Below are 461,373 nucleotides of genomic sequence, written 5' to 3' on the forward strand. Positions count from 1 at the left end.
TGAAGATTCTCTCCATTCCCCGAATGGCGGAAGTCCGTATGCCGTAACGCAACCGACCCAACCGCCTTCGAGGCGGTTTTTTAATGCTCCGTCTCCGAAGGCCCCCTAAATCAGGAGACGAAGACATGTTACTCGAAACCCCACAGGAAATGACCCCGCCCGAAGAGGAACCGGACTGTCGACCGACCGAACCGGTTCTCTATCTGCTTTCCGGCAAGATCGGTGCAGGCAAGTCAACACTCGCCGCCACTCTTGCGCATCGACCCAAAACCCTTCTCTTTTCCGAAGATACCCTGCTGTCCGAACTTTATCCCGGCGAGGTCTCCGACATCAGCAATTATATCCGGTGTTCCCTCCGGCTGAAATATGCGCTGAAGGATCATATCGTCAATCTGCTCAAGTCCGGCTTCTCCGTCGTGCTCGATTTTCCCGCCAATACGCCCGAAGGCCGCCGCTGGGGCAAGGAACTGTTCGAGGCGGCAGGCGTGCCCCATGAGCTGCATTATCTCGACATCCCGAATACGATCTGCAAGTCCCGCCTGCGCGCGCGGAACAAGGCTGGCAATCATCCGTTCAAGGCAAGTGAAGCGGAGTTTGATACCTTTACCCGTCTCTTTATCCCACCAATGCCGGAGGAAGGGTTTAACATCGTCCGTCACGTAAAATAAGCTCCAAAGACCGTCACGGGGAATTGCCGGACCGGGTCATTCAATGTTAGAAGCCTTGCGAGACTTCTGACTTCCTTGATAAGGCACATAATTTCCATGGCGGCTCCTATTCTGGCCCTGCAAAATGCCCGCATCACTTTTGGTGGCGGCGATTTGTTCTCTGATATCTCGCTCGGGATCGAGCCGGGAATGCGTATTGCCCTGATGGGGCGGAACGGTTCGGGCAAGTCGACGCTCCTGAAGGCGATCGCGGGCGATATTGACCTCGACGGCGGGGAGCGGTTCCTGCAGAGCGGGGTCAAGGTAAGTTACCTCCGGCAGCAGCCGATTATCGTGCCGGGCCGCACTGTGTTCGCGCAGGTACAGTCGGGCCTATCGGCGGGCGGGGAGGCCGAGGATCTTGGCTATCTGGTCGACCAGGTGCTGCAGGGTGTCGGTATTAACGGGGATCGCCTGCTAGACACTCTTTCAGGCGGGGAGGCGCGGCGAGTCAGCCTTGCCGAGGCACTTGTCTCTGATCCGGACGTGCTGCTCCTCGACGAGCCGACGAACCATCTTGATATCAAGACGATCCTCTGGCTGGAGGAGGAACTCAGGGCCTATAAGGGCGCGCTGATGATCATCAGCCATGACCGGCAGTTCCTGAAGAACCTGACCAACCGGCTGTTCTGGCTCGATCGCGGCAAGCTGCGCACCCATGGCAAGGGCTTCGCTGCCTTCGATGAATGGTCAGAGGAAATTCTCCGTCGGGAGGAAGTGGAAACCAAGAAGCTCGACAAGAAAATCGCCGAGGAAACAGACTGGTCCCGCAAGGGGATCACCGCACGGCGCGCCCGTAACGAGGGCCGTATTCGTGCACTCCATCGCCTGCGGGCGGAGCGAGCCGAGCGGCTGGCCCCGGTCGGGTCCGCCAAGCTCTCCGTCAAGAGTGGCGCGAAAAGCGGCCGGGTGGTGGTCGAGGCGACTGATATTTCCATGACTTATGAGGGGGAAGCCGGCGAGCCGCGCGAGGTTCTCGCAAAATTCTCAACCAAGATCCAGCGGGGCGACCGGGTTGGCATTATCGGGCCGAATGGTGCGGGCAAGACAACGCTGCTTAAAATCCTGATGGGGGAGCTTAAACCCACCACCGGTGACGTCAAGCTCGGCACCAATCTCACCCCGGCCATTTTCGATCAGCATCGCGACAGCCTCGATCCGGAGATGAGCCTCTGGGATACACTCGCAGACCCGGGCAGCGGGCAACTCCTCGTGCGGGGGGAGGTTCGCCATGTGGTTGCGTATTTGCGGGACTTCCTGTTCGAGGACCGGCAGGCGAAAAGCCCGGTCAAGGCGCTTTCCGGCGGGGAGAAGAACCGGCTTCTGCTGGCCAAGCTGCTGGCACGGGAGAGCAACTTCCTGATCCTCGACGAACCGACCAACGATCTCGATATGGAAACCCTCGACCTGTTGCAGGATATGCTAAGTGCTTATGACGGCACGCTTCTGGTCGTAAGCCATGACCGTGATTTCCTCGACCAGCTTGTTACCTCCACCATTGTGATCGAGGAGGACGGCAAGGTCGATGAATATGTTGGCGGTTATTCCGATTACCGACAGGCGCAGACGGCGGAGGCGAAAAAGACTGCCAAGGCCGCAAAACCGAAAGAGGCGACCGCGAAACCCGCGGCGCCGCGGAAAAAGCTCACCTATAAGGATCAGCGCGATTATGAGCGTCTTCCCGCCGTAATTGAGGAGCTGGAGGCCGCGATCAAGGCGCTTGAAGCCGATCTCGCCAACCCGGACCTTTTCAACAAGACACCCGATAAATTCAAGGAAAAGGCCGCCGCGCTCGCCAAGGCCCAAAATGACAAGGACGACGCTGAAACCCGCTGGCTTGAACTGGAGATTTTGCAGGAAGAGATTGCGGGGAGTTAAGATCTAGGCTCACTCAATCGGCAGGTTGTGCATTTTGAGGAAGCTGAGTTTATCCCAGTAGCCGCGCTGGAACTGGATCAGGCCGTCCTTCACCGTGAAAAAGCCACAGCCGCGCAGGCCCAGCGGATCGCGCCACTCCAATATGGCGACATCGCCTGCCTCGTGAATGGCTTCGGGGATGCAGACCATTTCGGTGGCGGAGAATTCCTTCTCGAACATCGCCTTGATGGCAGCGCGGCCCTCGACGGGATCCTGCGTCACCTGATGATTGACGGCCTCTTCCGCATAGAGCCGGGCGAGGGCGTCGGCGTCCGCTGCGTTGAACCGCTCCACCCAGTCCTCGACAACTTCGCGGGGTGTTTTCATGACCGAGACGGGATCGGTTGCAGGCCACAGGTGCGGAGCACTATGGTAATGATAAAGTCGGTGGCGGCGTCGAAATCCTCTGCCTTCAGCTTTTTCTTGCGGCCAAGAACGGCGGCCCATTGCACTTCGAAATCCGCCCAAGTCTGGGTCATTGACCAGATATGAAAGAGAAGGCGCTTGCTATCCACAGGGGCCATTCGGCCTTCCTCGATCCAGTGGTCCAGAATAGCTGCTTTTTCCTCAACCCACTCCTTGAGTTCTGTTTCCAGATAGCCGCTGATGCGCGGGGCGCCGCGAATAAGTTCATTGGCGAAGACTTTAGACGCATTGGGCCGGTTTTGCGAAAGCTGCATTTTCGCGCGGATATAGTCAGCGAGGGTGGTCGCCGGGTCGTCATTCTCCCCGATTTCCCGGAAAGACGAGAGCCAGAGCGCAATAATGTCATCAAGGACGGCGCGGTATAGTTTGGCCTTGGTGCCGAAATAATAATGGATATTGGCCTTGGGCAGGCCTGCCTCCTCGGCGATGGCCGCCGTGGTTGCGCCACGAAAGCCGTTGCCCGCGAAAACCTTCTCGGCCGCCTTCATGATCTTTTCTATATTTTCCTGACGTATACGACCCTGTGAAGAGTCATCTGCCGTCGCGTTTGTTTCCACGTTCATTATCGGCTCTAAGTTTATAAAATACTTATATTTCCCGCTCCATAAATTGACTATTTTTGCCGCTTTTGCAACTATTTTTAATTAGAACTTGACCGTTTGGTCAGGATTTGGCTATGGTTTTTTCAAGGCATTTAACGGCTTTGTATGAGCCGCCATTTTCAGACATGGGCAAGGGGTGCGGGCCATGAGCGATATCGCGGCAGGACGGCTTTCTGGAGAGGAACTGGCAGAAAATTTCTCCGACATTCATCCGCCACTGGATGCAATGTCTGCACATATCGAGGCGAGCCGTTGTTACTTTTGTTATGATGCGCCCTGTATGGAAGCCTGCCCGACGGGCATCGACATCCCGAATTTTATTCGGAAAATTTCCACAGATAACGTCCGCGGCTCAGCGATTGATATCCTGGAGGAGAATATCATGGGCGGGGCCTGCGCGCGGGTCTGCCCAACGGAAGTCCTCTGTGAGGGGGCCTGTGTGCGCACCGCGCAGGAAGGCAAGCCCGTTACAATTGGCGCACTGCAGCGTTTTGCAACCGACTGGTTGATGGAAAAGGGGGAGCAGCCTTTTGCGCGTGCCGCCGCAACGGGCAAGAGGGTCGCCATCATCGGCGCCGGTCCGGCCGGACTTTCGGCTGCGCATCGCCTGTCGCAACTCGGGCATGACTGTGAGGTGTTCGAGGCCCTTCCGAAATCCGGCGGGCTTAATGAATATGGCATCGCCGATTACAAGGTCGTCGATAACTTCGCGCAAAAGGAAGTCGATTTTATTCTCGGTCTCGGCGGCATTACCGTCAACCACGGCAAGAAACTGGGGCAGGAGTTGGCGCTAGGCACCATTCGAAACGATTTCGATGCAGTTTTTATAGGAAGTGGACTGGGCGGGGTGCAGGCACTTGCCCTTGAAGGGGAAAGCATCGACGGTGTTTTCAATGCGGTCGACTATATCGCCAATCTCCGGCAGACTGCGGACAAGGCAACGCTGCCCATCGGGCGGCGGGTCGTCATCATCGGCGGGGGCAGCACGGCGATCGATATTGCCGTGAAATCAAAACGCCTCGGCGCGGAAGATGTCACCATTGTCTACCGAAGGGGAGCCGAGGCAATGAGTGCAACCGACGTTGAGCAGAAATTCGCACAAACCAATGGCGTGAAAATCAAGCACTGGATGCAGCCGGTCGGAATCGTGTCAGACAATGGCGCAGTCAGCGCGGTTGAGTTTGAATATACAAAACAGGGGCCAGATGGAAAACTCATCGGCTCGGGCGAAAAAACAACGCTTGAGGCCGATATGCTGTTCAAGGCGATTGGCCAGATATTCGTGCCCGATCCTGTCTTTGGCACGGCCGCTCAGCTGGAGCTGAAAAATGGAAAGATTGCCGTCGATGACAGTTACGCAACCTCGCTTGAGGGGGTTTACGCGGGTGGCGACTGCATCGACGGCAATGTCGGGCTGACAGTCGCGGCGGTGCAGGACGGCAAGAAGGCGGCCCTGGCAATCAACGACTATCTGGCGAAGAAATAGGGAGAGAGACATGGCTGACCTTTCATATAATTTCGCCGGGATCAAAAGCCCGAACCCCTTCTGGCTGGCAAGCGCGCCGCCAACGGACAAGGAATATAACGTCGTCCGCGCGTTCGAGGCGGGCTGGGGCGGCGTCGTCTGGAAGACGCTGGGAGAGGATCCGCCGGTGGTCAACGTCTCCTCTCGTTATGGCGCGGTCCAATTGAACGGGCAGCGGATGATGGGCTTCAGCAATATCGAGCTGATTACCGACCGTCCGCTTGATGTGAACCTTGAGGAAATCGCCCGGGTCAAGAAAAACTGGCCCGACCGTGCGGTTGTTGTTTCCCTGATGGTGCCTTGCGAGGAAGAACCCTGGAAGCGCATCCTGCGAAAGGTAGAGGATACCGGCGCGGATGGGGTGGAGCTTAATTTTGGTTGTCCCCACGGCATGTCGGAACGGGGCATGGGCTCGGCGGTTGGGCAGGTGCCGGAATATGTGGAGATGGTGACAAGATGGTGCAAGGAGCATTCCGATATGCCCGTCATCGTCAAGCTCACACCGAATATCACCGATATTCGCACGGCGGCCCGCGCGGCGGTGAAGGGCGGGGCGGATGCCGTTTCCCTTATTAACACGATAAACTCCATCGTCACCGTCGACCTTGACCAGATGGCGCCCACACCTGTCGTTGACGGCAAAGGCGCCCATGCCGGTTATTGCGGTCCGGCGGTCAAGCCCATTGCACTCAATATGGTTGCGGAGATTGCCCGTGATCCGGAGTGCCAGAATATTCCTGTCTCCGGCATCGGCGGTATTGCCAACTGGCGCGACGGGGCGGAGTTTATGGCGCTTGGCTGCGGCTCGGTGCAGGTTTGCACCGCCGCCATGCATTATGGGTTCCGCATTGTCGATGACATGATTACCGGGCTTTCCAACTGGATGGATGAAAAAGGCTACCGGACGATTGATGACTTCCGGTCCATGGCGGTACCCAATGTCGCCAATTGGAACGAACTCAACATGAACTATGACATCAAGGCGCGCATTAATCAGGACTCCTGCATCAAATGCGGTATTTGCCATATCGCCTGCGAGGATACCTCCCATCAGGCCATTACCGCGGGCCGCGTAAATGGGGCCCGACACTATGAAGTTGTGGACAAGGAGTGTGTGGGCTGTAATCTTTGCATGTTGGCCTGCCCGGTTGATGACTGCATCACCATGGAGCGGGTGGACAAAGGCAAGCCTTACATGAATTGGAACGAGGATCCGCGCAATCCGTTTTCAACCGCCGCAGAATAGAGACGAAAGAAACCCATGCAGAATATGAATGTAAAAGGCGATCGCCTCTGGGAAAGCCTGATGGAGATGGCCAAGATCGGTGCGACGGAGAAGGGGGGTTGTTGTCGCCTCGCGCTCACCGATCTCGACAAGGAAGGGCGGGATCTTTTCTCATCATGGTGCAATGATGCTGGCTGCACCATCAAGGTAGACAAGATGGGCAATATCTTCGCCCGCCGCGCCGGTACCCGTGACGACCTGCCGCCGGTAATGACGGGATCGCATCTCGATACCCAGCCGACGGGCGGGAAATATGACGGGGTGTTTGGCGTGCTGGCCGGGTTGGAAGTCCTGCGCACCCTTAATGATTTCGATGTGAAGACAGAGCATCCGATAGAGGTTGCCGTCTGGACGAATGAGGAAGGCTCTCGCTTTGCGCCAGCCATGGTTGCCTCCGGGGTGTTTGCCGGGGTATTCGACCTTGAATACGGCCTTTCCCGCGCCGATCTCGACGGCAAGACGATGGGGGAGGAACTGAAGCGTATCGGCTATGCCGGGACAGAGGAGGTCGGCGGTCGCGAGATCAAGGCCTTTTTTGAGGCGCATATCGAGCAGGGCCCGATCCTTGAGCATGAAGAGAAGACCATCGGCGTGGTCATGGGCGCACAGGGTCAACGCTGGTATGAAATTACCATTACCGGGCAGGAGGCCCATGCCGGCCCGACCCCGATGGCCCGGCGTAAAGATGCGCTTGTCGCCGCGTCGAAGATCGTTTGCGAAGTCAATCGTATTGGCCTTGATAACCAGCCTTTCGCCTGCGCGACGGTGGGGCTGATCCAGTCGAGCCCGAATTCACGCAATACCATTCCGGGCGAGGTGTTCTTTACTGTCGATTTCCGCCATCCGAAGGACGAGATTCTCAGCAAGATGGATGCTGAACTCCGCGCCTTCGCCGAGAAAACCGCCAAGGACGGTGGCTATGAGATGAAGTTTGAGGAAATCTGGTATTCCCCGCCCGTTGAGTTCGATAAAGATTGCGTGAATGCGGTCCGCAAGGGCTCGGAGATTGCGGGGTATAGCCATATGGATATCATTTCCGGCGCCGGGCATGACGCCTGTTATGTTTCCCGCGTCGCCCCGACGGGTATGATCTTCGTTCCGTGCGAAAACGGGATCAGCCATAACGAGGAAGAGGAAGCGACCCCTGAAGATCTTGCTGCCGGATGTAATGTTCTGCTGCATGCCATAGTGGAGCGGGCCAATATTGTCTGATGTTGAATTAAAACCAGTAATCGAGATTGAAAAACTCAATCTCGTCTTTCAAACGGCGGACACGCCAGTACATGCGCTTTCAGATATCGATTTGACCGTGAATGCGGGGGACTTTGTTTCCTTCATCGGCCCGTCCGGCTGCGGCAAGACGACCCTGATGAGGGTGATTGCCGATCTGGAGAAACCCACGGGCGGGCATATTTCCGTGAATGGCATGACGCCGGAGGAGGCACGGCAAAAGCGGGCCTACGGCTATGTGTTTCAGGCCCCGGCGCTCTATCCCTGGCGGACGGTCGAGAAAAACATCATGCTGCCGCTGGAGATTATGGGGCTCAGCCGGGAGGAACAGAAGGCGCGGGCCGCACGCAACCTCGCAATGGTCAATCTTGAAGGGTTCGAGAAAAAATTCCCTTGGCAGCTCTCGGGCGGGATGCAGCAACGGGTCTCTATCGCCCGTGCCCTGTCGGTGGAACCGGATCTGCTGCTGATGGACGAGCCCTTCGGCGCGCTTGACGAGATTACCCGCGATCACCTGAATGAACAGCTCTTGAAACTTTGGGATACAACGAAGAAGACAGTCATTTTCGTGACCCATTCGATCCCGGAGGCGGTCTTTCTCTCCTCCAAAATTGTGGTGATGAGCCCGAGGCCGGGCAAGGTCATTGACATCATTGAGAGTAACCTGCCGCGGGATCGTACATTGGACATTCGCGAGACACCGGAGTTTCTTGAAATTTCCCACCGCGTGCGCGAGGGGCTGCGCTCGGGGCATAGCTACGATGACTGAGCACGCGGAAACCAGCAAGTTGGGGTTATGGCGCCGCCTGTATGACGGGAAGAGCTTTCCCGTTTTTGTCGTTGTTCTTAGTTTGTTGATCCTTTGGTATGCGGGTGCGGTCTATATGAATTCCGATCGCCTGATCGATCAGTATGAGCGGGGCAAGGTCGAATGGAGCTGGCAGCAGCTGATCGAGGATGCCTGGTCGATGGAACGCCCCATTCTTCCCGCGCCTCAACAGATTGTTGTCGAGCTTCGTAAGACGGTACTCGAGAAGAAAATCACCTCCAAGCGGAGTCTCGTCTATCATTCCTACGTGACGATTTCCTCAACACTGGTCGGCTTCGCATTAGGCGCACTGCTTGGCATCCTGCTCGCTGTCGGGATCGTCCATCTGGAGACGCTGGACAGGAGCCTGATGCCCTGGATCATCGCCTCGCAGACCGTGCCCATCCTCGCCATTGCCCCGATGATTATCGTTGTCCTTGGACATATCGGGCTGACCGGGCTGGTGCCGAAGGCGATTATTTCCATGTATCTCTGCTTCTTCCCGATTACCATCGGTATGGTGAAGGGGTTGCGCTCGCCCGATGTGTTGCAGCTTGACCTGATGAAGACCTATAGCGCGAGCGCCGCGCAGGTGTTCTGGAAGCTCCGCATGCCAGCCTCGATCCCGTTCCTGTTCGCGAGCCTGAAAGTCGCCATTGCCATCAGTCTTGTTGGGGCCATTGTTGCTGAATTGCCAACCGGCGCAGTGGAAGGGCTGGGCGCGCGACTTCTCGCTGGCTCCTACTATGGCCAGACGATCCAGATCTGGTCAGCACTGGTCGCCGCGTCGGTTCTCGGCATGTTGCTTGTCTGGGCGGTTACGATTACCGAGAAGCTGGTCCTTGGCCGGACGGGGAGGGAGGCGGTATGAAGAAAAGCGCTGATCTCGTCCTGATCCTCTTTGTTCTGCTTTCCGGGATTTCTGTCTTTCTGCCGGTGGGGGTGGACGTGGACATGTCGGTTCAATGGTGGGACAAACCAGCACCTTTCGCGCTTCTGCTTCTCTCTATTGCCGCGGCACTCTACCAGATGAAAAGCCGGGAGGAGACGACTTACGCGGCGCTTCTGCTTACCATCGGATGCATCACCGGGGCCTTCGCGCCGTTGATCCTGACTCACACGGTAGACACCAGCGGATTTACCGCGATTGGCCATTGGCTCTTTCTTGCGGCACTTGGCCTGTTGGTATGGCGGTCTCTCGCGCTTCTCTCAAAAGTAGCCAATGGCAATTATTTTCTCGCTTTCGCAGTGCCCGCGCTCTTTGGTATCTGGCTGCTCTATCTCTGGCAGGTGCTCACGATCGGCTTTGGCGTCCCCTCTGTTCTCCTGCCATCGCCAGAGCAAATCGGCGCGGCAATTGAGAATAATTCATCTACATTATTTGCAGATTTTTACCAGACGGTGGTCAAATCGGTTCTCTCCGGATTCGCCTTTGGCTGTGGCGCGGGCTTTCTTGTTGCCATTCTGGTCGATCGTGTTCCGTTTATGCAGCGCGGGTTACTGCCGCTTGGATCGATGGTGAGTGCCATCCCCATTGTGGGCATTGCGCCCATCATGGTCATGTGGTTCGGTTTCGATTGGCAATCAAAAGCAGCCGTTATTGTCGTGATGACCTTTTTCCCGATGCTGATTAATACGCTCGCGGGATTGCAGGCCACCAGCCATATTGAGAAGGACCTTATGCGGTCCTATGCCGCGAGCTATTGGCAGACGCTTTTATTCCTGCGCCTGCCGAACGCCATGCCCTTTATTTTCAACGCGTTGAAAATCAATTCGACCCTTGCGATGATTGGTGCGATTGTCGCGGAGTTTTTCGGCACACCGATCGTCGGTATGGGCTTTCGCATCTCGACGGAGGTTGGTCGGATGAATGTCGATATCGTCTGGGCCACAATCGCCGTCGCCGCCGTTGTCGGATCGCTGTTTTATGGAATTCTCGCCCTTCTGGAACGCCGGATCACCTTCTGGCATGCCTCCTACAGACGGGTAAAGTGAGTTGAGTCCCCATTACCATGTAAGTTTGAACGATTTACTTCATTAAGGGAGAGGAAAGACAAGATGAAAAAACTAACCTTACTATTAGCCGCCTCGGCGATGAGCCTGACGGCCATTACTGCGTCGGCCGCGGACAAGCTCACCTTGCAGCTTAAATGGGTCACCCAGGCCCAATTTGCCGGATATTATGTGGCAAAGGACAAGGGCTTCTATGATGAAGTCGATCTCGATGTGACCATTAAGCCGGGCGGTCCGGATGTGGCGCCCGCGCAGGTTATCGCCGGTGGCGGCGCTGATGTGGTCGTTGACTGGATGCCTGCGGCGCTTGCGACCCGCGAAAAAGGTGTTCCGCTTGTCAATATTTCACAGGTTTTTGCCAAGTCCGGCATGATGCTGACCTGCCGCAAGGACATGGGTGTTGAAACACCAGCGGATTTCAAGGGCAAGACCCTTGGTGTCTGGTTTTTTGGCAATGAGTATCCGTTCCTGTCCTGGATGGATAAGCTGAAATACAAGACCGAAGGCGCCGATGCCGATATCACAGTCCTGAAACAGGGTTTTAACGTTGATCCGTTACTCCAGAAACAGGCGGCCTGTGTTTCCACCATGACCTATAATGAATATTGGCAGGTGATCGATGGCGGTCTTACTCCGGCCGAGCTTTCGGTTTTTCCCTATGAAGAGGAAGGCGTCGCCACATTGGAAGACGGTCTCTATGTAATGGAGAAAAGCCTTGCAGATGACGCGATGAAGGACAAGCTCGCCCGCTTCGTCAAGGCTTCCTTGAAAGGCTGGCAGTATGCGGTCGATAATCCCGATGAAGCCGCTGAAATTGTGCTTGATAATGACGCCACGGGTGCACAAACTGAAAAGCACCAAAAGCGCATGATGTCGGAAATTGCCAAGCTGGTTGGCAGCAGCGATCTTGGTAAGCTGGACGAGGATTCCTATAATCGGACAGTGGATATCCTGCTGGCAGGCGATTCCAAACTGGTTATATCCAAGAAGCCGGAAGGCGCTTTCACCCAGGAAATCTGGGAAATGTCACAAAAGTAAGCCGTGCCATATAGCGAAGAAAAGGGAAGGGATGCCTTCCTTTTTTTTTATGCTTGTGTCTTAATTGGCCAAAATTATCTGGGAAATGTTACCATGCTCACCTCTGATACCGCGCAATCGCCGGATTTCCTGAATCCGGACATCCCCGCCGAACTCCCGCTGCTCGATATGCCGATCGTTGTCGCGTCGGACGAAACGCTGGACGGCTACGGCTGTCTTGTTGAGGATTACGAGAATTTTCCGATTGAGATTGTCACCTGGCCAACCTCGGGCTCCCGTAAAGTAGATGAGGGGACCGGTAATCAGGGCGGAACGGCAGAAGGAATTTTTGAATTCTGGTGGGAAGGGGATGTGCTCTGGGGTCGCAACAACGCGGTGAAGGATACCTATATTCTCGGCTGGTCCCGCAACCCCGAGGAGGCGGACACGAAAGTCGCCACGCGTGAGAAGGATCAGGTGCTGCTCTGGCACGCGAATTACCATCCCGATGGCGGACAACTATTTTATTCACTGGATGGCACGCCCTTCATGGTACCGCTCGCGCTGCCGGGCGATGATGTGCAGCCGGAAGACTTTGTCGCCTTTTACTGCGATGGCTCGAAGGGCCTCTATATCCATCCTAATATCTGGCATGAAGGTGTCTTTCCCATCGGCGAGAAGGGACGGTTTTATGACCGGCAAGGCAAAGTTCATGCCCGTGTCTCGGTCAATTTTGCCGAGGAATTCGGCATGTTGCTGAAAGTTCCGCTGCAAATTCCATAAAAAAAGACCCTGACCAGCTGGTGCAGGGCCTTTTCCAGGAGAATTTCCGTTAAAATTATTCGGCGGCCTGTGCGGGTCTAGAGACCTTCCGGGGCGCCGTTTCCTTGCGGCGCTTGTCGAGCGCATCGAAATAGGGATTGTAGGTTGGCCGCTTGATATAGCGGCCCGCGCCCTTCACGACATTGAGCTGTCCGTCCTTATAGACGACCTTGCCCTGGCTTATGGTATGGCTCGGGCTGCCCTTGACTTCCATCCCCTCGAAGATATTGAAATCGATATTCTGGTGATGGGTCTTGGCCGAAATGGTCCGCGTCATTTCCGGGTCCCACACCACGATATCCGCATCCGCACCGACAGAAATAGAGCCCTTGCGCGGGTGAATATTGAAGATCTGCGCGGCATTGGTGGAAGTGACCTTCACAAACTCGTTCATGGTGAGCTTGCCTGAATTGACCCCGTGATGCCAGAGCACCGCCATGCGATCCTCCACGCCCGAAGTCCCGTTCGGGATCAGGGTGAAATCATCACGTCCGGCGGCCTTTTGCGGCGCGCAGAAGCAGCAATGATCAGTTGCCGTAGTCTGCAAATTCCCCGACTGAAGTCCCCGCCAGAGTTCACGCTGGTGATCCTTGGGGCGGAAGGGTGGGCTCATCACATGGGCCGCGGCAAATTCAAAGTCCTCATTGTAGTAGACGCTGTCGTCGATCAGGAGATGCCCCGCCAGACATTCGCCGAACACCCGCTGTCCTTCCAGTCGGGCCCGCGTAATGGCTTCCAGTGATTCCTTGCAGGAGACATGCACAATATAGATCGGCGTTTGCAGCACTTGCGCCGTTCGGATTGCCCGGTTGGCGGCTTCGCCCTCAATCTCCGGCGGGCGGGATTGCGGATGCCCCTCAGGCCCGGTAATGCCTTTGGCCAGCAACTCCTGTTGCAGGTAATAGACCATCTCACCATTTTCCGCATGAACCGTCGCCATCGCGCCAAGCTCCCGGCAACGCGCGAAACTGGCCAGCATCATCTCGTCCGATACCATGATCGCGTTCTTGTAGGCCATGAAATGCTTGAAGCTGTTGACGCCCTCATTCTCGGCGAGAAGGCCCATATCCCGGTGTACCGTATCGTCCCACCAGGTGATAGCGACATGGAAGCCATAGTCAGCAACGGACTTTTCCGCCCAGCCGCGCCATTTTCGGTAGGCGTCCATCAGAGGTTCCTGGGGGTCGGGGATAACAAAATCGATGATCTGGGTCGTGCCGCCGGCAAGCGCCGCGGCGGTGCCTGTCTCGAAATCCTCTGACGCGACAGTGCCCATGAAGGGAAGCTGCATATGCGTGTGCGGGTCAATACCGCCCGGCATCACATATTGACCGCCCGCATCAACAACCTCGGCGCCGGAGGGCGTCTCCAATCCCTCTCCGATGGCCTTAATCATCCCATCGTCGCATAAAATATCGGCCCGGTAGCTGGTTTCGGAGGTAACGATGGTTCCCCCGCGTATCAAAGTAGACATAGTGATCTCCTCATCCTGCAGGCTGCTCGTCTTGCGATGCTTGATCGCTATTTTAGCTTTCCCTTTTGAAAATTGATAGTTAAAATCCTGACCAAATGGTCAAAAAAATTTGACCGCCAATCGATGCAAAAAGGAGAGGGTCAATGACAACGGTACGAGCCGGACTTATCCAGATGGGTCTCAAGGGCAATACGGACATGAGCCCGGAGGAAATCCGGGCCAAGATGATCGAGGCGCATCTCCCGTTAATCGATGAGGCTGGGGCGAAGGGCGTGCAGGTTCTCTCCTTTCAGGAGGTTTTCACGCAGCCCTATTTCTGCCCATCCCAGGACAGCAAGTGGTACGCCGCGACGGAGAGCATTCCCGACGGTCCGACCGTCAAGCTGATGCAGGAATATGCCAGAAAATACAACATGGTCATCGTCGTGCCTATCTATGAACAGGAAAAGACCGGCATCTATTACAACACTGCCGCCGTTATCGATGCGGATGGGAAATATCTCGGGAAATACCGGAAAACCCACATCCCGCAGGTCGCCGGCTTCTGGGAGAAATTCTTCTTCCGCCCCGGCAATTCCGGCTGGCCGGTGTTCCAGACCGCCTATTGCAAACTTGGCGTCTATATCTGCTATGACCGGCATTTCCCGGAAGGCTGGCGTGCCCTTGCGCTCAACGGTGCGGAATATATCGTCAACCCGTCAGCGACCGTGAAAGGTGTCAGCCAGTATCTGTGGGAGCTGGAACAGCCGGCGTCCGCCGTCGCGAACGGCGTCTATATCGGGGCAACGAACCGGGTCGGGACGGAAGCGCCCTGGAATATCGGCGAGTTTTACGGATCGTCCTATGTCGTCAATCCGCGCGGGGAGATTATTGCGCAAGCGTCCGAGGACAAGGACGAGCTGGTCGTCGCCGATATGGACATGGACATGATCAAGGAGATCCGCGACAACTGGCAGTTCTTCCGGGACCGCCGGCCGGAAATGTACGGCGATCTCGCTGATATCGGGACGAGTTAGGGCCGAGCTAGGGCCGACGCTCACTCGCCCTTGATCTGTCGCTCCCGATAGAGGATGTAAAGCCCGCTCGCGACAATTATGGCCGCACCGAGAATTGTGAAGTTGTCGGGAAAATTCCCGAAGACCAGATAGCCGAAAATGGCAAGCCAGATGAGCTGCGTATACTGGAACGGCGCCACGGTGGAAGCCTCGGTGTAGTCAAACGCCTTGATGATGATAAAATGGCTGAATCCGCCAATAAATCCGATCACGCCCAGCATCAGCCAGCCCATAAGGTCCGGCGTGACCCAGAAGAAGGGCACAACAAAGCTCATGCCGATGGTCCCGATCAGTGCGGAATAGGTGATGGTGGTCGCCGGACTGTCTATTCCGGAGAGAAACCGCGTGGCGATCTGATAAAGCGCGTAGAAAATCGACGTTCCGATCACCAGGAAAAGCGCCGGATGTACCTCGAGCATGCCCGGCCGGAGCACGATCATCGCCCCGCCAAAGCCGATGGCCACCGCCGCCCAGCGTCGGGCATTGACCTTCTCTTTGAGGAGAATAACCGAAAAGAGGATGACGAAGAGCGGCGATGTCGCCCCAAGCGCCGCTGCATCGGCAAGCGGCACATATTTCACCGCCGTGAAAAAGCAGACAGTCGCCAGCAGCAGGAAGATGGAACGGACAAGCTGCATCTTCAGCCTGTTGGTCTTGATAAGTTGTACCCCGTGTTTCGGAAGCAGGATCGCCGCCATCAGTACGCTATGGAAGAAATAGCGGGCCCAGACAACCTGTGCCGGTGGATAGGTCTCGTTCGCGTACTTAACGGTCGTGTCCATGACCGCAAAAAAGAAGATGGCGGTGCAAAAGAGAAAGATACCCTTGTAGGAGAAGGTGGACTCTGCGGACGTTGACGGCGCTGTCATTGGGTTTTCCAATTGATTTTTTGTTTGAGGGTAACCCTCTTGTTTTCAGAAAGGGTCGCCCCATTCAGTAAGGTTGTCAAGTTTTCCGGTAACGCCAAGATTAACCCAGAGTATATTGTTAGATTGGCTCGTCAGCCGACCAACGGGTCCGTTTTGCGCGTCGTCTGTCGCTCCCGATGGATGATGTAAAGACCGCTGCCCACAATAATCGCCGCACCGAGAATCGTCATGCCGTCCGGCAGGTTGCCAAAGGCCAGATAGCCGATCACCGCCATCCAGATCAACTGGGTGTAGTTAAACGGCGCGACGGTGGAAGCCGCGGTATATTTGAAGGCGACGATCATGATAAAATGGCTGACACCGCCGAGAAATCCGACGATCGCCAACAGGATCCATCCCTCGAGATCCGGCATAATCCAGACAAAGGGCATCACAAAACTCATCACGATCGTCCCGACCAGTACGGAATAGAACGCCGTTGTCACCGAACTGTCGACACCGGAGAGGAAGCGTGTTGTCAACTGATAGAGCGCGTAGAAAAGCGACATCAGCACCACCAGGAACATCGCCGGATGAACCATGGACAGACCCGGCCTTAGCACAATCATTGCGCCTGCGAATCCCACACCGACCGCACACCAGCGGCGCAGGCTGATTTTTTCTTTCAGCAGCAGGACAGAGAGCAGGATCACAAAGAGCGGAGAGGTCGCCGCAATGGCGCCGGCATCGGCGAGCGGAATATACTTGATCGCTGTAAAGATGCAGATTGTCGCGCCCAGCAGCAGCATCGACCGCAGGATCTGTATTTTAAGATTATTCGTCCGGATTAGATTGAGCCCATGGATTGGCCCGAGAAAGAGGATCAGCAGGACGATATGGAAAAAGCACCTGGCCCAGACCACCTGAAGCGGCGAGTAAGTTTGCCCCGCGTACTTGGCAAAGGAATCCATCACCGCAAACAGGAAAACCGCCGTACAAAACAGGACTATACCCTTATAGGGAGTGACGTCGGTTGTGGGGGAAATTGGCGCTGACATCTACATTCCTTGATTGTTTTTTATGAGGGAAACCCTCTTTTTTGTAGAAACCGTCGCCTCATTCATGAAAGTTGTCAAGTTTTCCGGTGACAACAGGATGGATATTGTTACCTTCAGGGTATAGAAAATAATTCGGTCCCGTCGCCCGCCGCTGACCAGTTATTGCGGGATGTCCGAAGGAGGGAGGAGAATATGATGAACCTTGAAAAGATAGTGGATTTTACGCTTCACCCGATCAATGATCCCGCATTTCGGGCGGCCTGCCGCGACAGGCTTAATAAGGAAGGCGTACTGGTCCTCCCGCAATTCGCGACGAAGGCCGCGATTGACGCGATCTTTGCGGAAGGGGAGGCTAATCGAGATAAGGTCTATGCAAAACGGGAGGAGCATACGGTCTATCTCAGCGCGACCGATCCCGCATATCCGGCCGACCATACGCGCAACCGCATGGTCATCTCGTCAAAGGGCTGCATCACCGATGATGCCCTGCCCGAGGCTTCCCCGTTGCGGACGCTCTATGACGCGCCGGAGTTCAGGGAGTTTCTCTGCGATATTCTGGGAGAGACAACGCTTTATAACTATGCGGACCCGCTTTCCTCGGTCAATCTGCATTATGCGGAAACGGGGCAGGAGCTGGGCTGGCATTTCGATAATTCCTCCTTCGCGATCACGCTGATGGTCCAGCCCGCAACCAGTGGCGGGGAGTTTGAATATGTCAGCGCCCTACGCGATGCCGATGCCGGTGACATGAATTTTGACGGCGTCGCCGATGTGCTCGACGGGCGGACAGCCGTCAAGCGTCTCTCTCTGGACGCTGGCGATCTCGTCCTGTTTCGCGGCCGGAATGCCATGCACAGGGTGACACCGAATGAGGGCACGCGCACCCGCATGCTGGCGGTTCTCGCCTATAATACGGAACCCGGCATTGCCCTCTCGAAGGAAGCCCAGATGACCTTTTACGGGCGAACGGCCTGAGGAACGTTGTAATAAATGATTTCAGGCGCGATTCCCGCTTCCCATTTCGTGGGCAATTGAGTAGCTTACCCGTCATGACTGAAGCTCTTTTATATGAACAAGATGGGGGAGTCGTAACCCTCACGATCAATCGGCCAGAGGAGCGCAATGCCCTCTCCGATGATATCATCTTCGACGCATTCCTGAGTGCGGCGGACCGTATCAACAAAGACAACAGCGTACGCTGTGTGATCCTGACCGGGGCGGGCAAGGCCTTCTCTGCTGGCGGCAACGTCAAGCATATGCGCGACAAGGAAGGGCTGTTCGCCGGGACACCGGCCGAATTGCGCCAAGGCTATCGTCACGGCATCCAGAAAATCCCGCTGGCCTTCTATGACCTTGAAGTCCCGACTATCGCCGCTGTAAACGGCCCGGCGGTCGGCGCAGGCTGCGATCTTGCCTGCATGTGCGATATCCGTATTGCCGGAAAGTCCGCCAAGTTTGCGGAAAGTTTCGTGAAGCTCGGCATTATTCCGGGGGATGGCGGGGCCTGGTTCCTGCCGCGGGTCATCGGGCGCAGCCGCGCTGCGGAACTGACCTTCACCGGTGACATGATTGATGCGGCAACGGCACTCGACTGGGGCCTTGTCTCCAACGTTGTGGAGGATGCGGACCTGATGACGGCGGCAACGGACCTTGCCAAACGCATCGCGGCGAACCCGCCCCATGCGCTTCGCATGTCCAAGAAACTCCTGCGCGAAGGGGAGCATATGCGCCTCGACAGCCTGCTGGAAATGTCGGCGGCCTTCCAGGCGGCTTCCCATCACACGAAGGACCATGAAGAGGCCATTAATGCCTTTTTCGAAAAACGCCCGGGGAACTTCAAGGGTGAATGATCCTTTCCTCATCCTTCAGGGGGCGCAAGCCGCAAGTTGGCTGGCGATGCGGGGCCGGACAATCGGCCTCGCAAGTCCCGCCTGTTATGCTCAAGGGGAGGATGGGGAAATATTTAAAGTTAATAATGAGATTTGCGTTGTAAAAGGTTCTAAAATAACAATAAAAACTGAACATGACTGGCAGGAGTCGCCACCAAACGGGCTTGTCCTGCATCGACCCCGGCCAGATCAGAGCCTGTTGATCAAGGATCTGATGCACCACATCAGTTAATCACGCGGGGAAAGGCTGGATGACGGAAATGAATGATCCGCTGGCACCTCTCCTCACCGAAATTCGCGCCTGCCGGATATGCGAGGCGTATATACCGCTCGGCCCCCGGCCGGTGCTTATTGCGGATGCAGACGCCCCGATCCTGATTGCGGGGCAGGCGCCTGGCACCAAAGTTCATGAGAGCGGCATTCCCTGGGATGATCCATCTGGCGATCGGCTTCGTGACTGGCTTGGTGTAGATAAGGACACGTTCTATAACCCGAAGAATTTTGCCATCGTGCCGCAGGGGTTTTGTTATCCGGGCAAGCAAAAGAGCGGCGGGGACGCACCACCCCGGCCTGAATGCGCGAAAACCTGGCATCCGCGTCTGATACCGGAGCTTAAAAATATCAAGCTGACGCTTGCCGTTGGTCAATATGCCCATAAATATTACCTGTCATCCCGTCGTAAGAAAAACCTGACAGAAACAGTGGCCAGCTTTCGTGACTTTACCCCCGATATCCTGCCGCTGCCGCATCCGAGTTGGCGGGTTCAGGGCTGGATGAAAAAAAATAAGTGGTTTGAGATGGACATAATTCCTCATTTACAACAAAGGGTTCGGGAGCTTATCGGATGAGGTATATGAAGACGTTCTTTCGATATCTGTCACCTCTAGGGCTAGCCGTGCTTTTCCTCTCCGCCTGTTCGCCGGTGGTGCAGCAGGTTGGTCCGGCGAGTATGGAGGCAGAACTCAACGGTCAATATTTACAGACTCCGGACGGCGAAAAGATTCCCGTCAAGATCTGGGAAGCCTCAGGCGATCCGGTCGCTATCATAATAGCGGTTCATGGCTTTAATGATTACAGTAACACCTATGCCTTTCCTGGCAGCTGGTGGATCGGGGAGGGGCTGACCACCATCGCCTATGATCAGCGCGGTTTCGGGGAGGCGCCGAATTTCGGCATCTGGCCGGGGCAGGAACTGATGGTCCGGGATCTCGCCACAATAGTTGAGGAGACGCGAGAGAAATACCAAGGCAAACCGGTGTATCTTCTGGGCGAGAGCATGGGCGGCGCAGTGTTGATCACGGCGGTCACATCGGAGGGGTTTCCAAAGGTGGATGGCGTGATCCTGTCGGCCCCGGCGGTCTGGGGCTGGCAGGCTCTCAATCCCTTCTATCAGGCGGTTCTCTGGACGGCGGCGCATACTTTTCCTGATGTCAAGTTAACCGGGCAGGGCCTCGGTATTCAAGCATCCGACAATATCTCCATGCTGCGAAACCTCTCAGAGGACCCGCTCTTTATCAAGGAAACCCGCATCGACAGCGTCTATGGCCTCGTCAATATCATGGATGCCGCCTATGACGCCGCAAAGGATATCACGCTGCCGACCCTGCTGCTCTATGGGGAGAATGATCAGCTTATTCCGAAGGAGCCGATCGAGAAAATCGCCGCCGAACTCCCGCCGGGCAGCGATATCGTGCTCTATGAAAATGGCTGGCATATGCTGATGCGCGATCTGCAGGGGCCTGTCGTCTGGCGAGATATCGCCGAATGGATCAAGAAACGGCAAATCCCGTCCGGCAAGAAAATCGCCGCTCTCCCACTCTTTAAAGACGAATAGCTAACCGATCTGCCGGATTAATGGCACCAGCTCGTTAAAGTGATCTATGATGTAATCGGGGCCAAGTTTATGCACCGGCGTCTCCGTATAGCCATAGCTGACCGCGATACAGGGGATGCCCGCGTTATGGGCGGCATCGATATCGGAAATACTGTCGCCGATCATATAAGCCCGGCCGCCGTTATGCCCCATCGCTTCCAGTGTGCCGATAATATGGCCGGCATCGGGTTTGCGCACCTTGAAACTATCACCGCCGGTGGTTGCCTTGAAATACTGGGCGAGATTGAGATCAATCAGCAGGTCTTTTGCAAAGCGCATCGGCTTGTTGGTGCAAACCCCCATCACGGCGCCCGCGTCCCGGAAGGTCTCAAGCGCCTCGACCACCCCTTCAAAGGGGCGACTCTGGTCACTTAGATGTTCCTGATAGTAGGTAAAGAAATCTTCCACAAGCTCTTCAAATCGCTCGCTTTCCGGCAATCCGCCGGTGGCTTCCAGGCCTCGTTCCAGCAGCACGCGCGCGCCGCGGCCAACCATATGGCGGACATGTTCAAGGTCGATTATGTCCCGCCCGGCGCGCCTTAAGGAATGATTGAGGGCCCCGTGAAGGTCTGGCGCAGTATCCACTATAGTGCCGTCGAGATCGAAAATTATTGTGATTTCTTGCATCTATGTAAAATCCGGTAACATTTTTTTATTTGTTTATCTTGTAGGGTTAGGTGTTATTTAAGCCTGAGTCTAGTCAAGTTAGCTGAAAAACGAGTAAAGATATGTCGTCCATTGCCGCCGTTGTCCTCGCCGCCGGAGCCGGAACCCGCATGAAATCGGCCAAACCCAAGGTCATGCATGAAGTTGGGGGGCGTCCGATGATTTCCCATTTGTTGGGTACGGTGGGCGCGCTTGATCCTGCGAAAGTCGTAGTGGTGACGTCACCGAACATGGATACAGTGCAAAAAGAAGTTGCGCCCGCGGAAATTGCCATCCAGAAAGAAGCACTTGGGACCGGACATGCGGTGGCTGCTGCCCTTGAAGCGCTTGAAGGCTTTGATGGCGATGTGCTGATCCTTTATGGCGATACCCCGCTGATCGAGGTAGGGACCCTTCAGAAAATGATCGATAAACGCCGCGCAAGCGATAAATGCGCCGTGGTGGTGCTCGGGTTCGAGCCGGATGATCCGCTGGAGTATGGCCGGTTTGTCACGGACGCGAACGGGAACCTCACCGCGATTGTCGAATTTGCTGATGCAAACGCGGAGGAGCGCGCTGTAAGACTCTGTAATTCCGGAGTTATGGCGATCAATGCTGCGCATTTGGCCGACCTCATCAAGGCGGTCGACAACAAGAATGCCAAGGGCGAATATTACCTCACCGATATTGTCGAGATTGCGATCAAACGGGGCCTGACATGTGCCTATGTGAAGGGCGAGGAGGAGGAACTGCTCGGTGTCAACAACCGTGCCCAGCTTGCCGAAGCCGAGGCAATTGCGCAACAACGCTGGCGTGCGGCGGCAATGACGGCGGGTGCAACCCTGATCGATCCGGAGACAGTTTGGTTCAGTCATGATACGAAACTCGGGCGCGACGTAGTGATTGAGCCCGGCGTCTTTTTTGGCCCCGGCGTCACCGTCGGCGACAATGTTCGCATTAAGGCCTATAGTCACCTGGAAGGAACAACCATCGGGGAGGCGGCACAGATCGGTCCCTTCGCTCGGCTGCGTCCCGGTGCGGATATCGCGAGCGACGTAAAGATCGGTAATTTTGTCGAAGTGAAGAAATCACAAATAGAGAGGGGGGCGAAAGTTAGCCATCTCTCCTATATCGGGGATGCGCGCGTCGGCGCGGAGGCCAATATCGGCGCCGGCACCATTACCTGCAACTACGACGGCTATGACAAGTTCAAGACCGATATCGGGGCCGGGGCCTTTATCGGCTCCAACTCCGCGTTGGTTGCACCGGTGAAAATCGGCGATGGCGCGATTATCGGGGCTGGCAGCACGGTTTCGAAGAATGTGGCGGCCGACGCGCTCGGGATCGAGCGGGCGGAAGAAAAACAGAAGCCCGGCTGGGCAAAGCGTTTTCGTGACTTGAAGAAAAAAGTCAAAAAATAACGCTAGTATATTGATTTTATTATAAGGTTATCGAAATATGTGTGGAATTATCGGGGTTCTCGGCAAGAAGGATGTGGTGCCCTCACTGATTGGTGGGCTGAAGCGTCTCGAATATCGGGGCTATGATAGCGCCGGGATCGCAACCCTGACTGAAGGCGGCATCGATCGTCGCCGTGCCGAAGGCAAGCTTGTAAACCTTGAAAAGGTCCTGGACGTCAACGGCCTGACAGGGCTGGCCGGGATTGGCCATACCCGCTGGGCGACCCATGGGGTGCCGAATGAGGTCAACGCCCATCCGCATATGACCGAGCAGATCGCGCTCGTCCATAACGGTATTATTGAGAATTACCGCGAACTGGCTGACGAACTGACGGGCAAGGGCTATAAATTTGAATCCGAGACCGATACAGAAATCGCGGCGCAACTAATCTCCAGCTATATTGACGATGGCAAAGCACCGGAAGAGGCCATGGCCGCAGCGCTCAAACAATTGCACGGGGCGTTTTCCCTCGCGGTCATCTTCAAGAACCATGACAACCTGATGATCGGTGCCCGGCGCGGCGCCCCGCTTGCGGTTGGCTGGGGTGACGGCGAAATGTTTCTGGGTTCCGACGCGCTCGCCCTCGCGCCGCTGACTGTGCGGATCTCCTATCTGGAAGAAGACGACTGGGCTGTGCTCACCCGCGATGGCGCAACCTTTTATGACAAGGAGGGAACACAGGTCGAACGACCGATCAAGCAGACACAGCTCTCCGGCGCGATGATCGGCAAGGGTAATCACCGCCATTTCATGATGAAGGAAATCGCGGAACAGCCGGCAGTGATGGGGGAGACGCTGAATGCCTTCTTCAACCCGAAAAGCCGGACAATTACATTGCCCGATCTGCCGTTTGACTGGAACGAGTTGCCGAAAGTGACCATTGTTGCCTGCGGCACCTCCTTTTATGCGGGGATGATCGCGAAATACTGGTTCGAGGGGATCGCGGATCTCAATGTAGAAGTGGATATTGCCTCCGAGTTCCGTTATCGCCAGATGCCGCTCAAGAAAGGCGGGCTCGCGCTCTTTATCTCGCAATCGGGGGAGACAGCCGATACCCTCGCGGCGCTTAAATATGCGAAGGCAAACGGCCAGCATATAGCCTCTATCGTGAATGTGGAAGAAAGCTCCATGGGCCGGGAATCCGATTTTGTCTTCCATACCCAGGCCGGGCCGGAAATTGGCGTGGCCTCCACAAAGGCTTTTACCTGCCAACTGGTCACGCTTGCCTGTATCGCCATCGATGCCGGGGTCAAACGTGGCGTCATCAACCATGAGGAGGAGGCGCGTCTCTGTGCGGCGCTGTCCGAGGTGCCGGCGCGGGCTGCTGAAATCCTCGATAGTGACGAAAATATTAAGGCGCTTGCCGAGGAAATATTCGAGGCGCGCGACGTCCTCTATATCGGCCGTGGCACTGGCTATCCCATCGCTCTTGAAGGGGCGTTGAAGCTCAAGGAGATTTCCTACATTCATGCGGAAGGCTATGCGGCCGGCGAACTCAAGCATGGTCCCATCGCCCTGATTGACGAGATGGTACCGGTGATTGTTGTGGCACCAAGCGATCCGTATTTCGAGAAAACCGCCTCCAATATGCAGGAAGTGATGGCGCGGAATGCGCGGGTGATCTTCCTGTCCGACGCTGAAGGGATCAAGCAGCTTGGCGGGCGTGCATTAGGCTCAATCGAGCTGCCGACGGTGGACCCGTTTGTCGCCCCGATCCTCTATGCGATTCCAGTGCAGATTCTGGCCTATCACGTTGCTGTCCTGAAAGGCACTGACGTCGATCAGCCCCGCAACCTCGCGAAATCGGTTACGGTTGAGTAAGGGTTACTCCGCCGCGATACGGGCGGGATTGAGGTCGTTTTCCTCAATTTCGGTAATATAATTACGGGTGAGCGGTAGATCTTCGAGCTGCTTGGCGAGCTGGATCTGGAAGACAACCAGCCCGCTGTTGCGGAAGGACACCTCACTCGCCGAGAGGTAAAAGTCCCACATCCGGCAAAAGCGGTCATCATAGATTTCGCGCACTGTGTCTATCTTTTCATGAAAGCGCTCACGCCAGGCGCGCAGTGTTTTTGCGTAATGGAGACGGAGAACCTCGACATCCGTGACATAAAGCCCGGCTTTTTCAATGGATGGCATGACTTGCGAGAGTGGCGGGATATAACCGCCGGGGAAGATATACTTTTGTACCCAGGCATTTGTGGGCGAGGGGCGATCGGCAGTGCCAATGGTATGGATCAGTGCAACGCCGTCATCCGTCAGGATCGATTTCACCTTCCGGAAGTATTCTGCGTAGTGGGGAACGCCCACATGCTCGAACATACCAACAGAAACGATCCGGTCGAATTTCTCCTTCACGTCCCGATAATCCGTTAGACGGTAATCGACCTTGGTCGAGAGCCCTGTCTGTTTCGCTTTCTCCTGCGCATAGGCCAGCTGGTTTTTTGAGAGGGTTATACCGGTGACATTGACATTGGCATTTTCGGCCAGAAAACGTGCCATGCCGCCCCAGCCACAGCCAATATCCAGCACCTTTTGCCCCGGTTTCAGGGCTAATTTGGCGGCGATATGGGCCATTTTTTGAAGCTGCGCCAGTTCGAGGCTATCCTCCGGTGCCTTGAAGTAGGCGCAGGAGTACTGACGGTTCTCATCGAGGAACAGCTCATAAAAGTCATCGCTCAAATCATAGTGATGGGCGACGTTTTTCAGCGAGCGGCTTTTCGGGTTGAACTGATTGAAAAACCAGTAGAATCGATAGGCGAAATCGCCAATATTGACGAGTGGATGCCGGGAGCCCCAACCGAGGTTTATGGTGAATAGATCGAGAAGGTCATATATATCGCCTTCGTCAAGTGTGAGATCACCTTCCATATAGGCTTCGCCCAGGAACAGCTTGGGATAGATCGCGATTTTGCGGGCTACTTTTCTAGAATGAAGGCGGATTTTAAGGCTCGGGCCGGGCTCGGATCCCTTGTAAAAATGTTCCTTGCCGTCCGCATCATAAACCGTCAGCTGTCCCTGCTTGATAAGGCGTTTGAGTATTTGCGATAATAGGAACATATCAACTCCTGTATTCTATTCCGGCTCAGGTAAAATAACCGGGCGCGTTACCTGAAGGGCGGAGGATCCTATGCAGTTGTCTCTGATTTCCAATTAGGCCGTCACTACAAGCCACCGCACTCACAGGTCAGGTATCAACGTCCTGAACAGTGTTGCGGATTTCCTAAATCCTTCTCTAACTTATTCTCAATACTTGTATATTCGATAATTCTGAAACCTTGGAGAGCTAAAATCAAGCTCATTTTGGCTAGTTCAGGTATCTTTTATTACATTTTTTGAATAAACGGCGGTTTTATGGCGCCAATTCCTTCTCAGGTTGCGATCCAGGCTACAATTTCAGTCAACCAGGGAAAGCGCCCCGAGAATAAAGCCGACACTTCCGTCTTTCCGCAGAAGCGGACAATCAACGGTTTCAAAATTGGTATTCTCCACGCCGAGATACTCGACAATTCCGGTGCATCGTCCGGGTTTTTTCTGTTCTACAAGACCATCGAGATAAGTCGCAAGGCGGCGCAGTTCAGGCAGCGGACTGTTGACGGAAATGGCGTGCCCGCGCAGCGAAACGCCGATAATGCTGACAACATTTTCCCCGTTTAGCCGATGCAGATACTGCCCGGGCGAGATTGCCTCGATCAGGTAGAGGGAGGAGGCAATCGACCAGTGACGGGAAATATCGAAATCCTCACGCGCCGGTAGGTGGGGTTTATGGCCATCCCACCATTGATACAGCTTGCGGACAGTTGATGTCTTGAAGTCATTTTCCGACTGGGCGTCCAGGCGAACAACCTTTTTGAAATTATCTGATCGGGGTTCTTCTTCTACTGTCTGTACTTTCACATCCACTTTGGGCTTTTCCTTTTTATTCTGATATCGAGCGATTGTGAGAGAGGAAGCTTTGCGCCTCGATAAAGACGCGTTTGACATTAGGAAACTGCTTTTTGATGCGTGTCTCCATGTCGCTGATCATTTCTTCCACTTCGGAGGAGGACATGCTGTCTGCAAAATCAAGGCTGACGTTCACCAGGATATCCGTCGGTCCCAGATGCATGGTGAGCAGTTCATTAACACTGAGAATCCGGCCGTTGTCCCGCAAGATCTCCCGGATCCCTTCAGTCACCACCGTGCCGGCGCTTTCACCTATCAGCAGGCCTTTGCATTCAATGGAAAGAAGGACAGCCACTCCTGCCAGGATAGCTGCGATAACGACCGATGCCACCCCGTCCAGTTCGGGGATACCGAGGTGCTGGGCAAAGAAAATACCGACAAGCGCGGTGATCAGACCGAGCATTGCAGCCGTATCCTCAAACAGAATTGTAAAGATGGTGGGATCCTTGCTGCGACGTACCTCCTCCCAGAGACCACGATCGCCTTTAACCTTCTGAAACTCTATATAGGCCACACTCCAGGCCCAACCTTCAAAAATTATCGCGAGACCCAGCACGACATAATTCCAGGTCGGATCGGTGATAACCTCCGGGTTGCGGATATGTTTGATCCCCTCGTACAGGGAAATGCCCGATCCCAGCGCGAATATCAGGATGGCAACAACGAAGGACCAGAAGTAAAGCTCCATCCCATAGCCGAAAGGATGCTTTTGGTCGGGCTGTTTCTTGGCTCTCCTGAGACCATGTAGCATCAGCACCTGATTGCCGGTATCAACAAGCGAGTGCACCCCCTCGCTTATCATGGCGGAACTGCCGGTAATGCTGGCGGCTATAAATTTGGAGACCGCAATCAGGCTGTTGCCGAGAAGCGCCGCGTATATGACTTTCTTGGACCCACTCGCCACAGCAATTCCCCCTAATATGTTATTCTTCAACCTAGATTACGGCGCAACGTCCTAATTTTCAACTAAACTCAACATGTAAAATCAAGAATACGTTAAGGATCGTTGATTGACTATTGGATATTGTGGCATAAACTCCGGCCTCAATTAATGCGACGAAGGCCGCGTGTTACATAAATTTGGAACCAAGGAGTTCACCATGCTGGACAAAAACACCAATCCGCTCAACCTGAAAGATCCCGACCTGTTGCGGATGCAGGGACTTGTGGCCGGAAAATGGTGCGATGCAGATAGCGGAAAAACGTTGGAGGTAACTAATCCCGCGACTGGTGAAGTGATTGGTACGGCCCCCCTGATGTGTGCGGATGAGACCCGCCGCGCAATCGAGGCAGCAAAAGCTGCGATGCCCGGATGGGCCGGCAAGACCGCGAAGGAGCGGGCGAATATCCTGCGTAAATGGCATGACCTGATGCTGGAGAACACCGACGACCTCGCAAAAATCATGACGGTCGAGATGGGCAAGCCGCTGGCTGAGGCAAAGGGCGAGGTGGCCTATGCCGCATCCTTTATCGAATGGTTTGCCGAGGAAGGCAAACGTATTTATGGCGATACCATCCCGGAACATCAGAACGATAAACGCATTGTCGTGATCAAGCAGCCAATTGGCGTCACTGTTGCGATTACGCCTTGGAACTTCCCCATTGCCATGATTACGCGAAAGGCTGCGCCGGCACTTGCCGCAGGTTGCCCGATGGTGATCAAGCCCGCGGAATTGACCCCTTATTCCGCCTTTGCCATGGCCGTGCTGGCAGAGCGGGCGGGTATCCCCGCCGGTATTCTCGGTATTGTGACGGGCGATGCACAGGCCATCGGTAAGGAAATGACATCCAATCCCATCGTGGCCAAGCTGACCTTCACGGGCTCGACTGCCGTCGGTAAGCTGCTGATGGAGCAATGCGCGGGAACGGTCAAGAAAACCTCCATGGAACTTGGCGGCAATGCGCCCTTCATCGTCTTTGATGATGCGAACATCGATGAAGCGGTTGAGGCCGCGATTGCCAGCAAATACCGCAATGCCGGGCAGACCTGTGTCTGCGCCAACCGCCTCTATGTACAGGACAACATCCAGGATGCATTTGTTGCGAAGCTGATTGAGCGGGTAAAGGACATTAAAGTCGGCAACGGCCTTGAGGACGGCGTGATGCAAGGCCCTCTGATCACCGAAGCCGCCGTCGAGAAGGTGGAGGATCATATCAAGGATGCGTTGGGTAAGGGGGCGGCCCTGGCGGTTGGCGGACATCGCCACTCCCTTGGTCAGACCTTTTTTGAGCCGACCATCCTGACTGGTGTGACGCAGGAGATGAAAGTTGCGAAAGAAGAAACTTTCGGCCCTATGGCGCCGATCTTCACCTTCACGGATGAGGCCGATGTTATCGCCATGGCGAATGATACGGAATTTGGTCTTGCCGCCTATCTCTGCGCTCGCGATATTGGCCGCATCTGGCGGGTGAGCGAGGCATTGGAATATGGGATTGTTGGCATTAATACGGGTATAATCTCGACTGAAGTTGCGCCTTTTGGCGGTGTTAAACAGTCCGGAATTGGGCGAGAGGGTTCAAAATACGGTATTGATGACTATCTGGAGATTAAATACATGTGTATCGGTGGCATCAATAGCTGATCGCCGGGACAACTTCTGGGGCCGCGCCAACCAGATGCCGCATTGGCATTCGAAATAGGAAGAATAAAGTGGAATTCGATTACGACCTTTTTGTCATCGGGGCAGGCTCCGGTGGTGTACGCGCCTCGCGCATTTCATCCAGCCTCGGCGCCAAGGTGGCGATTGCCGAAGAGTTTCGGGTTGGCGGCACCTGCGTCATTCGTGGCTGCGTACCGAAGAAACTGTTGGTCTATGCGAGCCATTTCTCGGAGGATTTCGAGGATGCGGCCGCCTATGGCTGGACCGTCGGGGAGACGAGCCATTCCTGGGAAAAGCTGATCGCCAACAAGGACAAGGAAATCGACCGGCTTAACCGCATCTATCACACGATCCTCGACAACAATAATGTCGAGCTGTACCAGGGACGTGCAACACTGGTTGATCGCAATACGGTACGTGTCGGTGATAAGGAAATCACGGCGAAATATATCCTGATTGCCACGGGCGGTGCGCCGGTTATGCCGGATGTGCCGGGAATTGAGCATGCCATTTCCTCTAATGAGGCGCTGCATCTGGAGGAATTCCCGACACGCGTGATCGTCGTTGGCGGCGGCTATATCGCCGTCGAGTTTGCCGGTATTTTCAACGGTCTCGGCGCGGAAGTAACACAACTATACCGGAGCACCCAGATTCTACGCGGCTTTGATGCGGATGTGCAGAATTTTCTTGCCAGTGAAATTCAGAAGAAGGGCATTAACCTTCGCACCCATTCAAACCCGGCAAAAATCGAGAAAACCGAGAGCGGCCTGAAGGTCACGCTGGAGGATGGCGATGTGCTGGAAACCGACGCGATCATGTATGCCACGGGCCGCCGCCCCAATACGGCGGGGCTCGGCCTTGAGGACATCGGCGTTGAATTGAAGGATAACGGCGCGGTGAAAGTTGCGCCGGATTCGCAGACGACGGTGGATAACATCTATGCCGTGGGTGATGTCACGGACCGGATTGCGCTAACCCCTGTCGCCATTCATGAGGGCATGGCCTTTGCAGAGACGGTTTTCGGTGGTCGCCCGCGGGCAATGGATCACGAAAATGTCCCTTCAGCCGTCTTTTCCCAGCCACAAGTCGGTACCGTCGGTCTGACCGAGGAGGAGGCGCGGGAGATTTATGGCAAGGTCGATATCTATAAATCCGAGTTCCGCCCGATGAAGCAGACCCTGACCGGTGGCACGGAGAAGGCCTTCGTCAAGCTGATCGTCAGTCAGGAGAGTGATATTGTCGTCGGCGCGCATATTGTCGGCGGGGACGCAGCGGAGATAATCCAGGCCGTTGGCATTGCCCTCAAATGCAAGGCAACGAAGGCGCAATTTGACGCCACTGTGGGTGTGCATCCGTCACTTGCCGAGGAAATCGTCACCATGCGGGAGAAATTTGTCGCCAGCTGAGGCGGACCCTATGTCACAAATTAAGTGGAAAGCTGGCGCTTTTTTTGACCTAAAAGTCGAAAAAAGGCCGGTTATCCATTGCGAAAACCGTAAAAGGCTGTAGATAATAGCTCTTTGAGCGAATGAGATTTAAGGAATATTGCGATGTCTAAAACCTGGACCCCTGAAAGCTGGAGACAAAAACCTGTACGCCAGCTGCCGACATATCCGGACATCCAGGCCGTTGAAGCGGTTGAGAAAGAGTTAAGTTCATTTCCACCGCTCGTATTTGCAGGTGAGGCGAGAAGCCTTAAGAAAAAACTTGCAGACGTGGCCAACGGCCGTGCTTTTCTTCTTCAGGGCGGCGACTGCGCCGAAAGCTTCGCTGAATTCCACCCGAATACCATTCGCGACACCTTTAAGGTGCTGCTGCAGATGGCTGTTGTCCTGACCTTCGGTGCAAACTGCCCGATCGTGAAGGTCGGCCGCCTTGCCGGGCAGTTCGCCAAGCCGCGCTCCTCCGATACTGAAACGATTGGCGGCACCGAATTACCAAGCTATCGCGGTGACATCATCAACGGTTTCGAATTCGACGAAGCCGCCCGCATTCCCGATCCCGCGCGGATGCTGAAAGCCTACTCTCAGGCGGCGTCGACCCTTAACCTGCTCCGCGCCTTCTCACAGGGTGGCTATGCCGACCTGCATCAGGTTCACAGCTGGAACATGGGATTTGTCGCCAGCGGGGCTCAAGGGGACCGCTACCGCGAAATGGCGGATCGTATCCATGATGCGCTCGCCTTCATGGACGCCTGTGGTGTCTCCTCAACCAACACCCCGGAAATGGGGCGGACGGATTTTTATACATCGCATGAGGCACTGCTGCTGCCGTATGAACAGTCCCTGACCCGTATCGACAGCACCTCGGGCGATTATTACGACACCTCCGCGCATATGCTGTGGATTGGTGACCGTACCCGTGATCCGGACGAAGCACATGTGGAGTTCCTGCGGGGTGTTTCTAACCCGATTGGCGTCAAGGCTGGCCCGACGCAATCTGCAGATGGCCTCTTACGCCTGATTGATGAGCTGAACCCGGAGAATGAGGCGGGGCGGATGACAGTTATCTGCCGTTTCGGCGCGGACAATGTCGAAAAACACCTGCCGGAGCTGATCCGTAAGGTGGAGCGGGAAGGGCGGACGGTCGTCTGGTCCTGCGATCCGATGCATGGCAATACGATCAAGTCCTCCACCGGTTACAAGACCCGTCCTGTCGACCGTATCCTGACGGAAGTGCGGCAGTTCTTTGATGTGCATCAGGCAGAAGGCTCCTACGCCGGTGGCGTGCATTTCGAGATGACCGGCCAGAATGTCACGGAATGTATCGGCGGCGCTTTCGAGGTGACCGAGGAAGGGCTCAGCGACCGGTATCATACTGCCTGCGATCCGCGGCTCAATGCCAACCAGGCCCTGGAATTAGCGTTTCTAATTTCCGAAATGATCAAAAAAGAAAGGGGAAACGGGACGGCAATTGCAGCCGCCTCGTAATCTTCGACGCATATGACCAGTCAAACGCCAGTTGCCAAGCGGGAGGCGGTGGATAGCGCCATCGCCAACCATACGGACCAGTATTTTAATAAAACGAAACGCGTCATTGGGCAGTTTGGCGATAAAACAGTGACTTACGCGGTTTTTATGCGGCGTCCGGTTATCTTCTGCCCGCGCATCATGCTCGACTGGCTGGAGAGCGTTGCAAAAATGCGCGACCGCAGTTTCAAGATTGAGCCCTGCTTCGAGGAAGGGGACTGGGTTGGCGCGGGTGAACCCCTAGTCTACATCACCGGCAGTTTTCATGATCTCGTGGACCTTGAAACTCTTTATTTGCAGAAACTTGGTTCGGCCTGCGTTACCGCCTATAATGCTTTTGCCATGTGTTCGCATCTGCCCGAGGTAAAATTCCTGGCTATGGATGCCCGTCACTGCGCCGGAAGCGAGATGGCCGATATGATGGCCTATGCGGCTTCGGTCGGCAGCCGTGCCGCGCAGAAGGAATTGGGTGCCATCGGATTCATTGGTAATGCGAATAATTCAACCGCCCATTACTTCGGAAATGACAAGGGCCTCGGCACAATGCCGCATGCGCTTATCGGCTATGCCGGAAGCACCCTGCGCGCGGCGGAAATGTTTCACGAAAGCTTTCCTGACGATCCACTCACTGTTCTTGTTGATTATTTCGGCAAGGAAGTGACCGATGCCCTTGAAGCCTGTGCCCATTTTCCCGAAATGGTCGCGGCTGGAAAAATGTCCGTGCGCATGGATACCCATGGCGGCCGCTTTATCGAGGGGCTGGACCCCGCGACATCATATGCGGTGTTGGAACGGCATATGCCGCGCGGTATCCGGCAATACCGGTCGGAGCAGGAATTGAAATGGCTGGTCGGGACCGGGGTCTCGGCGGCCGCAATATACTCGATGCGCGAAAAACTCGATGACGCGGGCTTTGAGAAGGTCAAGATTGTTGCCTCGTCTGGTTTCTCGGTTGATAAATGCCGGATCATGGGCAATATGAAAGCGCCGATCGATGTCGTTGGAACAGGGTCGTTCCTGCCGGAGATCTGGCCGGAAACCTATGCTACTGCCGATATTATTTCCTATGATGGTGTTCCGGGCGTTAAAGTGGGCCGGGAATTCCTGATAAAGAAGGAAAAGCGCTAACGCTGCCTTTTTAGGATAGGATGTGTCGCTTTTCGATTGGCGGGATGCCGTATTTATGATCAAAAGCGGAGAAAATGTAAGCCCCTTTTTTTGATTGGTTGGCCATGTACGCTGCTGTATTAAATTCCTGGCCGCTCCTGTTAGGGTTGGGCCTGCTGATGATCGGAAACGGTCTGCAACTGAGCCTTGTCGGTATCCGTGCGTCGCTGGAGGGATTCCCTGCCGCCATCACCGGTTTCGTCATGTCCGCCTATTACCTTGGCTTCCTGTTCGGGTCGATTATCACGCCCAAAATTCTGGCCAATGTCGGCCATGTCCGCGTTTTTGCGGCGTTGGCGTCGCTCGCGTCGTCCGCGGCGCTTATCTATGTGGTGTTCGTTGATCCCATCGTCTGGGGCATGATGCGGCTTGTTACCGGTTTTGCTTTCGCGGGGCTCTATATTGTCTGCGAAAGCTGGCTGAATGACGCCGCAACCAATGAAACTCGCGGCCAACTCCTTTCGGTTTACATGATTATCATGATGGGCGGCATGGCATTCGGTCAGGTCTTCCTGAACGTGGCGGATCCGGGGGGATACTCGCTCTTTATCTTTGTCTCCGTGCTGGTTTCGCTGGCGCTGATCCCGATGGCGCTGACTGCGAACCCGGCGCCCAACTTCACGGCCAGCACCCGACTCAAGCTAAAAGAACTTTATAAAATTTCCCCGCTCGGTGTTGTCGGCATGTGCGCACAGGGTGTTATCGGCGGTGCCTTTTACGGCATGGCGGCGGTATATGGCGATAATATTGGTCTGTCGGTTGCACAAATCTCCAGTTTTATCAGTGTGTCAATCATGGGCGGCGTCATTCTGCAATGGCCGGTCGGGCGATTCTCGGACCGGTTTGATCGCCGCTTAATCCTGATGATCACGACAATGTTAAGTGGCGGTGCTGCATTACTTGCGCTCTACGCAGGGGAGACAGGCAACTTTTTGCTCTTCCTGGGGGCAGTAGGGTTGTTTGGCGGATTTTCTGTCCCGCTCTATTCGCTCTGCATCGCTTATACAAATGATTATCTGGAACCGGATAAAATGGTTGCCGCCAGCAGCGGCCTGATGTTTGTCAATGGCGTTGGCGCGATTTTCGGACCGTTGATTGTCGGCCAGTTAATGTCACTTATTGGTAGCGAGGTTTTCTTCGCCTGGATTGCAGTGGCCCATATCGCGATTGGATTATTTGCCATTTACCGGATGCAGATGAACCGGGCCATGCCGATGGAGGATCAGGGTCCCTTCGTTGCCATGCCGGTCCGTGCCGGTGCGGCGGTCGCTACGCTTAACCCGGAAACGGAAGAATGGGTCAATGACGAGCCGCCCGCCTATAGCGAAGGAGAGTCGGGGGACGAAGAGGATATCGAACAGACGGAAATCATGGATGACGGCCCGGCGCTCGGCACGAATAATCCCTGAATTACAATTTTTTAGCAGCTTTTCATCGGAAAAAGCGATCTAGAGATTGCTGAGCGCGTCAAGGCGGGTTAGAAAACCGTCATGACTGATCATTTGAAAATTGCACTGGCACAGGCGAACCCGACGCTTGGGAATATTGACGGTAATGTTACCCTGGCCAGGGCCTTCCGTGAAGAGGCGGAAGCCTTCGGTGCGGATATCATTGTGTACCCGGAGCTTTTTCTGACCGGCTACCCGCCAGAGGACCTGGTGGAAAAACCGGCCTTTCAGCGGGCAGTGCAGAAGGCAATGGAGGATCTGGCCGAATTGACCCTTGATGGCGGGCCGGCCATGCTGATGAGTGCGCCAATGGTCGAGGAGGGCAAGCTCTATAACGCTGTTTGCCTGCTTGAGAACGGGAAAATCTCCGCCCGTCGGTTCAAGAATAAACTGCCAAATTACGGCGTTTTCGATGAAGTCCGGGTTTTTGAGGCCGGGCCGCTTCCCGGGCCGATCCCCTTTAAGGGCGTCCGCCTTGGAGTGATGATCTGCGAAGACATGTGGTTTACGGACGTTGCCGAGTGTCTTGCCGAGACCGGCGCAGAGATGCTGATTGTTCCCAATGGCAGCCCCTTTGATCATAGGAAGCCCGATGAGAGGCTTAATCACGCGGTGCATCGGGTGACAGAGACGGGCCTGCCCCTCGTTTATCTCAACCAGATCGGCGGGCAGGATGAGCTTGTCTTCGACGGTGCGTCATTCGTCATGAATGGCGACCGGTCACTCACCGTTCAGATGCCAAGCTGGAAAGAAAGCCTCGTCATTACAGACTGGTACCGCAAAGAGAATGGCTGGGTTTGCGAAACCGAGGAAATAATAGAGCCGGGCGACGAACTGGACCAGATCTATCACGCTATGGTGCTGGGCCTGAAGGATTATGTGGAGAAGAACCGGTTCCCGGGCGTCGTTCTTGGCCTGTCGGGCGGGATAGATAGTGCCTTGAGCGCCGCGGTTGCCGTCGATGCCCTAGGGGCGGAGCGGGTTCACTGCGTCATGATGCCGTCGAAATATACCTCGACAGAGAGTCTGAATGATGCAGCGGAATGTGCAGCGCTTCTCAATGTCAAGCTGGACAGTATATCCATCGCACCTGCCGTTGAGGCCTTTGACGTGATGTTGCAGGAACCTTTCGCCGGGCTGGAGCCGGATATCACGGAAGAGAATATCCAGTCGAGGATTAGGGGTATGACCCTTATGGCGCTATCCAACAAGCTCGGGCATATGGTCCTGACTACCGGCAACAAATCTGAGATGTCTGTTGGCTATGCGACCCTCTATGGCGATATGTGCGGCGGCTATTCGGTGCTCAAGGATGTCTACAAAACTACTTGCTTCAGGCTGTCGGAATGGCGGAATGCGAATTTCTCCCCATTGTTCAAGGGGGCGCCGGGGCCGGTGATGCCGCAGAATGTGATTTCCAAGCCGCCGACCGCCGAACTGCGCGAGGATCAGAAGGACGAGGACAGCCTGCCGCCGTATGATATTCTCGACGGGATTCTTTACGGGTTGGTGGAAGAGGAAAAATCCTTCGCGGAACTGGTGGAGGCCGGGTTTGAGGCCCATACCATCGCCCGCATCCAGAACCTGCTTTATATCGCCGAGTATAAACGCCGTCAGGCACCGCCCGGCGTCAAGATTTCCACAAAGAGTTTCGGTCGTGATCGACGCTATCCGATCACTAACGCCTTTAGGGATAAGCGATAATGACAAGACTAAGATTTGCGCCGAGTCCTACGGGATTTCTGCATGTCGGCAATGCCCGGCTCGCTCTGATCAACTGGTTAACGGCCAGGAAAGAAGGCGGGGAGATGATCCTCCGTCTCGATGACACGGACGAGGAACGATCGACCGTAGAATTCGCCGAAGCCATCCAGGAAGATCTTAAATGGCTCGGACTGGATTGGTCGGAACTGAAGAAGCAGTCGGACCGAAGCGATGCCTATACTGCCGCCTTTGAGACACTAAAGACTGCCGGGCGGATCTATCCCTGCTATGAAACGGGAGAGGAGCTGGATTACAAACGCAAGCGCCAGCTTGCCCGCAAGCTACCGCCGATTTATGACCGGGCAGCGCTGAACCTGACCGAGGAAGACAAGGCAAAATTTGAGGCCGAGGGTCGTAAACCACATTGGCGTTTCAAGCTCGAACAGGTCGTCATCCGCTGGGAAGACATGGTACGCGGGACCGTTGAGGTTGACGGTGCGAGCATGTCGGATCCGGTCCTGATCCGTTCTGACGGGCGGCCGCTCTATCATATGCCGTCCGTTGTCGATGACATTGATTTTGAAATCAGCCATGTCATCCGCGGGGAGGATCATGTGAGCAATACGGCACTGCATATCCAGATATTTGAGGCATTGGGCGCGCGCGTGCCGACCTTCGGCCATATCCCGTTGTTGACCGGGCCGGGCGGGGAGCCGCTCTCCAAACGCGAAGGGAGCCAGAGCCTGCGTGAAATGCGCGAAAACGGGATCGAGGCCATGGCGCTTAACAGCCTGCTGGCCCGTCTCGGTACCTCCGACAATGTCGAAATCCGCCACACCCTTGCGGATATTGTCGCCGGGTTCGACATCACCCATTTCAGCCGAGCGGCCGCGAAATTCGATCCGGCGGAACTTTCCAACCTGAATGCCAAGCTCCTCCATGAGCTGGAATGGACCGAGGTGAAGGACCGGATCGCCATTGATGGTGCGGATGAGGCTTTCTGGCTCGCCATTCGCGGCAATCTTACCACACTGAAGGACGCGAAAGACTGGTGGCAGGTGGTCACGGGACCGATGACCCCGGTGGTGGAGGATGCGGATTTCCTGAACACGGCGGCAGACCTGTTGCCGGAAGGGGAAATCACCACGGACAGCTGGAAATCCTGGACGACCGCCATCAAGGAAAAGACCGGCGCGAAGGGAAAGGCACTCTTCATGCCGCTCCGTCTCGCGCTGACCGGACGGCCTCACGGACCGGAAATGAACAATCTGTTGCCCCTGATTGGCCGGGAAAATATACTGGCCCGCCTTTCAGGACAGACCGACTGAGTTTAAGGAAGAAAAGTGACCCTGCAGCTTTACAATACAGCCCATCGTAAAAAGGAAGAATTTGTTCCCCTGAAAGAAGGGGAAGTGGGCATGTATGTCTGCGGGCCGACGGTCTATGACTTCGCCCATATTGGCAATGCGCGCCCGGTCGTCATCTTTGATGTGCTGGCGCGTCTGCTCCGGCATGAGGGCTACAAGCTCACCTACGTCCGCAATATCACCGATGTGGAAGACAAGATCATCGCCGCAGCGGAACAGAACGGCGAAACGATCGATGATCTCACCCGCCGCACGACCGAGGCCTATCATGCGGATATGGCAGCCTTAAACGCGCTTCCGCCGGATATCGAGCCCCGTGCGACAGAGCATATCGACGGCATGATCCGGATGATCGAAAAACTGATCAAGAAGGGCCACGCCTATGAGGCGGAGGGCCATGTGCTCTTCGATGTGACCAGCATGGCCGATTACGGCAAGCTGTCGGGCCGCAACCGCGACGATATGATCGCCGGTGCCCGCGTCGAGGTCGCGCCTTACAAGAAAGATCCGGCCGATTTCGTTCTCTGGAAGCCCTCCACCGATGATATGCCGGGATGGGACAGCCCCTTCGGGCGCGGTCGCCCCGGCTGGCATATCGAATGTTCGGTCATGAGCGAGGCAACGCTCGGCATCACCTTCGACATCCATGGCGGCGGACGCGATCTGATCTTCCCGCATCATGAAAATGAAGTTGCGCAAAGCTGCTGCGCCCATGATGGCGCCCCATTCGCCCGTTATTGGGTGCATAACGGCTTCCTGACGGTCGAGGGCGACAAGATGTCAAAATCCCTCGGCAATTTTCGTACCGTGCGGGAACTGCTGGCCGATGCACCGGGGGAGGCGCTTCGCTTGAACATGCTCTCCGCGCAGTATCGCCAGCCGCTCGACTGGACGGCAGAAGGGGTGACGCGGGCAAAAGCCAGCCTCGACCGGCTTTACACCGCCCTTCAGCACCTTGAGAATGTCGAGGCGGGTCCGATCGAGCCTGCCGCCGGGGTGATCGCCGCGCTTGAGGATGACCTCAACACGCCGCAGGCCCTGACCGAGCTTTATGCCCTCGCCGGAGAAGCAAATAAGGCGACCGATGAGGCCGAGAAAGCGCGCATCAAGGGATTTCTGCTTGGTTCAGGCCGCCTTTTGGGTTTATTACAACAGTCCCCGGAAGATTGGTTTAAAAAAGCGGACAGCGGCGATATCTCGGAAGAGGAGATTGAAGCGCTGATCCAGGCGCGGGTTGAAGCAAAAAAAGAAAAAGATTTTGCAAAGGCGGACGCAATACGCGACGACCTTGTAAAGAAGAAGGTCGTCCTCGAAGATGGCCCAAACGGCACCACATGGAAGAGAGCGTAATGGAACGGGAAAGACTTTATCTTTTTGACACAACGCTGCGCGACGGCGCGCAGACGCAGGGTGTGGATTTCAGTGTCGAAGACAAGACGAATATTGCCATGGCGCTCGATGGTCTCGGGATTGACTATGTGGAAGGGGGCTGGCCCGGCGCCAACCCCGGGGACACTGCCTTTTTCGCGAACCCGCCGAAACTTGAAAGGGCCACTTTTACCGCCTTTGGCATGACCCGGCGGCCGGGGCGCAGTGTTTCCAATGATCCGGGACTCAGCGCCATTCTCGATGCCAAGACGCCTGCCGTCTGCATCGTCGGCAAGGCGTGGGATTTCCATGTTGATGTCGCCCTCGGTATCACGCAGGAAGAAAATCTCGAACTGATCGCCGACAGCATTGCCGAAATTGTCCGTCAGGGGCGGGAGGCCATGTATGATGCAGAACATTTCTTTGATGGTTATAAATCGAACCCGGAATTTGCGCTCGCCTGCCTGAAGGCGGCTTACGGCGCGGGCGCCCGCTGGATGGTGCTCTGCGATACCAATGGCGGCACGCTACCCGATGAAGTAGAGCGGATCGTCACCGAGGTAATCGAGCATATCCCCGGCAGCCATCTTGGTATCCATACCCATAACGACACCGAGAACGCCGTCGCTAATACCTTGATGGCGGTGAAGGCGGGCGTGCGGCAGGTGCAAGGCACATTGAACGGCCTTGGGGAGCGTTGCGGCAATGCCAATATCATCTCCCTCATCCCGTCGCTGGTGTTGAAGGAACCGTTCAAATCCATGGTCGATACAGGCATCACGGAGGAGGGGCTGAAAAATGTCACTACCGTGTCTCGACTTCTCGACGATATCCTCAATCGCTCTCCCAACCGGCATCAGGCCTATGTCGGGTCGTCTGCCTTTGCCCATAAGGGCGGCCTGCATGTTTCGGCGGTGGAGAAGGACCCCAAGACATATGAGCATGTGGAACCTTCCCTCGTGGGTAACAAGCGGCATCTGTTGGTCTCTGATCAGGCAGGTCGATCCAACATCCTCGCCCAGTTACGTGATTTTGGTCTCGATATCGATCCAAAGGATCCGAAGGTCGATCGTCTGTTAGAGGAAGTGAAACAGCGGGAGTTCGATGGCTTCTCCTATGACGGCGCGCTTGCCAGCTTCGAGTTGATGGCCCGTCGCCGTCTGGGGCAGGTGCCGAAATATTTCGACGTGGAAAGCTTCCGCGTCCAGGTGGAGCGGCGTCACAATGCAAAAGGGGAGCTTCTGTCTGTCTCCGATGCGGTGGTGAAGCTGATGATCGACGGGGAACGCTATATGTCCGTCGGGGAGGGAAATGGCCCGGTCAATGCGCTTGATTCTGCGCTGCGCAAGGATTTGGGCAAATATTCCGACTTTATCGACGATCTCCGCCTTGTTGACTTCAAGGTGCGTATCCTCACCTCGGGTACTGAGGCCGTGACCCGCGTGCTGATCGAAAGTACCGATAAAACCAACAAACGCTGGTTCACGGTTGGTGTGTCTCCTAATATCGTTGATGCGTCCTTCGCCGCGCTGATCGACAGTATTACTTACAAGCTTTATCGGTCGGGCGCTCCGGCCTCGGGGAAATAAACCATCAATGTCCTCTGAACCCATGCCCGCGATCATTCTCGTCGAACCGCAAATGGGGGAGAATATCGGCGCAACGGCGCGGGCCATGCTTAATTTCGGGCTGACCGACCTGCGTCTGGTAAGCCCCCGTGATGGCTGGCCAAACGAGCGGGCGGTTGCCATGGCCTCTCGCGCGGATATTGTGCTGGAGAATACCCGGGTTTTCGAGACAACCGCCGAGGCCATTGCTGACCTCAACCATGTCTTTGCGACAACGGCACGGACCCGGGATGTGATCAAGAAAATTGCAACACCACGCGCGGCGGCAGCTGAACTTCGTGCCCATGCAGTTGCCGGGTCACAAACGGGAATCCTGTTCGGCAAGGAAAGTGTTGGCCTCTCGCGGGAGGATGTCACGCTAGCTGACAGTATTATCTCGGTGCCGCTCAATCCCGATTTTTCCTCCATCAATCTGGCGCAGGCCGTTTTGCTGGTTGCCTATGAATGGTTTCAAACAGGTGATGCGACGCCGCCGGTTCAGGTCCATAACGAGGAACGCCCGGCCAACAAGGCGGAGCTCTCCCATCTTTTTGACCGGATCGAGCGGGAGCTGGATGCCCGCGGATATTTTGATCCGATTATGCAACGAAAACATGTTATTCTTCAGAACATGCGGAATATGTTCCAGCGGCTCGGGCTGATGGAATCCGATGTTCGGGCCTTTCAGGGCATTATCAAGGGCCTGACGATGAAACTGAAGGATAAGAACAATGACAGGGATACGCCATAGCAGGGCCAAAGTCGGCGATATTACCCTCCATTATGCGGAATGCGGCGCGGAGAATGACACCCTTGTCCTGATGCTCCATGGCTTTCCGGAATTCTGGTACTGCTGGAAGGATCAGCTTCCCGTTCTCGGCGACAAATACCATGCTGTTGCCCCGGACATGCGCGGTTATAATCTCTCCGACAAGCCCGAGGGGGTGAAATCCTATCATATTCGCCACCTCGTCAGTGATGTTGTTGGACTTGCTGACCATTTGGGACAGGAAAAATTCTATCTTGTTGCCCATGACTGGGGCGCCGCCATCGCCTATGCGGTTGCCATCGCGCATCCAGAACGGATCAAGGGTCTTGTTATCCTTAACGGGCCGCATCCCTATATTTTCGCTGAATTGCTCAGCAATAATGACGAACAGATCGCCCACAGCCAGTATATGGCCTTTTTCCAGAAGCCCGGCGTCGAGAACAGGATGCTGAAGGATAATGGGAAGTGGCTGATGGACTGGACCTTCAGGGCCCATATCGACAAGGGCCAGATGACGAAAGAGGATGAAGATGCCTACCTTGCCGCATGGACTCAACCCGGGGCGATGACGGCGATGCTGAATTACTACCGTGCTTCACCTCTTGTGCCCGCCACGGAAGAGACAAAGGGCAGGGGCTCTGGCCTTGACCCGCAGAAGTTCAAGGTTCATGTTCCGACGCTCGTAATTTGGGGAGAGGCAGACCACGCGCTGATCAAGGCGAACCTTGTTGGGCTAGAGAATGTCATCGATGACCTGACTATTAAACGGCTCCCCGATGTCACCCATTGGGTCACGCATGAAGCCCCGGAAACAGCAGCCAATGAAATCCTGGCCTTTGTGGACCGGCATGAGGGCGAAAAACAGCCATAATCGCTTGACAAGCCAGTGTTAGTTTCTATTATGCGCGCCTTGTGCAGGCCTCGTCGGTGTGCCTTTTTCCTGAAATTGAAAACTGGATCAAGTTAATGAGCAAAAGAATTCAAGCTAAGTATAAAATTGACCGCCGCATGGGCGAAAATATCTGGGGTCGCCCAAAGAGCCCGGTTAACCGCCGCGAATACGGACCGGGCCAGCATGGCCAGGGTCGTCGGGGTAAAATCTCCGACTTCGGTATTCATCTTCGCGCGAAACAGAAGCTTAAAGGCTATTACGGCAATATTACTGAAAAAAGCTTCCGCCGGCTGTATGCAGAAGCCACCCGCCTTAAAGGCGATACATCCGAAAACCTCATCGGTCTGCTGGAACGGCGCCTTGACGCTGTCGTATACCGCATGAAATTCGTGCCGACCGTTTTCGCAGCCCGCCAGTTCGTCAACCATGGCCATGTCATGGTCAATGGTAGGAAGGTCAATATTTCCTCTTACCAGGTGAAGCCAGGTGACGTGATCGAAGTCCGCGAGAAATCAAAGCAGATGGGCTTGGTTCTGGAATCCGTTGACAGTGCGGAGCGGGATATTCCGGAATATATCGAGGTTGATCACAAAGCCATGAAGGGAAGCTTCAATGCTATCCCCAAGTTGGCTGACGTGCCTTATCCGGTCATGATGGAACCGAACCTGATCGTCGAATATTACTCACGTTAAGGTATACCAATACAGAAAAGCCGGAGCGCTTCGAGCCTCCGGCTTTTTTTATGCCTGAATGGAAGCGCTATAGTCCGCCGTCACGTTTTTCCTCATTAATGGATTTCTTGACCCGGTGATAGTCATCGACCCCAATGAGCACACACATTGCGGCGATTGGCAGAAGCGCCCATCCCACGTATGTGAGCCAGCCATCCTCGAGCAGCTTGAGGAGTACTATCGAGGCCGCGGTCAGGCCAATAGCCGTCCTGATATAGGCCATCAGGGTGCGCCGGTTGGCAAGCTCGGTCCGGTGGACCGCGAGTTTGAAGGTGTCGACATTTCGCCGGTCTCTGGCGTTTTCTAGCTGTTCATCTGTCATACGCCGTTAACTTCACCTCAAATTACCAGTGGCGCAACACAAAAAAGAGAAATTTTTCGCCGTAAATGTCCGAAGAATTCAACGGGCTTTAAAGGTCGGGTTTATGAGGGAACGGGATTCTTCTTCCGCACGTTCTATAATGACGCGGGAGCCATGGATTTTGACCCGGTTTTCGGCGACCAGCTTGAGGGCGAGCGGGTAGACCTTGTGTTCCTGCTCCAGAATTCGTGCCGCGAGGTCTTCGGGCGTATCTTCCTGCAGAATGGGAACAGCCGCCTGGGCGATAATCGGGCCATCATCCATCTCCGGGCGGACATAATGCACGGTGCAGCCGGTAAAACGCGCGCCGGATTCGATCGCCCGTTCATGCACATGCAACCCTTTGAACGCGGGGAGAAGGGACGGGTGGATATTTAGAATGCGATCCCGCCAGCGGTTGACAAAATCTGCGGTCAGCAGCCGCATAAATCCTGCGAGACAGATCAGGTCAACATCCAGATTTGTCAGATATTGGGTGATTTCGGACTCGAATTCCTCACGGCTCTCGAAGTCACGGTGATCGATGGTGCGTGTCGGGATACTGTTGTCAGCGGCAAATTTCAGGCCGGCAGCCTCGAGGTTATTGGAAAGCACGCAGCATATCTCGGCTGGAAAGTCCGGTGTCTGGCACGCCCGGACGAGAGATTGCATGTTGGTGCCACGTGAGGAAATAAAAACAGCTACTTTCAGCTTTGCCACGTCTCTTCCAATTCTGAAATAATCACTTGCTCGGTTCCCTCGGGTGCCTTTACCAACTCCCCGATTGTGAAGACCGTTTCGCCAGCAGATTCGAGCATGGCCGACGCGGCCGCTGCCTTTTCCGCAGGAACAACAACGACCATGCCAAGGCCGCAGTTGAAAGTCGTGGCGAGCTCACGCGGCGCAATATTGCCAAGCTCGGCGAGCCATTTGAACAGAGGCGGCAAGGGCCAGCTTTTTACATCGATCTTTGCCGCAAGATTTTTTGGCAGCACGCGCGGGATATTCTCATATAGGCCCCCACCGGTGATATGCGATAACGCGCGGATATGACCGGCGCGTACCGCCTCGAGGCAACTTTTTACATAAATTCGTGTTGGCGCGATCAGCGCATCGCCGAGCGTAATTGTCTCATCAAACGGGGCAGGGGCCGCATAATCGAGCTTGAAGTCAGCAACAATTCTGCGCACCAACGAAAATCCGTTTGAGTGCAGCCCGGAAGAGGCAAGACCGAGAAGGATGTCGCCTTCCTTCAGGTTGTCGGCCTTCAGAAGCTGATCCCGTTCCACCGCACCAACGGTAAATCCGGCGAGATCATAATCACCCTTGGCATACATGCCCGGCATTTCCGCCGTCTCCCCGCCGATCAGGGCGCAACCGGCCATTTTGCAGCCCTCGGCAATGCCGGCAACTATATCCCGTGCCGCCGAGACATCAAGACCGCTCGTCGCAAAATAATCGAGGAAAAAGAGAGGTTCCGCACCCTGCACGACCAGATCATTCACGCACATGGCGACAAGATCAATGCCGACAGTGTCATGGCGGTCCATGTCGATGGCGATTTTTAGCTTTGTGCCAACGCCGTCTGTCGCGGAAATCAGAAGAGGATCCTTGAACCCGGCGGCTCTTGGATCGAAAATGGCGCCAAACCCGCCCAGATCGGCGTCTGCACCAGACCTGCGCGTGGCCGCTGCAAGGGGTTTTATGGCCTCAACAAGTGAGTTTCCGGCCACAATATCAACACCCGCATCTTTGTAGCTGTAACTTTTTTTGGAGCTATCGGTCTTCATAAGTTATGCTGCACCCGATTTTATGACTATGATCGGGCCAACATACTTTTTTTCCAGTGGTTTGCAATGACGGATACACAGCTAAATCCAATCTTTTCGCGCTTCATCGCCTCGGCAATTGTGGTTTTTTGTCTGGCGGGAGGTATTTCTGTGGGCCATGCCGCCGATAGTTTCTACGTCGTGCGGGATATTGGCGTTGATGAAACGGCGTCTTCCGCGGCGGCGGCGCGCACTGTTGCCGTACAAAAAGGGCAGAAACGAGCCTTTAATGCCCTGTTACGGCGCCTTGTACCCGAACCTTATTACAACAGCCTGCCGGTCCTTGATGATGCGGCCATCACACCAATGGTGGCCTCTTTTCAGGTTGCCAATGAACGCACCTCTGCCAAGCGCTATCTCGCTGATTTGACGTATGAGTTCAAGCGTGACGATATTCGCAGGCTGCTACGCATGAATTCACTGCCTTTTTCCGAATCTTTCGGCAAACCGGTTCTTGTCCTGCCCGTCTTTCTGGCGGATGACCGCGCTTATCTGTGGGATTACCCCAATCCCTGGCGGACAGTCTGGGTGGATATTATTGATTATGGCCTGCGTCCGCAGGAGCCGGACGCCCTTCGTGATGACTGGGCCCAGCCGTTCTTGCGTCCGGTTATTGTCCCGGCTGACAGTCTTGAGAATATGAAGGCCATAAGCGTCCAGCAAGCTCTGAACATGGATGTTGTTGCGCTGGAAAAGCTTCAAAAAGATTATGGAGCAGCGGAATTACAGGTCATTAGCGCGGCCGTACGAACCGATTCCGATGGCACCTTGTTTCTTGATGTAACGCAGAATGTTATCGGGCAGAACGCTCCGGCCGCTTTACAGACATATAAGGGCAGCGAGGATGAGGAAGGGTTGATGCAAAGCGTTGTCTTCGATCTGCTCGGACGGTTACAGGAAGACTGGAAACGGCAGAATGTGCTTGATTTCAGTGTTGAAAACATCCTTGCCGTTACCACAAGAATCGGCAATCTCGCCGATTGGCTTGCGGTTCAGGAAAAAGTTCAGGGTCTTTCCGCCGTCAGCGCGACAACGGTAAAGGATCTAAGCGTCAACAGTGCGTTCTGGCATATTCGTTTTGTTGGCAGCATGGATCAGTTGGTTGCAGCGCTTGATCGAAGAGACCTTGCGTTGGTGGATCAGGGCGGTTATTGGACACTTAATCAAAAATAACCGGTTACTCTTTGAGTTTGTTTGTTAATCATGGCTTGGGCTCTAATTTGAATATCCCCAATATAATCACACTGATCCGCATGATTATGGTGCCGATTATTGTCTGGTTGATTCTCGCAAACCAGATGTATGCGGCCTTTATCGTGTTTTTGCTTGCCGGAGTGTCCGATGCACTCGACGGGATGATTGCGAAGCAGTTCAACCTGATAACGCCGCTTGGCACATATCTGGACCCACTTGCCGACAAGATTTTGCTGGTCTCGATCTATGTCACGCTGGGTATTCAGCAGGACCTGCCAAGCTGGCTGGTTATCCTGGTGGTAAGCCGGGATATATTAATTGTCGGGGCGATCCTCCTGTCCTTCCTGCTCGCGTTAAATCTGGCCATCGTGCCCTCAATGCTCAGCAAGCTAAACACCTTCTGCCAGATTATCCTGGCGGCATTTGTGCTTGGGGACAAAGGGTTGCAGACAGGATTTACCGAAGCCATTGAACTTACTGTCTATATCGTGGCGCTGACGACAGTCCTTTCAGGGCTTGCCTATATCCTGCAATGGTCGCGACAGAATAGCGAGAAGGCGCAGAATCTATGACGTTAAAGCAACAGGTGAGATTTTGGGCAATTGCTCTTGTCGCCTTTATTCTCTTTCTGGTCCTGCTCAGCAATATCCTGCTGCCCTTCGTTCTCGGGATGGCAGTGGCTTATTTCCTCGATCCCGTCGCGGACCGCATGGAAGCTGTGGGAATTAACCGCACGGCGGCCACGGCAATCATTATCGGGCTTTTCCTTGTTCTGGTGATTCTCTCCATCATTCTCCTCGTGCCGGTCATAATCGACCAGATTCTTGGTCTTTTGAACAACCTGCCGGGCTATTACCAGAGTCTGCATGATTTCTTCCTGCCGATCATTGACCGCTTTATCGACATCCCGGCGCTGCAGGAAAATGACGAACTCAAGAAAACGATCGCGCAATATGTGGGGGAGGCGGTCAAGGGCCTTGGCTCGCTGTCTAAGAATATTGTGGGCGGCGGGCTTGCGGTGGTTAATATGATCACGCTTCTGGTTATTACCCCGGTCGTCGCCTTTTATCTCCTTCGGGACTGGGATTACATCGTTGACCGGATTAATGGTTGGCTGCCCCATAAAAATGCGCTGCAAATTCGTAAGTTGGCGGGTCAGATCGACGATGTTCTGGCGGGTTTTGTGCGGGGGCAGTCGACAGTCTGTCTGGTGTTGGCGATTTATTATGGCGTTGCCCTGATGGCCACGGGGCTTGAATTTGGGCTGGTCATCGGGATCGTGACGGGGCTGATTTCCTTCATTCCCTTTGTTGGCGCAATTATCGGTTTTGTCGCCTCGGTTGGGGTGGCGCTGTTTCAGTTCTGGCCGGATTTCGTCATGATCGGGGTTGTCGGCGCGATTTTCGTTGTTGGGCAAATCCTCGAAGGCTATGTGCTTACCCCCAATCTGGTGGGCGAGAAAGTCGGGCTGCATCCGGTCTGGGTCATGTTCGGCCTGCTCGCGGGTGGCAGCCTGTTCGGCTTCGTCGGGGTGTTGATCGCCATTCCGATGGCGGCAGTAGTCGGGGTCCTCAGCCGTTTCGCGATCGAGCAGTATCTGCAAAGCCCGCTCTACGGCGCGCCACCACCGGTAGATCCGGACAGTACGCCTGAGGATTAACATGCAACCCGCTCAAATTCCTATGAACTTTCAGTTTCGCGCCGCGACGGGCCGGGAGGATTTCCTGGTGACACCTGCGAATGAGGACGCGGTGGCCTGGATTGATAAATGGCCCGACTGGCCGATGCGCTCTCTTCTTCTGGTGGGACCGTCCGGGTCCGGCAAGACCCATCTCACCCAGGTCTGGCAGACCCGGAATGATGCTCAAATTATCGAGGCGGGAAAGCTTGATCATCTCGGCATAGAGGAAATCAGCCGGCTCGCGGCTGGACCGCTGGCCATTGAAGACATCGGGCCGGGACTAAAAGAAGATATATTGTTTCATCTTTTCAATCTTGTACAGGAGAAAGGCGGTAGCCTGCTTCTCACTGCGTTGTCGCCTCCGGGTGCCTGGGGTTTGACGCTCGCCGATCTTTCTTCCCGTCTCGGAACGGTGCCCATTGGCCGGATTGATGAACCCGATGATGCGCTGTTTGCGGCGCTCGTCGTCAAGCTTTTTTCTGACAGGCAGCTTGCCGTTACGCCGGATGTCGTTCAGTATATTGTGCAGCGCCTGGAACGGTCATTTGCCGAAGCCCGGCGATTTGTGATGCGCCTCGATAACAGCGCGCTTGCCAAAAAACGAAAAATTACGATTTCGCTACTCCGCGAGGTCTTCAAGGAAGAGCAAGGGTAGAATAATGGATCTAGGAATTTCAGGAAAATGGGCGATTGTCTGCGCCTCCAGTAAAGGGCTTGGTCGCGGCTGTGCGGAGGCCTTGGCCGCCGAGGGCGTTAATCTCGTGATTACCGCCAGGACCCAAAGCACATTGGAGGAAACCGCCGATTATATTCGAGGGAAATGGCCGGTGGAGGTCAAGGCAATTGCCGGGGATATTACATCGGTTGAGGGGCGGGCAGAAGTGCTGGAGGCTTGCCCGGAGCCGGATATCCTCGTCAATAATGCGGGCGGTCCACCGCCCGGCGATTTTCACGATTGGACACTTGATGACTGGCAGAAGGCGCTAAACGCGAACATGCTGACCCCGATTGAGTTGATCAAGGCCACGGTTGACGGGATGCGGGCGCGCAAATTCGGCCGTATTATCAACATCACCTCAAGCGCGGTGAAGGCACCCATTGACATTCTTGGCCTTTCCAACGGTGCGCGGGCCGGCCTGACAGGTTTCGTCGCCGGCATAGCCCGTAAGACCGTGATCGATAACGTGACCATCAATGCGCTGTTGCCAGGTCCTTTCGATACAGACCGCTTGCGCGGTAATTTTGAGGCTGTCGCCAAGTCTAGTGGTCGGTCTATTGAAGAAATCCGCAAAGAGCGTGCCGCGGGTAATCCTGCAGGGCGTTTCGGAACAGCGGAGGAATTCGGGGCGGCCTGCGCCTTTATTTGCAGTGACAAGGCGGGCTATATCACCGGCCAGAATATATTATTGGATGGTGGTGCATTCCCGGGTACATTGTAAGGCCATTTACGAACAAGAGGAGGTAATATGCGCATTCAGTTTACATTTTTTAGTCTGCTGATCGCCCTTCTGTTTATGACCTCGCCGGCACGGGCAGACGCCATTGGCGTCTGGTCCACCGATGAGGGAAAAAGTCACGTAAAAATAGAGCCTTGTGGCGATAAGCTTTGCGGCAAGATTATCTGGCTGAAGGAGCCGAAAACCGAAAAAGGGATCGATAAAACGGATAAGAGGAATGAGGATGCGGCGCTACGGGGTCGAAAAATTGTCGGTTTGGAACTGATAAGCGGTTTTGTTCCGGATGGTCCCAATGAATGGGATGACGGGAATATCTACAACCCGCAGGATGGCAAGACCTATTCCTCATCAATGACCTTGGTCAAACCCGATACTTTGGAAGTAAAGGGCTGTTTATTGATGTTTTGCAAAACCCAGACCTGGACAAAAGTTCAATAAGAGTATCGTTTTTGGGGTAAAGGGAGAACCGGTCGCAAAAATATTCGATTTTGTCATAATTCGTTGATGTAAGCCCTATATCCTATTTGGAGAATATCATTTACGAGCGGAACAGAGTTAAATATGTCGACAAACCTTGAAAGCGTGGAATTCAATCCGTCGGATCTTCTCAAGAGCCCGGAACGGTTTATTAACCGGGAGCTTTCATGGCTTTCCTTTAACGGACGTGTGCTGGAAGAATCGGCAAACACCGCCCATCCGCTGTTTGAGCGCCTGCGTTTTTTGTCTATTTCCGCCACGAATCTCGACGAATTCTACATGGTTCGTGTCGCTGGCCTCTGGGGTCAGATCAAGGCTAACATCAAAGCCATCAGTGATGACGGATTGACCCCAGCGCAACAGTTAGAGGAAGTTGACCGTAAGGCCAACCTGTTGATGGCGGAACAAACGCTGCGTTGGAACGAGCTAAACAAGGAGCTTCGTGAGAAGGGGGTTTCTGTCCTTTCCCCGAAGGAACTGACCAAACAGGAGAAAGTCTGGCTTAAAGATTACTTCAAGCACCAGATTTATCCGGTTCTGACCCCCATGGCGCTCGATCCGGCACATCCGTTTCCGTTTATCCAGAATCTTGGCTTTGGCATGTTTCTGGAGCTTGTGCGTAGTAATTCTGAACGCAACCTGAAAGCCCTTCTTCTCCTGCCGCAGGCCCTCGACCGATTTGTCCGTCTTCCGGGATCGAAAATCCGCTTTATCAGTCTTGAAAATATCGTGATGCTTTTCCTCGACCATCTCTTTCCCGGTTATGAGGTGGCCAAACAAGGAATGTTCCGCATCGTTCGAGATAGCGATATCGAGGTAGAGGAAGAGGCGGAAGACCTCGTACGCCTGTTTGAAAGCGCCTTGAAACGCCGCCGCAGGGGGAGCGTGATCCGCCTTAAGGTGGACAAGGAAATGCCCCAGCAGTTTATCGATTACCTGATCAAGGAGCTTGAGCTTGATGAGCGGGCGCTGATCATAACCGATGGAATTCTGGGCCTGTCGGATACCTCAAAACTGATCACATCGGACCGACCGGATCTTTGTTTCAAGCCATACACCCCCCGCTACCCGGAGCGGGTGCGGGATGCCGGCGGGGATATATTCTCCGCAATCAGCAACAAGGATTTCATTGTTCATCACCCCTATGAAAGTTTCGACGTCGTTGTTCAGTTCCTGAGGCAGGCAGCGGCGGACCCTAATGTGGTGGCGATCAAGCATACCTTGTACCGGACGTCTGCGAACTCCCCTGTGGTCAGCGCCTTGATCGAGGCCGCGGAGTCCGGAAAATCCGTTACCGCCCTGATCGAGCTCAAGGCGCGGTTTGACGAAGCTGCCAATATCAAGTGGGCACGAGATCTTGAACGGGCAGGGGCCCAGGTTATTTATGGTTTTATTGACCTGAAAACCCACGCAAAAGTTTCCGTCGTTGTACGTCGGGAAGGCCAGAACCTTAAAACCTATATGCATTTAGGTACAGGCAACTACCATCCGATCAATGCGACGATTTACTCAGACCTATCCATGTTTACGACAGATCCACAGTTGGCGAAGGATGTGTCGCTGATGTTTAATTATGTAACCGGATATGCAAAACCGAAGGGGTTGGAAAAACTGACGTTGTCTCCCTACAGTTTGCGGAACCAGCTGATTGAACATATCAAAGAGGAAATCGACCATGCGAAGGCCGGCCGGCCGGCGGCAATCTGGGCCAAGCTTAACGCACTCGTCGATCCGACCATTATTGACATGCTCTATCAGGCTAGTAACGCCGGTGTTTATATCCGTCTCGTCATTCGCGGGATATGTAGCCTCCGTCCCGGAATCAAGGGCATGTCGGAGAATATTCAGGTCACCAGCATTGTCGGGCGGTTTCTCGAACATTCGCGCATCGTCTGTTTTGGTAATGGCAACAAAATGCCTTCCGACAAGGCAAAGGTCTTCATTTCCTCGGCTGACTGGATGCAGCGCAGCTTTGATCGGCGGGTCGAGACTCTGGTGCCTGTCACCAATGAGACTATTCATCGTCAGGTGCTCGACCAGATTATGGTCGTCTGCCTGAAAGATAATCTGCAGAGCTGGAAACTCCTGAAAAACGGAGAGTATGAGCGCATTTCCGCAGATGGTGAGCAATTTTCTGCCCATAATTATTTTATGACCAACCCGTCTTTGTCTGGACGCGGCAAAGCTTTACTTGTAAAGGAACCTGTACCCAAGCTTGTACCACCAAGCTAGGAAATTGGTTTTCGTATTCCGGGTGTTAGGGTTTTATGGAAGAACGGGATAGAGATCTGGATCCAGCTGTCAAGCTGTCGGATCGATCTACTGCTGTAATCGATATCGGGTCAAACTCGGTCCGGTTGGTTGTTTTTGATGGGCCCCAACGGGTGCCTCTCCCCAAGTTTAATGAGAAAGTCCTTTGCGGACTTGGTAAGGAGCTCGGCACGACCGGACGCCTTGGTGACAAGGCAATGGCGGACGCGCTCTCTGCGCTCCGACGCTATGCCGCGCTGGTTCACCATATGGGGATTGAACGGGTCATGGTCGCCGCGACGGCAGCCGTTCGAGAAGCCGAAAACGGCTCCGAGTTTGTCTCTGCAATCGAGCAGGAATGCGACCTTAACGTACAGGTGCTGAGCGGAAGACAGGAGGCGCGATATTCCGGACTGGGTGTCCTTTCAGGAATGCCCCACGCCAATGGCCTTGCCGGGGACCTTGGCGGTGGTAGTCTGGAACTGGTGGAAATCTCGGATTTTCGAATCAATGAAACGGCAACACTTCCCCTCGGTGCGCTCCGATTATCCTATATGGACATGCCGGAGAAAAAACTTCGTAAATTTATCAACAAGAAATTTGGCAAGGCAGACTGGCTACAGGATCTTTCCGGACGAGATTTCTATGCCGTGGGTGGCGCCTGGCGTGTGCTGGCCCGTTATCATATTTTCAAGAACAACCATCCGCTCAACATCATCCATAACTATCGTCTTACCTTGGCAGAAATGACCGAGCTCATCGACGAGATACTCGGTATGAGTATCCAAGAGCTTTATGACGCCAACGGCATCCCCAAATCCCGTGCCAATACCATGCACACCGCAGCCATTATCATGCAGGAACTGCTAACAATAACGGCGCCGAATAATATCTTCTTCTCCGGAAACGGACTGCGCGAGGGAATGCTTTTTTCCGAACTTAAAAAATCCGTCCGTCGCCGCGATCCTTTGCTCGATGCCTGTCGTGACATGGCCGCGGCGGAAGGACGTTTTGCCGAACATGGTGAGGAGATTTTTGCCTGGCTTCTTGATTTGCTTAGTGATGTCGATGAAAAAGGCCGGCGGCTGACCCTTGCCGCGGCAACGCTTTCCGATATTGCTTGGTGGGCCAACTCTGATTATCGTGCGGCACAGGCCTTCCGTCGGATTTTCCGTGCGCCTTTTAACGGGATTGGCCATCGCGGGCGTGCCATGGTCGCGCTGTCTGTCTACGCCCGCTACAAAGGTGATTTTTCCGGCCCCGCAACCGATGACAGCCTCCGTCTCCTTACGGATGAGGAAGCGAAAGATGCACTGACAATAGGGCTCGCACTCCGGCTTTCCCATACTTTGAGTGGCGGGACAGTTGGTATTTTATCCATGACGCAGCTTGAGACGAACTCAACGACGATTACGTTGAAAATTCCAAAGTCTCTCTCGGTGCTTGTCGGGCATCATGTTGTTAATCAGTTTGAAGCACTCGGCGCCAATCTTGAGGTTGAACCCGTAATCGAGTTTATTCCAGATTAATAATCTTGATTTTTCCGCCCTCGGAGGAGAGGGCGATCGCGCCATTCTTGAGTTTGAGGGCATCCTCGCCGAAAATACGGCGGCGCCAGCCTTTGAGCGCCAACACATCGGCATTATCATCCATGGCGATCTTTTCAAGATCCGCCATGTTACAGACAAGCTTCTGGGCAACCTCATTTTCTTCGCAACGAAGTTTCAACAATACCCGCAAAAGCTCCATTAGCGGCCCTATGCCCTTGGGCGGGGGCGTTTTCTTTTTAAGTTTCGGGCATTGATCGGCTGGCAGGCTCATACCTTCTTGTATGGCGTCGAGCAGACCGCGTCCCATTTTTCCTTCGGCGAATTTATGCCCGATCCCGCGGACATGCGACAGGGATTCCGAATCCTTGGGCGGATTGGAGGAAATCTCAATCAAGGCCTCATCCCGCAGAACCCTGTTACGGGGTATATCCTGCAAATGCGCCTGCCGCTCCCGCCAGGCGGCGACAGCCTGCAACATGCCAAGAAATTTCGGGTGATGATTCCGCGTCTTGATCCGCGCCCACGCATTTTCTGGCGGAATATAGTAAGTCTCCGGGGAACGGAGTATTTCCATCTCGGACATAACCCATTCTTCACGACCGCGTTCTTTGAGCTTATTCGACAGGAATTTATAGACATCCCGGAGATGAGTCACATCTGCTTCCGCATAGGTGAGCTGACGGTCGGAGAGGGGGCGGCGGGACCAATCAGTGAAGCGAGAGGATTTATCAATCGATTTATTGGTAATTTTCGAGACAAGCGTGTCATAGCCCACGGATTCGCCAAATCCACAAACCATTGCCGCGACCTGGGTGTCGAAAATCGGTTTCGGCACCTCCTCATTGAGGTGATGAAAAATCTCCAGGTCCTGGCGTCCGGCATGAAAGACTTTCAGGACGTCCTCATTCTGCAGTAAGCGGAACAGGGGTTGAAGATCGATGCCCTTCGCCATCGGATCAACAATGGCGGATTCGGTGTCTGTCGCGAGTTGGACCAGGCATAATATCGGCCAGAAGGTGCTTTCGCGCAGAAACTCCGTATCGATGGTGAAATAGGGGAACTTTTCAAACCGGGACACAAGATCTTCAAGGTCCGCCGTTGTCGTTATTATCTGCATTACACTTACGTGCCCTTTCCCAACAAAACACGTCCGGGGCACCCAAACGCTACTTGTTACATTGCAAATCACATTATCAGGGCAAGATAGCCTATAATTCTCGATAAAGGAAGGTTGGCGGCAGGCGAAAAACCATGTAATACAAGCGCTCATTGTCAAATTCGGTCCAAGACGGACCTTGAAGATTTTTTTAAGAGAGTATCGATGCATAGCTACCGAACCCATACTTGCGCGGAATTGCGCGAGAGTGATGTTGGAAAAACCGTCCGGCTGTCTGGCTGGGTTCACCGCAAGCGCGACCACGGTAATCTTCTCTTCGTTGATTTGCGCGATCACTACGGCATTACCCAGTGCGTGATCGAACATGATGTCGCCAACTTTGAGTCGGTGGAAAGCGTCCGTTCGGAGAGTGTCATCACCATTACTGGTAAAGTGGTGGCCCGAAGCGCGGAAACGACGAATGAGAACCTGCCGACAGGCGCGGTCGAGGTGGATATTGAGGAATTCACGCTGCAATCCGCAGCAGAGGAACTTCCCATGCCGGTTTTCGGTGATCAGGAATATCCGGAAGATATCCGTTTGCGTCACCGTTATCTCGATCTTCGGCGCGAAAGGCTGCATCAGAATATCGTTCTCCGCTCCGAGATTATCTCGTCTTTGCGCGAGAAAATGCGCGGGCAGGGATTTCAGGAATTTCAGACACCAATCCTGACCGCATCCTCACCGGAAGGCGCGCGCGACTTCCTCGTGCCGAGCCGGATGCACCCTGGCAAATTCTATGCCCTGCCGCAGGCACCGCAGCAGTTCAAGCAGCTGATCATGATGTCGGGCTTTGACCGGTATTTCCAGATTGCGCCCTGTTTCCGCGATGAGGATGCCCGCGCGGACAGAAGCCCCGGCGAATTTTACCAGCTCGATATCGAGATGGCCTTTGTAACGCAAGAGGATGTCTTCGCCGCGGTAGAGCCGGTCCTGACCCAGGTATTCCAGCAATTTGCAGGCTCCCGCAAGGTCGTCACGCCATTCGAGCGTATCCCGTTTGATGACGCCATGCTGAAATACGGCACCGACAAGCCGGATTTACGCAATCCGATTATCATCAGTGATGTGACGGAACCCTTTACCGGCTCCGGTTTCGGCCTTTTTGCCAAATCGATTAATGCTGGCTCCATTGTCCGGGCGATTCCGGCACCAGGCGCCGCCGATCGGCCGCGCAGTTTCTTTGATAAAATGAACGACTGGGCCCGAAAGGAAGGGGCCGGAGGTCTTGGGTATATCATCTTCAAGGATGGTGGAGCGAAGGGCCCCATCGCCAAAAATCTTGACGAGGAACGCATTGCCAAAATCCGCGAAATTACGGGTGTAGGTGAGGGGGATGCTGTTTTCTTCGCTTGCGACAAGGCGGCCGGCGCCGCTGATCTTGCTGGCAAGGCCCGCGTGCGTATCGGCGAGGAGCTCGATGTTTCGGAAAAGGATGTCTTCCGCTTTTGCTGGGTCGTTGATTTTCCGATGTATGAATATGACGAGACGGAAAAGAAGATCGATTTCAGCCATAATCCCTTCTCCATGCCACAGGGCGGCTTGGAAGCGTTGGAAACCATGGATCCGCTTGCCATCAAGGGTTATCAGTATGATATCGTTTGTAACGGGATCGAGTTGTCATCCGGTGCCATCCGGAATCACCGCCCGGACATTATGATGAAGGCCTTTGAAATTGCCGGATATGATCCTCAAGTTGTGGAAGATCGATTTGGTGGCATGTTGAACGCCTTCCGCTACGGCGCACCGCCCCATGGTGGTATTGCTCCGGGAGTAGATCGGATTGTCATGCTGCTCGCTGATGAGCCCAATATCCGGGAGGTAATCCTGTTCCCGATGAATCAGCAGGCGCAGGATCTGATGATGCAGGCTCCGGCGGAAGTACCGCTGAAAAACCTGCGTGAATTGCATGTCCGCTCGGTTTTGCCGAAGCCAAAATCGGAAGAATAAAAGATTTTATCGCTGAGAAGATTAAAAACCCGCCATTCGGCGGGTTTTTTGTGTTTTTTTTAGTTATTTTTCAGATTTGTTAATAAATCAACGGCTAATCTTACCCAAGTATTAACCAAAAGGTTGCACGGTGGCACAGGATAATAAACTAGATACATTGCGGGCTGAAAAGGAGCGTTTTGTTGCTTTTTCTTTTGCCGCAGCAGATTTACTGATCGAATTGGATGGCAAGGGTGTTGTTGTTTTTGCCTCCGGTGCCGCGAAGGGATTGACCGGCGTGGATATGGGTGACCTTAAGGGTCTGCCTTTTGTCGATCTTGTCGCGCAGCAGGATAAAGGCGTTATCAGCAATATTCTTGACGGTATGAAGGAAGGGGATCGCATTACCCCTGTCGTCACGAGAATGGATAAGACCAGCGTTTCCGCCATTGTCGGAGCTTGCAAACTTCCGCGAAATCATGGGCATGTCTTCCTTGCCCTGAATATCTCCAGTATGGCATCGACACGCTCCGGCTCGGAATACCGAGACAGCGAGACAGGGCTTCTGGATCGCAAAGATTTTCTGAAACTCGCTGACCAGCAGATGGCTGCGGCCGCGGACGCGGGCCAGCAGACGGAATTGACGTTACTGCAGTTAAATGGATTAAAGGATATGCAGGAACGCCTTGGCGATGATGCAATGGGAAATGTACTGGACAAGATTGGAGTACTCTTGCGCCGCTATTCCCTGGGAGGTGATTCCGCCGGACGACTCGACGATGACAAGTACGGTGTCATGCACAGCGCATCAATCGACGGAAAAGCCATTGAAGATAAAATATCCGAACTTACCAGCGAAATGGACCCCAAAGGCGGTCTTTCAATACAAAGCAGTACAGTTGATCTTCTGAAAGGGGCATTATCCGCCACCAATGCGACGCAGGCGTTGATGTATGTGGTAAATCGTTTTGTTGACAGCGATGCGGAAGATTTCAATATCAAATCGTTGGCTGAGGGGATGGATAACCGTCTGGAAAAAACGATGAGCCGCATGTTGGCGCTTAAATCTGTTTTCCAGAACTACAAGTTCAAGCTGGTTTACCAGCCAATTGTCAAAATTGTTGATAAAGATATCCATCATTACGAGGTTCTTACCCGTTTCAAAGACGGGGAATCACCGTATGAACCGGTAATCTTCGCTGAGGAAACCGGCATTATTCAGGATCTGGATCTCGGGGTTGCACAAAAGGTCAAGACCAAGCTCCTGGAAATTCAGAAACGCGGGGATGTTCTCCCGAAACTGGCGATTAATATTTCAGGTTATTCCCTCGATTCCGACGCCTTTATCGACAGTTTGCTTGCGCTTTATAGTGATAATGAGGAAATTCGCGAGAGTATCGGGCTGGAGATCACGGAATCCAGTCAAATCAAGGATCTGGATCGCGCCGAAAAAATTATACAGACACTGCGCGGAACCGGGATGGAGGTCAGTCTCGACGATATGGGCTCCGGGTCCGCCTCGTTCCAGTATATTCGCGCATTAACGGTCGACTACATCAAGATAGACGGCAGCTATGTCAAGGAAGTGCTGACCAGCAAACGGGATGCGGCAATCCTGAAGGCGCTGTCCCGGCTCTGTCAGGATCTGGAGATCGGCACAATTGCGGAAATGGTGGAAACGAAGGAACAGCTTCACGTTCTCAACGTTCTCGGTGTCAACTATGGTCAGGGCTGGTACTTTGGGAAACCACAGCCTGATATTGATACCAAACGAAAAACCCGGCCAATTACCAAAAACCTGAAGCGGAAGGGTTTTGCCACAAGTTGGAGCTAAAAAAAAAGAGCATGTCTCCGGAGACATGCTCTTATTAGGGAGTAAGACAAAATAGGTTTAGCAATCCTGAAAGTCCTGAAACACAGTACTTTCTAACCCTTACTCTACGTAAATTTACGTTTTACACTACTGGTTACGCTACTCTTTTACTCTACTGGGTACGCGACTAAACTCTTGATCTGCCAGATTTAAAAAACTAATCAAGCAACTGAACTAATTATTCTTTTATGAACATCCACTTGTGCCGCCACAAGTATCGCACTTCATGCAGGTGCCGTTACGGACGAGGGTGAAGTTGCCACACTCCCCGCAGCTATCCCCTTCATATCCCTTCATGCGAGCCTCCATGGAGCGGCTAAGCTTGTCTGACCCGCCGGGTGTGCCGCCAACCGACACGCTGGCGGCGGCAACCGAACCCGAAGTCCCCATGCTTGCGGCAGCAGCCCTGACCTGACCTTCGCCAAGGCTGGCTGTCATGGCAGAGAGACCGCCTTGCAGCACTTCTAGCGTGTTCGACCGGACATATCCCGTTGAGGCGAGATTGATCACGTTATTAATGGCGGCTTTGCTTTCCGAATATTCATCCTCAGATATCTTTGCCTGATCATCTCCTGTTCCGAGACTGTCATTATGCAGGTCATCAGGCGCAACATGGGCCAGGTCATTTCGGCCGAGGTAAGAAATCGCCAACTCACGGAACAGGTAATCCAGAATTGACGTCGACATCTTGATGGCGTCATTCCCCTCTACGATACCTGAGGGCTCGAACCGGGTGAAGGTATAGGCCTCAACAAACTCTTCAAGCGGGACGCCGTATTGAAGGCCGATTGAAATGGCGATTGCAAAGTTATTCATCAGGCTGCGGAAAGCGGCGCCTTCCTTGTGCATATCGATGAAGACTTCACCCAGACCACCATCATCATATTCGCCAGTCCGCAAATAGACCTTATGTCCGCCAACGACTGCTTTCTGGGTATAGCCCTTGCGTCGGGTCGGCAGTTTCTTGCGCTCCGACACAATCCGTTCCACGATCCGCTCGGCAACGACATTGCTGGCCGCCGCCGGAGAGACACGGACTTCTTCCTTCACCTCTTCAAGATCCTCCTCATCAAAGGTGAGGGCGGAAAGCGGCTGGCTCAGCTTGGAGCCATCGCGATAAAGCGCATTGGCCTTAAGCCCGAGCTTCCAGGACAGGAGATAGGCCTCCTTACAGTCCTCAACCGTCGCGTTATTGGCCATATTGATGGTTTTGGAGATTGCCCCGGAAATAAATGGCTGTGATGCCGCCATCATGCGGATATGGCTTTCAACCGACAGCATCCGTTTCCCGATCCGACCGCAGGGATTGGCGCAATCGAAGACAGATAAATGTTCATCTTTGAGGTGAGGGGCACCTTCCAAGGTCATGGCCCCACAACAATATGTGTTGGCAGCCTCTATGTCTTTCTTGGTAAAGCCAAGATGTAACAACATGTCGAACGTGTAGTCATTCAGCTGTGCATCCGAGATGCCTAGCACATCGCGGCAGAAGTCCTCCCCAAGGGAGAATTTGTTGAAAACGAACTTGATGTCGAAACTGGCGCCGAGTTCGGATTCGATCCGTGCTAGTGTTTCGTCGGTAAAGCCCTTTTCCAGAAGCGCCGCATGATTAATGCCCGGCGCATTCTCCAAAGTACCATGACCAACCGCATAATCGATGATTTCCTTAGCCTGGTTCTTTTTATACCCAAGATGGTCAAGGGCTTCAGGTACCGTGCGGTTGATGATCTTGAAATAACCGCCGCCGGCCAGCTTCTTGAACTTGACGATGGCGAAATCCGGTTCGATCCCCGTGGTATCGCAGTCCATGACAAGCCCGATTGTGCCGGTTGGGGCAATCACGGTAGTCTGTGCATTGCGATAGCCATGTTTCTTGCCAAGATCCAGTGCATCATCCCAAGCGGCTTTTGCGGCCGCAGTCAGGCCCGGCTCCGGGCAGTTGATCGCATCAAGCGGGACGGGCAGGACCGACAGGTCCTCATAACCATCGGAGAGCCCATAGGCGGCATTCCGATGGTTACGGATCACGCGAAGCATATTCTTGGCGTTTTTATCGTAACCAGGAAAGGCGCCGAGCTCTTCGGCCATTTCCGCGCTTGTCTTATAGGCCACACCCGTCATGACCGCGGTAATTGCCCCGCAAAGTGCGCGGCCTTCGATCGAATCATAGGAGAGGCCTTGTGCCATCAGTAATCCGCCGATATTGGCAAATCCCAGACCGAGTGTGCGGAACTTATAGCTCAGTTTCGCGATTTCCTCGGAGGGGAACTGCGCCATAAGGACGGAAATTTCGAGCGTAATCGTCCAGATCCGCACTGCATGCTCAAAACCCTCGATATCGAAGCCCTTGTCCGCGTGGCGGAAAGTCATCAGGTTGAGGGAGGCGAGGTTGCAGGCCGTGTCATCCAGGAACATATATTCGGAGCAGGGGTTGGACGCGTTAATCCGGCCATCCTCGGGACAGGTATGCCAATCATTAATGGTCGTATCATACTGCAGTCCCGGATCGGCGGACTGCCAGGCGCTTTCGCCGATCTGTTCCCAAAGGTCGCGAGCCTTGACGGTCTTTGCGACCTTGCCGTCGGTGCGGCGGATCAGGTTCCAGTCGCCATCCTTCAACACAGCTTCGATAAAGCCGTCGGTTACCCGCACGGAGTTGTTTGAGTTCTGGCCCGAGACGGTGAGATAAGCATCTGAATCCCAATCCGTGTCATATGTCGGGAAGTCAATTTCGGTATAGCCTTGTTTGGCAAACTGGATAACCCGCTGCACGTAGTTTTCCGGGACCATGGCCTTGCGCGCGCCGATGATGGCTTTTTTAAGCGCTGGATTTTCGGCCGGGAGAAATGCCTCGTCACCCTTGATCTCATGGCATGCCTTGATGACATTGTTGAGATGAATATTGCAGAGTTTTGACCCGGAAACCATGGCCGCAACTTTCTGCTCTTCCACGGCTTTCCAGCCAATATATTCTTCAATATCGGGGTGATCGATATCGAGTGTGACCATCTTGGCCGCGCGTCGCGTCGTGCCGCCAGACTTGATGGCGCCCGCAGCCCGGTCGCCAATCTTGAGAAAGCTCATCAGGCCGGAAGACTTGCCGCCACCAGAGAGGCTCTCACCTGCGCTTCGAAGATTGGAAAAGTTGGTGCCTGTACCCGAGCCATATTTAAACAGCCGTGCCTCGCGCACCCAGAGATCCATGATGCCGCCTTCATTGACGAGATCGTCATCGACCGACTGGATAAAGCAGGCATGGGGCTGTGGATGCTCATATGAATTGACGGATTTCTTTAGCTTACCGGTTTTGAAATCAACATAGGAATGCCCCTGCGCCGGGCCTTCAATACCATATGCCCAATGCAGGCCTGTATTGAACCACTGCGGTGAATTTGGGGCGCCCATCTGGCGGGCCAGCATATAGCGCATTTCGTCAAAATAGGTGCGGGCGTCTTCCTCCCCATCGAAATAGCCGCCTTTCCAGCCCCAATAGGTCCAGGTCCCGGCGAGCCGGTCGAACACTTCAGTGGAGGAGGTTTCACCGATATAGCGTTCATCTTCCGCCACTTCTTCAAGAGCCTTTTTGTCGGCAGTCTGCCGCCATAGCCATTCCGGCACATCCTTCTCGGCAACCGGTTTCAGTCGGGCAGGGACGCCAGCTTTACGGAAATATTTCTGGGCGATGATGTCACAGGCAACCTGCGACCAGTTGGCAGGGACATCAATCCCCTCGAGCTTGAAAACAACAGATCCGTCAGGGTTTCGGATTTCACTGGTAGTTTGCCTGAATTTAATGGATGCATACGGAGAAGAATCTTTATTTGTAAAATGTCGCTCTATACGCATCGCATACCTTCCAATCACCAGTTCATTTTCGTAGTCATGCAAGCGGGGATATTGTTTAAAGCCTTGGAAAACGCAGGGTCAGCAACGGCTCCCTCATTTCCAATGCCTACTATATATAGTAGGAAAATCCCCCTCGTCGCATAGGATCATGTCGTTCAGGATAGGCCAAGTCAACACCAAAAAGTCTACATTTAGTGTGTAAAATTTTATAGATCGCGAAATATGGCGGTTTAGTGACTGTTGGGGTTTATTATGGTTAACAAGAAATCCGGGGGGAGTTGCAGAAAAGCAATAATGAGAAGCAGTCAGGATCAGAATCATTAGAATCAGGCAGGGGATGATTAGGCTTCACCATGTCCACGACGAAAAGTTAGACTGGACGAAAGGCCCCCACAATGCCATATTCCGGGCAAATATTTCTGTTCCTATTCAGTGAGAAGATTTAAATGGCGACGATTGGCACAAGGCTGTTTACATGGTGGCGCGGCGAACGGGTCGGAGAGGACCAGTTTGGCAACCGTTATTACCGGGAAAAAGGCAAGCCGACGGGTCCCACCGGAAGAGAACGCCGCTGGGTTGTGTACAAGGGCCGCCCGGAAGCATCGAAGGTGCCGCCTGCGTGGCATATATGGCTGCATTACACTACCGACAAGCTTCCCGATCAGCAGGAATTGCCCCAGGCTGAATGGCAGGAGGAACATCGGCCCAATCTAACGGGTACGGAATTTGCCTATCATCCGGATGGATCTATCGTTAGCGGCGGGAAGCGCCAGAAGGGTACCGGCGACTACGAAGCCTGGAAACCATAATTAGAGATGATTTCCTTGCGCCGGGCGTTGCGCGCAAGCGTAGGAGGATTAAATGAACAGTAATATTGTGGAAACCGTCATTGGTGCCGTGGTTTTGGCATTTGCGACTATTTTCCTTGTCTTTGCCTATCGTACCGCAGAAGTTAACATCGGAAGTGGTGGTATTAACCTCTCGGCCTCCTTTGACAATGTCGATGGCCTCAGTGTCGGCAGTGATGTCCGGATGAGCGGAATCAAGGTCGGTGCCGTAACCTCCCAGACGCTTGATCCGAAAACCTATCGCGCGATCCTGAAAATCAGCCTTGATGATGATGTAGAACTGCCCGATGACAGCTCCGCAAAGATCACCTCCAGCAGTCTTCTCGGGAACAACTACCTACAGCTTACACCCGGCGGGTCAGACGATATGTTGGAAGACGGCGGGACAATTTCCTATACACAAGGCGCCGTGAATATCCAGGACCTGATCGCCCAGGCAATTTTCAGCAGTAGCAATGACTCCAAAAAGTAACCAATTTTTAGCTGTGTTACTATTTTTTGACTCATTTCTCGTGCGGTGTTGCGTATCCCTTCATGGTATTCGGCGATTGACGACGATTATGTTCCTCAGTCTCGTCGCCGTGAATTTTGCGCCACATTCCAGTAATGCGGCAGAGTCATTGGAAGGGGATATCGTTATACTGCGTGCCCTTGATAAGGTAACGGCCCGCACCAAAGATCTATCTGTTCCCATTGATGAAACAGCTGTATTCGGTAGCCTCGCCATTCGGCCACGCAAATGCCTGAAGCGGCCGCCCGAAGAAACGCCGGAAACGTCGACTTTTCTAGAAATATCTGAAATTCATGATGACGCCGAAGATTTAACTCTCTTCACTGGCTGGATGTTTGCCTCCAGTCCCGCGATTAATGCGTTGGAGCATCCGGTCTATGATGTCTGGGTGATCGACTGCAAGATTTCAGAGCCCGTCACGTCGTCGCCCAAGGAATAAAAATCCCCCTCGCTCTGCAAGGCCTTGTTGAGGCGTAACAGGTAATCCGCCCGGCTGATCTCCACCGCGCCGAAGGTTGCCAGATGCGGGTTCATGAACTGAGCGTCCAACAGGTTAAATCTGCCGCGTATTAATCGCGCCACAAGGTAAACAAGCGCGACCTTGCTCGCGTCTGTTGCGCGCGTGAACATACTTTCCCCGCAGAAAACACTTTCGAACGCAAGACCGTATAATCCGCCGACGAGATCATCCCCTAACCAGCATTCAACACTATGGGCATAGCCGAGGTCATGCAGTTCGCCATAGAGTTCGAGGATGGTCTTGTTGATCCAGGTGGCATCTCGGTCGCCACGTGGCTCCGCGCATTCCCGCATGACGCGGCGGAAATCCTTGTCCACGGTGACGGTGAATGGCATCTTGCGGATTGTACGGGCAAGGCGCTTCGGCACATGGAAGTTATCAAGCGGAAAGATCCCGCGTCTTTCTGGCTCGACCCAGTATAGATCGGGATCATCCGCATCGTCCGCCATCGGAAAAACCCCAATCCGGTAGGCGGCAAGGATTGTCTCGGCGGTCAGCGCAGACATAACTATCGTGAACTAGCGCGCCGCAATGAATTTTTCCAACCAGTGAATGTCAAAATGACCGTCGCGGAATTCCTGACTATGGATAATTTCCTGATGCAGCGGCAATGTCGTCTTGATCCCGCTGACAACAAACTCCTCTAGCGCGCGGTTAAGCCGCAAAAGGCATTCTTCTCGGCTTTTGGCATGAACAATCAGCTTGGCGATCAGGCTGTCATAATGGGGTGGGATATTATAACCCGTGTAGAGCGCAGAATCGACGCGTACGCCCAAGCCTCCGGGGACGTGAAATTCGGTCACCGGTCCGGGGCTCGCCGCAAAGGTATGCGGGTCTTCGGCCGTTACGCGGCATTCAATTGAATGGCCGGAAAATTTAATATCTTCTTGCTTCAGATCCAGCGGATATCCGGCCGCAACATTGATCTGGGCCTGAACGAGATCAATACCGGTGATCATCTCCGTTACCGGATGCTCCACCTGGAGGCGGGTATTCATCTCGATAAAATAGAACTCGTCATTCTCGAATAGAAATTCGATCGTACCGACACCCTCATATCTCATGTCACGAATGGCATCGGACACCGTCTTGCCGATTTTTTCGCGCAGTTCCGGGGTGATGGCGGGTGAGGGGCTTTCCTCAAGGGCTTTCTGGTGGCGTCGCTGTAAAGAGCAGTCGCGCTCTCCCAAATGCACCACGTTACCTTGGCCATCAGCAAGGATTTGCACCTCAATATGACGCGGACCGCTCAAGTATTTTTCCATATAGACCGCGTCATTGCCAAAGGCGAGATTGGCCTCGGAACGGGCAGAAGAAAATGCTTCAGAAAGCGCATCCGCGTTTTCCGCAACCTTCATCCCGCGGCCGCCGCCTCCGGCGGAAGCCTTGATAATGACGGGATAGCCCATTTGTTCCGCCTCGCGTTCCGCATCGGCAAGGGTTTCAACTTCCCCTTCCGATCCCGGGACGCAGGGCACGCCAAGCTTGCGCATGGTTTCCTTCGCCGTGATCTTGTCACCCATCATGCGGATGTGATCGGCGGACGGACCAATGAACTTGATGCCGTGGGCAGTGACGATATCCACGAATTTCGCATTTTCGGAAAGGAAGCCGTAACCCGGATGGATAGCATCCGCGTTGGTAACTTCCGCCGCCGCGATGATGGAGGGGATATTGAGATAGCTCTGGGCTGAACTTGGCGGACCGATACAAACACTTTCATCGGCGAGGCGCACATGCATGGCATCCGCATCGGCGGAAGAATGAACAGCCACCGTCTTGATGCCCATTTCCCGGCAGGCGCGATGGATCCGGAGCGCGATTTCACCACGGTTAGCAATCAGGATTTTTTCAAACATCTAAATTCCGACGGTTATTCTACAATGACAAGCGGCTGGCCATATTCACACGGCTCTTCATTCTCGACCAGAATCTCGATGACCTTACCCGCTTTTGGGGCAGCGATCGGGTTCATGGTTTTCATGGCCTCGACGATAAGGAGCGTTTGCCCCACATTCACCGTGTCGCCCACACGTACAAACGGGGCGGCGGTAGGTTCCGGCGAGAGATACACTGTCCCCACCATCGGTGACTTTACGGTTCCCGGATGGCTGGCTGCTTCTGCCGCCGGTGCCGCGGGGGCTGCGGCCGCGGGAACTTGTGCGGCGGCGGGAAAAACAGTCTGGATGGTTTCCGGTGCAGCAGCGGTAGAACCACGGGAAACACGCAGGCGATGATCGCCATTTTCGATTTCAATTTCCCCAAGGCCGGTTTCGTTCATGATCTCGGCCAGATCCCGGATCGCCTTTTTGTCGATGTTGAGTTTATTCATAATGTCCAAGTCTCGGTTACTTTAATCAATGATATCGGCAAGCGCGTCGAGGGCCAGCACATAGCCTTTTGCCCCAAATCCGCAGATAACGCCAGCGGCAACGGACGAAATATAGCTGTGATGGCGAAATTCTTCACGCGAAAAGATGTTTGACAGATGCACTTCAATCACAGGAAGGCCGCAGGCCTTGATCGCATCATGGAGCGCAACAGAAGTATGGGTATAAGCGGCCGCATTGAGAATAATGCCGCTATGGCTTGCGCCCGCACGCTGGATTGCGTCCACAAGGTCGCCTTCCTGGTTGCTCTGGAAGAAGATGGTCTCGATGTCGATATTTTCGCCATGGGCGCGGGTCAAGGCCTCGATATCGGCAAGCGTTGTGCTTCCGTAAATCTCCGGCTCCCGCTTGCCCAGCAGGTTCAGGTTCGGACCGTTGATGACAATTACTGACTTACCCATACATTCCCCCGCAACTTCCCGTGCGAACCGGCCTTTCAGCCAAACTGCCCCCTTATACAGAAGTCTTTCACAAGTTTAAAGCAATCGTGAAAATTAGTCGATGAAGGAGTGTAAGGAGGATTGATTTTGCAAAATCGAGCCTTACCCTTATACTCAGCTTTTGTGCAGTGCGGGATAACGGGTGGGATGACGGCAGTTCGAAAAACTATTCTGGTTATACTATGCGCGATCGCGCTGTTCGGGTTGCCGCAGATGCTGTCAGTGGCAGCAGGTACCTCATCGGAGGCGACGAACTGGTCCTCCGCGCGGCGCGATGCGACCGGTCTTTCGCCGGCGCCGGACACCTACAGTGAAGCGATTATTCAGGTTTTTGGTGCACGCACCTGGGGCTGGCGCGGGAATTTCGCTATTCATACCTGGATTTCCATGAAGCGCGAGGGCGCAGAAAACTATGACCGCTATGAAGTCATCGGCTGGCGCGCGCGCAACGGCGGTAATGCCCTGGTCCAGAGCCGGGGGTCTCCCGATAATCACTGGTTCGGAAATGTGCCTGAATTGCTCAGCGAAATCCGGGGAACGGCCGCCACCAATCTTATCGAACGGATCGAGACAGTGATTGAGGCTTATCCACATAAGTATAATTATAACGTCTGGCCCGGCCCCAACTCGAACAGTTTTATAGCCCATATCGGCCGCGCGGTACCGGAGCTTAATCTCGACCTGCCGCCAACCGCCATCGGCAAGGACTATATCACCGATGGTGCCCCGTTTGGTACGGCAGTGAGCGGGCGAGGGGTTCAGTTTTCAATATTGGGATATGGCGGCTTCGTGGCCAGTCCTGTGGAAGGGATAGAGCTGCATCTGCTCGGTCTTACGCTTGGTCTTGATGTGGACGACGCAGCGCTCAAGCTGCCGGGGTTTGGCCGGGTTGAGATATTCTAGCAGTTCTGTAATTCCTCTGCCTTCGTATCGAGCCTGTTCAGGAAATTATCGAGTTGCTCAATCTCCTCCGGACTGAATTCGGCGAGGAGCTTGTTTTCATAGTCTTGCGCGAGCGGGATGATCTCCGCGAGGGTTAATTGGCCCGCCTGGGTGAGGAAAAGCGCGGCAGAGCGGCGATCCCCCTCCAGTGTTTTCTTTTCAAGGCGCCCCGATTTTATGAGACGCTCCACGGCCCGACTGATGCTGACCTTATCGAGGGAGGCGAGCGGTGCAATCTCCCGCGCGGTCAGGCCGGGATTGGAACCCAGCAGGGCCACAATACGCCACTCCGGAATGGTCAAGTCGAACATTTTTGAATATTTCGCAGCAAGGCTGCGGCTGATCATGCCGGACAGCTTGGTCAGTCGGTAGGGAAGGAAGCGGGGTAGGTATAGACTACGTTGCATTTCATTCATCGAAACGGCCTTGACATTATTCAGCACCCGATCCATCTTACGCATTAAAGTTTCAAATGAAACTACTTTTTTGACCGGAGGGATCGATATGGCTGATTTATGGGATAATCCGATGGAAACAGACGGCTTCGAATTTGTCGAATATGCCGCGCCGGACCCGATTGCGTTGGGGGAGCTGTTTATCTCAATGGGGTTCCGCCCCGTTGCACGCCATCGGTCGAAGGATGTGACGCTGTATCGGCAGGGGGATGTCAATTTTATCGTCAATGCCGAACCTAACAGCTTCGCCCAGTCTTTCGCGCGTATACATGGGCCCTGCGCCTGCGCCATGGCGTTCCGGGTGAAGAACGCGGGGAAAGCAATCAAGCGCGCAGAGGAACTCGGTGCCTGGATTGTGCCGTCGGATGTGGGGCCGATGGAACTCAACATCCCGGCCATCAAGGGTATCGGCGATTCCTTGATTTATCTTGTCGATCGTTATGGCGACAAGGGCTCCATCTATGACGTTGATTTCCTGCCCATTGAGGGGGAAGAACGGCATCCGGTTGGCACTGGCCTCACTTATATTGATCATCTTACCCACAATGTTCATCGCGGGCGCATGGACGAATGGTCGGAATTCTATGAACGTCTGTTTAATTTTCAGGAGATCCGCTATTTCGATATCGAAGGCAAGCTCACCGGGCTGAAAAGCAAGGCCATGACCAGCCCTTGTGGGAAGATACGTATCCCGATCAATGAAAGCTCAGACGACAAGTCGCAGATACAGGAGTATCTGGATGCCTATCACGGCGAGGGGATCCAGCATATCGCGCTTGGAACAAATGATATCTATGATACGGTGACGGCAATGCGCTCATCGGGCACGCTTTTTCAGGAAACACCCGATACCTATTTTGAACAGATTGATGGGCGCGTGAAAGACCATGGCGAGGATGTCGAGAAGCTCAAGAAATTGCAGGTCCTGATCGACGGTGCGCCAACAGAAGGGCAGGGGCTTTTGCTCCAGATTTTCACCCAGAATGTCATCGGTCCGATTTTCTTTGAGATCATCCAGCGAAAAGGGAATGAAGGTTTCGGCGAAGGAAACTTTCAGGCCTTGTTCGAATCAATCGAGCTTGACCAGATACGCCGTGGCGTGATCTAGCGTAATATTATCAGGAATCGTTTCCGGAAGTATTGCCAGATGAATCCCGCACTTCTGCAACAAGTTGCAGCATCTGCTCGGTGGAAAGTGCGCCGGGAACGAACTGATCGCCAATCACAAAGGCCGGTGTACCGCTGATCCCGAGCTGTTTGGCGAGCTCATAGTTCTTCTCGACGACCTCGCGCACTTCATCCTTTTTCATGTCGGCCTCAAGCTTTTCCACATCAAGGCCGATATCGGCAGCAATACTTCGGATACCCTCAATTGTCACACCGCCGCGACTTTCCATAAGCGCTGTATGGAACTCAAAATACTTGTTTTGCTCAAGGGACGCGATGGCTGCTTGCGACGCAAGGAAGGAATCCGCACCGAGTATGGGAAATTCCTTCAACACCAGCCGGATATTGCCATCCATCTCGACGGTTTTCATGACTTCAGGAAAGCTCTTCTTACAGTACCCACATCGATAGTCAAAAAACTCGACAATCGTTACATCTCCATCCGGGTTACCGGCAACAAAGCTATAACCATCCTCCTTCAGGTCTTTGGCAAGAGATGAGATAAGGTTCTCCTGCTCTGCAGCCGCGACTTTCTCTTCTTGCTTGCTGAGTTCGGCAATTACCTCCCGTAAAACCTGCGGATTGGAAAGAAGATAAGCCCGGACACGGGCGCCGAATTCCTCCTCCGACACCACCGGCTTTGTCATCGCATACTGATAGGCGCCAAAGGCAATCAAACCAATAAGAGCAACGAGGGAAAAGATGCTGAGGCTGCTTAGTTTTGTTCTGGCGGACATTAAAACACTTTCGGAGAATTAATTTTGGCTAATTATGCGCACGGCCAAGGGTAAATCAAATTAACTTTCTTGTGAACATCGATTGCATACCGTTATTCACAAGTAACTTTCTGATGGAATAAACAAGATTGTGGATTTTCCAAACTACATTATAGTTAATCATATGGGAAATATGCGCAGAAACCCGTAAAAAAGTAAGTTATGCGCTAACAGTTTATGAGTAGGGGGAAATTATGTTGAAGGAATTTAAAGATTTCGCCATGCGCGGCAATGTTGTCGACATGGCCGTCGGTATCATTATTGGTGCCGCATTTGGAACGATCGTCAAATCACTCGTCGCGGATATTATCATGCCGCCGATCGGGATGCTTCTTGGGGGCGTTGATTTTACAGATTTCTTTATTACTCTTTCCAGTGGAAGTTTTGAAACCCTTGCTGCTGCAAAAGAGGCCGGCGCCGTTACCTTGAATTACGGGGCGTTTTTTAACACCGTAATCAGCTTCCTCATCGTCGCCTTCGCGATCTTCCTGCTGATCAAGCAGATCAATCGCCTCAAGACAAAAGAAGAGGAAGCCCCGGCCGAACCTGCAGCGCCACCGCGCGAAGAGGTTTTGCTGGAAGAAATCCGCGATCTGCTGAAAAGCCAGAAATAATCCTGTCAGGCGTCACGGTTCACTAATTCCGTGACGCCTGGCTCGAAATTGTGATGATATCCTCCAGACGGAGGTAGGACGGGCTGCCGATTGGAAAAAAGTCCTGCGCCCGCTTTGCATGAAAAATGGCCTTTTGAGAGTTCCCCTCCAGCAGGGAACGCTCGGCACTTGCCAGGGATAGCATTCCCGTATCCCCCGTCCGGCTATAGGCTATGGCCAATTGATCCCAGGTATTCCCGTTGTTTGGATCATAGGAAAGGCTGTCATTAAGGACGATAATGGCCGTTTCTGAATCCCGTACATTGCCGGTTGCATTCAGGACGGTACCATAGAATGTCAGGATCAGCGGTTCGCTCGGCGCCAGTGTCATCGCCGTTTCAAGCGGTGGAAGGGCACCCAGGATATCGCCATTCTCATAAAGTGCCTGAGCTTTCAATTCATGAAAATAGGGATCCGTTGGATATTCCGTGATCAGGCTGTCGATCTCCTTGATCGCCTTGGGGAGGTCTGGATAGCGAAAGTAGCCAATCGCCCGGGCATAGCGGGCCTCAACACTGTTATCGCTCACAGGATATTTCTTCAGTGTACTACCGAGAGGACGGGTAAAGCCATAGAGCTTTGCCTGCATGCGCTTGAGCGCTATAACATCCTCATCAGAAGGAGGTTTATCCTTATAGGGCGACGCCAGCACGCGTTGGCTCAATGCCGAAACGCGTTCGCTGCTGACAGGATGGCTCCGGTAATAGGAGGAAATCGTTGTCTGCGGCTGATATTGACCCGCACCGATAATTTCCAGGAACTCCATCATACCGCGACCGGACTGACCAGTCCGGTTAAGGTAAGTGATTGCCGCCTGATCGGCAGATGATTCCTGTGTCCGGCTATATTGCAGAAATGATTTTGTCGCCGCATCCTGCGAGCCAAGAACCACCGCCGCACCGGCCTGGCCGCCACCGGCCGCCATGGCGGCAAGACCGAGGATCATGCCCACGATGCTTTTTACATTCGCATTTGCAAGCGCATCCTGCGTTCGCGCCAGATGGCCACCCGCGATATGGCCCGTTTCATGGGCGATGACGCCTTTAAGCTGGCCTGGTGTCTCAACCCGCTCAAGTAACCCCCGAAACATGAATAAACGCTGTCCGCCGGCCACAAAAGCGTTCAAATCCGTGCTATTGATGATATAAATTTCAACATCCTCACCGTTCAATCCTGCCACCTTGAACAGAGGCCTTGCGTAAGCGCGAAGGGTATGTTCAATTTCGGCGTCACGAATGAAAGAAGGGGCCGTCTGTTTGGCAGCAGCGCTTCCCAAAGACAGTAACAGGATCAAGAATATGGATACCGGCGTAAATATGCGTTTGATCAAGAATAAATTCCTTTTATCACTTCCTAAAACTAGGAACTGTGGACGCTCCCGTCAATGGAAGGTTCGGTTGTTGTCACTCGCATGTCTCGCCCCTTTCGCGCTTGCCGCCTGTGGTGGCCCCAGTGTGCCACTCGGTGAAATCGGCAATGTTGAGGGGTCTCTCGGGGGTGCTGCCTCGGATGAGCCGCGGGCGACCCTGGTAGCGGAAGATATTCTCTCCTCCGGTGGGACTGCTGCGGATGCGGCAACGGCCCTTTATTTCACCCTTGCCGTAACATATCCGGTCGCCGCATCCCTCGGCGGGGGCGGGGAATGCATCGTTTATGACAATGAAACCAACAAGCTTGAGAACCTGCAATTCTTCAACAAGGCGCCCGTAGCCGGTGGGTCGATTGCCATTCCCGGCAATATCCGGGGCATGGCCGCATTGCAGGCCCGGTACGGAAAGCTGGAATGGTCGCAGCTTCTCGCCCCGGCCGAGCAGATCGCCAATTTCGGTCAGCCTCTCTCGCGGGCCCAGCATATGGCCATGGTGTTGAATAAGGATCAGCTCCTCCTCGATTATAATATTCAAAGCATTTTTATGGATAAAGATGGAGAGTTTGTGGCGGAAGGGACTAAAATCCGCCAGATCAGACTGGCCAGCCTGATATCTGCCTTACGGTCAGAAGGGGGAGCCTCCTTTTATAGTGGCAACTGGGCCCGCACATATATTGCGGATGCTCTTGCCGCAGGTGGCCAGATCAATATTTCGGACATGCTCTCTTACAAGCCTGTCTGGCTCGAGGCACAAAGCTTCCGGGTTGATAACAATATGGTTGGCGTGTCGGTCGGGCCGGCCGGTGATATTTACCGCAAACTCTGGAAAACCCTGTATGACGGCAAAGGTATCCTCGGCATTGATGTCACAATACCCCAAGTTGAGATTGCCAGGGCCACGGCGTCAATTTTTTCTGACTTGAACAATATATCTCCCTTTATCAGCCAGGGCGCAACCTCCTTCGTTACCGCAGATAACAAGGGCAGCGCCGTCGCCTGCGTCGTCGGTCTCGGCTTTCCTTTCGGCAGTGGCCAGATGGGGGAGATTACCGGTATGGTCATGGCCGGTAATTTGCCGCTGGAAAGCCGTGAATTTGTGGCCTCCCCACTTGTGATTGCAAATATACCAAATAAGGATCTCTATTATGCGGGCGGCTCAACGGGCGGGGCCGCGGCAACTGTTGCGTCCGTTGCAACGGCGCTCAATATCTTTGCCAAGGGCAGCAACCTCGATCCGGCCATGGATGCGCCGCGTCTCTTTACCATGGGCCAGAAACTACCGCTTCTTTACGAATCCTCGATGACGGCGGAGACAGTTGATAGCCTGAAGAGTGATTTTCCGGTAATGGTGGAAGTTGACAGGCTAGCCGCCGTCAACGCGATCTATTGCCGGGCGGGCAAGGTTCCAAATTGCATTTCCCGACATGATCCGCGCGGGTTTGGCCTATCCCTCATCGAAAACTGATAATTACAATCCAAAGGAAATAACATGGCCAGCACGTCGGGCAGGGAAATCAGTCCCTTTATCGCGATGGAAGTCCTGAAGGCGGCGAACCTGCGAGAGCAGGAAGGCGGCGAGGTTTTTCACATGGAAGTCGGACAACCGGGTACGTCCGCCCCTTCAAAGGTACTCGCGGCCGCCAAGGAAGCACTGGATAACCAGCAAATCGGCTATACCGATGCGCTTGGAATCGCCCCGCTGCGGGAGGCAATTGCGCGCCATTACAAGGAGTTTTACGGCGTCACCGTCCCGATGGAGCGGGTCGTCGTGACCACCGGTTCCTCAGGTGGCTTTCTTCTCTCCTTCCTCTCGGCCTTCGAGAAAGGGGCAGGGGTCGTGCTTGCAGAACCGGGTTATCCCGCTTACCGCAATATTCTCACCTCACTCGATCTCGTGCCTGTTGGCTTGCCCTGTCATGCAGAGACAAATTTTCAGCCGACGCCAGAGCTGATTGATAAACTGCCGGATCCTGTTTCCGGACTTCTTGTCGCGAGCCCGTCGAACCCCACAGGCACCATGATCAAGCGCGATGAATTGGCGGCACTGATTGATTATTGCGCCGGGCGAGGGTTGCAGTTTATCTCTGATGAGATTTATCACGGCATCACCTATGACGAAGACGCAACCACGGCACTGGAACTGACGGACGAGGCAATTGTCATCAATTCCTTCTCCAAGTATTTTTCCATGACCGGTTGGCGTTTGGGCTGGATGATAGTGCCCGAACGGCTGGTGTGCTTTATCGAAAAACTCGCGCAGAACCTCTTTATTTCGCCGCCCGCGCTCAGCCAATATGCGGCCATCGCGGCGTTCGAGTGTAAGGACGAGTTGGAGGAGAATGTCAAAAACTACGCCCGCAACAGGAAAATTCTCCTGGAAGAGCTCCCCAAGCTCGGGTTGTCACGCCTTGCCGCGGCCGATGGCGCCTTCTATGTCTATGCCGATGTGCGGGATTTCACCAATGACTCGGTCGCGTTCTGCAAGACCATGCTGGCGGAAACCGGCGTTGCGGCAACTCCGGGACTTGATTTCGATCCCCATCGCGGTAACGGCTATGTCCGCTTTTCCTTCGCCGGTTCGACGGCCAGTATAAACGGGGCAATAGAGCGCCTGAAAGATTGGCCCGGCATTAAAAAAGGGAGCCGTTAAGCTCCCTTTTCGCTATCCTTGGTACTGCCGGAACTAACCGCGCCGCCACCAGCCGCTGCGCTTTGGTTTTTTCTCTGCCACGGCTTCTTCCGTTTTTTCTTCAGTTGTCATGGTTACAGATACCGGTTTTTCAGTTACCTCGGCTTTTGTTTCCTTAACCTCTGCAGGTGCCGCCGCAACAGGCTCAGAAGGTGTTTGCTCAGGCTGCGCTGTGGTCTCTGCTGTGTCTGCTTCTTTCTTTGGAGATCTCCGGCGGCGGACTGGAGCTTTCTTCGGCTTTTCCGCATCACCGCTGGTCTCATCAGAGGAATCTTGAGTGTTCTGTGCACTGTCTGGACTGGCACTGGTCACTTCAGTGACCTCCTCAGTTTTTGGTTTCCGGCGGGAACGACGCGGCTTCTTTTCCGCTTTCGGCTCGGCTTCCGCCGTATCAGGTGATACAGAGGTCTCCGGCGGTGTCACGGCTACTGCAACCTCCGCGCCCTCAGGTGTCTTGCTCTCGTCACTTACAGTGATCGGGATGACCACAGGTTCAGTTGATTCAGGTGAGGAACCTTCCTGATCTGTAGTGTTATCCTGTGTCTGCTGCTCTTCAGAGGCACCATTCCGGGACCGGCGACGGCCACCACGTTTTCCGCGACGGCGCCTCTTGGGCTCACCATTTTCGCTCTCTTCTTCTGTGTTGGCAGATTGGTTTTCACCGGTCTGGTTCTCTGAATTTGCCTCTTGCGGGGCATTTTCATCACGCGGCTTCCGCCGACGCCGACGCCGACGGCGTTTGGGCGCCGTGTCATCTTCTTCTCCATTTGAATTGGCAGGAGTTTTCTCGGTCTCCTCTTCCTCTTCAATGGTGCCGTTATAGGCAGATGTGACTTCGCGTGTGACCGGTGTCAGATCTCCCGGTTTTCCTTTTTCCCGATCGATCTTGTAGTCATTCATGTTCGATAACGGATCCGCGGTGATCAGGATCGTTATGCCATAGATGTTTTCAAGCTCCTGAATAACCGACCGCTTCTGATTGAGCAGGTAAATCGCCACATCTGTATGAACCGCCACGGTAATTTTCGCACTTCTTTCGCGCACACCTTCTTCTTCCAGGGTGCGGATAATCAGCAGGGCGGTTGACTCGATAGAGCGAACAAAACCGGATCCTCCACAAGTGTGGCACATGGTCGTACTGGTTTCCAGGAAGCTCGGCCGCAGCCTTTGGCGCGACATTTCCATCAGGCCGAAGGGGCTGATCCGTCCCACCTGAATGCGGGCGCGATCAGACTTGAGGCAATCCTTCATCCTACGCTCGACCGCGCGGTTATTGCGGTTGTCATCCATGTCGATGAAATCGATAACAATCAGGCCAGCGAGATCGCGAAGCCGTAACTGACGGGCGATTTCCTCGGCCGCTTCGAGATTGGTTTTCGTGGCCGTATCCTCGACATTCCGTTCCCGCGTGGCCTTGCCGGAGTTGACGTCGATGGAAACGAGCGCTTCCGTCGGGTTGATAACAATATAGCCGCCGGATTTGAGCTGCACTTCCGGATGATACATGGAGGCGAACTGCTGTTCCACCTGGAAGCGGTGGAAGAGGGGGATCTTGTCCTTATAAGGCTGGACCTTCTTGGCATGACTGGGCATCAGCTTGCGCATAAAATCCTTGGCCAGCTTATATCCTTCGTCACCCTCAACCAGAACTTCGCTGATTTCCTTGTCATAAAGATCGCGAATACTGCGCTTGATCAGATTGGCTTCTTCATACACACAGTAAGGGGCAATGGATTTAAGCGTCAATTCCCGAATATCGTCCCAGAGGCGCATCAGGAATTCATAGTCACGCTTGATTTCAACCTTGGTCCGGCTAAGCCCTGCGGTGCGGATAATGACGCCAATTCCTTCGGGAACTTCGAGCTCGTTCGCGATTTTCTTGAGCCGCTTGCGATCGGAGGGATTGCTGATCTTCCGGCTGATGCCACCGCCGCGGCCCGTATTGGGCATCAGCACACTATAGCGGCCGGGAAGGGAGATATAGGTCGTAAGCGCCGCACCCTTGTTGCCGCGTTCTTCCTTGACCACCTGCACCAAAAGAATTTGCCGCCGCTTGATTACTTCCTGAATTTTGTAATTGCGACGTGGCTGTTTGGCACGCCGGTCATCAACATCGTCTTCTCCGCCAAGGCTTTCGACGACATCATCGTCACCGTGATCGACAACTTCAAGACCGCCGCCTGTGTCATCCGCATCGTCGACAACACCTTCTTCGTCGTCATCATCCGCGGACTCCGTCAAGGCTTCCGCCTTTTCAGTGTCATCATTTTCCGGGGAGTCTTTTGCCTCCACAGTCGATGTGCTGTCGATCTCCGCATCTTCCAGATCACTCGCTTCGCGTTCAGCCGCAGCTTCCTGCTCGATCAGGACTTCGCGATCGGAAATCGGCACCTGGTAGTAATCGGGATGAATTTCATTGAAGGGGAGGAAACCGTGGCGATTACCGCCATACTCGACAAAGGCTGCCTGAAGGGAAGGCTCTACTCTTGTTACTTTGGCGAGATAAATGTTGCCTTTGAGTTGTTTTTTTGAAGCCGTCTCGTAATCAAATTCTTCAAGACGGGTACCTCTAACTTTTACGACGCGTGTCTCTTCTTGATGAGACGCGTCGATCAGCATGCGCGTAGCCATACATTAGCTCCGTGACTGTATGTCCTTCGTATGAGTAAAAGAACATCAGCCCATTTTCTATGGAAATCGTCGGCGCCGCGTTTTTTTCTTTCAAAACATTTCCAAACTTGCCAAAAGGCCTTGTCTGAATCTTTGGCTGCCGCAATCCATTCTCGACATTGAGAATTGGAACGATCTCTGTTTCAACTATTTCACTGCATTGTCTTAAGCGCTGCTATCAGACGCTCCGGGGATTGAAATTTTTCAATGCCTACAAAAGCTGTCGATATCGGCGCCGCCCTGTCATATATATGAGGAAGGGGCTGACCACAGGAACTCACGCGAGTATGATAGCTTCATTGTGACAAACTTACCAAGTGAATAATGAAGTGGGAATAAAAAATATTATCAAATATAGAGCGGCGTGCATTGATTAGAAACTCTGAAACCGCTAATTTAAGCCCGTTCGTAGGCCATCTGGTCGTTAAATTCGTCGCGTAATATAAGTGTGGTCCGGATATGGATATGGTCAATCGCTTTTTCCGAAGTGCTGTTATGGTCTGCCTGTTAGTGGCCGGAGGTTATCTTTCGGTACCCGCCGTTGCAGCAGCGACCATTGACGTGTCCTCCGCCCGGCTGGGACAGCATACTGACAAGACGCGTTTCGTGATGGAGATGAGCGCGGCGCCGGATTACAATGTTTTCCTTCTCGCCGACCCTTACAGGATTGTCATTGATTTACCCGAATTAAACTGGCTGGCCGATGAAAATAGCGGTCGCAAGAAAGGTCTTGTCGAGAACTATCGTTTTGGACTTTTCAAGAAGGATACCTCACGCGTTGTGCTTGATGTTGACGGGCCCGTAAAGGTCCTTCGCACTGTCGTCCTGCCGCCCTCATCAGGCAAACCCTACCGGTTCTTTATCGATATTCAGAAAACCGATGATGCCAGTTTTCGCCGGGAACTGGCGACAAGACGGGAGGAACAAAAGAACACGCAGGTTGCCATCCTCGCACCGGAACCACCCGCAAATAACCGGAAATACACAGTTGTCATCGATGCGGGGCATGGGGGCATTGATCCCGGCGCCATCGGCAAAAGCGGTGTATATGAGAAGAAAATCACCCTCGGCGTCTCCAAAAGGATACAAAGTATCCTGGCAAAGGATAAAAAATACAATGTCATCATGACCCGCGATGATGATACCTTCCTCAGCCTGAGGGAGCGGGTCTCTATAGGCCGGCATGCGAGTGCGGATCTCTTCGTCTCAATCCATGCAGATTCGATCAGCCGACCGGATTTTCGCGGTGCCACGGTCTATACTCTCTCCGAGAATGCCTCCGATGATGAGGCCGCGGAACTGGCCAAAAGCGAGAATAAATCAGACCTGATCGCCGGCGTTGACATGAGCGTGCAGGACGATACGGTTCAAGGTATCCTGATTGATCTTGCGCAGCGCGAGACCATGAATTTTTCCGTTAAATTTGCCGAGATGATCATCCCGGAAATCGCCAAGTCCGGCATGAAAACACGTGGACGGTCGCATCGTTTTGCCGGGTTTCGCGTGCTGAAAGCGCCAGATGTGCCCTCCGTTCTTGTCGAATTGGGGTATCTGTCAAATTACGACGATGAAAAAATCCTAAAATCAGGCAATGGTCAGCAGCGGCTAGCGCAGGCAATTGTGAATGCCATCGACAGATATTTTGAAACTGTCGACCCCTGAGAACAGATAAAAGGTCATGCTTTTGCGAAAAAACTTATTTTCTGCCTGAAAAAAACCGAATCTGTTCTATATTCACGAAATGATTATGTATTTTGAGATTAGTTAGCTTATGAAGCGCCTCGCGAAATTTCTGTTTCTGTGCTTTACCCTGATGATTTTCTTCGGAGTCATTGGCGTTGGCGCAGTTGGTTATGGCCTTTACCATTTCGGCAAAGGGCTGCCCGAATATGACCAGCTCACCGAATATGAACCGCCGGTAATGACCCGGGTGCATGCGGCGGATGGCAGTCTGATCGCAGAATACGCGCACCAGAGACGGCTATTTGTCCCGATCGAGACCATACCCGAGTTTGTGAAGCAGGCCTTTATTGCGGCAGAGGATCAGGATTACTATGATCATCCTGGTGTAGATTTTAAGGGGATTGCCCGCGCGGCCGTAACGAACATCATGAATTACGGGCGCGGACGCCGCCCGGTTGGAGCCTCAACCATCACGCAGCAGGTGGCGAAGAACATGCTGCTGACAAATGAAGTCTCCTATGAACGGAAGGCCAAGGAAGCCATTCTGGCACTCAGGATCAATCGGGCGCTCTCGAAGGACCAGGTGCTGGAGCTGTATCTGAATGAGATTTATCTCGGTCATCGCGCCTATGGCGTGGCTGCCGCGGCGCTCTATTATTTCGATAAGTCGCTGGATCGACTGACAATTGCCGAGGCGGCTTATCTGGCCGCACTCCCCAAGGCCCCGAACAACTATAACCCGTTCCGATATCCCGAGCGCGCGGTTCAACGGCGTAACTATGTAATCGGACGGATGCTGGAAGATAACTATATCACCAGTGAACAGGCCGAAGAGGCCCTTGCCCTGCCGCTCCTTGCGCGGAAAGGCGGGGATGCCGAGGTAATTGATGCCGAATGGTTTGTCGAGCAGGTCCGGCGCGAACTTTATGACGTTTACGGCCAAAAAGCTCTCTACGACGGCGGCCTGTCGGTGCGTACAACCATGCTGACATCTATGCAGCAGGTCGGGGAACGTATTCTGAGAAATGGCCTCCGGGACTATGATCGACGCCATGGGTGGCGGGGCCCGCTTTCCACGATTGAAGTCGGGGAGGATTGGACCGTAAAAATGATAAAGTTCCCGAGGCCAAAAGGGCTTGGAGACTGGTATATGGCGGTTGTTCTGGAATTGGACGCGGACGCCGCCACAATTGGATTTTCCGACACATCAAAGGGCCGTATCCTGCTCGAAGATGTAAAATGGGCGCGGCAGTATATTGATGAAGACAAAAAAGGCCCTGCGATCAACGCGCCTTCCGACGTATTGAAGGTGGGAGATATCATTGCGGTCGCTCCGAAAGGAGATACTAAGGCGACGGATAAGTTGTTCAGCTTGGAACAAATACCAAAAATTTCCGGTGGTCTGGTCGCGATGGACCCCCATACCGGCCGTGTCTATGCCATTGTTGGCGGCTGGAGTCCGGAGGCTTCCGAATTTAACCGCGCGGTGCAGGCCTATCGCCAGCCGGGGTCGGCGTTCAAGCCCTTTGTCTATGCCGCGGCACTTGATAACGGGTTTACACCGGCCGACAAGATAATGGACGGTCCCTTCGTGCTGACCCAGCCGAATGGGGACCGCTGGAAACCGTCTAACTACACCAACCGTTTTTACGGTCCCAGTACGCTCCGGCTTGGCATTGAAAAATCCCGGAACCTGATGACCGTGCGCCTTGCCCGCGCCATCGGCATGGATCCGATTGTCGATTATGCACGGCGGTTTGGTATTACTGATAATCTGATGCCATCCCTGTCCATGTCCCTCGGTGCCGGGGAGACGACCCTGCTCAAACTGACAACGGCGTATGCCGAACTGGTAAATGGCGGCAAGAAAATCATCCCTACGCTGATCGACCGAGTACAGGATCGCCGCGGCAAAACAATTTACCGCCATGATGAACGCCCCTGTGAAAACTGCAATGTAGACGCATGGGACAATCAACAAGAGCCGGAACTTCCCGATACACGGGAACAGATTTTGCCGGCGACAACTGCCTATCAGGTTGTATCGATGCTCGAAGGAGTGGTCGAGCGGGGCACCGGCCGATCTATCCGTGCGGTAGGCAAGCCACTTGGCGGGAAGACCGGCACGACCAATGAAAGCCAGGATACCTGGTTTATGGGCTTTTCGCCGGATCTTGCCGTTGGCGTTTATGTCGGCTTCGATACGCCACAAAGTTTGGGCAAGAAAGAAACCGGATCTTCCGTCACTGCGCCTATTTTCCGTGATTTCATGGCCGAGGTCCTTGAAGATCGACCGGCAACACCGTTCCGAGTGCCGGAAGGAATTCGACTGGTCCGGATCAACGGGGAGACCGGCGAACCGGCCCAACGCGGCGATAGGAATGTTATTCTGGAAGCCTTTAAAACCACGACGAGCAGGCTGACGACCAATGGCGTGTTGGACGGCTCCGATAGTGGCTTTTCCCCGGTCACAACCGGGACAATTCCTGAAAAAGCGGTCCGGTCCGGTACAGGTGGGCTTTACTGATCGCGTAATTCGGATTACTTTCCGCCAGAAATTTTACCATTGTTGGAGTAAATAATGCGTGCAGAACACCAGTCAATCGTCGATGAGATCAAGCAGGGTATGGCCCTGCTGAGGAGGTATCTTTGACTGGGAAAATGCAACCCGCCGCCTTGAGGAGCTGAATTCTCTCGTCGAAGACCCGGACCTTTGGAATGACGCCGCCAAGGCGCAAGCCTTGATGCGGGAGAGAACATCCCTGGAAGGGGCCCTCAACGCCTATAACCGGATCAGCCAGGAACTGGAAGATAACTGCGAACTTATCGCCCTCGCCGAGGAGGAAGAGGACGAAGAGACCGTCCAGGAAGCAGAAGAGGGACTTAAAACCCTGCTGATCGAAGTCAACCGGCGGCGTCTGGAAAGTATGCTGTCGGGCGAAGTAGATGGCAATGATTGTTATGTGGAAGTTCATTCTGGCGCTGGCGGCACCGAATCGCAAGATTGGACGCAGATGGTGTTGCGGATGTATATGCGCTGGGCCGATCAGCATGGCTACAAGGTCAAGATACTGGAAGAGAGCGCCGGGGAAGAAGCAGGCATTAAATCCGTCACGATTGAGATTTCAGGCGAGAATGCCTATGGCTGGCTCAAGACGGAGAGCGGCGTCCATCGTCTTGTTCGGATATCACCTTTTGATTCCAATGCACGTCGCCATACAAGCTTTTGCTCTGTCGGGGTTTATCCCGTGATTGATGACAATATTGACGTTGAGATCGATGAAAAAGACCTCCGCATTGATACCTACCGCGCCTCTGGTGCCGGTGGACAGCATGTGAACCGGACAGAATCCGCAATCCGCATCACCCATATCCCGACGAATGTTGTCGTGCAGTGCCAGAATGACAGATCCCAGCATAAAAACCGCGCGGAAGCCATGAAGATGCTGAAATCCCGCCTCTATGAGTTGGAACTACAAAAGCGCGAGGCGGCAGCGCAGGAAACACGTGACGGCCAAACGGATATCGGCTGGGGGCACCAGATCCGCTCCTATGTGCTGCATCCTTACCAGATGGTGAAGGACCTTCGCACCGGTGTCGAGAAAGGCAATGCGCAAGGCGTGCTCGACGGGGATCTTGACGATTATCTTGCCGCGGCGCTCGCCCAACGAGTTGGCGGCGAGGAAGACGCAGCCTAAAAAGATTTCGCGTCGAAGATGTGACGCAAGGCGTCCGCTGCCTGGCGGATGGCCTTGTCGGCTTGTGGTAAAATTGCTGTCATCGACATGAAGCCATGCACCATGCTTGGAAAACGCACCGTGCCCACGCTGACACCGGCGGCTTGCAACGCCTTGCCATAACTTTCCGCTTCATCGCGAAGCGGATCAAACCCCGCCGAGATGATCAGGGCTGGAGGAAGATCCGCCAGGTCTGAATTAAGGATCGGGGACGCCCGAAGATCATCCCGCTCCGACGCATTGTTCAGGTACATGTCGCGATAGTCACGGATGCGATCATAGGTCAGGAAAAAGCCCTCATCAAACAGTTGATAACTTGCCGCGGAGAGATGCGCATCCAGCGTCGGGTACAGCAGCATTTGAAAGAGGGGTGAGGGGACGCCTTGCGTCTTTGCCTGCTGGGCCACGACAGCAGCCAGACATCCGCCGGAACTGTCGCCGCCAACGGCAACTCTTTTCGGGTCGAGACCCTTGTCCGCGCCATGCTGGCACGCCCAGGTAAATGCGCTCATCGCATCATCCACAGCGGCAGGAAATTTATTCTCCGGTGCAAGGCGATAGGCGATGGAGAGAACCGCAAACCCTCCATACTTCGCGAGCCTTGCGCAAAGCCCATCATGGCTGTCAAGGGAGCCGCGGATATACCCGCCGCCATGATAATAGACAAGAACGGGTTGAGCAGGTTCTTTTCTTGGCCTGTAAAGGCGGGCCGGAAGTTTGCCGAAATCCGTCGGAATTTCTATGTCGTCGATAGAGGCAAGTTTTGGCAGGCGTCCTGTCATTGCCCCGGAAAGCCGTTCCATATTGGTGCGGGTGGTTTCCACCGGCGTTTCGCGGACCGGTGTCGCCATTTTCCGGTCAATATCACAGAGAAGACGGGCCTTGTTATTTAGCCGCTGGCCATCCATGACACGCGGCTTAAATCCGTAACACAGGCTGATAAGGGAATCGGGCAGCATCGCGATAAGAGCAAGAATAATCTTTTGCATCTTACCGCCTCATATTTTTTCGGGAGCGGGGTGCCGATGACCTCACGCAGACGCGCGGGCTACCTTTTTCTGTTCGAAAACTTCCTGCAATTCGCCGGTTTCGAACATCTCGCGCATGATATCACAGCCACCGACAAACTCGCCTTTGACATAAAGCTGCGGAATAGTCGGCCATTGACTGAATTCCTTGATGCCTTCGCGCACACTCGGATCACTCAAGACGTCGACACCTTTGAATTTAACATCCAAATGCGACAAAATCTGAACGGCGGTTGCGGAAAACCCACATTGCGGGAAGATCGCGGACCCTTTCATGAATAACACAACGTCATTGTCTGAAATTTCGCTAGAAATTCGATCTTTGGTTACTTGATCAAGCATTTATCGATCCTTCTTAATGTTATACTTACGACTGTCCGTCCGGCACAGAGGTCTGCAGGGCGAGCGCATGGAGCGCCTGTCCCATATTCCCTTTTAGTGCATCATAAACCATCTGGTGTTGACGCACCCGCGGAAGGCCGGCGAAGCTTGCGGAGGTTACCATCGCAGCATAATGATCGCCATCGCCGCGCAAATCGGTAATTTCCACCTTGGCATCCGGAATACCTTCCTTGATAAGCCGTTCAATTTCACTCGCATCCATTGCCATGGATCAAAACTCCTATTCGCTGCCCGGACGAGACATCAGGTCCGGCAACCACTTTGCATGTACATTCTTCAGCTTACTCACGGATATGGTGAGGCAGCCATCGATTTTCAATTCAGTATGACCGATCGTTCCAATAATGTGTAGGGGAATATCTTCGGCAAGGGCAAAGCCCCGCACCATCTCCACATCGTCAGGTTTCACGGTGAGGACGTAGCAGGCCTGTTCCTCCGCAAATAGAGCCGCATGAGACGGAAGGTCTGTATTCAACAGGATCTCGGCCCCGATATTACCGGCAATCGCCATTTCAGCAAGGGCGACGCCAAGTCCCCCATCGGAAATGTCATGGGCGGCGGTAATCAGCTCCTTGCCAATCATCTCGCGTAGATAATCACCATGTTTACGCTCTTTTTCGAGATCAACAGTTGGCGGAGCACCTTCCTCGCGCCCTTCTATTTCTCGCAAGTAAAGCGTCTGGCCCATTTCGCCGGTTAAATCACCCAGTAGCAGGACAACATCCCCCTCCGATTTAAAGGCGAGGGTGGTCATTTTCCGATAATCAGCAAGCAACCCGACACCGCCAATTGCCGGCGTGGGGTAGATGCCGGTACCGTTCGTCTCATTATAGAGTGAGACGTTACCGGAAATGACCGGATAATCGAGCGTCGTGCAGGCGCGGCGCATGCCATTAATACATCCGACGAACTGCCCCATGATCTCGGGCCGCTGCGGATTACCAAAATTCATGCAATCGGTAATAGCGAGCGGGACCCCACCAGTTGCGGTGATATTCCGCCAGGTCTCGGCCACTGCCTGCGCACCGCCCATCTCCGGATCAGCGTAGCAATAGCGCGGCGTACAATCCGTTGTAATTGCGAGAGCTTTCTGGGTGCCATGCACACGGACCACGGCCGCATCGCCACCCGGCCGTTGGATGGTGTCGCCCATGACCATATGGTCATATTGCTCCCAGATCCATCTCCGGCTCGCAATCTCTGAGGAACCCATAAGTTTGAGCAGAACTTCACCCAGATTATCGGGAGCGGTAACATCTTCGCCCATGATGACCGTTGGCGGTGTGGTTTTCACCCAGGGCCTGTCATATTCAGGCGCGGCATCTGCAAGCGGTGCGACGGGAAGATCAGCGGCCACGTCACCGTTCATGGTGAGCACCATCCGGCCCGTGTCGGTCACCTTGCCAATGACGGAGAAATCAAGTTCCCATTTCTCAAAAATTTTGCGCGCTTCTTCCTCGCGGCCCGGTTTCAGGACCATCAACATCCGTTCCTGGCTTTCGGAAAGCATGATTTCGTAGGGTGTCATGCCTTCTTCGCGCATCGGCACAAGATCAAGATTCAGCTCAATCCCGACTCCGCCCTTATCGGCCATCTCGAAAGATGAGGAGGTGAGACCCGCGGCGCCCATATCCTGGATTGCGACGATCGCATCGGTCGCCATCAGCTCAAGGCAGGCTTCAAGCAGCAGCTTCTCAGTGAACGGATCGCCAACTTGAACGGTAGGGCGCTTTTCCTCACTGTCATCGTCAAACTCTGCGGAGGCCATGGTCGCCCCATGAATGCCATCCCGGCCAGTCTTGGAGCCCACATAAACCACCGGGTTGCCGATACCGGCAGCCGCGGAATAGAAGATATTATCCGTGTCCGCGAGCCCCACCGTCATGGCGTTGACGAGGATATTCCCATCATAGGACGCATGAAAATTTGTCTCTCCGCCGACTGTCGGAACTCCCATACAATTCCCATAGCCCGCAATACCGGCCACAACACCCGAGACAAGATGTCCGGTTTTTGGATGATCAGGACGTCCAAAGCGCAGCGCATTCATATTCGCGATGGGCCGCGCCCCCATGGTGAAGACGTCACGCATGATACCGCCAACGCCTGTTGCCGCGCCCTGATAGGGCTCGATAAAGGACGGATGGTTATGGCTTTCCATCTTGAAAATGGCGGCCTGTCCATCGCCAATATCGATGACACCCGCATTCTCACCGGGCCCACAGATCACCCAGGGGGCCTCCGTTGGGAGGGTTTTTAGCCATTTTTTTGAGGATTTATAGGAACAATGCTCGCTCCACATCACGGAGAATATGCCGAGTTCCGTGAGGTTCGGCGTCCGGCCGAGAATGTTCAGGACATCCGCATATTCATCTTCGGTCAGGCCGTGCTCGGCAACAATTTCTTTGGTGATTTCAGTCATGTTTTCAAACAATTGAGCTTACAAGATGATCAAAAAAGCGCTTGCCGTCAGTTCCGCCAAGTTCGTCGGAGATCAGGCGTTCGGGATGCGGCATCAGGCCCAGTACATTGCCCGCTTTATTATAAATACCGGCAATATTGTTACGTGACCCGTTGGGGTTGGCGGCAGCGGTCTGCTCTCCTTCGGGCGTTACATATCTGAAGGCCACCTGACCTTCAGATTCAAGCTCATTAAGCTTGTCATCATCCGCATAGAAATTGCCGTCATGGTGGGCAACGGGGAAACGGATGACCTCACCCTGCTCAAAGCAGCCGACGAAACGCTCATTCTGTGACGTGACCAGCAGGTCTACATCACGGCAGACGAATTTCTGTCCCGCATTACGCAGCAGAGCACCGGGAAGCATTCCGGTTTCCGTGGCAATCTGGAACCCGTTGCAGATCGCGATAACCGGCGTGCCGCTTTCGGCCTTTTTCACGACTTCACGCATTATGGGGGAATTTGCCGCCATTGCACCGGCGCGAAGATAATCCCCATATGAAAATCCTCCGGGGATTGCGATCAAGTCAGTGTCCGGCAATTCACTGTCGCCATGCCAAACCATATCTGGTTCTCGGCCCATGGACAGGGTCAGCGCGACTTTCAGGTCCCGATCACAATTAGAGGCGGGAAAAACGATAACAGCAGCCTTCATGGTCCAACACTCCCTGTCTGGTCAATCCAGCATTTCGATGGAATAGTTCTCGATCACGGTATTGGCGAGAAGCTGCTGACACATTCTCTCGACTTCTGCCTCGGCCGCGTCGCGGTCCATATCGGCAAGATCAAGGTCAATTGTCTTGCCCTGGCGGACATCCAGAACATTCTTGAAACCCAGCCCCTGCAGGGAATGGGAAATCGCTTTCCCCTGCGGATCAAGAACCCCGTTTTTCAAGGAAATATAGACACGTGCTTTCATCTGGTCCTCTTAAGATTTAAAAAAAGGCGCTAAGTATGCGCCTTTACTGGATTGCAGTTGTTCCCTGCAAATCTCCTGGTCCGCCTTCAGGAATAATCCCAAGACGACGTGCAACTTCCTGGTAAGCATCCTCGACACCGCCAAGATCACGGCGAAAGCGGTCCTTATCCAGCTTCTTGTTCGTTGCGATATCCCACAGACGGCAATTGTCCGGGCTTATCTCATCGGCAAGAATAATCTGCATTTCATCGGCTTCATAATACCGGCCGAATTCCAGCTTGAAATCTACAAGGCGGATGCCGATCCCGGTAAAAAGGCCGAGCAAGAAGTCATTAACCCGGAGCGACTGACTCATGATATCGTCAAGCTCCAGTGGATTGGCCCAGCCAAAAGCCGTGATATGCTCTTCAGAAACCAGCGGGTCATTAAGTTCGTCTGACTTAAAGCAATATTCAATAATCGGACGGGGCAGGGGCGTTCCTTCGGAAATCCCGAGTCGCTTGCAGATCGATCCCGCGGCGATATTGCGAACAATCACCTCAACAGGAATAATCTCCACTTCCTTGATCAACTGTTCCCGCATATTCAGGCGGCGGATAAAGTGATTTTGAATACCGATCTCGGCAAGCTTCATCATCAAATGTTCTGAAATACGGTTATTCAGAACACCCTTGCCGGTGACAGTTGATTTCTTTTCACCATTGAATGCGGTGGCATCATCCTTGAAATACTGCACGAGTGTGCCCGGTTCCGGGCCTTCAAAGAGAACTTTTGCCTTGCCTTCGTAGACTCGTCTACGTCGGGTCATGGATTAACTCCAACTCATCGAAAAAAGGCGGCCAACCGCCATAGAAATAAATATCAAACAGCGGCAACTTACTAAAGTCTACACGCTGTTTGTGCCCGTCGCTCCAGCGTTGCCGCCAAAGCAAGCGGAACATAATCCAGAAATACCGGAAATACAACATTTCCTGTCAGTGAAATGTTGTATAATCTTCAGAAATTAACTTGCGGGGCTAGGCGGCACACACCATCTTAGCTATAACGCAGTGCCAAAGACAGAATTGTTGGTTTGAAACAGGATTTTAAGGACGGGAAACGGATATGTCAGGATTCGACGATCGCAAAAAAGGCCAGGAAAGCAAGTTCGCGCATGATCAGGAAATGGAGTTCAAGATCTCCGTACGCCGGAACAAGTTGCTGGGCGCTTGGGCCGCCGAACTGATGGGCAAAACAGGGGAAGACGCAGAAGTCTACGCCAAGGAGGTTATTATCTCTGATATGGAAGAGAAGGGCGATGAAGACGTCTTTCGGAAAATCCGTGGTGATTTTGACGCCCAAAGTATTGAAATGTCTGACCACCGAATCCGCCGGCAAATGGAAGAACTGCTTGCCCTTGCCCGCGAACAGATTCTATCCGGTAAATAACCCGGCTGTAAATTAAAGAGGCGCATGAGTTAATGCGCCTCTTTTGCCGGGTTACTCGCCGAAGACCCGGCGGAAGATCGTGTCCACATGCTTGGTATGATATTCCAGATCAAAGACCCCCTCAATCTGTTCGCTTGATAGCGCTTTTGTCACATCCGCATCAGCCTTCAGCAGTTCCATGAAATCTTCGCCTTCCTTCCAGACGCGCATGGCATTGCGCTGAACGAGACGGTAGGAATCTTCCCGGCTGACCCCGGCCTGGGTGAGGGCGAGGAGGACACGCTGCGAATGGATCAATCCACCGAGCTTGTTCATATTCGCCATCATATTCTCGGGATAGACCACCAACTTCTCAATGACAGCCGTGAGACGGGCGAGAGCAAAATCGAGGGTAATGGTCGCATCTGGACCAATGCCGCGCTCAACGGATGAATGGGAGATATCCCGCTCATGCCAGAGGGCCACATTCTCCATTGCGGGAATCGCCGTCATCCGTACAAGACGAGCGAGTCCTGTCAAATTTTCCGTCAGGACCGGGTTACGTTTATGCGGCATTGCGGAGGAGCCTTTTTGTCCCGGCGCGAAATATTCTTCCGCTTCCAGCACTTCCGTCCGCTGCAAATGGCGAATTTCAACGGCGATGCGCTCAATCGAGCTTGCAATCACGCCAAGGGTTGCGAAAAACATCGCATGACGATCGCGCGGAATGACTTGCGTCGAGGCCGGTTCCGGCGTGAGGCCAAGGGATTTGGCCACATGTTCCTCAACAAAGGGATCGATATTCGCGAAGGTTCCGACAGCGCCGGAAATAGCGCATGTGGCGATATCCTTGCGCGCATTTATCAGCCGTTCACGGTTGCGGTCAAATTCCGCATAAGCCTGCGCCATCTTAAGGCCAAAGGTGACTGGTTCCGCATGGATACCATGCGAACGACCAACACAGACATCATCCTTATGCGCGTAGGCCTTGGCCTTCAGCGCGGCAAGTAGCTTGCCCATATCGTCGAGAAGAATGTCACAAGCCTTGGTCAGCTGTACGGAAAGGCAGGTGTCCAGCACATCGGATGACGTCATACCCTGATGCACGAAGCGAGCTTCATCGCCGACGTATTCGGCCAGATTCGTGAGAAACGCAATTACGTCATGCTTGGTTTCCCGCTCGATTTCGTCAATCCGGTCAATATCGAAATTACCGCGCTCCCAGACTGCTTTGGCAGCAGATTCGGGAATTACACCGAGCTTGGCTTGTGCGTCGCAGGCATGAGCTTCAATTTCAAACCAGATGCGGAATTTACTTTGCGGCTCCCAGATGGCGGTCATCTCGGGACGGGCATAACGCGGGATCATGGCGGGCCTTACTTTCTGAATAGATTTGCGAAAAGAAGGGCTGACTAACAGAGATAGCAGAAAATCTCAACTGCTTAGCGTCAACTAAGCGTTGCTTACATCAGGCCGAGTGACTTGAAACTGACACAGTCACTGTTGCCAACGATAATATGGTCGTGAATCCGGATGTTGAGGGCGGCGGCGGCGCTCATAATCTCTGACGTCATATCAATATCCGCTTTCGACGGCGTCGTATCACCGGAGGGATGGTTATGCACCAGAATCAATGCCGTTGCGCCCAGCTCCAGCGCCCGTTTCACCACTTCACGCGGGTATACGGCGGTATGATTAACCGTGCCGGTCTGCTGTACCTCATCAGAAATCAGGTGATTCTTATTGTTGAGGAAGAGAATGCGAAAATGCTCGATCCCGCGGTTTCCCATTGTCCCCTGACAATATTCGAGCAGCGCCTGCCAGGAGCCGAGCACATTTTTCTTCTCAATTTCCGCCCGCAGCAGCTTTTCACCCAAGGTTTCTGCGACTTTAAGCGTCGCGATAACTGCATCGCCAACTTTCGGCACTTTACGCAAGGCTTCCGGTTCAGCCTTCAGGACCTTTGCTAGACTGCCAAAGGTCGAGAGCAGGTTTTTTGCGAGCGGCTTCGTATCACCACGGGGTGCGGCCGCGAAGAGCAGCATTTCAAGTATTTGGTAGTCTGCGAGGCTTCGTGCCCCGGCGTTCAGTACCCGCTCGCGCATTCTTTCGCGATGGCCAAGGCGGTGATCGTCATTCTCCTTCGTCCCGGCTGGGCGTTCTTCAAAACCGAATCCGAAGTCCGGCGCATCCAATTCATGCATCGCGGTCTTCGTCTTTGGTTTCTTTACTTCAGACGTCATATGGCGGCTGGTTTAGTCCCTTAGGCGAGAGAGTGAAAATCTCATAGCCTGTTTCGGTAACACCGAGGGAATGTTCAAACTGCGCAGAGAGAGAACGGTCCTTGGTAACAGCCGTCCAGCCATCATCAAGGATCTTCACCTGCCAGGTGCCGAGATTGATCATTGGCTCGATCGTGAAGATCATGCCGGGCTTGAGTTCCACGCCTTCACCGGGGGTGCCGTAATGGACGATGTTCGGTACATCATGAAATACGCGTCCGAGGCCATGGCCGCAAAAATCCCGTACCACGGAGCAACGCTTGCCCTCCGCAAAATTCTGGATTGCGTAGCCAATATCACCGGTCGTTGCGCCGGGTTTCACGACCTCAATTCCGCGCATCAGGGATTCATAGGTAATGTCAATCAGGCGGGAGGCTTTCACGCTCGGCTTGCCGGCGATGAACATGCGGCTGGTATCTCCATGCCAGCCATCAACAGTCGGCGTGACATCAATATTGACGATATCGCCGTCTTTGAGCTTTTTCGGCCCCGGAATCCCGTGGCAAACCACATGATTGATGGATGTACAGATGGATTTGGGAAAGCCGCGATAATTAAGCGGCGCGCAAATGCCGCCTCGCTCCTTAATAAAATCGGCGCAAAGGGTATTCAATTCATCCGTCGTGACGCCCGGGACGACATGCTCGGCAATCATATCCAGCGTTTCCGCTGCCAGACGGCCTGCTTTGCGCATCCCTTCGAAAGCCTCAGGGCCGTGTAATTTTATCACGCCGTTGTTACGATCTGGCGCAGCTATACTCGTTTCGTATCTCATAAACACTCTTCATATTTTTTCTGGATATTACCCTATATCGCCTTGAAAACAAACTAGGGAATGACGGGAACGGGAGACCCGAGGCGAATTTCCCTGTTCGTTATATGGCACTCATAGCATAAAATTTCAACTCCTGCGACAATTGCTTCCATGAACCCTGCCGCGTAGGCCGGGTCGATATCGCCGGCAATCCGGAATTTCGTGCAGTCGGTTCGCTGGATGAGATAGAACATCACGGCGCGATGGCCTTGTTCAACCATCGCCGCCAGCTCTTTCAAGTGCTTGGCCCCGCGCGCCGTTACCGAATCCGGAAACTCCGCATGGGAATTATCGCGTTTCAGCGTGACATTCTTGACCTCCACATAGCAATCGGGCTTATTTTCAGCGGACAGCAGAATATCAATCCGGGAATTTGTCCCGTATTTCACTTCCCGCACCAGCCTGTCATACCCGGAGAGTTCATTGACTTGGTTACTCTCAATCGCTTCAGCAACGAGTCCGTTCGGGTGGGCAGTGTTAATCCCGACCAGTGCGCCATCGATCTCTACCAGCTCCCAGCTATAGGGTAGTTTGCGCTTGGGGTTATCAGAGAGGGAGAGCCACACAGTTAATCCTTCCTCCTTTAACCCCATCATTGATCCCGGGTTGGCGACATGGGCCGTAATCAGCTCGCCGCTTTCCAGTTTTATGTCGGCAAGGAAACGTTTATACCGCTTGATCAAACGGCCCTTGATGAGGGGAGAAGAAAACTTCATGATGGTACGTCAAACATTCCGGTGGGTGAAAATATCATATGCCCTTTTTACTCACTTTGCTATGATAACAACACCCCCGATACCAGAATTTACAGGAAATTTTCATGCCTAGCACAGATAAACCCCATGAGAAAATTGTTACCGCCGCCATTGTGGTCATCGGCGACGAAATCCTGTCTGGTCGCACCCAGGACAAGAATATGGCCTGGCTTGCCGTGCGGCTCAACGAAATTGGCGTACAGTTGAGCGAAGCGCGAGTTGTCCCAGATATCGAGGCTGAGATTGTCGCAGCCGTCAATGTCCTCCGCGCAAAGTTTGATTACGTCTTTACGACCGGAGGTATCGGTCCGACCCATGACGATATCACGGCTGATTCCATCGCCGCGGCTTTCGGGGTCGGAATAGATCATCATCCCGAGGCCATGGCGCTGCTGACCCGTCATTATGAAACGAGCGGAATTGAATTTAACGATGCGCGTAAAAGAATGGCCCGCATACCTGACGGCGCCAGCCTGGTCAACAATCCGGTCAGCAAGGCGCCGGGCTTCCGCATTGAAAATGTCTATGTTATGGCTGGTGTGCCGACGATCATGCAGGCAATGTTCGAGGAGATCGCGCCGGAACTGCATGGCGGCCCGAAAATGTTCAGCCGAACCATCGGGGCAGGCCTTCCTGAAGGGCGGGTAGCTGAAAAGCTCGGGGCGTTGCAAAAATTCTATCCCGGTGTTTCCCTGGGTTCCTATCCGTATTTCAGGCAGGGGGAGGTGGGGACTAATCTCGTCTTACGCTCGATCCACAAGGAAGAGCTGGATGCCGCCTTCAATGAACTGGAGGCCTATCTTATAGGGGAAGGGGCAACGGCGGTCGAAACGACCTGATTAAATATGCCGCGTGGCAGTTTTCCGAAACAGGGGAGACAAGTTCGAAAAACTACCACGACGACAGTCAGGGCTCCCCAAGGGAGAAAACGGAGCCCTTTTTCAATTACTTGCTGGGCGGCAGGATCACCGTGTCGATAACATGGATCACACCGTTGCTGGCCATAACGTCGGCAGAAATAACCTTGGCAGTACCATTCAGCACAACACCATTCATTCCGTCGATCATGATCGGGCTACCCTGAACGCTGTCGGCATTGACTTTCTTGCCAACGACGGCGGAGGCAGGCACCAGACCAGAGACCACATGGTAGGTCAGGATATCAACAAGCTTGCCCTTGTTTTCCGGCTTTAGCAGATCCTCAACCGTACCTGCGGGAAGCTTGTCAAAGGCAGCATCCGTTGGTGCGAATACAGTGAACGGTCCGGGGCTCTTCAGCGTGGTAACCAGATCGGCAGCCTTGAGGGCCGCAACGAGGGTGTTAAATTGGCCGGCTTCAACGGCGGTAACAACAATATCTTTCTGGGCAGGCGCCGCTTTCGCTGCCATCTTCTGATCCTGCGCACAGGCCGCGGCGAACACGCCAACAAACAACATAGTGGTAAGTAGTTTCAGAGTTCTAGACATAATCCCTCCTCAAGGGTTCAGTTTATTTTATAAAACCCAGTTGCAATCTGCGTTTGAAGAGGTTTACGGGTAGGGATCAGGAATGGATCACACCCGTCAACGTTTTCTGATCACCTATTTGTGAAATTTACAGCCGTCTCGTTCGCTGGAGCCGATGACAACAGCCTCAAAAAATCCGTTTCGACGCAATATCTCCTTGTTTAGCAAAGCCGATTTGGTTAGTTTGCATTTCGCCGCCCGCATGGTGAAATTGGTAAACACAGTAGACTTAAAATCTGCCGCCCGTAAGGGCTTCCCGGTTCAAGTCCGGGTGCGGGCACCATCTCTTGAGGGAAAGCACTGTTTGTTAGAAACGACGACAGTTCCTTACACCCAATAAAAAGTATTCCTTAATTCGATTATCCAGAAACACGCATGCCTCTTTGGATTACTGAGAGAGATCATAGTTATTGATCGGATAGTCTGGAACCTTAGCTGTCCTGCTGGCGGCCTGTATCACCCAAATAAAGCTTTTGGCAATTTGCAGACAACTCCATAATATATCCTGAGGGTTGGTACGGCTGACGATTGAGGAGCGTGAATTGACCTATTGCCGAATAATAGTCAGTACGCTGGGGCTATGTATAGCACTGGTAATCGGAGCGACAGAGACATTAGCCGGGGAGCGGGCAAAGCGGGCCGAGAGCGTCATTGTTAATCTTTCCCGGCAGGCGACGGAGATTCTTTCACAAACCGACAAACCGCTCAATTCCCGCGAAACCCAGTTGGCGGCGACTATCGGGCGGCATTTTCATTTCACCCTGATTGCCGAGCTAGTGGTCGGACCTAAATGGGAGGGAATACCGCAACATGAGCGACAGGAGTTCCTTAATCTTTTCCGCGACTTCTATCTCGATTCCTATGGCAGCCAACTCGGCGGTTATCCCGATGATGAATTCACTATTCTGTCAGTTCAGGAAAAAGGCTCTCGCGATGTTTTCGTCAAGGCACGCCTGATCCGGGCACAACGTGAAGCAGTCGTAGTTGACTGGCGCCTGCGTGAGGTGCTGGGAAGGTCGCTGATCATTGATATCCTCATCAATGGTGCGAGTGTCGCATTCAGTCATCGCGAAAATTTTCACCCGGTGCTTTCCAATGACGGGATTGGCGGCCTGATCACATTGTTTAAAATCCGTGCCGAACGGCTCAAAGCCGAAACACGCGGCTTTGCCGCAGGGGAACTGTTTGAACAGGGCCGTTTTGCCGAAGCTGTCTCGATCTGGAAGGAGTTGGCACAAAACGGCGACCCTGAAGCCCAATTCAATCTCTCCATAATGTATGCGGAGGGGCGCGGGGTGGAGCCGGACAGTAGCAAGGCAGAATACTGGAACAACCGGGCATACAAGTCAGCCTATCCACCGGCGTTACATAACAAAGCTCTGACCCTGCTCGCAGACGGTGAAGAAAAGGCCGCTGTCACGCTTTTGGAGAAATCTGCACGAACAAATTTTGCACCGTCGCAATATACACTTGGCAAGTTATACAGCTATGCTCTCGGTGTGGCAGAGAATCCGGCGCGCTCCTTCGAGTTTATTCGTCTCGCGGCCGAGTCTGGTATGGCGGAGGCGCAGTATAACCTCGGGAAAAATTACCGCGATGGCTATGGCACGGAGGTGGATATCGCCGAATCCTTCAGCTGGTTTGAACGCGCGGCCAAGCAGGGCTATGGCAAGGCGCAAGCCAAGCTTGTCACCCGGCATGGAAATGGGGAGGGGGTCCCTCGCGACGATATCGAAGCCCTGAAATGGGCCATCCTCGCCGCCAAGGAGGGAATTAGTGAGGCTGCGGAGTGGCAGAAGATTTACCAAAGTCGCATGACAAAGGCCGATGTGCTGCGCGCAGAACAGCTCGCGAAAGAGTTCAAGCCGCAACGGGAAGGACCTTGATTAAGCCGGAGTACTGCGCCTCTAGAGCCTACCCATGAGGTTGTACGCGCGCAATGTTTCTGCTACATGTCTGGGCATATTCTTCGCTAAAATTATACATGTAATCATCAAGTGGAAATTATTGTGACGGCGCTGATTGATCTGGAGACGACTTTTCTGAAATGCCTAGATCAGGCCGGGTTTACGAATGACCCCTATGATCTGTGGGAGTTAAATGACGTTTTCCCGGTTGAGGTTGTCGATGATCTGCTGGAGCTTAAAATTGGACCCGGTGAACTGGACTACAATATTGGCCGGCGGGAGATCAATAATGACAAGCGTAACTATTTTGATGCAGAACGGCAGAAAACGACGCCAGTGGTAAAAGGGATCTGTGATCTTCTCCAGATGCCCGAAACCGTCAAGGCAATCGAGAAGAAGTTCAACCTTGACCTGACCGGCACATTTCTTCGCATCGAGTATACACAGGATTCGGAAGGGTTCTGGCTGGAACCGCATACCGACATAGGGGTAAAGAAATTCACCATGCAGGTTTACCTCTCCCGCGATGCGGAGGCGGGAAGCTGGGGATCCTCCATCTATAAGGACAGCCAGACCTTCGTACGCAATGTCCCGTTCCGGAGTAATACGGCGAATGTGTTTGTACCGTCACCGCATACATGGCACGGATTCGAACCGCGGCCCATCAACGGCATCCGCAAAAGCCTGATTATCAATTATGTCACTGAGAAATGGCGCGCCCGGCATGAGCTTGCGTTCCCGGAAACACCGGTCCGCCCTGCATAGATCCTATAAGGCTATGCGCTTCGGGTTTCGTGGCGCCGGATTTCGGCAGCCTATATGAAATTTGGAGGAAATGGTGAGCCCGACAGGATTCGAACCTGTGACCCGCTGATTAAAAGTCAGCTGCTCTACCAACTGAGCTACGGGCCCACAATTTGCGATGTATATCACGACCTTGACACTCGAGAATGAGCGCTGCAGCGTCGTAATGCGGCTGCAACATAGGGTCGTCCCGCCGGATGGTCAAGCATCCATTTAGTTTTTTTTAGTCAGCTCCCATAATTGCGGTTATTTGCCACGCAGGTATTTTAAGGATGGACGACCCGACCCTCAGATGGCAGTAAATAAGTATGTTTAGTTAATGAATGAGGAAACGGATGATTTCGAAAATACTATCTCGCATGAGTGCGGTTTTGATGATGGCGGGCCTGTTCACGCTATCAGTTAATATTGCGCAGGCCGCGGACCCGGAAAACACCCTTTACCTTGATTTGGAATATGGACGTGTCGTTATCGAGATGCGGCCCGATCTGGCCCCCAATCATGTCGCCCGAATAAAGGAGCTGACACGCGAGGGGTTCTACGATGGAGTCAAATTTCATCGCGTGATTGAGGATTTCATGGCGCAAACCGGTGATCCCAAAGGCGATGGCACCGGTGGTTCCGGCCGCAAGCTGCGTGCAGAGTTCTCGTCCACCCCTCATGTGCGTGGAATCGTCTCCATGGCCCGCGCCAGTTCACCGCATAGTGCAGATAGCCAATTCTTCATTGTCACAGCGGATTCTCACTTTCTGGACAGGAAATACACTGTCTGGGGCGAAGTGGTTGAAGGCATGGAATATGTCGATCTGATCAAGCAGGGCGTCGGTCGAAGCGGCATGGTGCCAGGCGAACCGGACATTATTGTGAAAATGCAGGTCGCCGCGGACGTAAAGGAGTAGCTTCTCAGTCTTTTTCTGGCGGGTTATCGACAAACCATCGGACGATCGCGGGCATGTCCCGCTCGAATCCACCGGAAACCTGGATGTTGAGAAAGCCGGCCCGCACGTCTGACGAATTCTCAAAGTCATGCTCGATACCGGCAGGCGCCCGCAGGAAAGTTCCTTTGGGCGCCTCAATTCTTTTCCCGTCAATAAAAAAGGTCATGACACCCTCGAGAACAAAGAACATATCGTCCTGCGTCTCGTGGGAATGCGGGCCAGAGCCGGCCTGGTGCGGCTCCAGCCACCATTCGGATATGGAGTATTCCGCGGAGGTTTCCTCCTCATCGGCGAGAAAGTAACTCGTCATACCGCCCATCTCGTAGCGGCGACCCGCAGCGGGCGCGATATTCAAAACAGCCTTTCGAGGAGTCTGTTTTTCCCTCATGATACTTTCCAATCCGTTTTTTCGCATTCTGTTTGTCAGACGCAGCGACCACCATCCACTTCCAGCGCCACGCCTGTAATAAAGGATGCATCATCAGAGGCGAGCCAGAGCGCCGCATGGGCAAGATCGCGCGGCGTATTCTCACGTCCGAGCGGAATCGTTGCGACGAATTTATCGCGAATTTCCTGGGTATCAACACCACCCATGAATTCCACTGCCATTGGGGTATGGGCAAAAACCGGGCAGAGTGAATTGACGCGCACCTGTTTCGGCGCCAGCTCAACCGCCATGGATTTCGACATAGTCACAACGGCGCCCTTGCTCGCGTTATACCAGGTCAGGCCGGGACGGGGGCTCAAAGCCGCCGTAGAGGCAATGTTGACGACACTCCCGCCATTTTCCAGCATATGCGGAACGATCCCCTTGGTTGTCAGGAAGATACTTTTAACATTCACGTCAAAAATCTTCTCAAAGGTATCGACATCCACATCGAACATGGAACAGTTCCGCTGCGGCATGCCAGCGTTGTTCACCAGAATGTCTATTTTCTGAAAATTGTCGAGGGCTTGCCGCGCCATCGCTTCAATATCATCTGCGCTGGTGACGTCACATTCGCTGCTGATCGCAACACCGCCTGCCTCTGTGATATCCTTTGTAACGGACGCCGCCGCTGCACCATTAATATCGCTAACGACAACTTTTGCGCCCTCTGACGCGAAAAGTTTTGCCATAGCCTCACCAAAGCCTGAGCCAGCGCCCGTAACAATGGCGACCTTATCTTTTAACCGCATAAATATCCTCCTTTTGGTTGGCAGGATAGTTCACTCTTCCGACGCAATTGGCAAGAGCGGCGACTAAAATTTTTGAAAAAAGGAGGATCGCTCAGGCCGCTTTTTCACAGATCCGATACTGCGGCAAATAAAGCGTGACAATGGTCCCCTCACCATATTTGCTTTCTACCTCCAGGCGGCCTTCATGCATTTCCGCGAGATTCTTCGAAAGCGGCAGGCCGAGACCCGTCCCATGATATTTACGGCTTTTATCATTATCAACCTGGACGAAGGGGGTGAGGGCGCGTTCGATGTCATCCTCACGGATACCAATGCCGTTATCACACACGCTGATTTTCATGCCCGCATTTTCAAGGAGCTGCACCGAGGTAATGATGCGACCCCCGGTAGGCGTAAATTTAACGGCATTTGAAAGAAGATTGATCAGGATCTGTTTGATCATCCGGCGATCCGCAAACACCTGGGGCAACAATGGATCAAATTCCAGCTTGATATTGATGTCATTCTCAATTGCACGCTGCTGCGTGAGGCGGATGCATTCATTGACAAGCACATCGACTTCGACTTGCTCTTCCTTAATCTTCTGCTCTCCAGCTTCAACCTTTGAGAAATCCAGGATATCGTTAATCAGTTCAAGCAGGTGCAAGCCACTCGCATTAATATCATGCGCATATTCCAGATATTTTTTGGACCCTACGGGGCCAAAGATCTCGGATATGATCACCTCGGAAAATCCGATCACCGCATTCAGCGGAGTCCGCAGCTCATGGCTCATATTGGCAAGAAACTTACCCTTGATCTGCGCTGCATATTCGGCTTCATCCTTGGCCTGTTTCAGGAAATCCTCAATCTGCATCTGGACCGAGATATCCCGGATCACTAATTGCAGGACATTACCTTCTCCATAAAGCAGGGCTGACGCTTCCATCTCGACATCGATCTGGCTCCCGTCCTCGCGGATAACCTTTGATTTAAGGGAACTGAGGTTTTTGATGGTTTTATCGTCATCGGCGCTGCCGAAGTAGGGGGTTAAAGCGTCTCTGTCCGAATAAGGGAAATAGCTGGAAATCTTCTGACCGATCAGGTCGTGTCGGTTTTTAAGCTTGAATAAGGTCAAGGCGGCTTCGTTGACATAAATAATAAAGCCGCTCTTGTGGGCGACAATGGCATCGGGCGAAAGCTCTACCATTGTACGGTACCGGTCTTCATTCTCCCGTAATGTTTTCTCCGCTAACCGCGTTGAGGTTACATCGGAAATGGTCAGGATGAATCCACCTCCCGGGCACTTGCTGAAGGATACTTCTATAATTTTTCCACTGACGAAATGACGGTCCATCTTGCCGGAAACGCGCCCATCCATTTGCTCCAATGTTTCTGAAATGAAAGCGTCTTTATCGTCACCCACATTGACATATTTTTCGAAACTCCAAGATAGCATGTCTTGTAGGGTGGTTTGCGGTGAGAGAAGGGCCTCATCAACTTCCACCAGTTCTGTGTATTGCGTATTCCATTTCAACAGTCGGAAATTTTCATCGAAAACGCTGATCCCGATAGTAAGGTTATCGAAAACCATGTCGAGCATGGATTCCTTGACCAGCAGAGAACTTTTCTTTTCCCGAACCTGTCCTGCCTGGAAAAAAGCCAAGGCGGAACAAATCAGCAAGGTAAATGCCGCCAGAAGGCAATATATAGTGCTGTAAATACTATCGGTGAAAACAGCCACTAACAAGAGGGTGCCAAGCGATCCCGAGAGCAGGGCAACCCCGTTCGTGCCCCAGATATTTTTTAGTTTTTGATAGTTCATAAACCGTCTTCAGGTCCCAATACAACCACGGTGATGCGCGGTGCAGCTTAAACAAGCGGCAATTGTAGGCTGTTATTCTTAAGATGTGGTTTACAGTCCGGGCCGGATCAGAAATTTCAAAAGACAGCCCCTGACCTTCATGGTAATCTTCAGTATCACTCAAGAAAATCTGGTAACACTGTAAAATTTATACTGTTTTAAATATGATTGGCGGAAAATGTTTAATAAGACCACGAATACAGGTACACCTGACGATGAAGAAAAAAAGCCTGTCTTTGTAGAACCAGCTCCAAAGGTTAGCCCGTTAGCGCGTCTTCGCACTTATTTCCTGACGGGTATCGTTGTCACCGCGCCGATCGCAATCACCATTTACCTGACGTATGTTTTTGTTTCCTTTGTCGACGCCAATATCACGCCATTGATACCGGCGCGCTATAACCCGGAGACATATTTGCCGTTCAGTGTCCCGGGCCTCGGGGTCATCATCGCCGGATTTACACTGATTGTAATCGGTTTCCTGACTGCCAACTATCTCGGCCGCGCATTACTGACGTTCGGGGAGCGTATTGTTGGCCGCATGCCAGTGGTTCGGTCAATCTATCATGCGCTTAAACAAATTATGGAGACGGTTCTCGCGCAATCGAGCACCTCATTTCGGGATGTCGTCCTGCTCGAATATCCGCGCAAGGGTGTCTGGGCGCTCGCCTTTGTGACCAGTCAGGCAAGAGGTGAAGTGGATAAGCTGAATGAAGACGACATGATCAGCATCTTTTTACCGACAACGCCTAACCCGACCTCCGGTTTTTTGCTGTTTGTGCCCAAGAAGGACCTGAAATATCTCGATATGTCGGTCGAGGAGGGGGTTAAGCTCGTTATTTCCGCTGGCATGATCTGGCCAGAGGCACCAAAGGCGGACGACGCAGGCAAGGAGGAGAAAAAGAAATCCTTACCACCCAAAGCCGACATTGAGAAAAAACCAACCTCAGCCTGACAGATAACGTATGGCGCTATCCCGCTCGAAAAGATAAAGCAGCGTTTTTAGGGCGCTGCCACGCTCACTCGCAAGCGCTTTATCCTTTTCAAGGATGAGCCGCGCATCATCCCGGGCGATGATTAGCAAACGGGAATGCGCATGCAGGTCGGCCAGCTTGAATTCCGGAAGGCCGCTTTGACGCGTCCCCAACAATTCACCGGCCCCACGCAAGCGTAAATCCTCCTCGGCAATTCGAAACCCGTCTTCCGTTTCGCGCAGGATCCCAAGACGCGCTTTCTGTGTCTCACTCAAGGGGGCGGCGTAAAGAAGCAGGCAGGTTCCCTCAAGGCCTCCGCGGCCAACACGTCCGCGAAGCTGGTGGAGTTGGGCGAGACCGAAACGCTCTGCATGTTCGATAATCATCACGGTCGCCTCCGGCACATCAACGCCAACCTCAATCACAGTTGTTGCTACCAGGATATTGATCTCTCCGGCCATGAAGCGCTGCATGGTGGCATCTTTTTCATCCGGCTTTAAACGACCGTGGATCAGCCCGACCTGATGACCATATAGATGCTGGAGGTAGGTAAAACGCTCTTCTGCTGCGGCAACATCCAGAACCTGCGATTCCTCTACCAACGGGCAAACCCAGTAAACCCGCTCTCCGGCCGCGAGTTTCCTCCCCAATCCCTGTGCAACCGCTTCCAGACGTTCCAGATCTATTGCCCGGGTATCAACGGGCTTACGCCCCGGCGGTTTCTCGGCGATGATCGATACATCCATATCACCATAGGCTGTGAGCGCCAACGTGCGAGGGATCGGGGTTGCCGTCATCACCAACACATCAACACCGCCCTTGCCATGACGCCCCTTTGCACTAAGCGCAAGACGCTGATGGACCCCAAATCGGTGCTGTTCGTCAATAATGGCAAGGCCAAGGTCATGGAATTTCACATCCTCCTGAAACAGGGCATGGGTACCGACCACCAGATCGACAGTGCCTTCTTCAAGTTCCGCCAGTATTTCCGTCCGCTTCTTTCCTTTAAGCCGGCCAGTGATCAGCAGGCATTTCATACCCGCCTCAGCCGCCAGTGGTTCAATCGCATTAAAATGCTGACGGGCGAGGATTTCTGTTGGCGCCATGATGGTGGCCTGCGCGCCTGCCTCCACAGCCTGTACCATCGCCAGCAGCGCAACAACGGTCTTTCCGCTTCCAACATCTCCCTGTAACAGACGAAGCATTCGATGCGGTCCCGCCATATCCTCCCTTATTTCCTTGAGCGCGTTATTCTGGGCGCCCGTCAATTTGAAGGGCAGGGAGGCCAGCACCTTTTCTCTGATCTCTCCGGTTTCGGTCAGGGACCTGCCCGGTTTACGCTTCATGCTGCGGCGAACAAGTTCCAGTGCTAACTGGTTGGCCAGTAATTCATCATAGGCAAGGCGAGAACGGGCGGGGGTATCTCGCTCAAGTTCTTCCTCGGATTTCGGAGAATGCGCGCGGCTCAAGCTCTCCTTCCAACCCTCCCATTTTTCTCGCGCCATCAGGCTTTTATCATTCCATTCGGGCAAGTCTGGAAGCAGCGGAAGGAACTGCCGGGAGGTCTTGATGAAAGTCTGGTTGGTCAAGCCCGCAGTTAAGGGATATACCGGCTCGAACAAGGGCACCGTTTCCACCGTCTCCCTTGTAGCGATATGGTCGGGGTGGGTAATCTGGTATTCACCCGCATATTCTTCCAACTTGCCGCTGATAATCCGCTCCTGTCCCTCTGGTAGCTGTTGTCGCAGGTAGCGTTCCCGACCATTGAAAAAGGTGAGGGTGAGGCTCGAATCACCGGCATGGCACTGGATTCTATAGGGCACCCGCCGATTGCGGGACGGGAGATGTTGATCGACATGCAGCGTCACGACGATGTTCTGATTGATCAGCTCCGGTGTCAGGGTTGTTACCTGTTGCCGCGTCACCAGCCCGGACGGCAAGTGCCAGGCGAGATCGATAATGTTTGGCCCGGCCAGCTTCTCAATCAAGGCGGTCAATCGTGGCCCAATACCGGTGAGTTTGCTGATGGGAGAAAATAATTGATACAGGACTTCTGGGCGCACCGGTTTCCCTCATGTTTTATTCCCGCCTATTTTGCGGTGGGACGGCATGTCAGGTCAATGACGCATTCCTTGTAAAATACTTTCCGGTGTCACTTCCTGCTGACAGCGCGGACAAGACGGGTTATATCCATTCACGACCCAATGAAAGCGTGTGACCATGACCGAAGATATTACCATCCGCCGCAAACGGCTTATCCATCGTTCCCTTTATACAGGCATGAAGGAAACAGACCTCCTTCTGGGTGGATTTGCCCGCAAATATCTGCCGGAGTTTTCCCCCGAAGAACTCGATATATACGAGACATTGCTTAAAGCGGGGGATCCGAATATCTACGTCTGGGCCGTTGGGCGCGAAGAAACCCCGCCGGAATTCCAGACAAATGTCATGGCGTTATTAAAAGAGTACACCCAGTTTGAGCAACGCAGCAAAGATTAAACCTGCATGAGTGAGACAACAATTCCGCGCCTTCGCACCCGGATATTGGAACTATCCCGAGGCGATCATGCATTTCGGGTTGAATCGGTACCCGAAGGTTATGACGCCTATCTTCTGGGTGAAATCGCCCGCGACAGTGACCGCGACATTCTCTTTGTACTGCGCGAAGATATTCGCATGGCGGCGACGGAGGCGACACTGGCCTTTTTCTGTCCGGATATAGAGGTGGTCAGTTTTCCCGCCTGGGATTGCCTGCCCTATGACCGGGTATCCCCCAACTCCGAGATTATCGCCCACCGCATGACGAGCCTTGGCCGGATGACGGAAGAGGCGACAAAGCCGCGGATTTTCCTCACTACCCTCAATGCAATCACCCAGCGGGTACCGCCTGTCGACATGGTGAAGAATAGCCGGTTCAGTGTTCGGGTTGGCGACAAGATCAACGGACGGGAACTGACGGCTTATCTGGTTGCCAATGGGTTCACCCGCATCGGCACGGTAATGGAACCGGGGGAATTTGCCGTACGCGGGGGCCTGATTGATATTTATCCGCCGGGGGCGGAAAATCCGGTCCGTCTTGATCTTTTCGGGGACCAGGTGGACGGCATTCGTGCATTTGACGCCCTGAACCAGAGATCAACGGGCAAGATCGACAAGCTCGAATTTACCGCCGCCTCAGAATTTCTCCTCAACGATCATTCCGTTCCGCTGTTCCGCTCTCGCTATCGGGAAGAATTTGGCGCCGTCACCCAGGATGATCCGCTGTATGAAGCGGTAAGTGAAAAACGCCGTCACGCCGGAATGGAGCATTGGCTGCCGCTCTATCACGAGCAAATGGCAACAATATTCGATTACCTCCCGAACGCCATTCTGTTTCTGGATCATATGCTGGAAGAGGCGCTAACGGCGCGCCATGACACCGTTATCGACTATTTCGAGAGCCGCAAGGACGCTGCGCCAGCGGGTGCCGCTGATTATAAGCCACTCCCTCCGCAATATCTCTACCTTGATCCGGATGAATGGCACCAGGCAATTGCAAGCCGGGCGGCCGGACAATTCTCTCCGTTCAAAAGCGGGACAGAGGATGCGGCTACGCTGGATGCTGACGGCAAGGCCGGGCGTGACTTCGCACCGGAACGAGCCCGTCATGAAGCCAATATCTATGATTACCTGAAATCCCACGTTATCGAGAAACTTAAAGACAAGAAGCAGGTTATCCTCGCGTATTTCACCAATGGGTCGCGTGCGCGAAACAAGACAGTGCTTGCCGATCACGGGATTGAACCGATACGGGAAATTGAGGGTTTTCAGGAAATTTCCGGACCTCTTATTCCTAATCTTGCCGTTCTCCCGCTTGAAAAGGGATTTGAAACACCGGAATTTGTTGTTATTGGCGAACAGGATGTGCTCGGTGACCGGCTGGTACGACCACGTAAATCCTCCAAACGACATGAGAATTTTATCGCGGAGGCCTCCCAGCTATCGCCGGGCGATTATGTCGTACATGTGGATCATGGCATTGCGCAATATGAAGGCTTGACCACTATCGAGATTTCCGGCGCGCCGCATGATTGCGTAACATTGCTTTATGCAGGCGGTGATAAAATCTATCTGCCCGTTGAAAATATTGAGATGCTGTCGCGCTACGGTGGCAGCGATATGGCAGCGGTGCTTGACAAGCTCGGGGGATCGGGTTGGCAGGCACGAAAGGCAAAGCTTAAAAAACGGGTCATGGAAATGGCCGATCAGTTAATCGGGATCGCCGCCGCCCGCCAACTTCGAAAGGCGGAACGACTCACACCTCCAGACGGTCTCTATGCCGAATTTTGCGCCGGGTTTCCGTTTGAGGAAACAGAAGACCAACTAAAAGCCATTGAGGATACCCTGACCGATATGGCAAGCGGTCGGCCCATGGACCGGTTAATCTGCGGTGATGTCGGCTTCGGCAAGACGGAAGTGGCGCTGCGGGCCGCCTTTACCGCCGCAATGGCCGGACAACAGGTGGCGATTGTCACGCCGACGACCTTACTGGCTCGTCAACATTTCAAGGGATTTACAGCGCGATTCGCGGATTTACCGGTGAAAATAGCGCAGCTCTCGCGTATGGTGACATCGAAAGAAGCGTCTCAGACAAAAGCTGATCTCACCTCAGGGCAGGTGGATATTGTCATTGGCACTCATGCCTTGCTGGCAAAATCCATTAAGTTCAAGAATCTGGGCCTTGTTATTGTGGACGAGGAACAACATTTTGGTGTTGGTCACAAGGAACGGCTGAAAGAACTGCGCGCTGATGTCCATGTCCTGACACTAACAGCAACCCCGATCCCGCGTACTTTGCAACTCGCCATGACGGGCATCAGGGACCTTTCCATTATCGCGACACCGCCGGTGGACAGGCTTGCCATACGCACTTTTGTATTGCCTTTCGATCCAGTCGTCCTTCGTGAAGCCCTTTTGCGGGAACATTACCGCGGCGGACAGAGCTTCATTGTCTGCCCCCGGCTTTCAGATCTTCCCGATGTCGGCAATTTCCTGCGCAACCATGTGCCGGAGGTGAAATATGTCACCGCCCATGGCCAGCTCGCCGCCAAGGAACTTGATAGCGTGATGAATGCCTTTTATGACGGCGCTTATGATGTTCTCGTGGCGACAAATATTGTTGAATCGGGTCTGGACATACCGTCCGCCAATACCTTGATTACCTACCGTGCAGATATGTTTGGCCTGGCACAACTCTATCAGATTCGCGGACGTATCGGGCGCTCCAAAACGCGGGCCTATGCCTATCTGACCCTGCCGCCGCGCAAGCGTCTTACAGATGCAGCGGAAAAACGGCTTCGTGTTCTGCAATCGCTCGATACTCTGGGGGCGGGCTTTACACTGGCGAGCCATGATCTGGATATTCGCGGAGCCGGAAACCTTCTGGGGGATGAACAGTCTGGCCATGTCAAGGAAGTCGGATTCGAGCTGTATCAGGAAATGCTGGAAGAGGCGGTGGCCAATGCCCGCGAGACTGAGCTTGGCCATGCAGGGGAGGCGGAAGACAAATGGTCACCCAGCATCAACATCGGGACATCCGTTTTAATCCCCGAATCCTATGTCGCTGATCTCTCCCTTCGCATGGAACTTTATCGCCGCATTGCCGCGCAGGAAACCGCGGAGGAAATCAACGCGTTCGCGATCGAGTTGGTGGATCGCTTTGGTCCACTCCCCGATGAGGTTTCCCATTTAATTGAAGTGATGACGATCAAGCATTTCTGCCGGGACGCGAATATCGAAAAAATCGAGGCCGGCCCGAAAGGCGCTGTGTTAACTTTCCGTGACAACAAGTTCGACAATCCCGGTGGGCTGGTGGAATTTATCTCACGTGCGCCGGGATCAACGAAACTTCGTGGGGACCACAAGCTGGTGCATAGTCGCAGTTGGCAGCATCCGGAGGATCGGCTAAAGGGTGTCCTCTGGCTCTCCCAGAATTTGGCGAAAATTGCGAAAGCCGCCGCCTGATTTATTCAGGAGCGTCTTCGGCAGCCTCCGTTTCGGCGATCTTGTCGAAGGCGGCGAGAAAAGCAGCCGGATCCTGAGCCCCGGACACAGCATATTTGTCATTGAGGATAAAGAAGGGAACACCAGAAACCCCCATCTGCCGGGCACGCGTATCCTCTTCACTCACCAGTTCCCGGTCAGCTCCTTTTTCAAGGAGTTCTGCGACCAAAGTTTTATCCATTCCCGCTTCTTCTGCGGCAGCAATCAAGACGGCATGATCTCCGATATCTTCCCCATCGATAAAAAACCGACGAAACAGGATTTCGACAAGTGCGTCCTGACATCCAGCAGAATAGGCCCAGCGGATCAAACGATGGGAATCCAAAGTATTTGGAGAGCGTTTAATTTTTTCAAAATTAAATGGGATATCAACGGCTTGCCCAGCGACCTTTATGTTATCATAAAGCTCTTTTGCGCGCTCGGCACTCCCGAATTTTTGAGCGGTAAACTCTTTTCGGTCTGCACCACCGGCAGGCATGTCAGGGTGTAATTGAAAGGGATGCCAGGCAATCTCCACCTCTAAATCAGGGCGGGCGGCGAGGGCGGCTTCAAGTTTGCGTTTGCCAATGAAACACCACGGGCACACGGTATCGGAGACAATATCTATTTTCATTTCCTGATTATAGGGCAGCCCAAAACCCCAATCAAGGGGCAATTGGAACGATCAGTCCAAAATAAAAACCTTACGCCGCCTTTTCATCGCTCGGATTGAAGGAAAGGCCGCGCGCAACAATATCCTCGATCGTATCATTGGGCTGGACCTCCGCCAGACCAGCACAGGTCTCGGCCCGTATGGGACGGGACAGATGCGGAAGCAGGAAATCGGTAGTGCGAAGCACTCCTTCAACCCGTTTAAGCGCGACCGCCGCTTCTTCTTTTCGGGTGCCGGGCAGCGCAATGAGGAAATGTCCAATATCAAGATGGCTGCAAAAATCCTCCCCCCGCACAAGGCTGGAAAGCGCGGAGCCTACGTGCCTTAGGAGTTGATCGGCTGTTGGATAGCCATGTTTCCTCGTTACCTTCTCTAGATTGGTAATCTTAAGGGACGCCACTGACATAACCTTGTGCTGCGCCGCGTGCTCATCAAACATGACAGGTAGGTGGGTCCGCATGAAACCATTGGTATAAAGGTCCGTCAGGCCATCCGCCACAGGGTGCGGCTTGGCAATTCTAAACAATTTTTGCATCGCGAAGCGATAACGGTATTGCTGAATATGAAGGCCGAGACGGCTAATCAGTGCATCCATTTCCATTTCATGCAGAATGATATCCGACACGCCATGAACAAAGGCCGCGCGCCGGTTTTCTATATTTTCCAGAACCATCAACAGGGGAAGATTATAAAGACGCGTATCGCTCCGGATATCATTACACAGCCGCAGGTTACTGTCTCCATGGCCAACCCCGGAAAGAATTACAGCATCAAAATTGTTCCCCCGTAAATCATCAAGGGCCATATCCGGGTTTTTGCAAATATGGATATTGGTTTGTGTATCAAGCCGAAGGAGTATATTTCCGAGCACCATTGTCTTGCTGCCAACAATCAGGATATTGGCCTTTCCGATGTCCGGCTCCGGCGAGGTAACCCCGGATATATCAACGCCATAGATTTCAGTTGTCGCGATGCGGCGGGCCAGTTCCTGCTCCATATTTTCCAGTCGTACAAGGGAGGCAACACGGCTCAAAAGCTCAAGGTCACAATATCCCGGGGAGATTGTCTGGATGCGGCATTGGATATCTGCTGTCCCGACCAGCAGTGTTGGAAAGTTATTTTCTGCCGCCATCCTTGCTATATCCTTGACATTGACATGGGCAAAATTGTTCTCCCCGTCAATCAGGATAAGGTCAAACGATTGATCTCCAAACTCCTGTTCAAACATTTCAAGGAAGGACAGGCGCGTGCAGCGGTATCCAGCGTTAGCCAGGCAGGGTTCGATATTATTTGCCGGGCTATCCGAGACAACCAGAAGATTGGCGGCGTAAAGCATAACAATGTCTCCCAATTTCGTGAATCCCAGTTTAAGGCCTGAAACCTTAAAATAACGTGAGTTTCCCTGATATCTGGCATTATCGCTATCCGGTGTAGGGTCACTCACTAAAATGGAGCCTTGATTTTGGGCCCGGGACGGGAAATCATATGATCGGGAACAAGAAAAGAATAACAAGTCACAGATCAGGAGAAACTTTATGACATCGCCTCACAATCTTGAGGGCAGGCACGCCTTAGTAACGGGCGCGTCTTCCGGTCTAGGTTGGCAATTTGCCCTAACTCTGGCGCGAGCCGGGGCAAAAGTGACCCTTGCCGCCCGCCGAACAGAAAAACTTGAATCTTTGGCGGCGGAAATTGCGTCATTCGATGGCCGCGCCCTGCCTGTGCGAATGGATGTCACGGATGTCAAAAGTATTCACGACGCGGTTCAGGTTGCCGAAACAGAACTCGGGCCCGTCAATATCCTCGTCAATAATTCCGGCGTCAGTGCCCAATGTCCCGCCGAGAGGGTAACGGAAGAGGATTTTGATTATGTCATGGATACCAACGGTAAAGGCGCTTTTTTTGCGGCGCAGACAGTTGGCCAAAGCATGATCCGCCATGGACAGGGCGGCAAGATCATCAATATCGCCTCTGTCGCGGCGACACGGGTCCTTAAGCAGAGCGTTACCTACTGCATGTCGAAGGCCGCCGTCGCTCATATGACCCGCGCGCTCGCCGATGAATGGGGACGCTATAAAATTCAGGTTAATTGCCTGAACCCCGGTTATATCGTCACCGAACTTAACCAGGAATATTGGGAAACTGATCCCGGCAAGCGCCTCATATCCAAACTGCCGGGCCGCAAAGTCGGGACGCCCGCCGACCTGGACGGGGCGCTTTTACTTCTTGCCGGACCTGGATCTGATTTCATGACCGGCTCGGTCATTGCCGTGGATGACGGCATGACCGCACAAGGTTTTTAGGAAGGACCATGCGGGAATGGAGCGGCATAATTGCGGGGGGCGGGTTGGTCGGCCTCACTCTCGCACTGGCGCTCCATGCGAAGGGAATAAAGGCGCGTGTGTATGAGGGAGTTAAAGAAATCAAACCCTTAGGGGTTGGTATTAATCTACTTCCTCATTCCATTAAGAATCTGGCGAAGCTTGGACTATTGGCGGAAATCGAGAAAGTCGCGATCAAGACCTCAAGTCTTGCCTACTACACAGAGGATGGAAAAGTCATCTGGCGGGAGCCTCGCGGGCGGGAGGCGGGATATGATGTACCGCAATTCTCCATCCACCGAGGGGATTTTCATATGATCCTGCTCGATGCTGCACGGGCGCGGCTTGGGCCGGAGAATATACTTACGGGCCATCACTTTAGCAATTTCGAACAGGATGCGGAGGGGGTCACCGCACATTTTATCGATCGTCATTCCGGGAAATCGATTAGCAGTGCTCGCGGCGACTTCCTTGTCGGTGCCGATGGTATAAATTCCCGTCTCAGGGAGATATTCTATCCTGATGAAGGCCCTCCCAAATATTCAGGTCAGATGCTCTGGCGTGGGGTAACGGAAATGGAGCCGTTCCTTGACGGCCGATCGATGTTTATGGCCGGGCATAATGACCTCAAGCTGGTGGCCTATCCAATCCGGGCGGAGAGTGCAGAGCGCGGAAAATCCTATATCAACTGGATCGCGGAACGCCGCATCCCTGCCGATCTTGCCGCGAGGGCGGCAGACTGGAACGAAAGAGGCCAGCTTGAGGACTTTAAATCCTATTTTGCGGACTGGCACCTCGGCTGGCTGGATTTGGAAAAGCTATTCGATAACGCCATCTCAATCCATAAATTTCCGATGGTTGACCGTGACCCGCTACCCAGATGGTCCTTTGGCCATGTGACCCTAATGGGGGATGCGGCACATGCAATGTATCCAAACGGCTCCAACGGCGTATCACAAGGGGTGCTGGATGCCATGACCCTTGCCGACCAGCTGGCAGAAGAATCGGAAATAAATGCTGCGCTGATCGGCTATGAGGACGCGCGGCGAGAGGCAACGGCGAAAATTTCCCTCGCCAACCGGCAAACCGGCCCGGAACTTGTCATGCAAATGGTGAGGGATCAATGCCCCGGTAACTGTGGCGATATCCACACCTGCATTCCACAAGCGACATTGGAGGAAGTGGCGACGGCTTACAAAAGGCTCGCAGGCTTTGACAAACAAACTCTGAAATCGGTCAAATAACCCTACATTCCGTTTTTATATAGCTTTAGATTTTGCACCTTTTCGCGAACCGGCTGCATCGCTTTTGCGGTTTCTACAAGAAATTCAAGCCCATAATTCAGGCGGGCGGTGAGGCGGGTATCCAGATCGGATGGTGGCGTACTCACAAATAAACTCTCGACCTGGCGCAAAATCATGTGATCCGGCATCCACCACAGAAAGTTATTCTTATAGCCGCTCATGCGCAGCTCGGCCACGGGATAGGCGCCTCCCATACCGGAACTGATCCCGATAAGCTGCGCGGGTTTATGCGCCAGTTCTCCGCTATCGCACATAAGCAGGAAATTCTTGAGATGTGGCGGCGACATGCCGGCCCATTCAGGGCTGATAACCACAAAACCGGTACATGATTTAAGTCGGTCCGAGATGGGCTTCCAGAATTTCTTGAGGTCACTGCCGCTTTCCCATTTTTCCTCATTCCAGAGGGGGATATCCAGGTCCCGAAGAGAGAAGTACTCCACCTGAATATTAACATTCATATTACTCAGCAACAGATTGATATATTTTCCAATTCTATCCGATTGAGAGTTTTCACGAATACTCCCGATAACAACACCAATTTTTACGACAGACATAGAATTTCAAATTCCTCCAACCACTCGACATTACCCATTTTACACAATAACCCTGTCTTTTGCGGGCCGCTCCCTTATGAAAGGAGTGCTTTAATTTTGCCATGCCTTCCTATTGCATAAATACTACCAGATAAAGCTATCTTGCCCTCCATAACACGGAAAATATTTGTAAAATCGACTTTTTATTAATAAGTATATGATATTAGACAATTTTTATAATCTTATTAAAGATGGTCAGTTCGATAAAGACTAGGAATAGGCAATAAATGAAATTGGATGTAACAATCGGGATTTCTATCCGGGAAACATTTTCTCGGACAATTCCGTCGCTTAAATCCATTCTGGCTAACACTCCGGAAAACCTGCCGATTATATTCATCTCCAGCGGATTGCCTGCCGATATCCTGAAAGAGGTTGAGAAGCTGAGCAAGCGCCACCCAATTCAGGTCATTCACGCGGATTGCTACCTGAGCCCAAATCAGGCTAGAAACTTAATCATTCAGGAAGCTAAAACCAAATATATAGCCTTTGTCGACAATGATGTGGAGGTGGACAAGAACTGGCTGGAGCCATTGGTACGTTGCGCAGAAGACGAGGGGGCTGATATTGTTTCCCCGCTCATTTTCGAACGTTTTCCGCTATGGAAATACATTCATATTGCAGGCGGCGAGGCAGAGATCAAAGAGCCTGGCAACGGTGTTCGGGTTTGCCACGAATTGCATCGGTTCTCGAAGCAGGATATCGCGAAACTTCCGGAAAATCTGGATCGTGGCCCGACGGAACTCTTTGAGTTTCACGTCGTCCTCATAAACCGGGATTTTCTATTGAAAACTGGTATGTTGGATGAAAAACTTCTTTCCGTTTCTGAACATTGGGATGTGTGCATTCAAGCGCAAGAGATGGGCTCCAAGATCTTCTTTGAGCCTGCTTCACGGGTGAGCTACATACCACCATTCAAACCCACGGAAGAGGATATCCGTCTGTTTAACCTACGCTGGTGCGATGATTGGGTGAATGGTTCCATTCGGCGACTGGAAGAAAAACACAATCTGACTCCGGATCAAGGAAATCTGAAAGCTGTGAAGGGATTTGTCAAAGCTCACCGCTTACATAAATATGTAAGGACCCGTCAATTCCTTGCGACTATATTTGGTGCAAAGGTCGCTAGTGTTTTCATTAACAGAATTGTCATGCGCATTGATCCCGTTTTGGTAAATTATGCAATCCGAAAGGACTTGGCGAAATGGCAGGATTATACCCTAGCTCATGAAAGAAGCAGAGATTTTACCAATCTCCCAGACGAACGTGCAACTCATACACCAACTGCGCACACAGGGCATACCACGGAGCCAGCTGGAAAGGCTCAGTGACGCCTGCGACTTTATGGGGGAATTGACGGCAGGCGGCTATCGGGCAACCGGGCGTCCGTTTTATAATCACCTCATTGGCGTTGCCAGCATTACCGCCATGGAAACCCACGAAATCGATCTGATTATTGCGGCGCTGTTGCACTCAATTTATGAACTTGGCCGTTTTCCCGGATGGCTTTTGCCGCCCCGGCTCAAAGCCCGACGCGAACTTGTTGCTAATCGTATCGGTAACCTCACAGAGACCATCATCTATCGCTATCATACGGCAGATTGGCAATATTACCTCAATGCCGAAAATATTCCTTCGCTGTCCCCGGAAGAGAAAAATATTCTCTTGTTAAAGCTTGCTGACATGCTCGAAGATTTCATCGAGGAGACAGGGCCGATCGCCACTCAAAAAGACGCCCTGTGGCCGCTCTCTAAATTAGATGATCCAATTAGTCATATTATTCGTATAAGCGATGGAATTAACACAGAAAATATCACATCATATTTTAAGTATATGGCTCGTCAGCCCGCTGACAAACTGATTGAGCGGACCGCGTCCATGACGTATTTTCACGCACCCATGAGATTAATATTACCCTATCGTATCAAGGCCGCGCTGCGTCGCCTGCGGCGGCCATAGGGTCCTGCAAAAGATTATTTTTCCGGGCGGGAAAATAGATTTTGCGTCCGGTTAGCAAAAGCGACAAGGGACAGCATGACCGGCACTTCGACCAGAACCCCAACAACGGTCGCCAAGGCGGCACCTGAATTCAAGCCAAACAAGCTGATAGCGACCGCCACAGCGAGCTCGAAAAAATTTGACGTTCCGATCAGCGCGCAAGGGGCCGCGACATTAAACGGCACACGCCAAGCCCAGGCGGCACCATAGGCGAAGGCAAAAATACCGTAGGACTGAATGATCAGCGGCACAGCGATGAGCCCGATCAGCAAGGGTCGCTCCAATATGACCTGCCCCTGAAAACCAAAAAGGAGTACGACTGTCGCCAGCAGACCCAAGACCGAGAAGGGTTTTACTTTTGCAGTAAAACTCTCGATGCGTTGTTCGGCATTCGGCGCCTGATCTGAATTCGTCAAAAAATGACGTGTTATGGCACCTGCGAGAAGGGGGCAGACCACATATAAACCGACGGAGAGAACTAGGGTTTGCCAAGGAACGACAATATCCGTGATGCCAAGCAAGAAGGCAACAATAGGGGCAAAGGCAAAAATCATAATCACGTCATTGACGGATACCTGCACCAGAGTATAGGTGGCATCGCCCTTCGTCAGTTGGGACCAGACAAAGACCATTGCCGTACAAGGCGCCGCGCCAAGCAGGATCAACCCGGCAATATAGCTTTGCGCATCCTTTGGAGCGATCAGGTCGGCGAAGACATACTCAAAGAACAGCACCCCAAGCGCGGCCATGGTAAAGGGTTTGATAAGCCAATTCACAACAATTGTCAGGATTAAACCCTTCGGGCGATCCCCAATATGTTTAAGACTTGCAAAATCTACCCCGACCATCATCGGATAAACCATCGCCCAGATCAGGATCGCGACGATAAAGTTTACAGAGGCATACTCAATTGCCGCGATGCCTTCAAACAGGCTCGGGAACAGGTTTCCCAGCGTTACGCCAGTAATAATACAGAGAGCTACCCAAACGGAGAGCCACTTTTCAAAAAAGCCAATCCCAGCCATGGCAGGCCTGGCTTGGTCAAGCGGGCCTTTCAATCTTTCTTCAGTCACAAATAATTTCCCTGAAATTAATAGGTTGCATGTACTATTTAAGAATTTACTGTATCGCGCTGCGATCCGATATTATCGAGATAATTTTGCAGGCTCATTCTATCGAGGCTCGCAATTGGCAGACTGGTAAATAGGGAAATTCTCGTACTTAACATTCTATAGGTATCCATCATGGCAAGATTAATCTCTGCTTCTGTCCCTCTTGCCTTTGATGGATCAGGGACACCCCAATGGGCCGTCATGGGTTGACCCGGCCAGATCGGGCAAACCTCTCCTGCGGCATTGTCACAAACGGTAAAAACAAAATCCATTTTGGGCGCGTCCGTGCCGCTGAATTCGTCCCAGGATTTGGACCGAGCCAAACTCGTATCAAAATTAAGTTTTTTCAGTAATTCTATTGCGCGGGGATTAACTTTCCCTGATGGAAAGGAGCCAGCCGAATAAGCCTTGAAATTTTCCTGGCCGACATTATTCATCACGGTTTCCGCAATGATCGATCGGGTGGAATTTTCAGTGCATAAAAACAGGACGTTGTAGATCGCTTTGGTCATTATATCTACTCTGTTTCAAGAACAATTGATTTCATCAAAGACACCTTCGCAAATCTCTGGGCGACCGTTACAGCAGTCGTCCATCAGGAAGGCAAGCAGCCCGCGCATCGCATCAAAATCTGCGAAATAGCGAACCGTTCTTCCCTGACGTTCATTCCGGATCAACCCCGCATTCACCAAGATAGAAAGATTAGTCGACATTGTGTTCTGCCGAACATTCAGTTTTTCGCCGATCTCCCCGGCTGGCATTCCCTCAAAACCGGCCTTGACCAGCAGACGAAATACATCAAGGCGTGTTTTTTGGCTCAGGGCGGCGAGGGCGCGTAATGTTTTATTTTCATCCATATATCTTGAATACTAGATGTGTTTAGCGTTGGCAAGAGAAATTAATCCACTCAACAACTATCGCCATCAGATGACAGATCCCCTCTGTGTAGATCTTACGCAAACGCCCCTTTATCAGCACCCCTCAGTTAAGAGGTTTTCATTGCCTGAATATTTGATTTTCATAAAGCAACTATATATTGAATTGTATGTGTCAACTTTTTGCAATGGAGGGCAGAGCATGGCAGATGATGAAAGTATAAAGTTGGGTTTTGCTTCGCCCCCTTGCTACGCGCATGAACTGGAACTCTATGACAATGGATATATGGGCATCGACCCGCAGGCTGCCCTTGATGTTGCGCGCTGGCGAAAAGCCAAACGCAATGAGCTGATTTCTGCCCGGCTGACTCTTTCGGTAAAAGAACGCCGGGCACTCGCTGATGACATCGCGCAGGAGCTGGACCGGATTATCACGCCGACGAAGGGCACAATTATCAGCATGTACTGGCCAATGAAGGGCGAACTCGACCTTCGCAGATGGATGAAGGAAAAGGTGGCGGCTGGAAGCCGCATTGCCCTTCCAGTTGTGACGGTAAAGGCGCAGCCGATGATTTTCCGCGAATGGAAGCCCGGGATCGATATGGAACCAGGTATCTGGCAAATTCCCGTTCCCGCCAATACAGACGAAGTGACGCCGGATGTCGTAATTGCCCCGCTGGTGGGATATGATGCGGAATGTTTTCGACTAGGATACGGCGGCGGATATTTCGACCGGACACTGGCAACACTCAATCCACGCCCTCAAGTTATTGGGATCGGCTATGAAAATAGCCATTTATCAACAATTTTTCCGCAACCTCATGACATTCCTATGGACCTGATCATAACAGGAAAGGGCGAGATCATTAGCCGAGAGTAATACAACGCTTTTACGATGAATTGATTTGAAAATTCCGGAAACTGCAGCTTAAAAAAAGCCGGAAGAGAAATACATCCCCTTCCGGTCGAGTATGGCGACAACTACGGGCAACAATGAGAAAACCCCATGCTTATCGCCGAAGCAAGCAGGCTGGGAGACAACCCCTTGCAAGAAAATAGATCCGCAAAAATTGCTGAGCCGTTTTAGTTGATCGTCTGGCTATTCAGGTCTTTTGGTGCGTTCGTGAGAACTCTCGGGCCGTTTTCACTGATGACAACAGAATCATCAAAACGGAAGCCCCCGACTCCGGGAAGATATATACCTGGCTCCGCAGAGTAGACTTCATTGACCATTAAGGGGCGATTGTTAAAGGCCATATCTTCCGGGAACTCATGGCCAATCAGCCCCATACCGTGTCCGGTCCGGTGCATGATATTTTCTGCGAAGCCATGTTCAGTGAAGATCCTGCGTGGTTCCTCATCAACCGAACTCACAGGATTTCCAGCAACTAATTGATCAATTGCCGCCTGATTGGCAAGTCTGGCAGCCTCAAACGCACGCTTTTGCAAATCGCTTGGTTGGCCACAGAAATAAGTTCGCTCATTTTCTATGGTGACACCGTTAAGGCGCGGAATAAGGATATTGACGATGCCGTCTCCTTTGGCTATCCGGGCACCGGCCTGACCCGTATCCCCGTGCGGGGAGGAAGAGGAGGGACCACTTAAAGTGAAGAAACGCAGCTCGAAGTTTTCGCCGGGAAAGCGGTTGGCGGCCTCTTCAAAGGTTTTTGTCGCAATCGAGTAATCAAGTTCATGGACCAAACGCCCCGGCCGGATCCCCTCGCGATAGTGATCCTGCATCCAGTCGCTTAATTCACCCATATCCTGCATAATCTGAATTTCCTCATCATGTTTTATCCAACGCAATGAACGAAACTCAGGCGCGAGTGTTTTAACGTGAAGGCCCGGATGTGATTCCTGAACCTTTGTAAGCCAGCCCGCGCCCGTATCAATACCGACAGTGCCCGAAGACAGACCGAGTTCACCGATCTTGTCGGTCAGCTGTTCCAGAAAATTCTTTGCATTCCTCCTGTCCGCCTGCCCTAGGGGAAACTCGCAATAATAATTAACATCCGCCGTCCACAGGCTGCCCCGATCCCTGGCAAATCCGATATGATGAGTGGAGAGAGCGTTAAGGATAGCAACGGGTTCGCCCTCGCGGGGGATGATAAGTGCGATTGGTCGTTCCCATGTCAGGACATCGACATGGAAATTCGAGAAAAACTGGAAGAAATCTGCCCCAAGAATAACAACACCTGCAAGGCCGTTATCATCCATCATCCTGTCCAGTTTCGCGCGCCGGTAATCATATACGGCCGGGGATAAAAAACTCATCTTCTTACCTTTCTTCTTTCATGTCGCGTTCGTCCGCGAAGTTGCGAGGATTAAGCCGCGAGCGCCTTGAGGCGCCGACGGAAATACAAGCTGGAAATTAAAGTTGCGAGAATGGTTGCAACTGTCAGGATAAAGGCGAGCGCCGCCCCAAAAGGCCAGTTGGAGGTCGCCGCGATCTGGTCATAGAGTGCGGGCGCCATCATCGCGAAGCTCGGTCCGCCTAAAAGAACCGGTGTGGAATATGCATTCATGCAAAGAATGAAGACAAGAATGCAACCTGTTGCAATACCTGGTAATGAGAGTGGAAGAATAATTCTCCGAAATGCGGTAAATGACGAGGCGCCAAGATTTTTTGCCGCCTCTGTCAGGGAAAAATCAATACTCTCCAAAACACCTTGCAAGGTCAGGATCATGAAGGGGAGGATGACACAGAGGATGCCAACGAACACGGAAAATGTCGTGTACATCATATTGATCGGCTCATCGATGACCCCGAGATACATCAAGGAGACATTAATGAACCCTTTGGCGCCAAACAGGGTCATCCAACCCGCAGCCCGCACGACATTCCCCACCAGCAGAGGAAAAATCGTCAGAATAATAAACAGGCTTTTGAACCGCGAAGTCGTCGTTGCAAGAAAAAGCGCGACCGGATATCCGAGCAATAAACTGGCTAGGGTGCATTCTAGCGACATAGTCAATGTTGTAACCATTACTTTTTGAAAATAGGGCTCGCTGAAAAATCGGCCGTAATTTTCAAGAGTAAAGGCCTCGATCATCAATTGTGTCGGGTCATAGACATTAAAACTGTACCTGAGCAGAATTAAAGTTGGAATGACCAGGGCGACAAGGATGATAACCGTTGCCGGCATCAGCATTGTTGACGCAGTCAGGGTCAGGCTATTTGAGTTAGACATCTGATCGCGCTTCTATTTAGGCTGCTTTAAAAGTCTGGTTCCACCACTCAAGCATTCTGGGACCTTGCTCAGCGTTGTAGCCATAATTCGTCTTGAAGAAATTCTCCCGATCACTGTCATTGAAGCCAATCGTCTCCAATAACTCCTTCGGCAGGTCCGCGCCCTTGACTGTGGGGATGTAACCCATTTTCTCGGCAAACCCAGCCTGCGCCTTCGGATCGAGCATGGCGTTTAAAAAGACAGCCGCAGCCTCCGGATTAGAGGCATTGCGCGTCATAGCTGCCTCAAAGATTACAGGCATGGCGCCTTCAGACGGAACGGCGAACGCAAGCGGCAACCCGAGCTTTTTCCACTGGTAGGCCCGTGCGCGCCACATCAGCGTGACGCCGATTTCACCGCTCTTGAATGCGTTGGCAACGGATTCGTTTGAAGGAAGTATTTGCGCGCCGGCATTCTTCAACTCAAGGAGGGGTTCATAGCCTGGGTCAAAATTTTCATTCGACCCGCCATGGGCGAGGGCGGATGCGATAATGGCCTGCACATACAATGCATTGGCAAGGCCGATTTTTCCTTCATATTCCTTGTTCCAAAGATCCTTATAGGATTTCGGTTCCGTCACCATATCCTTGTTATAGACAATCACGAGAGCGCTATAGATATGCGGAATGGAATATCCGGTTTCAAACTGCGGAAAAACATTGACCACCGCAGGAACTTCCTTGGGCGTTAGTTGCGCAAGATACCCATTTTGGTTCATCAGATTCATGTCAGCATTGCCAAAGCTGACAATATCCAGTGAATTTCTTGGACGGTTTGCCTGGGCAATAACTTTCGTCTTGCGGGCGCTGGTACTGCCGGTGTCAAAAACTACACCCACACCATCAGCGGCCATGGAAATCGGCTGAACGATATCACCTAAAAGCCGTGAATAGTCACCGCCCCAGGTTGCCATCACAGATTCCTTGCCGGCGGCCCAAGCAGGTAAAGCAGGTGAAAATGCAGCTCCTGCGGATAACGCGGCGGCGCCTTTTACAAAGTTACGTCTTCCTATGTCAAACTTGGTCATGTTTTTTCCTCCTGTAAAATTTTGGTAGTTTGTATTCATCAGCTTCAAACCTCTCCCTGGTCGATGATGAGATGTGCGGAATTGGTCGCCCAACCGGCAATGACCGATGATCCTATATCTGCCTTGAAGATATTTTCCGGTCGGTTCTGCATCTGGACGGTAATCAGATCGTCCTCAGTCAATCGGACCTCAACTTCCGTAAGGGAACCGAGATAAGTGATCCGCTCGACCTTTCCTTCAAAGCTATTCGTAAATGACGAGGCATCAGGCCCTAGGCGAATGCTTTCGGGTCGAACGCTTAACAGGGACGCGTCACCAAGCGCAGCATCTGTGCCGGGACATTTCAGTTTCAGGCCACTCTGGGTATCGAAGCCGTCCTTCTGACTGTGCCACCCATTAAAGAAATTTGATTTACCAAGAAAGTTGGCGACAAAGCGAGAATTGGGGCGGTTATAAACATCGCTGCCGCTTCCCGTCTGGATAATCCGGCCTGCCTTCATTACAACCAGCCGGTCGGCGAGCATGAGCGCCTCCTTCTGGTCATGGGTAACGAAGACAGAAGTCAACCCAAGCCGCTGCTGCAATGCCCGGATTTCGTTACCTACACTTTGCCGAAGAACAGCATCAAGGTTTGAAAGAGGTTCATCGAGCAGAAACACATCCGGACGAATAACGAGTGCGCGAGCAATGGCGACCCGTTGGCGCTGTCCGCCCGACATCTGCTTCGGATAACGGTCTTCAAATCCATCGAGATGAACAAGAGAAAGAGCTTCTTTGACGAGCCTATGCCGCTCCGCCTTTGCGATTTTACGCATTTCTAGGCCGAACCCGACATTTTCACCAACCGTCATATGCGGGAAGAGGGCATAGCTCTGAAATATCATGCCGGTATTACGATGGTTCGGCGGCACATTCGTCACATCCCGATCGCCGATACGGATGGTACCCTTGGTCGCGCTGATAAATCCGGCAATCATGCGTAGCAATGTGGTTTTCCCGCAACCACTTGGCCCCAGCAAGGCTATCAATTCCGGTCCTTCAACGGTTAGTGATAGATTGTCGATCGCCTTAACCGATCCAAAATGCTTGCTTACATTCTCTATTTGGAGTGTGGCCATTTATACAATCCTGCTTAACTTGAAGAATCTATCGGTGATGAGGAGCAATGCGGCGATGACGACAACCTGTACTGTGCTGACAGCGGCAATTGTCGGATCCATATTGAATTCCAGATACTGCATCTGCGCGATGGGGAGTGTTGTCCGTCCCGGGCTGACAATCAGGAGCGACAGTTCCAGGTTTTCAAACGAAATAATAAAGCTGAAAAGGGCTGCCGCGACGATGCCGCCGCGCATCAAGGGGAGGGAGATCCGGAAAAAGACTGTCCGGCTCGTCGCACCAAGATTACGGGCCGCCTCTTCAACAGATTGGTCCATGCCAAGCAAATTGGCCCCGATCAGACGAACCGCCCAAGGCAACACCAGCATTACATGAGCGATTATCAGACCCACGTTGCTTGAAATCGGGTCAAAGGCGAGCGTATCGGCAATGGCAATAAAGAAAATATAAAGGGCAATGCCCAGTACTATGTTCGGAATAATGAGCGGGGAGAGTAGGAGCCCATTTAGCGCATCGCGGCCCCAAAACTGATGCCGAACCAGTATAATCGCCGCTAATGCACCGCAGAACACTGATATGGTGGACGATATGGCCGCGACAATCAGGCTTGTCATAAAGCCATTTAAGAACACAGGTGTCCGAACAGCCTCCGCAAACCATTTCAGCGTATAGCCTGGTGGCGGAAAGGTCAGAAAGGCGCTGTCGAAGAAGGCCACCCAGACAATAAAAATGACCGGGATTACCAGAAACGCCATTACAGTAGCTATAAATAATGATGCAAACAGTTTTGCCAACGTCACGCTTTCTCCCGTTAAGAGGTATTCTCCCTCTAATTGTTTGTGTGGTCATAGCCTTTTAATTTACAAACAAATATGTTTGTTTGTTATATGAATGGATAAAATTTCTGTCAAGGTGTAATTAATAAACACAATGTGTATCTATTCCAACGGTCGACAACCTGTTAGTTAAGGCATTGGAAATACGTAATTTTTAAAACTTAAAAATAAACCCGCCAGACCGACAATCATGCCAAAGGTATTAATCATTACCGCCAGAATGCCTACGCGGAGAGAGGCATAATTTTCCAGATTCTTATCGATCAGTATTGCTGTCCCATGACGGATAACGCCGCCAGGAAGGATGCGTAAAATAAGCAATATCCAACCGATACGATAGATCCAGCCCCCGGCGAGGGAATAGGATGCCGTGATCAGAAGAACCGACAGCATCGTGAATATACCTTTAACGGGATCAGTTGCGGTGAACGCCTTTTTGCCCTGCGCCACCGCCCGCCAACTTACCATATTGAAAAGCAGCCCGGCGATCGCATAAGCGATCTGACAGTACAGTAAACCGGTCATATTTTGGTACCTCTGTTATATTACCTGTCAAAGCGTCAAATGCGGGTCCGTTACCCAAAGGCCAAGTTTGGTAACCAGAGGCATAACGAGGGAAAAAGGGCAATCAGGAAAATGACCGCCAGAATTGCAAAGTAGAAAGGCCAGATAGATCGCATGAAGTCGGGCAGGGAGACCCTGGCAATAGCCATCACGACATAAAGCGTAATACCCACCGGCGGAGTAATACCACCAATCATCATCGTCATGATAAAGACAATACCAAGGTGAATAGGATCAATCCCGACATTCGTTGCTATGGTCAGAAAAATTGGGCCAAAAACTATCAAGATAGGAATACCTTCCATCACCATGCCGAGCACGAGGACCGAGGCAATGATAACCAGGAACACGCCAAATTGCGTACTGACCCAGTTACTGACAAGTTCACTGAAGGCCTGTGGAATATTCGCGGTTGAAACAATCCAGGTAAAAATGGCTGCCGAGGCGATAATGAAGAGTGTCGCCGAGGTCGCGCGCGCCGCTTCTGCTGTGGCGTCGATGATATGTTCCAGTCTAAATTTCAGTAAGAATACGCCAATAACCAACACATAAAGTACGGCAACAACGCCTGCTTCGGTTGGCGTGAAGATCCCGCTCATAATTCCGGCCACAAGGATAATCGGCGCCAGAATAGGCAGGATCGCGCCATAGAATGTCGTTACAACTTCCTTGAACGTCGCCCGTGGAAGAACAGGACAATGCTCCCGATTTGTCTTCGCGAGAAAATAAATCAATAACATCATCGAGCCGGCCATAAGAAGGCCCGGCACAATGCCCGCAACGAACAGTCGGCCGAGAGAAACTTCAGTCACGAAGGCATAGATTACCATGATAATCGACGGGGGAATAATGGGCCCGATCAACGCCGAAGCAGCGGTAATAGCGGCGCTAAAGCGGTCGCGATAACCAGCCTGGCGCATCGCCTTAATCTCGACAGTGCCAAGGCCACCTGCATCGGCAATGATTGAACCCGACATGCCTGCAAAAATTACAGACGCAAAAACATTCACATGACCAAGTCCACCGGGAATATGACGGACTACCGCTCCGGCGAAGGCAAAAATCCGATCGGTTATTCCCATGGTGTTCATCAGGAAACCCGCCAGCAAGAAAAGCGGCACGGCCAGCAGCGAAAATGAGTCGACGCCACCAGCGACTTTCTGGGCAAGGAGCTTGAGTGAGATATCCGCACCAACAAGATAAATTGCGGCGACAATCAACATGGCAAACGCGATGGGAATCCGGATCAGGATCAAAATCAAAAACAGCCCAAGAATAATCAAAAGCGACATTGTCCTACCCTTTATTCGGATGCTGATGTGGCGGTAATATTGTCCTCTTCCCGCTTGCCGGTAAGTGAATTGAGACAATGCTCAATCGCGAACAGGATGATGAGCGCACAGCCAATCATAAGGGGCAGGAAATGCATGACAAAACGCGATAGTTCCATGGTGCCAAGCTTTAGTTTTAACGCTCTTGGCATCAACTCCAGGGCTTGTGAAGCCAGAATGACCAATATGGTAACAACAGCGATTTGCCCGATAACATCCAGACTGCGGGATAAAACTGAATTGTTGTCTTTCCCGGCAACCAGTTCCACGGCTATATGGCTTCTTTTCCGGTATATCCATCCTGCGCCGATAAATGTTAGCCAGGTGAGGGAAACAAGACTTATTTCGTCTGTATAGGAAAGCGGAGTATTCAGGGCGTAACGAAAAAATATTTGGCAGGCCATGGCAACAACGATACAGGCCATTAAAGCCAGACAGGCGAACCCGGCAGCCTTTTCAAGCACTTTGCATATAGTACCATACAGTCTCAGCATGATTGAACGCTCCCCCTAAATGACGCAGGAATTCCGGCCCCTTCCGCACTTGGAACCGATGGTCCAGAATAGGGAAGGGGGCTCGTTAGTTTTTTTACAGGCTAGTTACTGTCCCGCAGGGCGGTAATCTTTTCAAACCAGCCTTCGGGAATCAGTCCCTTTGCAACCATGACATCGATATTCTTGCGCGTGTTTTCGACAAACTGCTGACGGACCTCTTCGGGCATACGTTTGAACTTGCCGCCCTTTGCAATAATTTCTTCCTTCTGTGCGGCAAACCCTTCCTGAGAAAGGTTGGTCTGATAGACGCCAGCTTCGTAAGCTGCATCGGAAACCAGTTTTTGGTCTTCGGGGCTGAGCGACTGCCACGCTTCCTCATTGACGAAAACACTGACTTGCGGAAACATCATGTCCGCTTCTGTAATGTAAGGGGCAACTTCATAGAGTTTTGTCGGCAGGATGCGGTTTGCGGCCGCTTCCGTCATATCAACAACGCCCTGGCTGATTGCCAGATATTGCTCTCCATAGGCGATCTTGACCGGGGTTGCCCCCATATTCTCATAGTTCTGAACATACATTGGGACACTTGCTGTCCGTGTACGAACACCCTTTACATCCTCAACTGTTTCAATAAATTTTTCGCGATGCATCAGGTAACGTGGAAGCGCAAACCAGTTGGAAGCCACGACACGAACGCCAAATTCATCGATCATCTGCTCGTTTAGTTGCTGGCCCATGTCGGATTTCATGAAACGTTCCATATGATCAAAATCCTTGAACAGGAACGCCGTGTCGATGACACCAAAGGATTTGACAAGCCTTGATGCCTGCGAACCTGCGGAAATAAACATCTGCTGCGTGCCCGTGGAGACAGACTCCATCTGTTCCTGACCCTTACCGAGCTGCCCACCATGATGATGGTTGATTTTAATGCGGCCGTTGGAACCTTTGGTCACCAGTTCAGTAAATTTATTAGCCGCTTTACCCTCATCAGATGAAACCGTCCCAAGCCCGCCGCTAATCCAGGTAACATCTGCGGCCAAACTAACAGTGGCTGTCGCCATGGAAGTTATTACAATTGCCCCCAAGGCAAGCGTTGATTTTGCGAATTTTTTCATTCTCCCGACTCCCTAACAATCCCTATAATATCCCCGAAACCCATGATTGATAAAGACCCCATTTGTATTCACCATATCCTTGTCCCTCTTTGGTGGGGGGATAATCAAATTTCTTTTTCTTCATGGTAGAGTATTTAAATAAAAACAAACTTGTTTGTTTGTCAATAGCATATTATAGTTTTCAGGCAGTGACTATAGTTATAGGTTGGTATATCTAGAGCAAAGCGCCTGAAGTCGACGGGAAAATATCCTGCTACTTTCCTACTATGGGGATTATTAGTTGAGTTACGATAAATGAACAAACCGGTACATCGATCGCAAATGGAACGCACTCAGGAAATGCGCGACAGGCTTTGCCGCGCAACACTGGAGGTCATTACCGACGTTGGATATGAGAAAACAACAACGACAATGATTGCGGAGCGGGCAGGGGTCTCTCGCGGGGCCCAGACCCATCATTTTCCGACAAAATTTGACCTCGTCAATGCATCCTTCAAGTATCTCCTTCGTGACTGGGAAGATAAGCGCGCTGCCGAAACCGGGGGCGTTGAGACAGAACTCTCGATCGAATCCTATATCCGGTTTCTCTGGAAGGAAATCTTTGGCCATCCGCTCTATGTTGCCGCACTCGAGCTTATGCTGGCGGCACGAGGAGACAAGCGGCTTCATAAAGGTTTGGTCGCCGCCCTAGATGAGCTAACTGTGCTCCGCCAGACAATGTGGCATCATATCTTTGCCGGTACCGGCGCTGAGAAAGAACGGGATATCATCATGCAAATGACCGTCTGCCTTCTCCGTGGCCTTTCCATGCAGGGCAGCATTGAGGACACGAACGCCCATGAAGAAGAAGTTATCAATATGTGGATCGAGATGCTGAAAATGAGGATTTCACGCGCCGAGGCAAATAAGTAACGGCTGCCAAGATGTTCGGCAGCCGCCTGTATTACGACAGGTAAATTTATAGATTACTTCTAGGACTTGAAAGAGTTTTTAGCGCGCCGACCAATCCATAGGACATAATCAAGATACCGGCGGCAGTCGTGCCAAGAAACACAATATCCTTCTTAAGGATTTTTTGGTGCGCCTTGCTGACTATCGGACCAAGGAAATTAATTTTATTATTTTGCAACCATGCAAAGGAAAGCGCCATATGCTGAACGGCCATCGCAACGCCCCAATCCATCGGGCTGCTATAGCCAGTAGGAATCTGGTAAGTGACCATATAGGCAAAGTCTGTCAGCCTGGGTATTGATCCATAGTCAATATTTCCAGTGTTGCCGTCCTTAGCGACCTGGATCAGGAAAAGCTGGATATCCTTTTGAAATGCAGCCAGGGACTGGCCTTCCAAATTTGGCTTGGGAGTCAGTTTGTCCGTATTAATACAAGAAAAATTTGCTCTATCATTAATTGGAAAGTTCGGGGCGACGCGCAGTTCTTCATCAATAAGGGAAGCACCAAGTTGAACTTCCTGAAATTCATAACTTCCGGTACTTTGCATCCATATTAGCAATGGGCTTTCGTCCGAATAGCCATATTTTTTCGCAATCTCTCTCAGCTTCGGAATATGCTTACTTTCGATTTTCCCGTTTACTAGATGCTCCGGAATGATTGCGCCGGGATTCTTCTTTTTAACTATTCGACAGAAATCCATATATACAGGCGTATAAAACCTGTCTGCCGGCACGGGAACTTCTTCACCTGGATCATCCCGCGGAACTGTGGATTGATCATAGAACTGAATGTGAGGGAATTCAGCGACCTCAGCATCTTCTTTAAGCCCGCCCTCGCGACTGGCAATCGGTGTAATCGCATTATACGCCCCATCTGCGACCATCTTGTATTTCATCTTGTTCCCGGGATAATAATGAAATGATTTACAAACTGCCTTAAGGGCCGGACTCTTATCCGAATGTGCGACCAGTAAATGATCCTTAAGCGGAAGTTCCGTGACGTAACTGGTAATATACGCCAGCATATAGACATACATTGCTTCGGTCATTTTCATTGATTTGGGCCCAACGGGCACGTCGCTGGATTTAGGAACGAAGGCATAGTGATTGAAAATAACCTTCGCCATCTCCGTTCCGCCTTTCGTGGAGGGGACTTCAGTTTCATAAGTGGCGGCAGTTATATAACCTTTCGGCATACCGCTGTCAGAATCGAAACTAATCAGTGCTATGATACGATGAGGTGGAATCTCATCACTACATTGAATCCCATGACCATCCAGCAGCCTTTTAAGCGTTGCATCTCCATACCTGCCTCGCGCGCCATAGGCGTCAACGTCTGTTTGCTGGAAGACTATGCTGAGTAGTAGCAATGTTAAATTCGGAAAGCGATGTTTGGTATTTACACCTGCATAACCGCTGGGATCATCCCAAATCATTAAACCGCGATTATACGGCGCACTCCCTTTCAGATAGAGTTTTTCATTTCCGGCCTGTAGCCAGGGGGCTGGAAAGTCAGGATCAGCAAGACCCTTTGGGGTAAGTTTATACATATCATTATTCGGGCTGTTTGCTGTCTTATTACCCAATATCTGATCCGTAAGAATATAAAGCTGTTCCATATTGGAGGGAAGGGGAACCTGGACCCTGATGGCACCACTTGGTTCGAGGAATGGATGGATTGGATTGATACCCGTTACAAGAGGGCTAACCTTCATCAAAACCTCTTCCTCGCCGTTGATGAACCCCTCTGCGACTCGCAATAAAGCCCTTTTATATTGATCTTGGTTGGAAGGTTCCCTGGAAAGTTTACTCTCCAAACCTTCCCGAAATTCCTCCGAGAAGAAATTTCTGAGGGTATATCCCGAGAAGGGGTTTACTCTATTAATTTTGCCATATTCCGGCCCTGCCTTTGTAAGTGGTGCATAATCGGGAAATGCACTTGCTTCTAACTTTTGCGACATCTCTTTTCCTTTTAAACAATCAAATATTCTGCTAATGCAGCTGACTGTTGAGAGACGATTCATTTTTTTATTTGTGATTACTTATTCATTACTTATGGTTGTAGTAATATTAATTTTATTATTAAATGGTGATATCAAGGGCCTCTTTATTTTATCAAGGCCAAGACAAGATGGGTGCTTCAGCAGACACTTGCCGCAAGCATTGCCTTTTCAACAACGAGGCTCAATATCAATGCTAATTAAAAGCAGGTAGGTTGATCGATATGATAAGTCGCTCGCTATTGCTGACCCACTCCAGAGGATTTGCGATTGATTGCAAAATATCACGTCTGCGAAAAATCCAGGCTACTATGCGTGATATCCTTCAATATCTGCCGGAGTGATTGAATATATACGTCCGTAACAGCTCGTTTTGGTGAGCCTGTGCTTTCAATGACCTGCACCTCAAACTGGAGATCAATAGATAGCGGGACAATCTTGATAGAGAGATGGCTAAAGGCGGCGGCCGTCAAATGATCCAGAATGGCGCAGCAATTGAGTTCCTGGACCAGCCCCGGCGTGATCGCGGGAGAAACGGCCGTCATCAGCTTATTGGTTTTAACGCCGAGTTCCTCGAACCTTCTGGCAATTTGCCCGCCTATCGGCGCCCTTGGTGACGGCATAATGCAGCTATATTCTTCGAGTGCCTCTAATGGAAACACCTCGGCATTTGCCATGGGATGATCTTCCGAAACAACGACCATAATCCTGTCAATCCCGACGACATGTATGTCAATGTCAGGAATATTCCGCAAGCCCGATACAAGGCCAATATCAATTGTACCCTCACGAAGTGCCTGCAGTTGTGTTGCGCTGTTCCCAACATCCACAGAAACATCAATGGCCGGATATGCCTTCAGGATGTCCCGGATTGCCGGTGGTAGTAGGTTAGAAGCAAAAAAACTCGGAGCTGACATCAAGCTGAGCGTCTCACCCCGACCTTCACGAATGGAGGAAATCGCATTTTCTATTTGTTGCAACCGCTCGAAACTGCCACGGCATTCCTCAAACAGGCGATGTGCTTCCCATGTGGGTTTTATCCGGCCACTTTCATTCATGAAAAGCTGAATTTGCAGGCTGGCCTCAAAGTCTCGTAAATGTCGGCTGACTGTTGGCTGCGTCAGTTTCAGGCGGCGCGCTGCTTCGCTGATGTTATTGGTTTCATATATCGTTCGAAAAATTTCGAGACGCTGTAGGCTGAGAACTCTCATATAAGGTACTCTAATTACCAGTGATTTTCTCACCTATAGCAAAAATGTATGGATAAGCAAAAATCTTTCTATTGTAGCAATAGGAAAAATTTTCCATGCTTCGACAAAACAAGGAAGTTTATTTATGTCAGCAATGATACCTCTCGTCTTTTTGGTTGTAGCGACCCTTTGCGGAACGGCAATTGCTTATCTCGTAGGGGGATCGGCGGTGATTGGGTTTATCATTTCAGACAATTCCAACTTTCTTGCCGCTCTTCCCCAGCGAGTCTTCAGCCAGCTTGATGTATTCGCTTTTCTGGCGATGCCTCTATTTATACTGGTTGGGGAACTCATGAACAGGGGAGGGATCGCGGATGCCCTGATCCGCTTTTCCCTGACAATACTTGGTCGGTTCAAGGGCGGGCTAGGGCATGTGAATATCCTGACAAGTGTATTTTTTGCAGGTGTTTCCGGCTCTGCAACAGCGGATGCCGCTGCTCTCGGGAACACGCTTGTCCCGGTTATGGAAAAACAGGGATACCATCGAAATTATGCGGTCGCCATTACAGCGGCGTCATCGATTATCGGCCCGATCATTCCGCCGAGCATTGTCCTGATTTTCTATGGCGCACTCATGAATACCTCGGTAATCGCACTATTTGCGGCGGGGATTGTTCCTGGGTTGCTACTTGCCGTCATGCTTATGGGAATCAATGCCTTTTTTGCCCATAAGGATAATCACCCCGGCGGACGAGACGCTGAAATTCCTGATTTTTTACCTGCCTTTACCCACGCACTCCCGGCCCTCAGCCTTCCTGTTATTATTTTGAGCGGAATTCTGTTTGGCATTATGACGCCTGCCGAAGCGGCGGCGATGGCCGCTGTCGTTGCCGCCTTGGTCGGCTTCTTATATAGGGAGCTGAAACTGGTAGATGTCATTGCGGCTGCACGCAGAACGGTCATACTCACAGGCGCAATATTTGTGATACTTGTTGCCATTGCCACTTTTGGTTATCTGTCTGCACTTGAGCAGATTCCCCAGCGGCTTGTGGCATCAATCGCGGAGTTAGGGCTGGGACAGACCGGATACCTACTCGTTGTTAATCTGGTTTTGCTCGTTGCGGGCATGCTGATGGATGTTAAGGCCGCTGTCGCCCTCCTTGCACCGCTACTCGTTCCACCTGCTTTATTACTCGGGGTGGATCCCACTCATATGGGTATTCTCGTTGGCTTTAATCTTACCGTTGGACTGTTGACACCACCATTTGGCGCGGTGTTGCTGATCCTGTCGACAGTTACGAATGTGAATTACTGGGTAATTGTCCGGGCCGTGGTCCCATTTCTAATTGCTGAATTGATCTTTCTGGGTTTCCTGATTTTCGTACCCGATATCAGCTTGGCCTTACCCCGCGCGCTTGGCTATCTAAGTTAGGAATTTCAAGACGCCGGGCTGCAAAATATTATCAGGAAAGCATGCATGTCACCAAGTCATGCTTCCACAACAGAGGAGAAAATAGTCATGAAACGTTTACTAGGTGTGGTTACCGCACTGTCGATGAGTTTCTCGACAGTGGCGATGGCATCGGAAGTCAATATTGCGCTGTCCGGAACGGAAGATATCGAGAAAAATGGCGAGTATGTCTTCATCAAGGCCTTTGCCGATCACCTTAATGCCAATGGTATGGAAACAAAAGTTCACCCCTCCGATTCCCTCGGCAAGGAAAAGGAGCGCTTCGATCAGCTCTCCCAAGGCCTCATTCAGGTAAACCTGGGCAATACCGGCGTTCTCTTTAAACTTGCGCCCGTCACCAAAGGCCTTCTCTTGCCGTTTATGTTCTCAGACAATGCTAACTTTGATGAGTCCATAAATCGCGGTAAAATTATTGAATATGTCAATGAGCAGGTTGCCCCGCACGGCATCCGCCTAGCCGGCTTTCCGATGCGCGGTGGGGGCATGGGGTTGTTTAACTCCAAGCACCCGGTCGCAAAAATCGCTGATGTCGCAGACCTCCGCCTGCGTGCCAAGGATGGTGTTCAGATAAAACTATTCGAAGCCTGGGGTTCAGAAGGCACAGTTGTGAGCTGGGCTGAAGTTTCAAATGCCCTGCAAACCGGTGTGGCCGATGGATACTTTAACCCACCGGCTTCGGCTTTGCTCTTTGGTCATACTTCAGTGCTCAATAATTTCACACCTTTAAATGCGGGTCCGTCCGCTCGCGTCGCACTCCTCTCTCAGGATTGGTATGAGGGACTCGATGATAAAACCAGGGCCATTGTCGATGAAGCCGTTGCAAAGGGCATTGCCGCCAATCGCGTCTGGGCTGAAAAGTGGATTGAATCGGCGATGACACAACTTCAGGAGCAGGGGGTAGCGATTACCGAACTGGAACCTGGTCAGCGCGAGCTATTCGCGGAGGCCAGCAAAAAAATCTGGGGTGAAGTAATTAATGAAAAAGACCTCGCCATCCTGAAAAATGCGGCGATGAATTAAGCCGTTTGTCGAAACCCGGGAGATACCGATCATGATGTCAGTAGCAAACTTCATTCGCAAAACAAGCGACTTTGGCGACAAAGTGATCGGTGTCATTGCCATGCTCTTCCTGGGGGTGATGGTTTATGTCATCGCCCTTCAGGTGGTTGCCAGATATATATTCGATTCTCCGCCCCCCTGGACAGAGGAAGCAGCCCGTTACGCGATGGTATGGGTTGGTTTGCTTGGGGCAACCGTTTCGTTTAAAGCCGGCTTTGACCCCGTTCTTGCGCGGATGCCCAAAAGCCTACCCTGGCCTTTGCAGTTTTTGGCGGGTCTAGTCAGATGGGCGGCACTGCTCCTGTTTTTGCTGCCTATACTCTGGTACTCATTCTTTGGTCCCGGCGTTAATTTCACTCGGGGATTTCTCTCCAGAAACTGGTATCTGGAGGCGGAAACATTTGAGATATCCACCTTCTTTGTCGCCATTGGCGTTCCCATTTTTATCATATGCATCCTGCTGCACGCAGTTGCACAAAGCCTATCCCCTAAAAACACTAATCGCGGAAGTGAGGAAAATGACTCTCTCTAACACGCTCGATCTCCACGCAGATCCGGATTTTATTAATGAAATCAAGACAATCCGTCGTGACATCCATCAACATCCAGAAACCGCGTTTGAAGAAACACGTACGTCGGACATTGTCGCGAGAGAACTTGAAAAAGTCGGCATCGAAGTGAGCCGCGGGCTTGCCCGAACCGGCGTAATAGGGACACTGCGCGGCAAACTGCCGGGGGACAGGGTTATTGGCCTACGGGCGGATATGGATGCTCTTTTTATTCATGAAGCGAATGAATTTTCCCATAAATCCGTGCATGAGGGGAAAATGCATGCCTGCGGCCATGACGGTCATACATCCATGCTACTGGGAGCGGCAAGGCAGCTCGCCAAAAATCCGGATTTTGCCGGCACCATTCATTTCATCTTTCAGCCTGCCGAGGAAAGCGAAGGCGGTGCGCGGGTCATGATAGAAGAGGGACTTTTCGAACAGTTCCCCTGCGACGCAATTTATGGAATGCATAATATGCCCGGTATCGAAGTCGGTCATTTTGCAATTTGCCCGGGCCCCATGATGGCGGCAGGGGACACATGGGAAATCACATTCGTCGGAACTGGCGGACATGGTGCGATGCCACACAATGCCACAGACCCAACAATGGCGGCGGGAAGCTTTATCTCTTCCGTCTCGACAATTCTTGGACGAAATGTTCCCACCTACGACGCGGCAGTCATTAGCATCGGCCATATCGCCGCCGGCGACTACAATTCTCCGAATATTATTCCGGCGCGGGTTCTCGTGCGTGGCACTGCGCGCAGTTATAAGCCCAATGTGCGTGATTTGCTGGAAAAGCGTTTGCAAGAGATTGCCGAGTACAGCGCCGCAGTCCACAACTGCCAGGCAGAGTTTAACTTTATTCGCCGTTACCCTCCATTGGTAAATTGGGAGGAACAAACTGCAATCGCCGCGAAAGCCGCAGCGAAAACGGTTGGCGCGGAATGTGTCGATAGTGAAACCAACCCCATTGGCGGATCCGAGGATTTCTCCTTCATGCTAGAGAAAGTGCCGGGTGCATATATCCTGACCGGCAACGGGGTGGGCGAAGACAGACCCTTTGTTCATAACGCTTCCTATGATTTCAATGATGAGGCGCTTCCCGTCGGGATTGCCTATTGGATTAACCTGGTTAAGACAGAGCTAGGCGGCTAAACATGTCCGATATATCTTTTGCAGAGGCCCTCGCCACGTGGGCCGCCGATAGTCCTGCGCCAAATTCCAAGATTGCTGAGCAGCGGGCAATTGACGCCTTTACCGATGTTATCGCCTGTATGTTGGCTGGCAGCCAGAATGAAGTGACCCTTAAAGTCCTGGACGCAACCATCCGGACCCATGGCAAGGGTGAACAGACGGTATTTGGCCATGAGGTAAAACTACCCATGGCCGGGGCGGCACTTGTCAATGGCATGTCCGCGCATGCCCTTGATTTTGATGACAACTTCATGCCCGGCCTTACCCATGCGACGGCCGTACTGGCGCCTGCGCTAATTGCAGTTGGTGAAGCTAATAATTGCTCCGGCGGCCAATTGATCGACGCCTATGTTATCGGTCTCGAACTCCAGGCCCGCATCTCTTCCCTTGTCAATCCGGAACATTATCAATCCGGTTGGCATGCGACCTCTACGGTTGGTACGATTGGGGCCGCCGGCGCCGTTGCGGCATTGCTGCGGTTACCGGCCGCACAAATTTGCGCCGCAATGAGTATTGCCTTCAGCCTCGCGGCGGGATCCAAGCTACAATTCGGCTCGCAAACCAAACCCCTTCATGCAGGCCTCGCCGCGCATAATGCGGTATTGGCCGCTCAACTTGCGGTCACAGGCGTTGGGGCTCAACCAGATTTCTTGACGGGCCGATGGAGCTTTCAGGACCTCTATGCCCCAAACCTTGCACGACCGCCCGAAGTCGCAGTAGAAAATCTCGGAACTCAGTGGGCGATCGAGGAATTCGGGCTGCTCGCGAAGAGATTTCCCTGTTGCGCAGCGTCTCACAAAGCACTGGATGCACTGGAGATCTTGCGAAACGAGCATGGCGCGACCCTTGCCAATCTCAAGCATGTTGTCGCCAAACTACCAGCACCGCTTTACCAGAACCTCCGCTTCGATAATCCGGTGACCGAAAATGAAGCGAGATTCAGCTTTTCCTATCCTGCAACGACCGTGATCCGTGAAGGATTGGTTTCCCTCCGACACTTTAAACCTGACGCGGTTTCAGATCCGGAAATCAGGGCCGCTCTGCCAATTTTTACACGCGAATGCATTGAGACGGACGAAAAGGGCGTTCACGCTGATGTAATCGTCACGGCGGAGTTTCAATCTGGAAAATCGGTGGAAATCAAGATCACCGATGTAAGGGGAGGGCCGAACTTACCGTTAAGCCATTCAGATATGGAACGAAAAATCGCCGACTGCCTTTCCTGGTCCGGCACCGAAGATCAAAAGCCAATCTTCGAAAAACTTCCATCATTGAGAGAAATTGAAGATATCAACACCTTGTAGGCCTACTGAGCCATTGGTTCTAGCTTGACAGAGTAATGGCGGAGGGTCGGTCCGCCATATTTATAATATTTTAGGGACTTACAGACTAAATTTTATTTTTACCCAAGTTTTTACCTATTCTTCTAATATTATTGTTACTTATCTTTTGTTGGTACTGGTTGAGTTTCTAGAATCGGCATCCTAAATATTTCTTTCTCTTCAACATTCACTTTTTGCCTTAAAACTAACGCACCTTTCCCACCAACATTTAACGGTACCGAGGGAACTATGAGTTGTACTCTTTTGGTTGAAGCATGAGCAGTAAATCCCAAGTTAAACTCTGCAACCGCATCCAATTGCGGTTCTAAATACAATTCAACATCAGCTTCGTAGTCACCGGGCCCTGAAGTTGACGCCCAAAACAAAAACGCCAGTATGAATTTAGTATCCATCTTAGGAGATATTTTCCAACCGACCGCCCATCGGTGATAGTCAATGAACACGATAGAAAGCTGAAACTGCCGCGCGCAAAATCCATCCCTACTCATCCACCCTATTGCCTAACTCATTGCAGGAGCGGGCAACATCAAGAATTCTATTTTATTTCCTAATGTGTCTATACCAAACCCACTCGAGCCTTTTCCGGGACCGCGAGTTCTTAGCGTCCCGGTAGCACTTGTTCCGTCAGTGCAGTTTACGTCCCAATCTCCCGTACCAGAAATATCATAGTATGTGAAAGTAGCGTCACACGTCTTGCCAACAGTAATAGTCGTAGGTTTCACAGTCCCTGTGCGGCCAACTTGCTTTACCATGACAGGATAAACTTCTCTACCTTTGAGTACGTTTTCCCAGCTAACATCCAGATAGAAACGGGCGCTCTTTTCTTGGATCTGAGTAGGGTAACCGGTTTTCGAAGTGGCAATCTGCCCGCTATACACAGCCTCCACGACTGCTTTTGCCTTGTCGCAGTTATAAAGATTTGTAACTCCATCAAACGCAAGTAAGCCATGGTTTAAATCGTAGCCTTTTTTAAAACGCTCATTCCCGCGGTAATTCTCTGTAACAGCCTGTATTTTCTGGTTGCTCGCACCGCTTCCTAGGAAGTGACCGCATAATTCGCTTTTCGTCGTATACCAACCAACTGTATAAGAATTAGTGAGGTCAACATCTGAAATGTCTACTGGTTCACTCGTCGTATTGCACCCTACCAACACGAGCATCCCAAACAGAATAGAAAAATATCTCATCCTTAACTCCCATAAGCTAATTTTTACCTACGATAGTACGACAAAGCATTAGGGAACAACGCTTATTTTCCACAAGACTTCCGCGCCAATGTGATTATATTTAAAGGATGAGATACTTAATCATACTATCTATGGTGGTTTTGGCAGCCTGTGCCGCTAACTACAAAGACCCCAATCTTGTCAAAAAATACTTGGCAGAGGTGAATGCCGAACTGCCTCAAGGGAAGCAATTTGTTTTATAAAAAATTGAGGTGAGGGGTACTAGCCTTGTTACCGTTATTGTATTTGACGCGACAGTCATGAGCGCAGAAGAACTGACGAAAGCAAAGAAAACAAAAGACCAAGACATTCAACAGGTGCTTATTGAATATTGCGAAAGAAACCGCCCATATGCCGATCTCGAAACACAAGGGTACACCTTCAAAATAGAGATGACTGTCAAAGGCTATAGTAGAACAAAAACAGGAGTTAAAGCCCTATCGCAACAAGCCTGTAGAGCAGCTGGCTATTGAGCCGGGAATTAAAACCGCCAGTTTTAGAAGGCGCCGCAACTGACAAAGCGGTTCATGAAAGCTCTTGCTGATCCAAATCCCGGCTTGAGGCATATGGAAGCCAAACGGGTGGCGCGGATTATCAGAAGGTCAGTTGGAGGCTAGGCAGGCCTTCATAAGGTCGCATCATACCGCACAAAGAAAAAGCCCCGATCCACGATGATTATACTACCGCTTCAAGGGGCCGGTGACGTTTCCGCCACGCAGTTTTCAGGTTAGTTGAAACTGCCGGAATGTCAATCACGGGCCGTTTGACATAATGCTTTGCGCATTGATTTCTTCTTCATATTTCAAAAACAGAATGTGGTTCCACCCTCGACGTTTGCCCTCTTCATACCTTCTTCTTCTGCGAACTCCAACCAGTGCATTCCTTCAACCACGCTGTCAGGATCTTGTCGCTTAACTTCTTCAAAGTACCTTTTTTGTACTCCTCGAAATCTATTCCATCGTTCTGTTTATGAGTTCGGCTAGCCTCATCTTCAAACCTCTATTTTGCCCAGTCAGCAAAGCTGGTGCTATCAGCTTTAATTGCAGTTATACCTGCTGTAGCTCTATTTTTTTTGCTTGTTTGCACCCCCATTAACTAGAGCCTTATATATGGAATAGATGAAACATCCGACCAAATGCACATATCTGCTTTGCAAGCCGAGCGGAATGGGACGCGCGTTTGGAAAACATCCCGAAAGTAGATGGTCTTCCAGATTAGGCTCAATACCAGCAAACGGTTGCGGTTTATCAAATCGATTCATTCAATGGCGGCGCGAAAAGGCGTCGCCATGAGTGACCTTATCTGGTTGTCATAGGCGCAGATTCGCCCGATCGAGCCGTATTTTCCGTTATCGCAGGGTGTGCCGCGCGTCGATGATCACCGGGCAAGGCAGCCAGTATGTAAGAAGGCGCGCAAAGTTACTCATTGCTCTTGAGGATTTTCAACTGTCGAATAATATCTTCCGGTTCAGAACGATTACGATAATCTACATCTACAAACCGCCAGATAATGCGCCCCTCTTTATCAACAATAAAGGTGGCGGGAATGGGAAGAATACTGCCATTCCCGTTATTGATTTTTTCCAAGTCCAGCCCCCTGTCGTCCTTCATATGCTTGGCCAGCACATCCGGAACCTTCCATGATACCCCAAAAGACCCGGCTGTTTTTGCATCCTGATCTGACAGTACAGGAAAACTGAGAGCATGCTTTTCTACAATACTCATGGACTCATCTGGGAGTTGCGGGCTTATCGCCACTAATTCAGCCCCAAGATGGTGTATTTCCGTAAGTTTATCGCTAAGCGCTCTTAACTGTAAATTGCAATAGGGACACCAACTGCCGCGATAAAAGGAGATGATGGCAGCGCCCTTTGATAACAATGCCGCAAGGGATACTTGTTCACCCTTGGCATTTGGCAATGTGAAATCCGGCGCTTTATCTCCAACTTCCAGGGCGCTCTGCCCTTGATTGAACGCTTTTGCCTCTGCCAACAATTTATCAACTTCCCGTGCAAACTCGGGGTTATTTTGCCGGGTTTTATCCATTTGTGCATCGGTTTGATTTCTTAGACTTGTCATTGAATCATGCCTTTTGGAGTCATGCGGATATCGATAGTTTTTTACTGAATCTGGAATATGTTTTTAAACTGCTGCCGTTCTATTACGTACCGGTTCTTTTAAAAAAGCCTCAGAAAGTAAGATCGCCAGCATGCAAGGGAGGAACAAACCCAAAGCCATCGGCAACGTGGTGCTCGTTCCAGCCATTGCTACGCAAGATGATACCAAAAAAGCGATTGCAAATTGGATCGCCCCTAATAGGGCGGAGGCAACACCGGATTCTTTACGGCTAGCCGCCATTGCAAGAGACATGGCATTGGCAGAAAGTAACCCGACCATGCCGATTGCCAACCATAAAGGAGCAACAAAGAGCCACATTGACTTTGTACTGGAGATAATCACCAGAATAACGGTAATCATAAGGTGCAGCCTAAGCCCATTTTTCAATATAATACCGGGTTCATAGTGGTTTAATAGGCCCTTATTGATTTGACTAAAGAACATGAGTGCAAGCGCAATACCAGCAAACATCAAGCCATATTGAAGGGCACTCAGGCCAAATACACCCTGAAACACACCTGATGAGCCTGTTATAAAGGCAAACATTCCACCTTGCACCAGTCCCGCGATGATCGCGGTTAGCATGAACCTGCGTTTAATCAGAATTTTAACGAACGAAGTGCGCACAGAATGAAAGGAAACAGCCTTTCTATCAACTAGAGGTAATGTTTCCGGAATTATGAATAAAGTTAGGAACGATGCGATCACACCTACCAAGGCCATGACTATAAAAATGGAATGCCATCCAAGCGCTTCCAGTAACACACTCCCTAAAGTTGGCGAGATAATAGGGCCAATCGTTAGCATCATGACCAATATATTCATGACTTTTGCAGCCTCGCGCCCATGATACAGATCACTGACTATGGCCCGACCAACAACCATGCCTGCACAAGCTCCAATGGCTTGAAAAAATCGTAAGGTATTGAATATCGCAATATTATCGACCAACACCAATGCAATAGACGTTACAACAAACAGAACAATCCCGATCATCAGTGGTTTTTTACGTCCAAAAATATCAATGACAGGGCCCAGAATAAGTTGCCCGATACACAGGCCTAAAAAGAAAAGGGATAAAGAGAGTTCAGCGGCGGCGTGGCTCGCCTGCATGCTGTCTGCCAAATGCCCAATCGCTGCGAGATACATATCTGTAGCGAGCGGAGGAAAGATAGTTAGCACTCCAAGAACCGCAGTTATTGCCGCAAATTTCTTTGGAGAAATAGAATTGCCTGACATTTTTCTACCTTATTAATAGTGCTTTACAAGCATATGCATTAATTAGTAGACTATAGTCTATTATATTAATAGAACGACGTCTACTAATATATCTATAATAAATTTAGTCGGGGGTTTTTATGGCCAGAGAGATGAAAGCAGCAGGACGCCCGCGCGATCCAAAAACTGCGGAAAATATTAAATCGACTACATTACGTTTAATGCGTGAACAAGGGTACGCCGCGGTATCAATTGCTTCTATAATTTCTGAATCTGGCGTAGCAAAACAAACAATCTATAATCGGTGGAAGACCAAAGCAGACCTTGTCCTGGATGCCATTTTTGAAGAGACTGAACGTTATGCATCCGCGCCTGATCACGATTTCAATAAAAGTTGCCGTGAGCAATTATATCAGTTCCTCATAGAGGTTTTTGAGCATTTGGAACGCGATTCCAGAATAATTTGTGCGTTAATCGCTTCTGCACAAGAGGACAAGCTCTTCCAGAAATCCTTTCGGGAACGATTTGTAAATCCAAGAGAGAAAATAGTAGAAGATATTTTGAGAAGGGCCCACAGCTTAGGTCAAATATCGACCGAGCGAGACATTCCAACATTGGTCGCCTTTATACATGGGGCCTTTTGGTATCCGCTATTGAATGGAATTCAGCCAGACCGGAAATTAGCACAAAACATAGTTGCGGAGATATTTCGACACTAAGTCTGGGTACGACCCGTCAGACAAGCCTTTTCCTCGCTGGCCTCCAGCAAAACATTGTAAAATCAGGCGAGCTGTACAATTGCCTCCCTGCACCATATCCCCTCTGGACAGGTAACTCCATTTAGCTCAAGTTCTTTTCTTTTCGGCGTTTCTGAAGTTTCTTCGTCCAATGACATTCCACCATCAAATATTAGTGGAACATATTATTATTGGTTTTCGTCAAAGTTGGTAAATTTATGATATCGAGAACGGTCGTTTTTTAACACTTTCCTGATGTTTCTCAAGTTGAGTTATGATTATTCGGGAAATCACACCTTAAAAATGAAGCCCTCTATTATTTTGACATTATTATTGAGGATTTAGGCAGGTATCGCCTAGATTACTCCTGTACCAGACAAGTAGAAGATTAATTGCCATATCATCCCGACATTCCACTGATGATTGGGCAGTCAGGGCGATTATCGCCATTACAGGTTTCTGCTAGGTACGATAGCTCTTTATGAAGGGATTGCAATTCCAGTAATTTTTTTTCGATCTCTGCAATCCGGCGCAAGGCGATGGCCTTCACATCTCGGCTTGACCGTTCCTGATCTTCATACAAGCTCAATAATTCCCGGCATTCTTGCACAGAAAACCCAAAGCTTCTGGCCCGTCGGATGAAGATAAGTTTGTTTATCTCCCTGCCGCTATATAGACGATACCCGCTATCCGAACGGCCGCTCGGCATAACCAAGCCAATATCAGCATAGTAGCGGACAGTTTTCGTGGGTAAATCTGTTGCCTTCGCGGTGTCACCAATCGTGTACATTTTTTCCCTTGACCTTCCAGTTACTGGAAACATTACATTGCCGCGCATCGGTGTCAAATCACTTTGCATATGAGGATAGCATGAGTATCGCAGATACTGTTGTTGGAATTAGCTGGACCTGTCGGCATACTTGGCGACGCGCTTCCAAAAATACTCTATGGTGTCTAATAGGATGTTCTATTGGCGATATGGGGACAATCCTGTTTTTTCAGGTTACTGGTATCCCGTGGCCGACCATGGCAATTATGGCTTTGGCAATTATCAACGGATTATTGACGTCCATAGCGCTGGAGACGATAATTTTATCTCGACAGATGGTCTTCAAACTAGCGTTTAAAACAGCCATAGGGATGTCCCTGATTTCGATGATATCCATGGAAGTCGCTATGAATTTGATTGATTATATGTTGACCGGTGGAGCAAGGCTGACTTTATGGGTATTACCGCTCATGTGGTTTGCCGGTTTTATTACACCGCTGCCATATAACTACTGGCGCCTGAAAGCATTGGGTAAGTCCTGCCACTAAGTGGGAACAAATGAGCAAATCCAACAAATATATATTTTCTATTGTGTTAGTACTGGCGTTGGTATTGATCGCTGTCGGCGGCTATTCTTGGCTCTATCCTGGCCAACCAGAGGTTAAGATGGGACAGCCAATTGTTGTCGTCAACATTCCCGAGTTGTCGATTGCCGCTCAGTCCGGCAAACAGGCTTTCGATAAATATTGCGCCTCCTGTCACGGCAGTAATGCGGTCGGGCAGGAGGGAAAAGCGCCACCGCTCATTCATCGGATATATGAGCCCAATCATCATGGTGATATGGCTTTTGTCCTGGCCGCTAAAAATGGCGTGCGGGCGCATCACTGGTCTTTCGGGAATATGCCGCCGGTAGACGGCGTAACCGAGGCAGAAATTAAAAACATAACAATTTACATCCGAGAATTGCAACGCGCGAATGGTATTAATTAAGCCCAGTAATATACTAATATTCTAGGCATGATGTATCCATAATTGGGGATGCCCTGGAGGGAGCCGCATGCTCCCTCCAGACGCGATTGAAATCTGCATTATGCTGTTTTAGAACATCAGCTTGGCACCAATTACGGCATACCAGATATCCGCACGTTCACCCTCTTCTTCGACGTAGTTTGCGGTCTGCCCGAACTTACGCTCATAGACGACACCAACGTAAGGCGAGAGAATTCTATCCCAGACATCGTAGCTGAGCCTTAGACCCGCCTCTACTCTGTTAATACCGGAGCCCACTCCAATTTCCCGATCACTCGAAAAGGCCGCATCGATATTCGCGGAAGGCGTCAGGGTCAGGTAGTTCGTGAGAAGTATCTCGTACTCAATATCAATGTCGGCAGAAAGCTTTCCTTTTTCACTCAGGAACAGATGCGTATCGACCTCTATCCACTGCGGAGCAAGACCACTCAAGCCAACGGCAGCATACCATCGATCGGGCCCTTCGGGGCTCGTATACCGGACGCCTCCCTTAATGTCCCAAAAATCCGATATGGGTGTTTGCAAGGCAAGCTGATTGGAAAGGGATTCGAAGCGATTAACAGTCAAATCCAACTCACTGCTGCCTTCCCAGCGGAGTTTCAGTTCATCGGTCCCGATGAAGGCATCACCATCAAAAGCGAACAGCTTTTCTCCGCCTTCTCCGTATCGATATTCAAATTCCTCTATCTGAACACCATAGTAGATATTCGACGTTTCCGCCGAATGACCGACAACAGGCGTCAAAACAGAAAAGGTGAGGGCCGCTGCGAGTAGCGATTTTTTTAATATAATCATTGCAGGACACCCTGTTCAGACGGATTGAGGCTTGCAGATTTAGGACCGCCTTCAACGAAAATCTTACGGAACATTCCGGCATCCATATGAAACGACAGATGGCAATGGAAAGCCCACTGGCCGGGCGCATCAACCTCGGTTTCGGAATAAACGGTTGTTCCGGGCGCGACGCTAATGGTGTGCTTTGCCGGATCCCATTTACCGGCACCGACATCCAGAATGCTCCACATGCCGTGCAGATGCATGGGGTGGGTCATCATGGTTTCATTGACAAACTTAAACCGGACACGTTCCCCATACTGAAGGACAATCGGATCTGCATCCTCGTATTTCACACCGTTGATTGACCATATATACCGTTCCATATTCCCGGTCAGGCGCAACTCAATCTCCCGCGTAGCCTCCCGGTCCTCATAGAGTGGCTTCTGTGCTTTCAAATCCGCATAGGAAAGGAACTTGCCACCATTTGCCGCTGTGGGAACTAGACCGCTGCCATTTGCATAGAAGCTATCCTTCTCCTGCTCCATACCTTTCATGTTTGAATGATCCATTCCTTTCATGTTGGAGTGGTCCATACCCTTCATGCTCGAATGATCCATTCCTTTCATGTTGGAGTGGTCCATACCGGCCATATTGCCGTGATCCATCCCCATATCCGCCATGGTGAGAAGCGGCGCCTTTGTCATTTCCGGAATTTCTGCAACCATGCCTTCGCGCGGCGCAAGAGTTGCCCGTGCGTAAGCCGTTCTGCCCATGCTTGCCCCGAAAATCGTATATGCCTTATCGTCCATGGGTCGAACGATAACGTCATAGGTTTCGGCAACACCCAAACGAAGTTCGTCGACTGTAACGGGCTGTACATTGTTTCCGTCAGCCGCAACCACTGTCATCTTCAATCCCGGTATGCAGACATCAAAATATGTCATGGCAGAGGAATTGACGAGACGCAGGCGGATGCGTTCTTTTGGCTCGAACAACCCGGTCCAGTTCTGCTCGGGCCCTTTGCCATTGATAAGCGGTGTGAAGCCCTGCACATCCTCAATGTCCGTCTTCATCATCCGCATGTCGCCCCACGCCATCCGGTCATCGATAGTTGCTTTCAGGCCGTTCTTGCGGACATCTGAAAAGAAATCCCCGAGAGTTTGTTGCTGGCGATTGTAATAATCCGCCGACATTTTCAAGTTCCGAAAAATTCTCTTGCCGGAGTGGGGATGGGTGTCCGTAAACTGAACAACATAATCCTTGTCGAAACGAAACGGATCTCGCTTCTCTGGCTCGATAACAATTGATCCGTAAGCGCCATCAGGCTCCTGAAAACCGGAATGGCTATGGAACCAGTAGGTTCCGGATTGGATAATCGGAAATTTATAGGTGAAGTTCTCACCCGGCTCAATTCCGGGGAAGCTGATTTTTGGCACACCATCCATCTGGAAGGGGAGGATAAGACCGTGCCAGTGAATTGACGTCGATTCATCGAGATTATTTGTCACATTGATCGTGACATCTTCGCCTTCCTTGAACCGGAGTACGGGTCCAGGGGATTTTCCGTTATACCCAATCCCTTCTTTTTGGAAGTCACCTGTATCTATAATAACCCTGTCTACCGTCAAATCATAGGTTCCGGCAACACTCATACTTGGTAGAATTGCGATGCTTGCAGCTGCCATAAAGCCGATCTGCAGAGATTGCATAAATGATTTTCTCATTCTGCTGTTCCTTTTGATTTAGAAAAGTTGAAATGCGCGGCCGCAGAGGGCTGCGCAGAGCATTTACTCAAAATGAACTTCCCCCATCATGCCGGAGGCATAATGACCGGGAACATTGCAGGCGAATTCCAATTCGGCATCGTCCGTAAACTTCCATACAATTTCCGCTGTTTCCTTGGGCTCCAACAGAACACTGTTTGGATCGTTATGTTCCATGGTTTTGCCATTTCCCATATCCATCTTCATCATGTCCCGATTGATCTTATCCACTTCCAATACACCATGTTCTACCATCATCATCATTTCTTCCTGATGTGCGGCATGCATGGCGGCTGTCCCGATATTGAATTCATGAACGAATTCCCCGGTATTGATGATCTTGAAACGAACCGTTTCCCCTTTCTTGATGGAAATCTCTTCCGGTTCGTAAAAATTATCTCCCATCTTGATCTCGATGGTTCGAGTGACGTCTGCCGCGTTACCAGAGATACCAATTACCGATTTCTCGCCGTGACTCCCGTGATGATTCCCCGCTGCAAATGCAATCGCTGAGCTTAGTGCCAAGACGGCAGTGAGAGTTGCTCCGGCAACACCGGATAAAAAAGTACGCTTAATCTTCATGTTTTCAGTTCCTATTCCAGTCTCCATCTAATGCAGACCTCACTTCGGTCAGGCAGGGAGACAGATACAAATTTCAATAGTCGAAGTTTGAGAAAGGCGCATAACCCCATTGACAGCACAATCATGGCTGTCTTGAGATATGGCCTAAAAGAGGAACTAAATCTTTGGTGGGTGCTCGGGCGGCGCAGAAGCGAGGGAAAGTACTTGCACGGCAATGACGTCAAACGGCGTTTTCGTTCCGAATGTCGTTGTTGTTACGTGAAAATTTGCGGGCAAACCAATCGCACAAGAGACCATGCCACATTTTTCGATATGATTATGCCGGTCAGTTTCATGACTTTTTGACAGATCACCCGTCGCTGAAACCATAAAATGAGAAGGGCTTTCATTAGCCTCATGACTTTCGGCAGAAGGTATTATCGCAAAAACATTAAGCGCAATAGCAAGAGCAACGAAAATGCTCATACTTTTCCTACGCCAGTTCAGTGTTTTCCGATTTTCTGCCAACTACTTCTCTCAGAAAGTAAATATCTCCTGAACTTATGTATACTCTGACAGATATCATTTCAACAACCATTCAGGAAACGTGTTTATTGTACAATTGGGGGACTGAACGGGGGACCGCTAGAACAACATAACGTTTAAGTATATATTTTTACTGTAATTTTTAAAGTAAAGTGGCGGAGGGTCGGGGATTCGAACCCCGGAAGGGCTTGCACCCTTGCTGGTTTTCAAGACCAGTGCATTCAACCGCTCTGCCAACCCTCCGTATCGCATTTCCGGCACAGCGTTGATATAAGAACGCTCGCGGTTGCGGATAGTCCTGATCGTTTAAAGTTCCCGCCCGGAGCTGTCAATATATTTGATTTTAAAAATCACTTTTCCTTCCGCTCTACCTGAAACCGTTGCGAACCCTTGGAACTTGTGGCAAAAAGGAGGGATTAGTAAATCGGAGTTCCAATGGCAAAGAAATCAGCGCGTAATATTATTTTCTCTTTGGCTGGCATGTTCGTAATTGCTTTTTCTACGCCAAGCTTTGCCGCGAAAGAACCGTTCGATCAGTGGCTGTCCAAGTTGAAGACAGAGGCGCAGGAGAATGGCATCAGCCAGCCAACAATCGACAGCGCGTTTGCCAACGTCAAATTGATCGAAAGAGTGGTCAAGCTGGACCGAAAGCAGCCCGAAGTTGTCCAAACCTTCCAGGAATACATGGCGCAACGCCTGCCGAAATCCCTCGTCGACTCCGGCAAGGCCATGCTCAACCAGAATCGCGCCATTCTCGAAGAAGTCGGTCTCAAATACGGGGTACAGCCACGCTTTATTGTGGCGCTTTGGGGGGTTGAAACCCGGTATGGCAATTATACCGGCGGGTTCAGCGTTATTGACGCCCTGACCACACTTGCCTATGACAATCGCCGCGCGGCCTATTTCAGAAAAGAATTGCTGATTGCACTCCAAATCCTGGATGAAAACCACATTGCACTTGCCGATATGAAGGGTTCCTGGGCTGGGGCAATGGGCCAGTCGCAATTCATGCCGTCCAGTTTTATCAATTTTGCGGTTGATTATGATGAGGATGGCCGACGCGACATATGGACGACGAAAGCCGATGTTTTCGCCTCTGCCGCCAATTATCTTTCGAAATCCGGCTGGAAATATGATCAGACCTGGGGCAGGGAGGTCCGCCTTCCGAAGAATTTCGATACCTCGCTGGTAGACTTAAAGGTTGCCAAGCCGATGCGGGAATGGGAGGCCCTTGGCGTGACCAAGACAGACGGAAGCCCGCTGCCTTCACGTCAGCTTGTCGGGTCACTGGTTCAGCCTAAAGGCGGGAACGGGCAGACTTTCCTCGTTTATGAAAATTACCGGACAATTCTGAAATGGAACCGGTCAACCTATTTCGCAATGTCCGTCGGTCTTCTCGCCGACCTAATCGGAGACGGATAAATGTTGATTAAGCGTAGCGTAGTAAAGGCGAAGGCGACATGAAGAAAACATTCTCACGTTCCGGACTATTGTCTCTCCTCGCGGCGACAATCCTGCTTGCGGGCTGCTCGGAAATTAACCTGATCAGCTACGGGGCGAAGAAGTATCACGCGACCAATGACAAGGATAGCGCAACCGTCGACGAAAACGGGATCGATCGCGGCATGCCAAAGCTCGGTAAACCCTATGAAATCGCCGGCATATGGTACTATCCAAAAGTAGATAATGCATATGATGAGACAGGGATTGCCTCCTGGTATGGGGAGCCTTTTCATGGACGCAAAACTGCCAATGGCGCTGTCTACGACATGCATAAACTTACGGCCGCCCATAAAACATTGCCGCTGCCGACTGATGTGCGAGTAACGAACCTTGAAAATGGTCGCTCCATCATAGTAACAGTCAATGACCGTGGGCCTTTCGCTCATTCGCGCATTATTGATATGTCCTACAAGGGAGCGCAGCTTCTTGGCATGGTGGAGAAAGGTACTGCGAAAGTTCGAGTTCAGGTCATCGGCAGTGGAGAAAATGCCGATCGATCCATCATTGCGAAGCCGGAAACACCAGTGAACGAGATGAATAATGTTGCCGCCGCACCGCAGGCCAAGGTGGTTTCCAATACGCTCGCCCCTCCGCCAAATATCAAATCGGCGCCATTACAGAAGATCGAAACATTACCGGCGCCAGCTGAGACAGCGACCGGAACACAGGTTGCATCGACATCCGCCTACAGTGCACCGTCTCCTGTTGTCAGTGTTTCCCAGATAAAGGATAGCGCGATTTTTATACAGGCTGGCGCGTTTATCGATTATAACAACGCCAATATTTTAAGCGCGCAGCTTTCGACCATGGGACCGACAAAAGTAAGTCAGGTTCTGGTAAATGGTCAGGATTTTTACCGGGTACGCGTGGGGCCCGTTCAGGATATAGCCAAGGCGGATCAACTGCTGGAAAACCTGATAGACACCGGCCATACGGATGCGCGTATAATTATCGAGTAAGCGGCCATAAACTGGCCAAATTGCAGCCTTAGGGAATAAGCTGTATTTTGGCAGGACACCGCCGACATAAGACAAAATAGAGTTAAACTGAAAGCTTTAGTGCCATGAATAACAAGACTTCCCCCACAGGTCTTTTCTCCGCCATTTGCCTCGGCCTGGCAATTTTTGCAGGTAGCGCATCAGCTCAAAGTATCGAGACACCGGCGCGGGAAGCCTTTGTTTTTGACATGAATACAGGGACCGTGCTTCTCGAAAAAAATGCGGATGATCTGATGCCCCCGGCATCAATGAGCAAGCTGATGACGGTAACTATGTTGTTTGAGCGGTTAAAGGAAGGCTCCCTGAAGCTGGAAGACACATTGCCGGTCAGCGAGAAAGCCTGGAAAAAAGGCGGTTCAAAAATGTTTGTCGAGGTGGATACCCGCGTCAGCGTCCATGACCTTCTCCGCGGCATTATTATTCAGTCAGGGAATGACGCCTGTATTGTGGTTGCAGAGGGGCTCGGTGGATCCGAAGAAGGCTTTGCTGAAGCCATGACGTCCCGGGCGCGGGAACTCGGTCTTGAAAAAAGCACTTTCAGAAATTCAACAGGGTGGCCGGACCCGAACCATAAAATGACTGCTCGCGAACTTGGAATGCTGGCAAAGCATATCATTCAGGATTTTCCAGAATATTATCCCATTTTTGCTGAAAAGGATTTCACATACAGCGATATCAAGCAAGGCAACCGAAATCCGCTTCTATACAAGAATAACGGCGCGGACGGCCTTAAGACCGGCCATACCGAAGAATCCGGTTATGGACTGGTCGGCTCTTCAGAAAGGGACGGGCGGCGCATCATTCTGGTGGTTAATGGTCTCGACAATGCGAAAGCGCGTAGTCGCGAATCTGAACGGCTGATGGAATGGGCTTTTCGCGAATTCAATAATTATGCCCTCTTCAAGGCCGGCGATATTGTCGATAATGCGCGGGTCTGGCTTGGAAACAAGGATACTGTTCCGCTTTCCGTGGAATCCGATCTGACGGTTACCCTTAATCGCGCGGCACGCAAATCAATGACGGTGAAGGTCGTCTATAACGAGCCGATCCCCGCGCCAATTATCAAGGGAACACCGGTTGCCCAGTTGGTCGTGGAAGGTCCCGAAATAGAGACGGTAACGGTCCCCTTGGTCGCGATGGAAGATATAACCCGGCCCGGCCCCCTCAAACGTCTGACATCGGCAGTTGAATACCTTGTCTTCGGCCCGTCTTCAAACTAAGCCGCAAGAACTCGAATGCAGACGAAAAAACGCCGCGGAAAATTCATTACACTAGAAGGCGGGGACGGAAGCGGTAAGTCCACCCAAAGCCGTCTTCTTGCTGACTTTCTTGACGAAAGCGCCATCGACTGCCTGCTGACACGAGAGCCGGGAGGCGCTCCGGGTGCAGATGAAATCCGTGAGCTTATCCTGACAGGTGAGCCGGATCGCTGGGATGCTGTTGGCGAGACTTTGCTATTTTATGCGGCTCGCCGTAATCATCTACGGCTTACCATCTGGCCGGCCCTCGATGAAGGTCGGTGGGTTATCTCCGACCGTTTCTCGGATTCCACCATGGCGTACCAGGGATACGGCAATCATTTAGGTGAAGAAGCTGTTCGGAAAATTCATGATTTCTCGGTCGGAGATTTTGCACCTGACCTCACGTTTATTTTCGACCTGCCGGCGGAGGAGGGGCTTCAACGCACAATGGGACGGACACATAACGAAGACCGTTTCGAGAAAATGGATCTCGATTTTCATGAAAGACTTCGGGATGGTTTTCTTGAAATAGCACGACATAACCCAGATCGATGTGTTCTGATCGATGCAATGCAATCTGTCGACACCATCCAGCAAGAGATGCGCGCGATTTTGAAAACGCGCCTGATACCGTGACGGACCTTCCCATATCTGACAAATTAGACGGATATCCCCATCCGCAAGACACGCAACGCCTTTTTGGACATGAAGCTGCAGAAAAGCTGTTTCTTGATAACTTTCTAAGCGGTCGTTTCCACCACGCCTGGCTGATCACCGGGGCAAGAGGCGTTGGTAAGGCGACCTTTGCCTATCGTGCGGCAAAGTTCCTCCTGAGCCAGCTATCAAGTGGAGGAGGGGGGCTGTTTGGGCCACCAGAAAGCTTTGATGTACCAGAAGACGACCCGGCCCTTTCCCTTATTCATGCGGGATCGCATCCTGGCCTCGCGGTTCTCCGGCGGCAATATGATACCAAGAAGAAGAAATTCTATACCGTTATCCGTATTGATGAAGTGCGCGCACTAAGCCCCTTTTTCCAACTAACTGCATCGGAAGGAAGTTGGCGGATTGTTATCATTGATCCCGTAGATGAAATGAATGCGAGCGCCGCCAATGCAATACTGAAAATACTGGAGGAACCCCCAAAGAAAACCCTGTTTCTCCTCGTTTCCCATACACCTGCCGGTTTGCTGCCGACCATTCGCTCTCGCTGTCGCCAGTTGGCGTTACGCCCGCTGGATGACACAAATATGCGAGCAGTTTTGGCACCGCACAGTGAAAACCTGTCCTCAGATCAGCTCGATATGCTGCTCACCCTCGCCGAAGGAAGTCCGGGAAAGGCCTTCAGGTTGCTAGAGGCAGGGGGGCTTGATATTTTTACAGCCCTTCTCGATATCTTTAAGGGATATCCCCGCCTTGACGCGGAAAAGCTTCATGCACTCGCGGACAAGAGCGGGCTGAAAGACGGCGAAACACGATACCGGAGTGTCTGTGAGATATATCCCTGGTGGCTTACGCGGCTGGTTCGGGCCGCCAGTGAGGAATTTGCCAGTAATAACCTTGTTCCTGGCGAAGCGGAAATCATGAAACAAATGATCTCGCACCATTCACCATCGGCGTGGGTAGAGCTTTGGGAAAAGGGGAATGACTTGATTAAAAGAGCGGATTCCATCAATCTTGACCGTAAACAGGTTGTGCTCAACCTGTTTTTGAATGTAGAACGCATGGGCAGATAAAACACAAATATTACGGACAGTTATGTTAGTCGATAGCCATTGCCATTTGAATTTTGAACAGCTTTCCAGCGAACTTGACGAGGTTGTTGCGCGGGCGAGGGCGGTTGGTGTTGGTCACATGCTAACCATTGGCACCAAGCTTCGTGAGTTCGACAGCGTCCGCACCATTGCTGAACGGTATGACGATATTCATTGTACCGTCGGGGTACATCCACATGAAGCGGAAAGCGAAGGCGATGAGGTAACGGCGGCGAAACTGGTCGAGCTTAGTAAACATCCAAAGGTCGTCGGGATTGGGGAAACGGGCCTCGATTATTTCTACGAACATGCGCCGCGGGATCTCCAGGAAAAATCCTTTCGCTTGCATATCGAAGCCGCGCGCGAGACCGGCCTGCCGATTATCGTGCATACCCGCAATGCCGATGCGGATACCGTTAAGATCTTACATGAAGAGTATGAGAAGGGGCCTTTCACAGGGGTCATCCATTGCTTTAGCTCTGGGTGGGAGGTCGCTGAAAAATCTATGGAAATTGGGATTTATATTTCTATTTCAGGGATTGTAACTTTCAAGGCCTCCGATGAACTTCGAGAGCATGTCCGCAATATTCCAGTTGAAAAACTGTTGGTCGAAACGGACAGTCCTTATCTGGCACCGGTACCAAAACGGGGCAAGACAAATGAGCCGTCCTTTGTTGCCCATACGGCCGCAAAAGTCGCGGAACTCAAAGAACTTGATCCAGATCGCCTTGCTGCCATCACGACTGATAATTTCTTTAACCTTTTCAATAAGATAGAACGGAAGTTTTAATGGAAGTGACGATCCTTGGCTGCGGCACCTCCGGTGGTGTACCGCGCATCGGGAATGACTGGGGTGCCTGCGATCCGAAAGAGCCGAAGAACCGCCGTCGCCGTTGTTCAATCTTGGTCAAGGAGAAGGATACCACTGTCCTGATCGATACCTCTCCGGATATCCGGGAACAGCTGCTAGATGCCGAGATCGACAGGCTCGACGGTGTGGTCTGGACCCACGAACATGCTGATCAATGCCACGGGATTGACGAACTGCGTGTTCTCGCCATTCGCAACCGCGAACGCGTTAATGTTTGGGGCGATCACAAAACCCTCGATATCCTGACGAGACGCTTCGATTATTGCTTCCGTCAGCTGGACGGCAATCCATATCCGGCCATCCTGAAAGAACATTATATCGACGGACCATTCAGCATCGGCGATATTGAGTTTATTCCATTTGATCAGGATCACGGCAGTATCACGAGCCTCGGGTTCCGGATGGGCACCATCGGCTATTCAAATGATCTCGTTAATCTTGATGATTGCGGGTTTGAAATCCTTAACGGCGTTGATACCTGGATTGTCGATGCCATGCGCTATACGCCGCATCCGACGCATGTGAATCTTGAAACCGCATTAAAATGGATTGAACGCCTGAAACCGCGACGTGCGGTACTGACAAATATGCATGTGGATCTGGATTACCAAACATTGATAAAGGAACTGCCTAAAGGGGTTGAACCGGCCTATGACGGCATGATCATCACCGCGTAAGCTATAAGATCCTCATTTTCAGCTCGTTCAGCTTTGTGAATGGTACCCATGCCCCATGAAGCCTCTCAGATTTAGGGCTTGAATGGGACTTACCGTCTATAAGCTCCCCTTTTGCCATATCCATTATTTTCCATAATATATATTATGCGCAAAAACGAGATGGCAGAAACACAGATATACTCACCGCCCTATTTCTTGATTACGCATATTTTCAACAGTTAATCTTCGCCATAGATGATGGCTTCTATTACATCCGCACTCTTTGCATCGATAACCAAGGTCGCGACATCAAATGAAAACCCCTGACGAGCTAACGATGCGAGTTCCTTGTTGCGTCTTTCGCTTCGGGTCTCCTCAGGTTTATACGGCCCAAACCGCCGACGCTTTACAAACCGCGCCGCAGCCATTCGGTCTAGCGCATGCCTGTCCTCACCAAGCTCATCAAGCGCCCTCGCCTGATCGCTCTCGGAAAACTCCATCTCCTGCAGCTTGAGACCAATCTGCGCTATTGAGCGACCTTGGCGGGCCATAACCCGCGCCTTACTCGCCGCGAACTCCGTATTATTGATGAAACCAGCCTTGATCATATCTTCAACTACCTTTGTGACATCTTCTTTGAGCTTTTCTTCCGACAGGTCAAAATGCTCCAGTTGCGGTGTGGCTTTATCAATGAGATGTCGCGCCATTTTATGGCTGGTTGCCGGAAACCGGTTCAAATAGCGGAGTGCCTGATCCCGCAGCCATTTAGGTGTTGGCTCAACCGGCTTTTTAGGTCGTTTTGCTTTTGGTTTTTTGTCCTCGGTCATCCAAAACTCTATTATTTAGTCAATTTTTGCATGTTACTTGTGGCCAGAACCAAATGAAATCCTTTAAACTTCCATTATCCTCAAAAATTGGCGTGAAAGATCAACGCATGTCTGCAAACATATCATCTACCCCGATTAATGAACTCCTTGATATCATGGAAAAATTACGAGATCCAAATGGCGGCTGTCCTTGGGATCTGGAACAGAATTTCGATACCATCGCCCCTCATACGATAGAGGAAGCCTACGAAGTTGCCGAGGCAATTGCAAACGGGGATATGGCCGAACTAAAGGACGAACTCGGTGATTTGATGTTTCAGGTTGTCTTCTACGCACAGATGGCAAAAGAAGCCGGAGATTTTGACTTCAACGATGTTATTGCCGCCATATCAGAGAAAATGATCCGCCGTCACCCCCACGTATTCGGCAGCGCCGATATTCCAACGGCAGAGGCCCAAACCACCGCCTGGGAAGAAACGAAAGCCAAAGAGCGGGCCGAGAAAATTAAAATTTCCGATAAATCGCCGTCTGCTCTTGAAGGTGTTGCGGAGACCCTTCCCGCCTTTACGCGAGCTGTAAAGCTGCAAAAGCGAGCCGCCCGCGTCGGCTTTGACTGGCCTACAATTGGGCCGGTATTCGACAAAATAGAGGAAGAGCTTGGTGAACTCCGAGCGGAAATTGATCAAAAAGGCAGCAAGGAACGCATTGCCGAGGAATATGGCGACCTACTCTTTGTTCTGGCTAATCTGGGGCGTCATCTGGATCTTGACCCCGAAACAATCCTTCGCAGCGCTAATCGTAAATTCACTCGACGGTTTCAAACTATCGAACAACGTATTGAAAAAAGTGGAAAAAATATTTCCGAATGCAGTTTGGATGAAATGGATGCTGTATGGAATAAAATTCGGTTAGAAGATAAAATAATCAAATAAAAACAAGCTACTAATTCAGTTTTTTAAGGATTTTTTCTAATCTTCCCAGATTTTCCGGTGAAAACTTTGCCTCTATATGGATCATTTCCTCCTGATCCTCTCGGCCCAATACTGTACCGTGACGATAAATCCAAGAGAGTGTTGCCCCGTCTTCAGATGGGATATCAAACTCCAGCACTTTCTGTTTCGCCGTCAATTTCTCTTCAACAAGCGCAAGAAACGCGGGCGTCCCCTCACCTGTTACTGCGGAAATAGCAACCTGGCCCTCTTCTCGCTCGACGCTGTTGAAAACGCTCGCGCGGGCATTTTCCTCCAAAAGGTCGACCTTGTTTAAAACTTCAAGGTAGTTGCCCACATCATCTGTATCAACACCGAGACGCCCCAGAACATCGAGTACATCCTGACACTGTGCCCCTGTTTCGGAATGGGTAATATCACGGACATGGACAATTAGATCCGCCTCCAGCACCTCTTCCAAGGTAGCGCGGAATGCCGCGACCAGTTCCGTCGGCAGATCGGAGATAAACCCAACAGTATCAGACAGGATAACAGGCTGACCACCGGGTAGCTTAATTTTCCGCATCGTTGGATCGAGGGTCGCGAAGAGCAAATCCTCCGCAAATACATCGGATTCTGTCATCCGGTTAAACAGCGTCGATTTTCCAGCGTTAGTATACCCAACCAGAGCCACAATCGGATAAGGCACTTTCTTCCGCTTGGCACGATGCAATTCACGGGTCTGGACAACAGAATTGAGCTGACGCTTGATTTTAGTAATCCGGTCGTCAATCAGGCGCCGGTCGATTTCCAACTGTGATTCGCCCGGACCACCAATAAAACTGAGTGATCCGCGTTGCCGTTCCAAATGGGTCCAGGAGCGCACCAGCCGTGTCCGCTGATAGCTGAGATGTGCGAGCTCTACCTGTAAGGCGCCTTCACGGGTTTGAGCCCGTTCCCCAAAAATCTCGAGAATCAATCCCGTCCGATCGACTATCTTTACATGCCAGCGACGTTCCAGGTTGCGTTGCTGAACAGGCGTTACCGGCCCATCAATAATAACAACATCAATATTGGAATTTTTAATAAAGTCGCCGAGTTCGGTTATTTTTCCTTCCCCAAACAAGGTGCCGGGCCGTGCCTTGGCAAGGGAAACCACTTCCGAATGAAGAACATCAAGCGAAATGGCAGCCGTCAGCGAGACAGCCTCTTCAAGACACCCTTGCGGGTCCCGAAGTTTGTTCTGGGTGCTTTTTTTGACAAAGGGATGCAGGACAAGCGCTGTTTCCCCTGAACGCAGGCTATCGCGTTCCGAATTAATTTCCATAGGAAGGATATAAGGGCGACATCGCGATGTTAAAAGATCAATTCTCTGCTGAAGGATCAAATAACTGTATGGGGCCTGCCGGCATTACCGTTGAAATAGCATGCTTGTAAACAAGCTGTTCATGCCCATCACGGCGCAGTAGAACGCTGAAATTATCAAACCAGCTGATGGCGCCTTGAAGTTTTACACCATTAACCAGAAACACGGTTACCGGAATTTTATCCTTGCGGACTTTATTTAAAAATACATCCTGCACGTTTTGTGATTTCTCAGCACCCATCTCAAATTATCTCTCGTCTGTCAAATCGTTTGCATTACGCCATTTTTATTCTTGTATCAGGGGAATTCTGATTTCATTTTCAAATAAAAGGCGAAAAAGTTTCCCTGACATAAGGACTTCTCCCTTTAAACACAAGCATTATAACACCAAAAAAGCAACAAATAACGACTTTGATAAAAAAAGCACAGTTTCGACTGTATTGGAGATAATACTTTAGGCACTACTGGACATAAATTGCTCATAAATTGCCCGAAGCTTTTGGGAAATAAGACCGGGATGTCCATTTCCGATCACCTTATCATCCACTTTTACAACTGGCAAAACATAAGATGTGCTGCTGGTCAGGAACACTTCTCTTGCGGAATGGAGTTCATCAACAGAAAAGCTGCGCAATTCCAGCTCGATTCCTTGCTTCTCCAGTTCCCGGATAAGTGATGCCCGCGTAATGCCAGCAAGGATAGAATTGCTTACCGGGCGGGTAATAATTTTACCTTCCTTACTCACGATCCAGGCATTGGTAGAGCTTCCTTCCGTTACCATCCCGTCCTCATCCACCTGAAAGGCTTCATAGGCGCCCTTATCCTTTGCTTCCTGCTTGGCAAGGACATTTGGCAGCAAAGAGACAGATTTGATATCCCGTCGGGTCCAGCGAATATCGGGCACGGTAATCACGCTGATCCCCTTTTGCGCCGTTTTTGCCGCCTTTTCCATGGAAAGTCTTTTTGCTGTCATTACCAAGGCAGATGGCGTGTCTTTTGGAAACGGATGGTCCCGCGGCGCAACACCGCGCGTAACCTGCAAATAAATAATGCCATCGCGAATGCCGTTTTGACGGACCACCTCACGCATTACCATTTTAAGCGGCTCCCGCTTCATAGGGGCATCCATCCTGAGCTCGTCCATGCTGCGCCACAATCGATCCAGATGTCCTTCTTCATCGATCATTCTGCCCCCGACGATGGTAACAACCTCATACACCCCGTCAGCAAACTGATAGCCGCGATCCTCAATATGAACGCTGGCCTCTCGATGCGGGAGGTACTGACCGTTTACATAAGCAATTCTGGACATGGTATTCCTATTAATTAACGCCGCCAAAGGGCCGGATTGAGAAGAGAAAGCACGGCAAAAAATTCTAACCGTCCTACCAGCATAATGACACATAATACCCATTTAGAAAATCTGGGTAAGGCCTCATAGCTTACAAAATTTTCCTGCCCGACAACAACATCGGTGATGAGGGATTGCGCCGCGGAACCGGCATTTGCCAAATTTGTCACTGCAAGAGTGAGCGACGATTGCAAATCCAGACCGTTAAAGGCGAGAAGCAAAGTCGCCGCAATGATTGCCAGGCAATAAAGAATGAAAAAACTCCAAGCCGACAGGATCTGTTCACGTAAAATACGCTGCCCGCCATAGGTAAGCGGATATACACTGCTTGGAAAGCTGAGGCGGTTAACCTCCGCATTGGAGACCTTCAAGAGAATACTGAGCCGCATCAGCTTGATCCCGCCAGAGGTAGATCCGATAGACCCGCCGACCGTAATCAGGACCAAAATGAGAAAAAGTGCGCCGATCGGCCAGTAATACTGCGCGGAATCAGATACAAGTGGCAGATTATATCCCGTCGTCGTTATTGCGGAAACGGTGTTGAAAACCGCATAGCGTAAAGTATCGAAAACGGACATATCCGTTTGTGTCATCATGAGAAAGAAAACCACTAGGCTTCCCAAAACGACAGCGACCAGAAGATAACGATATTCCGGATCCTTGAAATAAGACAAGCGATCCCCATTAAAAAACGACCAGTGAAGGGAAAAATTTATCGCCCCGATCACCATGAAAATCATCAGGACCAATTCTATTCCGCGGCTTGCAAACGCTGTTCCTGCAGCATTCGATGTCATAAAGCCACCCGTGGACAAGGTACTGAAGGCATAGCAGAGGGCATCGAAGGCGCTCATTCCGGCCAACCACAACGCAACGATACAGATGGCTGTCAGCAAACTGTATATTTTTAGCAGGGAAAGCACCGCAGACCCGATTCGCCGCGACATTCTACGGCGGCTGCTCTTGGCTATTGCCCGTGTCAGAGGGTTACTGCGCGGCAAGTTAAAGGCACTTGCCAGGATGGAAAGGAAGACAACTATTGAAAAACCGCCAACCCATTGAATAAGGCTTCGCCAAAGCAAAATAGCTCGTGGCTGAGCCTCAAGGTCGTTAATAACGGTTGCCCCATTAGTCGTAAATCCGGACAGCGCCTCAAAATAGGAATTAGTCCCCGAGGGTATGGCATCACTCAGATAAAAGGGCAGCCCTGCAAAAGCGGGAACAATGATCCAGGTCAACGTCGCCGCCAAAAAGGTTTCTCGCCGCCCAAGGATGGTAATTTCCTGCCGCATCGCGAGAGCCATGCCACCCCCAAAAAAGAGGGTCACGATGGCGGAGACAACAAAGCTAAGCGCCAGCTCCATCTGGCCCTGCGCCAAAGCAAACAGGAACGGAACGCTCATTAGCATCGCCAAAAAGCCAAGTGCCCAGCCAACAAAGGTAAAGACAGGAGCGAAATACATTGTATCTAGAAGAACTCAAGGCCGACAGAAAACATTTGCTCAACTTTCTGAATGGAATCCTGAAGCCCCAGGATAATAACCTTGTCATCTGCCTGGATAATCGAATCTCCACGGGGAATCACGACTTTATCGCCCTTAATGACCGCACCAATGATGGTTCCATTTGGCAACTTGATATCACGAAGCGGCTTTCCGACGAGCAGAGAGGTTTCTAACGCATCCCCTTCTACAACCTCTGCTGCGCCATCCCGGAAAGAATGCAAGCCTCGTATACGACCGCGGCGAATATGTCGGAGGATCTCAGACACAGTCGTTGCGCGCGGATCAACCACAACCTCAACACCCAGAGAGGTAACCAGGTTACCAAATACCGGATTATTAATCAGGGTAACCGCCGTCTCTGTCCCCTGCCCCTTAGCCAGAAGTGAAGCCAGAATATTAACCTGATCATCATTGGTTAGCGCAACTATGGTTTCCGCATGTGCCGCGTTTGCTTCTTGCAGCAGTTCGGGGTCTAGCGCACTGCCATGCAGGACAACAGTCCGGTGCAGTTCATCAGATATTCTTTCTGCGCGCTCCCGGTTATTCTCGATCAGCTTAAGCGAGACATTCCGCATGTTATTTTCGATAAACTGAGCGAGATGAAACCCTATATTACCCCCGCCGACAATGACAACACTGCGCGCTTCTTGCTCTTCGTGACCGAAAAGCGGCATGGCACGACCAACATGAGTGCTGTCCGCCGCGAAATAAACCTCATCCCCCGGAAACATCTGGTCATCACTCGCAGGAACGATCATCTTGCCGTCCCGATAAATGGCCACCACAACGACATTCAAATCCGGGAACAACTCGGTCAATTGCTTCAGTGGTGTATTGACGATCGGGCAGCTTTCATCGAGACGAACACCGATGACCTGCACTTTACCATCAGCGAATGAAACAGTATCGAAGGCGCCCGGCACCTTCAAGCGCCGCTCAATGGCATGTGCCACCTCGTTCTCCGGCGAAATGATCACATCGATCGGCAAATTCTCGCGGCTGAATAAATGCGCCCATAGAGGATCTGTATATTGGTGAGAGCGTATACGCGCAATTTTTTTCGGGATATCGAAAATGGAATGGGCAATCTGGCAGGCCACCATATTGACTTCATCACTGTAGGTGACGGCAATGATCATATCCGCGTCATAGGCCCCGGCCCGTTCCAATGCATCAGGGTGGGAGGCATAGCCTACCATGGCCCGGACATCCAACTCATCGCCGATTTTTCGGACCAGTTCCGCCGACTGGTCGATCAGGGTGACATCATTATTCTCACGGGCGAGTTGCCGCGCGATATTCGAGCCAACTTGCCCCGCACCGCAAACGATTACCTTCATCGCTCCTGTGTCTCCCTAGTCTAAAGCGCCGCAATTAATCCGGCATTCGCTTCCGTTCACCATTATTTACACCGAGCATTTTCAGCTTGCGATGCAATGCTGACCTCTCCATACCAACAAATGACGCCGTACGCGAAATATTTCCGCCAAAACGATTTATTTGCGCTTCCAGATATTCTTTTTCAAATCTTTCCCGCGCCTCCCGCAAAGGAAGAGCCATGACCTCGGTGTTGTCATTTTGCCCGATCATGATTGACTGTGCTGCACCGGCATCTGCTGGAACCATATTTGCCGTGATTGGCGCCGATTTATCTCCCGTTGCAAGGATCATGATCTGCTCTATTACATTTTTAAGCTGACGAACATTGCCCGGCCAGGAGGAAGCCTGCAATGTTGCGATTGCATCCTCCCCTATTTTTCGCACCGGCAATCCGGAACTTTTTGAAAAACGTTCAACGAAATAGCGGGCAAGAGGGCCAATATCTTCAGCTCTTTCTTTCAAGGAAGGCACCGATATGGGCACCACACCGAGACGATGATAGAGGTCCTCACGCAGTCGTCCGCTTGCCATTTCATCCTGCAGGTCGCGGCTGGAAGAAGAGATGATCCGCACATCCACCTTGATCTTTTCTGTGCCGCCAACCCGCTGAAAGGTTTGATCGACCAGCACCCGCAGAACCTTACCCTGTGTTTCCATCGGCATATCGGCAATCTCGTCGAGAAAGAGTGTGCCGCCATGTGCTTGCTCCAACAGGCCCCGGCGTTCTCCCTTCACTGAATTCATTCGGCCGTCTTCAACACCGAACAACTGTATCTCAAGCCGTTCAGGTGCCAATGTCGCCGCATTGAGAACAACGAAGGGGCCAGCCTGACGGTGTGAAAGGTTATGAATGAGACGGGCAACAACTTCTTTGCCGGATCCGGACGGACCGGTGATCAAAACCCGGCTGTTTGTCGGGGCGACTTTCTCAATACTTTGTTGCAGCTGGATCATGACATGGGACCGGCTAACAAGTTCGGTTATCGTCTCCCCGCCCCGTGTCTTGAGGTCTGCGACTTCTCGCCGTAGTCTTACCGATTCCAATACGCGATCAACAAGCTGGAGAAGCCGTTCTGCCTTGAATGGCTTCTCGATAAAATCATAGGCCCCCAACTTGATCGTCTGTACCGCCGTTTCAATATTACCATGCCCCGAGAACATCAGCACCGGAAGGTCCGGTTGATCTTTCTTCACGGCCTGCAGTATCTCTATGCCGTCCAATTTGCTGCCACGCAACCAGATATCCAGAATGACGAGGCTGGGACGACGATGGGCGATTTCAGCAAGGCATTCATCGCTATTGGCCGCCATGCGCGTCTCATACCCCTCATCCTCCAGGATACCCGCCACCAGTTCCCGAATATCAGATTCATCGTCGACGATTAGAATGTCAGCAGACATCGTTAGTCATTCCCCGTTCTCAAGTTCGCTTCACTCAAGGGAAAGGAAATCCTGACGCAGGCTCCTGTCCCTTCTGTCGCATCCGCCATGACGAGTTTACCGCCATGTTCTTCCATTATTTTTTTCACGATCGCAAGTCCGAGACCTGTTCCCTTCTCCCGATGGGTGACATAAGGTTCGGTCAATCGGCTACGGTTCTCTTCCGGCAGTCCGCGCCCGTTATCCAAGATCTCAACAATTATCTTATCTGTGATAGCATTTAAATTTACGATGATCCTGCCTTTGGGCAGATCCTCGCCCTTTGCTTCCCGTCCGTCAATGGCATCCGCCGCATTCTGCAACAGGTTCGTAAGGACACGATTTACCTGAGGTGCGTCACAGGCACAGATCATCGGTGATGCCGGCACTTCATGGATATAGTCGATTTCCGGATGGGCAATTTTCTGAAGAAAAATCGCTTGCCCAACAACATCCCTCAGATCTTCCGGCTTGAAATCGGGAGTCGGCATCCGGGCAAATGCGGAAAATTCATCCACCATTTGGCCGATATCTCCCACCTGACGGATAATGGTATCTGTACATTGATTAAAGATATCTACGTCTTCCTCTATCTGCCGCCCATATTTGCGCTTTAGCCGTTCGGCAGAAAGCTGAATCGGGGTCAGTGGATTCTTGATTTCGTGGGCAATTCGCCGCGCAATATCGCCCCACGCGGCCATTCGTTGCGCTGAAACAAGGTCTGTAATGTCATCCAGCGTAACCACAAATCCCTGGATACTTCCGATAGAGATTTCCGCCGCCGCCCGAACAAGCAGGTGTCGGTTGCCGTTATTGGATTGCAGCTGGATTTGGCGTTCTGCCACGCGATAGGGTTTTTCCCGGATTTCATCCAGAAGAAGGGCCATTTGTGGCTGTACTTCAGAAAACGGGCGCCCGATAAGGTCGGAAGCAGAATGTCCAAGCAATTCCGTCGCCTTTCGGTTGGGCAGGTTTATAATACCTTCCCTGTCCAGCCCTATGACGCCTGACGAGACACCCGATAGTACCGCTTCTGTAAAGCGGCGGCGTTCATCCAGTTTCTCATTCGTTTTTTCCAGCTCATGGCGTTGTGTTGATAACTGTTCGGTCATGCGGTTGAACGCGCGGCTCAGCGTCGCCATTTCGTCATAAGCCCGGCTTTCATCGACCTTGGCTGTCAGATCGCCGGAACGAACCTGCTCCGCCGCCTTTACAAGACTTTCAATAGGGCCAACAAGGCGGGAAGCGATGACCAGGCCGAACCAGACTGCGGCCAGCACCACCATCAACGAAATTATAAAGAAAACAACGGCGAACTGGATCTGAATACCAAACCCTTCATCCTTCAATTGTTCATATTCTGATGCGGCTGCGCGAGTTCTTTCCATATGGGCAAGGACGCGCGGCTCAATAAATCGGCCAACGTAAAGAAAGCCATCCAGCAGGCGATCCAGCCGGATCAACGCCCTGACCTGATCATCCCCATCATTCGTGGAAATCACGATCTCCCGTTCCCGTGCCTCACTGAACAGGCTTTGGGCAATCTTGTCAAACTCAAGGGCAAAGCTCAGGTCGGACTGGGCGATAATATTCTGATTACCATCAATGACCACAGCCTCACTTAAATTACGGGCGATCACCTGATCACTTAGGTAGGAATCAAACAGGTTACGGTTTTCCAGAACGCGCGTCGGTGCCCGGTTAATTTGCCCGGCCATTGCCAGAACATCAGACCGGATATTCTGGATATGCTCCTTGATATAAGCATCTGCGACGGCAATTGATTCCGATACCGCCATATTCACAGGGTCAGAGAAATGCCGTTGAAAATAAATATTGAAGAAAAGCGCCGAGAAAAGCGCCACCATCAAAGCCGGGGCAACCGCAATCAGCGTGAAAAGCCGCAGAATGCGCCGGTGCATCATACTGCCCGATCCCCCCACCTGCCCCTTTCGCCAGGTTCTGATTAACCGATGGGTAATGATAATGGCCAGAATGACGACAATCGCCACATCAACGATAAGAAGGACGCGCGTATAGGCAGGGTTCTCAATAGTAAGAGATTCATAGGTGGCAATACCGCTTGCAATGGCCAACATTGCCACAAAGAAAGAAGTCTTTGGGCCAAGACCGATCTTTCTTGTCCAACGGACAAGTGAAAAAGGCTGCTTCACATTAGTTTGCTGTGTTTCCGACACAACAACCTCCGTACGCGCGGCTCATGAAACGATCTCTGTCTGTAAATATAACCGTTGCCGGCTATTTGCTCAAAATACCACATTGTGGCATTTAAGCATCACTTCAACCCGCGCACAACCTGAATATCCAGTTCCCGGATTTTTTTACGCAAAGTATTACGATTAACCCCTAATAGATCGGCTGCTTTAATCTGATTTCCATTTGTAGCCTCCAAAGAAAGGGACAAAAGGGGCCGTTCCACCTCCCGGATAACCCGCTCATAAAGACCACGGGGGGGCAGACCGCCGGCATGTGCCGCAAAATATTTCGCGATATGCCGTTCAACCGCCATACCAAGGCTCTCGTCCTCGCCATAGCTTTCATCAGAATGTCCAATTTCCTGGGGTTGCAGCTCCTGCTCGATAACGGAGATATCGATAACATCATCTGAATAAAGCGCGACGAGACGGCGCACCAGATTTTCCAGCTCGCGCACATTTCCGGGCCATTTATGCTTTTTAAGAGCCTCCAGGGACTCTTTGTCCACGCTTTTTACTGGTAGCCCTTCCTCCTGCGCCTGTAACAAAAAATGCCGGACAAGATCCGGGATATCCTCCGCCCGCTCTCGCAAGGGGGGCAAACGAAGCGGCACAACATTCAAACGGTAATAAAGGTCTTCACGAAACAGGCCCTGCCGGACAAACTGCCGCAAATCCCGGTTGGTCGCAGCGACAATCCGCACATCGGTCTTAATTGCCGTCCGTCCACCAACAGTCGTATATTCACCCTGTTGAAGCACCCGCAAAAGCCGCGTTTGCGCCTCTATCGGCATGTCGCCAATTTCATCAAGAAAAAGCGTCCCGCCTTGCGCCTGCTCGAACCGGCCAATCGCACGGGAATCAGCACCTGTAAACGCACCCTTTTCATGGCCAAACAATTCCGATTCAATCAACTCCTTCGGAATTGCCGCCATATTAATCGGCACAAAAGGGCCCATCTTGCGCTTGCCATACTCATGAAGGGCGCGAGCAACAAGTTCCTTTCCTGTGCCGCTCTCGCCGGACACCAGAACAGTCAGGTCCGTCCCCATAAGTCGCGCAAGAACCCGGTAAATTTCCTGCATCGCAGGGGATCGACCGATCAACGGCGTTTTCGTCTCTTCTTCTTGTAGACCACCAAAACGGCTTGCCGGCGTCTTCGGCTTGGAAAGCGCCCGTTCAACGACCTGGAGTAAAAGCTTCAGGTCAAACGGTTTCGGCAGATAATCATAGGCTCCCCGCTCCGTCGCCTTGATTGCCGTCAACAGAGTGTTCTGTGCACTCATCACCACGACGGGAAGTTCCGGGCGGATCTTCTTTATCCTCGGTAACAGATCAAGGCCATTTTCATCAGGCATCACAACATCGGTCAGGATGATGTCGCCCAGCCCTTCCAAAGCCCAGTTATACAGCGTTGAGGCGTTGCTGGTGGATCGCACAACGTAATTTGCGCGAGAAAGAGCCTGTTCCAAAACCGTGCGAATACTCTGGTCGTCGTCTGCGACTAAAATTGTTCCCGGCATACTTATTCCAAATCAGTTTTAATAAAATTATAAACCGGTAAGCGGATCAGCACCTTGCTGCCCGGCTCCGATGACTCAAATTCGACTATTCCACCATGGTCCCCGACAATTTTAGCGACAAGGGCCAGCCCAAGTCCGCTGCCTCCCGCTTTCGTCGTGACAAAAGGGTCAAACACATGCGGTAATATTTCTTCAGGTATACCCGGGCCGTTATCCTGGACCCCAACTTCAAGCGGTAGCTGAACTTTTTCCTTCGCGCCGGGAACTGCCAGACGAATACCATGGCGATACGCTGTGCTGAGGATTACTTCCCCGCCATTCTCTGGGGATGCTTCCACTGCATTCTTAATCAGATTAAGCAGAACCTGGACGAGCTGATCGCGGTTGCCATAAACAAACGGTAGCGATGGATCATAACTTTCCCGAAACGTGACCTTGCGGCCAAATCCTGCCTCGGCAACCCGGCGAACATGCTCCAAAACCTCATGAATATTAACGGCATCACGATCGATCGGGCGATCATCCGAGAAAGCCTCCATTCGATCCACAAGAGCACAAATCCGATCCGTTTCGTCACATATCAGGCGGGTCAATGCCCGGTCCGCATCCGACGCATTCATTTCCAGAAGTTGTGCGGATCCGCGAATACCGGAGAGTGGGTTCTTCACTTCATGAGCGAGCATGATCGCCATTGCTGTAACTGAACGCGCTGCACCGCGATGGGTAAGCTGCCGATCCATTTTTGCGGCAATTGTCCGCTCCTCAATCTGGACAACGACATTGGTCGTGCCATATAACTGGGAAACCTGCATATTGACATTTTTGATGCCGGTATTTGGCGTCCCAAGATCGACGCTATATTCCGAAACATAGTCACCTGTCGTTCGAACCTGTTCCACCAAACCCAACAGAGGGCTATCAAAGGGAATGATTTCGTTAACTGACATTTCGAGAAGTTTTTTTGCCGACACACCAAAAAACTCTTCTCCCGCCGGGTTGGTCATACAGATATAACCATCTTCATCGATAACGATCAACGGGTCCGGCAGGGCATTTAACACGGATAGGGCGTCGACTTCCGTTTTTCTGCGCTTTGAACCGGTAAAAGGGTTTGCCAGAACCATTTTATGCACTTTCCTTCATTTGCAAACCTTCATAAAAACAATCTATTTCGCGACGAACTTCATGCTGATTAGAAAGACGAACGACCTTTTTCCGGAACGCCTCTCCACCAGGTAATCTTTCTGAGTACCAGCCAAGATGTTTGCGCGCGACCCGAACACCTACATCCTCTCCATAGAGATCGATCAGGGCATTATAATGCTCCAAAAGCACATTTTTCTGTTCGTTGAAGTCTGGATCGGGACGGCGGTCGCCATGTGCAAGAAAATCTGCAACCTGTCCAACGAACCAAGGGCGACCATAACTACCTCGGGCAATCATCACTCCATCCGCGCCAGACTGCCGCATTGCACTGGCCGCATCTTCAATTGTCAGGATATCGCCATTTGCAATAACAGGCAGTGATACCGCCTTCTTGACCTCGCCAATAAAGCGCCAATCAGCGGTGCCCTTAAAAAACTGACAGCGAGTACGGCCATGGACGGTAAGCATGCGGATACCGACATCCTCGGCGATACGCGCTAATTCCGGTGCGTTCCGGCATTCCTCATCCCAACCCGTGCGCATTTTTAAGGTGACCGGGATATTTACGGCCTTAACCGTCGCCTTCAAGATTTTCGCCGCATGATCTAGATCGCGCATCAAGGACGATCCCGCCATTCCTGATGTCACCTTCTTAACCGGGCAGCCCATATTTATATCAATAATCCGGGCACCCAGATCTTCATTCAGCTTCGCCGCATCAGCCATAATATCCGGATCACACCCTGCGAGCTGGACAGCCATGGGCTGTTCATCATTGGCAGAGCGTACGATGCGGAGCGACCGGCGGGTTTCCGCCACCATGGCCTTGCTTGCCACCATTTCCGAAAACACCAGCCCCACACCGTATCGAGAGACCAGACGGCGAAAGGGCAAGTCGGTTATTCCGGCCATTGGTGCCAAAAACACCGGAGGGTCGATGGTTAATTCATCAAGCGTAATGATCATTAATTATGCATTATACATTGTGGCTAATATTTAGGCACTATAAGGGTATAATTGCTGCACTGCAACAGATTCATACTTGATCCTTCAATTTTATTGAACCAACCGATTAAGCAAACTATTGTCGCCCAATGAGAACAATCGCCCTGATCGTCGCCGCCGGAAAAGGCACCCGGACCGGACATAACACACCGAAGCAATATATTGAAATTGCAGGGAAAACAATTCTCCGGCGTACGGTAGAATCTTTTCTGGCCCATCCCGATGTAGAGACGGCCTGCGTTGTTATTGGCGCAGGTGATCTTCCATTCTATGAAAAGGCAGTCTCTGACCTGGATCTTTTGCCCCCGGTTATTGGCGGGGCGACGCGACAGGAATCAGTTCACAACGGGTTGGAAAGCCTGATCGAACTGTCACCGGATTATGTGCTGATCCATGATGCGGCCCGCCCTTTTATCAGTGAGCAGATCATCAGCCGCTGTCTTGAAAAGCTTGAATATGCCGACGCGGTGCTTCCCACCCTTGCCATGACCGACAGCCTGAAGTCCTTTGAAGGGGAAAGAATTACCGGCGCAGTTAACCGGGATGAGATCGTTGCTGCGCAAACCCCTCAATGTTTTACATTTAAATCTATACTGACAGCACATCGCACCTTTGCGGGAGAAAACCTGACCGATGACACGGCCCTCGCCGAGCTGGCCGGGATTGAGGTGGCAATCGTTCAGGGGGCGACTGAAAACTTCAAGATCACCACTTCTGATGATATAGAGCGCGCGCAAGGGATGATTACAAGAAAACTTACGGATATCCGGACCGGCTTTGGCTTCGATGTGCATGCCTTTGAGATAGGCGATAGCGTTTGGCTAGGCGGCGTCAACATACCTCATGATAAACGGCTAAAAGGACATTCAGATGCGGATGTCGCCCTCCATGCGCTTACCGACGCCCTGCTCGGCGCCATCGGCTCTGGAGATATTGGCACCCATTTCCCCCCTTCCGACCCTCAGTGGAAAGGAGCCGCCTCCGACAAGTTCCTGCGCCATGCCGCTGACCTTATCGGTGAAAAAGGCGGCATGATCAACCACGTTGACCTGACCATCATCTGTGAGGCGCCGCGCATCGGCCCGCATCGTACCGCTATGCAGGAGCGCATCGCAGAAATCTTACGCATCGAGACGGACAGGGTCAGCATCAAGGGAACAACGACCGAGAAACTTGGGTTCACGGGGCGCGGTGAAGGTATCGCGGCTGAAGCCGTGGCGACAGTGAGGCTTCCTGAATGAGCAGTAAAATTGCCCCCCTCTCCCTTTGGCATCCCGCCGTTATTCTCTCCACCTGGTTCTGGAGCGGTTTGTCCCCCAAGGCGCCAGGAACCGTTGGCACCCTCGCCGCCCTTCCCTTTGGCATATTGATCTACTACTTCTTCGGCGCCCCGGCGCTCGGCATGGCGTCTCTTGTTGCGCTTTTCATCGGCTGGTGGAGCACGAAAATCTATCTCGAGAAGACGGGCAAGAGCGATCCGGGCGAAGTGGTGATTGATGAGGTGGCCGGGATCTGGCTGGCGCTCCATGCGGCGGACCTGACGCCGCTGATGATCTTTCTTGCCTTCGTTATTTTCAGGGTGCTCGATATCTGGAAACCCTGGCCCATCGGCTGGCTGGACCGGAAAGTAAAAGGCGCATTCGGCGTCATGATTGATGACTATGCGGCGGGACTAATTGCCTCTGTCCTGCTGGTAATAATAAAAAAGGTGTATTATGGGAATTTTTAGCAGTGAAATCGAAAATCTGGCAACCGAGGTCCTTGAAAAATGCCGCCAGAGGAAATGGCAACTTGCAACGGCAGAATCCTGTACCGGCGGCTTGATCGGTGGAGCACTCACGGATATTGCGGGCTCTTCTGACGTATTTGACCGCGGCTTTGTCACTTACAGCAACAAGGCCAAAGCCCGCGTGATTGGCGTGAGCACAGACACCTTGCGCGCCCATGGAGCAGTATCGGAAGAAACAGCGCGGGAAATGGCACTCGGTGCGTTAAAGACAGCCGGCGCCGACATCACTGTAGCGGTGACTGGCATTGCGGGTCCGGGCGGCGGCGGCCCTGGAAAACCAGCTGGCCTCGTCCATTTCGCAGTTGCCACGGGTGAGGGAATCGCGGAACATCGCAAAATGGAGTATGGCGATCTTGGCCGATCGGAAGTTCGCCTTGCCACCGTTAAAACGGCGCTTGAAATGCTGCTTGCCGCCGCTAGCCGCTAGCGGACTTATCCTCGATATTTGGCTTTGACCCGTAGAGAGCTTTTGCGCGTGCCTCAAAAGCCGAGATCATACGGGTCACCGCCTCGTTAAAGAGCATCCCGATGGTTTTTTGCAGGATCATCGATCGAAATTCAAAATCAACGAAGAAATCAACTTCGCAGCCATCGGGATGCTCGTTGAACTGCCAGTGATTATTGAGATACCGGAAGGGCCCGTCCATATACTCAACATCAATATGGTTATTCGTTTCGTCCAATGTCACTTTTGACGTAAATTTTTCGCGAAAGAGTTTGAAACCGATCACCAGGTCAGCAAGGACGATGTTATCTTTTCGTTCCTTGATACGGGCGCCGATGCACCAGGGCAGAAACTCGTCATATTTATCAATCGCCGCCACAAGATCGAACATTTCTTGTGGCTTATAGGGCAGAACCCTCTTTTCGGCATGTGTTGGCATACTCTACATTCTACCCATACAACACGGCATAAACGTTATTTCGAGGCGTTGGCCCGTTCTCGCGCGGCTTTCAACTTCGCGAAATCTTCTCCTGCATGATGGCTGGAACGGGTCAAAGGAGAAGCTGAGACCATCAGGAAGCCCTTAGCATAGGCTTGTTTCTCCAGAACCGCAAATTCATCTGGAGTCACAAAACGATGGATTGCGTGATGCTTGACCGTTGGCTGTAGATACTGGCCGATGGTAATGAAATCGATGCCGGCAACGCGCATGTCATCCATGACCTGCGATACTTCATCCTTATCTTCGCCAAGACCAACCATCAGGCCGGATTTGGTAAACATATTCGAGTCAAGCTCCTTCACCCGCTCCAGAAGACGGAGGGAATGATAGTAACGCGCACCGGGGCGGACTGATGGATAAAGTTTTGGTACCGTCTCGAGATTATGATTAAAGACATCAGGCTTGGCCGCAACAACAACCTCTAACGCACCGGGTTTCTTAAGAAAATCAGGCGTCAGGATTTCGATGGTGGTCTCGGGTGCTGCCTCCCGGATGGCCTGAATAACCTCAGCAAAATGCTGCGCACCGCCGTCTTTCAAATCGTCCCGGTCAACGGAGGTAATAACCACATGATTAAGACCCATGGTCTTGACCGCCGTCGCCACATTTATGGGCTCAAATGGATCAAGGGCATTTGGCTTTCCGGTGGAGACATTGCAAAAGGCGCAGGCCCGCGTACAAATCTCCCCCATGATCATCATGGTGGCATGCTTCTTTGCCCAGCATTCGCCGATATTGGGACAGGCCGCTTCCTCACAAACCGTGGTGAGGTTGAGACCGCGCATCAACTCCCGCGTTTCGTGATAGGTTTTTGAGACAGGCGCTTTCACCCGGATCCAGGAGGGTTTTCGCTGGATTGGATTATCCGGCCTATTTACTTTTTCCGGATGGCGTACACGCTTTATGGCGGTCGTCTCAGTCATGATCTTACCTTATCATATGTTGAACTGCTGTCGGTACAGCTTATACCTACATGTGGATGACCTTGCCATAGGCGTCAAGCACAGATTCATGCATCGCCTCGGATATCGTCGGATGCGGGAAGATCGAATGCATCAACTCAACTTCCGTCGTCTCCAGCGTTTTGGCAATGCCATAGCCCTGAATAAGCTCTGTTACCTCCGCACCGATCATATGCGCGCCCAGCATCTCGCCGGTTTTCGCGTCAAAAATCGTCTTGATCAGGCCTTCCGCCTCACCAAGCGCAATGGCCTTGCCGTTTCCGATAAAGGAAAAGCGGCCAACCTTGATATCATAGCCCTTTTCCTTCGCCGCCTCTTCCGTCATACCGACGGAGGCAACCTGCGGATGGCAATAAGTACAGCCCGGAATGTTGGAAGTGTTGAGCGGATGCACATCCTTCTCACCGGCAATTTTCTCAACGCAGATCACTCCTTCATGGGACGCCTTATGCGCGAGCCAGGGCGGGCCAGTCAAATCGCCAATGGCGTAGACGCCGGGTTCCCCAGTGCGGGAGAATTCATCGACAACCACATGGGTTTTCTCGACCTTCACCTTGGTGCCCTCAAGCCCGATATTCTCGACATTGCCGACAATACCAACGGCGAGGATGACCCGGTCAAAGGTATCAGAAGAGTTTTTATCCTTCTTGTCCTTGAAGGTGGCCGTAACTTTACCGCCGGATTTTTTAAGTTCAGACACCGTCGTGCCCTTGTGGATGGTCATGCCCTGCTTCTTGAAGGATTTCTCGGCGAAGGCGGAAATTTCCGCATCCTCTACCGGGAGGATCCGGTCCATCACCTCGACAACCGTAACATCGGATCCCAAGGCGTTGAAGAAGCTTGCAAACTCGATCCCGATCGCACCGGAGCCGACAACCAGCAGTTTCTTCGGCATTACGTCAGGAACAAGCGCTTCCTTATAGGTCCAGATCAGCTTGCCGTCCGGCTCCAGCCCGGGCAGTGTCCGTGCCCGCGCACCGGTGGCAAGGATGATATGTTTGGCAGCGACGGTCGAGACAACCTTGCCGTCCTTGCTGACCTCAACCTTGCCAGAACCAGCAAGCTTGCCATGCCCGTCGATCACGGTGATCTTGTTCTTCTTCAGCAGATGCTTGACGCCGCCAGAAAGCTGCCCCGCCACCTGACGGGATCGCTCCACGGTTTTCTTGAGGTCTACAGATGCCCCCTCGACCTTAATGCCGAATTCATCCGCATGCTTGATCAGGTTGTAGATATCAGCCGTCCGAAGCAGTGCCTTGGTCGGGATACAGCCCCAGTTGAGGCAGATACCACCCAAATGTTCTCTCTCAATGACGGCAGTCTTCATGCCGAGTTGCGCCGCACGGATCGCTGCCACATACCCGCCGGGGCCGGAGCCGACAACAACAAGGTCGAATTTTGTATCGCTCATGTCCGGTTCCTCACAACATCATGGTCAAAGGCTCTTCAATGTAACCCTTGAAATGTTTCAACAATTCAGCGCCCAACGCGCCGTCAATCACCCGGTGATCACAGGAAAGCGTCACGCTCATCATGGTCGCCATAGCGAGCGCACCGTCTTTGACGACAGGGCGCTGTTCCCCAGTACCAATCGCAAGAATGGCAGACTGCGGCGGGTTGATCACCGCGGAGAATTCCTTGATCCCAAACATACCGAGGTTCGAGATAGAGAAGCAGCCGCCCTGATATTCCTCTGGCATCAACTTGCCCTCTTTCGCGCGGCCCGCCAATTCCTTCATCTCATTGGAAACAACGGCAAGACCTTTCTGGTCCGCATTTCGAACAACCGGGGTAATCAGGCCACCCTCAATCGCCACAGCGACCGAGACATCAAAATCCTTATATTGCAGGATCTTGTCACCGCCCCAGCAGGCATTGGCTGTTGGCACCTTCTTCAGTGCCAAGGCAGAGGCGCGGATAATAAAGTCATTGACCGAAATCTTGTAGTCATCGGAACGCGCATTCAGCTCTTTGCGCATGGCCAACAGGTTATCCAATTCACACTCAATGGTAAGATAAAAATGTGGAATGGTCTGTTTTGCCTCTGACAGCCGACGCGCGATGGTCTTGCGCATACTGGTAAGCGGTATTTCCTCGTAATTGCCTTCCGGCGGAGGTGTTGCGGCTTGAGGTGCAGGTGTCGTGGCCGCCTTTTCTGGCGCCGCTGCCGCTTTTGCACCACCGGACGCGATGGCTTTTTCAACATCCGCCTTAATGATCCGGCCATGCGGACCGCTGCCCTTGATGGACTTAAGGTCGAGTCCCTCGTTCGCGGCAATCCGGCGGGCTAGCGGACTTGAGAAAATACGCTCGCCATCCTTCGTCACCGGCGCCGGTCCACTGCTACCTTTAGTATCCGGGGCGACGCTTTGCTTCTCCGGTTTTGGGGTATCGTCTGCGGATTTATTTTTCCCACCTTTTTCGGCATCATCCTTTGACGCGCCGTCAGATTCTTCCCGGGCTGGTTCCGGAGCCGATCCGGCATCGAAACCATCGAGGGCGGATGCATCCTCCCCCTCCTCCAGCAGGATCGCTATCGGCGTATTCACGGCGACATTTTCGGTACCGCCCGGAATAAGAATTTTCCCGAGTGTTCCCTCGTCAACCGCCTCAACCTCCATGGTTGCCTTGTCGGTTTCAATTTCGGCAAGAACGTCGCCGGAGGAAACAGTATCACCCTCTTTCGCCTGCCAGTTGGCGAGCTTTCCCTCCGTCATGGTCGGTGAAAGGGCCGGCATTGTGATGGTAATTGGCATTTTCGCCCCCTTTAATCGCGATAACAGACAGATTTAGCCGCCGCCACAACTTCATCGGCATTGGGCAAGGCCAGTTTTTCAAGATTAGCTGCATACGGCATCGGCACATCCTTGCCTGAAACCCGGAGAACCGGTGCATCCAGGTAGTCGAAGGCGTGATGCATAATCTGCGCTGTTATTTCGGCGCCGATACCGCTTTGCGGCCAGCCCTCCTCAACGGTGATGCATCGGTTCGTCTTGCGGACGGAGGCCAACACCGTTTCCATATCCATAGGGCGAATAGTTCGAAGGTCGATCACTTCAGCAGAAATATTTTCTTCGGCAAGCTTGTCCGCCGCCTCTAGCGCATAACGCATCCCCATCGCAAAGGAAACAATGGTCACATCGTCGCCGGGACGCTCGATCTTCGCCTTGCCGATAGGCAGGACAAAATCATCCATTACCGGCACGTCGAAACTCTGGCCATAGAGAATTTCATTCTCCAGGAAGATGACCGGGTTCGGATCGCGGATCGCCGCCTTCAAGAGCCCTTTGGCATCCGCCGCCGTATGGGGCGCAATCACGATCAGCCCCGGCACATGTGAATACCATGCGGCATAGCATTGAGAATGCTGCGCGGCAACACGGGACGCCGCGCCATTGGGCCCGCGAAAAACCATCGGGGACGCCATCTGGCCACCTGACATATAGCGCGTCTTGGCCGCCGAGTTGACAATCTGGTCGATCGCCTGCATAGCGAAGTTGAAGGTCATGAACTCAACAATTGGCCGCAGACCATGGAACGCCGCGCCGACACCGACACCGGCAAATCCATGCTCGGTAATCGGCGTGTCGATTACCCGGCGACCACCGAACTCATCCAGTAATCCTTGCGTGACCTTATAGGCGCCCTGATATTCGGCAACTTCCTCACCCATGATAAATACGCGCTCGTCTTTGCGCATTTCCTCTGCCATGGCATCACGTAAAGCCTCGCGAACGGTCATCTTGACCATTTCCGTACCTTGCGGAATCTCTCCGCTTGCATCATAGGCATCAGGCGTATCGGAGACACTCACGCGGGGCGCAGGAGCAGCATCATCGTCGCTATCGTCGGCGTCTTTCTCATAAGTTTCCGATGACGTAGATGGTGCGGCGCTTGGTGAGAAACCATCCAGATCACTGTCATCCTCCCCTTCTTCCAGGAGAACCGCAATCGGTGTATTCACCGCAACATTATCAGTATCGCCCTCAATCAGTATCTTACCGATTTTTCCTTCATCCACCGCTTCAACTTCCATGGTCGCCTTGTCGGTCTCGATTTCGGCCAGCACATCACCGGAACTGACCGTATCGCCCTCCTTGACCATCCAGCGGGCCAGCTTGCCTTCCGTCATCGTCGGCGATAGCGCCGGCATCAAAATTTCTGTTGGCATTTATTTCGTCCTTCTCAAGCTGATCGGCGCTCAGGCCAAAACATCCGTATAAAGCTCTTCCGGCTGTGGTTCCGGACTGTTCTGGGCAAATTCGACAGCATCGGCAATTATAGCCTTGATCTTGCGGTCGATCTCCTTGAGTTCCTCTTCTGTATTGACTTTCTTATCCAGCATAATCTGACGCAGATGATCGATCGGGTCATGTTCCGCGCGCTTCTTGTTGACTTCCTCTTTAGAACGGTACTTCGCCGGATCAGACATGGAATGGCCACGATAGCGATAGGTTTTCATTTCAAGGATATAGGGGCCTTTTCCTGCACGCACCCAATCAACCGCTTTCTTGCCGGCAGCAGCAACGGCAAAAACATCCATGCCGTCAACCTGTTCCCCTGGAACATTGAAGCTGTCCCCCCGCTTGTATAGTTCCGTCTGGGCGGAGGAGCGCTTGACTGATGTTCCCATCGCATATTCATTATTCTCAATGACATAGACGACCGGCAAGCTCCAGAGTTCCGCCATATTGAAGCTCTCATAGACCTGGCCCTGGTTCACGGTACCATCGCCCATATAGCAAAGCGTAATATCCTCGCTTTTCTGGTATTTCTGGCTGAAGGCCAATCCTGTGCCGAGCGGTACACAGGCACCAACAATGCCATGACCACCATAGAAGTTGGCCTCTTTCGAAAACATATGCATCGAGCCGCCCTTCCCTTTGGAATAGCCACCCTCACGTCCGGTCAATTCCGCCATAACGCCTTTCGGGTCCATACCGCAGGCCAACATATGGCCATGATCCCGATAAGAGGTGATCACGGCATCATCATCCGTAATGGCTGACTTCATGCCGACAACCACAGCTTCCTGACCAATATAAAGATGGCAGAAACCGCCGATCAGCCCCATGCCATAGATCTGCCCGGCCTTCTCCTCGAACCGGCGGATAAGCAGCATGTCATAGTAAAATTTCTGGATTTGTTCGTCAGAAAACTTCGGGGCCGCCTTACGCGCGCCCCCCGTAGACTTCTTCGCAGTCGACGAAGATGATTTCGCCCTGCTTGCGGCTTGACGTGCCATGATATCTCCCATTCAAAAAAGCCCGGATGCTTCCCTGCAACTCCCGGCGTGCACTAATACATAGCAGAAATGTGGCGGACCGGACAGCGTTAGACAAGCACAATTTGTAAATTACTCATAATTCAGTTAATTTATTGAAAATACCGTTAAAGCACAACAATTTAACTGAAAATAAGTTAATAAATTCCAGGAAATTACAAAGTTAAAGTTTGGCCTGTTTTTACGAAATAAACAGAAAGCTAAACCAACGCACAGGAAATATTAAATCAACCGGATTTAAACACCGTCTATTTCAGGTAGATAACAATCTCATCGGGGTGCGCGAGACCCAAAACATCCCGACTACGTTCTTCCAGCATGTCAATATCGAGATTCTCCGGTTGCAACAGAGCGACGCGTTTTTCAAGCGCTGCCTTTTCAGCTTCGGTGATCTCATAAACTGCTTCGGCCCGGTCAATTTCATGCTGAAGCTTGAGATAGGCAAAAAGACCCCGATCACCCTCAATCAGGTGGTAACTGAAATAGGCAACAGCCAGAATCCCGAGGATCGGCCCGGCCCCAGCTTTTGCGCGTTTTCTTATCTCAAGACTAACAATCATTTGTGGAGTGAATCAAATACCTGACTCGAGGTCAACCGTTAAATTGACATATAGACAAATTAGTTGCAAATATTCTGCTAATTCCCCGAAATCCATCAATTTCTCATGATCGTACTCAGAAGTATAAGCCGCTTTTAAAAAGCGCCCCCTCTTTCTCCCGCCGTGCCTTCAGGACAGATGAGACCTCTTTTCCTGTCCCGAGATGAGCCCACCGGACAAAACCCGAAAACAGGCCCTTTTTATTTCCCGCATAAATCCAACGTCCCAGCTCTGGCGGTACAGAGCCATAATCTCCGATATTTAGTTTCTTCAACAGGGTGGACGACTTAAAGGCGCCCTCCCCAACATTAAATGTAAAAGATACGAGCGCATCGAACTGATTTTGCTGCAGTTCTACCATTACAGAGGCATTTACCCTGTCGACCGCCCATTTAATGTCTGCATTGAAGTAGGAATCTGCCTGCGACTGTGAGATCGTCTCCCCAGCCTTTACATCCCCCGTATGTCCATAACCGATAGTCATCACACCGGTACCGTCGTCATAAGCCGTGAGTTTCAAACCTTCAAATTGCTTGATGAATTCCGCTCCCTTCGGGGAAAGCTGTTGCAACATAATTGATCTCCTGTTGTTACAAAATAGCCTCCTATAGATGTTGTTATTTAGATATAATGCAACTTATAATTGTTTAAATTTGATGACTGATAGTGCATTCAGCCTAAAGTTCGATGTCTGCTCGGATTTATCCCAACAGGTTAAACTCTAGGAAGGAAGTTTTTGTGCCAACAGGATTGTACGAAACATACAGTTCGGGTCCTCGGGTCGAAAATTGACGACCTTCAGTCCACAGGTTTCCAGGATTGTCGTGTATTCTTTGATGGAAAGGCTGGCGTGATAAACAGCATCGTCCCCGACTTGCCCTGAAACCTCGCCATCATCGGCCCCTACAGTCAGCAAGAGCGCCCCCAAGGGGTGAAGTTGTTCAGCAATTTTTGGGAGAACCGACCTCTGCTCGGCGCGGGTCAGATGAAAGAAGCTGTCCCATCCGATGATGCCGTGAAACCGCTCCGGCATATCTAGGGCGCGCATGTCCATCTGGCGCCAGTCACCATCGGGAAATTTTCCGCGTGCGAGGCGAAGCATCGCGGCAGACGCATCAACACCGGTAAGAACGTATCCTTTGGAGATAATATAACTTGCGATGGGGTCGCCCGCGCCACATCCCAAATCAAGGACATTTCCCTTATCAGGGACGAAAGAGAGGAACCGGTCAAGCCAGTTCCTCTCAAACAGAGTTTTTAATCGCTCCGCGTCAAAACGGTCAGCATTTCGCTCATAGACATCCTGCGTTGTCTTTGCAAGGTCCGAAAGCGAGAGCGTCAAGTTGGGGTTTACCCCTTCAGGATACTGCGGCCCGCATATTCGGCCGCATCGCCAAGTTCCTGTTCAATACGGATCAACTGGTTATATTTAGCGAGCCGATCTGACCGGCTAAGGCTACCTGTCTTGATCTGGCCGCAGTTTGTAGCAACAGCAAGATCGGCAATGGTGGTATCTTCCGTTTCACCGGAGCGATGGGACATGACAGCAGTATAGCGCGCCTTATGCGCCATCTCGACTGCCTCCAGCGTTTCGGTAAGCGAGCCGATCTGGTTCACCTTTACCAGGATGGAATTGGCAACCCCCTGACTGATGCCATCAGCCAGCCGTTTCGGGTTCGTCACAAACAGGTCATCCCCCACAAGCTGCACTTTATCACCGATCTTGTCGGTCAGCGTTTTCCAGCCGGCCCAGTCATCCTCGCTCATGCCATCCTCGATCGAGATGATCGGGTAGTCACCGACAAGCGCCGCGTAGTAGTCCGCCATTTCATCGGGCGCGAGAATCTTGTTCTCGCCTTTGAGGTGATATTTGCCATCCTTGAAGAACTCGGTAGAGGCAGCGTCAAGGGCGAGATAAATATCCTCACCCGGCTTATAGCCTGCGCCTTCAATAGATTTCATAATAAAATCAAGCGCGTCGCGGGTGCTGCCAATATTGGGGGCGAAGCCGCCCTCATCACCAACATTGGTGTTATGCCCAGCCTTGGAGAGTTCCTTCTTGAGAGTCTGAAACACTTCCGAACCCATACGGATCGCATCCGCACAAGTGTCGGCAGAGACCGGCATGATCATGAATTCCTGAATATCGATGGGGTTGTCCGCATGCTCTCCACCGTTGATGATATTCATCATCGGTACCGGCAGGGTGCGTGCAGAGGCGCCGCCGATATAGCGATAAAGCGATAGGCCGCAGTCTTCCGCCGCAGCGCGCGCAAGTGCAAGGCTGACCCCCAAGATGGCGTTTGCGCCAAGCCGGCCTTTATTCTCGGTTCCGTCCAGTGCCAACATTGCTCGGTCGAGCGCAATCTGATCATCGGCATCACGACCGGAAAGTATGTCGAAAATCTCGCCATTCACTGAATCAACAGCCTTAAGCACACCTTTTCCGCCATAGCGTGATTTATCGCCGTCACGTAGCTCAACCGCTTCATGGGCGCCTGTAGAGGCTCCGGAGGGGACTGCCGCGCGGCCAAACGCGCCGCTTTCCAGTATAACATCGACCTCAACTGTGGGGTTACCCCGGCTATCCAGAATTTCACGGCCGGTAATATCAAGAATTGCACTCATACGACTTGGTTCCTGTATCTAGAGGTTTTTGGCGAGATTATCGAATTTTTGCAGCGTGGCAAGCAAACCTTCCAACTGGTCAATTGGTACCATGTTCGGGCCATCAGACGGGGCGTTATCCGGATCCTGATGAGTTTCCATAAACACCATGGCAACCCCAACGGAAACGGCTGCGCGCGCCAACACAGGCACGAACTCCCGCTGTCCACCCGACGTTGTTCCCTGCCCGCCCGGCTGCTGCACGGAATGGGTGGCATCAAAGACTATCGGCTGTCCGGTCTGTTCCGCCATGATGGCGAGACTCCGCATATCGGAAACAAGCGTATTGTAGCCGAAACTCGCCCCGCGCTCAGTCAAAAGAACGCGGTTATTACCCGCACTGGTCAACTTGTTGGCGACATTTTTCATGTCCCAAGGTGCCAAAAACTGCCCTTTCTTGACATTGACGACCTTGCCAGTAGCGGCAGCGGCGAGCAGAAGGTCTGTCTGGCGGCAGAGAAAAGCGGGAATTTGCAGAACATCCACCGCATCGCCCAACGCCGCGCAATGCTCCGGCAGATGCACATCGGTAAGGACCGGAATGCCAAACTCGCTCCGGATCCGTTCAAACACCGGGATAGCACCCTCCAGACCGAGTCCTCGCTCCGCCGTGTGCGATGTCCTGTTTGCCTTGTCGAAGGAGGTCTTGTAGACAAGCCCCATGCCGAGTTTTTGCGTCATCTCGAAAAGCCGGCCCGCCATATCTACGGCATGGACCATGCTTTCCATCTGACAGGGCCCCGCGATCAGGGCGAGCGGCAAATCGTTCCCTACGGTAATATCGCCGATTTGAACGTGGTGCATTTCAGTCATGTCTATACCAATCGTGATTTCTTGACCGCCGCGTCGATAAAACTTTCAAACAGTGGATGCGGCGCAAAGGGCTTCGATTTTAACTCAGGATGGAACTGAACGCCAATAAACCAAGGGTGATCCGTAAATTCAACGATTTCCGGTAGGTCTCCCTGCGGCGACAGGCCGGAAAATTTATAGCCGACCTTCTCAAGCATATCCTTATAGGCAATATTCACTTCAAAGCGATGACGGTGACGCTCGTCCACATTTGACGTACCGTAAATCTCCCTCACCTTGCTGCCTTCGACAAGATCACACGGATAGGCCCCCAGCCGCATGGTGCCACCAAGATCGCTGTCCTCGCTCCGAGTTTCCGTCTTATTGCCTCGTGTCCACTCAGTCATCAGTCCGACGACCTTGGGGTCATATTCACCAAATTCCGACGTTCCCGCATTTGGCAGGTTCGCTAGGTTGCGACAGCCCTCAATGACGGCCATCTGCATCCCAAAGCAGATACCAAAATAGGGTATTTTCTGTGTCCTGGCATATTGAACGGCCTTGATTTTGCCTTCCGCGCCGCGCTCACCAAACCCGCCGGGAACAAGGATGGCATCAGAACCCCCAAGAATGCTCGCCGGGGAAACACTGCCCGATTCAAACTGTTCTGATTCCACCCAGTTAATGTTAACCCGAACCTTGTTGGCGATACCGCCATGTATAAGAGATTCGGTCAGGGATTTATAGGCGTCCTGAAGCTCGATATACTTACCGACAACAGCGACATTCACCTCGCCTTCCGGATGCAGGACCCGGTCAACAATATTTTCCCATTTAGAAAGATCTGGCTTCGGCGCGTCTGTAATACCGAAGGCTTTCAGGACCTGCTCATCAAAGCCTTCCTTGTGATAGCTCAGCGGCACTTCATAAATGGAACGTACGTCCAACGCCTGAATAACGGCATCGCCCGAAACATTGCAGAAAAGACCAATTTTCCGGCGCTGACCAACCGGGATTGGCTGTTCACTCCGGCATAGAAGAATATCGGGCTGAATACCGATTGAGCGGAGTTCCTTGACCGAATGCTGCGTTGGTTTGGTTTTCAGCTCTCCCGCTGCAGCAATATAGGGCAGCAGGGTTAAATGAACGAAAACCGCGTTATTGCCAAGCTCGTAACCAAGTTGGCGGATCGCCTCCAAAAAGGGCAAACTCTCAATATCACCGACGGTGCCACCAATCTCGACAAGGACAAAATCCTCATCTTCCAGATTGGCCGTCGCGAATTCCTTTATGGCGTTAGTGATATGCGGAATAACCTGCACCGTTCCGCCAAGATAATCGCCGCGCCGCTCTTTACGGATCACTGTCTGATAGATTCGTCCCGTCGTCACATTATCAGTTTGCTTGGAGGGAACACCAGTGAACCGTTCATAATGCCCCAGATCAAGATCGGTCTCCGCCCCGTCGTCCGTCACATAGCATTCGCCATGTTCATAGGGATTCATCGTGCCGGGATCGACGTTAATATAGGGATCCAGTTTCCGTAAGCGGACCTTATAGCCGCGCGCCTGCAGGAGGGACGCCAACGCCGCCCCTGCGAGACCTTTGCCAAGCGAGGAAACCACACCACCGGTAATGAAAATAAACCGAGCCATGGAGTTACGTTATAACCAATTCTGTATTCGACGTGAAGTAAAAGAGGCGGCAATTTTGCCGCCTCCGAATTTTTTTGTGAAAGACCCCGGTTATTCCGACAAGGGAGCCGTGGGCTCCGCCGGGGCTGCGGGGACCGTCGGCAGCGCCTGCCCAGAGGAGTCCGTAGTCGATGCCGGAGTATCAAGGATTGACGTCGGCTCAGAATGCGTGCCGCTGACAATCGCAAGCAAGATACTCGTCAACATAAAGGCTGCAGCCAGCCCCGCGGTTGTTCGGGTCAACAGGTTGGCCGCTCCACGACTTGTCATCGCGCCGCCACCGCCACCGATACCCAATGCTCCACCTTCGGAGCGCTGTAACAGCACAACCCCGATAAGGAAGAGTGCTATCATAATGTGAATGACCAGAAGGACAGTTTCCATTCTCTTCAAATCCTGACTATCGGCCGGCCCTCGCCGCCCTGTTCTTCTACAATTGCTGGGCTTCTACACCAAAGTTCGACTGATTGCTAGTAACTTTCCAGCCCTTTTTCTCAGATTGAGGTAGCGACAATCGGCCAGAAATCCGCAGCCTTCAAACTGGCCCCGCCGACCAACGCGCCATCGACATTCTCGACAGCCATCAATTCCTCGGCATTACTGCCCTTGACCGACCCGCCATATAAAAGGCGAACCTGATCCGAATCATTCATCAAGGATCCCAGTTCACTACGAATATGGGCATGAACCACCGCGACATCCAGAGGAGTCGGCGTTTTCCCCGTCCCGATCGCCCAGACGGGCTCGTAGGCGATCACGGTATTCGCGGCTGTTGCTCCCTCAGGAAGGGAGTTTTTAACTTGATCGCTGATAACATCGAGGGTTTTATCCGCCTCGCGCTCGTCCAACGTCTCTCCAACACAGACAACGGCAATCATGTTCGCCCGCAGCGCTGCTTCCGCTTTCGCCTTAACGGCAGCATTTGTCTCCCCATGGTCTGCGCGCCGTTCCGAATGACCGACGATGCAATAGCCGGCCCCCGCATCTTTCAGCATTTCCGCTGAAATATCCCCGGTATGTGCGCCATTTTCCGCAGCATGACAATCCTGTCCACCGATATCAACAGCGTTATCTTCAGCCAATTTTGCCATCTCACGAACCAATGTCGCAGGCGGACATATCAGGATATCGCAATTCGGCGCCTTGTGATCGCGCACAAGTTTAACAAGTTCCAGTAATTCATTGCCGGCCGACTTCGCCAGACCATTCATTTTCCAGTTCCCGGCGATCAGCGGGCGTCGTTGATTTGACATCGTTTTCCCTCAGACTCTTGACACAAATAAGCGTAGATATTGTAAATTCAGATTCATATGCCACTTTTTAAGTGAGAAAGATACTGCTTTGCACATTTCCATGTTGCCCCGTTCTACACGGTACCTATAATCTGCGCGCTAAAGCCGGATGGCACATGAACGAGCTGTGAATTTTTAAACTAACGGGTTACTGGTAAATAAATAATATGCTTCACGCGATGCGAAAAGGAGCCAGCGGATGGCTCGCAAAAGGTTTGTTGCTTCTTCTAGTCGCGAGTTTCGGCGTTTGGGGCATCGGCGGCGATATGCTGACCAGTTCGGTTGGCAGTAACGTTATCGAAGTAGGTGATACTTCTGTTTCCCTCGGTGAGTTCCAGCGTGACTATCAACGGAACCTGAATATACTCTCCGCGCGATTTAATACGCAGCTTACACAGGAACAGGCCCAACAATTTGGCCTCGCACAGATGACCGTAAATCAGATTGCGTCACGTGCACTTGTCGATGAAAAGACGAAATTACTCGGACTCAGCGCCGACGATGAAGCCGTGCGCGAGATGATCCAGACCCAACCCTCCTTTCAAAACCAGTTTCAACAGTTTGATCGCTTTCTTTTCGAACAGTTCCTGGCGCGCAATGGCTATAGTGAAGGCGAGTATATCGAGATTGTCCGCAATGACATCACGGGAGAACAGCTTTTTGGCACTTTTTCCCAAGGTATGAACAAGGCGCCGGCGGTGCTTGTTGATACTTTCTATGCCTATCTCGCAGAGAATCGGACAGCTAAGTATATTGATATCCTTGATAGCAGTATCGGTTTTGCCCCCGCCCCCACGGACGAGGAACTTGAAACGCTGATTAAAGAGACTCCAGAAAATTATTCAGCTCCCGAGTACCGGAAAATAAGCTATATCCTGCTGGCCCCTGAAACTGTTGCGGCAGCGACTGAAATTTCCGAAGAAGACCTCAAAGCAGAATATGAGGCACGAAAAAGCGAATTTGATACGCCGGAAATGCGCGCGGTGATGCAAATGATCTTCGAAAATGAAGACACAGCCACTGCAGCCTATAAAAAGATCAGCGAGGGCGCGGACTTCGCGGAGGTTGCCATGTCGGACCTGCAACTGACGCCAGCAGACATCGATCTTGGAATGATGTCGAAGTCGGACCTCCTCCCCGAGCTACAGGAACCGGTCTTTGATCTTGAAACAGACGGTGTTACCCAGCCGGTCAAAACGGTCCTTGGCTGGCATCTCGCTAAAGTCGGGGAAATTATTCCCGGTGAGGAGCGGAATTATGACGCGGTTAAAGACCAGCTAAAAAAAGACATTCAGCAAAACAAGGCACATGAATTACTCTATACGCAAGCCACAAAGCTTGAAGACGAGTTTGCCGGTGGCGCGAAGTTGGAGGAAGCCAGTCAGGCGCTCGACCTGAATGTTGTTAAAACGGACTGGATCGACGCAAACGGAAATGACAAGGCGGGCAACCCGGTTGCCACCCTGCCTTCCGCAACCGGTTTTCTAGCCGAAGCCTTTGCCCGTCAGATTGGGGATGAAGCGGAAGTCAGCGAAACATCAGATGGCGGGTATTATGCCGTCGTCGTCGATGAGATAGAGGCGGCTGCCGTCAAACAGCTTGCCGATGTGAAGGAACAGGCAACAAAGGATTGGCAGGAAAACTGGCGCCACGAAGAAGCCCGCAAAAAAGCAGAGGATCTTCTGGTCAGACTAAACGCCGGGGAAAGCCTTGAAGATATTGCAAGTGAGCTTGGGTTGACTGTCCAAACCTCCCTACCCGTAATGAGAAGCGGGTCCGCAGGAGAACTATCGCCGGTGGCCCGGGATGGCCTGTTCGATCTTGATCCGGCAGCCTATGGTGTCAATGTCAACAAAGCCGGCAACGGTACATTGCTCTACCGTGTGGCAGACATTATTCCGGCTGATCGGGAAACTGATAAGGATGCCTTTACACAAATGTCCGAACAGATCACTGCCAGCATCCGGGCAAGCATCCTTGCGGAGTATGAAAATTATCTTCAAAAAGATATCGGTATCTCCGTCAAGGAAGATCTGATCAAGGAATATTTCTAACATATGTCGATTCAACCCAGCTTTGCCGATTTCAAGGAAAAACATGAAGCCGGTCAGTCACAAATCCTGTGGACGACCCTGGTAGCCGACCTTGAAACACCCGTTTCCGCGATGATGAAACTTGCGGAAGGACAGGCCAATTCCTTTCTTCTGGAATCTGTTGAAGGCGGCGCAGTGCGCGGCCGTTACTCCATTATCGGGCTCAAGCCAGACCTGATCTGGCGTTGTGACGGGAATGAGGCCCGGATCAACCGGATGGCACGGTTCGACCCAGACGCCTTCGTCGCCTGTGAAGAAGGCGTGCTGGACAGCCTGCAATCCTTAATCGACGAAAGTCATATTGAGCTTCCGGCGAACCTCCCGCCCATGGCGGCAGGGCTGGTCGGGTATATGTCCTATGATACTGTCCGCCAGATGGAGAAAATACCAGATGGCAATCCGGACCATCTGAATATACCGGAGGGAATGTTTATCCGGCCGACGGTTATGGCTATTTTTGATAGCATCCTCGACCTTGTAACAATCATAACTCCGGTCTGGGTGGATGGCAGTCGAACGGCACAGGACGCCTATAATCATGCCGCCGAGCGTATCTCCGATGCGGTTCAGGATTTCGAACGCAGCCTACCGCATGCGGCCTCGCTCGACGCAGGCAACCTTGACCTGCCAGAACCAACGTCCAATACCACAAAGGCCGAATATCATGCCATGGTCGAGAAGGCCAAGGAGTATATCCGCGCCGGTGATATTTTTCAGGTTGTCCCCTCACAACGGTTTGAGTTGCCTTTCGAGCTTCCTTCGCTCGCGCTTTACCGGGCGCTACGCCGTACCAACCCATCGCCCTTTATGTTTTACCTGAATTTTGGGGAATACTCGGTCGTTGGCTCAAGCCCGGAAATTTTGGTTCGGCTTCGCGATAACATAGTTACTATTCGACCTATCGCCGGGACCCGACCGCGCGGCGCCAATGCCGCGGAGGATGCGGCCCTTGCCGAAGATCTGCTTTCTGATCCAAAGGAACTTGCCGAACATCTGATGCTGCTGGATCTTGGGCGTAATGATGTCGGGCGGGTTGCGAAAATCGGTACCGTAAAGGTCACCGAAAAAATGGAAATTGAAAACTATTCCCATGTGATGCATATCGTCTCCAATGTTGAGGGCGAAATTTCCGACGGGTTGACGGCCATCGATGCACTCAAGGCTGGGTTCCCGGCAGGTACTGTCTCTGGCGCACCAAAAGTCCGTGCGATGGAGATTATTGACGAGTTGGAAAAAAGCCGGCGCGGCATTTACGGCGGCGCTGTTGGCTATATTTCTGCTAACGGCTCGATGGATACCTGCATTGCCCTTCGAACGGCCCTCGTCAAGGACCAGAAAGTCTATATCCAGGCCGGGGGTGGTGTCGTTGCGGACAGTGATCCCGAAGCGGAATATCAGGAGACGGTGAACAAGGCAAAGGCTCTCGTCCGGGCCGCGCAGGAAGCCGTACGCTACGCTTCGCACAGCAATAGAAATCGGTAAGGGCCTCAGTTCTATCCTTTAAACGTCAGTGCCGTCACGGCACTGATGGGAACAAAAAGGAACCCCTTCTCTTTCGCCTTTGGTAACCATTTGTGAAGCGCCCGAATTGTCGCCGAGTGCGGATGACCGATGGCAATCACGACGCCCGACCGTTCTGCAGCTGCCTCCACCTTGGCAAGCTGGTTCAAGATGGCGGTCTCATCAATAACGTGATCAAGAAAGATATCCCGTTTCGCTGACGGCATCCCCCGCTCAACCGCGAGACGATATCCGGTCGACGCTGATGTAGTCTTGGAATCCAGAAACAAGAGCCCCCGCTCCGCCATAATATCCATGACAACGGCCATGGCTTCACCATCAGCCGTAAAGCGGCTCCCCATATGATTATTGACGCCGACATACCCCTCAAACTTATCAAGGTTTCGTATCGTCCGTTGCCGCAGTTCGTCCAATGACAACGTCGTCAGCAAGGCATCAGGGCCAGGATCAATATTATGGTTAGTCGGCTCCATCGGCATATGCAGCATAACTTCATTTCCCTGCCTGCGAACCAACTCTACTTTGCCCTGTAAAGAAGGGGAATAAGGTAGAAATGCTATCGTCAGCAGTGCCGGCAATTCATTCAGTTCCTCTATCTTTTGTTGGCTCAGTCCGACATCATCGATAACGATAGCGATCATCGGCCTGCCTTCAACAGGAGGTGACAACGCTGCATACCGTTTCCAGGCGGGCTCCTCCGTTGAGGGAACCATTACATTTTCAACATCCCGCAACGCTGGGTCTTTTACCGGTTCCAAAGGTTTCAGTAATTGAGGTGGATAGTCGTTATGGACAAAAGGGCTTTCAGGGGCCGGAATTTCAACAATTTCCGTCGGCTCTATAACCAGAGAGGGCACAGCAAGGGCACTTACCACCTGCAATTCAACCGGCTGTTTGAAGGCGTTAAATACCTTGCCGATCAGAATGCCGCCGCTTGCGCTGATCACGAGAACTGCCGCACAGATAACAGCAACTCGAACCGGTGAAGACGTCAGCCGATCTATGCGTGACAATTCCGCCAGATTCTTTTTCCCGTCATTTTGGGATGGCATAAAAAACAACCTCTCATCAAACAATACTATTACTTAGCAGTTTCTTGCCTATGTTAATTCTATTTCAATATGGTAAACAAGGCATAAAGATGACGAAGCCTCGGCTGTACGGCTGAATTTGCACTCTTGATTTTATCGCAAAAAAGGAGAAACTGCGTATGCAGTACTCAGCTTTGACATTCCCGCCGACAGATTTCTGTCCCACAGTTAAGAAAGCGTGATATTATACTGATATGATTACGTTAATTGATAATTATGACAGCTTTACCTATAACCTCGTGCATTTCCTAGGTGACTTGGGCGCTGAGGTCAAAGTATACCGCAACAATGTTGTGACGGTGGATGAGCTGTTTGAAGAGAATCCTGCCGGGATTGTTTTATCTCCTGGACCTTGTGATCCGGACCGCGCCGGCATTTGCCTGGAAACGGTCAAACGCGCGAGCGTGACGGGAACCCCGATCCTGGGCGTTTGTCTTGGCCATCAGACAATTGGTCAGGTTTTTGGTGGCAAAGTCGTGCGCGCAGATCAGCTTATGCATGGCAAGACATCGGAAATAATTCATAACGGGACCGGTCTCTTTGCGGGACTCCCCAGTCGCTTTACTGCTACTCGCTATCATTCACTGACCATTGACCCCGCGACAGTGCCAAACACACTCGAGGTTACGGCGACAACAGAAGACGGCGTTATTATGGGCCTTAGCCACAAGAGCCTGCCGTTGCATGGCGTTCAGTTCCATCCTGAGAGTATTGCCTCGGAACATGGCCACGACCTACTGCGGAATTTCCTGAACCTCACTCGTCCAGGGACCAAGGCCGCAGCATGAGTGATGTTCAACCTAATTTTAAATCGCTGATTGGAAAAATCGCGGCGGGCCAGACCTTGAGTCTGGAAGAAGCAAAAACAGCCTTCAATACCATCCTGTCCGGAGATGCAACACCGGCGCAAATGGGTGCCTTCCTGATGGGCCTGCATTTGCGCGGTGAAACCGTTGACGAGCTCATCGGCGGTGTCTCGGTACTGCGCGAAAAAGCCACCTATATCACCGCGCCGGAGAATGCCGTCGATGTTGTTGGTACCGGTGGCGATGGACATGGTACGCTCAATATTTCAACCGCAGCCGCCTTCGTGACGGCCGGTGCCGGCGTTCCGGTCGCCAAGCACGGCAACAAAGCCGCCTCCTCCCGCTCGGGAACCGCGGATGTACAGGCCGTGCTCGGCATCAATACGGAATGCGATTTTGAACTGACACAACGCGCGGTGCAGGAAGCCGGTATCGGTTTTATGGTTGCCTATCGCCACCATGGCGCAATGCGACATGTCGGCCCAACCCGGATTGAGCTTGGCATTCGCACCATTTTCAATCTGCTCGGGGTGATGTCCAATCCCGCCGCTGTCAAACGGCAATTGATCGGTGTTTACGATCCTCGCTGGATGCGCCCAATGGCAGAAACGCTAAAAGAACTTGGATCTGTTCATATCTGGGTGATGCATGGTTCAGACGGTCTCGATGAACTGACAACGACAGGCCCATCAAAAGTTGTTGAGATGAAGAACGGGAAGTTTTCCGAGTTTGAAGTGACTCCAGAAGAATTCGGCCTCAAAAAAGTCTCCCTCGATGATCTGAAAGGTGGAACGCCTGATGAGAATGCCGAGGCACTCATGGCTCTTCTGAACGGCACGAAAAGCCCTTACCGGGATGTGACCCTGCTCAATGCAGGTGCCGCAATCATGATCGGCGGTAAATGCGATACCGTCGCCGACGGCATCGCGCTTGCTGAACAATCGATTGACTCCGGTGCCGCGCTGAAGGCCTTTGAAACTCTCAAGCGTATCTCCAATGATAAAGGAAATGGCGCATGAGTATTCTTGCAAAAATCTGTGACGACAAGCGAGAGCATATCCGCGACGCGAAGGAACGCGTTTCGTTCTCTGATATTGAGGCGGCGGCAAAGGCGGCAGAAGCCCCGCGCGGCTTTATACGCGCCCTAAAAGCCCGTCGGCAGGCCGGAGAATATGGCTTGATTGCCGAAATCAAGAAAGCCTCCCCTTCCAAAGGGTTGATCCGCGCAGATTTTGATCCAACCTCACTGGCCACCGCCTATGAAAGCGGAGGCGCCACCTGCTTGTCTGTACTTACCGACATTCCTTATTTTCAAGGCTCTGATGATTATCTGGTAGCCGCCCGGAGCGCTGTCTCTCTCCCAGTTCTTCGAAAAGATTTCATGCTCGATTCCTATCAGGTGGCCGAGGCAAGAGCACTTGGTGCCGACTGCATCCTGCTTATCATGGCCGCGCTTGAGGATACCCAGGCGCAAGAGCTGGAAGCCTGCGCCCATGAATGGGGCATGGATGTCCTGATCGAGGTTCATGACCGGGAAGAGCTTGACCGTGCCGTTAAACTTAAAAGCCCGTTGATAGGCATTAATAACCGAAACCTGAAAACGCTCGAGGTTAATATCGCGACAACAGAAGCGCTGGCGGGAGCCTTGCCCGACGGCTGCCTTTCTGTCAGTGAGAGCGGCCTCTATACGCCAGCAGATCTTACCCGGATGGAAAAGGCCGGCTGCGGTTGCTTTCTGGTTGGGGAATCACTGATGCGGCAGGATGACGTTGCGGCGGCCGTTCGCGCACTGCTCAGTCGGGCATAAGGAGATCTCATGAGCGGACTGACCCATTTTGACAAAAAGGGCGCCGCCCATATGGTTGATGTCGGCGGCAAGGATGTGACCGAACGCGAGGCTACCGCTACAACCAGCATCAGAATGGCACCGGGAACACTTCAGCTCATACAGGACGGCGACGCAAAAAAAGGTGATGTGCTGGGCGTTGCCCGCCTAGCCGGGATTATGGCCGCCAAGAAAACTGCGGACCTTATTCCGCTTTGCCATCCACTCGCCCTTTCTAATGTTACGGTGGAATTTATCATCCACGAAGCGGATAATCGAATTGAGGTCCAGGCGACCTGCAAGCTAAAAGGCCGTACAGGCGTGGAAATGGAAGCACTCACTGCCGCGTCCATCGCTGCGCTGACCATCTATGATATGTGCAAGGCTGTGGATCGCGGCATGACTATCGTTGAAACTAAGCTGCTTAAAAAAACAGGCGGCAAATCAGGAACTTATGAAGCATCATGATCTCTGTAGATGAAGCTCGTGCAAAGATCCTGAAAGACATTCGACCCGTTGGCACAGAAGTGATTGCGCTAAGCCATGCCTCAGGCCGTGTCATGGCGAATGACGCGATTTCCCGCAGGACACAACCGCCTTCCGATATGTCGGCAATGGACGGATTCGCCGTCAAGGCGGCTGATATTGTAACCACCCCGGTCGACCTTAAAATTATCGGGGAGGTTCCCGCGGGCGGTGGCTTAAATATAGAGGTTAAAGCTGGCGAAGCTGTCCGAATTTTCACTGGCGCGCCACTCCCTCGGGGAACCGATACCATTGTCATTCAGGAAGATACTGAATTTACTGAGGAAACTGTCACCATTAAGGAAGGGTCCGCCAAAGGCACCTATGTGCGTCCTGCCGGACTAGATTTCCGGGAGGGAGACGTCGGACTTTCCGCACCGAAGATTCTCGCGCCCCGGGATATCGGGCTCCTTGCGTCAATGAATATTCCCTGGGTGACGGTTCGGCGCAAACCTAGGATCGCCCTGCTCTCTACCGGAGATGAGCTTGTTCGCCCGGGAGAACCCCTCGGTACGAACCAGATTATTTCCTCTAACAGCCTGCTTGTTGCCTCAATAATCGAGGCCGCAGGTGGTGAAGCGCTTGATCTTGGTATTGCCAAGGATAATGCGGAGTCTCTACGCGAGAAAGTACAGGACGCGAAATCTGCAGATATGCTGATTACCCTCGGCGGTGCTTCAGTTGGCGATCACGACTTGATCCAACCCGTGCTTGGCAAGGAAGGCCTCTCGGTTGATTTTTGGCGTATCGCCATGCGCCCCGGTAAACCACTGATATTTGGTAGCTTTGCGGAAATCCCGATGCTCGGAATGCCGGGCAATCCGGTTTCGAGCATGATCTGCAGTTATCTTTTTCTCATTCCTGCGCTTGATGTCCTTCGCGGACTCCCGCCTCGCCATCCCCCGCGCCAAAAAGCAGTTCTCGGCCATGACCTGAAACAAAATGACCGGCGTGAAGATTATATGCGGGCACAAATCATTGGTGAGGAAAACGGCCTGCCCCTTGTTCAGCTTTTCTCGAAGCAGGATAGTTCCATGCTCTCGCCCCTCTCTTCTGCTGATTGCCTTATCGTCCGTGAACCATTTGCCGAAGCCCTTGTGAAAGGTGCCGAGGTTGAGATGATCCCCCTCACCCATCCCTATCCGGCTGTCTAGGCAAAGGGCAGAAATCCGGCGTTTTTAACTTGACGTAAAACGAGAACTTTTGTAGAACATTTGCAAATGTTTGTGATTTGTTCTTTATGGTGGATTTCCTTATGCTGACAAAAAAGCAGCACCAACTCCTTCTTTATATCCACGATTGTCTCGAAAATCGAGGGGTGTCCCCATCCTTTGACGAGATGAAGGAAGCGCTTGATTTAAAATCAAAATCTGGAATTCACCGATTAATAACAGGGTTAACCGAACGGGGGTTTATCCGGCGTCTGCCCCACCGTGCGCGGGCGCTTGAGGTCCTGAAATTGCCTGATGACCTGAAAAACAAGATTGCGGCTGAAGATAAGGGATCGGATGCGAGCTCATCTCCCAATCTTGTGGAAGTCAATTTTGGGCATAAAGACCTGAAGAAAGATAGTCCGGCGGATGCTGACACTGTCCTTTCAGAAGCAGATTCATCTCTCTCCCTGCCTCTTTACGGACGGATCGCAGCTGGTACAGCTATCGAGGCGCTGAGTGATCCGACCAGTTTTGTCAATGTTCCGGCAGGCATGGTTGGCTCAGGTCAGCATTACTGCCTTGAAGTTGCCGGTGATTCGATGATCGACGTCGGCATTTTTGATGGAGACACGGTCATTATTCGTGAAAATGAAACGGCCGAGAACGGAAAAATTGTTGTCGCATTGATTGACGATAATGAAGTCACACTCAAAAGACTACGTCGCAAGGGCGGGTCTATTGCACTGGAAGCTGCAAATCCGGAATATGAAACCCGCATCTTCGGCCCGGACAGGGTTAAAGTGCAGGGCCATCTGGTGGGGCTTTTCCGTCAGTATTAGGAAATCCCCTATTCTTTTGTCGGGCTTTCTGAGTTTTCTCGATATCGCGCCGGAACCCATGGGCGCCGCCCACGCAAGCCATGGGTTGTTTCAACATGGATTTCACCATCTTTTTCAAAATACAGGCTATGCGCTCCACGTCGCCATAGGTCAAATCGATCAATAACAAGCCGCGCATCGTTGCACTCCTTTGGCGCAGGAATACGGCTCACGATTATGTCCGCACGTGCGCAATCCATTTCAACGCCCGCCATAGTTGTCGGAAATGCAATCACATCCGGATGTCGGCGATAAGCGCAGCCATTTGGATCACAAACAAGGTTCGACGGCTTCTCTTCGGTTATTTCCTTCCCCATAACAAGCTGCCAGCGTTCCGCTTCAAACCGATCAGCCCGACGAGTTGAAAAATAAGTCTCCCCCGCCTCTGTTTTCAGAGCATATAGATTACCACTTTCGGAGATCAGGACATCGGGAGATCTGTTCGCAAGGAATGTGAGCAATAATACAGCCAACATTGGTAAAGCAAACCAGCGGACCGGTTGCCGCCAAACGATAAACCAGAGTCCTATAAATGTTATCCCGATCAGTTGAAACACGGAGAAGGAACCAAGATACATCACAGCGCTTGGCCAGGAAGCCGTTTCACGCGCTACCCAGAGAATTAGATCGATTCCACTTCCAACAATGGCCAGGGGAAAGGTCAATTCAAAGGGATAGCCGATGAACGCCAAAATGACACCCGGCATAACCCATAGTCCCATCACCGGAACAGCCAGGAGGTTGGCAATCAGACTATAGGTCGCCACTTGCCCAAAATGGTAAAGGGCGAAGGGTGCCGTCGCAAGACCTGCAACAAGAGAGGTGAGCGCAACGCCAGAGAGATAGGCAAATCCCCGCCGGACGGCCCCGCCACTGCGGGCGAACTGGCCAAGTCGCGGCCCAACCTGCTCATACAGTGAAATCAGGGCAAACACGGCGGCAAAGGACATCTGGAAGCTGGCACTTACCAGGCTTTCCGGGAATAATGATAATATAATCACGGCCGCAATTGCCACCATCCGAAGCGAAAGTGCCGTACGGTCAAAGCAAATTGCAATAAAGAGGGCGGCAATCATAATAAAGGCGCGAACGGCAGAGACACTCATCCCGCTGACAAAAAGATATCCCGTCAAGCCGACCAGTGCGATGAGGGCAGCAATCTTCTTTACGGGGTAATAAAGAGCAATATAGGGCGATAGCACCAGCAAGAAACGCGCTGCGAAAAAAATCAGCCCCCCAATCATCCCCATATGCATACCCGAAATCGCAAGCAGATGGGCCAGACCGGAAAAGCGCATATCATCGAGCTGTGACTGCGGTATCGCAGCCTTGTCGCCCGTCATGATCGCGATAATAAAACCGGCATTTTCTGACGATGCCTGTGTCAGCACGAAACTGGCGATACTGGCCCGCATTTCGGCAGACAGACCTTGAATCCGGGTCAGCAGATTATGGTTGTGTCCGACGACCTCAAATGAGCTGATACTATAACCGACAGCGCCAATTGATTGAAAATAGGAATGGCGCTGAAAATCATATCCGCCGGGGTACGCGGGTTCCGGCGGCGGCAAAAGAACGGCTTTTACCCGGATGAGCTGTCCAGGAGTGATATCTTGAAAATTGCTCCGTGAAGAGAGCCGAATATATTTAAGCGGCGGAATGTTGTCTTTTTCAGAAAAGTTCAAATCTCCAATTAGAAAGCGCGCCGATTTAGGGCCGGTTGATTTTTCCTGAATACGTCCAGTAAGTTCCGTCACCTGCTTTTTCTGCAATATGGGCGCATCGACAATAGCTGTGCGCGTTAGACCCACAGAGAATCCAATGGTGACAAGAAATAACGAACCCACCAGTAATCGCAGTCCAAAATTTGGGTAATCTCTAAGGGGAACTAAAAGGATTGCCAGAAAACCCGGCAAAATCAGCCATGACAAACCAGGTTCAACGGGAAGCGCGAAATAGAGCGCTATACCGAAGCCAATCAGTGCCGGAAACCAGAGAAACCAGCGTGTTCGGTCCCTAAGAAACTGATCCGGTAAATTTTCATGATCTTTCAAGCCCGAAAGGATCATGGCTTGCACCTTCCAACGGCATACTTGCCCTCTGCCAAGACACAGGGTACAAATGCCTGCTTTTTAATTGATCACACAGATCAAATTTATAACCGAACGAATTGCAAAGTAAATTCTTATGACTGTCGTAACACGTTTCGCCCCCTCTCCAACCGGCTTCCTGCATATTGGCGGAGCCCGCACGGCGCTGTTCAATTGGCTATACGCCCGCCACCACAAGGGAAAGTTCCTGCTCCGGATCGAGGATACGGATCGAGAAAGATCAACCGAGGCGGCAATCGAGGCTATTTTCGGCGGAATGAAGTGGCTGGGACTGGACTGGGATGAAGAGCCCATTTTTCAGTTTTCGCAACGCGAACGCCATGTCGAAATTGCCAATCAACTGCTGGAGCAAGGTAAGGCCTACTATTGCTACGCGTCCAGGGAAGAGTTGGCAGAGATGCGCGAAACCGCCCGCGCGGAAGGCCGCCCTCCTGTCTACGATGGCCGCTGGCGTGATCGCGACCCATCTGAGGCGCCCGCTGGAGTCGATCCAGTTGTCCGGTTTAAATCCCCGAATGAAGGCAATACGATTGTCCACGACAAGGTTCAGGGTGATGTCACCTTCGCCAACGAGCAACTTGATGACATGATTCTGCTCCGTGCGGATGGAACGCCGACTTACATGCTCTCCGTTGTTGTCGACGATTACGATATGGGTGTAACGGACATTATACGGGGAGATGACCACCTCACAAACGCGGCACGGCAAATACAACTTATCGAGGCGATTGGCTGGGCCGTCCCAAATCATACACATATCCCACTGATTCACGGCCCGGATGGCGCGAAACTATCGAAAAGACATGGTGCCCTCGGTGTAGAGGCATATCGTGATATGGGGTATTTACCAGAAGCGCTACGGAACTACCTGCTACGGCTCGGTTGGTCCCATGGAGACGACGAGGTGATTTCCACAGAGCAAGCCATTGAATGGTTTAACCTTGAAAATATTGGAAAATCAGCGGCGCGTTTTGATTTTGCCAAGCTTGAAAACCTCAATGGCCTCTATATCCGCAGTGCGAACGACGCCTATTTAACGGGTCTTGTAGCTCCGATTCTCGCTGAAAAAACAGGCCAGGATTTATCTCCTAATCAACTGAATTTAATAGAAAAAGCCATGAACGGCTTGAAAGAACGCGCAAAATCTGTAAACTCCCTCGCTGAGAGTTCCGTATTTCTGATTGCCGAGCGACCGCTTGCGCTGGACAAAAAAGCTAAAAGCCTGATTACCGAAGAGGCGAGCGCTGTTCTGATGCGACTGGCGGACCGTTTAGAGATCCTTGACGTATGGAATGCGGAAACGGTTGAAGCAGCCATCCGAGCGGCAGCGGACGCTGAAGATATCAAATTAGGGAAAATCGCACAGCCTTTAAGGGCTGCGTTGACAGGAACCACGGTTTCACCCGGAATATTTGACGTCTTGGACGTCTTGGGCCGGGAGCAGTCCGTCGGACGCATTCGAGATGTGCTTTCGGAATAGGAACGAATGCATCAGGGCGCAGAACTACCGACGAGCATATCGTCACAATAGAATGAGAAATTCCACCGGGAATTTTTTTGTAAATATGGGCGTGTCTATGCCTGAAAATAAAAAAGGAAGTGGATGAATGAGTAGCTCTACTGTTACTGGCAATGTCACCTTGTCTGAAGGGGCCGACGACAACACGATTAGTCTACCGTTAATCGCGGGCACTGTTGGTCCGTCGGTAATTGACGTTCGTAAATTATATGCCGATACAGGTCATTTCACCTATGATCCGGGTTTTACCTCAACAGCCTCCTGTGATTCCGCAATCACCTATATCGATGGCGACCAGGGCATCTTGATGCACCGCGGCTATAAGATTGAGGAACTGGCAGAAAAAAGCGACTTCATGGATGTCTGCTATCTGTTGCTGAAGGGGGAACTTCCCAACGTCAGCGAGAAAGACAAATTTTCACACGATATCACCTACCATACCATGCTGCACGAGCAGTTGACCCAATTCTACAGGGGTTTTCGTCGCGACGCGCATCCGATGGCTATTATGGTCGGCGTGGTTGGCGCACTTTCCGCCTTCTATCATGACAGCACAGATATTACCGACCCGACGCAACGCATGGTCGCAAGTTACCGCCTGATCGCGAAAATGCCAACGATCGCGGCAATGGCCTACAAATACTCCGTTGGACAGCCGTTTATCTATCCAAGCAATGAAATGTCTTATGCGGAGAATTTTCTGCATATGACATTCAGCGTCCCGGCGGAAAGATACAAGATGTCCCCGACAATTGTGCGGGCAATGGACCGGATCTTCATTCTTCATGCGGATCATGAGCAGAATGCGTCAACGTCAACGGTACGTCTTGCCGGCTCCTCCGGCGCAAATCCGTTTGCCTGTATTGCTGCAGGCATCGCCTGCCTTTGGGGTCCTGCACATGGTGGCGCAAATGAAGCCGTCCTGACAATGCTCAAGGAAATCGGCAGTGTTGACCGTGTTCAAGAGTTTATTGCCAAGGCAAAGGACAAGAATGATCCTTTCCGCCTGATGGGTTTTGGTCACCGGGTTTATAAAAATTACGACCCGCGCGCCAAGGTCATGCAACAGACCTGTTATGAAGTTCTAGATGAACTCGGTATCAAAGATGAACCGATGCTTAAACTGGCAATGGAACTTGAGAAGATTGCGCTGGAAGATCCTTATTTCGTTGAGAAAAAGCTCTTCCCGAATGTCGACTTCTACTCCGGTATCATTCTTCAGGCACTCGGGTTCCCGACGAGTATGTTCACCGTGCTCTTCGCCCTTGCCCGCACCGTCGGCTGGGTAGCCCAGTGGAACGAGATGATGGAAGATCCCTCACAGAAGATCGGCCGCCCGCGTCAGCTATATACGGGCTATACCGAACGTCCCTTTGTTGAGTTGGACAAACGGTAATCTGATGAGCGGTGTCTCGCATAGAAACAAGAAAATAGCGCCTTCGGTCCCAACCGGAGGCGCCACTTCTGCGAGACGACTTTATCTTAGGGCGGCGAACGATAACCGAGCGCCGCTTTTTTACCGTGTCAAGAAACTCGCAATGATTTTATTGCCTGCATCGGCTCTGATATTCTTTGCTATCGCATGGTACTTCGGTAGTAATTAAGCGGCTATTTCTTTTCCACAAGCTCAATCTTGTAACCGTCCGGATCCTCGATAAAGGCGATGACGGAGCTGCCATGCTTCATTGGTCCTGGCGGACGTGGAATATTGACACCTTGTGCCTCAAGCTTGTCGCAAATCCCGTAGATATCCTCTACGCCCAAGGCAAGATGGCCAAAACCATTTCCAAGATCATAGGGTTCTTCCTGATCCCAGTTATGGGTTAATTCAATAACTGTCGTATCCTTTTCTTCCCCATAACCGACAAAGGCGAGCGTAAATTGACCGCTCGGGAAGTCGGTGCGCCGCAGGAGCTTCATTTCCAGGTTATTCACATAGAAATCGATGGATTTATCAAGATCCTTAACCCGGATCATTGTATGCAACAGTCTAAAATTATCTTTGCCGTCACCACTCATATTAGTATTTCCTCGTAATAAGTTTTAAGATGATTTCCGCTGCACGCGCCCCGGGAGCTGCTTCGCCCTTGCCCAACATTAACATGGCCTCCTTATAAGAGACAATCTGCTGGTTCCGTTTTTCCTCTGAATGAAACAGCTCACTTAGCGCTTGCGTCAAATTATCCGCTGTACAATTTTCCAGAATGCATTCCGGCACAGCCTCCCTTTTAAGCAGGATGTTGATTAAATTGACATGCTCAAGCTTAACGGCAAGGCGCGCAATCTTCGCTGTTACAATATTCATACGATAGGCAATTACACTCGGCAATTTCGCGAGTGCTAACTCCAAGGCAACTGTGCCGGAGGCAGCAAGAGCAACATCAGAGGCCGCCATTGCATCAAATTTCTCTGCTTCTCCATCCACGATATGGGCCGTTATGTTCCATTTTGCAAGTTCAGCCCGCACAAGCTCTCCTGACCGACCAACAACGGGGGTTACAAGACTAAAATCGCCGATATCCGCCTGAAGGTGTTTGACTGTCTCCCTGAATATCGGAAGAAGCCGGGTTACTTCGCCTCGCCGGCTACCCGGTAGCATCATCAACAACTTCTCGTTGTCGCCAATACCATGCCGTTCTCGAAAGGCCGCCCCATCCCCTTTATCCGCACCGGTTTCAATCACCGAATGGCCAACGAAGCTTGCGGTCAGGCCCTCAGCTTCAAAATACGGAGGCTCAAAGGGGAGTAATGTCAGGAGGTGATCATAAAGCGCGGCTATTTTCTTTGCGCGCCCCGGACGCCAGGCCCAGACGGAGGGCGCGACATAATGCACTTTGGGAAAGGAGGTGTCTGCCAACTTGCGGGCCACCCGAAAGCTGAAATCCGGCGCGTCGACTGAAATAAAAATATCCGGGTTGAGGCGTTTTACTTCTGAAGCCGTCTGGTCAATTCTTTTCAAAAGCAGCGGCATTCGGGGCAGGACCTCAAACACTCCCATCACGCTCAACTCATCCATCGGAAAGAGGGATTCCAGCCCTTCAGCAACCATCAAGGGTCCACCGACACCAGAAAATTTCACGTTAGGTGCTTTCTCCTTCAGCCCTTGCATAAGCCGAGCCGCGAGGGCATCGCCGGAAGGTTCTCCGGCCAGGATGAAAACCCGGAGGTTCATCTCGTCTTTCATTCCCCCATACTCTGCGAATCCAGCCCGACGACAAATAGTCCCGCCTCATTCGCGCGGCGAAGGGTTTCCTTAAGATCAAGAACGAGCGTAAACCCGGCCTCAGCTGCAATTCCACGCAAATTTGCTTCCGCCGCGAGGGTCACTGTATCTGGGCCAATCGTCGGCATATCTGCCTTCAACTCCTGCCCCGGCTTGGAGAGTTTGACCAGCACACCCGCAGGCTCATCCCAGGCAAATTCGCGAGAGCGCTTCAATAGCTTGTCCGTGCCTTCCGCAGCCTCGACCGCCAAAACATAGCCATCACGAATTATTGCTGCCTGCCCGATATCAAGTGCACCAACCGCCTTAACAATCCGAACGCCGGCTGTAATATCTGTATTGTCCCGTTCAGTGGGCGCAATCTTTCCAAGGCATCCAAGTGGAACCAGCAAATCACTCGCCAACTCATGCACCCCAACGACCGTAAAGCCCTTTTCCTTTACATAAGAGGTAATCGCCCGCATCAGGCCGTCGTCCCCTTTTCGTGCAGCGCCAGTAATCCGGCCAAGCAACTTCATCCCTTCCATATCCGGTAGAAGGTTCTTCAAATCCGGACGTTTTACTGGCCCAGCCAGCGTGATGTGGGTGCAGCTTTCACGCGCAAGAGCTTTCAGGAAACGTCCAACCTTGGTTATCCGGATTACTTCATGGGGAAAGTCAGCATATTGGGACACTTCGGCTTCCCCCTCAACGAGCAGCAGAAAGGGTGTTTCCCCCCGAGATCTCAGAGTGGTAGCCAGGGCAAGCGGCAGGCTACCGCTCCCGGCGATGATACCAATGCGCCTCGCTGCTGAGTTACTCGGGCTGACAGAAGCCACGTTTTGTTTCTTCATTGATGAATTTTAGAACCGTTTGAACGGAAGGGAAACCGGCAATATTATCCGGCACTGTCTTACGCCGTTCAGAGAAGGTCCCCTCTCCGGTGAAAAGATATTTATAGGCGCCACGCAGGGCGTGTATATCTTCTCGCGAGAACCCCCGACGCTTCATGCCGGTAAGATTCAGGCCGCCAAGGGTCGCTCGGTTTCCAGTCGCCGAACCAAAGGGGATAACATCTGTCTCCACCCCGGACGCCCCGCCAATCATCGCATGCTCTCCGATACGGACGAACTGATGGACCGCAGACAACCCGCCGATAATAACGAAATTTCCCAGCTCTACATGTCCACCCAAAGTCGCATTATTCACCAGGATAACATGATCCCCAAGAATACAGTCATGCGCGATGTGTGCGCCGATCATCAGCAAACAATGATCACCAATTTCGGTGCGCATGCCGCCGCCTTCCGTACCCGGGTTAATCGTGACATGTTCGCGGATATTGCAGTTCTTACCAATAATAAGTTCTGACTTTTCACCAGAATATTTAAGATCCTGTGGCGCATGACCGATTGACGCGAAGGGATAGATAGTCGTCCCCTGTCCGATACGGGCATAGCCATCCACCGCGACATGTGATTTCAGCGTAACCTCGGCCTCAAGTGTTACATCCTTGCCAACAACACAAAAGGGGCCGACAACAGCATCCTCATGGACATTGGCGCCATCCTCTATAATCGCTGTTTTATGAATATTGCCCATTCGGTATCCAGTTACCTTATAAATCCAGTGAAAGTCTTGCGCTATAGCTAGCCCGGAACATGCCTGACCACAAATCAAGCTGTGTTACAACTGGTTACCTATCTTTATTAATCAACGATCATAGCGGAGAAATCTGCTTCAGCTACTTTCTTGCCGTCGACCAGAACTTCCGCGGCAAACCGCCAGACGGCACCCCTATTCTGTTTAACCCTCACCTTTACATGCATCGTATCACCAGGTGTAACCGGCTTGCGAAAACGGGCATTATCAATCGACATAAAGAGAACATGCCTTCCCTCTGAATCCGGGCCTAGCGTTTTAATAACAAGAACGCCAGCGGTCTGTGCCATGGATTCAACAATCATCACACCTGGCATAATCGGCCGGTCCGGGAAATGACCTTGAAACTGTGGCTCATTCATCGTCACATTTTTGATACCTGTTGCCGAGACACCCGGCACAATATCCACCAACCTATCTACTAACAGGAGCGGATAGCGGTGCGGTATCATGTCCATAATTTTAAGAATATCGAGGGTATCAGCCGTATCAGCGGAGGAATTTTCAGTCATTTTACAGAACCCTTGTTATTCGATAATTTACCCAAAATTGCCATTTGGCGGAAAAACTGCTTACGTGGCCGGGCCGGAAACCCGGCATAGATTTCTCCCGGCGGAATATCGGAAATAACACCGGATTTGGCGGAAATCTGTGCACCGCGGCCAATTCTAATATGTCCTGCCAAACCAACCTGGCCCCCGATGACAACCTGGTCTTCTATAACCGTGCTGCCGGAAATTCCCGTTTGCGCGGCAATAATCACGTCGTTTCCGATGGTTACATTATGACCTACTTGGACAAGATTATCGCACCAAGTATTATCGCCAATAATCGTATCCGGTCCAGACCCCCTATCAATCGTGGTATTGGCACCAAACTCACAGTTGGAGCCGATAATCACTCTCCCCAATTGAGGTATCTTTATATTTCCTGTGGCATCCGGCGCAAAACCAAATCCGTCCTGACCGACTTTGACACCGTTATGCATAACAACATTATCGCCAATATGGCAATAGCTGAGCAGCACGCCCGCGGCAATGCGACAATTATTGCCCAGACGAATGCCCTTGCTAAGCACGGCATGTGGACCAATGATAGAATTGGCACCAATAACAACATCATCCTCGATTACCACATAGGGGCCGATGGACGCATTTTCGCCGACTACCGCCGTCGGTGAAATTACTGCCGTAGGGTGCACATTGCCCATTCCAAGCACCGGCGGATAAAACATATTCGCAATCCGCGCATATGCCTTATATGGATTTGCCGCAATAAGAAGGGCCAATCCATCGGGACATTTTTTAAGAACCTTTGGACTGGCAATACAGGCCGTTGCCTTGGTATGAAGAAATTTTTCCAGATATTTCGGATTACTAAGAAAGGTAACGTCCCCTTCCCCCGCCTGATCAAGAGCGCGAACATCAGAGATCATAATACTTGAATCAATACCCGGTGCCAGTTCGACATCCGGTAATTCAGCAAGCTCCGCGAGGGAAAATGGGCCTGCAACATGATAGAAATGAGGATCAGGCATCAGCTTTTCTTTAGCGGAACAATCTCAACCTTGATCTTTTTAAGATCCTTATTCAGTCGTTCCATAATTTCTTTTGTAATTTCGAGGGGCTTTTCAACAAACAGGACTTCACTTACGTCAAGGACCAGAGAAACGCCATTCTTATCCATGACATCACGAATAACCGGCAGCATTTGTGCTTTGATTTTCTCAAGAGCATTAACACGGCTGATTTGCAATTGTTTGTTCTTTTCCTGAACTTTCACCCGAAAGTCAGCAGCCTTACGATTAAATTCAGATTGTTTTTTCGAATATGCCTCTGGCGTTACAAGTGTTTTTTGCCGTTCGATTTGCGCTCGTTCATCTTTAAGTTTTTTTTCTTCCGCCGCCAGTTCTTTATCCGTTTTTTCCTCAAATGCCTTTACCTGAGAATTTATATCCTTAACAACGTCCAGTTCGCGCATTATTTTTTGCATATCAACAACGCCGATTATTGCATTCGTCGAAGCTTGCGCAGCGCCCAACGGGACAAAGCTGAATAACAAGACAAGAAGAATAAAAGATGTTCGTATTAATTGTAGGATCATAGTCCCTTTCCTAGAATCGAGTTCCAAAATCAAACTGGAAAACCTCATCTTTATCATAATCTTCCTTCAGAATAGGAACCGCGACATTTATCTGAATTGGCCCAAAGGGTGAAACCCAGTTAAGACCCACGCCAACGGCCGCTCTTATGCTAGGCGTATCTGCAATACCTGCGTCATTATCATCGATTTCGGTCAAAGTTCCCAAATCAATAAACGTTCGGCCAAGAATACCGTATTCATCGGGAAGCCCGACCGGGAAGCGAAGCTCTGACGAGGCAACGAAATAGGCATTACCACCAAGAGCATCTCCTGATGCAATATCGCGTGGCCCGATACCCCGGCTTTCAAAGCCACGGAAGTTACGGCCCCCAACATTATAGCGCTGCGCGAGAATCACATCTTCGCCCAACCCGAATATATATCCGCCTGTAATACCCGCACTTAATACTACATCATTTTCATAGACCGGGAAAAACCGAATATAGCTGGCATTTGTGGCAAGAGAACGAACATCCCCGCCAAGGCCCGAAAGTATCTGTCCGAATGTATACTTACTGCCGGTTGTCGGCAACAGGGTATCGTCAAGGTCACTGATTGTAATTGTATATCCAACCGAGGAAATCAAGTACTCTCCGGCTGACCGTTGAATATTGACGGGCGCAGTTGATTGCACATTGTCGATTTTTTCATTAACCAGGCTATAGAAAACATCACCACGGATATTTTCCTTAATCGGAAAGCCGGATCGCAGCACAAATCCTGTACGCTCCAGATCATATCCACTTTCATCCTGATAATCGCGGACCGTCCTGAATATATCAAAACCGGCGCTCAGGTCACGGTTGAGAAAATAAGGCTCTGTAAAGCCAACATCTATCGTTTGGCTATCAGAGCCGACAGATATGCCAAACCGTAGATCCTGCCCTCGGCCGAGCAGGTTCCGTTCGCGGATTTGCAAATCCGCCGACACATTATCCGTCGTGGAGAAGCCCGCACCAACGCTCAGTTCTCCCGTTGACTTTTCCTGTACATCGACATTGATTATTGTCTTGTCGCCGTCCGTTCCCTCGTCCTGAGTCACCTCGACCTTTTCAAAGAAATTAAGACCCCGTATACGTGACTGAGAAAGCCTCAGCAAAGCCGTATTAAAGGCATCGCCTTCCGCTAACTTCATCTCCCGCCGGATAACGTAATCCAGGGTGCGAACATTGCCGGTAATATTTATCCGCTCAACATAGACCCTTGGGCCCTTGTTGATTTCATAGGTAACTGAAATTTTCAGGTTTTCACGATCGCGGTCAATCCGCGGGCGCACATTCACGAACGCATAACCGAGTTTGCCAAGCTCAAAAGTTATCTTCTGAATGGTGTCTTCGATCTTGTCGGCATTATAGGTTTCTCCCTCAACAGTCGTTACCTGTGCCATCAATGCCTCAGGAGACAAGTCCTTGATCTCACTTTTTACGTCAATCGCACCGAAGCTGTATTTTGCTCCTTCTTCAACGGCAAACGTAATAAAAAATCCATCTCTGTCTGGTGTCAATTCGGCAATTGCCGACACCACACGGAAATCCGCATACCCCTTGGAAAGATAAAATTTGCGCAACAATTCGCGGTCAAAGGTCAGGCGATCCGGGTCATAGGTGTCGGAGTCTGACAGGAAATTATACCAACGGGTTTCCTCCGTTGAAATCTCGCCCAGCAACTGGCTATCACTAAAGGTCTTGTTGCCGTAAAAGCGTATCTTCTTGATCCCTGTCTGTTCACCCTCATTAATCTCAAAGACTAGATCAACGCGATTTTCCGGAAGCAGTATGACCTTTGGTTCAACTGTTGCCGCAAAACGTCCGCTGCGCCGGTAAACCGTGATAATGCGCTGTACATCGTTCTGCACTCTTGCGCGCGTGTAGACGATACGTGGCCTAAGTTGAATTTCCGCAGTAAGGGTATCATCGTCAATGCGTCGATTACCTTCGAATGCCAACCGATTGATAATTGGATTTTCAACGACATTGACAACCAGCACCGTGCCATCTTGCCGAATGGAAACATCCGCAAACAGACCTGTGTTAAACAGGGCTTTGAGAGAGCGATCGACCCGAGAGCGATCATAAGGGGCTCCCGCCGTGACGAGGAGATAGGATTTTACAGTATCATCCTCAATCCGCTGATTCCCCTCAACCCGAACATCGGAAATGATAACAGATGATTGCGCGTAAACATGCGAACTAATCGACATAGTTGCCGAAACCGTTGCAAATGCGAACACTGCCAGTAAAACAAAAACGCGCAAAATCCCACCCCCCTGAGCGGACAGCCTCAAATAACGTCGAACAGTTTTATCAGACCTAACTTGTCAGGAAAACAAGCCGGTGAAAAAATCTTTTACCCACGGTTTGTTAACGTCGTTCCATGTGGCAAATATCATTAGCATCAGTACGAGCGATAGTCCAATTCTGAAACTAAATTCCATGGCTTTTGCTGATGGTGGCTTACCACGCACGGCTTCATAGGCATAAAAAGCCAAATGCCCGCCATCGAGCATCGGAACCGGAAACAAATTTATCAAGCCGAGACTGATGGAAACAAAGATCATGAAATTGAACAATGAAAGCGCATTATCGACCAAATCATCCCCACGCTTTGCCGCATCACCCGACATTTTAAGAATGCCCAGTGGCCCACTCAGTTCTTTCGTATCTCGTGTTCCGACAATCATCTGCCCGACGCCCTTCAACGTCGCCGTAGTGATAAACCAGGTCTGATCAACTGCGCTTGAAAGAGCGCTGATCGGTCCATGTTTCACGAATTCCCGACCCGTCGAGGCAATTCCAAGGCGCCCTATTCGCTGGACATTGCCGTCTGCGTCGACTTCTTCGATCACGTGGGGGGTCACAGCTAAATCGACGATACGTCCACCCCGGTCGATTTTCATGTTAAGTGGTTCATCGAGGCCGACCAATACTGTACGGCGCAGTTCTTCAAAACTGCCGATTGCGGCCCCATTCACGGAAAGGATCCTGTCACCCGGTTCTATTCCGGCTTCCTCGGCAGCGCTTTCCGCCACCACTTCACCGGCGACCGGCGGGGTTTGCGCCTGGCCAAAGGCCATAAACAGGATCGCCATGGCGACAATTGCAAAGATAAAGTTTGCAGCCGGCCCTGCAAAAACAATAGCGGTACGTTGAAGCAGCGGTTTATGGTGGAAACTGACTTTCTTATCCTCATCCGGCATATCGTCAATATCGTCAGACGCGTCACTTGCAACGCCAGCATCCCCATAGAACTTCACGTAGCCACCAAAGGGGACTGCACAGACTTTCCACCGGCATCCATTTTTATCATATCGCCCCCAAAGCTCAGGGCCAAAGCCGATCGCGAAGGCATCTACCTTGACACCGCAGAGACGGGCCACCTTGTAATGTCCATATTCATGAACAAAGACAAGGACCGTAATGACGACAACAAAGGCCGGAATATAGATCCAATTATCTACTAGAAAATTCATATAACTCTACCGCTTTCGAAATCCGCTTATATTGAAGCCATAACATCGTGCGCCAATTCCCGGCTTTGCCTGTCGCACTCAAAAATATCCTCAATTGAGGTCAAATCGACAATATGTGCCTGGTTTAGACATTCTTCGACAACCGCCGCAATATCCAGAAACCCGATGCTCCCGGTCAGAAAACCATGTACTGCCACTTCATTGGATGCATTTAGGGTCGTTGGTGCCGATTTACCAGTATTAAGCGCCTCGCGTGCAAGCCTGATGGCCGGGAATTTTACAAGATCCGGATCGAGAAATGTCAATGACCCGGTTTTCGCAAGGTCCAACCGTTCTGCCGGAAAGCTATGACGCTCTGGCCAACCGAGGGTATAGGAAATCGGTGTGCGCATGTCAGGCGCGCCCAATTGCGCCAGAACCGATCCGTCGCGATATTCCACCATACTGTGAATTACTGATTGCGGATGGACCAGTATATCAATTTTATCAGGCGCCACCGGAAACAGGCGGACCGCCTCGATATATTCCAGCCCCTTGTTCATCATGGTGGCGCTATCGATGGAAATTTTGGCGCCCATGTCCCAGTTTGGATGGGCAAGTGCCTGTTTACGCGTTACGGATTTCATTTCATCAAGTGTGAAGTCAAGAAACGGTCCGCCTGACGCTGTCAGGATCAATCGCTCTACATTTTCAATCTGATCAAAATCCAGCACCTGAAAAATGGCATTATGTTCACTATCTACAGGTAAGAGCGTCGCACCATATTTCTCCGCGTCCCCCAGCACAAGATCTCCGCCACACACCAATGCCTCCTTATTGGCGATCGCGATTACCGAACCGGTTCGAACCGCGGCAAGCGCCGGGGCCAGGCCAGCCGCTCCGACTATAGCCAGCATAACCCAGTCCACCTTTCGGGAGGCGGCATCAATCAGAGCATCACGCCCTGCTGCCACTTCTATACCGCTACCGGTGAGAAGTGACTTGAGTTCAGCATACTTACTCTCATTGGCAATGACAGCGAGGCTGGCACCGAACTGCCGGGCCTGCTTCGCCAACAGGGCAACATTTTCATTTGCAGTTAAAACATCGACCGAGAATTTATCTGCCGCACCGGCAATAAGATCCAGCGTATTAACGCCCACCGAACCGGTGGAACCGAAAATACTAACATGTCGCACAGCGGGTTCCATTTCCGACGAATAATTCGCGGCCGCGGGGCTAATATTCATTGCCAAATCCCATCTACTAGCATGATAAGCAACATCAGGATCGGTGCCGTTAAAAATACACCGTCCAGCCGGTCCATAACGCCACCATGCCCCGGGATCAGGTTGCTTGCATCCTTGATCCCAAAATGACGTTTCCAGGCTGATTCTGCGAAATCTCCAATTTGTGCCAGAATAGCACAGATTGCCCCTAAACCCAGTATACCTATTGTCGCAACCTGACCACCAACAAGATAGCGATTAACAAGGTAAGCCACGATCATGGCAAAAATAATGCCGCCGATCAGGCCGGCCCAGGTTTTATTAGGGCTGATAGCCGGCGCAATTTTCGGACCCCCAATCGACTTGCCGCTGAAATAGGCCCCAATGTCCGTAGCCCAGACGACAAGGAAGAGCCCTAAAGTCAACGCAAACCCGGAGTCTGGTATGGACCGCAGTGAGATAAGCGCAAGCACTGGCAAACCTATGCAGAGCGGACCGGATATTGCCCAGCCAAGCCGATTGCGCTTCTTCACGACAATCGCCGCGATGCCTATTAATGCAGATCCTATAAAAAGAGCTATAACTCCATGGTGAAAATAACTTTTCTGCGCTACGTATAGCCCGGAAAAAACAGTCACCGCCGTCATGAGGGTAATCAGGCCCGGAGATTTTTCGAGCGATGCATGACACCATTCATAGGACATGACTGCTGATGCCCCGATCAGGAACAACAAGAAATAGAAGCCCCCAAAATAAAGAGCCGCAACCGCAACAGGAGCCAGAACAAGAGCAGAAATCACCCGTTGCTGCAGTGAGGTAAAAGAGGATAAAAGCACTTAAAGCGCCCCATACCTGCGGTTCCGGCTTCCAAACTCCTCAACGGCCTCCGCCAGGTCCTGTTTTCGAAAATCAGGCCAAAGGACGTCCAAAAAGACGAATTCTGTATAAGCACACTGCCAAAGCAGGAAATTACTCAGCCGTTTTTCCCCACTGGTGCGGATCAGAAGATCGGGATCTGGATGATCCACAGTATCCAAATGTTGCGTGATCATGCTCTCATCAATTTCTTCGGGAGCAAGTTCGCCAGCCTTGATTTTTTCACCCAAGGCGCGCATGGCGCCGGCAATTTCAGATTGGCTACCGTAGCTGAGCGCAATCGTCAGGATCAATTTACTATTGTCTTTGGTCCGATCCTTAATTTCTTCAATTAACTTCTGAATATCATCAGGTAATTTATTGATATTACCAATAAATTTAACTCGAATATTGGCATCACAAAGGGCCTTGATCTCTTTGTTGAAGAAGTAGCGGAACAAGCCCATCAAGTGATTAATCTCTTCGACTGGCCGACTCCAGTTTTCCGATGAAAATGCAAAGAGTGTCAGATAACGAATGCCGAGCTCCTCGCACCCTTTCAGAGCTTCACGAACAGCTTCCGCCCCCTGCTCATGACCTCTTAGTCGTTGCAGGGACCGTTTTGCTGCCCAGCGTCCGTTCCCGTCCATGATGATAGCAACATGTTCAGGAATTATCATTGAGCCGGTACCGGCGGATGGGACAACAGTCATGCGTCAGACCTGCATAATTTCCTGCTGCTTCTCTGACAGCATTTCATCGACTTTCTCGACATAATTATCTGTCAGCTTTTGAATATTGTCCTCGGCCTTCTTGCGATCATCTTCAGAAAAATCACCATCTTTTTCCGCAGACTTTGCATCGTCCATTCCATGGCGCCGTACGTTACGAATAGCGACTTTGGCATTTTCGCTATAACTTGACGCCACTTTTGCCAGTTCCGCACGGCGTTCTTCCGTTAATTCGGGAATTGGCACTCGCACGACCAAGCCATCAACAACCGGATTAAGGCCAAGCCCGGAATTACGAATGCCTTTTTCTACAGCCTTTACATTGGTCTTATCCCAGACCTGAACGCTGAGTGAACGCGGTTCGGGTGTACTGACCGTGCCAATTTGATTAATCGGCATGGACGCCCCATAGCTTTCCACCATGACCGTATCTAGCAAGCTAGTATGCGCCCGGCCTGTTCTTAGTCCTGCAAACTCATGCTTTAGCGCTTCTAGCGCTCCCTGCATGCGCTTTTCAAGGTCTTTCATATTTGGCGCCGCCATCTTAATCTCTCCTCCATCACCGGGACGGTTCCCCCGGCCTCTTGTTAGTTATAAACCAGACGTTGTTATATCGCTAAACAACTTCTGTGAAACAACCTTCTTTTTTAAGGACACGGGCAAAGGCCCCCTCTTCCTGGATTGAAAAAACAAGAATGGGAATTTGGTTCTCCCGCGCCAGAGAAATTGCCGCCGCGTCCATTACCTTAAGGTCTTTGGCCAGGACATCGAGATGCGACAAAGTTTCATAACGTTCAGCATCGGAATGATGGCGCGGATCCTTGTTATAGACCCCATCCACGTTCGTACCCTTTAAAAGGGCATCACATTTCATTTCGGCCGCCCGTAGCGCGGCGGCGGTATCCGTCGTGAAATAAGGATTGCCGGTACCAGCCGCAAAAATAACAACCCGGCCTTTTTCAAGATGTCTTTCGGCCCGTCGCCGGATATAGGGTTCGCACACTGCGGACATCGGAATAGCGGAAAGAACCCGGCTGTTCATTCCGAGAGATTCAATCGCATTCTGAAGCGCAAGCGCGTTCATTACAGTCGCCAGCATCCCCATATAATCCGCGCTGGACCGATCCATCCCCTTGGCGGAACCAGACATACCGCGAAAGATGTTACCACCGCCGACAACGACACAAACCTCAACCCCCATGGCATGGGCGTCGCCGATATCCTTGGCTATTCGGGAAACTGTCTCGACATCAATACCATATTGCTGGTTTCCCAGAAGTGCTTCACCGGAACATTTCAAAAGAACCCTGCGGTATTGAGGCGTGTTCGACATATTTTCCCCCGAAACTGGTACTTGTGGTTATTGGCGTCGGCAGAACAGCATACAGAAAAAGTCTGATTTGAAAAGCCGTCAGGCCGCACATAAAAATATGGCGGCCTCAAAAGGAGACCGCCATAAATACTTAATCTTGTCGCCTTTATTGAACGGCGGCAGCAACTTCAGCAGCGAAGTCGCTTTCTTCCTTTTCAATTCCCTCACCAACGGCAAAGCGAACCATACCGACGACTTCAATCGGGCTGCCGATTTCCTTGGCAACGTTCTCAACCGCAGCTTTTACGGTGTTTTCACCATCGATAACGAAAGTCTGCTCCAACAGAACGACTTCCTTGTAGAATTTACTCAGACGACCCTCAACCATCTTGCCGATGATCTCTTCAGGTTTACCGGATTCACGCGCCTGCTGAGAAAGAACAGTACGTTCGCGTTCCACTGCTGCCGGATCAAGATCTGCAACGCTGATTGATTGCGGGCTTGTCGCGGCAACATGCATCGCAATCTGCTTGCCAAGTGTTGCAAGTGCGGCACTGTCGCCTTCACTTTCAAGCGCAACCAGAATGCCGATTTTGCCCAGACCATCCGCAACAGAGTTATGGATATAGGAGGCAACAACGCCATTCTTTACACTGAGCTTTGCCGAACGACGAAGCGCCATATTCTCACCAATCGTGGCAATGGCATCAGTCAGTTTCTGTTCAACAGTTTCAGAGCCGCCCGGGAAGGTCGACACCTTTATCTGTTCCACATCATCGCCTTTTTCAACAGCAACCGAAGCGATACCGCTGACAAGTTTCTGGAAATCCTCGTTACGGCCCACGAAATCTGTCTCGGCATTCACCTCAACCACGGCACCGGAGGTGCCACTCGCGTTAACCGCGACGAGACCCTCTGCGGCAACACGGCCGGATTTCTTCGCAGCCGTGGCAAGACCCTTGGTCCGGAGCCAGTCAATCGCCGCATCCAAATCGCCGTCAGTTTCCTTGAGGGCTTTCTTACAATCCATCATTCCTGCACCGGACCGGGTGCGGAGTTCTTTAACCATTCCCGCTGTAATAGCAGTCATTATTCATCCTCGCGTTTGATTTCTTAAAATGGGAAAGCGCCCTATTCTTCATATAAATAGGGACGCCCCTCTCAGATTTAAGACGCTTTCGCGCTCGTCTCGTCACCTTCGGCTTTTTTCGCTTCAGGTTCCACCGCAGCTTCTTCAGTCGGTGCTGCAGCTACACTTTCTTCAGCAGGCAGTTCCTCCGCAATAGCTGGAGCTTCAGCCGCACCAAGATCAGTTCCCTGGCTCGTCATCTCCATGGAGATACCATCAATAACAGCCTGCTTGAACAGATCGCAATAAAGGCTGATCGCGCGAAGTGCATCGTCGTTACCCGGGATCGGATAGGCAATACCATCAGGATCAGAGTTACTGTCGAGGATAGCAACTACCGGGATACCCAGCTTGTTAGCTTCCTGAACCGCTAGCTCTTCCTTGTTCGTGTCAATAACCACAATGACATTCGGAAGACCACCCATTTCCTTAATACCACCAAGCGCCCGCTCCAACTTGTCACGCTGGCGGGTCATTTTAAGAATTTCTTTCTTGGTCAGGCCAGTATGCTCACCAGCAAGCTGTTCTTCCAGCTTATGAAGCTGCTTAATCGAACCAGAAACCGTCTTCCAGTTTGTCAGCATTCCGCCGAGCCAGCGATGGTTAACATAAAACTGGGCGCATTGTTTTGCGCTTTCGGCAACAACGTCAGATGCCTGGCGTTTTGTACCAACAAACAGGACACGTCCGCCGCCGGCGACAGTATCGCGCACAACTTTAAGCGCCTGATAAAGCATCGGCACTGTCTGTTGCAGATCAAGAATGTGGATTTTATTACGAGCGCCGAAAATATAAGGACCCATTTTTGGGTTCCAGCGGCGTGATTGGTGACCAAAGTGAACACCAGCTTCCAAGAGCTGACGCATAGTAAAAGTAGGCAGAGCCATTCTGCAATCTCCTTTTCCGGTTGAACCTCCGTGAGCAGCGGTCCAAAGGATCATCCTTAGAACACCGGAAGGGAAAGACCAACACAGCCTTACCCAAAGCTCACGTGTGAATTTAACAGTGCGCTAAATAGGCCCCTACGCGTCCAGATGCAAGGGAAAAATACTCATTCCCTCCCAATTCAGCTACAAAGGGCTAAATATCGTGAACGTCGATAACGCCGAGGGCGGATTTTAGCGCCTGCCGCACCTCCGGCGTGATATTGGCCTTATCGGATAAATCAAATTCGACCTCTTTGGCTTCAGCCTCCAGGTTAAGGACAAGGGCGACACGCCCGCGACCCCGACCGCCCTGCTTGAGGATAGCGGCAACTTCCGAGATCGGCTTGTCATCATTCGCAAAAATCCGTACCCCGTCAGCAATATTCGCTGCAAGTGTTTCAAGCCGTTGCAAGCTCTGGACAGTGAGCCGGGGTTGATCATTGTCAAGATTTCCGGTCACCCTGAGAACAAGCGACTGGCCAACCACGAGAAGTTCACGGTATTTATCCAGCGTTTCCGAGAACATGGTGACTTCAAATGCACCAGTCGCATCAGAAAGCTGAACAAATGCCAGCGGCTTTCCTTTTTTCGTTCGAAGTTCCCGCTTACCCATGACAGTACCGGCAAGAGTTCCGGCGCTTTCCGTCGCTCCAAGACCGGCAAGATAACTTACCGAATTACGGACTCCGGCCTTATCAAGTGTTTTATCCCATGCATCCAGAGGATGGCCGGAGAGATAAAAGCCGATGGCATCGAACTCCTGCTTCAATTGTTCCATGGTTGTCCAACGGGCTACCTCCGGCAGGTCGGGCCGGACCACTAGCGTTTCCGCCGCGCCGCCAAACAGGTTAACCTGACCGGATCCCCGCTCCTCCTCTGAGTGCTGGGCCTGACGTATTAGAATTTCGATGGAGGAAAAAACCTGCGCGCGATGTTCCAGCAGATCATCAAAAGCCCCGGCCCGGACCAGGTTTTCCGCCTGACGTTTATTCATATGTTTAGGGTTGAGGCGATCAGCAAAATCAAAAAGGTCCTTATAGGCTCCATTTTCTATACGCTCCCGCACAATTCCGGCCATTGCCTCCCGGCCAACATTCTTGACCGCCGCGAGCGCATAGCGCACCGCCCCCTGATCGCCCTCAAACTCTACAGAAAACTCCACGTCCGACTTATTCAGGCACGGTGGATAAATCGGGATTTTCATCCTCTCCAGATCCTGCCGGAAGATATTGAGTTTATCCGTATTGTTCATGTCAAGGCTCATGGATGCGGCCATGAACTCAACCGGATAGTTCGCCTTGAGGTAAGCCGTATGATAAGAGACAAGAGCATAGGCCGCTGCATGCGACTTGTTGAAACCGTAATTGGCAAACTTTGCCACCAGATCAAAGATATGGGTGGCGTCCTTCGCCGAAATTCCTTTTTCTCTTGCGCCTTTCGCGAAAATAGCGCGCTGCTCGTCCATCTCGGACTGGATTTTCTTACCCATCGCCCGGCGTAAAAGGTCAGCATCGCCGAGGCTATAGCCTGCAAGTGTTTTCGCGATTTCCATCACCTGTTCCTGGTAGATGATGACGCCATAGGTTTCCTCCAGCACGGATTTAAGCTCCGGATGCAGGTAATCCGGTTCTTCTTCTCCATGCTTACGGCGGATATAGGTGGGAATATTCTCCATCGGGCCCGGGCGGTAAAGCGCAACGATAGCAATAATATCCTCAAAAGCGTCGGGTCGCATTTTCCGGAGCATGTCCCGCATGCCTGAACTTTCAAGCTGGAAAATGCCAATTGTATTCCCGGTGGAGAGAAGCTCGAACACGGCCGGATCATCAAGCGGAACTTTGGCGTAATCAATATCAATCCCACGGCGGGCAAGGAGAGCTTTGGCGCGGTCCAGAACAGTTAGAGTCTTGAGACCAAGAAAGTCAAACTTCACCAGCCCGGCCGTCTCAGCATATTTCATCGAAAACTGCGTAACCGGCATGTCGGAGCGCGGATCACGATAAAGCGGCACCAATTCATCCAGCGGTCGATCACCAATCACAACGCCGGCAGCATGGGTCGACGCATGACGATACAGCCCTTCAAGTTGCAGCGCGATCTCGAGGAGACGGGCAACTTCAGGATCATTTGCCCGCTCTTCGCGCAATCGTGGCTCAATATCAAGTGCTTGCTGTAGACTTACCGGGTTGGCCGGGTTAGCCGGTATCATTTTACTGATCCGATCGACCTGACCGTAAGGCATCTGGAGAACGCGCCCGACGTCGCGCACGGCTGCCTTGGCCTGCAGCTTACCAAAGGTAATGATCTGCGCCACCTGGTCATGACCATATTTCTCCTGCACATAACGGATCACCTGTTCGCGCTTGTCCTGGCAGAAATCGATATCGAAGTCGGGCATGGACACGCGTTCGGGATTCAGGAACCGCTCAAAGAGCAAGCCAAAGCGAAGGGGGTCCAGGTCGGTGATGGTCAGCGCCCAGGCAACAACGGAACCCGCGCCCGAGCCACGCCCCGGCCCCACCGGCACATCATGCTCTTTCGACCACTGGATAAAATCCGAAACGATCAAAAAATAGCCCGGAAAACCCATTTCATTGATGACACCAATCTCATATTCGAGCCGGTCGAAATATTCCTTCGACTTGGCCGCCCGCTCGGCGTCTGTCATCTCGTCAGTAAAAACTTCATTTTCAAGCCGGATCTTAAGACCATCCGTTGCCATCGCGGCGAGTTCCCCGGCTTCATCCCGCCCTTCCGCGGAAGAGAAATCTGGCAAAATAGGATCACGTTTAGGAGAGGCAACAGCACATCTCTGTGCGATTACGAGTGTGTTCGTAATGGCCTCCGGTAAATCAGAGAAGAGTTCGACCATCTCGGACTGTGATTTGAAATAATGCTCTGGTGAGCGCTTTATCCGGTCCTGGTCGCCGACATACTTGCCTGTCGCAATACAAAGAAGCGCATCATGAGCCTCATACATATCCCGCCCAGCGAAAAATACCTCATTAGTCGCTACCAGCGGTATATTGAGATCATAGGCAATATTCAAAAAGCCGGGCTCGGTTTTTTGCTCAAGCGGTAGGCCGTGACGCTGGAGTTCCATATAAAGACGGCCATCGAATGTCTTGGCTAGCTTTCGCGCATAGATCTCCGCCCCGTCCAGCTGGTCCGTCGCGATCAATCGTCCGATTGGCCCCTCCGCCCCCCCCGTCAGACAGATCACGCCCGCCGAATTTTCCTCAAGCACATCATAAGAAACCTGCGCTGTCTCCCCTGCCTCCGTTTTCAGAAACGCATGAGAGGTTAATTTCAAGAGATTGTTGTATCCTGTCTCATCCTGAGCCAAAAGCACGACGGAGTCTGGCTCCGGCCGCCGGCCACTTCGATCGACACCATCTTCGCGCATAATGGCGATCTGACATCCGATAATAGGCTGCACACCGCCACTCATCATGGCCAAAGAGAATTCCAGTGCACCAAACATATTGCTGGTGTCCGTGATCGCCACAGCCGGCATCTGGTTTTTCACACAGAGCTTCTGGAGATCTTTGACCGGGACCGCCCCCTCCGAAAGGGAGTAAGCGGAATGGACACGCAAATGAACGAAACGGGGGTCATTTTCGGCGCGGGACAACGGCACATCTCCAATCTGTGATTTAAGCCGCCCCACTATTGCATGTCCCTTCAAAAAGATCAGGCCTTGACAGCCTCATCCCTTAAATTTCTTGTGGATAACTCCCCTCTTCCCGTTCCATCTTCAAGACGCGAAGATCAACCAGTAAGGCCTGTCACAATATCCGCCCAGAACACCATTGTGCCGAGCGCACCCGCAAAAGCCGCGCATTCAAATCCACTTTTTATGATCTGGTCGATATTCATTACTATTGCTCCTATGTGTTTTCTGAAAGCATATTGTTCTTGTTTTGTTCTTTTGTCAATCAAGTTTTTTACGCCTGTTATTTTCAGGTAAAGCTTTGTAATTTAACAGTTTTTAGAACATGAAGAATAAAACCGGCGAAAATTTCTTTATTTCGAGATGGTTTTTGCAACATCCTTCTTTGGCCAGTTAATTAACGAAACATCTGTCTCCGACGCACTATCAGAAGCGATGTAGGTCGTTGTGGACGGGAAGGCAAAATCGGCACCGCGTGCGCGGACAATTTCAATAATCTTCATCAGCACTTCTTCCTGAATACGCAGGAACTCAGGCGTACTTCTAACTGCAACATAGGCGTAGATTTCAATATTAAGAGAAAAGTCACCAAGTTCAACGAAGCGGACCCTCAGCGGATCGTCCTTTATCCGGTCGTGATCTTCAAGATACTTTTGAATTGCATCAATAATCACGGTCAGCTGTGCTTGCGTGGTCTCATATCTCAGGCCAATGCGATGACGCAGATGAAATTGATCTCGACGACTAAAGTTGGTGATTTTTCGCTTGGCGAGGTCCGCATTCGATATGGTGATGACCGTTCGGTCAAGCGCCCTAATCCGGGTGGAGCGGATGCCGATTGATTCGACCGTACCCGAAAGATTATCAAACTGGCAGAATTCGCCAACCCTCACCATCCGGTCCGCATACAAAATGATGCCGCCGATCAGGTTCTCGATGGTTGGCTGGGCAGCGAGTGCGATTGCTAGGCCGCCGACACCAAGACCGGCAATCACGCCATAGACCGGAATACCGATCTGCGTTGCGCCATAGCCCATGATAATCAACGCCACTGTACAGGCAAATACCCGAAACCCGGTCCGGAGCAGGCTCGCATCGATACTGCCCGTCGGAACCGAAGGGTTTCTAACGGCCGAAGAATACAGGAAATTCAACAATTGATAGGTTAGCAACGCCACGCAAGACCAGATTATAGTCGTCGTCATCGTGCTGATTCCCTGCATCAGCCCGCCGGTAATATTAATCTGGTCGTTGCAGATGTAGCGATACAGTAATGCGAGGACTATCAGGGCACCGCAGGATGACATCTGACGAATTTGACGACGCGCTGTTACCTCTTCCTCTTCAGTCTGTTCAGACCTGCGAAGAAAAACAGCAGGCGTAAGGACAAACAGGAGTGTCAGAACGCCAAACATTAACCATTGCCAAACTGTCTGATTGTAAAATTCCTTCTGCAGCCAATCCGGTCCAGCGATGACCAGATCATACCATTTTGGGGCAACAAAGCCGCCCGGCGTATAGATATAATAATTATAAAGATCCTCTGTCCGGTCATGTTTCAGAGGGAAATTTTTTATCGTTTCGTAATCTTCCGCAATGCGCTCAACTGTTTCCTTGGAAAATAAAAAGGCTCCCTGTTCGGCGCCACGTTGCAGGCGTGCAATGACAATCTTTGTTCCGGGAACAGACCAATTTGAGGACAATTTCGCGAGGTCGGCTGCGCCCGGAAAGATGCCCACCTCATAACCTGGAATGCTGGATAATGTCGGCAATTCAAGTCTATCAAATATTTCAAGAAGCTGGAGGACGACCTCAATGCGAACATGCTCACGCGCACTTGCCGGAACGGTACTCAAATCGAAGGTCTGCGACGCCTTATCAAGGATCGTCCGAACCATGCCGAGGCGCCGTTCGTCAGCCTCGCTCAAAAACAGGGTATCGCCCCTCGCATAATCATCACGCACATCTAGCCAGATAGTGCGAGCTTCCCCCATGAGAAAGAGGAAACTCTCTATCGTGGCACGCGGACTCGACGTGTCCGGAGGCGAGATGGGGTTTTCAAGCAGATACTCCCTTTGGAGACGGCTTGGGTCCGGATGTATGTCCGGCACAATTCTTGGATTAACTGTCTCGCTACCATCGACTTCCTGCGCAACAACAGAGGGTACAACAGTTCCAACGCACAGAAAGCACAGCATTAATGCCATGATCAATGTCTTTTGCCGCAGAAATCCATTGAAGGTAAAAATCGATAATAAGTTCGACATGCCGTCCCATACCCAATTCAATTCAGAGTTAAGGGAATAATGTCGAAACTTGCTTTAAATTATCTTAACCAAATTCCCCGCACGGGAATAACAATTGATTGATTCAAGAGTTTAACAGGAAATCACTGGCAATTCGCGAAACCTAGTCCACGACCAGACTATGATCATGAACACGCACAATTCGATCCATGCGACTAGCCAATTCAGTATTATGGGTCGCGACAAGGGCGGCAACACCGCGATCCCGGGTCACATCGAGGAAATACTGGAAAACCATCTCGGCCGTTTGTTCGTCAAGGTTGCCTGTCGGTTCATCGGCGAGCAGAATAAGTGGATTATTAGCCAGTGCCCGGGCGATAGCGACTCGCTGCTGCTCCCCCCCGGACAATTTCGCCGGACGGTGAGATAGGCGATGCTCCAATCCCATCCGCGTCAGGAGTTCCGTCGCGTGGCTCTTCGCCTTGCTCTTTGGCACACCCGAAATCAGGTTCGGCATCATCACATTCTCAACTGCAGAAAATTCCGGCAGCAAATGATGAAACTGATAGACAAAGCCGATCTTGTCCCGACGAACCTCTGTCCGCTTTGTATCGCGCGCCTTGCTGCAATCGATCCCATCGATAATGACCGATCCCATTGTCGGCGGCTCCAGCAATCCCGCTAATTGCAAGAGCGTTGACTTGCCGGAACCCGAAGGACCAAGCAGCGCGACAATTTCGCCGGGGTGCAGTTCAAGTGCCACATTTTCAAGGACCAATACCTTTTCCTGACCTTGCGAAAAGGTCCGGCCGATATTCTCCAGCTTGAGGACAGGCTCACTCATAACGCAGTGCCTCCACCGGATCCAGGCGCGCCGCACGCCAGGAAGGATAGATCGTTGCAAGAAGAGAAATAACGAGGGCCATGAGGACCACCGTCATCACTTCCGTCGGGTCTATCTTTGCAGGCAGATGCGACAGAAAGTATATTTCTGCAGAGAAAAGTTCGGCCCCGGTCAACCCCTCGATAAGCCCTTTGATCTTGTCGATATTCATGCAGAAGCCGAGGCCAAGCAAAAACCCGAACAGCGTCCCAATAACGCCAATGCTGGCACCAGCAATAAAAAAGACACGCATGATCATGCCCCGCGTCGCCCCCATGGTGCGAAGGATGGCAACATCCCTCCCTTTATCCTTCACCAACATGATCAGGCTGGAGATTATATTGAACGCCGCAACAAGAATAATCAGGGTAAGGATCAGGAACATAACATTACGCTCAACCTCGAGGGCATTGAAGAAGCTCGCACGAGACTGCTGCCAGTCGTAGATAAAGGCGCGGATATTAACCGCCTGAATAATCTCGCGACGAATTTCGAGAGCCTTGTCGGGATCAGTGGCAAATACCTCAAGCGCCGTGATCCCCTTTCCGAGTCGGAAATAACTCTGCGCGGCCGCCAGCGACATATAAATATAGCCGCTGTCATACTCATACATGCCCGTATCAAAGAGCGCCGCAACGTCATAAGTCTTGACTCTGGGCATCGTTCCGAAAGCCGTCGGGGTGCCATTGGCGGAGATGAGCTTTACCTTATCGCCCGCTGCAATACCAAGTGTACGCGCAAGCCGGTAACCTAGAATAATCGAGTTATCATTCCCGAAAGTTTCAAGAGATCCTTCAATAATATTAGTGGAGAGAACGTCAAGAGCCGCAAGCTGATTAGGCGACATACCGCGCACAAGGGCACCGCTTGCCTCTTTGCCCGAAGCCATCACCTGCCCCTCAATAATCGGTGTCACTCGAACCACGTCCTTAATGTTCGCAAGCCGAGCTACAACACCGTCATAGTCAACAAAGGCCTCCTCCGCCGGCGCGCGCACCTCATAGTGACCATTTAGGCCAAGTATGCGATCCAGGAGTTCCGCGCGGAAGCCATTCATAACAGACATGACAATGATCAGGGTTGCGACACCAAGGCCAATCCCGAGAAAGGAGAATGTGGCGATGACAGAGATAAACCCTTCCTGCCGCCGTGCGCGCAGGTAACGAAGCGCCATCGTCCATTCAAACCGGGAAAACACTAGCTCTTGCCCACCAGTAGATCTAATGCGGCATCAACGGAGAGTTCCTGTTTCTTCCCGGAGCTGCGGCTTTTCACCTCGACAACGCCGGATTTAACACCGCGCGGACCAATAGTTGCCTGCCAGGGAAGGCCGATCAAGTCCATTTTGGCAAATTTCTCACCGGCCCGACCTGCCGTGTCGTCGTAAAGAACATCAACGCCCGCATCGAGCAGTTTACCGTAAAAATCATCACAGGCCGCATCACATGCGCCATCACCGCTCTTAAGATTAATCAGCCCCACCTTGAAGGGTGCAACACTTTCAGGCCAGATAATCCCGTCATCGTCATGGCTTGCCTCAATAATGCCGCCCACAAGGCGGGAAACACCGATGCCGTAAGATCCCATGGAAACCGTCACATCCTTACCTTCAGGTCCGGCAACTGTCGCCCCCATGGCATTCGAATATTTCTCTCCGAAATGGAAGATATGGCCAACCTCGATCCCGCGGCGGGTAACAAGATCGGCGTCGCTCACATCGCATTTTTCCGGAACATGCATATCGTCTGCGGCGGCATAGAAACTAGTCCATTGATCGACAATTTCCTGCAGTTCCTCTGCTGTATAGTTATCGCGATCCGGCGTTTTCTGCGCGAGCAGGTCCTTATGGTAGAACACTTCACTTTCGCCGGTATCCGCAAGGACAATAAACTCGTGAGAGAGGTCTCCACCAATCGGGCCTGTTTCTGCGCGCAATGGAATGGCGTTAAGTCCTAGCCGTGAAAAAGTCTTAAGGTAAGCTACGAACATATTGTTGTAAGCCGTTTTTGCACCTTCATAATCCAGATCAAAGGAGTAAGCGTCCTTCATCAGGAATTCGCGGCCCCGCATGATACCGAAGCGCGGACGTACCTCGTCCCGGAATTTCCACTGAATATGATACAGGTTGAGTGGCAGGTTCTTGTAGCTTTTCACGTTGGAGCGGAATATATCCGTCACCTGCTCCTCATTTGTCGGGCCATAAAGCATATCCCGCTCATGCCGATCGGTAATCCGCAGCATTTCCTTGCCGTAATCATCATATCGGCCAGATTCCCGCCAAAGATCTGCTGGTTGAATGGTTGGCATCAGGATTTCAAGTGCCCCGGCCCTATCCTGCTCCTCGCGAACGATCCGCTCAATATTCTTGAGAACGCGAAAGCCGAGAGGCAGCCAGCTATAGATCCCGGCAGACGATTGCTGAATCATACCGGCCCGCAACATTAACCGGTGGGAGACAATTTGCGCCTCCTTTGGATCTTCCTTCAGGGTCGGTAGAAAAAAACGGGACAAACGCATAAGGGCCTCGGCTCAATTAAACAGAGTTGAATGAGTTTCAGACTTTTAACGGGATTTGCAAAGATTGCAAGGCTTTCACCCTATTGATAGCGCTCGCGGCATTCCCGGGCAATCGCATTCTCCGCCGGATCGGCCAGTTCCTGCCCATTAAAGAGAAGCTTGCCGGACGCGATATCGTATTCGACCGTTCCGACATAAACCTCCGCATTTTTTAGTTTTGGATTATAATTTTTCAGTAAATCCTTAAACGGTATGGCTAAATCAATATAGATCTGGTCTGGGAACTTGATCTGATCACCATTTAAATCAGCGGGTGCGACGGGTTTGCCGTGTACATCAACGCCAGGCTTATAAGTCACATCGGGGTCCACCGTGTATTTCACGATCCGTTCGCAGTCCTGCCGTGATACCTCTATCCGAATATCCTCCGCCGAGGCTATACCCGTCATCCCGATCAATAATATTGAACCAACGAGTGCCCGGATCATGCCCCTGCCCCTTTAGATATCCTGAAAAAAGGCCCGAAAATCAAAGAGTTCCAGCTCGATGATCGTCCAGAAAATGATGAAAATCAGGGCCGTGACGACAGTGGTTATGCCAAACTTCTTCCATATCCTGGGATTAGCCGGTGCGCTCTCGACTGTGCCTGGTTCTATTTCTCCTTCCTCATCATTCTGCGGCTTAACGCCCCAAGGCAGGACGGTGAAGAGAACCACCATCCATGTGATGCAAAAAATGACGATGCCGCCAACAAGAGACATGATCGAGTCCTATACCTGTTCCAGTTCAACAAGAGTCCCGCTGAAGTCTTTGGGATGTAAGAATAAAACCGGCTTCTTATGTGCCCCGATTTTAGGCTCTCCATCCCCAAGAATTCGCGCACCCTTGGATTTCAGGCGGTCCCGAGCCGCAATAATGTCCTCAACCTCATAGCAAACATGATGAATACCACCGGATGCATTTTTCTTGAGAAAACCTTCGATCGGCGAGTTCTCGCCAAGCGGATGGAGCAACTCAATCTTTGTATTATCGAGTTCAACAAAAACAACGGTCACGCCATTTTCCGGCTCATCCTGCGGTGGACTCACTTTTGCACCGAGAGTTTCTCGATATATGATGGTGGCGGCCTCTAGATCAGGGACCGCAATCGCTACATGGTTCAATCGTCCAATCATCTTTTATTAATTCCTTATTCTTCTTCAAACCTGATGACATAAATATCGGTTATCGGCCGTCTCCCGACAAGCCTTCTAAACACCCGGCGAACGGCATTATGTGCCGTTTCCTCAACCTTCTCATCATCCAGTTTTTCATTTCTTTTCAACTGATTATGATGAATTATTATCTGTTGACGCAAATCTTTCTGCAGTTCGGGATACAGCGTTTCATCCAACACACCCCGCAGCCGGATAATAGGATCCTCTGTTATCTGGCCTTTTTCATTGATAATAACAACCCCGCTTATGCTGCCATTATAAACAAGACGGCGGCGGGTTGTCAGGAATTCTCCATCAAGGGGCGTCAATCCACCAGCATCGACAGCAAGCCGCCCAGACGGGACATTATCAATGATCTCCGCTTCTCCCGGAGCAAGTTTCAGAACATTTCCATTGGTAATTTCAATCGCCTGCTCAACGCCAAGAGACAGCGCCAGTTCGCAATGGGCCCGAATATGGCGCGCCTCCCCATGTACGGGAATAGCAATTTTCGGCTTCACGATCCTGTACATATCCGTCAGCTCCTCACGCGCCGGATGACCGGAAACATGCACGAACTCATCGGCCTCTGTAATTACATTTACACCGCTCTCCGTCAGTTGATTATGCAGGCCATACAGCGATTTTTCATTCCCGGGAATTACCTTGGACGAGAAAATGACGGTGTCACCCTCCGTTAGCTCGATATGGGCATGCTCCCCGCGGGCGATGCGGGCCATGGCCCCTCTGGGCTCTCCCTGACTTCCCGTGCAGAGAAATAATATTTTGTTGCGCGGAATATGTCCTGCATCCTTTTCATTCAGAAAGGGAGGTAAGTCATTGAGATAACCCGCCTTTTTCGCGGCCCCTGTCATTCGATGCAGCGACCGGCCGACCAGGACAACATGACGATCATTGCGTTCGGCCACCTGTGCGATTGTCTTTAAACGCGCAATATTGGAAGCAAAAGTTGTTACCGCAATCCGACCGGTTGGAGTATCGCGCAGTAATTGATCGAGGCTATCCTGAACCGTAAGTTCGGACCCGGACACCCCTTCCTTGAACACATTAGTGGAATCACAGATCATCGCCAGCACACCCGCTTCAGAAACTTTCTGCATCTTCGCGAGGTTACTTGCCGGACCGACAACCGGATCCGGGTCTAGCTTCCAGTCACCGCTATGAAGAACTCGGCCATAGGGTGTCGTGATCATCAGAGCCTGCATTTCCGGGATAGAATGGGTGAGATCAACAAAATCAATATGGTAATCGCCAATGGACATGGAGCTGCCGGGAGCAATAACGTTCACCTCCACCTCATCTCCAAGCCCCTCCTCAGCAAGTTTCAGCGACAGAATCTCGGCTGTGAAAGGGCTGGTATATACCGGGCAACGAAACTGACGCCAAAGCCGGGCGACAGCGCCGACATGGTCCTCATGAGCATGGGTCACGATTATCGCGAGAAGATCCTTACTCCGCTCCGCAATCCAGACCGGATCAGGAACAATCACATCGATCCCTGGCGCGCTATCGTCTGCAAAGGAAATACCGCAATCAATCATCAGCCATTTGCCATTACAGCAATACAGATTGAGATTCATGCCGATTTCCCCACTGCCGCCGAGCGGGAGAAAATAAAGGCCTTCCTTTAGAGTAGTATCGAGTTTGGTCATAAAGACTTTCAATTATTTCGATAAAAAATTTCAACCAGCCCGGCAAGGGTGAGATCACCATTTACAATCTCGATCAAGTCCGTGCCTTTCGAGAAAAGCGGGGCAAGTCCACCTGTCGCCACTGTTTTCATTTCGCTGCCATATTCAGCTTGAATACGTCCGACAAGCCCCTCCACCATCGCGATATAGCCGAAGTAAATGCCCGCCTGCATACATTCAATTGTATTCTTACCAATGACGCGCATTGGAGATTCTACGGCAATACGGGGGAGCTTGGCAGCCGCCCGGTAAAGGGCATCGAGACTGAGATTCACCCCTGGCGCGATGACACCTCCAATATAATTGCCATCGCCGTCCACCACGTCGAAGTTTGTGGCCGTTCCAAAGTCGATCACCACAAGCGGGCCCCCATAGAGAGAATGTGCGCCCACGGCATTAACGAGGCGATCCGCCCCGGCCTCGGATGGGCGATCGATGAGCGGTGTCATGCCAAGATCAACATTCGCCTCCCCGATAACAAGCGGAGTAACGCCGAAGTAACGCCGACAAAACCCCTTGATGTTGAAAAGAGTTTCCGGAACAACGGTCGCAACAATTACATGGTTCACATCCTTCAGCTGCAATCCGTCAATTGCCATTGCCTGGCTGAGCCAGACGCCATACTCCTCGGCAGTGCGGGAACCGGATGTCGAAATCCGCCATTCGTTCACCAATTCCCGGTCTTTATAGGCCGCACAGGTTATATTGGTATTTCCGACATCGATCGCCAGTAACATGAAATACTCCTAATTATTACGAGTAGAGGGAATTATAAACACTTCACCCGCCGATATCAGTTTTCTTTCACCTGTATCCAAAGCGAGAATCAGTGCCCCGTTTTCATTGAGACCTGAAAAAACCCCTTGCAAGGTTTCTTTTGTAAGCCTGACTGTAATTTTTTCACCAAGCCCCGTCGCATGCGCCAACCATTTTTCCCGGATAGGCGCAAATCCATCGCGCTTCCAGATCTTGTAAAGGTCAAGGAACGCATACAAATAGGCAGAGATCATTTCTTCTACGGAAACGTCGGCGCCAACTTTCTGTAATGACGTTGCAGGAAGTCCGTCCGTATGTTCCGGATAGGTCGCAATATTTAGTCCCGTGCCAACGATGACATAATCCATCAAGCCATCGGGGTTCATTTTGCTTTCCAGAAGGATCCCAGCTGATTTATGGCCCTCTATCAGCACATCATTCGGCCACTTAAGACGAACATCAATCTCTGGTTTTACAAATTTTGTAATGGCCTGATGGATAGCAAGCGCTACGAGAAATGAGAGACGCGCCGCCGAAGACGGGTCGCATTCAGGGCGCAAAATCAGGGAACAGTAAAGATTACCCTCGGGGCTCGACCATTGCCGTCCCCGACGACCGACCCCCTGCTCCTGCTTTTTTGCCCAGACGACCCTTCCTTCAGCTTCTCCGTCTTCCGCAAGTATGCGTGCCTCAACGTTCGTGCTGCCCACTGTGTCGAGTACCGTAAGCTTGAATAACGACGGGAGGTCAATCCCGCCATCAGTAGGTTGGATCACGAGAACAACACAGCCGCCGCGGCCTGAGCACCCTCAAGCAAAGGGCCAGGAAATATAACGAAGAAGACGATGAACAAACCAGACGCCGCCATGATAATCGACTGGGTACGGCTGGTCGGCTCGAAACCTTCGGCCGGGTCGTCGAAATACATGATCTTGACAATCCGCAAGTAATAATACGCCCCGACCACAGAGGTAACCAACCCGATTACCGCCAAGGGAATAAGCCCGGCATTGACTGCGGCGATAAAAATGTAAAACTTCCCGAAAAATCCGGCAAGCGGCGGAATGCCAGCCAGACTGAACATAAAGATAAGGAAGAAAAAGGCCATCCAAGGCTGCGACTTGCTGAGACCTGCCAACTCCGAAATATCCTCAACCATACCATCACGCTGACGCATGGAGAGAATACAGGCAAAGGTGCCAATATTCATCACTACGTAAATGGCCATATAAATCAGGACGCCGCGCACCCCTTCTTCGGTACCCGCAGCAAGCCCGACAAGCGCATAACCAATATGCCCGATCGAGGAGTAAGCCATCAGCCGCTTGATATTCTTCTGGTTGATCGCCGCGAAGGCTCCAAGAATCATCGACGCAATGGAAACGAAGACGATAATCTGCTGCCATTGTTCGACCAGATCACCAAAGGGTGTAACGAATACCCGCAGGAAGAGCGCAATTGCCGCCACTTTCGGCGCAGCAGCGAAAAAGGCGGTGACCGGTGTCGGCACCCCTTCATAAACATCCGGCGTCCACATATGAAACGGAACCGCCGATACCTTGAAGGCGAGACCGGCAACCATAAAGACAATACCGACCAACAAGCCTATACCCGCTTCTTCCCCACCGCTTGTAAACAAGCCGGCTAGAACATCGAAATTTGTCGTACCGGTAAAACCATAAATCAGCGAGACACCGTAAAGCAGCATCCCCGAAGATAGGGCACCAAGGACAAAATACTTGAGGCCGGCTTCCGTCGAGCGGACGCTGTCGCGCTTGAAGGCCGCTGTCACATAAAGCGACAGGCTCATCAATTCGATGCCCATATACATTGTCATCAGGTCATTTGCCGAAATCATGACCATCATGCCAAGCGTTGCAATCAAGATCAGGATCGGAAACTCAAAACGAACCAGCTTCTCGCGCTTGTTAAAGTCGATCGACATGATGATGGCAAAAGCAGAAGCGCCAAGACAAAGCGTTTTCATAAAGACGCCATACGCATCATCGCGATACAACCCATCAAATGTGGTGACGTTGTTATATCCGTCAAACTGGACTAGCAATCCCGCGATAAAAAAGGACAGCACCGACAACCAGCAAATCAGGCTCGTCGCCTTATTCCCCCGATACGCGCCAACCATCAGGAGCGCCATGGCAGCACAGGCGAGGAATATTTCCGGAAGTGCGATTGAAAAATCAGGCAAAACCATTTCTTTAAACCTACCTACTTAGCCGCGTTGAGTATTGTTTTGCTGGCCTGCATGGCCGTTTCATGCTGATCCATCAGGTTGATGACAGAGGCATGCATAACATTCAGGAATGGCTCCGGATAAATCCCGATCCAGAACGCCACCAGGATAAGCGGCGCAAATACCAGCATCTCCCGACGGCCGACATCCATGATGTTTTTAAGATCTTCCTTTACCAACTCACCGAAGACAACCCGGCGATAGAGCCAGAGGCTATAAGCCGCCCCCAGGATAACACCGATAGTCGCAAGGAAGGCGACTGTCGTGTTGACCTGATAGGCACCGATCAGGATCAGGAACTCACCGACGAACCCGCTTGTACCCGGAAGCCCAATGGTGGCCATGGTAAAGATCATGAAAATAACCGCATAGCGAGGCATCCTGTTCACCAGACCCCCGTAACGCGCAATCTCACGCGTATGCATTCGATCATAGATCACGCCGACACAAAGAAACAGCGCACCGGAAACAATGCCATGGCTGATCATCTGCAGAATGCCGCCCTCAAGTCCCTGCTGGGTGAAGGTAAAAATGCCGATGGTGATAAAACCCATATGGGCAACAGAGGAATAAGCAATCAGCTTCTTCATATCTTTCTGCACAAGGGCCACCAGCGACGTGTAGATAATCGCGACAACACTCAACGCAAAGACAAGAGGTGCAAAATATTCAGATCCCTCCGGGAACATCGGTATCGAGAACCGCAGGAATCCATACCCGCCCATCTTCAGCAGGACCCCGGCCAGAATAACCGAACCGGCCGTCGGTGCCTGAACATGGGCATCGGGCAGCCAAGTATGCACCGGCCACATCGGCACCTTCACCGCAAAGGAGGCAAAGAAAGCAAGCCACAGCCAGAGTTGCAAATGCGGATCAAAATTGAAATCGATCAGGGTCGGAATGTCTGTCGTGCCCGCAATGAAATACATCGTAAGCATCGCGACCAGCATCAAAACGGAACCGATCAAGGTATAAAGGAAGAACTTGAAGCTGGCATAGACGCGCTGTCCCCCTCCCCAAATTCCGATAATCAGGAACATTGGGATCAGGCCGGCCTCAAAGAAGAGGTAGAACAACACCATATCAAGCGCGCAGAAGACGCCAATCATCAGGCATTCCATAATCAGGAAGGCGATCATATATTCGCGTACGCGCACGGTAATCGCTTCCCAGCTCGCCAAGATACAAAGCGGCATCAGGAACGTCGTCAGGATGATGAACAGCATCGAGATACCATCCACGCCCATATGGTAGTTGATGTTGTTCCCTAGCCAACTGCTCTTCTCCACAAACTGGAATGCGGCAGTATTATTGTCGAAATTTATCCAGATAAAGAGAGAAATCACGAAGGTGAACAACGTGGTCCAGAGGGTGACCCAGCGGGCATTACGGGCCGCCGATTCTTCCTTGCCGCTGGTCAGTAAAATCAGCACCACCCCGATCAGGGGCAAAAATGTCACCGTTGATAAGATTGGCCAATCAAGCATGACTTAATGTCCACCCGCAAAGAAAAAGTAAGAAACAAAACCCGCGACACCAAGCAACATGGCGAACGCATAATGGTACACATAACCGCTTTGCAGCTGTGACGCTCTGCGCGCCAGCACCAACACCCGACCAGCTATTCCATCCGGCCCAAGCCCATCGATCACCTTGCCATCGCCAAAGGTCCACAAGAACCGGCCAATTGCCTTGGAGGGCCGTACGATGATGAAATCATAGAGCTCATCAAAATACCATTTGTTGAGCAGGAATTGGTACAGCGCGGCATGTGTCTTGGCGAGCTGCACCGGAATATCGGTCCGGCGGATATACATGTTGAAGGCGACCAGGATACCAAGCGCTGTCGCAATCAGTGGCCCTGCAATAACCCAGCCCGGCACATCATGGAAGTTATGCATGATATGGTTTTCCGGATTAAGGAAGATCGCTTCGCCCCAAAACGCCTCATAACCGTCCCCCACCATTGGTCCGTAGAAAGCAAAACCGGCAAATACAGCACCGACCGCAAGAACGTAAAGCGGTATCAGCATGACATTGCTGCTTTCATGCACATGATCCATGACCTCCTTGCTTGCCCGCGGCTTGCCATGGAACGTCATGAACAGGAGGCGCCAGGAATAGAAGGCCGTCAGCACCGCCGCAGCAATCCCCATCCAGAAAGCGTAAAGCCCTACATCCGTACCCGATGCAAAGGCGGCCTCGATGATTGCATCCTTGGAAAAATAACCGGCAAACCAAGGCACACCGGCAAGCGCCAGAGAACCGATCCACATCATCGCATAGGTAATCTTGATATGCTTCCAGAGCCCACCCATGTTCCGCATATCCTGTTCGTCAGAAACCGAGTGAATAACGGATCCTGCACCGAGGAAAAGCAACGCCTTGAAGAAGGCATGGGTGAAAAGATGGAAGATGGCAATAGGATAGGCACCAACACCGATCGCGAAGAACATATAACCAAGCTGCGAACAGGTGGAATAGGCGATCACGCGTTTGATGTCGTTTTGCACAAGGCCAACGGTCGCCGCGAAAAACGCTGTGGAGGCACCGATAACCGTCACAAACATCAGCGCGTCCGGCGAATATTCGAAAATGGGTGAACAACGGGCAACCATAAAGACGCCGGCCGTTACCATCGTTGCCGCATGGATTAGGGCAGATACAGGCGTCGGCCCTTCCATCGCATCCGGCAGCCAGGTATGTAGGCCGAGCTGTGCCGATTTACCCATGGCACCAACGAAGAGCAACAAGCAAAGAGTCGTCAGGATGTCCACCTGATACCCAAGGAATTCAAACGTCTGGCCAACCTGACTTGGAGCCGCGGAGAATACATCGTCGAAACTGACGGAATCAAAGACAAGATAAATGCCCATAATACCAAGGGCAAAACCGAAGTCCCCAACCCGGTTGACGACGAATGCCTTGATCGCCGCAGCATTGGCAGTTGGCTTTTTATACCAGAACCCAATGAGCAGGTAACTCGCAAGCCCAACGCCTTCCCAGCCGAAATAAAGCTGTACGAAGTTATCAGAGGTCACCAGCATCAACATCGCAAAAGTAAAGAGCGATAAATAGGACATGAAACGCGGCTTGTTTGGATCATGTGACATATAGCCAATGGAATACACATGAACGACAGCCGATACAGTGTTAACCACCACCAGCATCACCGCCGTCAGGCTGTCAATCCGAAGCGTCCAGCTAACATCAAAATCACCAGAATCGATCCAGGTCAGAAGCTCTATTACTTCCGTAGTATGGAGGAACGCGATCTGGTACAGAGCCAACCAGGACAAGAGGGCACTGATAATAACAGCGGTACAGGTAACAAGTTGGCTGCCGCGATCCCCGATGGAACGGCCAAAGAATCCGGCTATCAGAGCCGCGACAAACGGCAAGAAAACGATGAGGACGTACATCATGATTTTGTCTTAACCCTTCATGTGATGGATGTCCTCAACCGCGATGGTGCCGCGATTTCGGAAATAAACTACGAGAATGGCAAGCCCGATCGCCGCTTCACCAGCTGCTACTGTCAGGATAAACAGCGCGAACACCTGCCCAACCAGATTACCCAGATAAGCAGAAAAGGCGACAAGATTGATATTGACGGCAAGCAACATCAACTCAATCGACATCAGGATCACGATGACATTCTTCCGGTTCAGGAAAATGCCGAATATACCCAGGGTCAGCAGAATCGCCGACACCGTCAGGTAATGTGCAAGACCGATTTCCATGTTTCCCCCTTACACGCCTTGTCCAGGCTCAACTTTACGAACGGCCATCGAGTCTTCCGGACGACGATAGACCTGTTCGGCAATCTTCTGTTTGCGAACACCCGGCCGTGTCCGGTTGGTCAGCACGATTGCCCCGATCATCGCCACCAGCAGGATCATGCCCGCAATCTGGAACAGATACGCATAATCCGTGTAAATCACATGCCCGAGCTGTTCCGTATTTGTAAGATCAGAGACGGTTGGCGCAACCTGCGACCCAACCTGTATTGCCTCCGGTGAGAGGGCCCAGCCGCTCACAACCAAAATAAGCTCGATCAGCAGGATCAGGCCAATCAGCCCGCCAATCGGCAAATATTGCAAAAAGCCCTGCCGCAACTCTGCAAAATTGATGTCGAGCATCATAACGACAAAGAGGAAGAGAACGGCCACAGCACCGACATAAACCACTATCAAGATCATCGCGATGAATTCCGCCCCGAGCAGCACGAAAAGCGCCGCCGAGTTAAAGAAGGCGAGAATCAGATAGAGCACAGAATGAACCGGGTTCTTCGCCGAAATAACCATAAATGCCGAAGCAATGGTCATTGCCGCAAAAAGATAGAAGGCAATTGTCGAGATAATCATCGTGCCCCTCTTCCCGTCATTATTATTTCTTTCATTCGCATAGCTGTCACTATCTTACCTTCAATTATCTATAGGGCGCTTCAGCGACCAGATTCTGGGCAACTTCCTGCTCCCAGCGATCCCCGTTATCGAGCAATTTCTGCTTGTCGTAGAAAAGTTCTTCGCGGGTTTCCGTTGCAAACTCGAAATTAGGCCCTTCGACAATGGCATCCACCGGACAGGCCTCCTGACAGAAACCGCAATAGATACACTTCGTCATATCAATGTCATAACGGGTGGTGCGCCGGCTCCCGTCATCACGCGGTTCAGCCTCAATCGTGATGGCCAGTGCCGGACACGCCGCTTCGCAAAGCTTACAGGCAATACAACGCTCTTCCCCATTAGGATAGCGCCGCAACACATGCTCGCCCCGAAAGCGTGGGCTTAGCGGGCCTTTTTCATATGGATAGTTGATGGTCGCCTTAGTCTTGAACATATAGCGGAACGTCGTCGCCAGTCCGGTGACAATCTCCGCCAGAAGCAGACTACGCGCCTGTTTGTCGATAAAGCTCATTTTAAAACAGCCTTTTCACTATCTCATTATTTGCCATCGCCTGAATTTCGGCGCCGGCGGTTCACTAATATTTGCCCTACGCCGGAACCATGTCGAAATAGACAAGGAAACCGGCCGTCACGACGACCCACAACAGGGAGAAGGGCAAAAACACTTTCCAGCCAAGCCGCATCAACTGGTCATAACGATATCGCGGCAATGTTGCCCGCACCCAGATGAAGACGAACAGCAGAATGGCAATCTTGATACCGAACCAGATGATTCCCGGAATCCAGGTGAAGATTGCCCAGTCCGCTGGCGGCAACCAGCCACCCAGGAACAACACCGTGCAAATCCCGCTCATCAGGATCATGTTGGCATACTCACCCAGGAAGAAGAGCGCAAATGCCATAGAAGAATATTCGGTCTGATATCCGGCGACCAGTTCAGCTTCTGCCTCCGGCAAATCGAACGGGTGACGATTGGTTTCCGCCAGGATTGAGACGAAGAAGATGATGAACATTGGGAAAAGCGGAACAAACCACCAATTCAGAAGTCCAAGATCCCCTTTCTGTGATTCCACGATACCCGTAAGATTGAGCGTTCCTGCGCAGAGCAGAACCGTTACAATCACAAAGCCAATGGATACTTCATAGGAGACCATCTGCGCCGCCGAGCGCAACGCGCCGAGGAACGGATACCGTGAGTTTGAGGCCCAGCCAGCGACGATAATGCCATATACACCGAGTGATGAAATCGCGAACAGGTAAAGTATGCCGACATTGATATCGGCGAGCACCCATCCCTCATCAAAGGGAATAACCGCCCAGGCGATCAGGCTCAGGATAAAAGTCACCATCGGCGCAAGCAAGAACAGCACCTTGTTCGCACCTGTCGGGACAACCGTTTCCTTGAAGAAGAGCTTTGCGCCATCGGCAAGCGGCTGCAGAAGACCAAACGGTCCCACCACATTCGGCCCCTTGCGCAGCTGCATTACCGCCATAACCTTCCGCTCATACAACGTCAGATAAGCCACCGCCAACAATAGCGGCAAGACAATCAGCAGGATCTGGCCAACAATAATCAGGGTCGGGAGAAGATAAATATCCCAAAACTCAGCCATTTGTACCGGTCCCCTCACCCTTTACTTTAGAGAAAGTCGTACTGCATTCAGCCATGATCCGGCTGGAACGTGAAATCGGATTAGTCAGATAGTAATCTGTAATCGGGTTGATGAAGGGCGCATCATCAATTGCCCCTTCAGTAGCGAAAGACCCCCAGTCTGCCGCTGTCACCTGATCGATGTCAGCAAAGTGAGGAGCTACCTCAACCATTTTCTCACGAAGTTCCTTTATAGTATTATAAGGTAGCGTTTTTCCAAGTTTCTCGGAGAGCGCCCGAAGGATTGTCCAATCCTCCCGTGCATCTCCTGGCGGGAAAATGGCTCGCCGCCCGAGTTGCACCCGACCTTCTGTATTTACCCAGGTCGCATCCTTTTCCGTGTAGGCCGCACCCGGCAAGATAACATCCGCGGCGCTTGCCCCGGCATCGCCATGGCTGCCCTGATAAATCACGAAACTGCTTTCAAGATTTGAAACGTCAATTTCGTCCGCCCCGAGCAGAAACAGTACGTCAAGGGAGCCATCCAGCATCTCTTTGGCAGATTTTCCGTTTTCACCCGGTACGAGACCAAGATCAAGGCCTCCAACTCGGGCTGCGGCAGTATGAAGGACGTTAAATCCGTTCCAGTCATCAGAAACAAGCCCAAATTCATCGGCAATCTTCTTCGTCAGAGCGAGAACTGCCGCGCCATCATTACGGCTCAGCGCGCCCTGCCCGACGATGATCATCGGCCGCTCGGCCTTTTTAAGGGTTTCAGCAAAAGAATGCTTCCCCTCGGCCACTTCCTTCAAGGTCGCGGGGCCGGCACCGAGATAATCATAGGCATAGGTCAGGTCGACCTGTTCGCCGATCAGCGCAATCGGGAAGTTACCCATTTTCCAGCGTTTGCGGATACGGGCATTGATCAAAGCCGCTTCATGACGCGGGTTACTACCCACGATCAGGAGGGCATCCGCCTCCTCAATTCCGGCAATGGTTGAGTTAAACAGATAACCGGCGCGATTCTCCGTCGTCAGCGCCGCGCCGTCCTGACGGCAATCGATATTCGGTGATTCCAGAAGGTCCATCAGATCCTTCAGAGCCTTCATACTCTCGCTACAAACCAGATCCCCGGCAATCGCGCCAATATTCGCACCGTCAACACCGTCCAGCTTGGCCGCAATGACGTCAAAGGCCTCACCCCAGCTAGCGGGCTGCAGCTTGCCATCCTTGCGGACGTAAGGTGTATCGAGCCGTTGCGCTTTCAGGCCGTCATAGGAAAAACGGGACCGGTCAGAAAGCCATTCTTCGTTCACATCTTCATTCAGGCGCGGCAAAAACCGCATGACTTCCTTACCCCGGCTATCAACCCGGATATTCGCGCCAACCGCATCGAGAACATCAACGCTTTGGGTCTTTGACAGCTCCCAAGGCCGTGCCGTAAAGGCATAAGGCTTTGACGTTAGTGCCCCGACCGGACAAAGATCAATGATATTGCCGGAGAGCTCACTATCGAGCGCCTGCTCAAGATAGGTGGTAATCTCCATATTCTCGCCGCGGTTAATCGCCCCCAAGTCCTCAACCCCGGCAACCTCTGTCGCGAAGCGGACACAGCGCGTGCAATGAATACAGCGGGTCATTGTCGTCTTGATAAGTGGGCCCATATTCTTTTCGCTAACGGCGCGCTTTAGCTCATCATAGCGACTGGAACCGGAACCGTAGGCCATGGACTGATCCTGCAAATCACACTCACCGCCCTGATCACAAATCGGGCAATCGAGCGGATGATTGATCAGCAGGAATTCCATGGCGCCTTCGCGCCCTTCCTTGACCTTTTGCGTATTGGTGTGAATGACCATGCCGTCACCCGCAGGCATGGCGCAGGAGGCAACGAGCTTCGGCGCCTTCTCCATCTCCACCAGGCACATGCGGCAGTTACCAGCGATTGACAACCGTTCGTGATAGCAAAAACGCGGAATTTCCGCGCCCGCTTCCTCACAGGCTTGCAGCACCGTAGTTCCCGGATCAACTGTAACTTCTACACCATCTACTGTAAGTGTCGGCATTCTTCACTCCCCACGCGGGCCAGCCCTCAGGCCGCCTTGCTGGCCTTCCGTGATTTGATACGTTCCTCAATAACCGGGCGGAAGTGCCGCACCAGCCCCTGAATTGGCCAAGCCGCCGCGTCGCCAAGGGCGCAGATGGTATGGCCTTCAATCCGTTTCGATACATTGATCAACATATCGATTTCCTCAACCTCCGCATCACCGGAGACAAGACGCTGCATCACCCGCCACATCCAGCCGGTACCTTCCCGGCATGGCGTGCACTGGCCGCAGCTTTCATGCTTGTAGAAATGCGAGAGCCGCTCAATCGCGCGGATCACATCCGTCGATTTGTCCATCACGATGACAGCGGCAGTCCCGAGGCCACTCTGGGCATCGCGCAGGCTGTCAAAATCCATCAGGATATCATCGCAAATACTCTTCGGCAGCAGCGGAACGGACGATCCACCGGGAATGATCGCAAGCAGGTTATCCCAACCGCCGCGGACACCGCCCGCATGCTTCTCGATCAGCTCTTTCAGCGGAATGCCCATTTCCTCTTCCACATTGCAAGGCTTGTTCACATGACCCGAAATGCAGAAAAGCTTTGTGCCGGTGTTGTTTGGACGGCCAAGACCGGAGAACCATCCTTCCCCGCGCCGAAGAATTTCAGGCGCAACGGCGATACTCTCAACATTGTTCACGGTAGACGGACAGCCCCAGACACCAACATTTGCCGGAAACGGCGGCTTCAGGCGCGGCTGGCCTTTATTGCCTTCCAAACTCTCGATAAGAGCCGTTTCCTCACCGCAGATATAGGCGCCAGCCCCGCGATGCAGATAGATATCAAAATCATAGCCCGAGCCGGAGGCGTTCTTGCCGATCAGTCCGTCGTCATAGGCTTCCTGAATGGCAATCTCCAGATTGATCGCCTCCTGAACGAACTCACCGCGAATATAAATGTAGGCCGCAACCGCCCGCATGGCGAAACCTGCGACGAGACACCCTTCCAGCAAACGATGAGGATCGAATCGCATGATTTCCCGGTCCTTGCAGGTGCCGGGCTCGGATTCATCCGCATTCACAACAAGGTAGCTCGGCCGGCCATCGGATTCCTTCGGCATGAAGGACCATTTCAGACCCGTTGGAAAGCCGGCGCCGCCGCGGCCGCGAAGGCCACTTTCCTTCATCGCGTCGATAATGCCATCCTGCCCCATCTCGATAAGCGCCTTGGTATTATCCCAGACGCCCCGGCTTTTTGCACCGGCCAGCTTCCAATCGTGAATGCCGTAAAGATTGGTAAAAATCCGATCCTGATCTTTCAGCATTACGCGCCCTCCGTCTTTTCTAGCAATGTCGTCGGACCGCCTTCAGGCGCCGAATTGACCCGATCAATCTGTGGCCCCTTGGGCGGGACATCACCGCTTGCCAGCTTGTCGAGGACCGCCTCGAAATTTTCAGCATTCAGATCTTCGTAGAAATCATCATTGATCTGCACAATCGGTGCATTCACGCAAGCACCGAGGCATTCCACCTCCAGCAGGCTGAACATGCCATCTTCCGTGGTTTCACCATTGGTGATCCCGAGCTTATTCTTGCAGACCGCCTCCAGATCGTCGCTTCCGCGGAGCCAACAAGGCGTTGTCCGGCAAAGCTGAAGGAAATATTTCCCGACGGGCTTGAGGTTATACATGGTGTAGAAGGTCGCTACCTCCAGCACGCGCATGTAAGGAACATCCAGGAACGTCCCGACATATTCGAGCGCCTCCTTGGACAGCCAGTTCTCGTTCTGACGTTGCGCAAGGTCGAGCAGCGGCATCACCGCGCTTTGCTGTCGGCCTTCAGGATATCTCGCGATGAATTTCTTGGCCTTTTCGACATTTTCAGCCGTAAATTCAAAGGCTTTACCTGTTTCGATAACCTGACTCACCGGTCCACCTCACCAAAAACGATATCCAAACTGCCGAGAATAGCTGACGCATCGGCCAGCATATGGCCCTTGGTCAAAAAGTCCATGCCTTGCAAATGAGCAAATCCCGGCGCCCTGATCTTGCAGCGATAGGGTTTGTTTGACCCGTCAGAGACAAGATAAACGCCAAACTCCCCTTTCGGCGCCTCAACCGCTGTATAGGTCTCTCCGGCCGGCACTTTCACACCCTCTGTGTAATGTTTGAAATGATTGATCAAGGCTTCCATAGAGGTTTTCATTTCACTTCGCCGGGGCGGTGCAATTTTCGGGTCGGTCGAGAGAACCGGGCCCGGCTTCATCTGGTCCAGACATTGCGTCATGATCTTGAGCGACTGGCGCATTTCCTCCATCCGCATCAGATAGCGATCAAAGCAGTCGCCATTAAGACCGACGGGAATGTCAAAATCCATTCTCGAGTATACGTCATAAGGTTGCGCTTTCCGAAGATCCCACGCAAGACCGGTTGAGCGAAGCATCACACCGGAGAAACCCCAGGCCATAGCCTCTTCCTCGGTCACAACGCCAATATCAACGTTCCGCTGCTTAAAAATACGGTTTTCGGTAAGCAGAGCCTCGATATCATCCAGGATCGCCGGGAACTGTTCAATAAAGACCCGGATATCGTCCATCAGCTTTTCAGTGATGTCCTGATGAACGCCACCAACGCGAAAATAAGCCGCATGCATGCGGGCACCGCTGGCGCGTTCGTAGAATTCCATCAAGGTCTCGCGCTCAACGAATCCCCAAAGCATCGGCGTCGTTGCGCCAACATCCATGGCCTGCGCACAAACATTCATGATGTGATTGAGGACACGGGAGATTTCCGAAAAGAGGACGCGGATATACTGCCCGCGTTCCGGGACTTCACAGCCCAGTAATTTCTCCGCCGCCAGCACAAAGGCATGCTCCTGACTCATCGCCGCCACATAGTCGAGACGGTCGAAATAAGGCATCGCCTGCATATAGGTTTTATGCTCGATCAGCTTTTCGGTGCCACGATGGAGCAGGCCAATATGCGGATCGATCCGCTCAACCACCTCACCATCAAGTTCCATGACCATACGAAGAACACCATGAGCCGCCGGATGCTGCGGACCAAAATTCAGCGTGTAGTTTTTGATCTGGACTTCCGCCATCAGCCCTGTCCTTCTGCTTTTTCATCACCCGGCAGAACATATTCTGTTCCTTCCCAGGGACTTTCGAAATCAAACTTGCGGAATTCCTGCGTCAGATTGACCGGTTCATATACGACACGCTTCTCGTCTTCGCTGTAGCGCAGCTCAACATAACCAGTAAGCGGGAAATCTTTCCGTAAAGGATGCCCTTCAAAACCATAATCCGTCAGCATCCGCCGCAAGTCCGGATGGCCGGAAAACATGATTCCGTACATATCCCAGGCTTCACGCTCAAACCAGTTCGCGGCCGGGAACAATCCAACAACGGAGGGCACCGGCGTCCGAGCGTCCGTCTCCGCCTTGACAATAATCCTCTGGTTATGACGAAGGCTGAGCAGGTTATAGACGACATCAAAGCGTTTGGCCCGCGTCGGATAATCTACACCACAAACATCGCAGAGGATTTCAAACTTGCAGTTGGCATCATTGCGCAGGAATTCGAGAACCTTGTCTACTGATTCTGCGCGCACATTAACGGTCAACTCACTAAAGGCGACTTTGGTCGACACCACCTCATCGGAAAGTTCGGCTGCGATCAATTCGCCCAGCTCTTTTAGCGCTTCACTCATGTAACTGACGATCCCTTCCGTTAGCGCAAAAATGTACCGGTACGGTGTATTTTCTTCTGAAGCTGAAAAACACCGTAGATCAGCGCTTCTGCCGTAGGCGGACATCCGGGCACATAAATATCAACTGGCACGATTCTATCGCACCCGCGAACAACAGAATAGGAATAATGATAATATCCCCCTCCGTTCGCACAGGACCCCATGGAAATAACATAACGTGGCTCTGCCATCTGGTCATAAACCTTCCGAAGTGCCGGCGCCATTTTATTGGTAAGCGTGCCTGCAACGATCATAACATCAGACTGACGAGGCGAACCGCGCGGAACAACACCGAGACGTTCCATATCATAGCGAGGCTGCCAGGCATGCATCATCTCAACCGCACAACAAGCCAGACCGAACGTCATTGGCCACAGGGAGCCCGTACGCGCCCAATTCGCAAGCTTGTCGACCTGAGTAACGATAAAGCCCTTATCATCCAACTCTTGGCCGATCTCGCGGAAAAATGCGTCCTGGTCTTGTGTGCCGGGATGAGCTTCCGTACCGGTCAGTTCAGAACTTACTCCCATTCCAGAGCTCCCTTTTTCCACTCATAAATAAATCCAATTGTGAGGATCCCGAGGAAAACCATCATCGACCAGAAACCGTAGAGCCCGACGCCGCCGAGGGATACTGACCAGGGGAACAGAAAGGCGACTTCAAGATCGAAAATGATAAACAGGATGGCGACCAGGTAAAACCGGACGTCAAACTGATTACGGGCATCGTCAAAGGGTTCGAAACCGCATTCATACGGGGAAAGCTTTTCAGCATCAGGATGCTGCGCTGCGACAACCATCGAGGCAATCACAATCACTGCCGACAAGCCGACGGCTAACCCCAGAAAAATCAGAATGGGCAAATATTCTACAAGCAAGGCTTCCATAATATCAAAACTGCCACGACAAACAGGTCAAGATCAACCCATTTGGCAGCAACCTCTCCTTCGAAATTACGTTCGGTATTATAGTGTCGGGTTATAAGGAAGAAAACCGAATTAGCAACAAAATTCCGCCCTAATTCAAAATGTGGTGACCCACAGCAGGGTATGCGCCGATGGTGGGCGCAAACATCCTAAATTATTCGCAGTTTTGGGAAAAGTGGCGGGAGTGACGGGGCTCGAACCCGCGACCTCCGGCGTGACAGGCCGGCGCTCTAACCAACTGAGCTACACCCCCGCAGGGACGCTGTTTTGTATTGGACCAGTAAGGCCCTGTCAAGCCGCATAAAAAAGAATTCGAAAAAAATTTTCGGTCTTTCGCGACAAACCTGAATTCATTGCATAAACCGCGACTATCGGGGTGCTTGGAAACATTGTTCATGTTACCGCCACACGTCAGGATCACCAGTTTTCTGCTATTTCTATCCAGATCAAGACAACGCCCAGATCCCTTTCGCGCAGACAACGCACAATCAGGCAGGCATATAAAAAACAGCTTATTGTATGAAAATGGTGGGTGATGAGAGATTCGAACTCCCGACCCTCTCGGTGTAAACGAGATGCTCTAACCAGCTGAGCTAATCACCCATTTTTCAAGCGAGCCCGTGTATATCAACCTACACCGGCAATTGGAAGTAAAAAAATGAAGCCAGGTCCAAATAATTGAACCTGGCATTCATTTTGGTCTGTAACCGTAATTGTTACTTGTTGACCGAGTCCTTCAAGGCTTTACCAGCTTTGAATTTCGGCTGTTTGGAAGCCGGAATCTTGATCGTTTCGCCCGTGCGTGGATTACGCCCTTCTGAAGCTTTGCGATCAGCAACGCTGAACGTGCCGAAGCCAACCAAGCGAACTTCATCGCCACCACTTAAGGCGCCGGAAACCGCTTCGAGAACTGCATCAACACTTTTCCCTGCTTCTGCTTTCCCCAGACCTGAAATATCAGCTACTGCGGCAATGAGATCATTCTTATTCACTATAAGCCCCCTTCAATTTAGACTTGAACATATCTAATCAAGAAATTCGTTTAAGACGGTGGAATACTAGTTTGTCGGCTGCCCCGGGTCAAAGGGAAAAGTGAAGATATCCCCAACTTTTCTGCGGTTTTGACCCGGTTTTCAATTAATGTCAGTGGGTTGTTACACCATCCTCAACTTTTCGCTGAGCAGCCGCTCCGGCGAGTTCCTTCGCCAGTTCCTCCTCGGTCCAATTCAATGGAACGAGTGGTTTCGTCAAGGCATGTTTCAGAACTTCCGAGACTTCAGAAACAGGGATAATTTCCAGCCCCTCTTTCACATTATCCGGAATTTCCGCAAGATCCTTTTCATTCTCCTTTGGAATCAACACCTTCTTGATGCCCCCGCGAAGAGCTGCCAAAAGTTTTTCCTTCAGCCCGCCGATCGGCAGCACCCGGCCGCGTAATGTTACCTCGCCTGTCATGGCGACATCCTTGCTCACCGGAATATTTGTCAGCACCGAAATAATCGAGGTCACCATGGCCACACCGGCGGATGGTCCATCCTTTGGCGTTGCGCCCTCGGGCACATGAACATGGATATCATGCTTGTCAAAATCCGTGGGTTTCACGCCCATTTCAAGGCAACGCGATTGTACAAAGCTTTTCGCCGCCTGAACGGATTCCTGCATGACATCACCGAGTTTACCGGTAATCTGCATCCGGCCCTTGCCGTAAAGCTTGACCGCTTCAATCGTCAGCAGTTCGCCGCCAACTTCGGTCCAGGCAAGCCCTGTCGTCAGGCCAACCTGATCATTTTCCTCCACCTCGCCGAAACGATACCGGCGGACACCCGCATAATCCTTCAGGTTATCCGTTGTAATGGCTACGGATTTTACCCCGTCGGTGATGATCTGCTTGATCGACTTACGGCACAGCTTGGCAAATTCCCGCTCCAGATTACGAACTCCAGCTTCGCGGGCGTAATAACGGATAAGATCGCGGATAGCTTCATCCGTAATGGACCATTCATCCTGTTTCAGGCCATGGGCCTTCATCTGCTTCTTCACCAGATGACGTTTCGCAATCTCGACTTTTTCATCTTCGGTATAGCCCGACAGATGAATGATTTCCATGCGATCGCGCAACGGGCCCGGCATGTTAAGCGAGTTTGCTGTACAGATGAACATCACCTCCGATAGGTCGAATTCAACTTCAAGATAATGATCCGCAAAAGTTGCATTTTGCTCTGGATCCAGCACTTCAAGCAGCGCAGAAGATGGATCGCCCCGGAAATCATTGCCGAGTTTATCAATTTCATCAAACAGGAAGAGCGGATTACTGGACTTGGCCTTCTTCATTGACTGAATGACCTTGCCCGGCATGGAGCCGATATAGGTCCGGCGATGGCCGCGAATTTCCGCTTCGTCACGCACTCCGCCTAACGCTACACGGACAAAATTCCGGCCCGTCGCCTTGGCAACAGATTTACCAAGTGAGGTTTTACCAACACCGGGAGGACCAACAAGACAAAGGATCGATCCCCGAATTTTCTTCATGCGCTGCTGCACAGCAAGATATTCAATGATACGTTCCTTGACCTTTTCCAGACCATAATGATCGTCATCCAGAATTTTTTCCGCCCGGACAAGGTCCTTCTTGATACGTGTACGCTTGTTCCATGGCAGGCTGATGATCCAGTCGAGATAATTGCGGACAACAGTCGCTTCTGCTGACATCGGGCTCATGTTACGGAGTTTCTTCATCTCCTGATTACATTTTTCGAGCGCTTCTTTCGTTAGCTTGGTCTTGGCGATCTTCTCTTCAAGCTCGGTCAGTTCATCGCGGCCGTCCTCGCCCTCACCCAGTTCTTTCTGGATCGCCTTCATCTGCTCATTCAGATAATATTCGCGTTGGGTTTTCTCCATCTGGCGCTTCACCCGGCTGCGAATTTTCTTCTCAACCTGCAGGACACCAATCTCGTCTTCCATCAGCGCGTAGACACGCTCCAGCCGTTCTGTCGCGCTTTCGATTTCAAGCAGTTCCTGCTTTTCAGAAATCTTGAGCGCCATGTGCGACGCCATTGTATCAGCAAGCTTAGACGGCTCATCAATCTGATTCAGCGAGACAAGGACTTCCGGCGGAATCTTGCGATTGAGCTTCACATACTGTTCAAACTGCGAAATGACCGACCGAGCCAACGCCTCCAACTCAGGCGTATCGGCATCTTTTTCTTCAAGAATTTCCGCATGGGCCTGGAAGAAGTCTGGGTTATCGAGAAACTTTTCAATCCGTGCCCGCTCGCCGCCTTCGACCAGGACTTTGACCGTCCCGTCCGGGAGTTTCAAAAGCTGCAGGACTGATGCAATCGTACCTACGCGATGAATATCTTCCTCACCCGGATCGTCCTGGCTCGCGTTCTTCTGCGACACCAGAAGGATTTGCTTGTCATCCTTCATCACGTCTTCGAGTGCCCGTACGGATTTGTCGCGCCCGACGAACAGCGGAACAATCATATGCGGGAATACGACAATATCGCGAAGCGGAAGAACCGGAAATATCTGCGTACGAGGTGTATCAATCATCATGTTGCCTTCTGGGACCGGCGCGGTGACATGCCGTAGCAGCCGGATAATACATGCTGGTCCTGACTAATTAAAAACAGTGGGAAGGGGCTCCCTTCCCACATTGCCGGATTACGCGCTACTCGTCGCGTCCTGCCGGTCAGCATATATATGGAGAGGCTGAGTCCCACCGTCAACCACCTCTGCATTAATAACGATTTCCTCCACCCCTTCAAGAGACGGAAGATCGTACATTGAATCCAGAAGGATATTTTCCATGATTGACCGGAGGCCACGGGCACCTGTCTTGCGAATGATCGCCTTCTTGGCGATGGCCGACAGCGCATCATCTGTAAAGGTCAGATTGATATTCTCCATATCGAACAAGCGCTGATACTGTTTGACCAAGGCATTCTTCGGGGAGGTCAGAATTTCAATCAACGCTTCCTCATCGAGGTTCTCAAGCGTGGCAACAACCGGGAGACGGCCAACAAATTCGGGAATAAGCCCGAATTTCAGGAGATCTTCCGGCTCAACGTCCTTCAACGTCTCGCCAACATTACGATCCTCTTCCGCCTCGACAGAAGCACCGAAACCAATGGAGGTATCTTTCCCGCGCGAGCCGATAATCTTATCGAGACCGGCGAAAGCGCCGCCACAGATAAACAGGATATTCGTCGTATCAACCTGCAGGAATTCCTGCTGCGGATGCTTGCGACCGCCTTGCGGCGGAACGGAGGCAACAGTGCCTTCCATGATTTTCAGAAGTGCCTGCTGCACGCCCTCGCCCGATACATCCCGGGTGATAGACGGATTATCAGATTTCCGGCTTATCTTGTCTACCTCATCGATATAGACGATACCGCGCTGCGCCCGCTCTACATTGTAATCAGCGGACTGCAACAACTTGAGAATGATATTCTCCACATCCTCACCAACATAACCGGCTTCGGTCAGGGTCGTGGCATCCGCCATGGTGAAAGGAACATCAAGAATACGGGCCAGTGTTTGGGCAAGCAGCGTCTTGCCGCACCCGGTCGGACCGATCAGCAGAATGTTGGATTTTGCAAGTTCCACGTCATCCGATTTACCACTATGGTGTAACCGCTTGTAATGGTTATGGACAGCAACGGACAAAACCCTTTTTGCGTGAAACTGGCCAATCACATAGTCGTCCAGAACCTTGCAAATTTCCATTGGTGTAGGAACACCATCATTCGTCTTTACCAGGGTGCTTTTGTGTTCTTCGCGAATAATATCCATGCACAGCTCAACGCATTCATCGCAAATGAACACAGTCGGTCCCGCGATCAGCTTTCTCACTTCGTGCTGGCTCTTGCCGCAGAAGGAGCAGTACAGGGTATTTTTCGAATCTCCACCACTTAATTTGGTCATAAATACTCCAATAGTCCGTTCGACTTTTCATATTAGCCGTCGTCACTGCGGGCGACAACAATAATGTTCATCTCATCGAAATCAATGGCGGCTAACCGTTTTGATCAGGTCGAGGATATATAATATGTAAAATTGACTCAACTTTTCGTTAACATGACGTAACTAACGCCTGTTTTACGAAAAACAAATCAGTTCGTACTGCGGAGTTACTTGGATTTCGTGTCGTCTTCGTCTGCATCCGTAGGACGCTTCATTACGACTTCATCGACCAGACCAAACTCCTTAGCCTCTTCTGCGGTCATGAAGTTGTCTCGTTCCATCGACGCCTCAATTACATCCAGCGGCTGCCCCGTATGTTCAACATAGAGCTTGTTGAGCCGAGCTCGCACTTTCAGGATTTCACGAGCCTGGATTTCAATATCCGTAGCCTGCCCCTGCGCACCGCCTGACGGCTGATGGATCATAATCCTTGCGTTGGGAAGGCTATATCTCTTGCCTTTTGTACCGGCCGTTAGCAGGAAGGAGCCCATGGAAGCCGCCTGTCCAATACAAACAGTTGCGATATCGGGCTTGATATATTGCATCGTATCATAAATGGCGAGTCCCGACGTTACGACACCCCCAGGCGAGTTGATATACATATAGATCGGCTTTTTCGGATTTTCAGCTTCCAGAAAGAGAAGCTGAGCCGTAATCAGCCCCGCCATGCCGTCTTGAACCTGACCGGTAACGAAAATAATCCGTTCTTTCAGCAGGCGGGAAAAAATATCGTAAGACCGCTCCCCGCGGGCTGTTTGCTCCACCACCATCGGGACCAAGTTATTCATATAGGTGTCGATGACATCAACCATTCTCGCGTTTCCTTCAATTCAGCAGCTGCGCCACGTCATCATATATGTACGACGAGCGCAACTGCAAATCCGCTTTTCCTGTTTCCAGGACTATTTCTTTTCAGCCGCCTTCTTGGCAGCCGGTTTTTTTGCGGTGGTTTTCTTAGGAGCCGCCTTTTTCGGTGCGGCCTTTTTGGCTGCGGGCTTCTTCGTCGGCTTCTCAGCCTCTTCCTCGTCCGGATCCTTCATCAGCTCGTCAACGGAAACTTTCTTTTCCGTAACCGTCGCCAACTCGGAAATAAAGTCAATAACCTTATCCTCGAAAATCGGAGCCCGAAGCTGTGCCTGCATTTCAGGACGTTTCTGGAACATCTCAAAAATCATCTGTTCCTGACCGGGATAGTTGCGTGCTTGCGCAACCATGGCCTGGTTCACCTCGTCCTGGGAAACCTCGATATTATTAATCCGGCCGACTTCTGCCAGCAACAAACCAAGGCGCACGCGGCGTTCAGCAATATCCATATATTCTGTACGCAGTTCTTCCTCAGACTTGTCCTGATCTTCAAGCTTCTGGCCAGACTGTTCCAGTTCCTGCTCAAACTGCTTCCAGATGTTATCGAACTCACCCTGTTTCATTCCGGGCGGTACTTCGAAATCATGGGCATCTGCCATGGCATCAAGCATGTTGCGTTTCAACGACTGACGCGAAAACTGGTTATATTGTTCGCCAATTTGTCCACGAACAGCATCCTTCAGGGCGTTCAGGTCATCAAGACCAAGTTTTTTGGCAAACTCGTCATTGATTTCGACTTCCGCGCTTTCACGTACTTCATGAACCTTCACCTCAAACACGGCATCCTTACCAGCAAGGTGTTCAGCGCCATAATTTTCCGGGAAAGTTACGTTTACTTCAACTTCATCGCCGCCCTTGGTGCCGACAAGCTGCTCTTCAAAACCAGGAATAAAGCTATTGGAGCCGAGCTCCAACTGATGTCCTTCGGCAGAACCACCTTCAAAGGCCTCACCGTCTACCTTGCCGACAAAATCGATCTGGAGGGCATCGCCCTCTTTCGATTTGCGGTTCTTGGAAACAGCAACGAAATTCTTCTGCTGTCCGGCAATTTCCGTCAGCGCCTCATCCACCTTTTCTTCCTCGACTTCGGCGACCAGTTTTTCCAGCTTCAGCTTGGAAAAATCCATCGGTGTAAAGTCTGGCATAATCTCGACTTCCAGGGTGAATTCAAGATCCGTCCCTTCATCGAACTTGGTGATTTCAATTTTCGGCTGCTGAGCGGGGCGCAGTTCATTTTCATCAAGCGCCTTCTGGCTCATCTCATTGACGGTCTGCTCAAGCACTTCGCCCATGACAGATTTGCCAAACCGCTGACGCAAGATTGCAAGGGGAACTTTACCTGGGCGAAACCCCGGAAGTTTCACTTCTGCACCGACAGTTGTCAGCTTTTCCGTAACTTTCGTATCGATTTCCGCTGCCTCAACAACAATCGTGAAATCCCGCTTTAAACCGTCAGAGTTAGTCTGTGTAATTTGCATGAACGATCGCCCGTCATCTTTAATTTAGCAAAAAACGCATCCCGCCCCATTTTGTGACGAAAAGCGCCAGCCCGAAAGCTTCCTTCAGTGTATTGGTGCGGGTGGAGGGAATCGAACCCCCACTTCATAAGAAACTGGTACCTAAAACCAGCGCGTCTACCAATTCCGCCACACCCGCATCATTTTGCACCCGCTGCGTCCGCTATAATTATGAACGCTCTAAACGAGAGCGGCTGTCTATAGCATATGATTTCTGGGATTGACTAGGGGAATTACCAATAAAGGGCGAGAAAAATTAAAAGAACCAAACTCGCCGGGATCTGTTGGGTGAAATAGGTGCCAATATGGGCGATGGGACAAGCAAAAGCATTTATAAACGACGAGGTGCTTTTTGCGTCGTCCTTTATAGTTCTAAATTAAGAGATTACTGAGCGGCCTGGAAATCCCGCTCGAAAATCGCTAGGGCCAGAACATTTGTGCCGGAAGGTTCCTGAAAACCTGTGCGGAGGACCGTTTTTTCATAATGGACATGCGGAATGCCCTGATTGTCGTCTTCTATTCGAAGTACTGTTGCTTGTTCTTGCAAGCTCAACATCATACGCCGGTAAAAGATATCGCCAGAAGCGATCCGGTCCCGCAAACTTTGCTTTCTAAAAAACATATATATCACCCATAAAAATTATCGGCCTTTGCAGTAATATCCCGTTTATAAACACAAATCGTAAAAAAACTGTTGATGAATACGTTGTTTTTTACGCTTTTTCGAGACTCTCCAAAAGTTCCGATAAAATCTCCGGGACTACTCTTTCAATATCCTCCGAAATAAGGCCTGGCCCAAGTTTCTGGCCTGCGGCGCCATGCAACCAGACAGCGGTCGCAGCCGCCGAAAAAGCTGCCATCCCGCCAGAGAACAGTCCCGCAATGAGGCCCCCAAGTACATCGCCCGAGCCAGCTGTCGCAAGATAAGGAGGTGCATTGTGATTTATGACCGCTTTTCCATCCGGTGTTGAAACCACCGTATCCGCACCTTTCAGGAGAACAACTGCCCCGGAAAGTTCGGCCGCAGATCGCGCCCGCTCCAGCTTGGAGCCGGCAAAGGAAAATATCCGTTCAAACTCCGCTTCATGGGGCGTCAATATGACTTCCCCCTCGCCTTTTTCCTTGATCAGTGAAAATAGCGTATCCGGCTCATCCTTGAAAACCGTGAGGGCATCCGCATCAATGATGACATTGGCGTTGCCTTCAAGGGCGATCCGCGTGAATTCCCGTGTTCTGTCCGTAATGCCATTGCCCGGACCGATGAGCACAGTTCCTATGCGCCGCGAGCGAAGCCAGTCTGCAAACTCATCTGCCTCCTTAAATGATGTGACCATCACCGCTTCCAGCGCCATGGAATATATCACCAAAGCGGAGGGCGGGCTGACAATTGTTGTCGCGCCGGCACCAGCCCGAAGGGAAGCGCGCGCCGCAAGACGTGCGGCCCCGGTGGAGGAAACACCCCCGCCGATCACCGCAACATGCCCTCGGCTGTATTTCTGTATTTCCGGCAATAGGAGTGGCAAGTCATCCTGCCAGAGATCAGGTCCGTTCAAATGCGTATCGGGATCAATTTCCTCAAGATAATCTGGAGCAATCCCGATATCGATAATCCTGAGCTTCCCACAGAAGGATCGGCCAGGATAAAGAAAATGACCGGGTTTCGCCCGAAAAAAGGTCACTGTCATTGCAGCGGGAATCGCGTTCGGATCGACCGCACCGGTATCCCCGTTGACACCGCTTGGCACATCCACGGCGACGACGGGAACGGACGCCTTTTTGATTCCGGACAACAGCTTGGAAACATCTTCTTCCAGAAAGCGCGAAAATCCGGCCCCGAATACCGCGTCCACGACAAGATCCAAATTCGTGATTACGACTTCATGTGGAGACAGAATATCCCCCACCCATTTGTCCCGCATTACGGCGGCATCGCCTTTCAGAACTGAGGGGTCGACAACGGAGGCAACGTCGACTTCCCATCCTGCATCCATCAAATACCGGGCAATTACATACCCATCGCCGCCATTGTTTCCGGGCCCACACACCACAAGGCACCGCCCCGTCGGCCAGTCCCCAAGAATTATATCCGCTATACCGGCGCCCGCCGCTTCCATCAGGGTCGTCCCGGAAACGCCCCCCTCCATGGCGAGACGATCCGCCTGATACATTTCTCCGACGCTAAGGAGTTCCGATGGGAAGGTCATGGAATCAGAGTAGCCTGTCTAAATCAGGTCGCGCCCCGACAACCGGGGAGACTTGCTCAAACGCGAAGGCTGCATTCAGAACAGCAAGGTCATCCTGCATCGGTCCGACAATTTGCAAGCCAATTGGCAGACCATCACTCGAAAAGCCACAATTAATAGAGCAAGCCGGTTGCTGGGTCAGGTTGAACGGATAGGAGAAGGGCGTCCAGTCAACCCAGGCGCCCACTGCCGCCAGATCCTCCGGCGCCAGCTTTCCTGCCTCAAAGGCCGGAATAGACAGCGCCGGTGTGACTAACAAATCATAGGTTTTATGGAACTGACGCATTCTGACACCGAGTTCACCCCGCGCCTGGTTCGCCTCCAGATAATCGGTGAGGGTTATTTTTGCCCCCTCCTCCACCACTATACGCAGGCCCGGATCAAGTTCACTGAGCTGCTTGTCACTCAGGTTTCGGAGCGCAAAGGCTGCCCCGGACCACCAAAGCGTATTGAATATCGGCAAGGGATTATCAAACCCCGGGTCAACCTCCTCAACAATGGCGCCGAGATCCTCAAAAAGCGTTACTGCACTTTTGACCGCTGCTGCCACTTCAGGGTGCACTGTCGCATAGCCAAGTGTTGGGCTATAGGCAATCCTCTTCCCGCGAATAGAGGCAGAAAGACCCGCAAGATAATCTGTATCTGTCGGCGGTAGCGAGGTCCAGTCCCGCACGTCGGGTTCGCTCAGGACCTGAAGCATGATCGCTCCGTCCCGGACGTTCCGCGTCATCGGTCCCACATGGGCAACAGTACCAAAGGGAGAGAGCGGCCAGGCAGGAACCCTCCCATAACTAGCCTTGATCCCGAATATTCCGGTAAACGAAGCGGGAATACGGATCGAACCTCCCCCGTCCGTCCCAACGTGGAAAACGCCCATTCCTGCCGCGCAGGCCGCCGACGCGCCTCCGCTGGAGCCGCCAGGCGTTGTATTCTTGTTCCAGGGATTGCGCGTAATGCCAGTCCGGGGGCTGTCCGTCACCCCTTTCCAGCCGAATTCCGGTGTCGTTGTCTTACCCAGGATCACCGCACCATGTTCTTTCAGGCGCGCTGTGCAAGGGGCATCATCATTCCACGGCCCCGCGGCGTCCACGCTCAAAGATCCGCGCAATGTCGGCCAACCTTCGGTGAGGAGTAGATCCTTTATGGTCGTCGGCACACCGTCAATAAGACCCATCGGTGTTGCCGCCCGCCAGCGCGCCTCCGACTCACGCGCCCGGGCCAGCGCATAGTCCTCATCCACAATTACGAAGGCATTCAACGCACTGTTATACATCTCGATCTGGGCCAGCGCCGCTTTCGTCGCCTCTACCGGGGAAATTGCGCCGTCCCTGTAACCATCAAGTAATTCCGTTGCAGTTGCAAAGGCCAAATCGTTGTTCATGACGCCCCCCATTTATTCTCTTTCCTCGATGAAGAAAGAGTAGGCGTTCACGCGAAAACAGGCAACTGTCATTCCTTGACGCCGGGTATTTTTATGGTCATATGATCAGGAATGCCCAAACAACCTTTCCAAAACCCAAAGACCAAGATCGGACGTTTTATACTCGGATGGTCGCTTGTCATCGGCGGGGCTTTTGGATTTCTCCCCGTTCTCGGATTTTGGATGATACCGCTCGGCCTGCTCATTCTCTCGACCGATTACGCCTTCGCCCGACGTTGGCGCAGGAAACTGCTTGTGTGGATTGGAAAACGCCAGAAGAAGCGTAACGGAAACGAACATCAGGAAAGCAAAACCCCTTCCAACTCAAACAGTTGAAAGGGGTTTCTTGAGTTAATACAGTCAATTAAGACGCATAGCGATTGCTCTCTGTAAGAAATATGGGATTTCTCTAGATTTCTTGTATTTTGGTAAAATTAAGGATTTACCCAGCGAGCTCTTTGATTTGTGGATTAGCTCAAGCCCTGAAGACAATTGAAGCGTTTCAAGAAATAAAATAGATGGCTCGCAAACTCACAAAGTAAAATATGCCACGCCTTAAGGACAGTTTCGCGACTCGATAAGAACAAAATATGAGTTGGACTGGAAAACCGCTAGCAGAAAATTGTAAAATCGAGCACAATGACGACAGCAAAAACCCCAAGAAACCGTATAGGTTTCAAGGGGTTGATTTGGGGCGAACGAGGGGTCTTGAACCCCCGACCTCCTGAGTCACAGTCAGGCGCTCTAACCAACTGAGCTACGTTCGCCGTAAGAGCGGCCCTGTTTAGCGATACTGCCAGCGCCGGTCAAGAGAACTTTAGCCTCTTTTCCCAAAAAAATCCTGCAATTTTTCAATTGCCGCATCAAGCACTTCGTCCCGTTTGGAAAAGCAGAAGCGTGCGAAATTCGTGCGGGCGCCCTCGGATTGATAAAAGGCGCTGCACGGAACGGCGGCAACCCCGGCCTCGGTCGTGATCAGGCGGCAGAACTCCTCATCCGTGCCGTCAAAACCAATCGAGCTGATATCCGCATTGATAAAATAAGTGCCATCGCAATCCGCCGTCGTAAAGCCAATGCGCTGCAGGCCATTGCGGAACCGGTCGCGCTTGGCCTCCATGGAACTTTTCAGGTCATTATAAAAAGCGTCATCCTTGGCGAGACCATAAGCCACCGCCCTTTGCAAATTCGGCGCCGTCGTGAAGGTCAGGAACTGATGTGCCTTCGCGATGCGCGCGGTCAGGTCCGCCGCCGCGGTGAGATAGCCGACTTTCCAACCGGTGAGAGAAAACGTCTTGCCCGCCGAAGCGATACGCGCCGTGCGCTCCCGCATGCCGGGCAGGGTCATGAGCGAGAGATGCTCTTTTTGCCCGAAGACAATATGCTCATACACTTCGTCACAAATGGCATAGGTATCATGCTTGATGGAAAGCTCCGCGATGAGTTCCAACTCCTCTCGCGTGAAAACCTTTCCTGTCGGGTTCATTGGGCTGTTCATCAGGATCAGCTTGGTCTTGTCACTAAATGCCGCGCGGAGTTTTTCTTCATCAATCTCCCAGTTGGGCGGATCAAGACGGACAAATTTCGGGATGCCACCGGCCAGCTTGATCATTGGAAGGTAGCAATCATAAAGCGGTTCGAACAGGACCACCTCATCTCCCGGATTGATCAGGCCAAGCATGCAGGCCGCCAGGGATTCCGTTGCGCCGGAGGTCACAAGGACATCCGTCTGCCAGTCAACATTTAGGCCGTAAAAGCGGCGGTCATGGTCGGCAACAGCCTGGCGCAGTTCCGGCACACCCATCATGGGCGGATACTGGTTCGGCCCCTCCTCCACTGACTTTGCGGCGAGATGACGGATATCCGCTGGACCGTCCTCATCCGGGAAGCCCTGCCCGAGGTTAATCGCTTGATGCTCGATCGCGAGCTTCGACATGACTTCAAAAATGGTTGTGCCGAAGCCGGCTAATACATCACTGGTATTTTTCACTCGCGATCCCTGTCAATAAATAAATGCGCGCACAAACTACGCCCGGACTGGCGCCAATATCAAGCGAAACCAGTTCCGGGCGCATGAATTACGGAATCTTTTCTTGCCCCTACCCAGAAAGCGCGGCATATCTGAGGGCAAAACCAGAAGAACCAAAGGGAAGCCAATGGGTATTTCAGCAAAAATGTCGCGCCTTGGAACAGAAACCGCCTTCGATGTGCTGGCACGGGCCAATGCACTGGCCGCGGACGGCATGGATATCATCAATCTCGGTATCGGGCAGCCGGACTTTCCGACGCCGGACAACATTGTCGAGGCGGCCGTCCAGGCCCTTCGGGACGGTCAGCATGGCTATACGGCGGCAAACGGCATTCCTGAACTGCGTGAGGCCGTCGCGGAAGACATCGCTAAATACCGGAATGTTACGGTCAATCCCGATCATATTATTGTGGTCCCGGGGGGCAAGGTGACCATGGCCTTTGCGATCGAAATGTTCGGGGAGGATGGCACCGAGATCATGTATCCCAATCCCGGCTTCCCGATATATGAAAGCATGATCCGCTATACCGGCGCGACGCCCGTTCCGATTCCGCTGATCGAGGAGAATGGCTTTTCTTTTGAGGCGGAAACGGTGCTCTCAAAAATAACGGACAAGACAAAACTGATTATCCTCAACACGCCCGCCAACCCAACCGGCGGCGTGGTCCCTTCGGCGGAGCTTGAAAAGCTCGCGAAAGGACTCAGGAACTTCCCCGATGTCTACGTTTTATCTGATGAAATATACAGCCGGATGACATACGATGGCGAAGGGCATTTCAGCATGCTGAACTTCCCCGAGTTACGGGAGCGGCTGATCATTCTCGATGGTTGGTCAAAAACCTATGCGATGACCGGTTGGCGGATGGGCTGGGGCCTCTGGCCAGAGGAGCTCGTTCCCCATGCGCAACGACTCTGCGTCAATTTTCATTCCTGCGTGAATGCTGCAGCACAGTTTGCGGGGATTGAAGCCCTGAAAGGCGATCAAGGGCCCGTTGATATGATGATGGAGGCGTTCGACGCACGCCGCAAGCTCATCCACGAACGCCTGAATACCGCACCGGGAGTGAGTTGCGTAATGCCGAAAGGTGCCTTTTATGCCTTCCCCAATATCTCGGGCACAGGCCTTACCGCGAAGGAAATGCAGGACAGGCTTCTCTCCGAAAAGGGCGTTGCAGTTATTGCGGGCACCAGTTTCGGGGCGCATGGCGAAGGCTATGTGCGTTTTTCATATGCCAATTCAATCGAAAATATTGAGCGTGCAATGGACCGCTTTGATGAATTTCTGAAAGGGCTTTGATTTTAACATGGATGACAAACGCCTTACCGATTTGGAACTTAGATTTATGGAACAAGAGCAGGCGATTAGCGAATTAAGTGATATCGTCAATCGGCAATGGCAGGAAATCGAGCAACTCAAACGTAAACTCTCCCATACTCATGAGCGGATCGTCACGTTGGAGGACACCCTCCCCGCGTCGCCAGGAAACGAAAAACCACCGCACTATTAAGCTGCCTGTACAGGAATAAACCGCCCCTTGCAATTTCGCCCTATCGCCTATAGAACCGCGTTTTATCTATACTCAGGTGACAAAATGACCGACGATACGAATAACGGCGAAAATACGAAGGCTGAGGACGACCCGGTGGTTGACTATATTCTTCGCGCTGTGGCTTCCGGTCGGGATGTTGCCCCCCAGGAGATTGCACAGGCCATCGCCAATGATCGCGCAAAACCTTCCGCACCTAAGGATGTCTGGCGAAAGTATATGACTGTCGTACGACAGCAGGCCATCCACCTCGCGCGCGAAGGTCGCCTGTTGATCATCCGAAAAGGGGAAATTGCCGACCCGAACGACTTCAAGGGGCTCTATAAATTGCGCAAAGCTGCCTCTGACCAATAATTAATCGTTTGCATATTTTTTAATCGCCTATTTTTTGATCATTCTTTATGCCAGCGACTCCCTGCCACAGAAAATCGCAGTTTTCAGGGAGTCTTCAGTGCGTCAATTTAACCGCACAAAACTGGCACGCCTCATGCTATACATGGGGAAGAAATAAACCTTGGTCGAAGTGACATGAAAAGTATGAGATCAGACTTATGAAAAAAATCGAAGCGATTATCAAGCCGTTCAAGCTGGATGAAGTGAAAGAAGCCCTTCACGAAGTCGGGCTTCAGGGAATTACCGTTACGGAAGCCAAAGGCTTTGGCCGACAAAAAGGCCATACAGAACTCTATCGCGGGGCAGAGTATGTAGTAGACTTTCTGCCCAAGGTAAAAATTGAGATTGTTCTGGAAGATTCCCTGGTTGAACGAGCACTGGAAGCCATTCAACAGGCGGCCAGAACCGGACGGATTGGAGATGGAAAGATCTTTGTTTCCACCGTTGAAGAAGTAATTCGTATCCGGACGGGCGAAAAAGGCTCCGAAGCGATCTGAATATTGCGCTACCCAACGTGGGACGGCGCCTGAAATTGACACCTGAATAGTTATACAGAGAGACGTAAAAATGGCCGAAGATGTTCTTAAAATGATCAAGGAAAATGAAGTCGAATATGTAGATCTTCGATTTACCGACCCGAAAGGTAAATGGCAGCATCTTGCCATGCATGTAGATGTAGTCGATGAAGATATGTTCGAAGATGGCGTAATGTTCGATGGGTCGTCTATCACAGGGTGGAAAGCCATCAATGAATCAGATATGACTCTGATGCCCGATGCTACCTCTGCTGTTATGGATCCCTTTGCGGCGCGACCTACACTGATTGTCTTCTGCGATATTCTCGATCCGCTTTCAGGCGAAAGCTATGAGCGCGATCCACGATCCGTTGCCAAGAAGGCAGAAGCCTATCTCGCCAGCACGGGCATTGGCGATACCGCCTACTTCGGTCCGGAAGCTGAATTCTTCATGTTTGATAACGTAGAATTTGCGAACGACAGCCACCATACCTTCTACAAGCTTGGCGATGTGGAAGCACCGAATATGTCCGGCGCAGAAATTGAAGGCGGTAACTCCGGTCACCGTCCGCGCGTCAAGGGCGGTTATTTTCCTGTTCAGCCCATTGATAGCGGCGCAGACATCCGAAGCGAGATGGTCTCCGTTTGTAAGGAAATCGGCCTTTCAGTTGAAAAGCATCACCATGAAGTTGCCCCGAGCCAGCATGAACTTGGCATGAAGTTCACCACCATGGTTAAGGCGGCGGACGAAATGCAGAAACAGAAGTATGTTGTTCACAATATTGCCCATGCCTATGGCAAGACAGCGACCTTCATGCCGAAACCAGTCTCGGGTGACAACGGCTCTGGTATGCATACGCATATGTCCATTTGGAAAGCCGGAAAACCAGCATTTGCTGGTTCAAGCTACGCTGATCTTTCAGAAACGGCTCTCTATTATATTGGCGGCATCATTAAACACGCGAAGGCCATCAATGCTTTCACGAATGCAAGCACAAACTCCTACAAGCGCTTGATCCCCGGATTTGAAGCCCCGGTCCTGCTCGCCTACTCTGCGCGCAACCGCTCAGCTTCCTGCCGCATCCCTTACTCCCCAAGCCCGAACGGCAAGCGCGTCGAAGTCCGCTTCCCGGACTGCACGGCCAACCCATACCTCGCCTTCGCCGCGATGATGATGGCGGGACTTGACGGCATCCAGAACAAGATCCACCCAGGCGATGCCATGGACAAGGACCTTTACGATCTTCCGCCGGAAGAGCTTAAAGACATCCCCACAGTCTGCGGTTCCCTCCGTGAAGCGCTTGAAGCACTTGATGCAGATCGTGAATTCCTGAAAAAAGGCGGCGTCTTTACTGACGATATGCTTGACGGATATATCGCGATGAAATGGGAAGACGTCTTCAAATTCGAACATGCACCGCATCCGGTCGAATTCGATATGTACTACAGCGTCTAAGCGTGACACCTACTTAAGAAAAAGGCTGCCGGTAAATCGGCAGCCTTTTTTTATTCCGTTATTATTGAAGTTTTGAAATAGCGCCTACTTCAGAGTTACGCGTCAACCGGTCGCGGTTTTCCATTGTCATCAATGGCAACAAAGACATAAATGCCTTCCGTGACTTTTATCTCCTCAGGGTCCAGCTTACGCGTGACAATAGTCGTTAACTTCACCGCAACAGACGTTCGCCCTACCCGCTCGATCTCACCATAAATACTGACAACATCGCCGACCTTGATGGGCTGATGGAAGGTCATCGCCTCAACAGCAACGGTTACGGTGCGCCCGTTTGCCCGCCGCGCCGCAAGAATGCCGCCTGCCATGTCCATTTGGGACAATACCCAGCCGCCAAAAATGTCGCCATTGTTGTTACAATCACTGGGCATAGGCGCGGTGCGGATTACGGGATCACGGAATTCGCTGGTCATTATCTTTAGTCTTCCTTATCACTATGAATTAAGAGTATAACTTATACAGTTTCAGCCCGTTGGGCGAACATATTTTACCAAACATAATGATACAAAATCAGTCAGTGAATTGCCTAAATGTCCGATCTTTTTCAGCAACCCAAATCCGATAGCACAGATTATTCCGCCAAAGATATTGAAGTCCTTGAAGGGCTGGAGCCCGTTCGGCTGCGGCCGGGCATGTACATTGGCGGCACGGATGAGAGGGCTCGACACCATCTTGCCGCTGAGGTCCTGGACAATTCAATGGATGAGGCCGTGGCGGGTCACGCATCCCGCATTGAAGTCGAGCTATTCGCCGATGGCTCGCTTGCCATTCGCGATAATGGGCGCGGCATTCCAATCGACCGTCATCCCAAGTTCAAGGACAAGTCAGCGCTAGAGGTTATCCTGACAACGCTCCATTCGGGCGGCAAGTTTTCTAACAAGGTCTATCACACAGCGGGTGGTTTGCACGGCGTCGGCATTTCTGTTGTGAACGCCTTGTCTGACCGTATGATAGTGGAAGTTGCCCGTGACAAGGAACTCTGGCGGCAGGAATTCTCGAAAGGCTTTCCACAGACTGCTCTTGAAAAGGTGGGAGCGGCGCCGAATCGACGCGGCACCTCGGTTCAGTTTCACCCTGATCCAGAAATATTCGAGACCGGCACTGCTCTTCGTCCCGCGAAGCTCTATAAAATGGTCCGATCGAAGGCTTATCTTTTTCGCGGGGTGGAAATCCGCTGGAAATGCGCAGAGGAGCTGATCAAGGATGAGACCCCCATAGAAGCAACGCTGCATTTCCCGGGAGGATTACGCGATTTTCTGAATGCCTCCCTCGACGGTATCAAGTCCGTAACGCAGGAACCTTTTGCGGGACGCGTAGAGATGGACAATGATCGGGGTCGAGTTGAATGGGCGATAGCGTGGCCGCTGACGAATATGACCTTCCTCAACTCTTATTGTAATACCGTTCCAACGCCGGAAGGCGGCACCCATGAACTCGGTTTTCGCGGGGCACTTCTGCGTGGCCTCAAGGCCTATGGGGAGTTGATCAATAACAAGAAGGCCGCGCAGATTACGGCGGAGGATATCCTCTCCGGTGCGACGGCTGTCCTCTCCGTTTTTATCCCAGACCCGCAGTTTCAGGGACAGACAAAGGAAAAGCTGACCACCACAGAGGCAAGCCGCCTCGTTGACCTCGCCATCAAGGATCACTTTGATAACTGGCTTGCAGCCGCGCCGGATCAGGCGAACAACCTTCTCGCCTGGATCGTGGAAAAATCCGAGGAACGGCTACGTCGCCGACAGGAAAAGGAAACCAGCCGAAAAACGGCGACCAGCCGTCTCCGCCTGCCCGGCAAGCTTGCCGACTGCAGCAAGAGCGGGCGCGACGGCACAGAAATCTTTATCGTTGAGGGTGATAGCGCCGGTGGTTCTGCTAAACAGGGGCGCGACCGAAAGACGCAAGCAATCCTGCCACTTCGCGGCAAAATCCTTAATGTCGCCTCTGCAACCAATGACAAGATTAAGGCCAACCTGGAATTACGGGATCTGGTTCAGGCTCTTGGTTGTGGCCTGCGTGAGAAATATCGGAGCGAGGATCTGCGTTACGACAAAGTCATCATCATGACCGATGCGGATGTTGACGGGGCCCATATCGCCTCCCTGCTCATGACGTTCTTCTATCGTGAGATGCGCCAGCTCATTACTGAGGGCCATTTATATTTGGCGCAACCACCGCTCTATCGTCTCACGCAAGGCGGGAAAACCTTCTATGCCATGGATGACACCCATAAGGACAAGCTTATGGAATCCGAATTCAGTGGTCGCGGCAAAGTTGATATTAGCCGCTTTAAGGGCCTCGGCGAAATGCCGCCGGCACAGCTGAAGGACACAACGATGAACCCCGCAAAAAGGGTCCTTCTTAAAGTCGATGTCCCGATGGAGGAATTTGGCGAAACCGCGGATCGGGTCGAAAGCCTGATGGGTAAACGCCCGGAACTACGCTTTTCCTTCATCCAGGAAAACGCCCGCTATGTCGAGGATCTGGACGTCTAGTCTCTAATTTAACTCCGTGCAAGCCAGTGGCGCATATACTTGCTGGTGAGTTCTGGCTCTTCCATCGTTGGTAGATGGCCGCAATTGGGGATTTCCACATATTGCGCAGTCGGAATTTCGATCGCCATGTCCCGTTGAATCTTCGGCGGGATCAATTTGTCATCCGCTCCAGCAAGAACCAGCGTCGGACAGGAAATCGTTCTCAGCATGCCGGTTAGGACCGGACGATCAAGCAATGCCCTCTCCTGACGGAGAAAAGCCTCCTTGCCGATATCTTCCGCCATCTTGAAGATACGGCTGACAAGGTCCTCATCATTCAGACGCGATTTATGAATTAGTGTCGGCAAAAGGCTCCGGGTCACGCCCTTGAAAGCCGATCCCTGTTCCACCAGCTTGATAAAATCAAGGCGCCTCTGATAATCTTCCGGCGTATCGGCAACTGCGCGCGAATCCATGATGGCAAGATGGGTAATCCGTTCTGGTGCCTGGCGCATCATTTCGAGGACGATGTAACCGCCCATTGATAGGCCCGCGAGGGCAAACCGCTCCGGTGCATTTGCCAGTATCCGTTCAGCAATAGCCGACATATTATCATCCTGCGTATGATCCCCAACGATAATATTCGCGATGTCTGAAAGTGCTGTAATCTGGTCTCGCCATAAATCTGACGTACATAGCAGGCCGGGAACAAGAACAAGTGAATGTTTTTCTGTCATTTTTAGGCAATTTGGTGTAATTTGAGGGACGTTATCGCTTTTCGGCTCTAACTTTCTTTTACAGTTAAGGAATCGGCTTGAGAACCGTTAACTTTAAAATACAGCAAATTTAGTGTAAAACTCATGTCGTAGCCCGGTTTTACTGGGCAAATCGCAGGAAACATTTGACAGAATGTGCTAATTCACTAGATTGCGCACAGTTTTAAGATGATTTTATTTTTTTACGAACGGTAGTTCTCTTTATATGAAATTTGCAGATCTCGGCCTTAGCCCCGAAGTGTTAAAAGCGGTTGAGGAAACCGGTTACGAAAGCCCAACACCTATCCAGGAAAAAGCCATTCCCTACGTATTGATGGGGCGTGATGTTCTGGGCACCGCGCAAACGGGCACCGGCAAGACAGCGAGTTTCACCCTGCCGATGATTGATATTCTCGCTTCGGGACAGGCGAAGGCAAGAATGCCCCGCTCCCTGATTCTGGAGCCTACGCGGGAACTAGCCGCCCAGGTTGCCGATAACTTTGAAAATTACGGCAAATACAGCAAGCTTTCCATGGCGCTCCTGATTGGCGGCATGTCCTTTTCGGATCAAGATGCGAAGCTGGATAAAGGCGTTGATGTACTCATCGCAACACCCGGTCGTCTGCTTGATCATGTGGAACGCGGCAAGGTCCTGTTGAATGGGGTAAAGACCTTGGTGATCGACGAAGCCGATCGAATGATGGACATGGGTTTCATCCCGGATGTCGAGCGAATTGTCTCTCTGTTGCCCCCACTCCGCCAGACACTCTTTTTCTCGGCCACTATGTCCAAGGAAATGCGGAAACTGGCGGATATGTTCCTGCTCAACCCCAAAGAAGTTGCAGTTTCCCTGCCAACCTCAACGGCCGCAACCGTTACGCAAGGCCTGCTAATGGTGCAAAAATCGGAAAAGCGGCCCGCCTTGCGCAAGCTCCTTCAACAGGAAAAAGTGAAAAACGCCTTCATTTTCTGCAACCGCAAAAAAGATGTCGATATTCTTCTGGGTTCCCTGACAAAGCATGGCTTTAACGCCGGCGGGCTTCATGGTGATATGAGCCAGAGCCATCGCATGGAAACCCTCGATAAGTTCAAAAGCGGCGAGATTAAATTGCTCGTTTGCTCTGATGTTGCTGCCCGCGGAATTGATGTCAGTTCCGTCAGCCATGTGTTCAACTTTGACGTTCCAACCCATTCTGAAGATTATATTCATCGCATCGGGAGAACGGGGCGCGCTGGTCAGGAAGGCCACGCCTACACAATCGTCACGAAAAGCGAAACAAAATATCTGGATGGCATCCAGAAACTCGTTGGCAGAGAACTTCCGATAATCACCCTTGAGGGGATGGAGGAAGTTGTCAAGGAAGGCGCCGCGATATCTGAACGCGAGAAAAAGCCCGGCCGCGGTCCAAGGAGAGGACAGCGGCGGAGTGATGAAGGCGCATCATCTGCCAAATCCGCACAAAAGGAAACGGCACCGGATGAAAAGAAACAATCCAGCAGGCCGTCCAAGAAATACGAAAAGAACGCGGAAAAAGGCAATAACGACAGATCTTCCCGTTCGCATCACGCAAATGATGAACCGGATACACCCGTCATTGGCCTTGGTGAAAATATTCCTGCTTTCTTCAAAATTCCGCTTCGAAAGTCAGCAGGAAAATAATACAGACTTCAGATTGGGCTTCTTTTTTAGAAGCCTTTTTTGTTTCCTTAAGCCCGCGGTATTAGTAGTATTTAACGAAGCTGAGATACCCAGATTTGAGCAGTGAGTACGCGAGAAAGGTGGTTTCTTTTGAAAACAATTTTTATCATGGTCAAATGCGAACTCGGCAAGGCATATGATGTTGCCGCGGAAGCTGTTGAAAATGTTGAGCAGGTATCGGAGGTCTACTCCATTTCCGGGAAGTACGACCTGATGATGAAATGCTATCTTGATGACGATCAGGATATCGGCCATTTCGTCAATGAACATATCCAGACCCTGCCTGGCATAAAAGACACCTTCACCATGATCACCTTTAAGGCCTTTAACTAGCCTTTTCACCGATGCTAAGACGAGGCAATTAAAAAAACTTCCTTTGCGTGCGCCTTAAAATTCCTTAATCTAGAAGCCGCTTTAGGGAGCAGAGCGGGACACCCGTTTTAGAGACAGCACAGGGAGACTTCATTGTGAACAAGAAAATAATCAGCCTGATTTCCGCAGCCGCCTTAATGGCTGCGCCTACTTGGGCAAGCGCCGCAGATGCCGTCAAAATCGGATTTGTGACCACCTTGACCACCGGTGCCGGCGCTATCGGCAAAGATATGCGCGAAGCAGTCGACCTCGCGGTTATCCATCTTGGCGGCAAGATGGGAGAACGCGATATCGAGATCATTTATGAAGATGATGGCTTCAAGCCTGAAATTGGCAAACAAAAAACCGACAAGCTCATCAAGAAAGATAAGGTCGATTTTATTGCAGGCTATATCTGGAGCCATGTTCTTATGGCCTCTTACAAGAGCGCTGTGAATAGCGGGACATTCCTTATTAGCTCCAACGCCGGACCGAGCGCACTCGCCGGCAAGCTATGCCATGAGGATGTATTTTCTACTTCCTGGCAGAATGATCAGACTCCGATGGCAATGGGTGAAGTCCTGAATCAACGCGGGATCAAGAAACTCTATATCATGGCTCCCAACTATGCAGCGGGCAAGAACATGGTGACGGGCGTCGAGAGAACCTTCCAGGGTGAGATTGTCGGCAAGGACATGACAAAATTCCCGGCCCAGCTTGATTTCTCGGCTGAATTAGCCAAGGTTCGTGCCGCCAAGCCGGACGCTCTTTTTGTCTTTTATCCAGGCAAACATGGTGCGCAGTTCATGGCGCAGTATGCTCAGGCCGATCTGGCCACTTCGGTCCCGCTCTACACAACATTCACAATCGACTCTATCAGCCTGCCACGCGTAGGCGAGCAGGCGGAAGGCAGCCTGATGACCATGTTCTGGTCACCTGATCTCGACACCCCCGCGAACAAAAGATTTGTAGGTGATTTCAAAGCAAAATATGGCCATTATCCAAGCCATTATGCAGCCCAGTCCTATGACTCCATTATGCTAATCAATAGTGCCGTCGAAAAGGTTAAGGGCGATCTCAGCGATCGGGACGCAGTTCGCGCTGCACTGAAGGCCGCAGAGTTTGAAAGTGTCCGCGGGAAGCTGAAGTTCGGGAATAACAATATCCCCATCCAGAATTTTTACCTGCGTCAGGTCGTCAAGGATGATGAGGGACAATATACGACAAAAATTGTTTCTACAGTCTATGAGGATCATCAGGATACATATGCCAAAGAATGCAAGATGGAATAAATATTTTGCTACTTACCGGGTTGAAAAAAGAGTGCAGCTCAGACATGATTGCGCTCTTTTTTTGATTAAAAACAATACGTTAGAAAAAAGGCATATTGATGAACTGGTTACTTCTGCTGGAACAGATACTAAACGGCTTCCAGCTGGGCCTGTTGTTGTTTTTATTGGCAGCGGGCCTCACACTCGTCTTCGGTATCATGGATATGGTCAATCTCGCGCATGGCTCCCTCTATATGATGGGGGCCTATTTCTGCGCCACTTTTACAGGCTGGACCGGGTCCTTTCTGATCGGTGCCCTTCTTACCCTGCCGGCTGTCTTTATTCTTGGCGTCGTCGTCGAGATTGTCGCGCTTCGAACACTCTATGCCCGCGACCATCTGGATCAAGTGATGGCAACCTTCGGCTTGATCCTGTTTTTCAATGAAGCAACGCGGCTAATTTGGGGCCCGATTGGACTGGCTATCCCGCTCCCTGATTTTCTTAACCAGACGGTGGAGATTATTCCCGGCGTTCCCTACCCTGCCTTTCGGCTGGCGATCATTATAACCGGGTTTCTCGTTGCCGGTCTTCTTTACTTCATTGTCTCCCGAACCAAGCTCGGCATGCTGATCCGCGCGGGCGCCAGTAACCGCGATATGATCGGGGCACTAGGCATAAATATCCGCCTTCTTTTCACACTTGTGTTCGGCCTTGGCGCCGCCCTTGCCGGCCTTGCGGGTCTCATGGCCGGCCCCATTCTGTCGGTAGAAATCGGAATGGGCGAAAGCATTTTGATCCTGACACTTGTTGTCATTGTGATTGGCGGGATTGGGTCTATCAAAGGTGCCTTTATCGCAGCTATCCTGATCGGATTGATTGATACCGTCGGCCGCTCCTTCCTGCCGGAGATACTTGATTTGATTTTACCCTCCCAAACCGCAGCAACGGCGGCTCCGGCCATATCCTCCATGATGATCTATCTTCTGATGGCCCTCGTCCTCGCAATCAAACCGCAGGGACTGTTTCCACCCAAGGGAGTTGGCCAATGACCCTTTCCTCCCGACAGTTAATAAACACCGCCCTTCTTGCCTTTCTGGCCCTCCTGCCCTTCTTCACCGACTGGGTGGGCGACAGTTTTTACACAGGACTGGTTGCCCGCATCCTTATTCTTGCCATTGCTGCCTTAAGCCTCAATCTGCTTATTGGTTATGGCGGCATGGTCAGTTTCGGACACGCGGCTTTTGTTGGCGTTGGTGCCTATGTGGTTGGCATTGGGACGTTTCATGCCTTTGAGGACGGCGTTGACTGGATGATGAACGGATATATACAGCTTGCTTTCGCACTGCTGGTATCAGCTGTAGTCGCGTTGACAATTGGCGCAATCAGTCTCCGCACACGGGGCGTCTATTTTATCATGATCACCATGGCATTCTCGCAGATGCTTTATTTCAGCGCGGTCGGCGTTGAAACCTATGGTGCAGATGACGGGCTCAGCATCTATTCACGGAGTGACATGCTGGGCCTGATCGATCTAAATGACGAGAAAAGCCTGTACTACCTGATTTTCGTCTCCCTGCTTTTGGTATTGTTTTTGATGCACCGGCTGATTGGTTCGGCCTTTGGTAATGTTATCCGCGGGTCTAAATCGAACGAGGCGCGCATGCGCGCAATTGGATTTTCTCCCTATAAATACCGCCTTACAGCCTTTGTGATTGCAGGAACAATTGCCGGATACGCTGGCTTTCTCATGGCCAACCTGAATGACTTTGTAAGTCCAGACATGATGCATTGGACACGTTCGGGTGACCTAATCATCATGATCCTGCTGGGTGGGATGGCAAGCCTGTTTGGCCCTCTCTATGGCGCGCTCGCTTTCTTGATGCTGGAAGAACTCCTCTCCTCTATCCCGCTGACCATTGGCGGTCTTCATGTCGGTGAATATTGGCAGCTGATTTTTGGTCCTCTCCTGATCCTGGTAGTGCTGTATGCGCGAAATGGCGTAGACAGCTTTCTTCCCGGAGCAAGGAAAGGATCATGACTGAACAAGACCTTCTCAGTGTTGAAAAACTTGTAAAGCGCTATGGCGGTCTTCTCGCAACCGACGACCTTTCTCTTTCGGTACGAGAGGGGGAACTCCACGCCATTATCGGCCCGAATGGTGCCGGCAAGACAACTTTGATCAAGCAGCTCACCGGTGAAATTCCATCCGACAGCGGTAAAATCACCTTCGCCGGTCAAAACCTGAAACGCCTTTCAGAACCGGGCCGCTCCCATATTGGACTTGCGCGTTCGTTTCAGATTACCTCCCTCTTTCAGGAATTTACGGTTCTTGAAAATGTGTGCCTCGCAGTTCAAGCCCATAATGGACATTCCTTTCGTTTTTGGAAAAAGGTCAATAAAGATAAGAATCTAACCGATCCTGCATTGGATATCCTACGGCGAATAGGGCTCGAGCAGCGCGCTGATACGGCGGCTGCCAATCTCAGCCACGGGGAACAGCGGCAGCTTGAAATTGCCGTTGCCCTCGCAACGAAGCCCAAGCTTCTGTTACTTGATGAACCAATGGCGGGCATGTCCAAAGAAGATAGCGAGCGTTTGGTTGAGCGCCTGATTGAGCTGAAATCCCGCCATACGATATTACTGGTTGAACATGATATGGATGCCGTATTCAGTCTGGCCGACCGGATTAGCGTGTTGGTCTATGGTCGGGCTATTGCGACAGGGACCCCGGACGAAATCCGCAATAACGATGACGTCCGGCAGGCCTATCTTGGTGAGGAAGCGTAATTATGTTGCAAGTAAACGCCATAGACAGCTTTTATGGCCAGAGTCAGGTGCTGTTCAACATGTCCCTGACCGTGAAAGAGGGTGAGGTTGTGACCCTGATGGGCCGAAATGGCATGGGCAAGACAACGACTATTCGCTCGATTATGGGCCTTGTGCCGGCCCGACAGGGTAGCATCCAGTTCAAGAGCAAGGATATCACCTCCCTGTCGCCTTATCGAATTGCGCGCCTGGGAATTGGCTTGGTGCCTGAAGGTCGCCTGATCTCCCCAAATTTGAGTGTTGAAGAAAATCTTGTAGCGACAGCCAACGCCGGTCCCAATGGCAATGAGCGTTGGAACCTTAAATCAATCTGGGAGCTGTTTCCCAAGCTCAGCGAACGAAAAAACAGCATGGGAAATAAAATTTCCGGCGGCGAACAGCAAATGCTTGCTATTGCCCGGGCCCTGATGACAAACCCGGATCTATTATTGCTCGATGAAGCGACGGAAGGGCTCGCCCCTCTTATACGCCAGGAAATATGGCGCTGTCTTCGAAATCTGAAAGAAGAAGGGCAATCAATTCTGGTGATAGACAAGAATATTCAGGCTCTCACTGATATTGCGGACCGACATTATATCATTGAAAAAGGGACAGTCGTCTGGGAGGGAACTTCCCGCAACTTGCTGGAAGACGATACAGCGAAACAACAGTATCTGGGCATATAGACGCAATTAATAATTGTATTTATAAATATTAAACGCACTTATTTAGAAAATTTTCACGCTTTCCATCTATTATATTTGCATTTCCGAATATTTTTTTTAATTATACATCGCCCATATTATTTTATACTGACAAATGACCATTCCTGAGAATACCCATAATTAAATATGGAGGCTAGATGCTTTGGCAGTGATTGAGAGTTATCGGAATGTACGTGTCATAGCCAAAAAGACATTGGCCTTGATCGAAGAACAGGGAATTCAACCGACGCCGCATAACTATGCTATTTGGTTTGAATATTTACAGGAAACTAATCCGGATCTAACTCGGGCGCTCAATCAACTTCTGGCAAAGAACGGCAAATATTCCGAAAACATGGGGGTTGAACTTTTCAAGCTGTTCTTTACCCGTGATAAAGAAGGACAGGTTGTCCAGGAAACTAATCATATGGTCCAGAAGTCAATGGACAATGTGATGGGCGATCTGAAAAGAACAACAGCGGATTTTTCTTCCTACGGTAAACAGCTAAATGATTTTGCGCTCAAAGCCGAAGGAATGAACGGGCAGGATCTGCAGGATATTATCAGTGAAATTGTCTCCCAGACGAATTCGATGTCGGATAACACCTCCTCCCTCCATAAAGGTCTTGATGGTGCATCGCGCGAAATAGCGGAACTAAAACGACGGCTCCAATATGTGCAAAGAGAAGCCTACACCGATGCCCTGACCGGCATTCCAAACCGGAAAAGTTTTGACGCAGTATTATCCAAAGAAATAGCGACTGCGCGTGAAAACCAATCGTCCCTGTGCCTTTTGATGGCAGATATCGATCATTTCAAACAATTCAACGACCTCCACGGTCATACATTTGGGGATCAGGTTATCAAGCTTGTTGCCTCTACTTTGGCAAAGGGCATTGAAAAGAATGCATTAGCCGCAAGATACGGTGGGGAGGAGTTTAGTGTTATCCTTCCCGCAACCGACCTTGCTGATGCTGTCAATCTCGCAAACGACCTGCGAATGGCCATAGCGGCAAAACGATTGATTCAAAGATCGACAAAAAAGGACGTCGGGAAAATCACCATGTCATTCGGTGTTACCGCGTATGCACTTTCGGAAGGTCCAACCGCCTTTATCAACCGCGCTGACCAAGCGCTCTATATTGCGAAAAATTCTGGACGAAACTGTGTAAAACATCTTCAATCCAGCATCAATTTATAATAAACAATCCTAAACCAAACACATCTGCGGCAAAGGTGTAACGGTGTAAATTCTCTTGTCGCCTAATTTTCAAATGCGAGAGAAAATCCTGTTCTCTCCATTGCTATTCGATTAATCTTGTCCGATAAAACCCCTCAAAATAACAATGAAGCGTGGGAACAATGACATTCGCGACCATTAAACTGGATATACAGGAAGGCGTTGCCAAAATAACGCTGAACCGGCCTGACAAACTCAATTCCTTCAGTGATGAAATGCATGAAGAACTTCGTTCTATCATGCCCGTGCTCAAGGGCGATGATGTCCGTGCGATACTGATTACCGGTGAAGGCCGAGCCTTTGGGGCAGGAGCAGATCTTTCCTCAAGCAGCGCTTCCGGGGGTGTCCTTGATGCCGGGGATACGCTGGAAAAAAACTATAATCCATTGATCCTGTTTGTCCGAACGCTCGATAAACCGGTCATTGCGGCTGTTAATGGCATTGCTGCTGGCGCGAGTATGAGCCTCGCCCTCGCCTGTGATATAGTTCTTGCGGCAAAATCCGCATACTTCCTTCAGGCCTTCTGTCATATCGGGCTGGTGCCTGATGCGGGCAGCACCTACTTTCTGCCGCGCCTGGTCGGGTCCGGTAAAGCCATGGGCCTTGCCATGCTAGGTGACAAGCTTCCCGCAGAAGAAGCTGAAAAAATGGGGCTGATCTGGAAAACATATGAAGATAACGACCTGATGCCCGCTGCAGAGGCCCTCGCAGCGAAGTTGTCATCGGGCCCGACAAAGGGCTATGCCTACATCAAGCAGGCGATGAATGCCAGCCTTGGAAATGACCTGGAAACCCAGTTAAAAGTGGAAAGGGATCTTCAGCAGAAGGCAAGCGGAACGGAAGACTTTATAGAAGGTGTCTCTGCTTTTCTTGGCAAGCGGAAAGCAAATTTTAAAGGCCGATAACATGTCCGGGAACGAGAGCGTCAGCGCTGAGGGTATCGCAAGAACGGTTGGGGAAACCATGTACCGCAAGGATACTGCGGCACAACATCTCGGTATTGCCTTGAAAGAAATCGGCCCCGGCCGTGCTGTCATGACCATGCGGGTTCTGGATTACATGTTAAATGGTCATCGTATCTGCCATGGCGGCTATGTTTTTACACTTGCTGATACCGCTTTCGCCTATGCCTGCAATAGTTATAATCAGAACACAGTCGCGCAGGCGGCCCAGATCAACTTTATTCAGGCTGTTCCGGAGAATGCCTTTTTGACTGCCACCGCAGTTGAAATGACAAGAACCGATCGGACGGGCCTGTATGATATTACCGTTCAAGATAAGAGCGGAAAAACCGTCGCCCTTTTTCGCGGCAATTCACATACCATCAAGGGACAGATGATCCCGGGACTTAATGAAAGAAAAGAAAAATGAAGAACGCTTATATCTGTGACGCAATTCGGACACCGATTGGACGCTATGGCGGCAGCTTGTCCGCTGTGCGTACAGACGATCTCGGCGCCATTCCAATCAAGGCATTGATGGATCGTAATCCCTCCGTCAATTGGGAAAAGGTCGATGATGTCATATACGGCAATGCCAATCAGGCCGGCGAAGATAACCGCAATGTTGCCCGGATGAGCGCCCTGCTCGCAGGCCTGCCAGAAAGTGTCGGTGGCGCCACAATCAACCGCCTCTGCGGCTCCGGCATGGACGCCACGGCAACGATCGCCCGCCAGATTATGACCGGCGAAGCTAATCTAGGCATTTCCGGCGGCGTAGAAAGCATGAGCCGTGCACCGTTTGTCATGGGCAAGGCAACGACGCCTTTCTCGCGCAATGCCGAAATTTTCGATACCACTATCGGCTGGCGCTTCGTCAACAAGAAGATGAAGGATCAGTACGGCATCGATTCCATGCCCGAAACGGCAGAAAATGTCGCGGAGGATTATCAGATCCGGCGCGAGGATCAGGATCTGTTTGCACTCCGCAGTCAGGAAAAGGCAGCGGCGGCAAAGGCGAATGGTTCCTTTAACGATGAGATCATTCCGGTCCAAATTCCGCAGCGCAAGGGCGACCCGATCATTGTCGACAAGGACGAACATCCCCGCGCAACGAGCATCGAAAAACTCGCGGGCCTTAAGGCTCCGTTCCGGGCAGGCGGCTCCGTCACCGCGGGCAATGCTTCCGGTGTCAATGATGGCGCCTGCGCCATCCTGCTCGCCTCCGATGAGGCCATAGAGGAATATGGCCTGACAGCGAAGGCCCGTATTCTGGGCGCAGCCACAGCCGGCGTACCTCCGCGGATCATGGGGATCGGCCCTGCCCCGGCCAGTCAGAAGCTGCTGTCTCGTCTCGGGCTCACCATGGATGACATGGATGTGATTGAACTCAACGAGGCTTTTGCCGCACAGGGCCTCGCCGTCATGCGCGAGCTGGGCCTGAAAGATGATGACCCCCGCGTTAATCCGCTGGGCGGCGCGATAGCGCTTGGCCATCCACTCGGCATGTCCGGTGCACGACTGCTGACAACGGCAATGTATCAGCTGCACCGCACCGGCGGACGCTATGCGCTTTGCACCATGTGCATCGGTGTTGGCCAAGGGATCGCCACTGTCATCGAGAGAGTCTGAAGACTATGAGGGCGGCATGCGTCTGAACCCACCGTCGAGGGACGAGCTTGATCCGATCGAGATTGCCAGCAAGGATGAAATCTCGGCGCTGCAGCTGGATTGGCTCAAATGGAGTTTGACGCATGCCTACCAGAATGTTCCGTTCTTTCGGAAGCGGTTCAATGCCGTCGGTGTTCATCCCGATGAACTAAAATTCCTTGAGAATCTGGCGAAGATCCCCTTTTTCAAAGAACAAGATCTCAGGGATAATTACCCCTTCAGCACGACCACCCGGGCGATGGTTGTCGGCTATAACGCCGATAATAATATATGCGGACCCGGATCGGTCGCGCTGTCACCCGACACAGAAAAACGGGCCATTGCCCCCCAGAAGAATATAAAACGGACAGTGTGGTGACGGGATTTCAGGGTTTTCCAAAAGAGTTTTTGCGTTTTTATGCTGAGCTGATTGAGAATAATAATCGCGACTGGTTCGGACGAAACAAACAGCGTTATAAAGACGTGGTCGTCTATCCAATGTGCGATTTTATTGAAGCAATAGCCCCGCGGCTCGAAGCCATTGCACCGACATATATCGCCGACCCGCGCCCAAACGGCGGCTCCATGTTCAGGATTTACCGCGACGTGCGGTTCTCCCGAGATCCAAAACCTTATAAGGAACATGCCGCGTGCCAATTTCGCCATCAGGCAGGCAGAGATGCTCATGCGCCGGGTTTCTATGTCCATCTTGCCCTTGATGGCGTGCGCTTTGGCGGCGGAATCTATCTCCCTCCTGCTCCCATCCTCACAAAAATCCGCCATGCTATTGACGAGAAAAGCGCGGACTGGAACGCCATTAAGAACGATCCCGATTTCCGCAAAACCTTTCCTGATGGAATAAGGGGGGACGGCCTTAAACGCGCACCGAAGGGCTTTCCCATTGATCATCCTGAAATCGAGGATCTGCGACGTAAAACCCTCTTCGTAATGAAGCCGCTGCTAACCGTCGAAGGGATTACGAAACCCGATTTCATCGACGAAGTGGAGGACGCATTTCAAAAAGCGACACCATTCATGCGCTTCCTGACCAATGCCGTTGACCTTCCATTCTAGCTGCAGTTTTGGGCACTGTAGCTGTTAACCATCCTTTAAGACAATTTAACTAAAATTGGGATCAAGATAACAAACCGGCACCGCTTGAGGATTACGGCCATGATGAATACCATTGAACTAAACCCGGATACGACAATCGATCTCTACAGCACGGCCCATAACCTGATTGTCCATCAGGGAGAAAACGCCATTGAAATGCTATGCGCCGAAGCGGAAGCATTGCGCCAGAATGAACAGTCTGAAGAAGATCTTTTTGCCTGTATCGAACTGATGCGCGTCGTGAATGAACTCATCGACATGGAAACCGCGGGCCCTATACATTAAACGCTTTTGCGACAGGAAGTAAAAAAGGCGGCACTTAAAATGCCGCCTTTTCTGTTTATATGTAATAGCTGTCAGCTTTGCAGCACCACCCGGCCAACGATCTTGCCGGCGCGAAGATCTTCAAGGGTGTTATAGGCCTCCTTCATCGGGCGCGGTGTGATGGAAAGTTCGTTAAGCTTGCCGGCTCTGGCAAGCTCCATTAACTCCCGCATTTCCTGAAGGTTTCCAACATAGCTTCCCTCAACCGAGATCGCCTTGATCGGGAACATGGGAAGAGGCAAGGTAAAGCCACCGCCGAAGAGACCCACGATCACCAGCTTGCCACCTTTAGCGAGTACTTTCACACCGAAGGCCGCACTACTTTCCGCTCCGACGAAATCAATGGTCGCATTCACGCCGCCGCCGGTCATTCCCATAAAGCTCTTAAACGCCGCTGGGTCAGAAGGATCAATCGCGTCAACGGCGCCTGCTTTTATTCCGGCTTCCCGTTTTTCGGGATCGATATCGGCAACATAGATTTCGGCATCCGTCACGGACTTGGCAATAGCCATCGCAGCCAAACCAACACCGCCCGCCCCGATGATCAGGAGTTTTCCGCCATCGGCGCGTGACTTAACCTTTTGGAGAGCGCTATAGGCCGTGAGTCCGGAACAGGTATAGGTGCAGGCCAGCTCTTTCGACAAGTTGCCATAGTCCAGAAGATACCTTGAATGAGGCACCAGCAAGGTATCCGAATAGCCACCAGGAACATCAACGCCGAGCTGACGCGGGCGATTGCAGAGCTGTTCCTCTCCCGATTTACAGATCGCGCATTCTCCGCACCCGATCCAGGGATAGACTACCCGCTTGTCGCCAACCTTCACGTCGGTGACATTCTCGCCGACGGCTGTGACAGTCCCAACGATTTCATGACCAAGGGTATGCGGCAAATCCCGCCCGCCCCGAATATCGAGTTTCTTTCCATTGCCAAGATCAAAATGACCTTCCCAAATATGAATGTCGCTATGGCAGACACCGCAGGCAGTGACATCCATTAGCACTTCATCACCGCTCGCGGTTGGCGCCTCGCTGGTGTTTTCCACCAGCGGGGCTCCATATTCCTCAAATTGATAACTTTTCATTATTCACTCCCATTTTCCTATACTCAAAGATCACGCGATGTTGATCCATGTCGTTTTCAGCTGAGTATATTTTTCGAGAGCATGAAGGGACCGGTCCCGACCATTACCAGACTGCTTATAGCCCCCAAATGGCGTGGACATATCGACATCATCATAGGTGTTGACCCAGACTGTGCCGGCGCGGAGTGATTGCGCAAGCTGATGCGCCTTGGAAATATCCCGTGTCCAGACTGACGCCGCCAGGCCATAGATGGTATCGTTGGCAATCTTGACCCCCTCTTCCATGTCCTTGAAGGTGATCGTGCTGACAACCGGGCCAAAAATTTCCTCTTGGGCGATCGTCATATCATTGGAGACATTGTCAAAAATGGTTGGCTCGATATAAAAGCCGCCAGTTTCCTGCATCACCTGCTTACCACCAAAATGCAGTTTTGCGCCTTCTTCCTGGCCTTTATTGATGTAGCCCATGACACGCTCTGTTTGGGCTTTATCCACCATGGCACCAATAACTGTTTTCGCTTCCAAAGGATCGCCTGGCTGCAAGGTCGCCGCGACGCCGGCAATTTTCTCAACCAGTTCGTCCTTGATGCTGTCTTGCACTATCACGCGAGACGCTGCGGTACAAACTTCACCCTGGTTAAAGAAGACGCCCATGGCGATTTTCTTCGCTGCGAGATCAAGATCAGCATCCGCCATCACAAGGCTCGGGCTTTTACCACCGCACTCAAGACCGACAGCCTTCAGATTGCTCTCTCCAGAATAACGCATGAACAGCTTGCCAACTTCGGTCGAGCCAGTGAAGGCCAGCGCATCCACGTCCATATGCCGGCCCAGAGCTTGACCTGCAGTTTCCCCGAAACCGGGAAGGACATTGAAGACGCCTTCCGGAATACCGGCCTCAATCGCGAGTTCAGCAACACGCAACGCGGTAAGCGGCGACTGTTCAGCCGGCTTCACGATAACGCTGTTACCCGCCGCAAGCGCCGGCGCGAATTTCCAGGCACCCATCAACAGCGGGAAATTCCAGGGAACGACGCAGGCCACAACACCAATTGGCTCGCGGGTGATCATGGCAATGGAGCGGCGACGATCTGTTGGGGCAATTTCATCATAGACTTTGTCAATCGCCTCTGCATACCAGGAAATACTACCTGCAGAACCCGGAATATCAACGGCTCCCGCCCATTTAACAGGTTTGCCCATATCAAGGCATTCCAGCAGTGCCAGTTCATCCTTGTTCTTCATGATCAGACCGGCAAATTTTTGCAAGACGGCTTTGCGCTTTGCCGGCGCGGCGCGGGACCAAGCGCCGGACTCAAAAGCTGCACGTGCAGCTGCCACAGCCCGGTTCACGTCCTCAACATCACAGGAAGCAACTTGTGTAAGAACGCGGCCATCAACGGGGCTGACGCAATCGAAGGTTTTTCCGGAGGCGGCGTCAACATATTGACCATTGATAAAGGCCTTATTGCGGATTGAAATCTGGCTTTCCAGTTTTTGCCAGTCTTCACGTGTAGGGGCAGATGCTGCGGACATACTTTTTCCTCTTTGATTTTATTGATGTCGGACATGAAATAATGCTGGCAAGCAGCATACCTAATGCCCTGCCGTCACGAAAGGGTTTGTTTTCTCAACGGGTAAATTTTTATCCAAATGCACCTGACATGAGAATTAGCCTATTGTATAAAGTACTTTACTTGAACCAATTACTCTCATTAGGAAAAAATATGGTGCCGGGAAATATCAATCTGACCCAGCTTCAGACGTTCCTATGGGTTGCCTCTTTACGTAGCTTTCGTAAAACTGCCGCGAAAATGAACACCACACAACCGGCAATCTCAGCCCGTGTGGCCCGACTTGAAGAAACGTTGGGTGTCCGGCTATTCGAACGCGATACAAGCCTCATCCGTTTGACCGCCAAAGGTCTGGAGCTTCTCCCCTATGCGGAAAAGCTTCTGCGCACGTCAGCGCAACTCGTTGATCGGATCGGCAATTCCGAGGAGTTTGCGGGCGTATTGCGTCTGGGTGTATCTGAAGTGATTGTCCATACTTGGCTACCGACATATATTTCAAGCCTGAACCGGAACTATCCCGCTATCGAATTGGACATCGTGATCGACAACACGATCTATCTCAGCAAGGAACTTACCGAAAAATCACTCGATTTCGCTTTTTTGATGGGTCCAATATCTGACTTCCAGATTGAGAATCATGACTTGATTGAGTTCGAGCTTATCTGGGTCGCAGCGCCCTCACTTAACGTCAATACCGGGCGGATCCTTTCCCTTAATGAACTTGCCGAAAATCCATTAATAACCTTTGCCCGAAATACGCGGCTCTTTGCAGATCTTACCCGGCAACTGCGTAAAGGGGCGGACTTCCCGGCGCGGATTTTCCCCTCCAGCTCCCTGGCGGCAATTCTTAAAATGGCAATTGATGGAATTGGTATCGCGACATTACCGCGCAAGTTTGTCCAGCCGGAACTTAAAAGCGGAACTTTACAGGAAATCGCCTGTGAATGGCGCCCGACTAAACTTAAGTTCACGGCCTCTTACCCCACAACTCCCTATAATCCAGTGACGGAAAAGCTTGTCGACCACGCACTCGACGTCATCAGAGAGTATCAAAGGTAGCTCCCTCCTTTGCGGAAGGTTGCAAGCAACCTATTCGTAAGAAATTAAAGATTTCGCGCTCGGGCGGCACCAGTTTTTATAAATTCGGCGTGAAATTTAATGCTGCTAAATGCCTTATCTCCCCCTCAAACGCTGAAAATCCGGCAAAAAGTGACGCAATTATGCTATTCATAAGATTAGCAAACATATAATATAATAGAGCAATGACCAAACTAGGCAGCCAGTCGGGGATGCCATTGCCAACAAAATCCCTGACGGAGTTGGGTTTCGACCTGTTATAAAAGATTAGAGCAACTCATGAGTACTTACGTTTTTTCCGTTTATCACAGCGAAGCGCGCGAAGCGCTTAAGAACAATCAGGAACATCCCCATATATCGATGCGCTGGGCAACGCCTTGTCGTTTCGCTATCGAGGCAGACAACTCTCGAGAGGCGGAGCATTGCATTATGGAGAAGTATCCACGTGAAAAAGGCTTTGTTACTAAGCGCCTGAACTAATAGGTTCCGGTCTTCAGCAACCAAACTCGGACGGCGCTATTGTCGTACCAAGGCAATAACCTTTGCGCGCTCCCGCGAATTCCCAATAATAAAAATAATAAAGAGAAAAAAATGACTAAAGAGCCAAAAATAATAACGGAAACAAATGGCCCCGTAACTACTATCATTATCAACCGGCCCGAGGTTCGAAATGCTCTGGATCAGGAAACGTCTGATTTGCTGGCACAAGCATTTCAAGCTTTCGATGCATATGATAGCCAAAGGGTGGCGGTGGTAACCGGCGCGGGGGGTGCCTTTTGCGCCGGGGCGGATCTGAAGGAAACGGCAACACGCGTCGACTACAAGGCGTGGGCGGGCCATCCGGAAGGCCCTTTTCATGCGCCATTGTCCAAGCCGGTAATTGCTGCCGTGGCCGGTCATGCTTGCGCTGGAGGTATGGGCCTTGCCCTATTCTGTGATATTCGCATTGCTGAAGACACAGCGGTTTTTGGAATTTTTTGCCGCCGATGGGGCGTCCCGATGAGTGATGGAACGACCGTCCGCCTCCCCCGCGTTATCGGACAAGGCCGTGCACTGGACATGATGTTGACCGGACGCCCGGTTCCTGCTGAAGAAGCTCTTTCCATGGGATTGGTAACCCGTGTTGTGCCCACCGGCACCGCACGCGCTGCTGCAGAAGAACTCGCCCTTCAGATCGCTGGATTTCCACAAATTGCAATGCTGTCAGACCGCGAGAGTGTATATGCACAGGAAGGAAAAACCGACGCGGAAGCCATCCATTTCGAAATGGTCGCGGCGGAGGAAGCCAAACAGAAAGAAGCCCAACTCGGCGCAGCCCGCTTTGCGTCAGGTGAAGGCCGGCATGGCCAATTCAAAAAACCCTAAGTGACAGGATAACCTTTCACAGCTTAATAGCGCGAAGGGCAAAGATAGATCGCATACTCGCGACATGTGGTAGCTTGGACAGACAGTCAAGTTGAATGCGATGATAAGCAGAAAGTGAGAGATTAACCCGCTCCGCTATCACCAAAATAGGCTTGCCGGAATCAATTTGTAGTTCAGATAATATCTGACGATCAAAGTGATCTATAGAGTTTTTTCCTGAAATTCGTGCCTAGCACCGCATTTTGCACCAATATAAGGCGTCCCGGAAACAAATTTCGAAAATAATATCTGCGAAAAAGAAGCTATACTCCGGTAGTTAATTTAATCGGCTAACAGGGAGCAAAAGGCATGATTGTTGGAACGCCTAAAGAAATCAAAAACCATGAATATCGCGTCGGGCTGACACCGGAAAGCGTTGGTGAGCTCGTCGCGCATGGACATGAGGTTCTGGTAGAGACCGATGCTGGCAAGGGAATTGGCGCACTTAACGAAGCTTATGAGGCTGTCGGTGCGAAAATAGTCGGAACGGCAGAGGAAATTTTCAACCGCTCTGATATGGTGGTAAAAGTAAAAGAGCCGCAGGCAATCGAGCGGAAAATGTTACGCGAGGGCCAGATACTCTATACTTACCTGCATCTTGCACCGGACCCTGAACAAACTCACGACCTTATAAAATCTGGCGCCGTATGCATCGCCTACGAAACAGTGACAGACAATAGTGGAGGCCTCCCTCTCCTCAAACCCATGAGCCAGGTCGCTGGCCGTATGTCTGTACAGGCAGGCGCTACGGCACTTGAAAAATCCCATGGTGGACGCGGTGTCCTGCTTGGCGGCGTCCCGGGCGTTGCACCGGGTAAGGTTGTCATTATCGGTGGTGGCGTCGTTGGCTTTAATGCCGCCCAGATGGCTATTGGGCTGCATGCAGATGTTACTATACTTGATCGCAATCCCACGGTATTGGAACGGCTAGAAAACCATTTCGAATCGTCTGCCAAGGTTATTTACTCTACCAACGCGTTGCTTGAGCGTCTCGTATTGGAGGCTGATCTTGTAATCGGCGCGGTACTAATACCCGGCGCCGCTGCGCCGAAGATGGTGACGCGGGAAATGCTGAAAACCATGCAGGATGGTTCGGTCATTGTTGATGTCGCGATTGATCAAGGCGGCTGCTTTGAAACCTCCAAAGCGACCACGCATGCGGATCCCACCTATGTGATCGATGGCGTGGTTCATTATTGTGTCGCCAATATGCCCGGCGGCGTTGCCCGCACCTCTACATATGCTCTGAACAATGTCACCCTGCCCCACGCTCTCAGAATTGCGGATAAAGGCTGGAAACAGGCACTGAAAGACGACAAGCACCTCGCGAATGGCCTAAATGTGTGGAAGGGCAATATTACTTGCGAACCAGTGGCCAAAGATCTTGGCCTCAACTATGTGCCAGTGGAAACTGCACTGCAAAGTTAAAAGAAAATGAGACTAAAAAAAAGTCCGACCAGATATGGCCGGACTTTTAAAATACTGGCGACCCCGGCACGATTCGAACGTGCGACCTATTGATTAGAAGTCAATTGCTCTATCCAGCTGAGCTACGGGGCCGTAAACTTGTTTCGGTTTCCGCCCTTATCCGCGAACCCGCGAATAGGAAAAATTGTCGGCATAGGTCTTTAAGTGAAGCCGACGTGTTTTGGGTTCGAGTACCGTATAGTCGATGTGGTTGGCCTTACAGAAAGCAACCGCACTTTCCTTGTCTTCGAAATCAATCGTCACTTCCGCGTTCATATCGCGCGATCCTGTCCACCCCATCAGAGGCTCGACATATCTGGCCTCAGCCGGCGCGTATTCAAGGCGCCAACGCTTTGTGCCCTTGCGCCCAGATTGCATGGCGTTCTTCGCCGGCTGATATATTCTCGCTTTTGCTGCCATTACCCGGTTACTCTCCAATATGACTAAACGCCTCAGCTGGCACATAGTCCATTTCACCATGCCCAGGGGCTTCCCAGTAAAGCTCCAATGTAGCGGTGTTCTTCTTCTCGAAATACTTGATGTGGATCGGATACCAGCCCGGTTCCGAAATCTCAACAATTATTTCATCTGAGAAGCGATCGGCATGCACATCCGGATCCTCATAAATCAGTTTATCGCCTATGGCAATCCAGACACCATCATTCGAATGCACCATAAAAACATATCGGCCGGGCTGCTCCATCTTGATAAAGCCCTTGATAATTGCCCCGACCATGTCATTGCTGTTTGAGGTAAGTACATTCCCGGCGCCAACCTGATAATTCAGCATGGGAAGAGGCGTACCCGGTTTACCATCCATATACCCCATGTTTTCTTCAAGTTCCCTGATACTGTTGACCTTTACTCCGTAATAGGTGACAGCGAGCCCGGGTTTCAGGTTAGCGGGGTCTGGTTGAGGAGAGGCAGGCTTGAGGCCCGTAAAGGTTTCCGCTTGGGCAAAGACGGGCAACATGACAATGCTAAGCATTAGGACGGCCATATAAGCCAACTGCCTGAGATTCCCTTTTCCACAAACTTTATTCATCAACCTGGCGCCTCCTTCAGAATGTTTGATATATTCACATTTTAGTGAAATCTCAGCAGACGGCAATGTAAAGCGCAAAGGAAAAGGAAATTTCAATATAATATCTAAAAATCACCATAAAAAAAGCTTTGCAATCCATTGAATTGCAAAGCTTTAATTTTGGTCGGGGCGGCAAGATTCGAACTTGCGACCTCTCGCTCCCAAAGCGAGCGCACTACCAGGCTGTGCTACGCCCCGTTCAGTGAAGAGATGATCTATACCATCACAGCCCGGCCCGCAAGCCAGAATTGGCCAAAGAAGCCAATAAATTTTTATCTGCCTGCACGGACGTAGTGAAATATGGCGTCTGCCTTGAAAATTACCTTGTTCCCCACCTTCAGTTTCCCGCGCACGAAGGCGACGGTGCGCGTACTACGGACCACCTCGACATCGGATTCCACCCAGTCGCCTTCACGAGCCGGCGCGAGAAATTCCGAATTCATTTTGATGGTGACGCTGGGTCGGCCTCCAACATGCCTGACGGCCGCAGCCAGTGCAGAATCAGCAAATGTCATCAACATTCCACCATGAATAATCTTAATGCTGTTAAGGTGTCTCTCCTCGACACGGAAAGCCCGGATCACTTTATCCTTACTGACAATTTTCTCGAAAAACGGCCCATTTAATTCTGTAAAGGGGCCTTTTCCAGCGACGACTTCAAATCCTTCGGGAACAGGAAGGGTTCCGGTTTCTTGTTTTTTCATTGTTATTCCGGCAATTACTCATTTTCAAAAAGGCGATGATATAGAACATCCCCTACCTGGACAGCATTCTCTTTGGCAAAGCCCCCATTCACTTCAAGAACGGCCCGCGCGGGCGTCTCGAAGGTGATGATTTTGAGCGAATGAGGCTGAGCCTCTTCTTTAATGTAGAGAATTTTACCAGCGGCATCCACAAAGAACATATCGAGCGGTATTTCCGTATTTTTCATCCACATGGTAATCTGCTGACTATGCCTGAAGTCGAAAAGCATTCCGGCATCTGGCGATAAGGTTTTCACATGCATCAGGCCTTTACTACGCTTCGCCCCATCATCTGCAATCTCCACATCCAGCTGGATTGTGCGCTCCGCCGTTTTCAACACCAGCGGCTCGGCCATCGCCATCGGGATAAGGCTGAAACCCACTGCTCCCAAGATTAGTAGAATCAAGCATTGGGCATATTTCCTAAGCACTCCTGTCATTGGGGAGAATAATCCTTTGCCTACAAAAAATATTTCACTATATTGAGCCTTCCTCGGGGGGAGCCAGTCCGGCTGAGAGGTTCCGTTAAACGGGACGACCCCGATTACCTGATCAGGCTAATACCTGCGTAGGAACGAGATATTAATGGAACCCGAAGACCAAGCCAACTCCAGTATAATGGAATCTATCTCTGTCGCCCGACGCGATCAAGTTGAGATGCCTACTGGAGTCCACCTACAACTTGACCAACTTGTTTTTGACGGCGAAACAATCCTTAGCGATCTGGACTTACTCCTTGAGCCGGGAAAGATCACCTGTTTGCTCGGCCCAAGCGGGGTCGGCAAGAGCAGTATCCTCAAAATCCTGGCTGGATTTATTCCCCTGCCCGGTGATAGTAAAATCACCGCCAGTGATAACCAAGGTTTAAGCGGGCGCCTTTCCTATATGGATCAGAAAGACCTGCTGTTGCCATGGGCGTCGGTTCTTGACAATCTTCTGATTGGCAGCCGTTTGCGCGGGGAGCCCCCGAACATTGAGCGCGCAAATACCCTTATCCGGCAAGTAGGCCTCGAAAACTGGCGCGATAACCTTCCCGACACCCTTTCCGGCGGGATGCGACAGCGGGTCGCCCTCGCCCGTACCTTAATGGAGGGTAGCCCAATCCTTTTGATGGATGAGCCATTTTCAGCACTCGACGCGATCACCAAGTTTCGTCTACAGGATTTGGCCGCACGATTGCTCTCAGATAAAACAGTCCTGCTCATTACGCATGATCCGATGGAAGCCTTGCGTCTTGGTGATGTTATATACGTACTCGCGGGGCATCCAGCGCGTCTTTCAGCGCCGATAAGACCAGAGAAAGACATCCCGCGCGATCCTTCAGATGGCATTTTCACTCAGCACTATTCCGCAATTATGAAACGCCTTGCCGGAGAGGCAGAGGAAGCGTCATGAGAATACTGCGCGCCTTGGTGACTCTTGCTGGACTTCTCCTGATATGGGGTTTGATCACGGCTATCTTGGGATTACCTAAATTCATGCTCCCCTCCCCGCTGATCGTTGCAGAGGCCCTGCTGACACATAAAAGCCTGATCGCGGAAAATGCGCTGACGACAGCGATTGAAATCCTGGTCGGCCTTATTCTCGGCGTTCTTTTCGGGATGGTATCTGCCCTGCTGATTTCTGCCTACCATCCTGTTAAACAATGGATATTCCCACTTCTGATTGCCAGCCAGGCAATCCCGGTCTTTGCGATTGCCCCCTTGCTCGTTCTCTGGCTGGGCTACGGCATAGCACCAAAAATCGTGATGAGCATGCTGATTATCTATTTTCCGGTGACAGTCGGATTTCTGGATGGTCTTAACCGGACAGACCAAAGCTGGCTTAACCTAGCCGGCCTTCTCCAGCAATCCGGAAACGCCGGGCGTCTCAGAAAGCTCATCAATCTTTATCTTTATATCAAGATTCCCTTCGCTCTCCCTTCTCTCGCCTCCGGCATTCGGGTCGCTGCAGCAATTGCGCCCATTGGTGCCGTGGTTGGCGAATGGGTCGGCGCGTCCTCCGGTCTTGGTTACTTAATGCTACATGCCAACGCTCGCGTGCAAACCGACCTCATGTTTGCGAGCCTTCTTGTCCTGACAGCCATGGCGCTCATTCTGTACTATTTGATCGACGCCTTGCTTCTACGCGCCCTGCCATGGCTTTCCACCCAAAACTCACCAAAAACCCCTTAACGGAGATAAAAATGAAACGACGGATTTTAGTTCCCCTCATTTGCGCCCTGATGCTTCAGGGAACGACGGCCACAGCCGCCGAAAAGCTGACAGTCCTGCTGGACTGGTTTGTGAACCCGGACCATGCCACGCTGATCATTGCCCAAGAAAAGGGGCTTTTCAAAAAGCACGGGCTGGATGTTGAGTTAGTGGCCCCTGCGGACCCAAGTGCGCCGCCGAAGCTCGTCGCTGCAGGAAAGGCGGATCTTGCTATCTCCTATCAGCCGCAGTTGTATATGCAGGTAACGGCAGGACTACCGATCAAGCGGATTGCAACATTAGTTGCCACGCCACTTAACAGCCTTGTGGTGCTGGAAGACGGGCCGATCGAAACTCTTGCGGATCTAAAAGGTAAGAAAATCGGTTATTCAGTCGGTGGATTCGAGACAGCACTACTCACGGCAATGCTGGCGCCGCACAATATTACGATGGAGGATGTAACGCTGATCAATGTCAATTTCTCGCTCTCTCCCAGCCTGCTTTCCGGCCAGGTCGACGCGGTGATTGGCGCCTTTCGAAATTTTGAGCTTAACCAGATGGAAATCGAGGACGAACCAGGCCGCGCCTTCTATCCGGAAGAGGAAGGTGTTCCAGCCTATGACGAGTTAATCGTGATTGCGCATTCGGAAAAGCTTGACGATCCGCGTTTCAAACCTTTCGTTGAAGCGCTGGAGGAAGCTGTACAGTATCTGGTTAATCATCCAGAAGACAGCTGGGAGCTGTTTATCAAGAACCACGGAGAGCTGGATGATGAATTAAACCAGCGTGCCTGGGATGATACCCTGCCCCGCTTCGCATTGCGGCCAGCGGCCCTCGATGTTGGTCGATATGAGAGATTTGCCGCTTTTATGCAGAAGCAAGGATTGATTAAAGAAACGAAAAGTGCGGATAGCTACGCCGCAGTTCTTAAATAGCGAACAAAAAGAAGTGAAAAGATGTGTCGTCCGGAAAATTATTCCGGACGCTCAATCTCCGCCACCTGAGGCCCCTTTGGGCTATCGCCGATCCGCACATTCATCTTCTGGCCTGCCTGTACTGGCAAGGCACCCTCACGGCGCAGGGTTTCCATATGAACGAAAATATCCTGGGTTCCATCTCCTCGTGTCAGGAAACCATATCCCTTGACCGGGTCAAACCACTTGACTTCCACCTCGACGAAATCCCCTTCTGGCTGTACAGCAGGGTGATTGGTCACATTATTTTTCTCTGGCACCCGAGGTTCAAAAGGAACGGCCGTAGATGTATCAATATCCAGAACCTTTATTGCCTGCAGACCTTTTGATCGACGCACAACAACACAAGTTACGCTGACACCTTCCGCCACATATTCATGACCTGCTTCGCGTAAACATGAAAGATGCAGAAAAATATCACCCGGCTCGTTATTCGGTGTTAAAAAGCCAAAACCTTTGACTGTGTTGAACCATTTAACACGCCCTGTCATTTCAAAGGTAGCTTCTGGTGATTCGATCGGATTGGTGTCTTCCTGCTTACTCCGCAATTGTTCAATTTTGGCTGTCATATATAACTCCCGAACTTGACAGACGAATTTTGACGTCCCGCCAGAACTACAGTTTAACACAATATTAAGGAAACTTTCAATATTCGAATTAAGAGAGCCCTTGCCTCTATACTAAAGGTTAAAATAGAAGATAGAACTCACTGAAAAATTGGAACTAAAGCACATCAAAAATTTCTCTGCCCTTGATACTTGCAGACACAGAAAACCCATGGCATATACGAAGGGGTAAGCCATCAATCATACCGGAGTTTCGCTCCCCATAATTTTAATCAATGCCGATGACACGACAGGGAAGGCAGGACGTTGTTAAAAACTGTAAGTTTGTTTCTCGTTCTTATGTCCGTCTGGCTTCTTTTGTCAGGGCATTACACGCCGCTGATTACGGGATTTGGCGTAGTATCCTGTTTATTGTCCGCCCTCATCGCGAACCGCATGGATGTCAACGATAAAGAAGGACAACCTATTTATCTGGGGCCACGTATACTTTCCTATTGGGGTTGGCTGGTTGGAGAAATCTTCAAGGCGAATGTCGATGTCGCCAAATGCGTCCTATTTCCGAAAAAATACCTACGGCCCAGTATATTCACCGTCACGGCTAGCCAGAAATCTGATCTGGGAAAAGTAATTTACGCTAATTCAATTACCTTGACCCCGGGAACAGTGACAGTGGATCTTGATGGAGATCAGGTAATGGTCCACGCCTTGACCGAAGGTTCTGCCGAAGACGTGTTAGGCGGAGATATGGACCGCCGCGTTACCAAGGTAATGAGGGAAACATGATGATTTACGCCATTACCGCCATTGCCATCCTCATCAGTATCGCCTTGGCCCTCACCCGAGCGATTTTAGGCCCAACATCTTACGACCGTATTCTTTCCGCAAATGCCATTGGTACAAAAACCGTCCTGTTGATCGGGGTGATGGGATTCCTGGGCGGTCGTCCGGACTTCCTTGATCTTGCCTTGGTGTATGCGCTTGTCAATTTCATCGGCACACTCGCCGTACTTAAATATTTTAAGTTTGGCACCTTGCGCGGCACTCTTTCCAAGCCCAAACCCGCGGACAATTCCTGATGGACCTTCTTCTTGATATCGCCACCTGGATCCTGTTGCTGGCCGGCAGCATACTCCTGATTATCACAGGGTTTGGCCTACTAAGGCTGCCTGATCTCTATACGCGCATTCATGCCGGCGGCATGGCGGATACCCTGGCAACTTTCCTGATATTCGTCGGGCTCTCCCTGCAAAGCGGGTTCTCACTCGTCTCGGCTAAATTGCTGCTGGTGCTGGTGTTCGTATTTTTTACAAGCCCAACGGCTTCTTATGCTTTAGCGCAAGCAAGCTTTGTTGCGGGGCTAAAGCCAAAACTTGATGGTTTTGGCACAAAAAAGCCATCCAAGGATGACGTGTAACCTTATGTCTAGCGAGAGGGAGACAGGACAATAGCCGCCTTTGTAGACGTTTTTTTGATGCTGCTGCTGATTGCCGGGACCATGGCTGTTCTATTGGTGCGCAACCTTTTTGTCGCAACCATGCTGCTGGGGATTGTCAGCTTCACTATGGCGCTGATTTTTATTAGCCTTGATGCGGTGGATGTTGCTTTTACCGAAGCAGCGGTCGGCGCCGGTATCAGTACGGTGCTTTATATTGGCACTTTGGCGCTTGTCGGCTCCCAGGAAAAGGATCAACCAAAATTTGCCGCTGGCCCCATGGTTATCTGCATCGCCGTAGGCGCAGTCCTGTATTATGCGACATATGAAATGCCTCCTTTTGGCCATGCCGATAACCCGGTGCAAACCCATGTCGGTCCCCGGTATATTCAAGACAGCCCGACCGAAATCGGTGTCCCTAACATGGTGACTTCGGTTCTGGCGAGTTATCGCGGTTACGATACCTTTGGGGAAGTCACCGTGATTTTTGCAGCCGGGATCGGTGTACTCCTGATCCTGCGTCAACGCCGTCGACGAAAGAATGAAGATGATGAAACTGATGTGCCGCTCGATAAGGGCAAGACGGGCCGAAGCGGTAGTCTAAGCGGTCTTGGCAGTGAGCACGACCTTATTCCCCACGTCATCGCCAAATTATTGATACCATTTATCTTTGTCTTTGCCCTGTATGTACAATTTCATGGTGATTTTGGCCCAGGCGGCGGATTTCAGGCGGGCGTGATTTTTGCTGCGGGTATTATTCTTTATGCCCTTGTTTTCAGCCTCGACCTCGCGCGGTCCGTCATTAATGAGAAAGTCATTCTTTTTCTGATCAGTGCTGGCGTCCTCCTCTATGGGGGAGTTGGAGTTGCATCCATGTTGCTTGGCGGTAACTTTCTTGACTACAACGTCCTCTCCAGTGATCCGGTAGCAGGACAGCATCTCGGCATTTTGCTGGTGGAACTTGGTGTCGGAATTACAGTAACGGCGGCCATGCTGGCCATTTTCTATGCCTTTGTTGGCCGCGCAGACCTGATTGCTGCCAAGGCAGAGCAGGAGAAAAACTGATGTCCATTGGTTTCTTCAATTACTGGGTTTTCATTATCCTGCTGATGATCGGCTTATACACGGTGATGAGCCGATCTAATCTTATCAAGAAAATGATCGGGCTTTCGCTTTTTCAAATCTCCGTCTTCCTGTTCTACATCAGCATGGGCAAGGTCAGTGGCGGCACCGCACCGATCGTTGTCGAGAACATCACTGACGGCGTTGCGCCTGTCTATTCGAACCCCCTCCCGCATGTGCTCATCCTGACGGCCATTGTCGTTGGGATCGCGACAACGGCCCTTGGCCTTTCGCTTGTCGTACGTATTCGGGAATCTTTTGGCACCATTGACGAAGATGAAATTCTCGAGATGAAGGATGGCGCCTGACATGCTATCTTTGAGTTCCCAGTATCCCATTTTAGTTGCGATCGTTCCCCTCATGGCCGCGCCCATCTGCGCGCTCCTTCGCGGCAAAACCGCCCCTTGGGCTTTCACGACGATAACCAGCGCTTGTACATTTTATATCAGCATCCAGCTTTTGTTCTCGGTTGCCTCATCCGGGCCGATTTCCTATGAGCTCGGTGGCTGGGCTCCGCCTTGGGGTATAGAATATGTGGTCGACCTTCTAAGCGGTTTCATGCTGGTACTAATTAGCGGTATCAGCACTGGCGTTCTACTCTATGCTCGTGAAAGCATTACAAAAGAAGTGGCGCCACAGCAACTTGGCCTCTTCTTTACGGCTTATTTACTGGCGCTGACCGGTATGCTCGGGATTAGCATAACGGGCGATGCCTTTAATGTTTTTGTATTCCTCGAGATTATGTCCCTCTCCTCTTACGCACTCATCGCGATGGGGGAACGCACGGACCGGCGTGCCTTAACAGCTGCTTTCCAGTATCTGATCATCGGCACTGTCGGCGCGACTTTCTATCTGATCGGTGTCGGCCTCATCTATTTGATGACGGGCACGCTTAATATAGCGGACATCGCCGCACGCCTTCCCGAGATTGAAGGCACCCGCCCTATTCTGGCTGCCGCGGGCTTTATTGTCATCGGCATTGGCATCAAGCTTGCGCTCTTTCCGTTTCATGTCTGGCTGCCGAACAGCTACACTTACGCACCCAACATTGTGACAGCCTTTTTTGCCGGAACAGCAACCAAGGTGGGCGTCTATTTGCTGATCCGCTTTATATTCACTGTATTTGGCGAAAACTACAGCTTTGGTGAGCTTGGACTTACTGACATCCTGTTGCCGCTTGGTGTACTTGCCTTTTTGACAATGTCGTCAGTCGCGATTTACCAGACCAATATCAAACGACTCCTCGCCTATTCGAGTGTCGCGCAGATGGGCTATATCATTCTTGGTATCTCCCTCGCGAGTGAGAGTGGGCTGACTGCGGCAATCTTGCATATTTTCAATCATGCCATTGTCAAGACAGGCCTGTTTCTCTCGTTGGGCTGTATGTTCTTTGTCGTGGGGTCAACCTATCTCAAAGACCTTGAGGGGATCGGTAAACGTATGCCAATCACCACATTTGGCTTTGTTCTGGGTGGTTTCGGCCTGATCGGCGTCCCCCTTACACCCGGGTTTATCAGCAAATGGTATCTGGTGGTTGCGGCTCTCGAAAAAGGCTCGATCATCGGGTACAGCCTTGTCGCCTTGTTAATGATCTCGAGCTTGCTTGCCGTGCTTTATATCTGGCGCGTGGTAGAAGTCGCCTATTTCCGCGACCCGCCCGATAGCGTTGTGAAAAGGGAAGCGCCAATGTCCCTTTTAGTGCCGACCTGGATCTTCATTCTCGGCAGTTTCTATTTCGGTATCGAAACCAGCTTTAACGTCGGCATTGCCAAGGTGGCAGCGGCGTTTCTGATGGGAGGCGCATAAAATCATGTTTGCTCTTGAAACACATGTCGCCCTCTCTGTACTTATTCCTCTTATCGGAGCGATCGGCATCGCGATCACCTCCTCCGTCCCGAATATCCGCGAAACAGTAACCCTGGTCACCTCCGTTCTGCTTTGCCTGAACGTTTTCAGTATTCTGCCTGGCATCATGAATGGTGCGGAACCAACTTTTCTATTGGTCGAAATACTGCCTGATATTGCTTTGACCTTGAAAGTTGAGCCTCTCGGCATGACTTTCGCAGCCGTCGCCTCTTCGCTTTGGATTATCAACTCGATCTATTCCATCGGCTATATGCGCGGAAATAATGAACCTCGCCAGACAGGCTTTTATGTCTGTTTCGCCATCGCCCTTTCCGCAACCATGGGAATTGCTTTTTCCAGCAACTTGTTAACCCTCTTCGTCTTTTATGAAGTGCTGACACTTTCCACCTATCCACTGGTTACGCATAAGCAGAATGCCGATGCGCGTAAAGGCGGTCGTATTTATCTCGGCATCCTGATCGGCACCTCTATCGGGTTATTCCTGCCAGCCATTATCTGGACATGGACACTCGCGGGAACAGTTGATTTTGTCAAAGGCGGCATTCTCTCCGGACATACCAGTGCCGGTGTGACGGGTGTGCTTCTTTTCCTCTATATGTATGGAATAGGAAAAGCCGCCTTGATGCCGATCCACCGCTGGCTACCAGCCGCGATGGTTGCCCCGACACCGGTCAGTGCCCTTCTTCATGCTGTTGCCGTGGTGAAGGCCGGCGTGTTCTCAGTGCTGAAAGTAGTGATTTATATTTTCGGCATTGATTTCCTCACAGAGACCGGAGCCGCGGAATGGCTCACCTGGGTCGCCGCCTATACCCTGATCGCGGCATCGGTGGTGGCCCTCACAAAGGATAACCTGAAGGCGCGACTCGCCTATTCCACCATCAGCCAGCTCGCCTATGTCGTTCTCGGGGCCTCCATGGCGACGTCTATGGCGGTAGCTGGTGGCGCGCTCCAGATCGTCATGCATGCCTTTGGCAAGATTACCCTCTTTTTCTGCGCAGGTGCCATCTACACCGCTGTGCATAAAACAGAAATCAGTGATATGCGTGGTCTTGGCCGCCAGATGCCAATTACCTTCATCGCATTCCTGATTGGCTCCCTTAGTATCATCGGTCTGCCGCCACTGGGTGGAAGTTGGAGCAAGTTTTACCTGATGCTCGGTGCTGCAGAATCGGATGAGATTTACTTGATGATCGTGCTGCTGGTCAGCTCGCTTCTCAACATTGCCTACCTGTTGCCGATCGTCGCCCGCGGTTTCTTTTACCCGCCACTTGGGCAGAGTAATGAACCGGTAGCTGTCGGATATGAGAAATCTGATTTCTCCTGGCAGAATATCAAAGAGGCACCGCTGTTTTGCGTCCTGCCTCCGGTCCTGACCGCTTTGGCCTGCATGGTCCTCTTCTTCCTTGCAGACCCGATCATCAGGCTGATCGAACCCATTTTGACGCCATAGGGACGGAAACGATGTCAAATCCGGATGACGAAAAGAAATACTGGCTGGAGGAGCCGGGAAATTTCAACAAGATATTTTACGGCGTGATCGGCCTCTGTGTCTTGATTGCCTTGCCGAAAATTCTGACCCTTCTCGATATCCTCCTGTACAAACAAGGCAGGTTTGTGCTGGCTGATTTTTTCGTGTTCTACACCTTTTTTGGCGTGCTTGGGTACGTGGTGATGATTTTTCTTGCCAAAAAGCTCCGAGCCTTTCTGATGCGGGATGAGGATTACTATGATTGAAGGCCTCAACCCCGGTTTAATCCTGATTTTAGGGGCACTCCTCGTCCCGCTTACCAGCGGCATTATCCGTTCAATCCTTATTCTGGCCTTGCCTGTCATCGCCGTGATTCATATCCACATGCTCGGTCTTGGTACCTGGGGGCATTATGAGTTTCTGGGTCTGTCCCTTGAAATCACCCGAATAGACCCCCTGTCGCGGATCTTTGGGACGATATTTTGTATCGCGGCTTTCATGGGGATGGTCTATGCCGTCCATGTCAAGGATACCATCCAACATTTTGCCGCCCTGATTTATATCGGATCGGCCATCGGCGCCGTGTTTGCCGGCGATATGATTACCCTTTTCGCCTTTTGGGAACTGACGGCGATTTCCTCTGTTTTCCTGATTTGGGCAAGCCGCACAGAACGAGCCTATCGGGCGGGAATGCGATACCTGATCATTCAAGTGACATCAGGGGTTGTCCTGCTCGGCGGGATCATTCTCTATTATCAGGATACTGGTTCTATCGCCTTTGATTACATTGGCCTTAGCAGTATTGCGGGCGGTCTGATTTTGCTCGCTTTCGGTATCAAAAGTGCCTTTCCGCTCCTTCACAACTGGGTGCAGGATGCCTATCCTGAAGCGACCGTGACGGGCACCGTAATCCTGTCCGCTTTCACGACCAAACTGGCAATCTATGCTTTAGCCCGTGCCTTTCCCGGAACCGACATCCTGATCCCGATTGGCGGTGCCATGATCATTCTACCGATTGTATATGTCGTGCTGGAGAATGATCTTCGGCGGGTCCTTGCCTATTCTCTCAACAGCCAGCTTGGCTACATGGTTATTGGTGTTGGTATCGGATCGGAACTTGCCCTCAACGGTACGGCCGCGCATGTTTTTGTACATATTATGTACAAAAGCCTTCTATTCATGTGCATGGGGGCTGTACTGTTCCGAGCGGGCACCGTCAAGGTGAGCGAACTTGGCGGACTTTATAAATCCATGCCGGTCACGACAGTGTTCTGCCTCATTGGTGCCATTTCGATCGCGGCATTCCCGCTGACTGGCGGATTTGTTTCCAAAGCCATGATCCAGTCGGCAGCCTTGAACGGAGGCTTGAATATTCTCTGGCCAGTCATGCTGTTTGCCTGCGCAGGCATAATGGATCATTCGGGCCTTAAGGTACCGTTCTTTACCTTCTTCTCTAAAGACCGTGGCATCCGGGTGCAGGAAGCACCTATAAACATGCTGATTGCCATGGGCATCGCCGCCTTTTTCTGCATCGGGATAGGCGTTTTTCCTGGCCTGTTGTTTGACCTGCTACCTTATGCCCCGACCTATGACGCCTATTCATTTGGTCATATAGTTTCAGCCTTGCAGTTATTGTTCTTCACGGTTCTCGCCTTCATGCTCCTGATCCGTTACAAGGTCTACCCGATGGAACTCAGGTCAACTGTTCTTGATTTTGACTGGTTCTATCGCGTGCCACTGAAAAGGCTGGCGTTAGCCGTTGGACGGCTAGTCTTGTTTGTTTGGAACTGGACCCTCGGCATTGCAAACAATATCGTCAATAGCGTTATTAATGTAGTGGCAAACACACACGGTAACGGCAAAGCCCTGGCGCGGACAACCTCCTCAAGCATGGCGATCATGATTATCGTCGCGGTGCTGGGTTTTGTTGTGGTGTTTTTCTACGGCTAACTTTGCCAACCTGTGCCAATATAGGCGCGATCAATTCAGGGTCACATGATCCTTGGTGACAATTCGCTTCTTGGGCATCCATCTGGTGACAGAACGACCATCAGCGGTAAACCGGACCTCTTGTTTCGCGTTCGGTGCCGCCTCAAGGTTTGACCGGCCGCCATCACGAAATGACGGAGCGGGTTGGGCAGAGTCAATACCGACGCCCGTCGATGGCAATCCTTCTTTGTAAGCAGCGGCCATATCTGCAAGTAGAATCTCTGAATTCCGTCCCCGCGCCATTGCCGAGCGGATTGCTGTATCCTTTGATAGAATAAAGTCCAGATCCGTCATGGTTTTATCCTGGACAACCGAATAAAAGGAATTGAGAAATCCCTCAACCTCGGTGCTAGGGGAAAGAGGTTTATTGATCGTCAGGTTATTTTCCATCGCCAAGAATATATCGGGCTCGATCGGTCCTGCAGCAGTCGCCAAAAATGTCGCGGGCATCAGTTTTCTCTGCTTATGTGACGCCGCATAAAGAGACTGTGCCAGGTACAGAATTCTTAAAAGAAAGGGCGTTTCAAACGCCTGGTCTGAACTCCAGCTTTGATCCTTCAACCAGCATAGAATGTCAAATGTAGAACGTGTGGCAGGGCGCATGAATTTATATCTCATAAAATATCTATGGCCCTGAATCTAAAGACGAATGGTTAATCCCCCCTTAACATTGGGAGCGCTTCGTTGGCCAAAATACAACAATTAGAGACTTTCTGATAAAACCCGCTATCTTCCACCACCTTTAGGAGTATTCAACGGTTGTATAATCATTATCCTTGCTCTATTTCAGCACAGGTATTTTTGACCAGTGGGACAATAGTTGATGGCAAAGTTCACGACATCCTTGGAGAAGATAAGTAACCCAGCACTAAGAGATCTGGTGAAGTATTGGCTGCGCCTTACCTCTTTATCGATAGTCCCCCACCGCCACCAATTTAATCCCGTCGATATTCCGCATTGTTTAAGAAATATAATTCTAGTGGATGTGGAGGCCGGAACCCCCAAATATTTCATCCGCCTGGCTGGTTCCGCTATCAATCCGGTGTATCATCGTTCAATTACTGGATGCTATCTTGAGAACGTTCTCAGCGATGAAAATCGTGCTGACATCATTGCTCAATACGATCACACGGTCACCTATCAAATCCCAACTTTCATGTTCGGTGAGATTGCAACTTCCAACGGAAGAAGCCAGCATTATGAAAGGGTCGTCCTTCCGATGACTACCGATAGTGAGACGGTTGACAAGCTATTGGTTGGACTAAATTTTTTCAATGTTAAGGCGAGCCTGATTGATCGACCTATATTCAAACTATAAGCCCGATAACAGACTTGCTCTTCCCGTTCTTCATGGAGTAGGCTAGAGAACGCAATTAGGTCAACGTCAGGAGTTACACCATGCAAATGAGCGGTGAAGAATTGATCAGCGCTTCGCGGGCGGAAGTATGGAATGCATTGAATGACCCTGAGATCCTGCGACAATCGATCCCCGGATGCCAGTCTGTTGAAAAAATAAGCGATACGGAATTCACTGCGACTGTCAAAGTCAAGGTCGGCCCTGTGTCTGCCAAATTCAAGGGTAATGTCGAACTAAGCAATATAGACGCTCCGAACGGCTATACCATTACTGGTGAGGGCAAGGGAGGGGCTGCCGGGTTTGGGAAAGGCGGCGCCGATATTTCCCTGACAGAAAGCGATAACGGCACACTTCTCGCCTATGATGTCAATGCCTCCGTTGGTGGAAAAATGGCACAAATTGGCTCGCGCCTGATTGACGGCACGGCCAAGAAACTCGCAGGGGAGTTTTTTGCCAACTTCAATAAACTCGTTAGTTCAGGCAAGGAAGAAACGGCAGTCGAGGAGCCGGTGAGTGTTACGCCACAGCCTGCAGCGGAAACATCTGTTCCGACATCAGAACCTGAAGAAGCTGCAGAGCCGGCGACACCGCCTGGAGTAGAAAAAGCGCCCTCACCCAATTGGATGCGGCCGATTATTCTGATTCCCCTCGGGATAATTGCCGCAATCATTCTTTTCTATCTTGCGGGTGATTGATACGAACACCTGAAAAAGCTTTACTGCTTTTGACGGCGCACTAGATCAGTTGAAACAATAAATTCATAAACGTTAATGTTCTGCAAACTAGTCCAACAGGTTATATCAAGTTTAATAATAATGTTAGATCAAGGGAGGAAGATCATATGACAACCGTTAGCATGACGGTGAACGGTAAACAGGTCAGCGCAGATATCGCGCCCAATACCCTGCTCGTTCAATTTATCCGCGAAAATCTCCGGCTGACCGGAACCCATGTCGGCTGTGATACCAGCCAGTGCGGCGCCTGCACCGTTCATGTTGACGGTGACAGTGTAAAAGCCTGTACAATGCTGGCGGTTCAGGCGGAGGGAGCCGATGTAACCACCATTGAAGGCCTGGCTCAAAATGGTGAGTTACATCCCATGCAAGCTGCGTTTAAGGAAAATCATGGTCTACAGTGTGGTTTTTGTACGCCCGGCATGATCATGAGCGCGGTTGACCTTGTGAAACGCAACCCGAACCCATCCGAAGAGACAATCAGGACCGAGCTTGAAGGCAACATCTGCCGATGCACGGGCTATCATAATATTGTCAAATCAGTCAAAGCAGCTGCGGAGAATATGGGAGGGTGATCAATGTCTGTCGAAAATGGAATTGGCGCCTCAGTCAGGCGTAAGGAAGACCAACGGTTTATTACGGGTAACGGCCACTATCTGGATGATATGAACAAGGTCGGGCAGGCTTATGGTTATTTCCTGCGCTCGCCTCATGCCTTTGCCAAAATCAAGAGTATCGACTTGAGCGCCGCCAAGGCGGCACCGGGTGTCGTTGATATCTTTACCGGCGCGGATATGGTCGCCGACGGGATTGGCGGATTGATCTGCGGCTGGGGTATAACCAGCAAGGATGGCTCTCCGCATAACGCACCTCCCCACAACAGCATGGCAGTGGATGCCGTAAGGCATGTTGGGGATCAAGTAGCCTTCGTGATTGCTGAAAGTCTTGAACAGGCGAAAAATGCCTCGGAGCTTATCGAGGTGGATTACGATGTTCAGACTCCCGTTACGAATATCGCCAAAGCACTTGCTCCCGGAGCTCCACAAATACATGAGGAAGCGCCTGGAAACCTCTGTTATGACTGGGAACTTGGTGATAAAGCAGCGGTGGATGCGGCCTTTGCAAATGCCGCCCATGTCTCAAAGATTGATCTTGTGAATAACCGCCTTTCACCCAACCCGATGGAGCCGCGCGCCGCCCTTGGGGAGTATGACATGGGCAGCGGTGATCTCACGCTTTATACCACGAGCCAGAACCCGCATGTCGCCCGTCTTATCATGTCGGCCTTTCTGGGGATTGCCCCGGAAAACAAACTCCGTGTCGTAGCACCGGATGTTGGTGGTGGGTTCGGCAGCAAGATCTTTGTCTATGCCGAGGAAACGACAACCATCTGGGCCGCCCGGAAAATTAACCGTCCGGTCAAATGGACGGCGGATCGATCCGAAGCGTTCCTCACCGATGCCCATGGCCGAGATCATGTAACCCATGCGGAACTTGCCATGGATAACGACGGTAAGATCCTCGCGTTCAGGGTATCGACCCAGGCGAATATGGGCGCCTATCTCTCGACCTTTGCCTCCGCCGTACCTACTTATCTTTATGGCACACTCCTGAGTGGTCAGTATAAAATCCCGAGTATTTACGTCGAAGTGCAGGCAGGTTTCACCAACACCACACCTGTGGATGCCTATCGCGGGGCGGGACGCCCGGAAGCGACATATGTTGTTGAAAGGATGATGGAAACAGCCGCGCGGGATTTGGGGATGGATCCAACAGAATTCCGGCTTAAGAACTTTATCCAGCCGGATGCCTATCCTTATGAAACGCCGGTCATCATGACCTATGACTCAGGTGATTATCCGCTTGCCATGAATATGGCGAAGGACATGATCGACTATTCTGGCTTTGCTGCCCGCAAGGCGCAGTCGGAAGCCAATGGCAAGATCCGGGGCATTGGTACCGCCGCCTATATTGAGGCGTGCGGCATTGCGCCGTCTGCCGCTGTTGGCTCCCTCGGGGCTGGCGTTGGTCTATGGGAATCGGCGGAGGTCCGCTTTAACCCGACAGGCAGCGTAACTGTCTTTACCGGTAGCCATAGCCATGGTCAGGGACATGAGACGACGTTCGCCCAGATCATCGCTGACAAGCTCGGCGTTCCTATCGAAAGCGTTGAGGTTGTGCATGGTGACACCAGCAAGGTACCCTTCGGCATGGGCACTTATGGATCGCGCTCTCTTGCTGTCGGCGGATCGGCCATCGTCAAGGCGGTCGACAAGATCGTTGAAAAATCGAAGAAGATTGCCGCCCACCTCATGGAAGCCTCAGTCGAGGATATCGAGCATGATCATGGCGTCTTCTCGGTCGCCGGAACGGATAAGCAAATGACCATGGGCGAGATTGCTTTTGCCGCCTATGTGCCACATAACTATCCGGCCGATCTGGAACCCGGCATGGCGGAAAATGCCTTTTATGATCCGCTCAACTTCACTTTCCCGGCAGGAACCCACATCGCAGAGGTGGAGATTGATCCGTCAACCGGCATTGTCGATATTGTCGACTGGGCGGCCGTGGATGATTTCGGCAATGTCATCAATCCGATGATCGTTGAAGGACAGGTTCACGGGGGCGTCGCACAAGGCGTCGGCCAGGCTCTTCTGGAAGGAGTTATCTATGATGAAGAGAGTGGGCAGTTGCTGACTGGCTCATACATGGATTACTGCATGCCACGGGCCGACGATTTGCCGAATTTCCGCGTGGCAACGACGAACACTCCCTGCCCTAGCAATCCACTGGGGGTAAAAGGGTGCGGCGAGGCTGGCGCGATTGCGGCTCCGGCCGCACTCATGAACGCCATCGTCAATGCGTTGGGTAAGGACATCAATATGCCGGCAACGCCTGAAAAGGTCTGGCGTGCCATCAACAACAATTAAGAAGGGACACACCCATGTATTCATTCGATTATGAACGCCCTTCGGGGATTAACGAGGCCGTCTCTGCCATCGGCGAAGATGACAAGTTCCTGGCCGGTGGCCAGACATTGCTGCCGACCCTCAAACTCCGTCTCGCCCAGGCCGACAAGCTTGTTGACCTTGGCGGAATTGCCGAGCTTAAAGGCATCAGCGTCAATGATTCCGAGGTTACTATCGGCGCTATGACCCGCCATGTGGATGTTGCCGACTCGGCAGACGTCAAATCCGCTATTCCAGCACTCAGCTTTCTTGCCAGCCATATCGGCGATGCTCAGGTAAGAAATCGGGGTACGATCGGCGGATCGATTTCCAACAACGACCCGGCGGCGGATTATCCGGCAGCTTTGCTTGGTCTTGGCGCGACTGTGCATACCAACAAAAGAAGCATTTCGGCAGATGATTTCTTTGTCGATCTTTTTGAGACGGCATTGGAAGAAGATGAACTGGTAACCAAAGTCACCTTCCCTATTCCAGAAAAAGCAGGCTATGCCAAGTTCCCCAACCCGGCGTCGCGATATGCCCTGACAGGCGTGTTCGTCGCTAAAACGGCAAATGGCGTGCGTGTAGCGGTCACCGGCGCAGGGACTTGCGTCTTCCGTCAGACGGATATGGAAGCCGCCCTGTCGAGCAATTTTGCAGCGGATGCAATATCCGGCATCAAAACTGAATCTTCAGGCCTGAGCGCGGATATTCATGCTTCCGCTGAATACCGGGCTAACCTGATTTCGGTTATGGCGGCCCGGGCGGTTAAAGCCGCGTCGTAATTTGCCCCTCTGTGCAGATCGCTTAAAAGGGGAAGTTTTGGCTTCCCCTTTCGTATTTTTAACCTATTTTCCGTTTTCGGGACCGAAACTCCGGCGCAATCAGGATTAAGCCAAAGAAGGGAAATCCGACGAAAATGAATAACGTCCAGCCTCAATCCATCGACGCCGTTCAGGAATTGCTACAGAACGCCAACTACGTGGCGGACCGGAGTCTTGCGACGGTCCTGTTCCTTTCTCTAAAAATGGGCCGTCCGCTCTTTCTGGAGGGAGAAGCAGGAGTTGGCAAGACGGAGATCGCTAAAGTGCTCGCGGAACAGTTGAACCGGCCGCTGATCCGCCTGCAATGCTATGAAGGACTGGATGTCAGTTCCGCTGTCTATGAATGGGATTACGCCCGGCAAATGATCGAAATCCGTCTTGCCGAAGCGACAGAAACTGCCGACCGGGAGCGGCTCAGCAGTGATATCTTCTCTGAGAAATTCCTCATCAAGCGCCCCCTCTTGAAAGCGCTAGAAAGCAATGTTGGTGGTGCGCCTGTCCTATTGATTGATGAACTAGACCGGACCGATGAGCCGTTCGAGGCGTTTCTCCTTGAAGTTCTGTCTGATTTCCAGATTACCATCCCGGAATTCGGCACCGTGAAAGCAAAGGAACCACCAATCGTCATCATTACGTCCAACCGGACGCGAGAAATCCATGATGCGCTGAAACGTCGCTGTCTGTATCACTGGGTCGATTATCCGGATGCCATCCGCGAAAAAGAGATCATCACGCGGAAACTACCTGGCGTTAGTGAACGTTTGTCGGAACAGATTGTTCTTTTTATTCAGGAGCTCAGAAAAGATCCAAACCTATTCAAGCTGCCGGGCGTTGCGGAGACGCTGGACTGGACGAATGCGTTGAAGGAGCTTGATATCATCTCGCTTGACCCCGATGTCATCAATGACACACTGGGTGTCCTTTTGAAGTACCAAGATGATATTGTCAAAGTTCAGGGCAGTGAAGCGGCGAATATTATTAAAAAAATCAATGCCGAAATTGAGACAAGATGACTGACGCCTCAACACAGACTGGTGGCACTTTCGCGGAAAACATCATGCATTTTGCGCGAACCCTTCGCCGTGCAGGTCTTCCTGTCGGTCCCGGCCGTGTGATTGAGGCAATCCGCGCCGTTGAAGTAGCAGGCATCCGCCGACGGGATGACTTTTACTGGACGCTTCATTCCGTCTTCGTCAATCGCCGCGATCAATGGGATATTTTCGACCAGGCCTTTCACGTTTTCTGGCGCAATCCGGAACTCCTCAAGAAAATGATGGATATGATGCTGCCGACAACCTTTCTCGACAGCACCAAACGCGATGACCAACCTGAGTTAAGTCGCCGTCTTTCAGAGGCATTGGCCCCATCACCAGCCCCCGATTCCGATCAGGAAAGCGATGAGGAAGAGATCGAGATAAACGCAACCCTCACAGCTTCGGATAACGAACTTCTTCAATCAAAGGATTTCGAAAGCATGAGTGCCGAAGAAATGGCGGAAGCCAAGAAGGCAATGGCAACCATGCGGCTCCCCATCATGGAGGTGAAAACCCGACGGCAACGCGCGGATTTTCATGGCGGCGTGATCGACATGCGCCGGACGTTGCGCGCCAGCCTTCGAAGCGGCGGGGCCAGTATTCCCCTTCGCTTCAAGTCTAACGTGACACGACACCCCCCACTGGTCGTCCTCTGCGATATTTCTGGCTCAATGACACAATACAGCCGGATGCTCCTGCATTTCATGCATGCTCTCACAAATGACCGCGATCGCGTCCATACATTTGCTTTTGGCACACGGCTTACTAATATAACAAGATATATGCGCTATCGTGACGTGGATGCCGCACTGGACGTCATCAGCGAGAAGGTTGAAGACTGGTCCGGTGGCACGCGCATTGGCGCCACGATCAAGGAGTTCAACAAGTTCTGGTCTCGACGCGTGTTAGGTCAAGGGGCTGTTGTCCTGCTTATATCCGATGGGCTGGACCGAGACGCGGGAGAAGGATTGGGTATTGAAATGGAGCGGTTGCATAAATCCTGCCGGCAGTTAATTTGGCTGAACCCGTTACTGCGATATCAGGGTTTTGAGCCACGTTCAAAAGGTGTAAAGGCGATCCTGCCGCATGTCGACCAGTTTCGCACCGTTCACAACTTGAACAGCCTGAAAGAACTCGCCGACATCCTGTCTCAACCAATGGGCGCGCAACCTGAAAAAAGGAGTTTTGCTGCATGACTGATGTCAAATCCACCCTGCCCGCTGAGGATATACTCTACCAAGCCCTCAATTGGAAGAAGGATGGCCGTGAAGTTGCCCTTGCCACCGTCATCAACACCTGGGGCTCTGCGCCCCGCCCCGCCGGTAGCCAGCTCGCCATCGATGAAACCGGCCAGATGGTCGGCTCAGTCAGCGGTGGCTGTGTTGAAGGCGCGGTTATTCAGGAAGCCCTTGAGATCTTGAAAAGCGGGCAACCGAAAACACTTGAATTTGGCGTCAGTAATGATGAAGCCTGGGAAGTCGGGCTTGCCTGCGGTGGTAAAATCAATGTGTTCGTTGAAAAACTCGACTAAGGCAAAGCAATGAAAACCGCTCTCCTCGAAGAACTCCAACTGGCGCGCACGGAAAAACGTCAGGTCGTTCTTGCCACCAATTTAAAGTCCGGAGATCAAGAACTTTTATATCCATTTGATATTGAAGGTAATTCTGATTTCGTAGAAGCGGCCAGAAACGCCCTCAGAAGCGATAAACCCGCCACTATCGAAACTGAAGACGGGCCGGTTTTTTTGAATATTTTCAACCCGCCCCTCCGCCTTTTTATTGTTGGTGCGGTGCATATCGCGCAGGCGCTTGTTCCCATGGCCGCAAGTGCAGATTATGAAGTCACAGTGATTGATCCACGGCGTAGTTTTGGATCCAGCTTCCGCTTCCCAAACGTGACGCTTGATAATCGCTGGCCCGATGAATCCCTTGAGGAATTGCGTCCAGATCGACGCTCCGCCATTGTCACATTGACGCATGATGCAAAATTGGACGACCCTGCTCTGCAATACGCCCTTAAATCTGACGCCTTCTATATTGGCGCTCTGGGCAGTGGCCGAACCCATGCAAAAAGACAACAACGGTTAATGTCCGCTGGCTTTTCGGATTCTGATTTCAATCGTATTCACGGCCCGATCGGACTCGATATTGGCGCTAAATCGCCAGCGGAAATCGCTATCTCCATTATGGCGGAGATTATTGCGGTTCTCCGCCGGAAGGAGGTAAAATGAACTTCGGCCGCTTAGCTGTAGAAAAAGCAGAGGGTGTTGTTCTTGCCCATGCGGTGGAGATTGCTCCGGGCAAGCTGCTGAGAAAAGGGCATGTCCTCACTGAGACAGACATAGATGCCCTTAAAAACAATGGGGTAGAAACCATTCTTGGTGCAAAAATTGATGAAACTGATATGTCCGAGGATACCGCCGCCGCAACGGTCGCGGCACCTCTCGCCGGCGCCAATGTAATCGTCAAGCCTCCCTTCACCGGCCGCGCCAACCTGTTCGCGGAAACACGCGGGATAGCCGTCATTAACGAGGCACAAATAAAAACGCTCAATCACATTGACGAGACAATTACTATTGCAACGGTCAAGGGTTACGAGTTGGTGGAGACCAACCAGATGCTGGCAACCGTGAAGATTATTCCCTTCGCGGCACCAAAAGACAAGGTTGAAAAGGTTCTGTCCTGCATTCAGAATATCCCTCAGCCTATTGTTTCTATTCATCCTTTCGTCAAGAAAAAGATTGGCGTGATCTCGACGATACTGCCAAACACAAAGGAAAAAGTAATCGCGAAATCGGAAAGGATCATGGCCGATCGTCTGGAACGGTGTGACAACCGGATTGATGTCAGCCAACGCTGCGACCATCATGAGGAGGCTCTTGCCAAGACCATAACGACGCTTGATAAGGAAGGATGCGACTTTATCCTGATATTCGGTGCCTCTGCCATTACGGACCGGAATGATGTCATACCGGCGGCCATTAAGCAGGTAGGCGGTGAGATTGATCATTTCGGCATGCCGGTTGACCCTGGCAACCTTCTCCTCCTTGGGCGTTTGCGCGAAAAACTTGTTATCGGCCTGCCAGGCTGCACCCGTTCTCCAAAACTGAACGGGTTTGACTTTGTCCTCGATCGTCTACTTGCGGATATTCCTGTCACCGCGTCGGATATCATGGATATGGGCGCCGGGGGCCTGCTAAAGGAAATCCCGAGCCGGCCGCAACCGCGCAATCAGGAAAGAAAGACGACGGCGGCGCAAGGGAAGTCGGTTGCCGTCCTTATCCTCGCAGCGGGCCAATCCCGGCGTATGGGCAGGAAAAATAAACTGCTCGCGGAAATTGACGGGAAAGCCATGCTTTACCATACGGCGGAAACAGCCCTCAAATCGAAGGCAGCGAGCGTATTCGGCGTGACAGGTCATGAACAAGAAAAGATTGAAGCTCTTTTTAGCGAACTCGGGATCAAGTCATTTCACAATCCGGACTACGCACAGGGTCTGAGCGGCAGCCTTAAAACCGGGTTTCGCGCCCTTGCCGATGATTTCGACGGGGTCCTGATTTGCCTCGGCGATATGCCTCTTGTGAGCGTAAACCTGTTCAACGCTCTGATCGACGCCTTCGATGTGGAGGAAGGCCGGACGATTATCGTTCCAACTTTTCAGGGTAAACGCGGCAATCCCGTTCTTATTAGTAGCCAGTATAAAACTGATATTCTCACCCTGACAGGCGATATCGGGGCAAAGGCCCTGATTGCGGAGAATGAATCTCATGTCTTCAATGTCGAGGCTGATAAAGACAGTATTTTTACAGACATCGATACACCAGAGGCCCTAATCGCCCTCCAACAAGCGTGAGTAAGTAACGTGATCGATGAGCTATATCAGAAGAATTTGCTGCGCCTTGCCGCCAACGCCACCGGCGACGGAACACTAGAAAGCCCGGATGCGGAAGAAACGCTGGATAACCCCACCTGCGGCGACCGGATTACCATACAAATCCGACTGAAAGACAATGAAATTAGTGAGTTAAATCACCAAAATCGTTCCTGCATGCTGTGTCAGGCGTCCGCCTCCCTGATTGGCAAATATGCCATCGGCAAAAGGCTCGAGGATATTCTGGAAACGCGCCAAATTCTGCAATCCATGTTGCACGGAACGTCTCTTCAGGATACATCGGAGTGGCAAGAACTAGAATATTTCGATGTTGTCTCGCTCCACAAGAGCCGTCATCATTGTGTCCTCCTTCCCTTTGACGCCTTGATCCGAGCGTTAGAGGCTGCGAAAAAGAAAGTCTGAGATGCGCCGTAAAAACCCAAAAATAAAAAACCTGCCAGACCTTCCTTCCCCCTGCACCGGAATTTGCAGCATGGATATGCAAAATCTCTATTGCCGGGGTTGCTTTCGCACAAGAAATGAAATTGGCGGCTGGGTTTTGATGAGCAATGTTGAAAAGCTGGACGTCCTGAAAGAGATACGGCAACGGCGCCGGGAATCACGACAAACGGAAAAATTGCCATAATTTTGCCTACTTCCCCCCGCTAAATGCAAGCGTCGTTAATTTCAATGTAAGCTTGCTTTCGAGTAATGGGGGCATAAATGTATTTGAAAACCCTGAGCATTCTGACGGTTTCCTTTCTGTCTCTGCTGTTTCTTGTGATGGCGACTTTCATGCCTGCGACAACAACTCTTGTCGCCTCTTCCGACAATGACCCCGAGACAAAATGTCTGGCCCAGGCAGTATATTTCGAGGCACGCGGCGAACCTTTCAGCGGCCAAGTCGCGGTGGCTCAGGTTGTCCATAACCGCGTTGCGGCAAAAGATATGTCCTATTGCAAAGTAGTTTTTGAAGGTAGCTCGCGGCGAAATGCCTGCCAGTTCTCCTTTGCCTGCGATGGCAAATCAGATACAGCCACAGATGAAGTTTCCTGGCAACGCGCCCTGATGGTGGCGAGCCTTGTTAGAAGCGGCAATATGCGCGATCTCTCCGGCGACGCCACCTTTTACCACGCAACCTATGTCTCCCCTGTCTGGTCAAAAAGCCTGAAGAAGACCGCAAATATTGGAAACCACATTTTTTATCGGAAAATGTAACTTTCCATTCCGGCCCTGCACATAAATTCTGTAAAAACCGGCTCGAGTTGCTTTTTACAGACCTTTTCGCGTGATCACACGACACTGTGATTTAGACTAACTATGTTACGATTTATCCATTTCGTAATCCCCGTCATATGCTGAAATGCCGAATTGTGCTCTATATTAAATTTGCATCTGTATCGAACTGATATATATTGGTTCGTAATACTGGAACTCAATTTTCAGATTTAAACGTGAGCGCGTTTCTCAAAATTTTACATAAGTAATCGGAATAAATGGATATTCGCACTTTATGTCTTGGTATTCTCACGATGGGAGATGCCACTGGCTATGAAATCAAAAAAACCTTTGAAGACCGGCTGGATCTCATTTTCCATGCCAGTTACGGGTCGATTTACCCAGCTCTCAACAAGCTGACGGAAGAAGGGCTCGTATCCTGCCGCGAGCTCAGTCAGGTAAAGCGACCTGATAAAAAAATCTATTCCATTACGGCGAGCGGACGCTACCAGTTTATCGATGCAATCATGAAAAGGCCCGCAGCTGACAGATTCAGGTCTGAGTTTCTCGCAGTCCTGATGTTCGCGCATCTTTTGCCCGCATCAAAAATTTCGGAACTTATTGACGAAAGAATAAGTGACCGTGCCCAGAAAATTGAAAACCTGGACAATGAATGCGATTCAAAATTAACTGACAGAGAGAAATTTCTCTGTAACTTTGGTCGCACAATATATCAGGCAGAAATCGATTATTTAAAGGATTACAGGCATTTATTAGAATCAGATGCGCTAATGGATAGTCGCGCCGCTGACTAATACAACGTTAAACATGCTCGAAAAAGAGGTATCACTTTGAACCGCTCAATCATCATCGCAATCGTAATCGCCGTTGGGGTAACAGCCTGGATTGCGTCAGGACAGATAGACTTTGGTGGCGATAGCGAAGACAATGCCAGTGGTGCCGCCGCGGCAACCCAAGCAGAAGGGTCAGCCGCAGAGACAACGGGGGACGCCAAGAATAAGCCGAAGATCATGGGTGTCCGCTATCAGAATTTCACTGCCCAACCGCGGGAGCAGGAAATTATCGTCCACGGCAGAACAGAAGCAAATCGGGTGGTCGACCTTAAAGCTGAAATTTCTGGCCGGGTCAAAAAAGTACATGCAGATGTTGGCGATCGAGTTAAGGCGAAGGATCCCATTGTCAGCTTTGATGTTAAGGATAACCAAGCGCGTCTTCAGGAAGCGCAAGCCCTGGTCCGCCAACGGGAAATAGAATTTAACGCGGCGAAAAAGCTAAATAAGAAGGGGTTCAGTTCCGACACGACATTTGCAAGCGCGCAAGCCCAGCTTGATAGTGCAAAAGCCCAGGTCACCGCCATGAAGATCCGCCTGAATGATCTGGTAATCACGGCTCCCTTCGACGGCTATATCGAAAACCGCTATGCCGAGATTGGTGATTTTGTAAAGGACGGAAACCCGATTGCCACTATTGTGGAAAGTGATCCGTTATTGATTACCGGACAGATTTCTGAATTACAAGTTGGCAAAATTGAAGTTGGCAGTGAAGGATCTGCCAAGCTTGTGACCGGTGAAACGGTAACAGGTAAGGTGAAATTCATCGGGCGCGTCGCCAACCCTGAAACCCGCACTTTTCGGGTAGAGCTGGAAGTCCCGAATGAAGGCTATAAGCTCCGAAGCGGCGTGACAGCGGAAATAACCTTTAAGGCGAGCTCAGTAAAGGCGCATTTCCTCTCCCCCGCCTTTCTAACCCTGAACGATAAAGGGGTTCTTGGCCTTCGCGCCGTTGGTCCGGATGATGTTGTCGAATTCCACCCTGTTCGAATTCTTGCAGATACACCAGACGGCATCTGGGTAGATGGGCTTCCCGACACCGTCAGGCTCATCGTCGTCGGGCAGGACTTCGTTCGTGCAGGTGACACGGTTAAGCCCGACCTCTTTGTTGCAGAGGCAGCTCAATGAACGCGCTTATCGACGCCGCCATCAATCGTTCACGAACGGTTATATCGGCTCTCCTTTTGATCCTGGTCGCCGGGGTATACGCCTATATCGATATTGCGAAAGAATCCGACCCGGATATCAATATTCCGATCATATATGTTTCCATGACCCACGAAGGTATCTCCCCGGAAGATGGGGAACGATTGCTGATCCGACCGATGGAACTGGAACTACGCTCTATCGAAGGTGTAAAAGAGATGACGGCGAGCGCATCGGAAGGCCACGCGTCCGTCACGCTGGAATTCGATGCCGGTTTCGATGTTGATAAAGCACTCCAGGATGTGCGGGAAAAAGTCGATATCGCCAAGAATGAGCTTCCCCAGGAAACCGACGACCCATTGGTCAATGAAGTAAATTTCGCACTTTTTCCCGTACTTATCGTAACTCTTTCCGGCGATGTCCCGCTGCGGGCCCTGATCAAGCTGGCTAAGGAACTCGAAGACCGGGTTGAGGGTATCCCCGGCGTCCTTGAAGCAGATATCGGCGGCGACCGTGAAGAAGTGCTAGAAGTGATCATCGACCCCGTAAAGCTTGAAAGCTATGAGATCTCAAATGCCGAGCTTGCCAACGCCGTCGTTTCAAACAATAAACTAATTGCCGCAGGTTCAATGGATACGGGTAAGGGCCGCTTTTCCATCAAGGTACCCGGCCTCTATAAAACCGCATCAGATGTTCTGGATATTCCTGTCAAGGTCTTCAAGGAGGGCGTGGTGACGCTCCGTGATCTGACGGAAGTGAGGCGAACCTTCAAGGATGCCGATAGCTATGCCCGGCTAAATGGACGCCCAGCCGTTGCGCTCGAAATCAAGAAGCGGGTTGGCGAAAATATTATTGAGACAATCGAGGCGGTCAAGAAAGCCGTTGTCGAGGAGCAAAAATACTGGCCGGAAAATGTCGTCGTGACCTATTCACAGGATCGGTCCGAAGACATCCGTATCATGCTGCAGGATCTACAGAATAACATCATCAGCGCGATTATCCTGGTGATGATTGTGGTGATCAGTGCGCTGGGTGTCCGGACGGCGGGTCTTGTCGGACTTTCCATTCCCGGCTCTTTCCTGATCGGCATTCTGTATATGTATCTTTTCGGACTTACCATCAATATCGTTGTGCTGTTCGGGCTTATTTTGGCCGTTGGCATGCTGGTGGATGGCGCCATTGTGGTGACAGAATTCGCAGACCGGAAAATGGCGGAAGGTATTGACAGAAAAAATGCCTATGCCCTTGCGGCGAAACGTATGGCCTGGCCGATTATCGCCTCAACGGCGACGACACTTGCGGTGTTCATGCCATTGATGTTCTGGCCGGGCGTGGTTGGGGAATTTATGAAGTACCTCCCCCTCACCCTGATCACAACACTGACCGGCTCGCTCCTGATGGCACTTATCTTCGTGCCGACTTTGGGGTCGGTCTTTGGCAAGTCAGGATCGACCAATTCGAAAACTCTTGCGGCTCTCGCGGCCGCGGAAAGTGGCGATATCCGAAGCCTTGGTGGCTTTACAGGCCGTTATGTGCGGTTCCTCGCCGTGTGCCTAAGGCATCCGACAAAGATTGTCATCCTTGGGTTAGTCACCCTTGTTGGCGTGCAATTATACTATGCGACCCATGGTAACGGCGTCGAATTTTTTCCAAACGTCGAACCCGAAATGGCACTGGTCTATGTTCATGCGCGCGGTAATATGTCAACGGATGAGAAAGATCAGCTTGTCAGGCAAGTTGAAAATGAGATCCTCAAACTTGACGATTTCGAAGGCCTTTACGCCCGATCAGGTAGTACCGGAGGAGGTCAAGGGGTCTCTGAAGACGTGATTGGCGTCATCCAAATGGAATTCAAGGATTGGCAGGAGCGCCGCCCAGCTGACGAAATATTTGCTGATATACGTGAACGGACGGCCCATCTCACTGGCATAATCGTGGAAGCGCGCAAACCGGATAATGGACCGCCAACTGGAAAACATGTTCAGATTCAGCTTTCTTCGCGTCATCCGGAGCTCCTTCCTGTCGAAGTTGCGAAAATACGGAATCATCTTGAAAACAACATCACGGATCTGATTGATCTTGAAGATAGCCGCCCTATTCCCGGCATTGAGTGGCAGATCACCGTTGACCGAGCGCAAGCCGGTCGTTTCGGAGCGGACATACAATCTGTTGGCAAAACAATCCAGCTTGTCACCAACGGCATCAAGGCAGATGAATACCGCCCCAATGACGCGGATGATGAGATAGATATCCGCCTGCGGTTTCCGGATGACAAACGTAGTATTGATCAATTGGATAACTTGCGGGTGATGACCAATAACGGAATGGTCCCCATCTCCAACTTCGTCAAACGTGAACCTCACCAGAAAGTAGGAAGCATAAGCCGCTCTGATTCTGAACGGGTTATGACAGTCAAAGCAAATGTCGTAGCCGGGGTCTTAGTTGACGATAAGGTCGCGGAAATTCAGGCCTGGCTGGAGAATGAGGCAAATATCAATCCGGAAGTTTCCTATGTCTTTAAAGGCCAGGACGAGGAACAGAAGAAAGCCGGTGAATTTCTCGGCAAGGCATTTGCTGTTGCCCTCTTTATCATGGCCATTATTCTGGTGACCCAGTTCAATAGCTTTTATCATGCGTTTCTGATCCTGACAGCCGTCATTATGTCTACTATCGGTGTTTTCGTAGGACTTATTATTACCGGCCAACCCTTTGGTATTGTCATGACCGGTGTCGGCGTCATTGCGCTTGCGGGTATTGTGGTGAACAATAATATTGTGCTGATCGATACCTTTGCACATTTACGCAAACAAGGAATGGACGCGATGGAGGCGGTCCTCAGGACGGGGGCCCAACGTCTGCGCCCGGTCATGCTGACGACCGTCACGACGATTTTCGGTCTTTTGCCCATGACCTTGCAGATAAATATCGATTTCGTTTCCCGCGAAGTCGTGATGGGGGCGCCGTCTTCTCAGTGGTGGGTCCAGCTCTCGACAGCGGTCGCTTTCGGCCTGACCTTTGCAACCCTTCTCACCCTCATAATGACACCTGCCCTCTTGATGCTTGGCGCAAATGTCAGCAGCTATCTGGAAAAGCGGCGCGAGGGAAAGACGGCGAAGAAATTTCTAAAGGATAGTCACGCCGAACCCGCGGAATAGGCAGCCAGTAAATGGCCCCTTCCCGTTCGATTGTTCTATGTGTGAGATTGGAAAGGCTTGAGATTTTTCAAGCCTTTTCCTCTTCATCTCCATCGGCATCTTCTTCGTTTTCGTCAAGATCATCTATGTCGCCATTTTTAAGGGCTTCCTGCTCCTGCAGCCGACGATGGCTGAGAACTGAAAAGGGAATAGTCGCCAAATAGACAATCGCAATCAGGGACAACAGCTGCCAGGGATAGCTTGCCAATACCGCCGCCAGCCCGCCCACCAACAGCAGGACCGGCATGATAAACCGCCGGGCAATGCGAATGCGCTTGATCGAAAAAGTGGGAACTCGACTTGCCATCATAAAGGCAATGAACAACATCCAGGCGGCATTCAGGATTGCTGACTGGAAGAAATCGCTATCCGTATAAAAGCTGATGACCATAAAAAGGAGTGAAATGGAGGCACCTGCCGGTGCCGCAATGCCTGTGAAGTAGCGGCTGGCCCAAGCGGGTTGCTTTTGCTCTAGCAAGGAATTGAAGCGCGCCAGTCGGAGCGCACAGGAAACAGTAAAAACAAGGGCAATGATCCAGCCAACACCGCCAAGCCCGCTCTCTAGCGTCCAGAGAAACAGGACCAGGCCGGGGGCGACGCCAAAGCTGACAAAATCAGACAAGGAGTCAAGTTCCGCTCCGAATTTTGACGAGCTATTCAACAATCGCGCCATACGCCCATCAAGCCCATCGAGTACGCCAGCGGCAAGAATAGCAACTACCGCCATCTCCCATTTTTCATCCAGTGCGAACCGAACGGAAGTAAGCCCGGCGCAAAGCGCCAGCAATGTCAGCATGTTCGGGATTAATGAATTAAGCGGCATGAACCGCAAACGGCGGCGCTGTTGAAAGGTCATCTAGCGAACCTCCAGCGCCATTGGCGCTTCATTTTTTCCTTTCAAATCGGCGATAATCGTCTCACCGCCAATCATCGACTGACCAACCCCGACAAGCGGCTCGACTCCCTCGGGAAGGTAAATGTCTGTGCGGCTGCCAAATCGAATGAGCCCAAATCTTTCGCCCGTTCGAACCTCCTGATCGTCAGTGAGGTAACAGACAATCCGCCGTGCGACGAGACCGGCTATCTGAACAAATACAATGTCATTACCATCATTGTCGCGCAGGTGGACCGCATGGCGCTCATTCTCTTCTGACGCCTTGTCGAGGGCGGCGTTGAGAAACTTGCCCGGTCGATACACCTGACGGACGATCGTCCCACCTATAGGCACCCGATTAACATGCACATTAAAAACATTAAGAAAGATACTTATCCGAAGGCGAGCATCTGAGCCCATACCAAGTTCTTCCGGTGGAACCGCTCGCTCAATCATCTGTACTACACCGTCTGCAGGGCTAACGATGAGTCCGTCCGCGGTTGGAACATGACGGTCAGGATCACGGAAAAAATAGACGCACCAGAGCGTCAGTATAACGCCGACCCAGCCCAAAAATGGCCAGGTAAACAGAAAAAGCGCAAAGGTTATCGCCGCAAATATGGCGATAAATCTATGCCCTTCCTTATTGATCGGCACCAAAACTGATTTTAGCGTATCCATGTTTTCTTCCCTTCGGCATTGCGACCGGTTACTTCAACTAGGTCATACCGCATGTTATCTTCAAAAAGAACTAAAAGATGATCATGCGAATATCAGGTGCAATGATACAGCCTAATCCATGACTTGCTCAAGTTTCTCCTGATAGGTTGCCGCTTCCTGTTGACGCGCCCACATCGCGGCATATTTTCCGCCTGCTGCAAGAAGCTCATGGTGACGTCCGCGTTCCTGGATTTGGCCATTCTCCAGGACGATAATCTCATCTGCCTCGACAACCGTCGAAAGTCGGTGCGCAATCACAAGCGTGGTCCGGTTTTTCGACACCTCGGCCAGGCTCGCCTGAATTTCCTTCTCCGTATGGGAATCAAGTGCGGAAGTCGCCTCATCAAATAACAGAATGCGCGGCTGTTTCAGTATAGCCCGCGCAATAGCCACCCGCTGTTTTTCACCGCCGGAGAGTTTCAGGCCGCGCTCCCCAACCGATGTTTCATAGCCGTCGGGCAGTTTTTCGATAAATTTATCAATACTGGCAAGGCGTGCCGCTTCTTCGATTTCCGCATCACTCGCGCCCGGTCGACCATAGGCAATATTATAGCGAATCGTGTCATTAAACAGAACCGTGTCCTGTGGAACGATACCAATCGCCGCGCGAAGCGAGTCTTGCTTAATGTCATTAATCTTCTGCCCGTCGATCGTCACATCGCCCTCATCAACATCGTAAAACCGAAACAGGATGCGTGAGATCGTCGATTTACCTGCGCCAGAGGGGCCAACAATCGCCGTTGTCTTGCCCGATGATACCTTGAAGGAAACATCATGCAATATCTGACGGTTGGCCTCATAGCCGAAGTTAACATGATGAAATTCAACTTCCCCACCCCCGTCGGCAAGCGGTTTGGCGCCCGGTGCATCATCTATTTCGCGCGAAACCCTGAGAAGCTCGAACATTTTCTCCATATCGACAAGGCTTTGCTTGATTTCACGATAAACAAATCCAAGAAAATTGAGGGGTTGAACCAGAAGCATCATAAAGCCGTGGATGGCGACGAAATCACCCACAGTATATTCACCGGCGACAACGCCGCGGGCCGAAAGGTAGAGAACCGCAATGAGCCCAATGCTGATAATCACTCCCTGCCCGATATTCAGATAGGCAAGCGTTGTATTGCTCTTGACGGCCGCTTCCTCATAGGACGCCAATGCCCTGTCAAACCGGCGGGCTTCATGTCCCTCGTTACCAAAGTACTTAACAGTTTCAAAATTAAGCAGGCTATCGATGGCCTTGGTATTTGCCTCGCTGTCCTTCTCGTTCATTGTCCGACGGAATTTGAGCCGCCATTCCGTCACCGTCAGGGTAAAAAAGATATAACTGGCCAAGGTAACCAAGGTAATCAAAGACATCAGCCAGCCATACTGAACCAGCAAAATTCCACAAATAAACAGGATTTTGAGCAGTGTTGGTACGATATTGAACAACATGAAACGGAGCAGGAAATCAATTCCCTTGGTCCCCCTCTCGATAACCCGGCTTAATCCGCCAGTCTGTCGGTCCAGATGAAAACGTAAGGAGAGACGATGCAAATGGCGGAAAGTATTGAGGGCAACCTGACGGATCGCGTTTTGACCGACTTTTGCAAATACCGCATCCCGGAGTTCGGCAAACGCCTGGGTTAAAACCCGCACAACGCCAAAGGCAACAATTAGCCCAAGGGGTAAAACAATCACCGGATTAACATCGCCGGCTAAGTCATCAACGATATATTTGAGGATATAAGGCGTATAGACGGAGGCGACCTCCGCCGTCACGAGCAGGATAACCGCGATCACAACACGGATTTTCAGATCTTGTCGACCTTCAGCCCAAAGATATTGCCCCAAAGTGCGCAACGTCGCAAAATGACTGCGAGTCTCGGTTTGACTGTGACTGTCAAATTGTTGATTGCTCATAATCTTTCCACCTTAAAACAGGATGTCCTTAACATAGCGCAAAGCTCGCCATGTAAAGACGGGAAATTTACGGCTGCGGCTTTGAAGGTGATGCTTGCTACATTTGGGCGAGAAACAAACCCATCAATCATTCTTTGGCAGAGAGAAAATCTGTCCCGGGTATATTAGGTCTGGATCCCGGATCTGGTCCTGATTAGCCTGATAGATCACGGTATACTCCATTCCTTCTCCGTAAACACGCCGGGCTATGCGCCATAGGCTATTTCCGGGCTGGACAATGGCACTGAGGTTGCCGCTTGCCTGAGCCAGCACAACATCGCTTGCCAGCGTTTTCTGAAAGGGTAATTCCACCCGTGAGATGACTTTCCCGTTCTCATCATGCTGATCGATCCGAAGCGTGTGATTACCCGCCGGAATAGACTGATCCGGAACAAGTGACCAGTTCCCGTCCGGGTCGACTTCCGCCGAGCCAACCGGCTTATTGTCGACATACACAGTAATCTCGCGGCCTGGCTTGCCCCGGCCAGAAAGTTCCAGAGTTCCCTCGTCATCATAATTAACGGTACCAAGGGAAAGTTCTTTTGCCGCTGACACATCACCCTTCGCTTCGGGCACCTGCAAAAGCTTGGGTGCCACATTTTTCAATGCGCCGCTGGCATCGTCCTTCGGGACCAGCATGGCAATGGCGGGGGCTCTCTCTTCCATGGGTATCTCGCAGTCCGGTACATTCATGACAACGAGACTGCCTGATTCAAGTTCCTGTCCATTGGGGTTACGGGCACTCAGATTGACAGTTTGCGACCCGGAGGGAAGCGGCGCGCTTGAGGAAAAAACCCATTCCCCTCCAGCTGTTGCTGTTGCTTCTCCGGCTTTGGTATCCCCTACAAAAATCGCTACAACGGCCTTGGGCTCCGCCCGTCCTGCGGCCACTAGTTCGCAATTCTGATCAATCCTAATGATATCAAAGCTCGGGCGGGCCAGTGCGATACGCTGCCCCTTGGCATCTGTTGTATCATCGAGATTCTTCTGAATAACTTTCGGCGGAGAGACTAACGCCTGTTTCGTTTCTTCGTCAGTATCGCCGCCTTCCGACTTGGGCGCAGCCATATTCACACTTGATGAGTCGGCGGGTTCAACCGGTCCTTGCTTTTCGGAACCGAAAAACATGTCACTACGGTGATAGAGAAACAGACCAGCCACTAAAAGCAGCAATATCGCCAGGATACTAAATACGCGCACCAGAGCCTCACTCGATTAACCATATATGTTGCTATTATGAACCCCTGCGGCAATTCACGCAATCTTTAGTAAAGTTCGGAGTATATAGGGTCGTGGCCTACTGGATTTTGTTGTTAATTGGCGGAATACTTTTCAAGTACGCGGCAATTGCAGCAAGGTCCTCATCCGTCAATTTTGACGTGCTATGGCTGATCACTTCTTCCATGCTACCCTGGACATTATCAAAATCCGGCATCATGCCGTCTTTCATAAAGCTGACGATATCCCCCTCAGACCAATCGCCAATCCCCGTTTCGGTATCGGGCGTGATGTTGGGAACCTTCTCTCCCTCTCCACCATTGGCCGTTCCGGCAAGATATAAGCTGTTGTCCGTACCCCCCAGGAAATTGCGCGGTGTATGACATTCCCCACAATGGGTCAGCGCCTCCACCAGATACCCGCCACGGGCGACAGCGTCGCTGGCGTTTGAGGGCGGCACATACGGGCCATCCGTGAAAAAGAATAGTCTCCATCCCCATTGCAGCCAACGCCAGGAAAAAGGCGCTGAAATATCATGCTTACGATTTTCCTGCGTAACGGGCGTCAATGCCATCAGATGGGATTTGATCGCAAGCGCATCCTCATCCGTCATCTTGGTATAGCTAGTGTAGGGAAAGGCGGGAAAAAAATACTGATCGAGAGGAGAGACGCCATGCTTTATCGCCGTCAGGAAATCCTTATCCGACCAAGACCCGATACCGGTATCCCGATCAGGTGTAATATTGGGCGTGTAGAAGGTTCCAAAAGGCGTTTCAAGCGGACGACCGCCCGCAAACGGCGCGCCTTTTTCCTTGATATTCGTATGGCACCCATAACAACCGCCTGCCGCAGTGAGATATGCGCCTTTATCAGACGCCTCCTGTGCCTCCGCTCCAGTAATGGCGAGGGTTGCAGAGAGAATGGCGCCGCAGAATAGAAGGGAAGCGGCTTTTATAGACAAGAACCGCTCCCAATCTTTTACCTTTGCAACGCCACACATCATAGAGATTGCTATTCCTTAGGCTTACGGAATTGTTTGTGACAGGCGCCACAAGTACCACCGGTTTCCTTCAGTGCCGCACCGATCATTGCCTGATCCCCGCTTTTCACAGCAGCAACCAACTGTATTGCGGCTGTCTGTAGGCTTTCAATGTCTTTCTGGAATTCATCTTGCTGCGTCCAGATTTCCGGTTTCGCACGGGATGCTTCAACACCGGACCCTTCCGGGAACAGCTTCGGCATATTTGCAGCGATTTCCGCAACTTGCGCCGCATTATCATTCAGGGAAGCGCTATAGGATTCTTCACCTTTGGCGACCTTTGCAATGGCGCCCATATTCATCCCGAGCTTTTTCATTTCAGCAATCCTGAAATCCGCTTCCGCATTTCCAGTAGATTCTGAATGGGCACTGGCTATGCCACCGAACAAGACGCCGCCAATTAATATTGCCATAACGGGCTTTGTGAACAACTTTTTCATTTTTCAGCTCCCAAGCAGGTTAAACGTAATAATTAAACCGATTTTCTTTACATATTTAATCCTAACCAAACTCTAATTTCATTGCGGTACAATGACAACCATTTCTGCTCCGCCGGTCCCATGAACCTTGTCATGAGCCCGAACAAGAACCTTTCTTACCTGCATCGGCAAGGATAAGGTCATGGATCTTGTGAAGGGCTGCTCGTCTACATGCGGATGCAAAAGCACCCGGCTCCCAAGGTTATTACCCTCCATATCCAGAATATCCCAGCGATCCGCATAATGGTCCCACCCCTCATCGTCATGGCGGACAGTCACGGTGAAGCGATAAACATCCGCATCGACTTTTACGACCCTGACGTCAATAACGTCCGCCTCTCCTGCTACAAGAGGGCTTGACGCCATAAGCAGGAAACCGCACATAACAAGGGCAAAGATATTTCTCATATCCCACCTTTTATCGGTATAGTTTGTCCCATGACTAAAATCTCATCCCTTTGTGTTTACTGCGGCTCCCGGATACCGAAGGATCCTTCGCATAGTGACGCGGCCAAATCCCTCGGCAAGGCACTTGCCGAAAACGATATTCGGCTTGTGTATGGTGGCGGGCATGTCGGCCTTATGGGAATCATTGCTGATGCCACCCTTGACTTCGGAGGTCAGGTTACCGGGATTATTCCCGGTCATCTACATGATATTGAGGTGAGTCACGAGAAATTGACAGAACTGCATATCGTTGACAGCATGCATACTCGGAAAGAAAAGATGTTTCAAACATCAGATGCCTTCGCGGTCCTTCCAGGTGGCCTCGGGACACTGGATGAAACTTTTGAAATGATCACCTGGCGACAGCTCCGTCTGCATGACAAGCCAATCATTCTCGTCAACTACAAGAATTATTGGCGACCACTCCTCGATCTGCTAGATCATATGATAAAAGCAGGATTCGTAGAAAAAGAGGCACTTGGCTATTTTACTGTGGTTGAACAGCTGGAAGATATCATTCCAGCCTTGATTAAAGCTCCAGATGCAGAAATAAAAGCCGATACGTCAAAATTTTAGAGGGAATTTACTGTTTTTTTGTCGGATCACCTTGCGCGGATCGCCGGCAATGATATTTTGCTGCCGCAGAACAAATAACCCATAGGCTAAGAAGGACGTCGATATGCCAAAAATTCAAGTCAAAAATCCAGTCGTAGAACTGGATGGCGACGAAATGACCCGGATTATCTGGGACTTCATCAAGAATAAACTCATCCTTCCTTATTTGGATATCGATCTGAAGTATTATGATCTCGGGATCGAAGCCCGCGATAAAACCGATGACCAGATCACCGTCGATGCGGCAAACGCCATTATCAAATATGGTGTTGGCGTAAAATGCGCCACCATTACCCCGGATGAAGAACGGGTTGAGGAATTTGGCCTGAAACGGATGTACCGGTCCCCCAATGGAACAATCCGCAACATTTTGGGCGGTACAGTTTTTCGGGAACCCATCATCTGCGCCAATGTCCCGCGCCTCGTGCCGGGCTGGACCGATCCGATCGTCATTGGCCGTCATGCCTTTGGTGACCAGTACCGCGCAACAGACATGGTTGTGAAGGGGCCGGGCAAGCTCACCATGAAGTTCGAGCCTGCCGATGGCGGCGAAGCACAGGAATTTGAAGTATTTGAATTCCCCGGTGGCGGCGTCGCAATGAGCATGTATAACCTTGACGACTCCATTCGTGGTTTCGCACGTGCCTGCATGAACTATGGCCTGAACCGTGGCTGGCCGGTTTACCTTTCCACCAAAAACACAATCCTGAAAGCCTATGACGGACGTTTCAAGGATCTCTTTGAAGAAGTGTTCAATTCTGAATTCAAGGAGAAGTTTGACAAAGCCGGCCTGACCTATGAACATCGCCTGATCGATGACATGGTTGCCTGTGCGATGAAATGGTCCGGAAAATATGTCTGGGCCTGTAAGAACTATGACGGCGACGTGCAGTCCGATACAGTCGCGCAGGGCTTTGGCTCCCTTGGTCTCATGACCTCCGTACTGATGACACCAGATGGCGATACAGTTGAGGCAGAAGCCGCCCACGGAACTGTGACGCGCCACTACCGCATGCATCAACGCGGCGAGGAAACCTCAACCAACCCAATTGCTTCCATTTTTGCCTGGACTCGCGGTCTCCTTCACCGCGCCAAGCTCGATGGCAATGAAGAGTTGAAGAAATTTGCCGAATCCCTTGAAAAGGTTTGCGTTGCCACTGTTGAAGGCGGTGAAATGACAAAGGACCTCGCTCTTCTGGTTGGCCCGGATCAACCCTGGCTTACCACGAACCAGTTCCTGGATGCGCTGGATAGAAACCTGCAAAAAGAAATGGCCTGATCAACGGCCATTATCATAGAAACCAAAGAAAAAGCCGACCCAACCGGGTCGGCTTTTTTTATTGTTTATCTCTCGGCGTCAATCATCTGCCACCGTCGCGTCCTGCCCGCCACCGCTTTCCGGGTTACCTTGCAGGATCTCGGAAATAACACCGGCATTGGCCAGGATCTTCTGTTCTATCTCCTTCGCCATTTCCGGATTTTCCTTCAGGAATAGTTTCGCCTGCTCCCGTCCCTGACCGATACGCTGACTGTCATAGGAATACCAGGAGCCAGACTTATCAACAATCTCCGCCTTGACGCCCAGATCAAGAATCTCACCAGTCTTCGAAATTCCTTCCCCATACATAATATCAAACTCGATCACTTTGAAAGGCGGCGCCACCTTATTCTTGACGACCTTGACGCGTGTCTGGTTTCCAACAACCTCGTCCTTCGACTTGATCTGGCCGATCCGGCGTATATCAAGCCGCACCGACGCATAGAATTTCAGCGCATTACCGCCCGTCGTGGTTTCCGGGCTCCCGAACATTACGCCGATTTTCATCCGGATCTGGTTGATGAAAATCACCATGCAATTGGACCGCGAAATGGAACCGGTCAACTTACGGAGTGCCTGACTCATCAGTCGAGCCTGAAGCCCGACATGTGTATCTCCCATCTCCCCTTCAAGTTCCGCTTGGGGAACAAGCGCGGCAACGCTATCAACCACCAGCACATCAACCGCCCCGGATCGCACCAACGTATCGGTAATTTCGAGCGACTGTTCGCCTGTATCTGGTTGGGAAATCAATAATTCATCGACATCAACGCCAAGTTTCCGGGCGTACACAGGATCCAGCGCATGTTCCACATCGATAAAAGCGCATGTGCCCCCCTGACGCTGTGCTTCCGCGACCACATGGAGGGCCAACGTCGTCTTACCGGAGCTTTCCGGACCATAAATCTCGACCACCCGCCCTTTTGGCAGACCACCGATACCAAGCCCAATATCAAGGCCGAGCGATCCCGTCGGGATCGCCGCCACATCCAGAGTCTCCTGCTGGCCAAGCCGCATGACTGACCCTTTACCAAAGGCCCGATCGATCTGGCTCAGGGCCGCTTCCAACGCTTTTTTCTTATCCATACCACCTGCTTCAACGAGCTTTAAAGCTGAATTTACCATCGATCTCCCCTTATTCCATAGGTCTGCCGCGGATGCAACTGGCATCAGTTGTACATGTTTTGTTCTTTTTTGCAAGAATATTTTATACCATTGTAATTGTTATACTTTTAATATCATGTTTTGTATTTGTTCTTCATTTACAACCTCCGAACAAAAAGAGATGATTCAACATTATATTCCGATGGAACGGAATCAGTGATGCTGTAGTGAAACAAGCAAAACCTGTTGATCTTAACTAAGGGTAGTTTGGAGCCCCACTTCTCCCATAACAGGTTTTACACAGGGGATAATCCTCGCCAAAAGGAGACCGGCGTGCTGAATAAGAGAAATCAATTGCCGCGCTGAGAGGCTACTCAATCGTTATCGCGGCTCAGGACTTCCTTTACCTTCGTGGCAATTTCTTTCAGGGAAAAAGGCTTGGGGAGGAAATCGATCTTGCTAACGTCAAAATCGAGATCCTTGCGGAACGCGTCTTCGGCGTAACCGGAAATGAAGATTACCTTCAAGTCCGGCGTCTCACTAAGGATTTTCTTCACCAAGGTTGGACCGTCCATCACCGGCATTACAACATCCGTGATCAATAGGTCGATCTTTCCGTCATGCTCATGGGCGACGTCAAGAGCGGTTTCACCGCAATCCGCCTGTAACACTGTGTATCCCTTGTTCTCCAGCGCCCGCGCTGCAAAAAGCCTGACCGGATCCTCATCTTCAACAAGAAGGATTGTTCCCTTGCCGGAAAGATCCCGGTGGGCTGGTTGATGGGTTAGCTCCATAGCATCGGGATTTTTCGCATCCTCCACAAATCTCGGCAGGAAAATGCTGAATGTTGTACCTGATCCCTCATTATTCTCGGCGAAGATAAAGCCACCGGTCTGCTTGATAATCCCGTAAACAGTGCTCAAGCCCAGTCCTGTCCCCTCCCCGACTTTCTTGGTCGTAAAGAATGGTTCAAAAATTTTCCCTATAACATTCTCGGGAATGCCCGTACCCGTATCCAATACCTTGACCAGGATATAGTCACCGGGCGGAATCAATTTATTGTATTCCTTCTGTCCCGCTTCAATGGTCAAATTAATGGTCTCAAAGGTCAAAAGACCGTCGCCTGCCATGGCATCCCGCGCATTTACCGCAAGATTGATAATTACCTGCTCAAACTGCCCGCGATCCACCTTGACCAGCCAGAGATCACGGGCGTGGTTAATCTTAAGCTGGATTGCCTCACCGATAAGGCGCCGTAATAGGTTGGAAAGCTCTGCCAGAACGTCGGTCAGGTCTGTTACTTCCGGCCGTAAGGTCTGCTGGCGGGAAAAGGCCAGGAGTTGGCGGACCAAGCCGGCGGCGCGGTTTGCATTCTGCTTAATCTGAGTGATATCGGAATAGGAAGGATCTCCCACCTGATGACGGAGCAGCAAAAGATCGCAAAAACCGATCATGGCTGTCAAAAGATTGTTGAAGTCATGCGCAACGCCCCCCGCGAGTTGGCCGACAGCCTGCATTTTCTGGCTTTGTGCAAACTGGACTTCCAGATTTCGCTGCACTGAGGTATCGATCACATGCACGAGCAAACGCCCAGAGCTCTCATCCTCTCCAACAATGGCGCTTATGTAAAAGCTGGCGGCCCGCTCTGTTGTGCCAAGGAGTTTTACTTCTGCCGACGGCGCCGCCATATTGCTCGATCCGGCCTCCACCAGCTTTTTCTGCAATAACGCGCGATCCTCCTCCTCCACCAACTCAGTGACATGGCTGCCAACCGACTTGTTTATCACTGTATCCGTCAGCGCCCGAAAGGCCGGATTTACCTCCATCACAACGCCCTTCGCGTCGAGAAGCAGGATGCCAATGGGTGCCGCTTCGAAAAACCGGCGAAAATGCAGTTCAGCCTTGGCGACCCGATCTCGCCATTCCTGCTCTTGCAACAATTCGCGTACTACGGAACGTGAACCGAGCACTTCACCGGCCTCACCGCGTATGATGGTTTGCGTCACATGCACCGGAAGTAACGTACCATCCCGCCGCCGCAACGTAATCCTGCCTTCATAAAGGGGACCATCAGAGGAAAATATCTCCATCAGATCGAGTTGATCCTCATTGGATTTGACGACCAGGTCTGAGAATGCAAACTGTACTTCGTTGAGTTCTTCCTGCTGATATCCAAGCCAGTCTGCAAGAATCCGGTTGACGAACTGAATATTTCCGTCCCCGCCCAAGGAATAAAACCCTACCGGTGCATTATTGAAATACTCGGAGAGTTTCTCACTCGCGTCCCGCGCTTCTTCCTCAAGGCGATGCTGACGCGTCGTCTCCGTCACATACCAGATAATATTATCCGGCATAACATCGACAACATGGGCCAGGATAGAGAGCCACCGGCCGCTTCTCGTCTCAAGATCAATCCGGCCTCCGGTGGTCCCGTCATAGATTGCGGCTTTTAGCAGCTTGTCAATTTCCGCCCGCGCATCCTTGTCACCTGCGAAATAATCGCTGAGCGTTTGACCGCCATCTTTTGCCGGTAAATCAAGAAGGTGACGATAGGTATCATTGGCATAAATAAATCGACCATCTTTCGTCGTCAGCAGCCGCCCTTCCGGACTACTGGAAATCACATTGGACAAAAGATCCAGGTTACCACTCGCCGCCTGTCGTAAGCCGTGAAAGATAAGATACCAGAGTCCAAGCCCCATGGCGGCGACAACCATGGCGCTCAGGATAATAATGTTCACGAGACCAAGCTCTCGTCCCAACAGGGCGGATATGACAATCAGGGCCGCAACAAGGAAAAAGGCGGCGGCGAGTTGTCGAGCGTCAACGCCCATGAAAAACTTTGGATTTCGCCGTTTAATCTTCTGTTGGGCCATCTGGTTCCGCTTAATTCTTCAGTTTCTGTTTATTGAGCCGCATGACATAGCCGATGATTTCCGCAACCGCCTTGAAATGTTCGTATGGTATTTCCTCATCAAGGTCGCAGGCCTTATGCAGCGCGCGTGCGAGCGGCGGGTTTTCGACAATGGGGATATCATTCTCATTGGCGAGTTCCCGGATTTTGGCCGCGATATTGTCCATCCCCTTGGCGACGACCACGGGGGCGCGCTCTTCCTCGGGCTTATATTGCAAGGCAACGGCGAAATGTGTCGGGTTGGTAATCACAACGTCAGCCTCCGGCACCGACTGCATCATCCGCTGACGGGAGCGTTCCGCGCGCAAAGCCCGAAGGCGCGCCCGGATCATTGGATCGCCTTCTGTCTGCTTGTATTCGTCCTTGATCTCCTGCTTCGTCATACGCAGTTCTTTGTGGTGGTTATAGCGTTGATACATAAAGTCGAGCCCGGCGATAATACTCATAACCGCCACAACACCAGCCAGCAATAAAAGGGACTGTTCCTGTATCAACTCGAGAACCTGCGGCACGTCATAGGAAACAACAATCGGAAGCTGGTCCATAGAGGGCAGGACGAACAGGATCGCAATTGTTCCCACAAGCGTAAGCTTGAACAGCCCTTTTGCAAATTCGATCAAAGATTTTAGCGAAAAAAGCCGTTTGGCACCTTTCAGAAGGGATAATTTTTCAAGTTTCGGCTTTATCCTCTCCGCCGAAAAAACCGGTCGGTGCTGTACCAGATTTCCGAGCAGCCCAGCAATCATCAGGGTCCCGAGCGCCGGAGCCATAACCCAGACAACGGCCCATCCAAGATCACCAAAAACAAGGCCGAGATGAAAACGGTCTGTCGCGATCGTATGGGGCTGTTCGATAAACTTCAGGAGATCATAAGTCAGGCCGTTGCCGAGTCCGGCGATAAAAATCATAATGACCAACGTAATCCCGATGGTCATGAACCAGTGTCCGACCTCCTGCGATTTCGGTACCTGCCCTTTCTTGAAGGCATCTTCGAGTTTTTTCGCGGTAGGTTCTTCGGTTTTTTGGGCATCATCTGTATCGTCAGCCACCTGCCCCTACTCCCCAAGAAAGCGTATCAACGCTTCCTCGTAATAACTGATAAACCACATCATGCTGGCGCCAATTGTAATCGCCAGAATGGCAAAAGAAAGAATAATTTGCAGCGGCATCGCGACAAAGAAGATCTGTACCTGCGGCATCAGGCGGTTGATGAGGCCGATACCCATATAGAATGTGATCCCGAAAACCAAAAACGGCGCGGACATTTGAAATCCCAGCAGGAAGGATTGCTGTACGAAATCTGTGATCAAAATGCTGATACTGCCAAAATCAGGCACCTGGGCAACCGGGAAAAGACGATAGGTGGCGAAAGTTCCCTCGATAAACAAATGGTGCATATCGGTCACGAAGATCATCGTCAGCCCCATCAACGTCATGAAGGTACTTGTAATTGCGCCCTGGGTCATCTGCGCCGGATCAAAGAACTGTGCAGCCGCAAGGCCTGATTGCTGGGCAATGATCGTTCCTGCAATATGAAGGCTACTTAGCAACAATCGCAGCACTCCACCCATCACGAGGCCGATCACCATCTCTCCGAGGATGAGAAGCAACAGCTCAATTGGGGTTGCAGGCTCTGGCGGAATTTGACTGGCCGCGAACGGCATGACAATAAAACTTACGCCGAGCGCAATCGACAGCCGCACACGAGGCGGAATAAACGCCTCTCCAAACCCCGGAACAACCATAAAGGCCGCACCCAGACGGATAAATACCAGAAGAAAGGCAAAAATATTAACGCTGAGAAATTCGTCCAGCATTTATCGACTACCGACGGTCATACGCCTGAGATACGTTGGGCAATCTGTTCCATAAGTCCGATCATGCTGGTGATCATAAACGGCATGAATATAATCAGGGACAGAAAAATCGCCAGGATCTTCGGGACAAACACCAACGTCATTTCCTGCACCTGGGTCAACGCTTGTATGAGGGCGATCACGAGGCCAACCCCCAAGGCAACCAGCATGACTGGCGCGGCGACAGCGAGCAGGACCCAGATCGCCTCGCGGACTACGTCAACGACATCGGCTGGGGTCATATTGCATCAATCCTTTTGCTGTAAGTTTACATTACAGCCTAGATTGGCATTTTTATGATGTCTTGATAAGCCTGAATTACACGATCACGCACAGCAACGACAGTTTCCAGGGTTGCCTCGGCATTACTGACAGCTGTTACGATGTCCGCCAGGCCCGTATTACCGGTAATTGCCTCAAGGCTGACTTGCTCCGCATTAACGCCGGTTTCAATGGCATCTGTTCCGGCATCGGACAGCATTTCAGCAAAACTCGGTCCTTCAATCGCTTCGTTGGATACGGCTTCGGGTTTCGCGCCCGTGGCACTGCTAATTGCTTTCGAATAGGCCTGTGTTGCCGCTAAGGCAGTTGTATCAACCATTTAGTAATCTCCACTCGTCCTATTGATGCAGGATATCCAGCGTCCGCATGATCATTTTCTTCGACGCCTCTATCACACCAAGGTTGGCCTGATAGGAGCGTTGAGTCTCCTTCATGTCCATGATTTCCACCAGGGAATTAACGTTCGGCATCTTGACATAACCATCCGCATTCGCGGCAGGGTGGCTGGGATTGAACTTGAGGTCAAAATCCGACCTGTCTTCGCCGATATGGCCAACCTTGACCTTGGTGACATTTTCCTCGCGGTCGAGAACATTCCGGAAGGAAATGGTTTTTCGCCGATAAGGATCTTCTTCGGGCGTCTTACCCATACTGTCCTTGTTCGCCAGGTTTTCAGAAATAACCCGCATTCGCTTACCCTGGGCATCCATACCCGAGGCAGAGATGGACATTGTTTTTAAAAGATCCATGTTACCGGTTCCCTTCTCTAATCCGTTTAACGGCGACCAAGGGCTGTTTTCAACATCCCCAAATTTTTCTTGTAAAGAGACGTGGTCAGTTCATACTGAATCTGCGTTTCCGCAACTTTCATCATCTCTTCTTCAAGCAGTACAGCGTTACCCGTGGGCGAAACTTCACTCACATCCCGGTTCACCTGTGTCTCATAACTATTTATTTCGCTTGCATAAATATGCTTCGTGTTGGTTCGATTTATATGCACGCCTTTCTTTTGCGGTGCATCGATCATTTCACGAAATTCAAGCGGTTTCAGATCCTGCGCTCGGTAATTCGGCGTATCAGAATTGGCAATATTCTGCGCCAGCACTTTTTGCCGGGCAGTGAGCCATTTCATTTTCTCCGTCAGAGCGGCGAAGAGCGGAATTTTTTCCAAATTCATATCAGGATCGCTTCTGTTCGCGGTTTTTCCTGACCCTACAATAGGAAAGAAACCTTAACAGAGTATGAATTCGTGGAATTTACGGCATACCGCACAAAAAAAACGCCCCAAAATCGGGGCGTTTTCAAAAATCGGGTTTTAACGAGTTTTTCAGGCGGCTTCCCAGGCCTCCGGCTCATAGCTGAGAATGCAATCCGCAAATTTCTCAACCAAAGCCTCATCAGCGAATTTACTGGTTACCAGCATATCATCCACATGGATTTCCGCGTCTGCTGCCGTTGCCCCCTTCTCGCTCAGAATATCCTGGATATCCTCTTCGGCGAAAACAGTGCGCGCTTCCAGCAATCCTGCCTCGGCAAGAATTTTTGGAGCATCTTCAACGAGCGCGACAGGCTTGTTATCTTCCATAAAGCCGCGCATGAAACGGGCAGTCTGCGGATCGGAGATCAAGCGGTTTACATGTCGAGAACCGCCGGGAATGACAACGGCATCGAAATGATGGGACATAGAGGTTGCAAGATGCGCATTTGCCGGGAAAAAGTGCCCCCAACCATTGCCATGCCAGCTATTCACAACGCCTTTTTCCGGCGATACGATTTTAACATTCGCCCCGGTTAATACGAGGGCTTTATGCAGGCTTGTCATATGGGATTCTTCAAAACCGTTAGCAACAAGAATGGCAACGGACTTGCCATTTAACGCATTTTCCAAGTCACTCATAAAATCCGTACTCCTTCAATCTGTGGCGTCCACCGCGCATTTTCAATTTATTGAACGACGGGAGCATTCAACATTGCATGGCTATTTCCTACTGGAATGGCCGGTGTTGTCATAATGACATTTGTTCAATTTCTTTTGTGCAAATCGGAGCAATGCTCCTGTCAGTTTCGCTGCACAGTGCCGATAACAATAAATAAAGGCTATGTTGCCATTGTCCGGCGTGGCGGAACATAATCTTTCCTAATCCGAGTTGCAAGGACGAAGTTGTATTATTCTACTGGTCTGGTGCCTTGCTTAAACAAAAATTAATCGCATTTACCTATCATGTGTGACGAGGGTCACCTTTTGGCCGGAGAGACGAATGACACAAAGCCATAATGATCCCCAGAACAAACCCGATGAAGCTATCGCTGTCGCCTTGAGTTATGACGAGACTCCCGCCTCTCTGGCCAAGGTCACGGCAAGCGGAAAAGGCGAGGTTGCCGAACAGATCTTGCAATTGGCATTCTCTCGTGGTGTAAAGGTGCGCACCGATTCTGATTTAGCGCAGATTCTGTCGGAAATTGAGGTAGATTGCCCGATCCCTCTTGAAGCATTCGCTGCAGTTTCGGAAATTCTGTCTTATCTTTACAGATGTCAGGAAAAATAGTCAGTATGATTAGTACGCCTCTTATGGAAAATCACTCCTCGATAGATGCCGATATTTCCAATTTGATGAACGATATTGCGGATTATCTGAGCCAGACCCAACGCGGCATCATGATCGATATAAGTTCGTTGCCCATAAAAATCGTCAACCTTCAGAGCCGTGTCCAGAACGCGCCGAAGGATGATAGGCAGGAACTAACGAAGTCAATGGAACAGGTCATGCAATCGCTCAATACGCTGTCCAATGAAATCCAGCTGCGCCACGATTCCTTGAGCCGCGATATTAATGCCCTCGAAAACACTTCGCATAAAGAATAGTTTTCAAATTCCCCAAGGCCCGTTACTGTATACTCGAAACGCGTATATTGATCGGACGAATATTATAATGGCAGGCCTATGGAACCCGTACAATACCTGAAATATATTGTCGGTCTGCTGATTGTTCTGGGCCTTATTGCGCTCATCGCACTGCTTGCCCGACGCCTTGGGATGGTTCCGCGCGTTTCGCGGGACCCGTCAAGCCCAAGGCGCCTCTCCGTTACCGATGTTATTTCCATTGATGCAAAGCGCCGCCTCGTCCTTGTTAAAAGGGATGACAGGGAACATCTTCTGCTGCTCGGACCTGAGCGGGATGTGGTTGTCGAACGAAATATCACTCCAATTGAGAACACCAAACAGGGCGATATGGAAAACGCATGATAAAATATCGTAGATTAGGCCGTCTTTGTGCCTCAAGAATGCCTAACGGTTATCTCGCCGCTCTTGCCGCCATGTTGATTATCATGGCAGTGCCGATTGAGGTGATGGCGCAATCCCTATCCCTTGATCTTGGGGAGGATGCGGGTCCACTGACCGGCCGCATAGTTCAGCTTGTCGTCCTGATGACAGTGCTTAGTCTCGCTCCGGCGATCCTGATTGTGACTACCTCTTTTACAAGATTGATCGTTGTCCTTTCATTGCTTCGAAGTGCGCTTGGTGTCCAGTCAACGCCGCCAAATGTGGTGATAATTTCCCTCGCACTGTTTTTAACAGGCTTTATCATGGCGCCGACTTTTGAGGCCGCCTATGAGAACGGTATTGTCCCCCTGATTGATGAGGAAATTACCGAAACAGAAGCCATTGACCTGACAATCACCCCGTTCAAGACTTTCATGCTCCAGCATGCGCGCGAAAAAGATATTCTTCTGTTTATGGACTTAAGCGCAACGCCCGAGACAGAGACACCGGAGGAGGTTCCGCTGAAGGTTCTGGTGCCCGCCTTCATGATCAGCGAGCTTAAACGCGCCTTTGAAATCGGCTTTCTGCTATTCGTGCCCTTTATTGTGATTGATATGGTCGTCGCCTCCATCCTGATGTCGATGGGCATGATGATGTTACCGCCGGTTATGATTTCACTCCCCTTTAAATTGATCTTTTTTGTCCTGGTTGACGGATGGAATTTGGTCGCGAAAAGTCTCGTTGAAAGCTTCGTCAATGGACCTACTTAGCGGAGTTGTGCGCAAGATCAAAAGATCGCCATTTCGAAAGACGGGCGTTACCATTGCGGCACTTGCCCTTCTCGCCTTCCTACATGTCTTCACGCCACTATTCTCTTCTGAGAGTCCCGCACGAGGTTTCTGGTCCGAAACGGCGCCATCCCTCAACCTTACACATATCTTCGATGGTGAGATAAATCGCCATGGAAAACCGGTTGGCTTTCATGTCGCACCGAGGGAGCCAATGGGCGCCAAGTCGCGCATCAAGGAAATCCTGTCCGGTCCCAATCGAGTTGGTGTCTATACAGCCATTGTGGAGATTTATGATCCGGACGAACGCCAATGGAAGGAAAAATTCTCCAGTTTCTTTCCCGATGATTTTTCACGTGAACAGATTATCAAGAGCATATTATTCGCCCTTTCAAATAACATGTTGCCGTCAGGGTCGCGCTGGCGCGGGCCGTCCGGTCATGGCTTCCTGATCGAGGGGTATCGTTTCAGTGACGGTTATATAAACACTGCCTACCCCCTGTATGTCGCAGATTAGAGGTTCGGCCAATGCAGGAAATCCTCCTGATACGAGATATAAATAGCGGATTAATCAAGGTAAAAATATTACCTGAAAACAAGCTGTTGGAAGAGTTTTTTGAAACAGAAATACAGGATGATCTGGCGCTTGCCGATTATCTGATGAGCAAAGACGCGGGGCGTAATGGTAACGATTATGAAATCACTGGCAATGCCTTTTCCCTTACTCTGACCACTGATCGTTATATTATAAGCCCCCTTTATGAAGATAAGCGAGCGCCGCAAGAAGGGCCCAGCGTGGATTTCTTCACTCTCCTGAGCCGCTGGCGTCATTTCCTGAAGAATGAGAATTCAGAAACTTAACGAATTGTTAAGGGTTTACCCCTATAACGTGTTAATGTAAAAAATGGTATTCGTATAAATATTATTTAAAATTTTACTGATTGGAGACAATCATGACGTCCATTCTCGGATCAGCGATTAGCGGCATGGCCGCAGCAACCAAGCGGGTCGAAGTATCCGCCCAGAATCTTGTCAATACAAACACTGTTGGAACGCCCGGTGCAAAGGGCGAGAATGAATCCTACAAGGCGGTGGAACCAGTTCAGACAACGGATGAAGCCGGCGCGCCAACTGTAAAGGTCCGTGAAAAAGACCCTGCGACGGTCCATGTGTATGCCCCCCAAAACCCTCTAGCCAATGAGGACGGACTTGTTGAAAGCCCGAATGTCGATATGGCAGAGGAAATTATTAACCAGAATGTCGCCTTGCAAAGCTACCGCACGAACGCCAAAATGTTTGAGGTTTGGAACGAATTGCAAAAGGTAACCCTTGACCTTAAAAGCTGAAATGTCTTTCTAAGCCCCCCTTGCTTTAAGGTCAGTCAATATCGTCCAGGGATTTGATAGCAAGATTGGGCTCGAACAGGCCGGCTACGCTGCAGGCGCCGGCAATTTCCATCAATTTCACGGGAACAAGACTTGCCTTTGGCTCATCCGGCTTGCGGTACGCCACAAGTTGGCCCGCCTCAATCGTGACATCTATATGCCTTGGATCGAGGGCCAGCCCCTCCCCTGTTACCTTCATCCGGGCTTCCTTCGCCGTCCATAGCCAGAAAAATAGCTCCCGACGCGCGGTTTCTTGAAGCCCGGAAAGCGCCATCTGCTCCGCTTCCGTGTAATAATGCCGGCTCAGATCATCGATTTCGACCTTACGGTCAAACATCTCAATATCAATGCCAATTTCCCCGCTTTGGGTAACGGCAAATACTGCCGTATCAGCTGAATGGGACATGTTGAAATAAATATCTCCCGCTTCAATAAAGGGTTTTCCGCGATGCCCTGTTTGAATAGAGATATCCGCTGGTGCAATATCAAGATATGCCGACAGGATATGCCGCATTCGGCCATGAGCGCGCACATAACGATTCCGATGAAGATCAAATCGAAATCGTTCCGCCCTGGCTTTTTCCGCTGGGCTCAGTGCCTGCCAGCAGTTGGAAAAGTCAAGCGGACCATTCTCACCGATATCAGCATGATAGATGTGAGTATTCTTCTGCCCAAACGCCATCATAACCAATAACACCCGTGTAAAATCAGGGGTCTATCCCCTGACGTTCCATGATAGCGGGAAGCCACGCATTCCAATAGAGACAATTTCACAGGTTATTCTTTTTGAAACGAATGCCGCAGTTGATCGCGATCAATGAAACATTCCGGTCAGAGAGTAGTCTGCAAGCCACCTCAAAATGATCAGGGAGGACGCATGTCGCAGGTAATAGCCAAGCTCCTCGAGGATCACCGACGAATGGCAGTGCTCCTGGAGGTATTTGAACGGGAAACCAACCTTTCTACAGAAGATAATAATCTAAACTTTCTTCTGATAGACACTATGCTCGATTACATTTTGAACTTCCCGCAAAAATGTCATCATCCAATCGAGAATTCTATTTTAAAAAGCCTGGTTCGTCGAGATCCGGAAAAAGGAGAAATTGCCACAATAATTGTCAACGAACACGAAAAACTGACGAATTTGATTATTCAGTTAGCTGATAAAATTGCCCGGGTTAAATTGGAGGATCCGCTCTTCAGAGAGGACCTTGTAAACACCGTCCGCGAATACAGGGAACTGCTGTTGCAACATATGCAAAAAGAAGAAACGATCTTCTTTCCGGCCGCTGAAGAAGCCCTATTTCAGGCAGACTGGGATATTATCGAAACGCGAATGCGCGATAAAGGCGACCCCGTCTTTGGTCGGGAGGCTGATCGGCAATACCGCGCACTGCACAAGGTGATCATTGAATGGGGCGGGAAATAACGCCAGCAAGCAGTTTATTCCCCCCGGAAGTCGTTATCTCCGCCGCCAGGCTTGCGTCCGCTTCAGAATACCCTTCGATACCGCAAGATGTATAATGCGGGCGGCAGCATTTGTGTAAAAGATCATCATCCCCATAGCAGCCGCAGGAGCGACATCGCCTGCATCATCCATATTCAGCACTGCAATCGAGGCAAGAGCCGTATCGGTCGAGTAGAGAAACACGACAGCCGAGACTGTCGTCATGGCATTCACAAAGAGGTAAATGGCAATGTCCAGGATGGACGGCATACAGACAGGAACAGTTACGCGCGCGAACAGCTTGTAAAAGGGCTGTTTTAAGGATGCCGCAACAGATTCAAATTCTCCATCCATCTGCTTGAGCGCCGTCACTGCGGTCAAATGCGAAACCGTATAGAAATGGGTAATCGTGACAATCACCAGAATTGCCATGCTGCCATATAGGAAATTCAGGGGGTTCGCCGGATCATTGAAAAAGAAGATATAGGCAAGCCCCAGAACCATTCCCGGAATGGCCATGGGTAACATGGCGAGAAACTGGAAAAGACCGCGGCCCGTTCGAAAGCTCCTCGTCTTGTCCACCATATAGGCGCCAATGAAGACCACGATGGTACCAAAAAAGGCGGTCAGCAGTCCCAGTTTAATAGAATTGCCATAGGCTTCCCAGCCACCGCCATCCATGACATCGAAATTATAGTTCTTCAGACTGAGAGACAGATCATAAGGCCAGAACTTTACCAATGCCGCAAACTGGCAAACGGCTAGTATGCCAACAATAAAAATCGCGATCAGGCTGCAATAGGCGAAGCAAATACGGTCAAATTTGCGGTCAGGTTTGGGTTCGAATACGACCGACCGTGCAGATAGCAAGGCGACCTGCTTTTTTTGAACCTGTCGGTCAACGGCGAAGGCGATAAAGGCCGGCATCAGCAAAACCACGGAGACCACAGCCCCCATTTCAAAATTCTGTTGCCCGATCACCTGTTTATAGATATCGACCGCCAGCATGTTATACTGACCGCCGATAACTTTCGGCAGGCCGAAATCTGTTATAACCAGGTTAAAGACAACAAACGCAGCCGAGATCAGACCATAGCGTGCGCCCGGAATCGTAACTGTCCAAAAAGTCTTCCACGCGCTTGCGCGAAGTGAAACAGCCGCCTCATACAATCTTGCATCAGATATAGCGAGCGCCGTCGTGATAATAATAAAGGCGTGCGGAAAGGTAAAAAAGACGGATCCCATTACGATACCATAAGGTCCGTATATAGATTCCCCCATCATGACCTCTTTCAGCATCCCCTGATTGCCAAAAAGATAGACAAGAGCAATCCCCGGCAACAAGGACGGCACAAGGATCGGCGCCATCGCAATTAAACGGAAAACCCCCTTGAGGCGCATACAACTCCGGCTCAACGCATAGGCGAAGCCAAAGGCAAGGCTGACCGTGACGATCGTGCTGATAATCGAGATAAAGAGCGAGTTTTCAATGGATCGAAAGAGCGAGGGTGTCGAGAAGTATGTCGTGAAGTTACTCAGGCCAACTGACTTGACCGGGCGCAGGACAATCCGGCGGAAAGTATTGGAGTCCACCTCCCGCCATTCAGTTCCGGTTATCCGGTCAGATCCAACTAGATAAACCGTATCGTCCGTCGTTCCCCGTATTTTATAAAGAACCGGACTTCGGAAGCTGAAATCAGGAAAAAGTGGCGTTAAGCCGAGCCGCCCGTCACTACTCGTCGCTATCTCATCTTCGGGAATGGTACCCAGCTTCTCATTGAGTGCCGCAGCGGACAGGATCGTGCCATCAAAATTCCCCTCTGCATCACTCACCTGCAACTCGATTTGTGACAAATCAAAGTGAAATGCCGAAAACGCCTTTGACAGCATGGCATAAAGTGGAAAAGCCAGCGTTATGATCAGGTAAAGTGCGATAACGAGAATAAACCCGCGCATCATCAGATCGTCCCGCCCAAGTTTCAGGGCCAGTGGACGTCCTTTGGGTAGTTCGTCAGGCGTTGTAACGCTCATTAAATCTCATCCGTCGGTCGAGGAAAAACTTTTAACCGGTTACTTGGGATTTCGATCACGAGATCTTTGTTCGCCGCAAGTTCAAGCCGCCGTACTGCATTTATTGAATAATCTGCGATCAGTTCAGTCGACCCAAGTGTTTCACTCTCCAGTCGACATCGCCAGAAGGAGCCAAGGAACTCCATCTCTGTGATGCGGCAGGTGATCGCATTTTCGGGCTCCGCCATATGTTCCGTGGTCGTATCCCCATGGGGAATAATATCCTCTGGCCTTATTGCGGCAATGACGTCTTCACCCTCAGAAAAGCCATTTCCCGAAGCAACAAATTCCTTACTACCTATCTTTACGCGCCCCGGACCACTGACAGTCGCGGAAAGCTTGTTCATCTCGCCAATAAAATCCGCGACAAAAAGTGTTTCAGGTTCCCGGTAAATATCGGTCGGTGTCCCGATCTGCTCAATCACGCCATGGTTCATCACCACAATCCGGTCGGCCATCGAGAGGGCTTCCTCCTGATCATGCGTTACCATAATCGTTGTAACACCTAGCTTGCGCTGTAAATCCTTCACCTCATGGCGCAGATGTACCCGCACCTTGGCATCGAGTGCCGATAATGGCTCATCGAGCAAAAGAAGACCCGGTGACATGGCTATAGCACGGGCCAGCGCAATTCGTTGCTGCTGTCCACCGGAAAGCTGGGCCGGATATTTCTTGCCCTGATCGGGCAGTCCTACGAGTTCGAGCAGTTCTTTCACCCGGGCCGAAATAGCTGCCTTCGAAAGGCCGGCATTCTCAAGGCCAAAGGAAATATTTCGTTCAATCGTTAAATTAGGAAAAAGGGCGTAAGACTGGAAAACAATACCAAAATCGCGTTCAGCTGGTGGCAGATTGGAAATATCCTTGCCCGCCTGCTCTATTGCACCCCGCGTTTGAATATCAAGCCCGGCAATGGCGCGAAGTAAGGTCGTTTTCCCGCAGCCTGACGGCCCAAGGAAACAGACAAACTCTCCTTCTGAAATGCTTAAGGAGATGTCTCTAAGCGCAATGAAATCGCCAAATGCCTTCCATAGATTCTCAATCTGGAGATAGGCATCCCATGGCTGAGCTTCGCCCGTATTCTTTTCAAGCGTTGCCTCCGTTGGCATAGTTCCCCCGTCCATTAAAAAACTTTAACACCTACAATATAAAAAAGGCACCGCAAATGCGATGCCTTCTTTTGTATCATTCAGATTAGCTCTTGGCCTCTGATTTTGAGTCGTAGCGCTTCTGCCACTCTTCCAGAATTGCCTTGCGGTTATTTGCCGCATATTCAAAATCATTGTCGATCATCTTCTCAAGCAGGTTTTCAGGGAAGAATTCGACCGGCTTAGCCACTCCAGGATAGGCAACAACCGCGTAACCAGTATTGTACATCACATTGGCTTCCTTGGTTACAGTCCAGTCAACAAGGGTTTTAGCTGCTTCCATATTGGGGGTTCCCGCTACAATCGCGGTTGCCTCCATATCCCATCCGACACCTTCTTCAGGAACGATAATATCAAGTGGTGCGCCTTCAGCCTTGGATTTTGCACCACGGAAAGCGAAGGAAATGCCGATCGGGATTTCACCCGCGGCCGCCAATTTACAAGGCTTGGAGCCGGAATGCGTATAGCGGGCAATATTTTCATGGAGCGCGTCCATATATTCCCAGCCACCCTCTTCACCGAACATCTGCAGCCAGCTGGAAACATCCAGGAAACCGGTGCCGGAAGAATTCGGGTTTGGCATGATGACATGGCCTTTATACTCAGGCTTCGTCAGGTCTTTCCAGCTTGTCGGCGCCTTCAGGCCAAGCTTTTCTCCTTCAACTGTGTTAAAGCAAACAGACGCAACCCAGGCGTCCATGCCTGTCCAGGTTGGCGGCGTGCTTTTATCGACGAATTTTTTGTCGAGCTTTTCAACACCCTTCGGCGCATAAGGCTCTAACATGCCTTCGGATTTCATCAGCAACAGGGATGTTGCAGCAAGACCCCAGATGACGTCAGCCTGCGGATTGTTTTTCTCTGCCAGCAACTTTGCCGTAACAATACCGGTGGAATCACGTACCCAATTGATTTTAATATCTGGATGTGCCTTGTTGAACTCTTCTGCATAACGTTTAAGGTCTTCAGCCTCAACCGCAGTATATACGGTCAATTCCGTGGCCATAACGCTGTTCGCAACGAACAGACCGGCAACGGTCGCCAAAGTCAGCTTTTTAATTTGTACCATCTTGTCACTCCCCCCTTTAAAGGAAATATTGAGAATTAAAAACGATCGCGCTCCAAAAATCCACAAAGATCCACAAAAGATCCAACTTCAAAGTGCGATCACTCGATACTCACTGCAATACTGGCGTAATGTGACAAATAGAAGAAATCTATTATATTTATGCTTGTATAAATTTTTCCGATACAAAAATAAAGTTAACCCCTTAAAATAGTCACATATTATCAGCACTTTAGCTTATTTCTGAGGCCAGGGCAATGAATAGGTTTTGACGTTCGTAAAGAATTTCATCGCTTCCAGGACGCCTTCTTTGACGCCATTACCAGAATCTTTGATGCCTCCAAAAGGCGACATTTCAATCCGATAGCCCGGCTGCTCCCAAATATTCACAGTTCCAACATCCAATCCATCAATAAACCTTGTGATCCGGTCCAGACGATTGGTGCATACCCCGGCGGAGAGACCAAAAGGCGTGGAATTTGAAATCGCGATCAGGGCTTCATCGTCATTCGGAACACGGACGATAGGAATGACAGGTCCAAAAGTTTCCTCAAAAACCAACTCGCTGTCATGGGGAACATGATCGATAACGATCGGTGGCAGAAGCGCCCCTTCCCGCTTCGGATGATAGAGAATATTCGCTCCCTGTTTCTCGGCCATCAAGACCCGGTTTTCGAACGTCTCGGCGGCGTTCTCATGGATAACACAGCCGAGTTGCGTATCCGGATCCTCCGGATTGCCGAACTTGATTCGCTTTGCAATTTCAAGAATATGCGGCACGATCTTGTCGGCGACATTCTCCTGGACAAGGATTCTCTTGATCGCCGTACAGCGCTGCCCTGAATTCCCTGTCGCGCCGGCAACCGCAATTTCGGCCGCCTTGATCAACTCCGCATCGCTCAGATCATCCAGCACGATCAGGGGGTCATTGCCGCCAAGTTCCAGCGCAAGGCGCTTGTACCCCGCCTTTTCGGCGATCATCTTGCCGACCGGAACACCGCCGGTGAAGGTGACGATATCCGCATGCTTGTTGATGATCATTTCCTCGCCGATATCCTGCGGCCATCCGGTTACGACCTGGAACATCTGATGCGGTAGCCCGGCTTCATAGAGGATATCCGCGAGCGCAATCGCCGTGAGCGGTGTCTGCTCCGTCGGTTTGCAGACAACGCAGTTGTTGGTAGCGATGGCCGGTGCAATTTTATGCGACACCATATTGAGAGGATGATTAAACGGCGTGATCGCGGAGATTGCCTTCACCGGCTCCCGCTTAGTGTAGATTTTCCGCGCCTTGCCGTGGGGCGTGAGATCGCAAGAGAAAATCTGCCCGTCATCAAGAATAGCAAGCTGGCCCGCCAGTGTGAAAACGTCATAGGCCCGACCAGTTTCATAGAGAGCGTGCTGATGACAGATACCAAGCTCCAGCGTGATGACTCTCGCCAGCTGCTCGCGCCGTTCACGGATCAGTTCCGCGGCCCTGAACAGAATCTGCTGCCGTTCATAACGCGTGAGTGTCGGGCGATAGTTCGCTGCGATCTCGAAGGCTTCGCGGGCATGTTCGCCGTTGCCGGCCGGCACCGTCCCGATCACCTCATTGGTATAAGGATAGCGAACTTCCACCACATCCTTGGTTGTTACTTTCTTACCGCCGATGCGCATTGCTTCGACGATAACCGGTCGCGCGGATTTTGATGCGGTCATCTTGTTCATTTGGCGGAGACGAGCGCCGCAGCACGCGTTGCATAGTAGTAGGCATCGAAATTACGAAGCGTCGGCTTCTCCGGCAGGTCCGGCATGGCCACATTCACAATGAAGGGAACCACCTGCTCGCTGATCCCGCCATGGGAACGGAGCGGAACCTCAAGACCAGAGAGGTCATGCCGATCTGCCGATGTCCCCAGCACCTGATTCTCGCCCGAGACGATCACCAGATCGCCGATCCGGTCCGCAGGCAACTGGAACTGTTCCGCCGCTGTGGCTTTGTTCACCACAAGGTCAATTCCCTTTGTTGCCTCCAGCTTGGCAATCACTGCGGCCTGATCCACTTCCGGCTCAAGATATGCGGTGGCAAAGGAACCAAGCGCCCCGTGATGCACAACATAAGGATCGGTGATCGGCAGGATGACACGGCTTGCCCCTTCCCCGATTTCCTTGTCCAGAAGGTCCTGCAGATAGATCACATCTGGCGTGCCGTCGGCCTTGTGCTTGGGCTTCATGCCATGATCCGCGGTGACCACGATGGCGGCCCCAAGGGCGTCCAGCTGACCAAGATAGGAATCGAACATCTCATAGAAGGCATTGGCATCGGGGGTGCCCGGTGCGGCCTTGTGCTGCACATAATCCGTTGTTGTCAGATACATCAAGTCCGGCTTGAAGGAGGTCATCAGCTTCACCCCGGCATTGAAGACATACTCGGAAAGTTCCGCCGAATAAACGGAGGGCACCGGAATATCGAGGCTCTTCGACGCGTTGTCGATGCCATGTTCCGCCAGAGTTGTGGTGTCAGACTTTTCCGTCGAGAAACAGAGCGCCCGCCCCTCATCAAACTGAAGCCCGTAGCCGAGCAACGCCCGGAGCTTATCTTTCGCGGTCACGATGGCAATACGCTTGCCCGCATCATAAAAGCTTTTGAAAATTGTCGGTACCCGAAGGAAGCGCGGATCATTCATCATCACTTCCTCCCCGGTTTCAGGATCCAAGAGGAAGTTACCGCAAATGCCATGGACGGCGGGCGGCTGCCCTGTCGCAATCGACATATTGTTCGGGTTGGTAAAACTCGGAATAACGCAATGGGCGAGATGCATGGTGCCTGTCTCGCGGATGCGTTTCATCGTCGGCATCACACCGGCATCGATCGCCGCCTCGATATAGGCGTTCTCGCACCCGTCAAGGCAGATCACAACCGCTGTTTGTCCGGGAATGGGATAGCTGCGGTCATTTACGGTCACGCCGCTTGGGGACATTTTATTCATCGTATTTTCTCAACTCCAATTCAGATATTTCAGGCCGCGAGGCGGGCACGTTCTTTGAGCGCAGATTCAGGCGGGCTGGCGCTATCAACATTCATTTCTTCAAGGGATTCGCGCGCCGCTGTTACGACATTACGCATGACTTGCTCATCAAGCCGTCCGATACAGCCAACCCGGAAACTGTCAACAACAGTCAGTTTGCCCGGATAAATGATAAAGCCGCGCGCTTTCATCAGGTCGTAAAAGCGCGGAAAGCTGAAATTCGGGTGATCCGGATTGAAGAAGGTTACAATAATCGGTGAGAGCCAGCGATCCTTCAGCAGGGTCTCAAAACCAAGCTCCCGCATACCCGCAACCATGACGTCACGGTTGCGTTCATACCGTGCGAGCCGGGCCGGCGCCCCGCCCTCTTCTTCATGCATCTCCAACGCCTTCATAAAGGCGGCAACCGTATGGGTTGGTGGCGTAAAGCGCCATTGCCCCGTTTTCTTGAAATTAACCCATTGGGCATGGGCATCCAGGCTGAGGGAATGGCAGTTCCCCTTGGCAGCTTCCAACTCAGATTTGCGGGCGATGATAAAGCCGAACCCCGGCACACCCTCAATACATTTATTGGCGGAAGAGACCATGGCCTCATATTTGATCTCGCCAACTTTGAGCGGCAATGCGCCAAAAGCACTCATTGAGTCGATCAGCAGCTTGCGTCCTGCCGCGTCAACGACTTCAGCAATTTCTCCTACCGGGTTGAGAATACCTGAACTTGTTTCGCAATGGACAAGAACAACGTGGGTAATGGCGGGATCATCGGCAAGGGCCGCTGCAACCTCATCCCCGCGCGGCGGCATATAATCCCCTTTATCAATAATCGCATGATTGCGGCCAAGATAGTTGAGCGTTTCGACTATCCGCTTGCCGTAAGCCCCATTAACCAGCACCAGCGTTTTGCTGTCCGGCCCCAGAAAGGATCCCAGCATTGCCTCGACGGCGAAGGTTCCACTTCCTTGCATGGGAACGCAGTCAAAGTCACCGCCGTCATCACCGGCAATGGCCAGTAGCTTTTCACAAAGTGACGCTGTCATCGCCCGGAAATCACCATCCCATGAACCCCAGTCCTTCAACATCGCCTGCTTAACTTCAAGCGACGTAGTCAAGGGGCCCGGGGTGAGCAAATAGGGCTCTCCCATATGCGGGGAAGAAAATGCTGCACCTGACTGCAATTCCTGATCCATTTTCATCGCGTCAAACCTTCGCCTAAAAAAAGAATTAACCAACAGTGATCCAAAATCTAATTAACAACGTACTATATGTAAAATCGTTATTTAAAATTGATATATAAATTTAATCGATACTAATAGCTTTAAATCTTAGGCTGGGCTATATTGTCGTTATATCAGGACTGGAAAAAATATGCGGTATGTTCAGTTACGTGCCTTTCACTTCGTTGCCACGCAAGGCGGCTTCTCACGAGCAGCCGAAGCGCTATCCTTGACCCAACCGGCCATATCGGATCAGGTGCGTAAGCTAGAGACTGAGTATGACGTTTTGTTGTTTAATCGGCAAAAAAAGCAGGTCAGTCTGACTGATTTCGGTAAAAAACTTCTGGAAATTACCCATCGGATGTTCGATGTGGAGCATCAGGCCCATGAATTATTGTCGGAATCGCGGGCACTGGGTTCTGCAAAGTTAAGAATAATTGCCGATTCAGTTCAGCATCTTCATCCTGTTCTCGGTCCCTTCCGTCAGCAATATCCAACAGTATTCATCTCCGTCAGCACCGGCAACACCTCGGAGATTATCGAAAAGCTTTGCAGTTATGAGGCGGATGTCGGTGTTCTTGGAGAAATCCCGGAATCGCGTGATTTTGATATTGTGAAACTGAGTTCCACCCCGATTATTGCCTTTGCCTCGAAAAGGAGTTCTGCGGGTAAACTTAAATCCATTTCCTTGGAGGAATTGGCCACCAAACCGTTGGTCCTTCGGGAAAAGGGATCAAAAACCCGCCAAAAACTTGAACAGATTGCTGACGCTGCCGGCCTTACCCTTAAACCGTCGATTGAGGCCGTGGGCCGGGAAGCTATCCGTGAAATCGTCGCGAGCGGTGCGGGTATCGGAATCGTATCCGAGGCCGAATTCGGCTATGACGAACGACTTTGCAAGATCCCGATTTCTGGATGCAAGCCGCTAATGGATGAAGCGCTGATTTGTTTGAAGGAACGCAGCAAGGGTAATCTCGTGAGCGCGTTCATGGAAATGGCCCATGATCGTATTTCGCTGGAGACAGTCTAAGCGAGGCTCACGCCTGCGAGGCGCTATCAACGACCCGCTGCAACATGGGGGCATAGTGAGAAAAATCCGGCGTTTGCTTGCCAGGCACCTTGCCCTCATCATCCCATTTACGCACCTGGACGATGGCGTCAATATCGCTGTTCGCGGCAAATCTTTTCGCTGCCTCCTCGCTCATAGGGCCGCCCTGCAGCTTAAGGCTCAGGACGGAAGCATCGGATAGCTTCGCAAAATAGGCAGGCTCCGCGGTACAAAGGTAACGCTTCGCGGAAACATGATGGCGCACACAATCGGTAACAATTTTGGGAAAAAACGGCGCCAGAATAGCCGCCCCTGCCCGATCATGATGACTATCAATGCCAAGTTCCGCCGCGTTATCGGGAAACTCATTGGTGAAATGCCCGATATCATGCAACAGCGCCGCAGCGATAATTTCTTCACTCGCGCCCGCCTCTTCTGCGAGTTCCGCCGTCTGAAACATATGCTCTGATATAGTCACGTCTTCCCCGAGATATTCTTCCGCCCCGCGGCGCGCAAATATGTCGGCGATGAAATCGACAACATTATTTTTTGTAAGTTTCGAATAGTCCGGCTTAGGCATCATTTATCCCCAAATTCTCGTGTTCAAGGGTTGCAAGCGTCGACAGCAGGCCATCCTTATCAGGATAACATCCCTGAAGCCAGCGCGTTCCGTGACCGGAATAGGCGTTGCGGGCATGCAAAACGCGGGTGTTATCGACGATAAAGCAGTCCCCGGGTTCCAGATGGAAGCTGACGGCCATGTCGGGATCATTGACGATTTCGCTTAACGCCCGATAGGCCGCGTAAAAATCCGGCATCTTATCGAACGATACATCCGTAACAGGTGCAATGGAGCGATTATTGAAACGGACGCCAATTAGTTCTCCATCCGGTGCAAGTTCAATCATCGGTTTGCGCGATTGCAGGCAGACCTCCGACTGTCCAGTATATTCAAACTTCGCGCAATGGCTCGCGAGAAGGTCGAAGTATCCGGCGTTGATTTCCTGCAGACGCTTGACCGCCTGAAACCCGTCCACAACCAGCGACTCACCTCCTGTCGCGGAATTTTCCAGCGCATAGAGGATTTGCATGGTCGGCACCGGATCTCGATAGGGGTTATCCGTATGAGCCTGCAACCCGGCCGAGGTAAAGGCGAGATTGGTTGGTGTCACTTCGGCACGCACCTCAAACCATTTTCCGTAGTTCGTCTCCCTCACAAAGCCGAACAACGCCGCGACATCCAGAAGTGCCCCGCTTTTCACGGGACCACCCGTCATTTTCGCGAAACCATAGCGGCGCGCGGAACGAAGCCAGTCGGCGAGGGCCGCTTTATCGTTCGAGACCGTTTTGAAATCACCAGTCGGAATTTGATTATTCAGAGACTTATCCCAAAGCTCAACCTTCGGATCAAGCCATCCGGCAGGTCGCTCATGCGGCACATCATAGGCATGCTGCTGCAGCCAGTTCAGGTCATAGATGACTGACTTCCCATCAGGCTGAAATTCGACCGCAAGACAATCCGTCCCGTCTAACGAAACGGTAGAAATCTTCGTATCTGCCGGAATGTCATCAATGGTGATCAGTCGTTGCCCATTCTGCGGGGAGCGGGTATCCGCATCCAGCGCGTTATCACGGAGCCACATAGCATGAAACCGGAGTGTGCCGCCGCCTTGCAGGTGAAGGGCGATATAATCCCCTGCCCCGGCAAGCTCGACATTTTCTATAGGATTATTTCCCGACATCTGTTTGGTATCCTGCCCTTGTCATCACAATTTTATCTTTTTCATCTCGGGATCATATAGCGGCTGCAGATGTACTTTGCATGGCACTCGCGTCAAGGCCACATCCAGCTCATAACTGCCATCCAGAACAAATTCCTTGTCTACGCCATCCGGGTTGCGAACGTAGCCATAGCCGATGGACTTTTCAATTGTGTGACCGTATCCGCCGCTGGAAAGCCAGCCGACCCGCTCCCCATTCCGGTAGATCGTCTCCCGCCCGAGCAGGACGACATCGGGATCATCCACCGTAAAGCAGGCCAGCATTTTCCGAACACCTTCCTTCTTCTGCGCCTCGATCGCAGCGCGCCCCTTAAAGTCCCGGCCAGACTTCATTTTGACGGCCCAGCCGAGGCCCGCCTCAATCGGGGTATGATCCGGACCGATATCCGCCCCCCAGGCCCGATAGCCCTTCTCAAGACGACAGCTTTCAATCGAGCGATATCCCGCATTCCGGAGACCCAGCGGCGCGCCGGCGCTCATGAGGGCGTCATACACCTCTGCGGCATGCTCAACCGACATATGAAGCTCCCAGCCCAGCTCCCCCATATAGGTAAGCCGCAGCGCCATAACGGCATGACCCGCGATTTCAATCATTCTGCCGGTCGCAAAGGGAAATCCCTCATGCGAAATATCGTCATTCGTGACCTGTGCCATAATATCCCGCGATAACGGCCCCATCAGCGAGAGGACAGACCTCTGCTCCGTGATATCGCTTAACGCGAATGTCATATGCGACGGAATATTCTTCAAAATCCAGTTGTAGTCATGGGTCGCAAAGCCGGTTCCCGTGACGATATAGAACTCATTCTCATCCAGGCGGGTAACGGTCAGGTCGCATTCTATCCCGCCATGGTCATTCAGCATCTGGGTATAGATAACCGATCCGGGCGGGCGCAGCACATCCCCCGCCGCAATCCAGTCAATCGCCGCCGCCGCATGTGGTCCGGCCAGGTGGAATTTTGCAAAGGACGTCTGGTCAATCAGGACTGCTGTCTCCCGCGCCGCCTTATGCTCCCGCGCGACGGCCGCGAACCAGTTTTGTCGACCAAAGCTATATATATCTTCCGGCGTTTCACTGGCCGCTATATCCGCAAACCAGTTCGGTCGTTCCCAGCCCAATTTCTCGCCGAAACAGGCGCCTACCGATTTCAGCCTGTCATAAAGCGGGGAGGTTCTGAACGGGCGGCCGCTTTGATGCTCCTCATGTGGCCAGGCCATGGTGTAATGCTTGCCATAGGCTTCGACCGTGCGTTTTTTAATCCAATCATCATCAAAATGCGGACGACCGAAGCGGCGAATATCTGCGCCCCAGAGATCATAGGGTGGCTCCCCTTTTGCCACCCACTCGGCGAGGACCATGCCCGCGCCGCCGCCCGAGGCGATACCAAAGGCATTGAACCCGGCGCCAACGAAGAAGTTCTTGAGTTCTGGTGCTTCGCCCAGAATGAAATTCCCGTCTGGAGTGAAACTTTCCGGTCCATTTACCAGTTCCTTGATCCCCGCCGTCTCTAACGCCGGAACGCGGCCAAGCGCGAGTTCCATCATTGGCTCAAAATGATCAAAGTCGGATTGCAGGAGCGTAAAATGAAAATCCTCCGGAATGCCATCTTCCGCCCACAAAATCGGATTGGGCTCATACCCGCCCATAACAAGGCCGCCGACCTCCTCCTTGTAGTAGGTCAGTCGGTCAGGGTCACGCAACGTCGGCAGATTACGCGGCATGTCCGGTATTGTTTCAGTGATCAGATATTGATGCTGCACCGGGACGAGTGGCACATTCACGCCGAAACGTCTTGCAAATTCCCGCGTCCATTGCCCGGCGCAGCAGACTACGATCTCACATTCGATAAACCCTTTGTTGGTCTGGACACCCTGTATTTTGCCCCGTTCGACCCGGATGTTTGTAACACTGGTATCCTCGAAAATCGTCGCCCCGGCCATCCGCGCGCCTTTCGCCAGCGCCTGCGTTATATCGGAGGGGTTCGCCTGGCCATCGGTCGGTAGAAATGCTGCCCCAACCACATCCTCCACCGACATGATCGGCCAAAGTTTCTGCGCTTCTGTCGGGCTCAGAAGCTGCATGTCAAGACCGAAGGATTGTGCGGTCGTGGCCTGCCGCTTAACTTCCTCCCAGCGTGCCTCATTACAGGCAAGGCGAAGACCACCGTTCATCTTCCATCCGGTGGCGAGGCCGGTTTCCTCTTCCAGCCGGTTATAGAGATCGACGGAATAACCCAGAAGCTCAGTGATATTGGCGTTGGAGCGAAGTTGGCCGACCAGCCCCGCCGCATGAAAAGTGGTGCCGGAGGTAAGTTTCTTGCGCTCCAGCAGGACCGTATCCGTCCAGCCAAGTTTCGCGAGATGATAGGCCGTCGAGCAACCCACTATTCCGCCGCCGATCACGACCGCTTTTGCCGTAGCCGGTAGTTCTTTTGCCATTCAGAGATAGTCCTTTTTAAAGCTTTCGTACGCCGGTTCGAACCTTTCAAGGCAGACCCGGGTATACTCTCCATAATCGAATTCTAGCGTGGAATAAAGCTCCGACACCATGCTCCACATCACCTCTCGCAAGAGGGATGCAATTTTCATCGCCTGATACCGAGACCAGAGTTCATCGCTGAGTGGTATCTCGAAATAGCATTCCAGCATGTCCTTTTGCCTCGCGTCGGCAAAATCATTGTTGGAAGCCAATCCCGCAAGATCAAAAAGCGGCGTATTAAAGCCCGAATATTCCCAGTCGATAAGCCAGAGTCGATCGCCATCGTCCAGAAAATTGGCTGCCAGAAGGTCATTATGGCCAAAAACGATATCATAGGGGCCGGACCTGGATTCTGCTTCTGTCGCAATCCGGAGATAATCCTCCAATCTGGCCTTGTAAGGGCTACCCCCATCCGCCAAATCCCGCACATAGTTCCGCAAGACATGAAACACCCAGAAAATCGGCGCCGGACCTTGCAGATAATACGGCATCTGCTGATGGCTGCGCCGGATAAGCTGAACCACTTTTTGCCGCGTCCCACTATCTTGGATATCTTCGGGAGTAAGAGTCTTGCCCTCTATGTATTCCAGGATCAGCACTCCCGGTTCATTATAAATAACGGCGGGTGATATTCCTGCTGCATGTGCGGCGCGGCTTGCGGCGAGTTCGTTCGTCCGAAGGATATAATGATACGGAACGTTCCCGCCAAGCCTGACCACAAAACGGCGCCCGCAATCCGTTACCAGATAATTTTCATTGGTCATGCCGCCACTGAGCGGCTCTATCACCGGTCGGTCTTGCCATAAAGGAAATCCGGATATCTTATCTTCCGCCGCCGTCATTCCCCCTGCCCACTAACTTCATATTGATATTAAAAGACTATTATCGACCCTATATTGCGCAATTATACCTATTATACTTACCAAAAAAAACAGTCTCTGGGCCCTATTTCACCTTACCCGCTGTTGCGCAAACCGGCTGCTATGCCATTGATAGCGATATGAATTCCCCGTAATAGTCTGGGGTTATCGGCGTTTTTGCGACTTTTCTTCAGAAGCTCCACCTGAATGTGGTTCAACGGATCCAGATAGGCATAACGGTTATGGATTGACCGATCGAGCAAGGGGTTTTCCTGCAATAGCTGATCATGGTCAGCTATGCTGAGCAACGCGTCAATCGAGCTCTGCCACTCAGCCCGGATCCGGCCAAAAATTGCCTGCCTTAACTCGACATCCGGTACCAATTCAGAATATCTCGAGGCAATCGCAATATTACTTTTCGCCAGCACCATATCCATGTTCGACAATTGCGTATGAAAAAAGGGCCAGTTTGCATACATATCTTTTAAAATAGAAAGCCCGTTTTCGGGGTTTCTTTCAAGCCAGACCTTGACCGCCGCACCGAACCCATACCAGCCCGGCAGCATCAACCGGCATTGCGCCCAGCTGAATACCCAGGGAATCGCCCGCAGGTCCTGCACTTGATGTGTTTTCTTTCGGGACGCCGGACGAGAACCAATATTCAAGGTCGAAATTTCATTAATCACCGTTGACGCCCAAAAATACTCCTCAAACCCCTCGGTCTCGTAAACCAGGCTACGATAGGCCTTGAACGCTTCCTCTGACAGTATCTCCATCGTTTCAATGTAATGAGATGGGATGGCTTCCCCTTCCTCACCAAGAAGCGATGCCTCTAGCGTTGCCGCGGCCAGACTCTCCAGATTACGACGGCCAAGCTCCGGCTTTGAATATTTGAAGGAGATTGTCTCCCCCTGTTCCGTAATCCGGATCTGCCCCTGCACAGCGCCCTTCGGTTGAGCAAGAATGGCGTCATAACTCGGGCCGCCGCCGCGCCCAACCGTACCACCCCTGCCATGGAACAAACGCAAGCCGACACCGTGGCGTTTGAAGAGATCAATAAGGGCCGTTTCCGCTTTATAAAGCTCCCAACCCGATGTGACAAAACCGCCATCCTTGTTACTGTCAGAATAACCAAGCATTACTTCCTGCACGCCTCCGCGCGCATCGACTAATCGGCGATATTCAGGAATCGAGAGCAGTTCATCCATAATCTCGATACAATTGCGTAAATCCGGGATCGTCTCAAACAAGGGAACAATGTTGATCTTGCTCGTTCCCTCAGGGGAAACAAGCCCGACTTGCTTGAACAGCACTGCCAGTTCTAGCATGTCCGAGACGCTTTGCGTGTTCGAGATAATGGATGTGGTTATGGAAGACTCACCATATTGTCGATGTCCGTCGGCCACCGTTTTAAGTATTTCTATCTCGGAAGAAGTTTCTTCTGAGTAGGTCCAGAACGGCCTCAGCAAAGGCCTGCCTGCGCCCAACTCCGCCGTGAGAAGGCTCACTCGTTCTGTCTCGGCCATTTCTTCATAATTGATATCCTGGTCAACCGCACTCAACAGTTCGCCAATTGTACGGGCATGCACATCCGAGTTTTGCCGCAAATCTAGCGTTGCCAAATGAAACCCGAAGCAATGAACCGCTCGCCGTAGCTGCTTGAGCCTACCCTCGGCAATCATTTGCGATCCATTCTCCATGAGTGAGGCATGAATAGTGTCAAGATCTGCCAGATATTCATCCGCATCCAAATAGGCAGGAGCAGGACCCAGCGGCGGTCGCGCGGGTGGAGGTGATCCAAACGCGATCAAAGTTGCGACCAGTCGCGCATATATACCCGATATGGCCCGCCGGTATGGCTCTCCTTGGCGGTGAGGTGAATGGTCGGGCGACCTGTCGGCAAGAGCCAACAATTCTGAAGACATTTCAACGATATTGGTTGAAATTGACAACTCACTTCCGAGCAGATGTGTTTCCTCGAGATAAAAATTGAGTGCATGGGCGTTCTGCCGCTGAAGGGTTTGGCGAAGCACATCTGCTGTTACAAACGGGTTCCCGTCCCGATCACCACCGACCCAACTCCCCATCCGTAAAAATGGCGGGATTGCAAACGGTTCCGAACCCAAGTCCTGGCGTACTAGTTCATCTTCCAAATCGTTGTAAAACCTTGGAAGTTCGGCAAAAAACGTCTGGTCATAATAAGAAAGGCCATTTTTGATTTCGTCTGAAATCTGCAATTTTGTCCGTCGCAAAATATCGGTTTGCCAGATCGTCAAAACCTCCCGGCGAAGAGCTGTGTCGATGGCATCGATTTCCTTTTTTGTCCAATCGACGCGCTCGCGGTTTTCCAGCAACTCTGCTATCGCCATTTCCCGCCGCATTGTACTTTTACGCCGAACTTCTGACGGATGTGCGGTGAGGACCGGAACGACCAGTGCAGTATTAAAAAAGTCGTCAAGCTGCTCCGCAGTTATTCCCTCATTCTTAACTTTTGCCAACGCGTTGACCATGGTTCCGGACCTCGGCAAGGAACCCGCGATATCATGAAAGCGATTCCGCCTGACGTGGTGTTGATCTTCGGCAATGTTCGCAAGCTGCAGAAAATAGCTATAGGCCCTTAAGACCAATACTGCCTGTTCTGTCGATAGTTTATTCAGAATGCCTTGAAGCTCTTCTCTGTCGGCAACCGTATTGTCACGCTGAAACTGAATAGACGATCGGCGGATGGCTTCAACCAAACCAAATATATCCTCGCCTTCCTGCTCCAATATAGTATTCCCGAGCAGGCGACCTAAAAGCCTGATATCCTCACGTAAAGGCGCGTCTTTTTCCGCTAGTTGCTTTTCGGCTTCTTTTGTCATTGGTCTTACAATCAGTCCTTCATTTTATTCATTCACCATAGCCCACTCATAAGTTAGAGTAACTTCGCAAAATGAATATTTCGGCAGTATTTTTTGTACTCTAGCCTGTTAAATACAGTGGACGCAATGTAGTCTTCTGCAATGATTTATATGATTTTCCGCATCCTCATTCGAACCGCTCCTGCTGCCTATTCGCCGGTTCCAGACGTAACAACATGATAGGCATAATCAGATGTCCGGCTGTTGAGCGCGAGGCATTCAAAACACTCATTAATAGAATAACAAAACGAGAATCTATTCGTTTGTTAGATCTTCTGGGAAACGTAAAAATATTTAAATCCCTTCGTATTTTATTAGATAGCTGCTATGAGGCTGTAGTATACAAAGAGCATCTCTAGGATAATAGGAAGACAATCGTAATGCGTGTGGCGATCGTACAGTCCAATTATATACCCTGGAAAGGATATTTCGATATGATCGCGTCTGTGGACCGATTTATCCTTTATGACGATATGCAATTCACACGCCGGGACTGGCGCAACCGAAATAAAATCAAAACACCTCAGGGTATGACTTGGCTAACAGTGCCCGTATTGTCAAAAGGCAAATATTTTCAGGCGATAAAAGATACTCAAATTGATGGTACTGCCTGGGCCGCAAAACACTGGAAATCAATTGAAACAAGCTACTCTCGGTCACAAAATTTCGAATTGATGGCTGATATTTTCAAGCCGACTTATGAAGGTGAGATTCCAATGTTTCTCTCCGAACTCAATACACAATTAATTCGCAAAGTATGCAACTTTTTAGGCTTAAATACGATTATCGAGAGCTCAGCTGATTACCAATTGGCTGAGGGGCCAAGCGAGCGCCTTCTTGGCCTTTGCGAGCAGGTAAAGGCGGATGTTTATGTTTCCGGACCATTAGCGCGTGACTATCTTGATACGGCGCAATTTACGTCGGCGGGCATCGATGTTGAATGGTTTGATTACACTGGATATCCGGTTTATGATCAGCTATGGGGCGAATTTGAACACGGGGTGAGCATTTTGGATTTGATAGCGAATGTCGGACTTGATACTCCAAGCTATATGAAGAACGTGTAATAAAATGAAACTGTCCATTGTCGCCACTCTCTATAAAAGCGCCCCGTTTATTGATGAATTTTATGAACGGTGTGTCGCCGCAGCTTCCGATATTTTTGAGAACAACTTTGAAATCATTTTTGTGAATGACGGTTCTCCCGACGACAGCTTGTCCCGAGCAATTGCGTTATATGAAAGCGATAAACGCGTAAAGGTTGTAGATCTGTCGAGAAATTTTGGGCATCACAAGGCGATGATGGCTGGCCTGAGTTTTGCCAGCGGAGATTTAGTTTATTTACTCGATTCTGACTTGGAAGAGCAGCCGGAATGGTTGAAAATATTTTACAGTATTCTGACGCAAGAAAATGACATTAACCCAGTCGATGTCGTGTACGGGATACAGGATGCACGTAAAGGTGGGTGGATTGAAAAGATCACGGGTACATTATTTTTCAATATATTCAGCTATTTGTCTGAAGCAAATATTCCCAAAAACCTTGTCACTGCCCGCTTGATGAGTAAACGCTATGTAGATGCGCTCCTCTTACACAACGAACGGGAGTACTTTATTGCAGGCCTATGGGCCATCACTGGATTTAATCAAGAATCGATTACAGTAAAAAAGCTCTCGACAAGTAAATCAAACTACAGCTTTTGGAAAAAGTTATCATTTGCGCTCCATCACGTAATTTGCTTCAGTACGGTTCCGCTCAAGCTGATATGCTTGTTCGGCCTTTTTATCGCGGGCATTTCTGCATTTTTCGCGATTTTTGTCATTTTCCAGTATTTATTCGGAACACTCGCTGAAGGGTGGCCGTCAATTGTTGTTGCCATCTGCTTCTTCGGCGGGTTAAATTTTTTCGGCATCGGGGTATTGGGACTATATATTGGAAAGGTTTTTTCAGAAGTAAAACAACGTCCAAATGCTATTTACAGGCAGATTTATGATGGATCATAAATCCCAAATGCTTGGTAATGTCGCAGAGTACTACAGCGAACGGCTTAGAAAGTTCGGAGCAACAGCAAAAGGCGTCGACTGGAACGATCCTAAGGGACAATTTCTCCGTTTTGAACAGTTGGGAAAGCTGGTTTTAGAATCTAGGTCGACAGAAAAAACCTTGTCGATTACTGATTATGGATGTGGCTACGGCGCTTTCCTGGAATACATCCGTCAAAGCTTCTCCAAAGACGTTGAATATGAGTTTCTGGGCCTTGATGTCTCAGCAGAAATGATTGAGGCAAGCCGTCAGCGATGGCTGGGCGACGAAAGAGCGCGATTTATTGTAGGTTCCCAGCCTGACCAAAAGACCGATTTCGCCGTCGCCAGCGGAATTTTCAATGTTTGCCTTAAGGCGGATCATACCGAATGGCTGGATTATATTCTCGAGACATTGACGACCATGGCCCGCTTTTCAAATAAGGGGTTTGCATTCAATTGCCTGACCTCCTACTCGGATGAAGACAAGAAGGCAGATCATCTCTTCTATGCCGATCCCTGCTATATTTTTGATTACTGCAAATCTAACTTCTCTCGCAATGTGGCATTACTGCATGACTACGATTTGTACGAGTTCACTATTCTGGTGCGCCAATAATGACTAGAAAACTAATTATTTTCGGAAACAGCGAAATCGCGGAACTCGCCAAATATTATTTCGAGAAAGATACGGAATATGAGATTGCGGGCTTTTGCGTGGATCCTGAATTTCTGAAGGGAGATACCTTCTGCGATAAGCCGATTGTATCTTTCGATGAGGTTCAGTCAAAATTTTCTCCCGAAGATCATTCATTTTTTGTCGCCCTGAGCTATACGAAATTAAATACATTACGTCGGGAAAAATTTGAATCAGCTAAGGCTCTCGGTTATCAATTTGCCAGTTATATCAGCCCATATGCCACCGTTCTAAATAACGGAAAAATAGGCGAAAACTGTTTCATATTAGAAGACAACACTATACAGCCTTTCGTCTCTATTGGCGATAATGTTACCTTATGGAGCGGCAACCATATTGGGCACCATTCTACAATAAAAAGTCATTGTTTTATTTCCTCTCATGTCGTCATTTCCGGAGGAGTTACAATTGATGAGCAATGCTTCGTGGGTGTTAATTCGACGCTGCGCGACGGGATCACCATAGGAGAAAAAAGTGTTATTGGCGCTGGCGCCATTATTCTTGGCAATGTTGAATCAAGCGGTGTCTATATAGCGGGTAAAACAGAACGTTCTCGGCTTCCAAGCAACAAACTGCGTGGCATATGACGGGTTCCGGATACAGTTGGATAAAGAAGGGGCGTATATTTGCGCCCAAAGGGCTCCACCCCAAATTGCTCAGCCATGCGGCAAACCCCTTGGCGATGCCCTTGGCTAAGGACATTTTTCGCGTTTTCTATTCTGGACGCGATGCGAAGAACCGATCGTCTGTTGGCGCCTTTGACTATGATATGAAGTCGGCGCAGGTGATAGAGGATCATGAAGAACCGTTCTTTTGTTCTGGACTTTCAGGCAGCTATTATGAAAACGGCGTAAGTATCGGTAATTGCTACAGCGTAGGAATCAAGACTTATATGTTGTTCATGGCTTGGCCAAACCCTGAAAATGCTCATTGGTATGGCGATATAGGGCGGCTTATCGTAAATGACGACATGACATTGTCATTGGACCAGGATACTCCGTTCATATCATGCAGGGATTTCAATTCAATCAGTCTCTCATACCCCTGGGTGCAGCCCTCCGATCTGAAAGGGTTTGAAATGTGGTATGGTACGACCGAAACTTGGGATGCCGGAAACGATGAAATGCTGCATGTTATCAAGAGCGCAGCCTCTTCGGACGGGCAAATTTGGGAACAGACGGATAAAGTAATTCCTTTTGCAATAGGTACCGCCCAAGCCTTCTCGCGGCCGACTATTTTAAAAAATCCCGACGGTACCCAGGACATGTGGTTCTCTTACCGTTCAGGATCCGGCACCCCCTATAGAATAGGGCATAGTCGATTTTCAGATGGAGTATGGTCTCAAACCCCTGGGGACCCCGGAATAGACGTATCGCGGAGTGGATGGGACAGCGAAATGATCGAATACCCGTTTGTCTTTAAATATGAGGACAAGATTTTCATGTTGTACAATGGAAACGGCTACGGCGAGACAGGTATCGGATTGGCGGAACTGCAAAGATGAGGTCACGTATTGCGACATTATGGGGAAAGGGCTGGCGCTTTGTTGTGACGGGAGTTTTGTCAAACGTTCTGTTTTACTGTCTCTTTCTTATTTTGCTCTGGCTAACTGTTCCCTACCAGATTGCGCTAACTGTTACGTATATAGCAGGTATGATTTTCGGATATCTTGTGAACAAGCACTGGTCGTGGAAAGATCAAAGCCCTGTTTTACGATCGGCTGCCACATATGTTGTGATATATGGAGTTGTCTATGTCTGCCATCTCGGCTTTGTATCCTATCTTGTGGAAATTCAGGCATTTACTCCGGCTATAGCGGCTTTGACCTCATTCATTTGTTTGACTATTCCGCTATTCATGCTGCTTGACAAGCTTGTCTACCGCAAGCCTAGAACCATTCATTAAAGGATTTTGGTTTGGAACACGCTGAAATTTTCGAAGATAGGCAACAGGCTGCGCGTCTCCGTGCCGAAGCGGAATTCGGCTGGCGCGAAATACAGCCTTACTTTGCGGGACAGCAAAAGCCGAACACCGTTCTGGAAGTCGGATGTGGGACCGGATATCTGCTTTCACAAATGGCCCAGAAATTCAATGATATTTCTTTCACAGGCGTCGAACCAATTGGTTCTGGCTTCACGCAGTTCGAAAGCACCCTAAATACAATAGAAAAGGAATTTGCAAATATCACATTTGTTCGAAAGCGTATCGAAGATATCAAAAGCGAAAAAAGATACGACTTAATTTATTCTATTAATGTGTTTGAACATTTGGATGACTGGCGCGAGGCAATAGATATATGCATGTCTTTGTTAAATTCGAATGGCCTTTTGGTCATCCTCTGCCCTAATTACTGGATACCATATGAATCTCATTTCTCACTCCCCGTGATTGGAAACAAATCCCTGACATATAAAGTTTTCTCCAAGAGGATTACCGAAATGGAGGAACGGTTAAGGGCGCAAGGGCTCTGGAAATCATTGAATTTCGTTACAGTGCCGCAAATACAGCGTTATTGTAAGGTAAAAGGGTATACGCCGGAATTTGATACGGCCATCATGGCCCGCATGCTTGATCGGTTGGATGACGACCCGGAATTCAAGAAACGTCAGAGCAGTCTCGCCAGGTTAGCAAGTATCGCCAATCAGCTTGGGGCAGGATTTGTACTCCGACTTTTGCCTCCGCGATGGGGCGCCTACATGAAAGTAACTTTTCGGGCACAAAATCAACAAAATTTAGTGTGAGAAATGTTTTAAGTTGTTGACTATTAAACGCAACCGTTGATTTTATATGCGGTAAATCTAATGATAATTTTAATTGACGTGAAATTTGATTAATGAGTAATAGCGGTAGGATATTCTTATTGTGTAACGAAAAGCATTCTGTAGATGTCTGAAATAATTTTTCTTAACAAGGTTTTTATAAGCGGCCAAGAGGCAGCTTATATGCAACAAGCGATCGAAGGTTCAAAGACTGGCGGGGTCCTTTCCGGTGATGGAAGTTTTACCCATCAGGTGAGCAGATTCCTTGAGAAGCGACTTAACGCACATAAGGTTCTACTGACACATTCCTGTACTGCCGCCTTGGAAATGGCGGCTATCCTAGCGGATATACAGCCGGGCGATGAAGTGATCATGCCCTCCTATACATTCGTTTCAACAGCAAACGCCTTTGTCCTACGCGGTGGTGTGCCTGTGTTTATCGACGTGAAACCCGATAGCCTCAATATGGATGAATCCCTTATTGAAGCGGCGATCACAGATAAAACAAAAGCGATCGTCCCTGTCCATTATGCAGGCGCTCCCTGTGAGATGGATACAATCATGGAGATCGCCGCGCAATACGGCCTGTTGGTAATAGAAGACGCGGCACAGGGTATATATTCCACCTATAAAGGGCGCGCCCTTGGAACAATTGGTGATTTTGGCTGCTTCAGTTTTCATGAAACCAAAAATATCGTCTGCGGTGAAGGCGGCGCCCTGTTAATAAATCGCGAGGAATTTGCGGCACGTGCTGAAATTGTTAGGGAAAAAGGCACGGACCGCAGCGCATTCATGAGAGGTGATGCAAAAAAATACACCTGGCAAGATGTTGGCTCCAGCTATCTACCCTCAGATATGTCGGCCGCATTTCTACTGGCCCAGCTGGAAAAAGGCGAAGAAATTACGCAACAACGCCGGAAAGCGTGGGAGCTTTATGATCAGCGGTTTCGCGGTTCAAACCACATACAGGTTCCATCATATGGTCCTGAAACCGTTATCAATGGGCATATTTATTTTGGCTTGCTCCATGAAGCTTCGGAACGCAAGGCATTTATCGATGAAATGCGCCGTGGCGGGGTCCAGACCTTAAGCCACTATGTGCCCTTACATTCCTCCCCCGCAGGATCGCGCTATTGCCGCGTTTCAGGGTCGATGGAACATACGGAATCATGTGCAGCAAGACTGGTGAGGTTCCCCATGTTTTGTGGAGTAGAAAGCAGCGTCGATATGATTGCAGATTTAGCACTGAAGATCTTATCAAATTCGACGCCTTCCACCCATGCAGAGAGCGGACAACTCACTGTTTAATTATCTGTATCGCTTGCGGGCAATAACCCAATACTTGGTTTTGCCCGCGATTTGATACCCCGCGGCGCGCACCAAGTTTCTTTGAAAATTTTCCGCAGTTGAATGTATCCCCGCATAGTTTTCCGGATGTACCCCCTCATTTCCACGGGGACGAATATTATAATCGATGGCAATTACAGGGGCCTGTAGTTGCCGCAGCGACGTCAACAGAATATCGCGTCTTTCCTTATTGTGGCCAAAGAAGAAGTGCGCCTTTTGATCAAATGCTGGTTGCGTACCGGTAAGGCGCGTCATGTTAAGTGATAGCTCGCTAATCCACTCCAGGCCGGGATTTTTCTGGACCAGCTGTTTCAATTCATCCGCTTTCTCGAGCGTATAATTACAAAGTCTGTCTGAGGCTGTTATGCCGTCTAGGCAAGGGTCCAAATTGCCTAGGAACTTGTCTGAAACAATGGCGACAGACTCTTTGGACCATATTCGCTTCAACGGGTTTCCGAATATAAAGGGAGTAATGAAGACGATTAGAATAAAGGCCCAAACAACACGGTCCGCTCTCGGTCCGGTGGTAAATTTTGGCAAGACTAGAAGCGTATATAACAGGAAAGGTACCAGCATATTCTGAGTAGAAAAGCGGTTCATAATATAAGGGCCGACGGCAATAATCATCCCGACGATGACAATATTTTGAAACTCAATCGGTGACAGCGGGTCCTGATCCTTTATTGATAATAAGTACCGGGAAAATAGAACGAACGAATGGAGCATAATCCATAAAAATGGCAGAAAGAAATACGCCGATAGGCCCGCAAAGCCACTTGTTCCACTTTGTATTTTTATTCCGGCTATCTCGACTAATTTTGCAAAAATTGTGCTCAGAGATCCATCAAATAATGTGAGCATCAAAAAGCAGCCCGACAACAGAAAACTTACGGCAAAAGCAGTCCCGGACGTGACAACGCTCAAGATCCCCTTCCTTGCACTTTCTATAAAAATCGCGAATCCCATCGCAAGGATGCAATAGTAACTGGTCTCAAAGTTATAGAAAACAAGCACAGGCGAAATCAGCCCAAAAACTATGGCACCGATGGCCCCTCTTCTACCAGCCAAATAATAGGCAAGAAGGACCATAACCGGGATCATGAGTATTCGAATTGGTAACTGGTTAGGGGCATTAAAGGTTTCGGCAACACCTGAAATCCTTGAGGAATAAACAATCAGGATCAGAAGAGCCGTTACCCCTACCATCTTTATATTTTTCATCCCGAGACGCTGAAAAATAATGGCGATAATCAATCCAGTGAAAACCAGATTGATGAGTTTGAGGAACGTTACCGTTCCCCCTAATGATTCAAACAACGGAATTAAGCGGGAGCTTGCGATGAGTTTGTTGAGCAATAAACCATAATTGGAAAATGCCGCCCAATCCGACCCGGTAAGGGGTTCCGTATATAATCCATCTCCGAGGACGGCAGACCAGTGCATATCCATACTGAATAATCGCGTCTCGGCTATTTCATACGGAAGCACAAGAGGGAGTAAGTAAGTTAACGAAATTACCGAAAACAGGGCAATCGCAATGGTACGTGTCCTGAACCGACCTTGGATGGCCTCCTTCATCATATATGCGGTTGCAAGTGCAAGCAGAAAGTCACGCCCTTTTAGCCCAGCTTGCAGAAAACCATCGCCATTCTTTTTATATAAAAGGACGTAGGCGATCCAAAAGCCAATTGCCAACCATGGTAAAATCCACTTTGGAACGATTGAAGAGAATTGCCAGCCCGAATTCTCTGATTTTTGGAAAATGTTTGGGGTGTATAACGCCGCGAATAAAAAAAAGCCAAAAACTACAACGCAGAAAAAACTGTAGAATCTGGACTGTAAACGAGTGTCAGGTGCAGTCAGATAGGCTACTTGCTCAGGAGTAAATGTGATTTCTTGTGGAGACTGTTGAACCCAGATATGCGAGATACCGAGGGCAATCACCGCCAGGAAGATTAATGCGGATAAAATCTTATAATCTATTAATTGTACAATACGATCAATCAGTATGATTGTTTTCTCATGGATATACGATGATCCGTTTGAAGTTTTTTCTTTCAAGACGGAGTATTTTTTTCGACCAATCAGTGAGATTGCTTTTTCTTCGAAATACGAAACCACAGGTAAAGTTTTTTCTTTCGCCAAAAAGTATTTATCAGTACTCATTTCGGGAACTAACTCTCGAGATAAAGCTATTTTTAATGATGTACATCATATAATCTAATATTGCAATTTCGTGTGGAATTAAAAAATTTTAAACCCATCCAAAGTTGAACATTGTTGCGGTCAAGTCGCGGTATAATTACTACTTTTCGGCCCGTTGGGAAAGATACTCTGAAACTGAGGCAGGTTCCAGATAGTTATACCCTAGAATATCCCTAGCTTCATCTGAAAGATCACCGCTTTCCATATTTTTTGGAATATTAATTTGCTGTTTAAAATAAGGAATATTGAAAACATGATTTACGGCGCGCCGAGCGGATTTCGTTTTATTATATCCTCCCGCGTGAAACAACATACAATCAAGTACGATTAATGAACCAGCTTTTGCCTCCACCTGGATCGCATTATTTGAAATATACTTTTCGGACGGAAATGCCTCAGATTTGTGACTGGCGGGCAAAACAAATGTTGCCCCGTTTTCATTGGTAAAATCATCGATACAATAAACCACATTTACCGCAAGAGGTTTCGTTGAAACGAAATGCTGATAGGGAAGATCCCGGTGCCATGCGTCTTGATTATAGCCTTCCTGTGGCGGATTGATGATGCCATTCTGCTGATTGAGAATAAATTTTCCGGGGATCAGTTTTTTAACGAGTGACAGCAAATTCTTATTAAGCGCGAGATCAAGAAACGGCTTTGCCTGGGTGAGTGGTGAGCGGATAGTATGGAGTTCATTGAACTTTCTCAAATCGCTTTCACCATATGTCTGAATATATCGCTGATGCGTTTGATCAAACGCCTCCGATAAACCCTGAATTTCGGACGCCGTATATCCTGCATCCAATATGGCATACCCGATGTTTGCTACCTGTTCCGCAGCTTCATCGATAATGGACGTTGGGGTGAATTGCTGAAGGATGCCATAAGATTTGGATGGTATGCTATTCATTATGCAAAAACCTTAGTTAATATTTCAACGTTATAACAGAGCCAACAGAGCGTAAACGGCTCCACATCCCCGCTTTTTCTCGGAAAAGTTGTCTACACGTAATTGGTAATTCGCGCTGCCTAGACAACTGATAATAAGCTGCCTAACTTTGATAGTGCAAGCGTTGTGGTGGGATAAGTTTGGTCCTTATTCGGCACCTTCAAATTTACTTCGTCAGCAAGATGTTAATATTAAACTAATCCTGGATAACCAAGCTAAACTACCATCTCCCCTTTGAAGTAGCGCCCGACTAATATAACCCGTCCTAACGATAAACATATATCGGGCTCGTCCATGACAGTGTCCCGTCTTCTTGAGTGAGCCGAATGAAGATTGGGTTATCACCTGTTTCCTTGAGCGAAATGCGGCGTGAGAAGTTCATGATGCGATGCGAATTCTCGGCGGGCAGACGGAAGATTTTCAAATAACGTGGCAGGATATCGCTCCTGTCAAAGATTTCATCGTTGATATCAATCTCATCAAGCGGGACCCCACACTTCACCAAAGGTGTCTCAATCTTAAGTGTGCCGCCATACGCATCCTCAACCCAAAGATCGAAACCACCTATATTACCGGTAGTTAGAGCCCGCCACGCCAGCGACGTCTCAGACATCTGGTCCAACGTCTTGTCGCGGTTAAAGAAATTGATCGGCTTAGCGGCAACAATCCTGTTATCCGATAAATGCGCCTCCCCGTCCCAGATCACCTGACGGAACCGGCCGCGATACTCCGCCCCTTCCCATATTACACGGATGCGGTTCCCGAGTTCCTCACTGCTGTACGGACGGATGGTCTCGAGGTGGTCAAGGCCATTGAAAATGTCGACCCGTTCGATCGGGGATGCCGCATGAATATCAATCTCAAGAGTCATCTCGCCAGAAGGCAAATGAACGATGTCACCCATCATGGCGCCCATAGTCGAGATGCCTTTGGCTATACCGTTCCTCGGGTCATCATGATACAACGTTGCCGTCTCGGAGAACGACGCTTTGACATCGATATACATGCGACCGCCGTGGCCGCCAGTCGTCCCATAGTGATGACGCTTACGCATGCAATCCAGAATGCTGTCACGGCTCAGACTATCGGTGATGAAGCATGTAAGACCGCCAACGGCGCCGAACAGCGACGCTCCCGGATAACTGGCGCCAGGGCGACCCTTGTGACCATCTGAATTTGACACGATGCCAACCCGGTAGCCCATCTCAAAGGCATCCTGCAACAGCCATTCAAAAGTGCCCCAGGACGAGTGAACTTCCATGGATTTTTCAAAACGCCCGTCGTGAGCCATCTTCACATCAGCGTAACGACCCCCGCAATGCGCATAACCGACCACGTCCCATTCCTTGTTAGCGGCAAGAGCGGAGAATAATTCGGCGGCGCTGTTCGCATCGGTATCGATGTCCGAATGATCTTCAACAAGGGCATGTGACGACCGGCGGATAGTCCGGCCTTCGTTGGGAAAGTATATATTACGATCCCCACCAAGGCCCGTATTGCCAGACCATTCATAGCCTGGAACGGTGACGTACTCTCCGGGCACATCGAACCGAGCGCAGAGATTATCCAGTTCGTTCCAGAACGGCGAAGTAATTTGGAAATCATTGCCCTGATGACCAACCGCATCAACAAATGCCCTGTCGCGGGCAAATTCAAAATATTGTTGTGCGCTGCCTGTGCCAATGGTCTCTTCTGACTGTCCATGCAAATCGCCCCAAAAGTGCACCAAATCCGTTCCGGCGACAGCACGGACAGGGTTCGACCGGGCGATGATTTCACCCGCCGAATCCCGAAGCTCGATTACCGCGGAACCCGGAGAGTTGATGGATAGGTCCTTGATAATCTCAACAAATCGCCCGGGTTGGAAGATAACGGTTTCCGGCAGCCCCGAGATTTCAGCGTCGCCAACCTTGACTAGAGACAACGTAACGTCGCACTTGTCGGATGGATTTCCCCAGCGATCCTCACCCTTCATCTTCAGGTTAAATTTTTCCCCTGCACGCACTAGCGTTGGCACCACGGCAACGAAAGTCTCCGGTCTGCCAGAAACGATCTCGATTACTGGTTGGTCGAGGACGGGCTGATAGCAATATGTGGCAATTGGATCAATAAGAGTATGAAACTCAAACGTATCTTCGCAAAAGGTTTGCAAGCGCATTCCGGGAGAGCCTTGTGACGTGTCGCCAAATGTCACCGTAATGGTGTCTCCTTCCCGCAAAAAGCCCTTCACAACCTTAATGTAAAGCGTGCGATCCCATGGACGGACATTTCCCTTAGGGTCATAGTGATACTGTAGAACCGCAGAGTTGGACGCAACGACTGTAGTGAAGTTTGGACCTTTAGGATTCTCGAATTGCGGGCGGGTTTGATCGCTGGCAAAGCGGAAGCAGATGCGTATGGATCCTGAATCATCGATACCGAACTTACCAGCGGTATAGACCAGCGTGAAAGTCTGATAGCTGCCGGCTTCGAATGCGCCTTTCGGTGTTAATGTCACCGATCCGATTTCATCAGCCGGGATGGTCGCGCGGGCGGGTGTGCTCAAAACGCCACCGGATGCGTCATCTGGAGAGCCGAGGGGATATTCGGACATGGATGTTTCCTCTCATTTTTATTACTTCAGTTGCGGGTTTAGCCCGCTACATATCCCGCTGCCATATGGCCGACGGGGGTGCATAACTTATGTTGCAAGGTTAGTCGCGCATCTCATCGATTTGGGCGAGTTCCTCCGCGTTTACGATTTTGCATCTTTATCCCTCTCACCAGATGAGGATCGAAGCTCCACAGTTTTCAGGTGACAATTGGCGCTAGACTGGTCTGGCTTACAAACTTGGTATGAAAATAAGCGTCCATGCCTTCTGTGCCGCCCTCATAACCGATCCCGCTCTTTTTCATGCCACCACCAGCCACATCGGCCAGGAAAGGAGAAAAATTGTTAATCCCTATCCAACCTGCATCAATACGATCCGCGAAGGCCGTCGCCGTTGCGACAGATTCCGTAAATGCATAGGCCGCAAGCCCAAATGGGGAAGCATTCGCCAGGGATATCGCTTGATCGAAATCAGAAAACTCGGATATTGCCAGGATCGGACCAAACGGCTCAGTCATCATCACGTCAGCATTTGCCGCAACATCGACAACTACAGTCGGGGCTACAAAATATCCCGTGTTGCCGACCCTGTCGCCGCCACAAACAATCTTGCCGCCCTTATCTTTGACATCTTCGACGAGCCGTAAAGTGGCGGCCATTCGCCTTTCATTCGCAAGAGGCCCCATCTGACTAGCTGGATCGAGACCATCTCCGACGCGAAAGTCTCTTGATATTTCAACATACCGACGGACAAACTTATCCATCACATCCTTATGCACATAGACGCGGCTAGGCGCTAAACAAACCTGTCCGGCATTCCGGTATTTGAAGATGGCAGTCATTTCAGCGGCCTTCTCTGCATCCGTGTCGTTAAAGACGAGAACGGGCGCATGCCCCCCTAATTCCATTGTTGCATTGATCAGGCCATCGGCGGACAGTCGCATCAGGTCCCTTCCGACTGCTGTTGAACCGGTGAGTGACACCTTTTTGATTTCTGACGCTGAGAGCAGATGTTTGGAGACTTTCTCGGGTTCGCCAAAGACAAGGTTAGCCACACCGGGCGGCACGCCAGCCTCCGCCAGAGCCTCAAACATACCGATGCAGACACCGGGCGTCTCCTCGGCAGGTTTGATTACGATCGAACAACCAGCAGCCAATGCAGGCGCAATCTTCCGGGCAGAGAGTACGGCCGGAAAATTCCAGGGTGAGAAAGCCGCAACGGGTCCAATTGGTTGTTTGATTGTCACTTGGCGCATGCCGGTGGCGCGCTGCGGGTAGACCCGCCCATAGGTACGGGTCGCTTCCTCACCGCACCATTCAAATGTCTCTATTGTCCGGTCCATTTCCCCGATTGCCTCAGCCAGGGGCTTGCCTTGCTCTTGCGTCATGACCGTCGCCAGTTCACGCTTCCGGTCAGTGAGGCTCGCCGCTATGTTTTTCAACACCCTGCCACGTTCTTGAGGGGATACGTCTCGCCATTCCAAGAAGCCCTTTTGCGCAGCAGATACAGCATCATTCAAATCAGAATGATCAGATAGGCTAAGTTCTCCGATGGTTGTCTCATTCGCTGGATTAACGATATCAAAAGCGCGTGTGTTGCCTCCGACCCGCCATTCGCCGTCTATATAAAGATTCTTACCATCTCGTTTCATCGCTCATGACCCTTTCGTGCCAAGCCGCATTAAACATTGATCCATCGTCCAAATCCGTAGGTGATACAAATCGGCTATTTTGGGATAAGCAGCATGGTTGTCAGCTGTGGAATAAACGTGATTGCCAGAAGAGAAAGCACGAGCGCGCAAATAAACGGCATTGCCTTCCATGCGATTTGTGTAAATGGAACATCGGTTATAGATGAAGCAACATAAAGGTTAAGGCCGACCGGTGGTGTCACAAACCCAATTGCCAAGGACACCACCGTGATGACACCGAAGTGAACGGGATCGATACCGATAGTCGTAGCGACAGGAACAAGCAACGGGACAAGCAACAGTATATTGGGCGTTGCTTCCATGATCGCCCCCGCAATCAACAAAATGCAGACAATACAGAGAGTAAGGATCGTTGGATTGTCAGAAATTCCGAGAATTGCATTTACGCCCATTTCGGGAACACCGAGCACCGCGAGTATTTGTGACAAAATTAGCGCCATTGCAATTACCGGTGCAATCAGGCCATTAATGTCCGCGCTTCGATTCAATATTTTGGGTATTTCAGTGAATTTCAGTTCGCGGGTAATGAGCAAACCAACAAACAAGCAATAGGCGACAGCGGCTGCCGCCGCCTCAGTCGGGGTGAAAATGCCACCATAAATGCCTGCAAGAATGATAAAACTGGCACCGAAAGCAAGCTTCGCATCCCAGGCCGCCTTCAAGGCATGACGTAGCGTGAATTTCGTCTTTGTTCCCCAGCCGTTGCGTCGCGCCATATACCAGCCAACAACCGCCATGGCGATGATCATTAGTAAACCGGGTATGATTCCGCCGATAAAAAGATCACCGACAGGAACGCCTGCTGCGACTCCATAAAGCACAAAGACGATACTCGGCGGTATAATAATTCCAACAGTGCCACCACACGCAGTTACCGCGCCCGAGAAATCTGTTGGATAGCCATCTTTCTTCATCTCCGGCACAAGCATCTTGCCCATAGCCGCAACCGTCGCAGAATTCGAACCGCTGATCGCAGCAAACATGCCGGATGCAACAAGTACCGTTAATGCCAACCCACCATTGATCCAGCCTATGGTCGCCCGGGCAAAACTAACCAATCGGCGCGCAATCCCTGACTCAGAGATGAGATCACCCGTCAGTATGTAAAGAGGCATCGCTAACAACGGAAATATCTCGATCGATGAAAATGCTGCAATACCGATATTGTCGAGTGTAAACGTTCCCGTCAGAATAATCAGCATGATCGCACCGATGCCAAGGCAGACAAAAATTTCAATACCGAGTAGGAGAAGAATTGCAATTCCTACTAAAGCAGCAATCAGGGAGAAGTCCATATGTCTACTCGCTTAAAACGGGACCGTTCGCTTCAATTTCGCCGCGACGGTACAAATTTATAGAATGAGTTGTGCGCTGGACAATCCGGACGATAATCAATGACCAACTGATCGGCACACCAATCATTGCTAGCCACATCGGAATGTCGGCGCCTTGAAATGTCTGTCCGTACTGCATGACACCCTGGACCGCCTTTATCGACGTAACGACAATGACGGCGGCAAGGATCAGGAAACAGGCATCACTCAACATATTCAATACGAACTTCCCGGTTCGGCTGAATCGTCGCCGCAGTATGTCGATTGCCAGATGACTGCGAGATCGAACGCCCCTTGCTGCTCCGAAATACGTCATCCAGATAAAGGCGTATATGGCTGTTTCTTCGCCCCATGAGCTGGAACTGCTCAACACGTAACGACGAAACACCTCAACTACTACAATACCCGCCAAATAGGCGTAAAACATAGAGTTAACAAGATATTCCACATTAGCGTCAAGCCAGCGCCATATTGTTTTCCAGCGATTACGCAAAAACTCTACACCTTCCCGAAAAAACCGGCCACTCTGTTGGGAGAGCCCTCAAGCTCTCCCGGCTGGTAAATTCATTCCTTTTTTTTTAGAGCCACCAACGACGGGGAACGACACTGTCGCCAGAATTTGCAACACGTTTTACGGTTTCATATTCGGTCTTCCCGAAACGCTCGATCAACGGGTCAAAAATTTCCTTATTTCGTTCATAGGATAAAGCGTCTTTCCAGTTATCAAGTTCGGAATCCGTAAGATATACTCTCTTTGCCTTGACCGTATTCCACGCCGCATCCGCAGGTGAGTCAGGCCGGATACCCGCCTGGAACTTAAAGGCCGGCTCATAGATCGCATAGTTATAGACCTGCGCTTCATAGGCACCTTCCATAACAGCGCCCTGCACTGCCGGCGGAAGCCCGTTAAACCATTTCGTACTGATAAACAATGTATCTGCATTGTACATCCATTCAGTATTGACTAGCTGTCCGATGACCTCATAGATGCCGGCGTCAGCAACTGATCCGGTACCCACGTGGATGCCATCGACGGCACCTTCCTTGACAGCCGAATAAACTTCACCCCAGGCTACCGGAGTTGGATTTGAGGGCAGAATGTTAAAGGCTGTCTGCTCTAGCTTGGATCCGGTAACGCGGATCTTCAATCCATCCAATTGCTTTGGATCGCGAACTTCAGCGGGAAGGCCCATCTTAAGTTCAAGCCAGCGGGTTTGCGGGAATACACATAGCGGAATAACGCCTTGTTCCATCGACGATTTGCGGAGCGTATCATTGACTTCCTTTGAAAAAAGCATGCGCCAATAGTTTTCTACGGAACCGATCACATAAGGAAAGTCAGTCGCATTCCATACAGGCGCATGAGCCGCCATATTCTGCGTTGATGACTGCGATCCTGCAACAATGCCTTGCTGCACCTTTCGCCCAACCGCGCCTTGTCCTCCGAGCGCTCCACCAAACTTGATATCAACGTGAACCTTACCGCTCGAGTTGCGTTCAATCGCCTCTTTCAATTGCAGCAATCCCGTGAGGTCGAAGTTCTGTTTAAAAATCTGCCCGTCTGGCCAGCGATTTGGTGTGCCGCCGCATCCGAATAATAATGAATGATCCGCCGCCGATTTTTTCGCTTTTTCAATGTCTGCAATCGCTTCTGCCGCCTCGGCGATAGAAACACCGGTAGTTGTCGTTGCCGCGGCTAAAAAAGCCGCCGTCGCGCCATACTTTGCTCCAATACTAATGAATTCGCGGCGACTACGATTTTCTAATTCATTTATCTCTCTAATATCGTCCATAACTTGCCCCTTTTCCTTTAGTACTTGGACCTGATGATTTCGATTTACTGAACAGAAAAACCCTATTTGTTTTAATTTCATTACTTCGAATGTGACCTAAATTGTATGGCTGATAATATTTTTAGACAAACGATTAATATTTATGTTTATCATAAGTTTTTTTCATTTTATAATTGAGAAAATCAGTCGGCATGCTTGACCATGAAACTGTATCGTTTGAAGGTCAGGCCGATGTCAGAATAGAGGGCAAATGCGTATCAGCTACCTGCGGACATTCATCACCATTGCCGAAACAGGCGGTTTTATGGCTGCGGCAAATATTCTTAACCGCACCCCGTCAGCCATCAGCCTGCAGATGAAGGCGCTCGAGGATGCCTTTGGAACGGAACTCTTTGACCGTACCAAACGACCACCAATTCTTAACCGGCAAGGCCGGGCCATACTTGGTGCAGTTCAAGACATTGTTGGGGAGTATGACAAGTTAGAGCAGTCAATCGCGACCAAAGATTTCAGGGGAGAATTTGTTCTAGGTGCCATGCCGACAACACTTACCGGCATCGTACCAAAATCCCTTGCCGCGTGTCAGCGTCGTTTTCCAAACCTACTTGTCCGATTGGTTGATGATCATTCCGCTGGCCTTTTGGCACGATTAAAAAATCGCCAAATTGATGCTGCGATCATTATAACGCCGCTTGAAGTTGAACCGACCATCCGCTGGCGGCCGATTGCCCGAGAACCGTTTATTGTTATCGCCCCAATGGACGCAAAGGCGACAAAAGACAGTTCACTTCTGCAAGAATACCCCTACATCCGCTTCAATAATAATGCGTGGACCGGCAAACTCATTGACGAGCAATTAAAGAAGCGCTCCTTGAATGTGCACATGACAATGGAGCTTGAGAATCTTCAGGCCGTCGCGACCATGGTTTATAATGGTCTTGGCGTATCCATTATTCCGCAGAATTGTGTCGACTCGGGCTTTCCACTTCCCTTGAAGCAAATACCCTTTGGCAACCCACCGATTGTACGAACCATTGGCCTGGCGGAGTTATCAAATAACCCGAAGGAACAGATAACACAGGGTGTATATGAAGAACTGGTTGCGGCAGCTTTATCACGCTAGTTAAACTTTTTTGCGTGAACGGCCGCAAACAGGATCGACAGAAAGTTGTCAGAAGAAGTTGGTGGCAGAGCTGCCCCGCCAAGACACTCGAAATGCCATCCATACTGCAGGCGTCTCTGACAAAGGAAAAAATCCAAAGGTCATTACGCCTGCATGAGTTGAGTTTATTAACGCCGCCGGAAAGTCAGCCTTTTTTTGCTTCCCTTTTGATAACATCCGCGCCAGACGGATCCACGGCCATCCCAAATTTTTCCTGATTATGAGAGTGTCCAACATGGTGAAGTGCCATTGCAGAATTCATAACATTTCGAAAGCCCTGCGCATCCTGCGCCTGGTTAACAGCCATCTTCGCAAGGCGTAACCCCATTGACGGCCGGCTGGCAATGCGATTGGCCAGGGACGACGTAAACTCTTCGAGGTCATCGAGGGAAACAACATGGTTGACGAAACCGACAGAACGCGCCTCTGCCGCACCCATCATGCCGCCAGTGAATAACAATTCCTTGGCTTTACGCAAACCAAAGTCCCAAGGATGGGAAAACCATTCAACACCGTTTACGCCAAACGCAACGGTTGGATCAGAAAATGTTGCATCATCTGATGCGACGATCAGGTCGCAGATTGAAACCAGCATCAGCCCCCCTGCAATGACCTTACCCTGAACCTGGGCAATCGTCGGTTTGGGTATATCGCGCCAACGCTGACAGAAGCCGAGATAAATTTCCTCTTCTCGCGCGTGACGGCCCTCTGCACCGGGAAGGTCAAATCCGCCCCATTGAGTAACCGTCTTATAGACAGACATATCTCTGTCGCCACTCAAATCATGTCCGGATGAGAAATGCGGTCCGTTTGCCGCCAACACAATGACCTTTATGGAATTATCATGGGCTGCGGTATCAAAGGCATCGTTCAACTCATAGAGAAGCTCAATACTCTGCGCATTTCGTTTTTCAGGACGATCAAGAGTAATGCGAGCAACATGCTCTGATGGTGTTTCGTAACGAATAGTCTTGTAGGTCATTTGGCACCTTTTGAGTTGAAAATTAGGTATCTGTCCCTTCTGGCCAGAACCGGGCCCGAAGGGTACGTTTGTTGAGCTTTCCAAAGGCACTGCGCCCCAGATCGTCGCACAATTCAATTCGACGGGGACACTTGTATGAACTGAGCCTTTCCCGGCACCATTCGATCACTTCTTCGCTTTCAGGAGGCGCGAGTGGATCAGCCGGAACGATAAGTGCGGCGAGTTCTTCACCAAAATCAGGATGAGGCGCGGCAACACAGGCAATATCCGCTATTTGCGGGTGGTTTATGAGTATCTGTTCAGCCTCGGCTGGATAGATATTCACACCGCCCGAAACGATCATGTCGCTAATACGGTCGGTAATATAAACGTAGCCATCCTTATCCATGTACCCAATTTCACCAAGCGTGAAAATGCCAGGCGACACATACGCCTCAGCGGTTTTAGCCGGATCATCATGATAAATCGGCCCCCGACCGGTGGAATCGGTGAAACACAGCAACCCTTCTGTCCCCACGGCAACTTCATTTCCTTCCCCATCCAAAATCATAGCGGTAAAGGGAGGTTGGGCGCAGCCAACAGATCCAGGATGGGCCAGCCATTCCTCAGAGCTTATACTGTTTGTGGTACCCACTTCAGTTGCGCCATAGGCTTCAAACAGCACGGGCCCGAACCATTCAATCATTGCATGCTTCACTTCAACAGGGCATCGGGCACCCGTGTGGTTGACAATTTGAAGACTCGACAGGTCGTATTTGGCCCGCACGTCATCGGGCAACGCCAGCATACGCATAAAATGTGTCGGGACCATTATTGAACTGCCGATCTTGTGGCGTTCAATTGCCGCCAGTGTTTTCTCAGCATCGAAACGACCGAGGATCACTGATGGGGTTCCGGCAGCCAGTAATCGCGCTCCAGACAGCGGGCCCGTATGATACATCGGTCCGACAACAAGATGCGTGCCCATCGGGGCCATCATGTTTTCGCTAAGCAGCCTTAAATGTTCGGCAACAGTGGAACCGCCTGCAAACATTGTGGGAGGCAGCTCGACGGCCTTTGGCCGCCCGGAAGTGCCCGAAGTATATAGCAGGTTAGGTTGTGGTGGTTGATCCTCCGGACAAGGCGCATCTGATTGGACGGCAAGCCAGCTATCAAAATCCAATACCGCCCCTTCAATTCCGCCCCATCCAATAACGGTTTTTACATCCGCCATTTGCGCCGCGATCAACCCACGCTCTACTGTCGTCGCATCAACGAAGAGGACAGCAGCATTCGCGTTGCCAATCACGTAAGCCGCTTCATTTGCGTTCAGATGAAAATTAACCGGCGTGACGGAGAGGCCCGCGATTAGCCCCCCCAAATTGGCCAAAGCTGTTTCTGCCGCATTTTCCGCAAACACTGCAACGCGGCACCCTTTTGGCAAATTAAGTGCCATGAGCCCGTTCACGATGCGATTGAGAATATCGTCTACCTCTGCCCAGCCGAGTGATTTCCACGGATCGGTCAGCGCGACTTCGTCTGGACGCAGATTTGCGAGATTTTTGGAAAATTGCGGCATGGCTTAACTCCCGGTCGCGGCGCTGCCGTTCACTGACATATTCGTCATACTTGCCAGACGATCCAAATGCCATTCAGCGTCACCAAACATCGCCTCACACATAGTGAGCCGTTTGTAATAATGACCGATCGGCATTTCATCGGTCATTCCCATGCCACCATGTAATTGAATTCCCTGTCCACCGATGAACCTGGCTGCACGGGCAGTTTGAACCTTGGCCCGCCATATCGCCAGATTGGCATCTGGGGCGCCCTCATCCACGGCAGTTAAGGCTGCATGAATTACGACACGCGCTTCTTCACAGAAAACTTTCATGTCGGCGACCCGATGTTGAAGAACCTGAAAATCTGCCAGCTTTCTTCCGAACTGTTCACGGGTGTTGAGATATTCGGTGGTAATCTCTGTCGCGGCAACCATCGCCCCAAGAGCATCGGCACAAACTGCTAGCGTCCCGTGATCAAGCAGCGTATCGATTTCGAGCGTCCGGTCTTCCGTATTGTTTCCAAGCAAAGCGTCCTTGCCAAGCTCCGCATCCTCAAACCGGACAGCTGCACCACGGCGACCGTCTATCGCCGGTGCTACCGTAAACTGCATATTATCGGTATCAGCAGGAACAAGAAATAATCCAACGGGTCCAGCAGCGTCACCTATACGGGCGGAGACAATTAATATATCAGCACTGTGAGCCCCCACGGCAAACGCTTTTTCCCCGGTAAGGCGGAAGCCACCCTCTATTGGTTGTGCAATCGTTGTGACATGAGATCTATCATAGCCTGAGGCTAGTTCCGCATGCAGAAATCCGACGAGAAGCTTACCTTCAGCGATTTCCTTAAGTTGTTTTTGTTGTTCAGGAGTGCCTAACCGCGTTATCGACCCCGCACCCAGTACCAATGTCTGTACCAGAGGTTCCTGTGCCAGATACCGTCCGGCTGCGGCGAAGAAAATACCCGCTTCGGTCAAGCCCCCTTCTGATCCCCCTGCCGCTTCAGGTAACGTCAGGCCAAGCCAACCTAGATCTGCATAGTCCGACCATTCCTTACGTCCAAATCCATCAGGGTCGCCTGATCGGGCCAAAGCAACAGCGTGCGTCGCTCCGTAGTTGTCACGGAAGTATTCATTGAAACTGTCATCCAGGAGCTGGCGCTCTTCTGTTGAAAATGCTGACATTTTATCTCCTTAGCCCGCGAAGGCACTTTTTGCTATGATGGTACGCTGTATTTCGGAAGAGCCGCCATAGATTGTCGCAGCCCGCCTGATTAGCTGTTCATAAAGGATTCCCGCGGATTCTTTAGGTCCGATAAGTTCGCCGTTCCAACCCGCCATCAACGCATCCGTCTGATACGCCAGACCATGGCGTCCGAGCACCTCGGTCATTGTCTGCAGTATTTCCTGCTGAAGCTCAGAGGCACGCAGTTTCAATGCTCCGGCACCGATAAGCGAAGGCGATCCCGCCGCGTGAAAGGCTGTCCGCTGATCCTCTGAAAGAGCCGCCAGTGTGGCGATACTCACCTCGAGATCAGCGATCCGGCGGCGGAAATATGGGCTCTCTGACAATGGCTTGCCGCCTTCATTTGTAATCGCCAGGACAGCACGCAATTGATCCATATAACGGGTGAATTTTCCGACACCTGCGGCCCCTGCCCGTTCATGACCCAGCAGGAATTTCGCGTAATCCCAACCTTTGTTTTCTTCGCCGACAAGATTTTCTGCGGGTACACGCACATTATCAAAGAACACTTCGTTGAGATGATGCCCCATGTCGATTGTATTGATCTTGCGAACCGTAACACCCGGCGTCTTCATGTCGATCAGCAAAAAGGAGATACCCTTTTGCTTTTTAACATCAGGATCAGTCCGCACGAGGCAGAAAATCCAATCCCCCCAATGCCCAAGGGTTGTCCACGTCTTTTGACCATTGACGATGTAATGCTCACCGTCGGCGTCTGTACCCTTGACGGCAGCTGTGCGAAGAGAGGCAAGGTCGGAGCCTGAACCAGGTTCTGAATACCCCTGACACCACCAAAGATTATTGGCCACAATGTCAGGCAGGAAGCGCTTCTTCTGTTCTTCCGATCCGAAAGTATAGATCACCGGGCCAACCATGGTTACGCCAAAAGGAATGAGCCAAGGGGCACCGGCACGGGCCGTTTCGTCATTGAAAATTGCAGACTGCTCAGGCTCCCAGCCAAGTCCGCCATATTCCTTTGGCCAATTTCCCGCCAGCCAGCCACGTCCGGCAAGAGCCTTAAGCCAAGCGTCATACTCTGGTTTTTCCAGATGCTGGCCAAGTTCCAGTTTACGGCCGAAGTCACCGGATATTTCCTTGCGACAAAATGCGCGGACTTCTTCACGAAATTCATCCAATGAAGGGTTATGGGCAGAAGAATTGAAGAACATACTTGTTCCTTTGAACACGAGTTTTTAGAGAATGGGAGTATGCTACGCAGAAAATTATCCTCGCAGCACACCCCCGTCGCAAAAGGAGATCACTTTACGGAAACGCGGGAGTACAATTCTTCCTGCAAGATATCCATGTATTCGTCCTGAGTATTCACGCCTGTAAGACGCTCTTTCCATTTTTCGTAGGACGCCATAAATTTAGTGACGATCTCACGAGCGTTTTCTACGCCCTTTTCTTCACCAATTTTTATAGCCCGCTCAAAATTGTCAGCTGCGGCCGTTTTGATGGCAGCTTGCAACGTCTCATCAGGCTCAATCACGTCATAACCGATATCGGCACGTGCCAGCTCAACTTCTTCGTCTCTGAGCGTCCCGAAGTAGCCACCTGCGGTTGACAATGGTGCCGCATCAATCAGCGTCTGCTTATCTTTTGTCGAAAGCGTTTCCCATAGATCCTCGCGGATCACAACATTATGAGGGCTTGGTACTGTACCCGCGTTTACGTTGACGACATATTTTGCAAGCTCACCCAAGGAATAGGTACTCAGGAAACTCGGCGGCGCGAAAACACAATCGACCTGGCCACGCTGTAGAACTTCATAAATTTCTGAACTTGGAACGTTAATTGGCGATGCACCAAGTGCGTTGGCCAAAGCGACTGTATGACCAGCGGCGCGGATGCGCAGCCCTTTTACATCTTCAGCAGTCCTCACGGGTTTCGTGCACAACAAGTCATAATTTGTCAGACTCCAGGCGCCCAGAAAGCGCATGTTCCACTTCTTGTCCTCTTCCATACAATCCTTGCAGTCGAAAAGGTACATTTCGGTCATCGCTGCGATCGCAGCCGGCACGTCATCCAGGAGTGCCCCGAGGTTGATGATTACATTAGAAACCGGGAGCTCCGCGGGATAATAAACGCTCGGTACATATGCCGCATCGATAAGCCCGTCTTTCAGTCCGAAAAGCGTTGTTTTCGCTGTGACAACACTACCGCCGCCGGCAAGTGTCATTTCCAGGTCTCCGCCACTGGTTTCATTCACTTTATCCAGGAAAGGAATGAAACCATTAACAACCGTGGCACTGGTTGGAGACGCGTATGTGCCAAAGATCATCTTTGTCTCTGCTTGCGCAGATGAAGTTGCCAGACCCAGCGCGAGTGCAAAAGTCGTCAGCATCGTGTTTCTTATTTTCATGATTTACTCCCAATTATAGTTTTTAATGGACGCATGGTTTTTCGTTACTTTTTCTAAGTTTTGCCGAACTCAACTCGTCATCATGTTGGGCAGGGCGAGAATGAGCTCTGGAAAGGCGATCAAAAGGGCCATGATGACGACTTCAGCCGCCAGGAACCAGGATATGCCCTTAAATATCGTTCCAAGTCTCACTTCCTTTCCGACAACACGGCTCATCACAAAGACATTCATTCCGACCGGAGGCGTCAAAAGTCCAATTTCCAGCATCTTGACCAGGATCACACCCGCCCAGATCTCGTTAATACCGGCGGATGCAAAAATCGGCAGCAGAATTGGCAGTGTCAGCAACATGATCCCCAGCGTGTCGAGAAACGCGCCAAGGATTAGATAGAGAACGCAACAAATGAGGATGATGAGGATCGGGTTTGTCGTCAGGCCGGTTATGTGGTCTGACAGAAATGCCGGCAAGCCGGTGAGCGCGAGATACTGCGATAGCAGCGAGGCACCAATGGCGATCAGGAAAAGAGCGCCCGATGTCGTCGCCGTTTCGATCGCTGCTTCACGTAGTTCTGACATCCGGAAGGATCGTTGTGACCAGGCGACCAACCCGGTTGCAATTGCGCCCACGGCTCCCGCCTCGGTGGCCGTCGCAATGCCGCCATAAATGGCTCCGACCATGGCTACTGCGATCACGGCAACCGGCCACACCCGCTTCAGGCTGCTAAACTTGTCACTTAGTGTTACACCGCTCAGGTCAGAACGTGGCGCCAGTTTAGGAGAAATAGTACAGCGGGTGAAAATCATGACGGCATAGACCACCGTCGTCAGCAACCCCGGTACGACGCCCGCTATCAGCATCTTACTGACGGAAACTTCCGCAAAAAGTGCATAGATGACCATGATGATGCTCGGTGGAATCAACGCCCCGACGGTCCCGACAGCGGCGGCGCAACCTGTGGCCAATCCCTTGTCATAGCCCTGCCGCAGCATTTCTGGCACGGCAATCCGGCCCATGGCGGCGGTGGTTGCAAGGCTCGACCCACAGATAGCGGCAAATCCTGCTCCGGCAAAACTTGTGGCGATTGCCAACCCACCAGGTAATCGACCAAACCATAATCGCATGGATTTATAGAGTTCCGTCGTTATCCCTGCACGCGAAGCAACTGCACTCATCAAGATGAACATGGGTACTGCCGAGAATGTCCAATGAGAGACAAAGTCTACCGGTATCGACCGCAAGGCTCCCATAGAAGGCCCGAAACCCCGCAAGTACCACAATCCGCCAAAGGCGACGCTCAGCAATGCAATTCCAATAGGTACGCGAATACCCAACATCACCACAAGGATGACCATACTTATAATGCCGGCTTCTACGCTCATACCCCACCCTCCTCAGTCAAAGCCGATGCTTCATCGTCTTTAACCTGGTCATCAAAATCCTTTCCTGGTTGCAGGAGCTGCACGACCAGAACGCAGAGCATTGCGACAACGCCGAGGAAGGCAATCCAGCGCGCGGGCCAGACAGGAATATCCATCGTTCCGGTTTCAACCAATTCGCCAAGGCCCATCTGACGTATCGCCATATCCATAAGGGCCCAGGCAAAGTAACTCAGAACAATTAGTGTCAGGAGGTTGGCAATCACACGGAATACCCTATTGGCCCACTCCGGCAGCACCGCAAGAAGGATATCAACTGAAACATGTTCTCCTTTTCGCTGGACATAGGCCCACGGAACGAAGGCGACGATCACCATATAAAAATGAGATACAATTTCGACAGTTCCGTCCAATGTTGCGGAAAACAGGCCTCGCACGACAATCCCGGCAGCGACATGAAGGCACATTAGGATGACAGTGAAGGCTGCAAACCAGATTGTTGTTTGCGCCAAGGCGTCGGACAACTTGTTAAGAGCGCGCATCACACACACCTTCTGTCGAGCTGTCACCTGTAACTGTCACGCCCGTCATCTGCCCCTTAGACCTAAGCAGGACGGTTGTTTTTTTAGCCGTTATTTCGCCGCGACCTCTCCCCTCTTGAGGATGCGACTCAAACACTGATATCGACCTATGAAGTATCGGATACGGCGTCATAATGTAGGATCGAGAAAGTTCGATTTTTCTTTGCATTATTTTATGTCTCAGGGTTTTATTCACGACCGCAAATTAACCCGTTGTTTGATTTTTATCCCTGTTTAATCACGAACATCACATCGAGCCTACTTGCGGTCAAGTTTTTTTTATTGTATGACTATTCCATATAGTGGAGTTTTTATAAAGACTTGAAAATGAACAATAAAAACACTGTTGAGGGAGCCCAAGTCGTCGCAAGAGCTGGTCAACTCCTGAAGTTGGTCGCCCGCGATGGAGGCCGAGGAGCGCGACTCTTGGATTTAGCACGGGCGGCCGAATTACCCCAGTCAACAACACGGCGTCTCTTGAAAGCCCTAGTGGAAGAGAGGCTGTTGGAGCAGTCATTACCAGGGCGACGTTACTTTATCGGGCCACTCGCGTTTGAGCTTGGGTTAGCGCGGCACTCTAGGCCTATTGTAACGGAAGAATTTAGAATAATGATGGCGGGCATTGCGAACCAGGCAGACGGCGCAGTTTGCCTTCAGGCTCTTGTCGGGGACGATGTTCTTTGCCTTCATCGCGCAGATCCGGACACCAAGCCTGGCTGTAATAGTATTCGCCCAGGCGACCGCCGCCCCCTTGGTGGAGGAGCCGGGCCATTAGCCATTTTGGCCAAACTTAGTAATTTGGAAATAGACCAAACACTGGAGAAAACCAGCTCGGAGCTTTATTTTACTCTAGAAAGCGATCTGCGGGATACATATTCTGGAATTACAAATACCCGTAATCAGGGTTTTGCGGTATGCCGAGAAATGTTCGACCGCTCCTTGACGGGTGTCGGTATTGCCTTCAGCCCACAGCAACATCCGGGGGCAACTCTTTTAAGCATCAGTATTCTTGTCGACGAAATTAATGAGGCCCGAATTGAAACCCTTGCGAACCTGCTCAAGCGCAAGATTAAAACCACCAATGCCTCGGGATTCCAGTGCCTGGCTAATAGCGATAATAACTTTCATCATAATTTTGAGTTACATACCGGACCAAATACAGGCTTATCTAACTAATAAAAATTTTCTCTACCATACCAAGATATGTATCACGTACATTTTGCGGTACCCCCTTCGCTTTCTCATTGCTTAGAATATACCTTCGCAACAGAAATTGCTTTGCACCCATGAGAGAATAAGCGATCGCCTCAAAATTTTGCTCTTCTAAATTCGGGAACTCCCCTCGCGCCTTGCACGCATACATCAAGCGTATATAAGATTCGGCCATGCTTTCCATATAGGCATCATAGACTTTTGGGACAAAAAACGGAGCTTCGGCAAAAACCCGCTGCTTACCTGACGTTGCGGAAGTTTGCTCAAACAATACATCGAAGCTTACGGTTTCGTGCTCCAGGAATGTTCTTGCCTTACCGCTTTTCTCTCGGATAGCCGCACGCAGTGTTTCACTGACCATCGGTAACAACTGATGGAGTAAATCATGATGACTGCGAAAATAGAGATAAATAGACCCATAGGGAACACCGGCCTCTTCCGCAATTCGCGCCATTGAGGCTTTTGCATAGCCATGGCGTCCAACAACCTTGATCGCTGAGTTGATAATATGGATGCGGAGTTGCTCACGCCTTGTCCGCATGCGCTCTGCTTTCATCAAACCTCCCCTTTTAGGCTTACTTGACTAAATAAAACCTATTCAGTCAAGTAGTCAGCCACGTAGGTTTCATGAAACGGAAATGACATTGGTTCTAGCACTCAGTAGACAGGACTTCTTGTCAAAGCATTGATGACAACAAGGTCGCAATACCAAGGAAGGAAAAGAACCCCGCAATGTCCGTGACGGTTGTCAGAACAATTGATGAGGCGACCGCCGGATCCTGGCCCAGCTTGGTCAAGACAATCGGAACAACAGCGCCGGCGAAACCAGCCGCGACCATTGCCAGGACCATGGACAGCATAATGACCAAAACCAGTCCCAATGATCCACTCCAGAAGAACACGCCAACACCGCATGTGACTGCCACCGCCAATCCATTTACAAGGCCGACGTTTAATTCCTTAAACATAACCTGAAAGCCCTGCCGCGTAGAAATCTCCCGCAAAGCCAAACCGCGCATGGTGACCGCCAGGGCCTGTGCACCGGCGTTCCCTGATTGGCCAGCGACGACCGGAAGTAGAACCGCCAGAGCCGTGAACTGGGCGATTGTGTTTTCAAACAAGCCAACAACGGCGGCAGCCATAAACGCGGTCAGAAGATTGATCTGCAACCAGGGCAACCGTCGCCGTACAGCAAAAAGCGGCTTGGATAGCGCCCTCTCATCCTTACTTGCGCCAACCATTGTCAAGATGTCCGCGGCGGCATCCGACTGAATAGTCTCAACCAGGGCAGCATGCTGTATCACACCGATCAATACGCCTTTCAAATCAACAACAGGCAGGTCCGCCAGCCGATCGCGCTCCAGCAACTCGACAACCTCATCCTGTGATGACAGCGGATTAACATAGGCGGTCACTGGCTGGGCCAAGTCTTTTAACCGGTCGTCCGGATCGGCGACCGCGATGTCCTGAATAGAAACCTTCTCTGTAAGACGGTTTTCGTCGTCAACCAGGAAAAGGCTTCGAGCATTTCTCGTTCGAAGCTCCCGCAGCTGATTAATGGCCTCCGAGACGGTTGTCGTCATTCTGAAGGTTGCGTCAACAGGGTTCATCAACCGCCCTGCACTCTGGTCCGGATAGCTCATCAGTTTTTTAAGATCTGAGGCTATTTTGGTGTCCATTTGCGACAAATACCGATCTCTGTCGGATTCAGGCAGTGACGCAAGCAGAAGAGCGGCTTCATTAGGCAAAAGTTCAGACAACAGCTCCGTGGCACGTTTATCAGAAAGCTTGCAAAGTAATCGCGTCGCAATCGGTGTCATCAATCGCCGCCAAACCGGAACCAGGACTTCTACGCGCTGACGCGTTAGAGCAATTGCAGCCTGCTCCGGCGGAATGGATTCAAGAAGTCGGGCCGCGTCCCAGGGGTGATCCAATAGAAAGCGGCGCTCCAACGGTCCGGTGGCAGCATCAATATTACCTGTCATGACTGGTCTCCTGATTAGTTTTGGCGACCCGAATATCGACAGAGTGTAATAGCAACTCGAACAAGCCAACAAATGCGACAAAACAACCACTTATGAGATGAGTTGGAATTGAGTCTGATCTCAGACTGCCCGAATGCCGTTGCGCAGCCGCAATGCCCTGACGAGCCAAACGACGCGACAAAGTACCGAGAAAATTTCCTTTACGACCAACCACCGCAAGATTCTCATAGTCATCCCAAAGGGGCAAATCAATGACAGATGCAAGCGTCGCTCGATTTGATAATGTTGGCGTCTTCTTTGTTACTAAATCTTGTAGAACCGCCTTGCTGTCAGTTTGTATGAGACTGGATATCCGGATAGCGCCGACGAACCGGCCAGCATCATCAACGATAAACAGCTCATCCCCTTCTGGGCGTTTTTTCCGTTTCGCATATTTCAGTGCATCCGCAACTGTATGCGATTGTGGCAACGGCGATATGCGCTGATCCATCCAGGCGCCAACAGAATTGCGCGGATGATAAAGTGATTTTTTGAAAGCTCTCGCCATGTCTTCTGGTAAGGCATCCATGATTGAGGTGCGATTTTCATCATTTACCATTCGCAAAATACTCGCTGCATCGAGGAACGACATGTTCCGCAGAATAAGAGCAATTCGCCCCACTTCTAGCTGCAGAAGGCACTGCGCGGATGCGAATGGCGTCATGCGGCTGAGTGCCAGGGCACTTGCATAACCGGGCAGGACACCAATCAGCGCAGCGGCATCCTCTGTCGCCAGATTTTCCAAGACCCGCGCGGCAGTACTCGGGTTCCGTTCGATAAACGCAACACTTAAGGGGGGGGCATTAGACATTGGTTAGATCTCCCCCCTTCAGTGTAATATTTTTATGGAAATAGACTTCTCCGGGGACTGTCGATCGACCATTTGGCGTATCCAGGACAACCCCAGTCGCGGTAAACTCCAACACTTCTCCTTCATCCTCCCCAATGGTCAAGACCTGACCGGGCGAATAATGGAGCTGCAGGTAATGGGCCCCAATCAGATTTGCTGCCAACGGGCGTGCGCCAAGACCAAACGCGAGAGCCATACCACCCATAATAGCTCCGGTGACAATCGCTATGATGACGATCAGGAATGTAACGTCGATACCAACTTGCTCGATACCAATAATTACCGCGGTAAAAAATGTGGCCCATTGCGCAAAAGCGCCAATCAATTCTGCCTGACTGATTGTCATTGAAGATAATGTTGACGCGACCAGATCGCGTATCGCTGCACCGAGCAGATATCCAACGATAATAATCAACACACTGCCCAGTATTCTCGGCAAATATCCGAAAATGGCCGACATCCAAGACGAGAATGTTTCAAACGCGGCGACATCTGCGGCGAGAGTGACGGCAAAAACGATAGTCAACCAATAGACCGCATTTCCAATTATCTGTGCTGATCTAGAGGACAAGCGAAACTTGGCCAGCCTACCCGTCGGCATTACTGTCTCGAACAAACGGTTTAGTCCGTCGCTTAACCGTACTGCTGTCGCACGTAAAGCCCGGGCGACTAACCAGCCCACAACAAGAATAATGACGGCACCTAAAATCCCCGGCAAGGCGCTAATTAAATCCGACAGCAACTCCATACTGACAGCCTTGACGTTCGCGAGCCAAATCGATGCGTCTTCCATTTGCATATCCTCCTTTAAGGGGCGAGCGATCAGTTTCCAGAACAGTTCCTATTGTATCGGCAGGCATATTGATATGTATCGATAACACCCTTGGTGAATAGAGTGAGACGAGCCGTCTTTTTGCCGGGAGGCGTTCTTGGTTCAACACGAAAGGTTCGTACAGAGACCAACGCGGATTTAGCAGCCACAAAGAAGCCATTGGCAACAAGCGAAGCGACGATAGCAACTACAAGGCAAGAAATGAAATTCAATTCCAAATCCCTAATATATAAATTTGATTACTATATAAATAAATATTATTTGCATATAAGGAAAGAAAATTTTGTATTTTGCTATTTTATGCGTATGCTGGCTACCTAATTTTCACAAAGAAGTGATACAATCAGGAGAAGGTTAGGTGTCGGGTAGTTTGGATTATTCAAATGCGGATGTTGTTGATCGCCTGGTCTCACTTTATGATCATTCGTTCGGCGGAAAACCACGGGGCCGTTATCGCATTTCAATGAAATTGATGTGTCGAATTGTCAACCAACGGCGACTATGGCCCGAGCAAGTCGAGGCCATTCGGCGTGGCTTGTATGAGACCGGGCATATTTTAATCGACCTCGGAACCTATTTTGTTGTTGTTAACCAGCAAACCTTTTCCAGTTACCGGCGCTTGAACGAGGCCAGCATAGCGACCCTTGAGGATGCGCTTGCGGCGGAAATATCCACCGAGATTGAGGAGGATACGCCCAGCAAATCCGAGGATCAAGGTCAGGTCGCTTCCAGTGGTTAGTACAAAGTCCCCGAAAGAGAAAGTGGTTGTCGGATGGCGTGAGTGGGTTACTTTTCCGGGCCTTCTCGAAGAACCTGTCAAGGCAAAGATTGATAGTGGAGCGAGGACATCGGCGATTCACGCCGTTGATATCCAGACCTTCACAGAGCGCGGTGCGCCCCATGTTTCGTTTATCCTCTATCCGCTGCAAAGACGACTAAAGCCAGCGATTAAATGTGTAGCAGAGATTTGTGACGAGCGTGAAATAACGAGTTCCACCGGACACCGCCATGCCCGGTATGTCATTGAGGTTGAGGCGCGTCTGGGAAACGTGACTTGGCCAATAGAATTGACCCTCGCAGACCGGGCCCCCATGGGTTTTCGCTTGCTGCTTGGACGCCAGGCCTTAAAGGGCGGTTTCTTGATCAACCCAAACCGTTCCTTCATCGCCAGCAAAAGAATTGTAAAAAATTAAACCAGATCCCCTAACGAAAGGTGAGTTCCATGAAAATCGCTTTACTCTGCCGAAATGCCGATCTGTACTCCCATAAGCGTTTGATAGAAGCGGCCGAAGCACGTGGCCACCAAATCGATGTCATTAATCATCTGCGCTGTTACCTCAACATTGCTTCCGGCGACCCTCAAATTCATTACAAAGGTGAGTCGTTGAAAGGTTATGATGCAGTTATTCCCCGCATTGGCGCCTCAGTTACTTTTTTTGGCACTGCCGTTCTACGCCAATTTGAGATGATGGGCGTTTATCCAGTCAATGAGTCAGTTGGCATTTCGCGCTCTCGCGATAAATTGCGGAGCATGCAGTTGCTGTCCCGCGAAGGCATCGGTCTGCCGGTGACTGTGTTCGCTCACCGCACCTCGGACGCGACTGAGATTCTAAATCTTGCCGGCGGCGCCCCAGTTATCATCAAGCTTCTGGAAGGAACTCAGGGGATTGGTGTCGTCTTGGGAGAAACAACCAAATCGGCGGAAAGCATTATTCAAGCCTTTGGTGGTACGGATACCAACATCTTGGTCCAACAATTTGTGAAAGAGGCAAATGGCGAAGATTTACGCTGTATCGTCGTAGGTGAAAAAGTCGTCGCCGCCATGATCCGTCGCGGTGCGGAAGGAGACTTCCGGTCGAATTTACATCGTGGCGGTTCTGCCGAGGCGGTCAAGATTACATCAGAAGAACGGACAACCGCTCTAAAATCAGCCAATGCAATGGGGCTAAACGTATGTGGCGTCGATATGTTGCGTTCAAATACGGGACCTGTTGTAATGGAGGTGAACTCGTCGCCAGGACTCGAGGGCATTGAAAAGGCAACCGGAATTGATGTTGCTACGCGCATAATAGAATTTACTGAGAAGAATGCAAAAGCGGGCCGCACCCGCACAAAAGGCAGCAAAGTTAGAAAGGGTCCAAAGGTTGCGTGAACCTTTTGTATTGGAAGGTCAGACCATTCCCGCAGGTCAGCGGCGGATCGTTGATATTCCTCTCAGCATGATGTCGGATCACACTCCGGCTACAGTATCTGTTCAGGTTATTCACGGAAAGCGCGACGGACCGACAGTTTTTATCAGTGCGGCCATTCACGGCGATGAGGTACTGGGTGTCGAAATTATTCGCCGCCTGGGTCGCCTTGTGGCATTGCGCCGTCTATCTGGTACTTTATTATTGGTACCAATCGTCAACTCTTTTGGCTTTATCGGCCAAAGCCGCTATTTGCCCGACCGTCGAGACCTCAACCGGTCATTTCCTGGCAACATTAATGGCTCATTGGCATCACGTCTTGCTCATCTATTTCTAAACAATGTCGTTCGGCGGTGCGATTACGGCATTGATTTGCACACCGCGGCAATACACCGTAATAACCTGCCGCAAGCCCGGGTTGACCTGAAAAGCAAGAAAGCCCGCATTTTAGCTGAAGCGTTTGAACCTCCCGTCATCCTGAACGCGTCCTTGCGGGAGGGTTCCTTGCGGGCGGCGGCCAGTGAGCTTGGAATTCCTGTCATGGTTTTTGAGGCGGGCGAAGCGCTGCGGTTCAATGAAGTTGCTGTTCGTGTAGGCGTAGCCGGCATCATGAAAGTCTTGCGCCACTTGAAAATGGTGGCAAAGGGCACCACGAGATCAGCCAACAAGAAAATCAGAAAGACGCCCGTTGCGACCAAAAGTTCCTGGATACGGGCAACCGAAGGTGGCCTTTTACGTACACGACACGATATCGGTGACTATGTTCGCGAAGGTGACATCCTCGGTTTGATTTCCGATCCCTTCGGCGCTCGGGAAACGGAAGTGCTTGCGACCAAGGATGGTTTGATCATCAGCACATCGACAATACCGTTAGTGAACCAGGGGGATGCCGTATTTCATATCGCCTTTTTATCCGAGGCCGCCGCGTCTGACGCGTCAATAGAGGCCATTGAAGACGAAATCGATAGCAATCCGATATTTGAGTATGACGAGCTATGACCTGATCTAAAAACCTTTACTCATGTTCATGAATTAGATTGATAGCAGCATCATACAAGCCAGGTTCCGGCTCGCCTTGTAATGCTTCCAACAGACACCGCGAAAAAAGGGCGTGAGAAAAATAATTACTAGTCTTAGGCGCACGCCATTGGAAGCAGCTCTTATTCTGCAACTTTCTTTACAAATTCCGATTTCAGTCCCATCTGGCCTATGCCCGGGACTTTGCAATCGATATCGTGGTCGCCATCGACGAGCCGGATATTCTTGACCTTGGTGCCAACCTTCACAACGGATGATGATCCCTTAACCTTCAGGTCCTTGATAACCGTCACGGTGTCTCCATCCTTTAACTCTGCGCCATTCGCATCCCGGATAATCTTATGGTCTAAGGCTTCCTCAGATACGCCCCTACCCCACTCATGAGCACATTCCGGGCATATTAGCAGTTCGCCATCCTCATACACATAAGGGGATTGGCACTTTGGACATGGGGGCAGCTCACTCATTGTATAATCTCATATTTTACAGGCATTAATCTAATACTGTCAGACGAATGCAGATTGACTTCAAAAAAACAAAATCTCAATTATGCCGCACCAAGTCGCGGCGACTCGGCCCGCGCAGCATTGCTATAATGCATGAATGTCTTGCGTTTATTTAGGAGACGTTCAGGATTGAGGTGGTTATAGACTGTTGCGCGAATAGATACAAATTTCTGTAGACTAAGTGAATGCTGTACTTCAGCCTTACCTGCTCTCTACGCCAGAATGGTCAGCGTGAGACTTCAGAGAGACTATTCCTCAACAACACTTTGTCCTGATGCAGTTATTCTGGAAAGAATAAAAAGGTTTCTTATGGATATCACTGACGATCATTGGCCAAATGATCGTCAAGCAATTTTCCTCTGACAGAGTTTACCGAGCACCCCGGATCAACCGGGTGAAATTCCACGCAGCCGTTCAGAACGTCGACGAAGCATTTCAAGGGTGGTCAGCATCAGAATTGACAACACAACCAAAATCGTTGCCACGGCAAGGATGGTTGGGCTGATCTGTTCACGCAGGCCGGTAAACATTTGCCATGGCAGAGTTTTTTGCCCCGCTGAGCCCACGAATAACACGACCACCACTTCATCAAAGGACGTAATGAACGCGAACAAACCGCCCGCGATAACACCCGGAAGAATAAGCGGCATCTGCACCCTGAAGAAAGTTTTCACCGGATTGGCTCCAAGACTTGCAGAGGCCCGGGTAAGGCTATGATCAAATCCGACAAGTGTCGCAGTCACGGTAATAATAACGAAGGGTATACCGAGAGCGGCATGGGCCAGGACAACGCCCAGATAAGTTCCTTGCAAACCTACACGGCTGTAGAAAAAATACATACCTGCGGCAGAAATAATTAATGGCATGATCATGGGCGAGATCAGGATTGCCATAATCGCCCGGCGAAACGGTACAAACGGCTGGCTAAGCCCTATTGCTGCCAATGTCCCCAGTGAAACCGACAGCAACGTCGCAACAGGAGCAATCGCAAAGCTGTTCTTTATCGCTCCCTGCCAGTCGGAATTAGTGAAGAAATCTTCGTAATGCTTGAGTGAATAGCCCGCCGGATCAAAATTTAACATTGCCGGCGTAAAGGTAAAGAAATTCTCAGCATTGAAACTAAGCGGCATCACCACAATGATCGGTGTGATCAGAAATATAAAAATTGCCCAGCAAATAACCACAAAAGTATGATGCCACAATACCTGACCCGGCGTTGCATAAGAAGGCAACCGCCGCCGGTATTTCCCTGTTGCAAGCCAGAAGACAAACCAGGTGAAAACCCAGCCAAAAATGGCACCGATTATAGCCCCGGAAATGCGTGCTTGCAGATAGCCGACAATCAGCCCGAGAGCAACCATTCCAAATTGTGAAATACGCCGGGATTTGGCGATCTTTACAATAGCGAACGCAGCGACAGCTCCCAGTGCCATTCCACCAATCACGCCAATCAACGGTATATTCTGTGTCATGCCGTACAGCAGACCAAATACCGCAGCAAAGAACGCACCGCCTCCAGCAACAAGCTGATTTGAAACCACTATGGGGTTTTCTATTTTTTGTGCATTCATGTTTTTACCCCCCCAACTTGACGTTATCAATGCCGACAATTCGGTCATATACCCAGTAAAGCAGCAAGACTACGGCGAGTAGGATTGTTCCAAGAGCTGCGGCAAGGCCCCAGTTGAGAGAACTGGAAATATGGTAGGCAATCCGGTTGGAAATAAATGTACCCGTCGTACCGCCAACAATCTCCGGTGTGATGTAGTACCCAATTGACAGAATAAACACCAGGATTGATCCGGCGCCGATACCGGGTACGGATTGTGGGAAATACACCCGCCAGAAGGCCGTCCAGTTTGTCGCCCCCAGTGATTTCGCGGCGCGGGTATAGCTTTCCGGAATAGTCCGCATAACCGAGTATAACGGTAGAACCATGAATGGCAGCAATATGTGAGTCATGGCAACAATGGTTCCGAACTGGTTATTAATCAGCACCAAACGCCCGGCCTCATCCACCAGATTGAGCCAGACAAGGGTATCATTAATCACTCCTTGCTGTTGTAGCATGACTTTCCATGCAGACGTCCGGACCAGCAACGAGGTCCAGAACGGCAACAGAACCATGATCATTAACAAGTTGGCTTCCCGCATGGGACGGTTCGCCATCAACCATGCTATCGGATAGCCCAGCAAAACTGCACAAGCGGTAATAACCAGGGACATGAACAATGTCCGCATGAACAAGACGCCATAAATCCGCTGGTTGTCGGGCCGCAACGAATAACCATCAAAGTCCTTCTGAAAGTCTATAGCATTCAGAAAATAGCCCTCTGTGTAGGGTGTAGAGTAGGTCCGCAGGGTTTTCCATACGTTTTCGCTAGCCCAGTCCTTGTCAAACTTGACAAAGGCTTCCTTGAAATTGACGGTCTCGAAGTCTGGAGCTGCGTCCGCACTTTTACGGATAAGATCATTGGCTGAAGTAACATCATCAAGCGCTATAAGGTCATCGTATAGGGCAACATAAATAAAATCTTCAGGGGCTTCCTTATCCGGGTTGTCGCCATCCGCGCGCACATAGTCTCGCCAAGCATTATATGCCCACATGGCCCTAGGCAGCAGTTCAGCAGAATTTGCACTTTCAGCAAGAGATTGCCAGGTCGCAACATCAGCCCATTGTGGATCTACCTCTTCGAATTGTTTCTTATAAACTTCCACATCGAGGCGGGCCACCCGGCGTCCTGATTTTCGAAAAAGCGAGGATATCCCGGATTGTTCATAGTTGAGACGCGTACCGAGGCGCGTATGTTCCTTGTTTTCTGCCGCCACGAACATGTCCACATATAGCGCAGAAAATACTTTCTGATTTGGCACTATAGTCTCAATCGGGCCGCCTGCATCAATCAGAGCTATAGTTTGAGGTAATGTCTCCTCAACAATCTTGTTTTCCACCGAACGAAACAACATATCGGCTATTGGCGCGATAAACGTAATCAGAATGAATGCAAGTAACGGGGCAATTAACAATAAAGCCCTGAACTTCTGAAGACGCAGTGAGCGTCTCAGGCTGCGTTTTAGGGGTGTCCCGTCAGCAGCTAGCACAGGACCGTTATTGGTAGAATCACTCATTCTTCAGTCGCCATTATAAAATTTGTAAAATTAACCGGTATCTCTCTTTGCCGGCATACAAAAAAGAGCAGGTGCAAAGCACCTGCTCTCTTGTTGTTTTATCTGGCTAACCAAGCCTGGAATTTCGCGTCAATATCGTCGCGATAATCTGCCCAGAACTCGTAGTTATACAGGAACGTATTCTTGGCGTTCTCCGGATCAGTCGGCATATGCGGTGCCATTTCAATACCGAGATCAGCGTGCTTGCCAACCAGCGGTGCAGATGACTTGCGCGCCGGGCCGTAAGAAATATACTTCGCCTGATCAGCAAGACGCTGAGTATCTGTTGCGAACTTCAAGTAGTCCATAACACGAGCCTTGCGCTCATCGCTGAGACCAGCCGGGACAATCCAGCCGTCAAGGTCGAACACCTGGGCATCCCAGAGCATTGCTACGGGCTGGTTCTGCTCTTCAATTACTGAAAACAACCGGCCATTATATGTTGAGCCCATGACGATTTCGCCATCAGCCAGAAGCTGCGGTGTATCAGCACCGGCAGACCACCAGATTACATCGTCTTTAATTGTGCCCAATTTAGCGAGAGCCTTTTCCTGGCCTTCCGGCGTAGCGAGGACATCATATACATCTTCCTTGGCGACACCGTCACACAGCAAAGCCCACTCCATATTGTTAATCGGGCGCTTTTCAAGTGACCGCTTACCTGGCCAGGTCTTGGTGTCAAAAATAGCGCAAATATCAGTCGGCTTTTTATCGCCAACCATGTCTGTGCGGTATCCAAAAGTAGTAGAATAAACGATCTGCGGAATGAAGCAGCCTGACACAATCAGGTCACCGAAGTCTTTACTCGCCGGTGTTCCATCCGGCGCATTCGCCAGTACCTTGTCATGGTCAATTTCCATAGCCAAACCTTCGTCACAAAGACGAATAGCATCGGAGGCAACTACGTCCACAAGATCCCAAGTGACATTGCCGGCTTCGTCCATCGCCCGCAGCTTTGCGACTGCTTCAGCAGAGCTCTCGTCATTGATGATTTTAATTCCGGTCTTCTCCATGTAAGGCTCGTGATAGGCCTTCTGCTGAGAAGTGGAATAGGCGCCACCCCAGGAAACAATCGTCATTTCATCTGCCATATCGGCTGCTGTTACCGCTGTCGTGCCGAAAGCAGTAAATGCAACTGCTAAGGACAGCTTTGTAAACATTTTCATAAAATCCTCCTCTGGATCTTCTCAGTTAATTTGTTTTGATACTATTGGTACATGGGACATCTCGAGAGAAACTGCCCTTTAGTGGGTTGTCACTACAAGCGTCTTCCATTTATCAAGCATCAAGTGCCCGACAATCCTCTGCCAACCACCCGATCTCAATTTCTTGCCCTGGCTGAAACCGGGCTTGATTAACGGCGTTGCGCGTTTTGACGATAAAATCATCATTTCCCGCCACTCTCAACCGCGTTCGGAAAATATCGCCCATGTAGATGAACTCAAGCACTTCAGCTTTGAGCGTATGGGCGCTATCACCAAGCCGATCACGGCCAAACTCAACCCTCTCAGGGCGTATAGAGACTTTGGTGCGCTCTCCAACTTTACTTACATTGACCGGAGTCGTGTCAATTAGACCACCGCCATCAAGCCTGACGAGTGCTTGATTGCCTTGAATTTCCTCGATTACACCCTCAAGCGTATTGTTTTCGCCAATGAATTGAGCGACGAAACTGTTTTCCGGTTCTTCATAGAGCTGATCGGGCGGTGCCAGTTGCTGAATACGCCCGTCGTCAAAAACCGCAACTCGATCTGACATGGTCAGCGCCTCTGTCTGGTCATGGGTTACATACACCACTGTAATGTCCAGATCATCGGCGATGCGCTTAATTTCAAACTGCATATGTTCACGCAGTTGTTTGTCGAGCGCCCCCAACGGTTCATCCATCAAAACCAGACTGGGGTCAAACACCAGGGCACGCGCCAGTGCTATCCGCTGTTGTTGTCCACCAGACAACTGGGCTATACGACGCGCACCAAATTCACCCATCTGCACCATTTCCAGTGCTCGTTTGACTTTTCCTTCTCGCTCAGCCTTGTTCATTTTACGGATTTCAAGAGGAAATGAGAGATTCTCAAATACCGTCATATGAGGAAAAAGAGCATAATTTTGAAAAACCATGCCAATCCCGCGTTTATGCGGTGGAATATTGTTAATTCCTTGTCCATCCAACCGGATATCCCCGTGCGTCGCGGTTTCAAATCCCGCCAACATCATGAGACAAGTCGTCTTTCCCGACCCAGATGGACCCAGCATTGTCAAGAATTCGCCTTTCGGCATTGACAGATTCAAGTCTTTGACAACCAAAACCTCGCCATCATAACTTTTCTGCACGCGATCAAATTCAACAAACGCGCGCTCCTCCTCTGCATCAACCAAATTGGTCCCCTCTTTTCCTATACAGCGGATAAACCGAATTCATCGGCATACTTCCGTATTTGGGATGATTACAACAAGGTTGAGCAAATATTACAACCGTTTAATTTAATTTTTTTTTTCAAATACTCAAAAAAATTACGAGATCGCCTGTATAACAGAACCTGAAAAGGGCATTCACATAATGTTGTCATCCAAACAACATAACAAAGTTTGTCCGCCGTTCGATTGAAATCTATTTACTATAAATTTACAGTCTAAATACAATATAGTTATTTATATTGTTATGAAATTATTGTATTTATTTATAGAAATTTATTTGCTAATAATAACCTGCTCAATTTCTGAAATGCGGCCAGATAAAGGCAAAATTGCCTCGGTAGAACGTCCCTGAGAAAACTGGATACTTTCTGGCCATATCGGGAGGCGGGTCGATGAGAAAAATGGCAATTAAACTATCTTCTCCTGACAACATCTGAGAGTTCGTGAATGACAAATAAGATGTAATTTCCTGCAAATTTGCATGCCATTTTATCACGATGGTTTTCTTCATGATTACCCATCACGCCATTCAGCTTGAGGGGCTACGCTGGCAATTCCGCAACTTTCCGGCTATTCTGCCCTGACCCACCACTGAGGGGAAAAGGGGGAGCATGCGAGTTATTTCTAATCCACATCGTGGAAAAGGACTGCCGGATCAGGAAGGGCTGGAGTGCGGATCAATTATTACCAATCCGCAATCAGCCATGGCCTTGATTGCCCAATGTCCTGTTGCCCATACAACACCTTTGCTATCCAAGCCAGAGATCGCCCACCAGCTTGGTATATCCCAACTTTATATTAAGGACGAGCGTAGCCGGATGGGGCTCGGCAGTTTCAAGGCCCTGGGCGCCGCTTTTGCCATCGCCAAACAAGCAACCGCACGCTGGGAGAAATGTCCCGAGATACCTATTGAATCTGTCCTAAAGGAGACAACATTCGTCTGTGCCAGTGCTGGAAATCATGGTCTTTCAATGGCTGCCGGAGCGCGTGTATTTGGCTCCACAGCAGTAGTGTATCTTTCCGAATCCGTGCCAGACAGTTTTGCCGACAAGTTAAAATCTAAAGGTGCTGTCGTAAAACGAGCGGGTGCCAATTACGAAGCCAGTATGGCTGCCGCTCGCAAGGCGGCCCACGATAATGGATGGCAGCTTCTGTCTGACAGCAGCTGGCTGGGTTACTCCAGCCCGGCTCGCGATGTCATGGAAGGCTACCTCATCATGGGCGCAGAGCTTAGCGGTCAAATAAAAGAGGCGCCAAGTCATATATTCCTGCAGGCCGGCGTGGGCGGTTTGGCGGCGGCCGCTGCGGCTATGAGCCGCCGTCTCTGGCAGCACGCCCCCAAGATTATCATAGTAGAACCTGAATCAGCACCTTGCCTGATTGATAGTATTGAAGCTGCCAAACCAATTCATGCCAAGGGCGAAGTTTCCAATATGGGGCGCTTGGATTGCAAAGAGCCCTCTCATCTCGCGCTGCGTTATCTGGCAGAGGAAGCTGATTATTTCATGACCATAAGTGATGAATTCGCAGACAAGACCTGCCGCTGGCTTGCCCAACATAATCTCGATTCCACACCTTCTGGTATCGCCGGACTTGCCGGCTTGAAAATGTTGAGGGAAGCCAACGATCTCACTAGTTTGGATGAAGAGGCATCTGTGCTTACTTTTCTTTCCGAAGAGGCAACGGACAATGCCTGATAGAAATTTAAGTGGAGATTTCCCAGTCGCCGAATTCGAAACTCGCCTCAAGAACGCTCATGCAGCCATGCATGCGGAAGGAATTGACGCCCTTTTTTTTAACAGTGAGGCTGAAATCAGATATTTTACCGGGTTTCGCACGCTTTTCTGGCAAAGCCCAACCCGCCCCTGGTTTCTGGTTATCCCTCGCGATCAAAAGCCCATCGCCATCATTCCTGAAATAGGCAGGGCATTAATGCGCGACACCTGGATTGATGACATTCGGTCCTGGTCTTCACCCCATGCCTTTGATGATGGAATTTCACTCCTGACAAGTGCCCTCAAACCCTATCAAACTATTGGTATGTTGATGGGACGAGAAAGCGCGCTCCGCATGCCTCTCCGGGATTTTATAATCCTTAAGGATAAACTGTCCGGTGCGGAATTTATCGATGCAAGCCCAACTGTACAGCGTTTGCGCATGGTTAAATCCTCCGAAGAGATCGAACTCATCGATGAGATCTGCGCCATCGCCTCAACAAGTTTCGAGAATGCCGCAAATCTGTTTCATGTCGGCATGCCGCTTGATGATGCTTTTCGGGCATTTCGGATGGATCTACTCGCTCGCGGTGCAGACGATGTTCCTTATCTCGTTGGCGGTGCGGGGCAGAACGGTTATTCAGATGTCATATCGCCACCAAGTGCGACACCGCTTCGCGAGGGAGACATCCTTATGCTGGATACCGGCGCGACCCTAAGGGGCTACTATTGCGACTTTGACAGGAATTACGCATTTGGACAAGCCAGCGACGACGCCAAAAGGGCGTATCGCAACCTGATTAAAGCGACCCAGGCCGCGCTTAAAATCGCTCGTCCGGGGAGCCGTTGTAAAGACCTGCATGCGGCCATGCAGAAAGTCATTAACCAGGAAGCCAACGATGTAGGACGCTTTGGACATGGGCTTGGCATGCAATTGACGGAGGCCCCTTCATTGATCCAGTTTGACGAAACGCTGCTTGAAGAAAATATGGTTATTACGCTCGAGCCCAGCCTATCGCTCGGGGATAATAAAATCATGATACATGAAGAAAACATCCTGATTCAAGATGGCCCACCACGTCATTTGTCCCGCTTGGCACCGGAGGAATTGCCAATTTTGTCGACCTGAGTCCCCAAGGAGACCCACATGAAACTCGCCTACAATCTCAAGGATCGCCGTGACGTAAAAGCAGTCCTTGGGCTGATTGTCCTGCAGGCGGATGAAACAATGGAAGATGAATTTCGCTCCGTGCTTAATGAGGACAACGTCCGACTCTATCATAGTCGAATTCCAAGCGGGGTTGATGTTACACCGCAAACCCTGATGCAGATGAAAGCAGATTTACCCGCAGCTGCTGCCCTACTCCCTGCTTCTGCAGAGTTTGACGTCATCGGCTACGGCTGTACATCCGGCGCAACTTTTATCGGTCCGCAAACCGTCTGCGACCTTGTGCAGGCATCTCATCCCGGAGCAGCCGTGACCGACCCAATCTCTGCCGTTGTCGCCGCATGTCGAAAGCTCAAGATTAAACGAATGGGCTTTATCACACCCTATGCTGCGGATGTTTCTGAAGCTATGCGCAAGCATTTGGAAAAGGAAGGGTTAAAAATTGCCGATTTCGCATCCTTCGAGCAGAAGGAAGAGGCTGTTGTTGCCAGGATCAGCGACAGCTCTGTCCTTCAGGCCCTGGTTGCGATGGGTGCGGATAAAACTCTCGACGGTCTGTTTGTGTCTTGCACCAATCTTAGAAGCTTTTCTATAATTGATGAAGCAGAACGTCTTACCGGCAAGCCAGTGATCACCAGTAATCAGGCTCTTTATTGGCATATGCTGACCCTCGCGGGGCTGCCCGTAGTTGGCGCCGGACCTGGTCGCCTGTTTTCAGCCTCGTCTCAGCATGACATGGTTTAGCGGAAATAAGATGGCAGAAAGTTGGAGCCACTTCGCGAGAGCCGTGTCACGTTGAATTTTAAATGCACTTCTTGATTTGAATTGTCGTTCTCAAACCGTCTCATTTTTTTATGGGTAAACTGAGCAACGTTGCGGTCGCGTCGCGTGAAAGCATGGGATAGCTGGACACTATCCCTATGATCAAGGACCTGCCAAAGACATTGAGTTTGCCAGTTTATGTTCACAAATACTTCGTCCTGACGCCAGAGCCAGTTAGAATGATCTTGAGACAGATAAGTAGATTTCTTCCGGATCTCTCTGACAATTAATGGGGCACATCTGCACCACCAACAGCGGCCTGTTTCATGGCAGTTATCGATGCCCTGCTCATAACTTGTCGTTCGGCACTTCGCCCGCAAAGAACGCATCCAGGTTATCCAGTGCCCGCGCTCCCATTGCGTCACGTGTCTGCACTGTCGCGCTGCCGATATGGGGCAGCATGAAGACATTCTCGAAGGCCGAGAAAGCGGGATTACCCCCCGGCTCCGTCGTGAAACAATCAAGACCTGCTGCATAGATCTTTCCTGACTTCAAGGCGTTGATAAGTGCCGGCTCATCGATAAGGGCACCTCGCGCGGTATTCACAATAACCGCGCCATCTGGAAGCCGGGCAATGCGCTCGGCATTAATCATGCCAGTGGTTTCCGGCGTTGCGGGGCAATGCAAGGACAGAAAATCAGCAACGGCCAGCAGGCTGTCCACGTCCTCGTGATATTGCGCGCCTTGCTCTCGTTCTTTTGGCAGCTGGCGCCTGTTGAAATAGTGGACCTCCATATCGAAGCCGCGCGCCTTTCTGGCCATGGCCTGACCGACGCGACCCATTCCAATGATGCCAAGGCGTTGGCCGGTAACCTGTTTGCCAACCATGAAGGATGGGCTCCAGAAATTCCACGCACCTGACCGCACAATCCGGTCGCCTTCAACCGCCCGCCGCGCCGCGCCGAGCATAAGCAGGAAGGCCGTTTCCGCCGTCGCATCGGAAAGCACGTCCGGGGTATTCGTCACAACAATGCCGCGCGCTTTCAGGGCATCGAGGTTGCAGTGATCAACACCGACGGAATGGTTCGCAATAATTTTGACGCGGGGATCAAGTCTCGCCGCCACGTCGGCCGTAAAAAGCTCCGAATGGCAGGGAAGGATTGCATCGACCTTGGCGCTCATCTCGACAATCTCGTCAGCACTATGCAGGCCGTCTTCATAATTGATGATGGCGTCATAGTCTTTCGCCGCCCGCTCCAGTGATTTATCGGAAAGCTTACGCGTAATCCAAAGAACTTGCTTTGCCGCCATGATTTTACTTCTTCCGCAGTGTTTCTTCCCAATAGTTATAGACAGCCATGGAGAGAACAAAGAGTGATACGATCCAGAACGGCAATCCTCCCCAGAAACCGGCAAACCCCTTGGAGATGCTAAAGGCGAGGCCAAGAACGAAGGTCGACACCAATGCTATGCCAATGAAACCAAGGATTTTTTTGCTTATACCCGACAGCATTACATGTCTCCCTATCCTGACGCCTGTTGCTCTTTTAACTTATTCTGCATCCAGTTGGCGGTCCTGAGCAAGCGATCATCCTGCTCTGTTCGCGCAACAAGTTGCACCCCAATCGGAAGGCCGGTTTCGCCAACCAGAAGGGGCAGGCTTACTGAGGGTAAGCCGCATAATGTCCAGATGGTTGAGAATACAGGATCTCCTGTACCGTCTGCAAATTCAGGCGCTTCGCCCGGTGCGCTTGCCGTGAGTACAGCATCGTAGTCATGAAAGAATATGTCAAAATACTCATTGGCAGAGACCATGAATTGAACCGCGTCCTCGTATTGGGCCGCGCTGATGGTCCGTCCATGTTCAATAATCTGTTGCAGCGCGGGGCTGATTTTCTCCCAGTATCCGCTAAACGTTTCCTTTAGGTGCAGACAGATTTCGTATTCATGGATAACCCGTTGTGCATTGATGAATCCATCAAAGGAAGCCGGAACTGAAACCTTTTCCACCCTGTCACCAAGCAGGGCCATGATTTCTTCCAGCCCCTCTCGCGCTGCCGGCGTCAGCCGGATATTGAAGGGCAGCTCAAGCCAGACAAATTCGGGGGCCACCGGGGGATCGGAACGACATCCTTCTAGCATTAGCGGCCGCGGCCTGGCGTAACTCAATTTGTCCGCCGGATCATATCCTTTTATGACGTCTGACAGTAGGGCAATATCATCCAGCGTCCGGCCAAATACGCCCACTTGATCAAGAGATTCTGAGGTCTGCAAAATGCCGCGACGCGAGATCATACCGCGCGTCGGCTTGAACCCATATGTTCCGCAGAAAGAGGCAGGACGAATGACCGACCCATTGGTCTGGGTGCCGATTGCCAGCGGAACCTGGAAAGCCGCGACGGCAGCAGCGGATCCGCTCGATGATCCACCCGGGGAATAAGCAATGTTATGCGGATTTCTGGTTTCAGCCGCCTGCACAAAAGCAAGCTCGGTCGTAACGGTTTTTCCAAGGATGATCGCTCCCTGATCTTTTAACCGTTCGACAATCGCGGCATCTTCAGTGGGTTGCCTTCCGGTGAAAATCGCCGTTCCCCGCTCAGTGAGGAAATCTCGAGTATCAACAATATCCTTGAGACCTACGGGAATGCCATGCAGGGCCCCAAGGGGTCTGCCAGCGCGGCGAATGTCGTCCATCTCTGCCGCCCGGGCCAAGGCATATTCAGTGTCCAGCTGGACCCAGGCCTTGATCTGCCCGTCAGTTTCCTTAATCCGGTTGAGGCATGCCCTTACAAGCTCCACCGACGTCAACCGTCCCTCACGTATCTTGCCTGCCGCGTCCAAGGCAGGCAGGACATTTGGCATTGATTGATCCATAACTGTCATCACGGGATATACTTCCCGAAAAGGTAGTCCGGCAACCACAAGGCAATGCCAGGGAACTGATACATGAGAACCATGCAAAGGATAACAATGCCGAGATAGGGAATAATACCCTTAAAAATCTCAACAAGCTGGATAGCGTTGCGCAAAACGCCCTTAAGATAATAGGCCGACATTGCCATCGGTGGGGTCAGGAAGGAAGTCTGTAAATTCAGCGCAACGAGCATGGCAAAAAAGTATGGATTAACCCCAAAAACATCCAGCATCGGCAAAAATATTGGTACGAAAATAATCAGGATTTCGGACCATTCGAGCGGCCAACCGAGAAGGAAAATGATTATTTGTGCCATAACCAAAAACTGCCAGGGCTCAAGATTCATACCGACAACCCAGTCGCTAATAAGATCATGTCCGCCAAGATAAGAAAAAACCGAGGCAAAGGTCCATGATCCGACAAATAGCCAACACACCATTGCCGTAGCCTTCGCCGTCAGAAATACACTTTCCTTTACCTTTTTCCAGGTCAGGGAACGATAAATTACGGCGAGCACGAGACCACCCAAAGCCCCCATCGCCGCAGCCTCTGCGGGCGTGGCAAGGCCACCCAGGATGGATCCCAGCACCAACATAATAAGGACTGTCAGTGGTACGAAGGAAACCAGAAGCCCCATATAAATCTGAACAGGCGGAGGGACATCCTCCTGTCGTGGTTTTGGCGCAATTGACGGGTTTATAAGAACACGGATAATGACATATGCCATATAAAGTCCGGCGAGAATTAAGCCAGGAAACACGGCCGCAGCATATAGCCGCAAAGGGGATAGTTCTGCAATTGCCGCATAGACAATCAGCATGATAGACGGCGGAATAAGTATACCGAGCGTGCCGCCGGCACAAATAACGCCAGCCGCAAACTCTTTTTTATAGTTGGCTTTGGCCATCGCGGGATAGGCAAGCAGTCCCATCAAGGTTACGACAGCGCCAACGATACCAGACGCTGTTGAAAAAACGGCGCATGTAATCAGAGCGGCAATCGCCATGGACCCGGGCAGGTTTCGCGCTGCCATTTGCAAGGAGTAGAAGAGTCGATCAACAATATTCGCCCGCTCAACGACATATCCCATAAATAGAAAAAGCGGGATCGCAACAAGTGTGTCGTTCTCCATCACCGAGTAGGTATTCTGATTTAGCAGATAAAAGATGTTGTTGCTGAACAGGTCGGAAAAGCTTTCGATGCCGCCCTGGAAATATGCGTAATAGCCGAACCCTACGCCCATTGCCAAAAGTGTGAAGGCGATCGGAAAGCCAAGCAGCACCATAAGGATAAACAGGCAGAGCATGAAAATGGCGACTTCAGGGTTTGTCATGGTCGTCTCTCACAATAAAAGCGAAGCAAACGGATGAACTCATAGTTTGTCTAGCTCGGGCTTATGCATCAACATGTCTTCTGTTTCGTGCACGTCTTCCAGCCGCTCCATCCATTTGCCTTGCTTAATTGCCTTCCAGCAGCGAACAATCTCCGCGACGCCTTGCAAAATTAACAAGAAGCCGGCCACAGGGATAAGCGTTTTGAAGAAGTAAATTTGGATGCGAGCGGGACTGTTCCAGCTCACTTCTTGATACCGCCAACTGTCGGCGGCAATTTCCGCGCCATACCAGAACAGGGCAAGTATTCCGGGAAAGAAAAACAGAATGTACAGGACAAAGTCAATTCGGGCCTGCCAACGTATGGGAAGCAGACGGTAAAGCACATCGCCGCGAACATGCGAATCCTGCGCGAGAGCATACGGTCCTGCCATCAGGAATAGTGCCCCGTACATCTGAACCATCACATCAAAAGCCCAGACCGTAGGAGAATTCAACACATAACGGACGAAAACCTCATAGGATACCGAAAAGGTCAGTATCATGATGCACCAGCCAAATGCTCTGCCTACCCAGAGGCTTAGTCCCTCAATCGTATAGACGAATTTTGTCATCGCACCCTATCCGCAACTTACTAAGCAAAACCGGGGACTATCTTATAGTCCCCGGGGCGTGTACCACTTACTCGCGTTTACGAGCCGAAGTAATGGTTATAGGCCAGCTTGTAATCCGGTTGATTCAGGTTCAAGTAACCCATGACGTTTTTGGCGTAGGCCATTTGTGACTCGACGACCTTTGCAAAGAAAGGATCTTCAGCGCTAATTCGCTCAATAACGACATCCCAGGCCGCGAGTTGAGCTGCCATGACATTATCCGGCGTCCGGTAAACTTTTACATCCTGCTCATCCCGGAGTTTATTGAGGTCATCTGCATACCGTTTCGTGTTGTGCCAATAAAAGTTTGAGTTTTCGGCCTCAGACGCATACTTCAATACAGCCTGTAGCTCCGCGGGAAGGCCTTCATATTTTTTCTTATTAAACGTAATTTCGAAGAATTCCTGAGACTGATGGAAAGACGCGAGATGATAGAATTTCGATACATCCTGCATGCCGAAATCGCGGTCAGATGTCGGATTATTGAATTCCGCGGCATCAATCAGACCGGCCTTCATCGCTGGTTGTATTTCACCGCCTGGAAGCTGCACAACAGACATCCCCATTTCCAGGAGAACGTCAGCTGCAAGACCAACGGTTCTATATTTCAGTCCCTTTAGCTGTGAGACATCCGTGATTTCCTGCTTAAACCATCCCATCGGCTGTGCAGGCATTGGGCTGTTAAAGAACGACACAACATTCAGGCCAAGATTACCCATTAATTCGTCGAATAATTCCTGTCCGCCGCCATAATTAACCCAACCGAGCACTTCCTGTGAGGACCAGCCAAAACATGGTCCGGTGCCGAACAATGACGCTGTCGGAGATTTTGAATACCAATAAGCCGGCACATAGTGAGCTGCGTCGAGCACTCCACGATGCACCGCATCTTGCATCTGACTGGTCTTAACAACCGAGTCAACAGGCAAAAGGTCGATTTTGATATCCTTGCCTGCCATGGCATGAACACGATCAACATATGATTGTGCATTTTCAAGAAAAATGCCGCCGCCCCATGAAGCTTGCATTTTCAATGTAACAGGTTCCGCTCGCGCTATTGCAGGTGCGGCGAGAGTTCCTGCTGTTGCGGCAGCCGCAAGGGCACTGCCTTTTAGAAACTTTCTGCGATCTACAGTCTTCTCAGTCATTTTCACCTCCCATGATAATGCCGTTACCTTATTTTTATCTAATATAAAATAGATCATCATTTACGACAGAATGCAAGCCGACTTTCTGGCGTTGCATTTCTTCACAAGAAAATTGCCGATATCGTCACATTAATTTTTGCAGAATAAACCCGGCGTTGTATTGCTCTTCTTGGATGTAAATGATCCCCTATCAGCGCCATCGCGCGCCCACCCACATAATTCAGCAAGCGGTCTGGATGTCGGATCAATTTATACTATTCTACCGAGACATAGACGTTCCCTTGTCGCCGCGAGGATTGCTTATTGTGCTGTAAGATGAATGCGACCTCGTCTCTGTTTGGCATAAAATGGCACAAACGTCCCGCCATTATGCCGCGCTAAAGCGTTGCCACTCTACCGGTGCGGCCCTATTTTTTTGCTTAGAGGCTAGTTGGTGAATAAATGACTATCCAGAAAATGTTCTTGACAATGCCGTCTTCAATTTAATGGGCCAAGGTCTCTTCATGCCCTCTTTTAAGGCGCGCTTTGTCCACCTTGCCTACCGGCAGCATCGGCAACTCGCTCTCGAATACAAAATGCTTAGGGATCTTGTAATTGGCCAGTCTTTTGGCGCACCATTCTTTAAGCGCGTCGGCTTCCAGCGCCACCCCATCTCTTGGAATAATATAGGCCCAACCAACCTCCGCATATAGTGGATCCGGAATCCCGACAACCGCAGCAAGTTGAACATCCGAGTGTTCCTCCAGCGCGAGTTCTACTTCACGCGGATAGACGTTGTAACCGCCGGACTTGAACATTTCGCTTATTCGGCCGACAAATTCTATGTTCCCGTCTTCCCTAAGCTTTGCAATATCTCCGGATCTAAACCAGCCATCATCTGTATAGGCTTCCGCTGTCGCCTCAGGTCTGTTGAAATATCCCCGCATACAAAATTCAGCACGCACCTGTATCTCTCCGCTTTCCCCTGCCTTGCACAGTGCCCCTGTCTCGTTCATGAGCCTCACTTCACCCGGGGGTGTCGGTGCGCCAATTGAATTGAACAAAACCTCCTGATTGTCCCCGGATTTTCGCGCATAGGTTACTGATCCACAGGTTTCCGTCATTCCGTAGGTGAGCCCAACATTACATTTTGATCGAAAGAGCTGGTTCACGAATTCCATCGGCATGGCCGCTCCGGAAAAGACGAACCATTGCAGGTTATCAAGCATTTCGGGAGAATATTCAGGCCGGCCCGCGATAATCTGAAACATCGTGGGCAGGATGTATAAAATATTGATTTTCTTATTCTTTATCGCGCCAATGAATTCATCGGGCAGGAACTTTTCTGTCAGAATGATTGTCCCCGCCCCCACAAAGGTATAGAGCGTCAGGAAATGCATTCCCCCGATATGATTAATGGGTAAAGGATTCAGAACACAAGGATAAGGGGTTACCGGAAACTGCTCATTCTGAGTGCGGCTTCGCTGAAGTAACTCTCGTTGACCCAACATGACGCCTTTTGGTTTGCCGCTTGAGCCAGACGTATAAACCAGAAGAGCTGGCGTTGATAATGGAACCGCCTCTATTGCTGCAGCAAATTTCTCTGTTTCTTGGACCTTGCGGCTTCCCTCAACCAGCCAGTCCGAAAATCCGACATCCCAGATGTCATCGGATTCCAACCCTACACTGCACCGAATTGATGAATGGGCGCGCAATAACTTCTGGGCATCTTCACGATAGTTTCGCCCTTCTAAAGTATCGATGCTGAAAAGCAGGCTCGGCTTTGCGTCCGAAACAATATAGTCCATTTCGTTCAATTGGTATTTCGGATTAAGCCCCAACCAGATAACGCCCAGCTTTGCAGCAGCGAGAAAAGTAATTAGTGCCTCCACCCGCGGCGGCGCCAAAACAGCAACGCGATCACCAGGTAGAATATTCGCTGCGTGCATGGCCCGGGCGCAAGCGTCAACGGCTTCCGCCAGCTCTGAATAGCTCAGTGACGACCGGGTATCACATACAGCCGTACGCGTTGGAAAACTTTTCGCATGGTGCTCGAGATAATCTCCAATGCGGAATTGATCGAAAAGGCCATTTTCCATTTTTATTTTCCTTTTGCAGTCTTCCCGACGGTTGCACCGCGTGCGGCATTTCCTTCCTGATCCGTCATGCAAACTAGCATTTCATCCATGTCGGCATAGCTGGTCGAGGCATTCAGGGCATTCGCATTTGTATTGACCGCCCGTTTGATAATGCGTACGGGCAAGCGCGGAACCTGCAAAGCCTCTTCCGCGAGATTTTGAGCCTTTTCAAGAGCTTCTCCAGGCGCAGAAATGGCATCCGCCAGACCCCAGCTTTCACATTCGGTAGCCATATGACGACGACAAAGTATGGATAGGGTTTTTGTTCTTGCGGGACCTATCAGATTATTCAGCCTTGGCAAGGTGGACCAGCCAAAGTTCAATCCAAGCTTAACTTCCGGCACATAGACCCATGCATCCGACGCCATTATCCGCCAATCGCAACTAACGGCAATGCCAAGGCCGCCGCCGACAGCGCCACCTTCGATCGCCGCGATTGTAAGCTGCGGTAGCTCCTCCCATTCTCGGCATAGCCTGGACCCCTCATAGGCCCATTGGCGAACGCGATTTATATCTGTTTCCCCTTCAATTTTTGAGAAGGTGGAAATATCGGCACCAGCCGAAAAGAACCCGCCCTTCCCGCTGAGAATGACCACCTGAACAGATGTATCTTTTCGCAGGCTCAGGGCTGCATCCATCAGCCCCTCTATGACATCATCATTGAAAGCATTGCGCGCTTCCGGGCGGCTAATCTGGACAATCGCCAACCCCGGTATTTCCTTTGAATATTCCAGACTTACAGCTTCCGATTTTGTCATTTTTTTATCTCCAGTATTATTTTTCCGGAATGTTTTCTTTTATTTAACGCCACATAGGCTTCATTGATTTTATTGATTGGAAGCACGAGGCCAGGCTTGGGGTGCAATCGTCCCTGTTCATAAAACGCGAAGAGCTGTTCAAAAGATTCCCGCGTTTCTAATGGGAAGCGAGATTGATAAGGCCCCCAATAAAACCCACACACATCTACATTTTTGACGAGAAGATGATTTGACGGAAGGCTCGCCGCACTGCCCGTCGCAAAACCAATCAATAACAACCGCCCTTCAAATTTGAGGCATCTTAAGGATTCCCGCGTGACGCCCCCACCGACCATATCCAGAACAATATCAATACCTTTTCCGTCCGTTGCCTCCATAATTTTCTGGCGCAATTGGGAAGGGTCGCTATCAAAGACAGCAGATGCACCAAGCCTGAGCAGGTCTTCCTGCCGCGACACTCCACCGGCAACGGCAATCACATTGGCACCAAGGGCAACTGCCAAATCCACTGCGGCACGCCCTACCCCACCGGCTGCACCGGTAATCAGGACGCTCTCCCCTTTTTGGAATCTGCCTCGGTGTAGAAGGCCGCAGTAAGCGGTTCCATATGCAATATAGAACCCAGCAGCTTCTTCTGCGGACATGCTTTTTGGAATTTTTATAGCCGTTCTTGCATCAACAGCAGCAATTTCCGCATATGCACCGGAAGGAACCTGACAGATAATCCTGTCACCAACCATAAAGCCTGAGACATCATCAGCCACTTCTATGACAGTGCCACAAAGTTCTGCACCGGGAATGAAGGGCAGGTCGAGCTTCTCCTGATACTCTCCCGACATAACCAGAGTATCGGCAAAATTAACACCCGCCGCCTGCACTTCGACAAGAAGCTGCCCAGGCCTCAACTGAGGTTCCGGAATATCCCTTAGTTCCAGTGAGCGTGGCCAACCGTAGCTATCGCATAAAATTCCTCGCATCATTGCCCCATCGTATTAGGCAGCCAAAGAATGATCTGCGGCATCAGGATCAAAGCCGTGATTAGAAGAAGGTGAGCGCAAACATGCGGCCAGACCCCGGAGAAAACCTCCTCTACCGGACGGCCGACCTTCTTCGCAACAATAAACACATTAAGACCCACCGGTGGCGTCACCATCCCCACTTCAGCCAGTAGAATAACCACGATGCCGAACCAGATTGGGTCAAAGCCGAGCTGCAGCACCACCGGCAAAGCAATCGGGATGGTCAAAATAAGGATAGATAGCTGATCCAAAAAGCAGCCAAGTATCAGGTAAAGGACCGCAAAAAAGAAGATTACCATATAGGGATGGAGATTATGGCTGACGACAAAATCCACAAGCGACTGGGTTATCTGCGTAATCGTGACAAAATATCCGAAGATATGGGCACAAATCACGATCAGACCTATCATGGCGGACGTAATGACCGTATTGAGCAATGCTGTTTTAAAGGCGGACCAGTTGAGTGTTCCGTTCATCATTGTGAAAAAGAATGCCCCCAAGGCCCCTAACGCTGAGGCCTCGACCGGGGTTGCAATGCCAAGATAGATCAAACCTGTCACAAGCATGAACAAGCCAATGAATGGTCCTGCTACTCTCAGGGATCTAAACTTCTCCGCCCAGCTGTAAGATTGCGACTTGCGCGCCAATGAAGGCTTCAGGAATAACAACAACCAAATAGTCAATATTACCACAAGGGTTACCAGCAAGCCGGGAATTATGCCTGCCACAAGCAGCGCCGCAACACTTGTGCCGCTAAGCAGGCCATAGAAGATAATCGCCACACTCGGCGGGATCAGCATGGCTAGAGTTCCAGAAATGGAGACAATGCCGCTGGCGAAGCTGGGTTCATACCCTTCCTTTACCATGGCGGGAATACTAGTGGTGGAGAGTGTTGCCGCCGCAGCAGTACTGGATCCGGAAATTGCCCCGAATGCAGCACCGGTCAGTGCTGTGGAGATGCCCAGGCCGCCGGGAACGCGGCCAGTCCATCGGGCGATACATTCAAACAGGGAATTCGACACGCCGCTCACGATCATGAATTCCGCCATCAGCAGAAACATTGGAATCGTCAGAAACTCGTAACTACTAAGTGCAGAAGACGGTGCTGTCAGCAGGATACCGTTTACCAAGGTAACGCCACCGACAAGAAATAGCCCTATACTGCCCGAGATGACGAGACAAAAGGCAACTGGACAGCCTACAGCCAGCAGAAGAAGCAGGACCCCGACGGGAAGTGCAATTTCCATCTACAGTTCCTCCGTCAAATGTTCGTGGACAGGGTCCAGCTCCACCGAGGGTATCAAGGAGCAAAGTACAGAATGAAAACAGCGCAAGGACAGTAACGCCATGCCGAGCGGGATGATCAGTTTCGATGGCCAGATCGGCCAGTTCAACGTCCCGAACATAACCTCATTGGCAACCCAAGCATCCCATGCAACTGCTGCAGTGATAATCGTAATATAAAGAAAGATCGCCCCAGCTGCGAGACTGGTAATCAATGAGGAATAACCGCGAATTGGTTTCGGTAGCCAGCGCGCAAAAAAATCTACATTGATATGATTATTGCTGCGCAGCGTGAAGGAAAAGCCGAAGATAAACGCCGCCGGCAATAAATAGAGCATTGTCACATCATACACCCACGATAAAGGTGAATTCAGCGCATAACGCAATCCCACATCGAGCGATGTAAGAAGCATCATTATGGCAACGGAAGCGGCTGCTGCGCCGGCAAGCAGATAATCAAGGCGCAGCAGACAGCGATCCAGCCATAAAATGGCTGCTTTTGCAAACATCAGTTCGCGCTAACTTGCTTCTGAAATGCTTGAAGGACATCGTTGCCGGGCATGTTAAGGCCATCCACCCGATCAGCCCAGGCCTTGTGAACACCTGCAAGTGCTTCATTCAATTTGGCGAGCTCACCATCATCCATTGTATTTGGAGTAATGCCATCATTCGTCAATTCTTCAATGACTTTCGGCTCCTTGGCATCGATATATTCGCAATGTGTTTTGGTGGCGAAGTTTCCGGCTTCAACTAACGCCTTCTGCTGTTCCGAAGACAAGGATTCCCATGCGCGATCGCTGATCGCATATACCGTAATGAAGCTGCCGAGGCTTACATCGGTCGTCATATGCTTCAGCACGGTTTGTATGTCGAAAACCTTGACGCTTTGCAGGGGCGCCAGAGTTCCGTCCAGAGTACCACGGGTCATTGATGGGAGGATGTCTGGCCCCGGCATCCGGACGGAAACGGAGTTCAAGGTATTGGCTGTCATATCCATAGCACCACCTGCGGTGCGGATTTTAAGCCCCTCGAAATCTTCAACTTTTGAAACTTTCTTGTTTACGGTCAATACTTTGTAAGGCGCATATGCAGCTGAAACCAGTACACGCACACCCTTCGGCGTAAATTCGTTCTCGGCAAGAATCCCGCCACCTGTTGCCAAGGCGGCAAATGCTTCGGTGCCCTCACAGGCCGTACTGAACATTGCGGGAAGTTCCGCAACGCTGCTGAGAACAAACTTATCCGAGATATATGCAGGAGAAATATCGGCAATATCGGCAACACCGGTCTGAACCAATGTCAACGCATCCTTACCCTTTCCAAGCTGTTCGCCGGGGAAATATTGAATATCGATCTGACCGCCAGAGAGCTCCTTTGCCTTGCCCATAAAGGGTTCCGCCATATTCTTAACCGTATAATGGCTCGGCGGCATCCAGTCCGCGAATTTCAGCGTTACTTTCTCTGCAGCTTGTGCCCCGCCGGCTAATGCACTTGCGATCATGAATGCCGCAATAGTCGAAACAGATGTGGATTTTTTTATTAACTGGTGCACTGCTCTCTCCTTGTTAGGTTTTTTTATTGTTTAATTGATCTACTACAAACTTCTTTCCGCCAAATATTCAGCGGACAGATTGACCGCAGTATTTTCGGCAACGATACGCAACTCTTTCACTATTTTGTCGATAGATACTTCTTTGATACGGGCGGCCGGTCCCGTTATGCCGATGCTGTAAAGAACGCCAAATGGCTCCAAAAATACCGGACAGGCCACACTACAGACCCCTTCGTCAATTTCACCATCGCAAACCGCATATCCGTCCCGACGCGCAACTTCTATTGCCTCATGCGCCGCTTCGATTTCCGATGCGGAGAGATTTGATTGCTGGCATTCCTGCTCCAGCCAGCTTTCAATCTCCTTCTTGTCCCGGAAAGCGAGAATTATTCGGCTTGAGGAACATTTATCCAATGGACGACTACCAAGCCCAGGATAGACATAAGACCGCTCCCCACTTCGAGGTGTAACAACATCGAATATTTCGACCACACCATTTGAAAGACGGGCACAGAACGCCGTTTCCTCAAATCTATTCTCAAGCTCGCGAAGCGCTTTTGTAAACGCCTTGCCCTTATAGGACGCAGAAATTCGGGACCGAATGATATCATCTAGGGCAGGACCCAGCGTATAATTCCCTGAGTCCGAATGGGTCAGATACCCTGCTTCACACAGAGTTGCCGCCATGCGATGAGCAGAACTTTTCGGTAATTCCGCTTTTTTCATCAGTTCCGAGACAGCGAGCCCACCCGGCGCCGCCGCGACCACCGATAAAATCTTATGATATCGGGTCAATGGCCCAGATTTCATTTTCAGAGAGTCCTGTTTTTTGAGACCATATCCCGAATATTAAGACAGCCAGATAAATAAAGTCAAGCAATGAGTTTATTGAGCCGGCGCCATCAAATGAACGCCCCCCCCCCCTCACCTCCGCGTGGCAAAAATTGTTACTAGGTTGCCGCCACTCCGCGAGTACTGCACTTCCTTGAATCTTGAATGATTTTCGGTAGGTTAAATGGCGGCGACAGTACTGTTCGATACTATAATACTCAGGTTTATGGTTCCTATTTCGCGGCCCATTATCCGACTTCCCCCATCAACCGTATATAAATCGAAAAAATTTCGATTTTTCTCGACGGAATTTTAAATGTGATCCGTTGAATGATCATTCCATGCAAGCCTTGAGCTCAATCCAGAGGAGATGATGAAAGATGCAATGCTCTTATACCGACACCTGCACCATGAAAATACACGACTCCAAACAGCCTTTGAATACTTTGAGCTACCGGATTCGCTGCCAAATGCTGTAAGAAGAGCGAAACCCTTTTTGAAGCGACACACTTTACCCCTGAATATTTTCAATAATTTTAGCAGCCCAATTACGCCGCCCACATACAAAATCAAGGAATTAAGAAATGGCCAGACAAACCGGTATCCTGTGCCGCGCGCTTCTCGCGGCATTTGTGTTGGGTTATCCGCTGAATGTTCAGGCACAGGCGGCAAAGCCTCAAGGTCCTGCGGAAGTAGGAGTCGTAGAGGTGCATCAACAGACCGTGCCTCATACCGTGCAAATACCCGGGCGGGCGGTTGCCTATGAGCAAGCTGGCGTGCGCCCAAGGGTTACTGGTGTAATCACTGAAAAACTGTATACCCCGGGTAAGGAACTGAAAGCTGGCGATCCCCTGTTCCAACTGGATGACGCGAGCTACGCCGCTGAAGTCGCCTCAAAAGAGGCTGCGGTGGTAGAGGCTGAGGCGGATTTACCTGTCAAGCAGGCAGCATACGACCGCGCCCTGAGACTGCATAGTACCGGCACGACGAGTGAGGCAACACTCGAAACGGCGCAATCATCTCTGGCCTCTGCTAAAGCCACTCTGCAATCAGCGAAGGCCGCGCTGAAATTTGCACGAACCCAGCTATCATGGACCACAATCCGTGCCCCGATAGATGGCGTGGCCGAAGTTGCCTCGGTCTCAATCGGTGATTTAGTGACCGAAGGACAAACCAACACTCTGACGACAATTACGACGCTGGACCCAATCGATGCTGATATGCTTGATACCAGTGCAAATATCCTTGCAGTTCGCAAACAAATTAGAAGCGGAACTCTTGAGTTCAACCGAAAAATCACCGCCCAACTAACTCTCGAAAATGGCGAAGTATATCTTGGCGAAGGTAGTCTTGTGACTCCAAGCGCTAGTGTGTCTACCTCAACAGGCACAGTGTCAGTAAGGTTTCGTTTCGAGAACCCACATCACCTAATCAGGCCGGGAATGTTCCTGCGTGCACAAGTTACCCTCGGTACAAAAAGCGCCGTATTGGTTCCGCAACGGGCTGGTGAGCATGGTGCCGATGGAAAACTGAAGATCTTTGTGGTTGGTGAGGACGGCAAATCAAAGCAGCTCAGCCTTGAGACCGCCGGTTCATATGAGAATAACTGGATCATTCAATCCGGATTGGAGGATGGCACGTTGGTCATTGTTGACGGGCAAAAAAATCTGCGCGCGGGCGTCGAACTCAAGCCTGTTCCCGTGAAGATTGATGCGGATGGCTTAACTCAGGAAAAATTGGTCGGATTGGAGTAACTTGATGGCCCAGTTTTTTATTCACCGCCCGGTGTTTGCCTGGGTGATTGCAATTGTGATCATGCTTGTCGGCGTGTTCAGTGTCCAGTCTCTGCCAGTTTCGCAGTATCCCACTGTCGCCCCGACAACCATTCGAATTCAGGCGACTTATACGGGCGCCTCCGCGCAAATTGTGGCAAATTCGGTAACGACTATCATCGAAGATGGCATGACCGGCCTGGACGGACTTCTCTACATGACGTCAAGTTCGACCGAGGGAAATTCTGAGATTTCCCTTATCTTTGACAGCAGCCGTGATTCAGATATCGCCCAAGTCGAGGTGCAGAACAAACTGAAGCTGGTCGAGGCATCGCTGCCTACCGTCGTCACACAACGAGGGGTATCCGTTACCAAATCTGATAGCTCAATCCTTATGGTTGGCGCACTGGTTTCCACCGATGGCAGCTATACCTCGGTCGAGCTGGGCGATCTGTTCTCAAGCCGCATGAAAGATACGGTTCAGCGATTGGAAGGAGTCGGCTCGATCAATGTTTTCGGATCAGAATACGCCATGCGGATCTGGCTTAATCCGGACAAGCTTTATCAGTATCAACTGACGCCCAAGGATGTCACCAGCGCTGTCTCCGAACAGAATACAAATGTAACGGTTGGTTCTTTAGGGGCGCTGCCACAACAACGCGGCCAGCAGATAACCATCTCCCTGCAGGCGCAATCACAACTGTCGAACGTTGATCAGTTTAAAAGCATCCTGCTTAAAACCAATGAGGATGGCTCTTCCGTGTTTTTGGGAGATGTCGCCTCCATCGAGATTGGAAGTGAGAGTTATAGTGTCAGTTCGCAATATAATGACAAAGCCTCCTCTGGCTTCGGCGTCAATCTTGCTACTGGCGCGAATGCAGTTGCAACTTCTGCCCGCGTGCATGAGGCCATGGACAAGCTTCAGAGCTCATTGCCGCAAGGGGTAGAAGTCGTCTATCCCTATGATACGGCACCATTCGTCCAGGAGTCGATCAATCAGGTATACCACACGCTCGGTGAAGCCGTTTTACTGGTCTTTCTGGTGATCCTTGTCTTCCTGCAAAGCTGGCGGGCAACAATCATCCCGACTATCGCGGTTCCCGTAGTGCTGCTGGGCACTTTCGGGGTGCTGGAAATGTTTGGCATGTCGATCAACACATTGACCATGTTCGCCCTCGTTTTGGCAATCGGGTTACTTGTCGACGACGCCATTGTCGTTGTGGAAAATGTGGAACGCGTGATGGAGGAAGAAGGGATCGGCCCGGTCGAGGCAACCGAGAAAAGCATGCGTGAAATCTCGGGCGCATTGGTTGGTATCGTTGTTGTCCTCTCGTCAGTTTTCCTCCCCATGGCCTTTATGAGTGGCTCGACTGGCGTTATTTACCGACAGTTCTCCATAACTATTATTGCAGCTATGCTGCTTTCGCTTCTCGTGGCATTGGTCTTGACCCCCGCCATGTGCGCCCAGTTGCTAAAACCTGGGAATGGCCGCAAAAAATTCTGGCCGGCTAGAAAATTCAATCAATATTTCGATGGGCTGAACAACGGCTACATGGCAACCGTCGGCCGTTTTGTAAAACGACCCTTCAGAATGATCCTGCTGGTCCTGGCGATCGGATTTGGCATCTCGATGATCTATGAAGAATTACCAACGAGCTTCGTTCCAACAGAAGACCAAAATGTGCTTCTGGCGACAGTCACCCTGCCGCAGAATGCGACCCAGCCGCAAGTGGCCAAAACCTTAGAGGCAATGGACGAATATATGCGGCAGGAATACGCGGAGTATGTTCGGTCGACATATTCTGTAAAAGGACGCAACTTCAACGGGTCCGGACAGAACATGGGCATGATGTTTGTCAGGCTGAAGAGCCTCGACGAACGAAACGGGATGTCCGCGGCAAATCTGGCGATGAAAGCCAATCAGCACTTCTCGAATGGACGCTTCGGACAGGTTCTGTTTCTTCAACCACCGGCAATTCGCGGGCTCGGCACGACAAACGGCTTTACAATGTATTTGGTCGATGATGCGAACACTGGCATGGACGCTCTGACCCAAACAGCCATTGATGTCACCCGCACAGCTCAGCAGGAAGGCAAGGCCGCCAGTATTCGCGGCGCGAATGCCACGACGGAAACCTCCCTGACCATCAACATTGACCAGCAAAAAGCGCAGGCATTTGGACTTTCCATTTCAGAGATCAACACCAACCTGTCGACAGTCTTTGCGGGCAGTTATGTCAATGATTTCACATTGAACGGCAGATTGCGGGATGTCAGGGTCCAGGGTGATGCGTCTTTCCGTATGCAACCCTCCGATATCAACAGCTGGTATGTAAGGAACAGCAATAGCGAGATGGTCCCGCTTGCAGCCTTCTCCAAGCAGGAGTGGGGCCGTGTAGCGACCACTATCGACCGGTATAACGGTGTCGACGCGATCTCGCTTGAAGGTGCCGCTGCTGAAGGGATGAGTTCAGGCGATACAATGGACGCGATGCAGACAATCGTAGAGGACATACAACAAGGATATAACGCCGCCTGGACCGGGTTATCCTATCAAGAACGTCAGGCGGGTAATCAGGAACCAATGCTTTACATTCTTTCTGCACTTGTCGTCTTCCTGTGTCTTGCTGCTCTCTATGAAAGCTGGACCATTCCGCTCTCTGTGATGCTGGCGGTCCCGGTCAGTATTCTGGGTGCGCTGATCGCTGCCAAAATATTCGGTCAATCAAATGACGTTTATTTCAAGGTGGGCTTGCTAACGACCATCGGTTTGGCGGCCCGTAACGCAATTCTGATCGTGGAGTTCGCGCAAACACTTCGCGCTCAAGGTGAAAAAATGCGCGATGCGGTCCTGCTTGCCTCACGACAGCGCCTTCGGCCGATCATGATGACCACCTTTGCCTTTGGCTTCGGTGTCCTGCCCTTGGCCGTTGCCAGTGGGGCTGGTGCCAATGCACAGAATTCGGTCGGTATCGGCTTGCTTGGTGGGATCCTCTTCTCGGCTCTCTTTGGGCTTATCATGGTCCCGGTTCTTTATATTGCGGTTATACGTGGCAGTGAGATGCTTGGCCAACGACGCTCCAAAAACAGCACAGTCGCGGCGGAGTGAATATGGGAAATTAGCGGGCGTGCCGCCAGAAATGTGGCAAGACGAATGCACCCTCGCAACCGCTTTGCTAGTACTTCTCATGGCTTCTCCGGACATGACGGGTGCACTCCAAACGAAATCCATAGCTAACTCCGCGAGGAACTGGCAATCTGGGAACGGATACTCCCTTCTGCTTTTGTGACCTGAATTGAAAGGTTAGACGCCGAACTTTTAGCCTATGGGCGCGTGCTTCTTTCCACCGCAGAAGTTTCGCGCGGAATTATCAGCCTGCTTGTAGAGGCGGTTACACCGGAAGGGTCAATGCGGCGGCGTCGGTTGGAAACGAAAGTTTCCAGGACTTCACCCACGCAATCGACGGCTTACTACAAATAATGTGTTTCGCCATTGATCTTCACAAAGGCCTCATCAAGATGTCATTTCCAACTTGAATAATTTTGAGCCAGACGGATCCGCTTCTTGCGGATTTCACTAGCGAACCGTTGCATGACAAATGTTGAGGCCCCATTCATGAAGAAGATCTTCAAAATTGCGAAGTGTCAGGGGAACCCTGATATACACTATCACTGAAAGGCGGATGACTTCATGTTATGTATTGAAATACCTGGATGGATTATGCTTTGTCATTTAGAGAGAGCAGAAAATGGCCAATACGACAACAACCTATTTTTCTCTGACAGTACCATTGTGAGCACTGCATAATATCTTCACAAGATGCTTACCGATATCTTTCGGAGCCATACCTCGATCTTTACGATACCAAGTCTGCGCCCAATTTAGAGCGCCTAAAAACTGAAGTCGAAATACATCGCTGTCTATATCTGCGGCAAGATCGAGCTCACCTATTACCTCAGCAATGATAGCTTCGTATTCATCCCGTTGTTTCATCAGAATTTGATTCTGTTCAGCTATGCATTCTGGAAAACGCGCTGCAACCATGAACATGAAACCACTATCGTCTAACAAAACCTGAGAGTGAGCAACAGCCAATGCTTCGAGCTTACACCAAGGGTCCTTATGTGGAGCAATAGCTTCACGAGCTGCATCCGATAAGATTTTCATACCCTGACTGTGGACTTCTAAAAATATCTCCTCCTTAGACTTAAAGTAGTAATACAACGAGCCCGGCAATAACCCCGCAGCCGAAGCAATATCTCGGATTGAAGTACGATCAAAGCCCTTTTCGCTGAAAAGCTTGGCTGACGTGTTTACTATTAGCTGAAAACGGTCAACGCCTTCAGTAGCAAGATCAACCCCAGTTAGCATCTCGCGGCGACTCGGTCGACCTACTCGGCGCTCCGTTGTATCATTGGCCAATGTAAATACCTTTCTCTATAGACATAATAGAAAACTGGGCGCTAAAACCGTCCACAAATATTCAATCAAGTGATTTAAATCTTACTTTAAGCAACAAATGTCGACAGCTGGCGATTATTTCATGCTTAACGAAAATAGGTTTTCATCAACATTTTAACGTTGTTAATACATTCGTCAGGTTAAGATTATAGCTCGCCAGTACTGTTCTAAGCACACAATCATTCTACGCCAGCCCCAAAAAAACACAAATCTAATATATACATCGGATTTACTGCCTCTTTAACTAAGACAATATGAAAGAAAACGGTTCAAGTTTGTTTCCGCCTTTGAATCGCTTCTCTATTCGTATCGATGCACAGGTTGATACCGATTGATAAATCTCACCACAATACAACGTGGTAGAAAGCACTTTATTCTGATTTGTCTACAGTTAGAAAGTCGGCAGGAATAACGAATGGCAAATGTTCCAGAAATCGATTTCCATCGATATTAAATTATGAAACTTGCGGTATGCGCTTTGCGTAAGGCAAGGTGAAAGTCACTTTACGCAACAAAGCGCCCGTGCACGTGATAGGGCCAAATTGATCAAAACCTTCTTCACTCCGATCAATCAATACCTCACCAACCCCAAGATTTTCTTGACTAAGCACTGCATCTTGATGCGCCACCATTAAAAATTCAGAAATTTCGGGACGAGCTTCATATGCGCTGGGAACGGTTCGTAGCAACAATCTTGGCTCAAGCGAGTTAACAAAAGGGCGTGGATCTTCCGCAGGTTTAGTATCAAAACGCGCTTGAACTTTGATAATACGACGACCAACGCCGTCACGATAGGGCATGTGCCTTGCTTCAGCTTCAATCCCGTTGTCGGGTTGATTTCGGATCTCTACGTTTGCGAGTTTTTTAGGATACCCCCAAATCTCTCGCCCCCCCGCCAACGCAACATCGTTATCAACAAGCATGATCGCGAATGTTGATCCCTCAATACCATCGTCCGATATAACGGGGATAACTATTCCACATTCGTTGGAACTATACTCGGCTCCGATTTCTGGGATATTTGGTACGTTTGCAAACCACACAGCAAACTCACCAGGCTTGCCGCGATGATTAAGGCCCTCAGGAATCCATTGCTCGAGCGCATCTGGATTGGCAGCGAGGCAAGCAAGATTGAGCACCTGTGCCCCAGTATAGGTCCAAGGGGGTGCAGGATAATTGGGCGATTTTATTGGACTAAACGACATTCTTATCTCCTATTCATCCATAGCATTTGGAATAACCAAGCTGATCTCAGGAAATGTGATCAATAGCGCCACAATGATCACTTCCGCTAACAGAAACCAAGTCAGCCCACGAAATATTTTTCCTAACGGCACCGTATCACCGACCACGCCCCTAACAACGAAGGCAGACAACCCCACCGGAGGTGTGATCAGACTGATCTCAATGAACTTTACGACCAAAACCCCCATCCAAATTAGATCAAAGCCCGCCGCCTGAAAAAATGGTAAAAAGATCGGAATCGTAAGAAGCAATAAGCCCATTGGATCAAGGAACATACCCAGGAGTAAATACACTAAAGGCACGATCATGAGCAAAAGCATTGGATCGTAGGTAAATTCCTCCGCCATCGACCCTATGAGTTGTGGGAGGCCGGCAAAAGCTAAAAATCGAGAGAACAATGCCGCACCAATTCCTATAAAAAAAATAGTTCCTGTGCTCGCTAAAGTCTCAAAAATACTTTTATACAAAACTTCACGCGTCATGGTCTTCATATACATAGCGATGATGATTGAAGCGAAGGCACCAAAACCAGCAGCTTCAGTTGCCGTGGCAAGCCCGGAGTACATGCTCCCCATAACTGCAAAAATCAGCAATGGTAATGGAGCAATTTCCCGAAGAGCGCGTAGTCGCATACGCCAAGAAATATCTTCTTTGCTTGCCGGCGCCAGACTAGGCTTCATCCAACAACGAAAAATGATCATCATGCCGTAGACAAAAGCTGTGAGAATACCTGGCAAAATACCAGCCAAGAGCAATTTGCTGATTGATACGCCTGCAAACATGCCAAAAAGTACAAACGGAATGCTCGGCGGGATCATAGAACCAATCGTGCCTGATGCGGCAACTACGGACGTCGCGAGCGTTGGATCATACCCACGACGCAGCATTTCCGGAACCGCAAGACGTGCCATAGCGGCGGATGTTGCAAGACTTGATCCTGTTGCTGCTGAAAACCCTGCCGCTGCATAGTTTGTCGCCACAGCAAGCCCGCCCGGAAGCCGACTCAACCAAAGACGCGCGCACTCGAACAGACCGTGTGTCAATCCACTGTGAAAAGCGATTGATCCCATCAGCAGGAATAATGGAATAGCGGAAAGCTCCCATTTCGCAACAAACTCGTAGGCCATTGATCGAGCAACACCTATTGTTGCCCGTTCACCCAGCAACAAGTAGATTCCACCTAAAGAAACAACGCCTAGCACCACTCCGATTGGCACGCGCAATGCGAGCAGGAGAAACAACACACCAATCCCTGCCAGCCCAATTTCAAGCGAAGTCATACATCAATTCCATTTTTACTGCGGAACAAGGCAATCGCATGAAAGAGTGCGAACAACACCATTGCACTAAAGGCAAACGCCACAACCCAACGACTCGGCCAAGTGATCAAATCGTAACCTCGGACCGGAATCATTTCGCCAAATTTGGTAGACGATCTAGCTTCAAGCCAAGCGCCATATCCCAGAATACCGGCATAGGCAGCAGTTAGAATTGCACCGAAACCATCTACCAAGCGGAGCGTTTTTTTAGGAGCCCATTGCATAAATATTTCTACAAAAAGCTGATCATTATCGAGCTGGACAAGTGCAATCCCAAAAAAGACGACAAACACCATATAATACACAGACACCAGCTCGATAGTGCCCGGAATTGTCACATTGGCGAACGACCGAAGTAGAACCTCCGCGGTTATATGCAACATCATCACCACAAGCGCGACACCACCAAAAATACCCAGCCCGCATCGCAAAAAATGTCGAAGCATTTTCATCGCTGATACACCTCCAAGCCAAAATGGCGCGCATTAAAGCCCGCACGGAACGACTTCATGCGTATGTTGAGATCAACCTTCGACACTCTCCCCCTCCACTCCTCGAGCTAACAACCGCTTAGAAAATCGCCCTCGTCCAGCAGCTACTAGCGCAAAAACTAACACAGCCATAAATAACTAACAATCGATTGTTTGAAATTAAATATCAGAACCGCGACGGCCAACATGATTGTATCAATCAAGCAGTTTTTTAAGCTCGACAGCAATCAGATCCAAGGCAGCATCGCAAGCGGGAACCAAGTTGAATAGCCTCACAAACCCATGCGGCAAACCTTTTATTTCATGCAAAACAACATTGACACCTAAAGCCTCAAGTGACTTGACATAATTCACACTATCGTCCCGCAGCACATCATACTCCGCAGCAAAAACCACACTGCGCGGACTTCTATTTAGGTTATTGTGATGCACAGGAGAAATTCTCGGGTCGCTCCACTGGTCTCTTGGCGCATAGTGTTCAAAAAACCACTCCATGTCGCGCTTGGTCAGAGGTAAACCGTTGCCATATTCAATATATGACCATGTCTCGAAATTGCAGTCTACCACGGGGTAAAGTAGCAGTTGGCCAGTTACCTCAAAGTTTGTTTCAAGATTGGCGACGATCGCAAGATTACCACCGGCACTATCCCCCCCAACTAAAACCGGAAGAGTCCCAGCCATAGAAGACAAATCCGTTGTCCTCTCAAACACCCAACTCAAGGCATCAATGCAGTCTTCAACGGCATTGGGGAACGGGGCTTCGGGCGCAAGTCGATAGTCGACCATCAAGACCGCAACATTAGAACGTGCAGCTAACGCCCTTGCGAAGTGGTCAAAATCATCCAGACCACCAAGAACCCAGCCTCCACCATGAAAGTAGACCAACTGCCCCAAAGGTTTAGCCGATGGAACATAATTTCTTGCCTGAATATTGCCTGAGCGAGTAGGTATCCTGAGATCCCTTACTTCTCTTATCTCGGGACCGCGCCCCAAAACAGACCTACCCGCAGTTAGTGTGTTCCGAGCGTCCTGCGGCGAACCATGCGAAAAGCCCGGTCGTGAACTTGCCGAAGCGTCTTCAATCATCTTGCGTATTATATTATCAAGTGCCATTGCAAGCTCCCTAACTTTAGAACTGGTACATCCGCCATAGGATACTCTCAGGTTTTTGCGCCAATCAAAATTAACACGGCGGCCCTCCACCTTTACCTAGCTCAAACCATAGCTATACGGTTATTTCTCAACAACTTTGGTGGTCGATGAACTTTTGAAGGAGAACCCACGATATCCCTCTTCGCTAATCTCATCGCATATTGACCGGTAATTTCCGAGTCCTCCGATATAGGGCATAAACACTCTAGTTTTACCCGGCACATTTGCCCCGAGATACCAAGAGTTTGCGTTATAGTAGAGAGATTTTTGGGCGAGTTCATTCACGTGATTAACCCAGTCTTCTTCGGCGCTAACCTCTGGTTCAATTTCATCCATTCCGTTCGAATCCATGAATGCTAGGCAATCGTGGATCCAATCTACATGTTGCTCGATCGCCATAATCATATTAGCCAAAACCGACGGACTTCCAGGTCCAGTGATCATGAACATGTTTGGAAAATTGGCAGTCAGCAGCCCAAGATAGGTTCGCGGACCTGCGCTCCACTTGTCCGATAGGAGCTGCCCTCCCCGACCGCGAATATCAATACGCGTTATTGCGCCGGTTAGCGCATCATACCCCGTTGCGAAAATGATACTGTCGACCTCATGCATCTCTTCGGACGTCGAAATACCTCGTTCGGTGATTTCCTTGATTGATGCTTTATTTACATCGATCACCCTCACATTATTTTTGTTAAAGGTTTCAAAATAGGATGTGTCACAACAAATCCTCTTGGCGCCCACTGGATAACCAGACGGTGTTAAAACCTCAGCAATCTTTTTGTCTTGAATAATATTAGCGATACGCCGACGAAGAAATTCAGCGGCTGTGTTGTTGGCCTCCTTACTAAAAAGCAGGTCTTCAAATGCGGCAGTGAAGCCTAGTCCGCCGTTGTTCCAACGCTTAGTATACTCACGATCGCGCTCTTCAGGGGATACCTCGAGTGCCGAAGGCATGCCTTTATCGACAACAAAACCACCACGCGCATATCGCATCTGGTGTCTTAGTTCTTGATAATTGGAACGCCAATATTTGTAATCTGATTCCGATAGCGGTCGATTATGTAAAGGAACACTAAAGTTGGGGGTTCTTTGAAACACCAGCAATTCTTCAGCTTCTTGGGCTATCTTTGGTATGCATTGGATGGCTGAAGATCCGGTACCAATAATAGCAACCTTTTTACCTTCAAAACTGACGGGCTCATGCGGCCATTTTCCTGTATGGAATGACTGCCCCCTAAATGTGTCAATGCCTTTGATATCAGGCATACTGCTCGCCGAAAGGGACCCCGTGGCTAACAGAAGAAACTTTGCCCGAATGGCTCTATCGCCATTAACTATTACGACCCATGTAGAAGTAGTTTCATCAAACTCAGCCTTTGTCACCCGAGCATTGAAGTTGATTTTTTCAATAAGGCCAAAGCGTTCTGCCACGTGCTGCGCATAGCTTAGAATTTCCTGTTGTCCCGCAAATCGCTCAGACCAGTCCCACTCATCCTCAAGCTCCCGCGAAAAAGAATATGAATACTGCATGCTTTCTATGTCACAACGAGCGCCAGGATAGCGGTTCCAATACCAAACCCCACCAACGCCATCTCCCGCCTCCAGGCCCACAGCAGACATTCCTAGCTGTCCGAGTTGATACAGCATGTACATACCCGCAAAACCTGCACCTACTACGACGGCATCCTTGTATTCTTCATTAACGCAAATTGGCTTCGACATTTTCATTTCCATTTTACATTCACCCTCGATTGTTCTTCACATTTGGTAAATTCACATCATGTTGAAGAAAATCGCACAATGGCTTTAGACGGAGCTGGAGCCTACAACACCCAGCCCAAATAAACTTCGATCTCAGCCGCGGATTTCACCAGATTGGGATTCCGGTCATGATCAACGTCACTGGATCAACTTCAGAAACTTGCACGACATATTCATGACCCTCACGACCACCTCACCCCACTAGCCCAACAGCATGCTGTCAATTTGGAAAAACATCATAACAATCTCTAATCATGAACAGGTCAGCAGAGCGGTGTGGAGCGTAAGCAAGTGCAATAAGACTTCTTTCTTAAGCATCTCGCGGGAACCGACCTCTTCATAGAGCCGAACATCGTTCAGTCGAGGTTCAGAAGCTTTCAAAGCCTATAGGCTCCTCACCCATCTACCTCAGACTGATGTCTATGCAATGGGCCAGCACAGCGTTGCGGTACTGGCCGTTAAGCATAGGCCCTTCAATCAGTTCAGCTTAGAGTAGACCTCGTCATAGAGGCGCGCCGCAAGCGCATCACGGTCATGACCAACTTCTTCGACAATGCCTTGCCACTTCACAACAAGCTCACTAAACCGATCTAACATTGCCTCAGCCCCTTCAATCCCTCGGTCTGACGCAAGCGCAATAACGCGATTAATTTCTTTTTCACGACGTTCCGCGTAAAAGGCGACTAGATCTTCTTCGGGACTTAGCAACGCGACATTTTTCTCATCTGCAAGAGACAAGGTTGCTTTACTCTCTTCGATATATACAAGTGAGAAATCTACTACGGCCAACGAAGCGTTACGAAGAACGATCTCGCGCTGCCCCTCATCAAGCTCAGACCAGGTTTCGGCGTTCATGTCTATAATGAGCCCACCAGTATACGTGCCAAGCGACATAGTATTCACATGCGTCACCACATCGAAAAGCGAACTCTGAACCAACCAATCAGCTGATCCAATTGTGCAATCGATCTGACCGCGCTCCAACGCTTCATAGCTTTCCTGAGTAGTCATGTTTACTGACGAACCACCGGCAGCATCAATGAGCGAAGCCCAAGCGCCCACTGCGCGAACGCGCAGACCACTCAGATCGGCATGCGAAGCGACCGGCTTATTGCACAGCAGCAAATAGGGTGGATTTGAGAAAAATCCTATCGGCACAATATTCTGGTCAACATAGTCCTGCACGCAAGTTGGACAGTCGAGGAGTATAAACTCATTATATGCCGCAGTACCCACCATCGCATCATCGATCATGAATGTGGCCAACTCAGACAAAAGTGCACTATTTTTGAGTTCAGCAGGATGATAGAGGTTAGCAATCAAGCCCATATCAACAACGCCATCACGTATTGCCTGAAGCGTAGCTCGCCCTCCCGCAATCGTACCATCGGTAAAGAGTTCGTAGCTTATCGCCCCCTCACTCTCGGCTGCAATCCGGTCAAAGAACGGCTTTAGAACCTCCGTGTGGTGCTTGCTTTGCCCTGGAAACCAACTCGAATACACCAACTTAACGTCCGCCGTGGCCACCTGCGTACCAACAAGTAACAACGATAATGCGGCCATCGTGGCCTTGAATATGGATTTCATTTTTTTCTCCCCGGAAATATTTCTATCGAACGTTTGATTTTATTTTTACTTTTTATGGCACTGTTAAAAACACCTGTCAATCCGGCACATTAAAATTCCACACAGGGAGCCGTGCTATCAGAGGTGTTGCCAGACTACCGTTACTTTCTCTCTGTTTGGCGTAGAATGGTACAAACGCGTCTCTATTTTGCCGTGTTAAGTTACTGCCACTCGGTCAGTCGGCATTCGTCTGAAGCTTGGAAATTTCTCGGCTGTTTAAGTGGCGCTCACGGTTGAAGTGGTTTTGGATTGAGGCGTGAGCAAAGATAATTTGATACAAAATTCACAGGCGCCTGAAATACAGCCTCGCCAGCTCTCTTCTTCGAAATGATAGGTGTGGGTTTTCACAGCGATTATTCAACCATCGGCCAACGTCTTGCACCTCGGCACTTCCTATGTTCTTCATCGCTGCATGGTAGGAACGTAATCTGACCATTACAGTCACATTGGGTTGACCATCGTGATTTATTGGTTTCTTGAGGAATTTTAAACCTGCAATATGATCTCGCCGCTTGGAAGCAAAGCTGTATCGATGTGGCACAGCATCACATTGCCCAACAGGAATTTGGGAAATTGCGAGCGTATTGACCCCCTTTAAGCTTGAATCCTCTACATTCACCATTGTAGTTTGCTCTCGCCCATATTCCCAGTTATGGCCAAGGGGGTGTATGAGCCGTTAGGCGGCACCCAAAAAGTCTTGGCATTCTGGAGGCCGCCAATTGAGTTGTTATCAAAAAAGGACGTAAGAATTTACATGACTTAAACCCTTGTCCGATCAGCGCAATTCAAACGCGCCAGATCAGTAAATTTAAGGAAATTACCTTTCCCAAAAAAACGGACCTTATAATTGCGCTTAGTTGGCTGAAGGATAAGTTAATGATTAAGCATATTGTTTTTTTTAGTGCAAAGCACCCCGAAAATATTCCGGTTATTAAGGAAGCGTTTTCGAAATATCGCGATATACCATCAGTCTCTAAAATAGAAGTTTCTGAAAATAGTAAGCGCGATGGCTTGTCAGATGACATTGATATTGTTCTATACGTTGAGTTTGAATCAGTTGAAGCCCTGGAAGAGTATAAAAGGCATCCTATTTACAAGGCCGGAACGGACACTGTTCGTCCCTTAAGGAAGCTTCGTTTTGTTGTGGACTTCGATGCTGATGACTAGCTTTGATTTTACGCTATCAATTAACAACATCAGATTTATTGCTTTACGAAGATTATCACTGAAATTGGCGCTGCTAGACTAGTGCGGCTTGTCTCTGAGTCATGAATTTATCTCGAAGGAGTTTAAGAAACGACAGATTGGGCGACCCGCTATTTTCTACTGACAGCCTTTACCGATCAGCCAGTTTCGATTGGTAAAGAAACGTTGTTCGCCCACTCGCTCATAGAATTGTCGTAAACAGCAATATCACGATAACCGAGCTCGTGTAACAAGAAGGCATCTAGAGTTGCCGCTATCCCTCCACCACAATAGACGATGATACGCTTGGTTGGGTCGGCTCCGATACCAGCGAATGCCTGAGCGACCGTGTCGATCGGCAGCAACTCTATTGTCTCGGGGTTAAACAATGTTGTCGCGGGGACATTAACGCTGCCTGGAATGCGGCCGGGACGACCATAGCGCGGATTCTCACCCCTGTGCAGATCTGCTGTCAAAGCGTTAATCGTGCAGACCTCCCCCGCACCGATCGCGCTCTGAACGACATCTTTGCCGACGAATAACTCAGGTCTCAAATTGATGGATAACTGGCCAGCTTCGTACTTACACTGGCTGGTTGAGGTTATGCGTCCATCCGCAACCCACTTATCATAGCCGCCATCCAGAATTGCCACATTGTCGAACCCCAGCCACCGCAGCATCCACCAGAAACGCGTCGCCCATTGCAGGTTTTTACGGCTGTAGAGAACAACTCTCTTGCCATCACTCACACCGTGCCGAGCAAAAGCAGCAGCAGTCTCCTGGGCCGGCGGTAGCGTAAAGCGGTAAGGACTGTCGGCCACAGAAAAATGTTTTTGTAGATCGAAATATCCGGCGCCAGGAATATGACCTGCGTCGTAATCTGCTTTGCCGCTTTGGATATCGTAAGGCCGGTTTGGGCCTTCAGTGGGAACAAGATAGGTCGTACAGTCGAAAACAACCAGATCAGGGTCGTTCAAATGGGCTTCGAGCCAATCACATGTTACCAGTGCTTCAGAATATTGTGACGGTGTTTCGTTCATTGGATCGAGACCTTTTCTAGTTATATTTGTCGCACATAGTGGTCGATTGCGCAGTCATTCGCAAGGGTGCTGGCAGACTAATGCGACCTTGTCTCTGTTTGACACAACTTGCTAATAGGGCCCCCTATTATGCCGCACTGAGTTGCTGTCACTCGGTTAGTGCGGCATTTTGAAGAGAAAGCGTAGATCGGACATTCATCATCGCGGCAAAGCAGTTGATCTCGGGCGATGTCTTGCAAAAAGGAATGGATTATTTTTTATTCCAGGGTTCTATGGAATTAAAAAGATCCGATCAAAGACCGGCTTCCCTCTGACAGTACCAATAGATCAGCATACCCCTAAATTTATAGGCGCCCCTCAGTAAAGGCGGCGCCTATAATTTCACATGCTACTCGGGCGCCTTCACTTTACTGTTGTAGTCATTGGTGAACACATCAGCTGCATTCAATTCACGACCAAGCGCACCGCCTGCTGCGGTGAGTTTGATGGTTTCAGCCATTCGGTCGGGCAGGATCCAGCCCATGCCATATTCCCGCGAGCGATCAGTTATAACCAGGTCCATGATAAGGTCCAGGTTGGCCAGATACGTCACTTCATCGATCCCGTCGACATCCTTAGCCAGTGCATCGATTGCTGCCTCGCGTTCGTTATAGGCATCAACCCATCCCTTGTACGTGGCGCGCAAGAACCCTTCGACCAACTTAGGGTCATTCGCAACAATGTCCTTGTGCGTGATGTAGGAATGACCATAAAGCGCAACTCCGAAGTCAGCGAACAACATGTTCCCCAAATCGTCTTTGCCGAGCACTTTCTCCCAAACCGATTTGTTCGTGTAGAGGTCGAACGAGCCAGCAACCTGGCCCGAAGCAACGATTGCTTGTTTACCTTCAGGCTTGATGTTGACGAGGGTCACGGAGTCAGGGTTGACGTCATTCAATTTTGCAAAAGATGGCCAAAGGAATCGGTGTGAATCACCTGGCGGCGCCGCAATTTTCTTGCCGATGAGATCCTTTGGCGATTCAATTCCATCGCTCTTACGATAGAATAAATTGTTCGCTGCTTTGTCGTAAACCATACCGACAACCATTAAGTCAGCATCTTTACTGATCGCTGTGAGCACAGTCGGTGTATCTGCAATCCCGAACTCAGCGCGACCGAGATCGACTTTTTGCGCAGCATCGCCCGAACCTTGACCACGCACGATTTCGAGCTTGATCCCCTCTTCCGCATAATAACCTCTCTCACGCGCAAAATATATAGGCGAGTGATCGGCTAGCGGAAACCAGTTCAGTTGGAGGGTAACCACTTTTAGGTCCTGCGCGATGGCAGGGGGCGCAAAGGCAATTACCCCCGCGACCAAGACGCTTTTTAACAAATGTCTCATGTTTTCTTCCTTCTGGTTAGGGTTGAACTTCGGACGTTTCCCACGGAACAAAAATCCGTTCCGCAATGACCACCAGCACATAAAGTGCCAAGCCCATGGCAGAGATAATGCAAAGTGATGCGAAAATTGCTGGCGTATCCAAGGTCACGCCACCGATGATGATCAGTGCGCCCAATCCGCCTTCAGAGGCAACAAACTCGCCTACGATTGCACCGATGACTGACAGCGTTGCGTTCAGCTTAAGACCAGCAAAAATGTAGGGCAGTGCATTAGGCAACCTAATCAAGCTGAAAATCTGTCGCTTGGTACCTTTTAGACTGCGGACAAGGTCAATTAAATCGCGATCAACCTGTGTCAGCCCTGCTGCGGTATTGATCACCATCGGAAAGAAACTGACTGTCACTGCAATGAGCATATTGGGCACGACGCCGTAGCCAAGCCAAAGTACGAACAGCGGTGCCAATGCAACTTTTGGAAGGGTGTTGAATAGAACCAACAGCGGCATGACTGTCCGTTCCAGCAATGGATGCCAGATAACGATGATCGCCAACACAATACCCAGTACGGTTGAGATTACGAATGCACCGGCAACGGCATAAAAAGTTATCAGCGTATTGGATATCCAACGATACTTTGGGTCGAACAACGTCATCAGTGTATCGTCTGGAGCTGGAAACACATATTCTTTAACGTCGAAAACAATGACAGAAAAGTGCCAGATCACCATGAGTACCAAGATTGCGATAATGCTTGGTAGATAATAATATATGTTATTGCGTATTTTTTGCATCAAACCACTCATGTTTTGTATTCACAATGCTGTAGATTTGCGATGTCGGGTAAAACCGCGCTGCCATAACCAGCGGTTTCGAGCGACCCGATGCTGATATTGCCGTCCGTAATTCGCAGCCGAACGCTACCATGGCTTTCTGTGTATATATCGGGATGAGCCTTCAAAAAGGCCTGTTGCTCGGCCTTTGGCACCGAAGACATGCCGTCGACATAATGATGCCCATTTCGCTCAACGTGGGTGCAACCGATTAAAGTTGCCAGAGCCAGATCCTCTTGAACGGATAGTCCAGCCTGCGTCGTTAAATCCTCCGCAGACATGAAATAACGTCCAGGTTCATTTCCTTCGTTCCAGTTTGCGCAGCGGGCGCAATTCAGAACCGACTTGTAGAAACCTTTGCAAGACTTTGATGATACTCCAGTATAACCGAGATCGCGAGCTAGCGGGAAAGCGCCTATCGAGCCATCTGACTCATCTATTTCAACCGGAACAAGCTTGGCCAGCGATGTAATATCGCGATCAAAGGCATGGGCGCGGGAAATCGGCTGTTCGACAAACAAGGTCGATGCGCAAAGTCGATTTAGTGCAGGCGTTTGTTTGATTGCGGTCCAAAGCGACCTGATGCCTTCGACATCATTGTACTGTTCGTTGCCGTCCAGAGTAACCTTGTAGTCAGGCAACCGGTCAAGGACCCGGGCAATTCGCGTCAACCGGTCCAGGTCAGCGTTTATGTCACCACCGACTTTCAGCTTGAAATAGGTTACACCATAATCACGGATCACCTCCCCCAGCGTTTCGGGGAGGCCATCACCAACTCTATCCGCTTCGGATTGATCGCTCGATTCGATAGGATCGACCAATCCAACTGTGTGCCGCGCCGCAATCTTTTTGGACGGATGCAGTTTTGCGAGAAAACCGTCTAAATCGAATCCGGCAAGATCGGGGGTCAAGGCATCTGTCAATCCGAATACATTCCGGCGCGCCCCTTCGAAAAGGCTGATGTTTTCAATTCGCAACAATGCGTCGAGGATCGCGCGATCGAGTAGTGCAGGCCCAAAACCAGCCGCCAAGGACGGAATATTCTCAGCTTCGGCGTCCGATGCTATAGTAGCAGCGCAAGCGACATGCAGACCGAAGGCTGAGAGGAAACGAGATTCGGCACAGTAAGTTTTTGCCGCAACCGCCAACGAACGACGTAATTGATCGAAATTGTCCTGGTTGCTTTGGTCAGGAGATTTGTCGAACCACTTAGGTGCCAAAAGTTCGGCCGACATACCCCACCCCTCGCGTCCGTCAGCGGTGCGAATATGTGCACGTACATAAGTTTGTGGGGCTTCTGTCAACGTGACTATGCCAAACCGAAAAGGCATTCGCAATCGAACGTCGCGTTCGAAGAATTCTACGTCGATCAGACGAAATTTGGGTTGGTTTTCCTTCATCGCAAAGCATCTCCGGCAAGGCTATGTACATTTCTGGGCGCTTCAGGCAAAAAGGGAGGACCTTGCAGACCAATCTTGCTAACTGTCGCGCCAGCATCCACCATGATCACTTTCGTATTCAAACAATCGATCATCCAGTGATAGTATTTACTATGAAAGAGAGACATATTGGTGGGCATAAGAGTTAAGAAAACTGCAGAATTCACAACGTATCTTCCTCCCATAGTGATTGATTATCAGTTGGTTTCATTCGACTCCCAGCAGGTCATAAATTTTTCTTGCATACTCTCCAAATTCTGCTGATTGACGCATGTCAAGCTTACGTGGATACGGCAGCTCAATATCGAAATATGCGGCCATACGCGCCGGTCCTGACGTCATTACAGCGCATTTTGAGCCCATTAAGACTGCCTCTTGGATAGAGTGCGTTACAAAAAGGATTGTTTTTCCGCTTTCTTCCCAAATACGAAGTAATTCGAGGTTCATCCGTTCGCGAGTCAAAGCGTCGAGAGCGCCAAACGGCTCGTCCATCAAAACGACCCTTGGATCATGCAAAAGGGCGCGGGCAATCGCTGCGCGTTGTTGCATGCCCCCCGAAAGTTCATGTGGGCTTCGCTTTTCGAAACCTTCTAGGCCAACCAGCTTCAGAAGATCGCGGGCACGATCGCGGGCAGGCTTTAGTGGCAAGCCAAGAATGTCAGCCGGCAACAGGACGTTATCGATAATATTCCGCCATTTTAAAAGCAGAGGCTGTTGAAACACCATGCCGACATCACGACCAGGAACAAATGGATGCTCCGCGTCACCGATATCCACGGTCCCACCTTCATAACCATGAAGGTCGGCGAGAATTTTTAACACCGTGGTTTTTCCGCAACCAGACGGACCGACAAGCGATACCATTTCACCCTCTTGCACATTGAGAGTTACATCTGAAACCGCGACGAATTCATCATCACCGCTGCCATAAACTTTACGGACATTCTGCATCCGGATGAACGGTGCAATTTCGCCAGCCTCTTGTATTGTCATGCAGATCTACTCCCCCATTTCCCGATTACAATCGCGCCATTGACCGCACATTAGCAAACTCGTACCACGTGCTTTGACATCTATTCAGCGTCGACTCCGACACCGTTAAGTAACCATTTAGTTACAAACAATGACCTGTACGGCCGTCAATTGTCAAGCGCCAACATTGTCAGAGGGTTGTTGCCTAAACGCTAGGTATATCGGATTTACAGCCGGTCGATGAAAAATCCAAACCGCTATTTCAAGACATCATCTAAATTCATCTACCTGGCTGTTATGATATATCTTCAATATTCACTGTCACTTCGCCAGGTTGAATGTCTCCGGTATGGGCGCGGCATTGATGGGCGTTGTCAGGCGTTGTAACATCAACTTCGAGACGAGAAAAATGCCGATGATCTAATCTCGGCCAATGCACAAGATGGGTGCTGTCAGACTAATGCGACCTTGTCTCTGTCTGGCGCAATTTGCTAATAAGGCCCCCTATTATGCGGCACTGAATTGCTGTCACTCGGTTAGTGCGGCATTTCTTTGAAGTTTCATTGTTACCCGGTCGTTTAGGTGGCGTTCATGGTTAAAGTGATTATGGATTGAGGAGTGAGTGGCGGAGGAAGCAGTCACATGCGAACCCGCCTCCGCCAATTTCCCTGTTTAACAAGGAAAATACATGGAATTTTGGTGAATTTTCTCAAAAATCAGCCGGATTTACTTTTTGTGTAGCGTTTGGCGAAGCTTCAAAAGCAGTTTAGATTTTTGCTTGCTATCGGAAGCATGTTCTAACGCCGACCGGATATCGAGTGTAAGCTGAGCCAGTTCATTATGCCAGTCAAGCTTGTCGACAAAATCCGGGGCTAACCGTTTGCTAACACCGCGTGATTTAACTGTCTTACCGGATTTGCGCAGCTCAAACTCGTCATCGAGCGCAGGAACGATGACCTCATCCTCCAAAAACCCCGCGTCCAGCAACTGCGCCTGCATCGCCTGAAGTGATTCCCCGGAGCCATGCGTGAGAAAGACGGCCTGCCGCACGGGCTTGCGCGCTGTTACCCAGTCTATAAGGCCGTTTCCATCAGCATGACCTGAATAAATGTCGATGGAGCGGATGCGGGCCCGGACTTTAATTTCCTCCCCCTGAATCTTGACTGTTTTCAGGCCCTTTTCGAGGAGGCAACCAAGCGTGCCTTCGGCCTGATAGCCGACTAGAAGAACGGTCGACTGCGCCCTCCAAAGATGGTTTTTCAAATGATGCCGGATGCGCCCGGCATCGCACATGCCACTCGCCGCCATGATGATAACACCCCCATCAAAGCGGGCAATAGATTTGCTTTCGTCCACCGTTTCCGTGAAGTGAAATTTCGGGTTCGAGAACGGATGATCGCCCTCCTCAACGTCTTCAAGATCGCTCTTGTATTTGGCAAAAACCGATGTAACGCGGATGGCGAGCGGAGAATCGAGGAAAACCGCTGTGCAGGCTACCTTCTCTTTATCAAGGAGATGATCGATATCGAGCAGTAATTCCTGCGTACGCTCCACGGCAAAGGAAGGAATGACCAACGCCCCGCCCGCTGCCATTGCGTCGTTTATCTCCGTTGACAGGATTCTACGCCGACGCTCAGGCGTGGAATCTTCACGAACGCGGCCTCCGTAAGTTGCTTCACAAAAGACGTAATCGAACCCACTTGGCGCTTCCGGGTCACCATGGAAAAGCTTATTATCCGGCCCGATATCGCCGGAGAAAAGCAGTCGGATCGCTTCGTCGCGCTCGTTAATTTCAATCTCGATCGAGGCAGCGCCAAGGATATGACCTGCGTTCCAGAATTTTGCCCTTACCTCGGCACAAGGTTGCAGCCATTCCTCGAACTCTACCGGGTGAATTTGCGCCATCGAATCTTCTGCATCTTTTCGGCCATAGATCGGCTCAACTGCTGGCTTGCCGCGCCGCTGGTTGCGCCGGTTGAGCCGCTCTACCTCGACTTCCTGAATATAACCGCTGTCGGGCAGCATATAACTTAAAAGATCACGGGTCTGCGCCGTGGTAAAGATCGGGCCTTTAAAACCCGCCTTGATCAGCTTCGGGATAACCCCGCTGTGATCTATATGGGCATGGGTGAGAAGAACGAAATCGATCTCCGCCGGATCGAAAGGAAATGGCCCGTAATTCAACTCCTTCAAGGTCTTCGTTCCCTGAAACATGCCGCAGTCGACGAGAAACTGCCGTCCGGCCACCCGCAACCGGTAACAGGACCCGGTCACCGTTCCAGCCGCACCACAAAATTTGATTTGCGTTGTCATGTCATACCTCCTCCATCAAGGCGCTGCGAAGGAGCAGCGCGAGGCTGATTGCATTGGTTGAATGCGGCACACTGTCAGTGGAGCGGATACTAGACACGCCTGCAGCTCGTATTGTATTCAAATCTGCGTCGCTGCAGAGCGCGTGCACCGCAATCACCTCGACTGCCTTCGCGCCTGCCTTCAGGAGTGCTTCCGTCGCACGGCAGACCGTCATCCCACTCGAAATCAGGTCATCGAGAATAACTACTTTCGCTTCCCTTATTCTTTGTGCATCGGCAAAGTGAACCTCAACATCCCGGTCACCATGGCGGACCTTGGTTGCGACTATGAAGGGAACATCAAGTTGCTTCGCAATCGCGCCCACCCATTGCAGCGACTCTGCATCTGGACCGACAAGAAGCAAATCACCATCCATCTCCACCGCCAAGGTTTCAGCGATGACACTACTCGCGCTTAACACATCCGCCTGGCAATCCGTGAAGATACTTTGCAGACTGTTAATGCGATGCAGATGCGGATCGACTGTAATCACCCGGTCAAAATAGCGGGATAGATAGTCGCCGATGATCCGCTGGCTGACGGCATCGCCTGTCTCAAACGCTTTATCCTGCCGCATGTAGCAGAGGTAGGGCGCGACCAGAATCACCCGACCTGCTCCGTCGCTCCGCAGTGTGGCTGCGGCGAAGGCGAGATGCAGCAGCTTCTCGTTAGGATCGTTCAGGCTCGAGAACAGGATGGCCGTTCCCTTTACCGGATGGATATGCACCCTGCTCTCGCCGTCGGGAAAGTGGTGAACGGCGATTTCATGAACGGGAATATCAAGGCTAGCCGCCAATTTCATAGCAGCAGCCAGACTTTCGGGCAGGAAATGAAGCGATGCGCCGCTCATGCCAGTTCTCCTATGGCATATCCGTTGCCCTCACTCACATATTTGACGGCAAAACTGTAGTCAGATTGAAAACATGCGTGAATACGGTAGAGCGGTTCTCCCTTGGCTATATTGTCACCAATTTTCTTGAATAGATCGATACCCGCTCCTTTATCCATCGGCGCTCCTGCCAGCCGAGCAATCCGGGCAAGGCGATAGCAGTCGATTGCGGTAACGGTGCCACTTATCGGTGCCAGAACATCATAGGCCAGCTCACCGACGCAAAAGACCTCCTGCGCGCGCCCTTGCACCTCAATTATCCGCTCCATGGATTTCAGCGCCGCGCCGCTATCCAGCAACTCCTGTGCCTGTGCATACCCGCTCCCGCCGCGCAAACCCGGATCGTTCTCAAGCAAAGCCCCGGCAATCTGCAATGACTTTTCACGCAGATCCATCGGTGCCCCCTCCTCCCGGCGAAGCACCGACATCACGTCGCGCGCCTCCAACACCGGGCCGATACCGTTGCCAATTGGTTGCGCTCCATTTGTTACGATCACATCAATGGCGAGACCAACTTGATTGCCGACATATTCAAAGAGTTTGCGCAGGCGCATGGCATCGGTGTGGTTGCGAATTTTGGCAGACGGACCGAGCGGGAGGTCCACCAGCAAATGCGTTGACCCCGCTGCAAGTTTTTTCGAAAGGATGGAGGCGACCATCTGCTCGCGGGTGTCGATGGACAGTGGCCGCTCCACGGAGATCAGAATATCGTCAGCCGGCGACAGGTTGACATGCCCGCCCCAGACGATGCAGCCGTTGCATTCCTCAACGACGCGCTGCATTTCCGGCATAGAAAGATCGACTTTTGCCAGCACTTCCATGGTATCCGCCGTTCCGGCGGGCGAGGTAATCGCCCGCGAAGAGGTTTTCGGGATGGTCAGACCGTGGGCGGCGACAATGGGCACGATGATCATGGAAGTGCGGTTGCCCGGAATGCCGCCGATGCAATGCTTGTCGACAACGACAGGTGATTTCCAGCGAAGCTGTGTCCCCGCCTGCGCCATGGCTTTTGTCAGAGAGAGCATCTCGTCCGTCGTCATAAAGCCCGCGGACGAGACAAGGAAAGCGGCAATCTCCATTTCCGAATAGCGGTAATTGGCAATATCCGTGATAATTTCTTCAATTTGCGCGGAATCAAGAGTATGGCCGTGGATTTTGCGCCTGAGATGATCGAGGCTACCCGGAGGTTCAGCCGGGGCGATGGTCACTCTTGTTCCCGCTTTCAACCCCATGCGGCGGAACGCCTGCTCCGACAGTCCGAGCTCGCCCGGACCAACGATCGTCTCATCATCGACAATTAGCAGGGAGGCCAACAGATGGTGGCTCCCGTTCATTACCTGGATTTTCTTGAGGGCCTGATATTCCTCAGGCCGGTACACACTGCAATTTCTTGCTAGAAACGCAACATTGTCGCGGTAGGTATCAATGGCAATCCGTTTTAATTCAAGCATTCCCCATCCCGGTCTTCGTCATCGCTTTTTTATATCTTCCGCTGCCCGCATTGTCCTTGATTGAGGTCAAGGGGGTGCAGTCAGGCGAGTGCGACGTAGTCTCGGGGTACTGTCAGACTAATGCGACGTAGTCTCCTTATGGAACAAAATAGCGCAAAAATGCCTCTATTATGCCGCACCAAGTTGCTGCCACTTGGCAAGTGCGGCACCTCTCAGGAGCCTTATTTTTTCGCTGGCTAGTGTCGTTCTTGATTGAAGCGGTTAAAAATTAACACACAGTTTGAGATGAATTTTTGCAAGCTTTCCAGACATCTAAAGGCTTTACTTACGGACTTGATTTGCGACCATTGGGCAAAACTGTTCCACCAATAACGGGCTTTTTCATGACAACGCCGGACGCTTTAATTTGTTCTATTAGCGGCTGACACCGATTAGGCGATCACGAGTTACGAGAGCTTCTAGATCATGAGAGTCCAACTGTGCCGCCTCATCAGGGGCCATTGGAAGGACAAGATATCGCATGTCCGCGTTACTATCATGAACTATGAGTTGGATATCTTCGTCAAGATCTAGACCGAACTCGGAAAGAACTTTTCTAGGCTCTCTAACTGCTCGGGCACGATATGCTTTAGAAATATACCATGACGGCGGCTGGCCGAGGATTGATCGTGGGTAACAAGAACATAAGGTACAGGTAATCAGATTGTGGACCGTATCCGTGTTTTCCACTACCACGATTTGCGCCTCGCCCACAGCGACACCAATTTCTTGAATAGCGCTTTTCCCATTGCTGAGAAGCCGTTGTTTGTATTCGGAATCTTTCCAGGCTTTCACAACAACCTTCGCACCGAGATGAACACCTGGTGATTCAAGTTTCTCGATTTCCTTAGTGACCTCCGGCGCGGTCAACAACCCTTTACTAATGAGAACATCCTGTAACGCATCGATAATAATTTGAGATTCAAGATTTCCTGCGTCATCTTCGACCACCAATGCTTCATGGTCTTCATGTTGATGATCGTGGTCCTCGTGGCTGTGGTTTTCGTGATCGTTATGCATGTCTACTTCTCTGTCTATGCTATCAGTAAAAATAGGCGATTTTTTTAAGCGGCCGTAAGCCAATGGTCGTATATTTCAATGATTAAGCGGTCTTGCGATTGATTTCTAGGTTCGTCCCATAAGGACGCTTGAGTGAACTCGACCCTGTAAAGATCAAATGCTGGTCCTGACGTCTTGCCAATCGACAGGTCTTCAGGGTTGAGATACTTGCCACAATATTGGACAATTTTGCCGCACTTTCCGCGAACGTAGGCCGGAATTCTAACATGTCCAGATTTATCGAGGTCAAGCACTCTCACTCGGTCACCAATCGCAAATCGTGCAGCTTTCGCTGTACTCATGACTGGTCGTCTTCAGTTTTTTGCTTGTTCCAAAGAATAGTCTTCTCAACGACGGCTTTATCGAGTTCCTCTTGGCTTATAATTTCTTTTTCAATCAAAATATCAGTCATCGCTTCAAGCCTCCGGCGGTAGAACGACAATGCCTTGTATTTATCTTCACCAAAACTCTCAAATCCACGGCGCATCTCATCAAGCGAGATGATGCGTCGCGTACCGTCACCCAAAAGATTTCTAATCGCCTCGACTTGTTTTTCCCAATGCAGCCAAGGTAGCTCTACTCGGGGAATTGAACCTGCCTTATCGCCGCCAATGTCGTGATATCCTCGCATTCCTTCTTATCCTTTCGTAGATTGCCTTCTGCTGTGATTTCATGTTCTTGTTTCACGCTGAAAAATCTCCAGACACTTGCTGCGTAAGGCCACAAAATCATTGCTCACAAGCGATGCAGCATCACGTGGCCTTGGCAATGAATTGTCAATAATCTCGGCGACACGTGTTGGACGGCGTGTCAAAAGAACTACTTTGTCAGCCATCTGCACTGCCTCTTCCAAGTCATGAGAAACGAGAACCATCGTGGTCTTCGTTTTTGCAAAAATAGCCTGCAGCTTTTCCCTCATCAACAATGTCATTTCATAATCAAGGGCGGAAAACGGCTCGTCCAGAAATAATACCTCGGGTTCTCGCACTAACGCTCTGATTATGGAAACCGCCTGTTGTTGTCCACCAGACAAAGTATACGGGTACGCGTTGAGATCGATTTTTATACCAAAATCCTCAATCAACCGGTCAATACGCTCATTTCGATCTCGCTTGGGAATACCCATCAATTTCAGCGGGTAGTGGATATTCTCAATTGCTCGCATCCACGGAAATAGCGCTTCTCGATAGTTCTGAAAAACGTATGAAATCCTGGTTTCGTCAATAGTCTGACCATCATAAAGTACCTCGCCTGCATCCATCGGCATAAGACCAGAAATCATATTGATCAATGTACTTTTGCCACACCCGTTAGGGCCGAAAATGCTGGTAAAGCCGCCAAGTGGCAGGGTCAAATCGAAATCGTCATAAACAATAGTATCGTTAAAAGACTTACGCAATCCCTTTATGGTCAGATAACTCGTGCGCGGTTTCGGTGCAGAAATGAGGCTGCTCTGAGCAGCCTCATCTTTTTCTTCAAAAGTGTCGAGTACTAGGTTCTCATTCTTCATGATTACCATCGGCTTTAATTTCCTCCAAAATCGCTGAGGCTTAACATTTTTGTTCTGACATCCATCGGCTCGCTTAAGACTTTTTCGGAAACAAAAACATCCACAAAAGACTGGTATGAGTTCAAATCTGTCTCGTTAATATCTTTGAACCCGCGCAAGTAAGGCTTGGCCAACAAATCAAGCTGCGTGTCGCGGATAGCCGTATACTTAGGAATAATGCTCTTATATTTTTCAAAATCCGCCATCGCAAGTGCAGTTGCCTCATCAATAATTTCGACAATTTTCCTCGCTGTTTCAGGTCTTTCTGCGATGAATTTTGTGGTTAATACTGCGGCTCCCGAGTAAAACGGGTCTGCTATAGTTTGCGCGACAGGATTGATTACAGCACGGGTCACACCATCTGTGTAAGCTGCAATGGAACCAACCGGTTCCAACGAAAGAGTAGCATCTACACTTCCCCCTAAAACAGCGGGTATTTGTTGAGGTACTGCGAGGTCGATGAGTTTAACGTCCTTATCCGGGTCGAGGCCTGCGGCACGTACCAGATGCTTGGTTATTGTGCGCCATTGTATTCCAGGCACATGGCCGATTGTTTTGCCCTTGAGATCAGCAAATGATTTGATATCGCTACCGTCTTGAACAATAAGGCCGTCATTGATTAGATTGATCTTGATACCGCCGCCTTGAAGTCCAAATACTTTGAACGTACCTGGAAATTTCGACTCCGCAATCATAGCGATGCCAGCCGCCGCACCTGGGGGACCAAAGTCTGCCCGACCTGAGACCAATGCGTCGATTATATGATTGGGGGACTGCATTTTATTTGAATTCACCTTAATACAGGCTTTTTCAAAAAGTCCTTCTTCAAGGGCGACGTAATAGGCTGTCGTTTGCATGATAGGTAACCAGGCGGAGGTTACCTCTTCATATTTTTCGCAGGCCGCTATAGCTGGGTTGGCGCTGACCACAGTTAAAAGGCCGGCAATAGTTAGATATTTTTTCAACATTCTACTTCCTTTTCTAGAAGGCAGGTGGGAGGGAATTTTCATCATTTTCCAGACCAGTGGATTACGTACTTTTCGAGTACTAGAAAGCAGACATTTAGCCCATAACCCATTGCGCCAGTTACAAGAATTGAGCCATACATGTCTGTTAGATTATAGGAAATCTGGGCATCGATAATACGATGTCCAAGGCCGTCCGTTGCGCCAATAAACATTTCTGCGACTATGATTACCACCAACGCCATAGAGACAGCCGTGCGAAGCCCAATAAAGGTCTGTGGCAATGTCTCGAAGAAAATCACATCGACAAATATCTGCATCCTAGATGCGCCCATGGATTTGGCCGCGAGAATGCGGGTTTGTCGCGCATTCATGACACCATAAGCAACATTGAACACAACAACTAGAAGAGCCGCAAAGGCTGCAACTGCAATTTTAGAAAAGTCTCCCAATCCAAACAGGAGAAGAAACAACGGAAACATGGCCGTGGCTGGGGTGGAGCGAAAAAAGTCGATAATGAACTCAACTGAGCGATAAACTCTGTCACTTGCCCCTAAAACGATCCCAAGAGGAACTCCAATTATTGCGGCAATTGCGAAAGAGTAGAAGACGCGAACAAACGTGAACCAAAAGTCATTCATGACATCGCCAGTAGCAATGTTGACCCCAGTATCGAACAATGTCGCAAAAGGTGAAGGCAATAAGCTTTTGTCAACGAGAGTAAAAAAATACGCGATCCACCATACAAACAGTAAGATCAAAGGTCCGGTCGCATAAACAAACCAGTTTTGCCGTCCAAACCATGCAGAGATTAACGAGCTAATTGTCTCAGAACTTCCGTTGCTTGCAGACGACGGTTGCCCTTTTAGGTGCGGGAGAAAATTTCGCAATACACTACCTTTGTTTTGTGGTCAGTCGTGAGCCTGGAATTTGCCTCTTGCGTCTAGCAATGCAAAAGGAAGGGGAGAAAACAGGCTATGCAGCTAGGTTAGTAGCTGTATTGGGGCGATGGCTAGTGCCACTTTTCTTCATATGTGATGCAAAATTTGCATCGGCTCGGAGATAGTGCTGAGTTATTTTCTCATCGCTCTCACATGAGTGCTGCCTTGTCACTGTATGGCGTAAAATGGGAGCTGTCAGACGAATGCGACCTCGTCTCAGTATGGCGTAAATTGGCATAGCTAAGGCCCCTACTATGCCGCACCAAGCTGCCGCCACCCGACCAATCCGGCATTTCATTGAAGCTTGAATTCGTTCCGGCTGGTTAGTTGGCGTTCATGGAGAAGGTCATCGACGCTGCGAAGCGAAAGCGTAACTCGGACAAACATCATCACAGGTATTCTTGGATATTATAAACTACGGAGTTTATCTTGCTTCGTAGATTGCTTCCCGCTAACTTGGCTCAGATTTTGAAATGGAGGGTAAACTTGCGGGCAAAAAGAAAGCGTCTAGGCGCCCCCGCCGGGCCGCGTGCGGTCAATATCGCGGAAACTCGCGAGAAGATCCTGAAGGCTGCCATCGAGCAATTCTCACAAAAAGGTCTGTCTGGCGCCCGCATAGAAAGCATATGCACGGAAGCCGACGTCAACCCACGAATGGTTTATCACTACTTCAAGGACAAAGAAGGCCTATATGTCGCCGTACTTGAGAAAGTTCTCGGAGAATTAAGAGCAGAAGAAACAGCCCTTGATGTTTCGACAAGTGAACCCTTCGAAGGTCTATTGACAATGTACGACTTCACTTTCGGACATTTCGCCAAGCATCCTGAGCTCATCCGGCTTCTTTCGTCTGAAAACTTGCTTGAAGGTGCATTTCTGAAGAACTCGGTAGCCACCCCGATTGTCGCCTCACCCGTTGTAGAACATATCGATACATTGCTGAAACGCGGCGAGGCAACAGGCACTGTGCGCGCAGGTCTTGACCCGCTACATCTATATGTGGTGATGGTCGGCCTCTCCTATTTTCACAAGTCAAATATGCATACATTGTCGGTCATCTGGAATAAATCCATTACTTCTGCTGCCTGGCAGGAAGATCACAGGCTCCTTGGCCGTGATTTGCTGGCAACCTACTTGAGGCCTACGCCAAAAATTTAATCATACACTAACGCTGCCCAAAAATTAGGCTCTTATTGCTAAATTTAAATGCAATTTACAAGAGCGTGCCCGAAAAACCGACTTCTCGCAATGGTTGGAACGTCGGTCTACATTGATGTCGCATCACGCAAAGCCTTTTAAGTAAATACATTTTTACTATTTATGATCCGCTCACCTGTACAGCGGAGTTTTCTGGCATGCACCTTGCTTTAGTAAATAAATAATTACTATTTCGTCCCACAAGGAGCATATCATGAAGCTACATACTACACTGGCAGCCCTTTTCATCATGGCGACGATGAGTGCTGCACCTGCATCAGCCGACGATAAAAAAATTGGTTTCGTTTATGTCGGTCCGGCGGCCGACTACGGATACAATACTTCTATGGATCTGGGGCGACAGTATCTTGAGAAAAACATGAAGGGTATCGACACCTCCACTTTTGAGAACATTCCGGAATCAGCCGAAGTCGAACAGGTTATGGAAAGGCTGATCCAAAGTGGTCATGGTATTATCTTCGCAACCAGCTACGGTTATCTCGATTACGCAATCTCTCTTGGAAAAAAATATCCGGATGTGAAGTTTCTCCATGCAGGAGGTTTGAAAACCTCTGACAACGTTGGCACTTACTGGGCGGACAGCGACGATGGTATGTATCTCGCAGGTGTCGTTGCCGGGTCAAAATCTGAGAGCGGCAAGCTGGGATTTATCGGCGCCTTCCAGATCCCGCAGCTTTTTCGCTCCATCAACGCCTTTACACTTGGCGCGCAGTCGGTAAATCCGGATGCAACGGTTACTGTTGTTTGGACCGGTGGGTGGTGGGAACCCCAAAAAGAGGCGGAAGCCACCAATGCTTTCGCGGATGAAGGGATTGACGTCATTGCCGAGCAGGTCGACAGCCCCATCACGATTGCCCAAACTGCCGAAAAGCGCGGTGTTTATATCATTGGTAAAGACGTCAATGTGATGGATCGCGCACCGGAAGCCTGGCTAACCGGTGTATCCTGGAACTGGGGACCGATGATGGAAAATATGGTCAAAGAAATTCACACAGGCACATGGACTCCCTCACATGTCCGGAGTGATCTTGCTGGTGGCGCGGCAGTACTCGATCCGTTTGGCAAGTCAGTCTCGGAAGAAACCAAGGCAAAGGTACTTGCCTTGAAGGACAAAATTGTTAGCGGTGAAATGGAGATATGGACCGGACCGATAATTGCCCAAGATGGCACAGAAATTGTTGGTTCCGGCAATGCGCTCGACATGGAGAAGATTGAAAGCATGGATTTCCTTGTCAAGGGCGTTATTGGCTCGACCAATTGATCTAAAAGGCGGGGCCAAGCTCCGCCTCTTTCCCGCAGGTTAAGGAAACCCGATGAAACTTAAGATGAAATCCAGGCAGGCCGATGGCATCCTCATGGGACTGGACCCCAGCCAGGGTTGGAAAGTAACGGCTGATCATGTAGACATGACCCGCCCGGCGAAGAAATTACGCCCGCTTATGTTAAAGGCCGACCCACAATCAATTTCCATTGACGCCAGCAAGGCTGCACTTCTTATTGTCGATATGCAGAATGATTTTTGCACGGAAGGCGGATGGCTGCATTCGCGCGGCATAGACATCAGCCCCAACCGAGCCCCAATTGCCCCCCTCAAAAACCTGATTACAGCATGCCGTGACAGCGATGTCCCCGTTGTCTGGGTCAATTGGGGTGTACGAAAGGACTTACTCAATATCTCACCGTCATTACAGCACGCCCATAATCCGTCCGGCAATGAAACATGCCTCGCCCAGCCCGTTCCTGGCACCCGTTCTGAAGTTATCGCAAAGGGTAGTTGGGGCGCCCAGGTCGTCGAGGAAATTAACCCGGGCAATAAGGATTACCAAATCACCAAGCACCGCTTTAGTGCCTTTTGGGACTGCGAGACAGATGCCGTGTTGCGAAACCTCGGTGTGAAGACACTTCTTATTGCGGGAGTTAATATGGACCAATGCGTCATGACGACATTGGAGGATGCTAGCTTCCTCGGATATGATACTGTTCTGATCGAAGATTGCACCGCGACAACATCGCCCAAATTCTGTGTCGAAGCCGTACTCTACAACGTTAAGCTCCTCTTTGGTTTCGTCATAAAATCACCGATGCTGATCAAAGCGCTTGCGCAATCAACGGATCGCGACCAATGAGCATTTCGCAAGAAATAATAAATGTGGAGCAGCGCCTACTTGATATGAACATCGAGTTGCCAAAAGTCCCGCAACCTATTGCCAATTTTATCCCCTGGAAACGACAGGGAGACATTATCTATCTTTCCGGCCAGACATGTGAATGGAATGGCGAAGTCATCTATCAGGGGAAAGTTGGATCGAACATAGATCTAGAACAGGCCCAAGATGCCGCCCGCATATGTGCCCTAAACCTGATTGCCGCGTTAAGGCAGGCCCTCGACAATGACCTCAATAGAGTGCAGTCCTGTATTCGTGTTGGTGGTTTTGTCCATTGCGCCCCGGATTTCCAATCTGTCCCACATGTAATTAACGGTGCGTCGGATCTTTTTCATACCCTCTTCGGTTCCAAGGTCGGTGGTCATGCCCGAACGGCTATCGGCGTTGCACAGCTTCCGCAGGGCGCCTCGGTCGAAGTTGATGCCTTTTTTGCTGTGGCGTAGCTGATGCAAAAAGCAATTGCATGTTTTGAAAATGTCACTAGGCGCTTTGGTGACCTGATTGCTGTCAATGACGCAAATCTGGAGATATTCCCAGGCGAAGTAACGGCTATCCTCGGAGAGAATGGCGCCGGAAAATCAACATTGATGAAACTGCTTTATGGTGTACATCTACCGAGCAGTGGCCGCATTTTGATCAACGGCGAACCCAGCGCAATCACGGGCCCGGCTGATGCAATGATCAATGGTGTCGGCATGGTGTTCCAAAACTTCTCACTCCTGTCGGCGTTGACCGTGCGCGACAACCTGCTTCTGGCCTGGCCAAAAACACCTTATTGGGTAAGTGAGAACAATAAAGGGACAAAGGAAGTTCTTGCAAATTTGACGCGGCTGGCACCGCATATCAATCCGCACTCGAAAGTGTCGAACCTGTCCGTCGGCGAACAACAGCTAGTCGAACTATGCAAGGTCCTCAATATATCGGCGCGGATTGTAATTCTTGACGAACCGACGTCTGTTCTCACGCCGGCCGAATCCCGCCGCCTCCACGGCTTTATTCGCCAACTCGCCGACGAGGGGGTATCGGTAGTATTGATCACCCACAAACTGGCGGATGTAGAGGCATGCGCGGACAGAATTGCAGTTATGAGAAAGGGCCAAATTGTTGATGTCTCACCACGCGGTCAAAAATCTATGTCCGAAATTGTTACGCTCATGATGGGTAGTGACGTTAAGCGGGAAATTTCCCCACCAGCTCTTCCCAAAAAGCGTGTCGAGAAATTGTTCCTCAACAAAATTTGCGCAACCGCACCCGGAATGTCACTAAAAGATATTTCACTTTCCATTGCAGCCGGCGAAGTCGTTGGACTTGCCGGGGTCGCGGGGAATGGGCAGGCATTGCTGGCGGAAGTCCTTGCTGGAATTCATCCAGCGACCAGTGGCGATGTAGCCTTAGATGGTATAAGTCTTATCCGGCGAAATCAGATGGAAACTCTCGCCACACCCCTCGGATATATTCCAGAACTCCCCCGTAAAAATGCTGTTGTCGAAAACATGACACTCGCAAAAAATCTGAATTTGCGGGCACTCGCATCCGGCAAGGCTGATGTGAATAATGAAGTGCAAGATCTGCTCACCCGCTTTCACGTCAATCCACCTGAAATAGACAGATATGCCAGCACTTTGTCCGGCGGAAACCTGCAAAAGCTGGTTAGCGCCCGTGAACTGGGCAGACCGCGGGCTGCTATTCTCGCCTGCTACCCGACGATGGGTCTTGATATCTCTGCAATACAGATGATTTACCGGGAGATTTTCGCTCAAGCCGAGGCAGGTGCAGCTGTACTTTGGATATCGGAGGATCTTGACGATTTGATCGCCGGCTCCCACCGGATCGCAATTATCAGGGACGGACAACTGGTTGCTGTTAAAGACAATGATGGCAAGCTGAACCGCGATACGCTAGGTGCCATGATGACCGGCCTGAAACCTGAAAGAAAGGTCGCTTGATGTTGGTCAATCGTGATACTTTTCTGGTCGTCAGCGCAACAATTCTCGCTTTCTTCCTGCTCATAATCGGATTTTTCATACTACTTGGAAAACCACCTTTCGAAATGATCGGTATGCTGCTGACCTACGCACTGGGTGATGCATATTCAATCTCGCAGACTTTGGCAAAAACAACTCCCATACTTCTTTGCGCACTGGCGGCAGCCGTGCCCGGCCGTCTCGGCCTGATTTCTGTAGGCGCAGAAGGACAGCTCTATGCGGGTGCGATCACCGGGACCGCTATCGTTCTGGCAGCGCCCGACCTCCCCGCCGCCCTGATGTTGCCGATGATGCTCGTTTGCGCAGCCCTCGGCGGGGCGTTCTATGGGTACATTCCCGGAATCCTCCGCGCGCGCCTGCAAATAAATGAAACCATCACGACACTCGTATTGAACTATGTGACAGTTCTATGGGTCAATGCACTCGTTTTCGGCCCCTGGAAGGATCCAGCCAGCCAAGGATGGCCCGCAACAATAACATTCCCGAGCGCCGCGATTTTGCCAGCACTTCCTGCTTCTCGCATTCATCTTGGTCTGCTGATCGCCGTAGCGTTTGCGATCGCATTGCACTTTTTCTTCACCCGCGGTGCGTCGTCCCAGAAAATCCAAATACTTGCCGGAAACCGAAAAGTTGGCGAGATGTTTGGTCTTAATTTTGGGACATGGGTTATCGCGCTGATGGCGATGGGAGGTGCAATTGCAGGTATCGCCGGCATTGCCGAAGTATCAGCTATTCAAGGCCGGCTTCAGCCTACAATTTCCATAGGCTATGGATTAACTGGATTCCTGGTTTCTTGGCTTTCGCGCCACCAACCGTTGATCATTCTACCGGTCGCCTTTCTGGTTGGCGGCCTTGTCGCAGCAAGCGACGCACTTCAACTCTTCGCCAAGGTGCCTGCGGCAAGCGCCATAATTCTGCAAGGTATGCTTTTCGCAGTGGCGCTTGCGGTCCCTGGGATTATTAAAAGCATGAGGCCTGGATATGAGCGCTGAACTCCTTACCCTTCTCGGTGCGTGGTCTATCGCGACCTTGCGAAGCGCAACACCTTTGATATTTACGACTCTTGGCGAGACCCTTACTCAACGCACCGGCATCATCAATCTCGGCATCGAAGGAGAAATGCTGGCTGGAGCCTGTGTCGGATTTGCTGTCGGGGTCGCGACGGGTAACCCCTGGCTGGGCCTGCTGGCTGGAGCCCTGGCAGGTGTAGCTCTCTCCTGTCTTCATGCAGCACTGGTTCTGGGCGCAAATGCCAATCAGATCGGTTCCGGTCTTGCAGTCTGGATGATTGCCCTTGGAACTACTTCCTATTTTGGCCGCGCACTGGTCGGAAACCAGGTGACACCCCTCCCTGATTTGGGGTCGCAGCTAACAGATGGTCTTCCTTTCCTGGGGAGCTTTTTCGGACAAATGACCATGAGCGTACCGCTGGCGATTGCTGCTGTAGCTTTTGCGGCTTGGTGGTTGGCTCATACCCGAACCGGTATACAGTGGCAGGCAGTCGGCGAATCCGCCCGCATCTCTTCAGAAAATGGTATTCGACCAAAAGTCGTCCGCCTTAAAGCCATTCTCCTCGGTGGCCTACTGTCAGGCTTTGGCGGTGCTATTCTATCGGTCGACTATACACAGACCTGGGCGCAGGATATGACAAAAGGACGCGGATTGATTTCCGTCGGCCTGGTTATTGTCGCTCGCTGGAAGCCTGTACTTGTATTGCCGATCTGTATCATATTCGGTCTGGCAGAAGTTGCCGTTTTACGTATGCAAACCGCCGGCTGGTCGATCTCACCCCATCTACTAGCGACCACTCCTTACCTTGTGGTTCTGCTTATCCTCATTATCAGCCATGCGGCGGCGCGACGTGATACGGATATGCCCGCTGACCTAAGACGGGTCTTCGCATAACAAATCAAATTCTAACCTTGTTTAAAATGCTGTCAGACGGTGCTGTCAGACGAATGCGACCACGTCTCTGTTTGGCGTAAAATGGCGATAAGGTGCCCCTACTATGCCGCACTAAGTTGCTGCCACTCGGTCAGTGCAGCATCTCTCTGAAGCTTGAATTTTTCTCGGCTGGTTAGGTGGCGCTCATGGTTGACGTGGTTGTGGACGGATGCATGGATTGAGACAAATTTCTGCAAACTTCGCCGGCGCCTGAATTTCAGCATCGCCTGCTCCCTTCGTTGAAATGGCAGGTGGGAGTTTTCACAACGATTGTTCTTCCAACGCCCAGTTACCTGGATATCTTTGTTTCCAATCAAAGTCATAGCGGCACGNAACAGCACGCCACAGGTAATGTGTCTCGCCATTGATCTTCAAAAACACTTCCTCCAGATGCCATTTCCAGTTTGAATAATTCTGAGACGGATGGATCCGTTTCTTTCGGATTTCACCCACAAACATTGGGCCAAATTTATTCCACCAATAACGCACAGTCTCATGGCAAATATCGATGCGCCGTTCATGAAGAAGATCTTCAACATTGCGAAGCGAAAGGGGAAACCTGATATACATCATCACCGCCAAGCGGATGATCTCGGGTGAGGTTTTGAAATAGCGAAATGGATTCTATTTAATCATGCTCGGAAGCTAGTCGACGAGTAAATGACCCTCAAGCTATTTTCTTCTGACAGTGCCATGCCGCGTTCATGAAGCAAATCTTCAACGTTGCGAAGTAAAAGTGGAAACCTGACGTACATCATCACCGCAAGGCGGATGACTTCCGGCGAAGTTTTGAAATAACGGAATGGGTTCTTGTTTTTCATTCCAGGATTTTATGGAATTACTAAAATATGGTCAAAGCCCGATTTTCCTCTGACAGTGCCCGCGCCCGCTGTGCCGAAAGGCGAGTTTCGCGAAATCCCTCTCCATACTTTGCCGCAAAGGCCACGCTAAAGGACGAGGACGTGGCAAAGCCTGTCACCTCGGTAATATCTTTAGCAGGCAAGGCAGAATTTACCGTAAGGTCATAGGCCTTTTTCAACCGTATTTCACGATAGGTCTGCGCCACAGCTTGCCCCAAACCCTGATGGAACTGGCGCTGCAACTGCCGCTTCGACAGGCCTACGAGGCTTGCAATTTGAGCCAAGGACAAAGGATCGGCCAAATGGCTCTCCATCAAATCAATCGCCTCCACCACCGCTTTAGGCAAGGCCCCAAAACGGGCTTCCACACTAGCTTGCTGCGGCGCAGAGGCTGCGCGAATCTCCGTGTGAATAAACCAGTCAGAAATTTGTTGTGCAAAACTACTGCCGTGTTTTGATGCAATCACTGCATGCATCATGTCCAAAGGAGCTGTTCCACCTGCACAGGTATAACGGTCACGGTCAATCACAAAAAGCCGCCGTTCAACCAATGCCGCAGGGTGGCGTTCATTAAGGTCATCAAAGTGATGCCAATGCAGCGTGAAGCGGCGATTGTTCAAAAGCCCCGCCTCAGCTAGTACCCCTGCCCCGCCCGAAATACCGCCCAAAGCCACACCACACTGATCGAGCTTGTGAAGCCAGTCGAACAAACACTGATCTTGGCAAGTAAAAGGGTCTCCACCCGCCACCACAAAGATCATGTCAAATGCTATTTGAGCCTCTTGGATTGGCGTGGTTTCAAAGAACGCCGGGAGCGAAGACTTAGCGCTTTCACCCGCCAAAGACAAGCAATGCAGTTCATAAAGCCGCTTAGGTGCAAAAAGATTGGCCGCGCGCAAAGGCTCCATCGCCGCCGAGGCACTCATCATCGCGTAGCCATCGATCAATACAAAGCCAATACGTTGCATATCGCCCAAAATGTCCCATTATGAAATTAAAATGACCTTTTACAAGAATTGTTAACACAGATTTCGATGCTATACCAAGAGAAATAGTCGAGGACAGAATATGGAATTCTCAGGATTTCGAGTCATCAAAGAAGCGCTCACGAGTCATAAAGGCTGGAAAGCCCTATGGCGCGACCCTGCCCCACAACCTGACTATGACTTTGTGATTGTGGGCGGCGGTGGCCATGGGTTGGCGACCGCATATAACCTTGCCAAAACCTATCAAAAATCGCGGATTGCAGTTCTTGAAAAAGGCTGGCTTGGATCGGGCAATATTGGGCGCAACACGACGATCATCCGTTCCAATTACCTCCTGCCTGGCAATCAGCCCTTCTATGAACTTTCCATGAAGCTATGGGAGCGCCAGGAGCAAGATTTGAACTTTAACTCCATGGTTTCGCAACGCGGGATTATCAACCTCTTTCACACGGACGCTCAGCGCGATGCCTATCGTCGACGCGGCAATGCCATGCATCTTACAGGTGCAGGCGGCACACTTTTGAACCAATCTGATTTACGCAAACTGGTACCATTTTTAAACTTTGACAATGCGCGGTTTCCGATAAAAGGCGGCTTGCTGCAACAGCGTGCAGGAACAGCGCGCCACGATGGTGTGGCTTGGGGCTATGCCCGCGCCGCAGACAAGCTTGGGGTGGACATCATCCAAAACTGCGAGGTCACAGGGTTTTGCATAAAAAAAGGCAAGCTTTTGGGGGTGGAAACCACGCGGGGATATATCGGCGCGAAAAAAGTTGGCGTCAGTGTGGCAGGCTCCTCTTCCAGGATTATGGCCAAAGCAGGAATACGCCTACCAATAGAAACTCATGTCTTGCAAGCCTTTGTAAGCGAAGGGCTCAAACCTACGATCCCCAATGTTATCACATTTGGTGCGGGACATTTTTATGTGAGCCAATCGGATAAAGGTGGCCTGGTCTTTGGGGGAGATATTGACGGCTATAATTCCTATGCCCAGCGCGGCAACCTGCCCGTGGTTGAGGAAGTGATCGAAAGTGGCATGGCCCTTATGCCCATGATCGGGCGCGCTAAGCTTCTACGTTCTTGGGGTGGCCAGGTAGATATGTCTATGGATGGCTCGCCCATCATCGACAAGACCCATATCGATGGACTCTATTTTAACGGAGGCTGGTGTTATGGCGGTTTCAAAGCTGTGCCTGCGGCAGGCATCACCTTTGCCCATCTTCTGGCCACCGACACGCCCCATGACACCGCCGCTGCCTACCGTTTTGATCGTTTCAATCGTGGGGCCTTGATTGATGAAAATGGTGCTGGCGCCCAACCTAATCTGCATTGAGGACAAGATATGATTATTCCCCATCCTCTCCTCGGTCCACGTGACGCTCAAGAGTTTACTTATCTGGGTGACGCCTCATTGATGGCCCGCCCTGACCCGTACAGCGAAAGCGCAGAGGCCGAGTTTTGCAACTATGTCTATCTCCGCGACAATCCTGCAGGCATTCACCGCGAGCTATGGTTCCATGAGCAAGGCGACCGCTCATGGCTCATCATCACACGCGACACACTTACCCACGAAATACTTGGGGCAGAATTAGTCTCAGCGGACAAATTGAAGGCAGGACTATGAGCCGTATTTCTGGCGGGATTATCAATCGTGACGCCCCGATTTCCTTTAGTTTTAATGGCCAAAACTACCAAGCGTTTGAGGGAGATACATTAGCGTCAGCCCTACTTGCCAACGGCGTGCAACTGGTAGGGCGCAGCTTTAAATACCATCGCCCACGGGGAATATTGTCTGCGGGATCAGAGGAACCGAATGCTTTGGTTCAACTAGGCAGAGGCGCGCGGCTCGAACCCAATGCCCGCGCTACGGTAACCGAGCTTTATGAGGGGCTGACTGCCAATTCGCAAAACCATATCGGGCCGTTGAAACGCGATCTAATGGCGATCAACGATCTCTTCGCGCCCTTCCTATCTGCAGGTTTTTACTACAAAACCTTCATGTGGCCGCGCGCCTTTTGGGAAAAACTTTACGAGCCTGCCATTCGACGAGCAGCAGGTCTTGGAAGGCTCTCTTTCAAGCCTGATCCCGATCAATATGACAAAGGGTTCTTGCATTGCGACCTCTTGGTCATCGGTGGTGGCGCGGCGGGGCTGGCCGCTGCCCTCACCGCAGGGCGAGCAGGGGCAAAAGTTATCCTCGCCGATGAGGATTTCCACTTTGGCGGGCGACTATTGAGCGAAAGTTATACCCTTGGAGATGCGCTTGCTCTTGAGTGGGTAGAGACTGTTTTGGCAGAGCTCAACAGCCTGCCAAATGTCCGCTTGATGCCCCGAACCACCATTTTTGGCGTCTACGATCACGGCATATTCGGCGCGGTTGAACGCGTGGGTGACCACCTCCCTACTCCTCATAAAGGCCTGCGCCAAACCCTTTGGCGGATCACCAGCAAGCAAAGCATTCTGGCCGCAGGCGCAGTGGAGCGCCATATTCCTTTTGCCAACAACGACCGACCCGGTGTGATGCTCGCGGGGGCCATGCGCGCCTATGCCAATCGCTGGGCGGTGACGCCTGTGCAAAGCGCACGGGACCCAATTGCCATTTTCACCAACGGGGATGACGGCCACCGTACTGCTTTGGATTTGCTGGCTAAAGGTGTAGAGCTGTTGGGCGTCATCGATACGCGTGCAGACGCACCCCGGTTTGGCGATTATGAGGTTTTTGCAAGTGCAAAGGTCAGCGATAGCAAAGGTCGCCATGGTCTGGCCGCGATTGAAATTACCCATAAAGGGCAGCCCAAATGGCATAAGGTCGGCGCATTGGGGGTCAGCGGCGGCTGGAACCCAAATGTGCATCTTAGCTCCCATCACAGGGGGCGACCCATTTGGGATGATGATCTTCTGGCATTTGTCCCACCTAAAGATGGACCGAAAGGGCTGATTCCAGCAGGAGCCGCCGCAGGCAGGGGCTGCACCGGCGACGCATTGAGCACCGGCATGAATGCGGCGATCACGGCGCTTGGGATACTCGGCTTGCCGGCCCACAAGATTTCCCTGCCCGAGACCCTATCCGAAGCTCACAAACAAGAAGCGTTTTGGCATGTTCCCGCTACCGCAGTCGACAAGAAACGCCAACGCAAAAGGGCTTGGGTCGATTTCCAAAACGATGTTACAGTCAAAGACATTGCCCTCGCGCATCAAGAAAACATGCGACCAGTCGAACATCTCAAACGCTGGACCACCCTTGGAATGGCGACAGATCAAGGCAAGACCGCAAACATCACTGCCCTTGCCGTCATGGCCGAACTGACGGGGAAGACCATTCCCGAAACAGGGACAACCATCTTTCGCCCGCCTTATACCGGCGTTTCCCTCTCTGTGCTTGGCGGCGGCGACATAGGGCAAAACTTTCGCCCCAAAAGACTTACTCCAACTCACAAGTGGGCCTGCACTCGAGGTGCAGTCTTTGTCGAAGCCGGGCAATGGATGCGGGCACAGTATTTTCCAAAGCCAGGGGAAACCCATTGGCGGCAATCCGTAGACCGCGAAGCGCTGGCGGTCCGTGCAGGTGTGGGTGTTTGCGATGTCACCACGCTTGGCAAGATTGACCTGCAAGGCAAAGATGCGACCGAGTTTTTGAACCGTATCTATGCCAATATGATGGGCACCCTACCCTTGGGTAAAGTGCGCTACGGGATTATGCTGCGCGAAGATGGCGCGCTTTACGATGACGGCACCTGCGCGCGGTTGGGAGAAAACCATTATGTCGTGACAACCACAACAGCGAATGCGGGACTGGTTTATCGCAAAATGGAATTTGCCCATCAATGCCTCTGGCCAGAACTAGATGTGCAGATAATTTCGGCAACAGATGCTTGGGCGCAGCTAGCTATTGCGGGGCCAAGATCTCGTGAGCTGCTTGCGCGGATTAACGATGGATTTGACATTTCTAACGAAGCCTTCCCCTTCATGAGTTGCGCAGAGCTTACGATATGCCAAGGCCTGAGTGCGCGCCTGTTCCGTATCTCATTCTCGGGCGAGTTAGCCTATGAAATCGCTGTGCCTGCTCGCTATGGCAACGCATTGATAGAGCGGTTGATCGAAATTGGCCAAGACCTTGGCGCGACGCCTTATGGCACAGAAACTTTAGGTGTATTGCGGATAGAAAAGGGCCATGCTGCGGGCAACGAGATCACGGGCCAGACTAGCGCATTGATGCTAGGACTGGGAAACATGGTGTCGAAAAAGAAAGACTCTATTGGCGCAATCATGTCACGCCGCGGCGAGATGGCGACGGAGAGCAAGCGGCTTGTGGGACTGCGCCCAATCAACCCAAATGACCCCGTGGTAGCGGGATCGCATTTGCTCAAACTAGGCTCTGTTTTGAGCCTTGAACATGATGAGGGCTGGATCACGTCCGCCTGCTATTCGCCGCATGTCGGTAGCGCGATCGGGCTTGGCTATCTCGATCGAGGCGATGCACGGATTGCCGAGCATATCATCGCTGCCAACCCGCTTGAGGGGCAAAACATCCGTCTTGAGGTGGTTTCGCCCCATTTCATCGACCCAGAAGGGGAGCGACTTCGTGACTGACTTAACACCTCTTACCGCCTTGCGCGACAGAGACCCCCGATCTGCCCGCTTTGGTGCCGTGACCCTTTCAGAAAAGTCTGATCTGTCTTTGGCTTCTTTGTACATCGGCGCAGGTCGAACCAAACCACACCCCTTTGGGCTGGACCTGCCAGACATTGGTAAAATTTCAAACGCGAAAGATCATAGTGCTTTTTGGGTAGGACCAAACCAGTGGATGATCGAAAGAAAATCACCAAGCGAGTGTGACTTCGCTGCCGAAGTGAAAGCCCAGGCGCCTGAAACCGCAGTAACAGAACAATCCGATGGGTTTGTGTGTTTAGAATTAGAGGCACCAGAGGACGCAATGACCGCGCTCTTGGCAAAGCTCATCAACCTCGATCCGCATAGCCTGACCCCTGATACGGCGGTACACACGGGCCTGGATCATATGACCGTCTTCGTGCTGCGCCGCTCAGTTACCCGCCTCGACTTTATTGGGATGCGCAGCTATGCCGACTCACTTTGGCACGCTTTGGCAACGGCCGCCGCACGGATGAACAACCTCGACACTTAAAGCATCCGAAAGATGCGTAACGGAGAGCTTAAACAGGACAGACCCATGAAAAACTATTGTCTTACCGTGACGTGTGATACCGCACGCGGCATTGTGGCCGCAATTTCAACTTTTCTCTCTCAGCAGGGCTGCAACATCACAGACAGCTCGCAATATGACGATCAAGAGACTAACCGATTCTTCATGCGCATTAGCTTTGTCTCTGAAGAGAACAAAGATATTGCAGCGCTTAGCGCGGCTTTTGCTGCCACTAGCGAGACGTTCGGCATGCAGCATGCGTTCCATGACGAGCGCGAGAAAATGAAAGTAGTCATCATGGTCTCGCGGTTTGGTCATTGCTTGAATGACCTGCTTTACCGCGTACGCATCGGGGCTCTACCTATCGAGATCGTTGCTGTCGTGTCAAACCACATGGAATACCAAAAGGCCGTGGTGAACGCAGATATTCCGTTCCACTGCATCAAAGTTACAAAAGAGAACAAGTCAGAGGCGGAAGCCGCGATCATGAAAGTGCTCGAGGATACGGACGCAGAGCTCATTGTCCTGGCGCGATATATGCAAATTCTTTCCGATGATATGTGTCAGAAGATGAGTGGCAGGATCATCAATATCCACCATTCTTTCCTACCGTCCTTCAAAGGCGCAAACCCCTATAAGCAGGCCTATGAGCGCGGGGTGAAACTCATCGGGGCGACGTCGCATTATGTGACGGCGGATTTGGATGAGGGGCCGATCATTGAACAGGACACGGTGCGCATTACCCATGCACAATCTGCAGCAGATTACGTGACCTTGGGGCGTGATGTGGAAAGCCAAGCTCTCGCCCGCGCGATCCATGCCCATGCACATCACCGTGTGTTTTTGAACGGCAATAAAACCGTGGTCTTCCCTGCAAGCCCTGGCAGTTATAGTTCAGAGCGGATGGGGTAACTCTAACTTCTTCGATGGAATGGGCCTGTTTCTTGCGTTGTCTCATTGCCATTTACTTTTATCGCTGCGCGGTACGAGCGTAACCTTTCCTATCTCACTGGCGAATATGGACGGAGAAATTGACCTTCAAGTAATTTTCTTCTGACAGTGCCCTCAAGCCAATCCTGGTGGAGGTAAGAACAAGCCGCCTCGATGGGCCTCAAATGCCGCCCCGAGTGCCAGAATTTTAGCGTCGTCCTTGCTTCGACCGATGAATTGGACCCCCATGGGCAAAGATTCACGGCTTAATCCCATTGGTAAAGACAGCCCGCATAGATCAAGCATATTAACAAAACGCCCGAATGTGCTGAGTGGGGTCGAATTCTCGTCAACGTTCAACAGTGCGGGCGCTAATATCGGTGATGTGGGAACGATCAACGCATCGAAACTTTTAAAACTTTCCAGGAACTCACCAATTACCCGTCGCTTTATATCCAGCACATCCAGATAATCGGCTGCCATCATCGAACGTCCGCGTAAAATTCGTTCGCGAATTTCGGGTGCCATATTGGTTCTCGGATCATCTACAACCTCGCGCAGTTCCGCATAACTCTCCGCTGACATGATGCGGCCGGCATGAAACGAAATTTCCTCCAGCGACATAGGTAAGCTTAGCAGTTCAAATTGAAATCCCATCGCGACAAGATCAACAACAACAGTTTCGAACGCCTCCTTGATCTGGGGATCGACGGATTCCATCGCATCATCATTGATAACGGCCAATCTTAGCATTTCATTTTGAGGTTTATGTGCTGCAACCACAGACCGGTTTTGGTATGAGGCACAATATGGATCTAACGGATCTAGTCCTTTCATGATATCAAGCGTAATTGTCAAATCTGAAACCGATCGCGCGAGTGGACCAATAGAGTCATGACTTCGTGACAAGACGCGAACGCCCGATCTGCCAATTAAACCAAGTGAGGTCTTCATACCCAGAACTCCGCTGAGGCAAGCAGGAATGCGAACCGACCCTCCGGTATCCGTGCCTAATGCCAACGGTACCATTCCGGCAGCAACAGCAACTGCAGAACCGCTGGATGAACCACCGGGAACACGATGAGTGATCTGGTCAAAAGGATTGTGAGGCGTGCCGAGAATTGGGTTCGTACCCCAACCGCCAAAAGCAAACTCTACGGTATGCGTTTTGCCGATGATGATCGCCCCAGCTGCTTCGAGCTTTTGAACAGCGTGAGCGCTTGATTGAGCGATGTGTTCTGGAAAGGCGCGAGAGCCTGATCCCGTGCGATAGCCTTGAAGATCAAACAGATCCTTGATGGCAACGGGAATGCCGTCTAATTTAGAAAGACGTTTACCGGTACTTTTATGAGCCTTGTCTCTTTCTCGCGCGAGTTTAAGGGCACGCTCTGCACATAAAATGACAAAAGCTCCATGTTGCGGATCCAACGCCCCGATCCTGCCAAGCATGGCTTCGGTCAATTGTTCGGAACTAGTTTTATGGGCGTTCAACGCCTCCGATAGTTCCGTAGCTGTCGCGAACGGATCATCGTCCCTTTTAAGAGGCGATGCGCTTGGTCCAACTGATCCAGGGAGATTCTCTGTCATAGTGTTCTCGTTTGCTTAGCTCTTATCCTCGCATCCATAGTGCGTGCGAGAAGCGAAAGCGGCCAGGCGATCAGAAAGTAAAAAACACCTATAGCGACAAAAATGTTGAGTGGTAAAAAATACTCAGTCGCAAGCGCGCGCCCTTCAAGCATTAACTCATTAACCGTGATCAGCGCACACAATGACGAGTCTTTCAACAATACGATAAAGGTGACTAACATCGACGGTGAGATTATGCGAACAGCCTGCGGTAAGGTGACAAACCTGAACGCTTGCAAGGGGGTCATACCGACCGCAATAGCCGCCTCGCGTTGACCGCGATGTATTGCTTCAAGTCCCGCACGAAATACTTCCGCCATCTGTGCCCCAAAGGACAGCCCTAGACCTACAGCTGATGCTGTAAAAGCTGACATGGTGACACCAATGCCGGGAAGCCCGAAATAGAGCAGAAAGAGTATAGCAAGGAGTGGAATTCCGCGAAATACAACAACGTATATAGTTGCAACAAACCTGAGTAATCGCAGTGGGCTTCGCTGAAAGATCGATAACATAAGCCCGATTGCGAAGGCGACGATAAACCCTGCAAAGGCCAGCGATGCGGATACCAACGCAGCATCGGCCATTCTTGGAAACCACTGCGAACCATATTTCACATAAACCTCTAGAAATTCAATCATCTGCCTACTCCAAAGCGTTTTTCAATTGATTGAATGGCACGAAAGAGAGGCAGGCTAAGCAAGAGATAGATTCCCGCCGCACAGATATAAATCAGTGTCGTCTCAAAGGTTGATGTGACAAGTGTTCGAGCGAAAAACATTATTTCCGGGGCAGCTATGGCAGAGGCGATGGATGTATCTTTCAGGAGTTGAATTGCATAATTGCCAAGCGGAGGTAGAGCAATGCGGATTGCCTGCGGAGCAAGTATCAGGCGAATAGTTTGGTAAGGTGTCATGCCGATTGCAATTGCAGCTTCTCGCTGACCTGAATGCAGCGCCGAGAAACCGGCGCGGAAGACATCACACAGTACTGCCCCTCCGATAAGGCCAAGCCCCAGGATGGCGGCAGTTACTGAACCAAGCCGCAATCCCACTGATCCCAATCCGAAATAAATAATGAACAGGATAGCAAGAGCGGGAATATTTCGAAATAATTCTACATAAACGTCTATGGTGAAGCGTAATAACTTCCATTTTGTAAAACTACGCACCACACCGAGTAATAGACCAAGCAACACAGCTATAATTAGTGCTCCTAACGTCACCGAAATAGTGACACTAATGCCGCCCAATAACGCAATCAGTATATGTTGTATTTTATCCAGCATCATGCGCCCCTATTTTTCAATTTTACTCAGAAAGACGCGGGTGCGCTCTGCTTGGGGATTGGTAATTAGCTCCCGTGCCGGGCCTTCTTCCACAACGACACCGCCATCCATAAAAATCACCCGATCTGCTATGTCCCGGGCAAAATTGATTTCATGGGTTACAAGCAGCATGGTGCGCCCTTCATCGGCTAATTCCTGAATAACATTGAGAACTTCTCCAACAAGCTCCGGGTCAAGTGCAGAGGTAGGTTCATCGAACAAGAGGAGCTTGGGGCGCTGAGCCAGTGCACGGGCAATCGCGACACGCTGTTGCTGTCCTCCGGACAGCAAGCCCGGAAAAGTGTTAGCCTTATTACCAAGATGAACTTTCTCCAGCATATCCATGGCAATTTCAGACGCCTCATTTGATGGCACGCCTTGTACTTTACGAAGGCCAATGGAAACATTTTCAAGCACCGTCAAATGCGGCCAGAGATAAAAGAGCTGAAATACCATCCCCATTTGCGCCCGTTGCGGGGCTAATTCAGCATCGCTCATTAATCGATCAGAACCGGGCTTAACGCCAACCCTCTCTCCGTCTAGAATGATGTGACCTCTGCTTGGCTTTTCCAGGAAATTCACGCAGCGTAAACAAGTGGATTTACCTGATCCCGATGGGCCGATCACTGCAACTTTTTCACCTTTTGATACAGAAAAATCGATTCCTTTAAGGACCTCAAGAGAACCATAGGACTTGTGCAGATCTTTGATTTGTAGAAGGGGAGATTCCATGATCGCCTCTCAGGTTTTTAAATTTTTCTGGATTTATGGGCCTGATTTGACCCGATAGACAGGCCGGAAGATATCTCCCGATCTGCCTTATCGTTGTCAAAGGAGGTATTAATTACAGGTAGGCAACTGATAGCCTTCAGGTCGATCAACACCAGCCCTGAAATTTTCTCCTGCCGGTGTGTACCAGACATCAGCAACCAGCCCGTATCTGGTGCCGATTTCTTTCATCTCACATGTTTGCCACATGTCCTTGATGACGGCATTCACAGCTTCAGCGAGTTCCGGGTTGTCTTTATTCATACCAACAACCACCTGTCCGAGCCCTGTGAGCAACCGAAAATCCTCATTCTGATCTGAAAAAGCGAGGAAATGCATTCCCCAATCTGGATTTTGACTTATGGCGAAAGCTACGACTGGCGGATCACCGATAACCGCATCAATACGGCCCGCAATAAGGTCCCGAACCGCCGCATCAGAAGTGTCGTAAAGAGACAATTCAAGACCTTTTATTTTTCGTAACTCCGGCACAAACGAGAAACCGGTAATAGTTCCCACTTTTCTGCCTTCCAGATCAGACAATTTGTCCCAATTATTATCCTTCGACTGCATGATCCCATTCTTGAAGTAGTGGAGTGGCTCAGAAAGAGTCATGATTTCAGTACGTTGCTTTGTCCAACCCATAGTACCCAGCATCGCGTCAACGCGGCCAGACTGGACTGATGCAATGGTGCCTGACCATTCCATCAGTGCGGGTGTAATTGGAATGCCCATTTTTTCCGAGATTTTTTGCATTATCTCGCCATCGTATCCAATCATCTTACCGTCTTGCCATCCAGAACCCGGCATATCACCTGTAAAAGCGATTGTTAGTTTACCATCGCTGACTGTATTTATATCAGCGGCAAGCGAAGGCGTTGACATACTTACGGCGATAAAGCCATACATCAGTAATTGACTGATTTTCATAATATTCTCCATTTGACTATCTATGACTAGCGGCAAAGCCTGCCATTATTTGTGATATCCATCTGGGCACCTAATCGCTGAGCTTGATTGACTAACTTCGCCGAAGTGCATAATGTTTCCGACATAAAGTGAGCGAAGGAATACATGAATGCCGGATACAGCTTTACGCGTAGGATTTGTTCTTTGTGCTGAATTTGCACTAATGTCTTTGACAGGCTTTATCGAAGCACTTCGCCATGCAGCAGACTTAGGTGACCGCGGTCGTAAAATTTATTGTTCTTGGACTACTATGTCTCCGCAAAAAAAGACAGTAAAGTCGAGTTGTGGTATCATCATAAATCCAGATACGGATCTTATCGATGCAGACAATTTTGACTGCATTGTTATTATTGGTCCACTACTCTCCGGCATTGACGATGTCCCGCAAATCGTGCACGGATATCTAAGACGCGCACATCAACGGGGTAAGTTGGTCGCAGGACTATGTACCGGTTCTTTCGTCTTGGCGGATGCAGGCTTGATGAAGGGACGAATTGCTTGCCTGCACCCCTACCATTTACAGGACTACAAAGAACTCCATCCCAAGCTGCGATTTACGTTGAAGCATGATTATTTGGAAGAAAGAAATATCGCCACCGTACCAGGCGGATTGTCAGTGGTCAGCTTTGCGACAAACCTGATTTCACGCCACTGCGGTAGATCTAGAGCCGCGAAATCTGTTTTTCAAATGACTATGTCCGAGACTGGTCTAGATTCAGATTTCAACGCTATTGTCGCACT

435 protein-coding genes, 9 tRNA genes, 5 pseudogenes and 1 riboswitch (1 of these 450 cut by a window edge) are annotated in these 461,373 nt (G+C 51.1%); of the genes and pseudogenes, 193 read left to right on the forward strand and 256 right to left on the reverse strand.

Annotation, left to right across the window (positions count from 1 at the left end):
• Positions 1 to 125: 125 nt before the first annotated feature.
• Both GQE98_RS06555 and GQE98_RS06560 read left to right on the forward strand, forming a co-directional pair.
• Positions 126 to 668, forward strand: a complete 543-nt coding sequence (locus GQE98_RS06555; protein ID WP_202526132.1) for a P-loop nucleotide/nucleoside kinase family protein — start codon at positions 126 to 128, stop codon at positions 666 to 668.
• 96 nt (positions 669 to 764) lie between these two features.
• On the forward strand, positions 765 to 2,585 hold the full coding sequence (locus GQE98_RS06560; RefSeq protein ID WP_161314888.1) for an ATP-binding cassette domain-containing protein: 1,821 nt from the start codon (positions 765 to 767) through the stop codon (positions 2,583 to 2,585).
• A 9-nt stretch (positions 2,586 to 2,594) separates the two neighbouring features.
• Here the strand turns inward: GQE98_RS06560 and GQE98_RS06565 are convergent, their stop codons facing one another.
• A complete protein-coding gene (locus GQE98_RS06565) occupies positions 2,595 to 2,951 on the reverse strand; it encodes a nuclear transport factor 2 family protein (protein WP_161314889.1) in 357 nt (118 codons plus the stop codon).
• Positions 2,948 to 3,613 carry a TetR family transcriptional regulator C-terminal domain-containing protein gene (locus GQE98_RS06570; protein WP_161314890.1) on the reverse strand — a complete coding sequence of 222 codons (666 nt, stop codon included), beginning with the start codon at positions 3,611 to 3,613 and terminating at the stop codon, positions 2,948 to 2,950. Before GQE98_RS06570 ends, GQE98_RS06565 begins: the two co-directional genes overlap by 4 nt.
• Positions 3,614 to 3,797: 184 nt before the next feature.
• Here GQE98_RS06570 and GQE98_RS06575 point away from each other — a divergent pair, with 184 nt between their 5' ends.
• From GQE98_RS06575 to GQE98_RS06610, 8 genes are all read left to right on the forward strand, one after another.
• Positions 3,798 to 5,138: an NAD(P)-dependent oxidoreductase gene (locus GQE98_RS06575; RefSeq protein ID WP_161314891.1), complete on the forward strand. Its 1,341-nt coding sequence runs from the start codon at positions 3,798 to 3,800 to the stop codon at positions 5,136 to 5,138.
• 10 nt (positions 5,139 to 5,148) lie between these two features.
• The gene (gene preA / locus GQE98_RS06580) at positions 5,149 to 6,423 is read left to right on the forward strand and encodes an NAD-dependent dihydropyrimidine dehydrogenase subunit PreA (RefSeq protein WP_161314892.1); all 1,275 of its coding nucleotides are present in this window, start codon (positions 5,149 to 5,151) and stop codon (positions 6,421 to 6,423) included.
• Between the two features lie 15 nt (positions 6,424 to 6,438).
• Positions 6,439 to 7,674: a Zn-dependent hydrolase gene (locus GQE98_RS06585; protein ID WP_161314893.1), complete on the forward strand. Its 1,236-nt coding sequence runs from the start codon at positions 6,439 to 6,441 to the stop codon at positions 7,672 to 7,674.
• A complete protein-coding gene (locus GQE98_RS06590; RefSeq protein WP_202526133.1) occupies positions 7,667 to 8,461 on the forward strand; it encodes an ABC transporter ATP-binding protein in 795 nt (264 codons plus the stop codon). The genes GQE98_RS06585 and GQE98_RS06590 overlap by 8 nt, the downstream gene beginning before the upstream one ends.
• Positions 8,454 to 9,371 (forward strand): ABC transporter permease, encoded by a 918-nt coding sequence (locus GQE98_RS06595; RefSeq protein ID WP_161314894.1) that lies wholly within the window; start codon positions 8,454 to 8,456, stop codon positions 9,369 to 9,371. The genes GQE98_RS06590 and GQE98_RS06595 overlap by 8 nt, the downstream gene beginning before the upstream one ends.
• Positions 9,368 to 10,495, forward strand: coding sequence for an ABC transporter permease (locus GQE98_RS06600; protein WP_161314895.1), 1,128 nt, complete (start codon positions 9,368 to 9,370; stop codon positions 10,493 to 10,495). The genes GQE98_RS06595 and GQE98_RS06600 overlap by 4 nt, the downstream gene beginning before the upstream one ends.
• A 63-nt stretch (positions 10,496 to 10,558) precedes the next feature.
• A complete protein-coding gene (locus GQE98_RS06605) occupies positions 10,559 to 11,551 on the forward strand; it encodes an ABC transporter substrate-binding protein (protein WP_161314896.1) in 993 nt (330 codons plus the stop codon).
• A gap of 93 nt (positions 11,552 to 11,644) precedes the next feature.
• Complete coding sequence (locus GQE98_RS06610; protein WP_161314897.1) at positions 11,645 to 12,313, forward strand: ureidoglycolate lyase; 669 nt, start codon at positions 11,645 to 11,647, stop codon at positions 12,311 to 12,313.
• A gap of 55 nt (positions 12,314 to 12,368) precedes the next feature.
• Here the strand turns inward: GQE98_RS06610 and hydA are convergent, their stop codons facing one another.
• The gene (gene hydA / locus GQE98_RS06615; RefSeq protein WP_161314898.1) at positions 12,369 to 13,826 is read right to left on the reverse strand and encodes a dihydropyrimidinase; all 1,458 of its coding nucleotides are present in this window, start codon (positions 13,824 to 13,826) and stop codon (positions 12,369 to 12,371) included.
• Between the two features lie 143 nt (positions 13,827 to 13,969).
• Between hydA and GQE98_RS06620 the strand changes: the two genes are divergently transcribed.
• Positions 13,970 to 14,842 (forward strand): nitrilase-related carbon-nitrogen hydrolase, encoded by an 873-nt coding sequence (locus tag GQE98_RS06620; protein ID WP_161314899.1) that lies wholly within the window; start codon positions 13,970 to 13,972, stop codon positions 14,840 to 14,842.
• Positions 14,843 to 14,862: 20 nt separating this feature from the next.
• On the opposite strand, the gene GQE98_RS06625 is transcribed toward GQE98_RS06620, so the two are convergent.
• Positions 14,863 to 15,750 (reverse strand): DMT family transporter, encoded by an 888-nt coding sequence (locus tag GQE98_RS06625; RefSeq protein WP_161314900.1) that lies wholly within the window; start codon positions 15,748 to 15,750, stop codon positions 14,863 to 14,865.
• Positions 15,751 to 15,881: 131 nt separating this feature from the next.
• Positions 15,882 to 16,787, reverse strand: coding sequence for a DMT family transporter (locus GQE98_RS06630; protein ID WP_161314901.1), 906 nt, complete (start codon positions 16,785 to 16,787; stop codon positions 15,882 to 15,884).
• 192 nt (positions 16,788 to 16,979) lie between these two features.
• On the opposite strand from GQE98_RS06630, the gene GQE98_RS06635 reads away from it, so the two are divergent.
• From GQE98_RS06635 to GQE98_RS06655, 5 genes are all read left to right on the forward strand, one after another.
• On the forward strand, positions 16,980 to 17,762 hold the full coding sequence (locus tag GQE98_RS06635) for a HalD/BesD family halogenase (protein WP_161314902.1): 783 nt from the start codon (positions 16,980 to 16,982) through the stop codon (positions 17,760 to 17,762).
• A gap of 74 nt (positions 17,763 to 17,836) precedes the next feature.
• Positions 17,837 to 18,637, forward strand: coding sequence for a crotonase/enoyl-CoA hydratase family protein (locus tag GQE98_RS06640; RefSeq protein WP_161314903.1), 801 nt, complete (start codon positions 17,837 to 17,839; stop codon positions 18,635 to 18,637).
• Positions 18,630 to 18,908 (forward strand): hypothetical protein, encoded by a 279-nt coding sequence (locus GQE98_RS06645; RefSeq protein ID WP_161314904.1) that lies wholly within the window; start codon positions 18,630 to 18,632, stop codon positions 18,906 to 18,908. The genes GQE98_RS06640 and GQE98_RS06645 overlap by 8 nt, the downstream gene beginning before the upstream one ends.
• A gap of 19 nt (positions 18,909 to 18,927) precedes the next feature.
• On the forward strand, positions 18,928 to 19,524 hold the full coding sequence (locus GQE98_RS06650; RefSeq protein ID WP_161314905.1) for a uracil-DNA glycosylase family protein: 597 nt from the start codon (positions 18,928 to 18,930) through the stop codon (positions 19,522 to 19,524).
• Positions 19,521 to 20,510, forward strand: a complete 990-nt coding sequence (locus GQE98_RS06655; protein ID WP_161314906.1) for an alpha/beta hydrolase — start codon at positions 19,521 to 19,523, stop codon at positions 20,508 to 20,510. Before GQE98_RS06650 ends, GQE98_RS06655 begins: the two co-directional genes overlap by 4 nt.
• Here GQE98_RS06655 and gph read toward each other — a convergent pair whose 3' ends face one another.
• Complete coding sequence (gene gph / locus GQE98_RS06660) at positions 20,511 to 21,176, reverse strand: phosphoglycolate phosphatase (RefSeq protein ID WP_161314907.1); 666 nt, start codon at positions 21,174 to 21,176, stop codon at positions 20,511 to 20,513.
• A gap of 101 nt (positions 21,177 to 21,277) precedes the next feature.
• On the opposite strand from gph, the gene glmU reads away from it, so the two are divergent.
• Together glmU and glmS are read left to right on the forward strand one after the other, a co-directional pair.
• Positions 21,278 to 22,615 carry a bifunctional UDP-N-acetylglucosamine diphosphorylase/glucosamine-1-phosphate N-acetyltransferase GlmU gene (gene glmU, locus GQE98_RS06665; RefSeq protein ID WP_161314908.1) on the forward strand — a complete coding sequence of 446 codons (1,338 nt, stop codon included), beginning with the start codon at positions 21,278 to 21,280 and terminating at the stop codon, positions 22,613 to 22,615.
• Positions 22,616 to 22,652: 37 nt separating this feature from the next.
• Complete coding sequence (glmS, locus tag GQE98_RS06670; RefSeq protein ID WP_161314909.1) at positions 22,653 to 24,476, forward strand: glutamine--fructose-6-phosphate transaminase (isomerizing); 1,824 nt, start codon at positions 22,653 to 22,655, stop codon at positions 24,474 to 24,476.
• A gap of 3 nt (positions 24,477 to 24,479) precedes the next feature.
• On the opposite strand, the gene GQE98_RS06675 is transcribed toward glmS, so the two are convergent.
• The 3 genes from GQE98_RS06675 to GQE98_RS06685 form a co-directional block, all read right to left on the reverse strand.
• Positions 24,480 to 25,715 carry an SAM-dependent methyltransferase gene (locus GQE98_RS06675; protein ID WP_161314910.1) on the reverse strand — a complete coding sequence of 412 codons (1,236 nt, stop codon included), beginning with the start codon at positions 25,713 to 25,715 and terminating at the stop codon, positions 24,480 to 24,482.
• A gap of 336 nt (positions 25,716 to 26,051) precedes the next feature.
• A complete protein-coding gene (locus tag GQE98_RS06680; RefSeq protein ID WP_161314911.1) occupies positions 26,052 to 26,558 on the reverse strand; it encodes a PAS domain-containing protein in 507 nt (168 codons plus the stop codon).
• Between the two features lie 16 nt (positions 26,559 to 26,574).
• Entirely contained in the window at positions 26,575 to 27,504 is a 930-nt protein-coding gene (locus GQE98_RS06685) for a cation diffusion facilitator family transporter (protein ID WP_161314912.1), read from the reverse strand.
• Between the two features lie 196 nt (positions 27,505 to 27,700).
• Here GQE98_RS06685 and gabD point away from each other — a divergent pair, with 196 nt between their 5' ends.
• From gabD to rpsD, 12 genes are all read left to right on the forward strand, one after another.
• The gene (gabD, locus tag GQE98_RS06690) at positions 27,701 to 29,182 is read left to right on the forward strand and encodes an NADP-dependent succinate-semialdehyde dehydrogenase (protein WP_161314913.1); all 1,482 of its coding nucleotides are present in this window, start codon (positions 27,701 to 27,703) and stop codon (positions 29,180 to 29,182) included.
• A gap of 68 nt (positions 29,183 to 29,250) precedes the next feature.
• Positions 29,251 to 30,606, forward strand: coding sequence for a glutathione-disulfide reductase (gor, locus tag GQE98_RS06695; RefSeq protein WP_161314914.1), 1,356 nt, complete (start codon positions 29,251 to 29,253; stop codon positions 30,604 to 30,606).
• A 144-nt stretch (positions 30,607 to 30,750) separates the two neighbouring features.
• Positions 30,751 to 32,130, forward strand: coding sequence for a class II 3-deoxy-7-phosphoheptulonate synthase (locus GQE98_RS06700; RefSeq protein WP_161314915.1), 1,380 nt, complete (start codon positions 30,751 to 30,753; stop codon positions 32,128 to 32,130).
• A 12-nt stretch (positions 32,131 to 32,142) separates the two neighbouring features.
• The gene (locus tag GQE98_RS06705; protein ID WP_161314916.1) at positions 32,143 to 33,297 is read left to right on the forward strand and encodes a nicotinate phosphoribosyltransferase; all 1,155 of its coding nucleotides are present in this window, start codon (positions 32,143 to 32,145) and stop codon (positions 33,295 to 33,297) included.
• A 158-nt stretch (positions 33,298 to 33,455) separates the two neighbouring features.
• Complete coding sequence (locus tag GQE98_RS06710) at positions 33,456 to 34,745, forward strand: MFS transporter (protein WP_161314917.1); 1,290 nt, start codon at positions 33,456 to 33,458, stop codon at positions 34,743 to 34,745.
• 81 nt (positions 34,746 to 34,826) lie between these two features.
• Positions 34,827 to 36,488: an NAD+ synthase gene (locus tag GQE98_RS06715; protein ID WP_161314918.1), complete on the forward strand. Its 1,662-nt coding sequence runs from the start codon at positions 34,827 to 34,829 to the stop codon at positions 36,486 to 36,488.
• Positions 36,488 to 37,816 (forward strand): glutamate--tRNA ligase, encoded by a 1,329-nt coding sequence (gltX, locus tag GQE98_RS06720; protein ID WP_161314919.1) that lies wholly within the window; start codon positions 36,488 to 36,490, stop codon positions 37,814 to 37,816. Before GQE98_RS06715 ends, gltX (GQE98_RS06720) begins: the two co-directional genes overlap by 1 nt.
• A 15-nt stretch (positions 37,817 to 37,831) precedes the next feature.
• On the forward strand, positions 37,832 to 39,205 hold the full coding sequence (gene cysS / locus GQE98_RS06725) for a cysteine--tRNA ligase (RefSeq protein ID WP_161314920.1): 1,374 nt from the start codon (positions 37,832 to 37,834) through the stop codon (positions 39,203 to 39,205).
• Complete coding sequence (gene cimA, locus GQE98_RS06730) at positions 39,205 to 40,812, forward strand: citramalate synthase (protein ID WP_161314921.1); 1,608 nt, start codon at positions 39,205 to 39,207, stop codon at positions 40,810 to 40,812. The genes cysS and cimA overlap by 1 nt, the downstream gene beginning before the upstream one ends.
• Before the next feature lie 7 nt (positions 40,813 to 40,819).
• Positions 40,820 to 41,581: an RNA methyltransferase gene (locus GQE98_RS06735; protein WP_161314922.1), complete on the forward strand. Its 762-nt coding sequence runs from the start codon at positions 40,820 to 40,822 to the stop codon at positions 41,579 to 41,581.
• Entirely contained in the window at positions 41,562 to 42,470 is a 909-nt protein-coding gene (locus GQE98_RS06740) for an alpha/beta fold hydrolase (RefSeq protein ID WP_161314923.1), read from the forward strand. The genes GQE98_RS06735 and GQE98_RS06740 overlap by 20 nt, the downstream gene beginning before the upstream one ends.
• Before the next feature lie 95 nt (positions 42,471 to 42,565).
• Positions 42,566 to 43,183, forward strand: coding sequence for a 30S ribosomal protein S4 (gene rpsD, locus GQE98_RS06745; RefSeq protein ID WP_161314924.1), 618 nt, complete (start codon positions 42,566 to 42,568; stop codon positions 43,181 to 43,183).
• Between the two features lie 67 nt (positions 43,184 to 43,250).
• On the opposite strand, the gene GQE98_RS06750 is transcribed toward rpsD, so the two are convergent.
• The 3 genes from GQE98_RS06750 to purM all read right to left on the reverse strand — a co-directional run bounded on the left by GQE98_RS06750 (position 43,251) and on the right by purM (position 45,352).
• Entirely contained in the window at positions 43,251 to 43,544 is a 294-nt protein-coding gene (locus GQE98_RS06750; protein ID WP_161314925.1) for a DUF202 domain-containing protein, read from the reverse strand.
• Between the two features lie 78 nt (positions 43,545 to 43,622).
• A complete protein-coding gene (gene purN, locus GQE98_RS06755) occupies positions 43,623 to 44,282 on the reverse strand; it encodes a phosphoribosylglycinamide formyltransferase (protein WP_161314926.1) in 660 nt (219 codons plus the stop codon).
• Positions 44,270 to 45,352, reverse strand: a complete 1,083-nt coding sequence (purM, locus tag GQE98_RS06760; protein WP_161314927.1) for a phosphoribosylformylglycinamidine cyclo-ligase — start codon at positions 45,350 to 45,352, stop codon at positions 44,270 to 44,272. The genes purN and purM overlap by 13 nt, the downstream gene beginning before the upstream one ends.
• Before the next feature lie 66 nt (positions 45,353 to 45,418).
• Between purM and GQE98_RS06765 the strand changes: the two genes are divergently transcribed.
• The 8 genes from GQE98_RS06765 (at position 45,419) to GQE98_RS06800 (ending at position 53,979) form a co-directional block, all read left to right on the forward strand.
• Entirely contained in the window at positions 45,419 to 46,564 is a 1,146-nt protein-coding gene (locus tag GQE98_RS06765) for a DUF2066 domain-containing protein (protein WP_161314928.1), read from the forward strand.
• Positions 46,565 to 46,575: 11 nt separating this feature from the next.
• The gene (locus GQE98_RS06770) at positions 46,576 to 47,157 is read left to right on the forward strand and encodes a CDP-alcohol phosphatidyltransferase family protein (RefSeq protein ID WP_202526135.1); all 582 of its coding nucleotides are present in this window, start codon (positions 46,576 to 46,578) and stop codon (positions 47,155 to 47,157) included.
• The gene (locus GQE98_RS06775; RefSeq protein ID WP_161314929.1) at positions 47,154 to 48,245 is read left to right on the forward strand and encodes an AI-2E family transporter; all 1,092 of its coding nucleotides are present in this window, start codon (positions 47,154 to 47,156) and stop codon (positions 48,243 to 48,245) included. Before GQE98_RS06770 ends, GQE98_RS06775 begins: the two co-directional genes overlap by 4 nt.
• Before the next feature lies 1 nt (position 48,246).
• Positions 48,247 to 48,921 carry an HdaA/DnaA family protein gene (locus GQE98_RS06780; RefSeq protein WP_161314930.1) on the forward strand — a complete coding sequence of 225 codons (675 nt, stop codon included), beginning with the start codon at positions 48,247 to 48,249 and terminating at the stop codon, positions 48,919 to 48,921.
• 4 nt (positions 48,922 to 48,925) lie between these two features.
• The gene (locus GQE98_RS06785; RefSeq protein WP_161314931.1) at positions 48,926 to 49,705 is read left to right on the forward strand and encodes an SDR family oxidoreductase; all 780 of its coding nucleotides are present in this window, start codon (positions 48,926 to 48,928) and stop codon (positions 49,703 to 49,705) included.
• Between the two features lie 27 nt (positions 49,706 to 49,732).
• Positions 49,733 to 50,161, forward strand: a complete 429-nt coding sequence (locus GQE98_RS06790) for a DUF2147 domain-containing protein (protein ID WP_202526136.1) — start codon at positions 49,733 to 49,735, stop codon at positions 50,159 to 50,161.
• A 123-nt stretch (positions 50,162 to 50,284) separates the two neighbouring features.
• A complete protein-coding gene (locus GQE98_RS06795; protein WP_161314932.1) occupies positions 50,285 to 52,432 on the forward strand; it encodes an RNA degradosome polyphosphate kinase in 2,148 nt (715 codons plus the stop codon).
• A gap of 35 nt (positions 52,433 to 52,467) precedes the next feature.
• Positions 52,468 to 53,979 (forward strand): Ppx/GppA family phosphatase, encoded by a 1,512-nt coding sequence (locus GQE98_RS06800; protein ID WP_161314933.1) that lies wholly within the window; start codon positions 52,468 to 52,470, stop codon positions 53,977 to 53,979.
• Here the strand turns inward: GQE98_RS06800 and rnd are convergent.
• Entirely contained in the window at positions 53,966 to 55,117 is a 1,152-nt protein-coding gene (rnd, locus tag GQE98_RS06805) for a ribonuclease D (RefSeq protein WP_161314934.1), read from the reverse strand. The genes GQE98_RS06800 and rnd overlap by 14 nt on opposite strands.
• Before the next feature lie 204 nt (positions 55,118 to 55,321).
• Between rnd and aspS the strand changes: the two genes are divergently transcribed.
• Together aspS and GQE98_RS06815 are read left to right on the forward strand one after the other, a co-directional pair.
• On the forward strand, positions 55,322 to 57,106 hold the full coding sequence (gene aspS, locus GQE98_RS06810) for an aspartate--tRNA ligase (RefSeq protein ID WP_161314935.1): 1,785 nt from the start codon (positions 55,322 to 55,324) through the stop codon (positions 57,104 to 57,106).
• A 130-nt stretch (positions 57,107 to 57,236) separates the two neighbouring features.
• On the forward strand, positions 57,237 to 58,919 hold the full coding sequence (locus GQE98_RS06815) for an EAL domain-containing protein (RefSeq protein WP_161314936.1): 1,683 nt from the start codon (positions 57,237 to 57,239) through the stop codon (positions 58,917 to 58,919).
• A 225-nt stretch (positions 58,920 to 59,144) separates the two neighbouring features.
• On the opposite strand, the gene GQE98_RS06820 is transcribed toward GQE98_RS06815, so the two are convergent.
• Positions 59,145 to 62,804 carry a vitamin B12-dependent ribonucleotide reductase gene (locus tag GQE98_RS06820; protein ID WP_161314937.1) on the reverse strand — a complete coding sequence of 1,220 codons (3,660 nt, stop codon included), beginning with the start codon at positions 62,802 to 62,804 and terminating at the stop codon, positions 59,145 to 59,147.
• Between the two features lie 446 nt (positions 62,805 to 63,250).
• On the opposite strand from GQE98_RS06820, the gene GQE98_RS06825 reads away from it, so the two are divergent.
• From GQE98_RS06825 to GQE98_RS06835, 3 genes are all read left to right on the forward strand, one after another.
• A complete protein-coding gene (locus GQE98_RS06825) occupies positions 63,251 to 63,613 on the forward strand; it encodes an NADH:ubiquinone oxidoreductase subunit NDUFA12 (protein ID WP_161314938.1) in 363 nt (120 codons plus the stop codon).
• 52 nt (positions 63,614 to 63,665) lie between these two features.
• Positions 63,666 to 64,124 carry an outer membrane lipid asymmetry maintenance protein MlaD gene (mlaD, locus tag GQE98_RS06830; RefSeq protein WP_161314939.1) on the forward strand — a complete coding sequence of 153 codons (459 nt, stop codon included), beginning with the start codon at positions 63,666 to 63,668 and terminating at the stop codon, positions 64,122 to 64,124.
• 76 nt (positions 64,125 to 64,200) lie between these two features.
• Entirely contained in the window at positions 64,201 to 64,602 is a 402-nt protein-coding gene (locus GQE98_RS06835; RefSeq protein WP_202526137.1) for a DUF2155 domain-containing protein, read from the forward strand.
• On the opposite strand, the gene aat is transcribed toward GQE98_RS06835, so the two are convergent.
• The 4 genes from aat to aroQ are packed head-to-tail and all read right to left on the reverse strand — an operon-like array spanning position 64,539 to position 67,474.
• Positions 64,539 to 65,189 carry a leucyl/phenylalanyl-tRNA--protein transferase gene (gene aat / locus GQE98_RS06840; RefSeq protein WP_161314940.1) on the reverse strand — a complete coding sequence of 217 codons (651 nt, stop codon included), beginning with the start codon at positions 65,187 to 65,189 and terminating at the stop codon, positions 64,539 to 64,541. The genes GQE98_RS06835 and aat overlap by 64 nt on opposite strands.
• A gap of 12 nt (positions 65,190 to 65,201) precedes the next feature.
• Positions 65,202 to 66,542 carry an acetyl-CoA carboxylase biotin carboxylase subunit gene (gene accC, locus GQE98_RS06845; RefSeq protein WP_161314941.1) on the reverse strand — a complete coding sequence of 447 codons (1,341 nt, stop codon included), beginning with the start codon at positions 66,540 to 66,542 and terminating at the stop codon, positions 65,202 to 65,204.
• 14 nt (positions 66,543 to 66,556) lie between these two features.
• A complete protein-coding gene (gene accB, locus GQE98_RS06850; protein ID WP_161314942.1) occupies positions 66,557 to 67,015 on the reverse strand; it encodes an acetyl-CoA carboxylase biotin carboxyl carrier protein in 459 nt (152 codons plus the stop codon).
• Between the two features lie 21 nt (positions 67,016 to 67,036).
• The gene (aroQ, locus tag GQE98_RS06855; protein ID WP_161314943.1) at positions 67,037 to 67,474 is read right to left on the reverse strand and encodes a type II 3-dehydroquinate dehydratase; all 438 of its coding nucleotides are present in this window, start codon (positions 67,472 to 67,474) and stop codon (positions 67,037 to 67,039) included.
• A gap of 186 nt (positions 67,475 to 67,660) precedes the next feature.
• On the opposite strand from aroQ, the gene GQE98_RS06860 reads away from it, so the two are divergent.
• Positions 67,661 to 68,416: a DUF3750 domain-containing protein gene (locus GQE98_RS06860; RefSeq protein ID WP_202526138.1), complete on the forward strand. Its 756-nt coding sequence runs from the start codon at positions 67,661 to 67,663 to the stop codon at positions 68,414 to 68,416.
• Here GQE98_RS06860 and GQE98_RS06865 read toward each other — a convergent pair.
• Positions 68,413 to 68,916 carry a MarR family winged helix-turn-helix transcriptional regulator gene (locus GQE98_RS06865; protein ID WP_161314944.1) on the reverse strand — a complete coding sequence of 168 codons (504 nt, stop codon included), beginning with the start codon at positions 68,914 to 68,916 and terminating at the stop codon, positions 68,413 to 68,415. The two genes, GQE98_RS06860 and GQE98_RS06865, sit on opposite strands and share 4 nt — an antisense overlap.
• Positions 68,917 to 68,959: 43 nt before the next feature.
• On the opposite strand from GQE98_RS06865, the gene hppD reads away from it, so the two are divergent.
• Positions 68,960 to 70,018 (forward strand): 4-hydroxyphenylpyruvate dioxygenase, encoded by a 1,059-nt coding sequence (gene hppD / locus GQE98_RS06870; protein ID WP_161314945.1) that lies wholly within the window; start codon positions 68,960 to 68,962, stop codon positions 70,016 to 70,018.
• Positions 70,019 to 70,028: 10 nt separating this feature from the next.
• Here the strand turns inward: hppD and GQE98_RS06875 are convergent, their stop codons facing one another.
• On the reverse strand, positions 70,029 to 70,814 hold the full coding sequence (locus GQE98_RS06875) for a DsbA family protein (protein WP_161314946.1): 786 nt from the start codon (positions 70,812 to 70,814) through the stop codon (positions 70,029 to 70,031).
• Between the two features lie 233 nt (positions 70,815 to 71,047).
• Between GQE98_RS06875 and mscL the strand changes: the two genes are divergently transcribed.
• Positions 71,048 to 71,467 (forward strand): large-conductance mechanosensitive channel protein MscL, encoded by a 420-nt coding sequence (gene mscL, locus GQE98_RS06880; RefSeq protein ID WP_161314947.1) that lies wholly within the window; start codon positions 71,048 to 71,050, stop codon positions 71,465 to 71,467.
• Positions 71,468 to 71,489: 22 nt separating this feature from the next.
• Here the strand turns inward: mscL and GQE98_RS06885 are convergent, their stop codons facing one another.
• Positions 71,490 to 72,836 (reverse strand): M48 family metalloprotease, encoded by a 1,347-nt coding sequence (locus tag GQE98_RS06885; RefSeq protein WP_161314948.1) that lies wholly within the window; start codon positions 72,834 to 72,836, stop codon positions 71,490 to 71,492.
• Between the two features lie 67 nt (positions 72,837 to 72,903).
• On the opposite strand from GQE98_RS06885, the gene GQE98_RS06890 reads away from it, so the two are divergent.
• Together GQE98_RS06890 and GQE98_RS06895 are read left to right on the forward strand one after the other, a co-directional pair.
• The gene (locus tag GQE98_RS06890) at positions 72,904 to 74,340 is read left to right on the forward strand and encodes a gamma-glutamyltransferase (protein ID WP_161314949.1); all 1,437 of its coding nucleotides are present in this window, start codon (positions 72,904 to 72,906) and stop codon (positions 74,338 to 74,340) included.
• Between the two features lie 24 nt (positions 74,341 to 74,364).
• A complete protein-coding gene (locus GQE98_RS06895) occupies positions 74,365 to 75,525 on the forward strand; it encodes a pyridoxal phosphate-dependent aminotransferase (protein WP_161314950.1) in 1,161 nt (386 codons plus the stop codon).
• Positions 75,526 to 75,558: 33 nt separating this feature from the next.
• Here the strand turns inward: GQE98_RS06895 and GQE98_RS06900 are convergent, their stop codons facing one another.
• On the reverse strand, positions 75,559 to 78,195 hold the full coding sequence (locus tag GQE98_RS06900) for a ribonuclease E/G (protein WP_161314951.1): 2,637 nt from the start codon (positions 78,193 to 78,195) through the stop codon (positions 75,559 to 75,561).
• A gap of 504 nt (positions 78,196 to 78,699) precedes the next feature.
• Between GQE98_RS06900 and GQE98_RS06905 the strand changes: the two genes are divergently transcribed.
• The 3 genes from GQE98_RS06905 (at position 78,700) to prfB (ending at position 83,615) form a co-directional block, all read left to right on the forward strand.
• Positions 78,700 to 79,896: an N-acetylmuramoyl-L-alanine amidase gene (locus GQE98_RS06905; RefSeq protein ID WP_161314952.1), complete on the forward strand. Its 1,197-nt coding sequence runs from the start codon at positions 78,700 to 78,702 to the stop codon at positions 79,894 to 79,896.
• A gap of 109 nt (positions 79,897 to 80,005) precedes the next feature.
• Positions 80,006 to 82,444, forward strand: a complete 2,439-nt coding sequence (locus GQE98_RS06910; RefSeq protein WP_161314953.1) for a penicillin-binding protein 1A — start codon at positions 80,006 to 80,008, stop codon at positions 82,442 to 82,444.
• 54 nt (positions 82,445 to 82,498) lie between these two features.
• A protein-coding gene (gene prfB, locus GQE98_RS06915) for a peptide chain release factor 2 (protein WP_161314954.1) occupies positions 82,499 to 83,615 on the forward strand; the annotation gives its coding sequence in 2 pieces (ribosomal slippage) (positions 82,499 to 82,567 and positions 82,569 to 83,615; 1,116 coding nt in all).
• On the opposite strand, the gene GQE98_RS06920 is transcribed toward prfB, so the two are convergent.
• From GQE98_RS06920 to purC, 7 genes are read right to left on the reverse strand one after another with little or no spacing between them, the layout of a single operon-like run.
• The gene (locus tag GQE98_RS06920; protein WP_161314955.1) at positions 83,612 to 84,643 is read right to left on the reverse strand and encodes an alpha/beta hydrolase; all 1,032 of its coding nucleotides are present in this window, start codon (positions 84,641 to 84,643) and stop codon (positions 83,612 to 83,614) included. The two genes, prfB and GQE98_RS06920, sit on opposite strands and share 4 nt — an antisense overlap.
• A gap of 42 nt (positions 84,644 to 84,685) precedes the next feature.
• Positions 84,686 to 85,024, reverse strand: coding sequence for a Grx4 family monothiol glutaredoxin (gene grxD, locus GQE98_RS06925; protein ID WP_161314956.1), 339 nt, complete (start codon positions 85,022 to 85,024; stop codon positions 84,686 to 84,688).
• A gap of 25 nt (positions 85,025 to 85,049) precedes the next feature.
• A complete protein-coding gene (locus GQE98_RS06930) occupies positions 85,050 to 85,292 on the reverse strand; it encodes a BolA/IbaG family iron-sulfur metabolism protein (RefSeq protein WP_161314957.1) in 243 nt (80 codons plus the stop codon).
• 12 nt (positions 85,293 to 85,304) lie between these two features.
• Positions 85,305 to 87,506 (reverse strand): phosphoribosylformylglycinamidine synthase subunit PurL, encoded by a 2,202-nt coding sequence (purL, locus tag GQE98_RS06935; RefSeq protein WP_161314958.1) that lies wholly within the window; start codon positions 87,504 to 87,506, stop codon positions 85,305 to 85,307.
• Between the two features lie 4 nt (positions 87,507 to 87,510).
• A complete protein-coding gene (purQ, locus tag GQE98_RS06940; RefSeq protein ID WP_161314959.1) occupies positions 87,511 to 88,200 on the reverse strand; it encodes a phosphoribosylformylglycinamidine synthase subunit PurQ in 690 nt (229 codons plus the stop codon).
• 21 nt (positions 88,201 to 88,221) lie between these two features.
• On the reverse strand, positions 88,222 to 88,464 hold the full coding sequence (gene purS, locus GQE98_RS06945; RefSeq protein WP_161314960.1) for a phosphoribosylformylglycinamidine synthase subunit PurS: 243 nt from the start codon (positions 88,462 to 88,464) through the stop codon (positions 88,222 to 88,224).
• 43 nt (positions 88,465 to 88,507) lie between these two features.
• Positions 88,508 to 89,272, reverse strand: coding sequence for a phosphoribosylaminoimidazolesuccinocarboxamide synthase (gene purC, locus GQE98_RS06950; RefSeq protein ID WP_161314961.1), 765 nt, complete (start codon positions 89,270 to 89,272; stop codon positions 88,508 to 88,510).
• Between the two features lie 296 nt (positions 89,273 to 89,568).
• Between purC and GQE98_RS06955 the strand changes: the two genes are divergently transcribed.
• On the forward strand, positions 89,569 to 89,892 hold the full coding sequence (locus tag GQE98_RS06955) for a DUF1476 domain-containing protein (RefSeq protein ID WP_161314962.1): 324 nt from the start codon (positions 89,569 to 89,571) through the stop codon (positions 89,890 to 89,892).
• A gap of 51 nt (positions 89,893 to 89,943) precedes the next feature.
• On the opposite strand, the gene purB is transcribed toward GQE98_RS06955, so the two are convergent.
• From purB to sfsA, 4 genes are all read right to left on the reverse strand, one after another.
• A complete protein-coding gene (gene purB, locus GQE98_RS06960) occupies positions 89,944 to 91,239 on the reverse strand; it encodes an adenylosuccinate lyase (protein ID WP_161314963.1) in 1,296 nt (431 codons plus the stop codon).
• 95 nt (positions 91,240 to 91,334) lie between these two features.
• Positions 91,335 to 92,114, reverse strand: a complete 780-nt coding sequence (radC, locus tag GQE98_RS06965; RefSeq protein WP_202526139.1) for a RadC family protein — start codon at positions 92,112 to 92,114, stop codon at positions 91,335 to 91,337.
• Positions 92,104 to 92,928 carry a type I methionyl aminopeptidase gene (map, locus tag GQE98_RS06970; protein ID WP_161314964.1) on the reverse strand — a complete coding sequence of 275 codons (825 nt, stop codon included), beginning with the start codon at positions 92,926 to 92,928 and terminating at the stop codon, positions 92,104 to 92,106. Before map ends, radC begins: the two co-directional genes overlap by 11 nt.
• A 53-nt stretch (positions 92,929 to 92,981) precedes the next feature.
• The gene (gene sfsA / locus GQE98_RS06975; protein WP_161314965.1) at positions 92,982 to 93,683 is read right to left on the reverse strand and encodes a DNA/RNA nuclease SfsA; all 702 of its coding nucleotides are present in this window, start codon (positions 93,681 to 93,683) and stop codon (positions 92,982 to 92,984) included.
• 104 nt (positions 93,684 to 93,787) lie between these two features.
• On the opposite strand from sfsA, the gene GQE98_RS06980 reads away from it, so the two are divergent.
• Entirely contained in the window at positions 93,788 to 94,561 is a 774-nt protein-coding gene (locus GQE98_RS06980) for a competence/damage-inducible protein A (RefSeq protein WP_161314966.1), read from the forward strand.
• A 106-nt stretch (positions 94,562 to 94,667) separates the two neighbouring features.
• Here GQE98_RS06980 and GQE98_RS06985 read toward each other — a convergent pair whose 3' ends face one another.
• A complete protein-coding gene (locus GQE98_RS06985; protein ID WP_202526140.1) occupies positions 94,668 to 95,189 on the reverse strand; it encodes a fasciclin domain-containing protein in 522 nt (173 codons plus the stop codon).
• Positions 95,190 to 95,424: 235 nt separating this feature from the next.
• Here GQE98_RS06985 and GQE98_RS06990 point away from each other — a divergent pair.
• The 3 genes from GQE98_RS06990 (at position 95,425) to GQE98_RS07000 (ending at position 97,900) form a co-directional block, all read left to right on the forward strand.
• Positions 95,425 to 95,511, forward strand: a tRNA-Leu gene (locus tag GQE98_RS06990).
• 259 nt (positions 95,512 to 95,770) lie between these two features.
• Positions 95,771 to 97,114, forward strand: a complete 1,344-nt coding sequence (locus tag GQE98_RS06995) for an ABC transporter substrate-binding protein (protein ID WP_161314967.1) — start codon at positions 95,771 to 95,773, stop codon at positions 97,112 to 97,114.
• 123 nt (positions 97,115 to 97,237) lie between these two features.
• Positions 97,238 to 97,900 carry a 2OG-Fe(II) oxygenase gene (locus GQE98_RS07000; protein ID WP_161314968.1) on the forward strand — a complete coding sequence of 221 codons (663 nt, stop codon included), beginning with the start codon at positions 97,238 to 97,240 and terminating at the stop codon, positions 97,898 to 97,900.
• Positions 97,901 to 97,971: 71 nt separating this feature from the next.
• Here the strand turns inward: GQE98_RS07000 and GQE98_RS07005 are convergent.
• A tRNA-Lys gene (locus tag GQE98_RS07005) sits at positions 97,972 to 98,047 on the reverse strand.
• 269 nt (positions 98,048 to 98,316) lie between these two features.
• Here GQE98_RS07005 and GQE98_RS07010 point away from each other — a divergent pair.
• Positions 98,317 to 98,838, forward strand: coding sequence for a peptidylprolyl isomerase (locus GQE98_RS07010; RefSeq protein ID WP_202526296.1), 522 nt, complete (start codon positions 98,317 to 98,319; stop codon positions 98,836 to 98,838).
• Positions 98,839 to 98,842: 4 nt separating this feature from the next.
• Here GQE98_RS07010 and GQE98_RS07015 read toward each other — a convergent pair whose 3' ends face one another.
• From GQE98_RS07015 to GQE98_RS07025, 3 genes are all read right to left on the reverse strand, one after another.
• The gene (locus tag GQE98_RS07015; RefSeq protein ID WP_161314970.1) at positions 98,843 to 99,265 is read right to left on the reverse strand and encodes a cupin domain-containing protein; all 423 of its coding nucleotides are present in this window, start codon (positions 99,263 to 99,265) and stop codon (positions 98,843 to 98,845) included.
• A 35-nt stretch (positions 99,266 to 99,300) separates the two neighbouring features.
• Complete coding sequence (locus GQE98_RS07020) at positions 99,301 to 100,056, reverse strand: glucose 1-dehydrogenase (protein ID WP_161314971.1); 756 nt, start codon at positions 100,054 to 100,056, stop codon at positions 99,301 to 99,303.
• Positions 100,057 to 100,147: 91 nt separating this feature from the next.
• Positions 100,148 to 101,860 (reverse strand): sensor histidine kinase, encoded by a 1,713-nt coding sequence (locus tag GQE98_RS07025; RefSeq protein WP_161314972.1) that lies wholly within the window; start codon positions 101,858 to 101,860, stop codon positions 100,148 to 100,150.
• 217 nt (positions 101,861 to 102,077) lie between these two features.
• On the opposite strand from GQE98_RS07025, the gene GQE98_RS07030 reads away from it, so the two are divergent.
• Positions 102,078 to 102,851 carry a DUF502 domain-containing protein gene (locus GQE98_RS07030; RefSeq protein WP_161314973.1) on the forward strand — a complete coding sequence of 258 codons (774 nt, stop codon included), beginning with the start codon at positions 102,078 to 102,080 and terminating at the stop codon, positions 102,849 to 102,851.
• On the opposite strand, the gene recG is transcribed toward GQE98_RS07030, so the two are convergent.
• Positions 102,843 to 104,933 carry an ATP-dependent DNA helicase RecG gene (gene recG / locus GQE98_RS07035; protein ID WP_161314974.1) on the reverse strand — a complete coding sequence of 697 codons (2,091 nt, stop codon included), beginning with the start codon at positions 104,931 to 104,933 and terminating at the stop codon, positions 102,843 to 102,845. The two genes, GQE98_RS07030 and recG, sit on opposite strands and share 9 nt — an antisense overlap.
• 157 nt (positions 104,934 to 105,090) lie before the next feature.
• Here recG and GQE98_RS07040 point away from each other — a divergent pair, with 157 nt between their 5' ends.
• Both GQE98_RS07040 and mfd read left to right on the forward strand, forming a co-directional pair.
• Positions 105,091 to 105,369, forward strand: coding sequence for a succinate dehydrogenase assembly factor 2 (locus tag GQE98_RS07040; protein ID WP_161314975.1), 279 nt, complete (start codon positions 105,091 to 105,093; stop codon positions 105,367 to 105,369).
• Between the two features lie 6 nt (positions 105,370 to 105,375).
• Positions 105,376 to 108,873 carry a transcription-repair coupling factor gene (gene mfd / locus GQE98_RS07045; RefSeq protein ID WP_161314976.1) on the forward strand — a complete coding sequence of 1,166 codons (3,498 nt, stop codon included), beginning with the start codon at positions 105,376 to 105,378 and terminating at the stop codon, positions 108,871 to 108,873.
• Between the two features lies 1 nt (position 108,874).
• On the opposite strand, the gene GQE98_RS07050 is transcribed toward mfd, so the two are convergent.
• Together GQE98_RS07050 and GQE98_RS18400 are read right to left on the reverse strand one after the other, a co-directional pair.
• Positions 108,875 to 109,567 carry a DsbA family oxidoreductase gene (locus GQE98_RS07050; protein ID WP_202526141.1) on the reverse strand — a complete coding sequence of 231 codons (693 nt, stop codon included), beginning with the start codon at positions 109,565 to 109,567 and terminating at the stop codon, positions 108,875 to 108,877.
• A 28-nt stretch (positions 109,568 to 109,595) separates the two neighbouring features.
• Positions 109,596 to 111,008, reverse strand: coding sequence for a diguanylate cyclase domain-containing protein (locus tag GQE98_RS18400; protein ID WP_161314977.1), 1,413 nt, complete (start codon positions 111,006 to 111,008; stop codon positions 109,596 to 109,598).
• Between the two features lie 91 nt (positions 111,009 to 111,099).
• Between GQE98_RS18400 and GQE98_RS07060 the strand changes: the two genes are divergently transcribed.
• Together GQE98_RS07060 and GQE98_RS07065 are read left to right on the forward strand one after the other, a co-directional pair.
• Positions 111,100 to 111,867, forward strand: a complete 768-nt coding sequence (locus GQE98_RS07060; protein ID WP_161314978.1) for an SDR family NAD(P)-dependent oxidoreductase — start codon at positions 111,100 to 111,102, stop codon at positions 111,865 to 111,867.
• An 8-nt stretch (positions 111,868 to 111,875) separates the two neighbouring features.
• A complete protein-coding gene (locus tag GQE98_RS07065) occupies positions 111,876 to 113,129 on the forward strand; it encodes a flavin-dependent oxidoreductase (RefSeq protein WP_161314979.1) in 1,254 nt (417 codons plus the stop codon).
• 2 nt (positions 113,130 to 113,131) lie between these two features.
• Here GQE98_RS07065 and GQE98_RS07070 read toward each other — a convergent pair whose 3' ends face one another.
• The gene (locus GQE98_RS07070) at positions 113,132 to 113,743 is read right to left on the reverse strand and encodes an NADPH-dependent FMN reductase (RefSeq protein ID WP_161314980.1); all 612 of its coding nucleotides are present in this window, start codon (positions 113,741 to 113,743) and stop codon (positions 113,132 to 113,134) included.
• Positions 113,744 to 114,009: 266 nt separating this feature from the next.
• Here GQE98_RS07070 and GQE98_RS07075 point away from each other — a divergent pair, with 266 nt between their 5' ends.
• Together GQE98_RS07075 and GQE98_RS07080 are read left to right on the forward strand one after the other, a co-directional pair.
• Positions 114,010 to 115,113: a glycosyltransferase family 2 protein gene (locus tag GQE98_RS07075; protein WP_161314981.1), complete on the forward strand. Its 1,104-nt coding sequence runs from the start codon at positions 114,010 to 114,012 to the stop codon at positions 115,111 to 115,113.
• Positions 115,010 to 115,741, forward strand: coding sequence for a DUF6817 domain-containing protein (locus GQE98_RS07080; protein WP_161314982.1), 732 nt, complete (start codon positions 115,010 to 115,012; stop codon positions 115,739 to 115,741). The genes GQE98_RS07075 and GQE98_RS07080 overlap by 104 nt, the downstream gene beginning before the upstream one ends.
• A 14-nt stretch (positions 115,742 to 115,755) precedes the next feature.
• Here the strand turns inward: GQE98_RS07080 and arsB are convergent, their stop codons facing one another.
• The 3 genes from arsB to GQE98_RS07095 form a co-directional block, all read right to left on the reverse strand.
• Positions 115,756 to 116,805 (reverse strand): ACR3 family arsenite efflux transporter, encoded by a 1,050-nt coding sequence (gene arsB, locus GQE98_RS07085; RefSeq protein WP_161316215.1) that lies wholly within the window; start codon positions 116,803 to 116,805, stop codon positions 115,756 to 115,758.
• Between the two features lie 86 nt (positions 116,806 to 116,891).
• Entirely contained in the window at positions 116,892 to 117,404 is a 513-nt protein-coding gene (locus GQE98_RS07090) for an arsenate reductase ArsC (RefSeq protein WP_161314983.1), read from the reverse strand.
• Positions 117,405 to 117,419: 15 nt separating this feature from the next.
• Positions 117,420 to 117,749: an ArsR/SmtB family transcription factor gene (locus GQE98_RS07095; protein ID WP_161314984.1), complete on the reverse strand. Its 330-nt coding sequence runs from the start codon at positions 117,747 to 117,749 to the stop codon at positions 117,420 to 117,422.
• 220 nt (positions 117,750 to 117,969) lie between these two features.
• Here GQE98_RS07095 and GQE98_RS07100 point away from each other — a divergent pair, with 220 nt between their 5' ends.
• Positions 117,970 to 118,647, forward strand: a complete 678-nt coding sequence (locus tag GQE98_RS07100) for a 5-formyltetrahydrofolate cyclo-ligase (RefSeq protein ID WP_161314985.1) — start codon at positions 117,970 to 117,972, stop codon at positions 118,645 to 118,647.
• A 203-nt stretch (positions 118,648 to 118,850) separates the two neighbouring features.
• On the opposite strand, the gene GQE98_RS07105 is transcribed toward GQE98_RS07100, so the two are convergent.
• The 9 genes from GQE98_RS07105 to GQE98_RS07145 all read right to left on the reverse strand — a co-directional run bounded on the left by GQE98_RS07105 (position 118,851) and on the right by GQE98_RS07145 (position 127,486).
• A complete protein-coding gene (locus tag GQE98_RS07105) occupies positions 118,851 to 120,041 on the reverse strand; it encodes a M24 family metallopeptidase (RefSeq protein ID WP_161314986.1) in 1,191 nt (396 codons plus the stop codon).
• Positions 120,042 to 120,091: 50 nt separating this feature from the next.
• Positions 120,092 to 120,958, reverse strand: a complete 867-nt coding sequence (locus GQE98_RS07110; protein ID WP_161314987.1) for an ABC transporter permease — start codon at positions 120,956 to 120,958, stop codon at positions 120,092 to 120,094.
• A 16-nt stretch (positions 120,959 to 120,974) separates the two neighbouring features.
• The gene (locus GQE98_RS07115; protein ID WP_161314988.1) at positions 120,975 to 122,024 is read right to left on the reverse strand and encodes an extracellular solute-binding protein; all 1,050 of its coding nucleotides are present in this window, start codon (positions 122,022 to 122,024) and stop codon (positions 120,975 to 120,977) included.
• Positions 122,025 to 122,068: 44 nt separating this feature from the next.
• Positions 122,069 to 123,142, reverse strand: a complete 1,074-nt coding sequence (locus GQE98_RS07120; protein ID WP_161314989.1) for an ABC transporter ATP-binding protein — start codon at positions 123,140 to 123,142, stop codon at positions 122,069 to 122,071.
• Entirely contained in the window at positions 123,143 to 123,943 is an 801-nt protein-coding gene (locus tag GQE98_RS07125; RefSeq protein ID WP_202526142.1) for an ABC transporter permease subunit, read from the reverse strand.
• A gap of 165 nt (positions 123,944 to 124,108) precedes the next feature.
• Positions 124,109 to 124,504, reverse strand: coding sequence for a hypothetical protein (locus GQE98_RS07130; protein ID WP_161314990.1), 396 nt, complete (start codon positions 124,502 to 124,504; stop codon positions 124,109 to 124,111).
• Between the two features lie 50 nt (positions 124,505 to 124,554).
• Positions 124,555 to 125,835 (reverse strand): TRAP transporter large permease, encoded by a 1,281-nt coding sequence (locus GQE98_RS07135; protein ID WP_161314991.1) that lies wholly within the window; start codon positions 125,833 to 125,835, stop codon positions 124,555 to 124,557.
• Between the two features lie 11 nt (positions 125,836 to 125,846).
• The gene (locus GQE98_RS07140; RefSeq protein ID WP_161314992.1) at positions 125,847 to 126,368 is read right to left on the reverse strand and encodes a TRAP transporter small permease; all 522 of its coding nucleotides are present in this window, start codon (positions 126,366 to 126,368) and stop codon (positions 125,847 to 125,849) included.
• Positions 126,369 to 126,469: 101 nt separating this feature from the next.
• Complete coding sequence (locus GQE98_RS07145; protein ID WP_161314993.1) at positions 126,470 to 127,486, reverse strand: TRAP transporter substrate-binding protein; 1,017 nt, start codon at positions 127,484 to 127,486, stop codon at positions 126,470 to 126,472.
• Positions 127,487 to 127,780: 294 nt separating this feature from the next.
• Here GQE98_RS07145 and GQE98_RS07150 point away from each other — a divergent pair, with 294 nt between their 5' ends.
• Positions 127,781 to 128,398 carry a TetR/AcrR family transcriptional regulator gene (locus GQE98_RS07150; RefSeq protein WP_161314994.1) on the forward strand — a complete coding sequence of 206 codons (618 nt, stop codon included), beginning with the start codon at positions 127,781 to 127,783 and terminating at the stop codon, positions 128,396 to 128,398.
• 46 nt (positions 128,399 to 128,444) lie between these two features.
• Here GQE98_RS07150 and GQE98_RS07155 read toward each other — a convergent pair whose 3' ends face one another.
• Positions 128,445 to 130,460: a hypothetical protein gene (locus tag GQE98_RS07155; RefSeq protein ID WP_161314995.1), complete on the reverse strand. Its 2,016-nt coding sequence runs from the start codon at positions 130,458 to 130,460 to the stop codon at positions 128,445 to 128,447.
• Between the two features lie 260 nt (positions 130,461 to 130,720).
• On the reverse strand, positions 130,721 to 131,647 hold the full coding sequence (locus GQE98_RS07160; RefSeq protein ID WP_161314996.1) for a LysR family transcriptional regulator: 927 nt from the start codon (positions 131,645 to 131,647) through the stop codon (positions 130,721 to 130,723).
• Positions 131,648 to 131,771: 124 nt separating this feature from the next.
• On the opposite strand from GQE98_RS07160, the gene GQE98_RS07165 reads away from it, so the two are divergent.
• From GQE98_RS07165 to GQE98_RS07185, 5 genes are all read left to right on the forward strand, one after another.
• Positions 131,772 to 133,058, forward strand: a complete 1,287-nt coding sequence (locus tag GQE98_RS07165; RefSeq protein WP_161314997.1) for a TRAP transporter large permease — start codon at positions 131,772 to 131,774, stop codon at positions 133,056 to 133,058.
• An 87-nt stretch (positions 133,059 to 133,145) separates the two neighbouring features.
• Entirely contained in the window at positions 133,146 to 134,117 is a 972-nt protein-coding gene (locus GQE98_RS07170; protein WP_161314998.1) for a TRAP transporter substrate-binding protein, read from the forward strand.
• A 31-nt stretch (positions 134,118 to 134,148) separates the two neighbouring features.
• Positions 134,149 to 134,688, forward strand: coding sequence for a TRAP transporter small permease (locus GQE98_RS07175; protein ID WP_161314999.1), 540 nt, complete (start codon positions 134,149 to 134,151; stop codon positions 134,686 to 134,688).
• Complete coding sequence (locus GQE98_RS07180; RefSeq protein WP_161315000.1) at positions 134,675 to 135,865, forward strand: M20 aminoacylase family protein; 1,191 nt, start codon at positions 134,675 to 134,677, stop codon at positions 135,863 to 135,865. The genes GQE98_RS07175 and GQE98_RS07180 overlap by 14 nt, the downstream gene beginning before the upstream one ends.
• Before the next feature lie 2 nt (positions 135,866 to 135,867).
• Positions 135,868 to 137,208 (forward strand): MmgE/PrpD family protein, encoded by a 1,341-nt coding sequence (locus GQE98_RS07185; protein ID WP_161315001.1) that lies wholly within the window; start codon positions 135,868 to 135,870, stop codon positions 137,206 to 137,208.
• 134 nt (positions 137,209 to 137,342) lie between these two features.
• Here the strand turns inward: GQE98_RS07185 and GQE98_RS07190 are convergent, their stop codons facing one another.
• Entirely contained in the window at positions 137,343 to 137,735 is a 393-nt protein-coding gene (locus GQE98_RS07190) for a hypothetical protein (RefSeq protein ID WP_161315002.1), read from the reverse strand.
• Positions 137,736 to 137,747: 12 nt separating this feature from the next.
• The gene (locus GQE98_RS07195) at positions 137,748 to 138,434 is read right to left on the reverse strand and encodes a hypothetical protein (RefSeq protein ID WP_161315003.1); all 687 of its coding nucleotides are present in this window, start codon (positions 138,432 to 138,434) and stop codon (positions 137,748 to 137,750) included.
• A gap of 299 nt (positions 138,435 to 138,733) precedes the next feature.
• Here GQE98_RS07195 and GQE98_RS07200 point away from each other — a divergent pair, with 299 nt between their 5' ends.
• Positions 138,734 to 138,946: a hypothetical protein gene (locus GQE98_RS07200; RefSeq protein ID WP_161315004.1), complete on the forward strand. Its 213-nt coding sequence runs from the start codon at positions 138,734 to 138,736 to the stop codon at positions 138,944 to 138,946.
• Positions 138,947 to 139,891: 945 nt separating this feature from the next.
• Here GQE98_RS07200 and GQE98_RS07205 read toward each other — a convergent pair.
• Together GQE98_RS07205 and GQE98_RS07210 are read right to left on the reverse strand one after the other, a co-directional pair.
• Positions 139,892 to 140,551 carry a peroxiredoxin-like family protein gene (locus GQE98_RS07205; RefSeq protein ID WP_161315005.1) on the reverse strand — a complete coding sequence of 220 codons (660 nt, stop codon included), beginning with the start codon at positions 140,549 to 140,551 and terminating at the stop codon, positions 139,892 to 139,894.
• 63 nt (positions 140,552 to 140,614) lie between these two features.
• Positions 140,615 to 141,829, reverse strand: a complete 1,215-nt coding sequence (locus GQE98_RS07210; protein WP_161315006.1) for a multidrug effflux MFS transporter — start codon at positions 141,827 to 141,829, stop codon at positions 140,615 to 140,617.
• A 119-nt stretch (positions 141,830 to 141,948) separates the two neighbouring features.
• Here GQE98_RS07210 and GQE98_RS07215 point away from each other — a divergent pair, with 119 nt between their 5' ends.
• Positions 141,949 to 142,527 carry a TetR/AcrR family transcriptional regulator gene (locus tag GQE98_RS07215; protein ID WP_161315007.1) on the forward strand — a complete coding sequence of 193 codons (579 nt, stop codon included), beginning with the start codon at positions 141,949 to 141,951 and terminating at the stop codon, positions 142,525 to 142,527.
• A 418-nt stretch (positions 142,528 to 142,945) separates the two neighbouring features.
• Here GQE98_RS07215 and cueR read toward each other — a convergent pair whose 3' ends face one another.
• The gene (gene cueR, locus GQE98_RS07220) at positions 142,946 to 143,335 is read right to left on the reverse strand and encodes a Cu(I)-responsive transcriptional regulator (protein WP_161316217.1); all 390 of its coding nucleotides are present in this window, start codon (positions 143,333 to 143,335) and stop codon (positions 142,946 to 142,948) included.
• Between the two features lie 80 nt (positions 143,336 to 143,415).
• Here cueR and GQE98_RS07225 point away from each other — a divergent pair, with 80 nt between their 5' ends.
• Both GQE98_RS07225 and GQE98_RS07230 read left to right on the forward strand, forming a co-directional pair.
• Positions 143,416 to 143,862, forward strand: a complete 447-nt coding sequence (locus GQE98_RS07225; RefSeq protein ID WP_161315008.1) for a DUF4396 domain-containing protein — start codon at positions 143,416 to 143,418, stop codon at positions 143,860 to 143,862.
• 10 nt (positions 143,863 to 143,872) lie between these two features.
• The gene (locus GQE98_RS07230) at positions 143,873 to 144,304 is read left to right on the forward strand and encodes a c-type cytochrome (protein WP_161315009.1); all 432 of its coding nucleotides are present in this window, start codon (positions 143,873 to 143,875) and stop codon (positions 144,302 to 144,304) included.
• A gap of 108 nt (positions 144,305 to 144,412) precedes the next feature.
• On the opposite strand, the gene GQE98_RS07235 is transcribed toward GQE98_RS07230, so the two are convergent.
• From GQE98_RS07235 to GQE98_RS07255, 5 genes are all read right to left on the reverse strand, one after another.
• A complete protein-coding gene (locus GQE98_RS07235) occupies positions 144,413 to 145,138 on the reverse strand; it encodes a copper resistance protein B (protein WP_161315010.1) in 726 nt (241 codons plus the stop codon).
• Positions 145,135 to 146,805 carry a copper resistance system multicopper oxidase gene (locus GQE98_RS18270; RefSeq protein WP_161316218.1) on the reverse strand — a complete coding sequence of 557 codons (1,671 nt, stop codon included), beginning with the start codon at positions 146,803 to 146,805 and terminating at the stop codon, positions 145,135 to 145,137. Before GQE98_RS18270 ends, GQE98_RS07235 begins: the two co-directional genes overlap by 4 nt.
• Positions 146,806 to 146,907: 102 nt before the next feature.
• Positions 146,908 to 147,465, reverse strand: a complete 558-nt coding sequence (locus tag GQE98_RS07245; protein ID WP_161315011.1) for a cupredoxin domain-containing protein — start codon at positions 147,463 to 147,465, stop codon at positions 146,908 to 146,910.
• 156 nt (positions 147,466 to 147,621) lie between these two features.
• Entirely contained in the window at positions 147,622 to 147,930 is a 309-nt protein-coding gene (locus GQE98_RS07250) for a hypothetical protein (RefSeq protein ID WP_161315012.1), read from the reverse strand.
• Between the two features lie 213 nt (positions 147,931 to 148,143).
• Positions 148,144 to 148,233: transfer RNA gene (locus GQE98_RS07255), tRNA-Ser, on the reverse strand.
• A 192-nt stretch (positions 148,234 to 148,425) separates the two neighbouring features.
• On the opposite strand from GQE98_RS07255, the gene GQE98_RS07260 reads away from it, so the two are divergent.
• The 7 genes from GQE98_RS07260 to GQE98_RS07290 all read left to right on the forward strand — a co-directional run bounded on the left by GQE98_RS07260 (position 148,426) and on the right by GQE98_RS07290 (position 155,031).
• Positions 148,426 to 149,412 carry a lytic murein transglycosylase gene (locus tag GQE98_RS07260; RefSeq protein ID WP_202526144.1) on the forward strand — a complete coding sequence of 329 codons (987 nt, stop codon included), beginning with the start codon at positions 148,426 to 148,428 and terminating at the stop codon, positions 149,410 to 149,412.
• Positions 149,413 to 149,450: 38 nt separating this feature from the next.
• Positions 149,451 to 150,452: a septal ring lytic transglycosylase RlpA family protein gene (locus tag GQE98_RS07265; protein ID WP_161315013.1), complete on the forward strand. Its 1,002-nt coding sequence runs from the start codon at positions 149,451 to 149,453 to the stop codon at positions 150,450 to 150,452.
• 104 nt (positions 150,453 to 150,556) lie between these two features.
• Positions 150,557 to 151,711, forward strand: a complete 1,155-nt coding sequence (locus tag GQE98_RS07270; RefSeq protein WP_161315014.1) for a D-alanyl-D-alanine carboxypeptidase family protein — start codon at positions 150,557 to 150,559, stop codon at positions 151,709 to 151,711.
• A gap of 15 nt (positions 151,712 to 151,726) precedes the next feature.
• Complete coding sequence (tmk, locus tag GQE98_RS07275; RefSeq protein ID WP_161315015.1) at positions 151,727 to 152,368, forward strand: dTMP kinase; 642 nt, start codon at positions 151,727 to 151,729, stop codon at positions 152,366 to 152,368.
• Positions 152,365 to 153,465 (forward strand): DNA polymerase III subunit delta', encoded by a 1,101-nt coding sequence (locus GQE98_RS07280; protein ID WP_161315016.1) that lies wholly within the window; start codon positions 152,365 to 152,367, stop codon positions 153,463 to 153,465. The genes tmk and GQE98_RS07280 overlap by 4 nt, the downstream gene beginning before the upstream one ends.
• A gap of 22 nt (positions 153,466 to 153,487) precedes the next feature.
• Positions 153,488 to 154,273 carry a TatD family hydrolase gene (locus tag GQE98_RS07285; RefSeq protein ID WP_161315017.1) on the forward strand — a complete coding sequence of 262 codons (786 nt, stop codon included), beginning with the start codon at positions 153,488 to 153,490 and terminating at the stop codon, positions 154,271 to 154,273.
• Positions 154,273 to 155,031 (forward strand): MBL fold metallo-hydrolase, encoded by a 759-nt coding sequence (locus GQE98_RS07290; protein ID WP_161315018.1) that lies wholly within the window; start codon positions 154,273 to 154,275, stop codon positions 155,029 to 155,031. Before GQE98_RS07285 ends, GQE98_RS07290 begins: the two co-directional genes overlap by 1 nt.
• A 218-nt stretch (positions 155,032 to 155,249) precedes the next feature.
• Here the strand turns inward: GQE98_RS07290 and GQE98_RS07295 are convergent, their stop codons facing one another.
• A complete protein-coding gene (locus GQE98_RS07295) occupies positions 155,250 to 155,837 on the reverse strand; it encodes a regulatory protein RecX (RefSeq protein ID WP_161315019.1) in 588 nt (195 codons plus the stop codon).
• Positions 155,838 to 155,944: 107 nt separating this feature from the next.
• On the opposite strand from GQE98_RS07295, the gene mazG reads away from it, so the two are divergent.
• A complete protein-coding gene (gene mazG / locus GQE98_RS07300) occupies positions 155,945 to 156,769 on the forward strand; it encodes a nucleoside triphosphate pyrophosphohydrolase (protein ID WP_161315020.1) in 825 nt (274 codons plus the stop codon).
• Positions 156,770 to 156,779: 10 nt separating this feature from the next.
• Here the strand turns inward: mazG and hflX are convergent, their stop codons facing one another.
• From hflX to dusB, 10 genes are all read right to left on the reverse strand, one after another.
• Positions 156,780 to 158,093 (reverse strand): GTPase HflX, encoded by a 1,314-nt coding sequence (hflX, locus tag GQE98_RS07305; RefSeq protein ID WP_161315021.1) that lies wholly within the window; start codon positions 158,091 to 158,093, stop codon positions 156,780 to 156,782.
• A gap of 37 nt (positions 158,094 to 158,130) precedes the next feature.
• Complete coding sequence (gene hfq / locus GQE98_RS07310) at positions 158,131 to 158,373, reverse strand: RNA chaperone Hfq (RefSeq protein ID WP_161315022.1); 243 nt, start codon at positions 158,371 to 158,373, stop codon at positions 158,131 to 158,133.
• A gap of 213 nt (positions 158,374 to 158,586) precedes the next feature.
• Positions 158,587 to 159,444, reverse strand: a complete 858-nt coding sequence (dat, locus tag GQE98_RS07315) for a D-amino-acid transaminase (RefSeq protein WP_161315023.1) — start codon at positions 159,442 to 159,444, stop codon at positions 158,587 to 158,589.
• A 14-nt stretch (positions 159,445 to 159,458) separates the two neighbouring features.
• A complete protein-coding gene (locus GQE98_RS07320; RefSeq protein ID WP_246157245.1) occupies positions 159,459 to 160,946 on the reverse strand; it encodes a TrkH family potassium uptake protein in 1,488 nt (495 codons plus the stop codon).
• 5 nt (positions 160,947 to 160,951) lie between these two features.
• Positions 160,952 to 162,328, reverse strand: a complete 1,377-nt coding sequence (gene trkA / locus GQE98_RS07325) for a Trk system potassium transporter TrkA (RefSeq protein ID WP_161315025.1) — start codon at positions 162,326 to 162,328, stop codon at positions 160,952 to 160,954.
• Between the two features lie 34 nt (positions 162,329 to 162,362).
• On the reverse strand, positions 162,363 to 163,769 hold the full coding sequence (ntrX, locus tag GQE98_RS07330; RefSeq protein ID WP_161315026.1) for a nitrogen assimilation response regulator NtrX: 1,407 nt from the start codon (positions 163,767 to 163,769) through the stop codon (positions 162,363 to 162,365).
• A gap of 2 nt (positions 163,770 to 163,771) precedes the next feature.
• Positions 163,772 to 165,985, reverse strand: coding sequence for an ATP-binding protein (locus GQE98_RS07335; protein WP_161315027.1), 2,214 nt, complete (start codon positions 165,983 to 165,985; stop codon positions 163,772 to 163,774).
• A 98-nt stretch (positions 165,986 to 166,083) separates the two neighbouring features.
• Positions 166,084 to 167,526, reverse strand: coding sequence for a nitrogen regulation protein NR(I) (gene ntrC / locus GQE98_RS07340; RefSeq protein WP_161315028.1), 1,443 nt, complete (start codon positions 167,524 to 167,526; stop codon positions 166,084 to 166,086).
• A 2-nt stretch (positions 167,527 to 167,528) separates the two neighbouring features.
• Positions 167,529 to 168,650: a two-component system sensor histidine kinase NtrB gene (locus GQE98_RS07345; RefSeq protein WP_161315029.1), complete on the reverse strand. Its 1,122-nt coding sequence runs from the start codon at positions 168,648 to 168,650 to the stop codon at positions 167,529 to 167,531.
• Position 168,651: 1 nt separating this feature from the next.
• Complete coding sequence (dusB, locus tag GQE98_RS07350; RefSeq protein WP_161315030.1) at positions 168,652 to 169,638, reverse strand: tRNA dihydrouridine synthase DusB; 987 nt, start codon at positions 169,636 to 169,638, stop codon at positions 168,652 to 168,654.
• Positions 169,639 to 169,766: 128 nt separating this feature from the next.
• Between dusB and GQE98_RS07355 the strand changes: the two genes are divergently transcribed.
• The 3 genes from GQE98_RS07355 to GQE98_RS07365 are packed head-to-tail and all read left to right on the forward strand — an operon-like array spanning position 169,767 to position 171,893.
• Positions 169,767 to 170,918 carry a bifunctional 2-C-methyl-D-erythritol 4-phosphate cytidylyltransferase/2-C-methyl-D-erythritol 2,4-cyclodiphosphate synthase gene (locus tag GQE98_RS07355; RefSeq protein ID WP_161315031.1) on the forward strand — a complete coding sequence of 384 codons (1,152 nt, stop codon included), beginning with the start codon at positions 169,767 to 169,769 and terminating at the stop codon, positions 170,916 to 170,918.
• A complete protein-coding gene (locus GQE98_RS07360) occupies positions 170,915 to 171,406 on the forward strand; it encodes a phosphatidylglycerophosphatase A family protein (protein WP_161315032.1) in 492 nt (163 codons plus the stop codon). The genes GQE98_RS07355 and GQE98_RS07360 overlap by 4 nt, the downstream gene beginning before the upstream one ends.
• Entirely contained in the window at positions 171,393 to 171,893 is a 501-nt protein-coding gene (locus GQE98_RS07365; RefSeq protein ID WP_161315033.1) for a CinA family protein, read from the forward strand. Before GQE98_RS07360 ends, GQE98_RS07365 begins: the two co-directional genes overlap by 14 nt.
• On the opposite strand, the gene GQE98_RS07370 is transcribed toward GQE98_RS07365, so the two are convergent.
• The 14 genes from GQE98_RS07370 to tpiA form a co-directional block, all read right to left on the reverse strand.
• The gene (locus tag GQE98_RS07370) at positions 171,883 to 172,350 is read right to left on the reverse strand and encodes a type II toxin-antitoxin system RatA family toxin (RefSeq protein WP_161315034.1); all 468 of its coding nucleotides are present in this window, start codon (positions 172,348 to 172,350) and stop codon (positions 171,883 to 171,885) included. The two genes, GQE98_RS07365 and GQE98_RS07370, sit on opposite strands and share 11 nt — an antisense overlap.
• Before the next feature lie 35 nt (positions 172,351 to 172,385).
• Positions 172,386 to 173,336, reverse strand: a complete 951-nt coding sequence (lipA, locus tag GQE98_RS07375) for a lipoyl synthase (protein WP_161315035.1) — start codon at positions 173,334 to 173,336, stop codon at positions 172,386 to 172,388.
• A 46-nt stretch (positions 173,337 to 173,382) separates the two neighbouring features.
• The gene (lpdA, locus tag GQE98_RS07380) at positions 173,383 to 174,786 is read right to left on the reverse strand and encodes a dihydrolipoyl dehydrogenase (RefSeq protein WP_161315036.1); all 1,404 of its coding nucleotides are present in this window, start codon (positions 174,784 to 174,786) and stop codon (positions 173,383 to 173,385) included.
• Positions 174,787 to 174,796: 10 nt separating this feature from the next.
• Complete coding sequence (locus GQE98_RS07385; protein ID WP_161315037.1) at positions 174,797 to 176,131, reverse strand: pyruvate dehydrogenase complex dihydrolipoamide acetyltransferase; 1,335 nt, start codon at positions 176,129 to 176,131, stop codon at positions 174,797 to 174,799.
• Positions 176,132 to 176,142: 11 nt separating this feature from the next.
• On the reverse strand, positions 176,143 to 177,546 hold the full coding sequence (locus GQE98_RS07390; RefSeq protein ID WP_161315038.1) for a pyruvate dehydrogenase complex E1 component subunit beta: 1,404 nt from the start codon (positions 177,544 to 177,546) through the stop codon (positions 176,143 to 176,145).
• A gap of 30 nt (positions 177,547 to 177,576) precedes the next feature.
• The gene (gene pdhA, locus GQE98_RS07395; protein WP_161315039.1) at positions 177,577 to 178,620 is read right to left on the reverse strand and encodes a pyruvate dehydrogenase (acetyl-transferring) E1 component subunit alpha; all 1,044 of its coding nucleotides are present in this window, start codon (positions 178,618 to 178,620) and stop codon (positions 177,577 to 177,579) included.
• 287 nt (positions 178,621 to 178,907) lie between these two features.
• Positions 178,908 to 179,219: an FtsB family cell division protein gene (locus GQE98_RS07400; RefSeq protein ID WP_161315040.1), complete on the reverse strand. Its 312-nt coding sequence runs from the start codon at positions 179,217 to 179,219 to the stop codon at positions 178,908 to 178,910.
• A 115-nt stretch (positions 179,220 to 179,334) separates the two neighbouring features.
• Positions 179,335 to 179,832, reverse strand: coding sequence for a lysozyme (locus tag GQE98_RS07405; RefSeq protein ID WP_161315041.1), 498 nt, complete (start codon positions 179,830 to 179,832; stop codon positions 179,335 to 179,337).
• Positions 179,833 to 179,979: 147 nt separating this feature from the next.
• The gene (locus GQE98_RS07410; RefSeq protein ID WP_161315042.1) at positions 179,980 to 180,600 is read right to left on the reverse strand and encodes a class I SAM-dependent DNA methyltransferase; all 621 of its coding nucleotides are present in this window, start codon (positions 180,598 to 180,600) and stop codon (positions 179,980 to 179,982) included.
• An 8-nt stretch (positions 180,601 to 180,608) separates the two neighbouring features.
• The gene (eno, locus tag GQE98_RS07415; protein WP_161315043.1) at positions 180,609 to 181,886 is read right to left on the reverse strand and encodes a phosphopyruvate hydratase; all 1,278 of its coding nucleotides are present in this window, start codon (positions 181,884 to 181,886) and stop codon (positions 180,609 to 180,611) included.
• An 18-nt stretch (positions 181,887 to 181,904) separates the two neighbouring features.
• On the reverse strand, positions 181,905 to 182,738 hold the full coding sequence (gene kdsA / locus GQE98_RS07420) for a 3-deoxy-8-phosphooctulonate synthase (protein WP_161315044.1): 834 nt from the start codon (positions 182,736 to 182,738) through the stop codon (positions 181,905 to 181,907).
• Between the two features lie 2 nt (positions 182,739 to 182,740).
• Positions 182,741 to 184,372 carry a CTP synthase gene (pyrG, locus tag GQE98_RS07425; protein WP_161315045.1) on the reverse strand — a complete coding sequence of 544 codons (1,632 nt, stop codon included), beginning with the start codon at positions 184,370 to 184,372 and terminating at the stop codon, positions 182,741 to 182,743.
• A 90-nt stretch (positions 184,373 to 184,462) separates the two neighbouring features.
• The gene (secG, locus tag GQE98_RS07430; RefSeq protein WP_161315046.1) at positions 184,463 to 184,795 is read right to left on the reverse strand and encodes a preprotein translocase subunit SecG; all 333 of its coding nucleotides are present in this window, start codon (positions 184,793 to 184,795) and stop codon (positions 184,463 to 184,465) included.
• 110 nt (positions 184,796 to 184,905) lie between these two features.
• Complete coding sequence (gene tpiA, locus GQE98_RS07435) at positions 184,906 to 185,664, reverse strand: triose-phosphate isomerase (protein ID WP_161315047.1); 759 nt, start codon at positions 185,662 to 185,664, stop codon at positions 184,906 to 184,908.
• Between the two features lie 218 nt (positions 185,665 to 185,882).
• Here tpiA and GQE98_RS07440 point away from each other — a divergent pair, with 218 nt between their 5' ends.
• Positions 185,883 to 187,757, forward strand: a complete 1,875-nt coding sequence (locus GQE98_RS07440; RefSeq protein WP_161315048.1) for a SurA N-terminal domain-containing protein — start codon at positions 185,883 to 185,885, stop codon at positions 187,755 to 187,757.
• 3 nt (positions 187,758 to 187,760) lie between these two features.
• Positions 187,761 to 189,278: an anthranilate synthase component I gene (gene trpE / locus GQE98_RS07445; protein WP_161315049.1), complete on the forward strand. Its 1,518-nt coding sequence runs from the start codon at positions 187,761 to 187,763 to the stop codon at positions 189,276 to 189,278.
• Positions 189,279 to 189,289: 11 nt separating this feature from the next.
• Here trpE and GQE98_RS07450 read toward each other — a convergent pair whose 3' ends face one another.
• Positions 189,290 to 190,369, reverse strand: coding sequence for a divergent polysaccharide deacetylase family protein (locus GQE98_RS07450; protein WP_161315050.1), 1,080 nt, complete (start codon positions 190,367 to 190,369; stop codon positions 189,290 to 189,292).
• A 233-nt stretch (positions 190,370 to 190,602) separates the two neighbouring features.
• Between GQE98_RS07450 and GQE98_RS07455 the strand changes: the two genes are divergently transcribed.
• From GQE98_RS07455 to lexA, 6 genes are all read left to right on the forward strand, one after another.
• A complete protein-coding gene (locus GQE98_RS07455) occupies positions 190,603 to 191,196 on the forward strand; it encodes an anthranilate synthase component II (RefSeq protein ID WP_161315051.1) in 594 nt (197 codons plus the stop codon).
• Positions 191,193 to 192,233, forward strand: coding sequence for an anthranilate phosphoribosyltransferase (trpD, locus tag GQE98_RS07460; RefSeq protein ID WP_161315052.1), 1,041 nt, complete (start codon positions 191,193 to 191,195; stop codon positions 192,231 to 192,233). Before GQE98_RS07455 ends, trpD begins: the two co-directional genes overlap by 4 nt.
• Positions 192,230 to 193,021, forward strand: coding sequence for an indole-3-glycerol phosphate synthase TrpC (trpC, locus tag GQE98_RS07465; RefSeq protein WP_161315053.1), 792 nt, complete (start codon positions 192,230 to 192,232; stop codon positions 193,019 to 193,021). Before trpD ends, trpC begins: the two co-directional genes overlap by 4 nt.
• Positions 193,022 to 193,030: 9 nt before the next feature.
• The gene (gene moaC, locus GQE98_RS07470; protein WP_161315054.1) at positions 193,031 to 193,507 is read left to right on the forward strand and encodes a cyclic pyranopterin monophosphate synthase MoaC; all 477 of its coding nucleotides are present in this window, start codon (positions 193,031 to 193,033) and stop codon (positions 193,505 to 193,507) included.
• Entirely contained in the window at positions 193,504 to 194,718 is a 1,215-nt protein-coding gene (locus tag GQE98_RS07475; protein WP_161315055.1) for a molybdopterin molybdotransferase MoeA, read from the forward strand. Before moaC ends, GQE98_RS07475 begins: the two co-directional genes overlap by 4 nt.
• 101 nt (positions 194,719 to 194,819) lie before the next feature.
• Positions 194,820 to 195,557, forward strand: a complete 738-nt coding sequence (gene lexA, locus GQE98_RS07480; RefSeq protein ID WP_161315056.1) for a transcriptional repressor LexA — start codon at positions 194,820 to 194,822, stop codon at positions 195,555 to 195,557.
• Positions 195,558 to 195,565: 8 nt separating this feature from the next.
• On the opposite strand, the gene GQE98_RS07485 is transcribed toward lexA, so the two are convergent.
• Positions 195,566 to 197,665 carry a ComEC/Rec2 family competence protein gene (locus tag GQE98_RS07485; RefSeq protein ID WP_161315057.1) on the reverse strand — a complete coding sequence of 700 codons (2,100 nt, stop codon included), beginning with the start codon at positions 197,663 to 197,665 and terminating at the stop codon, positions 195,566 to 195,568.
• A 118-nt stretch (positions 197,666 to 197,783) separates the two neighbouring features.
• On the opposite strand from GQE98_RS07485, the gene gltX (GQE98_RS07490) reads away from it, so the two are divergent.
• Complete coding sequence (gene gltX, locus GQE98_RS07490) at positions 197,784 to 199,187, forward strand: glutamate--tRNA ligase (protein ID WP_161315058.1); 1,404 nt, start codon at positions 197,784 to 197,786, stop codon at positions 199,185 to 199,187.
• A gap of 127 nt (positions 199,188 to 199,314) precedes the next feature.
• Positions 199,315 to 200,622 carry a citrate synthase gene (gltA, locus tag GQE98_RS07495; protein WP_161315059.1) on the forward strand — a complete coding sequence of 436 codons (1,308 nt, stop codon included), beginning with the start codon at positions 199,315 to 199,317 and terminating at the stop codon, positions 200,620 to 200,622.
• 212 nt (positions 200,623 to 200,834) lie between these two features.
• Here the strand turns inward: gltA and gloA are convergent, their stop codons facing one another.
• The 52 genes from gloA to GQE98_RS07755 form a co-directional block, all read right to left on the reverse strand.
• Complete coding sequence (gene gloA / locus GQE98_RS07500) at positions 200,835 to 201,245, reverse strand: lactoylglutathione lyase (RefSeq protein ID WP_161315060.1); 411 nt, start codon at positions 201,243 to 201,245, stop codon at positions 200,835 to 200,837.
• 1 nt (position 201,246) lies between these two features.
• Complete coding sequence (gene lpxB / locus GQE98_RS07505) at positions 201,247 to 202,410, reverse strand: lipid-A-disaccharide synthase (RefSeq protein ID WP_161315061.1); 1,164 nt, start codon at positions 202,408 to 202,410, stop codon at positions 201,247 to 201,249.
• Positions 202,407 to 203,282, reverse strand: coding sequence for an LpxI family protein (locus GQE98_RS07510; RefSeq protein ID WP_161315062.1), 876 nt, complete (start codon positions 203,280 to 203,282; stop codon positions 202,407 to 202,409). The genes lpxB and GQE98_RS07510 overlap by 4 nt, the downstream gene beginning before the upstream one ends.
• Positions 203,245 to 204,030: an acyl-ACP--UDP-N-acetylglucosamine O-acyltransferase gene (lpxA, locus tag GQE98_RS07515; protein ID WP_161315063.1), complete on the reverse strand. Its 786-nt coding sequence runs from the start codon at positions 204,028 to 204,030 to the stop codon at positions 203,245 to 203,247. Before lpxA ends, GQE98_RS07510 begins: the two co-directional genes overlap by 38 nt.
• A 107-nt stretch (positions 204,031 to 204,137) precedes the next feature.
• Positions 204,138 to 204,602 carry a 3-hydroxyacyl-ACP dehydratase FabZ gene (gene fabZ, locus GQE98_RS07520; RefSeq protein ID WP_161315064.1) on the reverse strand — a complete coding sequence of 155 codons (465 nt, stop codon included), beginning with the start codon at positions 204,600 to 204,602 and terminating at the stop codon, positions 204,138 to 204,140.
• Positions 204,599 to 205,627, reverse strand: coding sequence for a UDP-3-O-(3-hydroxymyristoyl)glucosamine N-acyltransferase (gene lpxD, locus GQE98_RS07525; protein ID WP_161315065.1), 1,029 nt, complete (start codon positions 205,625 to 205,627; stop codon positions 204,599 to 204,601). Before lpxD ends, fabZ begins: the two co-directional genes overlap by 4 nt.
• A complete protein-coding gene (locus tag GQE98_RS07530) occupies positions 205,627 to 206,193 on the reverse strand; it encodes an OmpH/Skp family outer membrane protein (RefSeq protein WP_161315066.1) in 567 nt (188 codons plus the stop codon). The genes lpxD and GQE98_RS07530 overlap by 1 nt, the downstream gene beginning before the upstream one ends.
• A gap of 10 nt (positions 206,194 to 206,203) precedes the next feature.
• Positions 206,204 to 208,486, reverse strand: a complete 2,283-nt coding sequence (gene bamA / locus GQE98_RS07535; RefSeq protein ID WP_202526145.1) for an outer membrane protein assembly factor BamA — start codon at positions 208,484 to 208,486, stop codon at positions 206,204 to 206,206.
• A 63-nt stretch (positions 208,487 to 208,549) separates the two neighbouring features.
• Positions 208,550 to 209,701: an RIP metalloprotease RseP gene (gene rseP / locus GQE98_RS07540; RefSeq protein ID WP_161315067.1), complete on the reverse strand. Its 1,152-nt coding sequence runs from the start codon at positions 209,699 to 209,701 to the stop codon at positions 208,550 to 208,552.
• A 26-nt stretch (positions 209,702 to 209,727) separates the two neighbouring features.
• Entirely contained in the window at positions 209,728 to 210,930 is a 1,203-nt protein-coding gene (gene dxr / locus GQE98_RS07545; protein WP_202526146.1) for a 1-deoxy-D-xylulose-5-phosphate reductoisomerase, read from the reverse strand.
• On the reverse strand, positions 210,927 to 211,745 hold the full coding sequence (locus GQE98_RS07550; protein WP_161315068.1) for a phosphatidate cytidylyltransferase: 819 nt from the start codon (positions 211,743 to 211,745) through the stop codon (positions 210,927 to 210,929). The genes dxr and GQE98_RS07550 overlap by 4 nt, the downstream gene beginning before the upstream one ends.
• On the reverse strand, positions 211,746 to 212,477 hold the full coding sequence (gene uppS, locus GQE98_RS07555; RefSeq protein WP_161315069.1) for an undecaprenyl pyrophosphate synthase: 732 nt from the start codon (positions 212,475 to 212,477) through the stop codon (positions 211,746 to 211,748).
• A gap of 3 nt (positions 212,478 to 212,480) precedes the next feature.
• Positions 212,481 to 213,038, reverse strand: coding sequence for a ribosome recycling factor (gene frr, locus GQE98_RS07560; protein ID WP_161315070.1), 558 nt, complete (start codon positions 213,036 to 213,038; stop codon positions 212,481 to 212,483).
• A 73-nt stretch (positions 213,039 to 213,111) separates the two neighbouring features.
• Entirely contained in the window at positions 213,112 to 213,828 is a 717-nt protein-coding gene (pyrH, locus tag GQE98_RS07565) for a UMP kinase (protein WP_161315071.1), read from the reverse strand.
• A gap of 145 nt (positions 213,829 to 213,973) precedes the next feature.
• Positions 213,974 to 214,897 (reverse strand): translation elongation factor Ts, encoded by a 924-nt coding sequence (gene tsf / locus GQE98_RS07570; protein ID WP_161315072.1) that lies wholly within the window; start codon positions 214,895 to 214,897, stop codon positions 213,974 to 213,976.
• 77 nt (positions 214,898 to 214,974) lie between these two features.
• Complete coding sequence (rpsB, locus tag GQE98_RS07575; RefSeq protein WP_161315073.1) at positions 214,975 to 215,823, reverse strand: 30S ribosomal protein S2; 849 nt, start codon at positions 215,821 to 215,823, stop codon at positions 214,975 to 214,977.
• 193 nt (positions 215,824 to 216,016) lie between these two features.
• On the reverse strand, positions 216,017 to 219,502 hold the full coding sequence (gene dnaE, locus GQE98_RS07580; protein WP_425501119.1) for a DNA polymerase III subunit alpha: 3,486 nt from the start codon (positions 219,500 to 219,502) through the stop codon (positions 216,017 to 216,019).
• A gap of 386 nt (positions 219,503 to 219,888) precedes the next feature.
• Positions 219,889 to 221,802: a mechanosensitive ion channel family protein gene (locus GQE98_RS07585; RefSeq protein ID WP_161315074.1), complete on the reverse strand. Its 1,914-nt coding sequence runs from the start codon at positions 221,800 to 221,802 to the stop codon at positions 219,889 to 219,891.
• A gap of 142 nt (positions 221,803 to 221,944) precedes the next feature.
• The gene (locus GQE98_RS07590; protein ID WP_161315075.1) at positions 221,945 to 222,625 is read right to left on the reverse strand and encodes an ABC transporter ATP-binding protein; all 681 of its coding nucleotides are present in this window, start codon (positions 222,623 to 222,625) and stop codon (positions 221,945 to 221,947) included.
• Positions 222,618 to 223,838, reverse strand: coding sequence for a lipoprotein-releasing ABC transporter permease subunit (locus GQE98_RS07595; protein ID WP_161315076.1), 1,221 nt, complete (start codon positions 223,836 to 223,838; stop codon positions 222,618 to 222,620). The genes GQE98_RS07590 and GQE98_RS07595 overlap by 8 nt, the downstream gene beginning before the upstream one ends.
• A gap of 23 nt (positions 223,839 to 223,861) precedes the next feature.
• Positions 223,862 to 225,181, reverse strand: a complete 1,320-nt coding sequence (gene proS / locus GQE98_RS07600) for a proline--tRNA ligase (protein WP_161315077.1) — start codon at positions 225,179 to 225,181, stop codon at positions 223,862 to 223,864.
• 80 nt (positions 225,182 to 225,261) lie between these two features.
• Positions 225,262 to 225,669, reverse strand: a complete 408-nt coding sequence (locus GQE98_RS07605) for a hypothetical protein (RefSeq protein ID WP_161315078.1) — start codon at positions 225,667 to 225,669, stop codon at positions 225,262 to 225,264.
• Positions 225,670 to 225,681: 12 nt separating this feature from the next.
• Entirely contained in the window at positions 225,682 to 225,942 is a 261-nt protein-coding gene (locus GQE98_RS07610; protein ID WP_161315079.1) for a DUF1467 family protein, read from the reverse strand.
• 9 nt (positions 225,943 to 225,951) lie between these two features.
• On the reverse strand, positions 225,952 to 226,356 hold the full coding sequence (gene mce / locus GQE98_RS07615; protein ID WP_161315080.1) for a methylmalonyl-CoA epimerase: 405 nt from the start codon (positions 226,354 to 226,356) through the stop codon (positions 225,952 to 225,954).
• Positions 226,357 to 226,370: 14 nt separating this feature from the next.
• The gene (locus tag GQE98_RS07620; protein ID WP_161315081.1) at positions 226,371 to 228,050 is read right to left on the reverse strand and encodes a ribonuclease J; all 1,680 of its coding nucleotides are present in this window, start codon (positions 228,048 to 228,050) and stop codon (positions 226,371 to 226,373) included.
• Between the two features lie 8 nt (positions 228,051 to 228,058).
• Positions 228,059 to 228,826, reverse strand: coding sequence for a type III pantothenate kinase (locus GQE98_RS07625; RefSeq protein WP_161315082.1), 768 nt, complete (start codon positions 228,824 to 228,826; stop codon positions 228,059 to 228,061).
• A gap of 9 nt (positions 228,827 to 228,835) precedes the next feature.
• On the reverse strand, positions 228,836 to 229,621 hold the full coding sequence (locus tag GQE98_RS07630) for a biotin--[acetyl-CoA-carboxylase] ligase (protein ID WP_161315083.1): 786 nt from the start codon (positions 229,619 to 229,621) through the stop codon (positions 228,836 to 228,838).
• Entirely contained in the window at positions 229,618 to 231,057 is a 1,440-nt protein-coding gene (gene nuoN, locus GQE98_RS07635; protein ID WP_161315084.1) for an NADH-quinone oxidoreductase subunit NuoN, read from the reverse strand. The genes GQE98_RS07630 and nuoN overlap by 4 nt, the downstream gene beginning before the upstream one ends.
• Before the next feature lie 14 nt (positions 231,058 to 231,071).
• Positions 231,072 to 232,583 (reverse strand): NADH-quinone oxidoreductase subunit M, encoded by a 1,512-nt coding sequence (locus GQE98_RS07640; RefSeq protein WP_161315085.1) that lies wholly within the window; start codon positions 232,581 to 232,583, stop codon positions 231,072 to 231,074.
• Between the two features lie 3 nt (positions 232,584 to 232,586).
• Positions 232,587 to 234,518, reverse strand: coding sequence for an NADH-quinone oxidoreductase subunit L (nuoL, locus tag GQE98_RS07645; protein WP_161316223.1), 1,932 nt, complete (start codon positions 234,516 to 234,518; stop codon positions 232,587 to 232,589).
• 12 nt (positions 234,519 to 234,530) lie between these two features.
• Positions 234,531 to 234,839 carry an NADH-quinone oxidoreductase subunit NuoK gene (gene nuoK / locus GQE98_RS07650; protein WP_161315086.1) on the reverse strand — a complete coding sequence of 103 codons (309 nt, stop codon included), beginning with the start codon at positions 234,837 to 234,839 and terminating at the stop codon, positions 234,531 to 234,533.
• 9 nt (positions 234,840 to 234,848) lie between these two features.
• Positions 234,849 to 235,463 carry an NADH-quinone oxidoreductase subunit J gene (locus GQE98_RS07655; protein WP_161315087.1) on the reverse strand — a complete coding sequence of 205 codons (615 nt, stop codon included), beginning with the start codon at positions 235,461 to 235,463 and terminating at the stop codon, positions 234,849 to 234,851.
• A gap of 64 nt (positions 235,464 to 235,527) precedes the next feature.
• A complete protein-coding gene (gene nuoI, locus GQE98_RS07660; protein ID WP_161315088.1) occupies positions 235,528 to 236,016 on the reverse strand; it encodes an NADH-quinone oxidoreductase subunit NuoI in 489 nt (162 codons plus the stop codon).
• A gap of 76 nt (positions 236,017 to 236,092) precedes the next feature.
• The gene (gene nuoH / locus GQE98_RS07665) at positions 236,093 to 237,118 is read right to left on the reverse strand and encodes an NADH-quinone oxidoreductase subunit NuoH (protein WP_161315089.1); all 1,026 of its coding nucleotides are present in this window, start codon (positions 237,116 to 237,118) and stop codon (positions 236,093 to 236,095) included.
• A complete protein-coding gene (nuoG, locus tag GQE98_RS07670) occupies positions 237,111 to 239,162 on the reverse strand; it encodes an NADH-quinone oxidoreductase subunit NuoG (RefSeq protein ID WP_161315090.1) in 2,052 nt (683 codons plus the stop codon). Before nuoG ends, nuoH begins: the two co-directional genes overlap by 8 nt.
• Before the next feature lie 26 nt (positions 239,163 to 239,188).
• Complete coding sequence (gene nuoF, locus GQE98_RS07675) at positions 239,189 to 240,469, reverse strand: NADH-quinone oxidoreductase subunit NuoF (protein WP_161315091.1); 1,281 nt, start codon at positions 240,467 to 240,469, stop codon at positions 239,189 to 239,191.
• The gene (nuoE, locus tag GQE98_RS07680; protein WP_161315092.1) at positions 240,469 to 241,071 is read right to left on the reverse strand and encodes an NADH-quinone oxidoreductase subunit NuoE; all 603 of its coding nucleotides are present in this window, start codon (positions 241,069 to 241,071) and stop codon (positions 240,469 to 240,471) included. The genes nuoF and nuoE overlap by 1 nt, the downstream gene beginning before the upstream one ends.
• On the reverse strand, positions 241,068 to 242,246 hold the full coding sequence (locus GQE98_RS07685; RefSeq protein WP_161315093.1) for an NADH-quinone oxidoreductase subunit D: 1,179 nt from the start codon (positions 242,244 to 242,246) through the stop codon (positions 241,068 to 241,070). Before GQE98_RS07685 ends, nuoE begins: the two co-directional genes overlap by 4 nt.
• Positions 242,246 to 242,854, reverse strand: a complete 609-nt coding sequence (locus GQE98_RS07690; RefSeq protein ID WP_161315094.1) for an NADH-quinone oxidoreductase subunit C — start codon at positions 242,852 to 242,854, stop codon at positions 242,246 to 242,248. The genes GQE98_RS07685 and GQE98_RS07690 overlap by 1 nt, the downstream gene beginning before the upstream one ends.
• A 20-nt stretch (positions 242,855 to 242,874) precedes the next feature.
• Positions 242,875 to 243,423 carry a NuoB/complex I 20 kDa subunit family protein gene (locus GQE98_RS07695; protein ID WP_161315095.1) on the reverse strand — a complete coding sequence of 183 codons (549 nt, stop codon included), beginning with the start codon at positions 243,421 to 243,423 and terminating at the stop codon, positions 242,875 to 242,877.
• Positions 243,414 to 243,779 carry an NADH-quinone oxidoreductase subunit A gene (locus GQE98_RS07700; protein WP_161315096.1) on the reverse strand — a complete coding sequence of 122 codons (366 nt, stop codon included), beginning with the start codon at positions 243,777 to 243,779 and terminating at the stop codon, positions 243,414 to 243,416. The genes GQE98_RS07695 and GQE98_RS07700 overlap by 10 nt, the downstream gene beginning before the upstream one ends.
• Before the next feature lie 215 nt (positions 243,780 to 243,994).
• Positions 243,995 to 244,071: transfer RNA gene (locus GQE98_RS07705), tRNA-Asp, on the reverse strand.
• A gap of 273 nt (positions 244,072 to 244,344) precedes the next feature.
• Positions 244,345 to 244,421 (reverse strand) — tRNA-Val (locus GQE98_RS07710).
• Between the two features lie 113 nt (positions 244,422 to 244,534).
• Positions 244,535 to 244,810, reverse strand: coding sequence for an HU family DNA-binding protein (locus GQE98_RS07715; RefSeq protein WP_161315097.1), 276 nt, complete (start codon positions 244,808 to 244,810; stop codon positions 244,535 to 244,537).
• A 151-nt stretch (positions 244,811 to 244,961) separates the two neighbouring features.
• Positions 244,962 to 247,373 (reverse strand): endopeptidase La, encoded by a 2,412-nt coding sequence (gene lon / locus GQE98_RS07720; RefSeq protein WP_161316224.1) that lies wholly within the window; start codon positions 247,371 to 247,373, stop codon positions 244,962 to 244,964.
• A gap of 111 nt (positions 247,374 to 247,484) precedes the next feature.
• Positions 247,485 to 248,747: an ATP-dependent Clp protease ATP-binding subunit ClpX gene (gene clpX, locus GQE98_RS07725; protein WP_161315098.1), complete on the reverse strand. Its 1,263-nt coding sequence runs from the start codon at positions 248,745 to 248,747 to the stop codon at positions 247,485 to 247,487.
• Positions 248,748 to 248,953: 206 nt separating this feature from the next.
• Positions 248,954 to 249,598 (reverse strand): ATP-dependent Clp endopeptidase proteolytic subunit ClpP, encoded by a 645-nt coding sequence (gene clpP, locus GQE98_RS07730; protein WP_161315099.1) that lies wholly within the window; start codon positions 249,596 to 249,598, stop codon positions 248,954 to 248,956.
• A 90-nt stretch (positions 249,599 to 249,688) separates the two neighbouring features.
• Positions 249,689 to 251,128: a trigger factor gene (tig, locus tag GQE98_RS07735; protein ID WP_161315100.1), complete on the reverse strand. Its 1,440-nt coding sequence runs from the start codon at positions 251,126 to 251,128 to the stop codon at positions 249,689 to 249,691.
• A gap of 93 nt (positions 251,129 to 251,221) precedes the next feature.
• Positions 251,222 to 251,306: transfer RNA gene (locus GQE98_RS07740), tRNA-Leu, on the reverse strand.
• 246 nt (positions 251,307 to 251,552) lie between these two features.
• Positions 251,553 to 251,789: a hypothetical protein gene (locus tag GQE98_RS07745; protein ID WP_161315101.1), complete on the reverse strand. Its 237-nt coding sequence runs from the start codon at positions 251,787 to 251,789 to the stop codon at positions 251,553 to 251,555.
• A 91-nt stretch (positions 251,790 to 251,880) separates the two neighbouring features.
• Entirely contained in the window at positions 251,881 to 253,371 is a 1,491-nt protein-coding gene (locus tag GQE98_RS07750; RefSeq protein WP_161315102.1) for an NAD(P)H-hydrate dehydratase, read from the reverse strand.
• Positions 253,372 to 253,375: 4 nt separating this feature from the next.
• On the reverse strand, positions 253,376 to 254,791 hold the full coding sequence (locus GQE98_RS07755; protein WP_161315103.1) for an amidase: 1,416 nt from the start codon (positions 254,789 to 254,791) through the stop codon (positions 253,376 to 253,378).
• Between the two features lie 111 nt (positions 254,792 to 254,902).
• On the opposite strand from GQE98_RS07755, the gene GQE98_RS18405 reads away from it, so the two are divergent.
• Entirely contained in the window at positions 254,903 to 255,166 is a 264-nt protein-coding gene (locus GQE98_RS18405; protein WP_161315104.1) for a PGPGW domain-containing protein, read from the forward strand.
• A 354-nt stretch (positions 255,167 to 255,520) separates the two neighbouring features.
• Here the strand turns inward: GQE98_RS18405 and GQE98_RS07765 are convergent.
• Positions 255,521 to 255,597, reverse strand: a tRNA-His gene (locus GQE98_RS07765).
• 50 nt (positions 255,598 to 255,647) lie between these two features.
• On the reverse strand, positions 255,648 to 256,817 hold the full coding sequence (locus GQE98_RS07770) for an aminotransferase (protein ID WP_161315105.1): 1,170 nt from the start codon (positions 256,815 to 256,817) through the stop codon (positions 255,648 to 255,650).
• Between the two features lie 166 nt (positions 256,818 to 256,983).
• On the opposite strand from GQE98_RS07770, the gene GQE98_RS07775 reads away from it, so the two are divergent.
• The 5 genes from GQE98_RS07775 to glnA all read left to right on the forward strand — a co-directional run bounded on the left by GQE98_RS07775 (position 256,984) and on the right by glnA (position 260,767).
• Entirely contained in the window at positions 256,984 to 258,153 is a 1,170-nt protein-coding gene (locus GQE98_RS07775; RefSeq protein WP_202526151.1) for a pyridoxal phosphate-dependent aminotransferase, read from the forward strand.
• A gap of 7 nt (positions 258,154 to 258,160) precedes the next feature.
• A complete protein-coding gene (locus GQE98_RS07780) occupies positions 258,161 to 258,364 on the forward strand; it encodes a SlyX family protein (RefSeq protein ID WP_161315106.1) in 204 nt (67 codons plus the stop codon).
• 84 nt (positions 258,365 to 258,448) lie between these two features.
• Positions 258,449 to 258,757: a DUF3253 domain-containing protein gene (locus tag GQE98_RS07785; RefSeq protein WP_161315107.1), complete on the forward strand. Its 309-nt coding sequence runs from the start codon at positions 258,449 to 258,451 to the stop codon at positions 258,755 to 258,757.
• Positions 258,758 to 258,954: 197 nt separating this feature from the next.
• On the forward strand, positions 258,955 to 259,293 hold the full coding sequence (locus GQE98_RS07790) for a P-II family nitrogen regulator (RefSeq protein ID WP_161315108.1): 339 nt from the start codon (positions 258,955 to 258,957) through the stop codon (positions 259,291 to 259,293).
• 70 nt (positions 259,294 to 259,363) lie between these two features.
• Positions 259,364 to 260,767 carry a type I glutamate--ammonia ligase gene (glnA, locus tag GQE98_RS07795; protein WP_161315109.1) on the forward strand — a complete coding sequence of 468 codons (1,404 nt, stop codon included), beginning with the start codon at positions 259,364 to 259,366 and terminating at the stop codon, positions 260,765 to 260,767.
• A gap of 95 nt (positions 260,768 to 260,862) precedes the next feature.
• Here glnA and GQE98_RS07800 read toward each other — a convergent pair whose 3' ends face one another.
• A complete protein-coding gene (locus GQE98_RS07800; protein WP_161315110.1) occupies positions 260,863 to 261,237 on the reverse strand; it encodes an acyl-CoA thioesterase in 375 nt (124 codons plus the stop codon).
• Between the two features lie 117 nt (positions 261,238 to 261,354).
• Here GQE98_RS07800 and parE point away from each other — a divergent pair, with 117 nt between their 5' ends.
• Entirely contained in the window at positions 261,355 to 263,316 is a 1,962-nt protein-coding gene (parE, locus tag GQE98_RS07805) for a DNA topoisomerase IV subunit B (protein WP_161315111.1), read from the forward strand.
• Between the two features lie 8 nt (positions 263,317 to 263,324).
• On the opposite strand, the gene GQE98_RS07810 is transcribed toward parE, so the two are convergent.
• A complete protein-coding gene (locus GQE98_RS07810) occupies positions 263,325 to 264,032 on the reverse strand; it encodes an alpha/beta fold hydrolase (RefSeq protein WP_161315112.1) in 708 nt (235 codons plus the stop codon).
• A gap of 244 nt (positions 264,033 to 264,276) precedes the next feature.
• Here GQE98_RS07810 and GQE98_RS07815 point away from each other — a divergent pair, with 244 nt between their 5' ends.
• The 14 genes from GQE98_RS07815 to GQE98_RS07880 all read left to right on the forward strand — a co-directional run bounded on the left by GQE98_RS07815 (position 264,277) and on the right by GQE98_RS07880 (position 276,106).
• Entirely contained in the window at positions 264,277 to 265,710 is a 1,434-nt protein-coding gene (locus GQE98_RS07815; protein ID WP_161315113.1) for a DEAD/DEAH box helicase, read from the forward strand.
• Positions 265,711 to 265,839: 129 nt separating this feature from the next.
• Positions 265,840 to 266,082 carry an Lrp/AsnC ligand binding domain-containing protein gene (locus tag GQE98_RS07820; RefSeq protein ID WP_161315114.1) on the forward strand — a complete coding sequence of 81 codons (243 nt, stop codon included), beginning with the start codon at positions 265,840 to 265,842 and terminating at the stop codon, positions 266,080 to 266,082.
• A 176-nt stretch (positions 266,083 to 266,258) separates the two neighbouring features.
• Positions 266,259 to 267,392 (forward strand): ABC transporter substrate-binding protein, encoded by a 1,134-nt coding sequence (locus GQE98_RS07825; protein WP_161316226.1) that lies wholly within the window; start codon positions 266,259 to 266,261, stop codon positions 267,390 to 267,392.
• A gap of 98 nt (positions 267,393 to 267,490) precedes the next feature.
• Entirely contained in the window at positions 267,491 to 268,420 is a 930-nt protein-coding gene (locus GQE98_RS07830; RefSeq protein WP_161315115.1) for a branched-chain amino acid ABC transporter permease, read from the forward strand.
• Positions 268,417 to 269,409, forward strand: coding sequence for a branched-chain amino acid ABC transporter permease (locus tag GQE98_RS07835; RefSeq protein ID WP_161315116.1), 993 nt, complete (start codon positions 268,417 to 268,419; stop codon positions 269,407 to 269,409). The genes GQE98_RS07830 and GQE98_RS07835 overlap by 4 nt, the downstream gene beginning before the upstream one ends.
• Complete coding sequence (locus tag GQE98_RS07840) at positions 269,406 to 270,158, forward strand: ABC transporter ATP-binding protein (protein WP_161315117.1); 753 nt, start codon at positions 269,406 to 269,408, stop codon at positions 270,156 to 270,158. Before GQE98_RS07835 ends, GQE98_RS07840 begins: the two co-directional genes overlap by 4 nt.
• A 2-nt stretch (positions 270,159 to 270,160) precedes the next feature.
• Positions 270,161 to 270,862 carry an ABC transporter ATP-binding protein gene (locus GQE98_RS07845; protein WP_161315118.1) on the forward strand — a complete coding sequence of 234 codons (702 nt, stop codon included), beginning with the start codon at positions 270,161 to 270,163 and terminating at the stop codon, positions 270,860 to 270,862.
• 187 nt (positions 270,863 to 271,049) lie between these two features.
• The gene (locus GQE98_RS07850; RefSeq protein ID WP_343044209.1) at positions 271,050 to 272,081 is read left to right on the forward strand and encodes a GGDEF domain-containing protein; all 1,032 of its coding nucleotides are present in this window, start codon (positions 271,050 to 271,052) and stop codon (positions 272,079 to 272,081) included.
• A 161-nt stretch (positions 272,082 to 272,242) separates the two neighbouring features.
• A complete protein-coding gene (locus GQE98_RS07855; protein WP_161315120.1) occupies positions 272,243 to 273,025 on the forward strand; it encodes an enoyl-CoA hydratase in 783 nt (260 codons plus the stop codon).
• A gap of 1 nt (position 273,026) precedes the next feature.
• On the forward strand, positions 273,027 to 273,491 hold the full coding sequence (gene paaI / locus GQE98_RS07860) for a hydroxyphenylacetyl-CoA thioesterase PaaI (protein WP_161315121.1): 465 nt from the start codon (positions 273,027 to 273,029) through the stop codon (positions 273,489 to 273,491).
• Positions 273,488 to 274,690, forward strand: a complete 1,203-nt coding sequence (gene pcaF, locus GQE98_RS07865) for a 3-oxoadipyl-CoA thiolase (RefSeq protein ID WP_161315122.1) — start codon at positions 273,488 to 273,490, stop codon at positions 274,688 to 274,690. The genes paaI and pcaF overlap by 4 nt, the downstream gene beginning before the upstream one ends.
• A 16-nt stretch (positions 274,691 to 274,706) precedes the next feature.
• Positions 274,707 to 275,087, forward strand: a complete 381-nt coding sequence (locus GQE98_RS18525; RefSeq protein WP_202526152.1) for a hypothetical protein — start codon at positions 274,707 to 274,709, stop codon at positions 275,085 to 275,087.
• Positions 275,084 to 275,782: a TIGR02453 family protein gene (locus tag GQE98_RS07875; RefSeq protein ID WP_202526153.1), complete on the forward strand. Its 699-nt coding sequence runs from the start codon at positions 275,084 to 275,086 to the stop codon at positions 275,780 to 275,782. The genes GQE98_RS18525 and GQE98_RS07875 overlap by 4 nt, the downstream gene beginning before the upstream one ends.
• 99 nt (positions 275,783 to 275,881) lie before the next feature.
• Positions 275,882 to 276,106, forward strand: coding sequence for a hypothetical protein (locus GQE98_RS07880; protein WP_161315124.1), 225 nt, complete (start codon positions 275,882 to 275,884; stop codon positions 276,104 to 276,106).
• A gap of 71 nt (positions 276,107 to 276,177) precedes the next feature.
• Here GQE98_RS07880 and GQE98_RS07885 read toward each other — a convergent pair whose 3' ends face one another.
• A complete protein-coding gene (locus GQE98_RS07885) occupies positions 276,178 to 277,227 on the reverse strand; it encodes an alcohol dehydrogenase (protein WP_161315125.1) in 1,050 nt (349 codons plus the stop codon).
• 30 nt (positions 277,228 to 277,257) lie between these two features.
• Positions 277,258 to 278,763 carry an aldehyde dehydrogenase gene (locus GQE98_RS07890; protein ID WP_161315126.1) on the reverse strand — a complete coding sequence of 502 codons (1,506 nt, stop codon included), beginning with the start codon at positions 278,761 to 278,763 and terminating at the stop codon, positions 277,258 to 277,260.
• Between the two features lie 191 nt (positions 278,764 to 278,954).
• Here GQE98_RS07890 and GQE98_RS07895 point away from each other — a divergent pair, with 191 nt between their 5' ends.
• From GQE98_RS07895 to GQE98_RS07905, 3 genes are all read left to right on the forward strand, one after another.
• Positions 278,955 to 279,860, forward strand: coding sequence for a LysR family transcriptional regulator (locus GQE98_RS07895; protein ID WP_161315127.1), 906 nt, complete (start codon positions 278,955 to 278,957; stop codon positions 279,858 to 279,860).
• A 297-nt stretch (positions 279,861 to 280,157) separates the two neighbouring features.
• Positions 280,158 to 280,358 carry a hypothetical protein gene (locus GQE98_RS07900; RefSeq protein ID WP_161315128.1) on the forward strand — a complete coding sequence of 67 codons (201 nt, stop codon included), beginning with the start codon at positions 280,158 to 280,160 and terminating at the stop codon, positions 280,356 to 280,358.
• A 111-nt stretch (positions 280,359 to 280,469) separates the two neighbouring features.
• Positions 280,470 to 281,243 (forward strand): crotonase/enoyl-CoA hydratase family protein, encoded by a 774-nt coding sequence (locus GQE98_RS07905; protein ID WP_161315129.1) that lies wholly within the window; start codon positions 280,470 to 280,472, stop codon positions 281,241 to 281,243.
• Positions 281,244 to 281,259: 16 nt separating this feature from the next.
• On the opposite strand, the gene GQE98_RS18415 is transcribed toward GQE98_RS07905, so the two are convergent.
• The gene (locus GQE98_RS18415; RefSeq protein WP_343044210.1) at positions 281,260 to 281,466 is read right to left on the reverse strand and encodes an AsnC family transcriptional regulator; all 207 of its coding nucleotides are present in this window, start codon (positions 281,464 to 281,466) and stop codon (positions 281,260 to 281,262) included.
• Positions 281,467 to 281,591: 125 nt separating this feature from the next.
• On the opposite strand from GQE98_RS18415, the gene ald reads away from it, so the two are divergent.
• Positions 281,592 to 282,710, forward strand: a complete 1,119-nt coding sequence (gene ald, locus GQE98_RS07915) for an alanine dehydrogenase (RefSeq protein WP_161315130.1) — start codon at positions 281,592 to 281,594, stop codon at positions 282,708 to 282,710.
• A gap of 55 nt (positions 282,711 to 282,765) precedes the next feature.
• On the opposite strand, the gene GQE98_RS07920 is transcribed toward ald, so the two are convergent.
• The 6 genes from GQE98_RS07920 to GQE98_RS07945 form a co-directional block, all read right to left on the reverse strand.
• Positions 282,766 to 282,842, reverse strand: a tRNA-Arg gene (locus GQE98_RS07920).
• Positions 282,843 to 282,866: 24 nt separating this feature from the next.
• Positions 282,867 to 283,169: an ETC complex I subunit gene (locus tag GQE98_RS07925; RefSeq protein WP_161315131.1), complete on the reverse strand. Its 303-nt coding sequence runs from the start codon at positions 283,167 to 283,169 to the stop codon at positions 282,867 to 282,869.
• Positions 283,170 to 283,176: 7 nt separating this feature from the next.
• A complete protein-coding gene (locus tag GQE98_RS07930; protein ID WP_161315132.1) occupies positions 283,177 to 283,794 on the reverse strand; it encodes a PA14 domain-containing protein in 618 nt (205 codons plus the stop codon).
• Positions 283,795 to 283,954: 160 nt separating this feature from the next.
• Positions 283,955 to 284,031, reverse strand: a tRNA-Pro gene (locus tag GQE98_RS07935).
• A gap of 74 nt (positions 284,032 to 284,105) precedes the next feature.
• Positions 284,106 to 284,537, reverse strand: a complete 432-nt coding sequence (locus GQE98_RS07940; RefSeq protein ID WP_161315133.1) for a PaaI family thioesterase — start codon at positions 284,535 to 284,537, stop codon at positions 284,106 to 284,108.
• 14 nt (positions 284,538 to 284,551) lie between these two features.
• Complete coding sequence (locus GQE98_RS07945) at positions 284,552 to 284,959, reverse strand: DUF192 domain-containing protein (RefSeq protein ID WP_161315134.1); 408 nt, start codon at positions 284,957 to 284,959, stop codon at positions 284,552 to 284,554.
• Positions 284,960 to 285,062: 103 nt separating this feature from the next.
• Positions 285,063 to 285,168: riboswitch (TPP riboswitch) on the forward strand.
• On the opposite strand from GQE98_RS07945, the gene GQE98_RS07950 reads away from it, so the two are divergent.
• From GQE98_RS07950 to GQE98_RS07960, 3 genes are all read left to right on the forward strand, one after another.
• Positions 285,162 to 285,971: an ABC transporter ATP-binding protein gene (locus tag GQE98_RS07950; protein ID WP_202526154.1), complete on the forward strand. Its 810-nt coding sequence runs from the start codon at positions 285,162 to 285,164 to the stop codon at positions 285,969 to 285,971. Its footprint overlaps the riboswitch before it by 7 nt.
• Positions 285,968 to 286,750 carry an ABC transporter permease gene (locus GQE98_RS07955; RefSeq protein ID WP_161315135.1) on the forward strand — a complete coding sequence of 261 codons (783 nt, stop codon included), beginning with the start codon at positions 285,968 to 285,970 and terminating at the stop codon, positions 286,748 to 286,750. The genes GQE98_RS07950 and GQE98_RS07955 overlap by 4 nt, the downstream gene beginning before the upstream one ends.
• Before the next feature lie 11 nt (positions 286,751 to 286,761).
• A complete protein-coding gene (locus tag GQE98_RS07960; protein ID WP_161315136.1) occupies positions 286,762 to 287,703 on the forward strand; it encodes an ABC transporter substrate-binding protein in 942 nt (313 codons plus the stop codon).
• Positions 287,704 to 287,741: 38 nt separating this feature from the next.
• Here the strand turns inward: GQE98_RS07960 and GQE98_RS07965 are convergent, their stop codons facing one another.
• The gene (locus tag GQE98_RS07965) at positions 287,742 to 288,311 is read right to left on the reverse strand and encodes a cold-shock protein (RefSeq protein WP_202526155.1); all 570 of its coding nucleotides are present in this window, start codon (positions 288,309 to 288,311) and stop codon (positions 287,742 to 287,744) included.
• Positions 288,312 to 288,614: 303 nt separating this feature from the next.
• On the opposite strand from GQE98_RS07965, the gene GQE98_RS07970 reads away from it, so the two are divergent.
• Genes GQE98_RS07970 through GQE98_RS08010 form a run of 9 tightly spaced genes read left to right on the forward strand, consistent with a single transcriptional unit; the run spans position 288,615 to position 296,146 of the window.
• Positions 288,615 to 289,091, forward strand: a complete 477-nt coding sequence (locus GQE98_RS07970) for a Na+/H+ antiporter subunit E (protein ID WP_161315137.1) — start codon at positions 288,615 to 288,617, stop codon at positions 289,089 to 289,091.
• A complete protein-coding gene (locus GQE98_RS07975) occupies positions 289,091 to 289,384 on the forward strand; it encodes a monovalent cation/H+ antiporter complex subunit F (RefSeq protein WP_161316230.1) in 294 nt (97 codons plus the stop codon). Before GQE98_RS07970 ends, GQE98_RS07975 begins: the two co-directional genes overlap by 1 nt.
• Complete coding sequence (mnhG, locus tag GQE98_RS07980; RefSeq protein ID WP_202526157.1) at positions 289,384 to 289,722, forward strand: monovalent cation/H(+) antiporter subunit G; 339 nt, start codon at positions 289,384 to 289,386, stop codon at positions 289,720 to 289,722. Before GQE98_RS07975 ends, mnhG begins: the two co-directional genes overlap by 1 nt.
• A 30-nt stretch (positions 289,723 to 289,752) precedes the next feature.
• A complete protein-coding gene (locus tag GQE98_RS07985; protein ID WP_161316232.1) occupies positions 289,753 to 290,805 on the forward strand; it encodes a DUF4040 domain-containing protein in 1,053 nt (350 codons plus the stop codon).
• Positions 290,805 to 291,170 carry a cation:proton antiporter subunit C gene (locus GQE98_RS07990; RefSeq protein WP_161315138.1) on the forward strand — a complete coding sequence of 122 codons (366 nt, stop codon included), beginning with the start codon at positions 290,805 to 290,807 and terminating at the stop codon, positions 291,168 to 291,170. Before GQE98_RS07985 ends, GQE98_RS07990 begins: the two co-directional genes overlap by 1 nt.
• A 10-nt stretch (positions 291,171 to 291,180) precedes the next feature.
• Complete coding sequence (locus GQE98_RS07995; RefSeq protein WP_161316233.1) at positions 291,181 to 292,668, forward strand: monovalent cation/H+ antiporter subunit D family protein; 1,488 nt, start codon at positions 291,181 to 291,183, stop codon at positions 292,666 to 292,668.
• Between the two features lie 4 nt (positions 292,669 to 292,672).
• Complete coding sequence (locus GQE98_RS08000; RefSeq protein WP_161315139.1) at positions 292,673 to 294,178, forward strand: monovalent cation/H+ antiporter subunit D family protein; 1,506 nt, start codon at positions 292,673 to 292,675, stop codon at positions 294,176 to 294,178.
• Positions 294,179 to 294,189: 11 nt separating this feature from the next.
• Positions 294,190 to 294,462, forward strand: a complete 273-nt coding sequence (locus tag GQE98_RS08005; RefSeq protein WP_161315140.1) for a hypothetical protein — start codon at positions 294,190 to 294,192, stop codon at positions 294,460 to 294,462.
• Positions 294,455 to 296,146 carry a Na(+)/H(+) antiporter subunit D gene (locus GQE98_RS08010; RefSeq protein WP_161315141.1) on the forward strand — a complete coding sequence of 564 codons (1,692 nt, stop codon included), beginning with the start codon at positions 294,455 to 294,457 and terminating at the stop codon, positions 296,144 to 296,146. The genes GQE98_RS08005 and GQE98_RS08010 overlap by 8 nt, the downstream gene beginning before the upstream one ends.
• A gap of 30 nt (positions 296,147 to 296,176) precedes the next feature.
• Here the strand turns inward: GQE98_RS08010 and GQE98_RS08015 are convergent, their stop codons facing one another.
• Positions 296,177 to 296,788 carry a hypothetical protein gene (locus GQE98_RS08015; RefSeq protein WP_246157248.1) on the reverse strand — a complete coding sequence of 204 codons (612 nt, stop codon included), beginning with the start codon at positions 296,786 to 296,788 and terminating at the stop codon, positions 296,177 to 296,179.
• A 220-nt stretch (positions 296,789 to 297,008) separates the two neighbouring features.
• On the opposite strand from GQE98_RS08015, the gene GQE98_RS08020 reads away from it, so the two are divergent.
• From GQE98_RS08020 to GQE98_RS08095, 16 genes are all read left to right on the forward strand, one after another.
• Positions 297,009 to 297,503: a PAS domain-containing protein gene (locus tag GQE98_RS08020; RefSeq protein ID WP_161315143.1), complete on the forward strand. Its 495-nt coding sequence runs from the start codon at positions 297,009 to 297,011 to the stop codon at positions 297,501 to 297,503.
• 80 nt (positions 297,504 to 297,583) lie between these two features.
• Positions 297,584 to 298,237: an SRPBCC family protein gene (locus tag GQE98_RS08025; protein WP_161315144.1), complete on the forward strand. Its 654-nt coding sequence runs from the start codon at positions 297,584 to 297,586 to the stop codon at positions 298,235 to 298,237.
• Between the two features lie 146 nt (positions 298,238 to 298,383).
• On the forward strand, positions 298,384 to 298,851 hold the full coding sequence (locus GQE98_RS08030; protein WP_161315145.1) for a (2Fe-2S)-binding protein: 468 nt from the start codon (positions 298,384 to 298,386) through the stop codon (positions 298,849 to 298,851).
• A gap of 3 nt (positions 298,852 to 298,854) precedes the next feature.
• Positions 298,855 to 301,206: a xanthine dehydrogenase family protein molybdopterin-binding subunit gene (locus tag GQE98_RS08035; RefSeq protein ID WP_161315146.1), complete on the forward strand. Its 2,352-nt coding sequence runs from the start codon at positions 298,855 to 298,857 to the stop codon at positions 301,204 to 301,206.
• Between the two features lie 14 nt (positions 301,207 to 301,220).
• Positions 301,221 to 302,009: an FAD binding domain-containing protein gene (locus tag GQE98_RS08040; protein WP_161315147.1), complete on the forward strand. Its 789-nt coding sequence runs from the start codon at positions 301,221 to 301,223 to the stop codon at positions 302,007 to 302,009.
• A gap of 134 nt (positions 302,010 to 302,143) precedes the next feature.
• Positions 302,144 to 303,061: an AAA family ATPase gene (locus GQE98_RS08045; protein WP_161315148.1), complete on the forward strand. Its 918-nt coding sequence runs from the start codon at positions 302,144 to 302,146 to the stop codon at positions 303,059 to 303,061.
• Positions 303,058 to 304,278 carry a vWA domain-containing protein gene (locus tag GQE98_RS08050; RefSeq protein WP_161315149.1) on the forward strand — a complete coding sequence of 407 codons (1,221 nt, stop codon included), beginning with the start codon at positions 303,058 to 303,060 and terminating at the stop codon, positions 304,276 to 304,278. Before GQE98_RS08045 ends, GQE98_RS08050 begins: the two co-directional genes overlap by 4 nt.
• Positions 304,275 to 304,613 (forward strand): XdhC family protein, encoded by a 339-nt coding sequence (locus GQE98_RS08055; RefSeq protein WP_161315150.1) that lies wholly within the window; start codon positions 304,275 to 304,277, stop codon positions 304,611 to 304,613. The genes GQE98_RS08050 and GQE98_RS08055 overlap by 4 nt, the downstream gene beginning before the upstream one ends.
• A 9-nt stretch (positions 304,614 to 304,622) precedes the next feature.
• Positions 304,623 to 305,312 carry an XdhC family protein gene (locus GQE98_RS08060; RefSeq protein WP_161315151.1) on the forward strand — a complete coding sequence of 230 codons (690 nt, stop codon included), beginning with the start codon at positions 304,623 to 304,625 and terminating at the stop codon, positions 305,310 to 305,312.
• Positions 305,309 to 306,934, forward strand: coding sequence for an NTP transferase domain-containing protein (locus GQE98_RS08065; protein WP_161315152.1), 1,626 nt, complete (start codon positions 305,309 to 305,311; stop codon positions 306,932 to 306,934). The genes GQE98_RS08060 and GQE98_RS08065 overlap by 4 nt, the downstream gene beginning before the upstream one ends.
• 9 nt (positions 306,935 to 306,943) lie before the next feature.
• Positions 306,944 to 307,375, forward strand: coding sequence for an iron-sulfur cluster assembly scaffold protein (locus GQE98_RS08070; RefSeq protein ID WP_161315153.1), 432 nt, complete (start codon positions 306,944 to 306,946; stop codon positions 307,373 to 307,375).
• 1 nt (position 307,376) lies between these two features.
• The gene (locus GQE98_RS08075) at positions 307,377 to 307,598 is read left to right on the forward strand and encodes a DUF1289 domain-containing protein (protein WP_161315154.1); all 222 of its coding nucleotides are present in this window, start codon (positions 307,377 to 307,379) and stop codon (positions 307,596 to 307,598) included.
• Positions 307,599 to 307,675: 77 nt separating this feature from the next.
• The gene (locus GQE98_RS08080; RefSeq protein WP_161315155.1) at positions 307,676 to 308,170 is read left to right on the forward strand and encodes a cell wall hydrolase; all 495 of its coding nucleotides are present in this window, start codon (positions 307,676 to 307,678) and stop codon (positions 308,168 to 308,170) included.
• Positions 308,171 to 308,448: 278 nt separating this feature from the next.
• Positions 308,449 to 308,985 (forward strand): PadR family transcriptional regulator, encoded by a 537-nt coding sequence (locus tag GQE98_RS08085; protein ID WP_161315156.1) that lies wholly within the window; start codon positions 308,449 to 308,451, stop codon positions 308,983 to 308,985.
• A 36-nt stretch (positions 308,986 to 309,021) separates the two neighbouring features.
• Positions 309,022 to 310,149 (forward strand): efflux RND transporter periplasmic adaptor subunit, encoded by a 1,128-nt coding sequence (locus tag GQE98_RS08090; protein WP_161315157.1) that lies wholly within the window; start codon positions 309,022 to 309,024, stop codon positions 310,147 to 310,149.
• Entirely contained in the window at positions 310,146 to 313,322 is a 3,177-nt protein-coding gene (locus GQE98_RS08095; protein ID WP_161315158.1) for an efflux RND transporter permease subunit, read from the forward strand. The genes GQE98_RS08090 and GQE98_RS08095 overlap by 4 nt, the downstream gene beginning before the upstream one ends.
• Before the next feature lie 67 nt (positions 313,323 to 313,389).
• On the opposite strand, the gene GQE98_RS08100 is transcribed toward GQE98_RS08095, so the two are convergent.
• The 7 genes and pseudogenes from GQE98_RS08100 to GQE98_RS08130 form a co-directional block, all read right to left on the reverse strand.
• Positions 313,390 to 314,217, reverse strand: coding sequence for a CDP-alcohol phosphatidyltransferase family protein (locus GQE98_RS08100; RefSeq protein WP_161315159.1), 828 nt, complete (start codon positions 314,215 to 314,217; stop codon positions 313,390 to 313,392).
• Positions 314,218 to 314,922 (reverse strand): annotated as a pseudogene (locus GQE98_RS08105) (phosphatidylserine decarboxylase); the annotation flags it as partial.
• Positions 314,923 to 315,027: 105 nt separating this feature from the next.
• Positions 315,028 to 316,860 carry an ABCB family ABC transporter ATP-binding protein/permease gene (locus tag GQE98_RS08110; protein ID WP_161315161.1) on the reverse strand — a complete coding sequence of 611 codons (1,833 nt, stop codon included), beginning with the start codon at positions 316,858 to 316,860 and terminating at the stop codon, positions 315,028 to 315,030.
• 123 nt (positions 316,861 to 316,983) lie between these two features.
• The gene (locus GQE98_RS18420) at positions 316,984 to 318,099 is read right to left on the reverse strand and encodes a LysM peptidoglycan-binding domain-containing protein (protein ID WP_161315162.1); all 1,116 of its coding nucleotides are present in this window, start codon (positions 318,097 to 318,099) and stop codon (positions 316,984 to 316,986) included.
• Between the two features lie 97 nt (positions 318,100 to 318,196).
• Entirely contained in the window at positions 318,197 to 319,078 is an 882-nt protein-coding gene (locus tag GQE98_RS08120) for a c-type cytochrome (protein ID WP_202526161.1), read from the reverse strand.
• Positions 319,079 to 319,128: 50 nt separating this feature from the next.
• On the reverse strand, positions 319,129 to 319,596 hold the full coding sequence (locus GQE98_RS08125) for a c-type cytochrome (protein WP_161315163.1): 468 nt from the start codon (positions 319,594 to 319,596) through the stop codon (positions 319,129 to 319,131).
• Between the two features lie 78 nt (positions 319,597 to 319,674).
• Positions 319,675 to 320,043, reverse strand: a complete 369-nt coding sequence (locus tag GQE98_RS08130) for a hypothetical protein (protein ID WP_161315164.1) — start codon at positions 320,041 to 320,043, stop codon at positions 319,675 to 319,677.
• A gap of 30 nt (positions 320,044 to 320,073) precedes the next feature.
• Between GQE98_RS08130 and GQE98_RS08135 the strand changes: the two genes are divergently transcribed.
• On the forward strand, positions 320,074 to 320,658 hold the full coding sequence (locus GQE98_RS08135; protein WP_161315165.1) for an LOG family protein: 585 nt from the start codon (positions 320,074 to 320,076) through the stop codon (positions 320,656 to 320,658).
• Between the two features lie 103 nt (positions 320,659 to 320,761).
• Positions 320,762 to 321,976, forward strand: coding sequence for an NADP-dependent isocitrate dehydrogenase (locus tag GQE98_RS08140; RefSeq protein ID WP_161315166.1), 1,215 nt, complete (start codon positions 320,762 to 320,764; stop codon positions 321,974 to 321,976).
• A 78-nt stretch (positions 321,977 to 322,054) separates the two neighbouring features.
• Here the strand turns inward: GQE98_RS08140 and recA are convergent, their stop codons facing one another.
• The 9 genes from recA to GQE98_RS08185 form a co-directional block, all read right to left on the reverse strand.
• Entirely contained in the window at positions 322,055 to 323,140 is a 1,086-nt protein-coding gene (gene recA / locus GQE98_RS08145; protein WP_161315167.1) for a recombinase RecA, read from the reverse strand.
• 353 nt (positions 323,141 to 323,493) lie between these two features.
• A complete protein-coding gene (locus tag GQE98_RS08150; RefSeq protein WP_161315168.1) occupies positions 323,494 to 325,995 on the reverse strand; it encodes a PAS domain S-box protein in 2,502 nt (833 codons plus the stop codon).
• 10 nt (positions 325,996 to 326,005) lie between these two features.
• The gene (gene flhB, locus GQE98_RS08155; protein WP_161315169.1) at positions 326,006 to 327,082 is read right to left on the reverse strand and encodes a flagellar biosynthesis protein FlhB; all 1,077 of its coding nucleotides are present in this window, start codon (positions 327,080 to 327,082) and stop codon (positions 326,006 to 326,008) included.
• A 6-nt stretch (positions 327,083 to 327,088) separates the two neighbouring features.
• Positions 327,089 to 327,850 carry a flagellar biosynthetic protein FliR gene (gene fliR, locus GQE98_RS08160; protein WP_161315170.1) on the reverse strand — a complete coding sequence of 254 codons (762 nt, stop codon included), beginning with the start codon at positions 327,848 to 327,850 and terminating at the stop codon, positions 327,089 to 327,091.
• A gap of 17 nt (positions 327,851 to 327,867) precedes the next feature.
• Entirely contained in the window at positions 327,868 to 328,131 is a 264-nt protein-coding gene (gene fliQ / locus GQE98_RS08165; protein ID WP_161315171.1) for a flagellar biosynthesis protein FliQ, read from the reverse strand.
• Positions 328,132 to 328,169: 38 nt separating this feature from the next.
• Positions 328,170 to 328,490, reverse strand: coding sequence for a flagellar hook-basal body complex protein FliE (gene fliE / locus GQE98_RS08170; RefSeq protein WP_161315172.1), 321 nt, complete (start codon positions 328,488 to 328,490; stop codon positions 328,170 to 328,172).
• Positions 328,491 to 328,509: 19 nt separating this feature from the next.
• Entirely contained in the window at positions 328,510 to 328,920 is a 411-nt protein-coding gene (gene flgC / locus GQE98_RS08175) for a flagellar basal body rod protein FlgC (protein WP_161315173.1), read from the reverse strand.
• Positions 328,921 to 328,946: 26 nt separating this feature from the next.
• The gene (gene flgB / locus GQE98_RS08180) at positions 328,947 to 329,348 is read right to left on the reverse strand and encodes a flagellar basal body rod protein FlgB (protein WP_161315174.1); all 402 of its coding nucleotides are present in this window, start codon (positions 329,346 to 329,348) and stop codon (positions 328,947 to 328,949) included.
• Between the two features lie 150 nt (positions 329,349 to 329,498).
• A complete protein-coding gene (locus GQE98_RS08185) occupies positions 329,499 to 330,068 on the reverse strand; it encodes a DJ-1/PfpI family protein (protein ID WP_161315175.1) in 570 nt (189 codons plus the stop codon).
• 361 nt (positions 330,069 to 330,429) lie between these two features.
• Between GQE98_RS08185 and GQE98_RS08190 the strand changes: the two genes are divergently transcribed.
• The 7 genes from GQE98_RS08190 (at position 330,430) to GQE98_RS08220 (ending at position 333,567) form a co-directional block, all read left to right on the forward strand.
• Complete coding sequence (locus GQE98_RS08190) at positions 330,430 to 330,717, forward strand: EscU/YscU/HrcU family type III secretion system export apparatus switch protein (protein ID WP_161315176.1); 288 nt, start codon at positions 330,430 to 330,432, stop codon at positions 330,715 to 330,717.
• A gap of 5 nt (positions 330,718 to 330,722) precedes the next feature.
• The gene (locus GQE98_RS08195; RefSeq protein WP_161315177.1) at positions 330,723 to 331,034 is read left to right on the forward strand and encodes a hypothetical protein; all 312 of its coding nucleotides are present in this window, start codon (positions 330,723 to 330,725) and stop codon (positions 331,032 to 331,034) included.
• A 78-nt stretch (positions 331,035 to 331,112) separates the two neighbouring features.
• Positions 331,113 to 331,415, forward strand: coding sequence for a flagellar biosynthetic protein FliO (locus GQE98_RS08200; protein ID WP_161315178.1), 303 nt, complete (start codon positions 331,113 to 331,115; stop codon positions 331,413 to 331,415).
• Positions 331,412 to 332,203, forward strand: coding sequence for a flagellar type III secretion system pore protein FliP (gene fliP, locus GQE98_RS08205; RefSeq protein ID WP_161315179.1), 792 nt, complete (start codon positions 331,412 to 331,414; stop codon positions 332,201 to 332,203). Before GQE98_RS08200 ends, fliP begins: the two co-directional genes overlap by 4 nt.
• Complete coding sequence (locus tag GQE98_RS08210; RefSeq protein ID WP_161315180.1) at positions 332,190 to 332,738, forward strand: EndoU domain-containing protein; 549 nt, start codon at positions 332,190 to 332,192, stop codon at positions 332,736 to 332,738. The genes fliP and GQE98_RS08210 overlap by 14 nt, the downstream gene beginning before the upstream one ends.
• An 11-nt stretch (positions 332,739 to 332,749) precedes the next feature.
• Complete coding sequence (locus tag GQE98_RS08215) at positions 332,750 to 333,082, forward strand: hypothetical protein (protein WP_161315181.1); 333 nt, start codon at positions 332,750 to 332,752, stop codon at positions 333,080 to 333,082.
• Positions 333,083 to 333,174: 92 nt separating this feature from the next.
• Positions 333,175 to 333,567: a flagellar basal body rod protein FlgC gene (locus tag GQE98_RS08220; protein WP_161315182.1), complete on the forward strand. Its 393-nt coding sequence runs from the start codon at positions 333,175 to 333,177 to the stop codon at positions 333,565 to 333,567.
• Positions 333,568 to 333,598: 31 nt separating this feature from the next.
• Here GQE98_RS08220 and GQE98_RS08225 read toward each other — a convergent pair whose 3' ends face one another.
• Positions 333,599 to 334,291 carry a 4'-phosphopantetheinyl transferase family protein gene (locus GQE98_RS08225; protein ID WP_161315183.1) on the reverse strand — a complete coding sequence of 231 codons (693 nt, stop codon included), beginning with the start codon at positions 334,289 to 334,291 and terminating at the stop codon, positions 333,599 to 333,601.
• Between the two features lie 192 nt (positions 334,292 to 334,483).
• On the opposite strand from GQE98_RS08225, the gene GQE98_RS08230 reads away from it, so the two are divergent.
• Positions 334,484 to 335,035 carry a hemerythrin domain-containing protein gene (locus GQE98_RS08230; protein WP_281351286.1) on the forward strand — a complete coding sequence of 184 codons (552 nt, stop codon included), beginning with the start codon at positions 334,484 to 334,486 and terminating at the stop codon, positions 335,033 to 335,035.
• Between the two features lie 33 nt (positions 335,036 to 335,068).
• On the opposite strand, the gene GQE98_RS08235 is transcribed toward GQE98_RS08230, so the two are convergent.
• The 6 genes from GQE98_RS08235 to GQE98_RS08260 form a co-directional block, all read right to left on the reverse strand.
• Entirely contained in the window at positions 335,069 to 337,084 is a 2,016-nt protein-coding gene (locus GQE98_RS08235) for a putative 2-aminoethylphosphonate ABC transporter permease subunit (protein ID WP_161315185.1), read from the reverse strand.
• Positions 337,084 to 338,244 carry a putative 2-aminoethylphosphonate ABC transporter ATP-binding protein gene (locus GQE98_RS08240; RefSeq protein ID WP_202526162.1) on the reverse strand — a complete coding sequence of 387 codons (1,161 nt, stop codon included), beginning with the start codon at positions 338,242 to 338,244 and terminating at the stop codon, positions 337,084 to 337,086. Before GQE98_RS08240 ends, GQE98_RS08235 begins: the two co-directional genes overlap by 1 nt.
• Before the next feature lie 70 nt (positions 338,245 to 338,314).
• Positions 338,315 to 339,334 (reverse strand): putative 2-aminoethylphosphonate ABC transporter substrate-binding protein, encoded by a 1,020-nt coding sequence (locus GQE98_RS08245; protein WP_161315186.1) that lies wholly within the window; start codon positions 339,332 to 339,334, stop codon positions 338,315 to 338,317.
• Positions 339,335 to 339,568: 234 nt separating this feature from the next.
• On the reverse strand, positions 339,569 to 341,032 hold the full coding sequence (phnY, locus tag GQE98_RS08250; protein ID WP_161316236.1) for a phosphonoacetaldehyde dehydrogenase: 1,464 nt from the start codon (positions 341,030 to 341,032) through the stop codon (positions 339,569 to 339,571).
• 5 nt (positions 341,033 to 341,037) lie between these two features.
• Positions 341,038 to 342,303 (reverse strand): phosphonoacetate hydrolase, encoded by a 1,266-nt coding sequence (gene phnA, locus GQE98_RS08255; RefSeq protein WP_161315187.1) that lies wholly within the window; start codon positions 342,301 to 342,303, stop codon positions 341,038 to 341,040.
• A 29-nt stretch (positions 342,304 to 342,332) separates the two neighbouring features.
• Positions 342,333 to 343,529 carry a 2-aminoethylphosphonate--pyruvate transaminase gene (locus tag GQE98_RS08260; protein ID WP_343044212.1) on the reverse strand — a complete coding sequence of 399 codons (1,197 nt, stop codon included), beginning with the start codon at positions 343,527 to 343,529 and terminating at the stop codon, positions 342,333 to 342,335.
• Between the two features lie 178 nt (positions 343,530 to 343,707).
• On the opposite strand from GQE98_RS08260, the gene GQE98_RS08265 reads away from it, so the two are divergent.
• Entirely contained in the window at positions 343,708 to 344,586 is an 879-nt protein-coding gene (locus GQE98_RS08265) for a LysR substrate-binding domain-containing protein (RefSeq protein WP_161315188.1), read from the forward strand.
• A 7-nt stretch (positions 344,587 to 344,593) separates the two neighbouring features.
• On the opposite strand, the gene tmpB is transcribed toward GQE98_RS08265, so the two are convergent.
• The 5 genes from tmpB to ppc form a co-directional block, all read right to left on the reverse strand.
• A complete protein-coding gene (gene tmpB, locus GQE98_RS08270) occupies positions 344,594 to 345,187 on the reverse strand; it encodes a (R)-1-hydroxy-2-trimethylaminoethylphosphonate oxygenase (protein WP_214646490.1) in 594 nt (197 codons plus the stop codon).
• A complete protein-coding gene (gene tmpA / locus GQE98_RS08275; protein ID WP_202526165.1) occupies positions 345,177 to 346,346 on the reverse strand; it encodes a 2-trimethylaminoethylphosphonate dioxygenase in 1,170 nt (389 codons plus the stop codon). Before tmpA ends, tmpB begins: the two co-directional genes overlap by 11 nt.
• Positions 346,347 to 346,370: 24 nt before the next feature.
• Positions 346,371 to 348,824 (reverse strand): GcvT family protein, encoded by a 2,454-nt coding sequence (locus GQE98_RS08280; protein ID WP_161315190.1) that lies wholly within the window; start codon positions 348,822 to 348,824, stop codon positions 346,371 to 346,373.
• Positions 348,825 to 349,706 carry a phosphotransferase gene (locus GQE98_RS08285; protein ID WP_161315191.1) on the reverse strand — a complete coding sequence of 294 codons (882 nt, stop codon included), beginning with the start codon at positions 349,704 to 349,706 and terminating at the stop codon, positions 348,825 to 348,827. It lies immediately after the preceding gene.
• Positions 349,707 to 349,819: 113 nt separating this feature from the next.
• On the reverse strand, positions 349,820 to 352,585 hold the full coding sequence (ppc, locus tag GQE98_RS08290; RefSeq protein WP_161315192.1) for a phosphoenolpyruvate carboxylase: 2,766 nt from the start codon (positions 352,583 to 352,585) through the stop codon (positions 349,820 to 349,822).
• A 419-nt stretch (positions 352,586 to 353,004) separates the two neighbouring features.
• On the opposite strand from ppc, the gene GQE98_RS08295 reads away from it, so the two are divergent.
• The 8 genes from GQE98_RS08295 to rffA all read left to right on the forward strand — a co-directional run bounded on the left by GQE98_RS08295 (position 353,005) and on the right by rffA (position 359,410).
• Complete coding sequence (locus tag GQE98_RS08295; protein WP_161315193.1) at positions 353,005 to 353,691, forward strand: WbqC family protein; 687 nt, start codon at positions 353,005 to 353,007, stop codon at positions 353,689 to 353,691.
• Between the two features lie 4 nt (positions 353,692 to 353,695).
• The gene (locus tag GQE98_RS08300) at positions 353,696 to 354,628 is read left to right on the forward strand and encodes a glycosyltransferase family 2 protein (RefSeq protein WP_161315194.1); all 933 of its coding nucleotides are present in this window, start codon (positions 353,696 to 353,698) and stop codon (positions 354,626 to 354,628) included.
• Positions 354,615 to 355,265 (forward strand): class I SAM-dependent methyltransferase, encoded by a 651-nt coding sequence (locus tag GQE98_RS08305; protein ID WP_161315195.1) that lies wholly within the window; start codon positions 354,615 to 354,617, stop codon positions 355,263 to 355,265. Before GQE98_RS08300 ends, GQE98_RS08305 begins: the two co-directional genes overlap by 14 nt.
• Positions 355,265 to 355,930: an acetyltransferase gene (locus tag GQE98_RS08310; protein WP_161315196.1), complete on the forward strand. Its 666-nt coding sequence runs from the start codon at positions 355,265 to 355,267 to the stop codon at positions 355,928 to 355,930. The genes GQE98_RS08305 and GQE98_RS08310 overlap by 1 nt, the downstream gene beginning before the upstream one ends.
• Positions 355,931 to 355,995: 65 nt before the next feature.
• Positions 355,996 to 356,847 carry a hypothetical protein gene (locus tag GQE98_RS08315; protein WP_202526166.1) on the forward strand — a complete coding sequence of 284 codons (852 nt, stop codon included), beginning with the start codon at positions 355,996 to 355,998 and terminating at the stop codon, positions 356,845 to 356,847.
• Positions 356,844 to 357,248: a GtrA family protein gene (locus GQE98_RS08320; protein WP_161315198.1), complete on the forward strand. Its 405-nt coding sequence runs from the start codon at positions 356,844 to 356,846 to the stop codon at positions 357,246 to 357,248. Before GQE98_RS08315 ends, GQE98_RS08320 begins: the two co-directional genes overlap by 4 nt.
• 11 nt (positions 357,249 to 357,259) lie before the next feature.
• The gene (locus GQE98_RS08325; protein WP_161315199.1) at positions 357,260 to 358,084 is read left to right on the forward strand and encodes a class I SAM-dependent methyltransferase; all 825 of its coding nucleotides are present in this window, start codon (positions 357,260 to 357,262) and stop codon (positions 358,082 to 358,084) included.
• A gap of 144 nt (positions 358,085 to 358,228) precedes the next feature.
• Positions 358,229 to 359,410, forward strand: coding sequence for a dTDP-4-amino-4,6-dideoxygalactose transaminase (gene rffA, locus GQE98_RS08330; RefSeq protein ID WP_161315200.1), 1,182 nt, complete (start codon positions 358,229 to 358,231; stop codon positions 359,408 to 359,410).
• Here rffA and GQE98_RS08335 read toward each other — a convergent pair whose 3' ends face one another.
• The 7 genes from GQE98_RS08335 to GQE98_RS08365 form a co-directional block, all read right to left on the reverse strand.
• Positions 359,411 to 361,615 carry a hypothetical protein gene (locus GQE98_RS08335; RefSeq protein WP_161315201.1) on the reverse strand — a complete coding sequence of 735 codons (2,205 nt, stop codon included), beginning with the start codon at positions 361,613 to 361,615 and terminating at the stop codon, positions 359,411 to 359,413.
• Between the two features lie 139 nt (positions 361,616 to 361,754).
• Entirely contained in the window at positions 361,755 to 362,564 is an 810-nt protein-coding gene (locus GQE98_RS08340; protein WP_161315202.1) for a phytanoyl-CoA dioxygenase family protein, read from the reverse strand.
• Between the two features lie 304 nt (positions 362,565 to 362,868).
• Complete coding sequence (locus GQE98_RS08345; protein WP_202526167.1) at positions 362,869 to 365,196, reverse strand: hypothetical protein; 2,328 nt, start codon at positions 365,194 to 365,196, stop codon at positions 362,869 to 362,871.
• Positions 365,197 to 365,393: 197 nt separating this feature from the next.
• Positions 365,394 to 366,845: an NAD-dependent succinate-semialdehyde dehydrogenase gene (locus GQE98_RS08350; RefSeq protein ID WP_161315203.1), complete on the reverse strand. Its 1,452-nt coding sequence runs from the start codon at positions 366,843 to 366,845 to the stop codon at positions 365,394 to 365,396.
• 74 nt (positions 366,846 to 366,919) lie between these two features.
• Positions 366,920 to 368,200, reverse strand: coding sequence for a TRAP transporter large permease (locus GQE98_RS08355; RefSeq protein ID WP_161315204.1), 1,281 nt, complete (start codon positions 368,198 to 368,200; stop codon positions 366,920 to 366,922).
• A 4-nt stretch (positions 368,201 to 368,204) separates the two neighbouring features.
• Positions 368,205 to 368,732, reverse strand: a complete 528-nt coding sequence (locus tag GQE98_RS08360; RefSeq protein ID WP_161315205.1) for a TRAP transporter small permease — start codon at positions 368,730 to 368,732, stop codon at positions 368,205 to 368,207.
• 85 nt (positions 368,733 to 368,817) lie between these two features.
• Complete coding sequence (locus GQE98_RS08365; RefSeq protein ID WP_161315206.1) at positions 368,818 to 370,032, reverse strand: TRAP transporter substrate-binding protein; 1,215 nt, start codon at positions 370,030 to 370,032, stop codon at positions 368,818 to 368,820.
• 250 nt (positions 370,033 to 370,282) lie between these two features.
• Here GQE98_RS08365 and GQE98_RS08370 point away from each other — a divergent pair, with 250 nt between their 5' ends.
• Positions 370,283 to 371,155 (forward strand): LysR family transcriptional regulator, encoded by an 873-nt coding sequence (locus GQE98_RS08370; RefSeq protein ID WP_161315207.1) that lies wholly within the window; start codon positions 370,283 to 370,285, stop codon positions 371,153 to 371,155.
• A gap of 184 nt (positions 371,156 to 371,339) precedes the next feature.
• Here the strand turns inward: GQE98_RS08370 and GQE98_RS08375 are convergent, their stop codons facing one another.
• The 7 genes from GQE98_RS08375 to GQE98_RS08405 all read right to left on the reverse strand — a co-directional run bounded on the left by GQE98_RS08375 (position 371,340) and on the right by GQE98_RS08405 (position 379,246).
• Positions 371,340 to 372,176 carry an enoyl-CoA hydratase gene (locus tag GQE98_RS08375; protein WP_161315208.1) on the reverse strand — a complete coding sequence of 279 codons (837 nt, stop codon included), beginning with the start codon at positions 372,174 to 372,176 and terminating at the stop codon, positions 371,340 to 371,342.
• A gap of 22 nt (positions 372,177 to 372,198) precedes the next feature.
• Positions 372,199 to 373,734, reverse strand: a complete 1,536-nt coding sequence (locus tag GQE98_RS08380; RefSeq protein ID WP_161315209.1) for an AMP-binding protein — start codon at positions 373,732 to 373,734, stop codon at positions 372,199 to 372,201.
• 3 nt (positions 373,735 to 373,737) lie between these two features.
• Positions 373,738 to 374,901: an acyl-CoA dehydrogenase family protein gene (locus GQE98_RS08385; RefSeq protein WP_161315210.1), complete on the reverse strand. Its 1,164-nt coding sequence runs from the start codon at positions 374,899 to 374,901 to the stop codon at positions 373,738 to 373,740.
• Between the two features lie 9 nt (positions 374,902 to 374,910).
• The gene (locus tag GQE98_RS08390) at positions 374,911 to 376,131 is read right to left on the reverse strand and encodes an acyl-CoA dehydrogenase family protein (protein ID WP_161315211.1); all 1,221 of its coding nucleotides are present in this window, start codon (positions 376,129 to 376,131) and stop codon (positions 374,911 to 374,913) included.
• 89 nt (positions 376,132 to 376,220) lie between these two features.
• Complete coding sequence (locus GQE98_RS08395) at positions 376,221 to 377,327, reverse strand: C4-dicarboxylate TRAP transporter substrate-binding protein (protein WP_161315212.1); 1,107 nt, start codon at positions 377,325 to 377,327, stop codon at positions 376,221 to 376,223.
• 69 nt (positions 377,328 to 377,396) lie between these two features.
• The gene (locus GQE98_RS08400; protein ID WP_161315213.1) at positions 377,397 to 378,707 is read right to left on the reverse strand and encodes a TRAP transporter large permease; all 1,311 of its coding nucleotides are present in this window, start codon (positions 378,705 to 378,707) and stop codon (positions 377,397 to 377,399) included.
• The gene (locus tag GQE98_RS08405; RefSeq protein WP_161315214.1) at positions 378,704 to 379,246 is read right to left on the reverse strand and encodes a TRAP transporter small permease; all 543 of its coding nucleotides are present in this window, start codon (positions 379,244 to 379,246) and stop codon (positions 378,704 to 378,706) included. Before GQE98_RS08405 ends, GQE98_RS08400 begins: the two co-directional genes overlap by 4 nt.
• Positions 379,247 to 379,612: 366 nt before the next feature.
• Between GQE98_RS08405 and GQE98_RS08410 the strand changes: the two genes are divergently transcribed.
• Positions 379,613 to 380,461: an IclR family transcriptional regulator gene (locus GQE98_RS08410; protein ID WP_161315215.1), complete on the forward strand. Its 849-nt coding sequence runs from the start codon at positions 379,613 to 379,615 to the stop codon at positions 380,459 to 380,461.
• On the opposite strand, the gene GQE98_RS08415 is transcribed toward GQE98_RS08410, so the two are convergent.
• The 4 genes from GQE98_RS08415 to GQE98_RS08430 form a co-directional block, all read right to left on the reverse strand.
• Positions 380,454 to 381,053 carry a TetR/AcrR family transcriptional regulator gene (locus GQE98_RS08415; protein WP_161315216.1) on the reverse strand — a complete coding sequence of 200 codons (600 nt, stop codon included), beginning with the start codon at positions 381,051 to 381,053 and terminating at the stop codon, positions 380,454 to 380,456. The genes GQE98_RS08410 and GQE98_RS08415 overlap by 8 nt on opposite strands.
• Before the next feature lie 121 nt (positions 381,054 to 381,174).
• Complete coding sequence (gene mgtE / locus GQE98_RS08420; protein ID WP_161315217.1) at positions 381,175 to 382,482, reverse strand: magnesium transporter; 1,308 nt, start codon at positions 382,480 to 382,482, stop codon at positions 381,175 to 381,177.
• Entirely contained in the window at positions 382,472 to 383,332 is an 861-nt protein-coding gene (locus GQE98_RS08425) for a magnesium transporter MgtE N-terminal domain-containing protein (RefSeq protein ID WP_161315218.1), read from the reverse strand. Before GQE98_RS08425 ends, mgtE begins: the two co-directional genes overlap by 11 nt.
• A complete protein-coding gene (locus GQE98_RS08430) occupies positions 383,325 to 384,164 on the reverse strand; it encodes a mechanosensitive ion channel family protein (RefSeq protein WP_161315219.1) in 840 nt (279 codons plus the stop codon). The genes GQE98_RS08425 and GQE98_RS08430 overlap by 8 nt, the downstream gene beginning before the upstream one ends.
• A 397-nt stretch (positions 384,165 to 384,561) precedes the next feature.
• Between GQE98_RS08430 and GQE98_RS08435 the strand changes: the two genes are divergently transcribed.
• From GQE98_RS08435 to GQE98_RS08450, 4 genes are read left to right on the forward strand one after another with little or no spacing between them, the layout of a single operon-like run.
• Entirely contained in the window at positions 384,562 to 384,942 is a 381-nt protein-coding gene (locus tag GQE98_RS08435) for a hypothetical protein (RefSeq protein WP_161315220.1), read from the forward strand.
• The gene (locus tag GQE98_RS08440; protein ID WP_202526168.1) at positions 384,935 to 385,396 is read left to right on the forward strand and encodes a putative ATP-dependent zinc protease; all 462 of its coding nucleotides are present in this window, start codon (positions 384,935 to 384,937) and stop codon (positions 385,394 to 385,396) included. The genes GQE98_RS08435 and GQE98_RS08440 overlap by 8 nt, the downstream gene beginning before the upstream one ends.
• Before the next feature lie 29 nt (positions 385,397 to 385,425).
• Entirely contained in the window at positions 385,426 to 386,355 is a 930-nt protein-coding gene (gene rimK, locus GQE98_RS08445) for a 30S ribosomal protein S6--L-glutamate ligase (protein ID WP_161315222.1), read from the forward strand.
• Positions 386,348 to 387,391 carry a succinylglutamate desuccinylase/aspartoacylase family protein gene (locus tag GQE98_RS08450; protein WP_202526169.1) on the forward strand — a complete coding sequence of 348 codons (1,044 nt, stop codon included), beginning with the start codon at positions 386,348 to 386,350 and terminating at the stop codon, positions 387,389 to 387,391. The genes rimK and GQE98_RS08450 overlap by 8 nt, the downstream gene beginning before the upstream one ends.
• A gap of 161 nt (positions 387,392 to 387,552) precedes the next feature.
• Here the strand turns inward: GQE98_RS08450 and GQE98_RS08455 are convergent, their stop codons facing one another.
• The 5 genes from GQE98_RS08455 to GQE98_RS08475 form a co-directional block, all read right to left on the reverse strand.
• Complete coding sequence (locus GQE98_RS08455; protein ID WP_161315224.1) at positions 387,553 to 387,897, reverse strand: zinc ribbon domain-containing protein YjdM; 345 nt, start codon at positions 387,895 to 387,897, stop codon at positions 387,553 to 387,555.
• Positions 387,898 to 388,322: 425 nt separating this feature from the next.
• Positions 388,323 to 389,507, reverse strand: coding sequence for an ABC transporter permease (locus GQE98_RS08460; RefSeq protein ID WP_246157250.1), 1,185 nt, complete (start codon positions 389,505 to 389,507; stop codon positions 388,323 to 388,325).
• Between the two features lie 4 nt (positions 389,508 to 389,511).
• Positions 389,512 to 391,065, reverse strand: a complete 1,554-nt coding sequence (locus tag GQE98_RS08465; RefSeq protein WP_161315225.1) for an ABC transporter permease — start codon at positions 391,063 to 391,065, stop codon at positions 389,512 to 389,514.
• A 98-nt stretch (positions 391,066 to 391,163) separates the two neighbouring features.
• Complete coding sequence (locus GQE98_RS08470) at positions 391,164 to 392,270, reverse strand: extracellular solute-binding protein (protein WP_161315226.1); 1,107 nt, start codon at positions 392,268 to 392,270, stop codon at positions 391,164 to 391,166.
• Between the two features lie 112 nt (positions 392,271 to 392,382).
• Positions 392,383 to 393,483: an ABC transporter ATP-binding protein gene (locus GQE98_RS08475; protein WP_161315227.1), complete on the reverse strand. Its 1,101-nt coding sequence runs from the start codon at positions 393,481 to 393,483 to the stop codon at positions 392,383 to 392,385.
• 650 nt (positions 393,484 to 394,133) lie between these two features.
• Between GQE98_RS08475 and GQE98_RS08480 the strand changes: the two genes are divergently transcribed.
• Genes GQE98_RS08480 through GQE98_RS08490 form a run of 3 tightly spaced genes read left to right on the forward strand, consistent with a single transcriptional unit; the run spans position 394,134 to position 397,149 of the window.
• Positions 394,134 to 395,219: a diaminopropionate ammonia-lyase gene (locus tag GQE98_RS08480; RefSeq protein ID WP_161315228.1), complete on the forward strand. Its 1,086-nt coding sequence runs from the start codon at positions 394,134 to 394,136 to the stop codon at positions 395,217 to 395,219.
• Entirely contained in the window at positions 395,212 to 396,366 is a 1,155-nt protein-coding gene (locus GQE98_RS08485) for a M24 family metallopeptidase (protein ID WP_161315229.1), read from the forward strand. The genes GQE98_RS08480 and GQE98_RS08485 overlap by 8 nt, the downstream gene beginning before the upstream one ends.
• An 18-nt stretch (positions 396,367 to 396,384) precedes the next feature.
• Positions 396,385 to 397,149 carry a maleate cis-trans isomerase family protein gene (locus GQE98_RS08490; RefSeq protein WP_161315230.1) on the forward strand — a complete coding sequence of 255 codons (765 nt, stop codon included), beginning with the start codon at positions 396,385 to 396,387 and terminating at the stop codon, positions 397,147 to 397,149.
• Positions 397,150 to 397,515: 366 nt separating this feature from the next.
• On the opposite strand, the gene GQE98_RS08495 is transcribed toward GQE98_RS08490, so the two are convergent.
• The 13 genes from GQE98_RS08495 to GQE98_RS08555 form a co-directional block, all read right to left on the reverse strand.
• Positions 397,516 to 398,478, reverse strand: a complete 963-nt coding sequence (locus GQE98_RS08495) for a 2-hydroxyacid dehydrogenase (RefSeq protein WP_161315231.1) — start codon at positions 398,476 to 398,478, stop codon at positions 397,516 to 397,518.
• Between the two features lie 4 nt (positions 398,479 to 398,482).
• A complete protein-coding gene (locus GQE98_RS08500; protein ID WP_202526170.1) occupies positions 398,483 to 398,680 on the reverse strand; it encodes a hypothetical protein in 198 nt (65 codons plus the stop codon).
• 11 nt (positions 398,681 to 398,691) lie between these two features.
• Positions 398,692 to 400,050, reverse strand: a complete 1,359-nt coding sequence (locus tag GQE98_RS08505; protein WP_202526171.1) for an amidase — start codon at positions 400,048 to 400,050, stop codon at positions 398,692 to 398,694.
• Positions 400,050 to 401,414: a TRAP transporter large permease gene (locus tag GQE98_RS08510; protein ID WP_161315232.1), complete on the reverse strand. Its 1,365-nt coding sequence runs from the start codon at positions 401,412 to 401,414 to the stop codon at positions 400,050 to 400,052. Before GQE98_RS08510 ends, GQE98_RS08505 begins: the two co-directional genes overlap by 1 nt.
• A gap of 39 nt (positions 401,415 to 401,453) precedes the next feature.
• A complete protein-coding gene (locus tag GQE98_RS08515; RefSeq protein WP_161315233.1) occupies positions 401,454 to 402,026 on the reverse strand; it encodes a TRAP transporter small permease subunit in 573 nt (190 codons plus the stop codon).
• 77 nt (positions 402,027 to 402,103) lie between these two features.
• Positions 402,104 to 403,213, reverse strand: a complete 1,110-nt coding sequence (locus GQE98_RS08520; protein WP_161315234.1) for a TRAP transporter substrate-binding protein — start codon at positions 403,211 to 403,213, stop codon at positions 402,104 to 402,106.
• A 482-nt stretch (positions 403,214 to 403,695) separates the two neighbouring features.
• The gene (locus tag GQE98_RS08525) at positions 403,696 to 405,291 is read right to left on the reverse strand and encodes a class I adenylate-forming enzyme family protein (RefSeq protein ID WP_161315235.1); all 1,596 of its coding nucleotides are present in this window, start codon (positions 405,289 to 405,291) and stop codon (positions 403,696 to 403,698) included.
• Between the two features lie 2 nt (positions 405,292 to 405,293).
• On the reverse strand, positions 405,294 to 406,088 hold the full coding sequence (locus GQE98_RS08530; protein ID WP_161315236.1) for an enoyl-CoA hydratase/isomerase family protein: 795 nt from the start codon (positions 406,086 to 406,088) through the stop codon (positions 405,294 to 405,296).
• Positions 406,085 to 407,068, reverse strand: coding sequence for an NADPH:quinone oxidoreductase family protein (locus GQE98_RS08535; RefSeq protein ID WP_161315237.1), 984 nt, complete (start codon positions 407,066 to 407,068; stop codon positions 406,085 to 406,087). The genes GQE98_RS08530 and GQE98_RS08535 overlap by 4 nt, the downstream gene beginning before the upstream one ends.
• Positions 407,065 to 408,354, reverse strand: coding sequence for a TRAP transporter large permease (locus GQE98_RS08540; protein ID WP_161315238.1), 1,290 nt, complete (start codon positions 408,352 to 408,354; stop codon positions 407,065 to 407,067). The genes GQE98_RS08535 and GQE98_RS08540 overlap by 4 nt, the downstream gene beginning before the upstream one ends.
• Positions 408,355 to 408,900, reverse strand: a complete 546-nt coding sequence (locus GQE98_RS08545) for a TRAP transporter small permease (RefSeq protein WP_161315239.1) — start codon at positions 408,898 to 408,900, stop codon at positions 408,355 to 408,357. It lies immediately after the preceding gene.
• Positions 408,900 to 409,943: a TRAP transporter substrate-binding protein DctP gene (locus tag GQE98_RS08550; protein ID WP_161315240.1), complete on the reverse strand. Its 1,044-nt coding sequence runs from the start codon at positions 409,941 to 409,943 to the stop codon at positions 408,900 to 408,902. The genes GQE98_RS08545 and GQE98_RS08550 overlap by 1 nt, the downstream gene beginning before the upstream one ends.
• Positions 409,944 to 409,985: 42 nt before the next feature.
• Positions 409,986 to 410,753: an IclR family transcriptional regulator gene (locus tag GQE98_RS08555; RefSeq protein WP_161315241.1), complete on the reverse strand. Its 768-nt coding sequence runs from the start codon at positions 410,751 to 410,753 to the stop codon at positions 409,986 to 409,988.
• A 605-nt stretch (positions 410,754 to 411,358) separates the two neighbouring features.
• Here GQE98_RS08555 and GQE98_RS08560 point away from each other — a divergent pair.
• A complete protein-coding gene (locus GQE98_RS08560) occupies positions 411,359 to 412,528 on the forward strand; it encodes an efflux RND transporter periplasmic adaptor subunit (protein WP_161315242.1) in 1,170 nt (389 codons plus the stop codon).
• A gap of 4 nt (positions 412,529 to 412,532) precedes the next feature.
• Positions 412,533 to 415,655, forward strand: coding sequence for an efflux RND transporter permease subunit (locus GQE98_RS08565; protein WP_161315243.1), 3,123 nt, complete (start codon positions 412,533 to 412,535; stop codon positions 415,653 to 415,655).
• 362 nt (positions 415,656 to 416,017) lie between these two features.
• Here the strand turns inward: GQE98_RS08565 and GQE98_RS18425 are convergent.
• The 9 genes and pseudogenes from GQE98_RS18425 to GQE98_RS18530 form a co-directional block, all read right to left on the reverse strand.
• Positions 416,018 to 416,279 (reverse strand): annotated as a pseudogene (locus GQE98_RS18425) (IS6 family transposase); the annotation flags it as partial.
• 36 nt (positions 416,280 to 416,315) lie between these two features.
• A complete protein-coding gene (locus GQE98_RS08570; RefSeq protein WP_161315244.1) occupies positions 416,316 to 416,969 on the reverse strand; it encodes a TetR/AcrR family transcriptional regulator in 654 nt (217 codons plus the stop codon).
• Between the two features lie 494 nt (positions 416,970 to 417,463).
• A complete protein-coding gene (locus GQE98_RS08575; protein ID WP_161315245.1) occupies positions 417,464 to 418,213 on the reverse strand; it encodes an acetoacetate decarboxylase family protein in 750 nt (249 codons plus the stop codon).
• Positions 418,214 to 418,222: 9 nt separating this feature from the next.
• Positions 418,223 to 419,533, reverse strand: a complete 1,311-nt coding sequence (locus tag GQE98_RS08580) for a TRAP transporter large permease (protein WP_161315246.1) — start codon at positions 419,531 to 419,533, stop codon at positions 418,223 to 418,225.
• Positions 419,530 to 420,024 carry a TRAP transporter small permease gene (locus tag GQE98_RS08585; protein ID WP_161315247.1) on the reverse strand — a complete coding sequence of 165 codons (495 nt, stop codon included), beginning with the start codon at positions 420,022 to 420,024 and terminating at the stop codon, positions 419,530 to 419,532. The genes GQE98_RS08580 and GQE98_RS08585 overlap by 4 nt, the downstream gene beginning before the upstream one ends.
• Positions 420,025 to 420,258: 234 nt before the next feature.
• The gene (locus GQE98_RS08590) at positions 420,259 to 421,176 is read right to left on the reverse strand and encodes an alpha/beta hydrolase (protein ID WP_161315248.1); all 918 of its coding nucleotides are present in this window, start codon (positions 421,174 to 421,176) and stop codon (positions 420,259 to 420,261) included.
• A gap of 120 nt (positions 421,177 to 421,296) precedes the next feature.
• Positions 421,297 to 422,952 (reverse strand): flavin-containing monooxygenase, encoded by a 1,656-nt coding sequence (locus GQE98_RS08595; protein ID WP_246157251.1) that lies wholly within the window; start codon positions 422,950 to 422,952, stop codon positions 421,297 to 421,299.
• Between the two features lie 504 nt (positions 422,953 to 423,456).
• On the reverse strand, positions 423,457 to 424,566 hold the full coding sequence (locus GQE98_RS08600; protein WP_161315249.1) for a C4-dicarboxylate TRAP transporter substrate-binding protein: 1,110 nt from the start codon (positions 424,564 to 424,566) through the stop codon (positions 423,457 to 423,459).
• A 322-nt stretch (positions 424,567 to 424,888) separates the two neighbouring features.
• The gene (locus tag GQE98_RS18530; protein ID WP_161315250.1) at positions 424,889 to 425,227 is read right to left on the reverse strand and encodes a DDE-type integrase/transposase/recombinase; all 339 of its coding nucleotides are present in this window, start codon (positions 425,225 to 425,227) and stop codon (positions 424,889 to 424,891) included.
• A 254-nt stretch (positions 425,228 to 425,481) separates the two neighbouring features.
• On the opposite strand from GQE98_RS18530, the gene GQE98_RS08610 reads away from it, so the two are divergent.
• The gene (locus GQE98_RS08610; protein WP_161315251.1) at positions 425,482 to 425,772 is read left to right on the forward strand and encodes a Dabb family protein; all 291 of its coding nucleotides are present in this window, start codon (positions 425,482 to 425,484) and stop codon (positions 425,770 to 425,772) included.
• A 176-nt stretch (positions 425,773 to 425,948) separates the two neighbouring features.
• Here GQE98_RS08610 and GQE98_RS08615 read toward each other — a convergent pair whose 3' ends face one another.
• The 15 genes and pseudogenes from GQE98_RS08615 to GQE98_RS08680 all read right to left on the reverse strand — a co-directional run bounded on the left by GQE98_RS08615 (position 425,949) and on the right by GQE98_RS08680 (position 440,582).
• Positions 425,949 to 426,830, reverse strand: coding sequence for a sulfurtransferase (locus GQE98_RS08615; RefSeq protein WP_161315252.1), 882 nt, complete (start codon positions 426,828 to 426,830; stop codon positions 425,949 to 425,951).
• A 388-nt stretch (positions 426,831 to 427,218) separates the two neighbouring features.
• Positions 427,219 to 428,214 (reverse strand): ABC transporter substrate-binding protein, encoded by a 996-nt coding sequence (locus GQE98_RS08620; RefSeq protein WP_161315253.1) that lies wholly within the window; start codon positions 428,212 to 428,214, stop codon positions 427,219 to 427,221.
• 16 nt (positions 428,215 to 428,230) lie between these two features.
• Complete coding sequence (locus GQE98_RS08625) at positions 428,231 to 429,004, reverse strand: ABC transporter permease (protein ID WP_161315254.1); 774 nt, start codon at positions 429,002 to 429,004, stop codon at positions 428,231 to 428,233.
• An 8-nt stretch (positions 429,005 to 429,012) separates the two neighbouring features.
• Positions 429,013 to 430,443: an enolase-like domain-containing protein gene (locus tag GQE98_RS08630; protein WP_161315255.1), complete on the reverse strand. Its 1,431-nt coding sequence runs from the start codon at positions 430,441 to 430,443 to the stop codon at positions 429,013 to 429,015.
• A gap of 246 nt (positions 430,444 to 430,689) precedes the next feature.
• Entirely contained in the window at positions 430,690 to 431,475 is a 786-nt protein-coding gene (locus tag GQE98_RS08635) for an ABC transporter ATP-binding protein (protein ID WP_161315256.1), read from the reverse strand.
• Positions 431,476 to 431,982: 507 nt separating this feature from the next.
• Positions 431,983 to 432,081: pseudogene (locus GQE98_RS18535) on the reverse strand (IS6 family transposase); the annotation flags it as partial.
• A 99-nt stretch (positions 432,082 to 432,180) separates the two neighbouring features.
• A complete protein-coding gene (locus GQE98_RS08640; protein ID WP_161315257.1) occupies positions 432,181 to 433,767 on the reverse strand; it encodes an MBL fold metallo-hydrolase RNA specificity domain-containing protein in 1,587 nt (528 codons plus the stop codon).
• A 1-nt stretch (position 433,768) separates the two neighbouring features.
• A complete protein-coding gene (locus GQE98_RS08645) occupies positions 433,769 to 434,656 on the reverse strand; it encodes a ribose-phosphate diphosphokinase (protein WP_161315258.1) in 888 nt (295 codons plus the stop codon).
• Positions 434,653 to 436,146 carry a thymidine phosphorylase family protein gene (locus GQE98_RS08650; RefSeq protein ID WP_161315259.1) on the reverse strand — a complete coding sequence of 498 codons (1,494 nt, stop codon included), beginning with the start codon at positions 436,144 to 436,146 and terminating at the stop codon, positions 434,653 to 434,655. The genes GQE98_RS08645 and GQE98_RS08650 overlap by 4 nt, the downstream gene beginning before the upstream one ends.
• 414 nt (positions 436,147 to 436,560) lie before the next feature.
• Positions 436,561 to 437,205 (reverse strand): nitrile hydratase subunit alpha, encoded by a 645-nt coding sequence (locus GQE98_RS08655; RefSeq protein ID WP_161315260.1) that lies wholly within the window; start codon positions 437,203 to 437,205, stop codon positions 436,561 to 436,563.
• 44 nt (positions 437,206 to 437,249) lie between these two features.
• A complete protein-coding gene (locus GQE98_RS18430) occupies positions 437,250 to 437,546 on the reverse strand; it encodes an SH3-like domain-containing protein (protein ID WP_161315261.1) in 297 nt (98 codons plus the stop codon).
• Entirely contained in the window at positions 437,543 to 437,875 is a 333-nt protein-coding gene (locus GQE98_RS18275) for an SH3-like domain-containing protein (protein ID WP_161315262.1), read from the reverse strand. Before GQE98_RS18275 ends, GQE98_RS18430 begins: the two co-directional genes overlap by 4 nt.
• 39 nt (positions 437,876 to 437,914) lie before the next feature.
• A complete protein-coding gene (locus GQE98_RS08670; protein ID WP_161316244.1) occupies positions 437,915 to 438,754 on the reverse strand; it encodes an ATP-binding cassette domain-containing protein in 840 nt (279 codons plus the stop codon).
• A 14-nt stretch (positions 438,755 to 438,768) separates the two neighbouring features.
• The gene (locus tag GQE98_RS08675; protein ID WP_161315263.1) at positions 438,769 to 439,761 is read right to left on the reverse strand and encodes an ABC transporter substrate-binding protein; all 993 of its coding nucleotides are present in this window, start codon (positions 439,759 to 439,761) and stop codon (positions 438,769 to 438,771) included.
• A gap of 41 nt (positions 439,762 to 439,802) precedes the next feature.
• Complete coding sequence (locus GQE98_RS08680; RefSeq protein WP_161316245.1) at positions 439,803 to 440,582, reverse strand: ABC transporter permease; 780 nt, start codon at positions 440,580 to 440,582, stop codon at positions 439,803 to 439,805.
• 603 nt (positions 440,583 to 441,185) lie between these two features.
• On the opposite strand from GQE98_RS08680, the gene GQE98_RS08685 reads away from it, so the two are divergent.
• The 7 genes from GQE98_RS08685 (at position 441,186) to GQE98_RS08715 (ending at position 447,969) form a co-directional block, all read left to right on the forward strand.
• Positions 441,186 to 441,854 (forward strand): TetR/AcrR family transcriptional regulator, encoded by a 669-nt coding sequence (locus GQE98_RS08685; protein WP_161315264.1) that lies wholly within the window; start codon positions 441,186 to 441,188, stop codon positions 441,852 to 441,854.
• A gap of 253 nt (positions 441,855 to 442,107) precedes the next feature.
• On the forward strand, positions 442,108 to 443,175 hold the full coding sequence (locus GQE98_RS08690) for a BMP family ABC transporter substrate-binding protein (RefSeq protein ID WP_161315265.1): 1,068 nt from the start codon (positions 442,108 to 442,110) through the stop codon (positions 443,173 to 443,175).
• A gap of 52 nt (positions 443,176 to 443,227) precedes the next feature.
• Positions 443,228 to 444,040, forward strand: a complete 813-nt coding sequence (locus GQE98_RS08695; protein WP_202526174.1) for a cysteine hydrolase family protein — start codon at positions 443,228 to 443,230, stop codon at positions 444,038 to 444,040.
• Positions 444,037 to 444,522 (forward strand): RidA family protein, encoded by a 486-nt coding sequence (locus GQE98_RS08700; protein WP_161315266.1) that lies wholly within the window; start codon positions 444,037 to 444,039, stop codon positions 444,520 to 444,522. Before GQE98_RS08695 ends, GQE98_RS08700 begins: the two co-directional genes overlap by 4 nt.
• Before the next feature lie 3 nt (positions 444,523 to 444,525).
• Positions 444,526 to 446,025, forward strand: a complete 1,500-nt coding sequence (locus GQE98_RS08705) for an ABC transporter ATP-binding protein (protein WP_161315267.1) — start codon at positions 444,526 to 444,528, stop codon at positions 446,023 to 446,025.
• A complete protein-coding gene (locus tag GQE98_RS08710) occupies positions 446,025 to 447,056 on the forward strand; it encodes an ABC transporter permease (protein WP_161315268.1) in 1,032 nt (343 codons plus the stop codon). The genes GQE98_RS08705 and GQE98_RS08710 overlap by 1 nt, the downstream gene beginning before the upstream one ends.
• On the forward strand, positions 447,046 to 447,969 hold the full coding sequence (locus GQE98_RS08715; protein WP_161315269.1) for an ABC transporter permease: 924 nt from the start codon (positions 447,046 to 447,048) through the stop codon (positions 447,967 to 447,969). The genes GQE98_RS08710 and GQE98_RS08715 overlap by 11 nt, the downstream gene beginning before the upstream one ends.
• A gap of 101 nt (positions 447,970 to 448,070) precedes the next feature.
• On the opposite strand, the pseudogene GQE98_RS18435 reads toward GQE98_RS08715, so the two are convergent.
• From GQE98_RS18435 to GQE98_RS08725, 3 genes and pseudogenes are all read right to left on the reverse strand, one after another.
• Positions 448,071 to 448,581 (reverse strand): annotated as a pseudogene (locus tag GQE98_RS18435) (IS6 family transposase).
• Positions 448,582 to 448,685: 104 nt separating this feature from the next.
• Positions 448,686 to 448,829: pseudogene (locus GQE98_RS18155) on the reverse strand (IS6 family transposase); the annotation flags it as partial.
• Between the two features lie 20 nt (positions 448,830 to 448,849).
• Complete coding sequence (locus GQE98_RS08725) at positions 448,850 to 449,836, reverse strand: GlxA family transcriptional regulator (protein WP_202526176.1); 987 nt, start codon at positions 449,834 to 449,836, stop codon at positions 448,850 to 448,852.
• A gap of 100 nt (positions 449,837 to 449,936) precedes the next feature.
• On the opposite strand from GQE98_RS08725, the gene GQE98_RS08730 reads away from it, so the two are divergent.
• The 5 genes from GQE98_RS08730 to purU are packed head-to-tail and all read left to right on the forward strand — an operon-like array spanning position 449,937 to position 455,927.
• Positions 449,937 to 451,187 (forward strand): sarcosine oxidase subunit beta family protein, encoded by a 1,251-nt coding sequence (locus GQE98_RS08730; RefSeq protein ID WP_161315270.1) that lies wholly within the window; start codon positions 449,937 to 449,939, stop codon positions 451,185 to 451,187.
• Between the two features lie 9 nt (positions 451,188 to 451,196).
• Positions 451,197 to 451,478, forward strand: coding sequence for a sarcosine oxidase subunit delta (locus tag GQE98_RS08735; protein WP_161315271.1), 282 nt, complete (start codon positions 451,197 to 451,199; stop codon positions 451,476 to 451,478).
• Positions 451,475 to 454,444, forward strand: a complete 2,970-nt coding sequence (locus GQE98_RS08740) for a sarcosine oxidase subunit alpha family protein (protein ID WP_161315272.1) — start codon at positions 451,475 to 451,477, stop codon at positions 454,442 to 454,444. The genes GQE98_RS08735 and GQE98_RS08740 overlap by 4 nt, the downstream gene beginning before the upstream one ends.
• Complete coding sequence (locus GQE98_RS08745) at positions 454,437 to 454,997, forward strand: sarcosine oxidase subunit gamma (protein ID WP_161315273.1); 561 nt, start codon at positions 454,437 to 454,439, stop codon at positions 454,995 to 454,997. The genes GQE98_RS08740 and GQE98_RS08745 overlap by 8 nt, the downstream gene beginning before the upstream one ends.
• A 45-nt stretch (positions 454,998 to 455,042) precedes the next feature.
• Positions 455,043 to 455,927 (forward strand): formyltetrahydrofolate deformylase, encoded by an 885-nt coding sequence (gene purU / locus GQE98_RS08750; protein WP_161315274.1) that lies wholly within the window; start codon positions 455,043 to 455,045, stop codon positions 455,925 to 455,927.
• A 153-nt stretch (positions 455,928 to 456,080) separates the two neighbouring features.
• On the opposite strand, the gene GQE98_RS08755 is transcribed toward purU, so the two are convergent.
• The 5 genes from GQE98_RS08755 to GQE98_RS08775 form a co-directional block, all read right to left on the reverse strand.
• Positions 456,081 to 457,532 (reverse strand): amidase, encoded by a 1,452-nt coding sequence (locus tag GQE98_RS08755; RefSeq protein WP_161315275.1) that lies wholly within the window; start codon positions 457,530 to 457,532, stop codon positions 456,081 to 456,083.
• Positions 457,529 to 458,209: an amino acid ABC transporter permease gene (locus GQE98_RS08760; RefSeq protein WP_161315276.1), complete on the reverse strand. Its 681-nt coding sequence runs from the start codon at positions 458,207 to 458,209 to the stop codon at positions 457,529 to 457,531. Before GQE98_RS08760 ends, GQE98_RS08755 begins: the two co-directional genes overlap by 4 nt.
• The gene (locus GQE98_RS08765; protein WP_214646491.1) at positions 458,206 to 458,859 is read right to left on the reverse strand and encodes an amino acid ABC transporter permease; all 654 of its coding nucleotides are present in this window, start codon (positions 458,857 to 458,859) and stop codon (positions 458,206 to 458,208) included. The genes GQE98_RS08760 and GQE98_RS08765 overlap by 4 nt, the downstream gene beginning before the upstream one ends.
• A 6-nt stretch (positions 458,860 to 458,865) precedes the next feature.
• On the reverse strand, positions 458,866 to 459,627 hold the full coding sequence (locus tag GQE98_RS08770; protein ID WP_161315278.1) for an amino acid ABC transporter ATP-binding protein: 762 nt from the start codon (positions 459,625 to 459,627) through the stop codon (positions 458,866 to 458,868).
• Between the two features lie 108 nt (positions 459,628 to 459,735).
• Positions 459,736 to 460,593 carry a substrate-binding periplasmic protein gene (locus GQE98_RS08775; protein ID WP_202526177.1) on the reverse strand — a complete coding sequence of 286 codons (858 nt, stop codon included), beginning with the start codon at positions 460,591 to 460,593 and terminating at the stop codon, positions 459,736 to 459,738.
• Positions 460,594 to 460,741: 148 nt separating this feature from the next.
• Here GQE98_RS08775 and GQE98_RS08780 point away from each other — a divergent pair, with 148 nt between their 5' ends.
• Positions 460,742 to 461,373: the 5' portion of a GlxA family transcriptional regulator gene (locus GQE98_RS08780; RefSeq protein WP_161315280.1), read on the forward strand. Its footprint extends 388 nt past the window's final position; the window shows 632 of its 1,020 coding nt (coding positions 1-632); it begins with the start codon at positions 460,742 to 460,744; the stop codon falls past the right edge of the window.

Origin of the sequence: Sneathiella litorea, from assembly GCF_009882915.1 — a bacterium.
Lineage (GTDB): Bacteria > Pseudomonadota > Alphaproteobacteria > Sneathiellales > Sneathiellaceae > Sneathiella > Sneathiella litorea.

Bases quoted from the DNA above. Each gene is read 5' to 3' on its own strand.
- GQE98_RS06555 (WP_202526132.1), top strand. From the start codon at position 126: ATGTTACTCGAAACCCCACAGGAAATGACCCCGCCCGAAGAGGAACCG.
- GQE98_RS06560 (WP_161314888.1), top strand. From the start codon at position 765: ATGGCGGCTCCTATTCTGGCCCTGCAAAATGCCCGCATCACTTTTGGT.
- GQE98_RS06565 (WP_161314889.1), bottom strand. From the start codon at position 2,951: ATGAAAACACCCCGCGAAGTTGTCGAGGACTGGGTGGAGCGGTTCAAC.
- GQE98_RS06570 (WP_161314890.1), bottom strand. From the start codon at position 3,613: ATGAACGTGGAAACAAACGCGACGGCAGATGACTCTTCACAGGGTCGT.
- GQE98_RS06575 (WP_161314891.1), top strand. From the start codon at position 3,798: ATGAGCGATATCGCGGCAGGACGGCTTTCTGGAGAGGAACTGGCAGAA.
- preA (WP_161314892.1), top strand. From the start codon at position 5,149: ATGGCTGACCTTTCATATAATTTCGCCGGGATCAAAAGCCCGAACCCC.
- GQE98_RS06585 (WP_161314893.1), top strand. From the start codon at position 6,439: ATGCAGAATATGAATGTAAAAGGCGATCGCCTCTGGGAAAGCCTGATG.
- GQE98_RS06595 (WP_161314894.1), top strand. From the start codon at position 8,454: ATGACTGAGCACGCGGAAACCAGCAAGTTGGGGTTATGGCGCCGCCTG.
- GQE98_RS06600 (WP_161314895.1), top strand. From the start codon at position 9,368: ATGAAGAAAAGCGCTGATCTCGTCCTGATCCTCTTTGTTCTGCTTTCC.
- GQE98_RS06605 (WP_161314896.1), top strand. From the start codon at position 10,559: ATGAAAAAACTAACCTTACTATTAGCCGCCTCGGCGATGAGCCTGACG.
- GQE98_RS06610 (WP_161314897.1), top strand. From the start codon at position 11,645: ATGCTCACCTCTGATACCGCGCAATCGCCGGATTTCCTGAATCCGGAC.
- hydA (WP_161314898.1), bottom strand. From the start codon at position 13,826: ATGTCTACTTTGATACGCGGGGGAACCATCGTTACCTCCGAAACCAGC.
- GQE98_RS06620 (WP_161314899.1), top strand. From the start codon at position 13,970: ATGACAACGGTACGAGCCGGACTTATCCAGATGGGTCTCAAGGGCAAT.
- GQE98_RS06625 (WP_161314900.1), bottom strand. From the start codon at position 15,750: ATGACAGCGCCGTCAACGTCCGCAGAGTCCACCTTCTCCTACAAGGGT.
- GQE98_RS06630 (WP_161314901.1), bottom strand. From the start codon at position 16,787: ATGTCAGCGCCAATTTCCCCCACAACCGACGTCACTCCCTATAAGGGT.
- GQE98_RS06635 (WP_161314902.1), top strand. From the start codon at position 16,980: ATGATGAACCTTGAAAAGATAGTGGATTTTACGCTTCACCCGATCAAT.
- GQE98_RS06640 (WP_161314903.1), top strand. From the start codon at position 17,837: ATGACTGAAGCTCTTTTATATGAACAAGATGGGGGAGTCGTAACCCTC.
- GQE98_RS06650 (WP_161314905.1), top strand. From the start codon at position 18,928: ATGACGGAAATGAATGATCCGCTGGCACCTCTCCTCACCGAAATTCGC.
- GQE98_RS06655 (WP_161314906.1), top strand. From the start codon at position 19,521: ATGAGGTATATGAAGACGTTCTTTCGATATCTGTCACCTCTAGGGCTA.
- gph (WP_161314907.1), bottom strand. From the start codon at position 21,176: ATGCAAGAAATCACAATAATTTTCGATCTCGACGGCACTATAGTGGAT.
- glmU (WP_161314908.1), top strand. From the start codon at position 21,278: ATGTCGTCCATTGCCGCCGTTGTCCTCGCCGCCGGAGCCGGAACCCGC.
- glmS (WP_161314909.1), top strand. From the start codon at position 22,653: ATGTGTGGAATTATCGGGGTTCTCGGCAAGAAGGATGTGGTGCCCTCA.
- GQE98_RS06675 (WP_161314910.1), bottom strand. From the start codon at position 25,715: ATGTTCCTATTATCGCAAATACTCAAACGCCTTATCAAGCAGGGACAG.
- gabD (WP_161314913.1), top strand. From the start codon at position 27,701: ATGCTGGACAAAAACACCAATCCGCTCAACCTGAAAGATCCCGACCTG.
- GQE98_RS06700 (WP_161314915.1), top strand. From the start codon at position 30,751: ATGTCTAAAACCTGGACCCCTGAAAGCTGGAGACAAAAACCTGTACGC.
- GQE98_RS06705 (WP_161314916.1), top strand. From the start codon at position 32,143: ATGACCAGTCAAACGCCAGTTGCCAAGCGGGAGGCGGTGGATAGCGCC.
- GQE98_RS06710 (WP_161314917.1), top strand. From the start codon at position 33,456: ATGATCGGAAACGGTCTGCAACTGAGCCTTGTCGGTATCCGTGCGTCG.
- GQE98_RS06715 (WP_161314918.1), top strand. From the start codon at position 34,827: ATGACTGATCATTTGAAAATTGCACTGGCACAGGCGAACCCGACGCTT.
- gltX (WP_161314919.1), top strand. From the start codon at position 36,488: ATGACAAGACTAAGATTTGCGCCGAGTCCTACGGGATTTCTGCATGTC.
- cimA (WP_161314921.1), top strand. From the start codon at position 39,205: ATGGAACGGGAAAGACTTTATCTTTTTGACACAACGCTGCGCGACGGC.
- GQE98_RS06735 (WP_161314922.1), top strand. From the start codon at position 40,820: ATGTCCTCTGAACCCATGCCCGCGATCATTCTCGTCGAACCGCAAATG.
- GQE98_RS06740 (WP_161314923.1), top strand. From the start codon at position 41,562: ATGACAGGGATACGCCATAGCAGGGCCAAAGTCGGCGATATTACCCTC.
- rpsD (WP_161314924.1), top strand. From the start codon at position 42,566: ATGAGCAAAAGAATTCAAGCTAAGTATAAAATTGACCGCCGCATGGGC.
- GQE98_RS06750 (WP_161314925.1), bottom strand. From the start codon at position 43,544: ATGACAGATGAACAGCTAGAAAACGCCAGAGACCGGCGAAATGTCGAC.
- purM (WP_161314927.1), bottom strand. From the start codon at position 45,352: ATGAAGACCGATAGCTCCAAAAAAAGTTACAGCTACAAAGATGCGGGT.
- GQE98_RS06765 (WP_161314928.1), top strand. From the start codon at position 45,419: ATGACGGATACACAGCTAAATCCAATCTTTTCGCGCTTCATCGCCTCG.
- GQE98_RS06775 (WP_161314929.1), top strand. From the start codon at position 47,154: ATGACGTTAAAGCAACAGGTGAGATTTTGGGCAATTGCTCTTGTCGCC.
- GQE98_RS06780 (WP_161314930.1), top strand. From the start codon at position 48,247: ATGCAACCCGCTCAAATTCCTATGAACTTTCAGTTTCGCGCCGCGACG.
- GQE98_RS06785 (WP_161314931.1), top strand. From the start codon at position 48,926: ATGGATCTAGGAATTTCAGGAAAATGGGCGATTGTCTGCGCCTCCAGT.
- GQE98_RS06790 (WP_202526136.1), top strand. From the start codon at position 49,733: ATGCGCATTCAGTTTACATTTTTTAGTCTGCTGATCGCCCTTCTGTTT.
- GQE98_RS06795 (WP_161314932.1), top strand. From the start codon at position 50,285: ATGTCGACAAACCTTGAAAGCGTGGAATTCAATCCGTCGGATCTTCTC.
- GQE98_RS06800 (WP_161314933.1), top strand. From the start codon at position 52,468: ATGGAAGAACGGGATAGAGATCTGGATCCAGCTGTCAAGCTGTCGGAT.
- rnd (WP_161314934.1), bottom strand. From the start codon at position 55,117: ATGCAGATAATAACGACAACGGCGGACCTTGAAGATCTTGTGTCCCGG.
- aspS (WP_161314935.1), top strand. From the start codon at position 55,322: ATGCATAGCTACCGAACCCATACTTGCGCGGAATTGCGCGAGAGTGAT.
- GQE98_RS06820 (WP_161314937.1), bottom strand. From the start codon at position 62,804: ATGCGTATAGAGCGACATTTTACAAATAAAGATTCTTCTCCGTATGCA.
- GQE98_RS06825 (WP_161314938.1), top strand. From the start codon at position 63,251: ATGGCGACGATTGGCACAAGGCTGTTTACATGGTGGCGCGGCGAACGG.
- mlaD (WP_161314939.1), top strand. From the start codon at position 63,666: ATGAACAGTAATATTGTGGAAACCGTCATTGGTGCCGTGGTTTTGGCA.
- aat (WP_161314940.1), bottom strand. From the start codon at position 65,189: ATGTCTGCGCTGACCGCCGAGACAATCCTTGCCGCCTACCGGATTGGG.
- accC (WP_161314941.1), bottom strand. From the start codon at position 66,542: ATGTTTGAAAAAATCCTGATTGCTAACCGTGGTGAAATCGCGCTCCGG.
- accB (WP_161314942.1), bottom strand. From the start codon at position 67,015: ATGAATAAACTCAACATCGACAAAAAGGCGATCCGGGATCTGGCCGAG.
- aroQ (WP_161314943.1), bottom strand. From the start codon at position 67,474: ATGGGTAAGTCAGTAATTGTCATCAACGGTCCGAACCTGAACCTGCTG.
- GQE98_RS06860 (WP_202526138.1), top strand. From the start codon at position 67,661: ATGACGGCAGTTCGAAAAACTATTCTGGTTATACTATGCGCGATCGCG.
- GQE98_RS06865 (WP_161314944.1), bottom strand. From the start codon at position 68,916: ATGCGTAAGATGGATCGGGTGCTGAATAATGTCAAGGCCGTTTCGATG.
- hppD (WP_161314945.1), top strand. From the start codon at position 68,960: ATGGCTGATTTATGGGATAATCCGATGGAAACAGACGGCTTCGAATTT.
- GQE98_RS06875 (WP_161314946.1), bottom strand. From the start codon at position 70,814: ATGTCCGCCAGAACAAAACTAAGCAGCCTCAGCATCTTTTCCCTCGTT.
- mscL (WP_161314947.1), top strand. From the start codon at position 71,048: ATGTTGAAGGAATTTAAAGATTTCGCCATGCGCGGCAATGTTGTCGAC.
- GQE98_RS06895 (WP_161314950.1), top strand. From the start codon at position 74,365: ATGGCCAGCACGTCGGGCAGGGAAATCAGTCCCTTTATCGCGATGGAA.
- GQE98_RS06900 (WP_161314951.1), bottom strand. From the start codon at position 78,195: ATGGCTACGCGCATGCTGATCGACGCGTCTCATCAAGAAGAGACACGC.
- GQE98_RS06905 (WP_161314952.1), top strand. From the start codon at position 78,700: ATGGTCAATCGCTTTTTCCGAAGTGCTGTTATGGTCTGCCTGTTAGTG.
- GQE98_RS06910 (WP_161314953.1), top strand. From the start codon at position 80,006: ATGAAGCGCCTCGCGAAATTTCTGTTTCTGTGCTTTACCCTGATGATT.
- GQE98_RS06920 (WP_161314955.1), bottom strand. From the start codon at position 84,643: ATGCAAAAGATTATTCTTGCTCTTATCGCGATGCTGCCCGATTCCCTT.
- grxD (WP_161314956.1), bottom strand. From the start codon at position 85,024: ATGCTTGATCAAGTAACCAAAGATCGAATTTCTAGCGAAATTTCAGAC.
- GQE98_RS06930 (WP_161314957.1), bottom strand. From the start codon at position 85,292: ATGGCAATGGATGCGAGTGAAATTGAACGGCTTATCAAGGAAGGTATT.
- purL (WP_161314958.1), bottom strand. From the start codon at position 87,506: ATGACTGAAATCACCAAAGAAATTGTTGCCGAGCACGGCCTGACCGAA.
- purQ (WP_161314959.1), bottom strand. From the start codon at position 88,200: ATGAAGGCTGCTGTTATCGTTTTTCCCGCCTCTAATTGTGATCGGGAC.
- purS (WP_161314960.1), bottom strand. From the start codon at position 88,464: ATGAAAGCACGTGTCTATATTTCCTTGAAAAACGGGGTTCTTGATCCG.
- purC (WP_161314961.1), bottom strand. From the start codon at position 89,272: ATGACCCGACGTAGACGAGTCTACGAAGGCAAGGCAAAAGTTCTCTTT.
- GQE98_RS06955 (WP_161314962.1), top strand. From the start codon at position 89,569: ATGTCAGGATTCGACGATCGCAAAAAAGGCCAGGAAAGCAAGTTCGCG.
- purB (WP_161314963.1), bottom strand. From the start codon at position 91,239: ATGATCCCGCGTTATGCCCGTCCCGAGATGACCGCCATCTGGGAGCCG.
- radC (WP_202526139.1), bottom strand. From the start codon at position 92,114: ATGACGTCTGAAGTAAAGAAACCAAAGACGAAGACCGCGATGCATGAA.
- map (WP_161314964.1), bottom strand. From the start codon at position 92,928: ATGAGATACGAAACGAGTATAGCTGCGCCAGATCGTAACAACGGCGTG.
- sfsA (WP_161314965.1), bottom strand. From the start codon at position 93,683: ATGAAGTTTTCTTCTCCCCTCATCAAGGGCCGTTTGATCAAGCGGTAT.
- GQE98_RS06980 (WP_161314966.1), top strand. From the start codon at position 93,788: ATGCCTAGCACAGATAAACCCCATGAGAAAATTGTTACCGCCGCCATT.
- GQE98_RS06985 (WP_202526140.1), bottom strand. From the start codon at position 95,189: ATGTCTAGAACTCTGAAACTACTTACCACTATGTTGTTTGTTGGCGTG.
- GQE98_RS07010 (WP_202526296.1), top strand. From the start codon at position 98,317: ATGGCGGGCCTGTTCACGCTATCAGTTAATATTGCGCAGGCCGCGGAC.
- GQE98_RS07015 (WP_161314970.1), bottom strand. From the start codon at position 99,265: ATGAGGGAAAAACAGACTCCTCGAAAGGCTGTTTTGAATATCGCGCCC.
- GQE98_RS07020 (WP_161314971.1), bottom strand. From the start codon at position 100,056: ATGCGGTTAAAAGATAAGGTCGCCATTGTTACGGGCGCTGGCTCAGGC.
- GQE98_RS07025 (WP_161314972.1), bottom strand. From the start codon at position 101,860: ATGAACTATCAAAAACTAAAAAATATCTGGGGCACGAACGGGGTTGCC.
- GQE98_RS07030 (WP_161314973.1), top strand. From the start codon at position 102,078: ATGTTTAATAAGACCACGAATACAGGTACACCTGACGATGAAGAAAAA.
- GQE98_RS07040 (WP_161314975.1), top strand. From the start codon at position 105,091: ATGACCGAAGATATTACCATCCGCCGCAAACGGCTTATCCATCGTTCC.
- mfd (WP_161314976.1), top strand. From the start codon at position 105,376: ATGAGTGAGACAACAATTCCGCGCCTTCGCACCCGGATATTGGAACTA.
- GQE98_RS07060 (WP_161314978.1), top strand. From the start codon at position 111,100: ATGACATCGCCTCACAATCTTGAGGGCAGGCACGCCTTAGTAACGGGC.
- GQE98_RS07065 (WP_161314979.1), top strand. From the start codon at position 111,876: ATGCGGGAATGGAGCGGCATAATTGCGGGGGGCGGGTTGGTCGGCCTC.
- GQE98_RS07070 (WP_161314980.1), bottom strand. From the start codon at position 113,743: ATGTCTGTCGTAAAAATTGGTGTTGTTATCGGGAGTATTCGTGAAAAC.
- GQE98_RS07075 (WP_161314981.1), top strand. From the start codon at position 114,010: ATGAAATTGGATGTAACAATCGGGATTTCTATCCGGGAAACATTTTCT.
- GQE98_RS07080 (WP_161314982.1), top strand. From the start codon at position 115,010: ATGAAAGAAGCAGAGATTTTACCAATCTCCCAGACGAACGTGCAACTC.
- arsB (WP_161316215.1), bottom strand. From the start codon at position 116,805: ATGGCTGGGATTGGCTTTTTTGAAAAGTGGCTCTCCGTTTGGGTAGCT.
- GQE98_RS07090 (WP_161314983.1), bottom strand. From the start codon at position 117,404: ATGACCAAAGCGATCTACAACGTCCTGTTTTTATGCACTGAAAATTCC.
- GQE98_RS07095 (WP_161314984.1), bottom strand. From the start codon at position 117,749: ATGGATGAAAATAAAACATTACGCGCCCTCGCCGCCCTGAGCCAAAAA.
- GQE98_RS07100 (WP_161314985.1), top strand. From the start codon at position 117,970: ATGGCAGATGATGAAAGTATAAAGTTGGGTTTTGCTTCGCCCCCTTGC.
- GQE98_RS07105 (WP_161314986.1), bottom strand. From the start codon at position 120,041: ATGAGTTTTTTATCCCCGGCCGTATATGATTACCGGCGCGCGAAACTG.
- GQE98_RS07110 (WP_161314987.1), bottom strand. From the start codon at position 120,958: ATGTCTAACTCAAATAGCCTGACCCTGACTGCGTCAACAATGCTGATG.
- GQE98_RS07115 (WP_161314988.1), bottom strand. From the start codon at position 122,024: ATGACCAAGTTTGACATAGGAAGACGTAACTTTGTAAAAGGCGCCGCC.
- GQE98_RS07120 (WP_161314989.1), bottom strand. From the start codon at position 123,142: ATGGCCACACTCCAAATAGAGAATGTAAGCAAGCATTTTGGATCGGTT.
- GQE98_RS07130 (WP_161314990.1), bottom strand. From the start codon at position 124,504: ATGACCGGTTTACTGTACTGTCAGATCGCTTATGCGATCGCCGGGCTG.
- GQE98_RS07135 (WP_161314991.1), bottom strand. From the start codon at position 125,835: ATGTCGCTTTTGATTATTCTTGGGCTGTTTTTGATTTTGATCCTGATC.
- GQE98_RS07140 (WP_161314992.1), bottom strand. From the start codon at position 126,368: ATGCTGAGACTGTATGGTACTATATGCAAAGTGCTTGAAAAGGCTGCC.
- GQE98_RS07145 (WP_161314993.1), bottom strand. From the start codon at position 127,486: ATGAAAAAATTCGCAAAATCAACGCTTGCCTTGGGGGCAATTGTAATA.
- GQE98_RS07150 (WP_161314994.1), top strand. From the start codon at position 127,781: ATGAACAAACCGGTACATCGATCGCAAATGGAACGCACTCAGGAAATG.
- GQE98_RS07155 (WP_161314995.1), bottom strand. From the start codon at position 130,460: ATGAATCGTCTCTCAACAGTCAGCTGCATTAGCAGAATATTTGATTGT.
- GQE98_RS07160 (WP_161314996.1), bottom strand. From the start codon at position 131,647: ATGAGAGTTCTCAGCCTACAGCGTCTCGAAATTTTTCGAACGATATAT.
- GQE98_RS07165 (WP_161314997.1), top strand. From the start codon at position 131,772: ATGTCAGCAATGATACCTCTCGTCTTTTTGGTTGTAGCGACCCTTTGC.
- GQE98_RS07170 (WP_161314998.1), top strand. From the start codon at position 133,146: ATGAAACGTTTACTAGGTGTGGTTACCGCACTGTCGATGAGTTTCTCG.
- GQE98_RS07175 (WP_161314999.1), top strand. From the start codon at position 134,149: ATGATGTCAGTAGCAAACTTCATTCGCAAAACAAGCGACTTTGGCGAC.
- GQE98_RS07180 (WP_161315000.1), top strand. From the start codon at position 134,675: ATGACTCTCTCTAACACGCTCGATCTCCACGCAGATCCGGATTTTATT.
- GQE98_RS07185 (WP_161315001.1), top strand. From the start codon at position 135,868: ATGTCCGATATATCTTTTGCAGAGGCCCTCGCCACGTGGGCCGCCGAT.
- GQE98_RS07190 (WP_161315002.1), bottom strand. From the start codon at position 137,735: ATGAGTAGGGATGGATTTTGCGCGCGGCAGTTTCAGCTTTCTATCGTG.
- GQE98_RS07195 (WP_161315003.1), bottom strand. From the start codon at position 138,434: ATGAGATATTTTTCTATTCTGTTTGGGATGCTCGTGTTGGTAGGGTGC.
- GQE98_RS07200 (WP_161315004.1), top strand. From the start codon at position 138,734: ATGAGCGCAGAAGAACTGACGAAAGCAAAGAAAACAAAAGACCAAGAC.
- GQE98_RS07205 (WP_161315005.1), bottom strand. From the start codon at position 140,551: ATGACAAGTCTAAGAAATCAAACCGATGCACAAATGGATAAAACCCGG.
- GQE98_RS07210 (WP_161315006.1), bottom strand. From the start codon at position 141,829: ATGTCAGGCAATTCTATTTCTCCAAAGAAATTTGCGGCAATAACTGCG.
- GQE98_RS07215 (WP_161315007.1), top strand. From the start codon at position 141,949: ATGGCCAGAGAGATGAAAGCAGCAGGACGCCCGCGCGATCCAAAAACT.
- cueR (WP_161316217.1), bottom strand. From the start codon at position 143,335: ATGTACACGATTGGTGACACCGCGAAGGCAACAGATTTACCCACGAAA.
- GQE98_RS07225 (WP_161315008.1), top strand. From the start codon at position 143,416: ATGAGTATCGCAGATACTGTTGTTGGAATTAGCTGGACCTGTCGGCAT.
- GQE98_RS07230 (WP_161315009.1), top strand. From the start codon at position 143,873: ATGAGCAAATCCAACAAATATATATTTTCTATTGTGTTAGTACTGGCG.
- GQE98_RS07235 (WP_161315010.1), bottom strand. From the start codon at position 145,138: ATGATTATATTAAAAAAATCGCTACTCGCAGCGGCCCTCACCTTTTCT.
- GQE98_RS18270 (WP_161316218.1), bottom strand. From the start codon at position 146,805: ATGGCAGCTGCAAGCATCGCAATTCTACCAAGTATGAGTGTTGCCGGA.
- GQE98_RS07245 (WP_161315011.1), bottom strand. From the start codon at position 147,465: ATGAAGATTAAGCGTACTTTTTTATCCGGTGTTGCCGGAGCAACTCTC.
- GQE98_RS07250 (WP_161315012.1), bottom strand. From the start codon at position 147,930: ATGAGCATTTTCGTTGCTCTTGCTATTGCGCTTAATGTTTTTGCGATA.
- GQE98_RS07260 (WP_202526144.1), top strand. From the start codon at position 148,426: ATGGCAAAGAAATCAGCGCGTAATATTATTTTCTCTTTGGCTGGCATG.
- GQE98_RS07265 (WP_161315013.1), top strand. From the start codon at position 149,451: ATGAAGAAAACATTCTCACGTTCCGGACTATTGTCTCTCCTCGCGGCG.
- GQE98_RS07270 (WP_161315014.1), top strand. From the start codon at position 150,557: ATGAATAACAAGACTTCCCCCACAGGTCTTTTCTCCGCCATTTGCCTC.
- tmk (WP_161315015.1), top strand. From the start codon at position 151,727: ATGCAGACGAAAAAACGCCGCGGAAAATTCATTACACTAGAAGGCGGG.
- GQE98_RS07285 (WP_161315017.1), top strand. From the start codon at position 153,488: ATGTTAGTCGATAGCCATTGCCATTTGAATTTTGAACAGCTTTCCAGC.
- GQE98_RS07290 (WP_161315018.1), top strand. From the start codon at position 154,273: ATGGAAGTGACGATCCTTGGCTGCGGCACCTCCGGTGGTGTACCGCGC.
- GQE98_RS07295 (WP_161315019.1), bottom strand. From the start codon at position 155,837: ATGACCGAGGACAAAAAACCAAAAGCAAAACGACCTAAAAAGCCGGTT.
- mazG (WP_161315020.1), top strand. From the start codon at position 155,945: ATGTCTGCAAACATATCATCTACCCCGATTAATGAACTCCTTGATATC.
- hflX (WP_161315021.1), bottom strand. From the start codon at position 158,093: ATGGAAATTAATTCGGAACGCGATAGCCTGCGTTCAGGGGAAACAGCG.
- hfq (WP_161315022.1), bottom strand. From the start codon at position 158,373: ATGGGTGCTGAGAAATCACAAAACGTGCAGGATGTATTTTTAAATAAA.
- dat (WP_161315023.1), bottom strand. From the start codon at position 159,444: ATGTCCAGAATTGCTTATGTAAACGGTCAGTACCTCCCGCATCGAGAG.
- GQE98_RS07320 (WP_246157245.1), bottom strand. From the start codon at position 160,946: ATGTATTTCGCTCCTGTCTTTACCTTTGTTGGCTGGGCACTTGGCTTT.
- trkA (WP_161315025.1), bottom strand. From the start codon at position 162,328: ATGAAGGTAATCGTTTGCGGTGCGGGGCAAGTTGGCTCGAATATCGCG.
- ntrX (WP_161315026.1), bottom strand. From the start codon at position 163,769: ATGTCTGCTGACATTCTAATCGTCGACGATGAATCTGATATTCGGGAA.
- ntrC (WP_161315028.1), bottom strand. From the start codon at position 167,526: ATGCCGGGAACAATTTTAGTCGCAGACGACGACCAGAGTATTCGCACG.
- GQE98_RS07345 (WP_161315029.1), bottom strand. From the start codon at position 168,650: ATGGTTCTGGCAAACCCTTTTACCGGTTCAAAGCGCAGAAAAACGGAA.
- dusB (WP_161315030.1), bottom strand. From the start codon at position 169,638: ATGATCATTACGCTTGATGAATTAACCATCGACCCTCCGGTGTTTTTG.
- GQE98_RS07355 (WP_161315031.1), top strand. From the start codon at position 169,767: ATGAGAACAATCGCCCTGATCGTCGCCGCCGGAAAAGGCACCCGGACC.
- GQE98_RS07360 (WP_161315032.1), top strand. From the start codon at position 170,915: ATGAGCAGTAAAATTGCCCCCCTCTCCCTTTGGCATCCCGCCGTTATT.
- GQE98_RS07365 (WP_161315033.1), top strand. From the start codon at position 171,393: ATGGGAATTTTTAGCAGTGAAATCGAAAATCTGGCAACCGAGGTCCTT.
- GQE98_RS07370 (WP_161315034.1), bottom strand. From the start codon at position 172,350: ATGCCAACACATGCCGAAAAGAGGGTTCTGCCCTATAAGCCACAAGAA.
- lipA (WP_161315035.1), bottom strand. From the start codon at position 173,336: ATGACTGAGACGACCGCCATAAAGCGTGTACGCCATCCGGAAAAAGTA.
- lpdA (WP_161315036.1), bottom strand. From the start codon at position 174,786: ATGAGCGATACAAAATTCGACCTTGTTGTTGTCGGCTCCGGCCCCGGC.
- GQE98_RS07385 (WP_161315037.1), bottom strand. From the start codon at position 176,131: ATGCCAATTACCATCACAATGCCGGCCCTTTCACCGACCATGACGGAG.
- GQE98_RS07390 (WP_161315038.1), bottom strand. From the start codon at position 177,546: ATGCCAACAGAAATTTTGATGCCGGCGCTATCGCCGACGATGACGGAA.
- pdhA (WP_161315039.1), bottom strand. From the start codon at position 178,620: ATGGCACGTCAAGCCGCAAGCAGGGCGAAATCATCTTCGTCGACTGCG.
- GQE98_RS07400 (WP_161315040.1), bottom strand. From the start codon at position 179,219: ATGATTGTTAGTCTTGAGATAAGAAAACGCGCAAAAGCTGGGGCCGGG.
- GQE98_RS07405 (WP_161315041.1), bottom strand. From the start codon at position 179,832: ATGTTGCAACAGCTTTCCCCGAAGGGAGCGGAATTCATCAAGCAATTT.
- eno (WP_161315043.1), bottom strand. From the start codon at position 181,886: ATGAGTGCAATTCTTGATATTACCGGCCGTGAAATTCTGGATAGCCGG.
- kdsA (WP_161315044.1), bottom strand. From the start codon at position 182,738: ATGACTGAAATGCACCACGTTCAAATCGGCGATATTACCGTAGGGAAC.
- pyrG (WP_161315045.1), bottom strand. From the start codon at position 184,372: ATGGCTCGGTTTATTTTCATTACCGGTGGTGTGGTTTCCTCGCTTGGC.
- secG (WP_161315046.1), bottom strand. From the start codon at position 184,795: ATGGAAACTGTCCTTCTGGTCATTCACATTATGATAGCACTCTTCCTT.
- tpiA (WP_161315047.1), bottom strand. From the start codon at position 185,664: ATGTCAAATCAACGACGCCCGCTGATCGCCGGGAACTGGAAAATGAAT.
- GQE98_RS07440 (WP_161315048.1), top strand. From the start codon at position 185,883: ATGCGAAAAGGAGCCAGCGGATGGCTCGCAAAAGGTTTGTTGCTTCTT.
- trpE (WP_161315049.1), top strand. From the start codon at position 187,761: ATGTCGATTCAACCCAGCTTTGCCGATTTCAAGGAAAAACATGAAGCC.
- GQE98_RS07450 (WP_161315050.1), bottom strand. From the start codon at position 190,369: ATGCCATCCCAAAATGACGGGAAAAAGAATCTGGCGGAATTGTCACGC.
- GQE98_RS07455 (WP_161315051.1), top strand. From the start codon at position 190,603: ATGATTACGTTAATTGATAATTATGACAGCTTTACCTATAACCTCGTG.
- trpD (WP_161315052.1), top strand. From the start codon at position 191,193: ATGAGTGATGTTCAACCTAATTTTAAATCGCTGATTGGAAAAATCGCG.
- trpC (WP_161315053.1), top strand. From the start codon at position 192,230: ATGAGTATTCTTGCAAAAATCTGTGACGACAAGCGAGAGCATATCCGC.
- moaC (WP_161315054.1), top strand. From the start codon at position 193,031: ATGAGCGGACTGACCCATTTTGACAAAAAGGGCGCCGCCCATATGGTT.
- GQE98_RS07475 (WP_161315055.1), top strand. From the start codon at position 193,504: ATGATCTCTGTAGATGAAGCTCGTGCAAAGATCCTGAAAGACATTCGA.
- lexA (WP_161315056.1), top strand. From the start codon at position 194,820: ATGCTGACAAAAAAGCAGCACCAACTCCTTCTTTATATCCACGATTGT.
- GQE98_RS07485 (WP_161315057.1), bottom strand. From the start codon at position 197,665: ATGATCCTTTCGGGCTTGAAAGATCATGAAAATTTACCGGATCAGTTT.
- gltX (WP_161315058.1), top strand. From the start codon at position 197,784: ATGACTGTCGTAACACGTTTCGCCCCCTCTCCAACCGGCTTCCTGCAT.
- gltA (WP_161315059.1), top strand. From the start codon at position 199,315: ATGAGTAGCTCTACTGTTACTGGCAATGTCACCTTGTCTGAAGGGGCC.
- gloA (WP_161315060.1), bottom strand. From the start codon at position 201,245: ATGAGTGGTGACGGCAAAGATAATTTTAGACTGTTGCATACAATGATC.
- lpxB (WP_161315061.1), bottom strand. From the start codon at position 202,410: ATGAAAGACGAGATGAACCTCCGGGTTTTCATCCTGGCCGGAGAACCT.
- GQE98_RS07510 (WP_161315062.1), bottom strand. From the start codon at position 203,282: ATGAAGAAACAAAACGTGGCTTCTGTCAGCCCGAGTAACTCAGCAGCG.
- lpxA (WP_161315063.1), bottom strand. From the start codon at position 204,030: ATGGGCAATATTCATAAAACAGCGATTATAGAGGATGGCGCCAATGTC.
- fabZ (WP_161315064.1), bottom strand. From the start codon at position 204,602: ATGACTGAAAATTCCTCCGCTGATACGGCTGATACCCTCGATATTCTT.
- lpxD (WP_161315065.1), bottom strand. From the start codon at position 205,627: ATGCCTGATCCTCATTTCTATCATGTTGCAGGCCCATTTTCCCTCGCG.
- GQE98_RS07530 (WP_161315066.1), bottom strand. From the start codon at position 206,193: ATGATCCTACAATTAATACGAACATCTTTTATTCTTCTTGTCTTGTTA.
- rseP (WP_161315067.1), bottom strand. From the start codon at position 209,701: ATGAATTTTCTAGTAGATAATTGGATCTATATTCCGGCCTTTGTTGTC.
- dxr (WP_202526146.1), bottom strand. From the start codon at position 210,930: ATGAATATTAGCCCCGCGGCCGCGAATTATTCGTCGGAAATGGAACCC.
- uppS (WP_161315069.1), bottom strand. From the start codon at position 212,477: ATGACTGTTGTCCCATCCGCCGGTACCGGCTCAATGATAATTCCTGAA.
- frr (WP_161315070.1), bottom strand. From the start codon at position 213,038: ATGGCGGCGCCAAATATGAAAGACCTTGAAAAGCGCATGCAGGGAGCG.
- pyrH (WP_161315071.1), bottom strand. From the start codon at position 213,828: ATGTCGAACACGCCTCAATACCGCAGGGTTCTTTTGAAATGTTCCGGT.
- tsf (WP_161315072.1), bottom strand. From the start codon at position 214,897: ATGACTGCTATTACAGCGGGAATGGTTAAAGAACTCCGCACCCGGTCC.
- rpsB (WP_161315073.1), bottom strand. From the start codon at position 215,823: ATGGCTCTGCCTACTTTTACTATGCGTCAGCTCTTGGAAGCTGGTGTT.
- GQE98_RS07585 (WP_161315074.1), bottom strand. From the start codon at position 221,802: ATGTCGAACTTATTATCGATTTTTACCTTCAATGGATTTCTGCGGCAA.
- GQE98_RS07590 (WP_161315075.1), bottom strand. From the start codon at position 222,625: ATGAGTGAGCCTGTCCTCAAGCTGGAGAATATCGGCCGGACCTTTTCG.
- GQE98_RS07595 (WP_161315076.1), bottom strand. From the start codon at position 223,838: ATGGCGCTTCGTTACCTGCGCGCACGGCGGCAGGAAGGGTTTATCTCT.
- proS (WP_161315077.1), bottom strand. From the start codon at position 225,181: ATGCGTTTGTCCCGTTTTTTTCTACCGACCCTGAAGGAAGATCCAAAG.
- GQE98_RS07605 (WP_161315078.1), bottom strand. From the start codon at position 225,669: ATGATCCGGGCACTCGTTGGTTCAATATTATTGATCGGGATGACGGGT.
- GQE98_RS07610 (WP_161315079.1), bottom strand. From the start codon at position 225,942: ATGTCTCTTGTTGGCGGCATCGTCATTTTTTGCATCACATGGATGGTG.
- mce (WP_161315080.1), bottom strand. From the start codon at position 226,356: ATGATTGGACGATTGAACCATGTAGCGATTGCGGTCCCTGATCTAGAG.
- GQE98_RS07620 (WP_161315081.1), bottom strand. From the start codon at position 228,050: ATGACCAAACTCGATACTACTCTAAAGGAAGGCCTTTATTTTCTCCCG.
- GQE98_RS07625 (WP_161315082.1), bottom strand. From the start codon at position 228,826: ATGTTACTGGCGATCGATGTCGGAAATACCAATATAACCTGTGCGGCC.
- nuoN (WP_161315084.1), bottom strand. From the start codon at position 231,057: ATGGTTTTGCCTGATTTTTCAATCGCACTTCCGGAAATATTCCTCGCC.
- GQE98_RS07640 (WP_161315085.1), bottom strand. From the start codon at position 232,583: ATGCTTGATTGGCCAATCTTATCAACGGTGACATTTTTGCCCCTGATC.
- nuoL (WP_161316223.1), bottom strand. From the start codon at position 234,518: ATGTACGTCCTCATCGTTTTCTTGCCGTTTGTCGCGGCTCTGATAGCC.
- nuoK (WP_161315086.1), bottom strand. From the start codon at position 234,839: ATGGAAATCGGTCTTGCACATTACCTGACGGTGTCGGCGATTCTGCTG.
- GQE98_RS07655 (WP_161315087.1), bottom strand. From the start codon at position 235,463: ATGATTATCTCGACAATTGCCTTCTATCTTTTTGCGGCAATGACCATT.
- nuoI (WP_161315088.1), bottom strand. From the start codon at position 236,016: ATGAGCTTTATCGACAAACAGGCGCGTAGTCTGCTTCTGGCGGAGATT.
- nuoH (WP_161315089.1), bottom strand. From the start codon at position 237,118: ATGGCTGAGTTTTGGGATATTTATCTTCTCCCGACCCTGATTATTGTT.
- nuoG (WP_161315090.1), bottom strand. From the start codon at position 239,162: ATGCCGACACTTACAGTAGATGGTGTAGAAGTTACAGTTGATCCGGGA.
- nuoF (WP_161315091.1), bottom strand. From the start codon at position 240,469: ATGCTGAAAGATCAGGATCGGATTTTTACCAATCTTTACGGCATTCAC.
- GQE98_RS07685 (WP_161315093.1), bottom strand. From the start codon at position 242,246: ATGGCGGAAGTCCAGATCAAAAACTACACGCTGAATTTTGGTCCGCAG.
- GQE98_RS07690 (WP_161315094.1), bottom strand. From the start codon at position 242,854: ATGAGTGAAGCGCTAAAAGAGCTGGGCGAATTGATCGCAGCCGAACTT.
- GQE98_RS07695 (WP_161315095.1), bottom strand. From the start codon at position 243,423: ATGGGAGTAAGTTCTGAACTGACCGGTACGGAAGCTCATCCCGGCACA.
- GQE98_RS07700 (WP_161315096.1), bottom strand. From the start codon at position 243,779: ATGGAAGCCTTGCTTGTAGAATATTTGCCCATTCTGATTTTTCTGGGG.
- lon (WP_161316224.1), bottom strand. From the start codon at position 247,373: ATGATTGATACACCTCGTACGCAGATATTTCCGGTTCTTCCGCTTCGC.
- clpX (WP_161315098.1), bottom strand. From the start codon at position 248,747: ATGACCAAATTAAGTGGTGGAGATTCGAAAAATACCCTGTACTGCTCC.
- clpP (WP_161315099.1), bottom strand. From the start codon at position 249,598: ATGGTTGATGTCATCGACACCTATATGAATAACTTGGTCCCGATGGTG.
- tig (WP_161315100.1), bottom strand. From the start codon at position 251,128: ATGCAAATTACACAGACTAACTCTGACGGTTTAAAGCGGGATTTCACG.
- GQE98_RS07745 (WP_161315101.1), bottom strand. From the start codon at position 251,789: ATGTTTTTTAGAAAGCAAAGTTTGCGGGACCGGATCGCTTCTGGCGAT.
- GQE98_RS07750 (WP_161315102.1), bottom strand. From the start codon at position 253,371: ATGACCTTCCCATCGGAACTCCTTAGCGTCGGAGAAATGTATCAGGCG.
- GQE98_RS07755 (WP_161315103.1), bottom strand. From the start codon at position 254,791: ATGAACAACGATTTGGCCTTTGCAACTGCAACGGAATTACTTGATGGT.
- GQE98_RS18405 (WP_161315104.1), top strand. From the start codon at position 254,903: ATGCCCAAACAACCTTTCCAAAACCCAAAGACCAAGATCGGACGTTTT.
- GQE98_RS07775 (WP_202526151.1), top strand. From the start codon at position 256,984: ATGGGTATTTCAGCAAAAATGTCGCGCCTTGGAACAGAAACCGCCTTC.
- GQE98_RS07780 (WP_161315106.1), top strand. From the start codon at position 258,161: ATGGATGACAAACGCCTTACCGATTTGGAACTTAGATTTATGGAACAA.
- GQE98_RS07785 (WP_161315107.1), top strand. From the start codon at position 258,449: ATGACCGACGATACGAATAACGGCGAAAATACGAAGGCTGAGGACGAC.
- GQE98_RS07790 (WP_161315108.1), top strand. From the start codon at position 258,955: ATGAAAAAAATCGAAGCGATTATCAAGCCGTTCAAGCTGGATGAAGTG.
- glnA (WP_161315109.1), top strand. From the start codon at position 259,364: ATGGCCGAAGATGTTCTTAAAATGATCAAGGAAAATGAAGTCGAATAT.
- GQE98_RS07800 (WP_161315110.1), bottom strand. From the start codon at position 261,237: ATGACCAGCGAATTCCGTGATCCCGTAATCCGCACCGCGCCTATGCCC.
- parE (WP_161315111.1), top strand. From the start codon at position 261,355: ATGTCCGATCTTTTTCAGCAACCCAAATCCGATAGCACAGATTATTCC.
- GQE98_RS07810 (WP_161315112.1), bottom strand. From the start codon at position 264,032: ATGACAGAAAAACATTCACTTGTTCTTGTTCCCGGCCTGCTATGTACG.
- GQE98_RS07815 (WP_161315113.1), top strand. From the start codon at position 264,277: ATGAAATTTGCAGATCTCGGCCTTAGCCCCGAAGTGTTAAAAGCGGTT.
- GQE98_RS07825 (WP_161316226.1), top strand. From the start codon at position 266,259: ATGGCTGCGCCTACTTGGGCAAGCGCCGCAGATGCCGTCAAAATCGGA.
- GQE98_RS07830 (WP_161315115.1), top strand. From the start codon at position 267,491: ATGAACTGGTTACTTCTGCTGGAACAGATACTAAACGGCTTCCAGCTG.
- GQE98_RS07835 (WP_161315116.1), top strand. From the start codon at position 268,417: ATGACCCTTTCCTCCCGACAGTTAATAAACACCGCCCTTCTTGCCTTT.
- GQE98_RS07840 (WP_161315117.1), top strand. From the start codon at position 269,406: ATGACTGAACAAGACCTTCTCAGTGTTGAAAAACTTGTAAAGCGCTAT.
- GQE98_RS07845 (WP_161315118.1), top strand. From the start codon at position 270,161: ATGTTGCAAGTAAACGCCATAGACAGCTTTTATGGCCAGAGTCAGGTG.
- GQE98_RS07855 (WP_161315120.1), top strand. From the start codon at position 272,243: ATGACATTCGCGACCATTAAACTGGATATACAGGAAGGCGTTGCCAAA.
- paaI (WP_161315121.1), top strand. From the start codon at position 273,027: ATGTCCGGGAACGAGAGCGTCAGCGCTGAGGGTATCGCAAGAACGGTT.
- pcaF (WP_161315122.1), top strand. From the start codon at position 273,488: ATGAAGAACGCTTATATCTGTGACGCAATTCGGACACCGATTGGACGC.
- GQE98_RS18525 (WP_202526152.1), top strand. From the start codon at position 274,707: ATGCGTCTGAACCCACCGTCGAGGGACGAGCTTGATCCGATCGAGATT.
- GQE98_RS07880 (WP_161315124.1), top strand. From the start codon at position 275,882: ATGATGAATACCATTGAACTAAACCCGGATACGACAATCGATCTCTAC.
- GQE98_RS07885 (WP_161315125.1), bottom strand. From the start codon at position 277,227: ATGAAAAGTTATCAATTTGAGGAATATGGAGCCCCGCTGGTGGAAAAC.
- GQE98_RS07890 (WP_161315126.1), bottom strand. From the start codon at position 278,763: ATGTCCGCAGCATCTGCCCCTACACGTGAAGACTGGCAAAAACTGGAA.
- GQE98_RS07895 (WP_161315127.1), top strand. From the start codon at position 278,955: ATGGTGCCGGGAAATATCAATCTGACCCAGCTTCAGACGTTCCTATGG.
- GQE98_RS07900 (WP_161315128.1), top strand. From the start codon at position 280,158: ATGAGTACTTACGTTTTTTCCGTTTATCACAGCGAAGCGCGCGAAGCG.
- GQE98_RS07905 (WP_161315129.1), top strand. From the start codon at position 280,470: ATGACTAAAGAGCCAAAAATAATAACGGAAACAAATGGCCCCGTAACT.
- ald (WP_161315130.1), top strand. From the start codon at position 281,592: ATGATTGTTGGAACGCCTAAAGAAATCAAAAACCATGAATATCGCGTC.
- GQE98_RS07925 (WP_161315131.1), bottom strand. From the start codon at position 283,169: ATGGCAGCAAAAGCGAGAATATATCAGCCGGCGAAGAACGCCATGCAA.
- GQE98_RS07930 (WP_161315132.1), bottom strand. From the start codon at position 283,794: ATGAATAAAGTTTGTGGAAAAGGGAATCTCAGGCAGTTGGCTTATATG.
- GQE98_RS07940 (WP_161315133.1), bottom strand. From the start codon at position 284,537: ATGAAAAAACAAGAAACCGGAACCCTTCCTGTTCCCGAAGGATTTGAA.
- GQE98_RS07950 (WP_202526154.1), top strand. From the start codon at position 285,162: ATGGAACCCGAAGACCAAGCCAACTCCAGTATAATGGAATCTATCTCT.
- GQE98_RS07955 (WP_161315135.1), top strand. From the start codon at position 285,968: ATGAGAATACTGCGCGCCTTGGTGACTCTTGCTGGACTTCTCCTGATA.
- GQE98_RS07960 (WP_161315136.1), top strand. From the start codon at position 286,762: ATGAAACGACGGATTTTAGTTCCCCTCATTTGCGCCCTGATGCTTCAG.
- GQE98_RS07965 (WP_202526155.1), bottom strand. From the start codon at position 288,311: ATGACAGCCAAAATTGAACAATTGCGGAGTAAGCAGGAAGACACCAAT.
- GQE98_RS07975 (WP_161316230.1), top strand. From the start codon at position 289,091: ATGATTTACGCCATTACCGCCATTGCCATCCTCATCAGTATCGCCTTG.
- mnhG (WP_202526157.1), top strand. From the start codon at position 289,384: ATGGACCTTCTTCTTGATATCGCCACCTGGATCCTGTTGCTGGCCGGC.
- GQE98_RS07990 (WP_161315138.1), top strand. From the start codon at position 290,805: ATGTCCATTGGTTTCTTCAATTACTGGGTTTTCATTATCCTGCTGATG.
- GQE98_RS08000 (WP_161315139.1), top strand. From the start codon at position 292,673: ATGTTTGCTCTTGAAACACATGTCGCCCTCTCTGTACTTATTCCTCTT.
- GQE98_RS08005 (WP_161315140.1), top strand. From the start codon at position 294,190: ATGTCAAATCCGGATGACGAAAAGAAATACTGGCTGGAGGAGCCGGGA.
- GQE98_RS08010 (WP_161315141.1), top strand. From the start codon at position 294,455: ATGATTGAAGGCCTCAACCCCGGTTTAATCCTGATTTTAGGGGCACTC.
- GQE98_RS08015 (WP_246157248.1), bottom strand. From the start codon at position 296,788: ATGCGCCCTGCCACACGTTCTACATTTGACATTCTATGCTGGTTGAAG.
- GQE98_RS08020 (WP_161315143.1), top strand. From the start codon at position 297,009: ATGGCAAAGTTCACGACATCCTTGGAGAAGATAAGTAACCCAGCACTA.
- GQE98_RS08025 (WP_161315144.1), top strand. From the start codon at position 297,584: ATGCAAATGAGCGGTGAAGAATTGATCAGCGCTTCGCGGGCGGAAGTA.
- GQE98_RS08030 (WP_161315145.1), top strand. From the start codon at position 298,384: ATGACAACCGTTAGCATGACGGTGAACGGTAAACAGGTCAGCGCAGAT.
- GQE98_RS08035 (WP_161315146.1), top strand. From the start codon at position 298,855: ATGTCTGTCGAAAATGGAATTGGCGCCTCAGTCAGGCGTAAGGAAGAC.
- GQE98_RS08040 (WP_161315147.1), top strand. From the start codon at position 301,221: ATGTATTCATTCGATTATGAACGCCCTTCGGGGATTAACGAGGCCGTC.
- GQE98_RS08045 (WP_161315148.1), top strand. From the start codon at position 302,144: ATGAATAACGTCCAGCCTCAATCCATCGACGCCGTTCAGGAATTGCTA.
- GQE98_RS08050 (WP_161315149.1), top strand. From the start codon at position 303,058: ATGACTGACGCCTCAACACAGACTGGTGGCACTTTCGCGGAAAACATC.
- GQE98_RS08055 (WP_161315150.1), top strand. From the start codon at position 304,275: ATGACTGATGTCAAATCCACCCTGCCCGCTGAGGATATACTCTACCAA.
- GQE98_RS08060 (WP_161315151.1), top strand. From the start codon at position 304,623: ATGAAAACCGCTCTCCTCGAAGAACTCCAACTGGCGCGCACGGAAAAA.
- GQE98_RS08065 (WP_161315152.1), top strand. From the start codon at position 305,309: ATGAACTTCGGCCGCTTAGCTGTAGAAAAAGCAGAGGGTGTTGTTCTT.
- GQE98_RS08075 (WP_161315154.1), top strand. From the start codon at position 307,377: ATGCGCCGTAAAAACCCAAAAATAAAAAACCTGCCAGACCTTCCTTCC.
- GQE98_RS08080 (WP_161315155.1), top strand. From the start codon at position 307,676: ATGTATTTGAAAACCCTGAGCATTCTGACGGTTTCCTTTCTGTCTCTG.
- GQE98_RS08085 (WP_161315156.1), top strand. From the start codon at position 308,449: ATGGATATTCGCACTTTATGTCTTGGTATTCTCACGATGGGAGATGCC.
- GQE98_RS08095 (WP_161315158.1), top strand. From the start codon at position 310,146: ATGAACGCGCTTATCGACGCCGCCATCAATCGTTCACGAACGGTTATA.
- GQE98_RS08100 (WP_161315159.1), bottom strand. From the start codon at position 314,217: ATGACCTTTCAACAGCGCCGCCGTTTGCGGTTCATGCCGCTTAATTCA.
- GQE98_RS08110 (WP_161315161.1), bottom strand. From the start codon at position 316,860: ATGAGCAATCAACAATTTGACAGTCACAGTCAAACCGAGACTCGCAGT.
- GQE98_RS08125 (WP_161315163.1), bottom strand. From the start codon at position 319,596: ATGAAAAAGTTGTTCACAAAGCCCGTTATGGCAATATTAATTGGCGGC.
- GQE98_RS08130 (WP_161315164.1), bottom strand. From the start codon at position 320,043: ATGAGAAATATCTTTGCCCTTGTTATGTGCGGTTTCCTGCTTATGGCG.
- GQE98_RS08135 (WP_161315165.1), top strand. From the start codon at position 320,074: ATGACTAAAATCTCATCCCTTTGTGTTTACTGCGGCTCCCGGATACCG.
- GQE98_RS08140 (WP_161315166.1), top strand. From the start codon at position 320,762: ATGCCAAAAATTCAAGTCAAAAATCCAGTCGTAGAACTGGATGGCGAC.
- recA (WP_161315167.1), bottom strand. From the start codon at position 323,140: ATGGTAAATTCAGCTTTAAAGCTCGTTGAAGCAGGTGGTATGGATAAG.
- GQE98_RS08150 (WP_161315168.1), bottom strand. From the start codon at position 325,995: ATGGCCCAACAGAAGATTAAACGGCGAAATCCAAAGTTTTTCATGGGC.
- fliR (WP_161315170.1), bottom strand. From the start codon at position 327,850: ATGCTGGACGAATTTCTCAGCGTTAATATTTTTGCCTTTCTTCTGGTA.
- fliQ (WP_161315171.1), bottom strand. From the start codon at position 328,131: ATGACCCCAGCCGATGTCGTTGACGTAGTCCGCGAGGCGATCTGGGTC.
- fliE (WP_161315172.1), bottom strand. From the start codon at position 328,490: ATGGTTGATACAACTGCCTTAGCGGCAACACAGGCCTATTCGAAAGCA.
- flgC (WP_161315173.1), bottom strand. From the start codon at position 328,920: ATGGATCTTTTAAAAACAATGTCCATCTCTGCCTCGGGTATGGATGCC.
- flgB (WP_161315174.1), bottom strand. From the start codon at position 329,348: ATGAATTTGGAAAAAATTCCGCTCTTCGCCGCTCTGACGGAGAAAATG.
- GQE98_RS08185 (WP_161315175.1), bottom strand. From the start codon at position 330,068: ATGAGTGACTTGGAAAATGCGTTAAATGGCAAGTCCGTTGCCATTCTT.
- GQE98_RS08190 (WP_161315176.1), top strand. From the start codon at position 330,430: ATGACACAAAGCCATAATGATCCCCAGAACAAACCCGATGAAGCTATC.
- GQE98_RS08195 (WP_161315177.1), top strand. From the start codon at position 330,723: ATGATTAGTACGCCTCTTATGGAAAATCACTCCTCGATAGATGCCGAT.
- GQE98_RS08200 (WP_161315178.1), top strand. From the start codon at position 331,113: ATGGAACCCGTACAATACCTGAAATATATTGTCGGTCTGCTGATTGTT.
- fliP (WP_161315179.1), top strand. From the start codon at position 331,412: ATGATAAAATATCGTAGATTAGGCCGTCTTTGTGCCTCAAGAATGCCT.
- GQE98_RS08210 (WP_161315180.1), top strand. From the start codon at position 332,190: ATGGACCTACTTAGCGGAGTTGTGCGCAAGATCAAAAGATCGCCATTT.
- GQE98_RS08215 (WP_161315181.1), top strand. From the start codon at position 332,750: ATGCAGGAAATCCTCCTGATACGAGATATAAATAGCGGATTAATCAAG.
- GQE98_RS08220 (WP_161315182.1), top strand. From the start codon at position 333,175: ATGACGTCCATTCTCGGATCAGCGATTAGCGGCATGGCCGCAGCAACC.
- GQE98_RS08225 (WP_161315183.1), bottom strand. From the start codon at position 334,291: ATGATGGCGTTTGGGCAGAAGAATACTCACATCTATCATGCTGATATC.
- GQE98_RS08230 (WP_281351286.1), top strand. From the start codon at position 334,484: ATGTCGCAGGTAATAGCCAAGCTCCTCGAGGATCACCGACGAATGGCA.
- GQE98_RS08235 (WP_161315185.1), bottom strand. From the start codon at position 337,084: ATGAGCGTTACAACGCCTGACGAACTACCCAAAGGACGTCCACTGGCC.
- GQE98_RS08240 (WP_202526162.1), bottom strand. From the start codon at position 338,244: ATGGACGGGGGAACTATGCCAACGGAGGCAACGCTTGAAAAGAATACG.
- GQE98_RS08245 (WP_161315186.1), bottom strand. From the start codon at position 339,334: ATGGTACAAATTAAAAAGCTGACTTTGGCGACCGTTGCCGGTCTGTTC.
- phnY (WP_161316236.1), bottom strand. From the start codon at position 341,032: ATGACCGCATCAAAATCCGCGCGACCGGTTATCGTCGAAGCAATGCGC.
- phnA (WP_161315187.1), bottom strand. From the start codon at position 342,303: ATGAATAAAATGTCCCCAAGCGGCGTGACCGTAAATGACCGCAGCTAT.
- GQE98_RS08260 (WP_343044212.1), bottom strand. From the start codon at position 343,529: ATGGATCAGGAATTGCAGTCAGGTGCAGCATTTTCTTCCCCGCATATG.
- GQE98_RS08265 (WP_161315188.1), top strand. From the start codon at position 343,708: ATGCGGTATGTTCAGTTACGTGCCTTTCACTTCGTTGCCACGCAAGGC.
- tmpB (WP_214646490.1), bottom strand. From the start codon at position 345,187: ATGATGCCTAAGCCGGACTATTCGAAACTTACAAAAAATAATGTTGTC.
- tmpA (WP_202526165.1), bottom strand. From the start codon at position 346,346: ATGTCGGGAAATAATCCTATAGAAAATGTCGAGCTTGCCGGGGCAGGG.
- GQE98_RS08280 (WP_161315190.1), bottom strand. From the start codon at position 348,824: ATGGCAAAAGAACTACCGGCTACGGCAAAAGCGGTCGTGATCGGCGGC.
- GQE98_RS08285 (WP_161315191.1), bottom strand. From the start codon at position 349,706: ATGACGGCGGCGGAAGATAAGATATCCGGATTTCCTTTATGGCAAGAC.
- ppc (WP_161315192.1), bottom strand. From the start codon at position 352,585: ATGACAAAAGAAGCCGAAAAGCAACTAGCGGAAAAAGACGCGCCTTTA.
- GQE98_RS08295 (WP_161315193.1), top strand. From the start codon at position 353,005: ATGCGTGTGGCGATCGTACAGTCCAATTATATACCCTGGAAAGGATAT.
- GQE98_RS08300 (WP_161315194.1), top strand. From the start codon at position 353,696: ATGAAACTGTCCATTGTCGCCACTCTCTATAAAAGCGCCCCGTTTATT.
- GQE98_RS08305 (WP_161315195.1), top strand. From the start codon at position 354,615: ATGATGGATCATAAATCCCAAATGCTTGGTAATGTCGCAGAGTACTAC.
- GQE98_RS08310 (WP_161315196.1), top strand. From the start codon at position 355,265: ATGACTAGAAAACTAATTATTTTCGGAAACAGCGAAATCGCGGAACTC.
- GQE98_RS08320 (WP_161315198.1), top strand. From the start codon at position 356,844: ATGAGGTCACGTATTGCGACATTATGGGGAAAGGGCTGGCGCTTTGTT.
- rffA (WP_161315200.1), top strand. From the start codon at position 358,229: ATGTCTGAAATAATTTTTCTTAACAAGGTTTTTATAAGCGGCCAAGAG.
- GQE98_RS08335 (WP_161315201.1), bottom strand. From the start codon at position 361,615: ATGAGTACTGATAAATACTTTTTGGCGAAAGAAAAAACTTTACCTGTG.
- GQE98_RS08340 (WP_161315202.1), bottom strand. From the start codon at position 362,564: ATGAATAGCATACCATCCAAATCTTATGGCATCCTTCAGCAATTCACC.
- GQE98_RS08345 (WP_202526167.1), bottom strand. From the start codon at position 365,196: ATGTCCGAATATCCCCTCGGCTCTCCAGATGACGCATCCGGTGGCGTT.
- GQE98_RS08350 (WP_161315203.1), bottom strand. From the start codon at position 366,845: ATGAAACGAGATGGTAAGAATCTTTATATAGACGGCGAATGGCGGGTC.
- GQE98_RS08355 (WP_161315204.1), bottom strand. From the start codon at position 368,200: ATGGACTTCTCCCTGATTGCTGCTTTAGTAGGAATTGCAATTCTTCTC.
- GQE98_RS08365 (WP_161315206.1), bottom strand. From the start codon at position 370,032: ATGGACGATATTAGAGAGATAAATGAATTAGAAAATCGTAGTCGCCGC.
- GQE98_RS08370 (WP_161315207.1), top strand. From the start codon at position 370,283: ATGCGTATCAGCTACCTGCGGACATTCATCACCATTGCCGAAACAGGC.
- GQE98_RS08375 (WP_161315208.1), bottom strand. From the start codon at position 372,176: ATGACCTACAAGACTATTCGTTACGAAACACCATCAGAGCATGTTGCT.
- GQE98_RS08380 (WP_161315209.1), bottom strand. From the start codon at position 373,734: ATGCCGCAATTTTCCAAAAATCTCGCAAATCTGCGTCCAGACGAAGTC.
- GQE98_RS08385 (WP_161315210.1), bottom strand. From the start codon at position 374,901: ATGTCAGCATTTTCAACAGAAGAGCGCCAGCTCCTGGATGACAGTTTC.
- GQE98_RS08390 (WP_161315211.1), bottom strand. From the start codon at position 376,131: ATGTTCTTCAATTCTTCTGCCCATAACCCTTCATTGGATGAATTTCGT.
- GQE98_RS08395 (WP_161315212.1), bottom strand. From the start codon at position 377,327: ATGAAAATAAGAAACACGATGCTGACGACTTTTGCACTCGCGCTGGGT.
- GQE98_RS08400 (WP_161315213.1), bottom strand. From the start codon at position 378,707: ATGAGCGTAGAAGCCGGCATTATAAGTATGGTCATCCTTGTGGTGATG.
- GQE98_RS08405 (WP_161315214.1), bottom strand. From the start codon at position 379,246: ATGCGCGCTCTTAACAAGTTGTCCGACGCCTTGGCGCAAACAACAATC.
- GQE98_RS08410 (WP_161315215.1), top strand. From the start codon at position 379,613: ATGAACAATAAAAACACTGTTGAGGGAGCCCAAGTCGTCGCAAGAGCT.
- GQE98_RS08415 (WP_161315216.1), bottom strand. From the start codon at position 381,053: ATGAAAGCAGAGCGCATGCGGACAAGGCGTGAGCAACTCCGCATCCAT.
- mgtE (WP_161315217.1), bottom strand. From the start codon at position 382,482: ATGACAGGTAATATTGATGCTGCCACCGGACCGTTGGAGCGCCGCTTT.
- GQE98_RS08425 (WP_161315218.1), bottom strand. From the start codon at position 383,332: ATGTCTAATGCCCCCCCCTTAAGTGTTGCGTTTATCGAACGGAACCCG.
- GQE98_RS08430 (WP_161315219.1), bottom strand. From the start codon at position 384,164: ATGGAAGACGCATCGATTTGGCTCGCGAACGTCAAGGCTGTCAGTATG.
- rimK (WP_161315222.1), top strand. From the start codon at position 385,426: ATGAAAATCGCTTTACTCTGCCGAAATGCCGATCTGTACTCCCATAAG.
- GQE98_RS08455 (WP_161315224.1), bottom strand. From the start codon at position 387,897: ATGAGTGAGCTGCCCCCATGTCCAAAGTGCCAATCCCCTTATGTGTAT.
- GQE98_RS08460 (WP_246157250.1), bottom strand. From the start codon at position 389,507: ATGAATGCACAAAAAATAGAAAACCCCATAGTGGTTTCAAATCAGCTT.
- GQE98_RS08465 (WP_161315225.1), bottom strand. From the start codon at position 391,065: ATGAGTGATTCTACCAATAACGGTCCTGTGCTAGCTGCTGACGGGACA.
- GQE98_RS08470 (WP_161315226.1), bottom strand. From the start codon at position 392,270: ATGAAAATGTTTACAAAGCTGTCCTTAGCAGTTGCATTTACTGCTTTC.
- GQE98_RS08480 (WP_161315228.1), top strand. From the start codon at position 394,134: ATGCGAGTTATTTCTAATCCACATCGTGGAAAAGGACTGCCGGATCAG.
- GQE98_RS08485 (WP_161315229.1), top strand. From the start codon at position 395,212: ATGCCTGATAGAAATTTAAGTGGAGATTTCCCAGTCGCCGAATTCGAA.
- GQE98_RS08490 (WP_161315230.1), top strand. From the start codon at position 396,385: ATGAAACTCGCCTACAATCTCAAGGATCGCCGTGACGTAAAAGCAGTC.
- GQE98_RS08495 (WP_161315231.1), bottom strand. From the start codon at position 398,478: ATGGCGGCAAAGCAAGTTCTTTGGATTACGCGTAAGCTTTCCGATAAA.
- GQE98_RS08500 (WP_202526170.1), bottom strand. From the start codon at position 398,680: ATGCTGTCGGGTATAAGCAAAAAAATCCTTGGTTTCATTGGCATAGCA.
- GQE98_RS08505 (WP_202526171.1), bottom strand. From the start codon at position 400,050: ATGACAGTTATGGATCAATCAATGCCAAATGTCCTGCCTGCCTTGGAC.
- GQE98_RS08510 (WP_161315232.1), bottom strand. From the start codon at position 401,414: ATGACAAACCCTGAAGTCGCCATTTTCATGCTCTGCCTGTTTATCCTT.
- GQE98_RS08515 (WP_161315233.1), bottom strand. From the start codon at position 402,026: ATGACAAAATTCGTCTATACGATTGAGGGACTAAGCCTCTGGGTAGGC.
- GQE98_RS08520 (WP_161315234.1), bottom strand. From the start codon at position 403,213: ATGACTGAGAAGACTGTAGATCGCAGAAAGTTTCTAAAAGGCAGTGCC.
- GQE98_RS08525 (WP_161315235.1), bottom strand. From the start codon at position 405,291: ATGGAAAATGGCCTTTTCGATCAATTCCGCATTGGAGATTATCTCGAG.
- GQE98_RS08530 (WP_161315236.1), bottom strand. From the start codon at position 406,088: ATGACAAAATCGGAAGCTGTAAGTCTGGAATATTCAAAGGAAATACCG.
- GQE98_RS08535 (WP_161315237.1), bottom strand. From the start codon at position 407,068: ATGATGCGAGGAATTTTATGCGATAGCTACGGTTGGCCACGCTCACTG.
- GQE98_RS08540 (WP_161315238.1), bottom strand. From the start codon at position 408,354: ATGGAAATTGCACTTCCCGTCGGGGTCCTGCTTCTTCTGCTGGCTGTA.
- GQE98_RS08545 (WP_161315239.1), bottom strand. From the start codon at position 408,900: ATGTTTGCAAAAGCAGCCATTTTATGGCTGGATCGCTGTCTGCTGCGC.
- GQE98_RS08555 (WP_161315241.1), bottom strand. From the start codon at position 410,753: ATGAAATCTGGGCCATTGACCCGATATCATAAGATTTTATCGGTGGTC.
- GQE98_RS08560 (WP_161315242.1), top strand. From the start codon at position 411,359: ATGGCCAGACAAACCGGTATCCTGTGCCGCGCGCTTCTCGCGGCATTT.
- GQE98_RS08565 (WP_161315243.1), top strand. From the start codon at position 412,533: ATGGCCCAGTTTTTTATTCACCGCCCGGTGTTTGCCTGGGTGATTGCA.
- GQE98_RS08575 (WP_161315245.1), bottom strand. From the start codon at position 418,213: ATGTCGTTTAGTCCAATAAAATCGCCCAATTATCCTGCACCCCCTTGG.
- GQE98_RS08580 (WP_161315246.1), bottom strand. From the start codon at position 419,533: ATGACTTCGCTTGAAATTGGGCTGGCAGGGATTGGTGTGTTGTTTCTC.
- GQE98_RS08585 (WP_161315247.1), bottom strand. From the start codon at position 420,024: ATGAAAATGCTTCGACATTTTTTGCGATGCGGGCTGGGTATTTTTGGT.
- GQE98_RS08590 (WP_161315248.1), bottom strand. From the start codon at position 421,176: ATGGCACTTGATAATATAATACGCAAGATGATTGAAGACGCTTCGGCA.
- GQE98_RS08595 (WP_246157251.1), bottom strand. From the start codon at position 422,952: ATGGAAATGAAAATGTCGAAGCCAATTTGCGTTAATGAAGAATACAAG.
- GQE98_RS08600 (WP_161315249.1), bottom strand. From the start codon at position 424,566: ATGAAATCCATATTCAAGGCCACGATGGCCGCATTATCGTTGTTACTT.
- GQE98_RS18530 (WP_161315250.1), bottom strand. From the start codon at position 425,227: ATGGTGAATGTAGAGGATTCAAGCTTAAAGGGGGTCAATACGCTCGCA.
- GQE98_RS08610 (WP_161315251.1), top strand. From the start codon at position 425,482: ATGATTAAGCATATTGTTTTTTTTAGTGCAAAGCACCCCGAAAATATT.
- GQE98_RS08615 (WP_161315252.1), bottom strand. From the start codon at position 426,830: ATGAACGAAACACCGTCACAATATTCTGAAGCACTGGTAACATGTGAT.
- GQE98_RS08620 (WP_161315253.1), bottom strand. From the start codon at position 428,214: ATGAGACATTTGTTAAAAAGCGTCTTGGTCGCGGGGGTAATTGCCTTT.
- GQE98_RS08625 (WP_161315254.1), bottom strand. From the start codon at position 429,004: ATGCAAAAAATACGCAATAACATATATTATTATCTACCAAGCATTATC.
- GQE98_RS08630 (WP_161315255.1), bottom strand. From the start codon at position 430,443: ATGAAGGAAAACCAACCCAAATTTCGTCTGATCGACGTAGAATTCTTC.
- GQE98_RS08635 (WP_161315256.1), bottom strand. From the start codon at position 431,475: ATGACAATACAAGAGGCTGGCGAAATTGCACCGTTCATCCGGATGCAG.
- GQE98_RS08640 (WP_161315257.1), bottom strand. From the start codon at position 433,767: ATGACAACGCAAATCAAATTTTGTGGTGCGGCTGGAACGGTGACCGGG.
- GQE98_RS08645 (WP_161315258.1), bottom strand. From the start codon at position 434,656: ATGAGCGGCGCATCGCTTCATTTCCTGCCCGAAAGTCTGGCTGCTGCT.
- GQE98_RS08650 (WP_161315259.1), bottom strand. From the start codon at position 436,146: ATGCTTGAATTAAAACGGATTGCCATTGATACCTACCGCGACAATGTT.
- GQE98_RS08655 (WP_161315260.1), bottom strand. From the start codon at position 437,205: ATGCATAACGATCACGAAAACCACAGCCACGAGGACCACGATCATCAA.
- GQE98_RS18430 (WP_161315261.1), bottom strand. From the start codon at position 437,546: ATGAGTACAGCGAAAGCTGCACGATTTGCGATTGGTGACCGAGTGAGA.
- GQE98_RS18275 (WP_161315262.1), bottom strand. From the start codon at position 437,875: ATGCGAGGATATCACGACATTGGCGGCGATAAGGCAGGTTCAATTCCC.
- GQE98_RS08670 (WP_161316244.1), bottom strand. From the start codon at position 438,754: ATGAAGAATGAGAACCTAGTACTCGACACTTTTGAAGAAAAAGATGAG.
- GQE98_RS08675 (WP_161315263.1), bottom strand. From the start codon at position 439,761: ATGTTGAAAAAATATCTAACTATTGCCGGCCTTTTAACTGTGGTCAGC.
- GQE98_RS08690 (WP_161315265.1), top strand. From the start codon at position 442,108: ATGAAGCTACATACTACACTGGCAGCCCTTTTCATCATGGCGACGATG.
- GQE98_RS08695 (WP_202526174.1), top strand. From the start codon at position 443,228: ATGAAACTTAAGATGAAATCCAGGCAGGCCGATGGCATCCTCATGGGA.
- GQE98_RS08700 (WP_161315266.1), top strand. From the start codon at position 444,037: ATGAGCATTTCGCAAGAAATAATAAATGTGGAGCAGCGCCTACTTGAT.
- GQE98_RS08705 (WP_161315267.1), top strand. From the start codon at position 444,526: ATGCAAAAAGCAATTGCATGTTTTGAAAATGTCACTAGGCGCTTTGGT.
- GQE98_RS08710 (WP_161315268.1), top strand. From the start codon at position 446,025: ATGTTGGTCAATCGTGATACTTTTCTGGTCGTCAGCGCAACAATTCTC.
- GQE98_RS08715 (WP_161315269.1), top strand. From the start codon at position 447,046: ATGAGCGCTGAACTCCTTACCCTTCTCGGTGCGTGGTCTATCGCGACC.
- GQE98_RS08725 (WP_202526176.1), bottom strand. From the start codon at position 449,836: ATGCAACGTATTGGCTTTGTATTGATCGATGGCTACGCGATGATGAGT.
- GQE98_RS08730 (WP_161315270.1), top strand. From the start codon at position 449,937: ATGGAATTCTCAGGATTTCGAGTCATCAAAGAAGCGCTCACGAGTCAT.
- GQE98_RS08735 (WP_161315271.1), top strand. From the start codon at position 451,197: ATGATTATTCCCCATCCTCTCCTCGGTCCACGTGACGCTCAAGAGTTT.
- GQE98_RS08740 (WP_161315272.1), top strand. From the start codon at position 451,475: ATGAGCCGTATTTCTGGCGGGATTATCAATCGTGACGCCCCGATTTCC.
- purU (WP_161315274.1), top strand. From the start codon at position 455,043: ATGAAAAACTATTGTCTTACCGTGACGTGTGATACCGCACGCGGCATT.
- GQE98_RS08755 (WP_161315275.1), bottom strand. From the start codon at position 457,532: ATGACAGAGAATCTCCCTGGATCAGTTGGACCAAGCGCATCGCCTCTT.
- GQE98_RS08760 (WP_161315276.1), bottom strand. From the start codon at position 458,209: ATGATTGAATTTCTAGAGGTTTATGTGAAATATGGTTCGCAGTGGTTT.
- GQE98_RS08765 (WP_214646491.1), bottom strand. From the start codon at position 458,859: ATGATGCTGGATAAAATACAACATATACTGATTGCGTTATTGGGCGGC.
- GQE98_RS08770 (WP_161315278.1), bottom strand. From the start codon at position 459,627: ATGGAATCTCCCCTTCTACAAATCAAAGATCTGCACAAGTCCTATGGT.
- GQE98_RS08775 (WP_202526177.1), bottom strand. From the start codon at position 460,593: ATGAAAATCAGTCAATTACTGATGTATGGCTTTATCGCCGTAAGTATG.